Raw genomic sequence first — 451,121 nt, 5'->3', positions numbered from 1 at the left:
GTCGGCGACCAGGAACTGAGCAATCTGCTGATCGGCGGGGTGCGCCGGGAGTGGCGCACCGGCATCCGCTCCCGCTTCGAGGAGCTCATCGCCCAGGCCAAGGCCAGATGGGAGCGCAACGGCGAGATCGCGCACCGCGCCGAGCCCGACCTGAAGAACGGGCGCGGCGGCCTGCGCGACATCCAGCTGCTGGACGCGCTGGCGATCGCCCAGCTCACCGACGCCATGCCCGGATTGGGACCGGACGTGCCCGGCGGCGGATTGAAGCAGGCGCACCGTCGGCTGCTGGACGTGCGCACCGAACTGCACCGTGTGGCGGGACGAGCCCGCGACCAGCTGCGCGCACAGGACGCCGACGAGATCGGCGCTGCCCTGCGCATCGGCGATCGGTTCGATCTGGCCCGCACACTGAGCGATTCGGCCCGGACGGTCAGCTACTCCGTGGACGTCGGGCTGCGTACCGCGGCCAACGCACTGCCCCGCCGGGGATTGGCGCGCCTGCGCCGGATGCCGGTGCGCAGGCCGCTGGACGAAGGCGTGGTCGAGCACGCGGGTGAGGTCGTGCTGGCCAGAGACGCCCGCCCGCAGCGCGACCCCGGGCTGATCCTGCGCGTCGCGGCGGCGTCGGCGCAGACCGGCCTGCCGATGTCGGCCACCACCCTCAACCGGCTCTCCGAGGACGCTCCCGAGCTACGCGAGCCGTGGCCCAAGGACGCCCTCAACGACTTGCTGGTCCTGTTGGGCGCGGGCCGCGGCACGATCGACGCGATCGAGGCGCTGGACCGGACGGGATTGTGGGGCAGGCTGCTGCCGGAATGGGGCGCCGTGCGCGACCTGCCGCCGCGCGATGTCCAGCACATCTGGACCGTCGACCGGCATCTCATGGAGACGGTCGCCTACGCGGGCGGGCTGAGCACCCGGGTCGCCCGCCCCGACCTGCTCGCCCTCGGTGCGCTGCTGCACGACATCGGCAAGGGTCGCGCAGGCGATCACAGCGTGGTCGGCGCGGAACTGGCCACCCATATCGGCCGCCGCCTCGGACTGTGGCCGTCGGACGTGCGCACGCTCAGCGCGGTCGTGCGCCATCACCTGCTGCTGCCGGAAACCGCGACCCGGCGCGATCTGTCCGATCCGGAGACGGTGCGGTACGTCGTCGAGGCGCTCGACGGCGATCCGCAACTGCTGGAGCTGCTGCACACCCTGGCCGAGGCGGATTCGCAGGCCACCGGTCCCGGCGTGTGGGGCGACTGGAAGGCGTCGCTGATCGGCGAACTGGTCCGGCGCTGCCGGTTGGTCATGGCGGGCGACCAGCTGCCGACACCGGAACCGATCGCACCGGACTTGGTCGAGAAGGCCAGGGCGGGCGGCGTGCACGTCGATCTGCAGCCCGGTGAGAGCAAGCACACGTATGTGGTCACCGTCATCGCGCCCGACAGTTCCGGGCTGCTGTCCGACGCCGCGGGTGTGCTCGCGCTGCATTCGCTGCGTGTGCTGTCGGCCGCGCTCGGCGTCGAAGGCGCCTCCGCGGTGGACACCTTCGTCGTCGCGCCCAAGTTCGGCGATCCGCCGGACCCGGGGCTGTTGCGCCAGGAATTGATCCGGGCCACGGCCGGCGACCTGGATGTGGCGGCGGCGCTGGCCAAACGCGAGCGGGAGGCGGGCACGATCGGTCGGAGCCGGTACGCGCAGGCCCAACCCCGGGTGATCTGGTCGAACACCTCGGTACCGGGGCAGGTGATCCTGGAATTGCGCGCCGAGGACCGGGTCGGCTTGCTCAGCCGCCTGGCCGCGGAGCTGGCCGGCTGCGGAGCCGACGTCCGTTGGGCCAAGGTGGTCACGATGGGGTCCGCGGTGGTCGACAGCTTCTGCCTCGAGCTGGGCGCCGAGGACAGCCCCGCGCGCCGCGAAACGATCGAGAAAGCGCTTATCGCGGTGGTTCCCAGAACCGCGCCGAAACCGCCTGCTGACGGTGCTCGAGATTCGGAAAATGGTGATTAGCAGCACTTTTATCCGGTGATAAATCTGTTGCGCAATATTTGCTGCATCCCAACTCTCGTCTCGTGACCTGACCCTACGATCTAGAGCGTCCGGCTATCGCGAGCACGAGGGGAGCAGGTCGATGGCAATTGAAGTCGTTTCGGCATCCACGATGACGAGTGACGAGACCGCGCACATGGCGCGCTGCGTCGGCGGCGACCGGTGGGTGGTCTCCTGGCTTCCTGGTCGCACGCTGACCGGGCGACAGGCGGTTACCGCGATGACCATCGCCTCCACGGTCGCCACCTCGCCCATCCCGAGCAGGGCCGAGTGGGCCGTTCTCGACGGCCTGGCCCTCGAGCTGGGCCTGACCGCCAACGAGGCGGTCTTCATGGTGGCCGAGGAGAACCACGACTACCGCAAAACGGCCAGGCCGCGCCGTCGCGTGCTCGACTAGCGAGCCCGCCGCGCCGGGAAGGACGCACCGCCTGCGCGAACACGCGGGCGATCCCATTACCCTGGGAGAGAATGTGACGTCCCCCGAGATCAGGAGCGCGATCGGTGTTCGAATCCCTGTCCGACCGGCTTACCGGTGCCCTCAAGGATCTGCGCGGTAAGGGGCGTCTGTCACCGGCCGACATCGACGCCACCTGCCGCGAGATCCGCCTGGCCTTGTTGGAGGCCGACGTCGCGCTGCCCGTGGTCCGCGGGTTCATCGGGCGGATCAAGGAGCGCGCCAAGGGCGCGGAGGTCTCCGCGGCGCTGAACCCGGCCCAGCAGGTCGTGAAGATCGTCAACGAGGAACTCATCGGGATCCTCGGCGGCGAGACCAGGCGGCTGAACCTGGCCAAGAACCCGCCGACGGTGGTCATGCTGGCCGGTCTGCAGGGTTCCGGTAAGACCACGCTCGCGGGCAAGCTGGCCAAACTGCTGAAGGGGCAGGGCCATCAACCGTTGCTGGTGGCGTGCGACCTGCAGCGCCCCGGCGCCGTCACCCAGCTGCAAGTCGTCGGCGAGCGCGCGGGCGTGCCCGTCTACGCGCCGCACCCCGGCACCTCGATCGGTGGCGGTGAGAACCCGCTCGGCATCTCCGCCGCCGATCCGGTGAACGTGGCGCGCGGGGGTGTCGAAGAGGCGCGGCAGAAGCAGTACGACGTCGTCATCGTCGACACCGCGGGCCGTCTCGGCATCGATGAAGAGCTCATGCGCCAGGCCGCGGGCATCCGCGACGCCGTGCAACCGGACGAGACCCTGTTCGTGCTGGACGCCATGATCGGCCAGGACGCGGTCAACACCGCCGAGGCGTTCCGTGACGGCGTGGGCTTCACCGGCGTGGTGCTCACCAAGCTCGACGGCGACGCCCGCGGTGGTGCGGCGCTGAGTGTCCGCGAGGTCACCGGCGTGCCGATCCTGTTCGCCTCGACCGGTGAGAAGCTCGAGGACTTCGACGTCTTCCACCCGGATCGCATGGCCAGCCGCATTCTCGGCATGGGCGACGTGCTCACCCTGATCGAGCAGGCCGAGCAGGTCTACGACGCCAAGCAGGCCGAGGAGGCCGCCCGCAAGATCGGCAGCGGCGAGCTCACCCTCGAGGACTTCCTCGACCAGATGCTGGCCATCCGCAAGATGGGCCCGATCGGGAACCTGCTCGGCATGCTGCCGGGCGCGGGCCAGATGAAGGACATGCTCGCCCAGGTCGACGACAAGCAGCTGGACCGGGTGCAGGCGATCATCCGCGGTATGACCCCGGCCGAACGGGCGAACCCGAAGATCATCAACGCCTCGCGCCGCCTGCGCATCGCCAACGGTTCCGGTGTCCAGGTCTCCGAGGTCAACCAGCTCGTCGACCGCTTCTTCGAGGCCAAGAAGATGATGACGATGATGGGCCGCCAGATGGGGTTGCCCGGCGCCCGTCGCGGCAACGCGAAGAAGGGCAAGAAGGGCAAGAAGGGTGGTCGCGGCCCGACGCCGCCGAAGGTGCGCGGTGGTTTCCCCGGGATGGGCGGCATGCCCGGCCTGCCCGCGGGGATGCCCGACCTGTCCAACATGCCTGCCGGTCTGGACCAGTTGCCGCCCGGCCTGGAGGGCTTCGATCTCAGCAAACTGAAGTTCCCGAAGAAGTAGGCCACTTACGCCGCCCACGCTGTTCGTGGGCGGCGTGCCTGTGTGCCTCGCCGGTCGGTCGCCGTGTGCGCGGCGTCGCTGCCGCGTGGCCGTGCTTCGCGCGAAATGTCCGATCCGGGAGTCGGACACCAGGTTGGCGGCCGCCGACGAGTTCCAGGAGGTTGCGGTGCATCTGCGCGGTGTGGTTCTTCCCGAAGGCGAGGTGCGCGACCTCTGGGTGCGCGACGGCCTGGTGTCGTTCGAGCCCGCGCCCGGAGCCGAAACGCTGTGCGGCTCGGGCTGGATCGTGCCGGGACTGGTCGACGCCCACTGCCACGTGGGAATCCGGTACGGCGGGGGCCACGAGGACCACGCCGGCGCCGTCGCACAGGCCGAGACCGAGCGCGCCGCCGGTGCCCTGCTGCTGCGCGACGCGGGCTCGCCCATCGACACCCGGTTCGTCGACGACCGCGAGGACCTGCCGCGGATCATCCGCGCAGGCCGCCACATCGCCCGTCCGAAGCGCTACATCCGCGAACTGGGCATCGAGCTCGACGACGAACGCGACCTGCCGGAGATCGTCGCCGAGCAGGCCCGCCACGGCGACGGCTGGGTGAAGATCGTCGGCGACTGGATCGACCGCTCGGTGGGCGACCTGCGGCCGTTGTGGAGCGACGCGATCCTGAAGGAGGCCATCGCCGCAGCGCACGCCAACGGTGCGCGGGTCACCGCACACGTCTTCGGCGAAGACGCGCTGCCCGGCCTGATCGACGCCGGTATCGACTGCCTGGAGCACGGCACCGGTCTCACCGACGAGACCATCGAGATGATGGTCGAGCACGGCACCGCCCTGGTTCCCACCCTGATCAATATCGACACCTTCCCCGGTATCGCCGACAGCGCGGGCAAATTCCCCGTCTACGCCGCGCACATGCGCGATCTGCACCGGCGGGTGCGCGGCACGGTCGCCGCCGCGCACGAGGCGGGCGTGCCGATCTTCGCGGGCACGGACGCGGGCGGTTCCATCCGCCACGGGCGCATCGCCGACGAGATCGCCGCGCTCGGCGCCGCGGGACTGTCCCGGCACGACGCGCTCGGCGCGGCCTCCTGGCAGGCGCGCGAGTGGCTCGGGCGACCCGGCATCGAGGACGGTGCTCCCGCGGATTTCGTTGTCTACGAGGAGGATCCGCGTAGCCACCCCGAGACGCTCACCACGCCGTATGCCGTCGTGCTGCGCGGGCGCGTGTACGGCGGGCACGGTCCGGTCACCGGCCATAGATAACTCGGCGCCGCGGCTCACCCGCGCGTATCCGAAAGGGGCGTAAGGTCGGATTTCGTGACAATTCGCCTCGGATATCAGATGCCCAACTTCAGCTACGGCAAGTCGGTGCGCGAGCTGTTCCCCACGGTGATCGCGCAGGCCCGAGAGGCCGAAGCCGCCGGTTTCGACACGGCCTTCGTCATGGACCACTTCTATCAGTTGCCTGGCATCGGCACGCCCGACGAGCCGATGCTAGAGGCCTACACCGCGCTCGGCGGCCTGGCCACGGCGACGGAGCGAATCCAGTTGTCGGCGTTGGTCACCGGCAACACCTACCGCAACCCGGCGATGCTCGCCAAGACGGTCACCACGCTGGACGTGGTCAGCGGTGGCCGCGCGGTGCTCGGCATCGGCGCGGGCTGGTTCGAACTTGAGCACCGCTCCCTGGGCTACGAGTTCGGCACCTTCACCGACCGCTTCGAGCGGCTCGACGAGGCGCTGCACATCATCCAGCCGATGCTGCGCGGCGAGCGGCCCACCTTCCAGGGCAAGTGGTACCGGGTCGAGAACGCGATGAACGAGCCGCGCGTACGCGACGATCTGCCGATCCTGCTCGGCGGCAGCGGTGAGAAGAAGACCTTCGGCCTTGCCGCTCGCTTCGCCGACCATCTCAACATCATCTGCAACGCGTCCGAGCTGCCGCGCAAGATCGAGGCGCTGCGGGCGCGCTGCGCGGAGGTCGGCCGGGATCCGCGGACCCTGGAGACCAGCTACCTGTGCTTCGTCATGATGGACGAAGACGGTGACCTCGTGCGCAAGCAGCAGCGGGATTACTTGAGCCGCATGGGTATCGACCTGTCGGCCCTGTCGGACGCCGAGCTCGCGCAGAGCCCGGCCGACCGCCAGTTCGTCGGCACACCGGACGAGGTTGCCGAACAGCTGCGGACTCGCGTTCTGGACCACGGCGTAGACGGTCTCATCATCAATATGGTGTTCAACGGGCACGAGCCGGGTGCGGTCGAACTCGCCGGGCGTACCTTCGCTCCCTTGGTGCGCTGACGAGCGCGAACCCGGCGCGAATACCGTTGGCGCTGGTTATGATCGGGCAATGATAGCCCCTCCGTGGCGCGCGTCGTACGGTGTCGACGCGCCGTCGGTGCTGTTGTTGCTGGGAGTTCTCGCGGTCGGGTATCTTGCCGCCGCGCTGGTGGTGGCGCTGTTCCAGCAACTGCGCCCGAGCCTGCTGCTCCTGCTGATCGGCGTCGTGCTGGCCACGCAGTTCGGGCTGTTCCTGCACGCGACCCGCCGGGGCAAGTTCCGGGTCTGGGCGCGCCTGCTCGACGACCTCGAACTGCGTGGCGACGAACGATTGCTCGACATGGGGTGCGGGCGCGGCGCGGTGCTGCTGGCCGCCGCGCGCCGCTTGCCCGCCGGGTGTGCGGTGGGCCTGGATCTGTGGTGCTCCGCGGACCACTGCGAGAACACCCCGGCCACCGCGGAGCGGAACGCGCTCGCGGAGAACGTCGCCGACCGGATCGAGTTGCGCACCGGCGACATGACCCGCATGCCGTTCCCGGACGGCGTGTTCGACGTCGTCGTCTCCAGCTTGGCGATTCACGACATCAAGACCGCCGAGGGCCGGGCGGCGGCGCTCCGGGAGGCGTGCCGCGTGCTGCGTCCCGGCGGCAAACTGGTCATCGTCGATATCGGCGACACCCGGGCGTACCGCGCCGTCCTGGCGGCGAACGGCGCGACCGCCCTCACCCTGCGCCCCGTGGGGTGGCAGATGTGGTGGGGCGGCCCCTGGGTCCCCACCCGTTCGCTCACCGCCACCGTCCCGGGCTAGCCGCATCGAGACGCCGAGCCGCACTCCATGGCGCGGGCGACGCCCGCGGCAACGAGTCGCAGCACCCGGAACACGCCGGGTACGACGTACTCGACGGCAGCCTCATCGCCGAGTTCGCTCGCGATGTCGCGGGTGATGCGGGCGGGTCGTGTGCGGTGGCGTCGGAACAGTCGCATGCCTGGTTATGGCGGGTGGGCATCGCTGTGTGAACACGCACGCGATTTCTGGCGGGATCGTCCGGTCTGGCACAATGGACCACCGTCCTTCCGGACAAGTGTCAGCCCGTCTCCGGTTCCGTACCGCGCGGCGGTCACACACTCGAAAGCGCAAAACCGGGCTCGCAGACCATGCGGGTCGCCGAATTGCGTCGTGACCAACCAACGAAAGGCAGATCAGCAGTGGCTGTTCGCATCAAGCTCACCCGCCTGGGCAAGATCCGCAACCCGCAGTACCGCGTCGTCGTCGCGGACGCCCGCACCCGCCGTGACGGCCGGGCCATCGAGTCCATCGGCAAGTACCACCCGAAGGAAGAGCCCTCGCTGATCGAGATCAACTCCGAGCGCGTGCAGTACTGGCTCGGAGTCGGCGCGCAGCCGACCGAGCCGGTCCTCCAGCTGCTGAAGATCACCGGCGACTGGCAGAAGTTCAAGGGCATCGAGGGCGCCGAGGGCACCCTGAAGGTCAAGCCGGCCAAGCCGTCGAAGTTGGACCTGTTCAACGCCGCGCTGGCCGCCGCCGACAACGAGCCGGTCGCCGAGGCGGTCACCCCCAAGAAGAAGGGCAAGAAGGACGCCGAGGAGGGCGCCGAGGCTGCCGAGGCCGGCGAGTAATGAGCGGGCGATACCCGTCCATCCGATACCCGTCACGAGCCGTGCGCAGACCGGCCCCGCCGACGGGTGAGTTGCGTCGTGAGGTGATGGAGCAGTGAGCGCCGTCGTCGCCGATGCCGTCGAGCACTTGGTGCGCGGTATCGTCGCCAATCCCGATGACGTCCGCGTCGAGCTGATCACCGGCCGCAGGGGACGCACCGTCGAGGTGCACGTTCACCCCGATGACCTGGGCAAAGTGATCGGTCGCGGCGGACGTACCGCGACTGCGCTGCGCACCCTCGTCGCCGGTATCGGCGGCCGGGGTATCCGGGTCGACGTGGTCGACACCGACCAGTAGATGGAACTCGTCGTCGGGCGGGTCGCCAAGTCGCACGGCGTGCGCGGCGAACTCGTCGTCGAGGTGCGCACCGATGAGCCGGAGGCGCGTTTCGCGCCGGGCGTCAGGTTGCGCGGCCGGCTGCCGCGAGCGGCGGAGGTTCGCGAGTTCACCGTGGAGTCGGCCCGGGAGCACTCGGGCCGGCTTCTGGTGTTCCTGTCCGGTGTGACCGACCGCACCGCTGCCGACGCGTTGCGCGGCATGCTGTTCGTGGTCGACAGTGCCGACCTTCCGCCTTCCGAGGATCCGGACGAGTTCTACGACCATGAACTGGAGGGGCTGGAGGTACGGCTCACCGACGGCACCGTGGTCGGCTCCGTGCGCGAAGTGCTGCATTCCGCGGCGGGTGAGTTGCTGGAGGTGCGGGCCGCGGACGACGGGCGGGAGATCCTGATCCCGTTCGTCACCGCCATCGTGCCCACGGTGTCCCTCGCCGAGGGCGTGATCGTGATCGATCCGCCCGAAGGTTTGCTCGACCCGGAATGACACGGTGGGCGTCCGACCGCGCGTCGCTCGCCCCGGCCGACGACCTGCGGCCCGGCGGCGCTAGGAGACAGTCATGAAACTCGACGTCGTCACGATCTTCCCCGAGTACCTGGAGCCGTTGCGCACGGCACTGCTGGGTAAGGCGATCGACAAGGGACTGATCTCGCTCACGGTGCACGACCTGCGCCGTTGGACGCATGACGTGCACAAGTCCGTCGACGATTCCCCCTACGGGGGTGGGCCGGGCATGGTCATGAAACCGAACGTGTGGGGCGACGCGCTCGACGAAGTATGTCCCGATGACGCGCTGCTCGTGGTCCCCACGCCCGCGGGGGTGCCGTTCACGCAGGCCATGGCACACAGCTGGGCCGCCGAGCGGCATCTCGTCTTCGCCTGCGGCCGCTATGAGGGCATCGACCAGCGCGTCTTCGACGACGCCGCCCGCCGCGTCCGGGTGCAAGAGGTCAGCATCGGCGACTACGTGTTGATCGGCGGCGAGGCGGCCGTGCTGGTGATGACCGAGGCTGTGGTCCGGCTGCTGCCCGGTGTCCTCGGCAATCAGCAATCACATCAAGAGGATTCGTTCTCCGACGGGTTGCTCGAAGGTCCCAGCTACACCCGTCCGGTCTCCTGGCGCGGGTTGGACGTCCCGCCGGTCCTGCTGTCCGGCGACCACGCGAAGGTGGCGGCCTGGCGGCGCGAGCAATCACTCGCGCGGACCCGCGAGCGTCGTCCGGACCTGCTCGCGGACCACGGCACGGCCGGACCCGAGCGATAGACCGATGCACGGCTACATCGAGTGGGCACTGGCCCCTATCCGGCCCGCTTCAAGCTGGTCTTCGGCGCGTGGACGATCGACTCGCCCGAACTCGCCACGGCCGCTCACGCCGCGCAAGAGGCGCAGATCGACATCGTCGCCCGATGCCAAGCCGCGGGCGACCTTCCCGCCCGGCGACCCCATCCGCCTCGCCGCCCTGCTCCGCGCTCTCGCGCACGGCGCCGCCGACCTCGCCGCGGCGGGCCACCTCGCGGCCGATGGAAAAGGCAACGCCGACCCCACCGACCTAGGTCGACGACCTCCTTACCCACCTGAATCCGAATTCTCGAGCAGCCATGCGTCGTCGGCCGTGCTCGGGCCTTCGGCACCGACGTCACCGCCGAGAGGTGTACCGACAACGGAACGTTGCCCTCGGTGGACTGCAGCGGGGATCGTCAGGGCAGCAGACCATGGCGGCGGGCGGCCACCACCGCCTCGTGCCGGGAGTGGGCGTCGAGTTTGACCATCGCGTTGCGAAGGTAGCTCTTCACGGTCTCCGGGCCGAGTGAGAGTCGTTGCGCCGCTTCCTGGTTGGTGCAACCCAAGGCGATCTGGGACAGCACGTCGAGTTCTCGGCGGGACAGTTTCGGACCGTCCGGCCGCGGCTCGCCGGTCATGACCCGGGTGAGGCGCTCGCATACCGCGTGCAGGCGTCCGCGCAGCCGATCGTCCTCGGTCGAGCGCGCCATGCCGCGCAGTTCGGTGTGGATGTCGCGGAGTTCCTCCGTGATCGCCGGTGCCGCGGCCGCCGACGGCGCGGTGACCTCCAGCATGCGCAGCCGACGGTCGACCTCGTCGCGAACGGCGATCTCGGTGGCCAAGCGGCGCCCGGCCTGCACGACCAGATCCGCGGTGCGGTCGCCCAGCGGACTCGCGCCGCGCGTCGCGGCGTAGAGCACCGCGCGAGAGCGCTGGTCCACCACCACGGGCACGGCGAGCACGGAGCGGATGCCCTCGCCGGAGACCGGCCCGTCGTAGTCGTGGGTGATCGAGGAGGCGCGGCGATAGTCGGAGACCGCCGCGGGCCGTCCGGAATCCATCACCCGTCCGCCCAGCCCGGAAGCCCGCACGACGGCCAGACCGCGCAGGCCGTTGGTCAGCGTGCCGACGAATTCCGACAGCAGCAGCGCGTCGCCGTGCACTTCGCCGCCGAACGCCACCGGCACGCCCGCCGCGCTCGCCACCCAGCGGATCTCGGCGCGCAGCGCGTCGCTGTCGCGCGGACGCAGCAGTGCGGTGTGGGTCACGAGACTCACCCCTTTTCGGGGGTAGTGGGCAGCGGGATGTGACCCACATCCTATTGCACACCCGGGTTGAGCTGGATCACAGAACGAGGAGAACTGAAGATGGGCACCGATCTGAATCAGCGGGTGCGCGAACTGCTGGACTGTTACGACCGCGCCGACGCGTCGGCGGCGGACCTGCTATGTGATCGGCACCCGGCCGACCGGGTCGCCTTCACGATCGTCGAGGCAGACCTGTCCTCGACCGACCTCACCTACGGCGAACTGCGCGAACGCTCCGCCCGCTTCGCCGACGCACTCGCCGGACTCGGCGTCGAACCCGGCCACCGGGTCGCCACGCTGATGGCGAAATCCGCGGACCTGGTGGTCGCTCTGCTCGGGATCTGGCGCCGGGGTGCGGTGCACGTTCCGCTGTTCACCGCCTTCGCTCCGCCCGCGATCGCCCTGCGGTTGAACGCCAGTCGCGCCTCGGTCGTCATCGCCGATGCCGACCAGGCGCCGAAGCTGGCGCCGGGACCCGATCTGCCCGGCGATCCGTCCTGGCGGCTCATCGTCACCGGAGCAGAGGCGCCCGAAGGGGCGCTGCGGATGGACGAGTTGCTCCACGCTCATACGGCCACCTCTCCGCAGGCTCAGCCGATCGCGGTCGGCGGTGACGGACTGCTCGTCCAACTGTTCACCAGCGGCACCACGGGCACGCCCAAGGGCGTCCCGATTCCGCTGCGCGCGCTCGCCTCCTTCCACGCGTACCAGGAATTCGCGCTGGACGTCCGCCCCGACGACGTCTTTTGGAACGCCGCCGATCCGGGCTGGGCCTACGGGCTCTACTACGCCATCCTCGGCCCGCTGGCCACCGGCATCCGCAGCATCCTGCTGCACGCGGGCTTCTCGGCACCGCTGACCTGGCAGGTGCTGGAGACGTTCGGCGTCACCAACTTCGCCGCCGCCCCGACGGTATATCGAGCGTTGCGCGCCGACGGTGCCACGCCGCCCGTGCATTCCCGATTGCGCCGCGCCTCTTCGGCGGGAGAACCGCTGACCCCTGAAGTGGTCGCGTGGTCCGTCGAGTACCTCGGTGTCGCGGTGCGCGACCACTACGGCCAGACCGAGCACGGCATGGTTATCTGCAACGCCTGGCACGAAGACCTGGACACCGAGACCCCCGCCGGATCGATGGGTCGCTCGCTGCCCGGCTGGACCTGCGCCGTGCTCTCCGACGACGCCGACACGATCGCTCCCACCGGCGAATTGGGCCGGGTCGCGATCGATACGGAACGCAGTCCGCTGCTGTGGTTCCTCGGCTATCTCGACGCTCCGGACCGCACCGCGCAGCGCTACACCGCCGACGGCCGCTGGTATCTGACCGGTGACGCGGGCGCACAGGACGCGGACGGCTTCTTCCGCTTCTCCTCCCGCGACGACGACGTGATCATCATGGCCGGCTACCGCATCGGTCCGTTCGAGGTGGAGAGCGTTCTGGTGCTGCACGAGCAGGTCGCGGAGGCGGCGGTGGTCGGCATGCCGGACGAACTGCGCGGCGAAGTGCTCGAGGCGTTCGTCGTGCTGCGTGACGGCGCCGTCGGCGGTGCCGAGTTGGAAGCCGAGCTACAGAGCCTGGTGAAGCGAAAGTTCGCGGCGCATGCCTACCCGCGCCGGGTTCACTTCGTGGCGAGCCTGCCGAAGACGCCCAGCGGCAAGGTGCAGCGGTTCGTGCTGCGGCAGGGCGGTGCCCGATGACTTCGGCCATGTTGCCCCTGCCCAGCTACGCCTCGGGCGTGTCGGACGTCGCGCTGCTCGGCGACACCATCGGCGGCAATCTCGATCGCGCGGTGGTGGCGTTCCCGGACCGGGAAGCCCTGGTGGACCTGCCGAGCGGACGGCGCTGGACCTATCGCGCTCTCGGCGCCGCGGTCGACGCCCTGGCCTGCGGCCTGGCCGCACAGGGCATCGGCAAGGGCGACCGGGTCGGCATCTGGGCGCCGAACCGCGCGGAATGGTTTCTGGTGCAGTACGCCACGGCGAAAATCGGCGCGATCCTGGTCAACATCAATCCGGCGTACCGCACCAGTGAACTGGAGTACGTGCTGTGCCAGGCGGGCGTGCGAATGCTCATCGCGGCCGAGCGGTTCAAGTCCTCGGACTACGTGGCGATGATCGAGCAGGTCCGGCCGAACTGTCCGGCGCTGACGGAGGTGCTCGTGCTGGGCACACCGGAGTGGGAGGCGCTGTCGGGCACCGAGATCGACACCGATCGGCTCGTCGAACTGGGCGCGCGGCTTTCCGCCGACGACCCGATCAACATCCAGTACACCTCGGGCACAACCGGTTTCCCGAAGGGCGCCACGCTCAGTCACCACAACATCCTGAACAACGGCTATTTCGTCGGGGAACTGTGCGGATACACCGAGCAGGACCGGATCTGCGTCCCGGTGCCCTTCTACCACTGCTTCGGCATGGTGATGGGCAACCTGGCGAGCACCAGCCACGGTGCCGCTATCGTGATTCCGTCGCCGTCGTTCGATCCGAGAGCGGCCCTGGCGGCGGTCGAAGCCGAGCGCTGCACCTCCCTCTACGGTGTGCCGACGATGTTCATCGACATGCTCGCCGCGCTTGACTCGGCCGCCGCGGACCTGTCCACGCTGCGCACCGGGATCATGGCGGGCTCGCCGTGTCCGGTCGAGGTGATGAAGCGGGTGATCGACCGGATGGGCATGCGCGAGGTCTGCATCTGCTACGGCATGACGGAGACGTCTCCGGTCAGCACCCAGACCCGGCGCGACGACGGCATCGAACGGCGCACCGCCACCGTCGGCCGGGTCGGGCCGCACCTGGAGGTCAAGATCGTCGATCCCGCAACGGGTCTCACGGTGCCGCGCGGCGAACCCGGCGAACTGTGCACCCGAGGCTATTCGGTGATGCTCGGGTACTGGGACGAGCCGGACAAGACCGCCGAGGCCATCGACGCCGCCCGTTGGATGCACACCGGCGACATCGGCGTGATGGACGACGAGGGCTATGTGGCCGTCACCGGCCGGATCAAGGACATGGTCATCCGGGGTGGCGAGAACGTCTACCCGCGGGAGATCGAGGAATTCCTCTACACCCATCCCGACATCCTGGACGCGCAGGTGATCGGTGTGCCGGATCCGAAGTACGGCGAAGAACTGATGGCCTGGATCCGGATGCGCGAGGGCGCAACGCCGTTGGACGCCACCGCCGTGCGCGACTTCGCCGCCGGCAAGCTGGCGCACTTCAAGATTCCCCGCTACGTGCATGTGGTCGAGGAATTCCCGATGACGGTCACCGGCAAGGTTCGCAAGGCGCAGATGCGGGAACTGTCGCGGCGGCTGCTCGGCCTGGACGACAGCTGAGACGAGGGAGGTTCACCTGGGTGTGGACCGCGTGTCAGGCGGCGACGGTAGTGTCTCCGACGTGACGACAGCGCCCGAGACTGCCAGTGCAGAGTCCACACCCGCCGTGCCACGCTCCGACACCGCGGGCCCAGCCAGCGTGAACCGTCGCATCGCCGAGGAACTCGCGGTGCGCGAGACCCAGGTGCGCGCCGCCGTCGAGCTGCTCGACGCGGGCTCGACGGTGCCGTTCATCGCCCGGTACCGCAAGGAGGTCACCGGCGGCCTGGACGACGCGCAGCTGCGCGTGCTCGACGAGCGTCTGCACTACCTGCGCGAACTCGACGAGCGCAGGGCCGCGATCATCGAATCGATCCGGGGCCAGGGCAAACTCGACGACGCTCTGCATCGGCAGCTCCTGCTCGCCGAGACCAAGGCCCGGCTCGAGGACATCTACCTGCCGTACAAGCCGAAGCGGCGCACGAAGGCGCAGATCGCGCGTGAGGCCGGGCACGAGCCGGTGGCCGACGCCCTGATCGAGGATCCGAACACCGACCCGGCGCAGTACACCGCCGAGCAACTCGACGGCGCGCGCGCCATCCTGGTCGAACGTTTCGCCGAGGACGCCGATCTGGTCGGCGAGTTGCGCGAACTGATGTGGAACCGCGGGCAGGTCACCTCGACCGTGCGCGCGGGCAAGGAGGAGGCGGGCGCGAAGTTCGCCGACTATTTCGAGTTCAGCGAGCCGTTCGACAAGCTGCCCTCCCACCGCATCCTGGCGCTGCTGCGCGGCGAGAAGGAGGAGGTGCTCACCCTGCACCTCGAACCGGATACCGAGGAGCCGCAGCCGGGCGAGCGCACCGTCTACGAGGGTCGTATCGCCACTCGCTTCGGCATCGCCGACCGGGGCCGCCCCGCCGACTCCTGGCTGCTGGACACGGTGCGCTGGGCTTGGCGGACCAAGCTGCAGGTCAGCCTCGGCATCGACACCAGGATGCGGTTGCGGCAGGCGGCGGAGAAGGACGCGGTCGACGTGTTCGCCGCGAATCTGCGCGATCTGCTGCTCGCCGCCCCCGCGGGCACCCGCACGACGATGGGTCTGGACCCCGGCTACCGCACCGGCGTGAAAGTGGCGGTGGTCGACGCCACCGGCAAGGTGGTCGCCACCGAGGTGATCTACCCGCACAAACCGCAGGGCCAGACCGAGAAGTCGCTCGCGGTGCTCGGCGCGCTGGTGGCCCGATTCGGCGTGGAACTCATCGCCATCGGCAACGGCACCGCCTCGCGCGAGACCGACGCCCTTGCCGCCGAACTGATCTCCCGCATCCCGGAGAACAAGCCCACCAAGATCGTGGTCTCCGAGGCGGGCGCTTCGGTGTACTCCGCCTCGGCCTACGCCTCGCAGGAGCTGCCCGAGCTGGACGTGTCGCTGCGCGGCGCGGTGTCGATCGCGCGCCGGCTGCAGGACCCGCTGGCCGAACTGGTGAAGATCGATCCGAAGTCCATCGGCGTCGGCCAGTACCAGCACGACGTGTCCGAATCGCTGCTGGCCCGTTCGCTGGGCGCGGTGGTCGAGGACGCGGTGAACGCGGTCGGCGTGGACGTGAACACCGCCTCGGTGCCGCTGCTGTCGCGGGTCTCCGGCATCGCCGGATCGGTGGCGGAGAGCATCGTGGCGCACCGGGATCAGAACGGCCCGTTCCGCAGCAGGACCGCGCTGCTCGACGTCCCGCGGCTGGGCCCGAAGGCGTTCGAACAGTGCGCGGGCTTCCTGCGCATTCGCGGCGGCGACGATCCGCTGGACACCTCCGCGGTGCACCCGGAGGCGTATCCGGTGGTGCGGCGCATCCTCGAATCGACGGGACGCGGCATCGCGGAGATCATCGGCAACACCACGGCGCTGCGCTCGCTGCGCGCGGGCGATTTCACCGACGAGCGCTTCGGTGTCCCGACCGTCACCGACATCATCGCCGAGCTGGAGAAGCCGGGGCGCGACCCGCGTCCGGAATTCAAGACCGCCGAGTTCGCCGCGGGCGTGGAGAAAGTCGCCGACCTGGAGCCGGGCATGGTGCTCGAGGGCGTGGTGACCAACGTGGCCGCCTTCGGCGCGTTCGTCGACGTGGGCGTGCACCAGGACGGCTTGGTGCATGTCTCGGCCATGTCGCACAACTTCGTCAAGGATCCGCGCGAAGTGGTCAAGTCCGGCGACGTCGTGAAGGTGAAGGTGCTCGAGGTGGACGTCGCGCGCCAGCGCATCGGTCTGTCCCTGCGCCTGGACGACGAACCCGGCACGCCCGCCAAGGGCGGCGACAACCGGCAGCGCGGTCAAGGCGGCGGCCGATCCGGTGGAGGCGATCAGCGGCAGCGGCAGAATGGTCAGAACAGGCAGCAGGGCCAGAACCGTAATCAAGGACAGGGGCGTGGCGGCAATCAGCGCAGGAACGCGCCGGCACCTAGCGGCGCGATGGCGGACGCCTTGCGCAGGGCGGGTTTCGGCCAGTAGCCCGGTCCGCAGGAGGAAGTAGCGGCCATGCGACGGTGGCTCCACGAGGACGTGATCGCCCAAGGGCGGCTGCCGTTGCTGTGCTTCCTGCTCGGATTCATCGTCGGATTCCTGTTCATCCGCCTCAGCGTCCGGCTGATCCGCGCGCGGGTGCGCTGGTGGCCGGGCAACCTCCGGGCCGGTGACACGCACATCCACCACATGGTGTTCGGGGTGATCCTGCTGCTGTCCTCCGGCGTCGGCATGGTCGCCCAGTACGAGAGCGCCGACACCGCCACGGGCAGCATCCTCGCCGCGCTGTTCGGCGTGGGCGCCGCTCTGGTGCTGGACGAATTCGCGCTGATCTTCTATCTGCGCGACGTGTATTGGGAGGAGCAGGGGCGGACATCGGTGGACGCGGTGTTCGTCGCGCTCGCCGTGACAGGATTGCTGCTGCTGGGCTTCCACCCGCTGTGGCTGCTGGACATCAATGATTTCCGGCGCGATCCGAGCCTGGAGGTCCGCTCCTTCGTCGTCGTGTTCGCCGTGGTAAACCTCGCTCTCGCCGCCATCGTGATCGCCAAAGGGAAGATCTGGACCGGCCTGTTCGGCATGTTCTTCCTGCCGTTGCTGGTCGTCGGTGCGCTGCGGCTGAGCCGCCCTGGCGCGCCCTGGGCGCGCTGGCGTTACGGCGACCGTAGGCGCCTGAGGTACCGGGCCATCGTCCGGGAACGGCGATACCGTCGCCCGGTCATCCGCGCCAAGATCTTCGTGCAGGATCTGGTCGCCGGAAAACCGGACGTCGAGCACGTCCGCACGGCGGCGGAGGCGGAACTCACCCGTACGGTCGTGCCCGCCCCGCCCGCTCCGCACCGCGACCATTCGTTCTGGCACTCCGACCACGGCTCGCCGCGTACGCCCGGCCCGCCGCCTGTCCAGGACGCGATCTCCGGCGAACAGCACCGCTGACGAACGCTCAGCGGAGGGGTCGGCCGGGCAACGTGCCGTTCGCGGCGGGGGATGATCGGGGTCGCGTGAGATTGCCGGAAGCCTCTGTGTCGCGTAACCCGTAAATGGTTCTGTCGCAGGACATTTTTCGATCGACGGTGGCTATGCGTATACGTATACTGCGTTCATGTTGGATCCGCTCAGCCTTGCGGTCGGCGCCGGCCTCGTCGGTGTCGGCTGGGTATGTGGTCGATTCGTGCCTCGGCGAGGCCGGGCGGGGAAGGAGCTTCGCGCACGCTGCGGTTGTGGTCACGACCTGGCACTGCACGACCGCTCCTCGGGCGCTTGTCACGCCGAGATCTCCCGCAAAGGCATCCACGGCCTGCGTGAGTGGGTCGGTTGCAACTGCCGCCGCTACACCGGCCCGATTCCGCTCGAAGAAGTGTTCGCCTCGCCCATACTCCCGCCGGAGTCGTGAACCGATCGCACCGCCTCGGGCGTAACGTGAAGAGACCGCCGACTCGCCACCACCAGGGTCGATTTCTTCCACGGCGCGCCGATCTGGCACAATGCTCAGGTTGCCCTGGGTGGTTGTCGACCCGGCGCATCCCATTGATCGGAGCATGAACCGGCCGAGCACGCCCAGTGCCGCCAGGGTCCTCTGTTCGCGCGAAACCATAAGGATGGAAATGAACACCCTTGACTTCGTCGACGAGAAGTCGCTGCGCAGCGACGTCCCCGAGTTCCGGCCGGGCGACACGCTGAACGTGCACGTGAAGGTCATCGAAGGCTCGAAGGAGCGCATCCAGGTCTTCAAGGGCGTCGTGATCCGTCGCCAGGGTGGTGGCATCCGCGAGACCTTCACCGTCCGCAAGGTGTCGTTCGGTGTCGGCGTCGAGCGCACCTTCCCGGTGCACAGCCCGAACATCGACCACATCGATGTCGTGACCCGCGGTGATGTCCGTCGCGCCAAGCTGTACTACCTGCGCGACCTGCGTGGCAAGGCCGCCAAGATCAAGGAAAAGCGCTGAGTTAGCTTTTCGGCACAACAGATCTTCCTCAGCCCGGCATCGGACCTCGGTTTCGCTGCCGGGCTAATCTGTTCGGCGTGGCAGACGAAAGTGGGTCGGTATCGGTGTCCGAATCGGGCGACGAGAGTACGCGGGCGGGTCGCGCCAAGCGGCGATCGAAGAAGAAGCAGCGGCCGTTCTGGCAGGAATTGCCGATCCTCATCGTGATCGCCGCGGTGATCGCCGCGCTGATGGTTACCTTTGTCGGTCGGCCGTACGTGATTCCCTCAGAGTCGATGGAAACCACGTTGCACGGATGCGCCGGATGCACCGGCGACCGCATCTACGTGCAGAAGCTGAGCTACTACTGGGGTGACCCGCAACCGGGCGACGTGGTCGTGTTCGTCGGCCCGCCGTCGTGGAACACCCGCTACCAGTCGATCCGCTCGGACAATCCCGCGGTCCGTGGCGTGCAGAACTTCTTCTCTTTCTTCGGCTTGGTGCCGCCGGACGAGAACGATCTGGTGAAGCGCGTCATCGCGGTCGGCGGCCAGACCGTGGAGTGCTGCGACCCGCAGGGGCGGGTCATCGTGGACGGCAAGCCGCTGGACGAGCCGTACGCCCGGTACCTCGCCCCGTACGTGCCCGGCCAGCCCTACAACGCGTCCGGCGGCCGCGAGTTCAAGCCCGTGAAGGTGCCCGAAGGGCATCTGTGGGTGATGGGCGACAACCGCAACCAGTCCGCCGACTCCCGCGCCCACATCACCGACGAACTGCAGGGCACCATCCCCGTGGAGAACGTCCGCGGCAAGGCGGTGTTCAAGATCTGGCCGCCCGGACGGATCGGTCCGGTGCACTCGGAGAATCCCCAGCAGAACTGATCACGCGAGGCGCTGGATAATTGAACGGTGGGGCAAGGTCGAGTGCCGGTGGGTAACGGTTGGCCGCCGCGTGTGGTGATGCGCAGGGCCGGAGGATTGCGCACGCTCGAGGCGGCGTTGATCCGCAGTGGTCTGGGGCCGGTCGCGGGTGTCGACGAGGCGGGGCGCGGCCCCTGCGCGGGACCACTGGTGGTGGCGGCGTGCCTGCTGGCCCCGAAGGCCTACGACAGGCTGGCCGGCCTCGACGACTCCAAGAAGCTCACCGAGGCCACTCGCGAAGAGCTGTATCCGGTGATCGTCCGTCTGGCACTCGCTTATCAGGTCGTCGTGATCCCGGCCTGGGAGATCGACTCGATCGGCATCCACGTCGCCAATATCGAGGGGATGCGCCGCGCCGTGGCCGGGCTCCGGCGCACTCCCGGCTACGTGCTGACCGATGGGTTCCGGGTGCCCGGCATACCGGTGCCTTCGCTGCCGGTGATCGGCGGCGACGGTGCGGCGGCCTGCATCGCGGCGGCCAGCATCCTGGCCAAGGTCACCAGGGACCGCATCATGGTCGAGCTGGACGGGCGGTTCCCCGGCTACGGATTCGCCGCCCACAAGGGCTACAACACGCCCGAGCACACCGCCGCGTTGCAACGTCTCGGCCCGAGCAGCGAGCACCGGCGCTCCTGGCGCAACGTACGCGAAGCCGCCGGGTTGCGCCCGGTCGCGGCGGCGGCCGATGTCGCGGACGCCGTACTGGCCGAGGGCTTGGACGAGGCGCTGTCGGAGCAGTTTCCGAACGGGCGTACGGCTGGCCGAGTAGCTACCGATGCAGCGCATGCGCGATGATGTCACCACACGACGCGATGCGGCGAGAAGGAGGACGTCCCACCCGATGAGTGCCGAGGACCTCGAGAAGTACGAAACCGAGATGGAGCTCTCGCTGTATCGCGAGTACAAGGACATCGTCGGTCAGTTTTCGTACGTGGTGGAGACCGAGCGCCGCTTCTACCTGGCCAATTCCGTGGAGCTGCGGCCGCAGAACGCGGACGGCGAGGTGTACTTCGAGGTGCGGATGAGCGACGCGTGGGTCTGGGACATGTACCGCCCGGCCCGCTTCGTCAAGCACGTCCGGGTCATCACCTTCAAAGACGTCAACATCGAGGAGCTGGAGAAGCCGGACCTGCGCTTGCCCGAGTGAGCCCGCCCGGCGTTCTGCACAGCGACTCGGTTATCAACAGGTTTTCCAATCCCCCAGGTCGGCGGCGCTGACCTGATCCGGCTGCGGCGCACGCTGGCCGGGTGACGGACAAACAGGCGCTCGGCGCGCACGGGGAGGAACTGGCGGCGGACTTTCTGCGCGCCGCGGGGATGGAGATCGTCGCCAGGAACTGGCGGTGCCGATACGGCGAGCTCGATCTGATCGCCCGCGACGGGGATGTGACCGCGTTCGTCGAGGTCAAGACCCGCTCCGGGTTGGGCTACGGCACACCCGCGGAGTCGGTCACCTTCGCCAAGCGGAAGCGGATCCGGCGGCTGGCGCTGCTGTGGCTGGCCGAGCAGGAGGGGCCGTGGCGGCGCATCCGGTTCGACGTGGTGTCGGTGCTGGTGGCGCGGGGGCGTACGCCGGTCATCGACCATCTCGAGGCGGTGTTCTGAATGGCGCTGGGGCGGGCGCACTCGGTCGCCGTCACCGGCGTGGACGGTCTGCTCGTCGAGATCGAGGCAGATATCGGACAGGGCCTGCCATCGGTCCACCTGGTCGGGCTTCCCGACACCGCGTTGCAGGAGTCCCGTGACCGGATCCGCTCCGCGGTGGCGAACTCGGGGGAGAAGTGGCCCGACGGCCGGGTGGTTCTCGCGCTGTCGCCCGCGACACTGCCGAAGCTGGGCAGCGTGTACGACTTGGCGCTCGCGATCGCCGTGCTGGACGCGTCCGGCTCGGTGCCCTCCGAACGGCTCGCGAAGACGGTGCTGCTCGGCGAACTCGCGCTGGACGGACGGGTGCGGCGAGTGCGCGGCATCCTGCCCGCCGTGCTCGCCGCGCGCAGGGCGGGCTGGTCGACCGTCGTGGTGCCCGCGGTGACCCTGGCGGAGGCCGGGCTCGTCGAGGGCATCGAGGTCTTCGGGGCGCGCAGTTTGCGCGCGGTGGTGGCCTGGTTGCGCGGGGAAGGCGCGCTCGACGAGCCGGACGGCGACCTGCCGGACACGGTGCGCCACGGCGGCGATCTGAGCGAGGTGGTGGGGCAGGAAGAAGCCCGCTGGGCTTTGGAGGTGGCCGCTGCGGGCGGGCACCACCTGCTGCTCACCGGGCCGCCCGGCATCGGCAAAACCATGCTGGCCCAACGTCTTCCTGGGCTGCTGCCACCACTCACGGAGACCGAGGCGCTGGAGGTCACCGCCATCCACTCCATGGCGGGCACACTCGCAGGCGATCACCCGTTGGTCACCGCGCCGCCGTTCGTCGCCCCGCACCACTCGACCTCGGTGACCGCGATGATCGGCGGCGGATCGGGGACCGCCAGGCCGGGCGCGGTCAGCCGAGCCCACCGCGGTGTTCTGTTCCTCGACGAATGTGCCGAGCTCGGCACGAAAGTGCTGGAAGCGATGCGAACGCCGTTGGAAGAAGGGGAAGTGCGCATCGCCCGGCGCGACGGTGTCGCGCGGTACCCGGCCCGCTTCCAGCTGGTGCTGGCGGCCAATCCGTGCCCATGTGCTCCGGCGCGCGACGTCGACTGCATCTGCGCGCCGCTGGCTCGCCGTCGCTATCTCGGCAAATTGTCCGGTCCGCTGATGGACCGGATCGACATCTGGGTGCGGATGCACGGGCAGTCCGGCGCGGCGTTCAGCACCGATGCGGCCGAGAGCAGCGAGGTGGTCCGCGGCCGGGTCGCCGTCGCACGGCGCGCTGCCGCCGCCCGGTGGCGCGAATACGGATGGCTCACCAACGCTGAGGTTCCCGGCCACATCCTGCGTCAACGATTCCGGTTGCCGCGCGAATCGCTCGCTCCGGTCGAGGCCGCGTTGCGTCTCGGTCGCATGTCCGCGCGGGGTGCCGACCGAGCCATCCGCGTCGCGTGGACCATCTGCGATCTGCGCGGCGGCGAGCTGCCCTCGGCGCAGGACGTACTGTCCGCGTTGAACTTCCGTCAGCGGGGTGCGCAATGAGTGCGACAGTGCCGCCCGAAGGCGCGGACGACCTGCCTGTGGCGGTCGATGTGCCTACCGCCGAGCGTGTGGCTGGGGTTGCGGACGTGCTTGCGGGCGCGGACGTAGTTGCAGCCGATAGGGCGTGTGTGGCGGTCGATGTGCCTACTGCCGAGCGTGTGGCTGGGGTCGTGGATGTGCTTGCGGGCGCGAACGCAACTGCAGCCGACAGCGGGTGTGTGGCAGGCGACGTGTCCACCGCCGAGGACGGGCCGCGGGTCGCGGACGCGCTTGCGGGCGCGAACGCAACTGCAGCCGACAGCGCGCCTGTGGCGGCCGATTTGCCTGCGGTGGTGGACATGCCTCGAAGCATTGATTTATCCGGCGTCGTGAATCTGCCAGCGATTGTCGGCGCCCCTGTGGTCTTCGGGGCAATGGCGGGGGCCCACATGCGCGCAGCCGCAGATGCGCCTGCAGTCGCCGAGGTGGTTGTTCCTGGTGTCGGACAGGCGCGTGAGGCCGTGGACGTGCCCGCGTCAATAGATCTGCCTGCCCGGGCGGGTTTGTCCGTGGTTGTAGACGTGGCTGGGAATGCGGAATGGCGCGAGGTGGATGTGCCTGCCGTTGTCGAGGTGCCCGCGATGGTGGCGGTCTCTGGAGTCGGGGACTCGAGTGCAGGCGCGGATCGCTCTGTGCTCGCGGAGGTGGCTGCTACGGCGAACGGAGTACCGGTTGTCGAGACGCCGGCAGCGGCGGGCGTTCCTGGGGTCGTAGATGCGCCTGCGGTGGTTGGTGTGCCCGTGAGCGGAGCGGGATCGTCGTCCGGTGAATGCGACGACCCGCGGCTCGCGTGGGTGTATCTGTCGCGGGTGGTGCAGGGGCCGTGTGCTCCGCTGTCGGCGCTCATCGAGTCGGTCGGGGTTGTCGAGGCGGCCCGTGCCGTGCGGGAGTGCGCGTTGCCCGAGCCGCTTCGCGGGCCCACGGCGCAGCGGCGCGACATCGACCTCGCGGCGCGGGATCTCGAGACCGTCGAGCGGATCGGCGGGCGCGTGGTGACGCCGGACGATCCGGAATGGCCCGCATGGCGCATGCTCGGTCTCGCCCAGCTCGAGCCGGGCAAGGATCGCGACGGCGCGGTACCGCTGGTGTTGTGGGTACGTGGCCCGCGCTCGTTGCTGGAATCCAGTGAACGCGCGGTGGCGGTGGTCGGTGCGCGGTGCAGCACCGGCTACGGAAACCGGGTCACGGGGGAGATCGCGGGCGACCTCGCCGCGCAGGGGTGGACCATCGTGTCCGGAGCGGCGTTCGGTATCGACGGCATGGCGCACCGGGCAGCGCTGGCGGTGGAAGGCCCCACGATCGCCGTGCTGGCCTGCGGCATCGACCGGCCCTATCCGGTGCAGCACGAACGCCTGCTGGCCGATATAGCCGAATCAGGCTTGGTCGTCAGCGAATACCCGCCCGGCGTCACCGCACAGAAGCATCAGTTCCTGGCCCGGAACCGCTTGATCGCCGCTCTCGCCGACGGCGTGCTCGTCGTCGAGGCGGGCCTGCGCAGCGGCGCGCGCAACACCGTCAAATGGGCACGCCGCATGGGTCGTCCCGCCTTGGCCGTGCCGGGTCCGGTGACCTCGGCCGCTTCGGTGGGCTGTCACCGCATGATCCGCGACGGCGAAGCCCTGCTGGTGACCCGAGCCGAAGAAGTCGTCGACGAGGCCGGACCGTTGCGGCTGTCGATCCCCGCGACGGCACCGGGCGGCAATCCGGAGGATCAGCTGACCGGAGACGACGCGCTGGTCTTCGCCGCGCTGCCGAGAATCGGCTCACGACTCCCACTGGAGGTCGCCCGGCAGTGCGGATTGTCGCTTCCGGTGGTCCGTGCGACTTTGTCCGCTCTCGAATTGGCGGGTCTGGTGTCCAGTGACGAAAGCGGTTGGCACCGAACGGTACGGGGTCGATGAGCGTGTTCGGCGCGGTCGCTTGCCATCCGGGCCACGGGTGGGGACGGTGGAGGCATGGAGGAACTGCCCGAAGATCTGGAAGCGCTGCTGACGGAGTACGGCAGGCATCTGCGGCTCGGGCGCAACCGCTCGGAGCACACGGTGCGCGCGTATCTGGGGGACGCGCGATCCTTGCTGGAGCATCTGTACGCGCGATCGGCGGATTCGGCGATTCGCGAACTGGACCTGATGTTGCTGCGTTCGTGGCTGGCCCGGCAAGCCGCCACGGGTGCGGCGCGCACGACTGTGGCCCGGCGGGCGTCATCGGCGCGCACGTTCACCGCGTGGCTCACCCGGACCGGCCGGCTGCCTGTCGATCCCGGACTGCGTTTGGGGTCGCCGAAGGCGCATCGCGTGCTGCCCGCCGTACTCGGGCGGCAACAGGCGCTCGGTGCCATGGACGCGGCGGAATCCGGTGCCGCGCAGCGCGATCCGATGGCGCTGCGCGATCGGGCGATCGTGGAGTTGCTGTACGCCACCGGTATCCGGGTCAGCGAGTTGTGCGGGCTGGACATCGAAGACGTGGACCGCGAGCGGCGCGTGGTGCGGGTGCTCGGCAAAGGCAACAAGGAGCGCTCGGCGCCGTTCGGCACGCCCGCCGACGAGGCGGTAGGCAACTGGCTGCGCTACGGACGCCCCGCTTTCGCCACCGCGGACTCGGGTCGAGCGCTGCTGCTCGGCCGCCGCGGCAGGCGCTTGGATCAGCGCCAGGCCAGAACCGTTGTGCACGAGGTGGTCTCGGCCATCCCCGGCGCACCGGACCTGGCGCCGCACGGTCTGCGGCACACCGCGGCGACCCACCTCCTCGAGGGCGGTGCCGACCTGCGCGTGGTCCAGGAACTCCTCGGACACGCAAGCATGGCCACCACTCAGCTCTACACCCACGTCTCCATCGACCGTCTCAAGAAGGTGCACGACCAGGCTCACCCCCGCGCCTGACCCGCTCGTGGGGCGGTGGCGGCGACGGGGCGTAGTGCGTGCACGTTGGTTTCGCCGATACCCAAGTGATCGGTCCGGGTGAGGGCCGAGCGAACGAGTGCATGCAGCTCACCTTCGGCGACGCGGCGTCCATCGGCTTCGGCCCTTTGGGGTCACGCGGAGACGGCGGCATCTTGAAGGCGACGACAAATAGCCCGGCTGTCGACGCCAATCACGGCGTCGGCAACCGGTCGGATGGCCGGGCACGCTGTCCTCCGGTACCGCCAGCGGGCGCGCACGTGCACAGTGCGCCGGGCCCATGCTTTGGCCTGTTGGAGCGCGTGCGGCCCGTGGCGTGCCGCTGGACCTGCCGGGAGGGCGGTGGTCCGTGTGTTGGCCTGCTGGAGCATGTGAGAGTGTGGGCGGCCCCGTGGCGCGCCGCTGGGCCTGCTGGAGTGTGCGTGAAGGCGCGCGTTCGTGTGTTGGCCTGCTGGAGCGTGTGCGAGTGCTGGCGGGCCGTGCTGGCCATCCTGGAGTGTCTGGGGGCGGTGGTTCGTGTGGTTGGCCTGCTGGAGCGTGTGCGAGTGCTGGCGGCCCGTGCTAGCCATCCTGAAGTGTGCGTGGGGGCGGCGGTTCGTGTGTTGGCCTGTGCTGGAGCGTGTGCGAGTGCTGGCGGCCCGTGCTGGCCATCCTGGAGTGTCTGGGGGCGGTGGTTCGTGTGGTTGGCCTGCTGGAGCGTGTGCGAGTGCTGGCGGCCCGTGCTGGCCATCCTGAAGTGTGCGTGGGGGCGGCGGTTCGTGTGTTGGCCTGCTGGAGTGTGTGAGGGGCGGCGGTCCGTGCTTTGCCCTGCCGAAGCGTGTGCGAGTGTGGGCGGCTGGTGCCCTTGGCTTGCTGGAGTGTGTGGGGGCGGCGGTTCGTGCGTGGGCCTGCTGGAGAGTGTGGGTGAGGGAGGCGTGGCCTGTGCGTTGGCCTACCGGAGTGTGGGCGGCCGGTGCTCTTGGCCTGCTGGACTGTGCGAGTGTGGGCGGGGCCAGTGCCTTAGCCTGCCTGCCTGCCTGCCGGCGCGTGTGCGTGGGAGGCCGTGTGGGCTTTATCGAGTGAGCCGCATCCATTTTGCTCGTCGCGCCCCTGCCGAACCCGCACCTTCGCAGTGCGGTCGCCGGTTCCGCCCAGGCGGCGCGCGCCGCCACTACGACACCCGGCATCGTCGCAGGCCGCGATCTCCCGGACAAAGGGAGTGAGTGGACAAGCGACAACATCCGACCCGTCACGGGCTGACGTAGTAATGCACCCGCGCCTCTTGTCCATCCGAGGTATGCCAACCGCCGAGCCCGCTGTACACCTGCCGCCAACCGTGCCGCTCGTACATCGCTATCGCCGCGCCACTGTCGGAGGCCACGGTGAGTACAGCACGGTGCCCCAGGCTCGCGGCCATGCGCGCAGTCGCGGTCAGCAACTGCGAACCCACTCCCACCCGGCGCGCGGCCGGGACGACATACAGCCGGATCACCGAGACGACAGTCTCCGCGCCGACCGATTCGCGCACGACCTCCGGTATTCCGCCGCCCGTGCCGAGTCCGGCGTGCCCGACCACCGCTCCGTCGTGTTCGGCGACAAGGGCCGCGAGGAGTTTGGGCGGCGACAGCCAGCCTGCCGGGTTCGCAGGCCACACGTCCGGATACCGATCGCTGTCGTGGACGTGCCGCAGTGCCGCGGCGCAGGCGTCGAGATCACCCTCGGTGCGCGGTCGAATGATGACGCTCATCTCGACCATTCTTACTGCCCCACGCTGGAGGCAGCATTATTCAGACCGGTCGGTTGGATTTCCGTTCATTGTCGTGCACTGCGGTCCGGTACCGCCTCGCTCGCGCAGCGAAGTAGTCGAATACGCATGTGATCGGCGTTGAGAAAGGGCACCCTTGAGGTAGCGAATCAGTGCCCGCAGTTCACGGCGTACTTCGAGTGGGAAGACGAGCGATGTCTACGTCCAGCGGACCGGAGGCCCTGCGTCGCGAACTGTACCCACTGGTGGGGCAGTCCGCGTGGCGACGCTCGGCCATCGCTTCCGCCTCGCCGCAGCCCGCCGCACCGGACGGGGCGCGGGAGATCTCCCTCGACGGCGGCGCGTCCAGGATGACGATCGGGCGCTCCGTCGCCGCCGACATCATCGTGACTTCCGACCCGACCGTGTCCCGGCTGCACGCCATTCTCGAGCGGGTGGGCGGATGCTGGACCATCGTCGACGACGGATTGTCCAAGAATGGGACATTCGTCAATGGCGAACGTGTGGGCGGTCGGCGGAAGCTCGGTTCCGGCGACATGATTCGCGTGGGTCGATCGGTATTCGTCTTGCGGGTCGACGAGTCCTTCGACGAGGAAATGACTCTCGCCCATTCACCACTGCCGACCCGAAACTCCCTTACCCCGGCCCAGTACGTGGTTCTCGAGGCTCTGTGTCACCCGTACGACGCGCGCGATGCGTACTCGTACCCCGCCTCCAACCGGCAGATCGCGGACAATTTGTGTCTGAGTCTGTCCACGGTGAAGACGCATATGCGGGCGCTGTTCCGGATATTCCAGGTCGAAGCCTTACCCCCGAACCAGAAAAGGCTGTTCCTGGTCGAACGCGCTATCGAATTCGGCATCATCACCGACCAGGAGAGGTAAGGCTCCGGCTGGGAACGAAATGAAATCCGATCAGATCGGCTGAAAACCGGACCCTGCCCCGCCGCGTGCATTCACGTCCGCGACGACCGCGGTGATGTCGGCGCCGAGTTCCGGTCCGAGACACGGCACCCCCAAGTAACCGTTGACCATGCCGACGAGTGTCGTTCCGACGACGAGCGGAGCGCCCGAATCTCCCTCGGCGACACATGTTTGGCTCCACGTCGAATTGCCGCCCGTCAACATATCGCCGTAGGCAGGCCCGCAGGTCCGGCCGGTCGTCCTGCCTTCCTTGCAGACGGTGTCCGGGAATCGAGCCGGTCCGCCCAGGCCGGTGATGGTGGTTCCGCCCACTTGGTTGACCGGCGTCACCTTCCCCGGATCGAATTCGATGACGGCGTAGTCCATGTCGTTGTTGGCGTAGACGATGGTGCCGAGGGTGCCGGCATCGCGATCGTTCTCCGAGACGATGGCGGCATTCGCCCCACCACAATGCCCCGCCGTGAACCCGACCAGCCGACCACCGGAGTCGCGTCCGATCGTGGTCAGAGTGCAGATGTTCTGACCGCCGACGACGATGCCGGAGCCGCCACCCAGCACGGATGGCGTCGCGGCCTGCGCGGTCCCAGGTGCTCCGAACGGCGCTGTCAGCGCGGCGAATGCCGCCGCAGCGCCCACGAGTTTCCTGAACTTGGTCATCCGGTAATTCAACCGCACTTGTCCGTGCGTCACCGTCGATTCCCAGATGTTCACGTGGCAGGGATAGGGCTCGAAACGAATTTCTTCATCGGGACGGGAATCGATGGTCAGATGTGATGCGCCTCGGGTCTACGCCCGAGGCGCACTCGTGTTCGACGAGCTTATGACGAAACGCGATCAGGCGGCGCAAACGGCCACGGCAACCGCATTGGCCACCGGCGGAAGCAGCAACAGAGGAGCGCAGAAAATGCCCAGCGGCCAAATCAGGCCCAGTGTCGCGGGCTCGACCTGGACAGGTACCGGATGGTCCGCCACTTGCACCGGTCCCGGTGCTACGTCCGGGGCTGCGGAAGCGAAACCTGACCCGAGGGCGATGATCGGTGCGAGCGCTACCGCCGCCGCCGTTACGCGCATTTTGTTCGTGATCATGATGTGTCTCCAGTGGTTGATTGCTTCACCAGCCCTCGTTTGTTGAAGGCCTCAGTGTGAACACACAACCAACTCTGCTCGGAGCAAGCGCAAGAGGCCATCAGCCTCCGGGTCGGAATCATTCATACCGGAGGAGGCGAGATGACATCGGAATCGCTATTCTGCGCGAACCGAATGTGGCCGTCGAATCAGGCGGTGGCGCGCCGGACGGTGATCTCACCTGCCCGGCGCGGCCCGCCGAAACGATCAGCCGTGCGCGACCGGAGCGGGATCCGGCTGCTCGGCCGGTTGCGGACGCCGGGCGCGCAGCAGCACCGCGCCGAGCGCGGCGGCGGCGATGCTGAATCCGGCGCTGATCCACGCGCCCGTGGACATCGCGGCGGTGAAGGCGTCCTTGGCGGGCTCGACGTAGCCGAGCTGGAAGGCGGCGCCGATGGATTCACGCGCCGTGTCGGGCGCGTCGGCGGGCATGTTCGAGGTGAACACACCGGCCAGCACGCTACCGAGGACGGCGATGCTGATCGCCATGCCGACTTGCTGGATCGTGTCGTTCATCGCGGAGCCGACACCGGCGTGCTCCAGCGGAATGGCGCTCATGATGGCCGCGTAGGCGGCCGGACCCGCCAAGCCGCCGCCCACACCCATCACCAGCATGCTGACCAGCACCCAGAGATATCCGCTCCCGAGCGCGAGGATGCCGAAGGCCACTCCCATGACGAGCAGGCCCGACACGACGAGTGTCTTGTTGCTCAGCGTCTTGCCGAGCGTCGCGCCGAGGCCGTTGCAGACCGCGGCGGCCACGGCGTACGGGAGCAACGCCAGTCCGGCCTTCATCGGGCCGTAGCCGAGTACGAACTGCAAGTACTGAGTGAGCATCAGCATGACCGCACCCATGCCGAAGACCATCAGCAACAGGGTGAAACAGGTGCCGGTGAAATCGCGGCTGCGGAACACCGCCAACGGCAGCATCGGATGTGCCGAACGGCTCTCCCAGATGACGAAGGCGGTCGCCGCGACAGCGGCCAGCGCGAGCACGCCGAAGTTCCATTCCCGTTCGATGATCACGTAGACCGTGGCGCTCAGCGCCACGACGGAAAGGACGACGCCGACGATGTCGACCGGTCGCTGCTCACCGGTGGTCTCCGGCATCAGCACGACGGCCGCGATGATCGCGAGCGCCGCCACCGGGATATTGAGCAGGAAGACCGATCCCCACCAGTAGTGCTGGAGCAGGAAGCCGCCCAGCGTGGGACCGGCGACGATGCCGACCATGGAGACCGTCGACCACGCCGCCATCGCCGTGCGCCGTTCGTCCTCGGCGAAGCTGGTCATCAGGATCGACAGCGTCGACGGCATCAACAGCGACCCACCGACGCCCATCGCGACGCGGGCGGCCACGACCTGCCACGGTTCGGTCGCCAGTACGGCGGCCAGCGAGGCCATCCCGAACACGGCGAGCCCGGTGATCAGCGCTCGTCGCCTGCCGAACCGGTCGGACAAGCTGCCCGCGGTGAGCAGGAGCCCGGCGAAGACCAGCACGTAGGCGTCCAGGATCCACTGGACATCCGACGGTGTCGCGCCCAGTTCCCGGATCAGCGAGGGGATGGCGAGATTCAGCACGGTGCTGTCGAGCATCAGCACCAGCAAGGACAGACAGAGGACCCCCAGGACCCACCAGCGCCGGGGGTCTCGCACAATGTTCGATTCCACTCGCACAGCGTACGAGAAACTCGAACAGTGTGCGAGCGATTATAAGATCGTGTTGTGACCAAGCAGTTCGCGTCGGTATGGACCAAGCAGCCGCGCCAGCCCAAATCGCCCGGGCTGCGCCGCGAGCAGATCATCGCGGCGGCCGTCGAGATTCTCGACGCCGAGGGGCTGGAGTCGCTGAGCATGCGCAAGCTCGGCGCGAAACTGGGTGCGGGGGCGACCAGTCTCTACTGGCACGTCTCCAACAAGGACGAGTTGCTGGAATTGGTGCTCGATGAGTTCTGGGGTCTGGTCCGGACCCCGGAGCCCGAGGAGGCGTCCTGGCGTGAACTGCTGAACACCTTCGCCTACAACTTGCGCGCGTCCATCAGGGAGCACCCATGGATGGCGTCGCTGGTCGGGCAACTGCCGAGCATCGGCCCCAACTCGCTGCGTTTGAGCGATCGGCTGCGCCGCGCGTTCGTCCGGGCGGGTTTTCATGGCGTGGACATCTATCTGGCGAGCGGCACGGTGATGTGTTTCGTCTTAGGCCAGGTGATTCCGGAGATCGCATGGGACAAGGTATCCGAGGGGATGGAGATCGACGCCGACGGCGTGCTGCGCGTGATGCAGGACGTGGCCGGCGACTATCCCGAGATGCTGGCGGACTATCGGGCGACCGTGCCGACCGACCAGGAGGCCGGGCGTGCGATGGCGTTCGACTTCGGCTTGCTCTGCGTCCTCGATGGCCTGGAAGCTCGCCTGCGCAACCTGCGGGAACCCGGGCAAGAGTCGCGGGCGGCGGGATCGCCCGTGGGTGACGCTGAACAAACATGAAACAGGTTCTCGGTAGTCGAAACGGGCTGAAAATCGGGATTGTGCCGATAAATTGAAACGTGTTCTATAGACGTGATCCGGTACCGGATCACGCATGGCCACGCGGCGCGCCCGAGCGTCGATGCGCAGAAAGGCGTCTGACGTGAGCACGCACACCGTTCTCGGCCGAGAGGTGCGCATGCCGGTCCGCATCCGGCTCGCGCACGCGTTCATGGCCACCTATCTGGTGCCCGCTGAACGGGCGCAGCGCCTCATCGACTACTCCGGCTTGGGGATTCTCCGGCTCCCGGGCGGGCGGGCGATGTGCACGCTGGTCTTCGTCGACTACGTCGACGGCGATCTGGGTCCGTACAACGAGTTCGGCGTCTCGTTCATGGTGCGCCACCACACCGCGGGGGCGCCCTCCGGAATCGGCGACCTGCGGGCGCTGGTGACCGGGCAGGCCGGCGTGTTCATCCACAAGCTGCCGGTGGACGGCGAGTTCACTTTGGCCGCAGGGCGTGGCATCTGGGGCTTTCCGAAGGAACTCGCCGAATTCGTCGTCGATCACGACGGCCGGACGCGCAGCGGCGCGCTGCACCAGGACGGGCAGCTCATCGCCGATCTCACGGTGCGGCCGGGATTCGCGACCCCGAACGGTCGCGCCGCGGCGTCCTCGTTCGACGCCTACTCGCACATCGACGGCGTCACTCGCTGCACGCGCTGGGAGATGCGGCCTTCCGGCATGCGTGCGCGTTTCGGCGGGGCGGAGCTGACGCTGGGCGACCATGCGATCGCCGCGGAACTCCGGTCGCTCGGTCTGCCGCGGCGTGCGTCGATGTCGTCGTCCGTCTCGCGGCTGGCGATGACGTTCGAAGACGCGATCTCGATCTGACGTGCCTTCCGCATAACCACCCGGTCACGGGCGGGTGGGGTACGTGGACGGTCCGGCGCGGCTGCGGTTAGCCTGGCTTAGCGGATCGTTTGCCAGCGCTCTAAGTTATGGAGTGTGCCCGTGATCGTCGCCGACCGGACCTGCGTCGCTGATGGGCGCTGTGAACAGCGGATATCGCACGATTTCGGGTGGCTTGCGCAAGTGATTTCCGGTACTGGATACGCGCCGAAACTCTGGTTGCTGAGTTATTCAGAAACGTTCGGGTCTTCGGCCGGCCGACCGGACCGCTCGATGGTCAGTGTGCTCGCCCGGACAAGATTCTCAGGACACGTGACGGAGTCGGTCGCGTTCCCGCCGCCGGTGATGGTGCGCCGCGAGCTGCCCCGATCCCCACTAGCGTGGTGTGTCGTGACCACCGTGCAGTCCGGCGTCCTCCTGCGCATCGGAACACCGCCTGGCGCAACGACATGCAGACCCGCGGGGCGCGAGCGGGTCGCCCTCGCGAGGCGCAGGTGGGCGGACGCCCGATGTCGTTCGACCCGAACCGAGGCGGCGTGACGCTCCCGAACCCGAACCCCGGAGCCGAAGGGGAAGAGGGTGAGGAGGAGCTCGACTACCGCTTCACGCTCGCCAACGAGCGCACCTTCCTGGCTTGGATGCGGACCTCGCTCGGACTGCTGGCCGGTGGCGTCGCGGTGCACACACTGGTTCAGTCGTTCCGGATCGCGGGATTGCGGCGCGCGATCGCGCTCAGCTGCCTGGTCTTGGCGGCGGTCGTCGCGATCGGCGCGTACGGGCACTGGCGGCGCATCGGCGTGGCCATGCGGCGCGGCGATCCGCTGCCGGAGACGGTGCTGGTGCCGATCCTGTCGGCGGGCATCGCGATCGTCTCGGTACTGGCGGCGGTGGCGGTGCTGCTGCGGTGAGCGCGCCACATCTATCCGCCGAACGCACCGCACTGGCGTGGCGGCGCACCGCCGTGTCGGCGATGGTCGTCGGCACGCTGTTCCTGCATCAGGCTCTCGGCAGCGGATGGCGTGCGGCCGCGGTCGCGCCCATCGGAGCCGCGATCGCGATGGCGGCGCTGACGGGGGCTTGTTATCTGCGCAACCGCGGTCTTCGCCGGGGCCGCTACGCCCACGGTGGTCGCGTCATCGCCGCGACGGCCGCGGCCGTGGTCGTGGTCGCGCTGGCCGCCGCGGCGGCCGGTTCTCTCGAACCGCTGCCTTGATCGGGTAGCGGCCCAGCAAAGTTGGCCGAGACGACAGGAGGACGACAATGTGCACAGCGAGCGAGCCGAGCGGCTTCATCGTCGCGGAGCACGAGCGTGCGATCGCCGCGCTGCCATTCGCCGACAGGACCGACCTGGCCGACGCCGATCGCGGCTTCGTGGCCGCGCTGGAACCCGGGGTGGTCACCTCCGAAGACGGAACCGTCGTCTGGGACAACGACTCCTACTCGTTCCTGCGCGAACCCTGCCCGCCCTCGGTCCATCCGAGCCTGTGGCGGCAGTCCGGCCTCGCGGTGCGACAGGGGTTGTACGAGGTGTGCGCGGGCATCTATCAGATCCGTGGTTTCGACATCTCCAATATGACGCTGGTCGAAGGCGAGACCGGAGTCCTCGTGATCGATCCGCTGATCTCGGTCGAGACCGCCGCGGCCGGTCTCGCGCTCTACCGCGCGCATCGTGGCGACCGCCCGGTGACCGGTCTGATCTACACGCATTCGCACGCCGACCATTTCGGCGGAGCCTGCGGCGTCATCACCGCCGAGGAGGTCGAGACGGGACGCTGCCCGGTGCTGGCGCCTGCCGGATTCCTGGAACACGCGGTCGCGGAGAACATCTACGCTGGCACGGCGATGGCGCGCCGTGCGGGGTACATGTACGGCGCCGTGCTACCGCGCGGTCCGCTGGGCGCGGTGGGCTCCGGGCTGGGCCAGACCACGTCGGTCGGCACGGTCACGCTGATCCCCCCGACCGTCGACATCACCGCCACCGGGGAAGAGAAGACGATCGACGGCATACGGATGGTCTTCCAGCTCACGCCCGGCACCGAAGCGCCCGCGGAGATGAATTTCCACTTCCCCGACCGTCGCGCGCTGTGCATGGCGGAGAACGCGACCCACACCCTGCACAATGTGCTCACGTTGCGCGGCGCGCTGGTGCGTGACGCGCATGTCTGGGCGAAATACCTGACCGAGGCGATCAACCTGTTCGCCCGTGACTCCGACGTCGTCTTCGCCTCGCACCATTGGCCGACCTGGGGCACCGACCGCCTGGTGGAGTTCCTCTCGCTGCAACGGGATCTGTACGGGTATCTGCACGACCAGACCGTCCGCCTGCTGAACCAGGGCTACGTCGGCGCGGAGATCGCCGAGTTGGTCGCCCTCCCGCCCGCCATCGAGGAGGCCTGGCACGCGCGCGGGTACTACGGCTCGGTCAGTCACAACGTGAAGGCTGTCTATCAGCGCTACATGGGGTGGTTCGACGGCAACCCCGCACATCTGTGGGAGCATCCGCCGGTCGAATCCGCCCGGCGGCACGTGGAATTCATGGGCGGTGCGGAAGAAGTGCTCCGCAAAGCGCGGGCCTCCTACGACGCCGGGGACTACCGCTGGGTGGCGCAGGTGGTCAACTATGTCATCTTCGCCGATCCGGACAACGACGCCGCGAAAGAATTGCAGGCCAGCACGTTCGAGCAACTGGGCTACGGCGCGGAGAACGCCACGTGGCGCAACTTCTATCTCAGCGGCGCCTACGAACTGCGCTACGGCTCGTTCGGCACGCCCACCAAGACGGAATCGGCCACCATGGCGGCGGCGCTGTCCGTCGACCAGATCTTCGACGCGCTGGCGTTGCGCGTCGACGGCCCGAAGGCGTGGAACCATCGGCTGGTGACGGACTGGATCCTCACCGACCAGGACCGCACCCATCGGCTCGAGTTGCGCAACGGCCGCCTCACCCACTTCGACGTCGCCCCGGGCATGTCCCTGCCGGAAGCGGATGCCACCTTCACGCTGGCCAAGGCAACACTGATCCGCGTGTTGCTGGCCGGCGACGACTTCGGCGTCGCGGCGGCCGCCGGCGACATCGTCATCGAGGGAGACGTCACCAAGCTCGCCGAACTGGTCGACATCTTCGACGCCCCGGACCCCGATTTCGCGATCGTCACACCATAGTCCGCGCTCTGCTCATCTCGCCTCGCGGCCGAAGAAATAGCCGACCACGATCCCGGCGAGGCCCGACACCGGCGCCAGGTATTGCGTCAGTTCCTGTGCGGGCAGACCTTTGACGATGCCGAACATGACTCCGGCCACCGTGCCCGCCACCAGCGCGGCGGCGAGTCCTGCGCGGTAGCGCGCCTCCAGGATCTTGTTCTTCGCCTCCGCCTCTTCTTTGATCAGCTCGGTGCGGCGCGACTCCGCCTGCAGTTCATGGTCGCGCCGAGCTCGATCGACGGCCTCGGTGTCGGCATAGGCCGATGCTTGGTATTCGCGCTTCGCCGTGATGTAGGTCATCATCTGGTCGAACGAAAGGGACTCGACGCCCATCAGTCGAGAAGATTCGATGATCTCCTGGATCTCGGCACGGCTGTCGAGTGCCTCGCCGTAAATGGGCGAGGCCGGATCGCTGTCCACAGGGAAATTCACAGGACCCTCGGCCATTTCGGGTTCGCCGGTCACCGGAACAGTATCGCCCCGTCGTCGCTGCCCTGCTGGTTGATCAAAAGTTCTGATACAAAGCACTTTTCGGTTGTTCCGAACGTACGGCCGTTCCGTCATCGTTCAATCGGACGTCGGCAATGTCGCGAGGTATCGGCCCGCAACGAAGCGCTGGGTCAGCCGCATCACGGGTCCGCCGAGCCGGGTGTACCAGGTGGCTGGGCGGGAGAACGCGACGATCAGCCCGTACACCATGTCGTCGGCGGAGTCGTACTCGACCGCGAACAATTCTTCACCGGAGGCCGGGTGCCCGGGCAGGGTGCCGTAGGCGAAACCCCGCCGGTCGGGTTCGTCGAGGACGTACACCACCCGGCACGGAGCGGTGATCCCGAACGGCCCGACTCCGAGCCGCACGGTGACGGCGGTGCCGGGCTCGGCCGTCGGAGTATCGGCGGATCGGAAGATCCCGGTGCCCTTCTGCACGCGGTAGGCCAGAATCTGCGCCCCCGCCTGCTCGAACAGCGCGCGTCCCCGGCCGATGCGCCGCCGCAGCCGTAACCCGTGATAGCCCTCCGGCGCCACACCCCGGGTCGCGCCGAGTTCGGAGTACGTGAACGGCTCCAGTCCATCCGCCATGTCCTGATCTTCGCCCCACGGCCTACGGTCTCGCCACCTTCTGCCGCAGACACGCCGGTCCGGGGGCGCCGAGGCCGCCGACCGATGCGCTGCGACGCGGCGGATCGTCCGACGCTGGAACCAGGACGCACCGGCTTGAGCCGCAGGGGAGTGAGATGCAGAAGCCCTAGGGGGTCCAGATACTCACGGTTGCGGTGGAGACCGCCCTCGACGCGGGCTCCCCAGTGCAGACACACCGCCACGCATCCCAGGTGCCCCGACTCCAGCGTGCCGATCCGGGTACCTCGTCCGACCCGCCTTCCCACGGGGACTTCGGCGCGAACGGGCTCGTATGTCGTGCGCAGCCCGCCGGAGTGGTCGATGGAAACGACCGGCTTGTCGGCCACCGTTCCGGCGAAAATGACGATCCCCTCTCCCGCCGCGAGCACAGCTTGCCCCTCGGCGCCTGCCAGATCGACCCCCCGATGCCCCGGTAGCCAGTTCTGCGCGGGTTTGTCGAAGTGCCGAACCACCGCGGGGCGCGGCTGCAGGGGCCAGTCGAATCGCCCTTCGGGTCGGGCTGTCGCGGTCGGCGCCGCCGCGACGATCGCGGCGATGCCGAGAGCCAGCGCCGAAGAAGACCGCCGCCGCATCGCATTCGACCTGGTCATTCGCGCTGCGCCGGGAGGTCCGACTACGGCCCGCAGAGGGGTGCGGGCGGTGCGCACAGGTCGCTACCGGGGGCGGAACTCGTCTCATGCCGGTCGTCCTTACCGCCACCGAGTCCGGCTTGCCGGAAGGGCAGCGGCGCGCGACGCGGCAGGCCGGACAGAGACGGCAGGCAGACGGAGCCCGTGCAGGCCCCGAGCCCGGGTTTCACGGCAGGCGTCTCGGCCCCGACCGGCGGCGCGGTCACAATGCCGAGCGCGAAGAACAGCGGAAGAAGAAGGGTTGTCGCGGTGGAGATCGGTTTCATGGCTCAACCCTTCCGCGGCTCCGGCGTCGCCGAGGGCTCGATCCGTGGAATGGGGATAACCCGCTCGACTGTGGAAAGCCGCCGTTCCGCCTGGTCGGAGGCTTCGGATCGGACCGATTTAGATCTGGTGCCCCGAGGTCGTAAACTGATCGAGCGGTCTGTGCGTGCATGGACCGACTTCGCGCGCCACCGTGCTTGTTCACAGCGGCGCTGTTCGAATCGAGCTCGAGACAATTGGGTTCGCGGCAGCGTGTTCGGAACAGGGAATCGCCGGCTGGTCCCCACCTTCGTGGTCGGGTCCGACGATTCGGTGGCGCCAGGGCAGCGGATCGCCGATTCGCTGCGTCAACCGGCAAACGAAAGAGAGATACGGGAGCCATGGCTGTCGTAACCATGAAGCAGCTGCTCGACAGCGGCGCACACTTCGGACACCAGACCCGGCGCTGGAACCCGAAGATGAAGCGGTTCATCTTCACCGACCGCAACGGCATCTACATCATCGACCTGCAGCAGACGCTGACCTACATCGACAAGGCCTACGAGTTCGTCAAGGAGACCGTCGCCCACGGTGGCACCGTCCTCTTCGTCGGCACCAAGAAGCAGGCCCAGGAGTCGATCGCGGCCGAGGCGACTCGCGTCGGGATGCCCTACGTCAACCAGCGCTGGCTGGGCGGCATGCTCACCAACTTCTCCACCGTGCACAAGCGTCTGCAGCGCCTCAAGGAGCTCGAGGCCATGGAGCAGACCGGTGGCTTCGAGGGTCGCACCAAGAAGGAAATCCTCATGCTGACGCGTGAGATGAACAAGCTGGAGCGCACCCTCGGCGGTATCCGCGACATGCAGAAGGTGCCCTCGGCCATCTGGGTCGTCGACACCAACAAGGAGCACATCGCCGTCGGTGAGGCGCGCAAGCTGAACATCCCGGTCATCGCGATCCTGGACACCAACTGCGACCCCGACCTGGTCGATTACCCGATCCCGGGCAACGACGACGCGATCCGCTCCGCCGCCCTGCTGACCAAGGTCGTCGCCTCCGCGGTGGCCGTGGGCGTGCAGGCGCGCGCCGGTCTGTCCTCGGGCGACGAGAAGCCGGAGGCGGGCGCGGGCGAGCCGCTGGCCGAGTGGGAGCAGGAGCTGCTCGCGCAGGCCGCCCCTGGCGCCGAGGCCGCAGAGACCTCCGCCGAGGCCTGAGCGGACTCGTAACCAGCTGTTTCGGCGGCGATCACGAGCCAGTGCCATCGTGATCGCCGCTGTCAACATCCACACTTCTCCAAAGGAGGCTCGCCGAGAATGGCGAACTACACCGCTGCCGACGTGAAGCGGCTCCGGGAGCTGACCGGCTCCGGCATGATGGATTGTAAGAACGCGCTGGCCGAGACCGACGGTGACTTCGACAAGGCCGTCGAGCTGCTGCGCATCAAGGGCGCGAAGGACGTCGGCAAGCGTGCCGAGCGCACCACCGCCGAAGGCCTGGTCGCCGCCAAGGACGGCGTCATGGTCGAGATCAACTCCGAGACCGACTTCGTCGCGAAGAACGCGGAGTTCCAGCAGCTGGCCGAGCAGGTCGTCGCCGCGGCGGCGTCCGCCAAGCCGGGCGACCTGGACACGCTGAAGGCTCTTGACCTGGGCGGCAAGACCGTCGACGAGGCTGTGCAGGCGCTCGCCGCGAAGATCGGCGAGAAGCTCGAGCTGCGCCGCGTCATCTCGCTGAACGGGCCGGTCGCCACCTACCTGCACAAGCGTGCCTCCGACCTGCCGCCCGCCGTCGGCGTGCTGGTCGAGTACACCGGTGAGGGCGACGCCGCGGCCGAGGCCGCTCGCGCCGCCGCTATGCAGGTCGCCGCACTCAAGGCCAAGTACGTGACCCGCGACGAGGTTCCCGCCGACCTCGTGGAGAACGAGCGCCGCATCGCCGAGCAGACCGCTCGCGAGGAGGGCAAGCCTGAGGCCGCGCTGCCGAAGATCACCGAGGGCCGGGTCAACGGCTTCTTCAAGGACGTCGTGCTGCTCGAGCAGCCGTCGGTCACCGATTCGAAGAAGACCGTCAAGGCTCTGCTGGACGAGGCCGGTGTCACCGTCACCCGCTTCGCCCGCTTCGAGGTCGGCGCGAACTGAGTTTCGCCGCACCTTCAGCGTGCAGGCCCCCCGCCGACCGAACGAACGCCGGTTGACGGGGGGCCTTCTGCTGCCGCTCCAACCGAATAAGGCAGGATAGATGCCGCTCTGCCTTGCTCTACGTCACAGGCGCCTGCCGTGAGCAACGAATCGCCGGAAGAACGACAATCCCTCGCCGAAGGAGACTGGAGACCCATGACGGACCCGGGGACCGATCGCCCAGGATATCGCCGGGTACTGCTGAAACTCGGCGGAGAGATGTTCGGCGGCGGGAAGGTCGGACTCGACCCGGACGTGGTGCAGACGGTGGCCGAGCAGATCGCCGAGGTGGTCGCCACCGGCGTCCAGGTGGCCGTGGTGATCGGCGGCGGGAACTTCTTCCGCGGCGCCGAACTCGAGGAGCGCGGCATGGAACGCGCGCGCTCGGACTACATGGGCATGCTCGGCACGGTGATGAACAGCCTTGCGCTGCAAGACTTTCTGCAGCAGCAAGGCGTGGACACCCGGGTGCAGACCGCGATCACCATGGGCCAGGTCGCCGAGCCCTACCTCCCGCTGCGCGCCAAGCGGCATCTGGAGAAGGGCCGCGTGGTCATCTTCGGAGCGGGCATGGGCATGCCGTACTTCTCCACCGACACCACCGCCGCGCAGCGCGCGCTGGAGATCGGCGCGGACGTGGTCTTGATGGCCAAGGCGGTCGATGGAGTGTTCACCGCCGACCCGCGCGTCGACGAGACCGCGACCATGTACACCGAGATCACCCACAAAGAGGTCATCGAGCGCGACCTCAAGGTCGCGGACGCGACCGCCTTCAGCTTGTGCATGGACAACCAGATGCCGATTCTGGTGTTCAATTTGTTGACCAAGGGCAATATCGCCCGCGCGGTCGCCGGTGAGAAGATCGGCACACTGGTTCGGTCCTGATACCCGCCGACCGCGGATCATGACATGACGACGCTGTGGAGGAAACGGTCGTGATTGAAGAAGCGCTCTTCGACGCCGAGGAGAAGATGGAGAAGGCCGTCTCGGTGGCGAAGGACGATCTCGGAACCATTCGCACCGGTCGCGCGAATCCGGGCATGTTCTCTCGGGTCGTGGTCGACTACTACGGATCGCCGACCCCGATCACCCAGATGTCCAGCATCACGGTGCCGGAGCCGCGCATGGTCGTGATCAAGCCCTACGAGGCGGCCCAGCTCGGGCCGATCGAGACCGCGATCCGCAATTCGGATCTCGGCGTCAACCCCACCAACAACGGGGACATCATCCGCATCTCGGTGCCGCAGCTGACCGAGGAGCGCCGTCGTGAGCTCGCCAAGCAGGCGAGAGGCAAGGGCGAGGACGCCAAGGTCGCCATTCGCAATGTCCGTCGCAAGGCGATGGACGAACTGGGCCGCATCCAGAAAGATGGCGAGGCGGGCGAGGACGAGGTCGGGCGTGCCGAGAAGGAGCTCGACAAGACCACCGCCAAGTATGTCGGCCAGATCGATGAACTGGTCAAGCACAAGGAAGCCGAACTGCTCGAGGTCTGACGCGGATCGGTCGGCAGGCGTGACCGGGCCCGGAGGAGGCCCACGTCACCGCGAGTGCCGCCCGTGACAGCGCCGAGGCCCGCCCGGGCGGGGGACGAACGGAACGACGAGTTGAGCGACGGGACAATCGTGGCCGAGAACGCCGCCGCGACCGGTGCGGCAGAGGAGCCGCCGGTGAACGGAACAGCCGATGCGATGCGACAGCACGCGCACGATGCTGGTGCTTCCGGTTATGAACGGTTAGGCGGTCCCGCGAATCCCGCTGCGGCGCACACCGCTCCCGCCTCGAGTGGTTCGCGGGCGGGTCGCAATCTGCCCGCCGCGCTGGCCGTCGGCTTCGGCCTCGGCCTCTCGCTGATCGCGATCCTGCTGTTCGTGCCGAAGGTGTTCATCGGCGTCGCGGCGGCCGGGGTCGGCGTGGCCACCTGGGAGGTCGCCAAGCGCCTGCGCGAGGCCGATGTGCTCGTCCCGCGGATTCCACTGATCGTGGGCGGCCAAGCGGTGTTCTGGCTGGGCTGGCCGTACGGCGCCAGCGGTGTCGCGGGCGCGTTCGCCGCGACCACGCTGATCTGCATGGCGTGGCGGCTGTTCGACCACGGCTTACGGACAGCTCCACGAAACTTCTTGCGCGACACCGCTATCACGGTGTTCACGCTGGCCTGGATTCCGCTGCTCGCCTCGTTCGCCACCCTGCTGCTGCTCGAGCCGGACGGCAATCTGCGGGTGCTGACCTTCATGATCCTGGTGGTCTGCTCCGACGTCGGCGGTTATGTCGCGGGCGTGCTGTTCGGCAAGCATCCGATGGTGCCCTCGATCAGCCCGAAGAAGTCGTGGGAGGGTTTCGGCGGCTCCCTGGTGTTCAGCGTGATCGGCGGTCTGCTCACGGTGACGCTCCTGTTGGATGCCAACTCGATGATCGGCGTCGTCCTCGGCGTCGGCCTGGTGCTGGTGGCCACTTGCGGCGACCTGATCGAATCGCAGATCAAGCGCGAACTCGGCATCAAGGACATGGGCACGCTGCTGCCGGGCCACGGCGGCATCATGGACCGCCTCGACTCCATGCTCCCCTCGGCGTTCGTCTCCTGGCTGGTGCTGTCCACGCTGCTGTGATCCGGCGCGTCAGACCTTCTTGGCCGCGCGGCGCAGCTGCAGGATGCGCACGCCGCCCACCGAGGCCATGACGAGCGCGCCGCCGATCATCGACAGCAGCACGGTGACGCCGAGTGGCAGCGAGAAGTCCCAGAAGAAGAAGTGCACTTGGACCTGCTCTAGGTTCTGCACGATGAAGATCAGCAACAGGACCAGGATCAAGACGCCTGCGACGAGTCCGGTCCAGGCGTAACCGGTGCGCGAGGCAAGAGACTTCGTGACCGGGACGGCGGGCGGAACGACCGGCGGGGCGCCCGGCGGCGTCGTGCGCTGACGCTGTGACAGGTCCGGATCCGGTTCCGGCGGGTGTTCGGCATGCGTGGACATATCTCGATCATGGCCGACGGCTATCACGCCCGCACGCATTTCCTCGGGACGAACCGAGCATGTCGAGACGTGCGTATGTGGTCGAGTGCGGGGGTGTCTGCCTCGGATGGGAGAATGGAACGATTATGACCCTCTCCCTGCCCCTGGTTTTCGACGCTCCGCGCCGTGGCATGCCGCCGCGTCATCTCGCCGACCTCGACGCCGATGGCAGGCGCGCGGCTATCGAGGAACTCGGCCTGCCGAAGTTCCGTGCCGATCAGATCGCCCGGCAGTACTACGCGCGATTGCAGGCCGATCCGGCGCGGATGACGGATCTGCCCGCCGCGGTCCGGGAGAAGATCGGCGCGGCACTGTTCCCGCCGCTGCTCGACGTGGTCAAGCATGTCGCGTGTGACGAGGGGGAGACTCGCAAAACGCTCTGGCGTGCGGGAGACGGCACGCTGCTGGAAAGCGTGCTCATGCGCTACCCCGATCGCGCGACCCTGTGCATCTCCAGCCAGGCCGGTTGCGGCATGGCGTGCCCGTTCTGTGCCACCGGCCAAGGTGGGCTGAACCGCAACCTGTCCACCGCGGAGATCGTCGACCAGGTGCGTGCCGCGGCCGCCGCGCTGCGGGACGGGGAAGTGGCCGGTGGGCCGGGCAGACTGTCCAACATCGTCTTCATGGGCATGGGGGAGCCGCTGGCGAACTACAAGCGGGTGGTCGCCGCGGTCCGCCGGATCACCTCGCCCGCGCCGGACGGACTCGGCATCTCCCAGCGCAATGTCGTGGTCTCGACCGTGGGGCTGGCTCCGGCCATCCGCAAACTGGCCGACGAGGGATTGTCGGTGACGCTCGCGGTCTCGCTGCACACGCCCGACGACGAACTGCGCGACACCCTGGTTCCGGTGAACAACCGCTGGCCGGTCGCCGAGGTGCTCGACGCTGCCCGCTACTACGCCGACAAGACCGGCCGCCGCGTATCGGTCGAATACGCGCTCATCCGGGACATCAACGACCATCCGTGGCGCGCGGACATGCTGGGCGAGAAGCTGCACAAGGCGCTCGGCTCCCGGGTCCACGTCAACGTCATTCCGCTCAACCCGACTCCGGGCTCCAAGTGGGATGCCAGCCCCAAGCCGGTCGAGCAGGAGTTCGTCCGCCGTGTCAACGCCAAGGGCGTGCCCTGCACGGTCCGCGACACCCGCGGCCAAGAGATCGCCGCCGCCTGCGGGCAGTTGGCCGCGGAGAACTGAAATCTCGGCTGCGCATGATGGGTGGCGGCATAGCCTCGCGCCGCCCATTGCAGGGCCAGCGTTTCCCCGACGGAAGCGTTAGCCGCGGTTCTTCGCCGGACGGTTGGTGGCGGCGCGACGTTCGGCTTCCTTCGTCTTGATGCGCTCGTTCTCCGCGCGGACCGCGGCGTAGTTCTCCCGCTCGCGCACGAGCCACTCCGGCGGGTCGGCGAGCAGGGCGTCGATCTCCTCGACCGTGAGATGGTCGGAGACCCCGGCGCGGGTCAAGCCGGTGTTGGAGACGCCGAGTTTGCGTGCCACCACATCGCGCGGAAACGGGCCGGTGCGGCGCAGTTCGGTGAGCCATTCGGGTGGATCGGCGCGCAGCGCGTCGAGCTGCGTGCGCGAGATCGGCGCGTTGCGGAACTCCTCGGGTGCGGCCGGAAGGTAGATGCCGAGCTTATTCGCCGCCGTCAACGGCTTCATCATCTGCGGTTTCTTGTCCGGGCTCACCGACCCAGCTTACTGGGCGGCGCGGCGGGGCCCGACCGCGCGGTGGCATACGCTTCCACGAATGAGCCCGTTGGAGTCGATCGATGTCGTGCGCCTGCGCTGGTTCGTCGCGGTCGCGCAGGAGTTGCACTTCGCGCGCGCGGCGAAGTCGCTGCACATCTCGCGGCAGAAGCTCAGCCATACCGTCATCGACTTGGAAAACGAACTCGGCACAAAGCTTTTCGTGCCCGGCGCGCAACCGACCCAGCTCACCGACGACGGCCGCGAATTGCTGGAGCGGGCCCGCGAGATCATCGCGCGCGCCGAGTCGGCGGCGCAGCGGCACGATCCGGAGGCATCGGCCGCCCTGCGCGTGGGTTTCGTGCCGGGCGTCACGGTGTCCAAATGGACCCGGATCTGGGCCGAGCGGTTCCCGGACATCCCGCTCGAGGTGAGCGCGCTGGCGCAGGCGGATCAGGAGGCGGCGCTACGTGCGGGGAGCGTGGACATGTGCTTCGTCCGGCTGCCGATCGACCGCGAAGGCATGAGCGCGATCCCGCTCTACCGTGAGGTCCCGGTCGTGGTGGTGCAGAAGGAACACCCGCTGTCGGTGTTCGACGAGGTGCGCATGGCCGACCTGGCCGACGAGCGTCTCCAGGACACCTCGGACGTCGATGCGATCGGCGGCGCTCTGGAGCTGGTCGCGGCGGCCGGCGGCGCGGCGATCGTGCCGCACTCGCTCGCTCGCCTGCATCATCGCCGCGACCTCGTCTACCGTCCGATGCTCGACGTTCCCGACACGGAGGTCGCGCTGGCCTGGCCCGCCGGCCGCACCACGGATCTGGTCGAGGAGTTCGTCGGCGTCGTCCGTGGCCGTTCCGAGCGCAGTTCCCGCAGCCAGGCCCGAGCCGACAAGGACGAGTCGCGGAAGAAGCCCCCGGCCAAGAAGGTGGTCGGTCGTTCGGCCCCGGCCAAGAAGAAACCTGCCCGACGCCGCGGACGCTAGCGATTCGTCCGGCGACGGCGCGAACCCGGCCCGGGTCCGCGCCGCCCGGCGATCAGCTCTTGCAGACTCGGTTCAGTTCGTCCGTCGCGGCGTCCATGCTCATGACCTTGTCGTCGGTCAGAGCGCGGGCGTAGGCGGCGATGGCTTCCTTCTCGGCGCCGTCGGCCTGGATGGCCGAGAGCTTGGCGGCGAGGGACTGCTGCACGGTCGGGTCCAGGTTCCCGCCCGACTCGTCGATGGCGGCGTTGATCGCGTCGACGGCCGCGCCGCACGCCGGTGACTGGGCATACGCGGGCGCGGCGGGCGACAACAGCAGCGAGCCGAACGCACTCGCGGCGAGCAGGGCGGCCGAACAGATCTTGATCATTGCGTCCTAAGTAGTCGTGCGAACAGAAACCGAGGTCCGCGACCCGGCTGGGACGCGGACCTCGGACGCACACGGTACCGGGCCGCAGCCCGCGATACAGGACGAATGAAATTGTGCGAGAGGACTTTTCGGCTAGCGAGGCTTGCGCTGGAGCACCGAGTCGCGGATCAGGATGCCCGCGATCAGGACGGCGAAGCCGACGAGGAAGATGTCCTCGATCTTGCCCTTGTGGTTGCCGACCAGCATGGCCAGCAGGATCAGCGCGACGATCCAGCCCGCGATACGGAAGGTACGACGCGATTCGCCGCTCCAGCCCCAAGCGGCGGAGGGAACTTCGGCGGGATCCACGCGAGTGACGACGCGCTCGGTTTCGACGTGTTCGAGTTCCGTGGCGGCCACGATCGCTCCTTAACTGTTACTTGTACCGATATTCCGGTACGCACTCGATGAGCTGCTGCCGCATATCGTGACATACGACGGTGCGTCGTTGTAAGTCGGCCCGCGCCGGTCGAACACGTTCCCCAGGTAGGACACAATGAAGGCGTGTCCGACATCGTGAGAGTCCTGCTGCTGGGCAGCACCGGATCCATTGGCACCCAAGCGCTCGAGGTGATCGCCGCCAATCCCGACCGCTTCGAGGTGGTCGGACTCGCCGCGCGCGGCGGCAACACCGAGCTGCTCGCCGCCCAGATGGCCGCCACGGGCACACGCAATGTGGCCGTGGCCGATCCGGCCGCGGCCCAGCGGCTGGACCTGCGGCTGGGCGGCCCGGGTGCGGTGACCGAACTGGTGCGCCGCACCGAGGCGGATGTCGTGCTGAACGCTCTGGTCGGCTCGCTCGGGCTGGAGCCGACCCTGGCCACCCTCCAGTCCGGTACGCGCCTGGCGCTGGCCAACAAGGAATCGCTGGTCGCGGGCGGCTCCCTGGTCACCCGCGCCGCCGTCCCCGGACAGATCGTCCCGGTCGACTCGGAGCACTCCGCGCTGGCACAGTGCCTGCGCGGCGGTCGCGCCGACGAGGTCGACCGGCTGGTACTGACCGCCTCCGGCGGCCCGTTCCGCGGCTGGACCGCCGAGATGCTGGAGTCGGTCGAGCCCGCCGAGGCCAAAGCGCATCCCACCTGGTCGATGGGTTTGATGAACACCCTGAACTCGGCCTCGCTGGTGAACAAGGGACTCGAGCTGATCGAGACGCACCTGCTGTTCGGCGTGCCCTACGACCGCATCGACGTCACCGTGCACCCGCAGTCGATAGTGCACTCGATGGTCACCTTCACCGACGGCTCCACGCTCGCCCAGGCCAGCCCGCCGGACATGAAGCTGCCCATCGCGCTGGCGCTCGGCTGGCCGGACCGGGTGCCCGGCGCGGCCGCGGCCTGCGATTTCGGCACCGCGTCCACTTGGACGTTCGAACCGGTCGACAACGACGTCTTCCCCGCGGTGGAGCTGGCCCGCGCGGCCGGCGAGGCCGGCGGCAGTGTCACCGCGGTCTACAACGCCGCCAACGAGGTCGCGGTGCAGGCATTCCTGGACGGCGCCATCCGTTTCCCGCAGATCGTCGGCACGGTGGCCGCCGCGGTGGAGGCGGCCCAGCAGTGGCGCGCGGAGCCGGAATCGCTCGACGAAGTCCTCGCCGCGGACACCTGGGCGCGGGAGTTCGCCGCCGCCCGGGTACGCGGCTGACGCCCTTCGGCGCCGGATCGGACGCGCGAAGCGACGGCGTCCTGGCACACTGAACACACAGGACAGAGCTTTGTCCCATTAAGGTGGTCAGAGTGCTCGCGGCCAGGAGCGGACGCGCGCGTGCGGGATATTCGAGCTGCGCATACGCAGGAGGGCTGTAGAGCAAATGGTGTTCGCGTTGGGGTTCGTGCTGTTCGCGCTGGGCATCACGGTGTCGATCGCGTTGCACGAATGTGGGCACATGTGGACCGCCCAGGCGACCGGCATGAAGGTGCGGCGGTACTTCATCGGATTCGGGCCGAAGATCTTCTCGTTCCGCCGGGGCGAGACCGAATACGGCCTCAAGGCGCTTCCGCTCGGCGGTTTCTGCGACATCGCGGGCATGACGGCGCTCGACGAACTGCGCCCGGAAGAACTCGACCGCGCCATGTATCGCCAGGCCACCTGGAAGCGGCTGGTGGTGATGTCCGGCGGCATCGCGATGAACTTCGTCCTCGGCTTCATCTTGATCGTGGTGCTCGCTGTCGGCTGGGGGCTGCCCAATCTGAAGGAACCCCCCGCCACCGCGCTGGGGGTCATGAGCTGCGTGCCGCAAGGGAAGCCGGACGGCTCGTCCGAGTCCTGCACCGGCACGGGCCCGGCGCAGCGCGCCGGATTGCGGCGCGGTGACATCGTCAAGGAGGTGAACGGCGTCAAGGTGGACACCTGGCGGCAGTTCCAGGCCGAGACCCAGAAGCAGACCGGCCCCTTCACCTACCTCATCGAGCGCGACGGCAGCACCCTCACCATTCCGGTGACCCCGGAGCGGGTCGTGCGCTACCCCGAGGGCGGTGGCGAGGGCCGCGTGGTCGGCGCCGTCGGCGTGGCGCCCGAGCGCTACGACCCCGTGCAATACGACCTGCTGGGCGCTGTCCCCGCCGCCGCCGGGTTCACCGGCGACATGTTCCTGCGCACGGTCGACTCGCTGACCGAGATGCCCGCGAAGGTCTCCGCGCTGTGGAACGCGGTCACCGGAGGCGAGCGTGATCCGGAGACCCCGGTCAGCGTGTACGGCGCCAGCAAGATCGGTGGCGAGACCGCCGAACGCGGCCTGTGGAACGTCTTCATCCTGGTGCTGGCCAGCCTGAACTTCTTCCTCGGCATCTTCAACCTGCTGCCGTTGCTTCCCCTGGACGGGGGCCACATCGCGGTGGTGATCTACGAGAAGATCCGCAACACCATCCGCGGTTGGAAGGGACTCGCGCCGGGTGCGCCGGTGAATTACCTGAAGTTGCTGCCGGCGACCTATGTCGTCGTGGTGATCGGCGGTGCGTACATGCTGCTCACCCTGGCCGCCGACATCGTGAACCCGATCAAGCTGTTCTGACCGGCGCCGCCGATCAGGCGGTGTGACCGGCGACGTAGGGTGGGCGTCGCGCGCCACGGCTAGACTCGGCACCGAACCGGCCGGACACGACGAAAGTAGGCAGCCGAAGGTGACCAGCACAATCGGATTGGGGATGCCGACCGCCCCCGCGGCAGTGCTCGCTCCACGGCGTAAGACCCGCCAGCTGATGGTGGGCAAGGTCGGGGTGGGCAGCGACCACCCGATCTCGGTGCAGTCCATGACCACGACCAAGACGCACGATGTGAACGCCACCCTGCAGCAGATCGCGGAGCTGACCGCGTCGGGGTGCGACATCGTGCGAGTGGCCTGCCCGCGTCAGGAGGACGCGGACGCGCTGGCCACGATCGCCGCGAAATCCCAGATCCCGGTGATCGCCGACATCCACTTCCAGCCCCGTTACATCTTCGCCGCGATCGACGCCGGGTGCGCCGCGGTCCGGGTCAACCCCGGCAACATCAAGGAGTTCGACGGCCGGGTCAAGGAGGTCGCCAAGGCCGCGGGTGCGGCGGGCATCCCGATCCGCATCGGCGTGAACGCCGGTTCGCTGGACAAGCGGATGATGGAGAAGTACGGCAAGGCCACGCCGGAGGCGCTGGTGGAGTCGGCGCTGTGGGAGGCGAGCCTGTTCGAGGAGCACGGGTTCGGTGACATCAAGATCTCGGTCAAGCACAACGACCCGGTGATCATGGTGGAGGCCTACCGGCAGCTGGCCGCGCAGTGCGACTACCCGCTGCACCTCGGCGTCACCGAGGCGGGCCCTGCGTTCCAGGGCACGATCAAGTCGGCGGTCGCGTTCGGCGCGCTGCTGGCGGAGGGCATCGGCGACACGATCCGCGTCTCGCTGTCCGCGCCGCCCGCCGAGGAGGTCAAGGTCGGCGGGCAGATCCTGCAATCGCTGAACCTGCGCCCGCGCAAGCTCGAGATCGTGTCGTGCCCCTCCTGCGGGCGCGCGCAGGTCGACGTGTACACGCTGGCCAACGAGGTCACCGCGGGCCTGGAGGGCATGGCGGTGCCGCTGCGAGTGGCCGTCATGGGCTGCGTCGTGAACGGGCCCGGTGAGGCGCGCGAGGCCGACCTGGGTGTGGCCTCCGGCAACGGCAAGGGCCAGATCTTCGTCAAGGGCGAGGTCATCAAGACCGTTCCCGAGGCGCAGATCGTCGAGACGCTGATCGAAGAGGCGATGCGCATCGCCGAGGAGATGGGCGAGGACTCGGGCGCGGGCGAACCGGTCGTCACCGTCGGCTGAGGACGCGCCTAACCAGCGCTTTCGGCTTAGTCATACCGCATAGCGCCGGTTCGTGGCAGGCTGTCATCGTGCGGAGTCTGCTGGAGCCGGCGCGACGGGCCAAATACGCCCCTGCGCGGCAGCTCGCTAATCGGGATCTTGCTCAGGTGCTACGTGTGCTGGATGCGGATCCGGTCGCCTCGTGCATGGTCGCGGCCCGCCTGCAAGAGTTCGGTTTGGACAACCGGTGCGGCCAAGGGGAGCTGTGGAGCAGGGGCGGCCCGTCGGAATCGCTGTGTTTCTCGGGTGCGAACCTGGTGCCGTTGCTGGGGGATCGTGGCGCACTGCGCGCGTTCGCCGACCGCGCTATGCGCTGGCCCCGCGTCTGTTCCTCGGTGGTCGGGCGCAGGGAACTGGCGTTGCCGCTGTGGGAGATGTTGACCGGGCACTGGGGTCCGGAACGTGAGCTACGCGGGGAACAACCGCTGCTGGCACTGGCCCAGCCACCAGTGGCCACGCCCGACGCGGAGGTACGCCGGGTGCGTCGCGACGAACTCGACCGCTACCTCTCGGCCGCGATCGCCATGTTCATCGAGGAGGTCGGCGTCGATCCGCGCGCGGGTGACGGCGGACGCGGCTATCGCCGCCGCATCCAGAGCTTGATCGAATCCGGCCGCGCCTGGGCTCGTTTCGAGGACGGGGAAGTGGTCTTCAAAGCGGAGGTCGGCTCGCTGTCCCGGCGCACGGGCCAGATCCAAGGCGTCTGGGTGCACCCGGATCATCGGGGGAAGGGGCATGGCACCGCGGGTACCGCGGCGGTCGCGAACGCCGTGGTCGCCTCCGGCCGCACTGCCAGCCTGTACGTAAACGACTACAACGCGATCGCTCGCCGCGCCTACAGCCGCGTCGGGTTCCGGCAGATCGCGACTTTCGCCACCGTGCTGGTCGACTGAGCGTGGCCGACTCCGCGGCGAATCCCGGAGTGCCGCAGGCGTTTGCCCATCAGTGACTATTACCATCGGTGCCGATGTCCACTCGGATGCTTCTCTCGGTCGCCGTCGCGGCCCTCACGGTGGCGGCCGCCGGTTGTGCGAGCAAGCCGCAGGGGCCGGTTCCCGTCGCGGACGCGTTCGTCAAAGCGTTCGCCGAGCACCGGGTCAGCGCCGCCGCCGACCTTACGAACCTGCCGGAAAAGGCAGACGCAGCATTGCGTTCCGCTTGGAATCAACTCCAGGCCGAACAGCTCACGGCGCGCACCGGCGCGGCGCGCGTGACCGGTGACACCGCGACCGTCGACTACACCTACGAGTGGCGGCTACCGAAGAACCGGACCTGGAAGTACTCGGGCCAGTTGCAGATGGGACGCAGCAACGGGCGCTGGATGGTCCGCTGGACCTCTTCCGACATCCATCCCAAACTCGGTGACACCCAGACCATGGCGTTGCGATCCGAGCCGCCGCCGCGGGCGCGCGTGAACGAGCAGTCCGGCAGCGACATCATGGTGCCCGGCAAGGTGTCCCGGGTCGCGTTCGTGGCGGCCGACGCCGCCGATCCGAAAAGTGTGGCCACCGCGCTCTCCGCCGCGCTGTACCGTTTCGACAAGTCGCTGACGCCGCAGTCGATTCTCGACGCGGCCGAGGCCGCGCACGGCGCCTATACGGTCGCGCTGCTCAACGATCTCGAATCCGCTGAGGTGACCACCGATCTGATCGGGTTGCCCGGCGTCACGTTGACCCAGCAGTGGGATCTGGTCGCCACCGATCGGGAGTTCGCGCCCGATCTGCTCACCCAGGTGCGTAAAACGGTGATCGCGGAAGTGGACGGCAAAGCGGGGTGGAGCGTGGTCACCTTGAACGCCAACGGCGCCGACACCGATGTCCTGATGGAGGTGCCCTCGCAACCCGCGCCGTCGTTCTCGCTCAGCGTCGACCGCAACGTGCAGAACGCCGCACAGCGTGCCGTGCAGGCGCGTACCGAGCAGACCATGATGGTGGTGGTGCGCCCGTCCACCGGCGCGATCCTGGCGGTCGCGCAGAACAAGGCCGCCGATCGAGATGGTCCCCTCGCGACGATCGGCCAGTATCCGCCCGGCTCGGTGTTCAAGACGGTGACCGCCGCCGCGGCCATGTCGAACGGCCTCGTGACCCCGGACACGGTGCTGCCGTGCCCCAGCCGAATCGTGATCGGGGAGCGGACCATCCCCAACTACAACCTGTTCACCGTCGGCAATGTGCCGATGTCCACGGCCTACGAGCGCTCCTGCAACACCTCGTTCGCCAAACTCGCCAGTGATCTGCCCGGTCCCGCGTTGCACGAGGCCGCCGCGAAGCTCGGTGTGGGACCCACGTATACGGTGGTGGGGCTGCCGACGACCACCGGTTCGGTGCCCGCCTCGGACGACCTGATCCAGCGCACCGAGGACGGCATCGGTCAGGGCAAAGTGGTGGTCAGCCCGTTCGGCATGGCGCTCATGGCAGCGACCGTCGCGCACGGCTCGGTGCCCGTGCCGTACCTGATCGCGGGGCGGCCCACCCAGGTCGATGGCGACCGTCCGCCCCTCGCTCCCGACGTCATCGAGGGACTGCGCACGATGATGCGCAAGGTGGTCCTGGGCGGTACGGCCGAGCGGATCGCCGATCAGGGCGAGGTCTACGGCAAGACCGGCGAAGCCGAAGTGGACGGCGGGTCGCACTCCTGGTTCGTCGGCTTCCGTGGCGACATCGCTTTCGCGACGCTGCTGGTCGAAGGGGGCAGTTCCGACAACGCCGTCGCGGTGACACGGGACATGCTGGCGGCGCTGCCACCCGGATACTGACGCATCGCCGCCACACTGTCATTCACCGGAGGCCGGCCCGATCAGCAGATGCTCCAAGCTGACCGTGTGGTCGGAGTACTGGTCGACACCGATGACGGCGACGAAGTCGTGATCACCGGCACGCTGTTGCAGAGCCCCCCACGAGTGGGCCAGATACCACCCCGCTCCGGCGGTGCCCCGTGGACCCAAACCGCCGCAATGCATCCAGTAGCGGCCGGGATGCCGATCGGGGCTCGGGCGTACCCGGGCGACGACGCCGATGTTGCGGTCGTCGTCGGAGTCGTACCCGCTTCCGTCGGCCAGTCGCAGCTGCACGGAACGGAAACCGTCCTCGGCGACGCTGTCGCGCACGGTGAACAGCGGACGCTCGACGGTGTCCAGATACAACCGCAGGCAGTCGTTGCCGGTCAGCCCGAAGCTGATGCACGGGCGGTCGCGGCGCGCGACGAGATCGCGGTCGCTGCGGACGTCGACCGGGATGCTGGTGTGGCGTTGCAGGAAGGAAAGCACATACAGCAATCCCCGCAGATCGTTCTCCGCCACCACCGACGGGAGGTCGACGTATCGGTTCCCGAACGCGCCGCCATGCTTCTGAAACACACGCTGCTGGCCGATGCCCGCCGCTCGAAGTGCTTGCGCGGCGGGCCGTGCCAACTCGAATGCCGAGTACACCAGCGTCGTTCCGTTGGTGATCATCTCGGCGCCGAGGAAAGCCTCGAGTGAGGCCTCGACGCCGGAGAATCCCGTCTCGTGCGAAGGGATGTCGACGGGTGCGGAGTTGGCCATCTGGAACAATCCCTCAACGGTCCAGCCCGGGAACATCCGCTCCAGCACTCGGCAGTGATAGTCGCGCGGCAGCCCGATCATGCGCCCGGACAGCCACTGGTAATACTGCGCCTTCGCCGGCCCGTGCCCGGGCGGGATGGGCGGATCGAGCCGCGCCGCGCACCGGTCGTACGCGGCCAGAAAATCGTGATGACTCTTGAGATGCCGCTCCGCCAGCAGCATCTTGAGTACGGTCGCCAACGAAACCCCCTTAACCCCTGCAGCCTCCGTCCACGGTGGCGGAGACTCGTGTCGTAGTCGCTCGACCGCGACGAAGCTGGGCCGCCGGCAACAGCCTGCCGACGGCCCAGCCGCTTCAGCCGTCAGATGTAGGTGAACGCAAGACCATTACTGGTTCCTCCTGCAGTGGTGACGGTGAGTTGTACGGTGCCCGTTCCGGCGGGTGTGACCGCCGTGATCTGGAGCGCGGAGTCGACGGTGAACGACGCCGCCGGTGTGCCGCCGAAGTCCACCGAGGTGGCTCCGAGCAGGTTCGTTCCGGCGATGACGACCGTCGTCCCGCCCGCCGCCGACCCCACGTTCGGCAGCGCCGTGATCAATGTGGGAACCCCGAGGTAGGTGTAGGCGATTCCGTTGCTGGTACCTCCTGCGGTGGTGACGGTGACCTGTACGGTGCCGGTCCCCGCGGGCGCGACCGCGGTGATCTGCGTATCGGAGAGCACTGTGAACGAGGTGGCCGGTGTGCCGCCGAAGGTGACCGCGGTGGCGGTGGAGAGCCCCGTCCCGGTCAGGACGACGATCGTCCCACCGGCTTCCAATCCCACATTCGGCAGCACCGTGGTGAGGGTGGGGAGCGGAATGTAGGTGTAGGCCACGCCATTGCTGGTTCCGCCCGCTGTGGTGACGGTGAGTTGCACCGTTCCGGTTCCGGCGGGTGCGACGGCGGTGATCTGGGTGGCGGAGTCGACGGTGAACGAGGTCGCCGGTGTGGCACCGAAGTCGACCGCTGTGGCTCCGGTCAGCCCTGTGCCGGTGAGAACGACGATCGTACCGCCCGCTTCCACGCCCACATTCGGGACAGCTGCCGTCAGCGTGGGAACTGCGATGTAGGTGTATGGAAGGCCGTTGCTGGTTCCGCCGGATGTGGTGGCGGTGACCTGCACTGTACCGGTTCCGGCGGGTGCGACGGCGGTGATCTGCGTATTGGAGTCGACCGTGAACGAGGTCGCCGGTGCACCGCCGAAGTCCACCCCGGTGGTACCGGTCAGCCCGGTTCCCGTGATGACGACTGTTGTTCCGCCCGCGGCAGGTCCGATATTCGGGACCACCGTGGTGAGGGTGGGAACCGGAATGTAGGTGTAGGGCAGGCCGTTGCTGGTTCCGCCCGCTGTGGTGACGGTGACCGATACGGTTCCGGTTCCGGCGGGTGCGACGGCGGTGATCTGCGTATTGGAGTTGACCGTGAACGAGGTCGCCGGTGTGCCACCGAAGGTGACCGCAGTAGCTGTCGACAACCCGGTGCCGGTGATGACGACCGTCGTCCCACCAGCTGCCACACCCGAATTCGGGACCACCGTGGTGAGGGTCGGGACCGCGACGTAGGTGTAGGCGACTCCGTTGCTGGTTCCACCGGGTGTGGTGGCGGTGACCGATACGGTTCCGGTTCCGGCGGGTGCGACGGCGGTGATCTGGGTGGCGGAGTTGACGGTGAACGAGGTCGCCGGTGTGCCACCGAAGGTGACCGCTGTGGCTCCGGTCAGTCCGGTTCCCGTGAGAACGACGGTTGTTCCGCCGGACACCGGTCCGACATTCGGGACCACCGTGGTGAGGGTGGGCACCGCGACGTAGGTGTAGGCGACTCCGTTGCTGGTTCCACCGGGTGTGGTGACGGTGACCGATACGGTTCCGGTTCCGGCTGGTGCGACGGCCGTGATCTGGGTGGCGGAATTGACGGTGAACGAAGTCGCCGGTGTGCCACCGAAGCTGACCGCTGTGGCTCCGGTCAGTCCCGTTCCCGTGAGAACGACCGTCGTTCCGCCCGACACCGGACCCACGTTCGGCACTGCCGCTGTGAGGGCGGGAACGGCGATGTAGGTGTAGGCGACTCCGTTGCTCGTCCCGCCCGCAGTGGTGACGGTGACCGACACTGTTCCGGTTCCGGCGGGTGCGACGGCGGTGATCTGGGTGGCGGAGTTGACCGTGAACGAGGTCGCCGGTGTGGCACCGAAGGTGACCGCTGTGGCTCCGGTCAGGTTGGTTCCGGTGAGTATCACCGTTGTTCCGCCCGCGGCCGGTCCGGTGTTCGGGACCACCGTGGTGAGGGTGGGCACCGCGACGTAGGTGTAGGCGACGCCGTTACTGATTCCACCCGGTGTGGTGACCTTGACCGATACCGTTCCGGTTCCGGCCGGTGCGACGGCGGTGATCTGGGTCGCGGAGTTGACCGTGAACGAGGTCGCCGGTGTGGCACCGAAGGTGACCGCTGTGGCTCCGGTCAGGTTGGTTCCGGTGAGAACCACCGTCGTCCCGCCGGTCACCGGCCCGGTGCTGGGGGCGATGCTCGTCAGCGTGGGCACCGCGGCGTAGGTGTAGGCGACTCCGTTGCTGGTTCCACCCGATCCGGTGACGGTGACCTGCACGGTGCCGGTCCCGGCGGGTGCGACGGCCGTGATCTGAGTCGGGGAGTTGATTGTGAAAAGCGTCGCGGTGCTGCCGAATCGCACCGTCAGCGGGCCGGTGAACCCGGTACCGGTGATGATGACGCTGTTACCGCCCGCGGTGGGACCGGAAGTCGGCGAGATGGACGTGATCGTGGGGACCACGACATAGGTGTAGGGGACCGCGCCGCTGGTGCCGCCGGGACCGGTCACGGTGACCGGGACGATCCCCGTTCCGGCCGGGGTGACGGCCGTGATCTGCGTGTCGGAGACGACCGTGAAGGACGTAGCCGGTGTGCTGCCGAACGTGACCGCGGTGGCGCCGGTGAAGCCGGATCCGTTCAGAGTGACGGTCGTTCCGCCCGCGGTCGACCCCTGATTGGGAGTGATGCTGTTCAACGCGGGAACGGCGACATAGGTGTAGGGGAGCCCGTTGCTGGTCCCGCCCGAGTTGGTGACGGTGACCTGCACGGTGCCGACCGAACCGGCGGGGGCGACCGCAGTGATCTGGGTGGCGGAATCGAGCGTGAACGTGGTTGCGGTACTGCCGAATCGTACGGTGGTGGGACCGCCGAATCCGGTGCCCGTGATCGTGACGCTCGTACCACCGGTGGTCGGTCCCGATGTCGGGGACAGAGAGGTGATGGTAGGCATGGCGCTGCCTCCTTGTTGCCGTGGTGTTTGTTCCTCTGTCACCGGGGGGCGCCGACAATTCCATGGCCCGGCTGGTTTCCATCTCACTCCGAGATACGGGGGCTGGCAACATGTCTGGAATCCGTTTTGGTCCGTTTTCGGATAGGTGCCGGCGTGTCTGTTTGCGAAGTGAACTACTTGGCACACGTTGCGGCAGCGAAGTTTTCGGCGGCGTCGCGACGCCGCCGATTATTTGCCGACGCGAAGCGGGTGGCCGGAGCGCGGAGAGCCGCGAACATTCGGCGACCACTGGAAAATGGCCTCGCGGTGTCCCGCTCGTCGAGCTCCTGTCCGCGTCACAGGAACAGTTCGGGCGGATCGTCGAATTCGATGCCCGCCTGCCGCACCCGGCTCACCATCTTCCGATCCCACTCCCGGTGTGCCCGCAGCGCCATGCGGAACTCGCCCATCTGCTCGGACATCTGCTGTGTCTGCGAAATGGCCAGGTCGCTGAGGACTTTCGCCGCGTCGGCCTTCGTTTTGGTCATGTTGGCGTCGACGTCGCCGCGCTTGAACCACGCCGTCACCGCCGCCGACAGCGCCGATGAGCTGGCGATGAGCACCAGCGCGGCGAAGAGCGGCGACTGCTGTACCAGGTTCATGACGCCTCCCTCACCTTCACCGCGTGCAGCGTCCGCACGTCTTGCAGCACCTGGCGGCGCTTCCACAGGAACGCGACGCCCAGCGCGATCGGCAGCGGACCGCCGAGAAACGTGGCCGTGCCGAGGCTTCGGTTCTCGAGCTGCAACAGCAGCAGCTGCGCACCGAAGGCCACCAGGGACCAGCCGAGCGCCCCGAGACCGACCTGCTCGATCAGATACCCCCAGACGTGCCGGGCGAACAAACCGACCAGCGTCGTGGCGCAGCCGATCAGCATGAGAACCAGCCACAGTGTCCGGAGCCCCGACGGCATGGCCGCGGTCGCCGAATCAGGTGGCGGCCCGTAGACGCACTGCAAGAGCATCGAGGCGCCGAAGACAGCGCACAGCACCACCTCGAAGGGGTCGTGGCGGGTCTTCTCCTTGGTCGCTTTCATGCTGGCTCACCGCTGTCCGGTGGCGCCGGGCTGACCCGGTGGCGTGCCGACTCGACCGCGGGCAGGCCCAGCGCCGCCGCGATGATGGCGAGGACGAATCCGGAGAGGTCGGACGAGACAACGCCCTTGGCGACTCCGTACCCGATCAGCGCGACCAGCAGTGGGTACAACAATGCGCGGACGGGCTCACTGTGCAGGAACGTGATTACTTTGTTCATCGGTTCTTTCCTTTCTTTCTTGATGCGGCATCGGGGTGCCGCCGGCCGGTCTGGAAGCCCGATGACTGGAGAACTGTGCGCCGCACCCAGGCGTCGGGGTCCGTTGGGACACGGTCGCGAGTTCGGACCGTGTCGGTGTCGTGGAATCCACCCCGAGCGGGATCTAGTTGAACCCGTGTGCGGTGGAGGACGGTTCGTGATGCGATGCTGTCGCCCGCACCACCGCGATGCTGTCCACTCGAATGCCGGTCGCCACCGTGACACGAGAAGCCCGCGCGTGCCGTCCCGAAGACGGGGAGAGGAATGTAGGCATGGCGCTGCCTCTCTGTTTGCTGGTTCCTCCAAAGCGGGGGGTGCCCGAAGCTGGTGTTGGATCGGTTAACTCCGTTATGCCCCAGGAACAGCGCGTCGGCAACGTGTAGGATGATCCGTTTTTGTCCGTTTTCCAGATTGTTGCCACGTGTTGACCAGCGCCGGGAACGGATCGTCGGGCCTTGCCCCGGAGTTGTTCTCGCCGACATGGCAGGCTGGGACTGTCGCCTTGGCAGCCGACCGTCCCTCCTGCGGACGGAATCCAGTCGCGCGCAGTCATTATCGGTGCCGAGCCGTTCCACGGCGCGTGGGCTTCCGGGCCGGTGGCCGCTGTCGGTCGCCGGTGTGAAGGAAGGACCCTGCTGTTGCGGACGGTCTGCTCGAGAGGGACTGCGAGAAGCTCGCAGTGAATCAGGCGCTCAACGCGATCGGGCCGCCGCCGGATTCCCGGCGACGGCCCGTGGGTTGTCTCGATCAGACGTAGGTGTAGGTGACGCCGTTGCTGGTGCCACCCGAGCCGGTGACGGTGACCTGCACGGATCCGGTCGCACCTCCGGGAGCGATGGCGGTGATCTGCAACGCGGAGTCGACGGTGAAGGTCGTGGCGGTACTGCCGAACCGGACGGTCAGCGGGCCGGTGAACCCGGTGCCGGAGATCGTGACGTTGTTGCCGCCCGATGCGGGACCCGAAGCAGGGGAGACCGCCGTGATGGTGGGCACCACGACATAGATGAAGGTGACCCCGTTGCTGGTGCCGCCCGGAGCGGTGACGGTGACCGACACGATGCCCGCGCCCGCCGGGGCGACGGCCGTGATCTGCGTATCCGAGTCGACGGTGAACGAAGTCGCCGGTGTGGTGCCGAAAGTGACGGCGGTGGCACCGGTCAGTCCGGACCCGGTGAGTGTGACCGACGTCCCGCCGGCGGTTGACCCCTGGCCGGGGGCGATGGAGGTCAAAGCCGGGACGGCGAGATAGGTGTAGGTGGCACCGTTGCTGGTCCCGCCCGAATCGCTGACCGTCACCTGTACCGCGCCGGCCGACCCCGCGGGAGCGACGGCCGTGATCTGTATGGCGGAGTCGATGGTGAAAGTCGTTGCGGTGGAGCCGAACCGCACGGTCAGCGGACCGGTGAACCCGGTGCCCGCGATCGTGACGCTGGTGCCTCCCGTGGTGGGGCCCGAGGTGGGTGTGATCGAAGTGATTGTGGGCACGGCGATGCCTCCTGGTTTCGTGGAGATTGTTTTCTCTACGCCGGGGGGAGGGCGCCCCGACTCACTCAGTGGCCCGGCTCTTTCCATTAGCGCCCACCGCCGCTACCTCGGCAATAAGTCAGCCACTCCGTTTTTGTCCGTTTTCGAATCCATTCTGTGCGAACGCTTATCAGCGGTGTTCTCGCGGGGTCACATGGCCTCGGCCGCGGCCGGAAAGATACGCCAGCAACGCCGCCACCTCGTCCGGTGCTTCGAGTGGTCCGCAGTGCCTGGTCCCGAACTCGACCAGTTCCACCACCGCGGCAGTTTCTCGGCGAGGAGGCGAGAGCGATGCGCCGGCGCGATGCGGTCGGTACGTCCGGCGATCACCAGGGTCGGCACGGTGAGGGCGCGAGGATCGAGACGGGTCACCAGGCGCACCAGCATGGCGCCGTAGCCGCCACGGCCGCGAGCGTCTATCTGCTGGTGCCCAGCCGGCATCTGGATCTCGAGAATCTCACCGTCGCCCGGCACGTAGCCCGCCGGACCATCGCACCCTGGTGACGGCTCTTCTTACCGGCCCCGGCGGCGACCTTCCGACGCCGTCACCGGGTCCGGCGAGACAGACGGATGTGATGGCAGCTCGGGCGACGCCCCGGCGGCTGGAGCCCGTCGGCACCAGCAGGAAAGCGGTATCGTGGACCCGGTCGTGCTGTCCGAGTGCGTTGCGTCCGAGGGGGATTTATTGATCGGGAGAACCGGTGCGGGAATCACTGTGGGGCCGGTCGTCCTCCGTCTGCCTGCCACCGATGCACGGTTCGGTCGTGCCTCCCGACCCGCGCGGGTAGGAGCGGAAGCGTGAACGGTCAGCCCCCACTGCTCCCTGCGGGCCCGGGAACGGTGCTCGACGCCAGGGCAGTCCTGAACGGAACTGTCGACATGCGCACCTACCGGCGCAAGTATCTGGTCATCTACGCGCAACCCCGGCGAGGTCTCGCCTGGGATGCAGGACTGCTGAAAGCCAACCATGACGGAAATTTGTCGATACTGGCCTCCTGTATCGAATGGCTGGACACGTACTTCGGCTGGGAACTGGTGAGCGTCTTCACCCGCCAGGTCGACAAGTACTACATCCACCACGCGATGCTTCGGCGGCGATAAGCGACAACCCATTGGAGCAAAGCGAGACCGGCCGCAAACTGCCGTCGGTCGCGGTCCGCTGACGGGTGTCTGCCGTCAACCCCCGAGAGCGCGGATCATGTCGATGAGCACCTGCGCGCCTTCTCGGGTCAGTTGGTCATCTCGCGTCGTTTGGTCTTCGGTGGCTCGGAACTGGAGTTCACCCTTCCAGCCGTCGACCGTGGTGGTGAGGTCGACGTCGAGCAGTGTGGTGGCGTGGTCGCCCCCTTTGGGCAGTGGCTCGGTCGCTACCTTGACGCTCGCGCCGTTCACGGTCAGAACCTTGGTCGGGTAGTTCTCTATCGGCGCGGGAGGTATGGACAGGGTGTTACCACGGACGGTGACGCGAAACAGGGATACGTATCCGAGTGCAGACGGCCACGCGGACCCGTCTGCCTTCTCGTAGACACACCCATTGCCGGTGCCAATCTTATCGGTCAGCGTTTTTCCGCCAGCACCGGCGCTGACCTGCAGATTTTCGGCACCAGCTCGAGTGACGAAGAACTGTTTCGCAGAGTCGCACAACTCCTGAATTGTGTGGCTGCTCGTCGGTATCTCATACTTGTCGGGATGAGTGTGCGAAAACAAATCGCAGGCCGAAAGCAGCACTGCCAGAGACGAAATCGCGAGCAGCTTCCGGACGATCATGTCGCCTGCCATTCGGAGCTGGGAGAGTTGGTGTTGAAGTCGTCGGAAGAGCTGCGGGGCCACCGGTTGTTATGGAATCCTTTCTGACTTTCTGTCGACTCTTTTATCTTGTTGATACTCTGCCTTTGCAAAAGGAGGGCATCTGTGAGGTTTTTCGTGTACTCGACAGCGTTGCCGATCACCTTTCCGAGAATATCGATTGCATCGGATACTCCCATCGGAGCAGCGACAAAGGTGATGATCTTGCCAAGAGCCTTCCCGAGCTTGATGAGCAGGTCCGCGACATCCGTGACGATCTTGGAATAGAAGTCCCAAGCGATATCCGATACTTTGGCAAGTGCGTCGGTCATTTTGTCGCAGGTAGATTTCGCGGAATCCATTGCGGTGTCTTGGAGTATCCGCGCCGCTGTGTACTTGAGCGCCGCCGATCCCGCCCAGTAGCCGGTGAGGTTCCCGTTGTTCACCTCGTTGTTCTGCGCGCCGCCAATCTTGCCTTTCAGCGTCGTCCATGCCTCGCTGGTCTGTAAGAAGGCGATGGGTGCCTTCAGGCTGTCGACCGCAACCTGCAGCTTGTCCAAGAGTTCCTGGATCTTCTTCTTGATCTCTTCCTTGTGGTCCTGCATGTAACCGGTGAAGTCGTCCTCGGTCATCGCGCCGTAGACGGCACCGGCGACCGCACCCGCGAATCCGAAGAATGTCGCCGCCTCGACCTCGGCGGCGGCGATCGCCGCTTTCCGGAACGCGTCATCCACCTTGGCGGGCTGGTTCCTGATCTCCGCGATCTGGTCCGAGAACCTATCGAGTACGGTGTTGATCTCGTCCAGAGACTTCGTGGCACCCATCAGTAATCCGCTTCCAGTTCGATCAGGACGTTCGCGAAGTTCTGGTCCTGCTCCTGATACACCTTGGCGACATGGTCCAGAACTGTGGCGATGGAATCGGTTTCATCTCTTCCCTCGACCAGTCTGTCGTACATATACCGCGCGGCCGCCATCTGGGCATCCCAAGTTTCTTGGAACAGCCCCCAGACGACGTCCTGGTGGCTGAAGTGGATGCTCTGCGCCTCGGTAGCGGCGACGGTGAGGGCATCCGACGCGTGCGCCCAGGCTCTGGCGGCCTTGACCAGTTGGTTCAGATCCGTTGAGAAATTGACCATTACGAGTTCCTCATCAGGTAGCGCTTGTATTCCGCGAGTTCGTGTTCGAGCTCGTCGTCGGTGCGGTCGGCCCATGTCCCGTCCTCGTGGAACCGTGGGCGCTGCTGCCGGATCTGATTCGCGCAGTCGAGGATGTCGTGCGCAATGTAGGACGGGCTGGCCGTCGCCGCCCACTGCGGATCGATCTCGATGTTGTCGATGCGAGAAAGGCTGGCGGTCAGCGTGATCGAAGGCACTCCGAAGTCGGTTTCCTGCCCTTGTCCGACGAATTCATCACTAAGCCGCAAGGATCGTTCGACGATCTCGAATTCGGCAAGTGACCGGGTATCGAGGAGCGTTATCAGCTCGGCACGGCGGGAGGGAGATACGGTCAAGTCGGTCCATTTGCCCGATGCGATCACCGGCGCGTCATGCCGCCACAGCGCCACATAATAGCCCGTCATCGCCGCCGCGGAGAGATCTGGTGGATCCAGGCGATCGTGAATATTCCGGCTCACATCAACCTCTACCGGAAGGCGGCCTTCGTCGAGACTCATTGTGATCAGGCCGACTCCCATCAAGCCAGTGGCCACTCTTTCCCCTTCTGTCTTCACTGCAGCGAGATTGTCCCGCCGATGGCCACTATTGAATCAAGCGACAAACAGGCTGCAATTCATCGCAGGCCTCGCAAGTCACCAGCCCCCTCGCGGCCAGTCGTGGTGCACCAGCAATCCAGTGGTACGTCCGCTCAGGCTGTTGCCGAACAGACACTACCGTTCTGTTTGCCGCCCCAGCAAGGGCGACGTCACGGCTTGGACGGTCGGCCTGCCAACGCGTGCGGTAACCGCGAAAAGCGCAGTCACGCAAAACATTTTCCCAGCAGGGCCATCGTGAGGGCGAGGCTCGGCCGAGTGCGGACCGCACCGCCGCTGGATCCGGGTGCCACGTGACCGGCAAGTAGCGGACCCGCACCTACCAACTTTCGGGGCGGGCGGTGGCGAGGCGTTGGAGGGCTTGGTCGATCCAGGTTGTGAAGTGGGTGGTCAGGTCGGTGGGGGTGGTGGGGCGGACGGTGATGTGGTCGGTGCGGTGTTCGGTGTAGCGGCCGTCGGCGGAGATGTCGTGCCACTGGAGGACTTTGGTGGGTTTGGTGTGGGTGTGCAGGGGGGCGGTGATGAGGACGGCGGTGCCGCCGCCGTCGACGGGGCGGCCGAGGAGGCGCTGGTATTGCTCGCGGGGGGTGTTGCGGGCGTTGTCCTGGAGGTAGGTGTCGCGGCGGGGGATCAGGTCGTCGGGGTGGAAGGTGGCGGGTTTCTCCCCTCCGGGGGCGCAGGCGGGGATGGCGTTGACGAGGCGTGCCGGGAGTTGTTCGGCGGGGAACATGCGGCCGCGGATCGGGCCGTGCTCGTGTTGGTTGCCCGCTTGGCTGAGGACGACGGCGCGGTAGCTGTCGCGGGCGCCGAGGATTCGGTACTCGCGGATGTCGTCGGGGCCGGTGCTGTTCTTGTGCTTGCAGGTGCCGCCGAGGATCTCGATTCGGAGATCGGAGTCGCCGAGGGTGTGGAAGGCCGCGGCGATCTCGTCTAGTTCGTCCGCGGAGTAGCGCTGCCATACGGCGGTGCGGTGGGCGGCGAAGTCGTCGCGGAAGGCGAAACGGCTGGTGTAGCGCAGTGGGCTGGGGATGCGATCGTGCGCGTCGCCGTACCAGAGAGCGGCGAAATCGTCCGGTTCCCAGGTCCATTCAGCCATGTGAGGTCCAATCCGGCCGCGTCGGAGCGGCCACTATCCACGCACGCCCGCTACCTGTGGATGCGGGCGTGCGCCGAGTCGAGAAGTGTGCGGGCAGTCAGTCGGGGGTGCCACCGATGACGCCGCCGGGCAGCGTTCTCGGGGGCTCGCCGAGCAGCTCGTCGGTGTTCTCCTGGGTGATCAGGTAGTCCGGTGTCTTGTGCTCGGATTCATCGTCCTTGCCGCTGCCGCGAGAGCCGTGCGGCATCATGCCCGACGTTCCGCTCGTGCCTCGCAGTCCGGAGGTGGTCCGCGCCGCGGCTGCCGGATTCATTGATGTGTTCGGCGTTCCCGGTGCGCCCGCGATGCTGCGTCCCGGTTGCGGCTGGTTCGTTGTGCCGGGCGTGCCGGGGCTGCCCGGTGTGCCCGGGCTATGCGGGGTCGGGGTGCCCGTCGACGTGGTCTTCGTCGGGTCCGTGGTGGAGGCGGGAGTCGTCGACGTGGGGTCCACGCCTGCGGGCTTGGTCGTGGTATCGGACGCCGTCGCGTCGGAGGATTGCTGGTTCTGGGTCGACTCGTCGGTGGACTGCTGCTGTTCTTCGGCGCTCGTCGTCTCGGGCTTGCCGTCGCCGTCCTTGTCGCCGGGAGTACCGGAATCGGTGCTGGTAGGACCGTTGCCGGAGTCGTTCGACGAGGGGCCGCCGCTATCGTCGCTGTGGTATCCGCCTGGAGGGGGCGCCGGGATGTCCACCGACGCGGTCGGGCCGACCGGAGTGGGCAGCACCGGAATCTTGCCGTCCATCTCGCTGAACGGCTGAACGTAGTATTCCTGCATCGCGACCCGCGCGGATTGCTCGGCCAGGAAGCGTTCGCTCGACAGATTCCAGCGCCTCGGATTGAAAATGCGATCCTCGAACGGGATATTGACGAGATCGGGGATAGCCTTCTTCGTATCGGTGATCGCGGTGGCGGCGTCGCGAACCCGGTAGTACAGCTCCTCGAGGGATGTCGTCAGATTCTGTGCGTCGCTGGTGTATTTGGCGATGGAGCTCTTGGACTGCTCCGCTGCGGGGCCGGACCAGGCTTGCGCAATGGAAGTCTGGATGGAGCGCGCGAAAGTCTCAACACCTCGCTCCCACTCGTTGCGAGCTTGCCAGTACGTGTCAGCTTGGGTGAACGTATCGGTGGGGTCGAGCGGCTTGAACGTGTCGTTGATGCGGGAGTGTTCCCAGCTGTCGGGGTGCTCACCACCGTTCGGGATGCGCTTGTTCTCGTAGCCGTTCATTTGTCCGCTCCATTCGGGAGCCTGGGCGGTGAGAACTGGACTCCGACGGGCGGGCGCTCGGGCAGTGTGGTGTTCAACCGGTTGAAATCTGCGGCAAAGTCGCTGTCTACCTGCATGATTCGATCACGGGCGAGCCGATGCACCTCTTGGATGTCCTCGACGATCCGATAGTGATCTTCCATGATCTGATGGACACTGTTGCGATCCTCGGCCCCCCGAGCCTTCTTCTTGAATCTGTCGACCAAGGTTTCTGCCGAGACCATGTCGCCGTTACCCTCGCCCAAGCCCCAGTGATCCTGTCCTGCCACAAGATCCATAGAGGCTTGGATTTTTCGAATGGAAATCTTGAAATACTCGCAGTCACGGTCTATGTAGATGAAGTCCTCTGCGGACATCTGGATACCTAGCTGGCCCTCTTGTGCGGCGTTCAATATGTTGGCCATAGGCCGAGGCGGCTGCGCATTGTCGTCACCCATGTGTTATTCCCTCCCGGTGAGTCGATCGCTTCGACGTATGTCAAACAGTGGCAGGCATTGTCGGAACTACCTTCTCCGCCAGAGTCTTCGCGAGTGCGCAGGTGTCGAGTTGGCCGGTCTTGCGATTCGACGGCGGGTTGCTGAGGAAGAATTCCAGGCTTCCGCCCTTCATCTCCACATTGATCGTGCATACGGCGCTGAGGTGCTCCTCGACCTGCCGTGTCGAGATCGCTCGGCGACCGCCGATGGCGTATTCGCGGGTATCTGCGAACTTCTTGTCCCGCACCATGTTAACGGTGAGATTCGTTGTGCGAATTGTTGGTACGTATCCATCAGGCTGCGCCCACATACAACCACGCCACTTGACACCCCCCGATGCATTGGCGTCCTTCTTATCCTTGCTGCGCAGGTTCTCTGAATCGAGCACGCTTTGCGGGATGTCGGTGCACGGGTCGTAGCCAGTGGGTGCGTCAGGGGCGAAGCTCGGAACGGCGGAGGAGGTTCCGGTCGGTGCGGCATCGTCATCGGCCGGACCACAGCCCGCCAGAACGAGCGCGGTACCGACGGCGAGGATGGTCAATCGCCGCGAAGTCCGCCCTGATGTCATTGGTTCCCCTCGCACCGGTTGTTCCTGGCTTCTCCAGGGCCGGACCGGCTCCTCCGCCCCCTGCAGTGAATGTTGACGCTACCGGCGGCGTTTGCCGGGTGCAAGCGACCTGACATGCATCACCTGTGACCGATCCGCCCACTTCAGCGAGTGCCCCTGCCTCGCGCGAGGTGCGAGGTGGCGGCTCGGGCGGTGCACGATACGAGCGGCTTCAGGGCTGCGACGGGTCTAGGTCGCCGCTGGCTATCCAGACAGTGAACGAGTCCCACTCGCTCGGTCCGAACACGAGCGCCGGGCCGATGGGATTCTTCGAGTCACGTACACCTACGCAGCCCTCGCGGAGAAACGCGACCTCGACGCAGTCCCTATCCGCGCTGCTGAAGCTGCTCTTGAACCAGGCAGCAGCGGGTACGCTGGCGCTCATTCGGCATACTCCTCGGCGATTTTGCGGATGAGGGATCGGCTGCTCTCCTGGTCGAGGGCCGATCGCAGGATGTCGGCGTACGCCTGACGGTATCGCCGGACCTCGTCAGGCTTCTCAAGATACAGGTCGCCGGTGAATCCCTGCACGTAAACGATCGGTGGTTGGGTGAGATGAGCGATCGGGTGCTCAGGGAAGTCGAGAATCACGAACGAGCCGACATTCAGCCCCCCGTACACCTCCGCTGCGAGAGGAACCACCCGTACCGAAACATGGGGTCGTTCACCGATTCGCAGCAGGTGTCGGAGCTGACCTTCCATGACCGAGGGTCCGCCGATCGCCCGGCGCAGTGCGGACTCATCGATGACGGCTTCAAAGCGCACCGGGTCGGAGTCGTTGTCCAAGCGTGACTTCCGCTGCCTGAATGCCGCTATCTTTCGTTCGACCTCAGCTCCGGACATCGCCGCGAAGCGGACCCAGATCAAGGCGCGCCGATACTCATCGGTTTGCAGTAGTCCAGGAAGCAGGGTTGTTTGGAAAGAGGCGACACGTTTGGCCGTCGCCTCCAACTCCACGAAGAGGTTGAAGTCTTCGAGAATGATGTCATTGAACGCATGCCACCAGCCGGTGTGCTTGGTCTCTTCGACCAGGTTGAGCAGGATGGCGGTGCGTTCCTCGGACGCCCCGTACAGCTTGCACAGCCCTTCGATGACCAGCGGATGAAGCCGGACGGACTGCCCGGTCTCGATCCGCCACAGGGTCTGCTTGCTCACGTCGATCGCGTCACGGGCGTATTCCGCGCTGATGCCCGCGTTGATTCGCAGCGCCCGGAGCTGACGCCCCAGCATCCGGCGAGGCAGGGTGGAACCTGTTGAAGTCACGACTAATCCCTTTCGTAGCCGAACTAGTGGTCGGGTACCTAACTGGAACCTTGTGGCGGGGGGCCTTGGAACCTGGGCCGTTTCCGCCCGATTCCACCACTGAGAACATTCCCGCCCAGCGATATCCGGTGCTTCACTGAACGCGCCCGGACCCAATCGAAGAAGTGCTGAAACCTTAACCGCGCCAACGGTTCCAGGTCCAGCGACCGGGATTTCGCGTACCGAACTATGTGAATCGAGGCTGGCGAATGAATCATGCGGCATTCGCGGACACTCCCGCGTCCCGCTGCGCGTTTTACCGCCGCACCTGTGGGTTGCCCGCCGGTATACATCCGGAGATCGGCCGCATCGTCGTGAAGGCGGGCGTGGTGGGCGGGATCACGATGCCCGACAGGCTGGGGCAGCGCGTGCGCGACGACATGCTTTTCCGTGGCCACTCGATCGGCCCGGTGATCGCGCATATCCGTTCTCGCCGATGGACTTTCCTGTGCCGACCGGATCTACCAGACGACGTGCGGTTGTTCGCCGCGTTGTTCCGGATCGACGTTTCGATCGTGCCGTTCGGCAGTGAAATCGCGCTGCCGTCACCCGCCGACGCGAACGGCGTATTCCGCCGCTGGGTGGTGGCGCCGCGGGATACGTTTCGTCCGTCCGGGATGGTGATCGTGAACTGCGTGCTGGCCCGCGCGGGTGGGAAAGGTGCGGTATGAGCGAAGGACTGCCGACGCGAAGTCAACTACTGCGCGCCTGTAGAGAAGACGTGCCGCCACCGGGACATCCCGTGCTGCTGCGGGCGCGCACCTTGGCTGACCTCCATATTCGCCGCATCCGGGTGGATGGGGAATGTAGCTGCGGCGGCGATGAGCGCCGGTCACGGCTGATTCGGGACATCGACCGCTGGGTCGAGGTTCGTTTGCCCACCGCGCGCGGCGGAGCCTATCTGCACACCGAATCGTTCGGCTCGGTGGTCGACCGCCTGGCGCGGCTGAGCGCGTACGCGCACGCGGCCATGGCCGACGACCAGGAGTGGGACCTGTGGTTCGCGTGGGAGCGGCTGGCCGAATCGGCGGTCGCTTACGAAGACCTGGTCAGCGAGTTGAGCAGTGGGCGGCGCCGGTTGCCGAGCGTTTTCCGGCCCGGGTCAGTTCCGTAGCAGGGTGGCGGCGAGGTGATGTTGCAGTGGTTCGCCGACCGCCGCCATCCGAAGTGTGTAGTCGATGGTGTCGCCGGAGAGGTGCAGCGATCGGCCGAGGGCGGTCACGAGTTTCGCCGTGCCGCTGCGGCCGAGAGCGGTGGAGTCCAATTCCATGCGCAGCGTGCCGTCCTCGACGGCGAGCGAGCCCTCGCAGATTTCCGTGATGCCGGTGGGATGGGCGAGGATCAATTCGACGCGGTCGGGTCGCGGGCAACGCAGATAGCCCGTCTCGGCGTGCAGCGGCCTGCCGTCGTCGGTGGCGCGGGTCTTCTGCCGGTAGGTGAGGAACGGGCGGCCGAGATGGCCGAACCGGATTTCCTCGACATAGCCGAACGGCTGAATGGTCGGGTATTCACCCTGCCCATTACCGCGCCACGTGCCGAGCAGTGGAGCGAGCGGAGCGATATCGGGATGCAGGGCAATCGCAGGCTGGGGTTCGGCCACGGCGAACAGCCTAAACCCGTCCTCATCGAACCGTTCGGGTACTCCCGAATTTGCCGCAGGCTAAGGTTAGCTTCGCCTTATCACCAATGTGGTGTGGTCGGAAAGGAAACAAGAAGTTGAACGGACGCTGGAATGAGTCGCGCCGTGGCGGTACGCCCCGGTCGCGGACCCGAAGTGGTCTGCTGCGCGCGTCGGCGCTTGGCGTCGCGCTGGTCGTGGCGGCCGGCTGCTCGGACTCGAAGTCGGACGAGGTGCCCGCGCTCGACGGCAACAAATACGTCCAGACCAATCTCGCGGCCAACAACGCGGAGTACAAGGCGCAGTTCGTTTTCCCCGACCTGGTGAACGCCTGGGGGCTGGCCAACCGCCCCAAGGGCGCCGGTGGGCACTTCTGGGTCGGCGCGGGCGGCAAGTCGTTCCAGTTCGTCGGCGACGTGACCAAGTCCTCGGACGACAAAGTGCACAAGCTCTTCCAGGACCCGCTGAAGATCGTCACCATCCCCGGCGCCGACGCCGACACCTCGGACAAGAGCGCGGGCAAGACCACCGGCGTGGTGTTCAACCCGGCGCCGATCACCTCCGACCTGTTCGTCGTCCACGACCAGCCGGTGGAGGAGGAAGGCGGGCCGCTGAACGGTTCGGCGCGGTTCATCTTCGCCACCGACTCCGGCAAGATCTCCGCCTGGACCGAGCTGGGCTTCGAGGGCCGGATCGTGCGCCACGACGGCCCCGCCAACCTGGTCTTCGACGGCCAGTCGCAGGGGATGCAGTTCTTCGGGATCGCGCTGGCTCCCTCCGGTGACAAGCTACTGGCCGCGGATTTCGGCGCCGACCCGCAGGTGCGGACGTTCGACAAGAACTGGCAGCTGATCCCGACCACCGGCTTCGCCAACCCGTTCGCCACCGGCGACGCGATCGACCCGGCCGCGCCGGAAAAGGGCAAGAAGGCCAAGCCCGGCGATCCCGCGCCGTTCAACGTCTCGACCCTCGGCAACCGGGTCTTCGTCGCCTATGCCACCACCCAGCCGGACGAGAAGGACGCGACCAAGTTCGATGCCGGTGAGGAGGACTCGCTGGACAAGGACAAAGAGGGCGGCAAGCCGGACAAGGGCAAGCTCGCCGAGTTCGACGCAGGCGGCAAACTGGTGCGCATCATCGACGACGGCAAGCGCCTCAACGCCCCGTGGGCGGTGACGATCGCGCCGGACGGGTTCGGTCCGCTCAGCGGCAAACTGCTGGTCGGCAACTTCGGCGGCGCGGGGCACGTGCTGGCCTACGACGACACCACCGGCAAGTTCGCCGACTACCTGCGCGATGCCGACGGCAAGCCGGTCGCCATCGAAGGACTGTGGGCGCTGATGTTCGGCAACGGCGAGAGCCTCGGTGACGCCGACTCGCTGTACTTCACCGCGGGACCGGACGACGAGAAGGACGGTCTGTTCGGCAAGCTTCGCTTGAAGTAGCCGCACTTCGCAGCAGCCCGCACCGAATCGGTGCGGGCTGCTCGCGCTTCAGCGGCCTCCGTTCGGGGCCGAGGCCCGGGGTTCGGTGCGCCGTTCGCGGATAGCCGACTCGACTTCGTCGACCGCCGTTCGGATCGTCGCCCCGTAGCCGTCGTCGGCGAGCGTGTGCAGACGTGTGCGAGCGGCATCGATTTCGCGCTGTGCGGCGTCGAACGAGCCGAGCCTGCGATAGTCGTCGGCGAGATTGAGGTGCAGCGACGGGTAGAACGCGGTCACCCGCAGTGATTCGTCGAAGGTTCGAGCGCGAGCGTCCGAAAGGCTGTCGGCGGCGTCCAGTGCGCGGATGTCCCAGGTGAGCGCTTCGGCGGCGTCGTCGTACAAGTCGGCCAGGTAGTGGGCGAGGGTGCACCGGTGCAGCGGGTCGCCCTGTGGGCCGAGCGAGGCCCATACGGCGAGCAGAGCTTCCCGCGCGTCGTCCGGACGGCCTTCGCGGCCGAGTGCGACGGCGCTGGTGATGGTGTTCATGGTGTGGTCGTTCATGCGGAACTCCTTCAGGTGGGGGATGGACGCGGATCGTTTCGTGTGCGAGGCCGAACGGTCGGCGTCGGGCGGCCGATCGATCGGAAGTAGTGGCGGTGGGCGGGAACTTGCGATTCCGAGATGGGTGATCGTTCGGAAGTAGTGGCGGTGGGCGGGAACTTGCGATTCCGAGATGGGTGATCGATCGGAAGTAGTGGCGGTGGGCGGGCACCTGCGATACCGAGATGGGTGATCGGATCGCGGTGCCAACAGAGCGGGAGGGACGCGGTGGTCCGTGCCGCGCAGTGGTTTGCGCGGGCGATGGCCGGCGGCGCGGACGACTTATACGGAGACGTTGTGGTGGAGAGACCGGACCGGCATGGCCAGGGTGGTGAGGTCTCCGTCGGTGGCAGAGCGCAGCACCACCGGCTGATCGGCGGCGATGATGTCGAGCATGAGGTCGGGGCCGAGCGCGGTGTGGACAGCGGGCAGCAGTGTCGCGGGGTCGAACGACAGTGTGACGGCGGAGCCGGTCACCTTCGCGGGCAGGCTCTGCACGTCCCCCGGCACCGATACCGAGATATCGGTCGGATCAATCGCGAATTGCAGTGCTTCATCCGATTTCTCGAGAACCCGCAGCATCAGATGCCGGGCGACGACCACCCTGGTGCGCACCGGTCCCAATCCCGCCAGTACGGCGCGGTGGTCGGGGAAGGGAGCGTCGATGACTGCCAGTCGGTGTTCCGCGCCGCCTCCCGTCAGAAGCAGCCCGCCGCCGGACGGTGCGGCGACGACCTCGTCCATGCCGCGCAATCGGTCGGTGATCGACTCGAGCCCGTTCGAATCGAGCACCACGGACCACTCGCCGCCGTGCTGCCGGGTCGCCACCACGGTGCGCGTGGACAACCGGTAGCGATCGGTCGCGGTGAGGGTTACCGCGTTGGCGCCCGCTTCCAGCAGAACGCCCGCAAGCACGGGTATCTCGCGGGTACGGGCCACCGCGGTGCGGACCTGGTCGAGCGCCTCGGCCAGCGTCGCCGCATCGATCGCCACCTGCGTGCCGAGAGACTGTTCGACCACGGCGGCGACGCGCGCGGCCTCGTCCGCTCGCCGCGCCATTTCCGCGACGTGACGATCGAGCAGGTATCGTGCCCGGTCGGTGTCACCGGCGAGGATCTCCGCGATGGTGTCCAGCGGCAGATCGATCGAGCGCAGCTGCCGGATGAGCACCGCCCGCTCCCGCTGCGCCTCGGTGTAGTAGCGGTATCCGGTCAGCGGATCGACTCTGGCCGGAACGAGCAGGCCGCAGTCGTCGTAGAACCGCAGCGCGCTCGCCGTGAGCCCGCTGGCTCGCGCGAGCACGCCGATCGTGATCAACCCTGTCGACTCCGTACTCACCACCCGGCCATCATGGAGCCTCAACCAACTCGAAGGTCAACTTCGCGGGTGGAGCAACCAATCGCAGTCCATGTGTTCCGCTGCTGGAACGCGATGCGCACGCTGCCGAGCTGCGGGAAAGCCGAAGTTGCCGCAGCCCGCCAGGGCGCAGTGTCCGCGACTTCGCGGGGCTGTCGGTGTTGCCCGCCGCAAATCAGGTGGTGCACAACCGCAGGACATGGGCAACTGGACGGGCAGACCGAGGCGCTCGACATCCGGCCGCGTCTGTGCGCCGGCCACGTGAAAGCATCGACGAGCTTCAGCACTTGCGGCAGGATCGCGATGAACAGATCCAGCATCGGCGGCCGGGTCTCCGCCTTTGGCGGTGTCGCGAGAGTTTCGCGACTGGTCGAGGTAGAGCACACGGCCGTCGCCTGTCACTCGGATGTGCTCTAACAGAGGGGCCAGGGGTGGGGGAAAACGCGCCGGTGAACGGTTCCTTCATCCTGACCATGCTGTGATTCGCGTCTCACGCATACGAGGTCGCCACTCGCAGAACCGCGAACCGTCGAGCCTGGCGCGAGTCAGTCGGCCCCGGCCTCGATGGGGGTCACGCGCCAGCGGCGCGACCAGTCCCAGACCGATCCGAGTGCCGTGCCGAGTTCGGCTCCCGCGGTGGTCAGTTCATAGGACTTGTCGGGGTTCTTCGCGATGAGGCCCGCGGATTGCAGGTGTTGCAGGCGGACCGAAAGCATGCTCGAGGAGCAGTTGCCCATCCGTCGGCGCAGTTCGAGGAAGCCGAGGCGGTCGGGTTCCAATTCCCACAGGATGCGCAGAATCCAGCGTTGGCCGAGTAAGTCCATCGTGGCCAGTAACGGCGCGTTCGCCGGGTCGTCCCGCCCACGCGGCGGCTTGGGTTCGTTTGCGCTTCTCATTTAGAACCAGCATAGTGGTTCTGAATCAGAAGCACTGGCCCGGGTGCCGGGCGGACCGAAAGGGTGACGGTGGACGAGAGGACCGGTCGGCGAATCGTTCTGATCACGGGCGCCTCCCGCGGCATCGGCGCGGAGACCGCCCGGGTGCTCGCGACGCGCGGCGACCATGTGGTGATCAATTACCGGGAGAAGGCGAAGCGGGCCGACGCGCTGGCGGGGTCGATTCGGCAGGCGGGCGGTAGTGCCTCGACGGCGGGCGCCGACATCGCCGACGCGGATTCGGCCCGGGCGCTGGTCGCCGGGGTCGCCGAGGAGTTCGGCCGTCTCGATGTGCTGGTGCTGAACGCGTCGGGTGGGCTGGAGCGCGATGCCCGGCCCGACTACGCCATGGCCCTCAATCGTGACGCGCAGGAACGGCTTGTGCGGCTTGCCCTGCCGCACATGCCTTCCGGTGCGCGGATCGTTTTCGTGACCAGCCATCAGGCGCACTTCCACGGCCGCAAGCCCGTCCCCGCCGACTACGAACCCATCGCCGCCAGCAAGCGCGCGGGCGAGGACGCGCTGCGCGCCATGATCCCGGAACTCGATGCCAGGGGCATCGCCCTGCACGTGGTCTCCGGCGACATGATCGACGGCACGATCATCGTCCAACTGCTGGAACGCCGAAATCCCGACGCCGTCGCCGCGCGCCGCGAGCACGGCGACTTGCCCACGGTCACGGAGTTCGCCACCGCGGTCGCCGATGCCACCGCCGCCACCGCTGACCCCGGCCACACCATCTACATCGGCGGTCTGGATTATCTCGACGCGCAAGAGATCACATCCTGAAGCGATGCCGACCCGCAGGCATGACGCACTCCGGCCGTGGGCGGCAACCTGCCACGCCGCGTGTCGATCGCGCCGCGGGGAATAGAAGCGCTCCGGTAGTGCCCGGGAGAACCATCCGGAACGCGCGCTTCGAATTTCGCACCATCAGACGCCAGCGCCTCGAGTGCGGAGACGCCCTGCGGCGCGAAAGCTGAATTGCCCAGAGTCGAAGGGCTTGCCCGTGTGTGACGAGGTCGCCCTTGCGTTCGGCCTTGCCTCATGAAGAAGTGCGGCGGTGCAGTGCCGATCCGAGCGCATGCGGGCGCGTAATTCGGTGGTGAGTTCCCGGTGCGGCTCGGACGATCGAGTGATGGTGGATTACCAGGGCACCGCTCTGCGGATCGGATGGGCCGAGGCGCCGGAGCCGGTACGGGCGGAAGTAGAGCGCGTACTCGGAGACGCCGTCCACACTGCCGAGAATCAGCGCGGAGGGTTCAGCCACGGTGTGGCAGCGCGCTTGCGCACCGTCGGCGGTGGTGCTGCCTTCGTGAAGGCGATCGAGGCGGAAGACGGTCTCGCGGTGATGTATCGGCAGGAAGCGCGGATCGCGGCTCGGCTCCCGGCGACGGTGCCCGCACCGCGATGCCGGTTCGCGACGGAGATCGCGGGGTGGTTCGTCGCGGTTTTCGACGATGTCGAGGGAGCGTTTCCCCGACTCGGCGAGCCGGGGGAGTTGCGAGACACTCTCGAGCTGGTGGCGCGATTGGCGGCGGAGCTGACTCCGAGCCCACTGGCTGATATGCCGACGGTTGCGGAAGCCTACGGACCGGAGCTGACCGGCTGGCGAACGTTCGTGACGGAAGGGCTTCCGGCGGACTTGGACAGTTGGTCGCTTCGTCACCTGACGAAATTGGCCGAACTGGAAGCCGCGTGGCCCACGGCCGCGGAAGGAAACACTTTGCTGCACACGGATCTTCGGCCGGACAACATGCTGCGGCGGCCCGATGGTGCGGTGCTGGCGGTCGATTGGGCGTGGGCCTGCCGGGGCGCCGCGTGGATCGACCTCGTCGCGCTCGCGCCGTCCATCGCGGCCGCCGGTGTGGATCCGGATCCGATCATCGCCACCCATTCAGTGACTCGCGACGTGGACCCCGTGGCGGTCGACGCTTTCGTCTGCGCGCTCGCCGGGTATTGGGCGGCGGCTTGCCGGAAGCCGGGACCGCCGCGTTCGCCGCGGTTGCGTGAGCATCAGTCAGTGTTTGCCCGGCTCGCCGGAGCGTGGCTGGCGTGTCGTCTCGGCTGGCCATAATCCCAGGAGATATGGCTCTATCGTCGAAAAACGCAAGGTCACTGGATATTTGCCAAAGCTTTGGAGGGTGGTGTGTGACCGGATAAATCGGTCAATGGGCGTGTCGCGTGCGCGGAAGTGATCGAATTCGACGCGACCCGGGCCACTCTCGGTCACGCTGGGCATATGTGGATGTTCGGGCAGTGCCGGGACACCGGCGAGGCAAGGCATCGCGGGCGCGACCGAGACGCGTCCACGCTGGTCGGAATGGGGGTCCGGAGAATGGAACAGGTGTCCGAGGCCCGGGTGATTCCGGGCAAAGAACTCCTGCTGGCTGCCTTCCGGGGCTTGCCGCACATGGATCATCCGATGCTGGAAGCGGCCGGAGAACTGGCTCAGCTGCATCAGACACGCGAACGCACTCCCGCGAGCCGGTGCGACAAACTCGACCGGCGTCGAGTGCAACTCGTGCGCGGCATCGACCGCTGGGTCACCCTGGCGACGCCGATACCGCCGCCCGCCGCGCCCGAACACGCCGAGACCGTGGGCCACGTCGTCGACCGGCTGGCCATGCTGGCCGCTCAGGCGTTCGTGGCGCTGGCGCACGCGCCGGAATCGGTCTTCTACGACGCATGGGTCCGAATCGACGAATTGGCCGACGGTTACCAGGATCTCATCGACGACCTGCGTGCCGGAGCCAGACGACTACCCGACGGGCGTTACGACCGCTGGTAGCTACCGACCTCGCCCGAACAGCCGGAACGAGCGGCGGCGCCGACGTGGCAGAGTCGCGTACACCATGGTCATGTCGGCGAAGACCTCCGCCTCCCGCTCGCGATCGACGCCGAACTCGGCACGGCCGAGGACGCGGTCGATCGATTGCGGCGAAATCGAGGGCAGGACGACGGCCAACGAGGGCGGCAATGGATCGCCGCGTTCTTGGTCGTTGTGGTGACCCAAGAGCATGTGACCGATCTCGTGCAAGATAACGTGATCGGCGTTGCGGCCAGTCGCCGCGGCGTCGTAGACGATGATGTCGTCGTGCTTGCGTGCCACCCACAAGCCGCCTCCGCCGCAACCCGTGTCCGCCAACATCGCCTTGGGCACCGGATGCAGGCTGATCGAGCGTCCGCGATGGGCGGCCACCGCGGCCAGGTAAGCGGTCAGATTCCACGGGTTCGGGAGGGGCACGGTCCGGGTGGCATCGCCGAAACGGGCTTCCATGCTGGTCATCGGCGCCCACCTTACCCATCGGTCGGCGACTAGTCATCTGCGGAATCCGGGCATACCGACAAAAGGTGATCCGCGGCGGGACAACGCGATCGGTCACTCAGCGGATGACCCGCTGTCCAAGGGTTGTGCCCGCATGGCCCGAATGGCCAGGTAGTTCAGGCCCCACAGTGCGACCCCGATGGCCAGCAGCACGCCGGCGATGGCGTACTGCGCCGGATTGCGGTCGGTGAAGGGTGTGACGAGAAAGCCGCAGCTGAGCGCGCCGACGACCGGCAGCGGCGTCGGCGTCTTGAAGTGCTTGTGCGACACAGTGTCTCGGCGCAACACCAGCACCGCGACGTTGACCACCGTGAACACCGCCAGCAGAAGCAGGGCCGTGGTGCCACCGAGTTCGGGTACCTCGCCGACGAACAGGATCAACCCCAGCGCGAGCAGCGTGGTGAAGACGATGGCGGTGACGGGCGTCCGGCGCCGCTGGTGCACGCGGCCGAACGGCCGGGGCAACACGCCTTGACGGGCCATGCCGTAGATCAGTCGGCTGGCCATCAGCATGTTGATCAGCGCCGAATTGGCGACGGCGAACATGGTGATGTAGGCGAAGATGTGGGTCGGGAAGCTCGGCGCGCCGACCTGGACCACTTTGAGTAGCGGCGTGTCGCCTTCGCCGAGTTGGTCTGCGGGCACGAGTGCGACCGCGCTGATCGATACCAGCACGTAGATGAGCCCGGTGATGATCAGTCCCGCGAGCAGCACCTTCGGGAAGATGCGGGTGGGCTCCTTGCACTCCTCGGCCATGTTCACCGAGTCCTCGAAACCGACCATCGCGTAGAACGCGAGCGTGGTGGCCACGATGACGCCGCCGACCGCGTTGCGCTCCCCGGTGTCGAATTCGACGATGCGGGAGAAGTCGCCGTCGCCCACGCCCAATGCCCAGCAGCCGATCCCGATGACGATCAGCAGCCCGGTCAGCTCCACACAGGTGAGCACCACGTTGAGCTTGACACCCTCGCTCACCCCGCGCAGGTTGATCGCCGCCACCACGGCCATGAACAGCAGCGCGATCACCGTCACCGCGGTGCCGCTGCCGAGATCCGGATCGAAGGCCTCGGCGAAGTTGGCCGCGAAAGCCCGCGAGGCCGTGGACGCGGAAGTGATGCCGGAACTCATCACCGCGAAAGCGACCATGAACGTGAGGAAGTGGATGCCGAACGCTTTGTGCGTGTAGAGGGCCGCACCCGCGGCGTGCGGGTACTTGGTGACCAGCTCCAGATAGCTGAGACCGGTGATGAGCGCGACCAGGAACGCCACCAGGAAGGGCACCCAGACCGCCCCGCCGACTTCGTTGGCCACCTTGCCGGTGAGCGCGTAGATGCCGGTGCCGAGGATGTCGCCGACGACGAACAACAAGAGCAATCCCGGCCCCATTACCCGTTTGAGTTCGGGCCCGGAGTCGGACGTCGGATCGGCTGTGACTTCGGACATGCGTCCTCCCCTCGGCAGTAGGGCGAGGGTACCCATTCCGATACGGAATAGTCGTGCACCGGGCCGTATTTCGCCTGGATTTCACCTGCCAGGGGCGGGCTGCTAGCCCTCCCGATCCATCAGCCCCGCGGCCTCCACGATCATGGCCGCGGAGTCGCGCGGGCTCAGCGCCATGGCGCGCAGCTGGTCGAAGATCACGCCGAAGCGACGGATCTCGGAGTGGCCCTCGATCAGCTCGTCACCCGCGATGCCCTCCACATAGACCAGCTCGGGATCGGCGGGGTCGGGGAAGTCCAACAAGGTGAACGAACCCGCCATGCCGGGGTGTGCGCCCGCGTCGAACGGCAGGATCTGCAGGATCACGTTCTTGCGCTTGATCTCTTGCAGCAGTCGCTCGAGCTGCCCCCGCATCACCGCGGGCCCGCCGACGGTGCGGCGGATGGCGGCCTCGTCCAAGACGACCCAGAGTTCGAGCGGGTCGTCCTTGGTCAGGTTGACGGCGCGATCCATCCTCGCCTTCGCCCTACTCTCCATGACCGACGCCTCCAGCTTCGGCATGGAGGTGTCGATCACGGCGGTGGCGTACTCGTAGGTCTGCAAAAGGCCTGGAATGAAAGAGGTTTGGTAGTGCCGCGCGGACAACGCCTCGGACTCGAAATTGATGTAGGCGGCGTAGACCTCCGACACGCTGCCCTCGTAGGCGCGTGACATGCCGGGCTTCAGTGCGTCGGACAGCAGCTCCAGCGCGTCCTCGCGCTGCTCGTCGCCGATGCGGTAGAGGTCGAGCATCGCCATGAGGGTGCGCCGCTGCGGCCGCGCCTGCGCGGTCTCGATCCGGTACAGCGTGGTGACGTTGATCCCGGTCTTCGCGCTGACCTCTTCTTTGCTGAGCTGAGCGTTCTCGCGCATCTCGTGCAGCATCGCCGCCAGCCGCCGCAACCGGACGGTCAGTACGGTGCGCTTGCCTGCCATCAGTCCAACCCCTTCGGTGTGCGCACTTGCTGGAACGTGTTCTGACGTTCGACCTCGAATGCGGCCTGCGTGCAGCGGATCTGTGCCTGGTGTGGGCACAGCAACAGAGACTACCTCCCGTGATGCACCTTATGGTCGGTGTTTTCGTGTGCGTTTACGGCCGCTGGGCGATATCGCGGGGCGAACCGGACCGACCGCTCGGTTGCGGGGGTATGTGGAGACTCGCCCAACTGTGCGGAGCCGCTTTCCGGGCGGTGGGAACGCCACGCTCGAACGTGATCGCCGGACGACGCCGCGCGTCCGTGCGGGCCGGGAGAGGCCCGGCTGCCGCGCCTGGGCGACGCAACGCGGCCGGTGTGGATTCCGGCTCGGGGCGTGGGCAATAGCGCTGACCGCCCGGCATCACGCCCATTGCGGATTAATTGCCAATGCATTCATGCATATGAACTAAGTCCATAGTGTCGAGCTAGAGGGCATTTTCGTGATGATGCCGAAAGTTTGCCACAATTTGGTTTCATCTCGTGTTCCCGGCCGTGGCCCTCGGGCGCCGATGGATAATGACCGCGTGACGAGGATGGACGACCTCGCGCTGAGAAGCGCCTCCGCGATCGAGAGCGTCATCGCGGGCACGCCGCAGAGCGTGGGCAGCTTCCGCTTCTGGTTCGAGGATCAGCGATGGGAATGGTCGGACGCGGCGGCCGCGATATACGGCTACACCGAGGGGAGTGCGCGACCCAGTACGGAGCTGTTGCTGGCGCACAAGCATCCCGACGACCGCGCTCTCGTCGCCGAGTCCATCGCCTCCGCCGTGCGAACCGGTGAGCCGTTCTGCGGACGTCACCGCGTCATCGACACCGCCGGGCGCACCCATCACGTCATCGTCGTCGCCGATCGCATGCTCGATGACCAGGAGTCGGTGGTCGGCACCGCGGGCTATTTCATCGACGTGTCCGGCACACTCGAGGAGAACCGGCAGGAGATCCTCGACGACACGCTGCCCGAACTGGTGCAATCACGGGCGGTGATCGAGCAGGCCAAGGGTGTGCTCATGGTGGTCTACGGCATCAACGCCGAACAGGCCTTCCGGGTGCTGCAATGGCGCTCCCAGGAAACCAACATCAAGTTGCGGACCCTGGCGCAACAACTGGTCGGCGAGGTTCCCGCGATGGGTGGCGGTCCCGCGGCGCAACGGGCGCGCTTCGACCATCTGCTGCTGACCATGCACGACGTCCTGGCGTCGAAGTGAGCGCCGTACCGGTGACCGATACCCGATAGGCGGCCCTACGGGGAGGTCGCGTCCGGCGACATCGGCACCGGAGCACCCTGCGCGTCCCGTACCGGCCGCTTGCGTCCATGCGCCATGTCGACTCTCGAGCCGTGGCGCCGCGCTGCGGACCGAGCTCTCGTTTGCCGCGGTGTCGCCGTCGAATACGCGATGCGCCAATGCCATTCAGGGCGCGAGTGTTGCGTGATCTTCGCCCTTCGACCGGTCCCACTACCGATAAGTCGGAGACAATTCATTAGAAGTAACCATAGTGGGAGGGAGTCGTTGTGGTCAGTGAGTACACATCGGCACTCGAGCGGGAGATCGTCGACATGCGCGGGCAACACGAGATGTTGCTGCGGACCGGGCGGCAGTGGTCGTTGCGCGCGATGTTCGGCACACCCGACTGGGACATCATCGACTACTGCCGCGACTTCCGGCCCAATCGGTTCGGGGAGCAAGCCTGTGCGGAGGTGGAACGTTTCTGCCGCGAGCACGGCATCTGGCTCGAGCCCGCGGGCCCGCACTACAACAGCATGACGCCCTATCTGCACCCCGGCGCCGTCAGCGCCGAGCGGATGACGATCATCGGCCTGTACAACGCGATCCTGTTCTGGCTCAACGACACTGTCGGCCGGGAGAAGTTCGGGCACCTCGGCGACGACGAACAGCGACAGGCGCGGGTGGCGATCGATCGGCTGTGCGCGCTCCTGTGCACAGGGTCGGCTCCGGCGGACGCCACCCCGTTGGAGACCTCGACCTCGGCGTTCCTCACGATGCTGTCCGCCCGCGCGGACGCGGACTGGCTCGATCGGTTCATCGAAGCCACCGTCGCGCACCTGCGGCCCGCGATCCAGGACCAGAACGCCCGGGCGCGCGGCGGGTTGCTCAGCGTCGCGGAGTACATCGATCTGCGGGCTCAGGTCTCGGGTATGTACCCGGCGATCGCGCTGTGCGAGTTCGGCCGGGACGACTATCTGCCCTGGGAGTTGATCCGGCGGACGGGGCTGGCCGGGGACCTCCTCCGGCTGCGGGTGCTGACCGTCGAGATCGGCGCGTTGATGAACGACGTGTTCTCCTTCGAGAAGGAGTGCATCGTCGATCTGGCGGATTTCAACTTGATTCCCGCGGTGTTGCTGAACCACCCCGGATACTCGCTGGAGGACGCCGTGCGGGGCGCCACGGAGATCGTGCGCGCGCGCCTGGCCGAGTTCCGGGAACTGTGTGCGGTCGCCACCGAACGGTGCGACCGACTGGCAGCGGTGGACGCCGCCTTGGCGTCCACCGTCGCGACCCACCTCGCCGATCTGGTCGCCTGCGTCCAGGCGACCTGGGTCTGGCAGGTGAAGACTCTGCGGTACAAGGGGGCGTCGATCTTCCGGGAGAACGGGTTGCAGTTATAGCTCCACTCTCACCATTCCTGGGAATGCTTCCAGGCGGCAGTACTCGACGGTCTCGAACATGTGTGGATACGATGCGTCGGGGGCTATCTCCGGCCTGAATGGTGAGGGGGTCGCGGTGGAACAGATCGAACTCGCCAGGATGGCGAACATGTGGTGGCGCGCTCTGCAGGCCGTCGCCGGTGGGTCCGCGTCTGTACCGGACCCCGAGCTCGCGCTACTCGGGATGGTCGAGGAGCTGGCTTCCGGCTTGGAAGCCGAACCCTTCGACGCGAGCGTCGGCAGGCGTGTCGGCGCGTCGCTGGCCTCCGCGGGACTGGACGACCCGGCCGTGCCCAGCACGTCGGCCCAGGTCCTGTACGGGCTGGCCGAACAGGCGACGGCCCCGGAGGCCGGCCGGCGGCTCGCGGCGCTGCTCGCGGAGGTCGGTCAGGGATACGAAGCCCAGCGGCGCGCGAACGAGGACGCGCACCGATCCGATGACGAGCGGTTCCGTGTGGTGTTCGACAACGCAGCGATCGCGATCGCCATCGGTGACACCGACGGTACGTTGCTGGATGTCAACCGGGGTCTGGCCGAGATGATCGGAGTCCCGGTGGAAAGCTTGCGCGGGGTGTCGGTCTACGACTTCGCGCACCCCAACGACCGCGAGGGCATCCGCACGCTGGTGTACGAGAAACTGGTCCCGGCCGGTGCGGGCACGGTGAAACTGGAACAGCGCATCCGGCGCGCCGACGACAGCTACGGGTGGGCGTCGTTCGCCATCACCTTCGTCAAGGGCGCGGAGGGGCAGAGCGATTACCTGCTCGCGGTCGGCGAGGACGTCACCGAACAGCACCGGATGCGCGAGGAACTGCACCGGCAGGCCCGGCACGATCCGCTCACCGGACTGCCGAACCGGCGGCATCTCATCGAACGGATCGACGCGATGATCGACGAGGCGCGCAACGGGGATCGGGCGGGATTGTGTTTCGTCGACATCGACCGCTTCAAGCACGTCAACGACCGCTACGGCCACGGCACAGGTGACCAGATATTGACCGCGGTCGCCGGACGTCTGCAGGATAGTGTGCGCGGATCCGGGTGTCTGGTCGCCCGCATCGGCGGGGACGAGTTCGTCGCGCTGATCCCGCCGCCCGCCAGCGATCACCGGGTGGCCACCGTGGCGAACAGCCTGCTCGAGGCGCTTGTCGACCCGATCACGGCCGGTGACCGGCGACTACGCATGTCGATCAGCATCGGCGCGGTCGTCACCGCGGTCGCGGGCGCGGACGCCGAATCGCTGCTCGACGCGGCCGACACCGGCCTCTACCGAGCGAAGGCCGACGGCAAGGGCCGGTGGGTGTTGCACATTCTGGACACCGACACTTCGCTCGGTCCGCAACCGGTGTTGTGAGGGGCGGAAGCGAGCCACCGCCCGTCGCGCGTAACTTCGCGGCCGAGCGATGTCCGGCGTCCGCGTTCGAGCAGAGGTATCGCGGCGGGTGGCGACTCAGGCGGCCGATGGCGCTCAGCGGGCCAGCAACCTGCGCAGAAACGCGGGCGGGATCATCGGTCGTTCCTCGTCCCAGAGGCCTTCGCGCAGGTCGTAGTCCAGGCTGTGCAGCAACGACATGATCCAGGGGCCCTCGTCGAGCAGCGGCCGGATGAGACCGGCATCGGCGTACCGGACCACCACCGGGGCCAGCTCGTCCTTGGCCGCTTCGGTCTTTCCCGCCGCCGCGAGGCAGGAGGCGAGCAGCAGCGATGCCTGTGCCGCGGCGCGGGGACGTCGATCGGGGTCGATCGAATCCCGCAGCTGACGGGCGCGCGTGGACGCGGCGGTCACCCTTTTGGCGGCCCCCGAACGCAGCAGCATGCGGATAGCGGAGTCCTCACGCATTTCCGCGGCCATCGTGGCGATACCGCCCTCTCCGGCCGGCGGTTCGGTGACGTAGGTGGCCGTCAGGCCCAGCCGGACCTGCTCGTTGGCCACGCGGGTGGCCAGGCGCGGCAGCTTCATGGCCCGCGCCAACTCGGCGCCTTCGTCCAGCCGTCGCGCGGCGGCGGCCAGGTCACCGCGCAGGGCTTTGATCCGCGCGCCGGTGGCGTAGTTGGCCATCAGCAGGTCGACCGGGCCGCCCTCGGTGCCGAGCCTGCCCGCTTCGTCCAGCAGGCGCTCGGCCGCGGCGAGCTGGTCGCGTTCGTAGAGCAGCTCGCCGAGCAGGGCGCCGGCCAAGCGAGCGGCATAAGACCGCGGGCCCGACGAGGTGGTGGATATCTCGACCGCCGTGCGGAAGCTGTGTTCCGCCGTGGCGATGTCGAGTTGTTCCCTGGCCGCGATGCCGACCAGGCAGTGGCTGTACATCAAGGTGAACGTGCTGCGGTTCTTGCGATAGAAGGGGGTGGCCCAGTCGTTCCACTCCCGTGCCCGCTCGTAGTCGAACTTGGTGATCGCGGAAAACGCGGCGAGGTTGGCGGCCGCGCACAGCGCCCACGGCCCCAACGTGTCGGCCCGGGCCAGGCATTTGCCGACCACGGCGTCCAGTCCTTCCGGGTGGTCGCCGAAGGCGCGCTCCACGCTCTCGATGAGGTCGGCTTCGAGCGCGACATCGGGATCTGCGGCGGGCTCGTTCTCCAGCGACGCCCGTACCAGCCGTAACGCGGCATGCAGTTCGGTGGGCCGCCGCAGCAGCACGTGCGTCCAGGCGACACCGACCTGAAGCATGGGGCGGCTGGCGGCGATGCCGGGCGGGAGCTTGTCGAGCAGTCCCAGGAACGTGGCGAGCTGCCCGTCCTGCACCAGAGCGCGGGATTTCGCCTCGAGGAGGTCTGCGGCCATGTCGCCGTCGTCGGCGGCCAGCGCGTGGTCGATGGCCTCGCTGAGCATCCTGTTGTCGCCGAACCACGAGGCTGCCTTGCAATGCAGTTCGCGCACGCGCTCGGGATGGTCGCGCTCGAGGCGCTGGCGCAAGAACTCCGCGAACAGATGGTGGTAGCGGAACCATTCGCCGCCTTCGTCGACGCGGCGCAGGAACAGGTTACGGCGTTCGAGATTCTCGAGGAGGGCCTGCCCGTGCGGGTCCCCGGTCAGCGCCGTGGCGAGGCCGCCGGAGATCCGTTCGGGAAGCGAGGTGGCGAGCAGGACCTCGCGCAGTTCGGGCTCGACGGTGTCGAGCACGTTCTCGGCCAGGTACTCCGCGATGGCGTGATGACGCCCGGACAGGTGGGCGATCAGCGAGGCCGGATCGGGATGCTCACGCAGCGACAGCGAGGCCAGCTGCAAGGCCGCCGCCCAGCCCTCGGTGTAGTCGCGCAGCTCGGCGCTCTCGGTGTCGGCCAGGGTGAGACCGGTCTGCTCGGTGAGGAAGGCCCGCGCCTCCCCGGCATCGAAACGCAATGCGGCGGCGTCGATTTCGACGAGTTGGTGACGAACGCGCAGGGTGCCGAGCGGCAGGCCCTCCAGCGATCGGCTGGTCAGGATGATCTGCAGGTGCCGCGGCCCCTGGTCGATCAGGTAGAGCAGGGCATCGACCGCGGCGGGGTCGGTGATCCGGTCCCAGTCGTCGATCACCAGGGCGAACCGCTCGTCGCGTTCGTCGATGGCGTTGATCAGCGTGGTGAGCACGTAGCGCGCTGCGCTGGTGTCGCCCTCTTCGAGGACCGGGGCAAGGCCGGGCGCCAGCGCGGGACTCACGCGGTTGAACGCCTCGATCAGGTGGGTCAGCAACCACACCACGTTGTTGTCGTCGCGGTCGACGTTCAACCAGGCCACGGCCACTTTCTCGGTGTCGGCGAGACGCTTGGCCCACTGGGCCGCGAGCGTGCTCTTGCCGAACCCGGCCGGGGCGTGGATGACGGCGAGGCGGGGCCGCGGCTCGGTCTGCAACGCGTCGATGAGGCGCTCGCGCTGGACCAGCGGCCGGGTGGACATCGCCGGGCGGAACTTGGTCTCGGGTGTCGGCGGCGTCTTGGGGTGGGGAGTGGGAAAACGCGCTGTGGCGGTGAGCGGCCGCGTGCTGAGGTCTTCGGGCGCGGGCTGCTCGCCGGTGGGCAGGGTCATGTGCTCGACCGGCATGTCGTTACCGCGCTGGATCTCGCGCAACATCTCGCCGAAGGCGGCGGCCGAGGGCGGACGATCCGCGGGATTGTGCGCCATGCTGGCCTCGATGGCGGCCGCGACCTCGTCGGGGATGCCGTCGAGCCGCAGGTCCGGCAGCGGATCGGCGGAGATGCGCAGGAACTGCGCGACGATCTGCTCACCGGAACGTCGCTCGTAGGCCGCGTGGCCGGTGATCATGGCGAACAGCGTCGCGCCGAGCCCGTAGACGTCCGAGGCGACGGACGGAACGCCGGAGCGCAGCACCTCCGGGGCGGTGAACGCGGGCGAGCCGGTCACCACTCCCGTGGTGGTCTCGAAACCACCTTCGACGCGGGCGATCCCGAAATCGGTCAGTTGCGGCTCGCCGTAGTCGGTGAGCAGGACGTTCCCCGGTTTGATGTCGCGGTGCAAGATCCCGGCCCGGTGCGCGGTCTCCAGAGCGCCCGCCAGCTTGACGGTGATCCCGATCGCCTCGGGCAACGGCAGAAAGCCTTCCCGGCGGATACGGTTCTCCAGCGAACCGTGCGAGTGATACGGCATCACCAAGTAGGGGCGTCCGCTGCGGGTGGTGCCCACTTGGAGGATCGGCACGATGTTCGGATGCCCGGACAGGGCGCCCATGGCCTGCTGCTCGCGCAGGAATCGCTCGACGTTCTCCGGCTCCAGATCCGGCCGGGCGGTGAGGACCTTGACCGCGACGCTGCGGTTCAACGCCCGCTGCCTGCAGCGGTAGACGACGCCGAACCCGCCTTTGCCGATCACTTCGGGGTCGTCGAGACCCGCGCCCTCCAGTTCCCGCTCGATACCTGGAGGTCGATCGTGCTGTGTGGCGAACGGGTCCGAACCTGCCATGGCCCTGCTCTTGTCGGCTGTCTGTGGTCCTGCGGTAGATACCCAGTTTATGCCCAGCGAACCCTTTCCCTGGTTATTACGGCTGATATAGACCATGAGGTGGGAAGGGTATTATCGTCGGTTTCGGGGGCGGGCGCGGTGTGGCTGACGTGACTCGGCAATATCTGTACGTCGCGATGGAAGTCGCTGTCTCGCACCGTTGGTCGCGAAAGTACCTTTCCACGACATACGTCGTAGCGGGGGTGTCCGGGGCGCTATGACGTATGTCAGAATCCGCGCATGACCATCGACGTCTGGGCGCAGCATCCGACTCGGCGATTCCTCGCCCACGACATGTTCGCCTCGCTGCGGCGGTGGACCGGGGCCGTTATACCGACCGACGAGATCCCGCTGTCGTTCACTCTCGACGCGATGGATGCCGCAGGCGTCGACCGAGCGCTCATCTCGGCGTGGCACGCGCCGGAAGGCGTCCTCATCTCCAACGACGAGGTCGCGGCCTGGGCGGCCGAGGCGCCGGAGCGCCTGCTCCCCATCGCGTCGGTGGATCTGCGCAGGCCGATGGACGCGGTACGGGAGCTGCGCCGCCGCGTGGACCAGGGCTTCAAGGGGCTGCGGGTGCTCCCGTGGCTGTGGGAAGTGCCCCCGACCGATCGGCGCTTCTATCCGTTGTTCGCCGCGTGCGTCGATGCGGGAATCCCGTTCTGCACGCAGGTCGGGCACACGGGACCGTTGCGGCCGTCGGAAACCGGGCGCCCCATCCCGTACATCGATCAGGTCGCGCTCGACTTCCCGGAGCTGACGATCGTCTGCGGGCATATCGGCTATCCGTGGACCGAGGAGATGATCGCGGTCGCGCGCAAGCACGAGAACGTCGTCATCGATACCTCGGCGTACACGACGAAACGCCTTCCCGCGGAACTGGTGTCGTACCTGAAGTCCGGTAGCGGCCGCCGCAAGGTGTTGTTCGGTACGAATTATCCGATGATCTTCCCGCAGCACGCGCTCGACGGCCTCGCCGCGCTCGGCCTGGACGACGAGACTCGCGAGCTGTACCTGGGCGGCAATGCCCGACGCGTTTTCGGACTGGCCGGTTGACCGACTAGCGCGGCGGCGTGTCGGCGGTGTGTTGCGCGGCGTTCCGCGGCTGGGGGCCATAGGATTCCCCGGCGCGCATCGTGAGGAGGTCGAATGCTCTGGGTCGTACAGGTGTTCGCCGTCGCGGCCGCCCTACTCCATGTCGGCATCTTCGTCATGGAGTCCGTGCGGTTCGGCGACCCCAAGGTGTACCAGGGGGTATTCCGGGTTTCCGGAGCCGAACTGCCCGCGGCGCGGCCGTGGGCGTTCAATCAGGGTTTCTACAACTTGTTCCTCGCGGTGACGACACTGGTCGGCGTGGCCATCCTGCGGACGGTGCCAGCGGCGGGATGGGCGCTGGTGCTCGCCGGCTGCGGATCGATGCTGGCCGCGGCGGTGGTGCTGGTGGCGCACGACCGCCGGTTCGCCAGGGGCGCGGTGGTGCAGGGCGCCTTGCCCGCGCTGACGTTGCTCGCCGCCGTGACCCAGCTGTGAACGTGGCCGCGTAGTCGGGCCAGCGGCTGAGGATCGGTGCGACGCTTCGGTATCGGCGCGCGTGGCAAGGCGACCGCGAGGGGCTTCCCACGTCGTAAGGAAGATCGACAGCGCACTGTCGGCTACCGAACGTGCACAGCAGTGGGCGAATTCGTGTGCACGGGCCGGCGACCGGCCGAGCGGGCGGCCGGAAATGGGGAACGAGTGGTGGTGCTCGTCAGCGCCGACCGGCGCCGGAAGCGCTCGATCGGTGAGCCGAAAAAGGTTGCGACCGGTCTGCTCTGGGCCTCCGCGCGCCGTATGGAGCCCTTGACCGCAGAAATGCAGACGCAATCTTGCGTTCTTGCATCTGTACGTGCATGATCCAGCTAGCCTAGTTGTGACAACCCATCCGATGGCCGGGATAACCGAATCGAGAGCCAATTATGTTGGTACAAAGAGCGTTGGGGTCGGGTCAACTCGGAGTGCGGCGGTGAGCGCGCCGACGGTCGGCGCCTTACCGACCGCGCCGCAATTGCTGTGCGCTTTCCAGGGACGGCGTTTCCAAGACCGGGAACTGCTGCGGTCCGCACACGCACTCGCCGAGCTGCACCAGCGCCGCGCGCAGGTGGTGGACGCCGCACTCATCGCCGAAATCGACTGCCGGCGACTCGAACTGGTCGACGACATCAACGACTGGGTCGCGCAGGAGATCCCGCAGCATCGCAACGGCGCGTCGTTGCACACCGAAAGCCTCGGCGCCGTGGTGGACCGGATGGCGCGTAGCTGGGTGGATGCCAATCAGGTCATCCACATCGAGGGCGGGCGCAGCGACAATACCCATAAACATTGGTACCAACTGGCCGAGCTCGTCGACGGGTACACTGACCTGGTAACCGACGTGGCCGGTGGCCGCCGCCGTTTGCCCGAACAATGAGTTCGTCGCGACGGTGGTCTCGTCCGCGGTAGTGACACTGCCCCGCAGCGTCACTCGTCCGAATGGCGACGTCCCGGCGCCGAGTCCCACGGCCGGCGGCTCCAGCCGGGCGCTCATGTCGCCGGCACAGTGACGGCGGGCGCAACGGGGCGCCCCGCCCGGCGTGCCGCGTGGTCGACTGGCGCGGCACGCCCGTGACGGATTCGCCTGCGTGGCAATTATTCAGCGACTGCGACTCGGTTGCCCGCGCGCGCTGCCCGGCGGGCGCGGCGCCGGCGCAGATAGCGACGGCTCCGGCTCGCGCAGAAATACACCAGCGCCAGACCGATGACGAGCAGCACCGCCGCGATCACCGCCGCCGCCAGAGGGTGGAACACGGCCAGGGTGACCACACCCGCGACGGTCACGTCCTCGGCGGTGCTGACCACGATGTTGCTGGCGGGCTCGGGCGAGGTGTTGACGGCCATGCGCGTTCCGGCCTTCACCAGGTGGCTCACCAGCGCGGCGGTACCGCCCACCGCACCGGCGGCGAGCTGCGGCAGCGAACCGTCCTGTCCGGCCAGGAGAGCCGCGACCACGGCGCCCGCGATCGGCCGCACCACGGTGTGCAGAGCGTCCCAGAACGAGTCGAGATACGGGATCTTGTCCGCCACGGCCTCGATCAGGAACAGCGCTGCCGCCGCGATCAGGACATCGGTGCGCTGCAATCCATCCGGTACCGAATCGGTGAATCCGAACCGGCCCAAGATTCCGAGCAGCAGGACCACCGCGTATGCGTTCACTCCGCTGGCCCAGCCTGCGGTGAAGATGAGAGGTAGTGCGGACACGCGCCCATGGTAGGGCGACCGGGAGTGCAGTGTCGGCGGCGTGATCTCGTTGCCAGGCTGTCGAGCCGAACAAGGGGTGGACTCCGCTGCCCGGCGCGGCTACCGGGTTGGGCGACCCTACATGCTCGACTCAGAGGCAGTGTATGCCCATTCCGTACGATCACGGACCGGCAGGCTAGCCGAGGTCCCTGCGGCCCTGCTCGATGAAGTCGCTCACCAAAGAATCGAGCCTGTTGATGAAATTCATGAGCACCGTATCGAGGGCGGCGCCGTCGAGCTTCCGTTCATCGCTGTCGGAAGGGGCCTCGGTCCTGACCGTATATTTCTGCACGAAGGGCATGTAGTGCTTGTCCAGCAATTCTTTGGTCTCTTCGGGAAATTTGGCCAACAGGTGGATCATGTCTTCGCTGGATGTCATGGAGGCCATATAGAGAGTGGACAGGAACTTGTTCATGCGCTGGCTGAACTCGACTGTCGCGGAGCGGAAGCCGTCGAGGTTGTCCACGCGAAGGAGACCGGCCATCTTTCCCGTCTGCTCCACGAAATTGAAAGTGCTCGCAAGAAATTCGTAGTATGACTTTTGGCGATTCTCGCGAGTCACCTGTATCAACGCTAGTTGCTGGTCTCTGTCTGCCTTGTTGACCGTGACGTACACGGCCGCCGACGCCGACACGACACTGGAGATCAGCGCAGCGCACAGGGCCGCTATGAGCGCGTAGCGTCCACTTCTGGTGGTCGCGTCCGCCTCGCGCGGGAGCACGTGCTCTTGCGCGGCCTGCGCGGTCGTGGAGTTTTCCTCGGACTGGTCGGGGGGTATCTCGGGCGACGAAGCCGCTTCATTTCTGTCTCGGTGCGGTGGAGAAGCTGGTTCAGTGGCCATTTTCACTCCCACCGGAAGAGGGCTTTCGGTCGACAGATGATCTTATGTGGACGGAGGACGTGGTCGGCGGAATTACTCGCTCGGGTGTCGCCTATGCCGACGTGCCGGGATAGCTCGTTCCGAGGGTGTGCCGATGAGCACGGTGCCCGTGGTCCGGCCCTGTCCCCGGAGGCCCTCGGCACCGCTGGTGTCGGCCGATTACGCTGTTCGCTATGTCTGTCCGCACCCGCAAGCCTCTCGTTCCCGGTACGTTGTCGCCCACCCGTGAAGTCCCGCGCGCCATCGAGCGCCCGGAATACGCGTGGAAGAAGACCGCCAACGAGGGACGCGAGCCCTGGGTGCAGACCGCCGAGACGATCGAGAAGATGCGCATCGCGGGCAAGATCGCCGCGCAGGCGCTGGAGGAGGCGGGTAAGGCGGTCGCCCCCGGTGTCACCACCGACGAGCTGGACCGCATCGCGCACGAGTACATGTGCGACCACGGCGCCTACCCGTCGACCCTCGGTTACAAGGGTTTCCCGAAGTCGTGCTGCACCTCGCTGAACGAGGTCATCTGCCACGGCATTCCGGACTCGACCGTGATCGAGGACGGCGACATCGTCAACATCGACGTCACCGCCTACATCGACGGCGTACACGGCGACACCAACAAGACCTTCCTCGCCGGTGACGTCGACGAGGAGGTGCGCCTGCTCGTCGAGCGGACCGAGGAGGCCACCATGCGGGCCATCAAAGCGGTGCGTCCCGGTCGGGCGCTGAACGTGATCGGCCGCGTCATCGAGTCCTATGCCAACCGTTTCGGCTACGGCGTGGTGCGCGACTTCACCGGCCACGGCGTCGGCCCGACCTTTCACAGCGGGCTCGTGGTGCTGCACTACGACCAGCCCGCGGTGGAGACCATCATCGAACCCGGCATGACGTTCACCATCGAGCCGATGATCAACCTCGGCGGCATCGACTACGAGATCTGGGACGACGGCTGGACCGTGGTGACCAAGGACCGCAAGTGGACCGCGCAGTTCGAGCACACCTTGGTGGTCACCGATTCCGGGACCGAGATCCTGACCCTCCCGTGACCGGGGGCCCGGCCGTGCGCCGGAAGACCGGCCCGCGATGAAGGGCGCGCTGCTGGTCGCGGGCACGACCTCGGACGCGGGGAAGAGCGTCGTCGTGGCCGGGATCTGCCGGATGCTGGCGCGGCGCGGCGTGCGGGTCGCGCCGTTCAAGGCGCAGAACATGTCCAACAATTCCGTGGTCACGCTCGACGGCGGGGAGATCGGGCGGGCACAGGCGTTGCAGGCTCAGGCGTGCGGGCTGGAGCCCAGCGTGCGGTTCAATCCCGTCCTGCTCAAGCCCGGCAGCGACCGCCGTTCCCAGCTGGTGGTGCGGGGCAAGGCGATCGGCACCGTCGGCGCCGAGGACTACTTCCGGCATCGGCGGGAATTGCGCGATGTGGTCGCCGCGGAACTCGCCGCGCTGCGCGCCGAATTCGACGTGGTCGTCTGCGAAGGCGCCGGATCGCCCGCCGAGATCAACTTGCGCGCGACGGATCTGGCGAACATGGGCCTCGCGCGCGCGGCGGGCCTGCCGGTGCTGCTGGTCGGGGACATCGATCGCGGCGGCGTGCTCGCCCACCTGTTCGGCACCGTCGCCATCCTGGAACCCGAGGACCAGCAACTGATCTCGGGTTTCATCGTGAACAAGTTCCGCGGCGCGGTGGAGCTGCTACAGCCGGGACTGGAGCGTCTCACCGAACTCACCGGTCGCCCGACCCTCGGTGTGCTGCCGTACGCCGAAGACCTCTGGATCGACGCGGAGGACTCGCTGGGCACCCTCGCCGACGCGCCGGTGGGCCGCCCCCGGCCGCCGGTGGGCGAGGAATGGCTGACCGTCGCCGCGATCCGGCTGCCGCGCATCTCCAACTCCACCGACGTCGAGGCGCTGGCCTGCGAACCCGGCGTCGCGGTGCGCTGGGTGACCGAGCCGTCCCGGCTGGCGAACGCCGATCTGGTGGTGCTGCCCGGCAGTAAGGCGACGGTGTCGGATCTGCGGTGGTTGCGGCGTACCGGCATCGCCGACGCGCTGATGGCGCGCGCCGCCGCGGGCGGGCCGATCCTGGGCGTGTGCGGCGGATATCAGATGCTCGGCACCCGCGTTCTCGACCGCGTCGAGTCCGGCGCCGGTGCGGTGGACGGACTCGGGCTGCTCGACCTGACCGTCGAATTCGCCGAGCCGAAGGTGTTGCGCCGCAGTGCCGGGCACGCGGCGGGCGTCGCCGTGCGCGGCTACGAGATCCATCACGGCCGCGTCACGCACCGCGGCGACCCGGCGTGGCTCACGATCGACCGCGAGCCGGAGGGCAGCGTCCGCGGCGCGGTGTGGGGCACACACCTGCACGGGCTGCTCGAGTCCGACGAGTTCCGCCGCGGGTGGCTCCGCGCGGTCGCCGCCGCGGCAGGTCGGTCGGGATTCGCTGTGGCCGAAGATGTTTCGGTCGCGGGGGTGCGCGCCGCGCAACTCGATCTGCTGGCCGACCTGATCGAAGGTCACCTCGACCTCGCCGCGCTCGAGCGCCTGGTCGCCGAGGGCGCGCCCGCCGGTCTGCCGATCATGGCCACCGACGTGGTGCTCGCGAGCGACCGTATCGGTTGACGGGAGCCACCCCGCGCCTTACCTTGCAGTAAGGAATTCGGCTCCAGGTAAGGCTGGGTCGAGCGAGTGCGGTCGGGTGCGAGGATGATGGCGGCGGAGAAGAGACCCAACAGCCGAGGGGGCAATGTGGTGTCGGCGACGGTGACCAGTAAGGGGCAGATCACCATCCCGATCGACGTGCGTGTGGCGATGGGATTGCGTACCGGAGTGCGGGTCGCCTTCGTCCCCACGCCCAGCGGCACCTACGAACTGGTGCCCGAAACGCGCACGATCAAGTCGCTGAAGGGCATCGTGGGCTGGTCCGGCTCGCCGATCGGCCTCGGGGAGATGAACGAGGCCATCGCGGGCAACGTGGTGGAAGGGAAGGCGCAATGATCGGCCTGGACGCGAACGTGCTGATCCGCTACCTCACCCAGGACGACCCGGAGCAATCCGCCCGCGCCAATCAGGTGATCGACGGGCTCAGCGAGAGCAAACCCGGCTACATCACGATGATCGTGCTCGCCGAGATCCACTGGGTGCTGCGCCGCGGCTACAAACAGGATCCCGAAGCGGTCACCGACGTGTTGCTCGGACTGCTCGATTCCAGCGAGATCGTGGTCGAGCGCGCCGACACCGTTCGCCAGGCGCTGCGCCGGGCCGCCGACGGCGCGGACTTCGCCGACGCGCTGATCCAGCAGCTCGGCCAGGAGGCCGGGTGTGACCTGACCGTCACCTTCGACCACAACGCAGGTGAGCGGGCCGGGATGCGCCTGCTCGCCTGATTCCGCCACCCCGGACCCGCCGCCACGGCGCCGCGAGCCGTGTAGCGTGAATCGGCATGGAATCTCGGCAGATCACGGTGGGTGACCGGGCGTGGACCGTGCGGATCGACGGACCGGAATCCCGGCACAGCGTGCTGCTGCTGCCCGACGCGGGCGAGCCGGCTGACGTCTTCGATCGGGTGTGCGCTCGCCTGCACACCTCGGATCTGCGCACCTTCGCGGTGGAGTCGATCGACGGCCTCGACGCGGCCGGTGTGACCGCGATCCTCGATGAGCTGGGTTTGCCGTGGGTCAACGTGGCCGGATGCGGCGCGGGTGCCGTGCTGGCCTGGCAGGCGTGCGCACACGGCTTCGGCCGCTTCCAGAGCCTGGTCGTGGCCGATCGCGGCCACCCGGCGACTCCCGGCGCCGACGGAACGGTGGTGAATGCGTCCACCGGTCCGGTCGAGGTACCCACCACGCTCTTGGTGACCAAGAATCTGCCGCGCTCGGTGGCCGACACGTCGGGGCGGTTCGTCTACGGCGAATTCCGGGTGGTCGAGGTCGACGTCACCGACGTGGCCACCGAAGCCGACCACGAGCTGGCCACCGAGATCGTGCTACGCACCAGCCTCTGGTGACTTCGCGCCCTGGTAGTCCGCGAGCCAGTCGAGCCAGCTGTCGAGCTCGCGGAACGCCTGGGCCAGCGGTTCCGGGCCGGACAGGAACACGTCGTGCTTGGCGCCGTCGATCGGCACCATGTTGGTGCGGTCGCCAAGGCAACCCGACCAGCGCTGGATCTGTTTGACGTCGAGCACCGCGTCGGCCACGGCCACGGCGGGACCGTACTGTTTGGCGAACTTGGTCATCCGGGAGCGCAGGATCAGGGAGGGCACCCCGATGTCCAGGCCCTGGTGCAGCCGCGCGTGGCCGTTGCGGATCGCGCGCAGCCAGCCGAGCCGGACCGGGAAGCCCTGCAACGGCTTCCAGTCCAGGTTGTACTCCCACTCACCGGACGCCGAGTGGTGCAGGCTGTCGCCGTAGGTGCTGATCTTGCCGCCGGGCAGCTGGACCATCTTCCGGAACCGTCCCACGGCCTTGATGATCGGCGTTCCGATGCTCCGGTAGTACGCGGGACCCTGCAGGTCGAACCACGGGCTGTTGAGCACGACGCCGGTGATCCCCGCGGCGGCCGTGCCCTGGGCCCGATTGAGCCGGTCCAGCCACAGCGACACGACCAGGCCGCCGGTCGAGTGGGCGTTGAGCACGACGGGAGCACCGGTCTCGGCCCGGACGATCCGCAGCGACTCCGCCAGCTCGCGGTCGTAGAAAGCGAGATCCGTCACATAGTGGGGAGTCTGCCCTCCACGCAGCGACCGCCCGCATTTACGCAGGTCGAGAGCATAGAACTGGAACCCGCGCGCGGTGAAGTGCTCGGCCAGGTGCTCCTGGAAGAAGTAATCGGTGAAGCCATGGACATAGAGCACCGCGCCCGCGGTCTGCTCGACGTCGCCGGACGGGACGTAGCGCACCAGCGTGGCGACCACCTCGCCCTCACCGTCGGGGTCGGGACCGAGGTCCAGCGTGCGCTGCTGATAGTGCGGGCCGAGGACGTCGGGGCGCCAGCCTGCGCCATCCGGGGAGGTGCTGACCGGCTCGGCAAGCGACTGTTCGTTCGTCACGCGACCAATCTATTGGACGGTGTCGAACGCGGACAGTCCGCGGCCGCCGCCCGGCCGCCGAAGTGACGACCGTCTCTGTCGCATTCCGCACATTCTGCAGGTTCGCTGCGGGGTGGCGGCGTGGTGAGGTGCACAATTGGGCGTAGGTGAACGGCGGGTAACCTGACTCCCGCCATGCCGTTCGGAACCGGCGGACGCCGGAACCGAGCCACAACTACACCGTGCCCAGGCTGGTCCACCCGCCCGGTGGGCCCGCGCAGACAAGGAAGTCGATCTACCCGTGCCGAACGCTGCCATGACTGAAAAGACCGATGTAGTACTCATCGGTGCCGGCATCATGAGTGCCACCCTCGGCGCGCTGCTGCGGCAGCTGCAGCCGGACTGGTCGATCTCCCTGTTCGAGCGGCTCGACGCCGCCGCCGCGGAGAGCAGCGATCCGTGGAACAACGCGGGCACCGGACACTCGGCGCTGTGCGAGCTGAACTACAGCCCGCAGCGGCCCGACGGCTCGGTGGACATCACCAAGGCCGTCGACATCAACGAGCGCTTCCAGGTCTCCCGCCAGTTCTGGTCCTACGGCGTGGAGAACGGCATCCTGCGCGATCCGTCCGCCTTCATCAACCCCATCCCGCACGTCAGCTTCGTGCACGGCGCCGACGACGTGCAGTACCTGCGCAAGCGGTACGAGGCGCTGGCGCCGCACCCGCTGTTCGAGGGCATGGAGTACATCGACAGCCCCGACGAGTTCTCCCGCCGCCTGCCGCTGATGGCGCGCGGGCGCGACTTCTCCGATCCGATCGCGTTGAACTGGACCGACGGCGGCACCGACATCGACTTCGGCTCGCTCACCCAGGAACTGCTCGCCTACCTCGGCGCCTCCGGCGCCGACCTGGCCTTCGGGCACGAGGTGCGTGACCTGTCCAAGCAGTCCGACGGATCATGGCTGGTCACGGTCCGCAATGTACGCACCCGCGAAAGTCGCACGCTGATCAGCAAGTTCGTCTTCGTCGGCGCGGGCGGCGGCGCGCTGCCGCTGCTGCAGAAGGCGAATATCAAAGAAGCGAAGGGCTTCGGCGGGTTCCCGGTGAGCGGTCAGTTCTTCCGCTGCGTGAACCCGGCGCTGATCAACCAGCACGAGGCCAAGGTGTACGGCAAGGCCGCGGTCGGCGCTCCGCCGATGTCGGTGCCGCACTTGGACACTCGCGTCATCAAGGGCAAGCCGGGCCTGCTGTTCGGCCCGTACGCGGGCTGGACGCCGAAGTTCCTCAAGGATGGCAAGAACACCGACCTGTTCAAGTCGGTGCGGCCGAACAACATCTTCTCGCTGCTCGGCGTCGGCGTCACCGAACTCGGCCTGACCAAGTACCTGGTCAGCGAGCTGCTGAAGTCGGAGGCGGGCAAGGTGATCACGCTGTCGGAGTTCATCCCGCGCGCCGAGGCCAAGGACTGGGAGCTGATTACAGCGGGCCAGCGCGTGCAGGTGATCCGGCGCAAGGGCGCGGGTGGCGTGCTCGAGTTCGGCACCGCCGTGATCGCCGCCCAGGACGGCACGATCGCCGGTCTGCTCGGCGCGTCCCCGGGCGCTTCCACCTGCGTGACCGCCATGCTGGACGTGCTGCAGCGGTGCTTCCCGCAGGAGTACGCCGAATGGACGCCGAAGCTGAAGGAAATGGTGCCCTCGCTGGGCGTCAAGCTCTCGGAGGACCCGGCGCTGTTCCACGAAGTGTGGGATTGGACCTCCAAGGCGCTCAACCTCGTCGACGGCGGCGACAACACGCCGAGACGTGCAGGGGTCGCGGCGAACGCCTAGGTTGTGATAGCAAGGCGCGATGATGTCAACGGTTGCTCTCAAACGCTCCTGGGCGCAGGATCTCGATACCGCGACGCTCTACCAGCTGTTGAAACTTCGCGTCGAAGTCTTCGTCGTCGAACAGAAGTGCGCGTACCCCGAACTGGACGGGAAGGACCTGCTTCCCGAGACCCGGCACTTCTGGCTCGATGACGAGGGCGAGGTCATCGCCACGCTGCGGTTGTGCGAAGAGCACCGCGACGGTGTGAAGAGCTTCCGCATCGGCAGGCTCTGCACCGCGGTCCCCGCTCGCGGACACGGGTACACCACGCGACTGCTGCAGGCGGCGCTGGCCGAGGTGGGCTCGGCGACGGTGCGCCTGAGCGCGCAGAGCTACCTGATCGACCTGTACACCAAGCACGGCTTCAAGGTCGACGGCCCGGAGTTCGAGGAAGACGGCATCGCGCACGTGCCGATGCGCAGGGGAGGCGAGTAGCCACTCCACCCGCCATTCGCACCCGCTCCGGAAGTCTCCGGGGCGGGTGCGGCGCTTTCGGGGCCCGCCCGCATCGGTTCTGAATCGAAGGGCCCTGTCGGACGGGTGCGGGCGCGCCCTTAGAGTTGGGGCGTGTCCCTGTCCCATGCCGAAACAGTGCCTACGTCCGATCAGCGCGGCCGAACACTTTCCACCTCGGACGGTGAGGCGGGATTTCCCTTCTCGGCGGTGGTCGGGCAGGAACGGCTGCAACTGGCGCTGATTCTCTGCGCGGTGCATCCCGGTATCGGTGGCGTGCTGGTGCGCGGCGAGAAGGGCACCGCGAAATCGACCGTGGTGCGCGCGCTGGCGCAGTTGCTCCCGCCGGTGGTGGACGAGACCGGCGCCCGGCCCGCTCGCTTGGTGGAGTTGCCGGTGGGTGCGACCGAGGACCGCGTGGTCGGCTCGCTGGACTTGGAGCGGGTGCTGCGCGACGGGGAGCAGGCGTTCCGTCCCGGCCTGCTGGCCGCCGCCCATCACGGTGTGCTGTACGTCGATGAGGTCAATCTGCTGCACGACCATCTGGTGGACGTGCTGCTGGACGCCGCGGCGATGGGCCGGGTGCACATCGAGCGCGACGGTGTGTCGCATTCGCACCCGGCGCGATTCGTTCTGGTCGGCACCATGAATCCAGAAGAGGGCGAGCTGCGTCCACAGCTGCTGGATCGATTCGGCCTGACCGTGGACGTGGCCGCCTCCCGGGACGTGGACGTGCGCATGGCGGTGGTGCGCCGCAGGCTGGACTACGAGGCCGACCCGGCCCGATTCGCCGCCGGGTACGCCGAGGCCGACCAGGAAGTGGCCGAACGGATTCTCGCCGCTCGCGACCGGCTGGGACAGGTGGCGCTCGACGATGTGGAGCTGCGCCGGATCGCCGCGCTGTGCGCCGCGTTCGACGTCGACGGCATGCGCGCCGACCTGGTCGTCGCGCGCACCGCGACAGCGCACGCCGCATGGCGCGGCGGCGACGCGGTGACCGAGGACGACGTGCGGGTGGCCGCCGAACTGGCGTTGCCGCACCGGCGCAGGCGCGATCCGTTCGACGAGCCCGGCATCAGCGAGCAACAGCTCGACGACGCCATGCGCGACGCCGCCGCGGAGGCGCAACGCGAACAGCCGTCGTCCGCGCAGCAGGACGCCGGGGAGGCCGACGGTGCGGTGACGGACGACGAAAGACGGGCTCGTCCCGGGGACGACCCGGACGACCCCCTACCGCCGGAAGGTCCGGGCGGAGGCCATGAAGACCCGTCGCCGCCGGACGGTCCGGGTGGCGGGCGCTCGGGTGAAGGTCATACCGGCACACCGGTTTCCGCTGGTGCGCGGACACCGCGCTGGGAAGTGCCCGGAGTCGGCGAGGGCGCTCCGGGGCGCCGCTCACGCGCGGAATCCCGGCACGGGCGAGCGGTGCGTTCCAGCACCGACACCTCCTCGGGGCTGCACCTGCTCGGCACCGTGTTCGCGGCCGCGCCGCATCAGCATGCGCGCGGGCGGGCCGCCGGGCCGTTGCGGCTGGCTGCCGAGGACCTCCGTGGTGCGTATCGGGAAGGCCGCGAAGGGAATCTGGTCGTGTTCGTCGTCGACGCCTCCGGCTCGATGGCCGCCCGCGACCGGTTGTCCGCGGTCACCGGCGCGGTCGTCACGCTGCTGCGCGACGCCTACCAGCGCCGCGACAAGGTCGCCGTCGTCACCGTGCGGGGTGCCGAGGCCGAACTCGTGCTGCCGCCTACCTCGTCGGTCGACATCGCGGTGCGCCGGTTGTCCGGGATGCGCACGGGCGGGAAGACGCCGCTGGCCGCGGGCCTGCTGAAGGCGCGCGAGATCGTGCTGCGCGAGCGGGTGCGGGATCCGCGCCGCAGGCCCATGCTGGTACTGCTCACCGATGGCCGCGCCACCGGCGGCGCCGACCCGGTTCCCCGCGCCCGCGCCGCGGCCCGCTTGCTCGCCAGGGACGCGGTCACCTCGATCGTGGTCGACTGCGAACGCGGCATGATCCGCCTCGGTCTCGCCGCGGATCTGGCTCGCGACCTGCGCGGCGGATATCTGCGGTTGGCCGAGCTGACCGGCGATTCGGTCGCCGATGTCGTGCGGTCGAGTTCCGCACGCCCGAGTGGTGCGGTTCGAGCGGCGTGACCGCGACTTTCGATCGGCGTGTCCACTACGTGCCGCTCGGCGGCACTCGCCTGGTGGGCGGCGCGATCGGTCGAGCGAGCACGCGCCCGTTCGGTCCGGGCCGGGTGGCGGGCCGGTTGTGTGAGGTCGTGGCTTCCGACCTGGACACGCTGTAGGTCGAGAGCAAGGAGATTCGATGCCCAAGGGTGTTCCCGAGACCGTTCCCGACGACGGACTGACCACGCGGCAGCGGCGCAACCAGCCGGTGCTCGCCGTGCACACGGGGCCGGGCAAGGGCAAGTCGACGGCCGCGTTCGGGATGGCGCTGCGGGCCTGGAACCAAGGTTTCGACGTCGCGGTGTTCCAATTCGTGAAGAGCGCCAAATGGAAGGTCGGGGAGGAAGCCGCCTTCCGCGCTCTCGGCACACTGCACGAGCAGACCGGCGCGGGTGGGCCGGTCGAATGGCACAAGATGGGCGAGGGCTGGTCCTGGACCCGCAAACAGGGCACCGAAGACGACCACGCCGCGGCCGCGCTGGCGGGCTGGCAGGAGATCGCCCGCCGCCTGGGAACCGAACAACACCGCTTCTACGTCCTCGACGAATTCACCTACCCCCTCAAATGGGGCTGGGTGGACACCGCCGAAGTAGTCGAAACCCTCCGCACCCGCCCCGGAAACCAACACGTCGTCATCACCGGCCGCGACGCCCCCCAACCCCTCCTCGAAGCCGCCGACCTGGTCACCGAAATGACCAAACTCAAACACCCCATGGACGCGGGCCGCAAAGGCCAACGAGGCATCGAATGGTGATCTCCGCGAGTGGCACATGGCTGCGGCGAATCGCGAGAGGGCCGCACGAGGGTGTACCACTCGTGAAGCGGAGGCGGGGATGAGAGCCGTTGTGGTGGCGGCGCCGGCGTCGGGGAGCGGGAAGACGACGGTGGCGACCGGGTTGGTGGGGGCGTTGCGGCGGGTGGGGCATCGGGTGGCGCCGTTCAAGGTGGGGCCGGATTACATCGATCCGGGATATCACGGGTTGGCGGCGGGGCGGCCGGGGAGGAATCTGGATCCGGTGCTGGTGGGGGAGGAACGGGTTGTGCCGTTGTACCGGCACGGCGCGTGGGGGTGCGATCTCGCCGTGGTCGAGGGCGTGATGGGGCTGTTCGACGGGCGGATCGATGAACACTATTCCGGCGCGGTGGCGGAGGGTTCGACGGCGCAGGTCGCGGCTCTGCTCGGGGCGCCGGTGGTGCTGGTGGTCGACGCGCGCGGGCACAGCCAGAGCCTGGCGGCGCTGCTGCACGGATTCGCGACCTTCGACAGCGGCGTCCGGCTCGGCGGTGTGATCCTGAATCGGGTCGGCAGCGAACGGCACGAGCAAGTGCTGCGCGCCGCCTGCGATCGCGTCGGGCTGCCGGTGCTCGGGTCGTTGCCGCGCCTGGCCGAACTCGAGGTGCCTTCCCGGCATCTCGGCTTGATCCCGGCCGTGGAACACGGTTCTGCCGCGACAGCGGCGGTGGCGGCGATGACGGACCTCGTCGCCGTGCATGTGGACCTGCACGCCGTCGCCGCACTCGCTCGCTCGTCGGTGGCGGGACCCGCGTGGGATCCCGCCGCGGCCGTGCGTGGGCTCGAAGGGGTAGAGGACACCGCGGCGTCGCTCGGTGAAGCCGGTGACATGGCGGCGACGACATTTGTCGGCGGTGATCGGGACTCGCGCGTCTCCACGGAGCCTGGTGGTATCTCGCGAGCCGACGAAAGCACGGACGGCGCGATCGTCATCGGCGGACCCGCCGATCGGGAGGGTCCGCTGATCGCCGTGGCGGGTGGCCCGGCGTTCACGTTCGGCTATGCCGAGCACCGCGAGTTGCTGACGGCCGCGGGGGCACAAGTGGTCGTCTTCGATCCGCTGCACGACGAATTGCCCGCCGGGACAGCAGGGTTGGTGCTGCCAGGTGGCTTCCCCGAGGAGCACGCCGCGGAGCTGGCCGCCAATTCCGGCCTGTTGCGGGCGGTGGCCGAAGCCGCCCGCCACGGGATGCCGGTCCATGCCGAATGCGCCGGGCTGCTGTATCTGACCCGTTCGCTGGACGGGCACCCGATGGCCGGAGTGGTGGAGGCCGACGCCGCGTTCGGGCCGCGCCTGACGCTCGGTTACCGAGACGCCGTCGCGCTCGCCGACTCGCCGTTGTGGCGGGCCGGGGAACGGGTCCGTGGGCACGAATTCCACCGCACGCGCGTGGTGTCCGCGCCGCCACGGAATCCGGCGTGGGGATGGCGCGGAAGCGCGGGAGAGCGCGTCCAGGAAGGGGCGCTCAGCGGCAACGTGCATGCCTCGTACCTGCATACACATCCGGCGGGGAATCCCCAGGCGGTGCGTCGATTCGTAACGGAGACAGTGCGTTTCGCGAGTTCCCGTGCCGTCCGCTGAGATCGTCGTCGGCGTCGGCCTGCGACCGCGCACTTCGGCCCGCACGATTCGCGCTGCCCTGCACGAGAGCGTGGGCGACCATCGGATCGTGTGCCTCGCCACCATCACGCGGCGCTCCGCCGAACCCGGACTGCGCGCGGTCGCCGCTGACCTCAGGGTGCCGCTACGGTCCTACTCCGCCGACGAACTGGCGGCGGTCACCGTCCCGAACCCGGGAGACCGGACGCGTGCCGCCATCGGCACGGCCAGCGTCGCGGAGGCCGCGGCGCTGCTCGCCGCCGAAGGCGGGCCGCTGGTGCTGTCCAAGCGCGTCGTGCACGGCGTGGTGCTCGCGGCAGCGCTGTACGAGCGGTAGGGCCGTTCGACCCTGCTGCGGCCCCTGTTTCAGGGAGCGACCGAGCCCCAGTCTGCGAAGCCGGTGGGGTCGTGGCGGCCGATGCTGGCGTGCTCGAACAGGCCCCAGCCTTCGGCGTCGCCGCAGCGGGCGCGGGCGACGTGGTCGGTGACGCCGTAGGGGATGCGGGCGGCGATCCCAGGGTCGGTGAGGTCGTAGCGGCTGGAGGAGGACCAGTCGCGGCCTTTCCACTGGCCGTGCTGCCAGTCGGGATCGCCGCCGTAGCCGCACCCGACGTGCAAGGGAACGCCCGTGCCCGGCGTGATCTCGATCTCCAGGGGTTTGCCGTCCGGCGTGGTCAGCTCCAGTCGCGCCCCGACGGGAAACCTTGTGCCGGAACGATAGTCGATGGCGATGCGGGGCCAGCCGAGCTGTTCGGTGCGTCCGTCCGGCCAGATCCGGGTCGCGTCGTTGAGGGTGCGCCTGCCGTCCGGCTCCTCCTGCACGATGACCACGACGGCGAAGTCGTCGAACCGCAGCGGCACGTAGAGCCACCAGAATCCGCCCGAGGGCTCGGCGGCCGCGCGTCCGGCCGGCTCGGTCTCGCCGACCGGGCGGATGCCCCACGAACGATCCCTGGTCCCGGTCCACACCGCCGGGTCGACCATGATGTCGTCGCCGTCCACGTGCAGCGTTCCCGCCCACGAGCCGACCTGCGCGAATCGGGACGCGTCGATGATAGGCCGGTTGCCCGCGAGGATCAGGTGCGGTTGTTCCTGCACGGCGGGGAAGGCCCCGGTCCAGGTCAGGTCGAAGCCGAGATCGTCGTGCTCGCAGACCACCCGGATGCGCCGCAGCGGTTCGATCACTTCGACGCGGTAGCCGCCGACGCGCTGGTCGAGGCTCCGGTCGCCGAGCGCGTCGGAGAAGCGCACCGCGCGCACCGTGTCGCCGCGCCGGACGGCGGCGTAGGCGTCGGTCACGCCGAGGTTGGGGTACACGCCGAGACCGGTGATCAGGAACGTGCCGCCGTCGCGGTCGTGCGCGTTGAAGTAGCTGCGGTCGTAGAAGTTCCGATCGCTACTGGCCACCCGGGCCAGCGACAGCGGGGTCTGGTGGATCGGGTACTCGTCCAAGGGCACAGGCATGATCAGTCCCATTCGTAGGTTCCGTCGAGCAGCGCTTCCAGGCTTGCCCGGTGCATGACGTAGTCGTCGCGGTCCGGCGTGTCGGTGTCCTCGCCGAAGTGGATCATCCTGCGTTTCACCCGCGCCATCACGATCGCGTGCCGCAGCGCGGCGTACACGAGGTAGAAATCGAGATCGCGCACCGTGTGACCGGTCAGCTCCTCGTATTTCGACACCACGTCGTCGCGGCGGAGGAAATCGGGGAGCCCCGGCTGCCCGAAGCGGGTGGCCAGGTCCTGGAAGAACCGGTGGATGAAGATCACCCAGCCCAGGTCGAGTTCCCGCGGCCCGAGGGCGGCCATCTCCCAGTCCAGCACCGCCACCGGGTCGAATTCGCGGTAGATGATGTTGCCCGGGCGGGCGTCGCCCCAAGTGAGCACATCCGGACCTGGGTCGGCGGGCCAGTGCTCCTCCAGCCAGGTGAAACTTCGCTCGATGAGTGGGATCTCGTAGCCGTCGTCCGCGAGCGCCCACCGGTACCAGGAGCGCTGCGCGGCGACGTGCCTGCGCAGCGAGTCACCCGGCCCGCTCAGCATCGGGAAGTGCGCAGCCGGGTCGGGGATGCCGTGGATCTTCGCGATCACCTCGACGGTGTTGCGGGTGAGCCGAAGGCGGTCGGCGGGATCGGCATCGAACAGCCAGCCGATGAACACGTACGGCGGGTTGTCCGTAGGCACCCGTCCGTCCACCCGGCGCATGACGAAGAACGGTGCGCCGAGCGGCTTTTCGTCGTTCTCCAGCCAGCACAGGCCCGGCACCGGCACGTCGGCGGCCGCGGCGACGCCGGCCATCACCTGGTACTGGGTGGCCAGGTCGTAGGTCTCGAAGACCGGGAACGATCCGGCCTCGGGCGCCATCCGCGCCACGAACGACCCGCGCTCCGCCCGACCCCCGACGGTCCATTCGGCGTCGAACAAAATCGAGGTGCTGGACATGCCGCCGGACTGTGGACGCGACAGATCCGAGATGCGCGGCAACTTGTCCGCGGCGACCTTCGCGTTCAGCCAGCGCGCCAGGTCCCCGGCGAGCGTGTCCAGGTCGCGTTCGCTGACGGTCAGCTGCTGTCGCTGTGCCGGGTCCGGATCGTCGGTCATCATTGTCCTCCTGACACGTGCGGCCCGGGTGCACCGCTGGCGGTGCGCCGGGATACGCGACTGTAACGCGTTCTAGTTATTGACGGGCCGGAACCGGGAACGAATCCCGGCGCCGCTCGGTGCGGCGGGCACGTAGGCCGAAAGAAGTACCCGGAAATCCAGGGTTTTCCCGGAGGTCATCCCATGACCTGGTCGGATACTTTCGGCTGGCCAATCTGTCGGCCTGCGAGGGGAGCGGTGTGCGTACCGTCGAAATGGAAGTCCTGACGAGCGGCGAGGCGCGAACCGGTGGCGAGCGGCGGCCGTGGAGCCTGCCGGCCCGGATCGCGTTCCGCTTCGTCTTCGCCTACTTCGGTCTGTTCTGCCTGCTGTTCGCCCAGATCCTCTTCGTCTTCACCGGGATACTGAGCAAGTGGCTGCCCGAGAGCGCGATCCTGTGGCAGATGCGCACGACGAGCCCGCTGGTCGGGTGGGTCGGCGAGCATGTCTTCGGGGTCGAAGCCGTCTTGCACGAGAATTCGGGCAGCGGCGACCAGGCCGCGATCTGGCTGCTGATCTTCTGCGAACTCGTCGCCGCGGCGCTGATCACGATCGTCTGGTCGATCCTCGATCGCCGCCACCGGGACTACACGGCACTGCGCAACTGGTTCCTGGTGTTCATCCGGCTGTGCCTGGGCGGCCAAATGCTCTTCTACGGTCTGGCCAAGGCGATTCCGTCGCAGATGCCCGCGCCTTCGCTGACCGCGCTGCTGCAACCGTACGGGACGATGAGCCCGGCGTCGGTGCTCTGGAACCAGGTCGGCGCCGCGCCCATGTACGAAATCCTGCTCGGTACGGCCGAGGTGCTCGGTGGCCTGCTGCTGTTCCTCCCGCGCACCGCGACGGCGGGCGCGTTGCTCAGTCTGGTGAGCATGGCGCAGGTCTTCGTGCTGAACATGACCTACGACGTGCCGGTGAAGATCCTCTCGTTCCACTTGCTGCTGCTCTCGCTGGTGGTGCTGGCGCCGCAGGCCGGGCGGTTGGCGAACCTGCTCGTGCTGGAACGCCCGTCCGAACCGGCCGCGCAGCCGCCGCTGTTCGGTTCCCGCCGCGCGAACCGGATCGCGGCGGCGGCGCAAGTGGCTCTGGGCCTGTGGGTGCTGATCGGCGGTGTGTACATCGGCTGGCACACCTGGCGCGAGTCGGGTGACGGCGCGCCGAAGCCCGCGCTCTACGGCATCTGGACCGTCGGCGAGTTCACCAGGGACGGGCATCCGGCGCCGCCGCTGCTCACCGACGACGGCCGCTGGCGGCGGCTCGTCTTCGACCGCCATGGCACGACCGTGCAGAAGATGGACGACTCGTTCGTGCCCGTCGTGGCGGTGGTCGACGAGGCCGCGCACACCATTGTTCTGTCGGTGGCTCCCCAGTCGGCAGGCGCTCCGCCCGCCCGCCTCGGCGCCTTCACCTTCACCCGAGCCGGTACCGACACGCTGTCGTTGACGGGTGAGCTGAACGGAACGCCGGTGACCCTGTCGCTGGACCGGATGGACCTGAATTCCTTCCCGCTGCGCGGCCGGGGATTCCACTTCGTTCAGGAATACCCGTACTTCCGCTGAAATCCCCTACGGCCACGGCTCTTTTCGATACCTTCGGTCTGCATCGACTCGGACTGGAGGGCCGTCGTGACCGAAGCGATCCTGGATCGGACAGACGCCGCCGCTAGCGCGGAGGACGCCGGAGTCCGGCCGTGGAGCGGGGCGACCCGGGTGACGTTCCGTTTCGGCTTCCTGTACTTCGGACTGTTCTGCCTGGCGTATCCGTCGATCGTCCCGGAGTTCCTCGGACTGACGCGCGAATGGCTGCCGGACTGGGTGAACTACGGCGCGGCCCGCGCGCTGCGTCCGGTGGTGGAGGGGGTCGGGACGCGCGTGTTCGGCGCGTCCGTCGCGGCGAACACCGCTTCGATCAGCGGTGACCAGGCGTACTTCTGGGTGCTGGTGTTCGTCGTCCTGGTGGCCGCGGTGTTCGGAACCCTGCTCTGGAGCGTGCTGGATCGGCAGCGGCCGCATTACCGCGCCGTGCAACCGTGGTTCCTGCTGTTCGTGCGTTTGTGCCTGGCGGGGCAGCTGGTCTCCTACGGCATGGCGAAGGCCGTCCCGACCCAGATGCCGCCCACACCGCTGAGCCGATTGCTCGAGCCCTACGGGAACTTCAGTCCGATGGCGGTGCTCTGGAACCACATCGGGGTGTCGCCGCAGTACGAGATCCTGCTGGGCTCGGCAGAACTGCTCGCCGGTGTGCTGCTGTTCGTACCGCGCACCGCGCTGGTGGGCGCCATGCTCGCCTTGGTATGCACGACACAGGTGTTCGTGCTGGACATGACCTACGACGTGCCCGCGAAAATCCTGTCTTTCCACCTGATGTTGCTGTGCCTGGTGCTGCTCGTTCCGGAGGCCGGGCGTCTGGCGAACGCGCTCGTACTGGACCGGCCCACCGGACCGTCGACGACACCGCCGTTGCTGCACTCGCCCCGTGCCCGTCGGATCGCGGCCGCGGCGCAGATCGCGCTCGGGGTGTGGCTGGTGTTCTCGAACGCCTACACCGGCTGGGAAAGGTGGAACGAAGAGGGAGCCGGGCGGCCGGAACCTCCGCTGTACGGCATCTGGGCGGTCACCGACTTCAGCGTGGACGGCAAACCGCTTCCACCGTTGAGCACCGATCAATTACGTTGGCAGAAAGTCGTCTTCGACCGGGACGGGGCGACCGTGCAACGAATGGACGGTCAGTTGGTCCCGGTGCTCGCCATGGTCGATCCCGGCGCGCGCACGCTTGTCATGGCCGCGCCGCCGACGGCCGTCGGCGGGGGACCGCAACCGCTGGGCAGTTTCGGCTTCGACCGGCCCGCGCCCGAACGGCTGACCTTGACGGGCACGCTCGCCGGGCAGCCGGTATCGGTGGCGCTGACCTCGGTCGCGCTCGAGGACTTCCCCTTGCGCAGCCGTGGTTTTCATTGGGTGCAGGAATATCCGTATTTCCGCTGAGCCGCCCGCGGCTCGGGTCAAGCCTCGAGATCGTCGGCGAATCCGATGTCCTCGTGCCACAGCGCGGGATGCTCGGCGATGAAGCGGGTCATCAGGTCGATGCAGCGCCGGTCTTCCAGGACGGTGACGGCGACGCCGTGCCCGGCGAGCCATTCGTGCCCGCCGGAGAAGGTCTGCGACTCCCCGACCACCACCGAACCGATGCCGAACTGACGGACCAGGCCGCTGCAATACCAGCACGGCGAAAGCGTGGTGACCATGATGGTGTCGCGGTAATCGCGGCGACGTCCCGCCGCGCGGAAGGCGTCGGTCTCGGCGTGCATGCTGGGGTCGCCGGACTGCACCCGGCGGTTGCGGCCACGCCCGAGCAGGGTGCCGCCCGCGTCGAAGAGGGCGGCGCCGATCGGGATCCCGCCCTCGGCGAGCCCGCGCAGCGCCTCGTCGTAGGCCACGTCGAGCAGTCGTGCCGGTGTCGGCTGCTTCATCGGTCCGCCTTTCCGAGCTGGACGACTACACCGCAACCTACCGCCGCGGACCGCCGAATCGCTTGTTACCGCTGGTCACAGTAGGTTTGCCCGGCCGCGCGGTCGTTGCGTCGTCCGTGCGGGCGTGCCGGTCGATTGCCGGTGCCCGACGGTCACGCCGTAGGCTCGAAACTTGTGCCGAACACGTCAGACGCAACGCAAGAGCAGCCCACCGGCGACCCGAACTACCTGGTCGGGCTCGATCTGCACGGACGGCGTGTCGTCGTGGTCGGCGGTGGGTCGGTGGCGCAGCGCAGGCTGGGCCTGCTGATCGCCTCCGGCGCGGACGTCCACGTCGTGAGTCGTGCCGTCACGCCCGCGGTCGAGGGAATGGCGAGCTCCGGGCAGATCACCGTCACGCTGCGCGATTACGCCGACGGCGACCTCGACGGCGCCTGGTACGCGATCGCGTGCACCGACGAACCCGAGACCAACGCGGCGGTGGTGGCCGAGGCGACCCGGCGGCGGGTCTTCTGCGTGCGGGCCGACACGGCACGGCTGGGCACGGCGGTCACCCCGGCCACCGCGCGCTACGACGGGCTCACCCTCGGTGTGCTCGCGAGCGGGCAGCACCGGCGCTCGGCGGCCGTGCGCAACGCGTTGCTGGAAGCCCTGCAATCCGGTGTCGTGAGCGACGACTCGACGCCGATCGCGCCCGGTGTCGCCCTGGTGGGCGGTGGGCCCGGTGATCCCGACCTGATCACCGTGCGCGGACGGCGGCTGCTGGCCAGGGCGGATCTGGTGGTGGCCGACCGGCTCGCGCCGCCGGAACTGCTCGCCGAGCTCGGGCCCGAGGTCGAGGTGGTCGACGCCGCCAAGATCCCGTACGGACGGGCGATGGCGCAGGAAGCGATCAACAACGCGCTGATCGAAGGCGCGAAGGCGGGCAAGTTCGTGGTGCGGCTCAAGGGCGGCGACCCGTACGTGTTCGGGCGCGGGTACGAGGAGCTGGAGGCCTGTGTGGCCGCCGGGGTCCCGGTCACGGTGGTGCCCGGCGTCACCAGTCCCATCTCGGTGCCCGCCGCGGCGGGTATCCCGGTCACCCATCGCGGCGTCACCCACGAGTTCGTGGTGGTGAGCGGGCACGTCGCGCCGGATCACCCGGATTCGCTGGTGGACTGGCCCGCACTGGCCCGGCTGCGCGGCACCCTGGTGCTGATGATGGCGGTGGAGCGGATCGAACAATTCGCCGCCGCGCTGCTGGAGGGCGGTCGTCCGGCGGGTACCCCCGCCACCGTCATCCAGGAGGGCACGCTGCGCACGCAGCGCGTGCTGCGCGCCGATCTCGGCACGGTGGCCGCCCGGGTTCGCGCCGAGGGCATCCGCCCACCCGCGATCGTGGTGATCGGCCCGACCGCCGGTTTCTCCGCCGACGCGCTCGTTCCGCACGCCGACTCCGCGGCGGGCTAGCGTCCGCGGCGGTGCGGCGATCCGATTCCACGAGATCATGGCCGCGTCGACCGCCGCCCGTCCCGGTCGCGGTGGCACCCGTGCCGGTGGCCGCCCGCCGAGTGCGCGCGTCGTCGCTCGCGGGCCGGCGCCCGATCCGCCCCGCGACGTGCCGCACAGCAGGTCGCTCAGTCGACCGAGGGCTGGCACTGGAGCGGACGAGCCGGAGACCTTTCGGCCCGCCCGGATCACCGGGCCAGCTCCCCGTCGTGTACCCGGCCGGGCCGGTGGGCGGACAAATACGGCAGCGGCATCAATTACAGTGACTCACTGTGCTTCGGAACCCCGCTGCGACGATGCAGTATCCAGTGACGCAGCGGGCCTTCGGGCTCGCGATCCTAGTCCTGAGCGGATTGCAGCTCATGGTCGTGCTAGACGGCACGGTCGTGATCTTCGCGCTGCCGCGGCTGCAAGAGGAAATGGGGTTGTCCAGCGCGGGCAGCGCGTGGACGGTGACCTCCTACGGGCTCACCTTCGCGGGTCTGATGCTGCTCGGCGGCAGGCTCGGTGACGCGTTCGGCCGCAAGCGCATGCTCGTGGTCGGTGTCGCGGTGTTCACGCTGGCCTCGCTGTTGTGCGGATTGGCGCAGAACCAGGCGATGCTGCTCGCCGCGCGGGCCTTCCAGGGCGCGGGCGCGGCCGTCGCGGCGCCGACCGCGTTCGCGCTCGTGGCGACGACCTTCGCGCCGGGCAAGGCACGCAACCAGGCGATCGCGATCGTCGGGTCGATGGTCGGCATCGGCTCCGTCGGCGGCCTCGTGGTCGGCGGCGCGCTGACCCAGTTGTCGTGGCGGTGGATCTTCCTGATCAACGTCCCGATCGGCGCGCTGATCATCCTCGGCGCGGCCTACAAGCTCGCCGACACCGAACATCACCGTTCGGCCCTCGACATCCCCGGCGCGGTGCTCGGCACCTTCGCCTGCGCGTCGATCGTGTTCGGCGCGACCGAGGGGCCGGAGATGGGGTGGGGGCACCCGGCGATCATCGGTTCGCTGATCGCGGGCGTCGTGCTGCTGATCGTCTTCGTGGCGCTGGAACGGCGGGTGGACGACCCGCTGCTGCCGTGGTCGCTGTTCGACAGCCGTGACCGCGTCGCCACCTTCCTGCTGATCTTCCTGGCCGGTGGCGTGCTGGGCGCGATGACCTTCTTCGTCGCCCAGTTCATGCAGAACGTCATCGGGTACGGGCCGCTCAAGGCGGGCGTCGCGGCGATTCCGTTCACCGTCGGCATCGGCATCGGCGGCGCGGTGGCCTCCAAGGCGGCGCTGTACATCGCGCCGCGCTGGCTGCTCGCGGGCGCGGCCGTGGTGCTCGGTGTCGGACTGCTGTTCGGCTCCACCCTCGACGGCGAGGTCATGTACTTCGCCACGCTGCTGCCGCTGCTGGTGGTGATCGGCTTCGGCGTCGGCATCGCCATGGTGCTCGCACCGCTGTGCGTGCTGGTCGGCGTGCCGCCCGCCAATATCGGCCCGCTGGCCGCGGTCGGGCAGATGTTCATGAACCTTGCCACTCCCGTGGCCATCGGCCTGCTCACCCCGATCGCCGCCTCCCGCACCCTCTCGCTCGGCGGCCGCACCGAGAAGGTGGCCGGGATGACGTCCGCGGAGATCGCCGCGCTCGGCAACGGCTACACCCTGGTGCTGTTCGTCTGCGCCTTCGCCGCGTTCGCGGCCGGGCTGGTCGCCCTGACCCTGCGCTTCACCCCGCAGCAACTGGCCATGGCCCAGCACGCCCAAGAAGAAGCCCAGCAGGCCTGAACTCAGAACCTCCCCGCTACTCGACGGGGTGTCACGCGCACGATGACGCGCGGGCCGTCGTTGACGGAGGCGGGGTTGAAGTCCACGTACTTCTGTCCGGTGTACTTCGCCGACAGCTCGTTGGGCAGCGTCTTCTCCGGATCGGGCGTGAGGGTCGCGCTGCCTCGGATCTCCGCGTAGACGTACGGGTTGTCCGGCGGATTGATCAGCACGGTGATGCGCGGGTCGCGCGCGAGGTTCTTGCCCTGCTGGCGATCTGTCGTGGTGGAGAAGAGCAGGTCGTTGCCGTCGCGCTTCAGCCAGATCACGGTCAGGTGCGGCTGCCCGTTGGGGCCGATCGTGGCCGCGATGGCGAAGACCTTCTCTTCGTCCAGGTACTTCTTCAGTTCGTCGGAGAACTCAGCGGTAGTGGTCACGCTCTGAGCGAACAGCGCCAGACGGCCCCGCATTCCCGTCGGCCGCGAAAGACGCTGTCACTCAGACGGTGTGCCGGTCCGCCGCCGCCAACGCGTGGTCCAGAATCGCCAGCCCCTCCTTCGCCTCGGTCTCGGTGAGCACGCACGGCGGCACGACGTGCAGCCGGTTGAAGTTCACCAGCGGCAGCAACCCGGCCGCCCGGCATGCCGCGACCAGTTCGGTCATCGCCGGGCTCGAGCCGCCGTACGGTGCCAGCGGCTCGCGGGTTTCCCGGTCGCGGACCAGCTCGACCGCCCAGAACACGCCCAGGCCGCGCACTTCGCCGACGCTGGGATGGCGTTGCGCGAGTTCCCGCAGGCCCGGTCCGAGCACCCGGGCGCCGATGTCGGCGGCGTTCTCCACGATCCACTCCTCGCGCATCGCGGTGATGGTGGCCACCGCCGCGGCCGTGGCCAGCGGATGCCCCGAGTAGGTGAGCCCGCCGGGGTAGGCCCGGTCGGCGAAGGTCGCGGCGATGGCCGGACCGATCGCGACCCCGCCCAGCGGCACGTATCCGGAGTTCACGCCCTTGGCGAAGGTGAGCAGGTCCGGCACGACGCCGTCGAAATGCTCGAGGGCGAACCATTTGCCGGTCCGGCCGAAGCCGCACATCACCTCATCGGCGATGAACACGATCCCGTACGCGTCGCACAGGGCCCGCACGCCGGCCAGGTATCCCGGCGGCGGGACCATGATGCCCGCGGTGCCGGGGACCGTTTCGAGCACGATCGCCGCGATCGTCTCCGGACCCTCGAACGCGATGGTCTGCTCGAGATGTGCGAGCGCGCGCTCGGCTTCCTCGGCCTCGGTGGTCGCGTGGAACTGGCTGCGGTACAAGAACGGTCCGAAGAAATGGACCACGCCGCTGCTGCCGTGGTCGTTGGGCCAGCGCCGCGGGTCGCCGGTCAGGTTGATCGCGGTCTCGGTGCCGCCGTGGTAGGAGCGATAACGCGAGAGCACCTTGTAGCGGCCGGTGTGCAGCCGCGCCATCCGCACCGCGTGCTCGACGGCGTCGGCGCCGCCGTTGGTGAAGAAGATCCGGTCGAGGTCGCCGGGAGTGCGCTCGGCGATGAGGCGCGCCGCCTCCGAACGGGCCTCGTTGACGTGCTGCGGCGCGACGGTGCACAGCTTCGCCGCCTGCTGCTGCACGGCCGCGACGACCTTCGGGTGCTGGTGGCCGATGTTGGTGTTGACCATCTGCGAGGAGAAGTCGAGCAGTCGGTTGCCCTCGCCGTCCCACACGTAGCAACCCGCCGCCGCGGTGATCGTCATGAGGTCCCGATGCGCCTGCGCCGACCAGGAGTGGAAGACGTGCCTGCGATCGAGGTCGTCGGCCCGGTCGACCGACGCCCGGGCCTTGCTTTCTGTCATCGCGTCCGCCTACCTGTTCCGGGGGAAGCCGAGGTTCAGTCCACCGTGGCTGGGATCGAGCCAGCGGGTGGTGACCGCTTTGGTGCGGGTGAAGAACCGCACGCCGTCGGCGCCGTGCGCGTGCGCGTCGCCGAACAGCGAGTTCTTCCAGCCGCCGAAGCTGTAGTAGGACATCGGAACCGGGATCGGCACGTTGATGCCGACCATCCCGACTTCGACCTCGTTGTGGAAGCGGCGCGCCGCGCCGCCGTCGTTGGTGAACAGGGCGGTGCCGTTGCCGTAGGGGTTGGCGTTGATCAGCGCCAGCGCGTCGTCGTAGCTGTCGGCGCGCACCACCGACAGCACGGGTCCGAAGATCTCGTCGGTGTAGACGCTCATGTCGGTGGTGACCCGGTCCAGAATCGTCGGACCGAGCCAGAAGCCGTCGGCCGCGCCGTCCGCTTCGACGCCCCGGCCGTCGAGAACCACGGTGGCTCCGGCGGATTCACCCGCCGCGATGTACTCGGCGACCCGGTCGCGGTGCGCCCGGGTGACCAGCGGGCCCATGTCGGCGCCCCGGGTGCCGTCGCCGGTCTTGATGGTCCCGGCCCGCTCGGCGATCTTGCCGACCAGCGCGTCGCCCGCCCCGCCCACGGCGACCACCACGCTGATCGCCATGCACCGCTCGCCCGCCGAGCCGAACCCGGCGTTCACCGCGGCGTCGGCGGCCAGTTCCAGGTCCGCGTCCGGCAGTACCACCATGTGGTTCTTCGCGCCGCCGAGCGCCTGCACCCGCTTGCCCGCGGCGGTGCCGCGCTGGTAGACGTACCGGGCGATCGGCGTCGAGCCGACGAACGAGACGGCCTTGACGCCCGGGTTGTCCAGCAGTTCGTCGACCGCCACCTTGTCGCCTTGCAGCACGGTGAACACCCCCGCGGGCAGTTCGGCTTCGGCCCACAGCCGCGCCAGCCACAGCGACGGGGACGGGTCCTTCTCGCTCGGTTTGAGCACCACCGTGTTGCCCGCTGCGATGGCGATCGGGAAGAACCACATCGGCACCATCGCGGGAAAGTTGAACGGCGAAATGATCGCGACCGGTCCGAGCGGCTGGCGGATGGAGAAGATGTCGACCTTGGTCGAGGCGTTCTCGGTGTAGCCGCCCTGGAGTAGATGCGGTATGCCGCAGGCGAATTCGACGACTTCCAGGCCGCGGCTCACCTCGCCGACGGCATCGGCGACGACCTTGCCGTGTTCGGCGGTGATCAGCCGGGCCAGCTCCTCCTTGCGTTCGTTCAGCAGCTCACGGAACCGGAACAGGATCTGGGTGCGCCGGGCCAGCGAGGTGTCCCGCCAAGCCGGGAAGGCCTTCGCGGCGGAATCGATGGCCGCGCGGGTATCGGCGACGGTCGCCAGCGCGACCTGTCCCGTCACTTCGCCGGTCGCCGGGTTGGTCACCGGGGCCGTCGTCTCGCTGGTGCCCGCGAAAGCCTTGCCGTCGAGCCAGTGCGCGATGGTTTGCATGTCTCCTCGATTCGATCGGTGAGCATCGGCGGTGCCGTGGTTCCCGCCTGGACCGGACGGTGGCGAGAACGCGGCCTGACTACCACTGTCCGGCATACACCCTTCTCGGTGTGCCGACGATCAGTAAGGAATTCGGGAGCGAGTATTACGATTCGTCAATGCTTCTCTCTGTCGCCGATGTGCTGGCGATGCCGGTGCTGCGTGCCGGTGAACCGGAGGTCGTCGGCGGGGGATCGCTGGCGCGGCCGGTGCGCTGGGTGCACGTGAGCGAGGTGGCCGACGTGGCGCATCTGCTGGTCGGCGGCGAGCTGATCTTGACCACCGGGCAGCCCATGAGCCACGGCGATGCGGCGACGACGCGGTATCTGACCGCGCTGGCCGGTGCGGGCGTGTCGGGACTGGTGGTCGAACTGGGCGACCACGTGCCCGAGGTGTCGCCCGCTGTCGGGGCGACGGCCGACGCGCTGGGGCTTCCTTTGATCGCGCTGCACCGGGTGACCCGATTCGTGGAGATCACCGAGGCGGTGCACCGGGTGATCGTCGCCGAGCAGTACGCGGAAGTGGAGTTCGCGCGCACCGTGCACGAGACGTTCACGGAGCTGAGTGTGCGTCGCGCCGCGCTGGCCGAGATCGTGCAGACCGCGGCGGCGATGCTCGACGCCTCGGTGGTGCTGGAGGACCTGGCGCACCGGGTGCTCGCCCTGTCCGCGCGCCACGCGTCCGCCTCGGCGGTGCTGGAGAACTGGGAGGCCACCTCCCGCCTGCTGCCGGACGACTGGAACGCGGTGGCCGTCGGCCCGCACCCGCAGCGCTGGGGACGGTTGATCCTGCGCGCCGACGGCGTGCCGACCGCACGGGCGCGCATGGTGCTCGAACGCGCCGCCCAGACGCTGACGTTGCACCGCATGATCGAGCGGGATCGCTTCGGCCTGCACCGCCAGGCGCAGACCGGACTGATCGACGACCTGGTCAACGGCAGACTGGACGAGCGCGACGCCCTCGCGCGCGCCGCCGCGCTCGGGTTGGCTCGCCGTGCCGTCTACGTGCCGCTGGCCGTCGAGGTCGCCGCGGCGGCCGAGTCCGATCCGCTGGCGGGTCAGCGCCGCACGGCGGGCATCGTGGACGCGGTGACGCACGGGCTGGGGCTGGCCAAGGTGACCGCGCTGGTCGCCCCCGAGCCGGGCGACCGGGTGTCGTTGATCGTCGCGCTGCCCCGGGCCGGTGATCCGGACGAGGCATTGGCCGCCGCGTGCGCCGCGATGCTCGGCGAGGTCCGGCGCGTCGACGGCGTGCGCGGAGTGGTGATCGGCGCGGGCGCGGTATCCGACACACTGCTGGACACCGCCCACGGCCTCCCGCACGCCGCGCACGTCGCGGACGTCGCGCTCTCGCTGCGAACTTCGGCGTCTCGGCCGTTCTATCGCAGCGGCGACGTGCGGCTGCGCGGACTGCTGTCGCTGATCCGGGCGGAGCCGGGCGTGCAGCGCTTCGCCGAGACCGAGCTGAGCGCGCTGCTGCGCTACGACATCCGCCACGACGCGGATCTGACCCGCACGCTGCGGCAGTTCCTCGATCTCGCGGGCAACAAGACCGAACTCGCCCGCAGGCTCGGAATCAGCCGCCCCACCCTCTACGAACGGCTCGCCCGCATCGCGCGCATCCTCGAAGTCGATCTCGACGACGGCGAGTCCCGCACCTCCCTGCACACCGCGCTGTTGATCCGTGATCTCACGGCGGGTCCGGGTCAGGGGTGATCCCGGTCGCCACGCCGTTGTCGCGCGACCGCGGTTCGCGTGAGACTGGGCCCGAGCCAACCTCGCGGCCGAACCCGCCGCGCTCACCACGGAACAGCCGGACGCGCTCAGGTGATTATCAGAAGTTCGGTGGCAGAGGCGATCTCGGCTCGCAACCCCGCTTTGGCCGCCACCCGTGCGACGCCCCGCACGTCGGCTGGTTCGGCCCTGGTGAGCACGAGGGCACGCGCCAGCAGACCCTTGTGGTGTTTGTTGAAATGACTCACCACCGTGCGCGACCCATCCGGATGCTCCGTGAGGACGTTGGCGGTGATCGCGCCGGGCACCCGCCCCAACTGCTGATAGGTGCCCGAGCGCAGGTCGACGACGAGTTCGCCCGCCGCCTCGGCGTGCAGCGCCGCCGCGAGTTCGTCGCGCCAGACGGCCGAAAGAGTAGGCAGCCCGGGTAGTTTCGAGCCGCCGGACAGACGGTACGCGGGAATCGGGTCACCGGCGCGGACCGCGCCGAACAACGCGGAGCCGATACCGAGCCGGGCATCCGCCTTGGCCCGCTGCGCCTTGGTGAACGAGCGCGCGTCGAGCGCGTCGTAGAGCACGCCGGTGTAGCGCTCCAGCGCGGGCCGCGTCGGCGAGGTGCGCAGCGCGGCGTTGCGGGCGATCTCGCCGTCGGCCCCCTTGCCGAGGCCGAGCGCGTGCCGGGAGCGTTCCGGGTCGGCCGCCAGGCGCACCACTTCCTCGATCAGCCGGGCGCGCACCGCCGTGAGCTGCGGCATCGCCAGCGAATCCAGGGTGAGCGGCGCCCCGGCGCCGCCGTCGGACTTGGTTTCGGAGGGAGGCAGCAGGACCAGCACGAACGAATACGGTAATGCGCTGGGACCTGCGTCCGGCCAGCGACTACCCTGTGCTTCCGTGATCACCCGCCTCTCCCGCCTGTTCCTGCGCACTCTCCGCGACGATCCCGCCGACGCGGAGGTGCCCAGCCACAAACTCTTGGTCCGTGCCGGCTACGTGCGCCGCGTCGCCCCGGGTGTCTACTCGTGGCTGCCGCTGGGCCTGCGTGTGCTGCGCAAGGTCGAGGACGTGGTGCGCGCGGAGATGGACGCGATCGGGGGGCAGGAGATCTCGCTACCCGCGCTGCTGCCACGCGAACCGTACGAGACCACCAACCGGTGGACCGAATACGGCGACGGCCTGTTCCGGCTGCGCGACCGCAAGGGCGCGGACTACCTGCTCGGGCCCACCCACGAGGAGCTCTTCGCGCTCACCGTGAAGGGCGAGTACAGCTCCTACAAGGACCTGCCGGTCACGCTGTACCAGATCCAGACCAAGTATCGCGACGAGGAGCGCCCGCGGGCGGGCATCCTGCGCGGGCGCGAGTTCGTGATGAAGGACTCCTACTCCTTCGATCTGGACGAGGACGGCCTCAAGGCCAGCTATCACGCGCACCGCCAGGCCTACCAGCGCATCTTCGACCGGCTGCGGGTCAAGTACGTCATCGTGGCCGCCACCTCGGGCGCGATGGGCGGCAGCGCGTCGGAGGAGTTCCTGGCCGACAGCCCGGTCGGCGAGGACACCTACGTGCGCTGCCCGGAATCCGGCTACGCGGCCAACGTGGAGGCGGTGGTCACGCCCGCTCCCGAACCGCTGCCCATCGAAGGACAGCCCGAGGCGGTCGTGCACGACACCCCGGACACTCCCACCATCGCGACGCTGGTGGACTGGGCCAACGGCGCGGGCATCGCCGAGCGCTACGGTCGCCCCGTCACCGCGGCCGACACCTTGAAGAACGTGATGGTCAAATTGCGCCACCCGGACGGGAAGACCGAGATCGTCGGCATCGGCGTCCCCGGTGACCGCGAGGTCGACGACAAGCGCCTCGGCGCCTCGGTCGAACCGGCTGAGGTCGAGCTGCTCACCGAAGCGGACTTCGCCGAGAATCCGTTCCTGGTCAAGGGCTACATCGGCCCGAAGGCGTTGCAGGCCAACGGCATTCGTTACCTGGTCGATCCCCGCGTCGGCACCGGCACCAGCTGGATCACCGGCGCCGACGAGCCGGGCAGGCACGTCGTCGGCCTGGTCGCGGGCCGCGACTTCGTCCCGGATGGCACCATCGAGGCCGCCGAGGTCCGTGACGGCGACCCCTCGCCCGACGGGCGCGGCACCCTGGTGGCGGCCCGCGGCATCGAGATCGGCCACATCTTCCAGCTCGGCAACAAGTACACCGACGCGTTCGAGGTGGACGTGCTCGGTGAGAACGGCAAGCCCGTGCGGCTGACCATGGGGTCCTACGGCATCGGCGTCTCCCGCATGGTCGCGGTGATCGCCGAGCAGCAGCACGACGACAAGGGGCTGCGCTGGCCCGCGGCGGTCGCGCCCTACGACGTGCACGTCGTCATCGCGAACAAGGACGACGCGGCCCGCGCGGGCGCCGAAGAGGTGGTGTCCGGCCTGCACGCGCAGGGCTTGGACGTGCTCTTCGACGATCGCACCGCCTCGCCGGGCGTGAAGTTCAAGGACGCCGAGCTGCTCGGCATGCCGCTGGTGCTGGTGATCGGCCGCGGCTGGGCCGAGGGCAAGGTCGAACTGCGCGACCGCTTCACCGGCGAGACCGAGGAACTGCCCGCCGCCTCCGCGGTGGACGCGGTGGTGGCCAGAGTTCGCGGCTGACTCGTTTCCCCGAACGGCCCCCGGCAGAAAATGCCGGGGGCCGTTCGCTATCGGCACGAAGGCCGCAGGAGAATGCGCACGCGGGAACGGGGACGGTGTCCACCTACGCGACCGTAACCTGAATTCGCTGGTCACAGATCCGCAGACCTCGTCCACGCTGCTGTTACCCGCTGGTAAGTTAACCCGCATGACAAACACCGACGTGCGGTTGTTCAACCCCGCCACCTATGATCCGCAGCAGTTCGACGCCGAGACGCGGCGCCTGCTGCGCGCCACGATCGAGTGGTTCGAGGGGCGGGGCAAGCAGCGTCTGCTCGCCGACGACGCGAATGCGGTGTGGACCGCGGACTTCCTCGACTTCGTGAAGAAGGAGAAGTTGTTCGCCACCTTCCTGACCCCCGCGGCGTACGCCGACGGTGACCCGGACCGCCGCTGGGACGCCGCGCGCAACGCGGCGCTGTCGGAGATCTTCGGCTTCTACGGTCTGGCGTACTGGTACGCCGAGCAGGTGACCATCCTCGGTCTCGGCCCGATCTGGCAGAGCGACAACGAGGCGGCCAAGAAGCGCGCGGCCGCCGACCTGGCCGCGGGCGAGGTGATGGCCTTCGGTCTGTCCGAGCAGACCCACGGCGCCGACATCTACAACACCGACCTGGTGCTGACCCCGACCGAGCCGGGAAGCGCGGACGCCGAAGCCGGAATCCTCTTCCGCGCCAACGGCGAGAAGTACTACATCGGCAACGGCAATGTGGCCAGCATGGTGTCGGTGTTCTCCCGCCGCGCCGACCTCGAAGGCGCCGACGCGTACGTCTGGTTCGCCGCCGACTCCCGGCACGAGAACTATCGCCTGCTCGGCAACGTCGTGCACCAGCAGATGTACGTGAGCACCTTCCGGCTGGAGAACTACCCGGTGCGCGCGGAGGACATCCTGCACACCGGCCCCGAGGCGTTCTCCGCGGCGCTGAACACCGTGAACGTGGGCAAGTTCAATCTGTGCCACGGCGGGATCGGCATGGTCGAGCACTCCTTCTACGAGGCGATCACCCATGCGAACAACCGCGTCCTCTACGGCAACCCGGTCACCGAATTCCCGCACGTGCGGGCGAATTTCGTCGACGCCTACGCGCGCATCATCGCGATGAAGCTGTTCAGCGACCGCGCGATCGACTACTTCCGCGGCGCGAGCCTGGAGGATCGCAGGTACCTGCTGTTCAACCCGATGACGAAGTCCAAGGTGACCTCCGAGGGCGAAACCGTCATGACGCTGCTGCTGGATGTGCTGGCCGCCAAGGGATTCGAGAAGAACACCTACTTCGCCGAGGTGCAACGGCTGATCAGCACGCTGCCCCGGCTCGAGGGCACGGTGCACGTGAACGTCGGGCAGATCCTGAAGTTCATGCCCAACTATCTGTTCGACCCGCAGGACTACCCGGAGATCGGCACCCGGCAGGACGCGGCCGACGACGCGTTCTTCTGGCGCCAGGGCCCGGCGCGGGGCGCGGGCAAGGTGCGCTTCGCCGACTGGGCGCCGATCTACGACAAGCACGCCGACATCCCGAATGTGAGCCGGTTCTACGAGCAGGCGCAGGCGCTGCGCACGCTGCTGACCACGGCGGCACCGGACGCCGCGCAGCAGAAGGACCTGGACTTCATGCTGACCATCGGCCACCTGTTCTCCCTGGTGGTCTACGGCCAGCTGATTCTGGAGCAGGCCGCGATCACCGGCTTGGACCGCGACCTGATCGACCAGATCTTCGACTTCCAGGTCCGCGACTTCAACGGCTACGCCACCGCGCTGTACGGCAAGCCGTCGGCCACGCCGGACCAGCAGGGCTGGGCGGCATCCGCGTTGCGGCCGCCGGTCGCCGATCGCCCGCGCTTCGACCGGGTGTGGGCCGAGGTCGCGTCCTACGACGGCGCGTACGAGATGCGGCCGTAGGTCGGTTGTCGAGCGAACGGCGGCCCGGGTCGCCCGCGGCCGCCGTTCGCGTCGTCTCCTTTGCGGCGCATCAGATCTCTGGCAGTCGATCAGGTCGACGGGTCAGGCTTTGCCAGGAAACGCGACCGTGGGCGGATTCGCGCCGAGAATCGACTGCCACGCGGCCAGCCGGACGGCGGCCTCGGTGAGCGCTTCGACACCGGTGCGCCGGATGGCCATGGAGTCACCGCGCTCGACCACCGACCGCCAGGCCACGGCGGTGTCGGACTCGACCGTCACGGCCAGCTTGGCGGCCGAGATCGGATCGGTCACGGCGAACGGCACCGTGTAGGCCGCGTCCGGCGGCGGCGCCGTCGCGCCGCCCAGAGCGAGGGCGTCCACCGTGGTGTCGCGCCGAGCCCGGTGCGCGGCGGTGTGCTCGGCGACCAGCCTGGTGCGCTCGGAGGAGGCGTAGGCGGCGATCACCCCGTAGGCGTACACCGCGCCGTATTCGGCGTTCAGCGCGCCGATGAGCGCTCGGCGTTCGTCCTCGGTCATGCCAGCAACACCCCCGTCTGCACCGCGCAGGCCGCGCTGATCGAAGCGAGCAGACCGGCCCGATAGCCGGTCAGGGCGCGGGCGAGTTCGGCCGCCGATCTCTGGGAGGCGGTGAGCTGCGTGCGCAGCGTCTCGACGCTCGGCGGCGCGGTGGGCGGCACGGCGCTGCCCGAAGCCACGGCCGACGGGCCGGACGCACCGGCGCGGGTGCGGTGCGCCGGTTTGGTGCCGTCGGCGTAGACGCCGATCGCGCGGTCGATCTCGGTGCGCAAGGCGTCGGCGTGGGCGGTGCGCTCGGCCGCGATCGCCGCCAACGCGGCGTGCCGGTCGGGCGCGACGGCGATGGCCGCGGTCGCCGCCGCGGCGTCGGAGCGGGCCGCGACCTCTTGTGCGGCAAGCGGATCCGGCTCGTGGACCACGTCGTCACCGGTGCAGCCGACCAGCGCGCCGAGGGCGAGCACCCCGGCCGTTCCGCCGCCGGCGAGACGTAGCGCGCTGCGACGATCCAGGGCGGCGCGGCGGGGCTCGTGCCGGTCGGAGGGCATGCCGGTAGTGCGCCCGGCACGCGGCGGGGCGGGAAGGCGGATGGGCACGGCACTATCGTGCCAGACTCGCGGGGCGTCGCCGGACGAGCATCGGCCGTGGCGTGCGGACTCCGAGACCGCTGGTCCTTTACACTCTCGTGGCGCGTTACGCTAGACCTTCGGTAGAGAAATTTCCCGCCGCGTCACAACTGAACCAGGAGCCGCCCACATGCCGATGCCGACCGAGGAAAGGGTGAGCCAGCTAGTAGCTGGTCTCGTCGAACGCCGAGGATTCGATCTCGAGGGCGTCGAGATCTCGACGGCGGGCACGCGCGTGGACGCGCAGGCTCGGGTACAGGTGACCGTGGACCGCGACACCTCCGATCTGGACTCCCTGGCGACTCTGAGTACGGAGCTGTCGGCGCTGCTGGACGACGCGGGGGAGTTCGGCGAGACGCCCTACCTGCTGGAAGTCACGACCCCCGGGATCGACCGCCCGTTGACCGCCGACCGGCACTGGCGCCGGGCGCGCGGGCGGAAGGTGCGCGTGCGACTACGCGAAGGCGCACAGCCGCCGGAGGGGTCGGCGACCTTCGAGGCCAGGGTCGGCGCGCTCACCGGTGATTCGGTGGCGCTGGTGCTCGGCGGCAAACGCGACCCGCACCGGGTGACGGTCCCGCTCGCCGACATCGCCACGGCCGTCGTCCAAGTCGAGTTCTCCCCGCCGAGTGCTCGAGAGCTGGAACTCACGGGCGGAGTCGTTCCGGGGCGGCCCGCTCCGGGTGCGGACGACGCGGTGGCGGTCGAGGACGCCGCGCAGCTCCGAGGAACACCGAATGCACTGTCCGAATCCGTAACAGCGTCCGATTCGCCGACCGAAGGGATCGTGGAATGAACATCGAAATCGAAGCCCTGCGCGCGATCGTCGCCGACAAGGGGATCTCGATCGAGACCGTGATCTCCGCGATCGAGTCGGCGCTGCTCACCGCGTACCGCCACACCGAGGGCCACCAGCCCAACGCGCGCATCGACATCAACCAGAGGACCGGCGTGGTCCGGGTGATGGCGCGCGAGGTGGACGCCGACGGCAACGTGATCTCCGAATGGGACGACACCCCGGAGGGGTTCGGCCGGATCGCGGCGACCACCGCCAGGCAGGTCGTACTGCAGCGGCTGCGCGACGCGGAGAACGAGAAGTCCTTCGGCGAGTTCTCCACCCACGAGGGCGACATCGTCGGCGGTGTGGTGCAGCGCGACGCGCGCGCCAACGCCCGCGGCACCATCGTGGTGCGCATCGGCAGCGAACTGCACGGCGCGGAGGGCTTGATCCCGCCCGCCGAGCAGGTGCCCGGCGAGAGCTACGAGCACGGCGACCGGATCAAGTGCTACGTCGTCGGGGTCTCCCGTGGGCCGCGTGGACCGCAGATCACGCTGTCGCGCACCCACCCGAATCTGGTGCGGCGCCTGTTCGCGCTGGAGGTGCCGGAGATCGCCGACGGCTCGGTGGAGATCGTCGCCGTGGCGCGCGAGGCGGGGCACCGATCCAAGATCGCCGTGCGCACCACGGTGCCCGGCGTCAACGCCAAGGGCGCCTGTATCGGGCCCATGGGACAGCGCGTGCGCAACGTGATGAGCGAACTGGCCGGCGAGAAGATCGACATCATCGACTACGCCGACGATCCGGCGACCTTCGTCGGCAATGCGCTCTCTCCGTCGAAAGTGGTTTCGGTCACTATCGTCGACCCGGAGGCAAGGGCGGCCCGCGTAGTGGTCCCCGATTTCCAGCTTTCCCTGGCGATCGGCAAGGAGGGGCAGAACGCCCGCCTGGCCGCGCGGCTGACCGGCTGGCGCATCGATATCCGCAGCGACGCCGCGCCCGACATGGGCGGATCCGTTCGGACGGAGGCGCATCGCAGTTGACCGGAGCCCGCCCGCGGAGTGCTCGGGATGACAGGTTCGTAACTTCCGCGGGGGAGGGGTTCGGCGTTCCGAGCGTGGCAGCGGTAGAGTGGTCCAAGGTTCAGTCCGAGTCTTCGGTTTCCATGCCCGACCGCACCACCGAGCAGCACCAGGCGCCCCGGCGCCGAGCGGCTCCGGTACGGACGTGTATCGGGTGCCGGAAGCGCGAGCTGGCCGTCGATCTGTTGCGGATCGTGGCTCGGGACCGTGAGACCGGAGACGGCTCCCACGTCATCGAGATCGTTCCCGATCCGCGGCGCAGACTTCCCGGACGGGGTGCCTGGCTGCACCCCCTTTCGGCTTGTCTGCGCGCGGCAGAGCGGCGCCGAGCGATCGGCAGAGCACTACGAGTGTCCGGACATCTGGATATCTCAGCCCTGGAGCATTACCTCGAGAACAGGCACGAGCACTCATGAGCACACCGTGAAGTACCAACGATGAACGTCCATCGGAGATAACCCGAGGTCGTGCGGGCCGCCGTCCCCAACGGTGGCGCTGCTCGGCCTCTCAGTGAGGAGAGCAGTGGCAGGCAAGGCCCGCGTGCACGAGTTGGCAAAAGAACTCGGTGTCACGAGCAAGGAACTACTCGCAACGCTCAAGGAGCAGGGCGAGTTCGTGAAGTCGGCGTCCTCGACGGTGGAAGCTCCCGTCGCCCGCCGGCTGCGTGAGTCGTTCGCGGCGAAATCCGCCCCGTCCAACGGCAACAAGCCGGGTGCACGCCCCGGACCGTCCGGTCGTCCGGCCCCCAAGCCCGCGGGCGGAGGCCCGCGTCCAGGTCCCCGTCCGTCGGCGCCCACTCCGGCGCCCACCGCGCAGGAGACCGCGGCCCCGGCCGCGCGTACCGGTGAATCCCCGGCCGTGAAGCCGGGCCCCGCCGCGCGTCCCGGACCGGCCCCGGCGCCCAAGCCCGCCGCCCGGGAATCGATCAACCCGCAGGCCGCCGCGGCTTCGGGCGCGAGCGCGAGTTCCGCGCCCGCTCCGGCCGGTCCGCGTCCGACGCCGGGCGGCCCGCGCCCCGGGCAGCAGCAGCGTCCCGGCGGCCCCGGCCAGGGCGGACATCGCCCGGGTGGCGCGGCTCCCGGCCCGCGTCCTGGGCCGAAGACCCCGCGCGTCGGTAACAACCCCTATTCCTCGGCTCCCGAGCGTCCCGCGCCGCGTCCGGCCCCCGGTCAGGGTGGCCCGCGTCCCGGCCCGTCCCAGGGTGGTCCGCGTCCCGGCCCCGCTCAGGGTGGTCCGCGTCCCGGTCCGTCCCAGGGTGGTCCGCGTCCCGGCCCCGCTCAGGGTGGCCCGCGTCCGGCGCCCGGCCCTGGTGGTCCGCGTCCCGGCGGCCCGCGGCCGAGCCCCGGCTCGATGCCGCCTCGTCCGAATCCCGGCGCGATGCCGTCGCGTGCGGCGCGTCCCGGCGGCGCCGGAGGCCCCGGTGCGGGTCGTCCCGGTCGTCCCGGTGGCGCCGGTGCCGGTCGTCCCGGTGGCGGCGGTGGCGGCGGCTACCGCGGTGGCGGTGGCGGCGCTCCCGGTGCGGGTGCGGGTGCGCCCGGTGCCGGTGGTGCGGCCGGTGGCTTCCGCGGTCGTCCCGGTGGTGGCGGTGGCGGCGGCGGTCGTCCTGGCGGTCCCGGTGGCCGCGGTGGTGCGGCAGGCGCGTTCGGCCGTCCCGGTGGCGCGCCCCGGCGTGGCCGCAAGTCGAAGCGGCAGAAGCGGCAAGAGTACGACTCGATGCAGGCGCCCGCCGTCGGCGGCGTGCGGCTGCCGCGCGGCAACGGCGAGATCATCCGGCTCGCTCGCGGCGCGTCGCTGTCGGACTTCGCCGAGAAGATCGATGCGAACCCGGCCGCGCTGGTGCAGGCCCTGTTCAACCTCGGTGAGATGGTCACCGCGACCCAGTCGGTGAACGACGAGACCCTCGAGCTGCTGGGCAGCGAGATGAACTACGTCGTCCACGTGGTCAGCCCCGAGGACGAGGACCGCGAGCTGCTGGAGTCGTTCGACCTCACCTATGGCGAGGACGAGGGCGGCGAGGAAGACCTCGAACAGCGTCCGCCGGTGGTGACCGTCATGGGTCACGTCGACCACGGTAAGACCCGCTTGCTGGACACCATCCGCAAGGCGAACGTCCGCGAGGGCGAGGCAGGCGGCATCACCCAGCACATCGGCGCCTACCAGGTGCTCACCCACCTCGGCGACGAGGACCGGCTGATCACCTTCATCGACACCCCGGGTCACGAGGCGTTCACCGCCATGCGCGCCCGTGGTGCGAAGGCCACCGACATCGCGATCCTGGTGGTCGCCGCCGACGACGGCGTCATGCCGCAGACGGTGGAGGCGATCAACCACGCGCAAGCGGCCGACGTGCCGATCGTCGTGGCGGTCAACAAGATCGACAAGGAAGGCGCCAACCCGCAGAAGGTGCGTCAGCAGCTCACCGAGTACGGCCTGGTCGCCGAGGAATACGGCGGCGAGACCATGTTCGTCGACATCTCCGCCAGGCAGAACATCAATATCGATGCGCTGCTCGAGGCGGTCCTGCTGACCGCGGACGCGGCGCTGGACCTGCGGGCCAACCCGGACATGGACGCGCAGGGTGTGGCCATCGAGGCGCACCTCGACCGTGGCCGCGGCCCGGTGGCGACCGTGCTCATCCAGCGCGGCACCCTGCGGGTCGGCGACTCGATCGTGGCGGGAGACGCCTACGGCCGGGTGCGCCGGATGGTCGACGAGCACGGCGACGACGTCGAGGCGGCGCTGCCGTCGCGGCCGGTTCAGGTCATCGGCTTCACGTCGGTGCCCGGCGCGGGTGACAACCTGCTCGTGGTCGACGAGGACCGGATCGCCCGGCAGATCGCCGATCGGCGCAACGCGCGCAAGCGCAACGCGCTGGCCGCACGCAGCCGCAAGCGGATCAGCCTGGAAGATCTGGATGCCGCGCTGAAGGAAACCAGCGAGCTGAACCTGATCCTCAAGGGCGACAACTCGGGTACGGTCGAGGCCCTCGAAGAGGCGCTGCTCGGGATCCAGGTGGGCGACGAGGTGCGGCTGCGGGTGATCGACCGCGGCGTCGGTGGCGTCACCGAGACCAACGTCAACCTCGCTTCGGCGTCGAACGCGATCATCATCGGATTCAACGTCCGCGCCGAGGGCAAGGCGACCGAGCTGGCCAACCGTGAGGGCGTCGACATCCGGTACTACTCGGTGATCTACCAGGCCATCGACGAGATCGAGAAGGCCCTCAAGGGCATGCTCAAGCCGATCTACGAAGAGGTCGAGCTGGGGCGGGCCGAGATCAGGGCGATCTTCCGTTCGTCGAAGATCGGCAACATCGCCGGTTGCATGGTCACGTCGGGCTCGGTCAAGCGCAACGCCAAGGCGCGCCTGCTCCGGGACAACGTGGTGATCGCCGAGACGATGTCGATCTCGTCGCTGCGCCGGGAGAAGGACGACGTCACCGAGGTCCGCGAGGGCTTCGAATGCGGTATGACGGTCACCTACTCCGACATCAAGGAAGGCGACATCATCGAGGCCTACGAACTGCGCGAGAAGCCGCGCGACTGATAGACCGAGACGAGTCCGGGCGCCGCGCGAAGTGCGCGGCGCCCGGCGGGTCTTCCTGACTGGGGAGGGTGTGGGTGTACCTGGGTGCACTGGAGTTCGACCTGCTGCTCGGCGATGTGCATTCACTGAAACAGAAGCGCTCGGTGATCCGGCCTATCCTGGCCGAATTGCAGCGTTTCGGTGTGAGTGCCGCCGAAGGCGGGGAACACGATCTATACCGTCGTTCGCTGCTGGGCGTGGCCATGGTCAGTGCGGGCATGGATCATCTGACCGAGGTGCTGGACAAATGTGAACGGCACGTCGCGGCCCGTCCGGAGTTACAGTTGCTGGCGGTGCGCCGCCGAATCTTCGGGCCCGAGGACTGACCGCGGCGCAGCGACGGAGCTCGGGTGGCGGCCGCGAGCCACGCTCCGACCGCCATCGAACAGAGTTGATAGTGAGGAGGAAACGGCCATGGTGGATCAAGCCAGGGCACGCCGACTCGCCAAGCGGATCTCCTCGATCGTCGCGACCGCGATCGAATACGAGGTGAAGGACCCGCGGCTGCGTTTCGTGACCGTGACCGACGCCAAGGTCACCGGCGATCTCCGGGAGGCGACGGTGTACTACACCGTGATGGGTGAAACCCTCGACGCCGAACCGGATTACGACGGTGCGGCGGCCGGACTGGAGAAGGCCAAGGGAGTTCTGCGCTCCAAGGTGGGCGCGGGAACCGGGGTGAAGTTCACCCCGACGCTGGCATTCGTACTGGACACCGTGCCCGACGCGGCACGGCAGATGGAGGAACTGCTCGCCAGGGCGCGGGCCGCGGACGACGAGGTCGCCAAGGTGGCCGCCACCGCCAGGCCCGCGGGCGACGCCGACCCCTACAAGATCGAACGCGACGCCGACGAGTGACATGCGGTAGTCGATGACGACGATGCGAGAAACGGCCGGCTTGGACACGGCCGTGGCGGCGCTCGACGCCGCGCGCTCGGTGACCATCGTCTGCCATGTGCAGCCCGATGCGGACACCATAGGAAGTGGTCTGGCGCTGGCGCTGGTGCTGCACCGGCGCGGCGTCCCGGTGCAAGTGTCGTTCGCCGAGCCGGCGGAATTGCCCGTATCGATGCGGTCGCTGCCCGGCGTAAGGCACCTGGTGGCGCCCGCCGAAGTGCGCGCCGAGGTCGACCTGCTGGTCGCGGTCGACTGCGGCAGCGCGGGCAGGCTCGGTGCGCTTGTCGACCGATTGTCCGGTGCCGCAACGACACTGGTGATCGATCACCATCGGTCGAACACGAGGTTCGGAGCGATCAACGTGGTCGATCCCGCCGCGGAGTCCACCACGAGCCTGATCGCGCGACTGCTCGACGCGTGGGGTGTGCCGATCGATGCGGACGTGGCGCATTGCCTGTACGCCGGTCTGGTCACCGACACGGGCTCGTTCCGGTGGGTGCGGCCGGGTACCCACGAACTGGCGGAGCGGCTGCTGGCCACCGGAATCGACGGCGCGCATATCGCCCGCACCTTGATGGACACGCACCCGTTCGGATGGCTGCCCATGTTGGCGCGGGTGCTCGGGACGGCGCAGCTCGTCCCGGAGGCGCGCGGCGGCGTCGGATTGGTGTACGCGTTCGTGCGGCGCGACGACATCGACGACGTGCGTTCGGAGGAAGTCGAGAGCGTCATAGATATCGTGCGCACGACCGCCGAAGCGGGAATCGCCGCGGTGTTCAAGCAATCTCGTGTGGTGCCGGATCGGTGGACGGTATCGCTGCGCTCACGGGACAGCGGAGCGTGTGCGGGCGACGGGGTGGACGTCGCAGAGGTGGCCACGACACTGGGTGGTGGTGGGCATCGCTTCGCGGCCGGGTACACCGCACACGGCGCGCCCGAGGACCTGATCGGCGCGCTGCTGACCGCGCTCGGATGATCGTGTTCGATCATCGGCGAATGCCGGGTCGGCTCTCACCAAAACGTTCCGGTCGGGTTTTCGAGTGCTGAGGCCGAATTCGTCGTCCGGACGGGTCCGCGGGTCGACCGGGGCGGTGTGCGGATGCGGCGCACTCCTGGCATGTGCGGGGCGCCCCGCGTTCGTGCCTGGTGCCCTGCGGGCGCCTGCCTGTCGAGTGGCGCGGGAAGTCGAGCCGGTTCGCCCGCCACGCCATCCGAACCTGGTTCGGCGTCGTGCCACACATCCGGAATCACCGGTGATGCGACCCTCTCCGCGACCGGAGCCGGACGCCGCCGAGTTTGTCGGTGGGCCGTGCCAAGGTGGGAGCCGGATCGCAACGACGGTGGTCTCGAAGGACGACATGCGGGGGAGGTGTTCGTGAGCGCGCGGGGTTGTAGTGGGGCGGATATCGGTGACCCGGTCCTGCGCGCGAGCGAGCCGGAAACTATCGACCGGGCCGCCGCCGCCGGGCCCAAACGCATTCTCGGCCTCGCGGTGCCCACCCTCGGTGTACTGGTCGCCGAACCGATCTACCTGTTGTTCGACTTGGCCGTGGTCGGCAGACTCGGCGCGCTCGCGCTGGCCGGGCTCGCCGTGGGCGGGTTGATCCTCGCGCAGACGAGTTCGCAGCTGACCTTCCTGTCCTATGGCACCACCGCGCGCTCGGCGCGCCGTCACGGCGCGGGCGACCATCAAGGAGCCGTCGCCGAGGGCGTGCAGGCCACGTGGATCGCGGTGGCCGTCGGCGTCGCGATCCTGCTGCTGGTCCAAGCGTTCGCCGTGCCGGTGACCAGCGCCATCGCGGGCGGTGGTGACATCGCGGCGCAGGCGCTGGACTGGGTGCGGATCGCGCTGTTCGGCGTGCCGCTGATCCTGATCTCCATGGCGGGGAACGGGTGGCTGCGTGGCGTCCAGGAGACGCGCAGGCCGTTGGTCTACGTCGTCGCCGGACTCGGGGTGTCGGCGGTGCTCTGCCCGGCGCTGGTGCACGGACTGTTCGGCGCACCGCGCCTGGGTCTGCCGGGCTCGGCCGCGGCGAACGTGGCGGGTCAGATCGTCACCGCGGTCCTGTTCCTGAACGCGCTGATCCGCGAGGCGGTTTCCCTCGCCCCGCATTGGTCGGTGATGCGTGCCCAGCTCGTCCTCGGACGCGACCTGATCGTCCGCAGTTTCGCCTTCCAGGCGTGCTTCGTCTCGGCAGCTGCCGTCGCCGCGCGTTTCGGCGCCGCGTCGGTAGCGGCCCACCAGTTGGTGCTGCAACTGTGGAACTTCCTGGCGCTCGCCCTGGACGCGCTGGCCATCGCCGCGCAGACGCTCACGGGCGCGGCTCTGGGCGCGGGTGATGCCACCGGCGCCCGAGGGATCGCCCGGCGCGTGACCCGCTGGTCGGAGATCTTCAGCCTGGGGCTCGCCGCCTGCTTCGCGGCGGGGGCGGTGGCGATCCCCGCGCTGTTCACCGATGACCCGGACGTGCTGGAGCGCGCGCACGTGGTGTGGTGGTTCTTCGTCGCGCTCATTCCGGTGGCGGGCATCGTCTTCGCGCTCGACGGCGTCCTGCTCGGAGCCGGTGACGCGGCCTACCTGCGCACCACCACGCTCGGAGCGGCCCTGCTCGGCTTCCTGCCCGCTATCTGGTTGTCGCTGGCCTTCGACTGGGGCGTCGCCGGAATCTGGTCCGGCCTCGCCGCGTTCATGCTGTTGCGGCTGATCGCCGTCGCGGGGCGGGCGCTGTCGGGCCGGTGGGCCCTGGTCGGCGCCGAAGTACCGAGGTGAGCGACACCCGGCTCGGCCGGTGCGCGCGAATCCGAAACGATGTGCCAAGGTAGGTGTGGTGATACCCAAGTTGATGGCGGTGAGCGACATTCATGTCGGGCACCAGGGGAATCGGCCGGTCGTCGAGCAGATCAAGGCGGACTCGCCGGAGGACTGGCTCATCGTGGCCGGCGACGTGGGGGAGAAGACCGAGGACATCCGGTGGGCGCTGGAGCTGCTGCGCCGTCGGTTCGCCAAGGTGATCTGGGTGCCGGGCAATCACGAGCTGTGGACGACGGCCAAGGACCCGGTGCAGATGGTCGGGGTGGCACGCTACGACTACCTGGTGTCGATCTGCCGCGACCTGGATGTGTTGACGCCGGAGGATCCGTTTCCGGTGTGGCAGGGCGCGGGCGCGGAAGAGCACGGCGGAGCGGTCACGCTGGTTCCGATGTTCCTGTTGTACGACTACTCGTTCCTGCCGGAAGGAGCCACCACCAAAGCGGAGGGTCTGGCGATCGCGCGTGAGCGCAACGTGGTGGCCACCGACGAATTCCTGCTCTCGCCGGATCCGTACCTGACCAGGGACGCGTGGTGCCACGCCCGGGTGCAGGTGACCAAGCGCAAGCTCGACGCGCTCGCCCCGGGCACCCCGATCGTCCTGATCAACCATTTCCCGCTGGTGCGGCAGCCGACCGACGTGCTGTTCTACCCGGAGTTCGCGCTGTGGTGCGGCACCGAACTCACCGCGGACTGGCACACCCGCTACAACGTGGTCTGCTCGGTCTACGGTCACCTGCACATCCCGCGGACCTCGCACTACGACGGCGTCCGATTCGAGGAGGTCTCGCTCGGCTACCCGCGCGAGTGGCAGCGCCGCGGCCTGCCCGAGCGATTGCTGCGCCAGATCCTGCCGACCCCGCAGTATCCGCCGGGCACGCTGAACAAGTGGGGCGGACACTTCCAGGTGACTCCCGAGATGGAAGCCGCCGCCGCGGAGATGCGCAGCAAAGCGCAGCAGCGGCGCGGGCTGGCGTAGTCCCACGCACATGGCGCTGCGATCCCACCCGGTGCGGCTCGACTACGCTCGTCGGTGATGATCGAGAAAATTCTGCCCGCGGGTGTGGCCTCGGCCGAGTTGCTGGCGTACCCGGAGGATCTGCGGCCGCATCCGGCGGAGGAGCATCTCATCGCCAAGTCGGTGGAGAAGCGGCGCCGTGACTTCATCGGCGCGCGGCATTGCGCCCGCCTTGCGCTCACGCAACTCGGCGAGCAGCCGGTCGCGATCGGCAAGGGCGAGCGCGGCGCTCCGGTGTGGCCGCGCGGAATCGTCGGCAGCCTGACCCACTGCGACGGCTACCAGGCCGCCGCGCTCGGTCACAAACTGCGGTTCCGTTCCATCGGCATCGACGCCGAGCCGCACGCCACCCTGCCGGACGGCGTACTGGACTCGGTCAGCCTGCCGCCGGAGCGGGAATGGCTGAAGACCACCGAGTCCGAATTGCACCTGGACCGGTTGCTGTTCTGCGCCAAAGAGGCCACCTATAAGGCGTGGTTCCCGCTGACGCTGCGCTGGCTCGGCTTCGAGGACGCGCACATCACGTTCGAGATCGAGGACAGCTCCGCCGCTTCCGGGCGCGGAAGCTTCCATACCGAACTGCTGGTGCCGGGGCAGACCACCGACGGCGGCACGCCGCTGATCGCGTTCGACGGTCGTTGGCTGATCACCGACGGGTACATCCTGACCGCGATCGCGCACGTCTGATGGACGGACTCGGCGGGCTGCTCGTCATCGACAAGGCCGGTGGCTGGACCAGTCACGACGTCGTCGCGAAATGCCGGAAGCTGCTGCGCACCAAGAAGATCGGCCACGCGGGCACGCTCGATCCGATGGCGACCGGTGTGCTGGTGCTCGGCGTGGAACGCGCGACCAAACTGCTCGGCCTGCTCACCCTGACCACCAAGGCGTACACCGCGACCATCCGGCTGGGGCAGGCGACCAGCACCGACGACGCCGAGGGCGAGGTGCTGGCCACGACACCGGCCGGTCATCTCGCCGACGCCGACATCGCCACGCGCACAGCCGAACTGACCGGGAACATCGAGCAGGTGCCCGCCACCGTCAGCGCGATCAAGGTGAACGGCGAACGTGCCTATGCCCGCCACCGTGCGGGCGAGGACGTGCAGTTGGCCGCCCGCCCGGTCACGGTGTCGCGGTTCGACGTGCTCGCGCGGCGCGATGTCGGCGATTTCGTCGACCTGGACGTGGTGGTCGAATGTTCCTCGGGCACCTACGTGCGCGCGCTGGCCAGAGACCTGGGCGCCGGGCTCGGCGTCGGCGGCCACTTGACCGCGTTGCGCCGCACCGGCGTCGGGCCGTTCACGCTCGAGCATGCACGCACCTTGGACGATCTGGCCGCCGCCGCTGAGTCCGGCGTGCCGCCACTGAGCCTCGATATCGATGCCGCGGTGCGAACGGCGTTCCCGCGCCGCGACATCGATGACAAGCAGGCCGACGACCTGCGCAACGGACGCTGGCTCGCTCCGGCCGGAATGCCCGGCGTCTACGCCGCCATCGATCCGGAAGGCCGCGCTATCGCACTGCTCCGGGAATCCGGTAATCGCGCGTCCTCGGTGATGGTCGTCCGCCCCGCCAATCTCCCGGGCGATAGTGGTTGACCACCTCGCGGCGCTTGCTCGGCACTGTGCAATGCTCGCACCTGCCCGTGCCGCAGGATTCGAGCCTCGTCTGCTGATTTCCGTGACCGGCTCCGGCCCGCCGAGGGCGTTCATCGCATAACCACCGCCGCAAGGAAATTCGCGCAGTGTGGGAAAGTCGCCTGCGGCGGCAGTGGCCGGGTAGCGGTCGCGGTGAGTCGGCGTTCAGGAGCCGATCTGGTGCCGGAGGCGTTGCACGGCGTCGTCCATGTGCTCGACGAGCAGAGCGCGGGCGCGCGCGGGGTCGCCCGCGCCGATCGCGTCGCGCAGGCCGATGTGTTCGCGGGACTGTTCCCGCAGGTCCGGATAGGTCGTCTGCAAGGCGCCCAAGCACATGCGCGTCTCGATCAGCAAGGTGCGAGCCGCGCGTACCAGCCGCGGACTGGCCGCACTCTCCACCAGCGCCTCGTGGAAGGCCTGGTCGGCCTCCGACACGCCGACCGCGTCGCCGCGTTCGGCGCACGCGATCATCTCCTCGACGCTGGGACCGAGCGCCTCGTAGGCGATGGGGCGGCGACCGTCCAGGATCAGCTCCAGTGCGCCGCCCTCCAGTGCCGTCCTGGCCCGGTAGATGTCGACGACGTCGTCGAGGCTCAGTTCGATGACGAAGATGCCGCGGTGGCGGATGCTGCGCAGCAGACCCTCGGACACCAAGCGCTGCATCGCCTCGCGCACCGGCCCGCGCGAGACCGCGAACCGCGCCGCGAGGTCGGCCTCGCCGAGCTGCGACCCTGGCGCGAGACTGCCGCGCATGATCGCCTCGCGGAGCCGATCTGCGATCATCTCCGCGGTCGACTGCCGGTTCACCGGCTCGAAATCAACGACGGACATCGATCTGCCTTTCCGCGAACAAGGTCCCGAATCCGGGAACGACCGGCTCGGCGCCGGCCAGCCGCAGCCCTGCCCAGATCGTGACCTGATTGGCCGTCAGCACCGGTTTGCCCAGCGTAGCCTCCAGGTCCGGCAGCACCGCCACGGTGTGCATCGCGGTGTCGGGGATGAGCAGCGCCTCCGCGTCGGGATGGTCGTTGTCCGCCGCCAGCCGCAGCACCTGGGCCGGGGTGAGGGTGCCGACCTCAGCGGCGGTGTCGATCCCCGCGCTGGACATCGAGACGACGTCGATGCGCGCGTCGGCGAGAAACTCCACGAACAGCCGGGCGACCTCGTCGGGATAGCTGGCGGCGACCGCGACGGTGCGCAGTCCCAGCGTGTGCACGGCGTCGGCGAACGCGATGCTGGTGCTGGTCGCCGGGACGCCCGCGACCTCGGCCAGCGCGCGCACCTGATCGCGCGCGCCCTCGGGTCCGTAGACGAAACTGCCCGACGTGCAGGCCCAGACGATCGCGTCGGGGCGGTGCCGGGCGAGCAGCGAGGCGCCGAGGCGCAATTTCTCCGGGCTGCCCAGTTCGAGCAGTTCGGGGACGGCGTGCAGATCGGTGCCGTAGATGTGGGCCACCGGAAGGTGCGCGCCGAGCGCTGCCGCCGCGAGCGGGTAGTCGTCCTCGGCCGCGTGGTCGGGGTAGATGAAACCGACGGTGGGTGCGTGCATGTGATGTTCTTCCTTCAGAAAACGTTGAGCAGCCACTTGCCCGGGCCCATCATCGGGAGCTTCATCCGGCCGAGACATGCCCACATGGTGAGTTGGTTGGCGGTGAGCACCGGCTTGCCGAGGGCTTTCTCCAGCGGCTCGATCACGTCGTACGTGGGCAGGTTGGTACAGCTGACGAAGACGGCCTGGGCCTCGGGGTCGTCGGCGCCGACGATGCGTTCGGCGATCGTGCGATAGCTGACCTTCCAGATGCCGCCGCCGAGCCCGAGGTGATCGGAGCGGACCACCGTGCAGCCGGCTTCGGCGAGGAACTCGTGCAGCCGGTGGGTGAGGATCTCGTCGTACGGGGTCAGTACCGAGATCCGGGTGAGGTCCAGATGGCGGATCGCTTCGAGCAACGCGCCCGAGGTGGTGACCGCGTCCAGCGCCCCGGCACGGCAGATGGTGTCGCGCAACGACTTCTCGTAGGCGAGGCCTTTGATGAAACTGCCCGATGTGCACAGGTAGGCCACGACTTCGGGTTCCACGTGCAGGACGTTGCGGGTGGCCGCGGTGAGATGCGCCGCGTCGGAGACCAATTCGGCCATCTCCAGCGACACCGGAACCGGTTCGTAGGGGGTACGGGCCAGGTGCAGACTCACCTCCAGAGGCGCCCAGCGCCAGAGCTCTCGTTCGAGGGCGAGGTCGAACGGTGCGATGATCCCGATACCCCGTTGTGCAACGGGCCCTTCGAGGTCGGGAAAGCTCAAATCCACTACGGCCCCTCTCGCGCTCAGCCGGGACGACCTCCGAACACGATCGGATTGTTGACAATCATACGATGTGATCTTAGTGTGTCAATGTGGAACAGGGCCCGATTGTCGTCGTCCTGCACAGTGACAGTGTGCCCGACGACGAACGAATGGACCGAGTAGCAGGCCGCGCCACCATCCGGTACACCGAGGCGCCCGGGTTGGCGAACGCCCTGCGCGGAGCGGAGATCTTGTTCGTCTACGACTTTCGCACCCGGGCGCTGCCCGGCGCCTGGCATGCCGCCGACCGGCTGCGCTGGGTGCACATGGGATCCACCGGCGTCGATCCGGCGATGTTTCCCGAACTGCGGGCCAGTGACGTGGTCGTGACCAACACCAGAGGCGTCTTCGACGCCGCGATCGCCGAGTACGTGCTCGGGCAGATTCTCGGTTTCGCCAAGGACCTGTCCGGTTCGTTGCTGCTGCAACAACGGCACGAGTGGCGGCATCGGGAATCCGAACGGGTCGCGGGGTCGACGGCGCTGATCGTGGGCACCGGCTCGATCGGGCGTCATATCGCCCGATTGCTGCGCGCGGTCGGCATGACCGTGCGCGCCGTCGGCAGGCGGGAGCGCGCGGCGGACCCGGATTTCGGCGAGGTCACCACCGATCTGCACGCCGAACTGGCCCGCGCCGATTACGTCGTCGCGATCGCTCCGCTCACCGCGCGGACCAGGAACATGTTCGACGCCGCCGCCTTCGCCGCGATGAAGCCGCACGCCAGGTTTGTCAACGTCGGCCGCGGGGAACTCGTTGTGACCGACGATCTCGTCGCCGCGCTGCGCACCGGATCGATCGCCGCGGCGGCGCTCGATGTGGTGGACCCCGAGCCGCTCCCCGCCGATCACCCCCTGTGGGAACTGCCGAACGTCCGGATCACCCCGCACAACTCCGGTGACTTCATCGGATGGCGCACCGAGATCGTCGACGCGTTCACCGAGAACTTCGACAACTGGATCGCCGGACGTCCGCTGGACAACGTGGTCGACAAAAGGCTGGGGTACGTGCCCGGCTGAAGGAGCCCATCCATGAGCTACCCCGAAAAGAACCAACCCACCGACCCGACCGCCATGACCGCGGTCGAGCTGGTCTCGGCCTACGCGGCGGGTGCGCTGTCGCCCGTCGAGGCGACCGAGGCGATCCTGCGCGCGATCGCCGATCGCGACGGCGCGCTCAACGCCTTCTGTCTGGTCGATCCCGATCGCGCCCTGGTGCAGGCGAAGGACTCCGAGGCGCGCTGGCAGTCCGGTCATGCCAGAGGGCTGCTCGACGGCGTGCCGATCTCGATCAAGGACGTCTTCCTGACCGAGGGCTGGCCCACCCGGCGCGGCTCCACGTCCATCGACCCGGCGGGACCTTGGCTGGTGGACAGTCCGGTGGCCGCGCGGCTGCGCGAGGACGGGATGGTCTTCCTCGGCAAGACCACCACCCCGGAGATCGCGTGGAAGGCGGTCACCGACAGTCCGCTGGCGGGTGTCACGCGGAATCCGGCCGACCCGTCGACCACCGCGGGCGGCTCCTCCGGCGGCAGCGCCGCGGCCGTCGCCGCGGGCATGGGCCCGGTGTCGGTGGGCACGGACGGCGGTGGCAGCGTGCGCATTCCGGCCGCCTTCTGCGGCATCGTCGGCTTCAAGCCCACCTACGGCCGGATTCCGCTGTTCCCGGCCAGCCCGTTCGGTCCGCTGGCGCATGCGGGACCGATGACGCGCACCGTCGAGGACGCGGCGCTGCTGATGGACATCCTGTCGCTACCGGATCCGCGCGATCCCACCGCGCTGGCTCCCACGCTCGCCGCCTTCCGCGCCGAAATGCAACGCGACGTGCGGGGATTGCGCGTGGCGTACTCACCTGCGCTCGGCTACGCCACGGTCGACCCCGAGGTCGCCGCGATCGTGGAAGCGGCGGTGACCCGGCTGGCCGACGCCGAACTCCGGGTGAGCGCCGCCGATCCCGGATTCGCCGATCCGCGCGAGGCGTTCGAGCTGCTGTGGGCGGCCGGCGCGGCCACCATGCTGTCCGGGTACCCGGAAGGTACGCGCGAACGGGTGGATCCGGGCCTGCGCGCGGTCTGGGAGCGCGGTGAAACCGTCACCGCCGTCGAGTATCTCGACGCGCGCAACGTCGCGGCCCAGATCGGTATCACCATGGGCGCCTTCCACAACGACTACGACATCCTGATCACTCCGACGGTGCCGATTCCCGCGTTCGAAGCGGGACACGACGTGCCACCGGGCAGCGGCCTGCGCAGCTGGCCCGAATGGACGCCGTTCACCTACCCGTTCAACATGACCCAGCAACCCGCGATCAGTATCCCGGCGGGCACGACTCGCGCGGGTCTACCGGTCGGGATGCAGATCATCGGCCCACGCCACTCCGACGATCTGATCCTCGCGGTAGCCCGCTACGCCGAATTCGTGCTGGCTTCCTGAAAGCGAATGGCCCCGCGGAAGACCGCGGGGCCACTCGTCACCGTCGCTCAGGCGCGGGCGAAGACGAGCGTCTCGCCCTGCACACCGTGCAACCACAGCGTGTTGCAGGCCGCGGCCATCTCGGCGAGCCCCTCCTCGATGGTGGCGAACACATTGCCCGGCACCCACCCGAGGTCGCCGTTGATCAGCAGATTGTTGCGGCCGTAGAACAGCGCGAGATCGGTCGCCCCGCGCTCGTGCTCGGCCGCGGAACCGGGCTCGTAGCCGTAGGCCGGATTGCCGATCTCCCACGGCTCGAAGTCGAACAGGCACACATCGCCGGGGATGGGCGTGACCGTCGGATTCTCCCGATGCGGGGCCGCGCCGATGCGCGGGAGCAGGGTGTACACCTCGTTGCGGGCGTACTTGGCGTGGAAGGCGTCGCCTTCCAGCGGCAGCGCGTTCCACACCGCGGCGCAGGTCTGCGGCGCTTCCTCGTCCAGCAAACGGGCGCGGCAGGTCACCGCGGCTTTGGTGAGCGTGATGGTGATGTAGCGGGCCATGCGGTCCTGCTTCCTGATCGGGCCCGCCGGGCGGGCACTGCGGACGGGTGGGGTGCGCGCTACAACTCGGCGAGCACCTCGGACCAGATCGCCAGAGCGTCCTCGATCTGAGTATCGGTCACGATCAGCGGCGGAATCATCCGCACCACGTTCATGTGCGCGCCGCAGGTCAACAGCAGCAGTCCCTTGTCCACCGCCGCGCGCTGGGCGGCCGCGGCGGTGGCCGTGTCGGGCTCGCCGGTGGCCGTGGTGAACTCGGCGCCCACGAGCAGTCCGAGGCCGCGGACGTCGCCGATCGCCTTGGTGGCGCTCTCGCGCATACCGCGCAGCAGTTGCGCCCCTCGGGCGGCCGCGTTGTCCACCAGCCCTTCGGATTCGATCACGTCGAGCGTGGCGATCGCCGCCGCGCACGCCACCGCGTTGCCACCGTAGGTGCCGCCCTGCGAACCCGGCCACGCCCGCGCCATCAGTTCGCGCGGCGCCGCGATGCCGGACAGGGGAAAGCCGCTGGCCAGGCCCTTCGCGATGGTGATCACGTCGGGCCGGACGCCGAAGTGCTGATGCCCGAAGAACTTCCCGGTGCGGCCGAAACCGGTCTGGATCTCGTCGAAGACCAACAGGATGCCGTGCCGGTCGGCGCGTTCGCGCAGCCCGTGGAAGAACTCGGTGTTGCCGGGGACGTAACCGCCCTCACCGAGCACCGGCTCCACGATGAACGCGGCGGTCTCGGCGGGCGAGGTGAGCGTGGCGAACAAGTAGTCGAGTTCGCGCAGCGCGAAGGCGGTGGCCTCCCGCTCGCTCCAGCCATAGCGGTAGGCGGTGGGGAAGGGTGCGACGTGCACGCCCGGCATGAGCGGGCTGAACCCGGCCGAGAAGCGGGTGCCCGAGGTGGTCATGGTCGCGGCGGCCACGGTGCGGCCGTGGAAACCGCCGTGGAAGACGACGACGTTCGGCCGCCCGGTGGCCTGGCGCACCAGTCGCAGTGCGGCCTCGACCGCCTCACTGCCGGAGTTCGCGAAGAACAGCGTGTCCAGTCCTTCCGGAAGCACCGCGCCGAGCCGTTCGGTCAGCTCCAGCAGCGGCCGATGCAGCACGGTCGTGTACTGGCCGTGGATCAGCGAAGCGACCTGTGCCTGCGCGGCGGCGACCACTTTCGGATGGCAGTGGCCGGTGCTGGTCACGCCGATGCCGGCGGTGAAGTCCAGGTAGCGGCGTCCGTCGGTGCCGTAGAGGTAGCACCCCGCGCCGTGGTCGACGGTCACCGGAGTGGCCTGTTTCAGGATGGGCGAGAGCTCGGTCATGGTGGTTCGCCTCCCGGTGCGGGTGGGATGGAGGGGCATTGTCTATTGTCGGATTGTCGACAATATGCATAACATGGCCGCACGGGTCGCAGCAATGGCCGGACGCTGCGCGCTGCCGAAAGGAGCCACCGACCATGCTCACCGAAAGCGCGCTGAGCGCGCCCGAACGCGCCGCGATCGACACGGTGCCGCGCGGCTTGTTCATCCAGGGGCAGTGGCGGGCGACGACCCGCACGCTGCCGGTCTTCGATCCGTCGACGGGTGGACTGCTGTGCGAAGTAGCCGACGCGACGCCGGACGACGGTCGCGCGGCGCTGGACGCGGCGTGCGCGGCGCAGGCCGACTGGGCAGCCACCGCGCCGCGCGAGCGCAGCGATCTGCTGATGCGCGTGCATCGCGCGTTGCTGGCCGACACCGACCGGCTCGGGCTGATCGCGACCCTCGAAATGGGCAAGCCGCTGGCCGAGGCGCGCGGTGAGATCGCCTACGCCGCGGAGTTCTTCCGCTGGTTCGCCGAGGAAGCCGTCCGCCTGGACGGCGGGTACATGCCCGCGCCGACGGGCGGCTCGCGTTTTCTGGTGGCCCGGCAGCCGGTCGGTCCGAGCCTGCTCATCACGCCATGGAACTTTCCCGTCGCCATGGGCGCGCGCAAGATCGCGCCCGCGCTCGCCGCGGGCTGCACCTGCGTCGTGAAACCCGCGGAACAGACGCCGCTTTCGATGCTGGCGCTGGCTCAGGTGCTGGCGGACGCCGGGTTGCCGGCCGGGGTGGTCAACGTCGTCACGACGGCGGATCCCGCCGCGGTGATGACTCCGCTGATCCTCGACGACCGCTCGCGCAAGCTGTCGTTCACTGGCTCGACGGCGGTCGGCAAGCAGTTGCTCGCGCAGTGCGCGCAGACGGTGATGCGCACCTCGATGGAACTGGGCGGCAACGCGCCGCTGCTGGTTTTCGACGACGCGGATCTCGACGAGGCGGTCGAGGGCACGGTGGCGGCGAAGATGCGCAACATCGGTCAGGCGTGCACCGCCGCCAATCGGATTCTGGTTCAGCGCGGCGTCGCCGAGGTCTTCGCGCGCAGGCTCGCCGAGCGGCTGGCGGCCCTGCCGATGGGCCGGGGCACCGAGCCGGACGTCGTGGTCGGCCCGCTGATCGATACCGAGGCCGTCGCCAAGGTGCAGCGCTTGGTCGACGATGCCCGCGCCCGGGGGGCCGGGGTGCTCACCGGAGGGGCGGCCTGGGACGGACCGGGCACTTTCTATCCCGCGACCGTCCTGGTCGACGTCCCCGACGACGCCGAGTTGTGCCACACCGAGATCTTCGGACCGGTCGCCGCGATCGGCGTCTTCGACACCGAGGACGACGCCGTGCGCCGGGCCAACGACACTCCCTACGGGCTGGTGAGCTACGTGTTCACCGAGAATCTCCGGCGCGGACTGCGGGTGTGCGAGGCGCTGGAAACCGGGATGGTCGGCCTCAACCAGGGCGTGGTGTCGAATCCGGCCGCGCCCTTCGGCGGCGTCAAGGAATCCGGGCTCGGACGCGAGGGCGGGCTGACCGGGATCGACGAATTCCTGGAGACCAAGTACATCGGAGTGCGACTGTGAAGGAGTGCCAGTGAGCGAGTACCGCATCGCCACCATCCCGGGTGACGGGATCGGAGTCGACGTCACCGCGGCGGCGGTACGTGTGCTCGACGCCGTGCTGCCCGGTCTGGCATGGACCGAATTCGACTGGTCGTGCGAGAACTACGTGCGCACGGGCGCCATGATGCCGCCGGACGGCGCGCAGCGGCTCGCGGGCTTCGACGCGATCCTGCTCGGCGCTGTCGGCTTTCCCGGTGTGCCCGACCATGTTTCGCTGTGGGGCCTGCTGATCCCGCTGCGCCGCGCTTTCGGTCAGTACGTCAACCTGCGCCCGGTGCGCCTGCTGCCCGGCACGGAATCGGCACTGCGCGGCCGGACCGCCGACGATCTGGACATCCTCATCGTGCGGGAGAACTCCGAGGGCGAGTACTCGCGGATCGGCGGCATCCACAACGAGGGCCGCCCCGACGAATTCGTGCTCCAGGAATCGGTGTTCACCCGCACCGGATGCGAGCGAATCATCCGCTACGCCTTCGAGCGGGCCGCCGAACGATCCGGGCGATTGTGCTCGGCGACCAAGTCGAACGGGCTCATCCATTCGATGCCCTACTGGGACAGTGTGTTCGAACGCGTCGGGACCGAGTATCCCCAGGTGCGGACGCGGCAGATGCACGTCGACGCGCTGGCCGCCGAAATCGTGCTGCACCCGGACCGGCTGGACGTGATCGTGGGCTCGAACCTGTTCGGCGACATCCTCTCCGACCTCGCCGCCGCGGTGACCGGCGGGCTCGGCTTGGCGCCGTCGGGCAACGTCAACCCCGAGCGCACCGGCCCCTCGATGTTCGAGGCCGTGCACGGCAGCGCGCCCGACATCGCCGGTCAGGGCATCGCGAACCCCGTCGCGCAGGTCCTCGCGGGCGCGATGCTGCTGGATCATCTCGGCGAGTCCGCCGCGGCGGCCGCGGTGGACCGAGCGGTGTGCGACGTGCTCGCCGCGGGGGAGGTCCGCACCCCGGACCTCGGTGGCACCTCGACCACCGACGAACTGGGCGACGCCATCGCCGCCCGCGCGGCCGAGTTGGTGCGTCCCGCCCTCGGGGCCGATCTGGGCTGAGCCCTCGGCCGGAACCCTTGAAACCGGGGGGTTCGGAAGCGGTCTGGGCGGGAGCGTTTCGCCAGTTTTCGGGCATCGGGCTTCGCGGTGGTCATCTATGGGCTTCGCGGTGGTCATCTATCGCCGGGCTCGAGTCGTCGCGTGGCCGGCGGAGGGCTGCGTGACCCCGGTCCTGCGCCATGCCGTTACCCAGTGCGGCACCGATGGCACGCCCGGCGGCGTCCGAGCCCGACGCTGCCCGCCGCATCCGCTACCGCCGGTTCGGCGGAGTGGGCCTGATCTGTGGAGCCCCGGTCAGGCGGTGAGCCAGATGGCCTCGGCGGCGGGGCGCCCGAGGTCGGTCGGTGATTCGGTGGCGCCGATGCGGATGGCGATGGTGCCCGCGAAGTCGCGGCGTTCGACGACGGCGATGGCGGTGTCCAGGGCGATGCCGACGGAGTCGAAGTAGCGCAGCATGTCGGGATCGGCGTCGGAGATGCGCGCGACCCGGCCGGATTCACCGGCATGGAAGTCGCTGAGCTGGCGCGCGGGCGGGGTGGGCACCGCGCCGTCCACCGACGGGATCGGGTCGCCGTGCGGATCGCGATCGGGGTATCCGAGTTTGGCGTCGATCCGGGCCATCAGCAGCTCGGAGACCGCGTGCTCGAGCACCTCGGCTTCGTCGTGCACCTCGTCCCAGCCGTAGCCGAGCTCGTTCACCAGGAAGGTCTCGATGAGCCGATGCCTGCGCACCATCGCGACGGCGGCTCGGCGGCCCTCCGGGGTGAGGGCGATCGCGCCGTAGCGGGCGTGCTCGACCAACCCTTGGTCGGCGAGCTTGCGGACGGCTTCGGACACGGTCGAGGCCGATACGCCGATCCGTTCGGCGAGCAACTTGGTGGTCACCTTCTCCTGCGACCACTCCTGCGCGGTCCAGATGACCTTCAGGTAGTCCTGGGCGACCGACGAGAGCACAGGCGCGATCGTCGCGGTACCGCCGTGCGCATCGCCCGGCGCCGGGGCGTCGGCCAACTCGCGTCGAGTGGCGATATCTCGTTTACCTGGCACATACCCGAGCTTAGGCACTGGCGCGCCGATACACACATCCTCGACCTGCCGTCGGCCGATCGACAGCGAATCGCTATTCGCCGTTCACCCATTTGGAAGCGGTGGACCGATGCCGGTCCGCCTGGGTCATACCGTTCTCGACAGATCCAGCGTGTTCCGATGCGCGGCCACGCCGTCGAATCGGCGACCGGCCAACCGGGCGGTCGCGGGCGCGCCGACCGGCTCGCCGGACAACTCGTAGAACGTCGCCGTGGCGCGTCCGGTGAAGTCGTCGCCGGTCACGTCGAGTTCGAAGGCGACGATCCCTTTGCGGACTACGGCGGGGTCGGTGCGATCGACGGTGAACTCCAAGAAGGCGCCGGTGACCCGGTTGCCCGCGCCGTGCCAGGTGCCCATGCCGTTGCTGTCGCTCGTGGCGCGATTGCCGTGGTCGGGATTCGATTGCAGCATCGTGCCGCCAGGGTGGAACTGCATCACGTGGTAGCCGAACGGAGCGCCGTCGGCGCGAACCTCCCAGGTGCCGAGCACCGGATGCCGATCGCTCGCGCTGTGTTCGTCGCCGGCACGAGTTGGCCTCTGCGCGATCACGCTGCGCTGCCGCCTCCGGGCCTGACCACTCATACCGTCTCCCCGCAGACGAACGCCAGTGCGGCGATGCCCCGATCGATGGCGTCGCGCGGCACGTTCGCGAAACTCAGCCGCATGGTGTTGCGGTGCTCGGTGATGTCGTCGGCGTAGAACGCGCTGCCGGGCAGGAACGCGACTCCGTGCCGCAGTGCCCGCGCCAGCAGCGCGTCGGCATCGAAACCCGGCGGCCCCTCGACCCACAGGAACATCCCGCCCTCCGGCTCGACCCACCGGAACCCGGCCGGGAAATGCCGCTCGAGCGCGACCGTCAACGCGTCCAACTTGGCCGAATAGGCGTCGACGACATGAGCGAGGTGCGCGGCCCCGTCCGGACTGCCGAGAAATTCGGCCGCAATCGCCTGGCAGTACGTCGAGGTCTGCATGTCGATGCCCTGCTTCAACGCGAGCACGGTCCGCAGCAGATCCGGGGGCATAACGGTGATCCCGACGCGGATCGCAGGAGCGAGAGTTTTCGACAGGGACGTGATGTACACCGAGTTGTCCGGGGCGAAAGACGACAACGCGGGCGGTGCCACACCGCGATAGCGCAGGTCGGTGTAGACGTCGTCTTCGATGACCAGCGTGCCGTGGCGGACGACGATCTCGGCGATTCGTTCGCGCCGATCGACGGGCATCGTCCGGCCGGTCGGATTCTGGAAAGTCGGCAGTAGGTAGACGAATGCCGTATCGTATCGAGCCAGGGCTTCTTCGAGCGCTTCCGGAACGATGCCGAATTCGTCGGACGGCACCGCCACGACGGTCGCTCCGTGGCTGCGGAATTCCTTGACCGCCGGGCCGTAAGTGGGGGTTTCGACCAGAACCACGTCCTGCGGGTCGAGCAGCGCCAAACACACGTTGTGCAATGCGCCGGAGCCGCCGGTCGAGATATGCAGGCGCTCGAGCGTGCACTGAATATCGCGGCCGTGCAGAAGGTTTCGGGCTTCGTCCAACAGCGGAGCGAATCCCCGGGTCATGCCGTATTGGAGGACGGCGCTGCCGTATCTGCCGATGACCGTTTGCGCCAGCGTCGCCACGAGCTCGCTCGGCAGCAGAGCGGGATCGGGCGCTCCGACCGCGAAGGACACCACGTCGGGGCGGCCTGCCAGTGCCGCGAAGATATCGTCGATGGGACCGCTGGTCACCTCGGCCGCGCCGCGGCTGCGTTTGCCGACGGCCATGTCAGGCGCCGGCCGGCCCGCGCCGCCGCAGGCGGGCAACGGCTTCGGGCACGTGGGCGTCGTACTCCGGCGTCAGCACCACGTCGTCGTTGAACAGGGGATCGGTCCGCATTTCCACCGCGACCAGGTCCTCGGCATCGTCGAGGTTCACCGCCACGTGCACGACGCCGTCGGGGATGTAGATGAACTCACCGGGACCGTGGAAATAGGGCGTCAGTTCCGGGCCGATCAAGGTGGCCGCTCGCCCGCGCAGGCAAACGACGACGATCTCGCTGTGCGCGTGATAATGCGCTTTCGACATCGCTCCCGGGGCCATGTTGACCATGCCCGCCGAAATGCCGGTGGCGCCACAGGTTTCCGTGGTGATGCAAGGAATGAGGCGTTGTCGTTGCCGTCCGATTGTTTCGGCCGCATCGGACGGTTTGATCACACGCACGTGCTTGACTGCGCTTTTCATGGCTACTCCGGGGCATTCCGTCATCGACGAATTGGACGCTAGACCATTCCCGCTGCTGGTGAGACGAGCTTGCGGGCCCGTGGAAAACCCGGGGTATATCGGCGCTTTCGCGAATCCGTCCGGTTAGTTTCCGGTGCGCGAAGACTTCCGCGGCGATGTCGCCGACCCCGACGTAGCGGCCCCGCGGCGCGCCGTCGTGCGACGGCCACGGCGACCTGCCGGTTATCCCACCGCCGCGGTTGCGGCACGAGTCGTGCCGCGGTTCGGATGATCCGACCGGTTCGCGGCGCGGCCGCGCGGCGCGAACCGGCGCGCGGGGCCCCGGCGCGCTTCGCACCTCCACGTCGGCTCACGGCCGCGCAACCGTTGTGTGAGATCAGCACGCCCGAATACTGTTCGCTACCTGATTTGCGTAGGCTGCGCACTGTGCAGAGATGGCGAAGTCTCGACGAGGTGCCCGCGGACTGGGGGCGCTGTGTCCTCACGATCGGTGTGTTCGACGGTGTGCACCGCGGCCACGCGCAGCTGATCAGCCGGGCCGTGAAGTCCGCCGCCGCGCGCGGCGTGCCCGCGGTGCTGATGACGTTCGATCCGCACCCGATGGAAGTGGTCCGCCCCGGGTCGCACCCCGCGCAATTGACCACCCTGACCCGCCGCGCCGAACTGGCCGAGGAACTGGGTGTCGACGTGTTCTGCGTCATGCCCTTCACCCAGGAGTTCATGAAGCTGACTCCGGCGAGCTATGTCCACGACCTGCTGGTGGAGCGGCTGCACGTGGTGGAGGTGGTGGTCGGCGACAACTTCACCTTCGGCAAGAAGGCCGCGGGCACGGTCGAGACCATGCGCGAGCTCGGCAAGCGATTCGGTTTCGAGGTCGACGGCGTGACGCTGCTCGCCGAACACGCCGTGACCTTCTCCTCGACTTATATCCGCTCGTGCGTCGACGCGGGGGACATGGCGGCCGCCGCCGAGGCGCTCGGGCGTCCGCACCGGGTGGAGGGCGTCGTCGTACACGGTGACGGCCGCGGCAAGCAACTCGGCTTCCCGACCGCGAACGTCGCGCCGCCGATGCATGCCGCCATTCCCGCCGACGGCGTGTACGCCGGGTGGTTCACCGTGCTCGGCCCCGGCCCCACCATCGGCACCGTCACCCCGGGCGAGCGGGCCATGGCCGCCGTCTCGGTGGGCACCAACCCGACCTTCTCCGGACGCGCCCGCACGGTGGAGGCGTACGTGCTCGACGGCGAGGCCGATCTCTACGGTCAGCACGTCGCGGTGGACTTCGTCGAGCACATCCGGGGCCAGCGCAAATTCGACTCGGTGGACGAGCTCATCGAGTGCATGGGCCGCGACGTGGAGACCGCGCGCAAAATCCTCACCGCCGTCGACGCCCGCTGAGCGTCGGGAATTCCGAACTCGAGCGGATCGCTGTAGCGGCGGGTCTCGTGCTCGATCAGCGCGGGCGAGCGTCGTTGCCCGGATGGGACTCGGTCGGCCCGCGATTTCGGCGGGAAGATCCCGGTCCGGTAGGGTGGTCCCTCGGGTTTGCTGCGGTCCGCGGTGGCGCCCGCACCCGGGTAACCGGACATTCGAGCGCGGAACTGAGAAACAGGAGTGGATGCCCCATGGCACTGACCACCGAGCAGAAGTCGGCGATTCTCGCCGAGTACGGCCTGCACGAGAAGGACACCGGTTCCCCGGAGGCGCAGATCGCGCTGCTTTCCAAGCGCATCGCCGACATCACCGAGCACCTGAAGAAGCACAAGCACGACCACCACACCCGCCACGGCCTGATGGCGCTGATCGGTCGTCGCAAGCGGCTGTCGAAGTACCTGCAGGACAACGACATCAACCGCTACCGTTCGCTGATCGAGCGGCTCGGGCTCAGGCGCTGATTTCCAGCGCCTGCGGCGCTGGGTGTTCGCCGCCCCTTCATGGCTCGCGTCCGAGCGGCCACTGCTGGCGACTTCGTCGCGGACGCAGCGGCCACTCGGACGCGAGCCAGGCGGCGAACGGAACAGGCTTGGTCTCGCTTCGCTCGAAAGACGTGGTCGAGGTGAGCTGAGCGCGCCTTGTGCTGACGGTGCGGTCCGGGTGGCGGGACCGTGTTGTCGAGGGTTATCCGTCGGCGGGGCCTTGTTGTCGGGAGTTATCCGTCGGCGAGGCCGTGTTGTTCGGGAAGTATCCGTTGGTGGGGCTGCGGTGTCGGTTTGTTCGTTCGCCGTCCGGCGGGGCCGTCGATGGAGAGTTGCTGTTCTAAGCGTTCGGGTCGCCGCTGGTAACCATTGCTCGTGGTGCTTTCGCGCTGCCGAGTCGTGCACGCCTACGTGCTCGTGAGGCGATCCGTCGTGGTTCATACGGACCCGACGCGGGCCGGGGGTTGTTGCGCCTGCCGCGTCAGAAATCAGGGGTATCGGTCCGGCCCTGCTTGCGCGGTTTCCGGCCGTGGCCACCGGGCAGCCGGTGCGCCGATGGACGGAGCGGTAGGCGGCTGCTCGACACGGGGGTGTCCGAGGCGGTCGCTGGTTCGGCCAACGGGGAGACGTACAATCGCACCGTTGGTTATATGTGTACAGGGGTGCGGATTGCCCCCGTCGCACGACAACATTGCACAGCCGTATGCACCCGTCGCGTGGCGTCGGTCTTCGGTAGTGGCCTATCGGCAGCGAGTTGGCGCCGTCGGGCTTCGATCGATGACCGCCTCCGCGTCGCCGTGTCCAAGGGGATTCGGCCGGGTGTGCGCGCCGCAGCCAGGAGGGTTGCCGCGCGTCCGTACCCGGTACGGCTGACGACAGCCGGATCGCGCCAGCGTGCGCTGGAGCCGGCGAAGACGAGAGGTTGAGAGAGAAGAATGACCGAAACAACTGAACGCAAGAGCTCGGCCGTCGAGGTCGAGCCGGGCGTGTTCGAATCCGTAGCGCTGATCGACAACGGCAGCTACGGCACCCGCACCATCCGGTTCGAGACCGGACGCCTCGCCAGGCAGGCCGCCGGTTCGGTCGTCGCCTACCTGGACGACGAGACCATGCTGCTGTCGGCCACCACCGCGGGCAAGCAGCCCAAGGACCAGTTCGACTTCTTCCCGCTGACGGTCGACGTCGAGGAGCGGATGTACGCCGCGGGCCGCATCCCCGGGTCGTTCTTCCGCCGCGAGGGCCGCCCCTCCACCGACGCGATCCTGACCTGCCGCCTGATCGACCGTCCGCTGCGTCCGTCGTTCGTCGACGGCCTGCGCAACGAGATCCAGGTCGTGGTCACCGTGCTGAGCCTGGACCCCAAGGACCTCTACGACGTGGTGGCCATCAACGCCGCGTCCGCGTCCACCCAGATCGCGGGCCTGCCGTTCTCCGGCCCGGTCGGCGGCGTGCGCGTCGCGCTGATCCACGACGGGGCGGGATCCCAATGGGTGGCCTTCCCGACCACCGAGCAGCTCGAGGGCGCGGTATTCGACATGGTCGTCGCGGGCCGCGTGGTCGAGTCAGGTGACGTCGCGATCATGATGGTCGAGGCGGAGGCGACCGAGAACGTCATCGCGCTGGTCGACGGCGGTGCGCAGGCGCCGACCGAGGCCGTCGTCGCCGAGGGGCTCGAGGCCGCCAAGCCGTTCATCGCCCGCCTCTGCCGCGCGCAGCAGGACCTGGCCGAACTGGCCGCCAAGCCCACCGAGGAGTTCCCGCTCTTCCCGCCGTACGGCCGGGACGTGTACGAGGCCGTCGAGGGCACCGCGAAGCGTGAGCTGGGCGAGGCGCTGAGCATCTCCGGCAAGCAGGAGCGCGAGGAGAAGATCGACGAGATCAAGCTCGCCGTGCTCGACCGCCTGGCCGACGACTACGCCGGGCGGGAGAAGGAACTGGGCGCGGCATTCCGCTCCGTCACCAAGAAGCTGGTCCGTCAGCGGATCCTGTCCGACGGCTTCCGCATCGACGGCCGCGGGCTCGCCGATATCCGCGCGCTGTCCGCCGAGGTCGCTGTGGTGCCCCGGGCGCACGGCTCGGCGCTGTTCGAGCGTGGCGAGACCCAGATCCTGGGCGTCACCACGCTGGACATGGTGAAGATGGCCCAGCAGGTCGACTCGCTCGGCCCGGAGACCAGCAAGCGCTACATGCACCACTACAACTTCCCGCCGTTCTCCACCGGCGAGACCGGCCGGGTGGGTTCGCCCAAGCGTCGCGAGATCGGCCACGGCGCGCTGGCCGAGCGGGCGCTGATTCCCGTGCTGCCCAGCCAGGAGGAGTTCCCTTACGCCATCCGTCAGGTGTCGGAGGCGCTGGGATCCAACGGCTCCACCTCGATGGGTTCGGTGTGCGCCTCCACCCTGTCGCTGCTCAACGCCGGTGTGCCGCTGAAGGCGCCGGTCGCCGGCATCGCGATGGGTCTGGTGTCGGACACCATCACCAACGACCAGGGTGAGGAAGAAGTCCGCTACGTCGCGCTGACCGACATCCTCGGCGCCGAGGACGCCTTCGGCGACATGGACTTCAAGGTCGCGGGCACCCGCCAGTTCGTCACCGCGTTGCAGCTGGACACCAAGCTGGACGGCATCCCGTCGCAGGTGCTGGCCGGCGCGCTGAGCCAGGCCCACGACGCGCGCACCACGATCCTGGACGTGATGGCCGAGGCCATCACCACCCCGGACGAGATGAGCCCGTACGCGCCGCGCGTCACCGCGATCAAGATCCCGGTCGACAAGATCGGCGAGGTGATCGGCCCCAAGGGCAAGGTGATCAACCAGATCACCGAGGACACCGGCGCCAACATCTCCATCGAGGACGACGGCACCGTGTTCGTCGGCGCGACCGACGGCCCGTCCGCGCAGGCCGCGATCGACGCCATCAACGCCATCGCCAACCCGCAGCTGCCGAAGGTCGGCGAGCGCTTCCTGGGCACGGTCGTCAAGACCACCGCCTTCGGCGCGTTCGTCTCGCTGCTGCCGGGCCGCGACGGTCTGGTGCACATCTCCAAGCTGGGCAACGGCAAGCGCGTGGCGAAGGTCGAGGACGTGGTGAACGTCGGCGACAAGCTGCGGGTGGAGATCGCCGACATCGACAATCGCGGCAAGATCTCGCTCGTGCCGGTCGAGGAGAACGCCGAGGAGACCGGCGACGACACGGCCGATGCGGGTTCGGCCGGGACCGAGTAGTACTTGTCTCTGTGACGAAGAAGAAGACGACAACCCCTCTGCTCAGCACCGGGCAGGGGGGTTCGTCACTCGAGCTGCGGGCGGACTCGGACAGCGGCGTGCGGCGTACCGTACTGCCCGGCGGATTGCGGGTGGTCACCGAGCATCTGCCCGGGGTGCGTTCGGCGTCCGTGGGTGTTTGGGTCGGTGTCGGGTCGCGTGACGAGGGCCCGAGCGTCGCGGGAGCTGCCCACTTCCTGGAGCACCTGCTGTTCAAGGCGACGCCGACGCGGTCGGCCCTGGACATCGCCGAGGCGATGGACGCGGTCGGCGGCGAGCTGAACGCGTTCACCGCGAAGGAGCAGACCTGCTACTACGCGCATGTCCTGGACGACGACCTGCCCTTGGCGGTCGACATGGTCTCCGACGTGGTGCTCAACGGCTTGTGCCGGGCCTCGGACGTGGACGTGGAGCGGCAGGTGGTGCTCGAGGAGATCGCCATGCGCGACGACGACCCCGAGGACCTGGTCGGCGACTCCTTCTTGGCGGCGTTGTTCGGCGATCATCCGATCGGGCGTCCGGTGATCGGCTCGATCGAATCCATCGAGGGGATGCGGGCCGCGCAGCTGCGGTCGTTCCACCTGCGGCGTTACCGGCCGGACCGGATGGTGGTCGCGGTCGCGGGCAACGTGGAGCACGACCACACCGTGGAATTGGTGCATCGGGCCTTCGAGAATCGGCTCGACCTGGCGGCGGCGCCCGCCCGGCGGCGCGAGGGCCGGTTCCGCCCACACGGCGACCCGCAGCTGCACTGGAGCCATCGCGACAGCGAGCAGGCTCATCTGGTGTTCGGCGTGCGCGCCTTCGGGCGGCACGAAGGGGACCGGCGCTGGCCGCTGTCGGTGTTGAACACCGTGGTCGGCGGCGGGTTGAGTTCCCGTCTGTTCCAGCGCATCCGGGAGGAGCGCGGACTGGCCTATTCGGTGTATTCCAGCGTGGACACCTTCGCCGACACCGGAGCGTTCTCGGTCTACATCGGCTGCCAGCCGGAGAACCTCGGTCAGGTGGCGGCACTGGCCCGCGGCGTTCTCGAGGAAGTCGCAGCCGACGGCATCAGCGACGCCGAGTGCGCCCGCGCCAAGGGCTCGTTGCGCGGCGGGCTGGTGCTCGGTCTGGAGGATTCGGCCTCGCGCATGAACCGGTTGGGGCGCAGCGAACTCAGCTACGGCAACCACCGCACCGTGTCGGAGACCTTGGCCCGCATCGACGCCGTCACGACCGAGGAAGTGTCGGCCGTCGCGCGGACCTTGCTGGCGCGGCCGTTCGCCGCGTCGGTCGCCGGACCGTACAAGCGCACCCGTGATCTGCCCGCTGCCGTCCGGCGGCTGGTGCCGAGCTGATCCGCACGCGGGCGCGGGGTTGCCGCTTGGCGGAGCATCCCCCGCCGCGATACTGTTTCGGCCGCCCGGCCGTCGGTTCTTCGCCGGAGGGCGCTGAACTCGATTGTCCGGGTGTCGGATCCGGCGATCTCTGGCAAGGAGTCGAGATGAACCGAACAAGTCGTGCCCTTCGCGTGCTCGGCGCGGTTTCGCTGTCCGTCGTCGTGCTGGCCGGGTGCGGCGGAACGGACGCGGACGCGGGCAAGCCGGGTGAGCCGACCGAGGCCGCACTGCGCACGGAAGCCACGAAGATGACCGAGGCGCTGGCGAGTCACGACTACGCCGCCGCGTACCGATTCCGTTCCGCGCGTTGCAGGCTCACGCTCAACGAGGACGACTACGTGGCGTCCATGGCGCAGCTGTACGACGGCCGGGACCTGAAGTCGAAGCCGTCGGAGATCACCGTCACCACGTCCGGATCGACCGGGACGGTCACGGTCAAGAATTTCGACGCCCGCGCCGCCCAGGACGACTCGAAGCCCAAGACCTGGACATTCGTCGACGGGCAGTGGCGCTTCGACAACTGCTGACCGCAGACCCGCTCGGCCGGGTCATTCCGGCCGGGCGCGGTTGGCGGCCGCCACGATCGTCGGCACCAGTCCGGGCAGAGCGGACTCGAGTTCGTCGGTGCGCAGACGCTGGCAGGTCTGGCCGTCGATGACCAGGCGCTCGATCACGCCCGCGTCGCGCAGGATCTTGAAATGGTGGGTGGCGGTCGACTTGTTGATCACCTCGTAGAGCGCGCCGCAGCGGACCGCCGTTCCCGCGTTGCTGAGCCGGCGCACCATTTCCAGGCGCACCGGGTCCTGCAGCGCGCTGAGCACCGCGGGCAGGGTGGCCACCGGGGGCGCCTGCTGGTCCGCGTCTCGGACATCGACCATGATCTGGCTCACTCTCGGGTTTGATGATTGTCGTACCGGATGTATCGTCGACTGCTGTTCGATCATCATCAAACCTACCTGATCGGAGTTCCGATGGCAGCGACGATGGCGGTGGCCGTCGACGAGCAGACCTCACAGCGCTGGGCTTACGCCCTGGTGCTGGCGGCCAGCGGCGTGGCGCTGGGGGTTTCGGGCGTTCCCGCGCCGCTCTACGGCATCTATCAGAAACAGTGGCATCTCTCGCCGCTCACCACGACCATCGTGTTCGCGGTCTACGCGGTGGCCGCCCTGGGTGCGGTGCTGGTATCCGGGCGGATCTCCGATGTGGTCGGCCGGAAACCGGTGCTGCTCGGCGCCTTCGCCACAATGGTCGCCGGATTGCTGGTATTCGTGCTCGCCGACAGTGTGCCCATGCTGCTGCTGGCCCGTGCGCTGCACGGCGTCGCGGTCGGCTCGACCGTGGTCGCGGGCGCGGCCGCGCTGCTGGATCTGCGTCCGCACCGCGGCGCGCGGTCCGGGCAACTCAGCGGCGTCGCGTTCAACGGGGGAATGGCGGTGGCGATCTTGGGCTCGGCGCTGCTGGCTCAGTACGCGCCGCATCCGTTGCGGACGCCGTACGTCGTGATCACCGTCGTCTGCCTCGCGATCGGCGTCGGCGTGCTCGCGCTGCGCGAACCGCATTCGGCCCGGGTGGCCGGGCGCATCCGGATCGCGAAACCCGCCGTGCCGCCGGAGATTCGGGCCGACTTCTGGTTCTCGGCCATCGGCGTGATGGCGGCCTGGTCGGTGCTGGGAGTGCTGCTGTCGCTGTACCCGTCGCTGGCCACGCAGCAGACCGGCATCCACAACTTGGTTTTCGGCGGCGCCGTCGTCGCCTCGACCGCCCTCTCCGGCGCCACCGCGCAACTGTTCGCGACCGGCGTGCCCGCTCGGCGGGCCGCGATCCTCGGCGACACCGGCATGGCGCTGGCGCTTGTGCTGACGGTGCCCGCGCTGGCCACACACAACTGGGTGGTGGTGCTCGCCGCGGGCGTCGCGCTGGGCGCGACCTTCGGACTCGGTTTCGGCGGATCGCTGCGCCACCTGTCGGATGTCGTGCCGCAACACAAGCGCGGCGAGACCATGTCGGCGTACTACTTGCTCGCCTATTCGGCCATGGCGCTGCCCACTATCGCGGCCGGTTGGGCGGCCACCACCTGGGGCCTGAGCGCCGTGTTCCCGTGGTTCGTCGGTGTCGTCGCCGTCGCCTGCCTGATCGCGGCCGGTCTCGGCCTGCGCCGCGACCGGTCTGGGGTCGTACGGCCATAGCGGCGATTGGCTTTTTGTCACGAGTGTCCGCTAATGTTCTGTGTCGCATCACGGTCACCGCGATGCGAATGCGGATGTAGCGCAGCTGGTAGCGCATCACCTTGCCAAGGTGAGGGTCGCGGGTTCGAATCCCGTCATCCGCTCCACGAAATCACCCGGCCGCTCCGCCGGGTTCACGCGATCACATCCAGTCGATGGTCACTCGCCATCCCCGGTGGACCTGCTGTGCGGTACCGGCCAACCAGCGTAGAACGTGTATCAGTCGCCTGGTGAGCGGTTCCCCTGACTCGCGCGGGTGTGCACCGGTCTGTGGTCAGCGGTGATCGAGCAGATCATCGATGTCGCGTACGACGTCTCGGGCCCGTACGCCCGCGACGAACGACACGTCGTGCGGGCAGCGGGGGAGTTCTTCGTCGGTGCAGTCGCGGTGGCAGACCGGGCAGGCCGTGGTCCACGACATCAGCACCCGGTCACGGGCGCGGCCGAGCGGCCCGGCGTTGATCACGTTGCCGATCCAGAAGATGCCCACGGTCGGGGTACCGAACGCCCTGGCCAGATGACGGGGTCCGCTGTCGTTGCCCACGAAGATCGCACTGCGGGCCAGGACGCCGCACAGCGTGGGCAGCGGCGCGCCGATCAGCGTGCGGACCTGCCGGGTCCGCACGCCGTCGGACGATCGCGCGCCGATACGCCAGCGGAGGTCCTCGACGAGGTCGCGATCGGGCTCCGAGCCCAAGAGGACGACCGCCATGTCCCGGTCGAGGCAGTGGCCGGCGACCTCGGCGAAGCGTTCCGGAGGCCATCGGCGGCGGGGATCTCTGGCTCCGGGATGAACGGCCGCGACCGGCCCGTGCAGGCCGCGCAGGATCTCGGCGGCGGCGGAGCGATCCGCCGGCGTCGGCTCGAGGTGGGGTTCGAGCAGCACGGGCGCCGCGCCGGCCAGGCCGACCACCTTTAGCGCTCGCAAGGTCTCGTGCTGGTAGTAGCGGAACGGCAGCATGCGGGACAGGGGAGCGGCCCCTTCGGCGCGGGAACCCACCGTCCACCGTGGCCGCAAGCTGGTCAGGAAGGGATTCGACCACGCGCCTCCGCCGTGCAGCTGCACACCCAGATCGATCGGGCCCAACCGGTGCCCGCCCGTGCCTCCGTCGCTGCCCTCCCCCTCGACGACCACCACCTCGTCGACGGGGCCTGGCCGGTCGGCCAGCAGCGCGGCGTGCTCGGCGGAACCGAGCAAGATGATGCGGGCGTCGGGATACCTCGCCGCCAGCGCATGGATCGCGGGTAGGGCGAACAGCAGATCGCCGAGACCGCCGCCGCGCAGTACCGCGATGCGCCGCACATCGGGGAAGGTCTCGCCGAGCGGGCCGAGCACCGGACGAGAGGAGACGAGTTCCGCATCGATCGCGCTCGTCTGTCCCATGCGACCTCCTGTGGAGATGATCCGACGGCCCGGAACGAATGTCGTCGTTCTACCCGGGGTCCGACGGCACAAACCGCGCCGCATCCGAGACGGAATGTTTCGGCGCGGTCGGTCCGGGCATGTCCGCACGTGCGGGCTTCGCCGTGAGGCCCGGATCGGTAACTGCGCGTTCCATCCAATCGTCCTCGGCGAACGGAGACAGCAGTGCAGATCGTCACGGTGTCCGAGCACGCGGGCCCGACGGCCGGATCCGGTGGCGACGGCCGTGGCGGGAGCGCCGCCGAAGCCCGGCACCTGTCGGCCGACTTCGGGTCTTCCCAGCTGGAGCGGCCGTGATGGCAGCGGGCGACCCGCTCGTCGTGATCGGCGACGCGCTGCTCGACATCGATGTCGAGGGCCGCGCCGACCGATGCAGCCCGGATACGACCGCTCCCGTCGTCGACGTCGCGCACCGGACGTTCCGCCCCGGTGGCGCGGGATTGGCGGCCCGGCTCGCCGCGGCGCAGGAGCGCGAAGTGGTGCTGATCGCGGGCTTCGCGGAAGACGAGGCGGCTGCCCGGCTGCGCGGGCTGCTGGACTCGCACGTGCGGGTCATCGCCCTTCCCCAGCGCGGTTCGACGGTCTGCAAGCAGCGAGTGCGGGCGATCGGCCCCTGCGCCCCGAACGGCCACGCCCGTGCCCGGCAGTCCCGGCGGCCCATCCTGATCACCAGAATCGACTCCGGCGCCGGGCAGGTCGGCGCCGACCTGCTTCCCGACGAGGCGGTCGCCGTGCTTACGGCGGCGCGCGCGGTCCTGGTCTCGGACTATGGTGGCGGCGCCGCGGCCCACCCGCAGATCCGTGGGCTGCTGCGCGCCCACGCCGACCACGTTCCGATCGTCTGGGACCCCCATCCCCGCGGACCCGTACCGATCCCGGGCGCGGCCCTGGTCACCCCGAATCACGCGGAAGCGCTCACCCTGCTGTCCGGGCGGCTCGACGACGGACCTGACCTGTGGAGGCTCGCCAAAGGGTGGGCTGTCGGGGCGATCGCGGTGACCCTCGGAACGGAAGGGGCCCTGGTCTGCCTGCGCGCGTCGGGCAAACGCCTGCGCATCCCGCTTCCGTCCGTGGCAAAGGCGCCGGATGGCGCCGACACCTGCGGTGCGGGGGACAGCTTCGCCGTTGCCGCGGCAGCCCGCTTGGCCGAGGGGCGTGGACCGGAGAGCGCGGTGCGCCGCGCGGTGCTCGCGGCAGCCGAGTTCGTCGGGTCGGGCGCCGCCGCCGCGTTCTCGGAGACGGAAGCGGCGACGGTTTCCGGAGCGTCCGCCGCCTGGGACCGGCTGTGGACCTGATCCGCCTGCCTCGAAAACCTTGTGTACCAAGCGATCACCCCGAAGTTCGGAAACCGCGTCCTGCCTCGCTTTTCCGGCGGTAACCGAACCTCCTCGTGCCCGAGCCCGCCGCGGATGACATACTGGGTTCGCAGGTCACCGGCTGCCATCACGATGTGCGCGCGCCGGCCGTTGAGTCAACAGCGGATTCTCGGCCGAACGCGCCCGTGTCCGCGCGATCCCGTCGAAGGGATGGCGGCGGTGCCGTGGTGTCGCGGCCGCAAGCCCCTGTACCTCGGAGAGGCATTGCATTCATGACTCAACACGTGCAACCCCACATGTCCGATGTGCTCGCAGATAGCTCCATGCCGTCGGACCAGCCCGCGGTGGGAAGCTTCCGGTTCTGGTTCGCCACCCGTCGCTGGGAATGGTCGGCCGAGGTGTATCGCATGCACGGCTACCGGCCCGGTGAGATCGAGCCCACCACGGAGTTGTTGCTGGCGCACAAGCACCCGGACGACCGCACGCACGTCGCCGAGATCATCGAGCGCGCCATCGACCGAGGGGAGACCTTCTCGAGCAGGCACCGGTTCATCGACCTGTCCGGTCAGGAACACACCGTGCTCGTCGTCGCCGACCGGATCCTGGACGACGCCGGCACCGCCGTCGGCACCTCCGGTTTCTACGTCGACCTCTCCGGCACCATCGCCGAAGCGCACCAAGCCATGCTCGCCGCGACCCTGCCCGGACTCTACGAGAATCGCGCGGTGATCGAGCAGGCCAAAGGGGTGCTCATGCGCATCTATCAGATCAGCGCAGATCAGGCGTTCCAAGTGCTGCGCTGGCGTTCTCAGGAGACCAACACCAAATTGCGAGCGCTCGCCCAGCAACTGATCGCCGAACTTCCGCTCGTCCCGCCGCCACCTGCGGACCTGGTCGCCGCGTTCGACCACATCCTGCTCACCGTCCATCACCGGATACCGCCCGACTGATCGTGCGAGAGGCAGTCCCCCGGCGGTGCGGGCATTTCGTTTTTCGGACCGATGTTCCGTGGGACTTCGTCTAACGCGCTGACATGCACGTCGATGGCTGTCAGGCTCGAGCATGCGGTCTCGTGCCGACACCGGCCGCGGGAGGTGCGCATGACCTGTCAGTACGGCGTGAAAGGCATCCGGACCGCGGATGGTCTGCTCGTGGTGACGCACGGTGAACTGGACGCCGCGAGCGCCGACGAGTGCTTCACCGCGATCATCGATGTCGTCGAAAACTACTGCGACACAACTGCGAATCTTACTTCGGTCGTGATCGACCTCTGCGAGCTGCGTTTCCTTTCCTGCGCGGGCGTCAGTATGGTGCTGCGGCTGGCGGGATGGGCTGCGCGATCGGGCATCTCGGTCGGCATGACCGTGCCCGAAGACGGCCCTGTGCGGCGCATCGTGGACGTCCTCGGAGTGGGACGGAGCGTGCCGGTCGTCGCGTGCCCGGCGCCTGCGGTACACGGCGGTGCCCACGACCCGCGTGAGTGCCGTACGTCCGGAGTTCCGCTCCGGCGGCGTCCGGCGCTGACCCGCGGTCCCGAGAACGCAGATCCACGCTGTCGGCCGTCCGATTTACGAATAAGACCGCCCACGAGCGCTTGAGGCAGCCGCCGGGCGGTATCCCGCGATCATCGCCTCGTTCACCACCGGTGAGCGCGTCGATCGCTGGAGAACGGGAATCGAGGAAGCTCATGTCATTGGCGACCGCGAACCACAGGACCGCCACACCCCGCCGGACGCGGCGCGGAACCGACAGCTACGACGGCATCGAACCGTGGCTGGAGAAACTGTCCGCGATGGACGAGAACGATCCCGAACGCTCGCGATTGCGGGAAGCGATTCTGCGGCGGTGTCTACCGCTCGCCGAGCACATCGCCCGTCGCTTCGTCGGTCGCGGGGAAAACTACGACGATCTGTACCAGATCGCGGCTGTGGGGCTGGTGCTCGCGGTCGATCGGTTCGACCCGGCGCGGGGACCGTCGTTCCTGTCGTTCGCGGTCCCCACGATCATGGGCGAGGTGCGTCGCCACTTCCGCGATCACAGCTGGGCGGTGCGGGTGCCGCGCCGGATCAAGGAGATCCAGTTGACGATCGGCCCGGCCGTGGAGCGGCTCTCCCAGCGCCTGGAACGGATGCCGACCGCGCTGGAGATCGCCGTGGAGTTGAACCTCGACCTGACGGAAGTCACGCAAGCGCTGCTGGCAGGCAACGCCTATTCCACGAACTCGATCGACGCCGTCGTCGAGGACGACGACACCGGCAGCACCTCGGTCCGGATCGCGGAGACCTTCGGCGAGGAGGACCCGTCCTACGAGTTGACCGACGAGGCCCTGGCGATCGCTCCGCTGCTCGCCGAACTGCCCGAGCGAGAGCGGCGCGTGCTGCACATGCGCTTTTTCGAATCGCGCACGCAAGCACAGATCGCCGCGGTGCTCGGCGTCTCGCAGATGCACATCTCCCGGGTGCTGGCACGGACGCTCGCCGAGCTGCGCGAGCGCGCCATGCGGGACTGACCGCGGTCGCCCGGACTCGTCGCGGGCCGAAGGCCCCGCCGCGTCACGCGCTGAGCGTCGTGTGCGGGGGTCGGCCGTACGCGCCGCGATAGGCGGTCGCGAATCGTCCCGGGTGAGCGAAGCCCCAAGCCGCGGCGATGGAGGTCACTGTGTGCCCGTCGTCGGGCGAGAAGTCGCGCAGTTGTTCGTGCGCCCCGCGCAGGCGAAGCCGCCGCAGATACGCCATGGGCGTGGTGTCCAGATGGCGGCGGAACGCCAGTTGCAGCGCACGGGCGCTGACATAGGAGGCCGCGGCGATGTCGGCCACGCTGATGTCCTCGCACACATGTGCCTCGATGTACGCCACTGCGCGCCGCACGGTGTCGGGATGGGCGTCGTTGCGGTCGCTCGCCGTCGGATCCAGGTGTGCGGTGCTCGGCAGGGTGTGCAGCACGGTGGCGGCCAGGTACTGCACGGCGGTGGATGCGATCAGCCGCGCCTCACTGGCCACAGGATCCGCGGCGAGACCGCGCATATGCCCCAGCACGTCGGACAGATGCTTCGCCGCGACCGCGGAGACCGGGCGATGACCCGTCAGGCGAACCGGCTCCAGGTCGTGCTCGGGGCTCGCGGCCGCCACCCGGGTCAGCAGCGCGGGATCGAACATCGTGATGCGGTAGCGGGCGTGGTGGACCACCCCGGAGTACGGCAGGTCCGGTGGCGTGAGCAGCCCGAGTTCACCGGGCTGGAAGAAGTCGGTGGTGCCGTCGGCATAGTTCTCTTCGATCGATCCCGAGTCCACCTCGCACAGGCAGATCTTGCCCAGCGGATGAGCGTCGTACTTCATGTCGAAGCTCAGGTCGAGATCATCCAGGCTGACCGGACCGAGCATTTTCCGGGTGATGTCCGTGCGCACCGCCACACCGGTGCTGGTGCCGATCCGCATCCTGGTGTAGTTGGAATTGAGGAATTCCTCTGTGTCGCCCAAACTGTCGCTGTGGAAGGCCAATGACTCCATTGCTGCGACACTCCTGCTGTTTCGATAAGGCATCCCGCCCAGCACGTCGTAAAAGGTTTGTCGAGCGACTCTGCTTCGACGTGCGGCCTGGTCACAACCGTGGTCGATTCAGGCGAGGCGCGTGGTTGGTACCACCAACTGCGACGAGGCTCCGATCCCGCACGCACCGAGATGAGGTGAATACCCGCTCCGGCTGCGTTTCAACCGTCGGGAGACTCCTACTCTACCCGCCGCGCGGCGATCGCATCGGGCAGCTGGGAGGAGCACGGGCGGGTGGCGCGGGCATCGACGTGTTTCGTCCGCACCTCAGCGGCCACCCTGACCACGAAGGGCGCGGTGGCGTCCTTCGACAACGCCGTCCCGAGAGACGAGGAGGTCCTATGGTTTCGCAGGACACGATCGCGCAATTGCGCCAGGACATCACCACCGCCTCGGACGCGGGTGACGAGGCGAATGCCGAGCGCCTGCGCCGTGAGCTCGCCGAAGCGATCCGGGAAGCCGACAAGAGCGGCGAGACCGAGCAGCGGTGACGGATCGGCGGACGCGCAGGCCGGCTGCTGCCGGCCTGCGCGCCGATCATCCCGCGCTCTCCCGGTTCTCGAGGCCGACGGCGTCGGTGAGTTCGCGGCGGTGACGCAGGAGTTCGGGGTGCTCGGAACTCAGCTCGCGCATCAGATCGCCCAGCCCGTCGGCGATGGCGTTGAGCTTCTGCTGGATGGCGGCGTCGGAGCGGCTCTGGGTGTTCTGCAGCAACGCGACGAGCAGGAACGTGATGATCGTCGTCGCGGTGTTGATGACCAGTTGCCAGGTGTCGACGCTCGGCAGCAGGAAGATCGTCGGCGCCCATACCAAGACCAGGATCACACAGAAGACGAAGAATCCCGCTTTGGAGGCCAGTGCGCTGGCCGCTGTCGCGAAGCGGTCGAACACCGACAGTTTCCCCTTGATGTCCGACGGCATGGTGGCGGGCTTTCCGGCGACGGGGTTTTCAGTGCGCTGAGCCATGCGAATCCTCTCGAAAATGCCCGATCCAGACGGGCTTCGATTTACCTGACCGGACGGGTTCAAACGCCGTGTGCGGCGTGGCTGTGTCACCGATGCGCCGGCGCTTCCCCGCGAAACCCTTGCGGTTGTCGCTCATTCGTCCGGCTCGTCGCGCGGCGGCAAGTAGGGCTCGGCCTCCTCGGGGTGGCCGCCTGCGATGCTGCGCGCACGCGCGAGTTCGGCATCGAGTTCCGCCCCCAGCAGGATCGCGATGTTCGAGATCCACAGCCAGACGAGGAAGACGACCACGCCACCAAGAGAGCCGTAGACCCGGTTGTAGGAGCCGAAGTGGCCGACATAGAAAGCGAACCCCCAGGACGCGCCCGCCCAGAGGAGAACGGCTATGGCGCTACCGGGCGTCAGCCAGCGGAATCCCGGCTGCCGCACGTTCGGCGCCGCCCAGTACAGCAGGGCGAAGACCAGACCGATCAGTGCCATCATCACCGGCCACTTGACGATGCCCCACACTGTGATCGTGGCGTGCCCGAGGCCGAGCCACCGGCCGATCTGCTCGGCCAGCGAACCGCTGACGACGACGCCGACGGTGCAGGCGCCCAGCAGGACCACCACCGCGGCGGTCAGGGCGACCCGCACCGGCACGGTCTTCCAGACCGGCCGCCCCTCCGCGATGTCGTAGATGGCGTTGGTCGCGCGCATGAACGCGCCGATGTAGGCGGACGCGGTCCACAGCGCCGACGCCAATCCGAGCAATGCCAGCGGTCCGGCGGGTGCTTGCGCTTGCTCTATGTTGTTCACCGCGTCGACAAGCAGATCGGTACCGCTGCCCGGCGCGATCTCGCGCATGGTGTCGATCAGCGCCTTGGTGTCGTCGCGTCCCAGCATGCCCAGTCCTGCGGTCAACACGATCAACCCCGGAAACAGCGACAGCACGCTGTAGTACGTCAGCGCCGCGGCCCAGTCGGTGAGATTGTCCCTTTGGAACTCGCCGACCGACCGCTCGACCACGCCCCACCACGACCGCCACGGCAGATCCGCGGGCCCGCGCAGCCGGCGTCGCACCGCAAACCTCTTCTGCAATCCCTGCGCCACCCGCCTCACCTCCGCTCGCGACGGATACCCGGCAGGTGGGCTCCGAAACAGATTCGGAGGCAGTGATGTTCGATGATTTCGGCGCACTCGATGGGTGCTGGGCGCGGTGCGCGGAGGGCGGAAAATCCGTTGTTCCCCGTAGCGCGGAACCGTAACGTCGCTCGAGTTTGTCCACCGATCGACCGAAGGAGACCCATCGTGGAACCCGTCACCGAACGCGACATCAGGTCGTCGTTCGTCAACTGTTCGAAAGGCGACGCCAAACGGCTGCCGGTACCCAAGGACCTGGACGAACGGCCCTGGGCGGATCTGGACTTCCTCGGCTGGAGCGATCTGTCTCTGCCCGGGCGCGGGTACCTGGTCGTCCCGCGGGACGACCGCTTGGTGGGCGTGGCGCTGCGCTATGCGACCGGCGGCACCGGCCGGGCGCAGATGTGCACGATCTGCCTGACCACCCATACCGGCGGCGGGGTCTCGCTGATGACCGCGCACAAGGCGGGCGAATCCGGCCGTAGGGGCAACTCGGTCGGCACCTACATGTGTACCGATCTCGCTTGCTCGCTCTACGCGCGCAACAAGAAGCGCCCCGCACTCGGGAGCCGATACCGCGAGGACCTCACGCCAGAAGAGAAGATCGAGCGGGTGCGCGACAACCTGAACACGTTCCTGGCGAAGCTGTACGCCTGATTCTCGCGCCCATCCACCGGCAGCCCGTGCGCTGCCCGCCAGAACGGAGGTAGATGCCATGTGCCGACATTCGACAACCGCACTATCGAGCCACCTCGAGTCGCCTCACACCGCAACGGGACTCGGGGTGGCCGTGATTCCTCGCCGGTCGAGTCGGCCCGGAGCGCCCGGGTCGTCCCGTCCGGCGAGGAATCACCGCTCCGGAGATACCGAGCGCATCAGCCCGTCGGTTCGTCGTGCGCGGGTTCCCACACCGCGGGCAAGCTGGGGGCGCCGGGGACCAGAACGCATCGCGCGCATCCCGACGCTGGGAAGGGTCAGGTCGGTGCGGACTCGGTCTCGTGCACCGTCAGCCAGCGAACCGCGCCGGGGTCATCGGTGGTCAGCACGGCGGTCACCCGGCGGCTGGTGACGCTTCCGGCCGTCCGATGTGTCTCCAGGAATCGCACCACCGCGATGTCGCCGGAGCGCAGGAGTTCCTCGACTTCGGACACTTCGATCGCCAATCCGGGCAGAGCGTTTCGCGCGCCGCGGACACCCGCGAGCAACGCGCCGCGCCCGAGTACTTCGCCACCGGTCGTCACCATGCTGAACCGCTCGTGCTGCGCCGCGGCGAATCGCTCGAACACCTCCGCCTGCGCTTGCGACCCGAGCCACGTGGCGAGGTCGGCGTGCAACCGCTCGACCGCATCCACCAGATCCACACCCATGCGCGGCATCGTACGCAGGCGGCGACCGACGTGGCGAGGAGCGGCGACCGTCCCATGTGCCCGGACCGCAGGGCGCGGTAGCGTCGGCGGCATGAAGATTCGTGGAGCGGTCCTGGAGCAGATCGCGGCGCAGGCGCCCTTCGCCGAGTCGGCGCCCATCACCGTGTGCGATCTGGAGCTGCGCGAGCCGGGGCCGGGAGAACTGCTGGTCCGGATCGAGGCGGCGGGGATCTGCCATTCGGACCTGTCCGTGGTGGACGGTAACCGGGTCCGGCCGGTGCCCATGCTGCTTGGCCACGAGGCCGCGGGCCGGGTGGAAGCGGTCGGTCCCGGTGACGGCGATATCGCGGTCGGGCAGCGCGTGGTCATGACGTTCCTGCCGCGGTGCGGTGAGTGCGCGGGGTGCGCGACCGACGGTCGCACGCCTTGCGTGCCCGGCAGCGTCGCCAACAACGCGGGCGAATTGCTCAACGGCGGCAGGCGGTTGTCCCGTGACGGCGCCGAGGTGCACCACCACCTGGGTGTGTCCGCTTTCGCCACCCACGCGGTGGTGGATCGCAGGTCGGTCGTGCCGGTCGAGGACGACGTGCCCGCCGAGGTCGCCGCCGTCCTCGGTTGCGCCGTGCTGACCGGCGGTGGCGCTCTGCTGAACTCGGCGCGACCCGGCGCCGGTGACCGGGTGATGGTCGTCGGCCTGGGCGGCGTCGGGATGGCGGCGGTGCTGGTCGCGGTGTCGCTCGCCGCCGAGGGACACGAGGTGATCGCGGTCGACACCGTGCCGGAGAAGCTGGCGCTCGCCCGGGAATTGGGCGTGCACGCGGCGTACACCCCGGCCGAGGTCGCCGAGCTCGGTGTGCAGGCCGAGGTGGTGGTCGAGGCGGCGGGCAACGTCCGTGCCTTCGAGACCGCCGTCGCCGCGACCGCTCCGGGCGGCACGACCGTGACGGTCGGACTGCCCGCTCCCGACGCCCGTGCCAGCATCTCGCCGTTGGCGCTGGTCGCCCAGGGGCGCTCCATCGTCGGCAGCTACCTCGGTTCCGCGGTGCCGTCGCGGGACATCCCCGAGTATGTCCGCATGTGGCGGGCGGGAAGTCTGCCGGTGGAGCGGCTCGTCTCGGCGCACGTCGGGCTCGACGAAATCAACCGCGCCATGGACGAACTCGCCGCGGGCCACGCCTTGCGGCAGGTCATCGTCTTCGACTGACCCGGCGCGTCGCAGGAGCCCGCTCGACCGCGGCGTGCGGCGCGCGTCGCTCAACCGGCGGGCCGGTCCATCCGGTCGACGAATCGCTCCAGCAGGCGGGCGAACTCGGCGCGCTCGGCGGGGGTCCAGTCGGCCATGGCGGCGGCCATGGCGGCGCGCCTGCCCGCTCTGGCCTCGGCCACCGCGTGGTTCCCGGCGGCGGTCAGGCGCAGGACCGAACGCCGTCCGTCGCGCTGATCGGCGACGCGTTCCAGCAGGCCGGAGGACACCGCCTGGGCTGCGAGGCGGCTGGCCCTCGGCTGATCCACGCCGAGCGCGGGAGCGAGCGCGCCGACCGTGTCGGCCGCGCCGTCGGCCACGGCGTCCAGCGCGCGGAACACCGCGACCGGAATCGCGCCGTCGCTCAGCGCACCGCGTGTCTGCCTGCGCCGGATCCGAACCATCGCCGCTTCGACGGCGACGGTGATCGCATCGTCCTCGTCCATTCGCTCACTTTGTCATGCCCGGAATTTATATGTAATACTACATGTAGTTGTTGACATGCATAGATTGGAAGTGGTCATGGCCGTTCATCGCCCCATCGGGTACTGGCTGGTGGAGCTCGATCGACTGATCAACCAGCGCTTCGACGAAGACCTCGCCTCGGGTCGACTCACTCGCAGGCGCTGGCAGGTGACGCACTCGCTGGCCGACGGACCTCAGCGCGCCGATGACATCCGCCACGCGCTCGACACGTTCTGGACCGACGACTCCGAATGGCCGACCGAACTGGCCGGACTCGTCGCCGACGGGCTGGTCTCCGACGACGGTGGCGTGCTGTCGCTGACCGCTGAGGGCCGCATCACTCACGACCAGGCATTCGTTCGGATCGCCGAGCGTAGAAGGCAATTCGCGGAGGGAATCAGTGACGAACAGTTCGCCGCGACCGTGCGGACCCTGCAGCGGATGGTCGAGAATCTCGGCGGCGCGCCGAACTCGGAGATCGGGGAACCGCAGCGGGCGCGATAGGCGGTTGCCGCCCTTTCGCGGGGCACTGTCGGGCGGCGGGTTCGCGGTCGGCCCGGCCCATTAGGCTGATCCCGACCGGAAACGGAACGAGGAGGTGCGGTGGCCATTCGGGTCGGAGTGCTCGGAGCGCGAGGCAAAGTCGGACAGGCGATCTGCGCGGCGGTGACGGCGGCGGACGATCTGGAACTGGTCGCCGCCGTCGACAAGGACGATTCGCTCGACGGGTTCGTCGCGGCGGATACCCAGGTGGTCGTCGACTTCACCCACCCCGACGTGGTGATGGGGAATCTGAAGTTCCTGGTGGAGCACGGCATCCACGCGGTGGTCGGCACCACCGGTTTCGATGAGGCTCGCTTGGCGGAGGTGCGGAGCTGGTTGTCGGGTCGCCCAGGAGTCGGCGTGCTGATCGCGCCGAACTTCGCCATCGGCGCGGTGCTGACCATGCGTTTCGCCGAGCAGGCCGCCCGGTTCTTCGAATCGGTGGAGGTCATCGAGTTGCACCACCCCAACAAAGCGGACGCGCCGTCCGGGACCGCCTACCGCACCGCGGGCTTGATCGCCGCCGCCCGGGACAAAGCGGGCCTGAACCGCAGTCCCGACGCGACGACAACCGAGCTGGAGGGTGCGCGCGGCGCCGAGGTGGACGGGGTGCGGGTGCATTCGGTGCGGCTCGCCGGTCTGGTCGCCCACCAAGAGGTGCTGTTCGGCACGCAGGGTGAGACGCTCACGATCCGGCACGACTCGATCGACCGCTCGTCGTTCGCCCCCGGTGTGCTGCTCGGCGTGCGTGAGATCGCGAACCGCCCCGGCCTCACCGTCGGGCTCGACCCGTTCCTGGACCTGTGAGCCGGCGGCGAGCGCCGCGGCGGGCTGGAGCGCGACCGTGAGCGGCTCGGAGCCTGCCGAGCGCAAGGGCAGCGGGGAAATCGTCAAGGTGGTCGCGCCGATCGCGGCGCTCATCTTGGTGCTCGTGTTCTATTTCCTGCTGCTCGGCCGGATCGCGTTCAGCCTGATCGGTTCGGGCGAGGTGGCGGCGATCGTGATCGGCGTCGGCGTGCTGATCCTGCCGCTGCTGGGCGTCTGGATCGTCGTGGCCACGGTGCGTGCGGCCCTGGCGCATCAGCAACTGGCGCGGCGCATCCACGACGAGGGCCTGGAACTCGACACCTCCGCGTTGCCGCGCCTGCCGTCCGGCCGCATCGAACGTGCGGCCGCCGACGAGCTCTTCGCGACGGTCAAGGCGGAGTGGGAGGCCGACCCGGACAACTGGCGCGTCTCCTACCGCCTCGCGCGCGCCTACGACTACGCCGGTGACCGCACCAGGGCCCGCGAGACCATGCGCCGCGCGGTCGCCCTGGAACGGCACGAGCGCGGCACCGACTGACGAGCGCGCGGGCCGATACCATCGCAGGGTGGCCCGGTTGCTGATCATCCATCACACGCCGTCCCCGCACATGCAGGCGATGTTCGAGGCCGTCGTCTCCGGGGCCACGGACCCCGAGATCGAAAACGTGGAGGTGGTGCGCCGAGCCGCGCTGGCCGTCACCGCGTCCGACGTGCTGGCCGCCGACGGATATCTGCTGGGCAGTCCGGCGAACCTGGGATACATGAGTGGTGCGCTCAAGCACGCGTTCGACACGTTCTACTATCCGTGCCTGGACTCCACGCGCGGGCGTCCGTACGGCATGTATCTGCACGGCAACGAAGGCACCGAGGGCGCCGAGCGCGGGGTGGCGAGCATCACCACCGGACTGGGCTGGGAGCAGGCCTCCGCCGCGGTCGTGGTCTCCGGTCCGCCCGCCAAGGAGGATTTGCAGCGGTGCTGGGAGCTGGGCGCCACGCTCGCGGCCGGGCTGATGCCCTGATCCCCCGAATTCTGGTGTCTGACCATGGCGCACCATTGCCCGGCATACTGTCTGCGATGTTGTCGCGGTGGGGATGTGGACGAGTACCTCGGGATGGGAGAGCCAGGTGACCTGGGCCGAAGGGAGCGAGAACGCCCCGCGCCGAATCGGATTGGTCGAGGACCACGAATCGGTCGCGATCGGTCTCGCCGCGATGCTCGCGCGGGAAACGGATCTCGATCTGGTGCTGACCGCGGGCACCGTGCCGGAACTGCTGTCCGCCGCCGACGGCGCGCCGAAGCTGGATCTGGTGGTGCTGGACCTGCGGCTGGCCGACGGGTCCTCGCCCGAGGACAATGTGCGCGCCCTGCGTGACCGCGGCATCGAGGTGCTGGTCTTCACCGGCGCGGACAACGCCTTCCTGGTGCGGTCCGCCGCGCGCGCCGGGGTGCTCGGTGTGGTGCGCAAGTCCGAGGACGTGCCGACGGTCGTCGCCGCCGTGCGCCGTGCGGCCAGCGGCGAACAGGTGGTCACCACCGACTGGGCGGCCGCCATCGACGGCGATCCGCAGTTGTCCGACGTGGGCCTGAGCCCGCGCCAGGAGGAAGTGCTCACGCTGTACGCGTCCGGAGAGAAGGCATCCCGGGTCGCGCGGTTGACCGGCCTGTCCGAGCAGACGGTCAACGACTACCTCGGCCGGATCCGGCAGAAGTACGCCGACGCCGGTCGTCCGGCGCCCACCAAGACCGACCTCTACAAGCGGGCGGTGGAGGACGGGTGGCTGCCGGTTCCCGAGCGGCAGCCGCGCGGATGACCGCGTCCAGCATGCTGGACACTCCGTCGCACCCCCGTTCCCGCCCGCTCGACCGGCCGCGTGCGAGCCGTTGGCGTCGCGGAGTCGTCGCGCTGTCCAGGGAGAAGGTCTCCGAGGGCGCCGCCGATCGCATCCTGCGCCGGTTCGGTTTCGCCATCGGCATCGCCGGCGTGATCGCCGCGATCGTGGAACTGCCCGAGATCGCCGATCAAGGCCGTTTCGTGCCCGTTCAGTGGACGATCGTCGAGGTGGTGCTGGCGTTCGGACTGTTCCCGGTGCTCGCGGTCGTTTCGGTCGGTATGGGCCCGCGCGTGATCCAGCGGGTGGCCGGTGCGGCGGCGGTGAGTTTCCTCGGGGCGATGGCGGTGGTTCCGGTGGCGTACGCGGCGCCGAATGCCGAAGCGGCTTCGGTGTGGCTGTATCGGGTGTTGGCACTCGGCGTGCTCGCGGCCGTGCTCGCCTGGCGTCCACCGCTGGCCGTGGCCTACCTGGTGGTGGGTGCGGCGTTCAGCGCGCTGGCCAATCTGGTCGTGCTGCGGGAGACCACCGCACTCGCGCTGCTGGGCGATTTCGCCAGGGCGGCGGGACTGAGCGCGCTGTTCCTGTGGTGCGTGATCTATGCCAGGGCGGCGGCGGCCCGAGTGGATCGTGAGTCGGCGATCGAGAGCAGCCGCGCGGCGGCGGTCGCGGGCACGGCGGCCCGGGAACGGGAACGAGCGCGATTCGCCGCGCTGATCCACGACGCCGTGCTGTCCACTCTGCTGGATGCCTCTCGCACCGGGACCGAATCTCCGGTGCTGCGCCGCCAAGCTGAACGGACCCTGGAACAACTCGACGAGTGCCGGGGCGCCGAGATCGAACCCGACCGGCTGGACGCGCAATCCGCGATCGGGTTCTTGCGCTCGGCCGTGCACGAGGTGAACCCCGGTATCCGGTTCACCACGCGGCGCTGGGCCGGATTCGACGATCTGCACCTGCCGGTGGACGCCGCGAGCACGATCGCGGCGGCGCTGGCCGAGGCCGTGCGCAACAGCCTGCGGCACGCCACCGTCGTCGGGCGAGAGGTGCGCCGGACCGTCACTGTGACGATCAGCGCCGGCGGGATTCGCGTAGTGTTCCGCGACGACGGAGCGGGCTTCGACCTGAGCGCGGTGCCCGTCGATCGGCTCGGCATCTCGGTGAGCATCCTGGGCCGCATGCGTCAGCTGTCCGGCGGCGCCGGGTTCGTGGAATCCGAGCCGGGCGAGGGAACGACCGTGACGCTGGTGTGGGGCGGAAATGGCTGAGACGGAAACCGAATTCGGGTTGCGCGATCTGCTCGGGCTCCGCGACCGCGCGGCCTGGTTGTTCCTGGTCGTGCTCGAAGCGACCATCGTGCTGTACATGGTCCGGAACTTCTCAGAATCGCCGGTGGCCGCGGCGGTCGCGGCACTGGTCGTGCTGGCGCTGGCCGGTGTCGTGGTGATGGCGGCGCCGACCGACCCGCTGCCTTGGCCCGCGACCGTGTTCGTCGCCGCCTCCGGACCGCTGGCCACCACCCTGACCTCGTTCGATGTCGAGCACGGTTGGTCGAAGCAGGTGTGGACGGCGTTCGCCGCGTCCTACGTGCTGGCCGTGCTGGTGCTGCGCGGACGATCGGCCGCGGCCTGGCTCGGTGTCGCCGGCATCGGCGTGGTGATCGCCGTGGTCGGTGTGGTGGCGGGCCTGCGGGAGGGCGTCGTCGTCGGTTCGATCGTGCCGGTCGCCACGGTCGCCGGGGTTTCCCTGTTCGCGGCGATCATGCGGCCCACCCAGCGATCGCTGCGGCTGCTGCGCGACGAAGCGGCCATGCGCGCCGCCGCCGAAGCCGCCATGGCCGCGGAGAACTCCGAACGCACCCGTCAGCTGGCTCGGTTGGACGCGGTGGCGCGCCCGATCCTGGAACGCATCGCCGACGGCGACGAACTCACCGCCGCCGAGCGGGAACAGTGCAGGCTCCTGGAAGCCGAACTCCGCGACGGGCTTCGGGCCCCGCAGCTGGCCACCGATCAACTCAACAGCGCCGCCCGCGGAGCGCGCTCCCGCGGTGTCGAGGTGATCCTGCTCGACGACGGCGGTTTCACCGGCGTCCCGCATCGGGTGCGCCAGCAGGTGATCGACGCCGCCACCAAAGAACTGGACGCCGCCAATGACGGTTCGGTCACCGTCCGCATCCTCCCGACCGGCCGCCGCATCCTGGCTACCGTCCTGGCTACCGCGTCGGACCGCGACCGCCGCACGGAGATCGACGCCACGGGCGCGGTCACGGTATCCACCTGACCTGTCGGTGCCCCATGGCATCGTTGTCGGTTATGCGGAAGATGGGTGCGGCGGCGGCGCGGCGAACGGCGTTGGCGGCGCAGGGCTTCGGGGCGCGCAAGCCCGGTCGGATCACGCGGCGGACGGTGCTCGGCGTGCTGGACCGGACGCAACTGCTGCAGCTGGATTCGGTGTCGGCGGTGGTGCGGGCGCATTACGCGCCGGTGTTCAGCCGGATCGGGCCCTACGACCGCACGCTCCTGGATCAGGCCGCGTGGAGCAACGGCTCGCGGCGGCCACGGTCGCTCGTCGAGTATTGGGCGCACGAGGCCGCGCTCATCCCGGTCGAGGACTGGCCGCTGCTGCGCTGGCGGATGCGGCGCTACGAGCACGGGCGCTGGTCCGGCATGCGCAAGGTGGTCGAGCGCAATCCGACCTTGGGCAAGGACATCCTGGACGTGATCACCGCGGTGGGCCCGGCCACCGCGGGTGAGGTGGAGCGTCACCTGGAGCTGGACAAGCCGCGGCCGAAGGGCTCCTGGTGGAATCTCAGCGATACGAAGATGATCTGCGAGCAACTCTTCGCGGCGGGCGCGCTGTCTGTGGCCACGCGTGTGGGGTTCACCAGGCACTACGACCTGACCGAGCGGGTGCTGCCCGCCGAGGTGCTGGCACGCGACGTCACCGAGCAGGACGCCGTTCGTGAGCTCGTGCTGCGTGCCGCCACCGCGCACGGCATCGGCACCGAAGCGGACCTGCGGGACTACTACCGCCTCCAACGCACCCAGACCGAACCCGCCATCGCCGATCTGGTGGACGCGGGCGAGCTGATCCCGGTGGAGGTGGCGGGCTGGGGGAAACCGGCTTATCTGCGGGCGGGCACTCCCACGCCGCGTCGCATCGAAGGCGCGGCGCTGCTGTGCCCGTTCGACCCGCTCATCTTCTTCCGCGCCCGCACGGAGCGGATCTTCGACTTCCACTACCGCATCGAGATCTACACCCCGGAACACAAACGGGTGCACGGGTATTACGTCTTCCCGTTCCTGCTCGACGGCGAACTCGTGGGCCGCGTCGATCTGCGGGCGGAACGCGCGAACGGCCGGTTGTGGGTGCCGGCCGCGTTCGCCGAGCCCGGCTACGACACTCCGGCCACCGCGCAGGCCCTCGGCGGCGCGCTGCGCGAGCTGGCGGACTGGCTCGAACTGGACGAGGTCGCGACAGGCGAACGCGGCAATCTCGCCGCATTGCTGTAGCGCGTTCGGGTCAGATGTCTCGTTTGGGCCCGTACCCGCGCATCTGATCGCGCAATGCTCCGTGGACGGCGCTCGACAGCCACGAGTTCAGGGACTGACCACTCTGTGCGGCAGCCTCTTCCGCACGCGCCTTCATCTGTTCCACCAGCCGCAGCGTGACCCTGCTGATGTCCCCGGTCATCTCCTCGAAGGAGGGGCTCTGCTCGCCCACCGTGCTCTTGCGCACATCGATGGAGGCGTCGGTGCCGTCGACCGAGACGTGCACCGTGCGGTCGCCGAGCGCGGCGCTGACCTCGGCGGCGAGGTCCGACAGCGCGGCGAGCAGCACCAAGCGGGCCGGGCCTTCCGTCGCCGCGGCCAGTGCGGCCGCCGTGGCCTGCGTCTTCTCGTCACCGAGCGCCGCGGCGGCGATCAGGCTCTCGCGCAGTTGGCCGGTGTACTTGTTCAAATCCATGATGTCAGTGTGACGTCATGAATGACATCAGGCAAGCGGCGAAATGACATCATCTCACCGTCGTCGATATGGATTCGCGTCCTTGTTGCGGCCTGATCGCCGACGACGGTGTCGAGGGCGTGTCCCCGACCGGGTAGCCTTTCTGACCATGAAGAACGGTGAATCGACGCCAACGGAGCTGCGTGCGTCCGGCACGGTAGGTGTCGCTATGGTGACCCCCTTCAGCGCCGACGGCAAGCTCGACGTCGATGCCGGGGTCGCGCTCGCGGCCCGCCTGGTCGACCGCGGCGTCGACCTGCTCGCGATCTCGGGAACCACCGGTGAATCGCCGACCACCACCGAATCGGAGAAGGCCGATCTGCTGCGCGCCGTCGTCGACGCCGTCGGCAAGCGGGCGACCGTGATCGCGGGGGCGGGCACCTACGACACCGCCCATTCGATCGAGCTCGCGCGCAACGCGCAGCGGGCGGGTGCGCACGGTTTGCTCGTGGTGACGCCGTACTACTCCCGGCCCTCGCAGGAGGGACTGATCGCTCATTTCACCGCCGTCGCGGATGCCACCGATCTGCCGGTCACGCTGTACGACATCCCCGGACGGTCGGTGGTGCCGATCGCCAGCGACACCATCCGCAAGCTCGCCGAGCATCCGCGCATCGTCGCGGTCAAGGACGCCAAGGGCGACCTGAACATGGGCGCCGAACTCATCGCGAGCACCGGTCTGGCGTTCTACTCCGGTGACGACGCGCTCAACCTGCCCTGGCTGTCGGTCGGCGCGGCCGGATTCATCAGCGTCATCGGACATCTCGCGCCCGAACGGCTGCGCGCGCTGCTGGAGGCGTACACGGCGGGCGAGGTCGTGCGCGCCCGCGAGATCAACACCACGCTGCTGCCGCTGCACGCCGCGATGGCCAGGCTGGGCGGCGTCGCGATGAGCAAGGGTGGTTTGCGGCTGCTCGGCGTGGAGGTCGGCGAACCGCGCCTGCCGCAGCTGATGCCGACCGGTGAGCAGCTGGAAGCGCTCGCCGCGGACCTGCGAGCGGTCGGAGTGCTTTCGTGAGCGAGTCCCTACCCCGTCGCCGCCGTCGCGGCGCGTCCCGTCCCGCCGGAGCGCCCGTCCCCGCCGCACCGGCCGAGCACACGCCGCCGGAAACCGTCGCGCTGCCCGAACCGGCACTCGACGAGACGACGGTGCCCGCCGTTTCAGCCGAGCGGCCCGCGCCCGTGCAGGCGCGTCGAGAGACCAGGACGCAGGATGCGGGATCCCGGCGAGCGGGCCGTGGACGGGGACAGTCCGGTGCGCGGCGGGTCGAAGAGCCTCCGGCGCAGGCGGATCCGATCGCCGCGCACGACCGGCTCGGCGCTCCGCCCGCCCTCCCCGAGAACGGCCTGCGCGTGGTCGCCCTCGGCGGCATCGGCGAAATCGGCCGCAATATGACGGTTTTCGAGTACGGCGGCCAACTGCTGATCGTCGACTGCGGCGTGCTGTTCCCGGAGGACCAGCAGCCCGGTGTCGACCTGATCCTGCCGGACTTCCGCCCCATCGAGGACCGGATCGCCGACGTCGTGGCCGTCGTGCTCACGCACGGGCACGAGGACCACATCGGGGCGGTGCCGTTCCTGCTGCGGCTGCGGCCCGACATCCCGGTCGTCGGCTCGAAGTTCACCCTGGCGCTGGTCGCCGCGAAGTGCCGGGAACACCGCCTGCACCCGAAGCTCATCGAAGTGACCGAGGGGCAGCACACCGCGCACGGCCCGTTCGGCTGCGAGTACTTCGCCGTCAACCACTCCATTCCCGACGCGCTCGCCGTCGCCATCCGCACGCCGGCCGGCGTCGCCCTGCACACCGGTGACATCAAGCTCGACCAGCTTCCGCTGGACGGGCGGCTCACCGACCTGGCCGGATTCTCCCGGCTCGGTGACGAGGGCGTCGATTTGTTCCTGGTGGACTCCACCAACGCCGAGGTCCCCGGCTTCGTCACGCCGGAGCGGGAGATCGGCGGCGTGCTGGACTCGGTGATCGGCAAGGCACGCGGCCGGGTCATCGTCGCGTCCTTCGCCAGTCACGTGCACCGCATCCAGCAGGTCGTCGACGTGGCCCAGAAGTACGGGCGGCGGGTGTGCTTCGTCGGCCGCTCGATGGTCCGCAATATGCAGATCGCCCAGGATCTGGGCTATCTCACCGTGCCGGAGGGCGTGGTCGTCGACCTCGACGTCGCCGCCACCTTGCCCGGCCATCGCTTGGTGCTGATCTCGACGGGTTCGCAGGGCGAGCCGCTGTCGGCGCTGTCGCGGATGGCGCGCGGCGACCACCGGCAGATCAACATCCGCCCCGACGACCTGGTGGTGCTGGCCTCCTCGCTCATCCCGGGGAACGAGAACTCGGTGTTCGCGGTGGTCAACGGCCTGGCTCGGCTCGGAGCCACGGTGATCACCCAGCAGAACGCCAAGGTGCACGTCTCCGGGCACGCCTCGGCGGGCGAGCTGCTGTACCTGTACAACGCGGTGCGTCCGACCAACGCGATGCCGGTGCACGGCGAGTGGCGCCACCTGCGTGCGAACGCGGCGCTGGCGGTGGCGACCGGGGTGCCGCAGGAGCGGGTGGTGCTCGCCGAGGACGGCGTGGTGGTCGACCTGGTCGACGGCATAGCCTCGGTCGTCGGACGGGTGCCGGTGGGACACGTCTACGTCGACGGGCTTTCGGTAGGCGACGTCGGGGAATCGACGCTGTCGGACCGGCTGGTGCTCGGCGAGGGCGGTTTCATCGCCATCACCGTCGCCATCGACGAGACCACCGGCAAGGCGGTGAGCACGCCGGAGCTGAGCGGACGCGGCTTCTCCGACGATCCCACCGCACTGGTCGATGCGGCCGAACTGGTGGAAGCCGAACTGCTGCGGCTGGCGGGCGAGGGCGTCACCGATACCCACCGCATCGCGCAGGGCGTGCGCCGCGTAGTGGGCCGTTGGGTGGCCGATACCTACCGTCGTCGTCCGATGATCGTGCCGACGGTGATCGGCGTCTGACCTTCCGCACAGCGAAAAGCGCCGGGCAGCCCAGCTGCCCGGCGCTTCTCACGCGGTAGCGGCTTACTCCTGGCAGGCCGCGGACTCGATCTTCGCGCTCTTGACGATGTTGCAGGCGAAGGTGTGGTCGACCTTCCACTGGCCGCCCTCGGACACGAATTGGATGAACGCGCTGTCCACCGGGGTGCCGTCGATGGTGACCTTGGCGTCGGCCTTGAGCTTGCCGTCCTTCGGGTCGCCCACGTTGGTGACCTCGACGGTGACCTTCTGCTTCTTCGCGGCGTCGACGAGGTTGGCGACCAGATAGGGATCCTGCTCGGCGGCCTGGATCCAGCTGATCTTCTCGGTGTTCGGCACGTTCGGGTCGAACGCCTTCTGCAGCCGCTCGTTGAGCTGCTGCGTGGTGGGCTTCGGCAATACGGGCGAGGACGGCGTGGTCGGCGCGGAGCCTGCCTCCTTGTCGCCCTTGCCCGAGCCGCCCTCCAATTCACCCGCGGGGTGCCCGGGAGCGGCGCTGGTGCTCGGGGACGAGGAGTCGTCGTTGGAGGCGCAGGCGGTCAACGAGCACGCCAGTGCGGTGAGGACGACGGCCACGGTGGTCCGGAAAGTGCGGTGCTTCACGTTGTTTCCTTCTCGAATTCCGGGCGTCAGCCGTGGTTGGACGTGCAGTTCCAGTGCACGATGTAGGCATCGGAATCGTTGTGCGCCAAGGCCTGGCCCTGCGCGCTGCGCCGCGACGACGCGTACCCCCAGCTCCAGGTGCCGGTGCCGCTGGAGTACGCCACGGCGCCGCAGCCGTTGCGGAACCAGACCACCGACTGGCAATCCCCTGCGCCACAAGAGTTGATCGCGCGTTGCTCCGCGGCAGCCGAGTTCGGGTAGTCGTAGGAGTACCCGATCAGACCGGTGGAGGTGGACAGCGCGATCGCGCCGTAGTTGTTGGTGTAGGCATTCGCGGCAGGCGCGCTGACAGCCAGCGCGGCACCTACCGCCGCGAGCGCGGCCACACCGGTAGCAAACTTCTTCACGAGGATTTGCCCCTTCTTGTCATTGGCCCACGACCCGATGGACCGAGTGACAAGGTACAGAGCCGATTCTCATTACGCTAGCCGGAGATTTCCCGGCAGGGAGAGCCGCGAATGCCATGCTATGGATGCACGTCGATCGGCGTGGCGCCAAGTGTGGCCCACGGTCAGCTGCCTCGCAACCCGGAGGCGGAACTCACGCTGCCTTTTTGTGCGGTGAAAACCGCTGAACCGCAAGGTCGTAACGATCCGGTTCCGGATGAGGCCGAGGTGCGGCAGTGCTTCGGTTTCCGCGGTCGGCCGCGCGCTGCGGTCAGATCCCGGTGGGGGATCGGCTGGTGGCGCGGCGGTTGCGGTGATCGCGGTGCGTCGCGCCGCGCGGCGGCATGGCCGAGCGGTCGGTATGTTCAGGGTGTGACTATGGCACAGCGGGAACGCCGGGGAGTCGTCGAGGCGATGGAGGCCGCGGGACCGGACGCGCGGACGCTCTGCGGTGCGTGGACGGTGCGGGACTTGGCCGCGCACTTGGTGGTTCGCGAACGGCGGCCCGACGCCGCGCCGGGCATCCTGCTGAAGCCGCTTGCGGGGTATCTCGAGCGCGTGCAAGCGAAGGCGGCGGGCAAGCCGTTCCCCGAACTGCTGGAGCTGGTGCGTACCGGCCCACCGTGGTGGTCGCCGCTGCGACCGGTCGACGCCGTGGTCAATCTGTCGGAGATGTTCGTCCATCACGAGGACGTGCGCCGCGCCGAGCCCGGTTGGCAGCCACGTGAACTGCCCGCGGCCGACGAGGAACAGCTGTGGTCGGTGCTGCGCAAGATGGCCAGGATGGCCTACCGCAAGGCGCCGGTCACGGTGGAGCTGGCGACGCCGGACGGCAGGCGCACGGTGGTGCGGTCCGCCGCCGAGGACGTCGTCACGCTGACCGGCAAGCCGTCGGAACTGGTGTTGCATGCCTTCGGCCGGGACGAAGTGCGGCTGGAGACCGCCGGATCTCCCGAGGCCGTTCGGGCGGTACTCGAGTCCGACCGGTCGTTCTGATTTCCGCGCCGCCATCCCGTCGCGCGGGACCGGGGGATCGGCGAAAAGCCGCCAGAGGCGCAACGGCGCCAGTGTTGCGGATGGTCCGGATGGGGCGATTGCGGCTAGCCTGGGGCCATGGCAGGTAAGTCCCGCAGCACCACGACCAGTCGGGCGCGGGCGGGATCGGCGCGGGGGAGGACCACTGCGGCGCGGTCTCGCGCGGCCACGCCCCGCACGGCCACGCCCCGCACAGCCACGCCCAGGGCGACCGCCACGCCCCGCCGACGCGCCACCGCCGCCCGGCGCCCGGCGCGCCGTCCGTCCGACACGGCTCCGCTGACGGTGATCACCCGGGGTATCGGCAGCGGCTGGACCATGCTGGCCCGCGGGCTCGGCGCCACCACACGCGCCCTGAGCCGTGCGGGCGAGATCGAACACGGACATCGGCGCGACGGCGTAGCGCTGGCGCTGATCGCGGTGAGCGCCGTGATAGCGGCGGCGGTCTGGTTGTCGGCAGGCGGTCCCATCGGCCACCTGGTCGAGGACGTGATCCGTGCGATCTCCGGATCGGCCTCCGCATGCCTGCCGTTCGTCGCCTCCGGAATCGCCGTCGTCCTGATGCGCACCGAACCGCGCCCCGAGATCCGGCCGCGGCTTGTGCTCGGCGGCCTGCTGATCGGCCTGCCCGTCCTCGGGCTGTGGCACATCGCCGCGGGCGCCCCCACCGACGCGCACGGGCGTTCCCGCGCAGCCGGTTTCGTCGGCTTCGTGACCGGCGGGCCGCTGACCGACGGCCTCACCGCCTGGCTCTCGGTCCCGATCCTTTTGCTGGCCATCGTCTTCGGCGCGTTGCTGGTGACCGGGACGACGGTGCGCGAGGTCCCCGCCAAGCTGCGGCGCTACCTCGGCACCGAGACAGGTGGCGACGAATACGGCGAATTCGACGGTGAGCGCAGGGACTACGACCCGGCCGACTACGACGCCGACGGATTCCCGGTGCATCGCGCCACCGCCAAGCGGCGCGGTCGCACGCCCGCGGAGAACTACCCGCCCGACGAGTTCGGCGATCCCGACGCGGTCACCGAGTCGCTGGGCGAGCCCCCGCTGCGCGACGCCAAGCAGATCGGGGCCGAGGAACCCGCGCCGAAACCGAAGCCGAAGAAGCAGCGTCCCGCCGCGGTGGTGGAGGATCAGACGCCACCGCCGCCGAAGCAGCTGGAGTTCGTCACCGACCGTGAGGTCGAAGGCGACTACACGTTGCCGCCGTTGTCGCTGCTGACCGACGGGGATCCACCGAAGAAACGCAGCGCCGCCAACGAATCGATGATCGAGGCGATCACCGAGGTGCTGGTGCAGTTCAAGATCGACGCCGCGGTGACCGGGTTCGTGCGCGGCCCGACGGTGACACGCTACGAGGTCGAACTCGGGCCCGGCGTGAAGGTGGAGAAGATCACCGCGCTCGCGCGCAACATCGCCTACGCCGTCGCGACCGAGAACGTCCGGCTGCTCGCGCCGATCCCCGGCAAGTCCGCCGTCGGCATCGAGGTGCCCAACGCCGACCGCGAGCTGGTCCGGCTGGCCGACGTGCTCAAGGCGCCCTCCACGCGTACCGACCACCATCCACTGGTGATCGGTCTGGGCAAGAACATCGAGGGTGAGTTCGTCTCGGCGAATCTGGCCAAGATGCCGCACCTGCTGGTCGCCGGTTCCACCGGTTCGGGTAAGTCCAGCTTCGTGAACTCGATGCTGGTGTCGCTGCTGCAGCGGGCGACGCCGGACGAGGTACGGATGATCCTGATCGATCCGAAGATGGTGGAACTGACGCCGTACGAGGGCATTCCGCACCTGATCACGCCGATCATCACCCAGCCGAAGAAGGCCGCGGCCGCCCTGGCCTGGCTCGTGGAGGAAATGGAGCAGCGCTACCAGGACATGCAGGCCAACAAGGTGCGCCACATCGACGACTTCAACAAGAAGGTGAAGTCGGGGGCGATCACCGCGCCGCTGGGCAGCGAACGGGTGTACCGGCCCTACCCGTACATCCTCGCCATCGTCGACGAGCTGGCCGATCTCATGATGACCGCTCCGCGCGACGTGGAGGACGCCATCGTCCGCATCACGCAGAAGGCTCGTGCGGCCGGCATCCACCTCGTGCTGGCCACGCAGCGGCCATCGGTGGACGTGGTAACCGGTCTGATCAAGACCAACGTGCCCTCCCGGCTCGCCTTCGCGACCTCCTCGCTGACCGACTCGCGCGTCATCCTCGACCAGCCCGGCGCGGAGAAGCTGATCGGCATGGGCGACGGCTTGTTCCTGCCGATGGGGGCGGGCAAGCCGACCCGGTTGCAGGGTGCGTTCATCAGCGACGAGGAGATCCACGGCGTCGTCGACTTCACCAAGAACCAGGCGGAGCCGGAATACCAAGAAGGCGTCACCGCCGCGAAGGCGGGCGAGAAGAAGGACGTCGACCCCGATATCGGCGACGATCTCGACGTCTTCTTGCAAGCGGTGGAACTCGTGGTCACCTCGCAATTCGGGTCCACCTCCATGCTCCAGCGCAAGCTGCGCGTCGGCTTCGCCAAGGCAGGACGGCTGATGGACCTCATGGAGACCCGGGGCGTGGTCGGCCCGAGCGAGGGGTCCAAGGCGCGCGACGTGCTGGTGAAACCCGATGAACTGGAAGGGTTGCTGTGGTCGATCCGCGGCGGCGGGGACGGCGGCGACTCCGACGAGTCGGAGTGATCCGGCTGGTTCCCTCGGCGAGATTCGAACTCGCATCTACCGGAATCTAGGTCCGGCGCCTCTACCGATTGGGCTACGAGGGATCGGTCGGGGTTCCAACCTGAAGGATTGACGGACGGAGGGATTCGAACCCCCGGTCGGCGGTTTTGGAGACCGCTGCTCTACCGGCTGAGCTACGTCCGTTCGCACGAAAAAGGGGTCGCTCCTGGCGATTCGCCGCGGAGTGACCCCTTTCGATACGGTCTGCGAAAGACACGTTCAGGGGCGGCTCCGCGCGGCTCGCCAGGAGACGGACCAGGCCGATAGCGCGGCGCCGGTGCGCGAGACATCGCTCGGCGACACCTGTCGCTCCGCCGTCCCGGTCATCGTCTCGCCTTCCTGTGGTCTGATCTTCGCCGGCTCAGAAGGTAACACCGGATGTCGGTGTTGGGAACCGCTTTTCCCTAGCCGAAGACCCTACCCGGTCAGTTCTTCCGTGCCTGAAGGGTATAGCTCAACGGTAGCCTTTCCGGGTGCCGGGTCAGCCGCCATTCACCGTCCCGGCCCGTTGTCATCAGGCCGGGCAGCGCGTTCCACGGAACACTGCGATGTTCGACCAGGCCGGTCAGCGTGAGGTCCGCCGCGGCAGCGCGGTCACGACCTCGCCGAGAGGTTCCATTCGTGCGTGGTGGTCCGGCTGAACCAGGCGTCGGTCTCGAAGTAGGCGGTGCGGTAGTCGTCGGCCACGAACGTCGACGGTGGCACGAACGGCCGGGTGAACGCATGTGGAATTATGGTCGGCAATCACCTCGCTATCGCGCAGTAACGGACAAATCGGGCATTATGGACATCATGTTCCTCGATCGGCACGCCGCATGCACGTAACCGCACTCGAATGGGGGATCACCGTCGTGGTGATCCTCGGCCTGTTCGTCTTCGACTTCTACGCCCACGTGCGCACTCCGCACGAGCCGACGTTCCGGGAATCCGGCTTCTGGTCCGGGGTCTACATCGGGCTGGCGCTGCTGTTCGGCGGCGTGGTCGCCTGGCAGTGGGGTTCGACCTACGCCGGGGAGTACTACGCGGGTTTCGTCACCGAGAAAGCGCTCTCGGTCGACAATCTGTTCGTCTTCCTGATCATCATGTCCACCTTCGCGGTGCCGCGGATCTACCAGCAGAAGGTGCTGCTGATCGGCATCGTGCTCGCCCTGGCCATGCGCGGCGCGTTCATCGCCGTCGGCGCGGCCGCGATCGGCGCATTCAGCTGGGTGTTCTACCTGTTCGGCATGTTCCTCGTCTACACCGCGGTCAAGCTGCTGCGCGAGAGCGGCCACGAGGTCGAGGTCGAGGAGAAACGAGACAGCCGGATCGTCGCACTGGCCAAGCGGGTCCTGCCGACCACCGATGAATACGACGGCGACAAGCTGGTGACCAGAGTGGACGGACGCCGGGTGGTCACGCCGTTGTTGCTGGCGCTACTGGCCATCGGGTTCGCCGACCTGCTCTTCGCGCTGGACTCCATCCCAGCCATCTACGGACTGACCGAGCAGCCGTACCTGGTCTTCACCGCGAACGCGTTCGCGCTCATGGGCCTGCGGCAGCTGTACTTCCTGATCGGCGGATTGCTCGACCGGCTGGTGTACCTGTCCTACGGACTGGCGGCGATCCTGGCGTTCATCGGCATGAAGCTGGTGCTGCACGCCCTGCACGAGAACACGTTGCCGTTCGTCAACGGCGGCGAGCACGTCGCGGTCCCGGAGATCTCCACGTCGGTCTCGCTGGGTGTGATCCTGGTCATCCTGGTGGTCGCGACGGTCGCCAGCCTGCTCCGCACGCGGGTCCGAGCGGACCGGTAGCCGCTCAGGGCGCGAAGGCGCCGAAGACGGGAGCCCATTCCACGGCGCGGACCTCGTCGATGAGGTTCGCGCGGGCGAACGGGTCCTGGGCGAGCAGGTCCTTCAGCTGTCCCGCGTCCGGCGAGCGGAAGAGCAGCAGCGCTCCGGACCCGTCCGGGTACGGACCGCTGCTCAGCAGGGTGCCCGACTCGAGCAGCCCGGCCAGCCAGGCTCGGTGCTCGGGTCGGTGGACGTCGCGGTCTGCGGCGGTGGCCTCGGAATAGGCGTAGTGGACGGCGAAGATCGGCACGGGTATCGCTTCCTGTGGGTTGGGCTCAGAGCGTCAGCAGCATCCGAGTATTGCCGAGAGTGTTCGGCTTCACATAGCTCAAGTCGAGGAACTCGGCCACGCCGGTGTCGTAGGAGCGACACATCTCGGCGTACACCTCGGCGGTGACCGGCGTGCCGTCGATCTCGACGAAGCCGTGCCTGCCGAAGAACTCCACCTCGAAGGTCAGCACGAACAGCCGTTCCAGCTCGAGTTCGCGCGCCACCGCGACGAGACGTTGCACGATGAGCTTGCCCACACCGCTGCCCTTGACGTCGGGATGCACCGCGACCGTGCGCACCTCCCCGAGATCGGCCCACAGCACGTGCAGCGCGCCGCAGCCGACCACGCGGCCGTCGAGTTCGGCGACCCAGAATTCCTGCACCGCCTCGTAGAGGGTGACCAGGTTCTTCTCCAGCAGGATGCGGCCGGCGTAGACGTCGACGAGGCGTTTGATCTCGGGCACGTCGGAGGTTCGCGCGCGTCGGACGACCGGGAGGGAGCTCTGCGCGGCCGAAGCCGCGCCCGGATACGCGTCGCTGGTCGAACCACCTAGTGGTCCCCGAGAGGTCATGGGGTGCACAGTAGTCGGCTCGGCTACCGATAGTCTGAACGTGTGCCGCAGATCCACTCGTCCAACTCACCGCATCGCGCCGGGCGGCGCGGCGGTCCGACGAGGCGGCCGTGAGCGAGCCGATCGCCGGTGAGGCGATGGCATGAGCGTGCAACCCGACGAGACGGACCGCCCCTGGAGCGCGCCCGCCCCGATCCGTCCCGGCTTCGCGCCCGCGCAGGCCGAGAGCGGCCCTCCGCTGCTGAACATCGCGAACGTGCTCACCATGTTGCGCATCGCGATCGTGCCGCTGTTCGTCGTCGCGCTGTTCGCCGGAGATGGTCACCAGACCGGTTGGCGGATCGCCGCCGCGGCGCTGTTCGGCCTCGCCGCGATCACCGACCGGTTCGACGGGCAATTGGCTCGCAAATACGGGTTGGTGACCGATTTCGGCAAACTGGCCGATCCCATCGCGGACAAGGCGCTGATCGGGTCCGCGGTGATCGGCTTGTCCGTGCTCGGCGACCTGGCCTGGTGGATCACGTTGGTGATCTGCGGCCGGGAGATCGGCGTCACACTGCTGCGTCTGATCGTCGTGCGGCGCGGAGTCATTCCCGCAGGGCGCGGGGGAAAGCTCAAAACACTGGTCCAGTCGGTGGCCATCGCCATGCTCCTGCTGCCGCTGTCGGGCTGGGTCGCCGGTATCGGCATGCTGCTGATGTATGTGGCGGTCGCGCTGACCGTGGCCACCGGCCTCGACTACGTCGGTCAGGCGGCCCGGGTGTGGTTCGCGGGCGGCCCGGGGCGGAACCGCGGCGCATGAGCGATCCGCTGGTCGCCGACGTGCCCGCCATCGATCTCGTTCGTGCGCTGGTGACTGTGCGGCAAACGGTAGCCACCGCGGAATCGCTGACCGCGGGTCTGCTCGCCGCGACCATCGCCGGGGTACCGGGCGCCAGTGCCGTGCTGCGCGGCGGGTTGGTGGTCTACGCCACTGACCTCAAGCACAGCCTCGCGGGTGTCGACGCGGAGGTCCTCGCGGCCGAAGGCCCGGTGGCGGCGAGCACCGCCGAACAGCTGGCCGTCGGCGCGCGCACGCGCTGCGGCGCGGACTGGGGTGTGGGGCTGACCGGCGTGGCGGGCCCCGATTCCCAGGACGGGCACCCGGTCGGCACGGTCTTCCTCGGACTGGCCGGTCCCGGGCACACCGAAGTGATGCGGTTGAAACTCCCCGGCGACCGGTGGACGATCAGAATCGGTGCGACGCGCACGGCGGTGGCGGAATTGCTGCGGTGTGTGCGGGAGGCGGGCACGGACCCGGCCGACCGCGTCGGGCGGAGCGGCTGAGGTGCTTCCGGCGGGAACCATCCACCCCGGTTCCGACGTTGTGCCAGAAAGAACGGCATGCGTGGGGTCGGCGATCGCGTCGGCCCCGCGACCGGGAGCGAAGGAGAACGAGATGACGCTGCTGCGAGAGGCGATCGGGGACAGTCTGCGGCGTGCGCGTCTCGCCCAGAGCCGGACCTTGCGCGAGGTGTCGACATCGGCGCGAGTGAGTCTCGGCTATCTCTCCGAAGTCGAGCGGGGTCGCAAGGAGGCCTCCAGCGAACTGCTTGCCGCCATCTGCGAAGCGCTGGACGTCCCGCTGTCGCGGGTGCTGTGGGATGTGAGCACGATCATGGCCGGTGTCGACGCGGCGACGGCCGGCGCGCCCGCGGACGAGGCCGCGGCCGCCGCGGCCGAGCCGGAGCGGACGGCGGCCGAGTCCGCCGCGCAGGCCGAGTCCGCATCCGCGGCGGCAACCATGTCGGCCGACGCCGCGGCGCGGCCGCTGCCGCTGGCGGAGGACACCCGGATCGTCATCCCGGCTCCGCGATCGGACATGTTGGTCCTGGTGAAAGGTGCGTGACCGGCGACGAGTTGCGGCCACGGCGGCAACGCTGCGGGCCGGTGCGGAAAGCGGATAGATTCTCCGTAGGCGTCGGTTGGGCCGGGTTCGCCCGGCCCTGGTGCCACATGGTGGAGGATAGGCACATATCGGGTGCGTGACGGTCGCGCACTGGAGTCGCGCCGGAGCGCGGCATGTCAGATGGAGGCGGGATCAATCGATGGCTAATCCGTTCGTCAAGGCCTGGAAATACCTGATGGCCCTCTTCGACGCGAAGATCGAGGAGCACGCGGATCCGAAGGTCCAGATTCAGCAGGCTATCGAGGAAGCCCAGCGGCAGCATCAGGCCCTTTCGCAGCAGGCCGCCTCGGTCATCGGCAACCAGCGTCAGCTGGAGATGAAGCTGAACCGGCAGCTGGACGAGGTCGAGAAGCTCAACGCCAACGCACGTCAGGCCGTCCTGCTGGCCGATCAGGCCACCGCGGCGGGCGACACCGAGAAGGCGATCCAGTACACCAACGCCGCCGAGGCGTTCGCCGCGCAACTGGTCACCGCCGAGCAGTCCGTCGAGGACCTGAAGGTCCTGCACGACCAGTCGCTGCAGGCGGCCGCCCAGGCGAAGAAGGCCGTGGAGCAGAACGCGATGCTGTTGCAGCAGAAGGTCGCCGAGCGCACCAAGCTGCTCAGCCAGCTGGAGCAGGCCAAGATGCAGGAGCAGGTCTCCGCCTCGCTGCAGCAGATGGATTCGACGCTGTCGGCGCCCGGCAGCACGCCGAGCCTGGACGCGGTGCGCGAGAAGATCGAGCGCCGCTACGCCAACGCGCTGGGCGCAGCGGAACTCGCGCAGAATTCGGTGCAGGGCCGCATGCTCGAGGTGCAGCAGGCCAGCATCCAGATGGCCGGGCACAGCAAACTGGAGCAGATCCGCGCGTCCATGCGCGGGGACCAGTTGCCCGCCGGTGGCGCCCAGCCCGCCATCAATCCGGCACAGGCGGGTTCGGCACAGCCGCAGATGAACAAGGGACAGGCCGCGCAGCAGTAGCCGCCTCCGGGTGTTCGGCGAACACGTGTCGGTGGGGGCTGGTTCACTGGAGGACAAGGCGTGGGGACCCGACCGGCCGGCCGTCGGCCGAGTCGGGTCCCGGTCTGTCCGATGTGTGCAACCGGTGGGAGAGAAGGTATGAGCGGCAGTGCATTTCGCGAGCGTCGGCCCGAAACGCGGCGCCTGCGCGGGACGGCGATGATCCGGGCCCAAGCCGCGCTCGCGCCACAGCCGGGCAGCCTGCCGGACAGTCTTCGCGAAGTCGGTGAGAACGCGCTCGTCGCCGTGCGGCGCTGGGCCGATCCACGGGAGCGGGAGCTGCGCCGCCGCCGCAGGGCCCGCCGCCGCACCTTCCAGCTGGGCACGGTGTCCGGCCTCACCACAGTGGGAACCGTTGGCCTCGTCGCCCTTTCGGCGCCGGTGTGGGCCGTGGTCGTGGTCGGCGGCGGCGCGGTGGCACTGGTCACCGGCGCGGCGCTGAGCACTCGTCGCTATCTGCGACTGCGGGGAGCGCCGCTGCCGCATGCGGCGTTCCTCCCGCGTAAGCAGCCACCGGTATGGTCGAACGCCCGGCCGTCGATCGCGCGTCTGGTGCGCGCGGAGAAGGCCTTGCACGGCTTGGGCGTTCAGATCGCCCGCTCGCATCGGCTGCCCCCGGACGAACTGGCCGACATGCTCGAGACCGCCGCCTCGGGCGCGGCGGCGCTCCATGCGCTGGCTGCCGACATCACGGCGATGGAACAGGGGCTCGGGGCCATCGGAAGCGCGAATTCGCCCGCGGCGGTGGCGCTCACCGAGAATCTGCGGCTGATCCTGGCCAGGCTCGACGCGGGCGTCACGGAGTACGAGCAGGTGGTGGCCGCGGCGGGCCGGATTCTCGCGGTGCCGGAGACCACCGTGGTGCGGCACAACTTCGACACCATCGTGGCGGATCTGCGCCACGCCTCCGACCGGCTGGACGGGTGGGCGCAGGCCCTCATCGAGGTGGCCGACAAATCGGTGCCCGCGTCGCCGCGGCCACCGATCTGATCCGGGCCGGTCAGCTCGGCCGGTCCCGGCGGCGAAGTTCCTCGGCCCTGGCCCGAAACGCCGCGCCGACGAGTTCGCGGCTCTCGGCCATGAGGTCGAGCACTTCCCACGACGCTTTGCGGGCGGCCGATCCGACGATTCCCGCGATCGCCGAACCGTGCCGCCGGGCCGCGGCCGCGAGTTCCTGTGCCAGCTCGTTCGTCTGTTCCATCGGGGTCCCGGCCGTCAGAGGAGATTCAGTGCATGACTGTGTGCTGATTGGGGTGTCTGCGTCATTGGATCATCCCTTCCCTGTTGTCGCGCAGCGCCGTTTGGCGTTGAAGATCAGAGTACATCCGTGCACTGAAGTCGCATCGGTCTCGACCGCGCCGGGGGATCCGGCGCACGCCTGAGCACTCGCGTCCGCATGGAGCGGTCGTGTGGGCGCGGCGCTCGAGCGGTCGGTAGGCTGCGGCGATGCGGTTTCTCTCGACTCGCGAACGCGACGGTGGGGTGATCGGAATGACGAGCAGCCTGGATCGCTGGCTGGTCGGCCGCAGTGCGCGCGTGCGTGCGACTCCTGCGGACCGGGCATTGAAGGCATTGAGCACCGCCGCCGACAAGAGTCGCTTGTGGATGGCGCTCGGGGCGGTCCTGTTCGTCGCCGGAGATCGCTCGGCCCGGCGCGGCGCGGTGCGCGGGTTGCTCGCGCTGAGCATCGCCAGCGGCGTGGCCAACGGTGTGGCCAAGCCGCTGTTCCCGCGCCGTCGTCCGCCGGACGAATCCGTTCCGTTCGTGCGCAGGCTGGTCGCGCCGCCGGTCTCGTCATCGTTCCCCTCCGGGCACGCGGCCTCCGCCGCGGCCTTCGTGACGGGCTTGGCGCTGGAATCGCCCGCGGCGGCCGTCGCGGTGGCCCCGGTCGCCGCCGCGGTGGGATATTCGCGTGTGCACATCGGCGTGCACTGGCCCTCCGATGTGGTCGCGGGCGCGCTGTTCGGTAGCGCGGTCGCGCTGGTCACTCGGCGGTGGTGGGCGGTGCGCGACGACGAACCCGCCGCGCTCGGTCCGGTCGAACACATCGACCCGCTGCCGAAGGGCGCCGGATTGCTGCTGGTCGGCAATCCGCACGCGGGATCGGGCGATGGCGACGACGCGCTCGCCGACCTGCGTGAGCGACTGCCCGCCGCCGAGGTGCTGGAACTGGGCGGCGACGATTTCGAGGAGCGGGTCGACGAACTAATGAGGCGCGACGACCTCCGCGCTCTCGGCGTCGTCGGCGGGGACGGAACGGTGTCGGCCGTCGCGGAGTACGCGGTCCGTCACCGGTTGCCGCTGGCGGTATTCGCGGGTGGCACGCTGAACCACTTCGCCAGGGACGCCGGAGTGGAGCGGACCGACGTGACCGTCGCCGGGCTGGAAGCGGGCGAAGCGGTGCGGGTCGACGTGGCGGGTGTCTGTTTGGACGGCGCCGAGCAGCGCACCTTCGTGAACACCGCCAGTCTCGGCGGTTATCCCGATTTCGTCCGTGTTCGCGAGCGCTGGGAACGGCGGATCGGCAAATGGCCCGCGGCGGGAATCGCCATGGTGCGCGTGCTGTTCCGCGCCCAGCCGCTGCACGTCACCGTCGATGGCGCCCACACCGCGCTCTGGATGCTGTTCGTGGGCAACGGCACCTACCACCCGGCCGACCAGATCCCCATGTCGCGTCCGGAGTTGCGCGGCGGCACCCTCGATGTCCGTTACCTGCGCGCCGATGTCCCGTTCTCGCGGCTGCGGCTGGTCTTCGCGACGTTCACCGGCACGCTGGAGTATTCGCCCACCTATCGGCACCGCAGGGTTTCCCGGGTGGATGTGCGGGTCGCCGAGGAGGCGGTGTCGCTGGCCACCGATGGCGAGGTCGACCATCGCGGCAAGGACTTCCGATTCACCAGCGGACCGTCGGCGCTGATGCTGATCAAGCGTGGGCGCGCGGGGAACTCGCAGCGAAATACATAACGAATAGCTATCAGATAGCTGTGTCGTCGCTTCTGGCGCGGCGTGTCGGCGAATTGGGTACTGAGCCTGGTTTGGTCGAGGAATGTACGGGTAGTTGCCATCATGTAGCTGATCATTTCCGGTCTCGTCTGGGGCCGGGCACATGCACTACTGGCAGGAGCACGTCATGCTCGATGTTTCCTACCGTCGATCGCTGCTCGACCAGGACACGCAGCGGCTGGACGTCAGCCGGTATCTGACGTGTGACAGCGCCGAGGACCCGGTGCGGCTGTCGCGCAGAACGCAGCGCGTCGTCGCGAGCCCCGACGTCACGGATCGACCCACCAGCGATTGAACTGCTTTTCCCAGCACGCGCGGTGGACAGCCGCGTTCTGTCGAGCTGCGCATCGCACGGACGAACTGCGGAGGAACCCATGACTGAAATGCTGGAAACGCTCATCGGCAGCTCGGTGTACGGCCCCGAAGGCGAGAAGATCGGCAAGGTCAAACGGGTCTACGTCGACAACAATTCCGGATCGCCCACCTGGATCGCGGTATCCACCGGTCTGTTCAGCGCCGACGCGTTGGTCCCGCTTGCGGGCGCCGAGCATCGCCCCGAGGCGGCCGTGTTGCAGGTGCGAGTCGGTAAGGACGCGGTCAAGGCCTCGCCGCAGCTGGACCACAACGGGCAGATCAGCCCACAGGCCGAGCAGGAACTGTTCGACCATTATCAGATCGATCCGGATCAGTCCGCCTGGGATGTCTACGGCAGGCAGCCGGTGCCGCAGCCGCCGCGCACCCGCCCCGCGATGACCCGCCCGCCGGAGCGGCGAACCGGGGAGCCGGGAGGCGTCGCCACTGCGCGTATGCGGAACAATACGGGTCCGGACGAGGAGACGTTGCGGATGCCGGCGTCCGGCGATCGGTCGCGCATGGGCCTGGATCCGATGGTCGACCCCTACGCGGTCGATACTGCCGATCTCGGTATGCGGGAACCGGATGGCATGCCGCACGACGATCCTCTGGCCGGCGAGTTGCCGGACGCCGAGCCCCGCTGATCGGCTCGTCCTCGACGATGGTGTGCGCGTCCTCCGACGCGCACACCATCGTGGCGTGTTCGGGACGGGAGATCTTCGGTCGGCGGCGAAACCCCGATCGCCGCGCGACAAGCGGGGCGCCGGCCTAAGGGGGAACCCTGATTTACACCCCGAAATGCCTCCCCACCTGGTGATTTCCGCTGATCCAAGTGCCATGCTCGAAGCGGAAACCGACTTCTTGGAGGCATCGAAATGTTGTGGAAGATCATCGGCATCGTCGCGGTCGTCTGGATCGCGCTGGCCGTCATCGGCGCGCTGATCAAAGGCCTGTTCCCCATCCTGGTGATCAGCGCCATCGTGTTCGGGCTGTACCTGCTGTACAAGGCGGTCTCGGGCTCGGACAAGTCGACGGTGAGCAAGCTGTAGCGAGCGGTGCCGCGATGCGGGTGTGATCGACCTCGAAGGGGTTGTGGCAGGCTAGGCGGATGCGAGTAGCCGTCGTCGCAGGGCCCGATCCCGGTCACGCGTTCCCCGCTATCGCGTTGTGCTCGAAATTCCTGGCCGCCGGTGACGAGCCGGTCCTGTTCACCGGTCCGCGGTGGTTCGACGCCGCGCTCGCCGCCGGAATCGGGGTGCGCAGACTGAAGGGCCTGGCGCCGCGACCGGTGGACGACGACGCCGACGCCGGGCAGCGCATCCACGAGCGGGCGGCGCACATCTCTACCGAGATCCTGCCCGAATTGAGCGCCATGCTGCCCGAACTGGTGATCTCCGACGTCCTGACCGCGGGCGGCGGCATGGCCGCGGAACGGCTCGGCGTCCCCTGGGTTGAGCTGTCCCCGCATCCGCTGTACCTGCCGTCGAAAGGGTTGCCGCCCATCGGAAGCGGGCTCGCGCCCGGTTCGGGTCTGCGCGGTCGGGTGCGCGACGGCGTACTGCGCGGCATGACCGCACGCGCGCTGCGGAGCGGGCGTCGCCAGCGGGAGCGGGCGCGCGAGAGCGTCGGCCTGCCTGCGGTCGATCCCGGGCCCGCCGCGCGCCTGATCGCCACCCTGCCCGCGCTCGAGGTACCGCGCCCCGACTGGCCGGAATCCGCCCACGTGATCGGCCCGCTCCTGTGGGAGCCGACCGACGCGATCCTGGACCTGCCGCCCGGGGACGCGCCGCTGGTCATGGTCGCGCCCTCGACCGCGCACACCGGTGTGGCGGGCATGGCCGAGACCGTCCTGCGGGCGTTGGAGGGAACCGGTGTCCGCGTGGCCATTTCGATGCTGGACACGCCGCCCGCCGATCTTCCGCCATGGGCCACGGCGGGGTTGGGGCGGCAGGACGAACTGCTGACCCACGCGTCCGTCGTCGTCGGCGGCGGCGGTCACGGCCTGCTCGCCAAAACGCTGTCCGCCGGCGTCCCGATCGTCACCGTTCCCGGCGGCGGCGACCAGTGGGAGCTGGCCAATCGCGCGGCGCGACAAGGTAGTTCGATCGTCGTCCGGCCGCTTTCACCCGAGGCCGTCCGTGCCGCGGTCGGTGCGATCCTCGCCGACCCGCGCTACACCCGAGCGGCGAGGGAGGCCGCCGCCACGCGCGATTTCCCGGACCCGGTCGCCCTGTGCCACCAGGTCTGTTACGCCGTCCAACCCTGACCGGAGCGGGTGCCGGGCGTGCCCCTGACCAGCGAACGCGGGGGACGGGAGTAAGTTCGGGACGGTGCGGTTGACCGAGTTTCAGGAACTGTTGCACACCGAGTTCGGTGTGGCCCGCGGCGACGCCCTGCTGACCGACCACGTGATCCCGGCGTTGGGCGGGCGCACCGGCGCCGCCGCCATCGAGGCCGGAACCGATCCCCGCGACGTCTGGCGCGCCCTGTGCGCCGAATTCGATGTGCCGAGGACGCGCTGGTGAGCGCCCCCGGGCAGGTGGAGCGCGACGAGCCGCTGTACCGGTTCGACGAGCGGCAGCGGATGATCCCGCACGACCCGGAACGTTTGGCGGTCCGGGTGGCGCAGGCACACCCCGACGACTTCGCGAGCTACCGGCAGACCGGCATCGAATTGATGCTGCTCGGCCGCTACGACGAGGCGCTCGACCACCTCGATCGCGCGCTCGAACTGGTGGACACGGAGCGGCGCCGGATCACCGTGTGGATCAACTTGGGCGACGTCTACCGCTATCGCGGCGACGCGGGCACCGCGGAGACGTTGTACCGCCGCGCCGTGGAACACGCGCGGGTAGCCGCGCCGGAGGTGCTCTCGTTCGCCGTGCAGCACCTGGGCAAGGCGCTCGCCGAACGGAACCACCTGGCCGAGGCGCGCGAACTGCTGGCCGAGGCGATGCGGCTGCGCGTGGTCGAGGGCGATCCCGAGGAGATCGAAGCCACCCGCACCGCGCTGGACACGCTGGGCGAGCTGCCGATTCCGTTGCCGCCCACCGTCGCGGCGTTGTTCGGCGAGGTGCCGAGCTGGTCGGACGAGCACGAGGGCATGAGCGGTGGTGTGGTGCGCGTCGACGGCGCCTACTGGCTCAAACGCGGTCCGAAGGCCGTCGCCGAGTATCGGCGGCTCACCTGGCTGCGTGAGCGCGGGATCGCCGTGCCGGAGGTGACGGCGTTCGAGGACGACGTGCTGGTGCTCGCGGACGTGGGCGCGCCCAGCTTGTCGGCGGGCTCCGGCGGCGCTCACGCGGCCTCGATCGGCGCCGTGCTCGGCGCGCTGTTGCGCCGGCTGCACAGCATTCCGGTCGGCGAGTGCCCGTTCGACGGACGCCTGGACGTCGTGCTGGCGCGGGCGCGCCGCAACGTGGTCGAAGGTCTCGTCGACGCGGACGATTTCGACGACGACAACGCCGGGTCCACCCCCGCGGAGATCCTCGAGCGGCTGCTGGCACAGCGGCCGGAGCGTGAGGATCTGGTGGTGGCGCACGGTGATTTCACCCCGCCGAACGTGCTGGCGAACGGCGTCCTCCTCGATGTCGGCGGGCTCGGTGTTTCCGACCGTTACCGTGATCTGGCGCTCGCCGTCCGCGACCTGCGCGCGGATTTCGGCGAAGCGGAGGTGACGGCCTTCTTCGCGGCCTACGGACTGGCCGAGCCGGACGAGAGCCGCTTGACGTATTACCGGCTGCTCGACGAATTGTTCTGAGCCTCAGGGTTTTCGCGCGTAGTGCCGCGCCGCTTTGGTGCGGTTGCCGCAGGTGGCCATGGAGTGCCAGCGGCGGGTTCCGTTCTTCGAGGTGTCGTAGAAGAACAGCACGCACTCCGGATGCGCGCATTGGCGGATCCGATCGGGTGCGGTGCGCAGCAGCTCCAGCAGATTGTCGGCAGCCAGCCAGCCGGGCAACCAAGCTTGCTCCGGGACGTCCACCAGGTCGGCGGGCCCGGACGCGGTGAGCGCGCGGCGGACGCGGCCGTGTTCCAGCACGTCGTTGAGTCCGGCGGGGGAAGCGTGCACCACCACGTCGTAGATGGCGGTCCGGGCGGTCAGCACCGCGTTCAAGGTGGCTTCGTCGGCGGTCGCGCGATCGGTGAGGCCCGCCGACGCCAGCCAGGTGTGCAGGCCGGTGACATCGGTGAGCAGGTCCTGTGGTCCGTGCTCGATCCATCTCGTGTTCAGCAGATCGAGCGCCAGGGGTTCACCGAGGTGGGGGCGTGGATCGGGCATGCCCGAGGGTACCGAGTGGGCGCCGTCGTCCACGGCCGTCACCTCCTTTCTAACCGTTGAAAATTATTTAGATGGTTGACACCATTGTTCCCGGGTCGGTACGTTCTAACCAGTGAAACCGCATAAGGCGGTTGAATCTTCCGAGGAGGAACTCATGACCACGGTTGCCGCGCCTCAGCTCAGCACCGGGCACATCGGCCTGAACGTCTCGGATCTGGATCGTTCGGTGGACTTCTACCGCCGGGCCCTTGGTTTCGAACAGCTCGCCGCGAGCGCCGACGAGCAGCGCCGTTGGGCCTTCCTCGGTCGCGACGGCAAGCTGGTGGTCACGCTGTGGCAGCAGAGCGGCGGCGCGTTCTCCACCGAAACGCCTGGGCTGCATCATCTTTCGTTCCAGGTCGACAGCATCGACGAGGTACGCGCGGTGGAACGGGTGCTGCGTGAACTCTCGGTCACCTTCGCCCACGACGGCGTGGTGGCGCACGGCGAGGGCGTCGCCTCCGGTGGGATCTTCTTCACCGATCCCGACGGCATCCGGCTGGAGGTGTACGCGCCCAGTGGCGCGGAATCCGCTCCCGCGCCCAGCGGTGCGGCACCGACCTGCGGCTTCTTCTGATCCGGCCGCGTAGCGAAGGGAGTATCGCGATGGAGGCGTTCCACCGCGGGGAGGTCGCCGTGCAGCGCCGGATGGGGCAGGCGGACATCGCCGGACGGGTCGGTCGCATGATCCGCGCCGATATCCCCGCGGTCGCGGCCGAGTTCCTGGCCGAACAGCGGATGGTGGTGCTCGCCGCCGCCGACGCGGCGGGCAGGCTGTGGGCGAGCGAGCTGGTCGGGCAGCCGGGATTCGTCCGAGCGGTGGACGACCGGACCATTTCGATCGGCACCATGCCCGCTGCCGCCGACCCGCTGCACGAAGCGCTGACCCGCCGGTCTCGCGTCGGCATGATCGCCCTGCAACCGCAGCGGCGCAGGCGGATGCGCGTCAATGGGAGGTCCGCGCCGGAGGACGCGGGCGTGCGCATAGTCACCGATCAGGTGTACTCGAATTGTCCCAAGTACATCTCCCGCCGGGACGTCGCGAGCTACACGCCCGGCGCTACGACGCCCGCGGTGCGTCGCGGTGTCGAATTGGATGCCGAGCAGCGGTCCGCGATCGCCTCGGCCGACACGTTCTTCGTCGCGACCGCGGACGAGGAAGGCAACGCCGACGCCTCGCATCGCGGCGGGAATCCCGGCTTCCTGCAAGTGCTCTCGCCTACGCGGCTGCGCTGGCCGGACTATCGGGGCAATTCGATGTTCATGACGCTCGGTAACCTCGCGGTCAACCCCCGCTGCGGGATCCTGATCCCGGACTGGTCCACGGGCGCCACGTTGCAGCTCACCGGCACGGCCGAGTTGGTCTGGGCAGCCGAGACCTTCACGGCGGGCGCGCAGTGCTCCCTCGATTTCACCATCGAAGAGGTGGTCGAGCGATCCACGGGAGCGCTGCGATGGGGCCCTGCCGAACTTTCTCCCGTGAATCCCTGAGACTTCGAGAAAAGGAGTTGTCCCATGCGACCTCCGCTACCCCCGTTCGACGCGGAATCCGCCGAAGCCAAGGTGCGGGCTGCGGAAAACGCCTGGAACACGCGCGATCCCGAACGGGTCGCCGCCGCGTACACCGAAGATTCGGTGTGGCGCAATCGCGACGAGTTCTTCACCGGCCGTGACGCCATCGTCGAGTTCCTCACCAGGAAGTGGTCCATCGAGAACGGCTACGCGCTGCGCAAGGATCTATGGGCCTTCCACGGCAACCGCATCGCCGTGCGGTTCCAGTACGAATGGCACGACGAGTCCGGCCGGTGGTTCCGCAGCTACGGCAACGAGCAATGGGAGTTCGCGCCGGACGGGCTGATCTCCCGGCGTGAGGCCAGCATCAACGATGTCCCGATCGGGGAATCCGAGCGGCGCATCTTCGGGCCACGCGAGCCTGGTGACGAGTCGGTGCTGCCGCAGCGTTAGGGCCGCCGGGGCACGGGAAACGGCGGCGCCCGTCCGGGACGCCGCCGTCTCTTCGTGCCGGATCGCGATCAGGCGGCGACGGCCTGCCGCTCGGCTTCGGGCGATCCGGCGTCCGCGCGCTTCCGGTGGAACAGTCCGAACGCGACCAGTCCGAATCCCATGCCCACCGCCGCCGCGATGCCGAACGCCGCGTCGAGCCCGGCGACGAAGTGCGGCGACGTCATCGGCTGCGCGGCGTCGGCCACCCCGCGGAAGACGGTGCCGAGCACCGCGACGCCGAGCGCTAGGCCCAGTTGCCGGGCAGTGTTCACCGCACCCGCGGCGGTGCCCGCTTGCTCCGGGGCGACCGCCGCCATGCCGACCGAGACCAGCGCGGGCGCGTTGACGCCGATCCCGATGCCGATCACCACGAATCCCGGGATCAGCGCGACCCAGGAGGACTCGGCGCCGACGATCATCAGCAGCCAACTGCCCAGGCCGACCACCACCAACCCCGCGCCGATGGTCCATTTCGGCGCGACATCGTGCAGCAGCCGACCGAAGGCGCCCGCCACCACGAACGCGGTCGCGGCCATCGGGAGCATCGCCAGACCCGCGTGCAGGGGCGACATGCGCAGTTGCTGTTGCAGCCACAGCGAGACCAGGGGAGTGCTCGCGAACGCGGCGAACGTCTGTCCGGACGCGCCGAACAGGGTCGCGCCGAAATCGCGGTTGCGCAGCAGTGCCAAGGGGAACATCGGTGCGGCGCCGCGCGCTTCGACCCAGCCGAAGATCGCGGTCGCGGCGGCGCCCAGCGCGAACGCCGTCACCGCGGCCGCGTCCGTCCAGCCGTGCTCGCCGCCGCGGATGACACCGTAGGTGACCGCCGTCGCCGCGGTCGCGAAGGCCAGCATGCCCGGCAGGTCCACCGCTCGGCCCACGCGCCGCTGGACGGGCGGGAACACGGTGGCGGTCAGCCCGATCGCCAGCACGGCGATGGGCAGGTTGACGAAGAAGATCCAGCGCCACGACAACGCCTCGGTGAGCACGCCGCCGAGCACCACTCCGATGCCCGCCGCCGCACCGGACACCGCGCCCCAGACGCCGAAGGCGACGCCGCGGTCACGGCCGGTGTAGGTGGCGTGCAGCAGCGACAGCGTGGTGGCGAACATGGCCGCGCCGCCGACGCCTTGCAGCGCCCGCGCCGCGACGAGGGCCGCCGCGTTCTCGGCGACGCCGCACCCGAGCGACGCGATCGCGAAGACGACCAGTCCGGCCAGGTAGGCGTGCTTCGCGCCGACCCGGTCGGCGAGCGAGCCGAGCACCAGCAGCAGCGCCGCCAGCGCCAAGGCGTAGCCGTCCACCACCCACTGCAAGCCGGACAATCCGGTGTCCAGATCGGCGGCGATATCCGGCAGGGCGACGTTCACGATGGTGACGTCGATGAGCAGCATCAGCGTGCCGAGGCACGCGGCGAACAGGGGGAGCCATTTCCTCACGGGAGCCTCCACGGCGGATTCGAATGATTTCGACGCCAAGCGTGCGGCAATCGGACGGATCCGCCTAGCCACAGCGGCAATTGCGTTAGATTCCTCCTGTGCGCGACGATGGCCCGAGGGAATCTTCTGATCTGGATGTCCTGGACAAACAGATCGTGCACGCGCTGGTTCACGACGCCCGGATGCCGTTCGCCCGGCTGGGCGGCGCTCTCGGCGTCTCCGAGCAGACGGTGGCGCGGCGTTACCGCGCGCTGCGGCAATGCGGCATCCTGCACGTGGCCGGACAGGTGAACGCGGCGCCGCTCGGTCACGCGCGCTGGGTGCTGCGCTTGAAATCGACACCGGACAAAGCGCTGCGGCTGGCCGAATCCCTGTCCCGGTTCCCGGATCTGAGCTGGGTGACCCTGCTGTCCACCGGCTCCGAGGTGACCTGCGTGGGCAGGCCGCGCTCGATCGAGCGGCGCGACGCGCTGCTGTTGCAGATCCTGCCGCGCGCCCCGCAAGTGCTGGCGCTGACCGCGTACGAGGTCATCCATCGTTTTCCGCTCGACGAGGAGTGGCCGCGCTATCGGCACCTGCTCACCGCCGCCCAGCTCGACGCACTCGGCCCCGCCCGGCCCCGGACCGCGGACGCGGGACCGGACGCACCGGTGCATCTTTCGGCGGCCGACGAGGCGATGCTCACGCTGCTCGGCCGGGACGGGCGCGCTCCGTACGCCCAGCTCGCGGCCGAAACCGGGTGGACAGCGCCGCGAGTCGCGCGGCGCATGGCCGAGCTGACCGCGGCGGGCGTGCTGTACTTCGACGTCGATTTCGCGATCGAGCGGATGGGCTACGGCGTGCGCGGCGCGCTCTGGCTGCGCGTGCGGCCCGCCGATCTGGACGCGGTGGGGCGCGCGCTGGCGACGCACCAGGAGATCGTGTTCGTCGCCGCCACCACCGGGCCGTCCAATGTGTTCGCTTCGATCATCTGCCGCGACACCGCGGATCTCTACCGGTACGTGACCGAGCGCCTCGGCGCGCTGGACGGGATCACCGACGTGGAAGTGACGCCTTCCCTGCGCGTGCTCAAACAGGCGCAGACGCTGCTGGACACCGACCGGATCGCCCTGGTGCGCTGATCGCGCGGCGTTCGCCGGAGAGGGCGCGAGCGGTGTGCTGCGCGCCGGGCGCGTCGCTTGACTCGAACACCTGTTCGTCTAGGCTGGTCGCCAGAACTTGTCGGTGCCGCGCTCTACTGTAGGCGCCAACCACAGAACGAGACTTACCCGTCGAAAAGGGGAGCAGGACCATGGCACCACAGGCGTACGACCGGGACAAGGCGCTCGAACTCGCGCTGGCCCAGGTGGAGAAGAGCTTCGGCAAGGGCGCCGTCATGCGCCTCGGCGAGGAGGCGCGCCAGCCCATCTCGGTGATCCCCACCGGCTCGATCGCGCTCGACGTGGCGCTGGGCATCGGCGGCCTGCCGCGCGGCCGCATCGTCGAGATCTACGGCCCGGAATCCTCGGGTAAGACCACCGTGGCGCTGCACGCGGTGGCCAACGCGCAGGCCGCGGGCGGCGTGGCGGCGTTCATCGACGCCGAGCACGCGCTCGATCCGGACTACGCCCGCAAGCTGGGCGTCGACACCGACGCGCTGCTGGTCTCCCAGCCCGACACGGGTGAGCAGGCGCTGGAGATCGCCGACATGCTGGTGCGCTCCGGCGCCATCGACATCATCGTCATCGACTCGGTGGCCGCGCTGGTGCCGCGCGCCGAGATCGAGGGCGAGATGGGCGACAGCCACGTCGGTCTGCAGGCCCGCCTGATGAGTCAGGCGCTGCGCAAGATGACCAGCGCGCTGAACAATTCCGGCACCACCGCGATCTTCATCAACCAGCTGCGCGAGAAGATCGGCGTGATGTTCGGCTCGCCGGAGACCACCACCGGCGGCAAGGCGCTGAAGTTCTACGCGTCGGTGCGCCTGGACGTGCGCCGCATCGAAACGCTCAAGGACGGCAGCGACGCGGTGGGCAACCGCACCCGCGTGAAGGTCGTGAAGAACAAGGTCTCCCCGCCGTTCAAGCAGGCCGAGTTCGACATCCTCTACGGGCACGGCATCTCCAAGGAGGGCTCGCTCATCGACATGGGTGTCGAGCAGGGCTTCATCCGCAAGTCCGGCTCCTGGTACACCTACGAGGGCGATCAGCTCGGCCAGGGCAAGGAGAACGCCCGCAAGTTCCTGCTGGAGAACGTCGACGTCCGCGACGAGATCGAGAAGAAGATCAAGGAGAAGCTCGGCATCGGCGCCGACGTGACGGCCGATGCGGCCGCGGAGGTGCCCGCCGATTTCTGAGCCGACGCACAGCCGTCGCTCGCCCGGAACGGGTCCGGCCGATTCCGGGCGGCCACGGGCCGACGCGGTGCAGGAGATGCGGCGTCGGCTGGAAGAACTCTTGTCCGCTTCCGGTTCGCCAGACGGTGCCCGGTCCCGCGGACAGGATGCCGAGCTCGTCCGGAGGGCCGAAGGTGGTTCGGTTGCGCCGGACACCATGGGAACTCGGCCGGGCGCGTCCGATCCGCAGCGGGCGCGCCCGGCTGGGTCCCGTCGTGGTCCCCGGGGTGCGCGGGCGCGTATCGGCTCGGCCTCGGCCGACTCCGGTCTCACCGAAGGACCAACGGCCGATCCGGGAGCGGCCGGATCCGAAGCCGGAACGGTCGAACAGGCGAAGGAGGCGTGTCTCCGATTGCTCGCCGTTCGCGCCCGCAGCCGTGCCGAGCTGGCTCAGCGTCTGGCCGCCAAGGGGTACTCGGCCGAAGTGAGCGAACGGGCGCTCGATCGCCTCGGCGAAGTGGGTCTCGTCGACGACGCCGCCTTCGCCGAGCAATGGGTGCACTCCCGGCACACCTTCTCCGGTAAAGGCAAGCAGGCGCTCGCGCAAGAACTTCGGCGCAAGGGCGTCGCGCAATCGGATGCCGTGGCCGCCCTCGACGCCATCACCACCGACGACGAGGAAACCCGCGCCGCCGAGCTGGTCCGCCGCAAATTGCGCTCTCTGCCGCGAGATCTGGACCGGGACAAGATGATTCGCCGCCTCGTCGGCATGCTCGCCCGCCGTGGCTACGGTCAGTCCACGGCGTATCGGGTGGTCAAGGCCGAACTGGCCGATCAGGGGTTCGAGGGCGATCTCGACGAGACCATCGACTGAACTCGCCCATGCGGCTCCCGGCGATCGGAGCCGTGCTTCACCAGGTCGAGGCGTTGTCGTATACCTGAGGCAGTCGAACCAAGCGAGTTGGTGGAAGTTCGTCGGCGGTACCGACCTCACCGGAATCGGCACGGTCACCGCTGCCGAAGCGATGTGTGGTCGTGCGGGGGAGCGCGCACGGTGGGCGCCGACCGGATCCGGCCCGGTGGGGGGAAGCCCTATCCCGCTCACAACTGCGCTCCACGCCGGTCGGCTGTGCGGGATACGGATGGTCGGTGTGCGGCTACTGCTCGGGGTACGGCCCGGCGCAGCCGCCGTGCTAGCGAAAACGCGGGCGACTACGGCGTTTTCGATCGGTTTGCTGATTGTCGCTGCTCGGACAGCCGATCGGGGCCCGGCCCGCGGCGGTCGAGGTCTGTACCCTTCGTACCGCCGCGGCGGAGGTGCAACGCTGCGCGGGTTTCGGGTGCGGCATCGTCGGTCTACACCTCTCCTGTATCGGCGGATAGACCGGCGGCCTCGATACCCGCCACGGCGGCGCGTTCGTCCTCCAAGGAAGTCGCGGCCCCAGTCGAACCGACCGCGCCGAGAATCCCGCCCGCCGAGTCCCGGATGAAGACACCGCCGGGGACATCGAGGATGCGCCCTTCGGCGAGCGCGGCCACCGACGTGAAGAAGGTCGGCGCGGCCGCCGCGCGGCGGGCGATCTCGCGGTTGGAGACGCCGAGGCCGAGCACGCCCCAGGCCTTGGCGATCGCGATCTGTGGTCGCAGGATGCCGGAGCCGTCCTGGCGTTGTAACGCGACGAGATGGCCGCCGGGATCCAGAACCGCCACCGTGAGCGGGTCGAACCCGTGCGCGGCGCCGTAGGCCAGCGCCTCGCTAACGATGAGCGTCGCGCGTTCCAGCGTGATCGAGGTCGTGGTAACCGTCATTTCCTACTCCTGTGTCGAGGACTTTCGGATTGCGTTGGCTACAGGTCAATGCCGCGAGCACGAGCCCCGCACCGGCGACCTGCGGCCAGGTGACGCGTTCTGCGCCGGCCGCGACGGCGAACACCGCCGCCGCCACCGGCACCGCGAACATGAAGACCATCGTTTGCGCCGACCCCACCCGCCGCACGCCCCAGTACCACGCCACGAGGCCGTAAATGGTCACGGCCAGCACGGAAAAGGCCAGTGATACCAGGGTTGTTCCGGAAAGCCTCGGCGCATCGCGCGGCGGTGCCAGTGCGGACGCCGCGGGCAGCAGTACCGCGGCGCCGATCACCGAGGCCCACGCCGTCACCCGCAGGGGGCTGTGATCGACCAGCAGGGGGCGGGTGACGACCGGGTAGGCGCCCCACAGCGCGGACGCGACCAAAGCGGCCAGATCCCCGAGCGCGCGGTTCGGCGCCGCGTGGCCCGCCTCGCGGCCGAGGACGACCAGGACCACGCCTGCCATCGCCACGCACGCGCCGATCAGCACGGCGGCGCGGACGGGCTCACCGCTCAGCCGCGCGAGCAGCGCGGTCCAGAACGGCGACAAAGCGATCAGGATGGCGGACTCGGTGACCGTGGTGAGCACCACCGCGGCGCTGAAGGCCAGCTGATACGCCACGATGCCGATCGCGGCCGACAGCGCCAGCCGCGGCCACCACCGGCGCGCGATGGCGGGCCTGCCCTCCACGGCGCACGCGAGGACCAGCAGCAGTGGCGCGGCCGCGGCGAAGCGGATCGCGTTGAAGGTCACCACGTCCAGTTCGCGCAGACCCCAGCCGGTGACCGTGTAGCTGGCGCCCCATACGGTGCTCACCGAGGCGAGCACCCAGGTCGCGCGATCAAGCCGCACGCGGCACGCTCACCTGATCCAGCACTTGGCGCACCGACTCCAGCGCCGATTGCAGCGCGCCTTGGATCCAGGCGTGCGCGACCGAGAGATGCTCGCCTGCGAAGAACACCCGCGGCGCCGGATGCGGATGCGGTGCGCCGATTTCCGCGAGGTAGCGCGCGTGCTGTCCCGGCGCCAGGTAGGCGAACGCCCCGCCGCCGATGCCGACCTGCTCGTCCCAGGCCCAGTGCACGACGTCGTCGACGACGGCGGTCAGGCCGGGATGCAGCTGTTCGAGCGAGGCGAGCACGATTCTGGTGCGGTCGGTCTCGGGCAGCGCCGCGAACCGCCGGGCGTTGTTCTCCCACAGGTAGGCCGCGGTGAGCACGGCCGGTGCGTGCGAGCGCTCGGGATCCGCCGCACTCCAGCGGGCCGACTCGGGGGCGAGCCGGGCGTTGTCGGACGGGTACCACACCTGCTGGATCGGCAGATCGGTGAAGCTGCCGCCGCCGAAGATCCCGTCGACGTGCTCCCAGTGCCGCGCACGGACGTGGACGAGGGTCTTCGTGCTGCTGGCGTAACTGATGCCGCGGATCGCCTGCCGCTGGGGCGCGGGCAGCGCGGGGGAGATGTCGATCTGATCCAGGCCGGGCGCGGGTACCGCGCAGATCACGAAGTCGACTTCGTCGGTGAACGCCGCGCCGTGCCGCTCGCCGCGCAACCGCACGCCGTCGCCGGTGACGTGCAGTTCGGTGATGCGAGTGGCCAGCCGCAGGCTGCCCGGGCGCAGCGCGTCGGTGAAACCGCGGATGAGCGCATCGGTGCCGTCCACCAGCTCCAGTTGGTCGACATTGAACAACCCGAAGTAATCCACGAGCACTTCCAGCAGCGAGGCGTGCTCGTAGTGCAGCAGCCCGCTGGCATGCCCGATCAAATCCCAGGCGTCCGGCGAGAGGCGTTGCCGGGTGAACTGCCACAGCGAGGTCGCCGCGAGCCGGTCCAGCTCCGGGTCGGCCACGTCACCGGCCAGCAGGGCCTTGCGCCGATGATCGCCGAGACCCTGCCAGGCGGCGCGCAGCAGCCGCTCGAGCACCAGTAGCGGGTCGGTGCGCTCGGCCTCCTCCAGCTGGTAGGCGGGCAGCACCTGTTCCACCTGGGACCTGCGCACCCGACGGCCCCGCAGCAGGTAGTACGCATCCGGATTCGCGTTGACGAAAGGCCTGGTGGCCAAGCCGAACTCGTCGACGTAGTGCAGCGTGCAGTGATGGTTGCCCGGGATCCGCATCGCACCGAGTTCACCGTGGGTGCCGTCCCAGAACCGCCAGGTGCGGACCCGCCCACCGGGGCGTGCCGTGCGCTCATAGACGGTCACGTCCAGACCGTGGCGTTGCAGCTCGTAGGCGGCGGCCAGACCGCTCGCGCCCGCGCCGATCACCGCGACCCGTGCGGGGCCCGCGTTCCCGGGGTGGCGCAGTTCGCCGGGGAAGGAGAAGGACTCGTCGAAGAGAAGGTCGGAGGTACGGCTGGTCATCGATCAACTCCCGCAGGTATGACGCGCTGATGACCGTCCCACCGGTGGAATACCGGGGATCGGCGTATGCCTACGAGATTGACGGGACGCCGCCGAGGGCACGAGTGTTGCGCTCAGCTCGAGCACAACACTCCGGCACCCGTGCGGAATTGCCGCGCGCTAGCCAGTTCGCTTGCGCGGCAAGGTTTCCGCAGCCCGGCTCAGGGCTTCTGGCCGAGGTCGACGCCGGGCGCGGCATCGGTGATGACCGAGTCCGCGGCGAGGACCGCGCCGCCGCCCTTTCCGCGCTTGCGCGCCCGCAGCTGCCGTTCCAGCCTGGTCGCCACCAGCGTCAGCGCGCTGTTGAGCGCGATCATGACGATCGCGATGACGATCAGCGCCGGAATCGTGTTCTGTTCGGCCGCGCCGAGTTGCTGGCCGGAGCGCACGATTTCGACGTAGGTGATCTGGTAGCCCAGCGCCGAGTCCTTGAGCGCGACCACCATCTGTGAGACCAGCGCGGGCAGCATGGCCGTGATCGCCTGCGGCAGCAGGATCAACCGCATCAGCTGGTTCTTGCGCATGCCCAGCGCGACGGCCGCCTCGGTCTGCCCCTTCGGCAGCGAGCGGATGCCCGCGCGCACGATCTCCGCGATGACCGAGCCGTTGTAGACGGTCAGCGCCGTGACCACCGCGGCGAGCGCGAGATCCTCGGACTGGAACACGTCGTACTGGGAGTACACCGCGAACAGGAAGATCATCAGGATCAGCACTGGGATGGCGCGCGCCACCTCGACGACGGTGCCCGCGACCCAGCGCACCACGCGATGGTCCGACAGCCGCAAGACGCCGAAGATCATGCCGATGATCAGCGCGAACACGATGGACAGCAGCGCGGCGACGACGGTGCCGCGCAGACCGGGCAGCAGGTAGGTCGACCAGACCTCCGCCTCCAGGAACGGCTTCCACTTCTCCGCGGTGAATTGCCCCTTGTCGGCGAAACCGCGATAGAGCACCCAGCTCGTCGCGGCCACGGCGACCACGACCAGCAGCGAGTAGACGTTGTTGCGCAGCCTCGCCTTCGGGCCCGGCGCGTCGAACAGGACCGAAGCGCCTGCGCTCATCGGGACACCTCGTATTTCTTGGCCAGCCAGCCGAAGAACAGGCCGGTCGGCAGGGTCAGGATCACGAAGCCGAGCGCGAAGATCGCGCCGATCGCCAGCACCGCGGCCTCGGTTTCGGTCATCTCCGCCATCAGGGTCGCCGCTTCGGCGACGCCGATCGCCGAGGCGATGGTGGAGTTCTTGGTCAGCGCGATCAGCACGCTGCCCAGCGGGGCGATCACCGAGCGGAAGGCTTGCGGCAGCACGACCAGCCGCAGGTTCTGCAGGAAGCCGAATCCGAGCGAGCGGCCCGCCTCGGACTGGCCCATCGGCACGGTGTTGATGCCCGCGCGCAGCGACTCGCAGACGAAGGAGGCGGTGTAGATGCTCAGGCCGACGACCGCGAAGCGGAAGTTGTTCTGGGCCAGCGAGTTCGGGCCCTCGCCGGCGAGGCGCCAGCCCATTGTCGTGTAGAGGCCCAGCGACATGAACACGATGATCAGCGTGAGCGGAGTATTGCGGAAGATGGTGACGTAGGCGGTGCCGACCCAGCGGGCGACCGGCACGGGGGACACGCGCAGCGCCGCGACGACGGTGCCGAGGATCAGCGCGCCGACCGCGGACAGCACGGTCAGCTGGATGGTCACCCAGAAGGCTTCGAGGATTTGGCTGTCGTACCTCGAGATCAGGTCGAACACGGCGGACGCGTTCCTCCGATCGGGTCGCGATGGTCAGGGGAGGTGCGGCGGGTGGCCCGGCCCGGTCGGGGACGGGCCACCCGTGCTGAGGCGAACGGTGCGGACGCTCAGTACCGATTCACCGTCGGCGGCTGCGGGGCCTGGTAGCCCGAGGCGCCGACGGTCGAGTCGAACGCCTTCTTCCAGGAACCGTCGGCGATCATCGCCTCGATCGCGTCGTTGATCTTGTCGCGCAGTTCCTTGTCGCCCTTCTTCGACCCGATGCCGTAGTTCTCGGTGGTGAACGGCTTGCCGACCACCTTGAACGCGCCGCTGCTCTGCGCCGCGTAACCGGCCAGGATGATGTCGTCGGTGGTCACCGCGTCCCAGGATCCGGCGCGCAGGCCCTCGAGGCAGAGCGAGTAGGTGTCGTTGGTCTGCAACTGCGTGTCGGGGAAGTTCTTCTCGATGTTCTGGGCTGGGGTGGAGCCCTTCACCGAGCAGACCTTCTTGCCCTTCAGGTTGTCCGGGCCGTTGATGTCGGTGTTGTCGGCGCGCACCAGCAGCGACTGTCCCGCGACGTAGTACGGACCGGCGAAGTCGACCTTCTCCTTGCGCTTGTCGTTGATCGAGTAGGTGGCGACGATGTAGTCGACCTGTCCGTTCTCGATCAGGGTCTCACGCTGCGGCGACGGCGCTTCCTTGAACGTGATGTCGTTCGGCTGCACACCCAGTTTCCCGGCGACGTACTTGGCCACTTCGACGTCGAAGCCGCTGTAGGACCCGTCCTTGTTCCGCAGGCCCAGACCCGGCTGGTCGAACTTGATGCCGATGGTGAGCTTGCCGTCCTTGGCGTGATCCAGGGCGGACTTGTCGCCGCCGCCGCCACACGCGGTGGCGGTCGCGGCGGCGAGTGTCAGGGCGATCGCCCCGACACCGATGCGCAGAGCGCGATTGATCCTCATCGAGTTCCTTCTCCCTATCCAGTGGGTGTGCTGGCCGCTGTGTCCGGCAGGTCAGTGGCTCAAGATCTTGCCCAGGAAATCCTTCGCTCGCTCGGACTTCGGGGCGGTGAAGAAGGTGTCCGGCGTCGCGTCCTCCACCACCTGGCCGTCGGCCATGAACAGCACCCGATTCCCCGCGCGGCGCGCGAAGCCCATCTCATGGGTGACGACCAGCATCGTCATCCCGTCCTTGGCCAGCGACACCATGACCTCGAGCACCTCGTTGACCATCTCCGGGTCCAGCGCGGAGGTCGGCTCGTCGAACAGCATCACCTTCGGGTTCATCGCCAGCGCCCTGGCGATGGCGACGCGCTGCTGCTGGCCGCCGGACAGCTGCGCCGGGTACTTGTCGGCCTGATCGGCGATGCCGACCCGGTCGAGCAGCTCCATGGCGCGGGTCCGGGCGGCGTCCTTCTTGATCTTGCGGACCTTGACCGGCGCGAGCACGACGTTCTCGAGGATCGTCTTGTGCGCGAAGAGATTGAAGGACTGGAAGACCATGCCGACGTCGGCGCGGAGCGCGGCCAGCGCGCGGCCCTCGGCGGGCAGCGGGACACCGTCGATGGCGATGTCGCCGGAATCGATCGGCTCCAGCCGGTTGATGGTGCGACACAGCGTCGACTTGCCGGATCCCGAGGGGCCCAGCACGATGACGACCTGCCCTTTGGGGACCTCGAGGTTGATGTCCTTGAGTACGTGCAGGTCGCCGAAGTGTTTGTCCACTTTGCGCATCAAGATCATCGGTGGGCCGCTGGTGGCGGCGTTGACGGCCCCGGCAGAGGCGTCCCCGGTCGTGGCGGGCGCGGCGTCGTCGTCGGTCATGGTCATGACCTTAGGCAAAAATCGGAAATTTGCCCGACTTTCGGCGACACACCCTCTCGCCACGCCGATTCGACATGTGCGCGTAACTTCGCGGTTCCTCCGTCGTCGGCGGTGGACCGCCCCGAGCCTGCGTCGATGCCCGCGAAAGCCACCGGAGGCCGCCCCGTACCCTGGACGGGTGGATTCGATCGGACAGGCAGTGTTGTCTCCCGCGCCCGCCGAGGGCACAGCACGCAGTTACGAGGTCCGCACCTTCGGTTGCCAGATGAACGTGCACGATTCCGAACGCTTGTCGGGTTTGCTGGAGGACGCGGGCTACGTGAAGGCCGCGCCCGGCGCGACGGCCGACCTCGTCGTCTTCAACACCTGCGCGGTGCGCGAGAACGCCGACAACAAGCTCTACGGCACGCTCGGCCACCTCGCGCCGATCAAGGCGGGCCATCCGGGCATGCAGATCGCCGTGGGCGGCTGCCTGGCGCAGAAGGACCGCGACGTCGTGGTGCGCAAGGCGCCGTGGGTGGACGTGGTCTTCGGCACCCACAACATCGGTTCGCTGCCGGTGCTGCTGGAGCGGGCGCGGCACAACAGGGAAGCCCAGGTGGAGATCCTGGAGTCGCTGGAGGCGTTCCCGTCCACCCTGCCCGCCAAGCGCGAATCCGCCTACGCGGGCTGGGTTTCCATCTCGGTCGGCTGCAACAACACCTGCACCTTCTGCATCGTGCCGTCGCTGCGCGGCAAGGAGGTCGACCGCCGCCCCGGTGACGTGCTCGCCGAGGTGCGGGCGCTGGTGGATCAGGGCGTGCTCGAGGTGACGCTGCTCGGCCAGAACGTGAACTCCTACGGCGCCTCGTTCGCCGACCCGGACGAACCCCGCGACCGCGGCGCGTTCGCCAAGTTGCTGCGCGCGTGCGGACACATCGACGGCTTGGAGCGGGTCCGGTTCACCTCGCCGCACCCGGCGGAGTTCACCGACGACGTGATCGAGGCCATGGCCGAGACCCCGAACATCTGCCCGCAGCTGCACATGCCGCTGCAGTCGGGTTCGGACCGGGTGCTCAAGGCGATGCGCCGCTCCTACCGCAAGGCGCGCTACCTCGGCATCATCGACAAGGTGCGCGCCGCGATGCCGCACGCCGCGATCACCACCGACATCATCGTCGGCTTCCCCGGCGAGACCGAGGAGGATTTCCAGGAGACCCTGGACGTGGTCCGGCAGGCGCGTTTCACCAGCGCGTTCACCTTCCAGTACTCCAAGCGGCCCGGTACGCCCGCCGCCGACATGCCCGATCAGCTGCCCAAGGCCGTGGTCCAGGAGCGCTACGACCGGCTCATCGCGTTGCAGGAGGAGATCTCCTTGGCGGCCAATCGAGAGCTGGTCGGCACCGAGGTGGAATTGCTGGTAGCCGAGGGCGCGGGCAAGAAGAACGCCGCCACCGCGCGCATGAGCGGCCGCGCCCGCGACGGCAGGCTGGTGCACTTCCGCCCGGGCGGCACGGCCGAGCCGATCCGCCCCGGCGATCTGATCACGGTGGACATCACCGCCGCGGCGCCGCACCACTTGGTCGCCGATGCCGCGATCAAGACCCACCGCCGTACCCGCGCCGGTGACGCGCACGAGCGCGGCGTCACCCCGAAGACCGCGCCGATCGGCGTCGGGCTCGGACTGCCTCGCATCGGCGCACCCGCCCCGGAACCCGCGGCCGCGAGCTGCTCGACCGGCTGCGACGCATGACCGCGAGCCCGCAGGACAACGACGACGCCACCCGTGGCGCCGATGGATCTGTCCCCGCGTCCGGCGACGACCAGCGCGGCGCGTCCGCGGCCGACCGGGGGCGCGAGCCGGCGAGCCCCGACGCAGACGAACGAAACGAGGATTCCGTGAGCTCGGTCGAGAGCACCGCCGATTTCGAACAGTTCCGCGACGATCTCGACGCCGTCGAGCGCAAGATCGCCGGTGAGATCGATCCCGGCGTCCGCGCGATGGTCGTGGCAGGCGCGGTGTTCCTGCTGCTGGCCTCGCTGGTGCTGTCGCACGCCGGCGCGGCGCGCGGCTTCGACGTGCTGCTGAACACCGACGTCGCGCGGGCCGAGCACATCGGGCTGCCCTCGCGGATCTTCGTGTGGTTCGTCGTGGTGTTCGGCATCGGCTTCTCGATGCTGGCGCTGATGACCCGCCGCTGGGTGCTGGCTTGGGTCGCGGTCGCGGGCAGTGCCGTGGCGGCCGTGTTCGGCGTGCTGTCCATCTGGCACCGCCAGACGCCCGGGCTCGGCAACTACGTCGGCGCGGGCCCCGGCCTCGGCCTGATCCTCGGCGCGATCGTGACCGTCGTGCTCACCTTCCACTGGATCCGGGTGGTGTGGAGCCGCACCGCGCTGCACTTGGCCGCGGAGGAGCAGCGCCGCAACGCCGCCGCGGCGGCGGAGGAACGCGACCGTCGTCGGCTCATGGGCGATTCCTGACCGGCTCTTTCCATACGACAGCGGCCCGTCCCAGCCGGGAGGGGCCGCTGTTCGTTTCGATCGGGCCGATATCTCAGCGGTTGCTGACGGCGCCCTCGGCGGCCTCGGCCCACTCTCGCCACTGTTTGGCCTGTTCCAGCGCCTTCTCCGCGTCGCGAGCCTTGCCTGCGGCCTGCGCCTTCGCGGCCTGCTCCTCGAACTGCGCCACGCGCTCGCGGAACTGGGCGGCGCGGGCCATCGCCTCGGGGTCGGTGCGCCGCCACTGCGCGTCGACGGCGTCGCGCACACGCTTCTCGATAGCCCGCAGCTTGCCTTCCAGTTCCTGCATGCGCTCGCGCGGAACCTTGCCGATGGCGTCCCACTTGTCCTGGAGCTCGCGCAGCGCGCCGCGGGCCGCTTCCAGGTCGGCGGACGGATCGATGTAGGCGTAGTGGTTCAGCAGTTCCTCTTTGGCGGCCGCGTTGTGCTCGAACTCGGCGTCGCGCTCGGAGACCGCGGCGTTGCGCGCGGCGAAGAAGACGTCCTGGGCGCTCTTGAAGCGCCGCCACAGCGCCTCGTCGGCCTCGCGCGGCGCGCGACCGGCGGCTTTCCACTCGGTGAGCAGATCGCGGAAGATGCCCGCGGTGGCCACCCACTCTGTGGAGCCGGACAGTTCCTCGGCCTGCACGCACAGTTCTTCCTTGCGCGCCTTCGCGGCGGCGCGTTCGCGATCCAGCTCGGCGAAGTGCGCGCCGCGGCGGCGGTTGAACGCCTCACGCGCCTTGGAGTAGCGCTTCCACAGCGCGTCGTCGACCTTGCGGTCCACGCCCCGGATGGACTTCCACTCGTCGAGGATCTCGCGCAACCGATCGCCCGCGGCCTTCCACTGGGTGGACTCGGCGGCGATCTTCTCCGCCTCGGCGGCCAGCGCCTCCTTGCGTTCGGTGTGCTCGTGCCTGGCGCGTTCCTTCTCTTCCTTGGCGTGCGCGGCGGCCTCTTCGGAGTGCTCGGCGATGGCCTGCAGGCGCCGGGCCAAGCCCTCGATGTCGCCGATGACGGCGGCGGTCGGCAGCGACTCGGCCAGCGTGACGGCGGCGGCCTTGGTCTTGCGTGCGTCCGCGCCCGCGGCCAACCTGGCCTCCAGCAGGGCGACCTCGGTGGCCAGATCGTCGAACCGGCGGCCGAAGTGGGCCAAGCCCTCCGCGGCGTCACCGGCCTGCCACGAGCCGATCTGGCGTTCACCCTCGGCGGTCTTCACCCACGCGGTGCCGTCTTCGTCGACCCGGCCCCACCGGCTCGGATCGGAGACGGTGGGCACGACGACGGGATGGGGATGCTGCTGGGCCGGGCCCGGGGCGGGTTTGACCGCGTGCGGTTTGGGCGGTTGAATCGAGCGGCCCGGTTTCGGAGCACCGGAAGAACGGGGCATCTTGCCGGGTCCGGCTTTCGCGGTTCCGTTGCTGTCGGTCATTTTTCCTCGTCCCTGCCGCGCGTCACGGCTGCCTGGTTACGCCCTAGCTCATTCCATTCAACCCGGTCCGAGCCCTTGTGACCATCGATCCATGCCTTCCCACGGAGGAATCCCGCGGATTCCAACCCCTGATGACCTGGGTTGTAGCTCCTCGAACACTATCAATCTCGGCGGTATTTACGGCAGAGACACTCGAAGCCGGCCGGTACCGGCAGGACCCGCAACGACTACGGTTACGACGTGTTCTCCGTCGCCGCCCTCGTTCCGTCGCCGCCCGTGCTGGTCCCCGAGTTGTGCGGTGGTGCGGCGGACACGGCGGGAGCAGGGGATTCGGATCCGCGCGCGGTGCTGCGGTCGGCCGTGCTCGACACCGTGCGCGCCTTCGCGTCCGTGACAGGCCACTGGACGGTGATCGGCGCCGATGCCGGTGACCGCACGTTCGGTCCGGAGACCGTCGGCACGTTCCGCGGCTTCGGCGTCGACGTGCGGGTCGGCCTCTCGAGTGCCGCCGTCGCCGGAGCGCGGCAGGCCGATGCCGGGTTGCCGCTGGCCGTACTGATCGGCGGGTGGCTACGCGGGCAGGTCGCCCCCGACGCGGTCGCCGAGGCGAGTGTCGTCGCCGCGGACGCGCCCGCGGAGCATTGCCGGGAGGCCGGGACGAAGCTGCGTGCCGAGCTGGACAGCGACGGCGAGCCGCGCGGTGTGCTGGTCGTCGCCGACGGCGCGGCGACGCTGTCGGTCAAGGCGCCCGGCTACCTCGATGAACGGGCCCGTCCGGTGCAGGACCGGCTGGACGACGCGCTGAGCGCGGGTGATCGCGCCGCGTTGCGGGCACTCGACTCCGGACTGTGTGCCGAACTGGGCGTGACGGGCCGCCCGGCCTATCAGGTGCTGGCCGGGCTGTTCCGCGCCGATCCGCTGGTCGAGACGCGCTACCGGGACGCCCCGTTCGGAGTCGGCTACCACGTGAGCCTCTGGCGGCCCGCGGGAGACGACGCGCCGTGACGGATTCCGGCATCACTCCGATCGCGGTCGTCGGCCCCACCGCCACCGGCAAATCCGATCTGGCCCTCGACCTGGCCGAACAACTCGGCGGCGAGATCGTGAACATCGACGCCATGCAGCTGTACCGCGGCATGGACATCGGCACCGCGAAGCTGCCCGTCGCGCAGCGCCGGGGCATCCCGCACCACCAGCTCGACGTGCTCGACGTGACCGACACCGCGTCCGTGGCCGCGTATCAGGCGGCGGCGAGCGCGGACGTCGTCGCGATCATGGGGCGCGGCCGGGTGCCCGTCATCGTGGGCGGCTCGATGATGTACGTCCAGGCGCTGTTGGACCAATGGGAGTTCCCGGCCACCGATCCGGCCGTGCGGGCGCGCTGGGAGACGGTGCTCGCCGAGCGGGGCGTCGCGGCCGTACACGCGGCGCTGCGCGCGGCCGATCCGGTGGCCGCTGCCACCATCCTGCCCACCGACGGGCGCCGTATGGTGCGTGCGCTCGAGGTCGTGGAACTCACCGGACAGCCGTTCGCCGCGTCGGCGCCGACCATCGGGCGGCCGCGCTGGGGCACGATCGTCATCGGCATCGACCGGGAGACCGCGGCCTTGGACGCGCGCATCGAGCGGCGCACCGCCGCGATGTTCGAAGGCGGGCTGGTCGAGGAGGTACGCGGCCTGATCGAGTGCGGCCTGCGCGAGGGCGTCACGGCCCGGCGGGCCATCGGCTACGCACAAGTCCTGGCCTATTTGGACAACGAATACGACCTGAACCATGCTCAGGAACGCACCCTGATCGGCACGCGGCGCTACGTGCGCAGGCAACGCTCCTGGTTCCGGCGCGATCCCCGGGTGCGGTGGGTGGACGGCACCGCCCCTGATCCGGCCGCGACGGCGCTGGCCCTGCTCGACGAGAAAGAACGGACTCCGCAGTGACCCGACGTGTGAGCACGCGCAACGCCTCCGTCCAGGTGTGGCAGGCCTACCTCAACAACCGCACCAAGCGTCATCGCGACGGCCGTTTCCTGGTGCAGGGCGTGCGTCCGATCACGCAGGCCATGGCCAACGACTGGCCGCTGGAGACGCTGCTGTACCGGCTCGGCGGCCCCGAGCTGTCCAGCTGGGCGCGCGAAGTGCTGGACACCAGCGGTGTGCCACAGGTCGGCCTGGTGCCCGAGCTGATGGCCGAACTCGGCGAAAAGGCCGCCGGGATACCGGAACTGGTGGCGGTCGCGGAGTCGCGGCAGCCCGAACTGGAGGCCTTCGAGCCGGGTGAGCCAGGGGAGGACGCGCCGGTGGTCGTGGTGTTCGACCGGCCCAACTCGCCGGGCAACCTGGGCACGCTGATCCGCTCGGCCGACGCGTTCGGCGCCAGCGGCGTCATCGTCACCGGACACGGCGCCGACCAGTACGACCCGCAGGCGGTGCGCGCCTCGACCGGTTCGCTGTTCGCCGTGCCGGTGATCCGCGCCGCCGGGCCCGCGCAGGTGCTGGAGTTCCGCAACCGGCAGATCCGCCGCGGCATCCCGACCCGCATCGTGGGCACCGACGAGCACGGCAGCCACGCCGCCTACGACTACGACTTCACCGACGCGACCATCCTCGTCATCGGCAACGAGACCAGCGGTATGAGCGCCGCGTGGGAGGCGGCCTGCGACGACATGGTGCACATCCCGATGGGTGGGACGGCCAGCTCGCTGGGGGCGCCCTCGGCGGCCGCGGTGGCGCTCTACGAAATTTCCCGGCAGCGCCGGACGTTTGCCAAATGACGACGAGACAGGGAGACATCGCACGTGCCGGATATCGAGTTCACCAAGGGTCACGGCACCCAGAACGATTTCGTGGTGCTGCCCGACCCGCAGGCCGGCCTCGCGCTGACGGCCGAGCAGGTCGGCGCGCTGTGTGATCGCAGGCGCGGGCTCGGCGCGGACGGCGTGTTGCGGGTCGCGCGGGCCGGTGCGTTGCAGGCCGCCGGTGTGCTGGCGGAGCTTCCGGAGGACGTGGGCGCCGACGACTGGTTCATGGATTACCGCAACGCCGACGGCTCGATCGCGGAGATGTGCGGCAACGGCGTGCGCGTATTCGCGCATTACCTGCACGCGGCGGGATTGGAAACCCGCGACAGCTTCGTGGTCGGCAGCCGCGCCGGGGCGCGTCCGGTCACCGTGCATGCCGGGAACTCGGTCACCGGGGACGTCACCGTCGGCATGGGCCGGGTGCGCGAACTCGGCCCGTCCACCGCGACCATCGCGGGCTGGGCGCTGCCCGGGATCGGCATCGATGTCGGCAATCCGCATTTGGCCTGCGTCGATCCGGGCATGTCCGTGGACGCGCTCGGCAAGCTCGACCTGACCGTGCCGCCCGGCTTCGATCCGGACCTGTTCCCACACGGGGTGAACGTCGAGATCGTCACGGCGCTGGACGCCGAGAGGTCGGTCGACATGCGGGTCTACGAGCGCGGTGTGGGCGAAACCCGTTCCTGCGGAACGGGAACCGTCGCCGCGGCCGCCGCGGCGCTGGCCGCCGACGGCTTCCGGATCGGCGCCGACTCCGGTCGGGTGACGGTCCGGGTGCCCGGCGGCGAACTGACCGTCGGGCTCGAGCGCGGCTCGGCATGGCTGCGCGGGCCGTCGGTTTTGCTGGCCTCGGGTCGCCTCGCCGGGGCCTGGTGGGACGGTCGGTAGCGGCATCGCCCCGATAACCGGGTGCGTGCTGCGGTGATGTCGTGGCAGCATGGATGGTGTATGAGGAAGTCAGAGACGTATGAATTCACTCCGGCGGACGCGAACGATCGCGCCGCCGATGCGGCCGACGACGCGGTGTCCGGCGAAGACGCGGTGACCGGCGACGTCGTCGCCGAGCACCGGGCACGGATGCGGCGATCGGGTTGGTCGGCCGATCCGACCACCGGTGAACTGCAGTTGGAGGACCGCAGTTCGCTGCGCCGTGTTGCGGGCCTGTCCACCGAGCTCACCGACATCACCGAGGTCGAGTACCGGCAGCTGCGCCTGGAGCGCGTCGTGCTGGTCGGGGTCTGGACCACGGGGACCGCCACGCAGGCCGAGGCCAGCATGGCCGAACTCGCCGCGCTCGCCGAGACCGCGGGCTCCGAGGTGCTGGAAGCGTTGATCCAGCGCCGCGACCGGCCGGATCCGGCCACCTACATCGGCTCCGGCAAGGCCGACGAGCTGCGCTCCGTGGTGCTGGAGACCGGCGCGGACACCGTCATCTGTGACGGCGAGCTGACCCCCGCTCAGCTGACCGCCCTGGAGAAGGTGGTCAAGGTCAAGGTGGTCGACCGGACCGCGTTGATTTTGGACATCTTCGCTCAGCACGCCACTTCCCGGGAGGGCAAGGCGCAGGTCTCGCTGGCCCAGATGGAGTACATGCTGCCCCGGCTGCGCGGCTGGGGTGAGTCGATGTCCCGGCAGGCCGGTGGCCGCGCCGGTAGCAACGGCGGCGTGGGTCTGCGCGGCCCCGGTGAGACCAAGATCGAGACCGATCGTCGTCGCATCCGTGAGCGGATGGCCAAACTGCGCCGGGAGATCCGCGAGATGAAGACCGCGCGCGACACCATGCGGTCGCGCCGCACGTCCAGTGGCATCCCGTCCGTCGCGATCGTCGGCTACACCAACGCGGGCAAGTCGAGCCTGATGAACAAGCTCACCGGCTCCGGCGTGCTGGTCCAGGACGCCCTGTTCGCCACCCTGGATCCGACCACCCGCCGGGCCGAACTGGACGACGGGCGCGAGGTCGTCTTCACCGACACCGTCGGCTTCGTGCGGCACCTGCCGACCCAGCTGGTCGAGGCCTTCCGCTCCACCTTGGAGGAGGTGACCGGCGCCGACCTGCTGGTGCACGTGGTGGACGGCTCCGACGCGCTGCCCGCCGAGCAGATCAAGGCGGTCCGCGAGGTGATCACGGACGTGATCAAGGAATCCGGTACACCCGCCCCGCCCGAACTGCTGGTGGTGAACAAGACCGACGCGATGGGGCCGACCGAACTCACCAATCTGCGTGCGCTGCTGCCCGACGCGTCGTTCGTGTCGGCGCGCAGCGGCCGCGGGATCGATGGGCTGCGCGAGCGGCTCGCCGAGCTGCTCGGGGACTTGGACGTGGAGATCAGCGTGCTGCTGCCGTACACGCGCGGTGACCTGCTCGCCCGCATCCACGCCGATGGCCGCATCCTCGGTTCGGATCACGAAGAGGGCGGAACCCGCGTCCACGCGCGCGTCCCGCATGCTCTCGCCGCCGCCTTGTCGGAGTACGCGCACGCGGGCACGGCCGGTACGCAGGATTAGGTCGAGCATCTCACTTCCTGAGATGTGACGCTGTCTTTCCGCGCGCTGGTTCGCGGCGTATCCGTGCTCGTGGATCGCCGCTGAAGTGCGAGTTCGCGGCAGGCTTGCCGGGACGGCGAACGAGCTGGTCGATCGACCGGATCGGGCGTGTCGCGATGCGACGCGCACATCCGGTGCGACGCAGTCGATTTCGTTGCGCTATCGTCATCGAATCGACACCAGGAGGGTTCATGTCGGACGCCCGCTCCGATTCCCGCACCCGGCGCTCCGGCGCCGCGAACAGCGCCGATCCGGCGCTCAGCGACGGTGCGCCGCTGTCGGTTTCGCTGACCGACACCGATCTGCGGGTGATCGACACCCTGCTCGCGCCGCTGCGCGCGTGGACCAGCCCGCGCTTCTACGGCTTGGAGAACATCCCGGCCGACGGCCCGGTGCTGCTGGTCGGTAACCACAACCTGCTGGGCGGCATCGACGCCCCCATGCTGCTGCCCGAGGTGCTGCGCCGCCGCGGCCGCTTGATCCGCGGTCTCGCCGAGAACGTGCTGATCAACGTTCCCGGTGTCCGGCACCTGCTGCACCACTACGGCGCGGTGCGCGGCACTCGGTCCAACTGCCTGGCCCTGCTCCGGCGCGGCGAGGCCGTGATGGTGTTCCCTGGCGGTGGCCGGGAGGCGGTCCGCCGCAAGAACGAGAAGTACCTGCTGAAGTGGGAGGGGCGCAGCGGTTTCGCCCGCATGGCGATCGAGGCGGGCGCGCCCATCGTCCCGGTCGCGATGATCGGCGTCGACGACGCCTACGACATCCTGGTCGACGGCGACCATCCGATCCTGCGCCCCCTGCGCTGGACCGTGGAAGCGCTCGGGCTCAGCCGCGACCTCACCCCGCCGCTCATCCGCGGCGTCGGTCCCACCGTCATCCCGCGTCCGGAACGCTTCTACTTCTCCGCCGGTGCGCCCATCGACCCGGCGCCGTGGCGCAACGCGGGCGACATGCACGCCGCCGCCACGGAATTCCGCGACGTAGTGCGCAAAGCGCTGGAGGAGGAGATGAACTTCCTCTTCGCCGAACGGGCGCGCGACGAAGGGCGCACCTTGCTGGGCCGCTTGCGCGGTTGGCTGACGCGCTGAGGGCTGCGGCGATCCGCGCGACGGTCGACTGTTCATCGTCCGGCTGTTCGGCGTCGGCGTCGGTGCTGCGAGCGCGGCACGTCACGGAGGGCGATTCGTCGCAGAGCTCACGGCTCGACCGTTCCCACGCCCGATCGGCACTTCAGCCGCGGAGCTTCCCGGCCGGACGCACCGCCATCGCGACCTGGAGCTTGCGCGGCGGCGGCGGTCGGCGGGCCGAGTCGTCGGAACAGGTCGAGTGACGGCCGGTTCTCGAGCGCGCCGCGAGCTGGGTTGGACCGGCGGAGGGTCCGGCCGACTGTCATGTCCGGACACCTCGCGCACCACTGGGATGGCTGGGGCTCGCCTGGCCGAACGGCTCGCAGTCACTCCGGTCATCCGCGCCGACACCATCGGGCCGTCGACGGATCCGACCTCGCGCGCCGGGTGGCGACCGCGGCGGTCGTTGTCATCGGCGAGCGGTGTCTGCGCCTGTCGGCATTTCGCCTGAGTCTGCTCAGTCGGTGTCCGTGGTCGCGCAGTCCGTCGTCTTGATCGACAACTGAAGCGCGTGCCGGTCAGTGGCAGGCCGGCCTCGTTCTGCGGCGTCCCGCCCAGGGTGGCGATCAACCGTCCCATGCCTTCGATCGTTTGCCGGGAATCTCGTCCGCTGATCTCGACCCGATCCGCCGCTCCTGGTGAGACCATGGTTCCGGCCCCAGAAGTGAACAGGGATTCTCGCCCCGGGTACGGTATGGGGCAACGACTGGTCGGTGTGGACCGGCCGGTGTGGTCACTAGGAGGTTGGCGTGGAACGCACACTGTTCGAACCCGAGCACGAACTGTTCCGGGAGTCGTTCCGCAAGTTTCTCGATCAGCACGTCGCGCCGAATCACGCGAAGTGGGAGGAGCAGGGCATCGTCGACCGGGCGGTCTGGCTCGAGGCGGGCAAGCAGGGCTTCCTCGGCATGGCCATGCCGGAGCAGTACGGCGGCGGCGGGGTGAAGGACTTCCGCTACAACGCCATCGTCTCGGAGGAGTCGGTGCGCGGCCAGTACTCCGGCCTCGGCTTCTCGCTGCACAACGATGTGATCGCGCCTTATCTGCTCGAGCTGGCCAACGAGGAGCAGAAGCAGCGCTGGTTGCCCGGCTTCTGCGCGGGCGAGATCATCACCGCGATCGCGATGACCGAACCGGGTACCGGTTCGGACCTGCAGGGCATCAAGACTCGCGCGGTGCGGGACGGCGACGACTGGATCCTCAACGGCGCCAAGACCTTCATCACCAACGGCATCAACTCCGACATCGTGATCGTGGTGGCGCAGACCGACCCCGAGAAGGGGGCCATGGGCTTCAGCCTGTTCGTGGTCGAGCGCGGCATGCCCGGCTTCGAGCGCGGCCGCAACCTGGACAAGCTCGGCCTCAAGGCCCAGGACACCGCCGAGCTGAGCTTCACCGACGTGCGCGTGCCCGGCAAGAACCTGCTCGGCACCGAGGGGATGGGCTTCATCCACCTCATGCAGAACCTGCCGCAGGAACGTCTGTCGATCGCCGTCATGGCGGCGGCCGCGATGGAGTCCTGCCTGGACATGACCGTGCAATACGTCCGCGACCGCAAGGCGTTCGGCAAGCCGATCGGCGCGCTGCAGAACACGCGCTTCGTGCTCGCCGAACTGGCCACCAAGACCACCGCGGTGCGGCTGATGGTCGACAAGTTCATCGAGCTGCTCAACGAGGGCAAGCTGACCGCGGAGGACGCGGCGATGGCGAAGTGGTGGAGCACCGAGGAGCAGCTCGACTTGATCAACCGCTGCCTGCAACTGCACGGCGGATACGGCTACATGAAGGAATACCCGATCGCCAAGGCCTACATGGACGCCCGCATCCAGACCATCTACGGCGGCACCACCGAGATCATGAAAGAGATCATCGGACGCAGCCTGAAGCTGTCCTGACGGCGCGAATTCCGGCTCGGGCCGACGGCTGCCGCCGGCCCGGGTGCGGCACAATCGCCTTCCGAGGTGATGGCGAACTCGCCGTTCGCCGGTCGCCGGAGTGGAGGAGATGCGATGCCGAGTCTGGCCAACCAGGTGGTGCGCGGGTACCTGAAGGCGACGCGGGCCAATCGCGTGTTCATCGATGCCGAGTCCGCGCGCAAGCGGGTTCTCGATCGGAGCGTGCGGCCGCGCAACTACGGTCCGCCGCGCCGGCTGCGCGCGGATGTGACGATCACGGTGGAGCGTCGCGGCGGCTGGCCGGTCTACACCCTCACTCCGCGCGGGCGCACGCCACGAGGGAACGTTGTGTACGCACACGGCGGCGGCTGGGTGCACGAGATCGCGCCGCAGCACTGGGCGCTGTGCGCGGCGGTCACCGCGGAAGCCGGTGCGGCGGTGACGGTCCCGATCTACCCGCTGATTCCGTTCGGGACGGCAGGTCAGGTCGTCGCGGGCTTCGTGGAGCTGGCGCTCGCCAACCGGGAGACCTACGGAAATGTATGCGTGGCAGGGGATTCCGCCGGAGGGCAGATCGCACTGTCGGCCGCGGTGGCCCTGCGGGACGAGCACGACGTGCGGCTGCCCGGCACCGTGCTCATCGCCCCCGCGCTCGATCTGTCGCTGACCAATCCGGAAATCGAGGTCGTGCAGCCACGGGACCCGTGGCTGGGCGTCGCGGGATCGCGGGTGTTCATCGAACACTGGCGCGGCGATCTCGAGCTCGCCGACCCGCGCGTCAGCCCACTGGCCGCCGACCCGCGCGGACTCGGCCCGCTGACGGTCTTCTGCGGCACCGATGACATCCTGTGGCCGGACACCCTCCTGCTGGTCGAGGCGGCGCGCGGCGCCGGGGTCGTGGTGGACTACCACGAGGCTCCCGGCCTGCCCCATGTCTATCCGCTGACCCCGACCCCGGAAGGGCGTGCCGCGCGTCGGGTCGTCATCGAGAGTCTGCGTAGCGCGCTCGCCAGTTGAACGACGGTGCGGTGCCGAATCGCGTTATCGCCGCCCGGTTCGCGTGCGAGCTCGGCTGACGCGGGACAAGGGCAGGGCCTTCGCCGCCGACGGGGCTGTCCAGGGCTGCGAGCGGCGGATTCGTCGTGGGCACCGTGGCGGTGTCGTAGGTCCATGACCTGCCCACGTCGAACCACGGGATCGCACCGGAGAAGACGGACACGGCGGCCGAGTAGCGGCGCGCAACGATCGATGGGCGTGGGTCCCCTGCCGGGAGTCGAACGGAATCGACCGCGACGTGCTCGATCGGACGTGTGGTGCGGACCTCGATTCCGATCATCACCAGTCGTGGCACGGCGTCGAACCCGTAGCGCCCGGCTACGTACCGGCTGCGGGCAGCGTGACCACGAAACGGGCACCGGGCGCGCCGTCGGTGACGTGAATGGTGCCGCCGTGGCGTTCCACGACGTTGCGGACGATGGCCAGGCCGAGGCCCGCGCCGCCCTCGTCGCGGCTGCGCGCGTCGTCCAGGCGGACGAATCGCTGGAAGATCCGGTCGCGGTCGGCGGGCGGCACACCCGGTCCGTCGTCGGTGACCGACAGCACCACCCGCTCGTCGGCGGCGTGGTCCACGGCGACGTCAACGGTGTTCGCGGCATGCCGCTGCGCGTTGTCGACCAGGTTGCCCAGGACGCGGGCGAGCTGGGTACGGCTTCCGGTGACCGCGACGGGCTCCTTCGGTGTCGCGATCCGCACGGCCACCCGGTCCCGGACGCGGTGCTCCAACTCCTCCCGGACCAGCACGGTCAGGTCCACCCGATCCGAGCGCGGTTGCTCACCCGCGTCGAGCCGGGCCAGGAGCAAGAGGTCGGCCGCGAGATGTTCCAGCCGGATGGTGTCGCCGATCAGTCCGTCCACTTCCAGCAGTTCGGGGTGTGCCTGGGCCACCTCGAGCTGGGTGCGCAGGCTCGCGATTGGGCTGCGCAACTCGTGTGCGGCGTCGGCGATGAACCGCCGCTGGCGCTCCGTGGACTCCTCCAGCGCGGCGAGCGTGGCGTTGGTGGTGCTCGCCAGTCTGCCGATCTCGTCGCGAGATCCCGGCTCCGGCACGCGGCGGGAGAGATCGCCGTCCATGATCTCGGCGAGCTGCCTGCGAATCGCCTCCACCGGGCGCAGGGCGCGCCGGGTGACCAGCCAGGTCACCAGGGCGACCACGGCGAGCAGCGGGGGCAGGCCGATCTGCATCGCTTGCCGTGCGTCCGCCACCGCGCTGTCGGCGGTCGCCAGCGAGGAGCCCGCGTAGACGGTGGCGGGCTGTCCGCCCCGGATGGTCACCGCGAGGGCGGCGACCCGGAACGGATGCGGCCCGTCCTCGTCGTCCACCGTCAGCCGCACGTCGCCGAATTCGGCGTCGGCCGCCGTGGGGTCCGTGGGTTGCGAAAGGCTTTCGCGGTCCGGCTTCTCGTCCTCGTTCTCTTCGTCGTCCTCCTCGTCTTCGTCATCGTCATCGGAAGTCTTGGCGTACGGGCCGAACTCGGCCATGGGCGGTTTGCCCGCGAGGTCGTCGTCGGCCGCGAGCACGCGGCGGTCGAGCGAAACGACCTGCACCGGTTCGCTTTCGGCATCGGGAAGCCGCAGCCGGGCGAGATCCGTGCCCGTCGCGAGCTGCGTCGCCACGTCCTGCGCGGTGGACTCCGCCCGCATTTCGGCGCTGTGCACCAGGTTGTGCCGCAGCACGGCCAGCACCGCGAGCCCGGCCGCGGTCAGCGCCACCGCGACCACGACCGTCGCCGCGACCGTGGTGCGCACGCGGACCGAGCGCCACCAGGCCCGCGCGGCTCGCTCAGGCACGATCGGCCGTCAGCCGGTAGCCCGCGCCGCGAACGGTGGTGATCGATCGGCGCCCGAACGGCGCGTCGATCTTGCGGCGCAACGTGCTGATGTAGACCTCGACGACGTTCGGGTCGCCGTCATAGGCGAAATCCCAGACATGGTCCAGGATATCGGCTTTCGAGACCACCTCCCCGGCGCGGACGGCCAGGTGCTCGAGCACGGCGAACTCCTTGGCGGTCAGCGTCACGTCCTGCGTGCCGCGACGGCAGGTCCGGGTGCCCGGGTCCACGGTCAGATCACCGACGCGCAGCACACGGGCGCCGCCGCGGGTCCGGCGGCGCAACAGCGCACGGATGCGGGCCAGCAGCACCAGGTAGGAGAACGGCTTGCTGAGGTAGTCGTCCGCGCCGGTGTCCAGGCCCTCGGCCTCGTCGTATTCGCCGTCTTTCGCGGTGAGCATGAGCACGGGCGTCTCGTGGCCACCGGCGCGCAGCGCGGCGCAGACGCGGTAGCCGTTCATGCCGGGCAGCATGATGTCGAGGATGATCAAGTCGTAGTCGGTTGTCGTCGCCAGATGCAGGCCCTCGGCGCCGTCGTGCACCACATCCACGGCGAATCCCTCGGCAGACAACCCTTTTGCCAGCGTGCGAGCCAGACGTTTCTCGTCTTCGACGATCAGCAGACGCATCCCCCAAGAGTGGCAGACGGATCCTGAAACCGTCTTCAGGTGACTTCAGCTCGCCTTCAGCTCGGTTCGCCACAGTGAACGCATTCGAGATCATCACTCGCGCAGGAGGTTTCCCATGACAACCGTATTCCGCCGTGCTTACGCCGGCCTTCGCTGGCTGCTCGTCGGCACGGCCGTCGCGGCCGCCGTCGTCGGTCTGAGCGCGGTCCTGTCCGCGGTGGCCACCGGCGGTCCGGACGATCACACCGTCGCGTTCCGCTCGGTCGCGGCGGACCGGTCGCTGGCGGCCGATACCGGTATCAGCAGGCAGCAGGCCATCGACAAGGCCCTGGCGGCCGTGCCGGGCGGACGGGTCACGTCCATTCAGCTCGACACGGACCAGGGGGTCGCGGTGTGGGAGGTGGAGCTCACCACTCCCGCGGGCGTGGAGCACGACGTGACGATAGATGCCGACAGCGGCCAGGTCCGCGCCGTGGTCGACCCCGACTGACCGCGTCGGCGGACGCAGGTGTGACGGGTCGGTGCGGGGGTAAGCACGAGGTGTTTGCTGCCGGGCGGCAGGGATCCGGAGGGGGATTCCGGCCGTGGCTTCGCCGGTATCCGTGGTCCATGGCCGACGTAACGCGTGACGCCCCGGAGACGCGTTCGCCGAGCATCGAAGATTTGCCCCGCGGGAGGTTTGCCCGGGAGTAGCCTCAAGTTGTCCACTCGAGGAATCGAGGTCCGGATGCACGAGATGGCCATCACGCGCGGCGTCATCGACGCCGTCTGTGAGCACGCGGCGGGCCGGCGGGTCCATTCCGTCACCGTCGAGGTCGGCGCGCTGTGCGCTGTGGTGCCCGATGCCATGCGGTTCTGTTTCGAAGTCGCGGCCGAGGCGACGGTCGCCGAGGGCGCGGACCTGGTCCTGGTGGAGATCCCGGGGGTGGCGGCATGCCGTACCTGTGGCGCCGAGTTCCGGCTGCCGGACCCGATCCTGCTGTGTCCCTGCGGCAGCGCCGATGTCGAGATCCGCTCCGGGCGCGAGCTGCGTATCCGATCCATGGAGGTGAGTGAGGCATGTGCGCAACCTGCGGGTGCGGCGACGACGCCGCCGCGCTGATTCGCGTCCCGCACGATCACCAGCGCGCCGACGGGCACGATCACGCCCATGCGGACCATGAGCACACGCACGAGGACCACCATCCACACGAGCACGGCCCCGGCGCCGACCACGTCCACGTGCCCGCCACCGAGACGGTCACCTTGGAGCTGAAGGTCCTCGCCAAGAACGACGAACTGGCGCAGCGCAACCGGGACTGGCTGGCCGAGCGCGGCATCCTCGCGCTCAATATGACGAGTTCGCCGGGCGCGGGTAAGACCACGCTGCTGGAGCGCACCATCCGTGAGTCCGGCCAGGCCCCGATCGCGGTGATCGAAGGGGATCAGGCGACATTGCTCGATGCCGACCGGATCAAGGCGACGGGGTGCCGTGTGGTGCAGGTCAACACCGGCGCGGGATGTCACCTCGACGCGGAGATGATGTATCGCGCGCTGGAGACGCTCGACCCGGCGCCGGGCACGCTGCTGTTCGTCGAGAACGTCGGCAACCTGGTCTGCCCGGCGCTGTTCGATCTGGGGGAGCGGGAGAAGGTGGTCGTCATCTCGGTGACCGAGGGGACCGACAAACCGCTGAAGTATCCGCACATGTTCCAGGCGGCGGGGCTGGTCCTGGTGAACAAGACCGACCTGCTGCCGTATGTCGATTTCGATTTGGACCGATGCCGGGAATACATCCATTCGATACACCCCGGCGTCGAGGTCCTGCCGCTGTCCGTGAGCAGCAGAACAGGCCTGTCTACCTGGTACGACTGGCTGGCCGAGCAGCGTCGCGCGGCCGGTCCGGCGGCTCTTGAGGAAGCCGCCGGGCGCGCTTAAAGTGAAGTGATCAGGATCACATCTGCGGGTGACCCCTTCTTCGAGAAAGGCGAGATTCGGCCCCCGTGGTCCGCTGCGGAAGGTGGCGAGAAATGCCCACTCAGGAAGCAGTACGAGCCGAAGAGACGCTGATCCACGTTCTGTGGATCAACGCGGGACTCAGTTGTGACGGTGATTCGGTCGCCCTGACGGCGGCCACGCAGCCGAGCGTCGAAGAGATCGCACTCGGCGCGCTTCCCGGTCTGCCGAAGATCGCCGTGCATTGGCCGCTGATCGACTACGAGTGCGGCCCCAACGGCGGTGCGGACGACTTCCTGGAGTGGTTCTTCAAAGCCGACCGCGGGGAACTCGAACCGTTCGTGCTGGTGGTCGAGGGCTCGATTCCGAACGAGCAGATCAAAGAGGAGGGCTACTGGTGCGGGTTCGGCAACAATCCCGCCACCGGCCAGCCCATGACGACCAGTGAATGGCTCGACCGTCTCGCGCCGAAGGCCACGGCCATCGTGGCGGCGGGCACCTGCGCGACCTACGGTGGCATCCACGCCATGGCGGGCAACCCCACCGGCGCGATGGGCGTGCCGGACTATCTCGGCTGGGGCTGGAAGAGCAAAGCGGGTATTCCGATCGTCTGTGTGCCGGGCTGCCCGATCCAGCCGGACAACTTGTCGGAGACGCTGACCTATCTGCTCTACATGGCGACCGGCCAGGCGCCCATGATTCCGCTCGACGACGCGTTGCGGCCCAAGTGGCTGTTCGGGGCGACGGTGCACGAGGGTTGCGACCGTGCGGGTTACTACGAGCAGGGTGAGTTCGCCACCGAGTACGGCTCGCCGAAATGCATTGTGAAGCTCGGCTGCTGGGGGCCCGTGGTCAAGTGCAACGTGCCCAAGCGTGGCTGGATGAACGGCTTGGGCGGCTGCCCGAACGTCGGCGGCATCTGCATCGGCTGCACCATGCCGGGATTCCCGGACAAGTTCATGCCGTTCATGGACGAACCACCGGGCGGAAAGCTCTCGTCCAGCGCATCGGGGCTCTACGGATCGGTGATCCGCAGCCTCCGTCACATCACCGGACGCACGGTCGACAAGGAGCCGCACTGGCGGCACCGCGGCCGGAAGCTGGAAACCGGCGCGACCCGCACCTGGTAGGAGGTTCTCTGATGACCCAGATCATTCCGGAGCCGTCGCACAAAACGATCGAGCCGGACCGCCTCGTCGAGATGGCGTGGGACCCGATCACTCGCATCGTCGGCAGCCTCGGCATCTACACCAAAATCGACTTCGAGAATCGGGAAGTGGTCGAGTGTCACAGCACCTCGTCCATCTTCCGCGGCTACTCGATCTTCATGAAGGGCAAGGACCCGCGCGACGCGCACTTCATCACCAGCCGCATCTGCGGCATCTGCGGCGACAACCACGCCACCTGTTCGTGCTACTGCCAGAACATGGCCTACGGCGTGCGCCCGCCGCACCTCGGCGAATGGATCGTCAACCTGGGCGAGGCCGCCGAGTACATGTTCGACCACAACATCTTCCAGGAGAACCTGGTCGGCGTCGACTACTGCGAGAAGATGGTCTCCGAGACCAATCCGGGCGTGCTGGCCAGGGCCGAGAACACCGAGGCGCCGCACGCGGGCGACCACGGGTATCGCACCATCGCCGACATCATGCGCGCGCTCAACCCGTTCACCGGTGAGTTCTACCGGGAGGCGTTGCAGGTCAGCCGGATCACGCGCGAGATGTTCTGCCTGATGGAAGGCAGGCACGTCCATCCGTCCACGCTGTATCCCGGTGGACCCGGCACGGTCGCGACGATCCAGTTGATGACCGACTACATGTCCCGGCTGATGCGCTACGTGGAGTTCATGAAGAAGGTCGTGCCGATGCACGACGATCTGTTCGACTTCTTCTACGAGGCGCTGCCGGGCTACGAGAAGGTCGGCCTGCGGCGCACGCTGTTGGGTTGCTGGGGCTCGTTCCAGGACCCGGAGTTCTGCAATTTCGAGTACAAGGACATGGCGGACTGGGGCCGCAAGATGTACGTGACCCCCGGCGTCGTGGTCGACGGCAAACTGCTGACCACCTCCCTGGTCGACATCAACTTGGGACTGCGGATCCTGCTGGGCAGTTCGTACTACGAGGACTGGACCGATCAGGAGATGTTCGTCAAGACCGATCCGCTGGGCAACCCCGTGGACCGCCGCCATCCCTGGAACCAGCACACCAACCCCCGGCCGCAGAAACGCGACCTGGACGAGAAGTACAGCTGGGTCATGTCGCCGCGGTGGTTCGACGGCACCGATCACCTCCCCCTGGACACCGGCGGCGGCCCGCTGGCCCGGCTGTGGTCGACGGCGCTGGCCAACCTCATCGACATCGGCTACGTGAAGGCCACCGGGCACAGCGTGCAGATCAATCTGCCCAAGACCGCGCTCAAGGGGCCGGTCACGCTGGAGTGGAAGGTGCCGGTGCACGGCAGCAACACCCTCGAGCGCAACCGCGCGCGCACCTATTTCCAGGCGTACGCGGCGGCCTGCGCGCTGCACTTCGCGGAGAAGGCGATGGCGGAGATCCGGGCCGGCCACACCAAGACCTGGGAGAAGTTCGAGGTGCCGGAAGAAAGCATCGGCTGCGGCTTCACCGAGGCGGTGCGCGGCGTGCTGTCGCATCACATGGTGATCCGGGACGGCAAGATCGCGAACTACCACCCGTACCCGCCGACGCCGTGGAACGCCAGCCCGCGCGACAGCTTCGGCACGCCGGGTCCCTACGAGGACGCGGTGCAGGGCCAGCCGATCTTCGAGGAGAACGACCGCGAGCACTTCAAGGGCATCGACGTCATGCGCACCGTGCGCAGCTTCGATCCGTGCCTGCCGTGTGGCGTGCACATGTATCTAGGCAAGGGCAAGACGCTGGAGAAGCTGCATTCACCGACGCAGACGCTCACTCCCGAGTGAGTCCGCGTCGGGCGAAACGACCCGGAGGTGACGGTGGAGGATCGCCCGGACGACCGGGACGACGCGACGCTCGACGACTCCCGGTGGCGCGAAGCCGGTGATCGCATCGAGACCTTGCTGGAAGCGAGTTCGGCGGGCGGTGCGCTCGCCCGCGAACGCGCGGAGCAACTCGTGCGCGAACTGGTCGAACTCTACGGCGCGGCGCTGACCCGCGTGGTCGAGCTGCTCGACGACGCGGCGGTCGAGCGGTTGACCCGCGACGATCTGGTCGCGAGTCTGCTGCTCGTGCACGGGTTGCATCCGCACGATGTGGCCACCCGCGTAGGGAACGCGCTGGACAGCGTGCGTCCGTATCTCGGTTCCCACGGCGGCGACGTCCACCTGGTCGACATCGTCGACGGCGTGGTGCGCTTGGAACTGGCGGGTAGTTGCAAGAGCTGTCCGTCCTCGTCGGTGACGCTCGAACTGGCCGTCGAGGACGCGGTGCGGGCGGCCGCGCCGGAGATCGAGTCCATCGAAGTGGTCGCCGCGCAGACCGAGTCGGCGGGGGTGATCTCCGCCGACTCGCTGTTCTCGCGCGTGCGCGCGGACGGCGCGCGGTCCGGCAACTGGGTCGCGGTCCCCGAACTGGCCGAACTCGACGCGGGCGAGGTGGGCGGCTTCGACGTCGCCGGGCTGACGGTGCTCGCCTGCCGGGTGGGAACGGAGCTGTACGCCTATCGCGACCACTGCCCCGGATGCGACCGATCGCTCGCGGGTGCGGCGCTGGAGCGGCGCGTGGGGTTCCCGGCCGGTGACGCGGTGCTGCGGTGCCCGACCTGCCGGGCGCACTACGACGTGGTGCACGCGGGCGCCCGGGTCGACGGTGACGGTCACCTCGAACCGCTCCCCGTGCTCGTGCGCTCCGGCGAACTGTCGGTGGCGGTGCCGGTGGAGGTCCACGGGTGAGCACACCGTTTCGCGCGCTCCAGCGGATCGCCGCCGATCGCGGGCCCGCCCCCCGGCCCGGCGAGCGGTGCGAGATGTGCGCGGAGCCGATCGCCGACCGGCACCAGCACGTGGTGAACGTCGAAGGCAGGCAGCTGATGTGCGTATGCCGCGGCTGCTACTTGCTGTTCGTCGACCAGAACGCGGAGCTGCGGTATCGCGCGGTGCCGGACCGGTATCTCACGTTCCCGGATTTCACGATCAGCCGGGCCGAATGGGACGCACTGGACATCCCCGTGAATCTGGCGTTCTTCTTCCGCAATTCCGCACTGGACCGGACGGTGGCGTTCTATCCAGGGCCCGCCGGCGCTACGGAGTCGGAATTACCTCTGGAGCAATGGAATTCGATCATTCACCGGCATCCCGAGCTGGACGTGCTCGCCCCGGACGTGGAAGCGCTGCTCATCCGGGTGCCCGACCGCCGCACCGAGCGGGCGGCTTGCCTGCTGCTACCGATCGACGCCTGCTACGAGTTCGTCGGCCGGATGCGGCTGCTGTGGCACGGATTCGACGGCGGCCAGGACGTGCACCGATACCTGGAGGAGTTCTTCGCCGAGGCGTCGGCGCGCGCGAAAACCGGCGGTGCGGCATGAGCCCGGTGTACTCGACGACGTTCGCCGTGCTCGAGATCAAACCCGAGCCGTACGCCGTCGCGCCGATCCTGTCCGCGCGCGTCGGCATCGCCGCGCTCGCGGAGGAGCCCGTGCACGCCATCGCCCTGCGCGCGCAGGTGCGCATCGAGCCGTTCCGCCGCGGCTACTCCGACGAGGAGGCCGCAGGGCTGGTCGATCTGTTCGGCCCGCGCGAACGGTGGCACGAGACCCAGCGCTCGTTTCTCTGGATGCACTGCGCCACCATGGTTCCGAGTTTCACCGGCGGCGCCCAAGTGGACCTGCCGATGCCGTGCACCTACGACTTCGAGGTGACCGGATCGAAGTACCTGCACGCGTTGCGCGAGGGTGTGGTTCCGCTGCTGTTCCTGTTCAGCGGGACGGTCTTCATCCGAGGCACGACCGGATTCGCCATCCAGCAGATTCCATGGGACCGCGAGGACAAGTTCGAGATGCCCGTGTCGGTGTGGCAGGGCCTGATGGACGCGTACTTCCCGAATACCGGGTGGGTGCGGCTGCACAACGACACGCTCCGGGCGCTGGCCACCTACAAATCCAGCCACGGCCTGCACGGCTTCGACGACGCGGTGACCCGCCTGCTGACCAGCACCGAGGAGACGCCGTGACGACCGCCGAAGCTCGTGCCCGCGCCCGCGCCGTGGCCGACGCGGTGCTCTACGAGGGCTACCTGCTGTACCCCTACCGGGCCGACGCGCGCAAGAACCAGTCGCGCTGGCAGTTCGGCGTGCTGGGGCCGCACGGGGCCGCCGTGGCGGGACTCGGCGAGGAGTCGACGCTGTCGGCGCAGTGCCTGATCGACCCGGGCGAGAATCCCGAACTCACCCTCACCGTGCGGTTCCTCCAGCTCCAGCGCCGCCAAGTGGTGGACGGGGACGGTACGCCTGTCGCCGAGGTGACCGATGGCGCGCGGTCGTGGCTGTCCTGGGACGAGGCGGTCGAGCAGGAGATCACCGTCGGCCCGGTCCCGCCCGCCCGCGCGATCCTGCCGCTGGACATCCCGGGCGGCTCCGACGCCGAGCAGATCGCCACCGCGGCCGTCTCCGCGCCGGGCACGTTCGTGCGGACCCGGCTGCCGCTGACGGGTGAGCTGGAACTCGCCGCCGACCGAGACGACGGCTTCCTACGGCTCACGGTCGTCCTGCGCAACGTGGGCGCACCCGCGACCGACAAGCGCGACGCCATCGCCCGCTCGCTGATCGGCGCGCACATCATCGCGGAGATCACCGGCGGACAGTTCGTCTCCCTGCTGGAACCGCCGCCCGACGCCACCGCCGTGGCCGCCCGCTGCGATCGGTACCGGTGTTTCCCGGTGCTCGCGGGGCCGCCAGGCGACTACAGCGTGCTGCTCATCTCGCCGATCATCCTCTACGACCACCCGGAGATCGCGGAGCAGAGCGAAGGAGCGCTGTTCGACTCCACCGAGATCGACGAGATCCTCACGCTGCGCATACTCACCATGACCGATGCGGAGAAGGCGAGCGCCCGAGCCACCGACCCGCGCGCGGCGGAGATCATCGACCGCTGCGAGGCCATGTCGCCCGACGCGATGCGGCAGTTGCACGGGGTGCTGCGCGACCCGCACGCCGAGGGGCCCGGGTTGATCCCGGAGATTCCCGAGGGCGTCGATTGGTGGGACCCGCTGGCCGACAGCGCCGTTCGCCCGGACTTGGACGCTGTGCCGGTCGCGGGGGCGCTGGTGCGCAAGGGCAGCCGCGTCCGGCTGCATCCGGCGCGCCGGGCCGACGCCCAGGATCTGTTCTTCGACGGGCAGTGCGCCCGGGTCGTCTCGGTTCACGAGGACGTGGACGGACAGGCGCACGTCGGGGTGGTGCTGGACGCCGATCCGGCGGCCGAGCTGCACGAATGGTACGGGCGCTACCTGTATTTCGCGCCCGACGAACTGGAGCCGCTCGACGGCACCGAGGAATGAAAGGAAGTCCGCTATGGAAACCGTGGGAGTGGTCTCGACGACCGTCGTCGCCGTGCTGGTGGCGGCGGGAGTGTATCTCGGCGTGCGGTCGCTCCCGGATCTGCGGCGATATCTGAAGATCCGGCACATGTAGCGGGGCACCGGAAAGGAGCATCATGGGTGAGCATCGCGAAGAGCCGCAATCGGCACGTGGCGCGCCGGGTTCGCGCGACGCGGGCACGGGCGTCGCGGCCGGAGGCCCGGCGGACCGGGAACCGGGCCACATCGGTCACGAGGAGATGACCTCCGCGCATCCGGAAGACGCCAAGAAGGGCACCGAGTTCACCTCGGAAGCCCCGACCGGCACCGAAGCGGCGGCACCTCCGTACGACGAGCGCAAGGACACCGCCAACGCCCCCGCGGAGACGGCGACCGGAAAGGTCGACGACGCGCGAGTGGGCGGCGCGACGACACCCACCGAGAAAGAGGGGTGACTCGACGGCCGCGGTGCTGATCGCCGGGATCGGCAACATCTTCCTCGGCGACGACGGATTCGGACCCGAGGTGGTGCGCAGACTGCCGCACCACCCCGACCCCGGTGTGCGCGCGGTGGACTACGGCATCCGCGGCATGCACCTCGCCTACGACCTGCTCGACCCCTGGGCGGCGCTGCTGCTGATCGACGCGCTGCCCGACCGCGGCGCGCCCGGCCGGGTCGAGGTGTTCGGCGCCGAGCCGGAGGACACCGGCGCCCAGCTCGACGCCCACGCGATGAGCCCGGACGCCGTCTTCGCCGGGGTACGCGCGCTGGGCGGCGTGTTGCCGCCCACGGTGGTGATCGGCTGCCAGGTCGCCTGCGTGGAGGAGGGTATCGGCCTGTCCGCGCCGGTCGCGGCGGCGGTGCCGGAGGCGGTCGCCGCCGTCGGCGAGGTGCTCGCCGCGTTCCTGCCCGCCGGGACATCCGATGGCTCCCCGCTTCCGCGGGCCACAGCGCGACAGGAGGACTGACCGATGTGTCTGGGCATCCCGGGACAGGTGCTGGCGATCCCTGACGGCTACCACGATCAGATCGCCTTGGTCGACGTCTCCGGCGAGCAGCGGAAGGTGAACATCGGGCTGCTCGACGACGATCCGGCCCGGCCGGGTGACTGGGTGATCATCCACATGGGCTTCGCGGTGGAGAAGACCGACGCGGCGGGAGCCGAGGCGGCGCTGCAAGGGCTGCGTCTGCTGCAACGCGGGGACCAGTCATGAACACTGTGCGGCTGCGGCGGCGTCTGCTGGTGCGCGGTGTGGTCCAAGGCGTCGGATTCCGGCCGTTCGTCTACACCACCGCCGCCGAACTGGCTCTGTCCGGCAGCGTGAGCAACAACAGCAACGGCGTGATCGTCGAGATCGAGGGAGCGGCCAGAGATCTGGACGAGTTCGCCCGGCGGCTGCGCCTGCGACCGCCGCCGCTGGCGGTGATCGAGTCGGTCGAGCAGGCCGACATCCCGGCGCGCGGCGGCACCGGATTCCACATCGCGGGCACCACGCGCGAGGGCGGCGGTCGCACGCTCGCCTCACCCGATGTCGCGATTTGCGCCGATTGCGAACGCGAGTTGCGCGATCCGCGCGATCGCCGTTATCGCCATCCGTTCGTCAATTGCACCAACTGCGGTCCGCGTTTCACCATCATCGCGAGCCTGCCCTACGACCGCGAGCGCACATCGATGGCCGACTTCGCCATGTGCGAGCGGTGCGCGCGGGAATACGCCGATCCCGCCGATCGGCGCTTCCACGCGCAGCCGATCGCCTGCCCCGACTGCGGCCCCACGCTCGCCTATACGGGACCGGGAGCCGGTACGCCGCTGGCGGCCGCGCGGCAACTGCTGCGCGCGGGCGGAATCCTGGCGGTCAAAGGCATCGGCGGATACCACCTCGCCTGTGACGCCACGAACGAGGCCGCCGTCGCGGTACTGCGACGTCGCAAACGCCGTGGTGACAAACCTTTCGCCGTCATGGTCCCGGATCTGGCCACGGCACGGGCCATCGTCGCCGTCGACGACGCCGCCGAGACGCTGCTGACCAGCCCGGCTCGCCCCATCGTGTTGCTCGCTCGCCGATCCTCGCCCGAGGAGCCCCCTTCGAACGACGGCCCGGCGGTCTCGCCATCGGTGGCGCCCGGCAATCCAGACCTGGGCGTGATGCTCGCCTACACCCCGCTGCACCTGCTGCTGTTCGGTCTGCCCGGCGACCCGCCCGGCCCGCAGGTGCTCGTGATGACCTCGGGCAATCTCGGCGGCGAGCCGATCTGCTACCAGGACGACGACGCACGCACCCGCCTGGCCGGGCTCGCCGACGGCTGGCTGTCGCACAACCGGCGCATCCTGGTGCCCTGCGACGACTCGGTGGTGCGCTCGCTCGACGGCCGCGAACTGCCGGTCCGGCGCTCGCGCGGCTACGCGCCGCTGCCGCTGTTGCTGCCGGTGCCGCTGCCGCCGACGCTCGCCGTCGGCGCGGACCTCAAGAACACCTGCGCGATGGCCGACGGCCGCTACGCCTGGTTGAGCCAGCACATCGGCGACATGGACGACCTGGCGACGCTGCGCTCCTTCGACGCCGCGCAGCGCCACCTCGGAGAACTCACCGGCGTCCGTCCCGCGCAGCTGGTCGCCGACGCGCACCCCGGCTACCGCTCCACCGCCTGGGCGCGCAGGCACGCGGGCGAGCGAGCCGTCTACACCGTCCAGCACCATCACGCGCACATCGCCGCAGTCATGGGCGAGCACGGGCTCGGCGCGACCGAGCAGGTGGTCGGCATCGCCTTCGACGGCACCGGGTACGGACCGGACGCGGCGGTGTGGGGCGGTGAGGTGCTGCTGGCGGGCTACAAGGGCTACCGGCGTCTGGCGCACCTGAAGTACGTGCCGCTCGCGGGCGGCGATCTCGCCGTGCGCAGGCCCTACCGCATGGCGCTGGCTCATCTGCGCGCGGCCGGGATCGACTGGTCCGAGGACATTCCCGCGGTCGCGGCGTGTCCGCCCGCCGAGCGTTCGGTGCTGGCCCACCAGTTCCGGACCGGACTGGGCTGCGCGCCCACGTCCAGCATGGGCCGGTTGTTCGACGCGGTCTCCTCGCTGTGCGGCGTGCGGCACGTCGTCGACTACGAAGCCCAGGCGGCGATCGAATTGGAAGGACTCTCGCGCGCGGGGGCGGAAGGCGACGCCGCCTACCGATTCCCGCTCGCGGACGGCGATCCCGCCGGGATCGATGCCGCGCCGGTGATCGCGGACGTGGTCGCCGACGTTCGCGCGGGCGCGCCCCCGCAGGTGGTGGGCGCGCGCTTCCACGCCGCCGTCGCTCGGTTGGTGCTCGACCTCGCGGCGCGTTACGCCGCCCCGGGGACGGTCGTCGCCCTGTCCGGCGGCGTGTTCCAGAACGCCCTGCTGCTCGCGCGATCGTGTGCACTGCTGCGCGACAACGGGTTCACCGTGATCACCCACCACAGACTGCCGCCCAACGACGGCGGCCTCGCGTTCGGGCAACTCCTCGCGTGCAGCGAGGGATGAGCGAAGGAGAGCAACGATGTGTCTTGCGGTACCAGGCAAAGTGCTCAGCCTGCACGAGCGGGACGGCACGCTGATGTCGGTCGTCGACTTCGGCGGCGTGCACAAGGACGTGTGCCTGCAATACATCCCGGACGCGGCGGTCGGCGATTACGTCGTGGTCCACGTCGGTTTCGCGATCCAGCGTCTGGACGAGGAGTCCGCGCTGCGGACCCTGGCCGAGTTCGAGCACCTCGGCGTACTGAACGAGGAATTCGGCGACGGTTTCGCCATCGCCGCGAAGCAGGCGGGCCTGGACAATCCCGCCGCCGAGCCGTCCCGCGAGGAACCGGAGGCGAAGTCATGAAATATCTCGACGAGTTCAGCAACCCCGAGCTGGCCCGGCACCTGCTCGATGGGATCCGCGCCGCGACCAGCCGCCGCTGGGCGATCATGGAAGTTTGTGGCGGACAGACACATTCGATCATCCGTCACGGCATAGACCAACTGCTGCCCGACCAGATCGAGATGATCCACGGCCCCGGCTGCCCGGTCTGCGTCACCCCGTTGGAGGTGATCGACAAGGCGCTGGAGATCGCCGCGCGACCGGGCGTGATCTTCTGTTCGTTCGGTGACATGCTGCGCGTGCCGGGCAGTTCCAAGGACCTGTTCCGGGTGAAGAGCGAGGGCGGTGACGTCCGTGTGGTGTACTCGCCGCTGGACGCGCTGAACCTGGCCAAGGAGAATCCCGACCGCGAGGTGGTGTTCTTCGGCATCGGATTCGAGACCACGGCTCCGGCCAACGCCATGACGGTCTACCAGGCGAAGCGGCTGGGGATCAGGAACTTCTCGCTGCTGGTTTCGCACGTGCTGGTCCCGCCCGCCATCGCCGCCATCATGGAGTCGCCGACCTGTCGGGTGCAGGGGTTCCTCGCCGCCGGGCACGTCTGCACCGTGATGGGCACCGACGAGTACCCGCCGCTGGCCGAGCAGTACCGAGTGCCGATGGTGGTCACCGGATTCGAACCGCTGGACATCCTGGAGGGTATCCGCCGCACCGTGCTGCAACTGGAGTCCGGCAGGCACGAACTGGAGAACGCCTACCCGCGCGCGGTGTCCGCTGCGGGCAATCCCGCGGCGAAAGCCATGCTGCAGGACGTCTTCGAGGTCACCGACCGGGGCTGGCGCGGCATCGGCGTCATCCCGCGCAGCGGCTGGCGGCTGTCGGAGCGCTATCGCGAGTTCGACGCCGAACACCGCTTCGCCGTGGGCGACCTGCACACCGAAGAATCGACCATCTGCCGCTCCGGCGAGGTGCTGCAGGGGCTGATCAAACCGAACGAGTGCGCCGCTTTCGGCAAGCAGTGCACGCCGCGGAATCCGTTGGGCGCCACCATGGTGTCCTCCGAAGGCGCGTGCGCCGCGTACTACCTGTACCGGCGCTTGGATCTGCCCGCGGAGGTGGCCCATGCGTGAAAAAGGCGCCGCGCCCGTGACGATCGATGAGGGCTGGGTCTGCCCGATGCCGCTGCGGGATTCGCCGAACATCGTCATGGGCCACGGCGGCGGCGGCGCGATGTCCGGCGAGCTGATCGAGCATCTGTTCCTGCCCGCGTTCGGCTCCGCCGCGAACGCGGACCTGACCGATTCCGCGGTCGTCACGCTCGACGGCGCGCGGCTGGCCTTCTCCACCGATTCGTTCGTGGTGAAGCCGCTCGTCTTCCCGGGCGGCACCATCGGTGAGCTCGCGGTCAACGGCACGGTGAACGATCTGGCCATGTCCGGTGCGCGTCCGATGGTGCTGTCCACCGCGTTCATCCTGGAGGAGGGCACCGCGCTGGCCGACATCGCACGCATCGCGCAGGCGGTCGGGACCGCCGCGCTGGCGGCCGAAGTCCAGCTGGTCACCGGGGACACCAAGGTGGTCGACGCCGGGCACGGTGACGGGATCTACATCAACACCGCGGGCATCGGCGTGGTGCCCGCGGAGGTGGACATCCGGCCGCAACGCGCGACCCCGGGCGACATCGTGCTGGTCAGCGGCGAGATCGGGGTGCACGGTGTCGCGGTGCTCAGTTGCCGCGAGGGTCTGGAGTTCGGTACCACCGTGCTCAGCGACACCGCGCCGCTGCACGGTCTGGTCGCGGCGATGCTGGCCACCGGCGCCGACGTGCACGTGCTGCGCGACCCCACCCGCGGCGGCGTCGCGGCCTCGCTCAACGAGATCGCCCGTGCCGCGAAAGTCGGCGTGGCCCTGGACGAGCGGCAGCTTCCCGTGCCGGACGGCGTGCGCGACGCGTGCGGGCTGCTCGGCCTGGACCCGATGTACGTGGCCAACGAGGGCAAGCTGCTGGCGTTCGTCGCGCCCGAGGACGCCGAACGCGTGCTGGCGGCGATGCGGGAGCACCCACTGGGCGCGCAGGCCGCCGTGATCGGCCGATGCGTCGCCGAGCATCCCGACATGGTGGTCGCCCGCACGGCACTCGGCGGTACGCGGGTGGTGGATCTGCCCGCGGGCGAGCAGTTGCCGCGGATCTGCTGACAGGGGACCGGTATCGGCCCGGAGCCAGAAGGCGAGGTGTGGATCATCGTTCGGATCGCCGAGACGCCTGCGGCGTCGCGTGCCCCGCTGGACGGACGGCAGCGGCGCGGCGTCGCGGGGATGGCGTCGGTCGTGGTCGTCCTGCACGTTCTCGGGTGGTCGGCGCTGCTGCTGCTCGTTGTCCCCGGTGGATACGTGGTGGACGGTGCGGTGTTCGGCGTCGGCCTCGGCGTCACCGCCTACACGCTCGGCATGCGGCACGCGTTCGACGCCGATCACATCGCCGCGATCGACAACACCACCCGCAAACTGGTCGCGGACGGGCGCAAGCCGCTGTCGGTCGGATTCTGGTTCTCGCTCGGGCACTCCACCATCGTGTTCGTCCTCGTCGCGCTGCTGGCATTCGGCGTCAAGGCGCTGGCGGGCAACCTGCGCGACGAGAACTCCGGGTTGCAACGCTGGACCGGCCTCTTCGGCACCGGCATCTCCGGCACTTTCCTGCTCGCCATCGGGGCGTTGAACCTGGTCTCGCTGATCGGCATCTGGCGGGTGTTCCGTTCGATGCGCCGTGGAAGCTACGACGAGGCCGCCTTGCGGCAGCGGCTGCACGACCGCGGCGCGTTGCAGCGGGTGACCGGGCCGCTGACCCGGGCGGTGCGCGCGCCGTGGCAGATGTACCTCGTCGGGCTGCTGTTCGGCCTCGGCTTCGACACCGTCACCGAGGTGAGCTTGCTGGTGATCGCGGGCGGCGCGGCGGCGACCGACCTGCCGTGGTACGCGATCCTCGTGCTGCCCGTGCTCTTCTCGGCGGGCATGACGCTGTTCGATGCGCTGGACGGCGCGTTCATGAACTACGCATACGGATGGGCGTTCGCCGGACCGCTGCGCACCGTCTACTACAACATCGTCGTCACCGGTCTGTCGGTGGCCGTGGCGCTGCTGATCGGCGCGCAGGAGATGATCTCCTTGCTGGCCGACGAATTCGGCATCGCCGACGGACCGCTGGCGTGGGTCGGCGGGCTGGATCTGGGCGCCATGGGCTTCGTGATCGCCGGACTGTTCCTGCTCACTTGGGCGGTCGCCGTCGGAGTGTGGCGATTCGGCCGGATCGAGCAGCGGTGGTCCCCGGGCCGGGCGGGCGGAGGGCCGTGCTGATGGCGGGCAGCGGAGCGGAGATGTTCGCCCGGTACGCCTACGCGCCCAATCGGCTGGGCTACTGCGGGCCGCCCGACGCGGCCGCCCTGCGCGACGGCTCGGACGAGCAGGTGCGGGCGGTGGCGCGCCGGTTCACCGGAGCGTGGCCCTACCTGCGCGTGATGGCGCGCATGACCGGTGTAGCGGACCCGCTCGACCGCAGGATCGTCGAGGCGTACTGGCTGGGCGGCGGCGTCGGCGCGGAACTGGATGCCCGCGAGTTCACCGCCGAACTGCTGGATCTGCTCGGCCCGGTCGCGGGCGGGTACTGGACGTACCTGACGCCACGGCTGGCCGAGGAGGCGGCCGCCAACCACTGCTTCCACGTCTTCGGTGTGTACCCCTGGTCGCGGCTGCTCGGACACGGCAACGAACATCCCCTGCACGTGCTCGACAACTGCCGGATCGGCTGGGGAACGGTGCTCGACCGCGCCGGCGGCGAGGTCGTGTTGGGCTGCCGTGCGCTGAGCTGGGACGGCGAACGTCTCGCGTTGTCGGCGGAGACGGCGCGGTCGGTGCCGATCCGGGTGGACGGGTACGCGGCGCTGCCGGATGTCGCGGTAGGGGAGCGGGTCGCGGTGCACTGGGGGCGGCTGTGCGGGCGCTTGGACGACGCCCAGGTGAGTGCTCTGGAGGTGGGCACGGTGCGTCAATTGGAGTTCACCAACCGACGACTCGCCGCACAAGGGAACCCCGCGGTCAGCTGACGAGCACGTGAGTTGCCGGTCGTCCACACCCGACACGGAGGCGGGCTGCTTGCTTACAGCGCCGATATGTCGCGGCGGTTGCCGATGAGAAAGTTTCGATTCCCCGTCAATCGTGGCGAACTCGACGGTTCGCGAATTCGGCAGATCCGCGAGGCGTGTTTGGCTCACCTAGGTGCGCGTATCCTGTATATAGCTGTCGAGCCCGACCTCGGGGAGCGACACGTGTATTTCACCGATAGTCGTCCGGCGAAACTCCGAACCGTTCCCGGATGATTCATCCGGTGTGTCGGCGCGTCCTCCCGCCATCGTGCCCGACGGGCTGATCCGCATTTCGGATCTCACCCGAAGGGAGGTGAACTACAGTGTTGGATCAGATGATGGGGATGATTCGCGACATGTGGAACAACATGTTCCCGGGCATGCCGATGCCGATGCTTCCGATGATGTAGTAGCCGTCCCACAAGCCGGAAAACCGCAGTTGTGCAAGCGTCCGACAATTCTGCGTCGAGGCGATGGGTGCGGCTTTTCCGAACGAGGTGTGCAATTTCCGTACGGTGGTACATCCACTTTGTGGCCTACCGTATTCGATGCGATATTCCCGTATACAGGAGAGTGGAATCCGTCGGCCATCTGCGCGGGCGGAGTCAAATGACTCGGCGGACCGTGGCCGAGCGACGGCCCCGTGGCCGGTCGGCGCATGCGAAGGCGATCGACCTCGATGGAGGTGCGCCATGACCGAGGATCCGCAGCAGGCGAAGCGGCCGGTGAGCGCCGCGCTGGCCGGCCCGTACGGGCACCCATTCCATCCGATCCTGGTCACCGTCCCGATCGGCGCATGGGTCGCCAGTCTGGTGTTCGACCTCGCGTCCCGAGTGGTGGACGATCCGGAGTTCCTGGTCAAGGGGTCGTCGTGGCTGATCGCGATCGGCGTGCTCGGCGCCTTGGCCGCCGCGACGATCGGGTTCCTCGACCTGCTCGCCATCCCGACGGGTACGCCCGCCTTCCGCACCGGCCTGCTGCACATGACCCTCAATCTGCTGGTCACCGTCGCCTACGCGGTCGGTTTCGTCTGGCGGCGGGGCGCCGACACCACACGCGCGGTTCCGGCCGGGCCGCTGGCGCTGTCGGTGGCGGCCCTGGTGGCATTGGCGATGTCGGGGTATCTCGGGGGCAAGCTCGCCTACCGGTACGGCGTACGTGTCGCCGACGAGGCAACCCAGGCGAGCGGCTTCAAGCGCTGAATCCCTTCCCAACGTCAGGAGGCACACCATGGGCATCGCCGCATTGATCTTCTGGCTGCTCACCGCGGGCGGCGGTTTCTTCCTGCTCGGCACCTGGATCGCCAAGGGCGGCACGCGTCAGCCGAATTCGACCCAGCTGCCCGCGCCGGTATTGTTCGGGCACTTCCTGCTCGCCGTGGCCGGACTGATCGTGTGGATCGTGTACCTCGTCGTCGACAACACGGCGTGGGCCTGGATCGCCTTCGTGCTGCTGATTCCGGTCGCCCTACTCGGATTCACGATGTTGGTGCGCTGGATTCCCACCTATCGAGAGCGTTCCGCCGCGGGAACGGTCGAACGCCGCTCCGCCGCGGGAACGGCCGAACCGCCCGAAAAGCACTTTCCCGTTGCCGTCGTCGCCGCACACGGGGTTTTCGCCGTGACGACCGTCGTGCTGGTGTTCCTGACCGCGCTCGGCGTCGGCAGCTGACTCTCGTCCCAGACGACAGCCACCGGTGGGTGGCCGCGACGGCGGGAGTCCCCAGTCAATTCGCGCAGGCCGCGGGCGGCGAGGGTTGTGTACTGTCGCAGGCCGGGGCGGTGAGGTCGTAGACCGCGACGTTGCCGATGTGTACCGCGCTGTAGTGCGCCGCCACCCACTCGGCGATGTCTTTGTGCCCGGCCGGCCGCCACCATCCGTTGTCCGGGGCGTCGCTCCGGCCGGCCCCTGCGGGCTGGTCGCGCACCCGCCACGAATCGGGCAGCCGCACCTCCTGCGCGAGGTAGTACGTCACCTGATGGGTGCGCACCATGGTCTGGAACTCGTCGAGGGTGGGCACCGGATCGTCGGAAGTGAAGCCGCCGATCGCGACTACCGAGGTGTGAGTGGCGAGTTCCAGCGACGCGGCGACCGAGGACCGGTCCACTGCGGCCGACCAGGGGGTGGAGGTGTCGCGCAACAGCGTGGCGAGTCGGGGTTCGACCTCACCGTCGAGGAACGCGGTCACCTCGCGGCGCATGTCGCTCGACGGATCCGCCGTCGTGGGCCGTGCCGGGCCCACAGTAGGACTGCCGCCCGTGTGCGCCTGCGGCAGAGTGGCCGCGGCGTATGCCGTCGATCCGCCGATCCCGGCGAGCACGCCCACGGCGACGAGCACCGATACGGCTCTGGCTCGCACCCGTCGCGCCCCGGCCGGGAAGGCGGCGGCGACCAGTCCCAGTGCCACCGCCAGCGAGATCGCCACGAGCGTCCAGCGCAGCGGCGGCAGCCACCCGGGATTGCGATTCAGCAGGACGAAAGCCCACAGTCCCGACGTCAGCACCAGTGCGGCGGCGCCGACACGACCGAACGCCTCCGACCGGCGCCGCCACACCTCGGCCACCCCGATGGCGAACATCCCGGCCACGGCCGGACCGATCGCCAACGTGTAGTAGGCGTGCATACCGCCGCGCATCACGGTGAACGCGACGCCGTCGACGACCAGCCACAGCCCGAACGCCAGCGCGGCCGCACGAACCGGGTCCGTTCGTGGCATACCCCGACGGGAGACGAGCACCAGTGCGAAGGCGAGCAGGGCAGCCGGAAGCAGCCAGGAGATCTCGAAACCGATCTCACCGGTGAACAGGCGAGCCGGGCCTGGTCCGCTGAAGCCGCCGAACCCGCCGCCGGTGTGCCCGCCGGAGGCAGGCATTTCGTACCCCGGAGGCAGCGCGAATCTGTTGCCGCCGTGGTGGTTCTGTCCCAGGAAGCGAGCGAACCCGTTGTAGCCCAGCACCAGATCCATGAACGTGTTGTCCGTCGAGCCTGCCAGGTACGGCCGCGCCGTGGCGGGCCACAGCACCGTCAGCAGCACATACCAGCCGGACGAGACGACCAGTGCCGCCGCGGCGGCCGACAGGTGCAGCAACCGGTTCCGCACCGAGGTCGGCGCGACGATCAGATAGGTGAGCGCCAAGGCGGGCAACACCATGAGACCTTCGAGCATCTTCGCCAGGAACGCGAACCCGAGCGCGACGCCCGCCAGCATCAGCCAGCGCGCGCTCGCCTGCCGCGCCGACCGAAGCGTGCAGTACGCGCCCGCGGTCATCAGCAGCACCATCACGGCATCCGGATTGTTGAACCGGAACATCAACGCCACCACCGGCGTTGCCGCCAGCGCGGCTCCGGCGAGCAGACCGGCGGCCCGGCTGGTCGTCGCCCCGGCGACCATCGCGTACATCAATGCCACCGCGGCGACAGCCATCAGCGCCTGCGGCACCAGCATGCTCGCGCTGCCGAATCCGAACAGTTGCCCCGAAACACCCATCACCCATTGCGACACCGGCGGCTTGTCCACCGTGATGAAGTTGCCCGGGTCGAGAGAACCGAACAGCACCGCTTTCCAGTCCCGCGCACCCGACCAGGCCGCCGCGGCGTAGAAGCCGTTGCCCATGCCGTTGACCGTGATGTGCCACAAGTACGCGGCCGCGGTCCCGAGCAGCAATGCCGCCAGCCCTGCGCGCTCCCATAGCCGCGCGGGCGATAATTCCCCCGGCTCGGGACGGGTGGCAATCGGATTCGCATCGGGCAGGGCGGCCTCGGCGGGGATCGCTGTCACCGCAGGAGTCTCGCAAGCGTCCTGGTGAATCTCCTGCGCGCATCCTGGCAATCAGCTGTGAGTACCGGACGTCCACCGGCCGACGAGCATTCGGCCCGCCGACGGTGGATCGTTGCGCCGGGCCGTCAGATCTTGCGGATGACCGTGACGACCTTGCCCAGAATTTGGGCGTCGTTGCCGGGGATCGGCTCGAAGACCGGGTTGTGCGGCATCAGCCAGACGTCCTTGCCGGTGCGCTTGAAGGTCTTCACCGTGGCCTCACCGTCGATCATCGCGGCGACGATGTCGCCGTTCTCGGCGACGTTCTGCTGCCGCACGACCACCCAGTCGCCGTCGCAGATCGCCGCGTCGATCATGGATTGACCGACGACCTTCAGCAGGAACAGCGAACCGTCGCCGACCAGCTCGCGCGGCAGCGGGAAGACGTCCTCCACGGCCTGCTCGGCCAGGATCGGGCCACCGGCGGCGATGCGGCCGAGCACCGGAACGAAGGTGGGGACGGGACGGTCGACGTCGACGGTGATCTCACCGTCGTCGACCGCGGCGACCGGCAAGCTGGTCACCGACCGGACCACTTCGTCCAGGCCCCTGACGTCCACGGCGCGCGGGCGATTCGGGTCCCGGCGCAGGTAGCCCTTGCGTTCCAGGGCGCGCAGCTGATGGGCGACCGACGAGGTGGACGTGAGGCCGACGGCGTCACCGATCTCCCGGATGCTCGGCGGGTAGCCGCGCTCGCTCACCGAGGTGCGGATCACCTCGAGCACTTTGCGCTGACGCACGGTGAGATCCGCCCCGCTACCCGCCGCGTCGGCGCCGCTCTCGGTCTCGTCACCCGTGTCGTCCGTCTGCCTCACCGCAACCGCCCTTTCCTGCTGTGCCAGACCGGTCCGCGCCCGGCATGTGTCTTCTCGGCCTGTCGTGTCTTCGGTCCTTCGAATCTAGTCCGGTAGCGCCGCTGGATCAAACATCTGTTCGACGCATGTCGGGTGTTCTTGCTGACTTTGTCGTCGCGGCGTGGTAGAAATCGAACACCAGTTCTTCGAACATGTGAGCGAATGAGCGCGGAACGTGTGTTCGAACGGCTCGACCGGCAACGGAGCACCCACTACGGAGGTTTGTCCGATGAGCACTGCGATCAGCCATGTCACCCCTTCAATCGCTGCGGCGGAGGCCGAAGCCGAGCGCCGCGTCGCCGATCCGGCCCCGGCGCAGGATGATCTCGGGTACGAGACTGCTCGGCGGCTGCTGTGCGGCGGCGCGCGCACGCTGACGCCCGCGCATCGATCCGCGGTCGATCGGCGTCCGCCCGGCGCGCGTCCCGGTGCGGGCATGCTCGCTTATGACCGGGGCGTAAGCACTTTCGCGCGGCGTCGTCCTCGTGGCGAACATCCCATGCGCCGGGTCGAGCAGGCGCAGATCGGGTTCGCCGCCCTCGCCGTCGCCGCCCTGCTCACCGCTTCGACGGTGGTGGGCTTGATCGCTTTGTCGCATGTGCGCGCGGGTGAGTGGGGCGGTGGGTCCGGCCGGTCGGTGCCGGCCGTGGTGGATGGCCCGAGCGTGCCGATGGGCGGCAATTCGCGCTGAGCACAAGGGAAATCGGCCACCCTGGGCGGCCGGAATTGTTGATCGAAAACTAGAACGTGTTGCTACCGTGCTGAAAACGTGATCCGGGCGACGCCGCCCGAACGATGTCGGGACTTCTCAGCACATGACACTCCTTACCGCAGGGCGCTCGGTTCGCGTCTTCACCCGCGTTGCCGCCTTGTCCCTTTGTCTGGTCTTCGGGCTCGGCGCGGCAGCCATCGCCAGGGCGGAGCCCGCCTACGCGGCGTATCTCGATCTCCCGTCCGTCAATGGCGACGGTGCGGGGCCGGGTGGACTCGATCCGCTTCTCCCGCTGAGCGAATTCGACCTAGCGGAGGCGTTGCGGCAGGCGCGGGCCGACGGAGTGCCGCCGCGCAGATACGCGACGCTGCTGCACCAGTACTGGCTGGTGGTCGCCACCCGCAACGCCGACATCGACCTGGCGGCTTGGGATCCCGGTCGGGGCCCGCGCGCGAACGAACGCACGTTCAATCAGGTGTACGTCAACTACCTGCGGCTGGCCACCCAGCACCCGGAGTTCTACTGGGCGGGACTCGCCGGAATCGCGGGCGGATCGTTCGCCTCCGGATTCTTCGACATGAGCGACGCGGGTTTCGTCCTGGACCTGCCCGGCATCCATCGGATCGGCGACACGGTCGCCGATCTCCTGCGCGCCACTCCACCGGAACTGGCGGCTGCGCTGCCGGAGGACATCCGGCTGCTCGCTACCGAGGGCTCTCGGCTGACCGCGGCGGACGTCGCCTGGTACCAGACCCGCCTGATGATCATGCAGAAGCACATCTTCACGGATCTGGTGCCGATGCACGAGGCCTACGTCGCGCTCGGCATACGCGGAATCGACGAGATGTACGCGGCCGGTGTGCTGGACGACGACATCCACGCCGCTTGGCGGTCGATCGCCTCGGGCACCCGGGACGGCTACATCGACGCGCTGGTCCGGATGACCGATCGGGAGCAGAACCACGTCGTGGCCGACCAGTGGGACGAGACATCGGCGGGTCGCGCGCCGATCGGCCGCGTGCTCACCTATGTCAGCACCATCGCGGGCAAACCCGCTGTCCCGGGCGTTCGCGCGCCAGGCGTGTTCGCCCCGACGGTGGTGAGCGCCGAAGTCGGAGGCCGCGGCCTCGCGCTGCGCGTCCCGTTGCCCGGCTTCAACTGGGCCGACCGCGACACCCGATGGAACTACATCACCGGTGACCTGGTGCCCCGCCACATCGATATGGAGACCGATCCCGTGTCGGCCGGCGCCGTCCTCGGCGAGGCGTTCTGGAACAAGCTGGCGCGCGGTCGCCTGGCCGCCCGCTTACCGGAGCTGCTCGCGGACCTGACCGCGCACTGGCAGATCTCCGGATGACCGAGCATGGTCCGACAGCCGGGGTGAGTGCGACAAACCGGAAACTCGGACGGGTATCCTCGAAGTGTTATGCAGGTATTCCGCGTGTCGCACGAGGAATACCTGGTGCCGGGGTATAGACCTCTGTACACGGGCTCGCCGGACCGATCGCCGCGATCGGTGCCCGGTCCGGACGCGAGCACGCGCATCGACGAAGGATTTCTCGGATGCATTGCCCGTACTGCCGACACCCCGACTCTCGGGTGGTGGATTCGCGCGAGGCCGACGAAGGCGCGGCCATCCGTCGCCGTCGTGCCTGCCCGCAATGTGGGCGGCGGTTCACCACGGTGGAGACGGCCATTCTGTCGGTGGTCAAGCGTAGCGGCGTCACCGAGCCGTTCAGCCGTGAGAAGGTCATCCGGGGTGTGCGCCGGGCCTGCCAAGGCCGTGAGGTCGACGACGACGCGCTGAACCTGCTCGCTCAGCAGGTGGAAGACGCGGTGCGGGCGAAGGGTTCTCCCGAGGTGCCAAGTCACGAGGTGGGCTTGGCCATTCTCGGCCCGCTGCGGGATCTGGACGAGGTGGCCTACCTGCGCTTCGCCTCGGTCTACCGATCGTTCACCTCGGCCGACGACTTCGAACGCGAGATCAGGGAGATGCGCCGGGCGCGTGCGGAAGCGTTGTCGGCCGCCGACTGACTCAGCGCCGCACAGCGGCGATCGCCTTCTCGATTCGCTTGGCCGACACCGGAAACGGGGTGCCGAGCTTCTGCGCGAACAGGCTGACCCGGAATTCCTCGATCATCCACCAGATTTCGGTGACCGCGGGTGCATGCTTGCGGTTCTCCGGTAGCGACGCGACCAGGCGGTCGTAGGCGGCCAGCGCCCGATCGAGTTCGGCCATGCCCTGCCGATCGCGAACGGCGGAGCCGGGCAGCGCCTCCAGTCGCGTCACCGCGGCTTGGAGATAACGGGGCAGCTCACGCAGCCTCGTCGCGCCGGTCTCGGAGACGAAGCCGCGGAACACCAGGTTGTCGAGCTGATGACGGACGTCATCGGCGATGTCGCGCTCGCTCGTTCGCTCCAGCGCCGCGGAGACCTGGTGTGCGCCGGCGAGGATCGGCACGACCAGGCGCACGAAACGAGCGATGGTAGCGGTGAAATCGGGCCGAGTCCGGGCGACGAGCGCGTCGAACTTCGCCGGGTCGTGCACCGGCCCGCCCGCGGCCGCGAGCAATTCGTCGGCGGCGGCCGCGCGGCAGTCCTCGAGCAGCGCCTCCAGCGAGCCGTACGGATTCTGACTCAGGGCGAGGCGGTCCGCGGGCGACAGGCCCGCGGTGGCGGAGCGGACCGACGTCGGCAGTGCGTGCAGCAGCAACTTTCTGGTGCCGAGGCGCATGGCGGCGGCCTGCTCCGCGGGGGAGCTGAGAACCCGGAGCGCCACGCCGTCCCCTTCGGCGACGAGCGCGGGATATCCGGTGACGGTCTGGCCGGCCACCTCGCGCCGCACCGTCGGCGCGATGGTGCCGAGCGATTCGGAGGTCCACACCGTGGCCGGAGGGCGTTCCGCGCCCGCGGTGGCCCGGGCGACCGAGGCGGAGACCTGTTCGGCCAGCTGCGTTTTCAGCGCGACGAGGCTCTTGCCGCGCGCGAGCGTAGCCCCGTCGCCGCCGACGGCCGCGAAGGTCATGCGCAGGTGGTCGGGCAGCGCGGCGGTGTCGAAGTCGGTGGGGGCGATCGGCACCGAACCCAGCCGGGACAGCTCGCGTGCCAGCCCCGCGCGCAGCGGCTCCGCACGCGGGGTGAGCGCCGCCAAGGCGGCGGCCGCGAAATCGGGGGCGGGAACAACGCTGCGCCGCAAGGCCTTCGGCAACGTCTTGATCAGAGCGGCGGCCAGTTCTTCGCGCATGCCCGGCACCAGCCAGTCGAAACCGACGGCGCGAACGTGGGCGAGCTGTTCCACCGGGATCCGCACGGTGACGCCGTCGTCCTCGTTGCCCGGTTCGAACTGGTAGGAGAGCGGGAAACTGAGTTCGCCCTGCCGCCAGGAGTCGGGGAACGCCGCCGGGTCCAGCGCGGCCGCGCCCTCGTTGACCACGGTGGAGGTGGAGAAGTCCAGCTGCGCCGGCTTCTCCCGGCGTGCGGCGCGCCACCAGCTGTCGAAGTGCCGCACCGAGACGATGTCGGCGGGCAGGCGCTTGTCGTAGAACTCGAACAGCACCTCGTCGTCGACCAGGATGTCGCGGCGGCGGGCGCGGTGCTCCAGGTCGGCGACATCGTCCAGCAGCGCGCGATTGCGGTGGAAGAACTCGTGCCGGGTCTGCCACTCGCCCTGCACCAGGGCATGGCGGATGAACAACTCGCGGGACAGCTCCGGGTCGATGCGGCCGTAATCCACGGGCCTGCCGGTGACCAGGGGGATGCCGTACAGCGTCACCCGTTCGTAGGCGCGCGCCGCGCCTCGCTTGGCCGACCAGTGTGGTTCGGAGTAGGTGCGCTTGACGAGGTCGCCCGCCAGCCGCTCGGCCCATTCGGGCTCGATCTTCGCGGCCATCCGCCCCCACAGCCGTGAGGTCTCGACCAGTTCGGCGGCCATCACCCAGCGGGGCGGCTTCTTGGCCAGCGAGGAACCGGGGAAGATCATGAACTTGGCGTTGCGGGCGCCGAGGAACTCCCGGGTTTCCGCCTCTCGGACGCCGATGTGCGACAGCATGCCCGCCAGCAGCGCCTGATGGATGGCTGTGGCGTCCCAGGGGAGTCCGTCGTCCACGACGGCCGCGGTGGCGGGCCTGCCAGGCTCGGAGCCTGCGCGTCCGTCGCCGCCGCGACCCCTGCGTGACCTGTTGCCGGATTTGCGATCCGGTACCGCCGCTTCGGCTCGGTCCGGTTTCGCACCGTCCTCCGCGTTCTCCGTGCGCGTCGACCAGCCGAGGCCCCTGGTGATCGTGCGCAGCTGCCCGTGGAGATCCTGCCACTCCCGGATCCGCAGGTAGTGCAGGAACTCCTCCCGGCACAGACGGCGGAACTGATTGGACGACAACGACTTGCGCTGTCCGCCGAGGTATTCCCACAGGCGCAGGTAGGCCAGGAAATCGGAGCCGTCGACGGTGAACCGCGCGTGCTTGGTGTCGGCGGCCTGCTGCTGATCGGCGGGCCGCTCGCGGACGTCCTGGATCGACAGCGCCGCGACGATGACCAGCACGTCGGCCAGGCACCCGGTGCGCTGCGCCTCCACCAGCATCCGCGCCATCCGGGGATCGACGGGGAGCTGGGCCATCTCGCGGCCGATCGGCGTCAGCGACAGTGCGGCGTCGTCGCCACTCGCCCTGGCCCCGCCGTCCCGCCGCGCGAGTGCGCCGAGCTCCTCGAGCAGGGCGACGCCGTCGCGGATGGCGCGGCGGTCCGGCGCCTCCACGAACGGGAAGTTCTCGATGTCACCGAGTCCGAGCGCGGTCATCTGCAGGATCACCGCGGCGAGGTTGGTGCGCAGAATCTCCGGATCGGTGAAGGTGGGCCGGGATTCGAAGTCGTCCTCCGAATACAGGCGGATGCAGATGCCGTCGGCGACGCGACCGCAACGCCCGGATCGCTGCCGCGCCGATGCCTGGGACACCGGTTCGATCGGCAGCCGTTGCACTTTGGTCCGCATGGAATAGCGCGAGATCCGCGCGGTGCCCGGGTCGACGACGTACCGGATCCCTGGCACCGTGAGCGAGGTCTCCGCGACGTTCGTCGCGAGCACCACCCGGCGCCCGGTGTGCGGGGCGAACACGCGGTGCTGCTCGGCGGTGGACAGCCGGGCGTACAGCGGAAGGATCTCGGTGCGCGGCAGCTTCAGATCGCGCAGCGCGTCCGCGGTGTCGCGGATCTCGCGTTCGCCGGACAGGAATACCAGCACGTCGCCGTCGCCCGCGGCGAACAGTTCGGTCACCGCGTCACCGATGGCGTCCACCGGGTCTCGGTCGACGATGCGGGTATCTTCGTCGTCTTCGTCCTCGGCGGCGCTCGGCAGCTCCAGCGCGAGCGGCCGGTAGCGGATCTCCACCGGGTACGAGCGCCCGGAGACCTCGACGATCGGTGCCGGCGTGCCATGTTCGTCCGCGAAATGCCGGGCGAACAGCTCAGGATCGATGGTCGCCGAAGTGATGATCACCTTGAGGTCGGGCCTGCGGGGCAGCAGCTGTTTGAGGTAGCCGAGCAGGAAGTCGATGTTGAGACTGCGTTCGTGCGCCTCATCGATGATGATCGTGTCGTAGCGGCGCAGCAGCCGGTCGCGCTGGATCTCCGCGAGCAGGATGCCGTCGGTCATCAACTTGACCAGCGTGTGTTCGGAGGCGTGGTCGGTGAACCGCACCGTGTAGCCGACCACGTCGCCGAGTTCGGTACCCAGCTCCTCGGCGATGCGCTCGGCCACGGTGCGCGCGGCGAGCCTGCGGGGCTGGGTGTGCCCGATGGTGCCGCGGATGCCGCGGCCGAGTTCGAGGCAGATCTTCGGGATCTGGGTGGTCTTGCCGGAGCCGGTCTCGCCCGCGACGATGACCACTTGGTGCTCGGCGATGGCAGCGGCGATGTCCTCGCGGCGGGCGGTGACCGGTAGCTGCTCCGGGTAGCGGATCTCCGGCACCGCGGCGCGCCGCGCTGCGACGCGCAGTTCGGCCGCTGTGATCTCGGTCTCCACCTCGCCCAGGTCGCCGCCGCGCGCTTTGTCGAGCCTGCGCCGCAACCGGTGTTCGTCGCGAAGGGAAAGATTCGCCAGGCGGGTGCGAAGGTCGCGGAGATCGGTGGCGGCTGTCCTGGTCATTGCATCGACCAGCCTAGCGAAATCCGCCAGCGGATTTTTCCACCAGGCGGTGCGTCCGGTAGCCGAGAGTAAGCCGGAGGTGTGCGACCGGCGCGGTGTCTCGCCCGAATATGCGCTGTTCAGCGCCGGTGCGCGCGGTGTATGCGTCCGGTTCGCGGAGCGGTCGCGGTATTCGAAGGTATGGACCGCGGCCGGGGAACCGGTAAAGGTGGAAGACATGAACGCGCTATGGCATGGCTTCGCCGACATGGGCGCCGTCGAGCGGGACGGAGCGTTCGTGGTCGCCCGCGGGGAGGGCGCCTACGTCTTCGACCGGGCGGGCAACCGCTACCTGGACGCCACCGCGGGCCTGTGGTTCGCCAACGTGGGCCACGGGCGCGGCGAGATCGCCGACGCGGTGGCCGCGCAGCTGCGCACGATCGCGCACTACTCCAATTTCGGCGACATCACCGAGCCCGCCACCCAGGAACTCGCCGAGCGGCTCGCCGGGCTCGCGCCGGTTCCCGGCAGCAAGATCTTCTTCACCTCGGGCGGCTCCGACTCCGTCGACACCGCGACCAAGCTCGCCCGCCGCTACTGGCACGAACTAGGGCAGCCGGGCAAGACGATCATGGTCGGGCGGCGGATGGCCTATCACGGCATGCACGTGGGTGGCACCGCGCTCGGTGGCCTCCCGGGAAACCGCGAAGGCTATGGCGAGCTGATGCCCGCGGCGCGCACCGTGGAATGGGACGACGCGAAGGCACTGCTCGCCCTCATCGAGGAAGTCGGCGCCGAGCGGATCGCCGCGTTCTTCTGCGAACCCGTCATCGGCGCGGGCGGTGTGTATCCGCCACCGGCGGGTTACCTCGCCGAGGTGCGCCGGATCTGCCGCGACCACGACATCCTGTTCGTCGCCGACGAGGTGGTCACCGGTTTCGGCCGCATCGGCGGAGCGTGGTTCGCCTCGTCCCGGCTCGCGCTCGAACCCGATCTGATGACCACCGCGAAGGGGCTGACCTCCGGATATCTCCCGATGGGCGCGGTATTCGCCGCCCCGCGCGTGGCGGAGCCGTTCTTCGCGGGCGGCGTCTGGTGGCGGCACGGCTACACCTACGGCGGCCACGCGGGCGCGGCGGCCGCCGCGTTGGCGAATCTCGACATCGTCGAGCGGGAAGACCTGCTCGCGGCCGCTTTGCGCCTGGAATCCAGCCTGCACGATCAGCTGTCGGTGCTCGCCGAACACCCCAGGGTCGCCGAGGTGCGCAGCGGATTCGGCGCCGTCGCGGCCATCCAGCTCGCCGATCCCGCCGAAGGGCCGCGACTGGTCAAGACGTTGCGTGCGCACGGCATCTCCGGTCGCGCCGCGGGCCAAGGGGCCATGCAGGTCTCCCCGGCCTTCGTCATGACCGACGACCAGGTCGCCGAGCTCGTCGAGGGATTCACCCGCGCGTTGAACGATGCTTGACGTCAGAGGTCACGGCTCATGAAGACGCTGTGTGGATCAGGGCGGTAGTCACCGAACGGCGGGCAGTGGGCGAAGCCGTGGGCGGCGTAGAGCCGTCGTGCGGGCCGGAAGAAATCATGCGCACCCGTCTCGAGGCTGAGGCGGCGGTAGCCGCGCGCGGTGGCCTCGGCGAGCAGATGACGCAGCAGGGTGGTCGCGATACCGCGGCGTTGGTGCGTCGCGGCGGTGCGCATGGATTTGATCTCGGCGTGGTCGTCGTCGAGGCGCTTCACCGCGGCGCATCCGGCGAGGGCCGCACCGTCCCATGCGGTCCAGAACGTGACGTCCGGATGACGCAGCGCCGCCAGTTCCAGCGCGTGCATGCTCTCCGCGGGCGAGTGCGCGGCCATCTCGGCAAGGTGCTCGGTGAGCAGTGCCGCGACCTCCGGGCCGGTGAGGTCGTCGACGACGATGCGCAGACCGTCGCGCTCGATCTCGGTGACGTGTGTGCCGGCCTGGTGGGACATGACTCCATCATGGCGGGTCGCTCGGTTCCATCCGCATCCCGCCACTGACTCGGCATCTCGCCGAGGCCGCACCCGAGCGTTCCCCGGGCGGCCTCGAATCGAAGAGCGCCGCGCGGAGCCGACTTCCGCGACACGGCGGAGCACGCTGCGAAGTCGTCGCCGGGACGGCAGGCCGTGCTCAGAACTGTCCGACAGCAGCCTTCAACAGCATCGAAGTAGCACGCTGTCAGCGCTGTCTTCAGGGTAGATCGAAACCACTGTCGTTCAACCGAATCCGCGATGCGGCGCGCACCTCGGAACTCGGCCATGAGGGCAGGCGATCGAATTGCTGAGGTATGGCTTCCCTCTGCGTCCTACATGATGTGCGCGATTTGAAAATGACACCTCGAACGCTCCGGGATGCGAGCATGGAAGGGCGACGACCGTGGTCGCCGTGCTGAGAGGTGGTGGGGTGTGGCGCAGTTCGTGCAGGAGTATGCCGTATTGCGGTGGATGATGGTGGCGGCGTTCGTGATCGCCGCGGGGATCGTGCTGTCGCGGGTGGCGGCGGCCGCGACGTCGTCGACCGGGTCCGTCGCGCAGACGCGGCCACCGTCGGACACCTCGGCCGGGCACTCCGAATCCGATGCGGCCCACCTGGTGATGTGCCTGGTGATGCTCGGCATGCTGGTGTTTCCCTCGGGCGCGAGCCCGCATGCGGTGCGCGGCGTACTGACGGCGATGGCCGTGGTGTTCGCCGGGTTGCTGACGATCCGTGCCGTGGAGCACGCCACCCAGGGGCGGCCATTGCCGATCGACCGGCTGGTACCGCTCGGCTACCACATCGTCGCCGCCGCGGCGATGCTCTACGCGATGTCCGGCCATACGGGTTCCGGCCATGCGGGCGGTCCGTCCACCGGACCGGCGCTCGTTCTCGCCGTCCTGTTCCTGCTCGACGCGCTTCTGGTGACCTTCACCGCCTGTACCGGCCGGACCCGGGCGCACGTGCCGGGGCCGCTGGGGCTGCTGGTGCGTTCCAGCGGCTGCGTCGCCGCCCTCACCGGTCCCGCGAAACCGTGGGCGGCGGTGCCGCATGTGGTGATGGACGCGGGCACCGCATACATGCTCGCGGTCGTGATCATTCGGTGACCGTGACCAATCCGGTTTCCCGCGCATACCGAACCCCTGTGCATGCAGGCACGGGATTCGGCCATGAGCAACGAACACGGTTCTGCTTCACCCCATCGCTCCGGCGGTCCGGCACGTGCGCGCGAGGAAACCGATGCCCCGGCGCTCGCGTGCCCGCTGCCCACCGGCTACGACCGAGCAGGGGCGACCCGCGCGAGCCGTGAGCTCGCGGCGCTACTCGCCGCCGCAGGCGCGGGCGATCGCGGCGCGTTCACCGAGTTCTATCAGCTGACCAGTCCGCGGGTGTTCGGGCTCGCGGTGCGAGTGCTGCGCAGTCATGCCGCCGCGGAGGAGGTGACCCAGGAGGTCTACCTCCAGGTCTGGTCGATGGCCCATCGCTACGATGCCACGCTGGCCAGTCCGGTCGGCTGGCTCATGATGCTCGCCCATCGCAGGGCGGTGGACCGGGTTCGCGCGGAGAGTTCGGCCACCAGCCGGGACCTCGTCTACGCGCACGAGCAGCTCGGGCGCGCCCACGATGTCGTCGCCGAATCGGTCACCCAGCGCATCGAGGAGCAACAGGTGGCAGGCTGCCTGGAGAGGTTGACCCCCACGCAGCGCGAAGCGATCGTGCTGGCCTACTACGGCGGGTGGACCTACCGGGAGGTCGCCGATCGTCTCTCGGTGCCGCTGCCCACGATCAAGACCCGCATCCGCGACGGGCTGAAACGATTGGAGCAATGTTTGTCCGGGGAAGGCAGCGATGGTTGACACCTCGCCGCGCTCGGAGGCGGACCTCATCGACCTCGCCTACCCCTGCGCGCTGGACGCGGTCGCCGATATCGAACGCAGGCACATCGATGCCCGTCTGGCGGCCGCGGACCCGGAAGTGCGCCAGGCGTTCTCCGACACCGTGTGGCAGGTGCGTGACGTCATGGGGCGGCTGGCCGTGCTCGGTGAGCTCGCGCCGCCGCCGGAGCTGGAACGCCGCATCCTGGCCGCGCTGCCCGACGAGCGCGCCGAGCGGTCGAGCACGCGGATCGCGTCGTGGCGGCGCTCGCTGCGCTGGGTGGCCCCGATCGCGGCCGTCTTGTGCCTGGTGATCGGCGGCAGCGTGGTGACCGCGCAGCTCCTCGGCTCCCACTCGGACCCGGCCGCCGCCGATCGGGTGCACATGCGGACGGTGAACGGATCGTTCGCCGGGGGTGGGCTGCTCGTCGTCGACGCCTCACCCGAACTCGGACGCGCGGTCGTCGTCTTCGATCGGGTCGCTCCGCCGCCGCTGGGCCGGGTGTATCAGGTGTGGCTGGTCGGTTCCGACGGGCAACCCCGCTCGGCGGGATTGCTGAGCGACGTGCCGTCGACCGAGCGGCCGTTCGTCACCGGTTTCCGGTCCGGCGAAGTGCTGGCGGTGAGCGTCGAACCGGACGGCGGTTCGGACGCACCGAGCGGCGATCCGATCGTGGGCGTGACCCTGCCCTGAGCGGCGTCAGATCTCCACCGGCTGGTCCGCGGCGACTCGGCCGCCCAGATGCACCCAGCCGTCGGAGTCCCACCGGGTGAACAATTGCGAGCCTTTGCCCTGGGTGATGACCAGTCCCTTGCGCAGCAGCGCCGTCAACGCCACGGCCGCGGCTCCGGTCGCCTCGTCCTCGGTGATGCCCATGGTCGGCGCGAACATGCGCGATCGCAGGGCGGCGCGATGCTCGTCGGTCCACGCCCACAGGTAGTGCGGACCGCCGGGAAACTCCTCCGGCCGCAAGGTGGCCAGCTCCTCGGCGTCGTCCAGTTGATGGAAGGTGAACGCGGGCGCCCACTCGCCGCGAGCGGTGATCCAAGTCAATCCCTCGGTGAGTTCCACGGCCACCGGGCCCGCGGGGACGTCCAGTGTCCGCACCGCAAGGCCCTGCGACGCGAACCACCACGCCGTCCCCACCGAGGGGTGCCCGGCGAACGGAAGTTCCATAGTGGGGGTGTAGATCCGCACCGCGGCGGTGCCGTCCACCGGCTCCTCGACGACCACGGTCTCGCTGTATCCGGCCTTGGCGGCCAGCGCCTGCCGATCGGCCGCGGCCACGTCGGCCGCCCGTGCGATACCCAACTCGTTGCCGAAGCGTCCGGCGGCGTCGGTGAACACTCGCACCACATCGACCTGTGTGCTCATGCTCGCCGAGCCTACTCGGATGCCGCGGGCGCGAGCTGTCACGCAGACCACAATGGAACGCGAAAGAGGCCCCCGTCGCAGGACAGGGGCCGCTTTCCCAGCGAAATCAGATCGCGGCCGCGGTGAGGGCCTCGGTCGACTGCACCGCCTGGCCGACACCGGCCACGATCGCGGCGGCGCGCAGCGATTCGAAGATCACTTCGCGGGATACGCCCGCTTCGCGCAACGTGTGCTCGTGCGCCTCGAGGCAGTGCGCGCAACCGTTGATCGAGGAGACCGCGAACGACCACAGCTCGAAGTCGGCCTTGTCGACGCCCGGCGTGCCGATGATCTGCATGCGCAGCCCGGCCCGCAAGTCGTCGTAGCGACCGCCGAGGAACGCCTTGCCCCGGTAGAACACGTTGTTCATGCCCATGATCGAGGCGGCGCCGAGCGCGGCGTTGTACGCCTCCGCCGACAGCGCGTCGGCGGCTTCCTCGGCGATCTCGCGCAGCGTGGTCGTCGACCGGGTGGCGGCCGCCGACGCGAGCAGGGTGCCCCACAACTGCTGTTCGTTCAGCACCGTGGTGCGCGCGATGGATGACAGATTGAGCTTGAGGTCCTTGGCGTACTCGGGAAGGGAGTTCTTCAGGTTCTCAATGCTCATGCGGCGATTCCTCTACTCGAAGCGATCCCGTGCGGGGACCAGGTCGGTTCTCGATGGTGTGGGGTTGGGACGTACCAGGAAGTCCGGATGCGACTGCGGTTTTCAGACGCTGGCGGACAGGAGTTCGCCCGCGTTGATGGTGGGGTCGCCCTTCTTCCAGTTGCAGGCGCACAGCTCGTCGGACTGCAGGGCGTCGAGCACGCGCAGCACCTCGTCGACGTTGCGGCCGACCGAACCCGCGGTCACGGAGACGAACTGGACCTCGTTGTTCGGGTCGACGATGAAGGTGGCGCGGTCGGCGACGCCGTCGGCGTTGAGCACACCGGTGGCGGCGGCCAGTTCCCGCTTGAGGTCCGAGAGCATGGGGAAGGGGAGGGTCTTGAGGTCCTCGTGCTGAGCGCGCCACTGGAAGTGCACGAACTCGTTGTCCACCGACGCGCCGAGCACCACGGCGTCCCGGTCCTCGAATTCGTCGTTGAGCTTGCCGAACGCGGCGATCTCCGTCGGGCACACGAAGGTGAAGTCCTTCGGCCAGAAGAAGACGATCCGCCACTTGCCCGCGTGGTCGTCGCTGGTGATCCGGGTGAAGTAGTCGTCGGGCTGCTGAGCGTCGACCTTCGACAGGTCACCGCCGATGACCGCGGTGAGGTTGTATGCCGGGAATTGGTCGCCGATGGTCAGCAGGGCCATGCTCGTCTCCTCGTCATTTGATTGCCAACTGTGTTCTGCGGTATTGCCGAACCGTTGCCGTGAAAGTCGGCCACCGACTCGAATTCAGCACTCACACCGCGGGTGAAAAGCTCATGGGCGATCTTGCCCAAGGGGCGGTAAAAGGTAAAGGTGATCAGTCGCACTACACTGATAGGGGTGACTGATCAGACTTATCAGCCCACCCTGTCACAGCTGCGTGCGTTCGTGGCGATCGCGGAATACCGCCATTTCGGCACCGCGGCTGCCCGTCTCGGTGTGAGTCAGCCCACGCTATCGCAGGCGCTCGCCGCCCTGGAACACGGGCTCGGGCTCCAGCTGATCGAACGCAGCACCCGGCGCGTGCTGGTGACCGCCGCCGGGATGCGGTTGCTGCCAAAGGCGATGGCGACGCTGGAGGCCGCGGACCGTTTCGTCGCGTCGGCCACCGGTGACGGGCTCGGCGGCACGCTGCGGATGGGCATCATCCCGACGGTCGCCCCCTATGTGCTGCCCGGGTTGCTGCCGGAATTGCGCAAGCGGCTGCCCGAACTGCGCCCGCAGATCATCGAGGACCAGACCGCCCGTCTGCTGGACGGGCTGCGCACCGGCGTGCTGGACGTCGCGCTGCTGGCGGTCCCCACCGAGATGCCGGGCCTGGTCGAGATTCCGCTGTACTCCGAGGAATTCGTGCTGGTCACGCCGCGCGGCCACGAACTGGCCGGGCGTGGCGACCTGGCGGCGTCGGTGCTGGACGCCCAGCCGCTGCTGCTGCTGGACGAGGGGCACTGCCTGCGCGATCAGACCTTGGAGGCGTGCCGCTCGGCCGATGTGCATCCCGCCGCCGTCGGCGACACCAGGGCCGCGTCCCTGTCCACCGTGGTCCAGTGCGTGGCGGGCGGGCTCGGTGTCACGCTGATCCCGCAGATGGCGGTCGCGGCGGAGACCGCCCGCGGCACGTTGGACGTGGCGCACTTCTCCGCTCCCGCACCCGGCCGCACCATCGGCCTGGTTTTTCGCACGTCCAGCGCCCGCGCCGACGATTACGAATACCTGGCCGCCATCATCCGTGCTCAGCGGCCGATGTAGCTGCGTCGAACGCGCCGGCCGGGCACAGTGGAGGCCGGTGAGAGGAGAGGCGAGTTGGCATCGGCGGCGCTGGGAGAGGGGCGGCTCGGCCGCCTGTCCGGATCGAACCATGCGTTGTTCGTCTACGGCACCCTGCAGTTCCCCGAGGTGTTGACGACGCTGCTCGGGCGAGTGCCATCGCTCGAACCGGCCGAGCTGGCCGGGTGGCGCGCCGCCGCGCTGCCGCGGCGGTTGTATCCGGGACTGGTCGCCGCGGCGCACGGGCGCGCCCGCGGCGCCGTGCTGACCGGTCTCAGCGCGACGGAGTGGAGGATTCTCGACGCGTTCGAGGACGACGAGTACGACCTGCGCCAAGTGCGCCTCGAGGGCCGGAACGCTCCGGTGTGGACCTACGTCTGGACGGTGGCGGCGGACTCGGCGGACTGGGAACGGGACCGGTTCGCCGCCGAGCATCTCGCGCGTTTCGCCGTCCGGTCCGCGCGGTGGCGGCAGGACCCCGCGAGCTTCTCGGACTCGGCCGGACCCGGCTGGTCGGATCCCTCGGCGTGAGGCCATATGTGCGGCTGTTGCAATTCCAAGACGACCGGTCGTATATTCACCGCATGGCACGACCGCGACGCAGCCAGGACACCCGGCGTCTTCTCGTCGAAGAGGGCGCCGCGGGGTTTCTGACCAACGGCTACCACGGCACGGGTATCAAACAGATCCTGGACAAGGTCGGTGTGCCGAAGGGCTCGTTCTACAACTACTTCGACAGCAAGGAGAGCTTCGGTCGCGCGATCATCGAGCACCATTCGGTCTGCGTACAGCGCAATCTGACCGAGGCGTTCGGCGCGGAGCCGGACCCGGTGAGCGGCTTGCGGGCGTTCTTCGGACGGCTGATGGACGATTTCGTCGCGGCGGATTTCACCGGCGGGTGCCTCATCGCGAATCTCGGGGGCGAGCTGGAAGGCAGTGAGCTGTTGCGGGAATCGTTGTCGGTGGCTTGGCGCGCATGGCGCGATCGCGTCGCCGAGCAACTCGTGCAGGCGCAGCGCCTCGGCATGATCCGCGCCGACATCGAGGCGGTCGAACTGGCCGATCTCCTGCTCGAATCCTGGGAAGGGGCGGTCATCAGGATGAAGATGGAGCGCACCCTCGCGCCGCTGCACAAGTGCCTCGATCGCCTGCTGGGCGATTACTTCCTGCCCTGAGTCCAGGGGTAGCACCTGTCCGGCGTCTTCGTCTACCCGTTCCAAGACGACCGGTCGTATATAAGAAAGGATCACCATGGTGAAGACCGTCATCGTGACCGGTTCCTCGAGCGGAATCGGTCGCGATATCGCACGGGCGTTCGTGGAACGCGGCGACAACGTCGTGCTCAACGGCCGAGACGAGGAAAAGCTGACCCGGGTGGCTGCTGAACTCGGTGCGCCGGAGCGTGTGGCTACGGTGCCGGGCGATATCGGCGCCGCCACGACCGCGGCGACCCTGGTGCGCGTCGCGGTGGAGCGATTCGGTGGCGTGGACGTGCTGGTCAACAACGCGGGCATCTTCGGAGCCAAGCCGTTTGTCGAGGTGACCGAGCAAGACCTGGACGTCTATCTGAACGGCAACCTCAAAGGCACCTACTTCACGACGCAGGCCGTGGTGCGGCAGTTCCTGACGCAAGCCAGGGGCGGCAGCATCGTGAACATCGGCACCGTGCTGATCGATCACGCCCTCGCCGGGTTGCCCGCCACCGCGGCTTTGGTCAGCAAGGGCGGCATACACGCGTTGACCACCAGCCTCGCCGCCGAACTCGCCGCCGAGGGCATCCGGGTCAACGCTGTCGCCCCCGGCATCATTCGCACACCGCTGTTCGGCGACGGCGACGAGCCTGCTTCGGGCAGACTCGCGCTGTTGAACCGCATCGGCGAAGTCGCCGAAACGACGGCCGCGGTCTTGTATCTCGCCGACGCGGCCTTCACCACCGGACACATCCTCCCCGTCGACGGCGGGTTCATCTCTGGAAGGGCGGCCTGAAATGCCTTATGTGAACATCAAAGTCACCGACGAAGGCGTGACCCGCGAGCAGAAGGCGCGGCTGATCAAGGGTGTCACCGATCTGCTGCAGGACGTGCTCGGCAAATCGCCCGCGAGCACGTACGTCGTGATCGACGAGGTCGCGCTGTCGAACTGGGGCGTCGGCGGCGTCGACGTCGAGCAGTGGCGCGCGCAGCAGCGCTCCTGAACCAACCGGGACCAGCCGCCCGTCGACCCGGCGCGGCTCTGATCGGACACGAAACACCGAATGCGCCGGTTCCGGATCCGGAACCGGCGCATTCGGGCGCCGTTGCCTAGACCCGCAGGGCGTGCGGTTCGATCGCGCCGCGCTCCAGCGCCCTGGCGTCGATGGTCTCGGGCTGGTAGGGCAGCTGCGCCAGGCGATCGGTCATCCCGCCGACCGGGTCGTCGATCTCCTCGACCAGGCCGAACAGGAACGACCACTCGTGTTCGTCGCTGCCGTAGTGCACCACGGTGCCGAACTGCTCGTGGAAACGCTGCCAGGACCGCTTCAGGGTCTCGTTGCGCCACATCGTCGCGCAGCCCGCCTGGGCGCACAGCACACCGCCGGGCGCGAGCAGCGCACGACATCGGGACAGGAACTCCGCCTCGTAGAGGCGGTTGTGCTGCGCGTCCTCGACGCGCTCGTCCGGCAGGTCGATCACGATGACGTCGTACCGGGTGCCCGCCCGCTCGGCCTCGGCCAGGAAGTCCCAGCCGTCGGCGTAATGGACCTTGATCGGCCCCTCACCCTTGACCGCGGCGGCCAGTTCATCCCTTGTGTAGCCGTAGGGCAGGTGCTCGGCGCACAGCTCGACCTCGAGCTGGTCGATGTCGACGTGGTCGACCAGAGTGGCGCCCGCGGCGACCGACATCTGGCTGGCGACGCCTTCCCCGGAGCCGATGATCAGCACCTTGTCCAGCTTCTCGGCCAGCACGAAGGCGGGGACCATCATCGCCTCGTGGTAGGTGACCTGGGAGAACTCGGTGGACTGGCGGTCGTCGTCGGAGAACAGGCTGATGCCCTGCTCGGTCCGCGCGATGATCATGTGCTGGAACGGGGTGTGGGTGTCGACGATCACGTCGTGCAGGTCCCAGATGCGGGTCAGGCCCGCGCCCACCGGCTCCTCGATCCGCTGACTGCCGTGTCCCCTGCGGATGACCTGCATCCGAACGTCCTTGGGCGCCAACGCGTCCCGCAGTAGCTCGACCGCCTTCGACGCGCCAGCGCCGATGCTGCCGCAAGTGAAGACGTCGACGAAGATGTCGCCGGACTCCGGATAGGTGTGAATCGAGGCGTGGGACTCCGACAACAGCGCGAGGACGGTCACCCCCTGCGGTTCGAACTTCTTGTGTACGACATCGCAGATGGTGACGCCCGCCGCGATCAGAGACTCACGCAACGCCGATTCGAGTCGTTCGAGATCGTCGCAGAGGGCTGCGTCGACACCACCGAACTCGGCCAGCACATGCCAACCGGTGAATTCCGCCGTCATGGGCAAACTCACTCTCGCTCAGCGCCCGAGACATGAACGGTCAAGGGCGGAAAACCATTGAAGGACACCGACGAATAGCTCGCGGTATAGGCACCGGTGTCGAGGATTCGAACGCGATCACCGGCTCGCAACGTGGTCGGTAGGAGGACTCGCGTGCGTTGATACAGTACATCGTCGCCGTCGCAGGTCGGACCAGCCACCACCGCCTCGTCGACGGGGTCGCCGTCGCGATCGGTGACGAACCGGTAGGCGATGTACTCGTTCTCTGTCTCGGCCATGCCGTTGTAGCGGCCGATGTCGAGATACACCCAGCGCCGACCGTCCGGCGCGGTGCGGACGCCGACGACCTCGGCGTGAATCGTGCCCGCCGAACCGACCAGTGCCCGGCCCGGTTCGACGACCAATCCGGTATTCCCGGAAAGGAATTCGGCCGCCGCGTGGTTCACCACCGCGGCGATCTCGCCCAGCGCGGGCGCCGCGTCGGCGTAGGAGATCGGCAGCCCGCCGCCGATGTTCACCGAGCCGACCGCGATATCCTTGTCGGCCAATGCCTCGGCGATCCGGCCCGCCTGCTCGATGCCGATCCGCCACGCGGTGGGATCCAGTTGCTGAGAGCCGACGTGGAAGTAGGGTCCGGCGACGACCAGCCCGAGATCCCTGGCCCGGACCAGCAGCCGGAACGCCTCGCCGGGGCTGCAGCCGAACTTCGTGCCGAACGGGGTGCGCGACTCCGGCGCCGAGGCGAGGAAGCGGCACTCCACCTCGGAGCCGGGCGCGTGCTCGGCGATGCGCAGCAGATCGTCCTCGGTGTCGAAGGCGAAGCGGCGCACCCCGAGGGCGTAGGCGCGGGCGATGTGCGCGGCCTTCTTGATCGGGTTGCCGTAGCACAGCCGCTCCGGCGCCACACCGAGTCCGAGGCAGAGGTCGATCTCGCCGATGCTGGCTACGTCGAATTCCGCGCCTTCCTCGTCCAGCAGGCGCACGATCTCCGGCACCGGGCTCGCCTTCACGGCGAAACGGATCCTCGTCGCGGCGCCCGTGCCCGCGGACAGGGCGGCGTCGAGCGCGCGGTAATTCTGGCGGACACGCTCGGGATGGATGACAAGGTACGGCGATTCGGGCATAGTTGATCTTTCGCTTCGGCAGCGGGGGAGAGAGTATCAGCGGCCCCTACCCAGTAACGAATCCGTCCAAACCTGGATTCGCCCCATGGTGGCGCAACCCTGTCATCAGGCCGCGACGGAGCTGCTGACCTGCGGGAACAGGTGGCCGGTAGGCGATGCGGGCTCAGCCGGCGGACACGGTGACGTCGTCGAAGACGACCTCGCCCGCGGCGTCGGACTCGGCCAGATCGACCACCGCGTCGATCGACCAGCCGTGGTCGCCCGCCGGGTCCTCCAGCACCTGCCGTACATGCCAGAATCCGGGTCTTCGTTCCACTTGGAACAGTTGCGGTCCCCTGGCGTCGGGTCCGGTGCCGATGCGCTCGTATTCCGCGTAGTAGTCCGCGAGTGCCTCGGCCCAGTCCGGGCCGGGACCGAGTGCCGCCAGCTCGTCCCAGCGTCGCAGCGCGGCCAGTTCGACCCGGCGGAACATCGCGTTGCGGACCATCACCCGGAACGCGCGTTCGTTGGCGGAGATCGGGCGGACGGTTTCGGCGCCGAACGCGATCTGGTCGGCGTCGGTCTCCGCGCCCGGGTTGGTCAGTTGCTCCCATTCGTCGAGCAGGCTCGAATCGACTTGCCGCACAAGCTCTCCGAGCCACTCGGTGATGTCGTCGAGTTCTTCGGTGCGCGCCGACTCCGGCACGGTGCGCCGCAGCGCGCGATAGGCGTCGGCGAGGTAGCGCAGCACCACGCCCTCGGATCGGGCCAGCTCGTAGAAGGAGATAAGTTCGGCGAAGGTCATGGCGCGCTCGATCATGTCGCGCACCACCGACTTCGGCGCCGGCGCGAACTCCGACACCCACGGGTGTCCGGCTCGGTAGGTCTCGAAGGCCGGTTCGATCAGTTCGGCCAGCGGCTTGGGCCAGGTCACCTCTTCGAGCAGTTCCATCCGCTCGTCATAGTCGATGCCGTCGGCCTTCATCTCCGCGATGGCCTCGCCGCGCGCCTTGTGCTGCTGGGCCATGAGCAGCTGGCGCGGATCCTCCAACGTGGATTCGATGAGCGACACCACGTCGAGGGTATAACTCGGGGACTGTTTGTCCAGCAACTCCAGCGCGGCCAGCGCGAACGGCGACAGCGGCTGGTCGAGGGCGAAGTCACGCTGCAGGTCGACGGTCAGGCGGGCGCGGCGGCCCTGCGCGTCGGGTTCGGGCAGTTGCTGCACCACCCCGGCGTCGCGCAGCGCCCGATACAGCCGGATGGCGCGCAGAATGTGCCTGCGCTGGGCGGGCCGCGGCTCGTGGTTGTCTTCGAGCAGATGGCGCATGGCGGTGAAGCAGTTGCCCGGCCTGGCGATCACATTCAGCAGCATGGCGTTGGTGACCGTGAAACGCGACACCATCGGCTCCGGCTGCGCGGCGACCAAGCGGTCGAAGGTCTCCTCACTCCAGGAGACGAAGCCTTCCGGCGGTTTGCGCCGCTGCACCTTGCGCTGCTTCTTGGGATCGTCGCCCGCCTTGGCCAGCAGCCGAGTGTTCTCCACCTCGTGCTCCGGAGCCTGCACGACGACGGTGCCCATGGTGTCGTAACCCGCCCGGCCCGCGCGGCCCGCGATCTGGTGGAACTCCCGCGCCTTGAGCCTGCGTGTGCGCACGCCGTCGAATTTGGTCAGCCCGGTGAGCAGCACCGTGCGGATGGGCACGTTGATGCCGACGCCGAGGGTGTCGGTGCCGCAGACCACCTTCAACAGGCCGTCCTGGGCCAGGCGCTCCACCAGTCGCCGGTACTTCGGCAGCATGCCCGCGTGATGTACGCCGATGCCGTGCCGGATCAGCCGCGACAGCGTCTTGCCGAACCCGGCGGCGAACCGGAATTCGCCCAGCGCGTCGGCGATCGCGTCCTTCTCGGCGCGCGTAGCGAAATTCACACTCGTCAGCGCCTGCGCGCGTTCGAGCGCGGCGGCCTGCGTGAAGTGCACGACGTACACCGGAGCCTGGTGGGTGGTGACCAGCTCTTCGAGCGTCTCGGTGATCGGGGTGCGGGCATAGGAGAAGCTCAGCGGCACGGGACGCTCGGTGCCCGCGACGATCGCGGTGGAGCGGCCGGTCCGGCGCTCCAGGTCACGGGCGAAAAAATCGACCTCCCCGAGGGTGGCCGACATGAGCAGGAACTGGGCGCGGGGAAGTTCCAGCAGCGGGACCTGCCAGGCCCACCCCCGATCGGGGTCGGCGTAGAAATGGAATTCGTCCATCACCACTTGGCCGACGGCGGCGTCCGCGCCTTCGCGCAGCGCCAGATTGGCCAGGATCTCCGCGGTCGCGCAGATGATCGGCGCGTCCGGATTCACCGCGGCGTCGCCGGTGACCATGCCGACGCGTTCGGCGCCGAATACCTCGCACAGGGCGAAGAATTTCTCGCTCACCAGCGCCTTGATCGGAGCGGTGTAGTACGTGCGCAGGCCCTGGGTGAGGGCGAACAGATGCGCGCCGACCGCGACGAGTGACTTTCCGGAACCGGTTGGGGTGGCGAGGATGACGTTGGATCCGGATGCCAGCTCGAGCAGCGCCTCGTCCTGCGCGGGGTAGAGCGGGGTGCCCTGCTCGGCGGCCCAGATGCCGAACGACTCGTAGAGCGCGTCGGCGTCGGTCCCCGGGATGTCGAGCAGTTCGGTCAGATCCACTCCGACAACCCTACGGCCTCGCCCGTGAGCACGTTTGCAGGGGCGATCGGGACCAGGCGGCCGGGCGGATCAGTCCTGTTCGCCCTCGTCGTCGCCGGTGTAACGGCCTTGCTCGGCGAGGAATCGTTCGAATTCGGCGCCCAGCTCGTCGCCGCTGGGCAACTCGCCGTCACCGACCAGCAGGCTCGACTGGCGTTCCTGCGCGGTGACGAAGCTGTCGTACTGCCGCTCCAGCGCGTGCACGACGGTCTCGACCTCGGCATTGCCCGCGATGTGCTCGTTGACCTGTTCGCGTACCCGGGCGGCGGCCTCGCCGAGCGCGGCCAGCGGGAACTCCAGGCCCGCGTTGTCGGCGACGTTCTCCAGCAGCGTCTGCGCGGCCTCCGGGTAGGCGGTCTGTGCCAGGTAGTGCGGCACGTGCACCGAGAAGCCGACCGACTCGTGACCGTGCTGCGCCATGCGGAATTCCAGCAGCGACGACGCGCTGCCAGGAACCTGCAGCTCGCCCGGCCACCGCTGGTGCTCGGAGATCAGGTCGCGGTTGGAGGAGTGCGCGGTCACGCCCAGCGGGCGAGTGTGCGGAATCGCCATCGGGATGGCGCTCAGGCCGATGCTGCGCCGCACGCCCAGCTGGTCGGCGAGCAGCCGCACCGCGGTGGTGAACTTCTCCCAGCGTAGGTCCGGCTCCAGACCCGCGAGCAACAGGAACGGGGTCCCCGCGGTGTCGCGCAATGCCCAGAGGTTGAGTTCCGGCTCGGCGTAATCGGAGAAATGATCGGTCTTGAACGTCATGAGCGGGCGCCGCGAGCGGTAGTCCAGCAGCTCGTCCACGTCGAACGAGGCGACCAGTTCGCTTTCGAGGCTTTCGCGCAGGTGCGTGGTCGCCAACCGCACCGCGTGCCCGGCGTCGGTGAAGCCTTCCAGTCCGTGCACCAAGACCGGGCCCGCGCCGTCGGCGGACGACAGCTGCGGAGCGGGAAACTCCAGTTCGTACATTCGCGACTCGTAGTCCATCGCGTACTCCTTCCTGCGCGGCTCCTGCGGCCCGGACGCGTGCCTCACGCGCCAGTGTGGTTGCCTGCCCGATCGTTCGCCACTCCTGGTGGTGCGAGACGAGCAGTCGTCCGAACCGGGGACCACTGTCCATTGTCCCCCATGCCGTCGCGGTCGCCGCGCACGGCCGGACACCGACCCGTACTCCGAGCCAACAGCATCGGTGGGCCGCGCATTCCCGGCCCGGCGGCGTGGCATCGCCGACCGGACACGAGGAGTTTGGCACAGTGGGGATGTGACCGTGGCGGATTCGAGGCGCATGCGGCTGGGCCGGGTGGCACCCGTCGTCTGCGCGGTGCTGCTAGCAGGATGCGGGTCGACGGTACCGGGGCGCCCGGTCTCGTCGGCGCCGACCGCGGTGACCCGGCACGTCAGTGCGGAACTGCCGACACTGCTACCGGATCCGAGCCAGTTTCCACCGCCGTACGCGGCGGTGGTGCTGCCCCAGGATGCCGTGGCTCAGGCGGCGGGCGACCTGGACGGCATGGGCCGCGGTGCGAACGTCCAGCCCAGCCGGTGCGTGCCGCCGAATCAGGACTTCGGGCCCGATCGCACCGCGATGGCGGTCGGCACGGACGACGCGACCCGCGCGACGCTGACCGTCGAATTGACCCGCAGCGGCGAGCCGCTGGCCGCCCTGCGCGCCCGGCTGGAGCAGTGCGGATCGGTGCGGGTCAACCGAGCGGGCGCCGCTACCACCGTGACGTCCGAGTTGGACTCGCCGCCGCCGATCGACGCCGACGACACCCTCTCGCTGCGCAGGACGGTGCGGCCGGAGTCGGGAGGCGCCCGGCTGACCCAAACGATGCGCACGCACGTCGCGCAAGTGGGGGACGTGCGAATCTCGGTGACCTACATGTCGTTCGCCGAGGGCGAACCGGATACCCCCGCGCTGGATGCGCTGTTCGCCACGGCGGTGCGCAAAGTGCGCGAGAGGTAGCGCGGGCGGCACGGTAGCAGGCGCCTCCGACACGAATCGCGATACCGCCGTCGTGTCGGTCGAGTCGTGCACAGCGCGAAGCGGATTCCCCAGGGCGGCGGAATCGCCAGGTCGGCGTCGAAGACCGGAGTCCACCGAGCCGCATGGTCGAAGCATGACCACTTCCGCGAACCCATTTCGAGCCCCCGAACCGGTCGATGCCGGACATGCAGGCATGGACGACGAATCGCGGCCGGATTCCGGCCGCAACCATCCATCGAGGTGCGGCGCTCGCTCCGACACCGCGCCACGCGCCGTTCCCGCAGCGATCGCCGCGCCGCACTCGCATTCGCGCGCGGCGGAGGACGGAACAGACGCGTGGACTCCCGGTGGTCGATCTCGGCACGCTCGATGCGGCGAAGATCCTCCGCAGTTCCATGGTGCTCCGGAACATGTTGTGTGCGTAGATGATCCGGCGGAGTTGATTGCCGCGGTGCCCGCGATGCTCGGATTCACCCCGGAACGGTCGGTGGTCGTGCTCGTCCTGCGGCACGGGACGCCCGGCGGTGCGACGGTCGACGCGGTGGTGCGCTTCGATCTGGATTCGCCCGGTGGCCGCCGCGTGCGCGGTGCGACGCTGGCTGCCGCGGTCGCGCGGATCTGCGCGCACGACCAGGCGGCCGAGGTCATGGCCGTCGTCGTCGACGAACGCGCCGTGGAGCCGAGCGCCGACCGGTCGAGATGCGCGGCCGGACGATTCGACGCGCTGGTCGGCTCGCTCGGCAGGCGGCTGGCAGCGTGTGACATCTCGCTGGCCGGAGTCTGGGCGGTGCCTGCGATCGCCGCCGGGCAGCAGTGGTGGACCTTGACGGGACCACGGCGGCGCGGAGTGCTCCGTGATCCTGCGGCCTCTCTCGTGACGCTGACCCACGTGCTGGAAGGCAGGCCGATCCGCGGTTCGCGTTCCGAACTCACCGGTCTGGTCGCGCCCGATCCGCTCGCATGTGCCGAGATGGCGGCGCACCTGCCGGACGCGCTCGCGCGTGCGGGCGAACGCTACGCCCGGGCCGCGCGTCGCGGCGATCCGATCGGATACAGCAGGCAAGCGCTGGACTATGTGCTGTGGCAGATCGCCAACACCGCCTCGGGCGCGGCGCTGATGGCGCCCGAACTCGCGAAGATCACCGCGGCCCTGCGCGATCGGGCGGTGCGGGACACGATGTTCGCACTGGCCGTGGGCGACCACGCCGCCGCGGCGGAGGCGGTGTGGATCGCGCTGACCCGCGCGCTGACCGGCGCGGATCGTGCCGAGGCCGCCGCACTGCTCGGCTACAGCGCCTACGTCCGTGGTGACGGACCACTGGCGGGCATCGCGCTGGAAGCCGCGCTGGAGGCGGATCCGGGGCATCCGATGGCGATGCTGCTCGACACCTCGCTGCGCCTGGGCATGCGCCCGGAACAGTTGCGTCGCCTCGCGCGCAGCGGCTACCGGACCGCCGCTGGTCTCGGTGTCGACATGGGGGAACCGGCGCCGTGAAGCCGGATATGCGGATCGGTGACAACGAGTTCGCGATGCTGCCCGCGCCGGATCACCGTGACGATTCGGCGGAACACCGTGCTTCGTCCGGGCAGGTGTCGTCGCGGCGCAATCGGCTCCGGGGCCGTTGCGTCGGCGCCGCGGCCCGAGTCGGTGCGGGGTCGACTCGGACCGCAGGTGGCGGATTATCGCGCGCTGTGCGCGCGGGAGCCGAGCGATCGGAGGAAAGCCCAAGCGTCAGTGACGATTTCGTCGAGATCGTTGTGCTCGGGTCGCCAGCCCAGCTCGGTGATGGCGCGTTCGCTGGACGCGATGAGCGTCGCCGGGTCGCCGGGACGACGGGGCGCGTCTTGCGCGGCGATCGGCAGGCCGGTGACGCGCTCGCAGGCCGAGATCACCTCGCGAACGGAGAATCCGGTGCCACTGCCCAGGTTGTAGATCCGGTGGGTGCCCGGCTCGGCGGTCGTCAAGGCCAGCAGATGGGCCTGAGCGAGGTCGCGGATGTGGATGTAGTCGCGGACCGCGGTCCCGTCGGGGGTGGGCCAATCGGTGCCGAAGACCGAGATCGCCTTGCGGTGCCCGGCCGCGACTTGCAGGACCAGCGGGATGAGATGCGTTTCCACCACTCGGTTCTCGCCCAGTCCGCCATAGGCGCCTGCGACGTTGAAGTACCGCAGGCTGGTCGCCGCCAGCCCGTGCGCGATCGCGTAGGAGGTGATGGCATGGTCGATGGCCAGCTTCGACGCGCCGTACGGATTGGTCGGGCGGGTCGGGGCATCCTCGGTGATCGGCACCTGCTCCGGTTCCCCGTAGACCGCGGCGGTGGAGGAGAAGACCAGCCGCGGCGTTTCCGTGCGCCGCATCGCCTCCAGCAGCTCGAACGTCTTCACGACGTTGCCGTGCCAGTACTTCTCCGGCTGCTGCACCGACTCGCCGACCAGCGACTGGGCCGCGAAATGCAGAACAGCGTCGAAGGGTTCGGCGGCCAGCAGCTCCGGCGCGGCGACCGCCACGTCACCCTGGACGAACCGGGCGGCGGAGGGCACGCCCTCGGCATTGCCGGTGGACAGATCATCGACCACGATCACCTCGTGGCCGGCTTCCAACAGAACTTGGGCGCAGACGCCGCCGACGTAACCCGCGCCACCCGTGACGAGAAGTCTCACGTGTCAGGCCAGCTTCACCTGGACGGCGTGCGCCATCTCGTCGGGCAGTTCGAAGCCGTCGTGGCCGGGCACGGTGATGATCACCGAACCCTGCCTCGTCTCCACCGTGACGCGGGCGTCGGGCACCACGCCCGCCTCCCGCAGCCGGCCGATGACTTCGGGGTCGGTCTGGATGTGCTCGGCGAGCCTGCGCACGACGACGGCGTGCTGCTGGCCGTTCGGCAGATCCGACAGGCGAAGCAGCGTCTCGTCGGCGGCGGCGGGCGGAATGATGCCCAGTTCGTCCAGGCCGGGAATGGGGTTGCCGTACGGGGAGGTGGTGGGGTGGTTGAGCACCTCGACCAAACGGCGCTCGACGTCCTCGCTCATCACGTGCTCCCAGCGACAGGCCTCCGCATGCACGTTCTGCCAGTCCAGGCCGATGATGTCGACCAGCAGCCGTTCGGCCAGCCGGTGCTTGCGCATGACCGCGACGGCCATGCTGCGCCCCTTCTCGGTCAGTTCCAGATGACGGTCTCCGGCGACCAGCAGCAAACCGTCCCGTTCCATGCGCGCGACGGTCTGGCTCACGGTGGGACCACTCTGTTCGAGGCGCTCGGCGATCCGGGCGCGCAGGGGCACCACGCCCTCCTCCTCGAGGTCGTAGATGGTACGGAGATACATCTCCGTGGTGTCGACCAGATCCTTCACCTGTTACCCCTTCGTCGGCACGAATTCTACCCACGCACGACGGCACCCCCGTGTGCCGGATCGTGTCGCTCCACGCTGCGCACGACATCTCCGGCGGCATTGCGGGAACGTGATCGGCGCACGGCAGGCGGCCGTGAGCATACTTTCTTGTATTTGTACTGCATAGGAACGTTTCGCGGGGTTCCTTGCTTCCCGCTAGCGTTGCGATCATGGCCACTGCACCGCGCGGCGAACCTCGGGCGCCGATTTCGCCCGGAACGAGCCGCCCCGCAACTGTCGTCTGGACCGAGCGGTTCCTGGATTACCGCTGGACTCCGGAGCACCCGATGCAGCCCGCGCGCCTGAAGTTCACCATGGCGCTGGCGGAAAGTCTCGGCTTGCTCGATGGCGTCGAAGTGCTCGAGCCCGCCGCCGCGGAACGCCCCGATCTGCTGCGCGTCCACACGCCCGACTACCTGGACGCGGTCGAACGCGCCGTGCCGCCGGTGGGTTCGCCTGCCGCTCCACCCTTCGGTCTCGGTTCCCCGGACAATCCGGTTTTTCCGCGAATGCACCAGGCGGCGTCCACGATCGTCGGCGGCACGCTGGCCGCGGCCAGGGAGATCGCGGAGGGCCGCACCAACCGGGCGGTGAGCATCGGCGGCGGCATGCACCACGCGATGGCCGATTCGGCGGCGGGGTTCTGCGTGTACAACGACGCGGCGGTGGCCATTTCTTGGCTGCTGGACCACGGTTTCGACCGGATCGCCTACATCGACGTGGATGTGCACCACGGCGACGGCGTGCAACGGGCCTTCTACGCCGACCCCCGGGTGCTGACCATCTCGCTGCACCAGCATCCGGCCACCCTGTGGCCCAACACCGGTTGGCCGGAGGAGATCGGCGTTGGCGCGGCGGAGGGCACGTCGATCAACCTGCCGTTGCTGCCGGGCACCCGGGACGCTCAGTGGCTGCGAGGGTTTCATGCCGTGGTCCCGGGCGCGGTGGAGGCATTCCGTCCGCAAATCGTGGTCAGCCAGTGCGGGGTGGACAGCCATCGGGAAGATCCGCTGGCCGACCTGGAACTCACCGTCGACGGACAGCGCGCGGCCTTCCGCGCCATGCGCGAACTCGCCGACCGCTATGCCGAAGGACGCTGGCTGGCCGTTGGTGGTGGCGGATACGGGTTGGTCCGGGTGGTGCCGCGGGCCTGGACCCACTTGCTGGCCACCGCGTTGGATCGCACCATCGATCCCGCGACAGCGATCCCGCAGGACTGGATCGACCTGATCGGCGCGGCGGTGCCGCGGGCGGACCCGCCGCGCACCATGGGCGACGGCGGTGACATCGCCTACCGTCCATGGGACGGCCCCGGCGGCACCGGTGAGACCGGTGACGTACGGGTCGATCGCGCCCAACGTGCCGTCGACATGGCCGTGCTGGCCACCCGCCGAGCGACTTTCGGGTTGCTGGGTCTGGACCCGGAGGATCCTCGTGACTGACTTTCCCGACACCGCGGACACTCCCGCCACCCCGCCCCCGCCGCCGCAGCACTGGTTCGCCGACGTGCTCGCCTCCGACGGTGGCGTCGTACGACTGCGCCCGATCACTCCCGCCGACGCCGAGCGGCTGCAGGACTTCCACGGCGCGCTGTCGGACCGCACCAGGTATCTGCGATATTTCGGCCCGTACCCCAGGATCTCGCCGAAGGATTTGTATCGCACCACGCATGTCGACTATCACGACCGGGTCGGCCTGGTGCTGGAACTCGGCGAGGCGATCGTCGCGGTGGGCCGCTACGAGTTGCTGGAGCGGGACGGGCCGCGGGCGGCGGAGGTCGCGTTCGTGGTCGCCGACGGCCATCAAGGGCGCGGGCTCGGCTCGATCCTGCTGGAGCATCTGGCCGGCGCCGCCGCCGAGAACAAGATCGAGACCTTCGTCGCCGAGGTGCTCGCGGAGAACACCGTCATGGTGACGGTCTTCCGCGACGCGGGCTACCAGGTCGAGCGCAGCCGGGACGGGTCGGTCCTGCATCTCGAGTTCGCCATCGACCCCACCGAAGCATTGCTGTCGGTGCGTGATTCGCGCGAACGCGCATCCGAAGCGCGCAGCGTGGGCAATCTGCTCACGCCGCGATCGGTGGCGGTGATCGGCGCTACCCCCGCGACCGGGCGGGTGGGCGGGGCGGTGCTGGCGAATCTGCTGTCGGGTCTGTTCCAGGGGCCGGTGTTCCCGGTGAACCCGAACCGCAAGTCGGTGCGCGGGGTACGGGCGTACGCGACGGTCAGGGAGATTCCCGACGAGGTCGATCTCGCCGTGGTCGCGGTGCCGCCCGCGGCGATCGGGTCGGTGCTCGACGACTGCATGGCCAAGGGGGTCAAAGGCCTCGTCGTGCTGACCGCTGGTTTCGGTGAGACCGGCGCCGGGGGGTCGGCGGCCGAACGCGAACTGGTGGCGGCCGCTCGTGGGCACGGCATGCGCGTGGTCGGGCCGAGCGCGCTCGGCATCGCGAATACCGATCCGGCGGTCGCCATGAACGCGACCCTCGCCCCGGTGTTGCCCGGTCGCGGACGTATCGGCTTCTTCTGCCAGTCCGGGCCCTTGGGCGCGGCCATCCTCGGGGAGGCGGCCGCCCGCAATCTCGGTTTGTCGACGTTCGTGTCGGCCGGTAACCGTGCCGACGTCTCCGGCAACGACCTGCTGCAGTACTGGGACAGCGACTCGGACACCGATGTGGTGCTGCTGTACCTGGAAAGCTTCGGTAATCCGCGCAAGTTCTCCCGGATCGCGCGCCGGGTGGCCCGGACCAAGCCGATCGTCGCGGTGAGCAGCGGCCGCTCGGTCGCTCAGCCCGCGGGGGACATGGACCGGTCGATCGTGCGGGATCTGTTCGCCCAGGCCGGAATCGTCCAGGTCGACTCGATCTCCGAACTGTTCGACTGCGCCGCTCTGCTGGGCTATCAGCCGTTGCCGCGCGGCTCGCGGCTGGCGGTCGTCGGCAACAGCGCGGCGCTCAACTGGCTGGCCGTCGACGCGGCGCAGGGGGAGGGCCTCGAGGTCGGCGAGCCGGTCAACCTCGGTCCGCAGGCGACGCCGGGCGCGTATCTGGACGCTCTGGTCGCAGCGTTGCGCTCGGACGAGACGGACGCCTTGATCGTCGTTTTCGCACCTCCGGTGCCGCTGCCGACCGCCGGTTTCGCCGACGCGATCCGAGCGGCGGCGGCCGCGGTGCCCGAGGCGAAAAAGCCGATTCTCACCACGTTCGTCGCCGAGCAAGGGATTCCGAACCTGCTCGCGGTGCGTGGTCCCGGCGCCACGGCGGCGCACGGCTCGATCCCGTCGTATCCGGATCCGGAGCGCGCGGCTCGAGCGCTGGCCCGGGTGCGGCGATACGCCGCGTGGCGAACCAGGCCGGTCTCGCCGGTGGTGCGGCCGGAGGGCATCGACACCGACCGCGCGCGTCGATTGGTGGCCGATTGGATGGCCGGTTCGGGCGGTCGGCGGCTCACCGATCTGGAAACGGTGGAACTGCTTGCTTGCTATGGCATCTCGGTCGTCGAGTTCCGCGAGGTGCGCAACGCCGAGGAGGCCGTCGCCGCCGCGGAAGAACTCGGCTACCCGGTAGCGGCCAAGGCGACCGGCGAATTGTGGCGGCGTAGACCGGATCTCACCGGCGTCCGGCTCGATCTGTGGCGTCCCGAAGCGGTGCGACAGGGATACGCGGACTTGGCGGAGTTGTGCGGTGATCCGGTACTGCACATCCAGAAGATGGCCACCAAGGGTGTCGGCTGCATCCTTCGCGTCCAGGACGACCCGTCGTTCGGCTCGGTGATCGAATTCGGCCTGTCCGGTCTGATCATCGAGTTGCTCGGCGACCGCGCCTATCGAGCACTGCCGTTGACCGCCGACGAGGCGACAGCCCTGATCGACGCGCCGCGAGCCGCACCGTTGCTGTCGGGTACGCCGGCGAGTCCCCGCGTGGACAAAGCGGCCCTCGCCGAACTGGCCCAGCGCATTTCGGCGCTGTTCGACGACCTGCCGGAGATGCGGGAACTGTCCTTCGATCCGGTGCTGGCCTCGCCGACATCGGCGGAGATCCTGTACGCACGCGCCCGGATCGGCCCGCAGCCCAGCCGTTTCGACACCGGTCCGCGCCGGTTGGGTTGAGCCTCGGCGGATCCGCCGGGCGAATTCGCTGCGCAGCACGCCCCGCCTATCGCGTGGCACGGCTGAGACATCGGCTCGCACACGTCACACGCGAAATGTCCGATAACGGACGATCGCTTCTGCCGCGATCTGGGGATGTCACGTTCGTCCGTCAGAAAGGCCTGCTCGCCATGAAGATTCGCAGTGTTGCCGTCTTGTCGCTGCTCGCGGCGGCGCTCACCGCGTGTTCCGTCACAATCGGCACCCCGAAGGTGAAGGAGGCCGACTTGGAGAAGTCGGTCAAGGACTCGCTCACCGAGAAGGTCGGGCAGGAACCCGACGCGATCGATTGCCCCGGTGATCTCACTGGCAAAGAAGGGACCACCATGCGCTGCACGCTCACCGCGGCTGGGGACACGCTCGGTGTGACGCTGACGGTGACCTCGGTGGAAGGCGACACCGTGAAATACGACATCGCGGTGGACCAGAGCTGAGCCGACGCGGCGCGGAGAAGGGGATACGACACCGCCGACCGGCCCGCGCGACGCCCGGAGGGGACGGGCACGCGCGCATACCGGTCGGCGCGGGAAGGTGACCCCGGCGGAAGGGCCACCGAGCCGAACGCCGGCGCTGTCTCGGGGCGGCCGGCGCCGGACGATCAGCTGGCGTAGGCGCGGAGCCGGTCGGCCCGCTCACCCTTGCGCAGCTTCGCCATGACTTCACGCTCGATCTGACGCACCCGCTCGCGGGAGAGACCGAAGAGCTTGCCGATCTGGTCCAGCGTGCGCGGCTGGCCGTCGTCCAAGCCGAACCGCAGCCGGATGACCTGCTGTTCGCGCTCGTCCAGGGTGGCGAGCACGCTGCGCACATCGTGGTGCAGCAGACCGGCGATGACCGCGGACTCGGCCGAGGTGGCCTCGGAGTCCTCGATGAAATCGCCCAGCGGGGCCTCTTCGTCGTTGCCGACCGGCATGTCCAGGCTCACCGGGTCGCGGCTGTGGTCGAGCAGATCGGAGATCTTGTCGACCGGGATGCCGGATTCGTTGGCCAGTTCCTCGTCGGTGGCCTCGCGGCCCAGCTGCTGATGCAGTTCGCGCTTGATCCTGGCCAGCTTGTTCACCTGCTCGACGAGGTGGACGGGCAGGCGGATGGTGCGGCTCTGGTCGGCCATGCCGCGAGTGATGGCCTGCCGGATCCACCAGGTGGCGTAGGTGGAGAACTTGAAGCCCTTGGCGTAGTCGAACTTCTCCATGGCGCGGATCAACCCGAGGTTGCCCTCTTGGATCAGGTCGAGCAGCGGCATGCCGCGGCCGGTGTACCGCTTGGCGAGCGAGACAACAAGGCGCAGGTTGGCTTCGAGCAGGTGCGACCGGGCGGCCTGACCGTCGCGCACGATCATCGCCAGATCACGCTTGCGGGACGCCGACAGTCGCTTGCCGGTTTCCAGCAGGTACTGCGCGTAGAGGCCCGCCTCGATGCGCTTGGCCAGCTCGACCTCGTCGGCAGCGGTGAGCAGCGCGGTGCGGCCGATTCCGTTCAGGTACACACGTACCAAGTCGGCGGCAGGGCTCTGAGCGTCGAGGTCCGAATCGCTGGTGCGCACACGAGTGGTGGCGGGGCTTGTCATGACTTGCCTCCTGTCGGTGGTGTCTCACTCCGATAAACGGACCCGACAGGGAGAAAGTTCCCCGTTACGGCTGGCATAAACCGCTCTGAGCAGCGGTTTTCGCCCTTCTCGTCTGAGAAGTTCCTGAGAAGCGCCGCAGCGCGGGGACGATCCCCGGCCAGGACCTGCACCGGCCGGCGCGCGGCTGCCGTTTCTCACACGGGCTTGATCAATCCGTGCCGTACCAGGCCGGTGACCACGGACAACGCGTCGGCGGCGAACTCGGTGCCCACCGCATCGGATCCATGGGCGAGCGCCAGCAGTTCGATCAGGTCGTACAACGGCAGGCCGTCGGCGTGCATTCCCGCCAGCAGTGAGATCGTCGCCTCATCCACTTCGTGCTGCCAGCGCGGACCGTCGCCGCGATGCAGTCGCGCGACCTCCGGCGCCCATCCCTCGGCGTCGTGCAGATACACCCGCTCCAGCGCCGTCGCCTCGTCCACGACGAAACGTGAAGACCAGGCGAGATTTTCGTCGCCGGCGACGGCCCGCAACCAGGCCGAGCGCTCGAAATACCGGAAGGCCTCCTCGCCGAGCGGATCATCGAAGCCGTGGGTGAGGTCCTCGGCGAGCAATTCGGTCGGCCCATCGATGGCGCGCAGGTAGACGAACCCGAACCCGATGCCCGCCACGTCGGCTGCCTCGAAGGCGTCCAGCCAGCGCTCCGCGCGGGCCTGCGTGGCGGGATCGCGCGGGTCCGCGCCCGCGTCGCGCAACCAGGTGCCCACGTACAGGGCTGGGTCGGCCACGTCACGTTGCACCACCCAGGCGTCCACCCCGTGCGCGGGCAACCAGGAGGAGACGCGCCCGCGCCAGTCCTCGTCGTCGACATGGACCCACGCGGCGAGCATCGCGGCGGTACCGCCGGGCGCCAGCAAGTCGGCGGCCTGCGAGATGACCAACTCGCTCGCGCCGTCCAGTGCGAGGCCGGAATCGCGATAGGTGTGCTCGACACGCCCCGGGCCCACCACGAACGGAGGATTGGCCACGACCTGGTCGAACCGCCTGCCCCGCACCGGGTCGAACCAGGAGCCTTCCACCAGTTCGATGTCCAGCTCGTTGAGCGCGGCGGTGGCCTCGGCCAGCCACAATGCGCGGGGATTGACATCGGTTGCGGTCACGCGCCGCGCGTAGGAGGCGGCGTGCACCGCCTGCACGCCGCACCCGGTGCCGAGGTCGAGCACCGTGCCGACCGGCCGGGTGGGTGTGGCGCGCAGCAGCGAGAGGGAGGCGTGGCCGACGCCGAGGACGTGATCCTCGGTCAGTGTGCGCCTGCGCATCGAGTCGTCGAGGTCGGAAAGCACCCACCGAGTGCCCGCGCCCGTGTCGAGCGGCCGCAGGTCGAGCGCCGCACGCACCTCGTCGCCCTCGCGCTCCAGCAGGCCCGCCGCGACCGCGCGATCCATCTCGACCGGCGCCAGCGCCGCGGCCACCTCCCGCTCGGGCAGCGCGTCGCCCAGCAGCAACAGACGGATGAGGGTGCCCAGCTCGCCTGCCGCGCGGGCCGCGCGGCGCACCGGTACCGGCTCCGACCGGCCCAGCGCAGCGTGCGCGTCGCCGAGCACCTCGAGCAGGGTGTCGGCGTTGTAGCCCACCCGGGTGAGCGCGGTCCGCAGATCCGGGCACAGCGCGGCGAGCAGCGATCCGGTGGTCGTCGATCGGTTCGTAGGCACACCGGTACTCTGCCACCGCGACCACCGGGCGCGGATCAGGTGCCCGCTGTGTTCCGCGGCACCGCGCTGCCACCTCGGGCCGCCGCCGGAGTCGGTCAGACCCCGCTGGGGTCGCGTCCGGTGACGCAGTACAAGGCGTCGCCGGGATCGCTCAGGACTATCCAGTGTTCGTGACGTTCCACCACGGTCGCACCGAGTGACTCGTGCCACGCGGCGGTGGCGTCGATGTCGGTGGCCGCCAGATCGACGTGCGCGCTGGTGGGGCGGTTCTCGCCGAGGCGCTGCAACAGCAGCTGCGCGGGCAGCTGCCGTTCCTCGGAGCGCAACCGGGCGAACTCCGGCCGTCTGCCCGGTTGATGGGTCCAGCCGGTCAGCAGCGTCCAGAAGCGGGTCTCGACCTCGTGATCGTCGGGGCCGATGTCGAGGCACACCTGGTCCAGGCGCGACAGCGCGCCGTCCGGAGCCCGGACGGCGGGCGCGGGCGTGCTGGTGGCGCGGCCGCTGGGAGTCAGGCAGAACGTCTGGCCGCCCGGGGATCGCAGGACGGCGTAGCCGGGATGGTTGGCGACCAGCTCGGCCCCGAGGCCGAGCGCGGTGCGCACGGCGGAGGGGATGTCGTCGACGTCCAGGTCGAGGTGGACGCCGCCGAGGCCGGTCACCGCTTGCATCTTGACGCTCGCCGCGGCGAACAGCGCCGGGTCCGGCAACAGGGTGAGGAACTCGTCGTTCGCGCCGCGCCGAGGGGAGAGCTCGGTGCCGGTGACCGTGGACCAGAACTTCGCGCAGTCGTCGAAACGCTGCGCCGGGCGGTCCAGGAAGACCCAGATCCACCGAATCATGTGCACTCCTGTCTTGTCGCCCGCAACAAACCGTGGCCGGTGATCGTGGTGCGCGAGGCCTCATGCGACCCTAGGGACGCGTGCCCGCCTTGTCGAGAAAATACCGGCGCCGCCATATTTGGCAGGAATTCAATGTTATGTGGCATTTCAGCCACTCGTTGCGTGAGCATGGTTCGGGCAGGCTCATCGGGTGACCGAACTGCAGACGCCGACTCCCGTTTCCCTGGCTACCGCGCCGCGCCGGCGCTTGCACCCGGCTTGGCCGGTCGCAGGCGTGGGCTTCATCGCCCTGCTGGGCGCGGCCGCGTTCCGTTCCGTGCCCAGCGTGCTGATGGACCCGTTGCACGAGGAGTTCGGCTGGTCGCACGGCACCATCGGGACGGCCGTTTCGCTGAATCTGCTGCTATACGGCCTGATCTCGCCGTTCGCCGCCGCGCTGATGGATCGCTTCGGCATCCGCAGGGTGGTCGCCTGCGCGCTGCTGCTGGTCGCCGCGGGCAGCGGGTTGACGGTCTTCATGTCCCGGCCGTGGCACCTCGTGCTGACCTGGGGCCTGCTGGTCGGTGTCGGCGTCGGGTCGATGTCCATGCCGTTCGTCGCCACGATCACCGGCCGGTGGTTCGTGCGGCAGCGCGGTCTGGTCACCGGCGTGCTCACCGCCGCGGGCGCGACCGGACAGTTGGTCTTCCTGCCGTTGGTGTCGGCGCTGGCGCACGCCCACGGCTGGCGGCTGCCGTCGCTGATCGTCGCGGGCGCGGCGCTGGCCGTGGCGCCGTTGGTGGTGCTGTTCATCCGGGACTATCCGAGCGATCTCGGCGTGCGAGCCTACGGCGCCGAGCCGGACAGCACGGCGGGCCTGCGCGTACCCGCCGCGGGCGGCGCGTCGCGCGCGCTCACGGTGCTCGGGACGATCGCGCGGCGTCCCGGGTTCTGGCTGCTCGCAGGCGGTTTCGCGGTGTGCGGCGCGTCCACCAACGGGCTGGTCGGCACCCATTTCGTCAGTGCCGCGCACGATCACGGCATGCCGCCGACCGCCGCGGCGAGCCTGCTGGCCGTCGTCGGCGTCTTCGACGTGGCGGGCACCATCGCCTCGGGCTGGCTGACCGACCGGATCGATCCGCGCTACCTGCTGATCGGCTACTACACGCTGCGCGGTCTGTCGTTGCTGATCCTGCCCGCGCTGCTGGGTCCGGACACGCAGCCGAGCCTGTGGGTGTTCATCGTCTTCTACGGCCTGGACTGGGTGGCCACGGTGCCGCCGACCGTCGTGCTGTGCCGCGAACTGTTCGGCGCCGACGGCCCCGTCGCGTTCGGCTGGGTGTTCGCCTCGCACCAGATCGGCTCGGCGGTGGCGGCCACCGGCGCGGGCGTGATCCGTGACCTGCAAGGCAGCTACGACCTCGCCTGGTACCTGGCGGGCGCTCTGTGCGGCGCCGCCGCCGTGATGTCGGCCGTCGTCCGCAGGCCTCCGGCAGCGGCGCGGTGAGCCGGTCTTCCCAGCGGACTCAGCCGTCGATGGCGTTGTGCGGACGCGACTCGATGGCCGTGCGCGGACGGTCCCACCTGCTGGGCTCGTCTTTGCGGCGTGGCGGGCGATCGTTGGCGATCAGCACCGCGATCCAGGGCAGCGGAATCGACGCGACGATGATCAGGATGGACAGCAGCGGGTTGCCGAACGCGCTGTAGGCGATCGCGGCGAGGACCAGGCACGGGATGCGGAACGCCATGATGATCGTGTACCTGCGCACCCGGGCCCGGTGCTGATCGTCCAGCGAGGGCGCCGCCTCGGTGATCAACGCGGGGTGCTTGTCGTCGGTGCCTGGGAAGTATCCGGAGGAACGGCGGGGCTGCGTCGGCATCGTCACGTCGGGGTGCTCTTCGCGGTCGCGGCCGTCGGCGGATGGGGAATCGCCGTTCTGCTGCATACCCCGAGTCTTCCACTCGTGGTCCTTCCGCGCACATACGGAGGTGGGGTCGGGTCTGCTCGGCGGTGGTCGGTGATGCGATACCGAGGTGGGGTCGGGTCTGCTCGGCGGTGGCCGGTGATGCGATACCGAGGTGGGGTCGGGTCTGCTCGGCGGTGGCCGGTGATGCGATACCGAGGTGGGGTCGGGTCTGCTCGGCGGTGGTCGGTGATGCGATACCGAGGTGGGGTCGGGCCTGCTCGGCGGTGGTCGGTGATGCGACACCGAGGTGAGACCGTGGTCAGCGGGGTTGTCGCGCGATGCGGCATCATGGAGTGCGTGAGCACCGACACCATGGTTCGCCCGGATACGACGACCGACGAGACGACGGGCGACGACACCCCGAAGTTCTTCCACTACGTGAAGAAGGACAAGATCGCCGAGAGCGCCGTGCTGGGCACCCACGTGGTCGCGCTGTGCGGAGAGGTCTTCCCGGTGACCCGCTCGCCCAAGCCGGGCTCTCCGGTGTGCCCGGAGTGCAAGAAGGTCTACGACGGCCTACGCAAGGGCGACTGAGGCGACGATCTACTCGCCGGACGAGGACCGCGCCGCGCGCAGATCGAGCACGGCGCGCAGGTCGTCGGAGCCCGCGTCGTCCGGACCCGCCGCGGCCTCGTCGGGATCCGTCGTGTCCGCGTCGGTTCCGCTCTCGCCGCGCACCTGATTGGCGATCCACTCCTTGACCTGCTCCATGCGCGTCGCGCGGGCGGGCCAGAACTCCTGCACCGCCGCGTTGAACTCCGCGCCCAGGATCACCGCGAAGCCCAGGAAGAACGTGAACAGCAGGAACGCGATCGGCGTCGCCAGCGCGCCGTAGGTGACGCCGGTGCGGCTGACCCACGACAGGTAGCGGCGCAGCACTTCGCTGGCCGCCATGAAGAACACGCCAGCCACCAGCGCCCCGCCGAAGAGCCGGTGCCAGGGCAACGAGGTGTGCAGTGCCAGCTTGTAGAGGGTGGTGAGCCCGACGATCAGCAGCAGGCCGACGCCCGGGTAATAGAAGAAGTCCAGCAGTTGCAGTCCGGTGGCCCGCCACGCGGTGGGCAGCACCCGCCCGATCAGCGTCGGCCCCAGCGCCACCAGCGGCAGGATGAACACCGACGCCGCCAGGAACAGCAGGTACAGCAACAGCGCGAAGATGCGCTGCCACACCGGGTGCCGCGCGTCCTGCTGGTCGTGGGCCTCCACGATCGAGTCGACGAAGGTCGCCATCGCCGACGATCCGGCCCACAGCGACAGCACGAAGCCCACCGACACCACCGCTCCGCGCCCGCGCCCGAGGACGTCCTGCACCGTGGGCTCGATGAGATCGGACACCACGTTGGCGCTGAACAGCTCCCGGCTGAACGCGATGATCTTGGACTCGACGATCTGCACCGTGTCCGGGCCGAACCATCCGCCGACGTAACCGAGGCTGCCGAGCAGGCCGAGCAACAGCGGCGCCAGCGAGAGCGTCTGCCAGAACGCGGCCGCGGCCGATTTGGCGAAGATGGAATCCGTCCACGCCTTCGCCGCCACCCGCAGGATCAGCGCGGCGGCCCGTCTGCTCAACACCGCTGTGCGCGCGCTCGCGCGGTCGGCCCAAGTGGGAGGGCGCACAGCGGCGGCGCGGGTCGACGGTGTGTCGGTCCGCGGCGGATCCCCCGGAATGGCGTGCTGCTCGGTCATCGTGCTTACAGCATCGCGCACTTCGGCGATCCGCATCGGAGTGTGCGCGCGACGTGTCGGTGGGCATCGGGTGAACTCCCAGCGTCCTGGCTGGTGGCCGTGTGATGCCCGTCGCGCCCGCCGCGTCGGTTTGGCGACACGCCGTGCCGGGCCGCTAGGGTCGTCTGCGTGACTGGGTCGGGTGGCGCCGCTGTGGCGGGTGAGGCAGAGACGCCGGGCGATTCGAAAGTGATCGGCCCCGCCGTCAGCGGCGGTTCCCTCCGCGCCTGGCAGCGACGTGCGCTGACGAAGTACCTGGCCACCAAACCACGGGACTTCCTCGCCGTGGCCACCCCGGGCGCGGGCAAGACCACCTTCGCGCTACGCGTGGCCGCCGAACTGCTGGCCGACCGCACTGTGGACCAGATCACCGTGGTGGCGCCCACCGAACATCTGAAGCACCAGTGGGCACAGTCGGCGGCGCGCTCCGGGATCGCGCTGGACTCGCGGTTCTCCAACTCCACCGGTGGCACCTCGGGTGACTATCACGGTGTCGTGGTCACGTACGCGCAGGTCGCCGCGCATCCCTCGCGCCACCGCGTGCGCACCGAGAATCGCAGGACGCTGGTCGTTCTCGACGAGATCCATCACGCGGGAGACGCCAAGAGCTGGGGTGACGCGACCGCTGAGGCGTTCGGCGACGCGACTCGCCGCCTCGCCCTGACCGGTACCCCGTTCCGCAGCGACGACAGCCAGATCCCTTTCGTCGTCTACGAACCCGACGAGTCCGGTTTCCCGAAGTCCCGCGCCGACCACACCTACGGCTACGCCGAGGCGCTCGCCGACGGCGTGGTGCGGCCGGTGGTCTTCCTTGCCTACTCCGGCGAAGCGCACTGGCGCGACAGCGCGGGCGAGGAGTATTCCGCCCGCCTCGGCGAGCCGCTGAACGCCGAGCAGACCGCCCGTGCCTGGCGGACCGCGCTCGACCCGGCCGGCGACTGGATCTCCGCCGTGCTGCGCGCCGCCGACATCCGGCTGCGCCAGAAGCGCGCCTCCGGCATGCCCGACGCGGGCGGTCTGGTGATCGCCACCGACCAGGACCGTGCCCGCGACTACGCCGAACTGCTGGAACACATCTCGGGTGAGAAGCCGGCGCTGGTGCTGTCCGACGACCCGGCCTCCTCCAACCGCATCGCCGAATTCAGCAACAGCACCCAGCCCTGGATGGTCGCGGTCCGCATGGTGTCCGAGGGCGTCGACGTGCCGCGCCTCGCCGTCGGGGTGTACGCGACCAGCGCCTCCACCCCGTTGTATTTCGCGCAGGCGATCGGGCGTTTCGTGCGTGCCCGGAAGTCCGGCGAGACCGCGACGGTGTTCCTGCCCTCGGTGCCGGTGCTACTGGATCTGGCCGCGCAACTGGAGTTGCAGCGCGACCACGTCATCGGCAAGCCGCACCGGGAGAAGAACGGCCTGGACGACGACTTGCTGATCGAGGCGAACAAGCAGCAGGACGAACCGGGCGAGCAGGAGAAGTCCTTCGTCGCGCTGGCCGCCGACGCCGAGCTCGACCAGGTGATCTACGACGGATCCTCCTTCGGTACCGCGACCTTCGCCGGAAGCGACGAGGAAGCCGACTACCTCGGGATTCCGGGCCTGCTCGACGCCGAGCAGATGCGCGCGCTGTTGCGTGAGCGGCAGGCCAGACAGGTCGCGGATCGGAGCCTGTCCGCGCCCGTCCCCGATCCCGGTCCACAGGTGGCGGGCGCCGCGGAGCGGGTCGCCACCGCCGATCGGCTCGGCGAGCTGCGGCGCGAACTCAACAGCCTGGTGGCGATGCATCACCATCGCACCGGGAAGCCGCACGGCGTGATCCACGGCGAGCTGCGCCGGGAGTGCGGCGGGCCGCCGACCGCGCTGGCGACCGCCGAACAACTCGGTGAGCGCATCGCGGCGCTGCGCCGGAAGTAGCCCTCGTCAGTCGGCCGGGGCGGGCCAGGCGGCCATGGCGCAGTCGATGGACGCGGTGAGTTCCGGCAGCGCCGCGCCGTCCCGTGCCTGAATGGACAACCCGTAGAGGACCGTCGTGTAGAAAGCGGCGAGCGCCGCGCTGTCGGTACCGGGCGGCAGATCGCCCTCGGCGACGCCGCGCTCGAGTCGTCGCCGGATGTCTTCGGTCGTCGCGCGGCGCTTGTCGATCAGGAAATCGCGGATGCCGGTGTTTCTCGTGGTGTAGGTGGAGCCCGCGAGCACGACCATGCACCCGTGCGGCTTGTTCTCCTCGGTGTAGGCCACCGCGTTGTCCCGCAGCATCGCCTCGATGGCCGCCCGCGCGGTGGGTTCCTCGCGCAGCGCACGGGCGGTGTAGCCGCCGTCGGTGTGCCCGTAGAGGTCGACGGCCGCGCGGAACAGCGCCTCCTTGCCGCCGAACGCGGCGTACAGGCTGGGTGAGTTGATCCCCATCGCGGCGGTGAGGTCGTTCATCGACGCGCCCTCGTAGCCGTGTTCCCAGAACACCTCCATGGCGCGGCGCAAGGCCTCGGCGCGATCGAAGGCGCGTGGTCGTCCCCGTTCTGCCATGCCGAACCTTTCTGTGTCGATCGTTAAATATACCCCTTGACACCGTGGCGGCGGATGCGCTTGGCTATTTATGTATTGATCGACACAAAATAGGAGGAGTACCGATGCCGGACCTGACGGGCAAGGTCGCACTGGTCACCGGGGGTAGCCGCGGGATAGGGGCGGCGATCGTGCGCCGCCTCGCCGCGGCGGGCGCGGACGTGGCGCTGACCTACCAGCACGCCGAGGGGCAGGCGAAGACGGTGGTCGGCGAAGTCGAGGCGCTCGGGCGGCGAGCCGTCGCCATCCAGGCCGACAGCGCCGACGCCACCGCCGTGCGCACGGCGGTGGACCGCGCGGCGTCCGAACTCGGCGGGCTGGACATCCTGGTCAACAACGCGGGGATCTTCCCGGCGAAGCCGTTCGAGGAGTTCACCGTCGCGGAGATCGACAACGCGCTCGGTGTGCACGCGCGCGCCGCGTTCGTCGGCGCGCAGGCCGCGGTCCCGCACATGACCGACGGCGGGCGGATCATCAGCATCGGGACCAACCTGACCGATCACGCGCCGTTCGACGGGGTGACGCTCTACAACCTCAGCAAGTCCGCCCTCAACGGCTTCACCAAGGCGCTGGCGCGCGAACTGGGCCCGCGCGCGATCACGGTGAACCTCGTCCAGCCCGGCTCCACCGACACCGACATGAATCCGGGCGACGGAGCGCATGCGGGCAGGCAGCGCGACCTGACCGCGCTCGGGCGCTTCGGCGCCGCCGACGATGTGGCGGCGACGGTGGCCTTCCTGGCCGGGCCGTCCGGTCGCAGCGTGACCGGTGCGTTCCTCACCGTGGACAGCGGTACCAACGCCTGATCGACCCGGCGAAATGCCGCCGCTGCGGGACCACGACCGCCCGCTGGAACGCCGCGACGTACGTGCTCGGCGTCGCAGGACCGATCGGCTCGCGACCCGCGCGAGCGGCATGCCCGTGGCAGAGCAGCGGCAATGATGCGGCCGGGATCCGCGTACGCCACCCGTCAACGAAGCGAACTATCGAGATCGCCTCCGGCGCAGTAATTCCCCGCTTCCGGGGCCAGACGGCGGGGGTGCGATCGGTGGCCGGGATACTCCGAGATGGTTCGGCAGTTCAGCGCGGCGTCGTGGTGAAGAATCGCCGAGAGTCCAGTGCACTGATCGGCGTCCACCGCGTCGCCGGTGCGGACTCGTCCGAGTCCTGCGGCGCGGCGGCGAAATAACCAAGGATCGCCAAGCCCAGTCGCGGATCCTCGTCGACTCGCCGCGCCATCTCGTAGAAGACGGCCAGAAGGTGCACGCATCGTGTCTTGCGCGCGGTGCACGAGCAGTCGGTACCCGCGAGGACGGGTGCGAGGGAAATCCCGGCCGCGCTGACGGCGCGGTGCACATCGTCGGTCGGTACGGGCGGGTCCGGCACGAATCCGGCGATCGCGGTAACGGCGGTCCGGGACATGGCGGCCACCTCCACCTGCGTCACCGACGCCTGACCGCCCCGGTGGATGGTGGCCCGCACGACCTGTCCTTCGACGGTGGCCCGCACGCCGTTGTTGCGCGCGATGCTGCGCGCGCGGGGCAGCAGTGGGTCCGGCCGGGTCTGGCGCAGCGGCTCGGCCAGCCGGACCCAGTCCATGCCCCATGCGGTGTAGCCGAACTCGTTGTCCGCCATCAGTTCTCCCTCTTGCGGCGCAGTATCTCGATCAGCTGGGCGTCGTCCAGTGCGGCCAGCGCCGCGATACCCGCAGCGTCGCCGAGGTCGCGCAGCGCCGCCTTGCGGTCGTGCATGCCCGCGATGTGCTCCTCCACGGTGGTGGTGGAGGTGAGCGTGGTGACGGTGACCGTACGGGTCTGGCCGATCCGGTGCACCCGGTCGGAGGCCTGCGCCTCCACCGCCGGGTTCCACCAGCGATCGAAGTGGACGACGTCGGCGGCGCGGGTCAGCGTGAGCCCGGTGCCCGCCGCGCGCAGGCTGAGCACCAGCACCGGTGGCCCGTCCTCGGCCTGGAACCGGGTGACGATCTCGGCGCGCTCGGCCTGTGAGAGGCCGCCGTGGAAGAACGGCGCATCCACGCCGAACTGCTCGGCGAGATGCCGTACCAGCAGGTCACCGGTCTGCCGGTACTGCGTGAAAATCAGTGTCGGACTGCCGGTTTCGAGATTGGCGGCGACGATGTCGGTGCACAGGTCGAGCTTCCCGGACCGGCCGGCGAGCTCGTCGAGTTCGCCGGTGATCAGACCGGGATGGTTGCACACCTGCTTCAGGGCGGTCAGCGCCGCGAGCACGCGGCCGTGGCGCTCGATGCCCGCGCCGAATCCGTCGTCCACGGCCTTGTCGAGCAGTTGGTCGTACAGCTGTTCCTGTTCGGCGGTGAGGTCGCAGAGCAGGTCGCTGTGGATCTTCGCGGGCAGGGCGGCGGCGACCTGACGCTTCGTGCGGGCCAGCACCACCGGTTCGATGGTGTCGCGCAACCGTGCCGCGGCGGCGGCCGAACCCTCGTGGATGGGCCGCACGAAGCGCCGCCGGAACTGCGTCCGGTGCCCGAACAATCGGGGTGCCACCAGGTGCAGCAGGGCCCACAACTCATCGAGATGGTTCTCCACCGGCGTGCCGGTCAGTGCGACCGTGGCGGCCGCGTCGATCGCGCGCGCCGCCTTCGCGACCTGGGTGCGGGGATTCTTCAGCGCCTGCGCCTCGTCGAAGACGGCCGTCGCCCACCTCCGCTGCGCCAGCAGCTGCCCATGTAACCGCAGCGTCGGGTAACCGGCGACCACGATCGTCGCGGCGTCGGGATCGACGGCGCCGCCTCGCCACACGACCACGCGCAGCCCGGGCGCGAACCGGCCGATCTCGTGCGCCCAGTTGCCGACCAGCGAGGTCGGGCACACCACCAACTGCGGACCGGCCTCGGCCCGGTCGAGCAGGAAGCCGATGGTCTGCACGGTCTTGCCCAGCCCCATCTCGTCGGCGAGCACCGCGCCGCCGTGCGCGGCCACCGTTTCGCGTAGCCAGCCGACCCCGCGGGCCTGGTAGGGGCGCAGCCGGGCTTTCAGGGTGGCCCGCAGATCCGCCGTGACCGCCTCGGTGTCGCGCAGGACGGCCAATGCTCGTCGCGCGGAGACGATTGCCGTGCGGGACGCGTCCGGCACGGCGTGCGCGGCGATGGGCAGGGCATCGGCGTCCGGGCCGGGCGGCTCACCGGCGGGGTCGGCGAGCGCGGAACGCACCACCTGTTGCCAGACCAGGACCGACTCACCCGGGTGCTCCAGGCTCGAGTCCGCGAACGTCTCGGGATCCACCAAGGCGGCATCGACGTCGATGACCTCGAGGGCTCCGTCCACGCCGATCGGGACGGCCAGCGCGAGGGTCTCGCGGTCACCTGGACCGGTCGGGGCCGGACCGGTGGCGTGTCCGAGCCAGGTCCAGAGCGCGAACATGTGCCGATCCGGTAGATAAGTGGCGTGTGTGCTGGGCAGAGCGCACCCCTTGAATCAACGTATGGTGTACGGAGTAACCTGACAACGGAAACCGTACCGGATCGGTTCCGAGGAGCCAGTGAGCGAAGACGTCACATCCGACGAGGCCAGGCGGCTGATGAGCTTGCTGTGGCGGCACGAACTACCGTCGCGTCCGGCGGGGCGCGGTCCGAAGCAGGCGGTCAGCGTGGACGCGGTGGTCGCCGCGGCGGTCGCGCTCGCCGACCGGCAGGGCTATGACAAGGTCTCCATCCGCACGGTCGCCGCCGAACTGGGGCTGCGGCCGATGAGCCTCTACACGTACGTACCGAGCAAAGACGCACTGACGGTGCTCATGGTCGACGCGGTGGCCGAGGAAGACGCGCCGGTTCCCGCCGATCTGCCGCCGCGTGAGCGCCTCGCCGCGGTGGCCCGCCAGGTGCGCGCGGAACTCCTCGCGCACCCCTGGCTGCTCGAGGTGTCGCCGTGGCGGCTCGTGCTCGGGCCGGGACGGATGCGTCGCTACGAGCGGCAGCTCGCCGCGATCGACGGGCTCGGCCTGCCGGACGTGGCGATGGACCGGGCCATCGCCGTGCTGTCGGAGTTCGCCACCGGAAACGCGCGCATGGCGGTGGCCGCAGCCCGCGAGACCGCGCGAATGAGCGACGCGCAGTGGTGGGCAGTGCACGGTCCGCTGCTGAGCGAGGTCATGCCGCCGAGCCGGTTCCCGCTCGCCGCACGTGTGGGGGCGGCGGTGGGTGAGCTGTACCAGGCGCCGGCCGACCCGGACGGCGCGTTCGAATACGGCCTGGCCAGGCTGCTGGACGGCATCCTCGGCGCGGACTGAGCGCCGCCGGACACACCGACAGCGGGCGACCTGTGGGTCGCCCGCTGCCGGTGGAAACGGTGTTCTGTTGTTCGATGCTGTTGTGTCAGGACGCGAGGAGCAGGTCAGAGCGCGGGAGCGGACTCCGTGTCGATCACGGCGTCCAGCTCACGCAGCCGATCCATGTGTTCGTTCGCGTGGTGCTGGCAGAAGAGCAACTCTCCACCTGCGGGCAGTACGGCGCGCACACGGGCCGCCGCCCCGCAGCGGTCGCAACGATCGACCGCGGTCAGTGGGGTGCTTGTCAGGGTTCCTGGCATGACTCCTCCGTCCTGGCTCCCGGTCCCGACGACCGTTCACCTGGTGTGGGGCCCGTGGTCACTCACCACGAGCTCGCTACCGCTACTTCCCAGCAGGGGTATGACTACTCTGTCAGACGTTCGGGACGGGGGACTTTGTTCCCGCGGATGAAGCAGTGTGTTTTCGATAACACGACCAGGGATTTCGCTACGGGCGAACGCCGCTGGTCCTGTCGTAGATGTGCACTGCGTCACACTCTCGATCGGCCGATCCAGTTGTCTACCGGGAGATTACCCGTGACCTATGACACTCACACGCTTGTTCACCTATGCACTTTGGATGAATGGTTATCCGCGCGGCAAACGGGGGAGTACCGAGCGCCCTCCCTCGCCGAGGCAGGGTTCATCCATCTCTCGTCGCCGCAACAGGTGCACCTGCCCGCGAATCGCTTGTTCGCGGGGCGGCGTGATCTGGTGTTGCTGCGGATCGACTCCCGCCGCGTCGGGTCGCCGATCAAGTGGGAGCCGGGCGTCCCGACCGATCCGGAGTCGATACTCTTCCCGCACCTGTACGGCCCCCTGCCGGTGGGCGCGGTCACGGGGGTCGTAGAGTACCTGCCCGCGGCGGACGGGACATTCGCCCCGCTCCCGGCGTGACTACCGGTCGCGGATCTCACGCGCCACGATGGCGGCCTGAACCCGCGACCGCACACCGAGTTTCGTCAGCACCCGGGACACATGTGTTTTGACGGTCGTCTCGCCGATGAACAGCCGACCCGCGATCTGCGCGTTGGACAGGCCGTCGCCGAGGCAATCGAGCACTTCGCGTTCCCGCTCGGTGAGCTCGCCGAATCCGGCGGGAGCCGGTTGCGCGGCAATCTGATTCGACGCGGCGAACGCAGAGATCACCGCTCGCGTCACCTCCGGAGCCAGCACGCCGTCCCCGGCCGCGACCGCGCGCACCGCCTCGACCAGCGCCCGGCCCGACGTGGATTTCAGCACGAACCCGGAGGCGCCCGCGCGCAGCGTGCGAAAGACGTACTCGTCCAGGTCGAACGTGGTGAGGATCAGCACCTTCGCCAAATCGTCCGCGGTGATCCGCTCGGTCGCGGTGATCCCGTCCACCCCCGGCATGCGCACGTCCATCAGCACCACCTGCGGCCGCAGCGCTTTGGCCTGTGCCACCGCGACATCGCCGTCGGCGGCCTCGCCGACCACCTCGATATCGTCCTCGACGTCCAGGATCATCCGCAGGCCGGCGCGGATCGCGGCGTGGTCGTCGGCGATCACCACCCGAATCGTCATGCGGCGCCCACGCAGCCGAGCGGCAGGGTGGCCAGAACTTCCCAGTGGCCGGAATCCGTTCCGGCGCGCAAGCTTCCGCCGAGTGCCGCGGCCCGTTCGCGCATGTTCACCAGACCGCGACGCCCCGCTCGGTCCACGGCCCGGTGGGGCCGCGGGGGCGTTGTCCTGTTGCGGACGGATATGGTCAGTCTCTCCCGCTCTGCGCGCACGTCGATGGAGACCTCCTGTCCCGGGGCGTGTTTCATGGCGTTGGTCAAAGCCTCCTGGACGATGCGATAAGCGGCCTGGTCGACAGCGCTGGGCAGCGCGGCGCCGTCCAGTGATTCGCGCACCCGTACCGAGATCCCCGCCGCGCGTGCGGCGTCCACCAGGATCGGCAACTGCGCGAGGGTGCGCGGCGCGGCTACTTCCGCCGCGCCGTCGTCGCTGTGCAGCAATCCGATCATGGTGCGCATCTCCTCCAGTGCGCTGACGCTGTTGGCGCGGATGGAGCGCATGATGCCGGCCACCGCCGGGTCGGCGTCGCGGCGGGCCAGCACGCCGAGCGCCGCCTCCGAGTGCAGTGCGATGGCCGACAGGTGCCCGGCGATCACGTCGTGCAGATCGCGCGCCATCGTGGTGCGCTCGTCGGCGATGGCCGCGCGCCGGTCGAGTTCGGCGACCAAGGTGAGCGCCTCGGCGCGGGTGCGCTCGGCGTGCGCGACCTCCTTGTGCGTGCGCACCGAGTTCGCCCACCAGATCGGCGTCGCGACGAAACTGAACACCGCCACCAGCGCCAGCGCGACCGCGCGCAGGTCGCCGGTCAAGGCGAGGGTCAGCACCACCACGACGACGGAGAGCGTCGACCAGGACAGCGCCGTGATCCGCGACGCCCGGCGCCCGGCGTACAGCACGGCCGCGTAGATCAAGTCGGCGTAGACGATCCACACCGGCACCGTGGCGCCCAGCCAGATGTCCACGGCCAGCGGCAAGAGCCCGGCAAGCATGGCCGCGACCGGCATCCGGCGCCGGCAGAAGGTCGCCAGGCACAGTAGGGCCAGCACACCGCACCGCACCCACAACGACGCCTGCTCGCCCCGCTCGGTCATGGTGGACAAGCCTGCTAGGTACAGCGCCGCGCCGCCGGCGAACGCGATCACGGCGCCCAGCGCATCCCGTGTCCGCTCCGGCACATCCGCCCACCGCCACACGCCTCCATCACAGCACAGCGACCGCGACGCGCCATCGGCCGAAGTGATGACCGATCCGTTCGTGGACGCGGTGATCCGGCTAATCTGGAGGGCGTGAACGTCGACGTCACCGCACTACCCGGGATCGGTGTCCGGAAGGACTTCGAAGTGCGATCCGGTCGCCGAATCGGCGTGGTCGCCCACCGCGATGGTGATATCGACCTGATCGTCTCCAAACTCGACGATCCCGACGCCTGTGCCGCGCAGATCCCGCTGACCACCGATGAGGCCGCGGTCCTGGCCAACTTGCTCGGTGCGCCGCAGCTGGTCGCCAAGCTCAACGACGACCACCGCGACCTGCCCGGGATCACCACGCGCCAGCTCCCGATCGGGGACGATTCCCCCTACGACGGCCGCACCCTCGGTGAGACCGAGATGCGTACCCGCACGAAGGCCTCCATCGTGGCGGTCATGCGGGCCGGGCAGTTGCATCCCTCGCCCGGACCCGATTTCACCTTCACCGCGAGCGACCTGCTCGTGGTCGTCGGCACTCCGGAGGGCTTGGATGCCGCCGCGAAGATATTGACGCACGGCTGAGCCGTGACGGACACCGCGCTCGCCCTGATCGAGCTCGGAGCGGTTCTCTTCGTTCTCGGCATGCTGGGGCGTGTCGCAGGCCGTGTCGGTATGTCGCCCATTCCGCTGTACCTGCTCGGCGGTGTCGCCTTCGGCCAAGGTGGTCTCATCGAACTCCGGGCCGCCCACGACTTCGGCCATATCGCGGGCGAGATCGGGGTGGTGCTGCTGCTCTTGCTGCTCGGCTTGGAGTACACGGCGGCGGAGCTGGTGACCGGCCTGCGTCGTTCCTGGGCGGCCGGTGTGGTGGACATCGTGGTCAACGCGTCACCGGGGGCGGTGGTCGCGCTGATGCTGGGCTGGGGTGTCGACGGCGCGATCACGATGGCAGGCGTCACCTACATCTCCTCCTCGGGCATCGTGGCGAAGGTCCTCGACGACCTCGGACGCCTGGGCAACCGGGAGACGCCGGTGATCCTGTCCATCCTGGTATTCGAGGACCTGGCGATGGCGGTCTACCTGCCGATCCTCACCACGGTGCTGGCGGGGCTCAGCTGGCTCAGCGGGCTGCGCGCCCTGGCGGTAGCGCTGATCACCATCACGCTGGTGCTCGTGGTGGCGCTGCGTTACGGGCGGTACGTCTCGGCGGTCGTGGACAGCGCCGACCGTGAGGTCTTCCTCCTCACACTGCTCGGCGCGGCGTTGCTGGTCGCGGGCGTCTCCTCGGCGCTGAGCGTGTCGGCGGCGGTCGGAGCGTTCCTGCTCGGCATCGCGATCTCCGGCTCGACCGCGCACGCGGCGGCGAAGATGCTCGAACCGCTGCGCGACCTGTTCGCGGCCATCTTCTTCGTGGCCTTCGGGTTGAATACCGACCTGCGAGCGATCCCGCCGGTGCTGGGCTGGGCGATCGCGCTGGCGGCGGTCACGGTCGTTACGAAGGTGGCGACCGGGTGGTGGGCCGCCGCACGCGAGGGCATCCGGCGGATGGGCCGGGCCAGAGCGGGCGCGGCGCTCGTCGCGCGGGGCGAGTTCTCCATCGTCATCGCGGGATTGGCCGTGAGCGCGGGCGCGATGGACGGTCAGCTCACGGCGCTCGCCTCGACCTACGTCCTGCTGATGGCGGTGCTGGGCCCGATCGCGGCGCGAGTGGTCGAGCCGATGGTCGGTTTGCTGCCCGACCGCGGCCGCCGCGAGCCCCAGGTCTACTGATCAGTCCTGGGCCGTGCGGGCTCTACGGCCCGCGGTCCGTTCCAGCCGATGCCAGAACAGGCTCGCGATCGCCCCGACCGCCAGCCCGATCACGGCGGCGCAGAGATGGCCGTAGTCGGTGAATGTCGGCTCGATCCACAGCGCCACGCCGAGCGTCAGGAGCAGCGCACCGGCCCACACCAGCCGCACCCTGCCGCGGAACCGGAATGCCAGCGCCGCCAGCACGGCCGAAAAGCCGTAGCTGGTACCGACATCCGCCGCGACGGCCACCCGCAGCGGGATGAGGCCACGGTCGATGGCGTGTGAGATGCCGGTGACGGTCAGCAGCGTCGCCCCGATGTGCCCGGTCGCGAACAGCAGGATCCAGCGCGCGGTGCCAAGCCAGCGCTCGGCATATGCCATGACGATCAGGAAACCGGCGATGGTCGTCCAGGGAAAGCCGCCGTCGGTCCAGAACGCCGAGGCGACCAGCACCTGAACCGGGTTGTGCCGCATGTTGTAGAGGTTGGTCGACGCCGAGAAGATCAATCTGCGCTCCACCGAGTCACCGACCCCGCGCAGCGTCCACCAGGTGACGAACAGCGTGAACGCGTAGGCGGTGCTGGCGGGGGCGGCTCCCAGGTGCGCGCGGATCGCGGGCAGGAGCCGCCGCGGCAGCCCGGGACGGCGCAGCCAGGCTTGCACGTCGCGCCACTCGGCGCGCAGGTCGACGGTCTGCGTCCACGGTGACCGCAGCCAGCTCGAAGTCGAGGTCGAGGCAACCACCCCGCAAGTCTGCCGGGCGCGAGCTGCGCGCGGCGAAGTGCCCCCGTCGTGGCGCTGTTTCCTCCGCCGCGTCTGCGGCCTGGCGCGGAAAAGCGCGACACCCGCATTCACCGGCCGCTGGAGGAATCGAGCGGACGACGAATGCGGGCGTCGAGGCGATGCGACCTAGTCGAGGTAGTCGCGCAGGACCTGCGAGCGGCTGGGATGGCGCAGCTTGCTCATGGTCTTGGACTCGATCTGGCGGATGCGTTCGCGGGTGACCCCGTAGACCTGGCCGATCTCGTCGAGGGTGCGCGGCTGGCCGTCGGTGAGGCCGAAGCGCAGCCGGACCACGCCCGCCTCCCGCTCCGACAGCGTCTCCAGCACCGACTGCAGCTGATCCTGCAGCAGCGTGAAGCTCACCGCGTCCACCGCGACCACGGCCTCGGAGTCCTCGATGAAATCGCCGAGCTGGCTGTCGCCCTCGTCGCCGATGGTCTGGTCCAGCGAGATGGGCTCACGCGCGTACTGCTGGATCTCCAGCACCTTCTCCGGCGTGATGTCCATTTCCTTGGCCAGCTCCTCCGGCGTCGGCTCGCGGCCGAGATCCTGGAGCAGCTCGCGCTGGATGCGGCCGAGCTTGTTGATGACCTCCACCATGTGCACCGGGATGCGGATGGTGCGGGCCTGGTCGGCCATGGCGCGGGTGATGGCCTGCCGGATCCACCAGGTGGCGTACGTGGAGAACTTGTAGCCCTTGGTGTAGTCGAACTTCTCCACCGCGCGGATCAGACCGAGGTTGCCCTCCTGGATCAGGTCCAGGAACGCCATGCCGCGGCCGGTGTAGCGCTTGGCCAGCGAGACGACCAGGCGCAGGTTGGCCTCGAGCAGGTGGTTCTTGGCCCGGTTGCCGTCGCGGACGATCCAGTTGAAGTCGCGGCGCATGGCGACCGGCAGCTTCTCGCCCTGCTCGGCGAATTCGCGCACCTTCTCCGCGGCGTAGAGGCCCGCCTCGATCCGCTTGGCGAGTTCGACCTCCTCCTCGGCGTTGAGCAGCGCGACCTTACCGATCTGCTTGAGGTAGGCGCGGACCGAGTCGGCCGAGGCGGTGAGCTCGGCGTCCTTGCGGGCCTGGCGCAGCGCCTCGGACTCCTCTTCGTCCCAGACGAAATCGCCGGAGGCCTTGTCGGCCGCCGTCGGCTCGTCGGCCTCGCTCTCGGCTTCCTCGGTTTCGGTGTCCTCGGCGACGTCGACCAGTTCGTCGCCGTCGGCGAGGTCCTCCTCGGAGACTTCCAGATCGCCGAGATCGTCGAGATCGAGCGACTCGTCCTCGATCGCCTCGTCGGCGCCGGGCTCGCCGTCGGGGCCCGCCTTCTTGGTGGTGGCCTTCTTCGCGGGAGCCTTGGCCGCCTTCTTGGCAGGCGCCTTCTTGGCGGCGGCCTTCTTCGCCGGAGCCTTCTTCGCGGCAGCCTTACGGACCGGCCGTGCTGCGGTTACATCTGCGGAGTCGGCATCGGCCGATTCGGCGGTCTGACGGGTATTCGTGGCTACCACGTACGCCCTTTCGTGACGGTCTCGTGCGGCGTCACGCCAGAGTGGGTTTCCGGCGGAGCGATCTGTCGGGTTGCACCGGCGGAGGGCCGGTCGGGGTTTCTCCGGCTCAGCCGGGCACGTTCCATTGTAACGATCTAACCAGGGTACCTACGGCACGATGCCGGGAACGGCATCCTCGCGGTTCCCGCGCGCCTCACGGTGCGACGCCCCCCGCGATCGCCATGGCGGCGCCGACGATGCCCGCGGTGTTGCGCAGGCGGGCCGGGATGACCGGAGTCCGGTTGGTGAGCAGGGGAATCCACTGCTCGGCCTCCCTGCTGATGCCCCCGCCCGCGACGAAGACGACCGGGAAGAACAGGTTCTCCAGCCCCGTCAGCACCAGGCTGACCTGCGCTGCCCACTGCTCGTAGCTCAGGCCGTCGCGTTCCTTGATCGAGGCCGCCGCGCGGTGCTCGCTCTCCATCCCCTGGATCTCCAGGTGACCCAGTTCGGTGTTGGGCACCAGTGTGCCGTGGTAGAGCAACGCCGAGCCGATGCCGGTGCCGAAGGTCAGCAGCATGACCAAGCCCGCGAAATTGCGCGCGGCGCCGAAGTGGTCCTCGGCCATGCCCGCGGCGTCCGCGTCGTTGAGCACGGTGACCGGACGGCCGCCGAGCGCGGCGGAGAACAGCGCCCGCGCGTCGGTGCCGATCCAGGACTTGTCGATGTTCGCCGCGGTGCGCGCCACGCCGCCGATCACCACCGAGGGCAGGGTGAGGCCGACCGGCCCGGTCCACTTGGCCTTGTCGACCAGTTCGGCGACCGCCTCCGCCACGGCGAACGGTGTCGCCGGGTGCGGCGTCGCGATCTTGATCCGCTCGTGGACCAACTCGCCGGTGGCCAGATCGACCGTGGCGCCTTTGACGCCGCTGCCGCCGATGTCGATGCCGAATGCGTGCCCCCGAGCGGACATGACTAACCCCTCGTCTCCCTGTGCTGGCCGGTGTGATGACAGCGCTGCACGGGGCCCGGGACGCCCATGGCGGGCGTGCGAATGGGATGCCCGACGACGGCGCTGTGTCGTGCACGACAAGAGTAATGGGACCACGAGGCTGGGCGTTCGGCGAGGATGTGTGATGCGATGGTGGGCGTGCCGGAAACCTCATCGTCAGTGTCCGACTACACCCCCGACTCGTTCGTCTCGATCGTCGCGCGTGGCGACGAAGCCGACCTGCGCCGTGTCGCGGTCGACCTCGCCGAGACGGCCGCCGCCCATGTCCGTGCCCGTCGTCCCGAGGTGTTCGGGCCCGCGGGCGTGCACGCCGAAGGCGCCGTGCGGTCCAAGAGCCACGAGACCGACCCGGTCACCATCGTGGACACCGAGACCGAAGAGCTGATCCGAAGACTGCTCGCCGAACAACGCCCCGGCGACCCGATCCTCGGCGAGGAGGGCGGCGGCAGCATCGATGACGCGAGCGCGGACACCGTCCACTGGGTGGTTGATCCGATCGACGGCACCGTCAACTTCCTCTACGGCATTCCCGGCTACGCCGTATCGGTGGCCGCGCTGCGCGGCGGCCGTCCGGTCGCGGGCGCCGTGGTGGACGTCGCGCGGGCAGCCACCTACAGCGCCGCGCTCGGACTCGGCGCGCTGCGTGTCGACGCCGACGGCGCGGTGGAGCACTTGAGTTGCACGCCCGTCGAGTCGGTGGCGATGTCGCTGGTCTCCACCGGATTCGCCTACGGCAGGCACCGCAGGAGCAGGCAGGCGGAATTGATCGCGCAGGTGCTGCCGCACGTGCGCGACATCCGCCGTTTCGGTGCGGCGGCACTGGATCTGTGTCATGTCGCAGCAGGCCGTGTGGACGCCTACTTCGAGCACGGCTTGAACGCCTGGGACTGGGGCGCGGGCGCGCTGATCGCCGCCGAGGCGGGTGCGCGCCTTACGCTGCCGCCCGCGACGGCGCCGGGCACCGACGGCGACCTGGTGGTGGCCGCCGCGCCCGGCATCGCCGACGAGCTGGGGGAGCTGCTGGCCCGGGTCGGCGCTACCGAGCCGATTCCGGACCGCTGATCAGCAGCGGGCCTGCCGTGCGGCGTCGAGCAGCTTGATGTCGATGGAGGTGGAGTTGCCCGGCGCCGGGTTCTTGAGCGAACGCAGCACTTCCTCGGCGTCGTTGCTGGGGTGGATGTCCCGGAACAGCGAGCCGAGCACGAGATCGACGGTGTCGTCGCCGCGTTGATCCTCGATCAGCTCGGCGCACGGCGCGACCAGCTGTACGGCGGCCGCGGCCGGACGGCCGTTGACGCCGAAGCGGACCTGCCCGGTGCATTCCAGGTCGCCGTTGACGTATACCGAATCGTTGCCGTATTGCGTTCCGGGAGCGCTCGCGAATCCTAGGTCGCCGAGCTGGGCGGCGACGTGCGCGGCCTGGCCGCGCTGGTTGTTCGCGTTCAGCACGCGCACCTTGCTCGCCGCCAGCGGTGCGGGTTCCACGTCCTGCAGCCGGCCTGCGCCGACCCGCTGGCCGAGCGGAGTCGGTTGCGGCGCACCGGGATCCGAGGCCGGACTCGGTGAGTTGCACGCCATCGCGGTGTGGTCGGTGTCGTGCGTCGTGAGGGCTTTGACCCAGACGATCCCGCAGATCAGGGCGAGAACGCCGAGCATGATGAGCCAGGGCTGGGGGCGGCGGCGCACGTACGGTTGCCCTTGCGAATCCGTCGCGGTGCCTTCGGTGATCAGTGAAACCACCAGCACACTCTACGAAAATGTGGGGCGGTCGCGTCGCAAGGTCTCGGTGCGTTCCACGGACGGTGTCGATTGCCCCTCATTTTCGACTCGGCTGTGTTTTGATTGCGACTTTTGCTCCGGGGTCCGCTATTGTCTGGCGGCCCAGATCGAATCACCGGTGCGGAAATCAGTGGTCGGTCGCGGGAACAAGAAGGGCATGTCCTGCGTTTACCCAGCGCTATCAGGAGTGGATCGGCATGATCCGCCCTGATAGGCGACCGGTGTACGTGTGACGTGCACCACCGGCGGGGCGGTACCGGTCGCGGCGATTCCGGCAGGAATCGGGTGTGAGCGGACCGGTCCGGGATATACGGAGTTAGGACGAGGGGAAGACGACATGGCAACCGACTATGACGCACCGAGGCGCACCGAATCCGACGATGTGTCGGAGGATTCGCTGGAGGAGCTGAAGGCTCGTCGTAACGAGGCACAGTCCGCCGTCGTGGATATCGACGAATCCGATACCGCGGAGTCGTTCGAGCTTCCCGGCGCCGACCTGTCCGAGGAAGTGCTGACGGTTCGGGTGATCCCGAAGCAGGCCGACGAGTTCACCTGTTCCAGCTGTTTCCTGGTCCATCACCGGAGCAGGCTGGCCAGTGACAAGGGCGGTCAGATGATCTGCATGGATTGCGCCGCCTGATCTCGACGAGATCGAACAACAGTGTCAGCCCGCGCTCGGTAGACCGAGCGCGGCGAGGACCCGTTCGGGCCGCCGCGTACTGACCAGCCAGTACGGCGTCGGATCGTCCGGGTCGTCGAGCACGAGCAAGACCATCGGCCCGATCCAGGGGCGATGCTGGACATAGGCGGCGGGGTCGAGCTGGCGACCCAGCGCCGCGCTTTTCGCGGTGGGGGCGACGGCGGCCGCGCGAGCAACGAAATTCACCGGCAGATGCGCGCGATCGGCGCGCAACTCCGGTGTGCCGTTCGCGTCCGGCGCCACTTCGACGCGGTGGCGGCTCAGCCAGAGCAGCACCCAGACCGGCACGGGGAACAGCAGCACATAGGGCAGCCAGGCACGCAGTCCCGGCGCGCCCATATGGATCTCCGCCGCGAGCAGTCCGGTGACGGCGAACGCCACCGGCCACCACCACAGCGGCACCCACAGGCGCTCCCGGTATCGGTGCGCAGGCTGCGCTTTCTCGTCCGCGGTCATGGGGTTGGGCTGGTCCGACACGAGTCAACACTAAGTCACGAGGGCAAACAGCCTACGCGTAGGCTCGTCCAACGTGAGCGCACTTTCACCCATACCCTTGCTGCGGCTCGACCCCGGCATCCCTCTGCCCACGCGCGCCCATGCGGGTGACGCGGGCGTGGATCTGTGCACCACGCAAGACGTCATCCTGGAGCCGGGGGAGCGGGTGCTGGTCGGCACCGGCGTCGCCGTCGCGCTACCGGTCGGCACCGTCGGCCTGATCCATCCGCGCTCGGGTCTGGCGGCCAAGGCCGGGCTGTCGGTGGTGAACACCCCCGGCACGGTCGACGCGGGGTACCGGGGCGAGATCAAGGTGTGTCTGATCAACCACGATCCGCGCACGCCGATCGAGTTGCGGCGCGGTGATCGGATCGCGCAACTGCTGGTACAGCGGGTGGAGCTGGTGGATTTCGTGGAGGTCGACTCGCTCGACGAGACCACCAGGGGAGCGGGTGGCTATGGCTCCAGCGGCGGTCACGCGAGTTTGACCGCACAGACGAACGGGGTGGGCCGGGCTACCGGCGAGGAGGCATGACGGGAATGTTCGGAAAGAGAAAGAACTCGAGCCGGGCCGCGGACGACCGGTACGACGAGGCGGGCGACTACGCCGACTACGAGTCCGCCTACGAGGGCGAGTACGACGACGATTTCTACGACGACGCCCCCACCGACGAGCGCTCGTATGAGGGCGTGGATCTGGACGTCGACCGGCCCAACGGACGGCCCGGCCCCTACGACTACGACGAGGTCGCCGAGCTGCTGGATTCGGTGTCCGAGCAGCGGCTGGATCTCGGGTCGGTGTTGTTGCCGGTCCCGCCGGGCGGTCAGCTGCAGGTCGAGATGACCCCGGAAGGCCAGCCGCAGGCGGTGCACCTGGCCACGGAGCACGGCCGGATCACCGTCGCGGCCTACGCCGCGCCCAAGACCTCCGGCCAGTGGCGGCTGGTCGCCGCGGATCTCGCCGACTCGCTGCGCAAGGACGGCGCCCGGGTGTCGGTCGAGAACGGGCCGTGGGGCCGAGAACTGCTGGCTCTGACCGAAGGCGCGGACCTGCGTTTCATCGGCGTGGACGGCTATCGCTGGATGGTGCGGCTGGTCGCGGCGGGCCCCTCGGGCGCGGCGAACGACGGCAGCCCCCTGGTCAAGGCGGCGCGGGCGATCCTGAGCGAGACCGTGGTGCGGCGCGGCGAGGACCCGCTGCCGGTGCGGGACCCGCTTCCGGTGGTGCTGCCGCAGGAGCTGGCCGAGCAACTCGCCGCGGCCCATCAGCAGCAGGTGGAGGCTCAGCAGCAGGCGATGGCCGCGCAGGTGGCGGCGCAGACCGGTGCGCAACCGGTGGTGCCGCGCATGCCGCAGGGCCCGCGCCGGGGCGCGGACGGGTCGGCCATGCAGCAACTCGGCCTGAACTGAGCGGAAGATCTCACGCGAAGGCGCCGATACCCGTGTGTCCCAGGATCGCGGGGTCGGCGCCGAGTTCGTCCAGCGTGATCCGGTACAGGTGCGCGCGGGGGGCCAGCGCCGCCCATTCCTCGGCGACCGCGCGCGGGTGCACCGGGTCGTCGACCGCGGTGACCACCGCGAGCGGCAGCTCGAATGCCGACAGCAGCTCGGCATCGGGCCACTTGTAGTCCGCGGCCTCCTCGAGCGCCCGCGGCAGTTCCGGCCACTGTGCCCGCCAGGACTGGGTCAGCGCGTCGGCCAGCCACCGCGGGCTGCTCGCCCGCATCCGGTCGATCACCGTGTCCAGACCGTCCACGCGCAGCTGCGCCGCGGTGGCCGCCGCGCTCAGCGTGGCGGGGCAGGCCGCGGTGTCGGGCCCGGTCCAGGCGGGCAGTGCCGCCACGACCCCCACGACGCGTCGGGGGTGCTCGGCGGCCCACTCCAGTGCGATCGCCGCGCCCAGGGAAATGCCCGCCACCAGCACCGGGCCCGAATCCGCCGCCGCATCCAGCGCTGCGCGGCAGCTCGCCACCACCCGGCGCGGGTCGGGTTCCACCGCGACGAAATCCAGGCCGCGTGCGGCGCTCGCGGGACCGAAGGCGCGCCTGGCGAAATCGGCGTCGGACCCGGTGCCGGGCAGTGCCACGACACGAGCGGGGTGTGGGGAGTCGAACATCGGTCCGAGCGTAGCGGGGGTGGCCCGGCCCATCTACAGTGGCGTTGTACGGCCGCCGCAGGCCGTGCGGATCGGATCCCTCACGATGGTGTGCGACCCATGCCATCTGCTCTATGCAGGAGAGCGTGCACAATGTCATCCGCAGCCTCAGGGTATTTTCGACGTCTGGGCCGCAGGCTGACCGAAGACATCGATCAGCTGGATGCCGAAGAGCTGGCCGAGACGTCCGAAGCATCGGGCGCGTGCCGCGCGTCGGAGTGTCGGCGCGGTGACGAGGCGACCATGCTCGGTAGGCTCCGTAGCGTCGAAGCGTGTCCCAAGTCGGCGGGCGCCAGCGTCCAGGCCGAGTTCTTCGACGGCACCGACGCGATCACGCTGGTCTGGATCGGGCGCAGGCGCATTCCCGGCATCGAGCCGGGCAGGCGCATCCTCGTCCGTGGCCGGGTCGGCGACCGCGACGGCCGCAAAGTGATCTTCAACCCCTACTACGAATTGCGCGGGAACAGCTGACGTATGCCTTTGAGCAACGACAACGCAGGATCGGACGACCGCACCGGGCTCCCCTCGCCCGACCGTGACGAGGAACGTGCCGAGCAGACCCTCCTCGAACAACTGGGCGGCTTCAGCGGCCTGATCTACTCGACGCTTCCTGTTGTCGTGTTCGTTCCCGTGAACAGTGTCGCCGGGCTGGCCGCCGCGATCTGGTCGGCCCTGGGGGTGGCGGCCGCCATCCTCCTGTGGCGCCTTGTGCGGCGCGATCCCATCCAGCCCGCCATCTCGGGCTTCTTCGGCGTCGGCATCTGCGCCTTCATCGCCTACCGGATGGGCGAGGCCAAAGGGTTCTTCCTCTTCGGCATCTACACCAGCCTCGTCTACGCCGCGGTGTTCCTCGCGTCCATCCTGATCCGCAGGCCGCTGGTCGGCGTGATCTGGGGCGTGCTGAACGGCCACGGCTCCGACTGGCGGTCCGACCCGCGCTCGGTGCGCCTCTACGACCTCGCCACCACCGCCTGGATCCTCGTGTTCGGGGCGCGCTACCTGGTGCAGTCGCAGCTCTACGACACCGACCGCACCGGCTGGCTCGCCTTCGCCCGCATCGCGATGGGCTGGCCGCTGACCGCGGTGGCGCTGGCCGTCACGATCTGGGCTGTGCGCCGGGCCGGTCACCTGCCCGCCAAGTCGGTGCGCGCCCGAACCGGCCTGAGCCGTTAACCTTCCGCCGCTATCGGGCGAAAACCACAGGGGTGGGGAGATCGCCACCGCCGAGGTGGGTGCTTCCCCACCCTGGGGTGCCTGGTTGGTCCTCCGAGTTCATCAGACGATCTATGCGTACCGAAAACACGCATTGATCGGCAAGAAAGGACTCGGACGTGGCTACCGAGCACAACACCGCGGCGCTGCCCGTCAACCACAACCCCGCGCTCTCGGAGAGCCGGCGGATCTCGGCCGAGCTGGACAAGCTGATCGGTCCGGCGGCCGGAGGCGATCGCCGGGCGGTCTCGGAGATCATCCGGATCGTTCATCCGCTGGTGCGGCGTTACTGCGGCGCGCGCCTGGGCAACACGGCCCATCTGCAGGTCACCGCCGACGACGTGGTCCAGGAGATCCTGCTGGCCACCGTCAACGCCATCCCGCGCTACCGCGACCAGGGCAAGTCGTTCCTGGCCTTCGTCTACGGCATCGCGGCCAACAAGGTCGCCGACGCGTTCCGCCGCTCGCAGCAGCACCCCGCCTACCCGGTGGCCGACGTCCCGGACTCCGCGTCCTCGGCCGCCGGTCCCGAGGAGTGGGCGCTGGCCTCCGAACGCCGCGCCGCCACAAGGGAACTCATGAAAGTGCTGGCCCCGGCGCACCGTGAGGTGCTGGTGATGCGCATCGTGCTCGGCTGGTCGGCCGCTGAGACCGCCGAGGCCATCGGCACCAGCCCGGGTGTGGTGCGGGTGATGCAGCACCGCGCGCTGAACAAGCTGCGCGCGGAGCTGAAGCTGGCCGCATAGGGTTTCCGGCAGCGCTTCGCCGAGAACGCGCGTCCGGCCGTGTCACGGGGAGTTACGGTCTGATGCCGTGGTTGGCGAGTTCCAGCCGGAGGTCCTCCTCGGCCTCCACCGAAGTCACGAACAGCAGCTCGTCGTCGCCTTCCAGCGCGTCGTCCGGCTGCGGCACGATCACGCGCCCGCCGCGCAGGATGGTGACCAGTGCGGCGTCGCGCGGCAGGGTGAGCGTGCGCACCGGTTTACCGGCCAGCACGGTGTCCGCGGGCAGCGTCATCTCCACCAGATTCGCCTGGCCCTGGCGCAGCGTCATCAGTCGCACCAGATCTCCGACGGAGACCGCCTCCTCGACCAGGGAGGCCAGCAGCCGGGGTGTGGACACCGCGACGTCGACACCCCAGGAACCGTCGAAGAGCCATTCATTGCGCGGATCGTTGACCCGGGCCACCACCCGGCGCACCCCGAACTCGGTCTTGGCCAGCAGGCTGTGCACCAGGTTCGCCTTGTCGTCGCCGGTGGCCGCGATCACCACCTCGTAGGTCTCCAGACCGGCCTGCTCCAGCAGGGCCAGTTCGCACGCGTCGGCGTGCACCCAGACCGCGTCGGGGATCGCGGCCGCATCGATGTGCTCGAGCTCACGCTCGAGCAGCATGACCCGATGCCCGCCGCGCAGGAGTTCCCTGGCGATCGATCGGCCCACGGCGCCTGCTCCGGCGATGGCCACTTTCATGTTCAGTCCTCGCTCGCGGGGGGCTTCCCGGCCAGGGCGACGGTTTCGCCCACGGCGCCGGATGCTGCGGCCACATAGACGATGTCGTCGGCCTGGATGATGGTCTTGCTGTCGGGGAGCACTGCCTGGCCGAACCGGATGATGAACGCGACCCGTGCCGCGACGGTCTGCTCCAGATCGCGCACGGTGCGGCCGTACCACTCTTCGTGCAGCGTCAGCTGGGTCACAGCGACAGTTCCGGTGGGGTCGCGCCAGGTGGTGGTGCCGGTGTCGCCGACGAGCGCGCGCAGGAAGCGGTCGGTGGTCCACGGGACCGTGGCGATGGTCGGGATGCCGAGCCGCTCGTAGACCGCGGCGCGCTTGGCGTCGTAGATGCGGGCGACGACCCGCTCCACCCCGAACATCTCCCGCGCCACCCGGGCGGAGATGATGTTGGAGTTGTCGCCGGAGGAGACCGCCGCGAACGCGTCCGCCCGTTCGATCCCCGCCTTTATCAGCACATCTCGATCGAAACCGACACCGGTCACCTGCTCGCCGGGAAAGTCGGATCCCAGGCGTAGAAAGGCACTGGAGTCCCGGTCGATCACGGTGACTTCGTGACCTACGCGGACCAGGGCATGGGCCAGCGACGAGCCCACGCGCCCGCACCCCATGATCACTACGTACACCGTGCAACCTCGTTCCTGGAACCGTGGTGTTCGGTCTGCTTCGCTGTTCGGTCGAACGCTACCCGCCGAATGATTCCACCGGCCACGTTCCCCCTCCAGCCGGCGAGCAAACCTGCGAGCCACGCGCGCGATCCACTGTGCGGGGGCCTATGCTCGCTCCAGTGTCCAAGTTGACGACGGCAGCGAAGCGAGTGCTGCTGGGCAGGCCTTTCCGTAGTGACTCGCTCGGCCACACGCTGCTGCCGAAGCGAATCGCGCTCCCGGTGTTCGCTTCCGATGCCATGTCATCGGTCGCCTACGCCCCCGAGGAGATCTTCCTCGTTCTTTCGGCCGCCGGGGTCACGGCCTACCTGTACGCCCCATGGGTCGGATTGGCCGTCGCCTTCGTCATGGCTGTCGTGGTGGCCAGCTACCGGCAGAACGTGCACGCCTACCCGTCCGGCGGCGGCGACTACGAGGTGGCCACCACCAATCTGGGGCCGAACGCGGGCCTGACCGTCGGCAGCGCGCTGCTGGTCGACTACGTGCTCACCGTCGCGGTGTCGATCTCCTCGGCCGCGTCCAACATCGGCTCGGCCATCCCGTTCGTCGCGACACACAAGGTGCTGTTCGCCGTCGTCGCCATCGCTCTGTTGACCGCGATGAATCTGCGCGGTGTGCGGGAGTCCGGCACGGCGTTCGCGATTCCGACCTACGCGTTCATCATCGGCATGTTCCTCATGCTGAGCTGGGGCCTGTTCCGGATCTTCGTGCTCGGCGAGGAGTTGCGGGCCGAATCGGCCGGTTTCGGATTGATCGCCGAGCACGAGCACCTCTACGGGCTGGCGTTCGCCTTCCTCATCGCGCGCTCGTTCTCTTCCGGGTGTGCCGCGCTGACCGGTGTGGAGGCGATCAGCAACGGTGTGCCCGCGTTCCGCAAACCCAAGTCGCGCAATGCCGCCACCACTTTGCTGATGCTGGGCACGATCGCGATCGTGTTGCTGATGGGCATCATCATCCTCGCCCAGAAGATCGGGGTGGTGTACGCGCACAACGTCGAGGACCTGACCGGCGCACCGTCGGACTACCACCAGAAGACGCTGATCGCGCAGCTCGCCGAGACCGTGTTCGAGGGTTTCCCGCTCGGCTTCTTCTTCATCACTACGGTGACCGCGCTGATCCTGGTGCTGGCCGCCAACACCGCGTTCAACGGGTTCCCCGTGCTCGGCTCGATCCTGGCGCAGGACCGCTACCTGCCGCGCCAGCTGCACACCAGGGGCGATCGGCTGGCGTTCAGCAACGGCATCCTGTTCCTCTCCGGCGCGGCCATCGCGTTCGTGGTGCTGTTCGGCGCCGAGGTGACCAAGCTGATCCAGCTGTACATCGTCGGCGTGTTCGTCTCGTTCGTGCTCAGCCAGACCGGCATGCTGCGGCACTGGACCCGCTTGCTGCGCACCGAGACCGACCCGGCGCAGCGCGCGCGGATGAAGCGCTCGCGGGTGATCAACGCGGTCGGTCTCAGCGCGACCGGAGCGGTGCTGGTCATCGTGCTGATCACCAAGTTCTTCGCGGGCGCCTACATCGCCATCTTCACCATGGTCGCGATCTTCGTCGTGATGAAGATGATTCGCAGGCATTACGATTCGGTCGCGCGCGAGCTGGACGAGCACGAGTGGGACGGCGTGCTGCCCAGCCGCTCGCACTCCATCGTGCTGGTTTCCCGGCTGCATCTGCCGACCCGCCGCGCCCTCGCCTACGCCCGCGCCAGCCGCCCGGACACGCTGGAGGCGGTGACGGTGAACGTCGACGAGGCCGACACCAGGGCGCTGGTGCGGGAGTGGGAGAACAGCGACATCACGGTGCCGCTCAAAGTGATCGAATCGCCCTATCGCGAGATCACCAAGCCGGTGCTGGACTATGTGAAGCGCGTGCGCAAGGACGCTCCGCGTGACGTGGTGACCGTGTTCATCCCGGAGTACGTGGTAGGCCATTGGTGGGAACAGGTGCTGCACAACCAGAGCGCGCTGCGGTTGAAGGGCAGGCTGCTGTTCGTGCCGGGCGTGATGGTGACCAGCGTGCCGTGGCAGTTGAGTTCGTCGGCGCGGGCGCGGACCCCCGGGGTGGTGAACGCGCCGGGCGCGGTGCGGCGCGGGTACGAGGATCGGATGTGACGTCCATGGAGCGTTCGGGATGAGCGATCGGCCGACCGCCACGTTCGAAGTGCGGCTCGGGCCGCCGGGTCACGGCGGCTTCTGTGTCGCACGGCACGAGGGACGTGTGGTGTTCGTCCGGCACGGCCTGCCCGGCGAGCTGGTGCGGGTCCGGGTCACCGAGGATCGCGGCGGCTCGTTCTGCCGTGCCGACGCGGTCGAGGTGCTCGAGGCGTCCCCGGATCGGGTGCGGGCCACCTGTCCGGTGTCCGGCCCCGGTGGCGCGGGCTGCTGCGATTTCTCCTTCGCCACGCCGGTGGCCCAGCGCGCGCTGAAGGCCACGGTGGTCGCCGAACAGTTGCGGCGGCTGGCCGGGATCGAGCGGGAAGTGGTGGTGGAGCCGATCGGGCCCGGCGACGCGATCGGCGGATGGCGCACCCGCGTGCGCCTCGCGGTCGACGCCCACGGACGTGCGGGCGTGCACCGCTATCGCAGCACCGACGTGATCACGGATCTGCGGTGCCCGCAACCGGTCGCGGGGGCTTTGGACGGGATCGCGGACCGGCGGTGGACGCCCGGCGCCGATCTGGTGATCGCGGTGGACGGCGATGGGATACGGCACGTCGTCGAGCTGGCGCCCGCTGCCGAGTCCGAACCGGTCGGCCACGAGCCCGGTCGGCGCGGTCCCGGCGGGAGTGGGCGGCGATCGGAGCCGGGGAGCCGGGATCGGCGTGCGGGCGGCGGAGGTGGTCGCCGCGATCGGCCGCACGGCCGGGATCGGCGCGGCGCACAGTGGCCCGCCGCGGAGTCCGCTCGCAGCGACGACCGGCGCGCGGCATCCGCACGACGCGCCGCGGCGCACGCGGCACGCGACGAGTGGGTGTTCGAGGGCAGCGGGCGCGCGGTCGAGTACGTGGCCGGGCGCCGGTGGGAGGTCGCGGCGACGGGCTTCTGGCAAGCGCATCACGGTGCGGCGCAACGGTATTCGGACCTGATCGCGGAATGGTCGGAACTCGGCCCCGGCGGCCGGGCGTGGGATCTCTACAGCGGCGCCGGGGTGTTCGCCGCGCGGCTCGCCGAGCGGGCCGGGCGGACCGGCGTGGTGCTCGCGGTGGAATCCGCGCGGCCCGCCGTCGCGGACGGCGCCGCCGCGTTGCGCGACCTGCCCTGGGTGGAATTGCGGGCACAGCGGGTGGAGCGCTGGGTGCTCGAGCACGTCGGTGCGGCCGCCCCGGACGTCGTCGTGCTCGATCCGCCGCGCGCGGGGGCGGGCAAAGAGGTGGTCGGCGCGGTCACCGCCAGCGGGCCGACGCGGATCATCCACGTAGGCTGCGATCCCGCCGCGTTCGCCCGTGATCTGGGCCTGTATCAGGCGGCGGGCTACCGGCTCGCCGATCTGCGCGCCTTCGACGCCTTCCCCGCGACGCACCACGTGGAAAGCCTCGCGTTGCTGGAGCGTTGAGCGGTCAGTCCTCGTAGACCGGGGGCCTGCGGTCCTTACGGGCGCGGATCGCTTCGTCGAAATTGCCGGTGGTGAGGCGGACGTACAACTGGGCCGTGCCCTCGTGCTGCATGTGCGATTCGAATCCGCCCGCCTCCATGCCGCTCCACAACATGCGCTTGGTGAGCTCGGTGCCCACCCGGCTGAAGCCGATGATGCGCTCGGCGAGGTCATAGCAGGTGTCCAGCAGTTTCGCCGCCGGAACCGTGCGGGATACCAGGCCGATTCGCTCGGCTTCGGTCGCGTCGACGTCGCGGCCGGACAACATGATCTCGAACGCCCTCGACGCGCCGACCGCGCGGGGCAGCAGATAGCTGAGGCCCAGTTCGGCGGAGGTGAGGCCGTTGTTGATGCCCGCGGCGCGGAAGTACGCGTCCTCGGCGGCGATCCGGATGTCGGCGCCGACGGCCAGGCACAGCCCGCCGCCGATGGCCGCGCCGTTGACCGCCGCGATCACCGGCTGGTGCATCCGCCGCAGCGTGATCAGCACGTCGTTGAGCAGGTCCATCGACCGGCGCGCGACACTGGTGACGGTCAGGCCGTCGACGTTCGGCACCTTTCCCGCGCCGGTCAGGTCGGCTCCCGAGCAGAAACCGTGTCCCGCCCCGGTCAGCACGACGACCCGCACGTCGTTGTCGGCGCGCACACCCTCCAGCGCCTCGCGCAGCGGGATCATCACGTCGAACGCCATCGCGTTCATCCGTTCGGGCCGATTGAGCGTCACCAGGGCGATATGGGGCCGTGGTTTGTCGATGAGCACGAACGACATGCGACCTCCTGAGCGGTGACAACCTCAATATAGGCACGCCGGGCGCGGCGCAGCGGTGAATCGCGCTCGGCACCCGCCGGATCCGGGGCGGGTCGCCGGACCGCCCAATTAGAGTCACCGCCATGACCGTGTACGCAATCGCGCAACTGAAGTTCACCGACCGCGCCGCCTACGATCGCTACCAGGCGCGCTTCCTCGACGTCTTCGTCCGCTACTCCGGGACGCTGCTGGCCGCGGACGAGTCCCCGCAGACCATCGAGGGCGTCACCGATCGCGAGAAGGTGGTGCTGATCTCCTTCCCGGACGAGCCGTCCTTCCGCGCCTGGGCCGAATCGCCGGAGTATGAGGAGATCTCGAAGGATCGGCACGCCGGAGCGGACACGGTCACCCTGCTGGTGCGGGGTCTCGGTCACGGGTCGTGAACCGGCATTCGGGCACGATGGAACCATGATCCATCACGTCCAATTGTGCTGTCCCGCAGGTGCGGAAGACCGGCAGCGTGGCTTCTATACCGGAGTGCTGGGATGGGCCGAACTCCCGAAGCCGCCCCTGCTGGCGGCCCGGGGCGGTTGCTGGTTCCGCGTCCCCGGGCGCGGTGGCCCGGACGGTGAACTGCACATCGGCGTGGAAGCCGACTTCCGTCCGGCCGGCAAGGCACACCCGGCGTTCGTCGTGGACATCGATGCCGTCGCCGCGGCGGTCTCGGCGGCCGGATATCCGGTCGTCTGGGCCGATCCGGCGGAGATTCCGGGGCGGCGGCGGTTCCACACGCACGACGCGGTGGGCAACCGGGTGGAATTCCTCGCGGACTGATCAGGGGGAGCACCAGGACCGGGCGCCGTCAGTCCAGCTGCCAAGTGACGCGGACGTCCGCGGAGATCTCGCTCTCGCCCAGCTCGACCGGGATGGCGACGGCACGGTAGGCCTCCATCGGAGCGGACATCGCCTGTGCCCGCGGAACCGGAGGCGCGGCGGCGGTGTCCTCGGTGATCTGCACGACGTCGCCGAGCGAGCGCCGTGCCCGCCGGGCGTACTGCTCGCCCTTGGCGAGGGCGTTGTCCCACGCGGCGTCGCGGGCGCGGGTGAGCAGGGATTCCAGGTCGGCGAAGGTGAGGGCCAGACCGCCGAGGCGCACGTCGTCACCGCCCGCCTCGACGCAGTTGGCGATGATCGTGCCCGGGCCGGGATCGGCCTGCTCGCCGATATCGCGCAACGCGACCGTCAGCGATGTGCTCGCGAGGTATCCCGTGATGCGGTTGCCCTGTCCCTCGGTCCACACCGTCTCCGTCTGTACCGACAGTCCGCTGGTGGCGATGTCCGCGCCGTCGACCCCGTCGGAGCGCAGCGATCGCGCGACCGCGGCCACGCGCTCACCGGCCCGGCCGTAGGCGAGCGCGACCTTGCTCGCGCGCGATTCGACGGAGATCGTCACCCGCATCAGATCGGGGACGGCGCGGGCGGTGCCGTGTCCGTAGGTGGTGACGGTGCCTGCCCGCGAATCGGTGTTCGTGCCCACTGAGCCTCCTCGTCGATCGCTGTCGATCCGCACCGCACCATCGTGCCCGCTTCAGTAGTCGCCGCCGCGGGCCGCGATCGCCCGCACAGCCGCGTCGATCTGCGCGAAGGCTTCGGCGGCCAGCTGTTCGAGCAGCGCGAGCTTCAGCCCGGGCGCTTGCGGGGTGAGCCGATCGAACCGTTCGGGGGTCAGCACCGCGACGCACGTCTCGGTCTCCGCCAGTACCTCGTTCCCGAACGGCGTTCCGACCAGCATCGGAATCTCCCCGAACGACATCCCGGCCGACAGGCTGAGCAGCCGGTGCGTGCGTCCGTCGGTGCCTTCGACCGTCAGGCGCACGCGGCCGTCGAGGATCAGGTAGAGACCCGAGCGCGCGCTGCCGCGTTCGGCGATCACCGCCCCGCGCGCGAACGTGCGCACCCGGAACTGCTCCGCCAGGCGGGATCGCTCGTCCGCGGCGAGGCCGGCCAACGCCGGGTGACTCTCGATGCCGAACGACGCGCGGGCGGCCTCGCCGGCGGGGCGACGGTTCGCGAGCACGATGTTCTCGCACCACTCGGTCGCGGTGTCGCGATCGATGAACACCGGCCCCCTCGGATCGTCGGGATCGATGCCGGAATCCGGGGACCGCAGTCGCGCGTCGGGATCGACCAGCGCGACACGGACACCCGCCGACAACTGCTCGAGTCGCAGGTCGTCGATCATCCGCACCGCGATCGCGCTCACCTCGCCGACCCTGCGCACGTCGATGGCCAGCGCTTCCAGCTCGCCCGCCTGCTCCTCGATGGTGCGCACCGTGCGCTCCGCGCCCGCGAACAGCAGGTCGCCGTGCAGCTCGTAGACACACGCGCGATGCCCGTGCGCGGCGAGCACCGCGATCTCCTCGGTCGGGCGGCGTAGCCGCGAGGGCACCTCGGCCACCGAGTACGCCGCCCGGATCGCGGCTCGCGCCGCTCGGGTCACGTGCAGGAAGTGCAGCTCGAGTCGCCGCGACAGTTCACGGCAGGCGGCCACGCCGCGCACGCTGTTGCCGTGCCCGTCCAGCCGCGGCGAGTACACCGCGATCCCGACCTGTCCGGGCAGCACCGCCACGATCCCGCCCCCGACGCCACTCTTGGCGGGCAGGCCGACAGTAGTCACCCAGTCTCCCGCCGCGTTGTACATGCCGCAGGTGGTCATGACACTGAGCACCTGCTCCGTCAGCGCCGCCGAGGCCGCCTGCTCTCCGGTGACCGGATTGCGCCCGTTGTTCGCCAGCGATGCGGCCATCAGGGCCATATCCTCGCAGGTCACGGTAACCGCGCACTGGCGGAAATAGCGATCGACCGCCTCGTCCGGGTCGGCGTCGAGGATGCCGAACGAGCGCAGCATGTAGCCGATGGCGCGATTGCGGTACCCGGTGCGCGCCTCGGAGGCGTAGACCGCCTCGTTCACGGTGAGCTCGCGCCCGGCGAAGCTCGAGTAGCAGCGCCGGATCCGCTCGAAGCGGTCGGCGGGGTCGCGGCCGTCGATCAGCGAGGCGGCGGTGATCGCGCCCGCGTTGATCATCGGGTTGCGCGGCCGCGCGGTCACCGGATCCAGGCTGATCTCGTTGAACGGCTCACCGGAGGGCTCGACGTCGATGCGCCGGGCGACCGCGGCCTGCCCCCGGTCGGCCAGCGCGAGGGCGTAGGTGAACGGCTTGGAGATGGACTGGATGGTGAATTCGGTCCGGACATCGCCCGCGCCGTAGATCCGGCCGTCGGCGGTGGCCAGGCAGATGGCGAACGAATCCGGTTGCACCGCGGCGAGTTCCGGGATGTAGTCCGCCAACGTTCCGGAGCGGTCGTCCCGGCAACGCCGGTGGACGTCGTCGACGATCCGTGCCACCACGCCGGGTTCGATTGTCCGGGAGACCACTTGCTCGGGCCGGGCCACCCTGTCACTCTAGGCCGGGTACCGTATGTCGAGGCTCACATTTCGACGCCATGTCGGTTGGTGTGACCGTTCTCGTGCGGGAGCACCGGCCGCCGCTCCGTAGACTGATCGGATCAGATGCGCTATCCGGAGGGAGCTAGTTCAGGTGGGAGTGCTTTCCCGGGTCGACACGCCCGATGATCTGCGCCGGCTGACCGTGCCGCAGGTGCGCGAGCTGGCGGAGGAGGTCCGCGAGTTCCTGGTGCGCAAAGTCGCCGCGACCGGCGGGCACCTCGGCCCGAACCTCGGTGTGGTCGAACTCACCATCGCCCTGCACCGGATCTTCGACTCGCCGGCCGACCCGTTGATCTTCGACACCGGCCACCAGGCCTATGTGCACAAGATCCTGACCGGGCGCAAAGACCAGTTCGACTCGCTGCGCAAACAGGGCGGCCTGTCCGGCTACCCGAGCCGGGCCGAGAGCGCGCACGACTGGGTGGAGTCCTCACACGCCTCGGCGGCTCTGTCCTACGCGGACGGCCTGGCGAAGGCGTTCGCGCTGAGCGGGCAGGACCGGCACGTGGTCGCGATCGTCGGCGACGGCGCGCTCACCGGCGGCATGTGCTGGGAGGCGCTGAACAACATCGCCGCATCCGACCGTCCGGTGGTCGTCGTGGTGAACGACAACGGCCGCTCCTACGCGCCCACCATCGGCGGTCTGGCCGAGCGGCTGACCGCGCTGCGCACCCAGCCCGCCTACGAGCACGCCCTGGACGCGGGCAAGCGGATCCTCAAGAGCATCCCCAGGGTGGGCGAATCGGCGTACTCGATGGTGCACGCGGTGAAGGCGGGCATCAAGGACGCGGTCAGCCCCCAGGAACTGTTCAGCGACCTCGGCTTGAAGTACGTCGGGCCGGTGGACGGCCACGACGTCGTCGCGCTCGAGGCCGCGCTGCGCCGGGCCAAGGACTTCGGCGGCCCCGTCGTGGTGCACGCGGTGACGCAGAAGGGCCGCGGCTACGCGCCCGCCGAGAACCATGTCGCCGATCAGATGCATGCCTGCGATCCCATCGACCCGCTCACCGGCGTCCCGGTCGGTGGTCCGAAGGCGCGCGGATGGACCTCGGTGTTCTCCGAGGAGTTGATCGCGCACGCCGAGCGCCGCGCCGACATCGTCGCCATCACCGCGGCGATGCCGGGCCCGACCGGATTGGCGGCGTTCGGGGAGCGCTTCCCGGACCGGATGTTCGACGTCGGCATCGCCGAGCAGCACGCCATGGCCTCCGCCGCGGGCCTCGCGCTCGGCGGCATGCACCCGGTGGTGGCGATCTACTCGACCTTCCTCAATCGCGCCTTCGACCAGCTGCTGATGGACGTGGCGCTGCTGAAGCAGCCGGTCACCGTGGTACTGGACCGCGCGGGCATCACCGGCTCCGACGGCGCCAGCCACAACGGCATGTGGGATCTGTCGGTCCTCGGGATCATCCCCGGCATCCGGGTCGCCGCGCCGCGCGACGCCGCGACGCTGCGGGAGGAACTGGCCGAGGCGCTGGCCGTCAACGACGGACCGACCGCGCTGCGTTTCCCGAAAGGCAGTGTCGCCGAGGATATCTCCGCGGTCGAACGGCTGGACGGCATCGACGTGCTGCGGATGGCCGAGCCGGAGGGCGGATCGGTGCAGGCGGTGCACGGCGACGTACTGCTCGTCGCGGTGGGCTCGTTCGCGGGCACGGCGCTGGAGGCGGCGAATCTGCTGGATTCCGAAGGCGTCTCGGTCACCGTCATCGACCCGCGCTGGGTGCTGCCGGTCTCCGACGCGCTGCTGAAACTCGCGGAGAACTACCGGCTCGTGGTCACGCTGGAAGACGGTGGCCTGCACGGCGGCATCGGTTCCACGGTGTCGGCCCGGCTGCGCAACTCCGGGCTGGACATCCCGACCCGCGATCTCGGTGTGCCGCAACAGTTCCTGGACCATGCCTCGCGCGGTGAGGTCCACGCCGAACTCGGCCTCACCGGCCCGGACATCGCTCGCCGGATCAGCGGGTGGCTGGCCGCTCGCTGACGCCGCAGCCACGGGCGAGCCGACGGAGCGGGCGCTAGTCCGACGGCGGCAACGCCGCGGCCAGTCGCGGGACGTCGAGTTCCCGCTGCCACGGCCGGGCGCCGCCGGACTTCAGGAATCCGTCGACGGCGGAGGGGTCCACCGCCTCGTAGTCGGGCAGTCCGTCCCAGCACAGGCGGCGAACCAGATCCGGCGCGAGCAGGTTCTCCACCGGGATCGCGTGCTGCGCCGACAGGTCGGCCATGGCGGCTCGTGCCCGGGTCAGGCGCGCCGCCGCGGCCGGGTCGCGGCGCTCCCAGCGGTTGACCGGCGGCGGGCCGTCGAACGGCTGGGTGAGCGGCGGGAGGTCGCTGTCGGGCAACGTACGGCCGCGCTCGATCGCGGCGAGCCATTCGCGGGAGTACCGGCGCTGGCGCGGACCGCCGAACACCGGCAAGGTGCGCAACTGCGCGATGGACCTGGGTTCCGCGGCCGCCGCGGCGATGATCGCGGCGTCCGGGAGGATGCGGGCGGGCGCCACGTCGCGGGCACGGGCCAGCGCGTCCCGCGCGGTCCACAGCTCGCGCACCACCGCCAGTTGCCTGGTGCGCCGCAGGGTGTGGATGCCCGAGGTACGCCGCCACCGCTCGGCCTTCGGCGCGGGCGGGTCCAAGGTGCGAATGTGTTCGAATTCCTGTATCGCCCAATCCGTTTTGCCCTGCGCATCGAGTGCGTCGGCCACGGCGTCGCGCAGTTCGAGCAGCAGTTCCACGTCCAGGGCGGCGTAGTTCAGCCAGTCGGCGGGCAGCGGCCGGGTGGACCAGTCGGCCGCCCCGTGCCCCTTGCGCAGTGCGTGGCCCAACAGCCGCTCCACCATCGCGGCGAGCCCGACGCGCTCGAAACCAGCCAGACGTCCGCCGAGTTCGGTGTCGAACAGCCTGGCCGGGCGCAAACCCAGTTCGGCCAGGCCGGGAAGATCCTGGTCCGCGGAGTGCAGGACCCACTCCAGCCCGTTGATCGCGTCGGCCAGCGGGCCGAGGGCTTCGGTGACCGGGATCGGGTCGATGAGGAACGTGCCCGCGCCCGCACGGCGCAGCTGGATCAGATACGCGCGCGCCGAATAGCGGAACCCGGAGGCGCGTTCGGCGTCCACGGCCAGCGGGCCGGTGCCCGCGACCAGCCGGGCGGCGGCTGCGCTGATCTCGGCGGCGGTGTCCAGTACCGGTGGCACGCCCTCCACCGGCGCGAGCAGCGGCGTCGCGGCCGAGGGTTCGGATTCGTCTGGTACGGACATGGTGTTGAACTTTACGTGCCGACGCCACGGCGCCGCCGTCCTATCGGCGCATAAGTGTGTCGGCGAATCGGGCGCGATGTGCCCCGCACACAGAACGAGGGGCTCCGGCGCAGGTCACGGCACGCCGACGGGCGTGCTCAGGGGTGATCGCCGGACAGGCCGGGCCGGATCTGCAGCTGGGTCACCCCGGCCGGCGGCAACCCCGCCGCGTAGGCCAGTACCTCGCAGAACGCCTCCAGATGCGGGCGCATGTCGGTGGTGACCGGCGTCCACGACGCGCGTATCTCCAGCTGATGGGCGCGCGGCGGACCGGCGATGTCTCCGTAGCGCACCGAGCTGGTCGAGGTCACCGTGCCGCCGAGCGCGGTGAACGGCTCGGTGCGCGACTCCAGCGCGTCCACCAGCCAGCTCCACGCCACCTCGGGCAGCAGAGGATCGGTGGCGAGCGCGGCGTCGATGTCGGCCTGGATGTAGGCGACCAGGCGCAAGGTGCCGTGCCAGGTGTCGTCGCCGTCCGGATCGTGCAGCAGGATCAGCCTGCCGAACGCGTCGCCTTCGGAATCGGCCGGTACGACAGGGGTTTCCGGATGAGCGACCTCCGCGCCGATGGCGTAGGAGAACGGTGCGAGTCGTTGCGGGGGCCGGATGGGCGCGAGCTCGATCCGAGGGTGCACGGTAGCGGTGCCCATCGCCTCGACCGCGGCGCGAAACTGAGCTGGCTCGCCATGAGGTCCTTCGGTCGGTGCGGCGCCGTCGCGGAAGTCGAGCGGTGTCACGAATGCTGACGGTAGACCTTGTGCACCCGGCGCAGTCGGAGGCGCGCCGCTACGGGCCATGCGGCGTCCGTGCGGTCATCGCTGCCGCCTCCGCGTCCGCCCCTCCCACCGGGCCCGCATACGATAGCCGTGATGAGCACTCATACCCGCCGCCGGTTGACCGATGCCCCGTTCCTGGCCGCCGCTACCGGCGCGACGCCCAGCAGGCGTCCGGTGTGGTTCATGCGCCAGGCCGGACGCTCGCTGCCCGAGTACCGCGAGGTGCGGGCGGGCATCGGGATGCTCGAATCCTGCTTCGATCCCGAGCTGGTGTGCGAGATCACCTTGCAGCCGATTCGCAGGCACGGCGTCGACGCCGCGATCCTGTTCTCCGACATCGTCGTTCCGCTGAAAGCGGCGGGGATCGACCTGGACATCGTGCCGGGCGTGGGGCCGGTGGTCGCCGCGCCGGTGCGGACGGTCGGCGACGTGCGCGGTCTGCCCCGGCTGCGCCCCGAGGAGGTCGGGGCGGTGACCGACGGCGTGCGCCTGCTGGTCGACGCGCTGGGGGAGACGCCGCTGATCGGGTTCGCGGGCGCGCCGTTCACCCTCGCCTCCTACCTGGTCGAGGGCGGTCCGAGCAAGAACCACGAGCGCACCAAGGCGATGATGTACGCCGATCCGCAGACCTGGCACGAGCTGCTGGGCGTGCTCACCGACATCACCATCGCGTTCCTGCAGGCGCAGTTGGCGGCGGGCGTCGACGCGGTGCAATTGTTCGACTCCTGGGCGGGCGCCCTCTCGCTGGCCGACTACCGCAATTTCGTGCTCCCGCATTCGGAGCGGGTGTTCGCCGAGATCGCCGAGGCGGGCGTGCCGCGCATCCACTTCGGTGTGGGGACCGGAGAGCTGCTCGGCGCCATGAGCGAGGCGGGCGCCGACGTGGTCGGCGTCGATTGGCGGGTGCCGCTCACCGCGGCCGTCCGCCGCGTCGGGCCCGGAAAAGCGTTGCAGGGCAACCTCGATCCCGCCGTACTGTTCGCCGGACCGGAAGCGATCGAGGAGCAGGCCCGGCGGATCGCGCGCGAAGCGGACGAGGCGATCACGCTCGGCGCCGCCGGGCACATCTTCAACTTGGGCCACGGGGTGCTTCCGGACACCGATCCGGGCGTGCTGACCGCCTTGGTGGAACTCGTCCACGAGTTGTAGCGCGGGCGAACGCGGGTAGGCCGCCACGGCCGCGAGGCAGCAGTGCGGCGGCTGTGTCGAGCGCTGAGGCCGGGAACCCCTGCTGTCGTCGCGGCCCACCCGTGTCGGTGCTCTTGGAGTCTCTGCGAACGTGATGGCGACTGCCACGGTCGCTCGCTGGGATCCGGCGAAGGTACCGCCGCATACCCGGCCGCCAGGTCGACCCGCGTACCACGCGCCGACGCCCGGCAGCCATCCGCGAGCGGCCGAGGCGGTTCAGGCTGCCATCGGCCGAGTCGAGTCGGGCCGACGTATCCGTCATCGCCGCGGACATCGTGGACACAGTGTGTTCCGAGTCATCCGGGCGCCTACCGTCGGACGGCCGCCGTCGCGGTACGCGATACGGTCGAGGCATGCGTATCGCGGTGGTCGGCGGTGGGATCAGCGGGCTGGTGGCCGCGTATCGGTTGCGGATGTCGCTCGGGCCGGATGCCGACGTACTCGTGCTCGATCGCGCCGAACGGATCGGCGGCATCCTCTACACGGGCGAACTGGGCGGGGAGCCACTGGATCTCGGCGCGGAGGCGTTCGTCGGGCGACGGCCGGAGGTACCCGCGCTGCTGCGGGAACTCGGGCTCGAGTCGCAGTTGGTGACCCCGGCGGGTCTGCGGCCGTTGGTGTGGTCCGCCGGCACCGCGCACCCGCTGCCGGAGGGCACCTTGATGGGTGTCCCGGCGAACGCGGAGTCGATGCGCGGGCTGGTCGACGCCGAGACACTGGCACGCATCGCCGCCGAACCCGACCGGCCGCTGGCCTGGGAGCCCGGCTCCGACACCGACCTCTACCGACTGGTCGCCGACCGCTTCGGCGCGCAGGTCGCCGAGCGCAGCGTGGATCCGCTGCTCGGCGGCGTGTACGCGGGCAGCTCCCGCTCCATCGGTGTCCGCGCCGCGCTGCCCACGCTCGCCGCCGCGCTGGACGACGGCGAGCCCAGTCTCACCGCCGCCGTCGGCGCCGCGCTGCCGCCGCCCTCGAACGCGCCGGTCTTCGGTGGCATCCGGGACGGCTACCGGGTGCTGCTCGAGGCGCTCGCCGAACGTTCCGGGGCGCGGTTCGTCACCACGACGCCGGGCACGCGTCTGGCCAGAGGTCTGCGCGGTTGGGTGGTCGACCCGATCGGCGCCGTCGACGCGGTGGTGCTCGCCACTCCGGCGCCGGTGACCGCGCGACTGCTGGCCGCCGTCGCCCCGGTCGCCGCCGCGGAACTGGCCGGTGTCGAACTCTCCTCGTCGGCGGTGGTCGCGCTGGCGCTGCCCCGCGAGACCGCCCTGCCACAGAACTCCGGCATCCTGGTGGCCACCGGAGAGCCGCTGCGGGCCAAAGCCTTCACCCTGTCCAGCCGCAAATGGACACATCTCGCACAACGTGAAACGGCGCTCGTCCGCGTCTCTTTCGGCAAGTTCGGCGACGACTCCCCGCTGTCCTGGCCCGACGCCGAACTCGTCGCCGCCGCCACCGCGGACCTGGCTACCGTCACCGGGGTCGCGATCGAGCCGGTCGAGGCTGTCGTACAGCGCTGGCCGGGTGGCCTCGCCCAGTACGCGCCCGGCCATCCGGCCCGCATCGCGGCCGTCGAAGCCGAGGTCGCGGCGCTGGACGGGCTGGCGGTGGCGGGCGCGTACCTGCACGGCGTCGGTGTGCCCGCGTGCGTCGCCTCCGGCGCGGCCGCCGCACAGCGCATCGCGGCGGAGGTCGGTGCGGGCACCGTACGCTGACCGTTCGCCGGGCGTGTCCGCACCGACGAGATTCGTCGCGGCACCGCGCACGCGCTTTCCTGTGACCACAATTATGCGGCACTGTTCCGGCCTGTCGGACAATGTGCGGCGCACTTAAAATGCGCACCGATCGGCGTAATTAAGGACACCCCGCCGGAATGCGGAATCGGTGGAATTCGCCGGTACCGTGAGCACCATGCAGCTCTCGCATTTCACCGATATCGGTTTGCGCACCATCATGCGGCTCGCGGTGGAGGACGAGAAGAATTCCCGGGTCACCACCAAACTCATCGCGCGACAGGTCGGCGCGTCCGAAAAGCATGTGGCCAAGGCGGTTTCGCGGCTGGCCGAACTGGGCCTCGTCGAGGCGCACCGCGGACGATCCGGCGGATTGTTCATCACCGCGGCAGGTCGCGCCGCGTCGGTGGGTGAGCTCGTCCGGGAATTGGAAGACAACCGCGACGTGGTGGAGTGCGGGGAACCGAATCCGTGTCCGTTACTCGGCGGGTGCCGATTGCGTCGAATTCTCGCCGACGCGAAGAAGGCTTTCTATACCGAACTCGACCGTTATTCGATAGAGGATTTGGTCACCTCGTCGACAACCGGGTTGCTGCATTTACTCGTCCGCTCCACGGCGAGTGTCACCCCTGAGATGAAGGAAGTTTCATGAACCTCGACAGCGTCGTCCGTGCCGAACCGGAACTCGAACCGCGGCACGCCGAGGTCGTCCGCGCGACCCTACCGCTGGTGGCGGCGAACATCGACCGCATCACGGCCGTGTTCTACCGCACGATGTTCGACGCCCACCCGCGGCTGCTGCGCGACACGTTCAACCGGGGCAATCAGGCACAGGGCAGTCAGCAGCGGGCGCTGGCCGCCTCCATCGCCACCTTCGCCACGTACCTGGTCGACCCCGCGCTGCCGCACCCGGCCACTATGTTGTCGCGGATCGCGCACAAGCACGCCTCACTCGGGGTTACTCCGGAGCAGTACCGGATCGTGCACGAAAATCTGTTCGCGGCCATCGTGGAAGTGCTCGGCGCCGACGTGGTCGGCGACGCGGTCGCGGCGGCCTGGGATCGGGTCTACTGGATGATGGCCGACACGTTGATGGATCAAGAGAAGGGGCTCTACGCCGAGGCGGGCGTGGATTCCGGCGACGTGTTCCGGGACGTCCGTGTCGTGGCTCGCGACGACGACCCCTCGGGCGTCGCGGTCTTCACCGTCGAGTCCGCCGACCCGGCTGCGCGGCTACCGGGATTCATTCCGGGACAGTATGTTTCGGTCGGCGTCCGGCTTCCCGACGGTGCGCGCCAGTTGCGTCAGTACAGCCTGGTGGGCAAGCCGCGCGACGGCGCGCTGTCGTTCGCCGTCAAGCGGGTCGAGGCGGCCGCCGGCTGCCCGGCGGGCGAGGTGTCCTCCTGGCTGCACGAGCAGTTGCGCCCGGGTGACCCGCTGCAGATCACCCTTCCGTTCGGTGACGTCGTCCTCGATACCGCGGCGGAGACACCGCTGGTGCTGATTTCCGCCGGCATCGGTGTGACCCCGACGATCGGCGTTCTCGACTATCTCGCCGCCCACGACCCGGGCCGTCGCACGCTGGTCGTGCACGCCGACCGTGCGCCGCGCACCCATCCGCTGCGCGATCGGCTGCTGGGACTCACTGCTCGGCTCGAACGGGCCGAGGTCGAAATCTGGTACGAGGAACCGACTCCCGGCGTCCGGCGCGGCCGGGCCGATCTCTCGATGCTGAACGTGCCCGAGGACGCCGACGTATACGTCTGCGGTCCATCCGGGTTCCTGGGCGAGATGCAACGCCAGTTGCGCGCCCTCGGTATCCCCGACGCCCGCGTGCACATCGAGCAGTTCACGCCCGGCGACGCGGGCGCTCCCGAGCGAGTGGCACGATAGTGCTATGGCGCGACTCGACTATCAGGCTCTCAACTCCACCATCCGCTACCTGATGTTCTCGGTCTTCCAGGTGCAGCCCGGAGTGCTGGGCGAGGACCGGGACGCGGCGACCAAGGAGGCCAAGGCGTTCTTCGACGGTCTGGCCGACCGCGACGTCGTGGTCCGCGGCATCTACGACGTGGCCGGGATGCGCGCCGACGCCGATTTCATGATCTGGACCCACGCCGAACGCGTCGAGGACCTGCAAGCCGCGTACGCCGATTTCCGCCGCACCACCGAGCTGGGACGGGCCAGCGCGCCGGTCTGGAGCAACGCGGCGCTGCACCGCCCCGCCGAGTTCAACAAGAGCCACATCCCGGCCTTCCTGGCCGGCGAGGAGGCGGGCGCCTACATCTGCGTGTACCCGTTCGTCCGGTCCTACGAGTGGTACCTGCTGCCCGACGAGGAGCGCCGCCGGATGCTGGCCGAACACGGCAAGGCCGCGCGTGGCTACCCGGACGTGCGAGCGAACACCGTCAGTTCGTTCGCGCTCGGTGACTACGAGTGGATCCTGGCCTTCGAGGCGCCCGAATTGCACCGGATCGTCGATCTGATGCGTGACCTGCGGGCCACCGACGCCCGTCGGCACGTGCGCGAAGAGATCCCGTTCTTCACCGGCCCCCGCGTGGAGATCGAGCAGCTGATCGCCGCTCTGCCCTGATGCGCCCTGCCCCGGTGCAGGCAAACGCTTGCCCGAAGTTTTCGGGGCATGCGCCGAGCGCCGGGGCTTCGTACGCTGCCCGTGAGCGTCGGGCTGGTTACTCCGCTGCGCTGTCCGAGGGGTGCAGTCGCAGGGCGATGGAGTTGATGCAGTAGCGCTTGTCGGTGGGCGTGTTGTACCCCTCGCCCTCGAACACGTGGCCGAGGTGGCTGTGGCAGTTCGCGCACAGCACTTCGACCCGATGCATGCCGAGCGAGTCGTCCGACCGGATAATCACCGCGTCGGACGCGGCCGGATCGAAGAAGGACGGCCAGCCGCAGTGCGAGTCGAACTTCTCGGTGCTGCGGAACAGTTCGGCGCCGCAGGCCCGGCACACGTAGACGCCTTCGGTTTTGGTGTCGGTGTACTCGCCGGTGAACGGCCGCTCGGTAGCCGCCTCGCGCAGCACCGAGTACTCCTCGGGGTTCAGCTTCGACCGCCATTCCTGCGGCGAGAGCTGGATGCGCGGCGCGGGCAGGGACGTGTCGGCTTCGGAACTCATGGCTCCACGCTAATACGATTCTGTTCCGCGGGCGTCGAACCGTTTTGTGGTCTGTGGGTTTCCGCCGGGAGAGCCGCGGCGACCGGCGGCTGCGGCTGTTCGCCGCGCGGGTCCGGGGCGGAACTCATCCACGCGGGATCGATGCCGAACGGCAGCCTGCCTTCCCGCCGCGCGGCCAGATAGCGGTCTCCGAGCACGCAGAACACGACGATGAGCAGCAGGCCCCAGCCGAAGGTGATGCGCAGGTACTCCAGGTTGCGGCCGATGTGCTGCCAGCGGTCCGATAGCCACTTGTCGTAGCTCATGAACCCGAAGATCGCCAGCCAGGCCGGCCAGTTGCGCAGCACCGAGTTGCGCAGCACGACGGTCATCAGGAAGGGGAACAGCATCATCGAGTAGTACATCTGCCCCAGCGAGCTGAGCAGGAACGAGGCCGTCAGCAGCACGCCGGAGGAGGTGCAGACGAAGAACAGTTCGTCCTCGCGGTAGTAGCGGTACAGCAGCCACAGCGAGATCAGCACGAGCACGCCGAGCGCCACGCGCATGCCCCAGGTCAGCCACGGCGGCAGTCCGTAGTACTCGCCGTTGCCGACGATGGCGCTGTTGAAGTAGTCGCGGGATTCGAAAAGGTAGGGCGCGGTGCGGGTGATGAACTTCTCTGGGTCCTTCACCAGCGGCCAGGCGATCGCGGTGAGCGCGAGCGGCACGCCGAGGGCCGTCACGAAGACTTTCCACTGCCCGCGCACGAGCGCGATCAAAAGCAACGGAGCCAGTGTCGGTTTGACCGCGATACTCAATCCGAGCGCGGCGCCCGCCCAGAGGTCTCGCCGCTTCAGCAGCAGGTGGATGAAGATCAGCTCCGCCAGCAGCACGCAGCCGTTGACGTTGGTGAACACCAGCGTGTTGATCACGGTCTCGGAGGAGAACATCGCCAGCAGCAGCGCGGGCGCGGCGACCGAATGCAGGGTGTACCGGAACAGCCGCAGCAACAGGTACCAGGCGATGAGAATCGCGATCGCGTTGAGGGCGATGAACAGCCAGCGCGACTTCTCGTAGTCGATGGCGGCGATCGGCGCGATCAGCAAGGTGCCGCTGGGCGGGTACAGGTAGTGCGGGTCCACCGAGTCGAAATTCGCGGTGTAGACCGGCCGCCCGTTCAGGAAGTCGAACGACGCCTGGTAGACAGGCCGGTAGTCGTCGGTGATGAAGCCGTTGACAGCCTTGATGAAAACCCGGTTCAGCACGGTCATGACCGCCAGGGGCCAGAGTGCGAACTTGATCACCTCGGCGGTGGTGCGAGCGGTCCTGGGCTCGAGCTGTCGAAGGAACACTGGGGCACGGTACACCGGATGGGTTACCGGCGGTTGGCCGGACCTGTCGGACGCGCCGCTCGAACGGCTCCGCACGCCCGGGCTACGCCGGGCATGCGGTGCCATCTGCGGGAAGTTTGCCGTCCTTCAGATAGTCGAGCACGGCCCGCTGCGCGCAGCCGGAATGCGTGGACACCGGATGCCCGAAGCCCTGCCAGGACAGCGCCGCGTGCCGGGCGCCCGCCGAACCTATCGCGCCGGTCACCGAGGACTGGCCGCCGTTACCGACCACCGGATCGGCTACCCCGCCCAGCACGAACACTGGAATACCCAGCTTTTCGGGCAGCGGCGGCGCGGTCGACACCGGCCAGGCAGCGCACTCCATCAGGCCGATGGCCGCCGCCTTGCCGAAAACCGGATACTTGCCCGCCCATGTGCCCGCGAGTTCGTTCGCTTTGGCCGGTGTCGGCGGCAGCTGTGTGTCGGTGCAGCGGTTGACGAACTGGCCGTCGCTCGCGGTGGCCGCGGCCTCCTGCCTGATCAGGTTGCTCAGTGGCCCGCGGTCGCCGCGTCCGGCCGCGGCCAGCGTGTCGGACAGCTCGGTGACCCGAGCGGCCTGGTCGGCGCGCGGGCTGCCGAGGAAGCCCGACACCGCGGTCAGCAACGCGTTCGCCGAGATGTCGCCGAGTTCGCCGCCCGCGGCACGGTTCACCAGATCGGTGACCGCGGCGCGCGGATCGGCCCCGAGTGAGCAGCCGACGCCGACGCAGCGCTGCGCGAAGGCCGTCAGCGCCGCCTCGGCGCCCTGCACGGCCTGTTCGGCGCGGGTCACGGCGTCGGTGCCGACCGGTTCCGGGGAGTCGAGCACCAGCCGGGCGACGTGATCGCCGTACTTGCGGGCGTAGCTGAGCGCGACCTTCGCGCCGTTGCCCGTGCCCAGCAGCGCGATGTGGTCCACCTGCCATTGCCTGCGCAACTGCTCGATGTCGTCGGCGGCGTGCGGTGCGTCGAAGGTGCCTTCGTACGGCTGCAGGAAGTCGCGGCAGGCGATGGTGCCGTCCTGGCTCAACTTCGTCATGCGGGCCACCGGGTCGCCCGCGCCGGGACCGGACTGGGCGTTGTCGGCCAGGCCACGGCGGATCTCCGTGGGCAGGCAATCGATCGGCTGCGAGCCGCCGATGCCGCGCCGGTCCACCGCGACGATCGGGCGGGCGGCCAGCAGCACGGAGGCGGGGCCAGCGGCCAACCCGGCCAGGGTGGCGGAGGAGGAGCGATCCGAGCCCGAGGTGAGCACCAGCGGCGGCGCGTCGGCCGGGGTCTGCGCCAGCCTGGCCCGCAACGCGGCCGCGCGGAAACTGCCCAGCACCGTGCCCGTCGAGTCGATCGGGGTGGCGTACTCGGCGCAGTCGAGCACCAACCCGGCGGGCGCGGGGCCGAGTCCGAACTGATCCAAGGTCGGCTGGGTGCACTCGCGCCAACTGAGGTCGGTTCTGGGCAGCTCGGCCTTGGGCAGAGGAGCGGGCGCGGCGGAGGTGGTCGCGGTGCCAGCGACCGGCGGGCGCTGCACCGCGACACCGGGACGATCCGACGGTCCCGCGCCGCAACCGGCGGTCACGATCGAGAGGGTGGCGGCAAGCACGGCGGCCCGAGTCCAGCGCATTGCTACAGCCTGCCAGGTTCGGACGGTTCTTTCATCGACGGGCCCACCGGGTGAGCATGGTGCCGTCGTCGTCCAGCAACACGTGCGCGCGCGTCATGCGGACGCGGAATTCGTGCGCCGACAGCGAGATTCGCCGCGCCGCGCCGCCGACCAGCAGCGGCGCGGTGGTCAGGCACAGCTCGTCGACCACATCCGCCTCCAGCAGTTCGCCGAACAGATGCGGGCCGCCTTCGGTGAGTACCCGCAGCAGGCCGCGCTCGGCGAGAACCCGCAGCAAGCCGCTGGGCGTCACCGCGATGCCACCCGCTTCGATCACCTCGGCGCCCGCGTCCGCCAGCCGCTGCTTGCGGTCGGCGGGCGCGGTGGTCGTCGTGATGATCAGCGGCGGCACCTGGGTATCGGTGAGCAGGCGCGCGCCGGGGTCGATCGCCGCGCTCGCCGTGACGACCGCGATCGGCGGCGGCGCGCCGTCGGGATGCCCGCCGATGCCGCGCTCGTGGAACGCGCGGCGGCGCGCCGGATCGGTGCGCGCCCCGCCGTAGTTCTCCGCGCGCGCCGTGCCCGCGCCGACGACGATCACCTCCGCCAGTTCGCGCAGCAACATGAACACCGTTCGGTCGGCCGGGGTGCCCAGCCCTTCGGTCAGGTTGCCGCTGGTGGCGGCGCCGTCGATGCTGGAGACGAAATTGGCGCGGACCCAAGGCGCGTCGAGCGCGGCGGGGAAGGCGTACATCTGCGCGAGGTCGTCCGGGCCGAGTGCTGTGAGCTGGATCGCATTCTGGCTACGCTGCATGAAATCAGATCTCACCACGTCTTTAGGCTTCGTCCATGCAAGAACGCCTCGTCGATCGTCACCCGGAGGTCCCGGCCGATCAGCTCGTCGCCCAAATGGTGCCGCCGCCCATGTTCGACGAGGTGAGCTTCGCCTCCTACATTCCCGATCCGAAGGAACCGAGCCAGGCGGCCGCGGTCGGCAAGGCCGAGGAGTTCGCCGGGCAGGTCGCCAAGATCAGCAAGGCCGCGGGCAAGAAGAGCTTCTTCGGTAAGAAGAAGCAGGTCAGCGGCGCCGGCCTGTATCTGGACGGCGGATTCGGCGTCGGCAAGACCCACCTGCTGGCCTCGATCTTCCACAGCTCGCCCGCGCCCAAGTCGTTCGGTACGTTCGGCGAGCTGACCAACCTGGTCGGCGCGCTCGGCTTCGCCAATGCCCTCGAGCGGCTCTCGGGCAACAGCGTGCTGTGCATCGACGAATTCGAGCTCGACGATCCCGGCGACACGATGCTGGTCTCGCGCCTGCTGACCGAACTGTCCGCGGCCGGTGTCTCGATCGCGGCCACGTCGAACACCTTGCCGGGGCAGCTCGGCGAAGGCCGTTTCGCCGCACAGGATTTCATGCGCGAGATCAAGAAGCTGGGCGCCATCTTCGAGGCGGTGCGCGTGGACGGGCCGGACTACCGCCACCGCGATCTGCCCCCCGCGCCGGAGCCCACCGCCGCCGCGGTCCTGGCCGAACGGGCGGCGAGCACACCGAATTCCACGCTCGACGAGTTCGACGCGCTGCTGAAGCACCTCAGCACCCTGCATCCGTCGAAGTACGGCGCGCTGATCTCCGGGGTGTCGTCGGTGTTCGTCTCCGGCGTGCATCCGGTCACCGATCAGGCCGTGGCGCTGCGCATCGTGGTGCTGGCCGACCGGCTCTACGACGCGAGCGTGCCGGTGACGGTGTCCGGCGCGAAACTGGACGAGATCTTCTCCGCCGAGATGCTGGAGGGCGGCTACCGCAAGAAGTACCTGCGCGCCATCTCCCGCTTGCTCGCGCTGTCGCGGTTCGAGGTCGCGGCCTAGCGCTGCCTGCCCGGCCTCGGCGGCCGGCGAGAGAACGTGGGCAGACCCCACAGACCCGATGATTGGAGCAGCCGAATGGCCACTCGTTTCCGCGCCCCGGTCGCGATGGCGGCCGGCCTGGCGGTCGCCTTCGGGCCGGTAGTCGTCATCGCGCAGGCCGACCCGCCTGCGGTCGTCGTCGCCGATCCCTCCCTGCACCTGCAAGGGGTGCAGAACGCGCGGGACATCGGCGGGTATCGCACCACCGACGGCCGGATCGTGCGCACCGGTCTGGTGTATCGGACCGGGCAGCTGAACAACGCGACGCCGGAGGATCTGGCCGCGCTGACCGGCCGCCGCGTGCGTTCCGTGCACGACCTGCGCACGGTCTACGAGCGCGCGCTCGGTCCGGACCGGCTGCCCGCGGGCGCGACGGCGCACTGGGCCGACGTGATCGGCCAGGCTCCGCCGGAGGTCATCGCCACCACGCTCACCGGAGGCGACGGCCTGTATCGCGCGTTCATCACCGCGCCCGGCGCGAACGAGGCGTTCGCTTCGGTGCTGCGCGACCTCATCGGCGCCGACGGCGCGGTGTTGTTCCACTGCACCGCGGGCAAGGACCGCACCGGCTGGACGGCGGCCGTGCTGCTCACGCTGCTCGGCGTCGATCGTGCCACGGTCACCGAGGACTATCTGCTGTCCAACCGATTCCGCAACGCGAGCGAGAACGACCCGCTCAACGGCGTTCAGGGATCCTGGCTCGACGCCGCCTTCGACCAGGTGGATCGGACCTACGGAAGTTTCGACGCCTATGTCCGGGACGGCCTGGGACTCACCGGCGCCGATATCGCGGCCTTGCGGGACCGACTGCTGGGCTGAGCGCGGCACCCGGCCCGATACGTCCGCTTCGGCAGTTTCGGTGGCGTGCCGTGCACTACGATCCCGGCATGGCGAAGTTTGAGACATGGGACGGCCTGGAACTCAATTACCGGGTGTGGGAGGGCGAGGGCATCCCGGTCGTGCTGCAGCACGGAGTGGTCGCGGATACCAACGCGAACTGGATGAGCACCGGTGTGGTCGCCGTACTGCAGTCCGCCGGGCACACCGTGGTGTCCCTGGACGCGCGCGGTCACGGCCGTTCCGGCAAGCCGCACGACGCGGCGCGGTACTCGTGGCAGGCGATGGCGCGTGACGTACGCGCCCTCTACGACGAGCTCGAATTCGAGGAGGTCGCGCAGGTCGGGTACTCGATGGGCGGGGTGATCTCGCTGATGGTGGCCGCGACCGACCGGCGGGTGCGGCGGCTGGCCGTCGGCGGCATCGGGTCGGGTGTGCTGGACTGCGGTGGCGTCGATCGCCGCGTGATCGACCTGCCGGATCTGCAGGCCGCGATGACCGGAGACGGCGCGGACGCGTCGCCGACCGCGAAGATGTTCCGGGTGCTGGCCGACGCGGTACAGGCCGACGTACAAGCCATCCACGCCGTGGCGACGGGTCTGGACGATCGTCCCATCGAGACGCTGGCGGACATCACCGTGCCCGCGCTGGTGCTGGCGGGCGAGGACGACCCCTTCGCCGCCGAACCGGAGCGACTCGCCGCCGCGCTGCCGAACGGTGAACTGGCCGTGGTGCCCGGCGATCACCTGATGGCGGTGCTGAACCCCGCGTTCCACACCGCACTCGTCGATTTCCTACGCTGAGGCGGGATCAGAAGACCAGCCGCAGCACGTAGTCGTGATGCACCTGGGCGCCGACGGTGAACGTCCTGGTGCCGGCCTCGGTGAAACCGTGTTTGGCGTAGAAGCGCCGAGCGCGGACGTTCTCCTGGTTGACGCCCAGCCATACGCCCGGATATCCCTCGGCGCGCGCCCAGTCCAGCGCGGCGTTCATCAGCGCGGTGGACACCCCGGTGCCGTGCCGGCCGGGCAGCACGTACAACTTGCTGAGCTCCACCATCGGGTGCGGCCCGACCGGCTCGGCCACCGCAGGGTCCGCTGGGCCGCCCGTGACCAGCATCGCGTAACCGACGATGTCGTCGTCCGCGACAGCCTTGAGCACGATCCGGGCCGGATCGCTCAGATATTCGCCGAACCGTTCGCCCGACAGGACCTCGCCGACGAACACCGCGATGTCGTCGGGCGTCGCCTCGGGCGGGCACGCCAGTGGAAAAGTCGCGGCGGCAACATCACTGAGCGCTTCCGCGTCCCACAGCCCGGCGCGGTCGACGACGACGGAGAGGTTGCTCATGGCTACATCAGAGCATATCGACAACGCGTCAGCGGCGCGGCTCAGGGCGCTCACCTCGTCGCGCGCCTGGCAGCAGGCGAGCGCCATGGAGGAGGCCGTCATCCGCCCGGTGCCCGCGAAGTCGGGCCCCGCGCCCGCGCCGCCGGTGAGCATCGCGGACTGGCGATCGGTCGCGGATCAGGTGAACAGCGAAGTGGTGGCGCTCTGGGGCGACCAGAACCAGCAGGCCGCAGACACCGCGGCGGGGCGGTCACGCGACTCGCTGCTGACCGGCGCCGCGGTGTCGGGCGCCACCGCGCCGGCCTTCCTGTTGTCGCCGTGGCTGGCGAATCGGCTGATCGGCCGATTGCGGCGATTGCGCTCGGAGACCTTGGCGCCGGCCGAGGTCCGGTTGTGCACCGCTGGTCGCACTAGCCGGTGGCAGGCCCGAGTTCGGTGGGCTGGTCCAGTTTCCGCGTAGGAGGCGCGCTCGCGACCCGATGGGAGCGGAAGACGCGGGAGAGCCCGATCAGGGCCACGGCGAACAGCAGCGGGATCACGAATCCCACGCGGTGACCGACGCTCGCCGCGATCGCGCCGACCACACCGCCGCCGAGCAGTGTCCCCGCGTAGTTGAACAGGTTGAGACGCGCGATCAGTGCGTCGAGCTCCCGTCCGGTCGCGAGTTGCCCGGCCGCGCTGAAGCACAGCGGCGCGATCACGGGCAGGCCCGCGCCCGCGACGAGGAACCCGGCGATCGCGACCGCCGGACTCGGCGCGGCCACCACGAGAGCCAGACCGAGGACTCCGGTGCCCGCGGCGGCCCGCACCACAGGGCGCGGACCGAAACGGCGCACCAGCGAATCCCCGGCGATCCGGGAGACCAACGACGTGCCTTGATACGCGGCGAAGGCGAGCGCCGCCGTCGCCGAACCGGCGAGCAGGTCGTCGGTCAGGTATAAAGCCGACCAGTTGCCCACCGCGAGGTCGACCGCGAAGACGAACGCCATCGCGACCCCGAACCCGACATACGCGCGCAGCGCGACGGTGGGACCGGACGCGGCGGTCTCGACGGGACTCGTCTCCGCGTCCCGCACGCCGAGCAGTCCTCGTCCGAGCGCCCAGCCGAGCAGCAGCACGATCGCGGCGGCCGCGAGCAGCGATTCGCGCAGCGTCACCTCCAGCGCCTCGCACCCGGATACGAACAATGCCCCGGCTATCGTTCCGGCGCTCCACGCGGCGTAGAACGACGACAGGATGAACGTCCCATAGCCGTGCTGGATGAACACGGCCTGCATGTTGGTGCTCGCGTCGACGATGCCGACCGCGATCCCGTAGCAGCCGAGTGCGGCCACCAGCAGCGGCGTGTTCGGCGCGAACGCCGCCGCCGATCCGGTGACGGCCACGAGCAGCAGCCCGATCCGCACCGCCGCGCGGCTGGACCAGCGCAGCGCCAGCCGCTCCGCGAGGACGCTGCCGCCGCCCGCCAGCAACGAGATCAGCACCACCGAGACCGCGATCACGCCGTCCGATAGCCCGAAACGCTCCTTCTGCTGCGGCAACTCGGTCAGCACGACGGCGAGGAAGAAGCCCTGTGCGCCGAACGCGAACGAGTTCGCGATCCGGGCACGCCGCAGGACGGGCGCGATCGAACTCATTGGCGCAGGGTAGCCGGACCCTGACGACGACGCGCGCCGGGCCGGGCCGCGATGACGGGCAACGCTGATCACAGGATGGTCCGGTCGCGCGGCCTGGCCGAGATCCGTGATCGGTGTCACCATCGAAGGGCCGCAACGATACTCACGAATCAGGGGGAACCGATCGGATGAGAGAGCTGCCCGCGGATTTCTTTCGCACGCCGCATGCCTTCTACCAGCAGTTGCGCGCCGAGGGGCCGGTGCATCAGGTCCGGTTGCGCACCGGTGTGCGCGCCTGGCTTGTGGTCGACTACGACGCCGCCAAGGAGGTGCTGCGCCATCCCGACGTCCACAAGGACCCGCACGCTCCGAGGGGCGCCGAGGCGCGGCGATCAGCCGCAGGTGGCAGCGGCGTCACGGCGGTCAACCCGCGCCTGAGCCTGCATCTGCTCAATTCCGACCCGCCGCGGCACTCGCGGCTGCGCAAACTCGTCACACCGGCGTTCGCGCCCGCGCGGATGGAGGCCCTCGCACCGCGGATCGTGGCGATCGCGGACGATCTGCTCGACGCGATCGATCGTGCGACGGGCGCCGGTCCGGTCGACCTGCTCGCGGAGTACGCGTTCCCGCTGCCGATCACGGTGATCTGCGAACTGCTCGGCGTGCCGGTCGAGGACCGCGCGCGCTTCCGGGAGTGGTCGGCGGCGGTGGTCGACACGCCCATGTCCACGCCGGAGGGCATCCGTGCCGCGACCGACGCCATCGTCGACTACTTCGACGACCTGGTCGCCCGGCGGCGCGCGGAGGGCTTGGGCGAGGATCTGATCTCCCAGCTGCTGCTCGCCACCGAGGAAGGGGACCGGCTCAGTCACGACGAGCTGATCTCCATGGCCTTCCTGATCCTGGTCGCGGGTCACGAGACCACGGTGAACCTGATCGGTAACTCCGTGCTGGAACTGCTCGCCGATCCCGCCCGCTACCTGGCCCTGCGCGACGACCCGGCGGGCGTCACACCGCTGGTGGAGGAAACGCTGCGCCACAACGGCCCGGTCAACGTGGCGACCCTGCGGTACACCACCGCGCCGGTCCACCTGGCCGGCGGCGTCATCCCGGAAGGGGAGCTGGTGCTGGTCTCGGTGGCGTCGGCCAACCGTGACGAACGGCACTTCGCCTCGCCCGCGGCGTTCGACCCGGACCGCGGCACGAACGGGCATCTGGCCTTCGGCCACGGCATCCACTACTGCCTCGGAGCGGCGCTGGCCAGGCTGGAGGCCCGCATCGCGCTGACCCGGCTGGTGCGGCGCTATCCGCAGCTGCGGCCCGCCGTCGACGACGCGGACCTGCGGTGGCGGGAGAGCATTCTGATCCGTGGGCTGCTCGAGCTTCCGGTGGTTCCGGTGGGTACGCCCGTAGTGCGCTGAAGAGCGGATTCGGTCGACCGACTTTGCTGTGCGCCGCTGGCGACGTAATCTCTCGCGCATGACAAGCGGAAGCCGCATCGGGATCGTCGGTGCGGGTATCGCAGGTCTCGCCTGCGCGAAAGTGCTGAAACAGGCGGGTTTTCCGGTCGAGGTTTTCGACCGTGCACCCGATGTCGGTGGTGTGTGGAGCGCGACCCGGCGATACCCGGGACTGCAGACGCAGAACTCCAAGGACACATATCACTTCTCCGACTTCCCCATGCCTGCCGACTACCCGCGCGTCCTCGACGGGCAGCACATGCAGGCCTATCTAACCGCCTACGCCGAGCACTTCGGGCTGACCGACCACCTGCGGTTGGGCACCGAGGTGGTCGCCGCCGATCCGGTGGACAGCGGCTGGTTGCTGGAGATTCGCGATTCGAGCGGAGTCCATCGCGCCTCGTGCGATCACCTGGTCATCGCCAACGGTGTTTTCAGCGAACCCGCGATGCCGGAGTACCGCGGCGCCGACTGGTTCCGCGCGGCGGGCGGGCGCTTGTGCCACTCCTCGGAGTTCACCGATCTGGAGTCGGTGCGCGGCAAGTCGGTCGTCGTGGTCGGCTACGGCAAGTCCGCCTGTGACATCGCCACCGCGGTGAGCGAGGTGGCGGCGTCCACCTCGGTGGTGGCCCGGCGGCTGTTCTGGAAGATGCCGCGCAAGCTGGCGCGGGTGATCGACTACGAGCGGTTGATGCTGACCCGCTTCGGCGAGGCGCACTTCCACTACCTGCGGCCCCGCTGGATGGACCGGTTCCTCGACGGCCCCGGCGAATCGGTACGGATCAGTAATTTCGATCTGATCCAGGAACTGGTCACCAAGCACTCGCAGCTGCGTGAACTCGGTCTGGTGCCCGAGGGGCGGTTCGAGCAGATCGCCGAGAGCACCGTCAGCCTGGTGAGCGAAGGCTTCTACGAGCAGGTCGCCAACGGACGTATCACGGTGCACCGGGACACCACGATCACCGAGATGGGCGGTGGCCCGAAGGCGGCGCCCGGGATCCGGCTGTCCACCGGGCAGGTGCTGCAGGCGGACGTCGTGATCTGCGCGACCGGCTTCCAGCAGCGCGTGCCGTTCCTCACGCCGTACATCCAGCGCAGGCTGACCGATGAGCACGGCAATTTCCGCCTGCACCGTCAGATCCTGCCGTTGGAGGTCCCGAATCTGACCTTCGCCGGCTACAACTCCTCGGTGATCAGCACGCTGAACGCCGAGGTCGCCGCGCACTGGACCGCCGCGCTGCTCAACGGCGGGCTCGTCCTGCCGCCCGCCGAGAAACTCGACGAGGAGATCGACGCCCGGCTGCGCTGGATGGAGGAACGCACGCACGGCCACCACGCGCACGGCACCGCGGTCGTCCCGTTCTCCATCCAGAACATCGACGAGATGCTCGCCGACCTGAAGTTCCGCCTGCCGCTGCACACGCGCGTGGCGCAGGTGTTCCGCCGGATCAGGCCGGAGTCCTACCGCGGACTGGCCAACCGTCGCAAGCCGGGGCCAGGGCCGGTGGCACGCCCGGCGGCGCCGATCGAGGCTGAGCTGCTTCCGTACGAGGGCGACAGCGGCCGGGTCAGCCACTAGAACATCGGGGCGGACCCGGGTAGCGCCGGTCCACTCGGTCAGCGAGTTCTCCGATCGGTCCGGGCCGCGGGGTGGGCGACCGCGTGCGCACACTTGCATCGACTGCCGAACCGGCGGCTGTCATGCGGCAAATCGTGCCGGGCCGTCCGATGGCCGATCGGTCTGCGGTGCTGCTTTCTGGGTCCGGCGCGCTCGATGAGGACTGTCGCGCCGCCGCCCAGCTGGCCTGTGCGGGGCGTATCCCCAGCTCACCGGCCAGCCGGATGCTCGCAACGGTGCCGTGCACGCGGCGGCGGCCCGCTCGAGCACGGACGGTTCCGCCTCCGACTGTCCGGTGGAACCGCTCGGTTCGGACTCGCCGCGAGTTATCCCGCGCGCAATACCGGGGGCCGCTGTTTGCGTTGGCGATAATCCAAGGGTGGAAGCGCTGGACATGAATCTCCTCGTGGCCCTCGACGCACTGCTGGACACCAACAGCGTCACCTTGGCCGCGGAGCGCCTACACACCTCGCCGCCCGCGATGAGCCGGACGCTGGCCAGATTGCGCGACGTACTAGGCGACCCGCTGCTCGTGCGTGCCGGTCGCAACCTGGTGCCGACGCCGCGCGCACTGGAATTGCGATACGAGGTCAGCACGCTGGTCGAGCAGGGACGCGCACTGCTGACGCCGCGCGACGACCTCGACCCGGCCGCGCTGCGCCGGACGTTCGCGATACAGGCGGGCGACATGGTGCTCACCGAACTGGCCGGGCCCCTGCTGTCCGCGGTGCGCGCCCAAGCGCCGGGCGTGACGCTGCGCTTCCTGCCCGACATCGCCGAGGGCACCGGGGCGTTGCGGGATGGACGCGTCGACCTGGAGGTCGGCGTGATCGACCACACCGACCCGGAGACCACTGTGCGCAGAGTGCTCACCGACCGGGTGATCGGAGTCGCCGCCACCGACCATCCGCTGGTCACCGATCGCGTCACCGTCGCCGCGTACGCCGCCGCGCCGCACCTGAGCATTTCGCGCACCGGCCGTTCGCACGGCCCGATCGACGACCGCCTCGCCCTGCACGGCCGCACCCGGCGGGTGGTGGCCACCGTGCCCACGCTGACCAGCGCGCTGTTCGCGGTGCGCGGCAGCGACCTGGTCTGCCCCGCACCCGCCTTGCTGAGCGCCGCTACCCTACCCGCGATCGGATTGAGCACGTTCGAGATACCCCTGCCGTTGCCCGAAGTCGCCATCGGGATGGCCTGGCATCCGCGCAACACCGCCGACGGGGGGCATCGCTGGCTGCGCGATCTCGTCCAGCAGATCCTGTTGCGTTCGTTCGCGGCGGCGCCTCCGCCGAAGCGGCGGCGCGTCAAGGCCCTTCAGGACATCGGGGGCGGGCTGGATAGCCGGTAGTCGGCCGGTCGGCGCTGCGCGTCGGTGCGGTCGGACTGATAGCCATTCGTCGTCGACTCGCCCGGCGCCGGCCCGAAGAGGTCGGAGCGGCCCAGCGGAGCCGCCGCCGTGCGCTTGAGTTCGTCCAGCATGGCTTGCAGCTTGTCCACGTGCGTGTTCTCGACCGGGGTGCGGTCGTCGTCGCCGGCGCGGTGCGCTCCGGTGAGTCCCGGGGTGCCGGGGGCTGTGCCGTTCTCCGCGCCGTTGTGCGTCGTGCTCGGGGCGGACGCGACGATGCTTTCGTACGCGGCGTTCTCACCGGGGGAGTACGAGGTGGCGGGTTCGCGCGAGGCGATGAACGCCTCCTGCTGTCCCGTGCTCGGGTCGCGCGGTGTCGGCGCGGTGAAAGGCGATACGGGCTCCCGTTGGACCGGAGTGGTGAAAGCCGGCTCACGGGACGGCGGGGCGGTGAAGCTCGCCGCCGGGTCGCGGGGCGTGGTGAAGTTCTGCCCGGACGTGGCGTTCGTATCGAGCACGGTCGGCGTGGGCTCGCGCGGCGGTGTGAAACTCGTTTGCGCAGTAGAACTCGGTTCGACCGCCGCGTGCACCGGCTCTCGCTGCGTGCGCTGCGGGCGCACACCGTTCGTGGCACCGGCCGGCTCGCGGGAATCGCTCTTCTGCGCAGTGGCTTCGGCGCCGCCGTGCTGCGGTCCGCGCGCGTTCGATCGTCCCGCGGCTGCCCGGGGTAGCGGGCGTTGCGCAGTTCGCTGGTCCTCCTGCGCTGGGTCGTCACCGGATTCCAGGCGCTCCACCCTGGCATCGAGACTCGAGATGTCCTGTCCGGCACGAAAAGCCCACGCCTCGAGCTCGGCCAACCGCCCCTCGACGGTCGGTTCGCTCACCACGGTCTGCGCTCCGTCGATCCGGGCCGCCACCGCGTCGAGCTTCTCGCTGACCTCTCGGAGAGCCGACGCGATACTCGCCAACATCGCGCCGACCGACTCGCCGGTCTGCTGACCGTGCTCCATCCAGTACCCACTTCCCCGTATCGGCCCAGCTCGCACTCGGCCGGACGATTCTATCCGCCCAGTTGGACATCCGCGGCTCGCGAAAGATCGGCGGTGCACCGCCGAATCAAGACCTGATCGAAGCAGCCTAGGCCCCCGGAATCAGCCCCCTGCAGGCGGATTACGCGGCGACCCGGTTTGTCCGGAAACGGGCCGACGCATCTGATCGGTCATTATCCGCCCGAAGCGCGTCCTGCGCGAGTTCACGCCCAGGGGTGGCTGCGCGAAGGCCGTGCCGGTTGCCGCGGGGCCAGGTTGCGAGCGGCCGGGCGCGTCGTGGGATGGCGGCAACTGTCAATTCAGCGTTCCCGCAGTGGCCGATGCCGTCCCGTGGCATGATGAAAGCCCTTGTGCCGCAGAGTACAACGCAGATCTCGTCGGCAGGCCACGTGTGTGGCACACCCGAGCGCGGGGTGAACGGGGCTGGCGAGGTAGCCGAGTCTGACGCACTCTTGATCTATGGCGTAGGTCGCCGGGCCTGCGGTGGTTTGTGCAGGGGAGTGGTCGCGTGAGAACGAAGCAGCGGGCGGAGATCGCCTGCGGGCGCCGAGCGATGCTCGCCGAGTTGGGTATCGGAGAGGCCTCCGGCCGTATCCGTGGATCGAAGACCGGTTACGCCTGCGGGTGCCCGGAATGTGCCGCCGCCCAGTGGGATATGCGGCGGCTCAAATACTGGTTGTGCGGCAGGCTGCTCGCCTACGGAGCCGACGAGGCCGAAGTGGATCAGCGCGTCGGGACCTTGCCGGTGGACGTGTACTGGCGCAAGGGCGACCGGATATACGCGATCGAGGTGCGTAGCGGTCCGCTGGAGCGTGGACTGGCTCAGGAGCACACCGAACGGCTGCGCGCCGAGGGTTGTACGGACGTGTTGTGGCTGTGCCCACCCGGCTACTGGGTGCCGTACCTGCACGCCCTGGGCATCGCGGACTTCGCGCCCGCCGCCTGTGATTATCGCGCGGTCACCGGCGTGCTCGACACCGAGCACGCGATGGCGGCGCCGCGGCGTGAGCCGGTCGAGCTGCGCGAGTTCATCGCGGGCTGGGTGAGCGGCGAGTATGTCTGGGGCCATCGGGACGAGAGGACAGGAGGCTGGGCGACCGTGACCGACTGGGAGTACCACACGAAGACGCAGGCCACGGTCATCGCCCGGCAGCGCCAGGAGCTGGTCAACCAGCGCACGTCGCTGGCGGTGGCCCGGAAAGCCTTGCGCGACAAGCAGAAACATCTGCTGAAGATGACCACGCGACTGGAGCGCGCGGAGCAGGCCGCGCAGGAACGGGCCGACGCGCTCGCCGCCGCGCAGCGCACGATCGCCGATCACGACCGGCTCGACAAGGCCCTGCGCAACACGATCGCCAAGCTCGAGGTGACCATCGGCCGGTGGCAGCTGATCACCATCTGCGCGATGCTGCTGATCGTCACTTTCCTGGCGGGGGCGATGGTGGTGCGCTGAGCCGGAACGGCGCCCGGTCCCACCGCCATTCGTGGCGCAGCACCAGCGCGAGGAAGTCCAGCAGTTCCAGGCCGGTCTTCGCGCGCACCTCGCGGAGCGCGGCCCAGTGCACGGGGCCGCGCTCGACGAGGTCGCGCAGCATCCGTTCACCCGCGGCGTCGACAGGGCGGGCGCGCAGATCCGGGACGCCGACGCGGCTGCCGGTCCAGACCAGCCAGCCCCAGCCGTTGGCGTGCGCGTATGCCCGAGCGGCGGCGGATTTCGCGACGTTCACGTGGAAGCCGACATGGCCCAGCGGCGTGACGTCGATCAGTACGGTGCGGCCGTCGGTGAGCCGCGCGACGATGCTCGGATAGTGCACCCGCTCCGCGCCGTCGAGTTCGTAGACGACCGCCGCGGGCTGCTCCAGGAAGGTCTCGACGAGATCGCCGGCGTTGAGGATCCGCAGCAGCCTGGCCTCGAGACCGGAGTCGAACGGCACGTCGCGACCGACCTTGTCCAGATAGAAGCGCCCCCGGCCGTCGTCGTCGCTGTCCACAGTGCGCGCGGACGAGGTCGGGATCGCGGCCGCGGCGCCTGCGTGGGGCCAGTCGACCTGCCCCAACCAGGTATTCAGCTGACTCGTGGCGCGCGGCTCGGCGTCGTGTAGTTTGGCCAGGCGCCGGTTGGTCTTCTTCTGCCACGCCGCGATGCGCTGGGTGACGAATCCGGCGATTCGCTTGGCGTCCTCGGCGGCGTGCCCGGCCAGCCGGAGTTTGAGATACGACAGCTCGGTCGCGGCGATATCGGTGTCGGTCGCGTACGTCTCCACCAGCAGCGCGCGTGTGAGCTGCCGGTCCATGGCGTCGAGGGGGTAGCGCGCGGACAGGACCGCGGCGGCCCGATGTCCGGAAAGCTGTGCCATCCGGATTATCTGCCCGACCGCTTTGGTGTGCAGTTGCCGCACCCGGTCGCGGGAAAGGTCGTAACGAGCGCCGATCCGGGCGAGTGTCTCGGGCTTCTCGCCACCGACTCCCAGCCGAGCCGTCAGCAGGTCGCCGTCCTTGGCCTTCTGGTCGGCGCGCAGCGCGATCAGCTCCCCGAGCACCTCGTTGACCTCTTCGAGTTCGAACGAGATGTCGTCGCGCAGGTCGAGTGACTCGGGATCGTCGTCATCCGGCGCCGCGCCTTGCGCGACCTCCGCGCTGATCGTCACGCGACAACCCCCTGACTCGGCTCCGGCACTGTGCGCCACAGCGTATCCCTACCCACCGACACGCGGCCCCATCCTGGTCGCCGGCGACAGCAGTCGTTCCCTGGCAGTCGGCGCGCTCGATCAGGTGCGGCGCACACGCGGCGAACCGAGCGGCTCTCGTAGCTCCTGGACCGGGGCTGATCGGAGATCGCATCAGAACTCCCAACTCGACTACTCGTGATCAGGGAGAACGCTGCCAGTAGGTACCGGACTGCTCACGGGTAGCCGACTACGTGTTCTCGAGCCGGACCGCGACGAATGGCCAGTGGAAACTCGATCCGCGTGCGGGGCACAAACAAAATCAGACCCGGTGAAAACCGGGTCTGACCTCGTGAGACGGTGGTGCGCGATACTGGGATTGAACCAGTGACCTCTTCCGTGTCAGGGAAGCGCTCTCCCGCTGAGCTAATCGCGCGAGGTGGAGACGGGAATCGAACCCGTGTGCACGGCTTTGCAGGCCGTTGCCTCACCACTCGGCCACTCCACCGCGCAAAGGGGGACGGCGTAATGTTGCCTGGCCCTACCTCTCGAGCGGATGACGGGATTCGAACCCGCGACCCTCACCTTGGCAAGGTGATGCGCTACCAGCTGCGCTACATCCGCATTCTGCCTCCCCGGGGCTCGTTTCCGGCCTCCGTGGTGCGAGACAGAACATTAGCGGACGCTCGGTGAAAGGTACAAATCCGCTGGTAGAACGGCGAAAATCTGGAAAGTGGGCGCTGTGACGCCGGTGGCTCATGTGGTGGATGGGGGAGTCGAGGCGCTCGGTGGTCCTCTCGATGGTCGAGCCGCACCGAATCTGCGACCGCAGCCGGCGTGGTCGCGACCCCGCTTGTCCGCCACCTAGAGTTCGCGCAAGATCGAGAGGAACTGCTCGCGAGTGGTGGCTCCGCGCCGAACCATCCCTGTCCGGACGGCGATTTGGTGAACCACCGGTGGCGCGTGCTAATGTTTCGTCTCGTCCGGAGGGCGCCACGCGCCGCCGGAACCCGTCAGGTCTCATAGCTCAGCGGGAGAGCGTCCGCCTCACACGCGGAAGGTCGCTGGTTCGATCCCAGCTGGGACCACTCGATTCCCCTCGACAGATTGCCAGGTCGGGGGGATTTTGCGTATCCGATCGTTAGAACCTCGTCGACTGCCTCGGCCCGCGTACCGCGGCAAGTGGGAGACGCTCTTCGTGAGCCTCAGGCGGAACGTCCGGGTGGGCGAAGTATCGCGTGCTCCACTGGGCTGGTGGCGTGGGCGTTCTCGTTCGCGCCGGAGTCACGATCGAGGGATTCGTCTTCGACTTCGTTCGCCGGTGAGCGGGCTGTCTCTTGGCCATCCGTCCAGTCGAGCGTCCTGTCGCTGCGAAGCTCCCCGAATCGGCAGCCGTCGACGTTCTTTGTTGCGCTGTGACCTGAGTCACATTATGGTAGCGGTTGCCTTCTGGGAACCGGGAACCTTTCCACACCCTTTGCGAACTCTTTACTATCGTTTCGATCACTGTGTCACGGGGTCGCCTCCACCGACGGAGGAACGGCCCGAGCTTCGCCCGCCGCTCGCTTTCGATGCCAAGAACATGTTTGACCGATGAACCGGGGCCACCCCGGCGAAGGAGAAAATATGTCCACCGACACCGATTCCGCACCACGGACGTCGCCGCGCGCACACCTCGCCGGTCGCCTGACCAGCGTCGGCCGTGCCGATCTACCTGCCTCGATCGTGGTTTTCCTGGTCGCGCTTCCCCTTTCGCTCGGTGTGGCGGTGGCCTCCGGCGCTCCGGTGGCGGCAGGACTCATCGCAGCCGTTGTCGGCGGTGTGGTGGCCGGATTGCTGGGTGGTTCCGCGATCCAGGTGAGCGGGCCCACCGCGAGCCTCACCGTTGTCGTCGCCGAGAGTGTGCACCAATTCGGCTGGGCGGCAACGTGCTTCATCACCGTCGGAGCGGGTGTGCTGCAGATCCTGTTCGGGCTGAGCCGGGTCGCGCGCGCCGCGCTGGCCATCGCCCCGGTGGTCGTGCACGGCATGCTGGCGGGCATCGGCGTGGTGATCGCGCTGCAACAGGTGCACGTGCTGCTCGGGGGCAGCTCGCTGAGTTCGTCGTTCGCCGCGCTGGTGGGGTTACCGCGGCAGCTTTTGTCGGTGCGCACCGGCGACCTGTGCGTGGGCCTGGTCGTCATCGGCATCCTGGTCGCTTGGCGCTTCGCGCCACGGCGGGTGCGCGTGCTCCCCGCACCGCTCGTCGCCGTGGTCACCGCCACACTGCTGGCGCTCGTCCTGCCCACGCGGGTCGAGCACCTCGTGCTGAACGAGTCGTTGCTGGAGTCCCTGGGCCTGCCCGCCATCCCCTCCGGAGGCCCGGCGGCCGTCGCCTCGACCGTGATCACGATCGCGCTCATCGCCAGCGTCGAAAGCCTGCTGTCGGCGGTCGCGGTGGACAAGATGCGGCCTGGTCACCGCACCGATTTCGACCGGGAGCTGATCGGGCAGGGATCAGCCAACGTCGTCTCCGGCCTGCTCGGCGGCCTGCCGATCGCGGCCGTCATCGTGCGCAGCATCACCAACGCGAACGCAGGCGCTCGCAGCAGGGCGGCGACCGTGCTGCACGGAGTCTGGATCCTGCTGTTCGCGGTGGTCCTGGCCGGCCTCGTGCGGCAGATCCCGACCGCCGCGCTGGCCGGACTGCTCATCTTCGTCGGCGCGCAGCTGATCAAGCTGGCGCACATCCGGCTGGCCAGGCGGGCCGGTGAAATGTACGTCTACCTGGCGACGGTGCTGGGTGTGGTGTTCCTGAATCTCTTGCAGGGCATGCTGATCGGTCTCGTGCTCGCGTTCGCGCTGCTGCTGTGGCGGGTGGTGCGCGTGCTGATCGTCGCGGCTCCCGTACCCGGCTCGCGCCGGTGGGTGGTCGCTATCGACGGCACGTGCACCTTCCTGGCCTTGCCGAAGCTCACCGCGGAACTGGCGAAGGTCCCGGCCGACGCCGAGGTGACCGTCGAGATGGCCGTCGACTTCCTGGACCACGCTACGCACGAGTTCCTCACCGAATGGGCTCGCGAGCGCGAAACGCACGGTAGTGCAGTGGAATTCGTCGAACTCGGCGGCGAAAGGATGGCAACCGCCTTGGCCGGACCGCCCGAGCGCGGGCACTTCAGGCAGGTTGTCGACCAGGTCATCGGACCGTGGCGGCGCACGGGCGACCGGGAGGACCGCATCGCGGCGGGCATCGCCGCCTACCACCGCGGCCACGCCCACCTGCTGCGCCCGCACCTGGACAAGTTGCGTCATCGGCACGACGCCGACTCGTTCTTCCTCACCTGTGCGGACGCCAGAATCGTGCCGAACGTCATCACCAACAGCGGCCCTGGCGACCTGTTCACCGTGCGCAACGTGGGCAATCTGGTGCCTACGCGCGGTGGGGACGTCTCGGTGGAGGCGGCGCTGATCTACGCGTTGGAGCGGCTGGACGTGCGCGCGGTCGTGGTCTGCGGCCACTCCGGCTGCGGTGCCATGGAGGCGCTGCATCGCGAGGTGCGGGCCGGGGCGGGGCTCGGCGACTGGCTGGCGCACGCCCGGCCGAGCCTGGAGCGCTACCGGCTGGGGCATCCGGTCGCCGCCGCGGCGGCCGTCGCGGGATTCGGCCCGGTGGATCAGCTGGGCATGGTGAACGTCGCCGTGCAGCTGGAGACGCTGCACGCGCACCCGGTCGTGCGCCGGGGGATCGAGGAGCGGGGCGTGGCGGTGTCGGGATTGTTCTTCGACCTCGCCACGGCCCGGGTGATCGAGGTCATGGCCGACGGCATCGCGGAGTTCGGCGACGAGCGGCGCGGTATCGCGGCGGAACCCGTCTGACCAGGCATTGTGCGGTGGATCATGCTGATGGACGACGACCGGATAGTGGGGAATCGCACACAATCGGCGAACTTCTCAGGCTTTGCTAAGTCTTTACCAATAGACTTGCACTCGTTTACATCTCGACTCATCGCTGTGTCGGGACTGCTTCACCGCGAGATGCCGGTTCGCGGTCTTGTGCCCTGCTGGACATGTTGATCGTCAACCGACCTCGGCGAAACAGCCGAGTCGGCGAAGGAGAGTCATGGCTATCGATCACGATTTGGCCCCGCCACCGTCGAAGCCCGCACCGGCGGGTTCGAGCCGCAGTTCCGGACCGCTGTCCGATCGCTTCACCGAAATCCTGCGCCACGATGTGCCCGCATCGATCGTTGTTTTCCTTGTCGCGCTGCCGCTTTCGCTCGGCATCGCGATCGCCTCCGGAGCCCCCGTCGCCGCCGGGCTCATCGCCGCCGTGATCGGCGGTGTCGTCGCCGCAAGCCTCGGTGGTTCGGTCCTGCAGGTGAGCGGCCCCGCCGCGGGCCTCACCGTCGTGGTCGCCGAGACGATCAATCAATTCGGTTGGCGCACAACGTGTTTCATCGTCTTCGCCGCCGGTGTGCTGCAAATCCTGCTCGGCCTGAGCCGCGTGGCCAGGGCGGCGCTCGCCGTGGCGCCCGTGGTGGTGCACGCGATGCTCGCCGGTATCGGCATCACCATCGCGCTGCAGCAGATCCATGTGCTGCTCGGCGGTTCCTCGCACAGCTCGGCCTGGCGGAACATCGTCGAGCTGCCCGGGCAGTTGCTGTCCGCGCACGGGGGTGGCGCGTTGATCGGCGTGGTCGTGATCGCGATCATGCTCGGCTGGAAGTACCTGCCCGCCAGGGTCCGCGTCGTGCCGGGTCCGCTGGTCGCGGTGCTCGTGGGTACGGCGCTGTCGCTGGCGCTTCCGCTCGACGCGGTGCGCATCGTGCTGAACGGCTCGCTGTTCGACGCCATCGGCCTGCCCGCGCTGCCTCGCGGCGACTGGTCGGGTCTGGCGCTGGCAGTCGTCACCATCGCGTTGATCGCCAGCGTGGAGAGCCTGCTGTCCGCAGTGGCCGTGGACAAGATGCACTCGCGTAAGCGCACCGACTTCGACCGGGAACTGATCGGCCAGGGCTCGGCGAACGTGCTGTCCGGTCTGCTCGGCGGCCTGCCGGTCACCGGCGTGATCGTGCGTAGCGCCACCAACGTGCAGGCGGGCGCGCACAGCCGCGCCTCCGCGATCCTGCACGGGGTCTGGGTGCTGGTGTTCTCGGTGGCCCTGGTCTCCGTGGTGGAGCAGATCCCGAAGGCCGCGCTGGCCGGTCTGCTCATCGTGATCGGCATCCAACTGGTGAAGCTGGCCCACATCAAACTGGCGCGGCGCACCGGCGACCTGCTGGTCTACGCCGTGACGGTGCTCGGCGTGGTGTTCGCGAACCTGCTCGAGGGCGTGCTGATCGGTCTGGGCCTGGCCTTCGGCCTGCTGCTGTGGCGGGTGGTGCGCGTGGCGATCGAGGCCCGACAGGTACCCGGCACGCAGCGCTGGCTGGTCACCATCGACGGATCGGCCACCTTCCTCGCGCTGCCGAAGCTGTCGGCGCAATTCGCGAAGATTCCTCCGGGAGCCGACGTCACGGTGGAGATGACCGTCGACTTCCTCGATCACGCGGCGTTCGAGGCCATCGAGGAATTCGCCCGCCAGCAGGTGAACAACGGCGGCAACGTCGATTTCGTGGAGATCGGCGGCGCCAGGATGGCCCACGCCGCGGCGCAGCCGCCCGCGCGCAGCTTCGCCCGCTCGGTCTGGGACGACATCCTCGGCCCTTGGCGGCGCGACGAGCGGCACGAGAATCCGGTCGCGGCGGGTGTGGCGGCCTTCCACCGCAGCCACGCGCACGTCGTCCGGCCGCATCTGGACGAGTTGCGCGACACGCAGGACCCGGATTCGTTCTTCCTGACCTGCTCGGACTCGCGGATCGTGCCGAACATCATCACCAACAGCGGGCCGGGCGATCTGTTCACGGTGCGCAACGTGGGCAACCTGGCGCCCGCCGAGGGTGACGCGTCGGTGGAGGCCGCGCTGGTGTTCGCGCTCGAGCAGCTGAACGTCCGCTCGATCGTGGTCTGCGGGCATTCCTCGTGCGGTGCGATGAAGGCGTTGCACGCCGGGGCCCAGGTCCCCGGCGTGGACGCCTGGCTCGCCCATGCGCGCCCGAGCCTGGAGCGGTTCCACGCGGGCCACCCGGTGGCGAGTGCCGCGCGGGAGGCCGGTTTCGGCGAGGTCGATCAGCTGGCCATGGTGAACGTCGCGGTGCAGCTCGAGTTGCTGCACCGGCACCCAGCGGTGCGCAAGGCGGTCGCCGAGCGCGGCGTCAAGGTGTCGGGCCTGTTCTTCGACATCGCCAGTGCCCGGGTGGTCGAGGTGACCGAGAACGGGATCGCGCACATCGATGACGCGGGCCATCAGCCCGCTCCCCAACTCGTCTGATCGGACGGGGATGGGTGATCCCGCCCGGGCGGCCTGCTCGGGCGGGATCACCGTTGTCCGGGCGAGTGGGATCGCGATTCGCTGTGCCGGACCCTCGTACCCTGGGAAACGTGACGGCAGACCTCGAAACGAGCTCGGACGATCGGCCGACCCGCTGGCGCGCCTTCCGCGCCGGGCTCGAACGACGACCTACGCTGTACCTCGGCTATCGGATCGTGGTCGCGGTGGTCGGTGTAGCCGTGCTCGCGGCCGGTGTGCTCGCGATTCCCTATCCCGGTCCCGGCTGGGCGATCGTGTTCGCCGGGCTGGGCATCCTCGCCACCGAATTCGCTTGGGCGCACCGGGTCTTGACCTGGCTGCGGGACCGGTATCGGCAGTTGATGGACTGGTACTCCCGGCAAGGTCTGGCCGTGCAGGTGGCCGGTGCGGTCGGCACCGCCGCGCTGGTCGTGGCGACGCTGTGGGTATTGGGAACCTTCGGGCTTGTGGGTAGTTGGATCGGAGTCGAATGGGAATGGCTGCGCAGCCCCCTGTAACGGTGACCACCGTTCCGGGGCGCATGCTCACCCAACCGGAATGGCTGGCCGCGCGTATCGCGGAGATGGGCCATTCCTGGGGGACCACGTCGCTGCGTATCGCGGGCACGCTGTGGTGGTGCATGGCCGCGTCCGCGCTGGTGGAGCAGATCGCGCGGGCGTACGCGCACGACGCGGACGCCCCCGAGGCCGCGCTGGACCGGCTGGAATGCGAAGTGCGCCCCGACGGCGGCATCGAACGGGTGCGCATCCCGGTGGACGGCGCCCGGGCTTCCGGTAGCGCATCGGCGCTGCGCGAGACGCTGGCGACCGTCATCCCGCCGGTCGCCCGGGTGTCGAGCGCAGGCGTCCCCGCGTTGTGGGCGATCGTGGCCGACGCGATCGGCAATCGGGCACTGGATGCCGGGTCGCCGGACGCGGGCGCACGGCTGGCCGCCGAGGTCGGCGGCAAACTTCCGGTTCCGCGTTTCGTCGAGATCGGCGGACGCACCTTCGTGCGGCGCATCTCCTGCTGCCTGGTGTTCGAGGTCCCCGGCTGCGAGATGTGCACCAGCTGCCCGAAACGTTCTGCCGCCGAACGCATCGCACTGCTCGCGGACCTGGCAGCCGAGGGCTGACCATCCGGCGCGCGACAACTCGACGGGAACGCCAGGAACTCCGGCGTCACCCGGAGAGAGACCCGAACGCAAATCTCGCGCCACCCGACCGCTACGGCCCAAAACCCGGAGGGGCGGGCCGAAGCGGCGGGACAGTAGCATGGTCGCGCCGGACGAACTTGCGATCGGCCACCATCCAGCGGGACCCAGCCCGCGCACGAGAAACGCCAAGGAGAGCGCAGCCGTGACCACCTCAGCCGCCATCAGCCCAGTCGCCCTCGTCCGGGTGCCGGCCGGGACGACGGCGGGCGCCGCGGTGCGCGAGGCCGGACTGTCCACCAAGGGGCCGGAGACCGTCGTCGTCGTCCGGCTGGACGGCGAACTCAAGGATCTGTCCTGGACCCCGGACGAGGACGTCGACGTGGAGCCGGTCGCGGCGAACACCCCCGACGGCCGCAACGTCATCCGGCACTCCGCCGCGCATGTGCTCGCCCAAGCGGTGCAGCAGGAATTCCCCGAGGCCAAGCTGGGCATCGGTCCCTACATCAAGGACGGGTTCTACTACGACTTCCGGGTCGAGCGGCCGTTCACCCCGGAGGATCTGGCCAAGCTGGAATCCCGGATGAAGAAGATCGTCAAGGGCGCGCAGCGTTTCTCCCGCCGGGTGGTCGAGGTCGACGAGGCCAGGGTCGAGCTGGCCGGTGAGCCGTTCAAACTGGAGCTGATCAGCGACAAGTCCGGGATCGATGATCCAGAGGTCATGGAGGTCGGCGGCAAAGAGCTGACCATCTACGACAATCTGGATCCGCGCACCGGCGAGAAGATCTGGGGCGATCTGTGCCGCGGCCCGCACATCCCGACCACCAAGTTCATCCCGGCCTTCAAACTGACCCGCAGCTCGGCCGCCTACTGGCGCGGTGACCAGAGCCGGGAGGACCTGCAGCGCGTCTACGGCACCGCGTGGGAGTCCCAGGAGGCGCTCGACGAGCACCTGCACCTGCTCGCCGAGGCGGAGCGCCGCGATCACCGCAAGCTCGGCCTGGAACTGGACCTGTTCAGCTTCCCCGACGAGCTCGGTTCCGGTCTCCCGGTGTTCCACCCCAAGGGCGGCATCATCCGCAAGGAACTGGAGGAGTACTCGCGCCGCAGGCACGTCGCGGCGGGCTACGAGTTCGTCAACACCCCGCACATCACCAAGGGCCACCTGTTCGAGGTCTCCGGCCACCTGGACTGGTACCGCGACGGCATGTTCCCCGCGATGCACCTGGACGCCGAACTCAACGAGGACGGCACGGTCCGCAAGCCCGGCCAGGACTACTACGTCAAGCCGATGAACTGCCCGATGCACAACCTGATCTTCCGTGCCCGCGGCCGGTCGTATCGGGAGCTGCCGCTGCGGCTGTTCGAGTTCGGCTCGGTCTACCGCTACGAGAAGTCCGGCGTGGTGCACGGCCTGACCCGGGTGCGCGGCATGACTCAGGACGACGCGCACATCTACTGCACCAAAGAGCAGATGCACAGCGAACTGACCGACACGCTGCGGTTCGTGCTGGATCTGCTGAAGGACTACGGCCTCGACGACTTCTACCTCGAGCTGTCCACCAAGGACCCGAAGAAGTTCGTCGGTTCCGATGAGATCTGGGAGGAGGCCACCGAGACCTTGTCCAAGGTCGCCTCGGCCTCCGGTCTCGAGCTGGTACCCGATCCCGGCGGCGCCGCCTTCTACGGCCCGAAGATCTCCGTGCAGGCCAAGGACGCGCTGGGGCGCACCTGGCAGATGTCGACCATCCAGCTCGACTTCAACCTGCCCGAGCGCTTCGACCTGGAGTACACCGCGTCGGACGGCACCAAGCAGCGGCCGGTCATGATCCACCGCGCGCTGTTCGGGTCGATCGAGCGCTTCTTCGGTGTGCTCACCGAGCACTACGCGGGCGCGTTCCCGGCCTGGTTGTCTCCGGTGCAGGTCGTCGGCATCCCGGTCGCGGATACCTTTGCCCCGCACCTGGATCGGGTGATCGAACGGTTGCAGGACGAGGGCATCCGGGCACAGGTGGACCGCAGCGACGACCGGATGCAGAAGAAGATCTTCAACAACACCGCCCAGAAGGTGCCGTTCATGCTGCTCGCCGGTGAGCGCGACGTGAACGCGAACGCCGTTAGCTTCCGCTTCCGCGACGGTACCCAGGTCAACGGCGTGCCGGTCGACGACGCGGTGGCCACCATCGTCGCGTGGATCGCTCACCGGGAGAACGCGTCGCCGACGGCCGAGGGTTTCGAAATCCGATCAGCGAACAAGGGTGGGGCATGACCGAGCGGACGGTGCCGGAGGGGCTCGCGGATCTGGACGGGACCGCGACCTCGGCCGAGCCGGGCAGCATCGTGGACACCGGCGCCGGCGAACCGGATCGGCTGCAGCGCCTGTGGACGCCGTATCGCATGTCCTACATCGCGGAGGCGGCCACCGGTCCCAAGGATTCGACCGGCCACCCCTTCACCGACATCCCGAAGATGTCCGACGAGGACGGATTGGTCGTCGCCAGGGGCGAGTTGGTGTACGCCGTGCTCAACCTGTACCCGTACAACCCGGGACACATGATGGTGGTGCCGTACCGCAAGGTGGCGAACCTGGAGGATCTCACCGAGGCGGAGAGCGCCGAGTTGATGGCCTTCACCCAGCAGGCGATCCGGGTGATGAAGAAGGTGTCCCGGCCGCACGGCTTCAACGTGGGGCTGAATCTCGGCGGGGTGGCCGGTGGGTCGCTGGCCGACCACCTGCACCAGCACATCGTCCCGCGCTGGGGTGGCGACGCGAACTTCATCACGGTCATCGGCGGGGCGAAGGTGATGCCGCAACTGCTGCGGGAGACCAGGGCGCTGCTGTCGGCGGCCTGGAAGGAGGCGTAGATGAGCGACCGGGCGGGTCGGCCGTGCTGAGTTTCTTCGGCCGCGAGACGTTCGCCAAGGCGACTGCTCCACTGGGCCGCGCGCTGGTCGGCACCGGACTGACGCCGGACGCGATGACGCTGATCGGCACCACCGCCTCCATCGTCGCCGCGGTCACGCTCTTCCCGACCGGACACCTGTTCTGGGGAACCATGGTGATCTGGTTGTTCGTCATGTTCGACATGCTCGACGGGGCGATGGCGCGGGCACGCGGTGGCGGCACGAAGTACGGCGCGGTGCTGGACGCCACCTGTGACCGGCTGGCCGACGGGGCGATCTTCGGCGGGCTGGCCTGGTGGGCGGTCTTCCACGAGCAGCACAAGCCCTTGTTCGCCGCGACGCTGGTCGTCTTGGTGACCTCGCAGGTGATCTCCTATGCGAAGGCGCGCGCCGAGGCCAGTGGGCTGTCCGCGGACGGCGGCCTCATCGAGCGGCCGGACCGGCTGATCATCGTGCTGGTCGGCGCCGGATTCACCGGCATCGGTGGCTACTGGGGGATCGAATGGCTGACGTACGCCGTGCACGTGGCCATGTGGGTCCTCGCCGTGCTCAGCATCGTCACCGTGGTTCAGCGGGTGCTGGCCGTACGCAACTCGCCGGGAGCGCGCACCGTGATCCCGACCGGGCAGTCGCAGCGCCCTGGTGCGGGCACCGCCGACACCTCGGGGCTTCCGACGTGACCTCACCCGATGCCGGGCGCGAACCGATCGACGGTGGCGTCCGGGTATCCGTCACGATGAATTGCGGACCTGCGGCTCGGGGGCTCGGATGACGATCGGGGAACAGCTCGGCGCCGCCGGATACGCGGCGGGCTGGCGACTGGTGCGTGCGCTGCCGGAGACGACGGCACGACGACTGTTCGAGTGGGGCGCCGACCGGGTCGCCCGTCGCGCCAATCGGGAATTCCACGCGGGCGGCGCGCCGAACCAGTTGCGGCGCAATCTGGCGCGCGTGCTCGGTGTGCTTCCCGCCGACGTGCCGGACGAACTGATCGTCGCCAGCATGCGGTCCTACGCGCGGTACTGGCGGGAGGCGTTCCGGCTGCCCACGATGGACCATGCCGCGATCGACTATGACGTCGGCGGGTTGGAGCATCTGGATGCCGCAATCGCGAAGGGCCGAGGCGTGCTCTTGGTGCTGCCGCATTCCGGCAACTGGGACATTGCGGGCGTCTGGCTGGTGCAGCACTACGGCGGCCCCACCACCGTGGCCGAGCGGCTGAAGCCGGAGTCGCTGTTCGAGCGATTCGTCGCTTATCGGGAGAGCCTCGGCTTCGAGGTGATCCCGCTGACCGGCGGTGAGCAGCCGCCGTTCGGTCTGCTGGCGGCCCGACTGCGACAGAACAAGATCGTGTGCCTGCTGGGCGAACGCGACCTCACGGGCAAGGGCGTGCCCGTGCAGTTCTTCGGCGAGCGCACCTGGATGCCGGCGGGTGCGGCGAAACTGGCGATCGAGACCGGCGCGGCATTGCTGCCGGTGCACGCCTGGTTCGAGGTCGACGCCGATGGCCGAGAGGACTGGGGCCTGAAAGTCGAAGCGCCGCTGAATGTTTCCGATGGCGTGGCGGCGGCCACCCAGGCGTTGGCGGAAACTTTCGCGGCGAATATCGCCGAGCACCCCGCGGATTGGCACATGCTGCAACCATTGTGGGAGAGCGATCTCTCGCCGCAGCGGCGTGCCAGGATCGCCACCGCGCAGGCGAGCATCAAAGCCGAACAGGGGGACGTATCGCCATGAAGATCGGCATGGTCTGCCCCTATTCGTTCGACGTCCCCGGCGGGGTGCAGGCGCATGTGGTCGAACTGGCGCGAGTGTTCATCGAACGCGGGCACAAGGTGAGCGTCCTGGCGCCCGCGTCCGAGGGCACCCCGCTGCCGGAGTTCGTGGTGTCGGCGGGGCGCGCCGTGGCCATCCCGTACAACGGGTCGGTGGCGCGGCTGTCGTTCGGGCCCATGGCCTACACCAGGATCCGCCGGTGGATCGAGGGCAACGACTTCGACGTGCTGCACATCCACGAGCCGAACGCGCCGAGCCTGTCCATGCTCGCGCTGAAGATCGCCGAGGGCCCGATCGTGGCGACCTTCCACACCTCTACGACGAAATCGCTGGTGCTGAGCACTTTTCAGGGTGTGCTGCGGCCGTATCACGAGAAGATCTCCGGTCGTATCGCGGTGTCCGAGCTCGCGCGCCGCTGGCAGGTCGAGGCGCTCGGCTCGGACGCGGTGGAGATCCCCAACGGCGTCGACGTCCCTGCGTTCGCGCGCGCGCCGATGTTGCCTGGTTATCCGCGCCCCGGCGGGACGGTGCTGTTCCTGGGGCGCTACGACGAGCCGCGCAAGGGCATGGAGGTCCTGCTCGGCGCGCTGCCCGAGCTGGTGCGCGAACATCCCGACGTCGAGATCCTGATCGTCGGCCGCGGCGACGAGGACCGGTTGCGCCGGGAAGCGGGCGACCTGTCCGGCCACTTGCGTTTCCTCGGCCAGGTGTCCGACGAGGAAAAGGCTTCCGCGATGCGGAGCGCGGACGTGTACGTGGCGCCCAACCTGGGCGGCGAGAGCTTCGGCATCATCCTGATCGAGGCGATGGCGGCGGGCACCGCGGTCGTGGCCAGTGAATTGGACGCCTTCCGCCGGGTACTGCGGGACGGTTCGGCGGGCATGCTGGTCCCGGTCGGCGACTCGGCGGCGCTGGCCACCGCGCTGCATGCCGTACTCACCGATGAGGTGCGCAGGGAGGGGCTCGTGCACACCGCGACCCAGGTCGTCGGCGAGTACGACTGGCCGGTGGTGGCCGAACAGATCCTGCGCGTCTACGAGACGGTGACCGTGGGCGACACGAGAGTGCGGGCCGCCGGATGATCACCTTCTCCGCGACGACCGTTCTCGTCCTCGCGCTGATCGCGGCGGTCGTCGTCGCGATCGGTCTGTGGGCGTACTCCACCGCCAACCGGCTCGACCGGCTGCACGTCCGCTCGGATCAGTCCTGGCAGGCGCTCGACGCGGCGCTGGCCCGCCGGGCGGTGGTGGCCAGGTCGGTCGCCATGGCGATCGCGGGTCCGGTGTCCGATCCGGCTCTGTCGGAGCAGGCCGGAGAACTGGCAGCGCTGGCGGACCGGGCCGAGCGCGCCGGTCGCGCCGAGCGCGAGACCGTGGAGAACCGCTTGTCCACCGCGCTGTCGGCGGTCGACATCGGCACGCTGCGCCCGCAACTCGTCGCCGAACTGGCCGACGCCGAGGCCAGGGTGCTGATCGCACGCCGCTTCCACAACGACGCCGTACGCGACACGCTGGCGCTGCGCACGCGCCGCCCGGTCCGCGTCCTGCACCTGGGGGGTACCGCGCCGCTGCCGTCCTACTTCGAGATCACCGAGCGCGCTACCCCGGCCGCGTCCACCGGCCTCGCGGTGGACACCATCCGCACCACCGCGCGGGTGGTGCTGTTCGACGAGAACGACCGGACTCTGCTGATGCGCGGCAACGATCCGAAGACGCCGCAGGTGTCGTTCTGGTTCACCGTCGGCGGCGGCGTGGAGCCGGGGGAGAGCCTGCGCGCGGCGGCGGTACGGGAACTGTACGAGGAGACCGGATATCGCGGGGATCCGGCCGCCCTGCGCGGTCCGATCTGGCGGCGGGTCGCGGTATTCCCCTTCAACGGGGAGCTGATCCGGAGCGAGGAGTTGTTCTTCGCCCTGCGGGTGCGTGGTTTCGACCCGCAACCGGCGAACCTGACCGCGATCGAACGCCGCTCCATCACCGGGCACCGATGGTGCACCGCCGCCGACATCGTCACGCTGGACCGCTCCGGCGAAACCGTCTACCCGTATCACCTGGACGAACTGCTGGCCGAAGCAGCTCAGGCCGCGTCGGGCACCGGCGATCCGGAGGTCCGCTCCATCCGCTGACCGGCCACGGAACACGTGTGATGTGTTTCACGATCGTGATAGCGTCGCGATGATCCAGGGCGCCGGAGGGTACTGCTGTCGGGGACGCATGTGCTTTCGGTGTCGTGGTCCCGCTGACGGCGGGGCTGTTCCTGTTCGGTTGTGGAGGTAGTTGGTTCATGTCGTACCTGCTGTTCGATTTCCTGTTGCCGCTGATCGGTCCCGCGGCCGCGGAGTACTGGGCGCAGTTGCTGGTGGTCGGCCCGCTGTGATCGGGCGCCCGGCGCGAACCGGGCAGGCCAGTGCGGCGCCGGGACGGCACTGCGGCCGAGCCTTCCCGGCGTAAGGCGCCATTACCGAGATCACACCAGGCCAGTGCACTCCAACTGGCTATCAAGTGGCCTTTTGCGCCCACCTAGAATCGTGGCGTTCGTATGCGAGTGATCGATTTGGCGCACATGCCTGGAGGAGTTTGCCGTGACCACCCCCGAGACCACCCAGACCGTCGGTACCGCCCGCGTGAAGCGCGGCATGGCCGAGATGCTCAAGGGTGGGGTGATCATGGATGTCGTCACGCCGGAGCAGGCCAAGATCGCCGAGGACGCCGGTGCGGTCGCGGTGATGGCGCTGGAACGCGTCCCCGCCGACATCCGTGCCCAGGGCGGGGTCTCCCGGATGAGCGACCCGGACATGATCGACGGCATCATCAACGCGGTCTCCATCCCGGTCATGGCGAAGGCACGCATCGGCCACTTCGTCGAGGCGCAGATCCTGCAGAGCCTCGGTGTCGACTACATCGATGAGTCCGAGGTGCTCACCCCCGCGGATTACGCCAACCACATCGACAAGTGGAACTTCACCGTGCCGTTCGTCTGCGGCGCCACCAACCTCGGCGAGGCGTTGCGCCGAATCACCGAGGGCGCGGCGATGATTCGCTCCAAGGGCGAGGCCGGTACCGGTGACGTGTCCAACGCGACCACGCACATGCGCAAGATCCGCCAGGAGATCCGTCGCCTGTCGTCGCTGCCCGAGGACGAGTTGTTCGTCGCGGCCAAGGAGTTGCAGGCGCCCTACGAGCTGGTCCGTGAGATCGCCGAGACGGGCAAGCTGCCTGTCGTGCTGTTCACCGCGGGCGGCATCGCCACTCCCGCCGACGCCGCGATGATGATGCAGCTCGGGGCCGAGGGCGTGTTCGTGGGGTCGGGCATCTTCAAGTCCGGCAACCCGGCGCAGCGTGCTGCCGCCATCGTCAAGGCCACCACGTTCTACGACGACCCGGACGTGCTGGCGAAGGTGTCGCGCGGGCTCGGCGAGGCCATGGTCGGCATCAACGTCGAAGAGATCGCCCAGCCGCACCGCCTGGCCGAGCGCGGCTGGTGAGCTCGGGCCGGTAGCGTCGGCCGCGTGGAGTTGCGGCAGCTGCGGTACTTCGTGGTTCTGGCGGAGGAATTGCACTTCCGCCGGGCCGCGGAGCGATTGTTCATCTCGACGCCGACGCTCAGCCAGCAGATCAAGGTGCTGGAGCGGGAGCTGGGCGGCCCCTTGCTGGTCCGGGAGCCGCGGGTGGAGCTGACGGCCGCGGGCGCGGTGCTGCTGCGCTCCGGTAGGAACGTGCTGCGCGCGATGGACGAGGCGATGCGCGAGACCAGGCGCGCTGCCGCCGCTGGTGCCCCGGTGCTGCGTCTCGGGCTGTTGAACGGCGTCCCGCCCTGGCTGCCCGCCCACATCGGCGGCCTGCTCACCGCCGTGCTGCCCGATGCCCGGATGGTGCTCACCGGTGGGACCACCGCCGATCAGGTGCGTTTTCTCGATGACGACGAAGTCGATCTCGCGTTGGTCCGCGCCCCGGTGGAGCTGCCCGAACGCTTCGCGCAACGTCCGGTTGCCCGCGAGGAGCTGGGCGTCGTGATGTCCGAGCGGCATCCGCTCGCCGGGGCGGCGGCGCCGCTGGACCCGGCTGAGCTGGATGGGCACGAGTTGATCTTGTTCTCCCGCGAATCCGCCGCGGGCCTGCATGATTCGCTGTTGCGTATGCTCGCCGACCACGGCGCGGCGGTACGGCTGAGCGACAGCGCGATGGGCCATGCGCAGATGCTGGCCGTGCTGCCGTCACGTCCCGACGCGATCGGGCTCAGCTCGTCGCGCGTAAACGGACTGTCCGGTCTGGTTTGGCGGCCGTTACGTGGCGCGCCCCTGCGGGTGACCTATGCGATCGCCTGGCGCGCGGCGGTGCGCGATCCGGCCGTCGCGGCGCTGCTCGCGGCACTGGCGTCCGAACTGTCGCCGGAATGAGCCCGCCGGTACCGCTTCCGATGCTAGGTTCACTTCTTACGGCGGCCAGAAGGTCGTCTCATGGTTCTCACAATCACGCTCAGTAGCTTCGCCATTCGATGGCCGTCCCGGCCATATCGCGCCCTATCACCGTCGGATCGATCCGAGCGCAAAGGACGAACAGTTGAAGCTTCTCAAGACCGGACGCATCGCAGCAGCGGGCCTGGCCCTTGTGGCCGCCCTCGGCCTGGCCGCCTGCGGCAGCGACGACAAGAGCGATTCGCACAACTCCACCCACACCACCACCGCCGCCGCTTCGGCGACCGCGAAGGTACCTGCCCCGCCCACCAAAGAAGAACTCAACGCCAACCTGCAGCGTGCGCTCGACCCCGCGGTGCCGAACGAGGAGAAGCTCGACCTCGTGCAGGGCATCGAGGCCGATCCGAGCCTGCCCAACCGCTTGGCCCAGGCGTTTCAGCAGGCCAACGCCACGGCAGTGGTCACGGGCGTCACCGCCTTCGGTGACACGGTCACCGCCCAGGCCACGTTCACCGTCAACGGGCAGGCGAACCAGGTCGACGTTCCGTTCGTCCTCGAAGACGGCAAGTGGAAGGTCCAGAAGGCCTGGGCCTGCCAGGCGCTGGCCAACCTGAACCAGCAGTCCCCGGCCTGCACCGCGTGATGACGGGAGCCGGCCCGGCGCGCGGGCGGTGACGTTCGTTTCGTCGTGACCGGCGTCGGCTCCACCCACCGCGGTCCGTGCACCGAATCGGTCCACGGCCTGCGGTGTTAGCCCGTGCCTAAGGCGTATTCGGCAGTGCGACATGGACACTCGACCGCGGCGATGGTCGGGTGGAGTCATGACAGCAAGCAGCACAACACCCGAACGCGTCGTCATCGTGGGCGGCAGCTCCGGAATGGGACTCGCGCTGGCGGCATCGCTGATCGATACGGGCGCGCAGGTCACCATCGCGGGCCGTTCCGCCGAACGGCTCGCCGCGGCGGAGCGCACCTTGTCCGCGGGGCCGGGCACGGTGCGCTCGGTCGTCGCGGACATCACCCGCGAAGCCGACCTCGAGCGTTTGTTCGCCGAATCGGAGCCGGTCGATCATGTCGTCACCACCGCCGCCGATGTCACCGGCGCCTATCAGCAGCTGGATCGGTTCGACGCCGACCTGGCTCGGAACCTCGTTTCCGCCAAACTGATCGGCCCCATGCTGCTCGCCAAGCACGCCCGGGTCGTACCGGGCGGCTCGGTGACGTTCACTTCCGGCGTCGCGGCGTATCGGCCCGCGCCGGGCGGCGCCATGGTGGCGGCGGTCAACGGCGCGCTCGCCTCGCTGGCCTACGCGCTGGCCCTGGAGCTCGGCCCGGTCCGCGTCAACGTGGTCTCGCCGGGGTGGGTCGACACACCGATCTGGGACACCATCGCCGGGCCCGCGAAAACCGAACGTCACCAGCAGCTCGCCGCACGCCTGCCCGTCGGGCGCATCGGCCGCCCTTCCGATATCGCGCAGGCGATGCTGGGCGTGATGCGCAATCCCTTCATCACCGGCACGGTCCTGCACGTGGACGGCGGGCATCGGCTGGTCTGACCGCTGGGCGGCGGGAAACCCATATGGCTACGCGGTTATGCGCATCTGATCATGGGATTGTGCCTCACCACAGAAGCCGAGCTCGAGCGGTAATCGACAAGGACCCGGGAACCTAGTCGGCCCGGTCCTGGTCGAATCGAAGCGCCGGACGATCAGGGTGGTCCCAGCGCACGAAGAAGGTCGGCGTGTAGGGGTTATCGGCATCGTGCCGCAGCAAGGCCGGGATGGTCCATTGCGCGTCGGGCGGGGTGCGGCGGCGGAGCGCGGCCTCGGACAGCTCCAGTCGGAGGATCAGGTCGGCGTCGAGGTGGCGGCCCGCGAGCATCGGGCCCGCGACGACAATGGTGGTCGCGGGCGGCGCCGTGCGGATCGCGGCGCGCGCGGAGCGGTCGGCGGCTTCATCCCACAACGCGGGCAGCCACCGGCCGTGCTCGCGCAGCGCCTCCACGACTTCGCGGCGCAGCGCGGCGTAGTCGAACCACGCGGTGCGATAGGACATCTCGTCGGTGCGGCCGAACTCCATGCGCAGCGAGGCGGGACGCACGTAGTCATGCAAGGAGACCACGTGGGCCGACCGGCCCGCGTCGCGCAGCGCCTCCACGATCCGGTCGGCGAGCGCCACCGGCTGTGCGGCGTCCGCGCCGTCGACGGCGATCACCGTGTGTGCGGTCGCGGTCAGCAGGGGCTGGATCACCTGCGTGACGAGGGCGTCGGGCGTGATGGGCAGGAAGCGCGGCACCCATCCATCTCAGCAAAGTGCGACGGCCGGTGCGGCGTGGGCGTAGCCAGGCGTTCACCGGCGGCCGAACGGCGACGCCGTGAGCGGCCGGGATAATCTCTGCGCATGGCGACAATCGAAGAGGCGCTGGAAATAGAGCGGCTGGAGCGGGACATCTTCCGTGGCGCGTCCACCAAGACCCAGCTCGCGCGCACGTTCGGCGGCCAGGTTGCCGGCCAGGCGCTCGTGTCCGCGGTCCGGACGGTGGAACCGCGATTTCAGGTGCACTCCCTGCACGGCTATTTCCTCCGTCCGGGTAATCCGCAGGAGCCGACGGTCTACCAGGTCGAGCGCATCCGGGACGGGCGGTCGTTCTGCACCCGCCGGGTGACCGGCATCCAGGACGGCGCCGCGATATTCACCATGTCGGCCTCGTTCCACGTCGGCGACGAGGGGCCCGAGCATCAAGATGTCATGCCCGATGTCCCGATGCCGGAGGATCTGCCCGACGCCAGCACCACGATGACGCCAGAACGGCTATGGGCGATGCGGGAGTGGGAACACTGGGACATACGCATGGTCCCGCACGAGAACGTGTCCCGCCGCGATGGTGTGGTCTCCCAGCAGCAGGTGTGGTTCCGCTACCGGCACCTGCTGCCCGACGATCCGCTGGTGCACGTGTGCACCCTCGCCTACATGAGCGATATGACGCTGCTGGGTTCCTCGAAGGTCATCCATCCCGACGAGCCGACCCAGAATGCCTCGCTCGACCACGCGATGTGGTTCCTGCGCCCGTTCCGCGCCGACGAATGGCTGCTCTACGACCAGGCCTCGCCGTCAGCGGCTTTCGGCCGGGGGCTGACCGGCGGCAAGATCTTCACCCGAGAAGGCACGCTGGTCGCGGCCGTGGTGCAGGAAGGCCTCATCCGCAGGCTGCGGGAGGACTGACCCGGCGGGCCATCGCGACGCGGATGCGGCCGACCGTGAGCGGGCCCACATCGGTACGGCTCGTAAGCTTTCCGGCGTGAACGCTTCCTCGGTCACCGCACCCGCCGCCGACACCGGACAGGCGCGGTCCCGTCCCATGATCGGCGTGCTCGCGCTGCAAGGCGACGTCCGGGAGCACGTCGCCGCGCTCGCGCACTGCGGCGCCGAGCCGGTGCTGGTCCGGCGCGAGGCGGAGCTCGCGGCCGTGGACGCGCTCGTGCTGCCCGGTGGCGAGTCGACCGCGATCAGCAAGCTGCTGCAGGCCTTCGACCTGCTGGAGCCGCTGCGCGCGCGGCTGCGCGACGGTATGCCCGCGTTCGGTTCCTGTGCGGGCATGATCCTGCTCGCCTCGGAGGTGCTCGACACCCGCCCGGACGCCCAGCATCTGTCCGGCATCGATATGACGGTGCGGCGCAACGCGTTCGGCCGTCAGGTCGACTCGTTCGAGACCGACCTGCAGTTCTCCGGCCTGACCGACGGTCCGGTGCGAGCGGTGTTCATCCGCGCACCGTGGGTCGAGCGGGCGGGTGCGGGCGTCGAGGTGCTGGCCACGGTGCCGGATGGCCCCGCCGCGGGCCGGATCGTCGCGGTGCGGCAGGGCAACGTCCTGGCGACGTCGTTCCATCCCGAGGTCACCGGCGATCTGCGGGTGCACCGCATGTTCGTGGAGATCGTCCGTTCGGCCGCCGCGTAGTCGGGGCCGCTCTGTACGGCCGTGGTGGAGGCCCGAGTAGGCTGGAGAAGTTGTCCGCCCGGCGGTGCCGGTACCGTACACACCACCAGACGTGCCACCGACCTGAAGGAAGTAGGGAATGAGCGGCCACTCCAAATGGGCCACCACCAAGCACAAGAAGGCTGCGATCGACGCGAAGCGCGGCAAGCTGTTCGCGAAGTTGATCAAGAACATCGAGGTGGCGGCCCGGACCGGTGGCGGTGACCCGGAAGGCAACCCGACGCTGTACGACGCCATCCAGAAGGCGAAGAAGTCGTCGGTCCCCAACGACAACATCGAGCGCGCCCGCAAGCGCGGCGGCGGCGAGGAAGCCGGCGGCGCCGACTGGCAGACGATCATGTACGAGGGCTACGGTCCCAACGGCGTCGCCGTGCTGATCGAGTGCCTCACCGACAATCGCAACCGGGCCGCGGGCGAGGTGCGGGTCGCGATGACGCGCAACGGCGGCAACATGGCCGACCCTGGCTCGGTGGCCTACCTGTTCCATCGCAAGGGCATCGTCACCCTGGAGAAGAACGGGCTGTCCGAGGACGACGTGTTGCTGGCCGTGCTCGACGCGGGCGCCGAGGAGGTCAACGATCTCGGCGAGTCTTTCGAGATCGTCAGCGAGCCGGGCGATCTGATCGCGGTCCGCTCCGCGCTGCAGGGCGCCGGTATCGACTACGACTCCGCCGAATCCGGCTTCCAGCCGTCGGTGTCGGTCGCGGTGGACGTCGACGGCGCCCGCAAGGTGATCAAACTCGTGGATGCCCTCGAGGACAGCGACGACGTGCAGAACGTCTACACCAACGTCGACATCCCGGACGACGTGCTCGCCGAGCTCGAGGACTAGTCGATCGACCGCGCGCCGTACTCCCGCATGGCGGGATGCTGAGCGCGAAATCGGGGCGGCCGGTCTGTGTACGGGCCGCCCCGAGTGGGTTCATTCCTGGTTCCCAGCGCACCGCTCGGCGGCCGCGCCCCCACCTTCCGGTCGGCGCTGCGGCCGCCGGGGAGGTGGGGCCGGACTCACTCCGCGATCTCGGTGCGGTCGCACCACTCGTACACGCGCAGCCGCCCTTCAGGCGTGTCCTGCTCCCGCTGACTGACCTTGAAGTGCTCGTATCCGCCGCGGAACGGCACCTTCAATTCCACGCCGGGTGGGGTAATCGGGACGATGCGCGAGGGCAGATCGTGCGGCCCGCCTTCGAGGACTGCTTTTGCGCCTTTGCTCATCCTGGGATGGTAGAAGCGCGAAGGTCCTGATCGTGGCATATTTCATGGCACGGTGAGTACCAATTTGCCGACGGTTCGCCCGGTCTCGCCGAGCGCGTGCGCCTCGGCTGCCGCGGACAGCGGGAACGACCGGGCGACCGCCGGGCGCAACGCGCCGGATTCGACGAGTCCGGCGAGAGCGAGCATGCCCGCGTGATCGTGCTCCACCAGCATCCGGATCGCGCGCACGCCCAGCGCCTCCGCCTCGACTGCCAAGTCGACCGCGCCGAAGGCCCGCAACGTCACCAGCAGTCCGCCTGGACGCAGGGTGCGCAGGGACCGGATGCTGTTGTCGTCGTCGATCGAGTCCAGCACCACGTCGACGTCGCGGACCGCCTCGGCGACGTCGGTGTCGCGATAGTCGATCACCTCGTCGGCGCCGATATCGCGCAGGAACGCGTGGTTCGGCGCGCTGGCGGTGCCGATGACGTACGCCCCGCGCGCTTTGGCGATTTGAACCGCGAAGTGGCCGACGCCGCCCGCTGCCGCATGGATCAGTACGCGTTGCCCGGGGCTGAGCCCGGCGGTGTCGACCAGCGCCTGCCAGGCGGTGAGCGCGGCGAGCGGGATCGCCGCCGCCTGTGTGTGGTCGAGCGCGGCCGGTTTGGGGGCGAAGGCGCGGGCGGGGCCGACGACGTATTCGGCGCAGGAACCGTGGCCGTACGGGTAAGGGAGCATGCCGAACACCTCGTCGCCGGGGCGGAACAGGGTGACGCCGATGCCGGTGGCCGCGACCTGGCCGGAGACGTCCCAGCCGAGGACGAACGGCGGCTCGGGAAGGAACAGTCCCGCGGTGGCGCGGTGGCGCCAGTCGGTCGGGTTGAGCCCGGCCGCGCGGACCCGGACCAGGATCTGGCCGGGGCCGGCCACCGGCTGCGGCAGTTTCACTTCGGTGAGCACCTCGGGTCCGCCGAGGGTCTGCTGGCTGATCGCGCGCATGGTCGCAGTGCTGTCGATTTCGGTCACGGCTGTCAGCCTGCCGGTATCCGACGGCAAAGAAAATGGCACGATTGCCATTCTTCGATATGATCATGCCATGGATTCGACGGCGCCTCATCGAGTGGTGGTGTTGGCGCTGGCGGGGGTCTACCCCTTCGAACTCGGTATCCCGAATCGGGTGTTCGGCAGTGCGGCAGGTAGATACGAGGTGATCACCTGCTCGGTCGACGGTCGTCCGGTGCGCAGCGCCGCCGATTTCGACATCGCGGTGGCCCACGACAGCCGCGCCTTGCGGAACGCAGACACCGTGGTCCTGCCCGCCTGCGACATCACGACGGCTCTCACCGGCACGCTGCCGCAGCCGGTGCTCGACGCGTTCGCGCTGATTCCGGCGGGGGCCAGGATCGTCGCGATCTGCACCGGTGCCTTCATCGCCGCGGCCGCAGGGCTGCTTGATGATCGACCGGCCACGACGCACTGGAATCAGGCCGGTCTGTTCCGGCGCACCTTCCCGCGGGTCCGCCTCGACCCGGACGTGCTCTATGTCGATGACGGGGACGTCCTCACGTCGGCGGGCGCCGCGGCAGGGCTGGACGTCTGCCTGCATCTGGTGCGGCGCGATCACGGCAGCGCCGTCGCGAACGCGGTCGCGCGCCGCTGCGTCGTCCCCCCGTGGCGCGACGGCGGCCAAGCGCAATACATCGAGCAACCCGTGCCGCCCGAGACGTCAGCCGGGACCGCCGCGGCCCGGCAATGGGCCCTGGAGAACCTGCGCCATCCGCTGACCGTCGATGAACTGGCAGCCCGCGCCCGGATGAGCAAACGAACCTTCGCCCGGCGCTTCCGCGACGAGGTCGGCATGAGCCCGGGACGGTGGCTGATCCAGCAGCGGGTCTTCCGCGCCAGGCATCTGCTGGAAACCACCGACCTGACCGTCGATCGCGTCGCGGGCGAGGTCGGCTTCGCCACCGGGACTTCGTTGCGTCAACATCTGGCCGACGCGATCGGCGTGTCACCGCAGGCCTATCGGCGTACGTTCCGTGCACGAGCAGGCGCCGCGGCGAACTGAACGCCGGTGCGCCGCCGGTTCAGTCGGCGGCCGTGACGGGCAGACCCACGCGGCCCGCGATCCACGGCAGCGACGAGGTGAACGCTGCCGAAGCGAACTGCCAGGTGTGGCCGCCCTGGGTGGTGTAGACGGTGCAATCGATGCCGACCGCGCGTCCCGCGGCGCAGAGTTTGTCGGCGGCTCCGACCTCACCGGAATCGGGTATCCCGTCACGGCCGCCGAGGCCCGCGCGGTCGTCGTCTGGAATAGGCGCGCGCCTCGTCCCCCCGCCGGAGCGTTGTGCGGGGACGAGGTCGTCGAACAGGCCGGCGACGCCGCTGTAGCGACCGTGCGCGGCCATGACGGTCAGCGGGTCGAACGCGGCCCATGCGGCGGAGTCACCGCCGAAGAGCCGGGCGATGGTCTGCTCCTTGGTGCCGGACGACGGCCCGAGGTCACCGGCGATGTCGACGAAGGTGTGGACCAGATCGGGGTGCATGACCGCGAGGTCCACCGCGCAGGTGCCGCCCATGGACCAGCCGACCACCGCCCAATTCGCGGGATCGGCCGAGGCGCCGAACCGCGATTCGACATAGGCGGGCACGTCCTCGGTCAGATGGTCGGCGGCGTCGCCGCGAGGGCCGTCGACGCATTCGGTGTCGTTGTTGAACCTGCCGCTGGAGTCGACGAAGACGAGGATCGGCGCGCGGCCGCCGTTGGCCTTGGTGAAGCTGTCCAGGGCCGGCATGATCTGGCCACTGCGGATCCAGTCCGCTGGCGTGTTGAACTCGCCGCCGATCATCATCACCACCGGCAGAGCGGGCGGGGTCGGCCCGGCGAACCACGCGGGTGGCAGGTAGACGTATTCGGTGCGGTGCGGGAATCCGCTGCCCGCGTCGGGAATGCGCACCGGCACCAGTTTGCCGTAGGTAACGGCGGTGTTCCGCAGGCCGGGCAACGCCGAGAGGTCGGTTTCGTGCGGGAGCGGACCCGCGGTGACCGCGCCCCAGGCGGCCTGCACGGTGGGGTAGTAGCCGACCCACTGGTTCAGCACGATTCCGGTGCTCACCAGGGTCAGCGGGATGGCGAGGACCGCGATCCCGCGCCGCCACCAGCGTGCGCCCGGCCAGCCGACGACCGCGACGGCGATGGCGACGGCGGTCGCGCCGACCCACGCCCACAATCGGATGGGCGCCGGATCGGAGGCCAATCCCTCGTCGGCCACGTACCACGCGGCGCCCAGCGCTCCCGCGACGCCGAGCGCCACGCAAACCGGCAGCTGGATCAGCCACCACCGTCTGCCGCGCCGAGCGACGGCGAGCAGCACGACCACCGCGGCGAGGAGCGCGACGGTCACCGGCAGCCAGCCGTGCAGCAGTGAGATCCCGTGGTGGAAGGTGTGCTGCTGGTTCGAGGCCGGACTCGCCGGGGGAACCTGCGGTGGCGCCGGAGACGTGGGCGCGGCGAGTATCGGCACGTCCAGCATTGTGCAGGCGGTTGCTCGAGAGACGCTGTGAATCGGCTCAGGTGCTCCTGTGCGACCGGCCCGAAATGTTGTCGTGCCGTCCAGGGTGCGCGAGGAGAATGCGAGCATGGTCGAACTGGTGCTGGTGCGCGGCGACATCACCGAACAGGAGGTCGACGCGGTGGTCAACGCGGCGAATTCGTCGCTGCTCGGCGGCGGGGGAGTGGACGGAGCGATCCACCGGCGCGGCGGCCCGGAAATCCTGGCGGAATGCCGCCGATTGCGGGCGTCCCACTACGGCGCGGGACTTGCCACCGGAGCGGCGGTGGCCACCACGGCGGGTCGGCTTCCCGCGCGGTGGGTCATCCACACCGTCGGGCCGGTGTGGTCGGACGTCGAGGACCGCTCCGCTCTGCTGGCCTCCTGTTATCGCGAATCCCTGCGTGTGGCGGACGAATTGGGGGCGCGCACGGTCGCCTTCCCGGCGATCTCGACCGGGATCTTCGGCTGGCCGATGGACGACGGGGCGCGAATCGCTGTCGACACGGTTCGTACGACCGAGACGGCGGTATCGGAGGCGCGATTCGTTCTCTTCGACGAACGGGCTCACGGTGCGTTCGCGCGGCAGGTCTGCGGGACTTGAGACCTCCTGCGCCGGCAGCCGCCGTGTCGTCACGGGTACGGCAGGTCCGCAGCACCGGTGGGCCGAACTTGTCGGTCACCGCTGACATAGTCGGCGCGTGTCGTTCAGTACTCGCATCGAAATCCGGGTCTCCGACCTGGATCCCCAGTTGCACGTCACCGGCGCGGCCTACCACCAATTCGCCGATCACGCCCGTTTCGCCTGTGTTCAGGCGGCGGGCGTGTCGGTGGACGAGCTGATCGCCTCCGGGCTCGGGCCGGTCAACTTGGAGACCGTGCTCCGCTTCCAGCGCGAACTCCGCGGTGGCGACACCGTGGACGTCTCGTGCGCCTGGCAGTGGGGAGACGGCAAGACCTATCGTGTCGAGCACGTCCTGACCCGCGCCGACGGCGTGGTGGCCGCGACGGTGACCAATGTCAGTGGCTTGCTCGATCTGGCGGCGCGGCGCCTCGTGGCCGATCCCGCGCGGCAGTGGGCGGCACGCGCGAGCCGTCCGGAGTTGCTGGGGTTGCCGGGCGCCGCGCGGGAAGCGGCGGTTGTCGGCGAATAGCCCGGGGCTGTGTCGCTGGACGGCGAAAGGCGAAGCCTCCGCTAGACTCTCGAACAGTTGTTCGTGTCTGCGAGAGGGGTTGTCGTGCGGGTGATGGGCGTCGACCCCGGACTCACTCGCTGCGGCCTCAGCATCGTGGAGGGCGGATCGGGGCGGAAGGTCACCGCCGTGGACGTCGACGTGGTCCGCACTCCCGGCGATATGGATCTGGCGCAGCGCCTGCTCGCGGTCGCGGACGCAGCCGAACGCTGGATGGACATCCACGAGCCGGGGGCCGTCGCCATCGAACGCGTCTTCGCTCAGCACAATGTCCGTACCGCCATGGGCACCGCACAGGCGGGCGGCGTGATCGCGCTGGCCGCCGCGCGCCGGGGAATCCCGGTCGCGTTCCACACACCCAGCGAGGTGAAGGCCGCGGTGACCGGCAACGGCACCGCGGACAAGAGGCAGGTGACCGCCATGGTCACCCGTATCCTCGGGCTGCCGTCCGCGCCGAAACCGGCGGACGCGGCGGATGCGCTGGCGCTGGCGATCTGCCATTGTTGGCGAGCGCCGCTGCTGGAGCGGATGGCGGCGGCGGAGGCCAAGGCGGCCGCGGCGCAGCGCCGATACCGGGAGCGGCTGGCCGAACAACGGAAGGCGGTGCACGGGTGATCGCGTCGGTACGCGGTGAAGTGCTGGAAATCGCCCTCGACCACGCGGTGATCGAGGCGGCAGGCGTCGGCTACCGGCTCAATGCCACTCCGTCCACCCTGGCCGGGCTCACCCGAGGCGAGGAAACCCGGCTCTACACCGCGATGATCGTCCGCGAGGACTCGATGACCCTCTACGGTTTCGCCGACACCGAGGCCCGCGACCTGTTCGGCCTGTTGCAGACCGTTTCGGGCGTCGGGCCTCGCCTGGCCATGGCGGTGCTGGCCGTACTCGAACCCGAAGCGCTGCGCAAAGCGCTGGCCGAGAGCAACGTGGCGGCACTGACCCGGGTCCCCGGCATCGGCAAGCGCGGCGCCGAGCGCATGGTGGTGGAACTGCGCGACAAGGTGAATCTCGTTCCCGTGCCTGCCGGCCCGCCCGGATCCGCGCCCGCCGCGGTGGTCACCCCCGTGCGTGACCAGGTCACCGAAGCGCTCGTCGGCCTCGGTTTCGCCGTCAGACAGGCCGAACAGGCGATCGACGCGGTGCTGGCGGAACAGCCCGCCGCCGACACCTCCGCCGCCCTCCGGGCAGCGCTCGGCCTGCTCGGCAAGAACCGGTAAGGCGTCATGGATCATCCTGAGGAACCCACCGAATCGCAGGTCAGCGCAAACTATCTGAAGTCCGACGGCGAGATCGAGGCGAGTCTGCGCCCGAAGTCGCTGGACGACTTCATCGGGCAACCCCGTGTCCGCGAACAGCTCGCGCTGGTGTTGCGCGGCGCGAAACAGCGCGGCGGCACACCGGATCACGTCCTGCTGTCCGGGCCGCCGGGTCTGGGCAAGACCAGCATGGCGATGATCATCGCGGCCGAGCTCGGCACCGCGCTGCGGATCACGTCGGGTCCCGCGCTGGAGCGGGCCGGAGACCTCGCCGCCATGCTCAGCAACCTGGTCGAGGGCGACGTACTGTTCATCGACGAGATCCACCGGATGGCGCGCCCCGCCGAGGAGATGCTCTACCTGGCGATGGAGGACTTCCGGGTGGACGTCGTCGTCGGCAAGGGGCCGGGGGCGACCTCCATTCCCCTGGATATCGCACCGTTCACCCTGGTCGGGGCCACCACCAGATCCGGAGCGCTGACCGGTCCGCTGCGCGACCGTTTCGGTTTCACCGGGCACATGGACTTCTACGAACCCGGCGAATTGCTGCGCATCTTGCAACGGTCGGCACACATCCTCGGTGTCGTCATCGAGGAGGAGGCGGCGGCCGAGATCGCGGGCCGCTCACGCGGCACGCCCCGTATCGCCAATCGCTTGCTGCGCCGTGTGCGCGACTACGCGGAGGTGCGTGCCGACGGCCGGATCACCCGCCCCATCGCCCAGGCCGCGCTGGAGGTCTACGACGTGGACGTGCTCGGTCTCGACCGGCTCGACCGCGCGGTGCTCGGCGCGCTCGTGCGCAGTTTCGGCGGTGGCCCGGTGGGGGTGTCCACCTTGGCTGTGGCGGTCGGGGAGGAGGCCGCGACCGTGGAAGAGGTCTGCGAACCGTTCCTGGTTCGCGCGGGCATGGTCGCGCGCACACCCCGCGGCCGGGTCGCCACCGCCGCCGCGTGGGAGCACCTCGGTCTCGTTCCGCCGCCCGACCTGGTGTTCGGTTCCATCGAAGTGCGCGGTCGCGAGCCGCACCCCACGCTCGACCTGTTCGAATGAGCCGCGCGCTCGGGTGATCGCCGCCGCGGTGGCGGGTCAGCGGCGATGGCGCAGGGCGGCGGCGACCAAGTCGCGGAAAGCGTCGACCTCGTCGCGCTGGTAGCCGCGAGTGCCGAGGCGGGCCTCGGTGAAGCGGACGGCCTCGACGTCGGTGAGGGTGAGGCTGCCCGGTCCGCCGTGCGCGAGGGTCGCGGCGACCAGATCGAGGAACGCGCCGACCTCTTCCTCGTTGTATCCGCGCCTGCCCACCGGGGCCTGGCTGAATCGCATGCGCTGCACATCGTCGAAGGTGAGCATGGCGTGGCCGTTCCCGTTCGCGGCGGGCACCGGACGGACGCCGCGCTGCCGGAACTCCAGTTCCGCGCGCAGTTGGTCGAGGTACTCGTCGACCTGGTCGGCGCGGTAGCCGCGCTGGCCGAGCCGGGGCGCGCCGAAACCGACATGCCGCAGATCGTCGGCGGCGAGAACGCCGTGCCCGGCCAGCGTCGCGGCGACGAGTTCGAGGAATGCATCCACCTCGTCCGCGTGATAGCCGCGATGCCCGAGCGTCGGGGTCGCGAAACGGGTGCGGCGCACGTCCTCCGGAGTCACGGGCGACATTCTGTCAGGCTCGGCGCGTCCGGCCGATCGGAAGGGAAACTTCGCGATTCCCTGGCCTTTTGCGAACAAGGGCCGTCCCCCTGGCGAAAGCGTCGGATCAGTGCGCCTCACCCTAGCGCCGGTGGCGGTGTCAGGGGGATTGCCGAGGTGCTCAGTCCTTGCGCACGCCGTCCACGAGCAGGCGGCGGATCGCCTGGTTCAGCCCCGCGATCGCGGCCTCGTCGGGTTCGCGCAGTGAGTAGACGATGCCCCCGATCAGCATGCCGGTCACCGCGCGCGCGGTGTTCGACGTGTCCAGGTCGGCGCGCAGGTAGCCCTGCTCGACACCGTGGTCGAGATAGCCCGCGGTCAGCGCGTCGGCGGTGTCGAGCAATCCGTACAGCCGCTGGGTGAGTTCGTCATCGATGCCGGTGGCGTGGAACAGCAACAGCTGGGCGACCCGGCGATCGGTCAGCAGGATTTCGGTGAGGGCCACCCCGATCCGGTCGATCTGGGCGCGGTATTCGTCGAGGGTGGCGGCGGCGTCCGGGGCGTTCTCGGTGCCGAGGGCGGCGATGATGCGCGCGGCGAGGTCATCGATGACGTGGTCGATGATCTCGCGCTTGTTACTGAAGTAGCGGTAGAAGGTGCCGTGACCGATGCCGAGCTGTCCCGCGATGTCGGCGATGCCGGTGGCGTGATAGCCCTTCTCCGCGAAACAGACGAAGGCGGTGTCGATGATCTCTTGGCGCAGTTCGGCTTTCCGTCGCTCGGCACGCGTGGATGGCTTCGTCACCTTCCCGATGATACAGTCATCACAAACGGAATGATGTGTCATTCCGTGATATGTGGTTCAGCTAGCAGGAGGTTCGGTGTGGCGCCTCAATACGACGCGGTCGTGGTCGGTGCGGGGTTCGGCGGTATGGGGGCCGGTATTCAGCTCGATCGGCTCGGCCTGAGCAATTACGTCATCCTCGAACGCGAGGACGACCTGGGCGGCACCTGGCACGTCAACCACTATCCGGGTCTCGCGGTCGACATCGCCTCGGTCACCTACTCCTACTCGTTCGAACCGAATCCGCACTGGTCGCGGCTGTTCGCGCCGGGCGAGGAGCTGAAGAAGTATGCCGCGCACGTCGCCGACAAGTACGGCCTGCGCCGCCGCATGCGCTTCGGCACCGTCGTCGACGGCGCGCGCTGGGACGAAGAGCGGCAACACTGGGTGGTCTCGATCGCGGGCGGGGAAACCGTCACCGGCCGATACCTGCTGACGGCGACGGGATTCCTGTCCCAGCCCTATACCCCGCCGTTCCCCGGCATCGACTCGTTCGCGGGCAAGATCATCCACACCACCGCGTGGGAGGACGACTTCGACCTCACCGGCCGCACGGCCGCGATCATCGGCACCGGCGCCACCGCCGTGCAGCTGGTGCCCGAGGTGGCCAAGAAGGCGCGGGCGCTCACGGTGTTCCAGCGCACCCCGATCTGGGTGGTGCCGAAGGTCGACACCGCGATTCCCGCGCCGGTGCGCAAGCTGTTCGAACGGGTTCCCGCCACGCAGAAGGCCGCGCGCCTGGTCAACACCAGCCTGCTGGAGGCGCTGATGGTGGTCGGGGTGCTGCACTTCAAGCAGGCCAAGCTGCTGAACAAGGGGGCGGGAGCGCTGGCCAGGGCGCACCTGCGGGCGTCCGTGCGCGACAAGGCGACGCGCAGGCAGCTGACACCGCACTACGATTTCGGGTGCAAGCGGCCGACCTTCTCCAACCACTACTTCACCACGTTCAACCAGCCGCACGTGCGCCTGGAGACGAATTCGATCGACCACATCGAGCCGGACGGCATCGTGACCGCCGACGGGCACAAGACCGAGATCGACACCCTGATCCTGGCCACCGGCTTCAATCTGTGGGACGTGAACTTCCCGGCCATCGAGATCATCGGCCGGGACGGGGTGAACCTCGGAAAGTTCTGGCGGGACAACCGTTTCCAAGCCTACGAGGGCATCACGGTGCCGAAGTTCCCCAACTTCCTCAGCCTCAACAGCCCGTACTCCTACAGCGGCCTGTCCTACTTCACCACCATCGAAGCCCAGATGAAGCACATGGGCAGATTGTTCGGCGAGTTGCGCCGCCGGGGCGAGACCACCTTCGAGGTCAGCGAGCAGGCCAACGCCGCGTTCCTGGACCGGGTGACCGACAAGCTGGGCTCCTCGGTCTTCTACGGCGGCGACTGCGCCACCGCGCGCAGCTACTACTTCAACCAGCACGGTGAGGCCGCCCTGCTGCGGCCCACCAGCACACTGAACGCCCATCGCGAAGCGGTCGCCTTCCCGCTGGAGGACTACGTCTACGGCAAGACCGCCTGACACCGTTACCTCGGCTCGCCCGCCGGAGCGTGTCCCGGCGGGCGAGCCGGTGTGCGATCTGGGCCGTTGTAGCTGCCCAGCGGGCGTGCGGGTGTGGCACCCGCGCAGCGAACTGGCAGACTGTGTGGGTACTTGCCCATCCCACCCACGACACTAGGGACTGACTTCGACGATGGAACTGCTGTTTCCGCTGCTACTGGTAGCCCTGCTCGTGCCGATGTTCCTCGGTGTCCGCCGTCAGAAGCGGGAAGCCGAGAAGGTCACCCAGATGCAGGACAGCCTGAAGATCGGCGATCAGGTCGTCACCACGTCGGGTCTGTACGGCACCGTGGTCGAACTCGACGACACCACGGTCGACCTCGAGATCGCCGAGGACGTGGTCACCACGTGGCTGCGCCAGGCCATCCGTGAGGTGCGCACCGAGGACCAGGTGAGCACCGAGGAGACCGGCTCGGAGACCACCGGCTCGGACACCACCGAGGCCGTCGAGGAATCCGCCGAGCAGACCGAGACCCGCCTGACCAAGGACTGATCGTTCCGGTTGTGCCCCGGCTCGCCGGATGTCGCCGCGGCCGTCCGTCCGCGCACCCGGCGGCGCTGGTGCACGTCCGCATGTTCCATCCTCGACTTCCCGCCTAGGAGATGACGTACTGTGCCACCTTCCCAGGGATCGGCGCACCCGCTGCGGCTGCTCGGTGTCTACGCCGCGCTGCTGGCCGTGATCTATGCGCTGGTGTTCTTCACCGGTGACAAGTCCCCGACACCCAAGCTCGGTATCGACCTGCAGGGCGGCACCCGCGTGACCCTGTCCGCGCGCACGCCGGACGGCAGCAAGCCGAGCCAGGACAGCCTGAAGAAGGCGCAGGACATCATCGAGAACCGGGTCAACGGCCTCGGTGTCGGCGGATCCGAGGTCGTCATCGACGGCGACAACATCGTGATCACCGTGCCCGGCGACGACGGGCAGCAGGCGCGCGCGCTGGCGACCACGGCCAAGCTCTACATCCGTCCCGTGCTGCAGGCCGTGCCCGCGGCGGGACGCGGCGCGACCCCGCAGACCGCGCCGGGCACCCAGCCCGCGCCCGCCGCGCAGCCGGAGACCACGCAGCCCGCCGCGCCGGAGACCACCGAGCCCGCGCCCGCCCCGCAGCAGCGCGTGTTCCCCGCTCAGCAGCCGACGCAGCCACCCACGAATCCCGGTCTGGAGCCCACCGAAGAGTCGACCAAGGAGATCCAGGCGGCCAAGGCCCTGCGCCAGAGCACCGACCAGTCGGTGCAGCAGGCCGCGCTGGCCACCATGGACTGTGGAAAGGCCGATCCGCTCGCGGGCAACGACGACCCGGCCCTTCCGCTGGTGACCTGCTCGACCGACGGCACCGAGGTCTTCCTGCTGGACAAGAGCCGCATCGACGGCCAGGAGATCAAGGACGCCACCTCGGGCCTGAACCAGCAGCAGGCCAGGCACGAGGTCTACCTGGACTTCAAGTCCGGCGGCAGTGACGCGTGGGCGTCGCTCACCGGTGAGTACGTCTACAAGCGGGTCGCGTTTGTGCTCGACTCGAAGGTGGTCAGCGCACCCGTCGTGCAGCAGGGCCCGCAGCAGGGTGGCCGCACCCAGATCTCCGGCAACTTCACCGCGACGTCGGCGAAGGAACTGGCGAACACGCTGAAGTACGGCTCGCTGCCGCTGTCGTTCCAGACCTCGGAAGCCGAGACGGTGTCCGCCACGCTCGGCCTGTCCTCGCTGAAGGCGGGCCTGCTCGCCGGCGCGGTCGGCCTGCTGGTGGTGCTGCTGTACTGCCTCCTGTACTACCGGATGCTCGGATTCGTCACCGGTCTGTCGCTGGTGGCATCGGGATTCGCGGTGTACGGCATCATGGTGCTGCTCGGGCGCTGGATCGGGTTCACGCTCGACCTCGCGGGCATCGCCGGTCTGATCATCGGTATCGGTATGACCGCCGACTCGTTCGTGGTGTTCTTCGAGCGCATCAAGGACGAGATGCGCGAGGGCCGCAGCTTCCGTTCCGCCGCTCCGCGCGGCTGGCAGCGTGCCCGCCGGACCATCCTGTCCGGCAACGCGGTCAGCTTCATCGCCGCGGCGGTGCTCTACATCCTGGCCGTCGGACAGGTCAAGGGCTTCGCGTTCACCCTCGGTCTCACCACGATCCTCGACGTGGTCGTGGTGTTCCTGGTCACCTCGCCGCTGGTGCTGCTCGCTTCGCGGACGGCGTTCTGGTCCAAGCCGTCGGTGAACGGCCTCGGCGCGATCCAGCAGGTCGCCCGCGAGCGGAAGGCGGCCGAGGCCGCACTCGGGAAGGCGTGAGGACGATGACCAACAGCCACACCACCCCGTCGCTCGACAAGACGAGCGCCACCGAGATCACCGACGTGTTCGCGGCGGTCGGCGACGCGCAGACCCCCAAGCACGGCTTCTTCAACCGCCTCTACACCGGCACCGGCGCGATCGACGTGATCGGCAAACGCCGGATGTGGTACATCATCACCGCCGCGATCGTGCTCGTCTCGCTGGGCAGCATCATCTTCCGCGGCTTCAACTTCGGCATCGACTTCGAGGGCGGTTCGCGCATCCAGTTCCCGGCGGGGAACGCGACCACCAGCGCGGTGGAGGATGTCTACCGCGGCGCGATCGGCACTGACCCGGTCTCGGTGCAGACCGTCGGCGCGGGCGGATCGGCCACCATGCTGATCCGGTCCGAGGCGCTGAACCAGAAGCAGGTCGAGGCGCTCAACAGCGCGCTGTTCGCCGAGTTCCAGCCGAAGGACAAGTCCGGCAACCCGAGCCGGGCCGCGATCAGCACCTCCGACGTCAGCGAGACCTGGGGCAGCCAGATCACACGCAAGGCGATCATCGCGCTCGCGGTGTTCCTCGTGCTCGTCGCGGGCTATATCGCGATCCGCTACGAGGCGCACATGGCCATCGCGGCGCTGGCGGCGCTGGCCTTCGACGTCACGGTCACCGCGGGCGTGTACTCACTGGTCGGGTTCGAGGTCACCCCGGCGACCGTGATCGGCATCCTGACCATTCTCGGCTTCTCGCTCTACGACTCCGTCGTCGTGTTCGACAAGGTGGAGGAGAACACCCACGGTATCCTGCACCTGACTCGGCGCACCTACGGCGAACAGGCCAACCTCGCGGTGAACCAGACGCTCATGCGCTCGATCAACACCGCCTTGATCGGCATTCTGCCGATCGTCGGGCTGATGGTGATCGCGGTGTGGATGCTGGGCGTCGGCACCCTGAAGGATTTGGCGCTGGTACAGCTGGTGGGTCTGCTGGTCGGCACGTACTCCTCGATCTTCTTCGCTACTCCGCTGCTGGTCTCGATCAAGGAACGCTGGGGGCCCGTGGCGGCGCACACGAAGAAGGTTCTGGCCAAGCGGGCCGGCGCGGCGAGCGCCCGTGCGGGCGTCGCGGCGGAGCGCCGGGCGAGCGTGGCAGCCGGGCGGGACTACGAAGAGGCGCCGCGCAAGCAGCGCGCGGCCGGGCAGGCGCCGCGACCCGGCGCGCGCCCGAGCGGCAAACGGCACAAGAGGCGGAACTGACACCAGGCAAGGGGTTTCATGCGACAGCCACGCAGTGCGGTACGACTGATCGGAGCGCTCGCTGCGGGGACGCTGGCCGCCGGGCTGATGGTCGGCTGCTCCAGCAAGAATCAGGTGCCCTCCATCGGCTACGCGACCGATGCCACCATCGCCACCTATAACGGCGCCAGCTCGCTCGGGGCGAGTTCCGGGTCCTCCGCGGTGTTCTCCCGGGTACTGACCGGCTTCTTCTACACCGGTCCGGACGGCCAGCAGGTCGCCGACACCGACTTCGGGACCGCCAAGGAGGTGCCGGGCGAGTCGCAGACCATCCAGTACCGCCTCAATCCCGACGGCGTGTACTCCGACGGTGTGCCGACCTCCTGCGACGACTTGGTCCTTGCTTGGGCCGCCCGCAGCGGGCGGTACACCAAACCCGGTGATCGGGGCCCCGTTCCGCTGTTCGACGCCGCGAGCACCAGCGGCTACGACGCCATCGAGCGGGTCGACTGCCAGCCCGGCTCGCGGGATGCCACGGTGGTGTTCCGGCCCGGCAGGCGGTACCTGCCGTGGCGAAACCTGTTCGCGGCTGGTGAGCTGATGCCCGCGCACGTCGCGGCCCGAGTGGCGAACGTGCCCAACGTGGTGTCGGCGTTGCAGACCGGCGATCCGAACGCCCTCGGCAGGATCGCGGAGTTCTGGAACACCGGATGGACCATTCCGGCCGACGGACGGCTCGACCTGTCGCGGTTCCCCTCGTCGGGGCCCTACCGCATCGAATCCTTCGGCAGCGAAGACGGTTTGGTGCTGGTGGCCAACGAGCGCTGGTGGGGAAACAAACCGGCGACCGGGCGGATCGTGGTGTGGCCGAAGACCTTCGACTTGAAGAAGAAGGTCGGCGACAACGCCGTCGGCGTGCTCGACGTCGGTGCGCACTCGGTGAAGGACCTGAATCTGAACGGATTCTCGGTGCAGACCCTGCCCGGCCGCGGCGCCGAGCAGTTGACGCTGTCCACCGGCGGGGTGTTCGCCTCGGTCGAGGCGCGCCGGGCGTTCGCGCTGTGCCTGCCGCGCCAGACGCTGTTCGACAAGCTCGGGAAGGTGCCGGACGCACCCAAGACCGGGCTCGGCTCCGGACCGCTGAACGCGCATGTGGTGCAACAGGATTCCCTGCTCTACCCGGCGGTCATCGGCGCGTCGAACAACTATTCCGGCGGTGATGTGGCGAACGCGACCAGGGCCGTCGCCGCCTCCGGCGCCCCGAATCCCACCGTCCGGATCGGCTACGCGGGTCCGGACGATCGGCGCGCGCAGACGGTCACCATGATCGCCGAGGCCTGCAAACCGGCGGGCATCACCGTGGTGGACGCCGGAGCCCCCGATTTCACTCCCGCCCGGCTCACCGAGGGCAAGGTCGACGCCGTCCTCGGCAGCACCGCGTCGGCCCCCGGTCCGGCGGGCTCGATCGGGGGAGTGGCCGCGACCAGCGCGTTGCGCACCGGTAACGGTCTCAATTTCGGACGGTACGGCAACGGCCGTTACGATGCGATCACCGATCAGCTCGGGGCCGACGACAGTTCGGCCGCACAGCTGAATCTGCTCACCGAGGCCGAGAACCTGCTGTGGGCGGAGCTGCCGAGCATTCCGTTGTTCGCCACCCCGCGCACGATCGCCTTCGGTAAGGGGTTGCGCAACGGGATCGCCGCCCCCAACCAGGCCGGAACCGGCTGGAACATGGACCGGTGGGTGCTCGAGCGGTGATAGACGGTGTGGGTGATGTGATCATGGAGAGGTGTCGATGAGCAAGCACGCGGCGATCGAGTCCGAGAATGTAGCCGCCGAACGGACCACCAGAGCCGCCGAGGTGGTCGACCGTTTGACCCGTTGGCACGACGACTTCCCCACGCCCGGTGTACGTTTCGCGGATCTCACCCCGGTGTTCGCCGACGCCGAGGGCTTCCGCGCCGTGGTCGATTGCCTGGCCGCGTGCGCACCCGACGCCGATCTGGTTGCCGGCGTCGACGCCCGTGGCTTCCTGCTCGGTGCGGGTGTCGCCGCGTCCCTCGGCACCGGCGTGCTCGCCGTCCGCAAAGCGGGCAAGCTGCCGCCGCCGGTGATCAGCCGGGAGTACAGCCTCGAATACGGCACCGCCGCGCTGGAGATTCCCGCGGACGGCCTCGACCTGACCGGCCGTCGCGTTCTGTTGCTGGACGACGTCCTCGCCACCGGCGGCACGCTCGCCGCCGCGGCCGAGCTCTTCAAGCAGGCGGGCGCCGAAGTGGCCGCCGCCGCGGTGGTGCTGGAACTCGGCTTCCTTGGCGGCCGCGCCCGGCAGGGCGACTACCCGCTGACCTCGATCGTTCAGCTCTGAGCCGACACCGGCCGTGCGCGGGGGCCGCCCGCGGGGAGCCGCTCGCAGCCTAATTCTGTTGCTCGCCACCGCGGCGACTGTCAGGATCGCGGCATGCGACCTGAGGAGCCGCCGCGCCGGATCCGGGCGGTCTACGACGAGCGGACGATCGTCGTCTATCAGGCCTACTCCCCGGAGATCGCCGAACCCGCCGTTGCCGCTGGGACTTTCGTCGAGCCGTTTCGCCGGGAGCGGATGACCTGGATCAAGCCCTCGTTCCTGTGGATGATGTATCGCTGCGGGTGGGCGAGCAAGCCCGGCCAGGAGCGGGTCTTGGCGGTGACGATCACCCGTGCCGGGTTCGAATGGGCGCTGGCGCATGCCTGCCTCAGCCATTACGACCGGAAGCTCCACCCCGATCGTGAGGTGTGGGCCGAGCGGTTGCGGGCGAGTCCGGTACGCGTCCAGTGGGATCCGGAACGTGACCTCGCGCATCGTCCGCTGGCGTACCGCTCCCTGCAAGTGGGCTTGGGCGGTATCGCCGTGGTGCATTTCCTCGACCGCTGGATCACCGGGATCCGCGATGTCACCGGGGAAGCGCGGCAGCTGCGGCAGTTGCTAGCGGACGGGAAGCTGGAGGCGGCGACTCGGGCCCTTCCCGAGGAGCGCCCCTATCCGTTGCCCGCGGCCGTCGCCGCCGCCATCGGCGCGTCGTCCTGACGAAGCGTGATCCGAATCGCACTGGCGCATCTGCCGAAGTTGTGATTAACCTGTAGAGGTCTTATTTCCGTTGATCGGAGTTCTGCCGTTGCTCATTTGAGGTAGCCACCGTGCGGCCCGCATTCGCGCGCCGTGTCTCGTCGCAACCTCTGGGAGCTGGCATGACCAATCTGTCTTTTTCCGATCTCACTTTCGGCTGGCCGGACGGCACCCCCGTTTTCGAGGGCCTCGACGCCGTGCTCGGCCCCGGTCACATCGGCCTGGTCGGCGGGAACGGTGCGGGTAAATCCACTTTGCTGCGGTTGATCGCGGGGGAGTTGAAGCCCGTTCGCGGGTCCGTCACGGTCGCCGGGCATCTCGGGTATCTGCGCCAGGACCTCGGTCTGGGCTTGGGGCAGCGCGTCGACGCGGTGCTGGGCATCGCGGAGGTGCGAAAAGCCTTGCACCGCATCGAATCCGGAGTCGGCAGCGAGGCCGACTTCGACTCGGTCGGCAACCAGTGGGATGTCGAGGAGCGGGCGTTGGCGCTGCTGGCCCGGCTCGGCCTGCACTATGTCGCCGACTCGGTGGAGCATCTCGATCGCACGCTCGACACCCTGTCCGGCGGCGAGACGGTGCTGCTCGGACTGGTCGCCGAGCTGCTCGCCGAGCCCGACGTGCTGTTGCTGGACGAACCGACGAACAACCTGGATCGGGTGGCTCGCGCGCGGCTCTACGAGGTGATCGGCCAATTCTCCGGCACGGTGCTCACGGTCAGCCACGACCGTGCGCTCCTGGATCGGATGGCGACCATCGCGGAGCTGCGCCACGGCGAACTCCGGTTGTTCGGCGGCAATTTCAGCGAATACGAGCGGATCGTCGCCGCCGAGCAGGAGGCCGCCCGCGCCGCGATCCGGGACGCGCGCAGCGATGTCCGCAAGCAGGCACGCGAACTCGTCGAGGCGCGCATCAAACTGGACCGCAGGCAGCGGTACGGGCAGAAGATGTGGGACCAGAAGCGGGAGCCGAAAATCGTGATGGGCGAACGCAAACGGCAGGCGCAGGTGTCCGCGGGCAAGTTGCGCAACAACCACATCGAAAAGTTGGACTCCGCCAAGGAACAGCTCGAGCAGGCCAAGGAGTTGTTGCGCGACGATCGGGAGATCCGGGTGGAGTTGCCCGACACGCGGCTGTATCCCGGTCAGGACGTCATCGAGCTGGACGGAGTCGAGCTGGCGTGCGGGCCGACGGTGGCGTTGCGGGTGTCCGGTCCGGAGCGGATCGCGTTGACCGGCCGCAACGGCGTCGGCAAGACGACGCTGCTGCGGCGCATCGTCGAGGAGGGGCCGAAGGTGCCGTGGCGGATGCTGCCGCAGCGCTTGGACGTCTTCGACGAGCGGAAGACGGTATTCGAGAATGTCGCCTCCACCGCGCCGCACGCCTCCGCGGAGCGGATCCGGGCGCAGCTGGCCCGCTTCCTGTTCCGCGGCGCGGACGCCGACGTCGCGGCGGCGGCGCTGTCCGGCGGTGAACGGTTGCGCGCGGCGCTGGCGATGCTGCTGCTGGCCGACCCCGCGCCGCGCCTGCTGCTACTGGACGAGCCGACCAACAACCTCGACCTGCCCAGCCTGGAGCACCTCACCCAGGCGCTGGCCGGCTTCGAGGGCGCGCTGATCGTGGTCAGCCACGATCCGCGCTTCCTCGACGACATCGGGGTGACCCGGCGTCTGGAACTCACCGCGGCGGGATTGACGGAGACGCTGGTGACCTGAGCCGCCGTCAGGTCAGCAGCGCCGAGAGCCGCTTCGGGGCGACGTGTCGGTAACCGTCCCGGACGATCTCGGCGACTTCGTCCCAGTCGGGTTCCACGTCCAGCCGGACGCCGATCCAGCCGCGGTGCCCGACGTAGGGCGGCACGAAGAACCGGGCGGGCTCGGCGGCGACCATTTCGGACTGCACGCCTAGGGGAGCCGGGCACCAGATCGTCGTACCCGGCTCCCGGTGCCGGTCCTCGAGGTAGTACACGAACGCCTTCTTCGCCGCCACGAAGAAGGTGGGGGAGCCGTGGCTGGGCCGTTCGGTGCTTTCCGGCAGATCCAGGCAGATCGCGCGGATTCGGGCGAGCGGGTCCACGAGTGGGAGTCTATGTGGCCTTGGCCGCACGCCGCATGAGGCCGGGATGCTTGGACAGGCCGAGCGCCAGGCGCACCGCGAGGTAGGTGAGCGTCAGCCACGGACGTAGGTGTGGCTGCAACGTGCGGATGCGGCCTTGGTCGTCGAGCCGCAGCACCAGCGCTTCGGTCAGCCGGAACGGTCCGATCCCGGCTTCGGCCAGCAGGACGCGCCGCGCGCCGTCGCCGATCTCCTCGGTCCACCGCAAGCCGGTGAGACTGCCGTACGCGGCGGAGAGCAGCACGCGCAGGTCGTCCCGGCCGCGGAAGACCAGTCGGCCGGACAGCGGTGAGATCAATTCGGCATCGGGCGCGAGTACCCGTGCCAGCGCATCCATGTCGCCGCTTTCGGTCGCGGATCGGAACTCGGTGATGGCGTCGGACATGCTGGTCAACCCCTTCGCTCGTCGCTGATTCCGAACCTAGGGCAAGTCACTTGCAAAAAGCAATGGACTAGACTGGGCAAATGCCCAAGGCCGCTTTCTCCGACATCGTTTGCTCGATCGCGCGCACGGTCGACGCGATGGGCGAGCGCTGGACGCCGTTGATCCTGCGCGATCTGTTCGTCGGCCTGACCCGCTTCGAGGATCTGCGTCGCGACCTCGGCATCGCTTCCAATGTGCTCGCCGCTCGTCTGGAGGTGCTGCGTGAGCACGGCATCGTGGAAAAGCGGGCGTACCAATCGAATCCGGCCCGCTACGAGTATCTGCTCACCGAACGTGGCCGTGACCTGTATCCGGTCCTCGCGATGCTGCTCACCTGGGGTGACAAATGGCTCGCGGGCACGGAAGGCCCGCCCGCCGTAGTGGTCCATCGCGAGTGCGGGCGGTCAACCTCGGGCGTGGTGGTGTGCCGGGAGTGCGGTGGGTCGCTCACCGCGGACAATGTCCGGTGGCTTTCCGGACCCGGTGGCAGGCAAGCGCCGGGAACGATGCTGATCGGGGGAGTGCTCGAAGCCGCAGACGCCGCGGACTGACCGAAGTCCGGCGGTGGAGGCCGCCACGGCGCTGTCCGGAGCCCGTCCCGATGCGGCGAACCTGAACCGGACGCCGGCGGCCATCCCGGGACTGGCGCGCACCGCCGAACGGCGTCGGGTCGAAGCGACCGGCCGGCCTGCGGCGGTGTGGGCGTTCGGCGCACCCGAGTGAATCGGAGCACCCGCCCGCGGGACGCTCGCGCGGTCGTTCCTCGAGGGCGTGCACCGGATTCGCGAGACAACGATCGAGGGCGCCGCGACACTCCGGTCAGCGGCGCGGCGCGTACATGATGACCGTGACGCCGACCAGGCAGATCGCCGCACCGAGGTAGTCCCAGCGATCGGGGCGGAACTTGTCCACCAGCATGCCCCAGGCCAGCGAGCCCGCGACGAAGACACCGCCGTAGGCGGCCAGGATGCGGCCGAAGTTCGGGTCCGGCTGGAAGGTGGCGACAAATCCGTAGACGCCGAGCGCGAGCACGCCCGCGGCGATCCAGACGACGCCGCGCTGTTCTCGCCAGCCCTGCCACACCAGCCAGGCACCGCCGATTTCGGCGAGCGCGGCGAGGGCGAACAGCAGCAGTGAACGGGCGACGATCATGGCGGGGACGGTACTTGCTCGCGGTCCGCCGGACGTCGCGAGCCCGGCCCGACCTCGTAGACGGCGTAGGCGCGCCGCAGTACCGGGTAGGAGACGTTGCGTACCGGCACGCCGCCCTGGGTGCGGCCGAATTCGGTACCGCCATGGGCATGTCCGTGGACGGCGAGCACCGCCCCGCCCGCGTCGACCGCCTCGGCCAGATCATGGCAACCCAGGCCGGGGTAGATCTTCGGCGGTTCCCCGGCCAGGGTGTCGACGACGGGCGCGAAATGCGTGAGCGCGATGCGAGTTTCGCAGTCGATCCGGCCGAGTGCCCGGCGTAGGCGAAGGGCGTCGACCGGTCCGCGCCGCATGCGAGCGCGGTGTTCGGCGGACCCCTCGTCCGGTGTGCCGGGATGGCCGGGGAAGCCACCGCTGCCGCCCATGACTCCGGCGACGCCGAGCCGAATGCCGTTGATCTCGAGACAGATCGAAGTGCCGTCGAGTACGTGGACGCCCACCGTGGTGAGCCGTGCCGCGATCAGGTCGCCCGATTCGTCGTCATGGTCGTGATTGCCGAGTACGGCGACCACCGGCACGGGAAGACTTTCGAGTTCCGCGCACAGCAGATCGGCTTGCGAGCGGGTGCCGCCATCGGTGAGATCGCCTGCGAGCAAAAGGACATCGGCGGCTTCGGACAGGCGCAGGAAGTCCGGACGAAAACGCCCGGCCACGGCCGCGTGCATATGCAGGTCGCCGACGGCCGCGACGCGAATGCGCTCGGCGGTGCGCGCTGGGGTCACAACGGCCAGCCAGCCATACCGGCGAAGGGCGTGTCAAGCGACGGCGCGAAGCACGTCCGCGACGGCCGACCGGGGCGAAGCAGGAAACTCCGCGTTCACCCGACAGCGACCCACCGTGAGATCGGTATATAGCTGTTGGCTATTCCTTGTTCAAGGGCTGTTCAGTGAGACTACGGGCAGTGTGGCGTCCGATGAAACGTCCATGAACACTGCCGCGTCGGACTATCGCGCGCGCCGGTCGCTCCCGCATGGTCGCGATATGAGCGGAGCGCAACTGCTGTCGAAAGTCGTTGCCACCGCGGCGGCTGTGTTCCTCCCACTCTCCGCCGCGGCCGGAGTCGCGCAGGGCGAGGCGCCCGCGGCCAAAGTGGTCGTGATCGGGTTGGACGGCTTGATGTACGGCAAGGTCGAGCAGGCGCAGGCGCCTAATCTGCTGCGGCTGAGCGGCGAGGGCTTGCTCAGCCGTTCGTCCATCGCCCCGCACATCACCATCTCCGGTCCGTCCTGGGCCACCGTGCTGACCGGCGTGTGGGATCGCAAGCACGGCATCACGGACAACCAGTTCACCGCCGCGCCGTTCGCGCGGTACCCCACGGTGTTCACCCAACTCGAACGCGCTCGGCCCGCGTCGAAGTCCCAGTCCATCGCCACCTGGGACCAGATCGCCACGATGACCGGCAGCGGCAGCCCGCGCGCCGACGTCGTGGTCTCCACCGCGCCCGTGCCGGACGATCCGGACGAGTCGCGCACCGACGCCGCCACCGCCGACGCCGTGGCGTCCGCGATCGGCAGGTTCGCGCCCGACCTGCTGTTCACCCACCTGGACCAGGTGGACCACGCCGGTCACGGCGCGGGTGGCGCCTCGCGCGCCTACCTCGACGCGGTGCGGCGCATCGATGTCCTGGTCGGACGCATCGTCGCCGCGGTGGACGCCCGCGCCGCCGCCCACCCCGCCGAGCGGTGGACCGTCCTGGTCACCGCCGACCACGGCCACACCCCCGAAGGCGGGCACGGCGGCCAGTCCTCGGACGAGACGACCAACTTCGTCATCGCTCGCGGCCCGGACTTCCGGCCCGGCGCCACCAGTACCCGAGCCACCCTGGTCGACATCACCCCGACCGTGCTCGACCTGCTCGACGTCGCTCCCGCCGCCGATCTCGACGGTCGCTCGCTTCGTTCCGAGCCCGGCTCCGACCGGACGCCGTTCGCCGGATCCCAGCCCGCCGCCATTCGCTGACCGCGCCTGTCTCGCCTCGGCTCGTAGTTCTCGCCCCAGCGGTTCGGGCATCACGCCTCATCGGGTAAAAGCGCTGGTCAAGTGAATGAATCTCGCTGCGGAGAGCGTCGCGTGCGCAGGGAGGCTACCGAGCGCCGCGCTCCGTATGTGTCCGAAATACGACGGTGGAAGAGGGTGGCCGGGACCCCTGCGCGCCCGCGCCGGTTCGTCGTCCCGGCACTCCGGCGCGCATCCTTCCTCAGCAGAGCGGACGTGGGTGCTCCGCCCGGACTAAAGTTGGTGGTCCGGGAGGTTGCACCGGTCGGATAGGGTGGTCCGATCGAGGCGCGGAGAGGTGGTGGCATGACTCAGCATCTGGGCGAGGCGAAGGTCGAGCAATCGACGTCGGGCCCGCGGTCGAACGGTGCGGGCGCCACCGACGCCGCGCAGACCCCGAAATCGCCGGAGTCGGCGAACGCGACCCCGCCGCGTCAGCCCGGCACCTCTTCCGCCGTTCCGACCTCGGCTTCGCGCCGGGTGCGAGCCCGTCTGGCCCGCCGCATGACCGGGCAGCGCGGTATCGCGGCGGTCAAGCCGGTGCTGGAGCCGCTGGCCACCGTGCACCGCGAGCTGTACCCGAAGGCGAACCTGACGCTGCTGCAACGCGCGTTCGATGTGGCCGACGAGCGGCACAAGCATCAGTTCCGCAAATCGGGTGACCCCTACATCACCCATCCGCTCGCCGTGGCGAACATTCTCGCCGAACTCGGCATGGACACCACCACGCTGGTGGCCGCGCTGCTGCACGACACGGTCGAAGACACCGGCTACAGCCTCGAACAGCTCACCCAGGACTTCGGCTCCGAGGTCGCGCACCTCGTCGACGGCGTCACCAAGCTGGACAAGGTCAACCTGGGCGCGGCCGCCGAGGCCGAGACGATCCGCAAGATGATCATCGCGATGGCCCGCGACCCGCGTGTCCTGGTGATCAAGGTGGCCGACCGGCTGCACAACATGCGCACCATGCGTTTCCTGCCGCCGGAGAAGCAGGCCAAGAAGGCCAAGGAAACGCTGGAAGTCATCGCACCGCTCGCCCATCGCCTCGGCATGGCGACGGTGAAGTGGGAGCTGGAGGACCTCGCCTTCGCGATCCTGCACCCGAAGAAATACGACGAGATCGTCCGGCTGGTCGCCGACCGCGCGCCCTCGCGCGACACCTACCTGGCGAAGGTGCGGGCCGAGATCGTCAACACGCTGGCCGCGTCCCGGATCAACGCGATCGTCGAGGGCCGCCCGAAGCATTACTGGTCGATCTACCAGAAGATGATCGTCAAGGGTAAGGACTTCGACGACATCCACGACCTGGTGGGCATCCGCATCCTGTGCGACGAGGTGCGCGACTGCTACGCGGCCGTCGGCGTGGTGCACTCGCTGTGGCAACCCATGGCGGGACGGTTCAAGGACTACATCGCCCAGCCGCGCTACGGCGTCTACCAGTCGCTGCACACCACCGTGGTCGGGCCGGACGGCAAGCCGCTGGAGGTGCAGATCCGCACCCAGGACATGCACCGCACCGCGGAGTTCGGCATCGCCGCGCACTGGCGCTACAAGGAGACCAGGGGCAAACACTCCAACGACACCGCCGAGGTCGACGACATGGCGTGGATGCGCCAGCTGTTGGACTGGCAGCGTGAGGCCGCCGACCCCGCCGAGTTCCTGGAGTCGCTGCGCTTCGACCTGAAATCGCCGGAGATCTTCGTGTTCACGCCGAAGGGTGACGTGATCACGCTGCCGCAGAAGTCGACGCCGGTGGACTTCGCCTACGCCGTGCACACCGAGGTGGGGCACCGTTGCATCGGCGCCAGGGTGAACGGGCGCCTGGTCGCGCTGGAGCGTCAGCTGGAGAACGGCGAGGTCGTCGAGGTGTTCACCTCGAAGGCGCAGAACGCGGGACCCAGCCGCGACTGGCAGAACTTCGTGGTGTCGCCGCGCGCCAAGGCCAAGATTCGCCAATGGTTCGCCAAGGAGCGTCGCGAGGAGGCGCTGGAGAGCGGCAAGGAGCAGATCTCCAAGGAAGTCCGTCGCGTCGGGCTGCCGCTGCAGCGGTTGATGAGCGTCGACGCGATGACCGCCGTCGCCCACGAACTGCACTACACCGACATCTCCACGCTCTATACCGCCGTCGGCGAGCACCAGGTCTCCGCGCACCACGTGGTGCAGCGGCTGATGGCGCAGCTCGGCGGCATCGGCGACGTGGAGAACGAGCTGGCCGAACGCTCCACCCCGTCGACGACACCGAGCAGGCAGCGGGTCACCGGCGACGCGGGCGTGCTGATCCCCGGCGCTCCCGGCACGGTCGCCAAGCTGGCGAAGTGCTGCACTCCGGTGCCCGGCGACGAGATCATGGGCTTCGTGACCCGCGGTGGCGCGGTGAGCGTGCACCGTACCGACTGCACCAACGCCGGCTCCCTGCGTGAGCAGGCCGAACGGATCATCGAGGTGTCCTGGGCCCCGTCGCCGTCCTCGGTGTTCCTGGTCGCCATCCAGATCGAGGCGCTCGACCGCACGCGGCTGCTGTCCGACGTGACCAAGGTGCTGGCCGATGAGAAGGTCAACATCCTGTCCGCCTCGGTGGCCACGCACGGCGACCGGGTGGCGATCAGCAAGTTCACCTTCGAGATGGGCGATCCGAAACACTTGGGGCACTTGCTGAACGTGGTGCGCAACGTGGAGGGCGTCTACGACGTCTACCGCGTCACCTCCGCGGCCTGACGCGCGCGAACCCTTCGAGTAGCTGTCAATTAGCTCTTATCGCAAGGGTTTCCGCTTGCCGCCAACTCGGCTCCAGGGGTTGCCATTCGGGGCGCGATGCCGGAAACTTGTCGGACCCTTCCCCGGAACGCGCCACTGCGTGTCGCGTTCAACTCGGTGTGTCGTGGAAGTTTTCCGTCGATGCGGCAGTAATAGCCGTAATCTGTTACGGTCTATTGCGTTTCATGGCGTTGAGGTAGCTGCGGCTGACGACTTGATTGCGGATCGCTATGACTGGATACTCGGCAAGACTCTCGGGGATGCTGGTAGCACTCGCCGTGGCTGTGGCGACCGCCGGTGTCGCCGCGGCTGAGCCGTCGAATCCTGTTGGCCCGTCGACGAAGATCCGTCTCACGACCTGTCCCGCGTTGTACGCCTTGGGCATTCAAGGAACGGGTGAATCGTCGCCGGATGCCGCGCCCACCACCGACACCGGAATGCTTTCCACCGTGTTCCGCCCGATGATGGCGAAAGCTCCGGACACCGGACTCGTCGATCGGGCTTACGTGCCATACGAATCCGGCTTCGGCGGTGCGACAGCCGGTGGCGCGGCGCCGTATTCGGAATCCGTGGCCGGCGGCCTGGCCCGTCTGCGGAGCATGGCCGGGACCGTTGCCGAGGCTTGCCCGAACAGCCGGTTCGCGGTCGTCGGTTATTCGCAGGGCGCGCACGTCGCCTCGATGTTCGCCCAGGAGGTCGGCCAAGGGCACGGTGCGCTGCCCGCCGAAAAGGTCGCCGCGGTCGCGTTGTTCGGCGACCCGACCCGCAATCCCGGTGCGCCGCTTTTTCCCGGCGCGCCCGGCAAGGCGACGCCGGACCCCGCGCCGGGAACCTCGGGGGACCGGCTGGTGTCCATCGCCGCACTGCCGCAGGCGCCCGCCACCGGCGGCGGCATCGGCCCGGAACGAGACAAGGCCGCGAATTTCGGGGCGCTCACCGGCCGGGTGGCGAGTTTCTGCGCGGCGGGGGATCTCGCCTGCGACGCCCCGGACGGCGCGCCCATCCTGAAGGCGGTCGCCAACGTGGCGGGCCAGTCCAAGCTCAGCGGCGGCGACCCGATCGCCTCACTGGTATCGATCGCGCAGGCGCTGGCGTTCACCTCCATCAAGACCGCGACCGAAGTGGTCAACGGCGACATCCAGGGCAATTCGCTGGCCACCCTGTCGATCTCGCCGCAGAAGTCGATCTCGCAGCGCCTCGCCGACGCCTCGGATCCACGAACTCCGCTGAATCTGCCCGCCGCGCTGCAGGCGCTGCTGAAAGTCGGCATGATCGGTTTGAACTCGGTGATCGCGATGGTCCGGACGGTGATCGCCCCGGCGAACATCGCCGAGCTCGCCACCGCGGGCCTGGCGAATCCGCCCGCCGCCCTGCTGTCGCTCGGCGTCAAGCTGCTCGGCGCTATTCCGCAGCTGATCCCGCCGACCACCGGCGTCCGTCTGGTCACCCAGGCGTTCGACGCGGTGGTGCAGAACATCACCGACAACAGCGAGCTGCTGAACACGACCACGTGGGTGCGCTACTGGGACACCGTGCAGCGTCACACCGCTTACACCAGCGCGACCGTCTCGGCGAACGGTGACGCTCCCACCCAGTTCGTGGCCGACTGGTTCGCGGCGATCGCTCGCGACATCGCCGACGCCTTCGGCAGCAAGGCCGAGCCGAGGGCCGTGCTGGAGAAGCAGCCGACCGGATTCTTCGGGGACGGCTCCGGCGCGTCTCCCACGCCGAGTTCGTCCGGTACGGGACAATTTCCGTTCGGGACAGGAGCCGACGGCGCCTCATCCAGCGGCGTGACGTCGATTCCGCCCACCGACCGAACCGGCACACCCAACACCTACCCGTTCTCCACGAACTGATCGCCGAGAGGGTCCGACGATGCGATACTGCGTGCCCTGCTCTGCGGGAATGGGGGAATGTTGAAGTCGTACAAACAGCTTTCCCGCTGGTACGGCGCTCTCGAGCCGGCGGTCGGAACGCCAGAGGCGGGCAAGCCGGATGAGGCGGACACCATTGCCCCGGCAGACGACGACGCGCCTTCGCGCTATCCGGACTACATCCGCGACGACACCGAGCCGTGGCAGCGCAAGCCCGAGGAGGTCCTGTCGGATCTGCCCGCGCAGCGCAGCGAATTCACCGGCGGGTGGTCGGATTGGGTGGTGACCGGCCGGGCGCCCGGCCCCGACGACGACTACGTCGCGCCGCGGCAAACCGATCCGGTCAAGTTGCCGTGGGCCGACGACGACACACCCGAGCCGGTCGAGCGGCCGCGCCCTGCGGCGTCGCGTGCGCTGCGCCAAGCCGCCCGCGACCATCCGGCGGTGCGCCGAGCCCGGCTGCTGCTCATCGGGATAGCGGCGGTGCTGATCATCGCCGTCGCCGCGGTGTGCGTGCTGCTGCTGCTGCGCTCCGCCGCCGGTCGCGCCGCGCTGCCCAAGGACTCACATGGGTCCGCGTCGGTGCAGCTCACCGTCGGCGGTGTGCACGCGGGCGGCGACCCGCGCGCGGTGAGCGCGGGCGCCTGCCCGACCGAGCGCAGTGACGCGATCGTGCGCAGCGCGGAGCCGGGCGGCACGGGCTCCGGGCCCGACGCGGTGCTGTCGTTCCAGTACGCGTACTACGTCGAACGTTCGGGGGACCGCGCCCGCGCGGCCGTCGCTCCGGACGCCGACGTCCAGCCCGCCTGGGTCATCCAGCGGGGCATCGACTCCGTCCCGATCGGCACGACGCACTGCGTGCGGATCGTGACGGTCGCGGACAACCGGTATTCGGTGGAAGTCACCGAGTACCGGCCCGGCGGCGCGCCCGCCACGTACAACAGGCAGACGGTCACCACCGCGGTGATCGACGGCCGCACCCTGATCACGGGTATCACGGCCGGATAAAGGAGAGCAGAGGCGATGGGAGAGGACTGGAGCCGCTGGCTCGACGATGCGCCCGGGGAGGGCGCGGCGTCGAGCCGGCCGGTGCGTTCGAAGGCTCCGGTAGTGCGGTTGCGGCGCGGCAAGGGTGACGGTTCCGATGCGGATCGTCCGGCGCAGCGGCCGATCCTGGTGGTCGGTGGATGCGGTGGTGCGGGTACCACGACGACGGCATTGGGTTTGGCGGGTGAGATGGGCACGGGTGGAACGCCGACAGTCGCGGTGGACGCCACTTCGGCGGGCAGTGATCTCGCGCTGCGTGGCGCGGACGAGCATCTGCACCCGATCAGTTTGCAGTCCTGGTTGTACGGACGCGGTGACGACGAGCCCGCGCCGTTGAAGGAGTGCCTGTCGCGGGCGACCTCGGGCGTCGGCCTGCTGTGGCGCGATGCCGCGCCGCTGCGCAGGCGTGCGACCTATCTCACGGTCGCCCGCGCGGTGCGCGACGCCGGATACACCGGCGTCTACGACGGGGGGCATCCGATTGCCGCCCGGCAACTGCTTCCCTTGCTCGACGACGCGGAAGTCGCTCTGGTACTTGCCATTCCGGCGCGCAACGATGCGGCCAACCGGCTGCGGGTCGCCCTGGAATGGCTCGACGACCAGTTCGGTGACGCCGAGGAAGGACACGGCGGCGGCATCGTCGGCGACACCACCATCGTCATCTCGCACCAGTATCCCGGCGACGACTCCCGGGTAGCGGATCATTTGCGCCAGCACCTGTCCGGCTGGGTTCGCGATATCAGGGAGATTCCCTACGATCCGCATCTGGCCCGTGGTGAACTCGTGCGGCACTCCTCGTTGGCGGACGAGACGCGCCGGGCGTATGGGCGCCTGCTCGCCGGGGTGGCATCATGACCGCCGCCATGATTTTTCCGCGTCAGCCCGATCCCGCGCCCGCCGGTGTGATCGCCCCGCCGGAGTCCCGCCGTGCCGCCGTCTGGGACCGTCCCGTACCGGGTGTCGGCCGTGCGCCGCTGGTCTGGCTGCTGGGTGTGCACGGCGGAGCGGGAGCCAGTACCCTCGCGCATGTGCTTGCGCCCGCGGCGGATTCGGGCCGCCGCTGGCCCGGCGTCTTCGACCGCGAAAGCCCGTTCGTCGTCCTGGTCGCCAGGGAGACCATCGCCGGTCTGTCTCGCGCGCACGATCTTCTGCGCCAACATCTTTCGGGTTTCGCCGGTCCTTCCGACGTGCTCGGCCTGATCACCGTCGCCGCCAGGCCAGGACGGATGGCTCCCGAGATCCGGCGCTACCGAGACGTGGTCGGCTCCCTGGCCGGACAGGTGTGGCAGGTGCCGTGGTACGAGGAGTGGACACTGGTCGAACCGGAGCAGCTGCCGGTGTGGTCGCCCGGTGACCTGGTGCCATCGAGGAAACGCAAGCTAGATCTGCTGGAGGAAGTCCCGCTCGATGTCCGGGAGCTCGGCGCCGACATCGTGGCGGCAGCTCGGACGGCACTGGAGGAGGCCGGCTACGACCGCGGGTCTCCGGATCTTCGCAAGCCGTCCGATGAGTGAACGTCCGCATCGCATCGGCGACCACCACCCACTATTCGAGAAAGGCACCCGATGAGCACGCTCCTCCTCGCCGTGCAGGACACGTACGGCACCGTACTCGCGCAAGTCGGTAATCCGACGCCCGAGGCGCCGCCCGGTTCGGAGAAGATCCTGCAGCTGGTGCGGTATCTCACGTGGTTCGTCCTGTTGTCCGGGATCTGTGGCATCGTCTACGCGGGCGGCAAGTTCGCCTGGGAGAAGTGGACCGGTGGTGGTCTGGAGTCGCCGAAGATGGTGGCGGGCGCGATGATCGGCGGCGTGGTCGCCACCAGCGCGGGCACCATCATGAACGCGGTCATCGGGACCTGATGTCGGCGATGGGTACCGTACAGATGCTCGCGGCCGGGTCGCTGGCCTACAAGCAGATGCCCGCCGACGTTCTCGCACCGCTGATGCAGCTGCTGAACTGGCTGCTGTGGTTCGTCCTTCTGGTGTGCCTGGCCTGGATGATCGTCTCCGCGGGGAAGCTGTGGCTGGTCTTTCGCAGTGACCTGGCCATGAACGATGCCTCGCACGGCGTTCTGATGAGCCTGCTGGGTGCTGTGGTGGCGAGCACGGCGTCGGGGATCGCCCTGGCGTTCCTGCCCGCGTGAGCCGCCGGAGCGGGACGGGGACGACGCGGGAATGAATTCGACAGTACTGCGGCCGGCGGACACCGCGGCGTGGCGGCGTGACATCCGTCGCCCCGCGGCCGGAGTCGTCGGCGCCGCGCTGCTGTTCGCGGCGGTCGGCTGCGGCGGTGGCACGGACTCGGTGGGGCCGGACCTCTCGGCCGCTCCCACCGATGTGCGGTGGCAGCCGTTCCAAGGGGTGCCGCTGCCGCACACCGGCCAGGGACCGCGGTCGACGGCCGACGGCGCGGCGACCGGTTTCGAGCACTCGCCGCGCGGCGCGGCCATCGCCGCGCTGACCCACTCCGTGCGGCTGGCCGTGGCGGCCGATACTCAATGGGCGAAAGTCGCTGCCGCGGAGCTGGTTCCGGGCCCGGCCAAGGACGAATGGGCGATCAACCGGGTGCAGCTGTCGATCACCGGCCCGGCGGGCCCGGAGTTCGCGCCCCGTTTGCTCGGCTACAAGATCACCGGCTACTCGGAGTCGCGGTCCACCGTGGACGTCTACACGGAGTACTCCGACAGATCGAAGGCGGTGCACCACACGGCCGTGGAGTGGTTCGGCGACGACTGGAGATTACGGCTGCCGGATCCGGAGTCGACCGTGCGACCGATCGATTCGATCGACGCATTACCTACCGACATCGTGAAAGTGGAGGCACCGACGTGAGCGACAGGGAGTCGTACGCGCGCGACCGTGTCTCCTTCGGGATCGTCGCCTCCGCCGCCGTGCTGGCGCTCATCGTGGTGGTCGGCATCTTCGTTTTCGTCAGCCGTGACGACGAGCCGGTCGCAGGCGCGCCCGCCGTCGCCGAAGGCTCCGGCGGCACCGGCTTCGCGAGCCCCGAGCTGGACATCCTCGGCAGACGGGTCGACATCCCGAACAACGCTGCCGGGCAACCGCTCGCGCAGGACCCCTCCCGGCAGCGCAAGCCCAGCGACGCGGACTGGCTGACCGCCGCGCCGGAGGGTACCGCCGAACCACACGGCTGGCAGCGGGTGTACGGCGCGTCCGTCCCGTTCTCCACCTCCGACGGGCCGACCCGGGTCGAGGACGACTTGGCCGTCGGGTACTCGCACACCCCGCAGGGCGCGGTGCTGGCCGCGGCGCAGATCACCTACCGGCTCAACGCCCGGCCCGCCGACCGTGACCTGTACGTGCGCCAGGTCCGGGTCTCCGCCCAGCAGATCGCCGCCTACGACAAGGCGCTGGCCGACTCCCGGCTGCCGAAACAGCAGCCGGAAAAGGTGACCCGCTACTTCGTCGCCTCGGACGCGTTCAAAGTGGATGACTACGCCGACGATCTCGCCATCGTCCGGTTGGCCACCAGGGGCCCGGTGATCGACGGCAAACAACTGTGGGCGGCGACGCGTCTGGCCATGGTGTGGGACGCGGGCGATTGGCGCCTGAAGCCCACGACCACCAACAACGCCCAGACCGAGTACGTCGAGTCGCTGCAGGGGTGGACGCGATGGTGAGTCGTAGGAGGTCTTCCGATCGCATGCCGCCTGCCGTGCTGGGCGCGGGAGCGGTACTGGCCGTGGCGGTGGCCGCGGTCGTCACCGTGTTCGCGGTCCGGGACGACGACGCGGCAGCCGGCCAGGTGTCGCAGACGACGGCATCGGCCGACCTTTCCGGCGCACCCGGTCCGGGGTCGTCCTTCGCTGGAACGGGTGCGGACTCGTTCGGCCATCGTTTCGATATCCCGAAAGACCCCGCCGGGCAGGCGCTCTCGCAGTCGGGCGCGCCACGGACGCCGACCGATCCGGAGTGGCAGACCGGCGCGCCGGGCGGGACGAACCAGCCGGGCGGTTGGCAACAGGTGTACGGCGGCCCCGTGGTTCCGTTCTCGACGACCGATGGACCCGCGCGCGTCGACAACGGTGTGCCGACGGGGTTCGCCAAGACCCCGCAGGGCGCCGCCCTGGCCGCCGAGCAGATCTACTGGCGGACCGTGGCCCGGCCCACCGACCACACGCTGTGGCAGCGGTTGGTGATACTCACGCCCGAGGAACTCGCCGACCGGGAGCGCAAGATCGCCGAGGGCAAAGTGCCCGACGTCTTGCCGGAGAGCGTCAAACCGCTGCTGTACGCGTCCGACGCATTTCGAATCGAAAGCTATGGTGACGATTTCGCTGTTGTTCGTGTCGCCCGCAAGACCCGTGAGTTCCTGCACGGTGGGCGAAGTTGGGTGGCCATGAGACTCAACGTGGTATGGCGTGACGGTGGCTGGAGATTGAAGTCGTCCGCGGGCGACACGCAGCCGCTCGAAACGATCGGTTCGATCGATGGGTGGACACAATGGTGAGGCGGCTAGTCACAATCCTCGCGGTCATCTTCACGGTGATGATCGCGACTCCGACCGTGGCCTACGGCCAGACGTACGGCTTCGACGATACGTGCAACGAGATCCACGACAGCCTCGACGGCCTCGGGCTGCCCGGCTTCACCCTCGGTGACGCCGCGTCCGCCGCGTGCAAGGCGGGCAATGCCGCCTCGCATCCCAACCAGGCTGCGACGGCGGTGAAGGACAAGGCCTGGGACTCCACCTTCGGCAAGGTGGTCGATTCGCTGATGAACGGTCTCGGCGAGGCCATCATCCTGGCGTTGACCTTCTGGATGAAGGTGCCCAACGAGGCGGTCAGCGATTCCGGTTCGTTGTTCACGAAGATCAACGACTACACCTATCAAGCGCAGATCCTGCTGCTGATAGCGTCGGTGATCCTGTCCGGGGCGCGATTGGCCGAAGCCAGACGCGGGGCCGCGATGAACGAGGCGGCCGAATCGTTCCGGATGTTCACCCGTGTCGTGTTCAGCTCCTGGATGCTGGGCGCGGTCATCGTCGCGGGCACGCAGGCGTCGGACCGCTTCGCGGAGTGGATCATCGACGACTCGACCAACGGCAATGCCAAGGACCTCGCCGAGCTGATGGTGAAAACCAGCAAGCTGCAGGCCTTTTCGCCCGGATTGGTGCTGATCATCGCGATCGTGGGCCTGCTCGGCGCGCTCGCGCAGATCGTGCTCGCCATCGTCCGGCAGGGACTGCTGGTGATCGCGGCCGGTGTGCTCCCGCTGGCCGCGGCGGCCTCCGGCATGAACATCGGCAAGCAGTCCTATCAGAAGCTCATCGGCTGGATCATCGCCTTCATGTTGTGGAAACCGGTGGCGGCGATCGTCTACATGATCGCGTTCACCACGGCGGGCCACGTCGACTCGCTCACTCCGACCAGCGGCTTGCCCGACGGTGAGCAGGCCCAGCGCATGCTGGTGGCGATCGTGCTGTTGTGCAGCGTGGCATTCGTGTTGCCCGCGCTGATGCGACTGGTCACTCCGGCCGTCGCGATCGTCGGCAGCGGCGGTTCGGGTTTCACCGCGGCGGGCGGCACCTTGGTCGGTGTGGCTGCTCTCGGCGCCATGGGCACCAAGGCGGTCGGCGTGAAGGGCACTGCGGCGCCGGGCCGGGCAGGCTATGTGAGCGGCAGCGGCACCGGACCGCGCCCGGGCGGCGCGGGCGGACCGCGTGGTGGCGGCGGCGCACCTCGGCCGACGCCGCCGCGCGGTGGCGGCGGCCCCCAGGGCGGCGCGGCTCCGCGCGCCTCCGGACCTGCGGGCGCGGCCGGGGTAGCGTCCGGAGCGGCCAGGACGGCAGGCCGGATCGGCGCGGCGCGCGCCGCGAGCGGTGGGCTGAGCCGGGCCGACCAAGCCATGGGTGACGTCGCGGGCGATCGCTGGACGAACCGTTCACCCGACCTCGGGAGGAGCACCATTCCGCGATGACAATCACCGACACCTACGAGCGCCGCTCGTACGGGCTTTGGCAGAAGCCGCGCAGCGCAGGCCTTTTCGGCTTGCGCTGGGAGGAAACCGTGCTCGGCTTCGCGGTCGTGATCACGGCGCTGATCACCGCGATGGTCGGCGGCTTCCAGTGGGGTGTGATCGTCGGCGGCGTCGGTGTCGTCGTGATGGTCCCACTGGTGTGGCGGACCGGAGGTCGTTCGGGCTACGAGACGGGATTGATGATGTTCAACTGGATGCGCTCGCGCAGTCGTGGCGAGCACGTGTACCGCGGTGGCCGCTTCTCCCGGATCCCCGGCGGCGTCACCCGTTTGCCGGGCCTGCTCGCGCCCTCCAAGTTGTATGAGGGCATCGACGCGGGTGGCTACAGCTTCGGCATGATCCACTTGCCGCAGTTCGCCCAGTACACCGTGGTGCTGCGCGCGTGGCCGCAGGGTCATGAGGCCGTGGATCAGCCCGTGATCGACCGGTGGGTGTCGGCGTGGGGAACCTTCCTGGCCTCGGTCGGACAGACCAGCGACATCGTCGCCGTGGTGCCGGTGATCGACACCGTGCCGGAGACCGGAAACCGTTTGCTCACCGAGGTTTCCACGATCACCAGGCCCGAGGCGCCCGAACTGGCCCAGCAGGTGATGTACGAGTTGGCCACCGAACTGCCGCAGGAGCGCGTGCAGTTGCTGCCGCGGGTGGCGATCACGTTCAAGGCCACCACCGCCGAGCGCCGCAAGAACCCGGCCGAAGAAGCCGTGGAGATCGGCCGGCGCCTGCCCGGCATCTGCGCCGCGCTGGCGGAAGCCGGTGTGCGCGCTCAGCCGATGTCGGCGGACGAGGTGATCTCGTTCATCCGCCGCAGTTACGATCCCGCCTCGCAGGCCGACCTGGAGGTGGCCGCGGGCGAACCCGAAGGGCACGGCCTGGACTGGGCGGACGCGGGCCCGGTGTCCCACGACGAGAAGTGGGATTACTTGGTGCACGACGGTGGCCGGTCGGTCACCTGGGAAATGGATGCCGCCCCCGAGGGCGCGGTCGACGAGCGGGTGCTGCAGCGGCTGCTCGCGCCGAATCCCGAAGTGCCGCGCAAACGTATCGCGATCGTGTACCGTCCGCACTCGGCCGCCGACGCCGCCGAGATCGTCGACGACGATTTCAAGAACGCGTTGGTGGCCCAACAGAGCGAACGCGGAGTCGTGTCCGCGGCGGCGACGCTGCGGGTGGGCGCGACTCAGCAGGCCCGCGAGGAGCAGGCCAGGGGTCACGGTGTGACCCGCTTCGGGGCGCTGGTGACCATCACCGAGCCCTTGCGCGGTGACCTGCCGCGCATCGAAGCCATCACGCGCGACCTGTCGACCCAGGCGCGCTTGAAGATTCGGCGGTGCTACCGCTACCAGGCGGCGGCCTTCGCGGCCTCGCTCGGTTGCGGGGTGATCCTGCCGGAACACGCGACAATTCCGAAGGCACTGGCGGGGTGAGCGATTCATGGCACGCGACTACGAGCCACCCGTGCGGGAACGGGACGAGGACGCACGCCGCAGGCGGCTCGAACAATCCGGCCGGGACGAGTGGGGACAGCGGCCGGAACGGCGGCGCCCCACACGGGACTCGGCGCGGGTGAACGGCGAGGACCGGCTGGGCGTGGACACGACCGACCGGCGAGCGGGCGAGCGTCGCGCTCGACCGGGCGCGGGCCGCTCCGACGGCGTGCGCGCCGACCGGGGGCACAACGAACGCTCCCGGGCCGAACGGAACCCTCGCATGTCCCGCGACGCGGTCACCGAGCGCATCGCCGCGCGGCCGGAGCGCAGCGGCGCCAGGAACGGTCGCGTGGCACGGCCCGCGAAGGTCGACTACACCGCCGACCGCGCGATGGGCAGCCCGTACACGGACAAGGCGGCCCGTCGCGCGAAGGCGAAAGCCGATCGGCGCAAGCAATCCGGGCCACCGCTGCTCGACGACGCCACCCGTGCCAAGCTGGAGATGCTCGCCCGGGAGGGCAATGGCTTGCGGGCGGCATGGGCGCAGTTCCGGGTCCGCACCGACGACATCCGCCGCCGCAACTACGCGGCCCGCGCGGAGCAGACGATCGAGGACGGATTCGACCGCAGCACAGCGCAACTCACCGACCGCGGCTACGCGGGCGCGGGCGGCGGCCGGATGAACGTGGTCGGCCGCCCGGTCGAGTACCGTGCCACCACGGCCCAGGTCGCCGGTCTGTGGCCCTGGTCGGTCGGCGCGGGCGCGCCGCTGATCGGCACGCCCCTCGGTTCGCATCTGCACACCGGCGCGCCGGTCTGCTTCGACCCGATGAACTGGTTCATGCGCGGCAGCTTCATCACCGCGCCCAGCCTGTTCGTGCTCGGCCTCAACGGTTTCGGCAAGTCCTCGCTGGTCCGCCGCATCGTGCTCGGTGGCATCGCGCAAGGGATCACGCCGTTGATCCTCGCCGACGTCAAACCGGACTACCGGAAGATGGTCGAGCTCGTCGGCGGCCAGGTGATCGATCTGGGCTACGGGCACGGCAAGCTCAACCCGCTCGCGGCGGGCGTGCTCGGCGCGGTCGTCCCGCGACTGGAAGAGTTCCCGGCGTTGCAGCTGCAGGTGTTGCAGGACCTGCGGGCCAGGCAGGTGACGTTGATCGCGGGCCTGGTGGAACTGGTACGCGGCGATCGTGTCCGCGATTACGAGGAGACCCTGATCGCCACCGCGCTGCGCATACTCTACCGGCCGGGCAGCGGGTACACGCCGGACCAGCCGCCGATCATGGAGAACCTGCTCGAGGTGATCGTCGGCGGCGGCGAGGAATTGATGCTGGACGCGGGCGCCGACGACACCGCGGAGTACCAGGAGGCGATCAAGGGGCTGCGCCGCTCCCTACGCGCGCTCACCCAGGGACCGTTCGGCGCGGTCTTCAACGGCCAGACCACCGTGCCGATCGATACCAGCGCGGTCGCGGTGTGCATGGACGTCTCACACATCCCGACCGGCGACAAGAAGCTCAAAGCCGCGGTCATGCTGGCCTGCTGGGCCGACGGGTTCGCCTCGGTCGAGGCCGCGCACGTGCTCGCCGACGCGAAACTCGGTCCGCAGCGCTATTTCCAAGTGGTGATGGACGAGCTGTGGCAGGTGCTCGGCCTCGGTGACTTCATGGTCGACCGCGTCGACGAGCTCACCCGCTTGCAGCGCGGCATCGCCACCGCGCTGATCATGATCAGCCACACCATCAAGGACCTGCAGGCGCTCGGATCGGAAGCCGCCATCGCGAAGGCGCTCGGTTTCCTCGAGCGGGCGCGCGCCAAGATCTTCGGCGCGCTTCCGGCCGAGGAGATCAAACGGCTCGACAGCACGGTTCCGTTCACCTCGGCCGAGGAGGAGATGGTGACCGGATGGTCCGCGCCGCAAGCGCTGACCGGCGAGGCGCTCAAACCGGGACAGCAGCGGCCCTCCCCGCCCGGCACCGGTAAGTTCCTGCTGAAAATCGGTGAGGATCGCCGCCCCGGTATCCCCTTCCACATGGAATTCACGCTGTCGGAGAAGGAAAGCGGGATCCACGACACCAACCAGCGGTTCAGCGAGTTCACCGAATCGATCTCGCGAGGAACGGATTCACCGGGGAGCGCCGCATGATGCCGCACCGGTCCTACCGACGCGTCTCGCCGGAGGTGCGTCAAGCGGCGGTCGAACAGGTCATCGCGCTGACCGGCAAGCTGCGCAGTGAATCGGAGGCATGCCGCGTGGTCGCCGAGCAGATCGGTGTGCACACGAACTCGGTGCGCAATTGGGTGCGCGCGGCCGAAGGCCCCAGTCTGGAGCGGATGGACGCCACCGCGCTGCGGCGCAAGGTCGCACTGCTGCAACAGCAGTTGGCTGCCGCCGCCGAGATGAACCGCACGCTGGCCGACACCCTCAACGAGACTCGGCGCCGCACGTGAACCCGGGCTGCGCGCGGCACGATGCCGGAGTGCGGCGGTGAGCGGCAAATCCGTCTTGTGGACGGCGCTGGGCGCGGTGCTCGGCCTGATGACCATCGTGCTGGTCATCGTCATGCCCGCCGTCGACGACGCCTGTGAGGGCGGCTCCGTGCTCGGCTCGCAGTCGGCGCTTCCGCCGCTGGGCGGTTACCCGCCGGGCGATCGGCGCGCCGCCGCGACAACAGGTACCGGCGCGAGCCGACCCAATCCGGCCGCGACCGCCACACCCTCACTCGCGGCGGGAGTCGGCCCGCTGCGCCGCACGTTGCCGATGGCCACCGGAACCTTCACGGTGTCGGACACGTTCGGCGCGCGGGGTGGCGCGCACAAGGGCGTCGACCTGGCCGCGCCGGACGGCACGCCCATCTTCTCGGTCTCCGACGGCCGCGTCGTCGCCGCCGGTCCGGCATCCGGATTCGGCAACTGGATCGTCGTCGACTCGGTGGACATCAACGGCCGTTCGTATTCGGCGGTCTACGGCCACATGTGGGACTCCGGCGTCCTGGTCCGGCCGGGCGATACGGTGACCGCGGGGCAGCACATCGGCGCGGTGGGGTCGGCGGGTGAATCCAGCGGGCCCCACTTGCATTTCGAGATCGTCCCGGGCGGCCGTTTCACCGGCGGACGGCAGATCGATCCGCTGCCCTGGCTCGACGGTGCGCCGACCCCGGATGTCGGCGGTGCGCGAGCGTATTCCAGCGATCCACGCTGCAGCCTCGGTTTCGGCACCGCCGGTGGCGCGCTGGCCGCGGGCAAGGTGCCACAAGAACTGGAGATCTGGTACCGCCGTGCGGGGTCGATCTGCCCGCAGATCACGCCGTCGCTACTGGCCGCGCAGGGCAGGCAGGAATCCGGTTTCCGGCGCGGCGCGACCTCGCCCGCCGGTGCGCAGGGCCTGGCCCAGTTCCTGCCGACCACCGCGGTGAGCATCGATCCCGACGACGGTCAGCCGTACGTGATCGATGCCGACGGCAACGGCGTGGCCAGCGTGTGGGACGACGGGGACGCGATCGTCGGCCAGGGGCGTTACATGTGCGCGATCGCGCACCAGATCCAGCGGTGGCAGGCCGAGGGCAGGGTGCAGGGCGACATCGTCGCTTTGACGCTGGCGGCGTACAACGCCGGCGAAGGCGCGGTGCTGGCCTCGGGCGGCATGCCGAACCAGCTCGCTGCGCACTACGCCGAGACCCAGCCATACGTGCGCAACATTCTCACCATGGAAGCGCAATACCGAGCGCCGGGTTCGCTCGGCCGGTTCACCCCTGGGCAGGGTTCGGCCGGCGACCAGATCGTCCAAGCCGCGCACGAGTGGCTCGGCACGCCCTACGTGTGGGGCGGCGGGGGACCCCAAGGACCGAGCGGCGGGGGGTTGGACGGACCGGGTCTGACCGCGGCGGCGGTGTTCGCGGCGTCCTCCGGCGCGGTGACGTTGCCGCGCACGGCCGAACAGCAGTGGGAGGCGGGCGCGGAGGTGCCGATGAGCAAGGCGCAGCCCGGGGATCTGGTGTTCAGCTCGTTCGGCGCGCGTGGCCCCGCGCAGGTCGGCGTCTATGCGGGCAACGGCCGGATGATCCAGTCGGTGCCCGGCGCGGACGTCCGATCCGGCGGCGGCGTTTCGGAAGTCGCGGTGCCAGGAGACGGACGGGCGAGGAGGGTGCTGTGAGCGTTCCCGGGCGCGAACACACGGCGGCGGGACTGCCGCGACGCCCCGGTGTGCGGTTAGCCTGGATGGACAGAGCAAATGCACGCGCGAAACTGGTGGTGATGCTGGTGGTGAGCGTCGCGGTGCTGGGTTCGGCCTGTGGCCGGACGGACCGCGCGGACTCGGGATCCGATGCGGCGCATTCCGCTACGTCCACACCCCGGTTGCTGGAGGGCGTGCCCGCCCCCGACCCGGTGACGCCGGACGGTGTCGCGGTCGCGGCGTTGCGGGAAATCTACAGTTGGCAGCCCGCCACCGAGACCCAGGGCGAGTCTCTGGGCCGAGCGCGGAAGTTTCTCGGCCCCAGCCTGATTCGTATGCTGGATGCGACGCCGACCGCGGTGCAGACGCCGAAGTCGACACTGCAGTGGGCGGATTGGGCGAGGGAAGGGGCGCATGTGGAGGCGTTCACCTTCGCGTCCGGCGAGAAGGCTCCTGCCCTCAGCGATCCGAACGTCCAGCAGTTCAAGATCGGGATCGAGCAGACCGTCGTCCATCCGAACGGACGCAAGGAGCCGCTGCCGCCCGCGACGGTGATCGCCACCGTCGTGCGCACACCCGACGGCTGGCGGCTCGACGCATTCCGCTGACCACTCGCTTTCCGTACCGGACGGCCGACCCAGGAGGGACACATGGCGAAGAAGAAAAAGGTGACGGATCCGGCCATCCCCGGACCCGATGTCAGCCTGCTACTGACCTACGCCGGCTTCGCGATCTTCGGAACCCTCTGGCTCGCGCTGCATCTGGGCAACATGCTCGAGGGCAGCCCGCAGAAGGTTCCGTTCAACCCGATCGCCATCGCGGCCGATCTGGCGCGAGGAAGGCTGCGCTGGCCGGGCGCGGCGACGGCGATCGTGCTGCTGGTGATCCTCAGCGTCGTAGCGTATCTGGTGATCCGCAAGGAGTTGCAGAAGCGCCGGTCCAAAGGCAGGTTGCCGGTCGACGACAAGGCCGACGTGATGGGCAACGGCGGCGCGATCTCGATGCTCACCGAAGCGGGCGTCCGGGAGAAGGCCGAGCAGCTGGGGGTGAGACTCGGCTACGACGACGCTCCGGGCGTGCCGATCGGCGTTGGTGTGGCCGACGGGGTGATGCTCTACGGTTCGTACGAGGATCTGCACCTGGACATCTGGGGTCCGCGTCAGGGCAAGTCGACCTCCCGGGTCATCCCGGCGATCCTCAGCGCGATCGGCCCGGTGCTGGCCACCTCGAACAAGCGCGACGTGGTGGACGCCACCCGAGACGTGCGGGAGTCCAAGGGAAGTCCCACCTTTGTCTTCGACCCGCAGGGTGTCGCGGGTGAAGAGCCGACCTGGTTCTGGGATCCGCTGTCCTGGGTGGACGCCAAGCGCGAAGGTTGTGAGATGCGCGCGGCGCGGCTTGCGGGGCACTTCGCCGACGGTGACGACGGCCGGGACACGAAGACCGACGCGTTCTTCGATCCCGAGGCCGAGGACCTGCTGGCCGGGTTGTTCCTCGCCGCCGCCGTCGGCGACCGCAACGGCAGCAGGCCGATCGTGCAGGTCTGGGAGTGGGTGACCAATCCGCAGGACACCGAGCCCATCGAGCTGCTGCGCGCCGCCCGCCATCACTACACGGCCTCGGGCCTGTCCTCGCAGTACAACACCGATCCGCGCACGCGCAGCGGCATCTTCGGCACGGCCAAGAAGATGATCCGCTGCCTGAAACTGTCGAACGTGCATCCGTGGATCTCCCGGGGCGGCGACCGCAGGGAATTCGACGAGCTGGAGTTCCTGGAGAACAACGGAACGCTCTACAGCTTGTCGCTGGAGGGCCGCGGTTCGGCCGCGCCGCTGGTGAGCGCGCTCACCGAGGCGGTGGTGGACGTGGCGATGCGCAAGGCGTCGCAGTCGGCCGGTGGGCGCCTGGCGATCCCGCTGCTCGCGGTGCTGGACGAGGCGGCAAACGTGGTGCGCTGGAAGGATCTGCCCAAGCAGTACAGCCACTTCGGCTCCCGGGGCATCGTCGTGATGACCGTGCTGCAGTCCTGGGCGCAGGGCGCCCGCTGCTGGGGCGAGAGCGGCATGAACGCGTTGTGGTCGGCGGCGAACATCAAAGTGCTCGGCAGCGGCGTGGACGACACGAAGTTCCTGCAGGAGCGTTCGGATGTGCTCGGTGAGTACGACGCGATCTCGCAGTCGGTGTCCGAATCCAAGGGCGGCAAGAGTTACTCACGCTCGCTGGGCTCGTCCAAGACGTTCTCGGTCAACGGTCTGGCGACGCTGCCGCGTGGGCGGGCCATCCTGTTCCCGTCCGGTGCGCCACCGGTGCTCATCCGTACCGTGCCGTGGTGGGAGGGTGAGTACGCTTCCGACGTGAAACAGTCCATCTCGCACCATGATCCGCAGCGCAAGACGCAGATCGCGGACGTCATCGGTTCGCCGTCGCTGAGCAAGTCGACGCCACCGCCGGAGTACGGCCAAGTCGAGGAGGTCCGGCCGCTGTGAACGAACCGCAGCAGAACATGCACTACGCGAACGTGGTCGAGTTCGTCGAGAACTATCTCAGCGTGATCTACCGTCGGCAGGTCACCGATCTCAGTGACACCGTGTGGTGCCCGGAGTGGTGGCAGCACGCGGAGGCAATTGCCCGGCTGGACGCGTTATGGCGCGCTTGGGAGCACTACCGCCAGGACGGGGCGACCGGACTGAGCGTCTGGTTCCTGGATCATGCCGATCCGCATATGGCGAAACTGTTCGATCCCAAGGGACCGTTCAAGTATTGCAGTGTGCGCAACGGTCATAAGGACATGCTCAACCCGCTGCCGACGAAAGCGCCGCAGAACGGCATGTTCAGTGACCCTACGATCGGTAACTTCCCGCCGTAGTGGCGATGCGTCACGGCGATTCTCGCCGAAAGGGTTCGGAACGGACGAGTGCCCGCTGGATGATCCAGCGGGCACTCGTCCGTCTCGTGCTATCGCGTGCGCTCCAAGCCGCGGGGATCCTGTTCCCGTCCTGCCCTGGTAACCGCGGGCGCCTCGCCGGGGCGGGTGCGTACGGCCTCACCCGGAGGCTGTGCCTGCCCTACTTCGATCAGCATCCGCACCGCGGCGAGTTCCGGCGCCACACCCATTTTCGCGAGATGTGCCGCGATCGCCATCCGGCGTTCCTGGGAGTCGTACTGCAAGGCCGGCTTGGCGGCGGCGGCATTGGCCGCCATCCGTGATGCCTCGGCCTGCGCGGAGAAGCGGTCCTTCTCCAGGGACACACCCTTTTCCGGGATCGGCTTCTCGATCAGCCGGGCCAGCTCGGTGTTGCGCGGGTCCTTGGCCTTCGCGTCCCTGGCCTCCCGCAACTGCAGTTCCTTGGCCTCTTTGATCCGGGCCTCGGTGAGCTTGACGCGCGCTTCGGCTTCCTTCTGACCACGCTCGCGGGTACGCAAGGCGACGAGCGTCGCAAGCTGCAACATTGTCCTCATCATGGCCGCGGTTTCCCGGCCGATGTCGTCCAGTTCCTCGGACATGGCTGCTCCCCGATGCTGCGGTGATCACTATGGATGATGGTGGTGCTTCGTTACGGACGCCGCCACGCGAACTGTAGTCCCGTGCAGCGGGTCCCGCCTGCAAACGTGGACACCCGAAGAACTTGCGGCGTGGCACTTCCTGCCCGGGGATAGCCCGGCCGAGGCCGCACTACGCTGCAAGAACTCCTTGTTTCGAGGTTACCTGACAAAGGTCGGCACAATCGCACGAGCGTGCTGCTTTATCAGCATATATCGCACATTTCCGGCGTGTCTTCGGGCGCGCCGGATGATCTTCGGGCTGAGGGCACCCTAACCGAAGAAAGGTTCCACTATCCGCACTTCGGCTGCAGGGACGTGGATACGGCTCGGGCCCGCGGCCGAGACGCCGCGGGCCCGGATCCGCACTCAGCGGTCGATGCGCACCGACTGGATTGTGACCGGCTGCTTGGGCTTCCCGTCCCCGGGGCCGTTGGAGTCGTCCTGGCCCAGCGCGGCGATCTTGTCCAACGTGCCGAGGCTGTTGTCGTCCACGGTGCCGAAGATCGTGTACTGCGGCGGGAGCAGGGAATCGGAGTACACGATGAAGAACTGGCTGCCGTTGGTTCCCGGCCCCGCGTTGGCCATGGCCAGCACGCCACGCTTGTACGAGATCGGCTCCGAAGTCGCCGCCGGATCGTTCGCAGCGTACTGGTCGGTCGGGTATTCGTTGTCGAACTCGTAACCGGGCCCACCCATTCCGGTACCCGTGGGGTCGCCGCACTGCAGGACCTTCAGGCCCTCGCCCGCGGTCATGCGGTGACAGCTGGTGCCGTCGAAGTAGTTCTGCGCCGCCAGACTGACGAAGCTGTTCACCGTGCACGGCGAATCGGCGTTGTTCAGGGTCAGCCCGATCGGCCCCTGGCTGGTGTCCATGCTGACGCTGACCTTGGCGTCGACGCCGGTGGTTGGGACGGGGCCGCCCTTCGGCTTGTTCACCGGCTTGTCCGCGGGCTTGGCGCTGTCGCGGTAGGTGCAGTCGACCGTCGCGGGCTTGGCCTTCGCGGAGGGCGGGGCGGCCGCGGCGGGAGTGCTGGACAGCGAGGCGTCGGCGGCATCGGAGCTGTTGCTGTCGTCGCCGCGGGTCAAGAAGTACACCCCGGTCACGGCGGCGACCACGACGACGACACCGAGTACCGATCCGGCGATGGTGAGTTGCTTGCGCTTACGCGCCCGCTCGGCTCGGTTGGCGAGCTGACGTTCCAGCTTGCGTTTCGCCGCTGCTCGTCGCTGTTCGTTGCTCGGCACTACCACGTTCCTCCCGTATCCGGTTACATCGGGATAAGAGTGTGCCATTTCTACCTGAGACTGTTCCGCAACCTTCCTGAGAGTCGGTTCGGGGAACCGGTTGGACTTGCGGTGCCGTAGTGGTGGAAACTGGAGCATCGTGACCAAGACCAGCAGCTTCTCCGCCCCGAAGGGGGTACCGGACTACGTGCCGCCCGGCTCGGCAGAGTTCGTCGCGGTGCGCGACGGCCTGCTCCGCGCCGCCCGACTGGCCGGGTACGGGCATATCGAGCTGCCGGTCTTCGAGGACACGGGCCTGTTCGCCCGCGGCGTCGGCGAGTCCACCGACGTGGTCACCAAGGAGATGTACACCTTCCCCGACCGCGGCGACCGCAGCGTCACGCTGCGTCCCGAGGGCACGGCGGGCGTGATGCGCGCGGTCATCGAACACGGCCTCGATCGCGGTCAGCTCCCGGTGAAGCTGTGCTACGCGGGTCCCTTCTTCCGCTACGAGCGGCCGCAAGCGGGCCGGTACCGCCAGTTGCAGCAGGTGGGCATCGAGGCGATCGGCGTCGACGATCCGGCGCTCGACGCGGAGGTCATCGCGATCGCCGATGCCGGATTCCGCGGCCTGGGCCTGGACGGATTCCGCCTCGAGGTCACCTCGCTGGGTGACGAGACGTGCCGCCCGCAGTACCGCGAACTGCTGCAGGATTTCCTGTTCGGACTGCCGCTGGACGAGGAGACGAAGCGGCGCGCCCAGCTCAACCCGTTGCGCGTGCTGGACGACAAGCGGCCCGAGGTACGGGAGATGACCGCGAACGCGCCGCTGATGATCGATCACCTGTCGGAGTCGGCCAAGGCGCACTTCGAGCAGGTACTCGGCCACCTCGAAGCGCTGGGCGTGCCGTACGTGGTGAACCCGCGCATGGTGCGCGGCCTCGACTACTACACCAAGACCACGTTCGAGTTCGTGCACGACGGTCTCGGCGCGCAGTCCGGCATCGGCGGCGGTGGCCGTTACGACGGTCTCATGGCCGAGCTCGGCGGGCAGCCGCTGTCGGGTATCGGATTCGGCCTCGGCGTCGACCGGACCATGCTGGCGCTGGCGGCCGAGGGCAAGTCGGCGGGCAACCCGGCGCGCTGCGAGGTGTTCGGCGTGCCGCTGGGCGACGCCGCCAAGCAGCGGCTCGTGGTTGTCGCCGCGCAGTTGCGCGCGGCGGGCGTCCGGGTCGATCTGGCCTACGGCGGACGCGGTGTGAAGGGCGCGATGAAGGCGGCCGACCGTTCCGGGGCGAAGTTCACCCTCGTGCTCGGCGATCGTGACCTCGCGGAGAACACCATCGGGCTCAAGGACATGGCGACCGGTGATCAACGGCAGATTCCGCTGCCCGAGGCAGTCGGCGTGATCCGGGAGTCGCTGGCGGGGTAGCGAGGCGGCGGGTGCGCGCTGCCCGTCGAGTTTCGCGGCGCGCCCGCCGCGCGCACGGTACTGTGCGTCGAACCCGTCGTCGGCCGGGTGACGGGAGCAGCAGCGTGACCGGCGCGCACACACCGCCGCCGGAGTCGCGAGAGGGCGGAGTAGTGTCCACGAATTCTGATGACCAGCGGGCGCTCGCGCCGGTGGGCCTCGATCTGGTCGCGCCCGAGTTGTACGCGCCGATGTTGCGCCGCCTCGCGCTGGCCGCGTCGGGTATCGGGGTCGGCGCGGCGTTGCTGGCCGCGACCGTGGTGAGCTGGCCGATCGCCGCGGCGGTCGGCGTCGTCGTCGGCGCGCCGACCGTCCTGTACGCCGTCGCGCTGCGTCGGCGGCGAATGTGGTTGACCGGCACGATGATCCACGCCCGCAGACTGTTCGGTGAACGGCGGGTGGAGATGTCTGCGGCCACCGGGGTCGAGGTCCTGGTGTTCCCGGCCCGGTTGAGCCGGATCGCTCTGCGGGTCACCGCGGGTGAGGTCTCCCAGGTCGTTCCGCTGGCCATGTACACCGACGTGGGCAGCGGCCGCGAATTGCACCTGGTCGGTTTGCGCAGGCTCGCGGACGCGCTCGCCGCCAGTCGATTGGCCGCGGCCGTAGCGGTTTCCGAGATGCTGGTGCGGCAGTTGCGGGCCGAGGCGCGCGACGCCGGGCTGGAGGAACGGCCGCTGTATCGCGCCGTGCGGCTGGCGCGCGCCAAGGACGCGGTTTCGCCGATCGTGCTGACCGACAGCGAGGTCGCGACACTCAGCTGACCCCGCGGTTCTCCTCCGGGGCCGGTGCCGGGCGGCGCACGAGTCACTGTCGCGTAGCTCACCGTCGGCCTTCGGCGGCGGTGAGAGTGGTTAGGGTGGGCAACAGAAGTCCGCCTACCGCAAGGAGTTCGTCGTGAGCACCGCCGCTGGGACCGTGACCGTCACCGTGACCGGAGCCGCGGGCCAGATCGCCTACGGCATGCTGTTCCGGATCGCTTCCGGCGCGATGCTCGGCCCGGACACGCGCGTGCGGCTACGGCTGCTGGAAGTCCCCGCCGCGGTGGCGTCGCTGGAGGGCGTCGCGATGGAACTGGAAGACGGCGCGTTCGGGTTGCTGGAGTCCATCGACATCAGCGACGACCCGTGGATCGGCTTCGCTGGCGCCGATATCGCCCTGCTGGTCGGCGCGCGGCCGCGCACCGCCGGGATGGAACGTTCGGATCTGCTCGCCGCCAACGGCGCGATCTTCACCGAGCAGGGCGCCGCGATCAACGCCAGCGCCGCGGACGACGTGAAGGTGCTCGTGATCGGCAACCCGGCCAACACCAACGCCTTCATCGCCATGAGCAACGCACCGGACGTGCCCGCCGAGCGTTTCACCGCCATGACGCGGCTGGACCACAATCGCGCCATCGCGCAACTGGCCAAGCAGACCGGTGCGCCGGCCGCCGACATCGCCCGGGTCGCGATCTGGGGCAACCACTCGGCGACGCAGTACCCCGACGTCGCGCACGCCACCATCGCGGGACGTCCCGCCCTCGACCTGATCGGCGATCCGGCGTGGCTGACCGAGCAGTTCGTGCCCACCGTGCAGCAGCGCGGCACCGCCATCATCCAGGCCCGCGGCGCGTCCTCGGCGGCGAGTGCGGCCAGCGCCGCGATCGACCACATCCGCGACTGGGTGCGTGGCACGCGGCACGGTGACTGGGTTTCCATGGCCGTTGCCTCGGACGGCTCCTACGGCGTGCCGGACGGGCTGATCAGCTCGTTCCCGGTCACCTGCGCGAACGGCGAGTACACCATCGTGCCCGACCTGGCGATCGATGCTCTGGCCCGTCCCCGGATCGATGCGTCGGTCGCGGAGTTGGTGCAAGAACGCGACGCCGTGGTCGACCTCGGTTTCGCCAAGCGCGCCTGACCGGCGCCGCGAGCGTCCGCGCCGCAGAGCCGGTCAGGCGCGGCCAGCTATCCGACCGTCCAGGTTTCGGATCCGGTGAGCAGGGACTGCAGCGATTCGGGACCGACGGGCTTCCGTTCCCGCGCCGTCTCGATCTGGTAGCGCACCGCGTCGTCGTAGGTCGGTCGAGAGACGCTGCGGAAGATACCTGTGACCACGTGTTCGAGCCCTTGATCGGACAGCCGCGACAACGCGTAGGCGTACTCCGGGTCGTCGGCGTAGGCGTCGTGCACCACGATATCGGACTCCGCGACGCTGTCGGCCCGGGCCACTGCGAGCCCGAAACCCCGTCGTATCACCGCGAATTCGCCCTCGGTGCCGAATCGGATCGGCTCGCCGTGCCGCAGCGGGACGAGATGGTCGGCGGCGTTGTCCCGGCGCAGCGCGTCGAACGAGCCGTCGTTGAAGATCGGGCAGTCCTGCAGGATCTCCACGAACGACGTGCCCCGGTGGTCGGCGGCGGCGCGCAGCACCTCGGTGAGTCCCGCACGATCGGAGTCGAGCGCGCGGGCGGCGAAGGTCGCTTCCGCGCCCAGCGCCACCGACAGGGTGTTGAACGGGTGGTCCACCGAGCCCATCGGGGTCGACTTGGTGATCTTGCCCTGTTCCGAGGTCGGCGAGTACTGGCCCTTCGTCAAGCCGTAGATCCGGTTGTTGAACAGCAGGATCGTCATGTTCACGTTGCGGCGCAGCGCGTGGATGAGGTGGTTGCCTCCGATGGACAGCGCGTCGCCGTCACCGGTCACCACCCAGACCGACAGATCGGGCCTGCTGACCGCCAATCCGGTCGCGATCGCGGGCGCGCGACCGTGGATGGAATGGATGCCGTAGGCCTCCAAGTAATACGGGAAGCGGCTGGAGCAGCCGATCCCGGACACGAACATCAGGTTCTCCCGGCGCAATCCGAGTTCCGCCAGGAAGCCGCGCACCGTCGCCAGGATCACGTAGTCGCCGCAGCCGGGGCACCAGCGCACTTCCTGATCGGAGGTGAAGTCCTTCACCTTCTGCGGCCCGTCCGCGGACGGCACCCCGGATACACCGGTGAGTCCCAGATCGGTGCCGACCAGTGAGGTTTCCACGATGGTCATGCGATACCCCCAGACATCCGATATGTGGCTGCCTCGCCTGCGCTGGGCTGTGGACGGCCTTCGTCCGGCAGTGTTCTATAGGTGGCCCGCGCCCGTGCGGCGAAGACCTTGTTCTGTTCCAGCTCCTCGATCGACCCGTCCAGCGCCGCGTCGATGACCCCGACCAGCTCCTGGGCGGAGAACGCGGTGCCCGCGATCTTCGTCCACGGTCGCACGTCGACCAGGTACTTCGCCCGTAGCAGCGTGGCGAGCTGGCCGCCGTTCATCTCGGGCGCGACCACGACGCGATAACGGCGCAGTACGTCACCGAGGTTGGCGGGCAACGGATTCAGATGCCGTAGATGCGCCTGAGCGACCGGCACACCGCGCCGCCGCGCGCGACGGCACGCCTCGCCGATCGGGCCGTAGGAACTGCCCCAGCCGATCAGCAACAGCTCGGCGGTGCCGTCCGGATCGTCCACCACGAGATCGGGCACCTCGATGCCGTCGATCTTGGCTTGACGCAGGCGAACCATGAGTTCGTGATTGGCCGGGTCGTAGGAGATGTTGCCGCTGCCGTCCGCCTTCTCGAGGCCGCCGATGCGGTGGGCGCGGCCCTTCGTGCCAGGGACGGCGAGCGGCCGGGCGAGCGTGTCGGGATCGCGTGCGTACGGCTGGAACGGGTCGGTGTCGTCGCCTTCCGGTTCGAACGCCGGGTCGATCGGCTCCAGCTCCGTCACCTGCGGGATGGACCACGGTTCGGAGCCGTTCGCGATCGCACCATCGGACAGCAGCAGCACCGGAGTGCGGTAGGTGAGGGCGATTCGCGCGGCTTCCACCGCGGTGGCGAAGCAGTCGGCGGGGGAGCGCGGCGCGAGCACCGCCACCGGTGATTCGCCGTTGCGTCCGTAGAGCGCCTGCAACAGATCGGCCTGTTCGGTCTTGGTCGGCAGTCCGGTCGACGGTCCGCCGCGCTGCACATCGATCACCACCAGCGGCAGCTCCGTCATCACCGCCAGGCCGATGGTCTCGCTCTTGAGCGCCAGCCCGGGGCCGGATGTGCTGGTGACGCCGAGCGCACCGCCGATCCCGGCGCCGAGCGCCGCGCCGATCCCGGCGATCTCGTCCTCGGCCTGGAAGGTGGTGACGCCGAAATTCTTGTGCTTGCTCAGCTCGTGCAGGATGTCCGAGGCCGGAGTGATGGGATAGGTGCCGAGGAAGACGGGCAGCCCGGCGAGCTGACCGGCGGTGATCAGGCCATAGGCGAGCGCGGTGTTGCCGGTGATCTGGCGGTAGGTGCCCGGCGGGAGTTCGGCGGGCGCGATCTCGTAGGTGGTGGCGAAGCTCTCGGTGGTCTCGCCGTAGTTCCAGCCCGCCCGGAACGCCAGGATGTTGGCCTCGGCGATATCGGGCTTGGTCGCGAACTTCTCCCGCATGAACTGCTCGGTGCCGCCGATCGGGCGCCCGTACATCCAGGACAGCAGGCCGAGGGCGAACATGTTCTTCGCGCGCTGGGCGTCCTTCTTGCCGACTCCGGTCGATTCGGTGGCGCGGAGGGTGAGCGAGGTCATCGGGACGCGGTGGACCACGAAGTCCGACAGTGTCTCGTCGGCCAGCGGATCGGCGGCGTAACCCACCTTGGCGAGGGTCCGCTTGGTGAACTCGTCGGTGTTGACGATGACGGTGGCGCCGCGCGGGAGATCCTCCAGATTCGCCTTGAGCGCGGCCGGGTTCATCGCGACCAGCACGTCGGGCTGGTCACCCGCGGTGAGAATGTCGTAGTCGGCGATCTGGATCTGGAAGGACGAGACGCCGGGCAGCGTGCCCTGGGGCGCGCGGATCTCGGCGGGGAAGTTGGGCTGGGTGGCCAGGTCGTTGCCGAAGGCGGCGGCCTCGTGGGTGAAGCGATCGCCGGTCAGCTGCATTCCGTCGCCGGAGTCCCCGGCGAACCGAATGACGACCTTTTCCAATTTAGCTGTGCCGACATCGTTTTGGTGTGAAACCATATGCCTGCTTCACTTCCTCGTCGCTGAGAGGTGCCATCGCCAAACTACTCCGTCGAACGCGGTGCGCGCCCGTGAAGCGCGCGGACCGGCGAGATTCGGCGGTGCGGGCGTCAGGCGAACAATGCCAGCTGCGCGTCGCTCGCGTGCGCGGTTTCGGCTCGTGTCTCCGGTTCGGGCCGTCCGCGCGCCGTCAAACCGTGCTCCGCCAGCAGCGGAGCGACCCGCGCGCGCAGCCACGCGGAATACTCCGGCGTGACGTAGGCGCCGCGCCGGTACAGCTGGCGGTACCGGCGCAGCAGCGCCGGATGGTGCTCGGCCAGCCAGGACAGGAACCAGCCCCTGGTACTGCCGCGCAGGTGCATGGGGAACGCGACCGCCGATTGAGCACCGGCCTCGGCGATCGCGCCGAAGACCGCGTCGAGGTGGGCGCGTCCGTCGGTGAGGCAGGGGATGACCGGTGCGACCAGCACGTTGACGGCGAAGCCCGCGTCGGCGAGCGCGCGAACCAGGTCCAGGCGGGCTCGTGGTGACGGTGTGCCCGGCTCCAGGCTGTGGTGCAGATCCTCGTCCAGTATCGCGATGGACATCGCGATACTCACGGGCACCTCGCGGGCGGCCGAGGTGAGCAACGGCAGGTCCCGTCGCAGCAGGGTGCCTTTGGTGAGGATGGAGAACGGGGTGCCGGATTCGGTCAGCGCGCGAATGATGCCGGGCATCAGGCGATAGCGTCCCTCGGCGCGCTGATAGGGATCGGTGTTGGTGCCCAGCGCGACCGGCTCGCGGCGCCAGGACCGCCTGCCGAGTTCCTTGCGCAGCACCGCGGCGACATTCGTCTTCACCACGATCTGCGAATCGAAGTCCCGGCCCGCGTCCAGATCCAGATATTCGTGCGTGCCGCGCGCGAAACAGTAGCGGCAGGCGTGCGAACAACCCCGCATGGGATTGACGGTCCATCGGAACGGCACGTTCGCGCCCTCGGGCACCCGGTTCAGGGCGCTCTTGCACAGCACCTCGTGGAATGTGATGCCCTCGAACTCCGGCGTCCGTACGGTGCGCACCAGACCGGCCCGGGACAGCCCGGGCAAGGCGCCGTCCTCGGCGTCCAGGGTCTGGCTTTGCCACCGCACCCTCTCAGTCGAACATGTGTTCTAGCAGCTGTCAAGCGATCTGTTTGGTGCCGGGCGGTGTCAGCGCGGCCGGGTCGGCGAAGAAGGTGACCAGGTCTCGCACCGTGTCGTCGAGCGGGCGCGGCCGGTAGCCGAGCTCGCGCTCGGCCTTGCCGTGGTCGACCACCGGCGCGGAGATCAGCGCGCCCAGCGCCGCCTTGGAGACGATGTCGGAGTTGAACAGCTTGCCGATCGGCGCGAGCACCGGGATGACGCCGGACACGAGCTTGGGGGAGATGGCGAACCTCGGGCCGCGCTTGCCGCCATGGGTCGCGGCGACGCGGCACAGTTCGAGCATCGAGATCATCGATCCGCCGAGCAGGTAGTTCTCGCCCGTGCGGCCCTTCTCGCCCGCCAGTACCAGGCCCGCGGCGACGTCGCGCACGTCCACCAGGTCGAATCCGCCGCCGATCATGGCGGGCACGCGCCCGAGGGCCGCGTCCTTGAGCGTCCGGTTGATGCGCGAGAGCGGCTTGCTGTGGTCCAGTGGGCCGAAGACGCCGGTGGGATTGCACAGCACCGCGTCGAGTCCCTGGTCGATCACCTTGCGCAGCGCCACCTCGCCCGCCCATTTCGAGCGGTCGTAGACCGGCAGCGCCGGGTCGGTCGACCGCGGCGCGTTCTCATCGATCCGGCCGCCGCAGCTGTACTGGTCGAACGCGTGGATCGAGCTGGCGTGCACCATCCGGCGCGCGCCGACCGCCAGCGCCGCCTCGGCGACCACGCGCACGCCCTCGGTGTTCACCCGCCAGGCGAGATCGTTCTTCTCGGCCAGGGTGATCACCGCGACCAGGTGGTAGACCACCTCGGCGCCGTCCAGCGCGGCGCGCATCGACGCCGGGTCGAGCACGTCGCCACGCAGCCAGGTGACGCCGGGTGCCGCCGGCTCGGCGGGAACGGCCCGATCGATGGCCGTGACCTGGTGACCGCGCTCGGTGAGGAGGCGGAGCAGATTCGTGCCAAGGTAGCCGGCTGCGCCGGTCACTGCGACCTTCATGGGACAGAGAATATAGAACTTGTTCTAATTTGCAACACGTTCCAGTTCTGCCGGGTTTGCCCGGTGTGCGGCGCGTTCGGGCTCGAAACATGCCGGTCCGGTCCGCTATATTGAGCGCAACCGTAGCGGCCCTTGCCGATTCGGCAGGGAGCAGGCGGATCACCACAACTGCATGACGCTGATCTGTACGACGATTTGGGGGGCATCTCGATGAGTGATCTCTCGGTAGAGACCGAAGCGGTCCGGGCGTTCGCCGCCACGAACGCCGGTATCGCCGGTGATCTCGCGGGGGCGGGCAATTTCGACGCGGTGAAGAACGTTTCGGCGCTCGTCCCGGTGTTCGGCTTGATCGGGGCCGATTACCTGGCGATGTTCGCCGCGGCGCAAGTGTTGCAGGCCAAGGACATCAACGATCTGTCCGCCAAGTACGCCAAGCTCTCGGACTCGGCGTTCAGCGCGGCCGCGGCCTACGACGCGGTCGATTGGTCCAACGCGGGCGCGCTCGGGTCGATCGCGGGCCAGATCGGGGGCGCGGTATGAGACCGCTGGACAGCGGCGTCATCGCGCCGGAAGATCAGGCCGTCGCGCACGCGGCCGAACAGAACGTCGCCATCGGCCAGCAGACCGTGCTGGACGCATTGCAGCAGACACCGGCACAGGCGGTGCTCGACCTGTCGCTGCCGCAGTTGCCCGAAGATCTGCCGCCCATCGAGCCGCCCGCATTCGTGCTGTCCCGCAAGATCTCCGAGGATCAGCAGTCGGCCGCCACCGTGCCCGCCGGTCTGCCCGGACTGGGTGGTACACCGAGCGCCGAGGACGGGCACGGGATCGCGCACGATACGTCCGCGCTGCTCGGGGACACGAACGCCGCGGTCGGCCAGATCGGTGCGCCCGCGGTCGAAGCCGCGCTCGATCAGGCGAACGGCGTGCTGAACGGTGCGCTCGCCGCCGCGCCGAGCGCGATCAGCGGCGCGGTGAACCAGGCGGCGGCCGCGGCCGGATCGCTACCTGCCTTGCCCGCCGATCCGGTGGCCGCCCTGCTCCAGGGTGTCGCGGTGCCCGCGCTGCCCGGCGTCGACGTCTTGATGAAGCCGATCCTGGACCTGCTGAGCAGCTTCGGCACCGGCGTCATCGGCGCGTTCGATCCGACCGCGATCCTCAGCCAGTCCTCCAAGGTCATCGAGATGGCCATGCAGGTCGGCAAGGGCAGCATGAGCACGGTCGAGCAGCTGTGGCAGAGCCAGGCCGCGCGCAACGCACAGGCCACGAGCCAGCAGGCGAACGTGCAGGGACAGGAGACCAGCCAGCGGGGCATCGACATCTCCGAGCTCACGCAGCGTGCTGCCACGGTGGTGCAGCAGGGCAACGCGCAACTGCTCGGCATCGCGTCGTCGTTCGCCACCCAGGCGACCGCGCTCGCGCCGGTGATCCTCACTCCGCCCGCCCAGGCGACGCTGATGGCCTCGGCCACCGAACACCTCGGTCAAGCCGTCGGCGTGGTCAACGCCACCCGCGGCGACCTGGCCGGTAAGACCGCCGAGCTCAGCGGCATGGTGCAGCAGCTGGTCGCGCCGGGCGGCGGGCCCGCGCCGCAGGAGGTCGCGCAGGCGCTGGCGGAGAACGTCGGTCAGCCGATCCTGGAGCAGGCGCAGTCGACCGCGTCGGACACCGCGACCAAGGCGGCAGGCCTTGATTCCGCCACGCCGTCGACATCGACGCCCTCGACGACGCCGTCGTCGGTGCACAGCACCTCGCACAGCCCGACCACCAGCCACGGCACGCCGAGCAGCCTGCTCGGCAGCAGCCCCGGCCGTCCCGGGAGCCCGAGCGTGTCGTCGGTGCCCAAAGTCACCGGCCTGCCCGGCGCCACGGTCGCACCGATCCGGCCGGTCGCCGGCGTCCCGGGCACTTCGCTCGGTACCGGCACGCCCGCGAGCACCACACCGGCCGGATCGAGCAGCTTCATGGGCGGCCCCGGCGCCGCGGCGGGGCAGCGCGGCAACGACGAGGAACACTCGCGGACGGTGCAGCCCTACCTGAGCCCCATCGGCAACGACGACCTCACCGGCCCGCTGGGCGAGTCGACGCCGGACGTCATCGGTGCGACGCATTCGGACGAGATCATCAGCTCGGACTACGAGCAGGACCAGTTCTGACGGACGCCGGGTAGGCGACGCGCCGCACCCGGCCCGAGCGGATCAGCGCCGGGCCGGGTGACGTGCAGAGTCTCAGTTGTCCTGTGTGAACGAGTCGATCAGTTTCCGGTAGAGGTCGGCGAAGCGTTTACGCGCGGCCTGCTGCTCGGCGCCGAGCCCCTCGGTGGTGTCCGGCGAGTACACCACCAGATGCACGTCGTCCGACGGCGACTGCGGCATGAAGTCGATGATCCGGCTGCTCTGGTCGGTGGCTTTCGGCACGCCGAGGTCCACCGTGGCGAGCGCTTTGGTCTCCGCCAGCGCCGCGTTCAACACATCGGGCGGGATATGGCCGTCGATCCGCTTCGGCGGGGTCTCGGGACGGCGCTCGGCGGCCACCGCATCGGGGCTGCTCACCGCACGGCCGTCGGCGAAGATCTCCAGCTGCGGGCGCAGATCCGTCCGGGCCTGCCAACCGTCCGGAATGGTGGTCAGCGTGAACAGCGCCAGCGGCGCGGCGATCGGCGGTAGCGCACTGGGTCGATCCAGTGCCGGGTCGGCCGTGGCGGCGCCCGAGCCCACCGCGACGATCAGCGTCACAACCAGCAGAACGGCTTTCGTTACTCGCATCGATCCCATCTTCCGGTGCTGTCCGTGTCCGTCTGCGGCACAGACGAACTGCCGTAGATCATGACAGCGCGCCGACCCCTGGCGGGAGTCGGCGCGCTGTATCGATCGGATCCGGCGCTACCGCAGGCCGGACGGGTTGTTCAGGTCCGGAGCCGAGTACGTGTCGCAAGCCCTCACCTGACCGGTCTTGTAGCCGGTGAGGAACCACTTCTGCCGCTGCTCGGACGAACCGTGCGTCCACGCTTCGGGATTCACCCGGCCCTGGGCGGCACGCTGGATGCGGTCGTCGCCTACCGCGGCGGCCGCCGACAGCGCGTCGTTGACATCCTTGTCCGACAACGGTTTCAGGAACGGCTGGTTGCTGCCGGGCGCGGGCTGCTTGTCCGCGAAATGCGCCCAGATGCCCGCGTAGCAGTCGGCCTGCAATTCGGTGCGCACCGCGTCGGAGTCCGCGCCGCGTGGATCGCGCTGGGCGCGGCCGATGTCACCGAGCAGGTTCTGGATGTGATGGCCGATCTCGTGCGCCACGACGTATTCCTGCGCCAGCGGGCCGCCGCTGGAACCGAATCGATCCACCAGTTCCTGGAAGAAACTGGTGTCGAAGTACGCGGTCCGGTCGGCCGGGCAGTAGAACGGTCCCACCGCGCTGGTGGCGTTGCCGCATCCGGTCGAGGTGGCTCCGGAGAAGAGCACGACCTTCGGCTGCTGGTAGCGCTTTCCGGCCTGCTTCGGCAGTTCGGCCGACCACACCGCGTCCAGGCTCTGCGCGGTGAGCGCCACCCGGCAGTCGACGTATTTGTTGGCATCCGCCCCGGTCTTGCAATGGCTCGGCGTGCCGGCCGTGCCCGGCTGCGTCTGGCTCTGGTCCTGCGAGCCGGTGAAGTTGCCGAGGATGGATCCGGGGTCGCCGCCCAGTAGCAGCGCCAGCACCAGCACTATGAGCCCGCCCGCGCCGCCGCCGAGCGCGAGCTTGCCGCCCATGCCGGGACCGCCGGACGAAACCCGGTCGGGGTCGATCTGCATGCCCTCGTTGAAGGTCATCGTCGTCGCTTTCTCGCTCGTCCCCGGGGTCACCCAACCCTCGGTCGTCGGCGACCCCGGTTCACACTCCCTCGAATACAGCTTGGCACGGGCGCGTCGATATCGGTTTCCACTCACCGAATGTGTCTCACTACGATGGACTCGCACTTGGTCACACCGCGCCGGTGCCAGAGTCGTCGAAAGGAACCCCGTGCTGCGCACCCACTTGGCTGGTTCGCTGCGAAGCGAGCATGCCGGTCAGACCGTCACTCTCACCGGCTGGGTGGCGCGCCGGCGTGACCACGGTGGGGTGATCTTCATCGATCTGCGCGACGCGTCCGGTGTGGCCCAAGCCGTTTTCCGCGAGGGCGAACCCGCCGAGCAGGCACATCGGCTGCGTGCGGAGTACTGCGTGCGCGTCACCGGCACCGTGGAACCGCGGCCGAGCGGCAACGAGAACCCGGAACTGCCGACCGGCGCCATCGAGGTGAACGTCACCGAGCTCGAGGTGCTGAACGAGAGCGCCCCGCTGCCCTTCCAGCTGGACGAGCAGCCGGGTGAGGAAGCGCGCCTGAAGCACCGCTACCTCGATCTGCGCCGCGAGGGCCCAGCACACGCCATCCGGCTGCGGTCCAAAGTCAACGCGGCCGCCCGCGAGGTGCTCGGCCGCCACGAGTTCGTCGAGGTGGAGACCCCGACGCTGACCCGGTCGACGCCAGAGGGCGCGCGCGACTTCGTGGTGCCAGCCCGCCTGCAGCCGGGCAACTTCTACGCCCTTCCGCAGAGCCCGCAGCTGTTCAAGCAGCTGCTCATGGTCGGCGGCATCGAACGCTACTTCCAGATCGCACGGTGCTACCGCGACGAGGACTTCCGCGCCGATCGTCAGCCGGAGTTCACCCAGCTCGACATCGAGATGAGCTTCGTGCGCCAGGAGGACGTGATCCTGCTGGCCGAGGAGATCCTGGTCGCGCTGTGGAAGCTGGTCGGCTACGAGATCCAGACCCCGATCCCGCACATGACCTACGCCGAGGCCATGCGCCGGTTCGGTAGCGACAAGCCCGACCTGCGTTTCGGCGTGGAGATCACCGAGTGCACCGACTACTTCAAGGACACCCCGTTCCGGGTGTTCCAGGCGCCTTATGTCGGCGCGGTGGTCATGCCGGGCGGTGCGAGCCAGCCGCGACGCCAGCTCGACGCCTGGCAGGAATGGGCCAAGCAGCGCGGCGCCAAGGGTCTGGCGTACGTGCTGGTGAACGAGGACGGCACACTGGGCGGCCCGGTCGCGAAGAACCTCACCGAGGCCGAGCGCGACGGTTTGGCCAAGCACGTCGGCGCGGTTCCGGGTGACTGCGTGTTCTTCGCCGCGGGCGCAGCGAAGGCGCAGCGCGCGCTGCTCGGCGCGGCGCGGGTGGAGATCGCCCGCAAGGTCGGTCTCATCGATGCGGACGCCTGGTCGTTCGTGTGGATCGTGGACGCGCCGCTGTTCGAGCCGACCGTCGAGGCGACCGCTAGCGGTGACGTGGCGGTGGGCCACTCCGCCTGGACCGCGGTGCACCACGCCTTCACCTCGCCGAAGCCGGAGTCGCTGGACACCTTCGACACCGACCCGGGCTCGGCGCTGGCCTACGCCTACGACATCGTCTGCAACGGCAACGAGATCGGCGGCGGCTCGATTCGTATCCACCGTCGTGACGTGCAGGAACGGGTCTTCGACGTGATGGGCATCAGCCCGGAGGAGGCGCAGGAGCAGTTCGGCTTCCTGCTGGACGCCTTCGCCTTCGGCGCGCCGCCGCACGGCGGCATCGCCTTCGGCTGGGACCGGGTCACCGCACTGCTGGCGGGGGAGGACTCGATCCGCGAGGTCATCGCGTTCCCGAAGACCGGCGGCGGTGTCGACCCGCTGACCGACGCGCCCGCGCCGATCAGCGAGCTGCAGCGCAAAGAGGCGGGTCTGGACGTCAAGCCGGAGCAGAAGAAGGGCGAGCGCGCCGAGACCGCCTCGTAGCGGGCGCTCGCGCGAACGGTACCTTCTGGGCAGTTACGCCTGCCCGACCGCGAGGAAACCCGTTGCTGCACTTGCGCCTGATCAGCCCGCCGGATCTCACCGACGAGGTGCTCGCGGTACTCGCCGCCGATCCCGGGGTCACGCACGTGACCCTGGCCCGCGGTGCCGCGCTGGAGCCGAAGGGCGATCTCGTCCAGGCGGACGTGGCTCGTGAGGCCGCCAACGACGTGCTCGACGACTTGACCGCGCTGGGCGTCTGCCGGTCCGGCGGGATGACGCTCACGCCGGTCGAGACGGTCCTGTCGGAGGCGGGCGAGCGCGCGGTACACGAGGCGCCCGGTGATCCGAGCGACGCGGTGGTGTGGGAGGAACTGCTCGCGCAGACGCATGAGGAGTCGAGCCTCAACGCGACTTTTCTCGCGTTCCTGACGATCGCCTGCCTGCTCGCGGCCGTGGGCGTCGCGACCGATTCGCCGGTGACGATCGTCGGCGCGATGGTCGTCGGCCCGGAGTTCGGTCCGCTCGCCGCTTTCGCGGTCGCGTTGGTGCGCAGGGACTTCGGCCTCGCCCGCCGCTCGGCCCTCGCGCTCGCGGTGGGGTTTCCGGTGGCGATGGTGGTCACGTTGGTGGCCACGGTGGTGTGGGAACAGGTCGGCTGGATCACCATGGACGGGGTGAGCGGCGTCGAGCAGGTCGACTTCATCTATCAGGTGGGCCCGTTCTCCCTGGTCGTCGCGCTATTGGCGGGCGCGGCCGGCATGCTCTCGCTCGTGACGGCGAAGTCGGCCGCGCTGGTCGGCGTGTTCATCTCGGTGACCACCGTGCCCGCGGCCGGATTCGCCGTGGTCGCGGCGACCTTGGGGGAGTGGCGGGTGGCGTTCCTGTCCGCTGGCCAGCTGGCGGTGAACATGGCGGGCATCATCGTGGCCGGGATCATCGTGCTCCAGCTCCGGCCGCGCGCGGGCAGCGAGGCCGGTCCGGTGGAGCGGTTGCAGCGCTGGATCGGCATGCGCGCACCGGCCGAGAAGTGAGCGGGCCTCACCCCGCGGCGACGGTGCCTCCGGTGAGCACTCGGTAGGCATAGGTCACCGCGATCACGGAGACCGGGCCCGCGATCAGCAGGCCGAGACCGCACAGCAGCGTGCCCAGGAACGTGATCACCAGCACGGCCAGCGCGAGCAGCAGCACCTGCACTGCGTTGGCGACCACCAGCGTGAAACTGGACTTCAGCGCCTCGAATGGACCCTGGTCCTGATCGACGACGAAGTGCAACGAGAACATGCACAGCCATCCGGCGATCAGTCCGGGAAGCAAGCAGAGCGCCGCGCCGAGGAAGGTCAGCGTGAATGCCAGCAACGCGGTGAGCAACACGTTCCCCGCGTTCACGAATCGAAAGTATGCGCCGAAAGGCGGTGGGGTGCCATCGGTTTCGTACAGTGCGCCGCGCACCATCGCCGCCTGCAGCAGCCACACGCCTGCCATGACCGCCAAGAAGATCAGCAGCAGCGGCAGCATCGACGTCGGGTCGGTGAGCTGAACGACCACCACGAACGCCAAGTAGATGACGAGGCCCACCGCGGTCACCCCGAACCACGGCCCCGGATTGGCCCAGAGTCGCGCCCAGCCGTAACTGAGCGCCCGGCCCACGTCCAGTCTGCCGGGACCGGTGGAGACCTGCTGGTAGCCGTAGATCGGCTCCTGCGCGGGCGCGGGGCCGGACGGCGCCCAGCCCGGCCCGGTGCCTTGCGGTCCGTAGCTGGGGTGCCCAGCGCCCACAGGCGGCGGCGGCTCCAGCGGTTCGTTGCCGTAGTGCGCCGCGCCGGGGCCTTCGAACTGCGGATATCCGGCCGGACCCGCCATCTCGTGGCGGGCGTGGCCGGTCCCGGGGCCGGGAGCCTGCGGATTCGGGCTCTCGTGCTGCCCGGGCCTGGCCGCGAAGCGTTCGTCATCGTTCGGCAAGGGAGCGCCGCCACCTGATTGTTTGGGTGCGGAGGGCGGGATCTCGGTCATGCGTAGACCTTTCCACTCAACTGGTTTGCGGTGTGGCGCAGGGCAGTTGACGATGAGAAAACCCGACGGGTGCGGAGGTGTCAAGCGACCTGCGGCCGCCGTCCGGCCATGCCGGAGACACGCCGAGCGACGCGGAAAGGTTGTGTAACCGCTCGCTAGAAGTGACCCCATGCGAGTACTTTGAGAGGCGATGACCGCACTATTGGCCGAACGCGCCGCCGAAGTCGTGTCCGCAGCGCAACAGTTGCTCACAAAGCGAATGGGTGCTCCGGTAAAGCTGAGCGATCCGATCGAACTCAGCGGTAGTGGTAGGACGACGGTCCTACGCGTGCGTGTAGCGGAGAACGCCTTTTCATTGCCGCGAACCCTGATCATCAAACAGGTCCGCGGCGCGGCGCAGGATCGCCGGACCGGCGGCTTGGCGCCCGGGGTGGCCAGCGTCGATTCCGCGTTCCTCCGCGAGACGGTGTCCTATCAGTTCACCACCGCGTTGAGCCGGGAGCACCGGCCGGGCGCGTACCTGGTCGCGCACAGCCTTCCCGACCGTCTGCTGATCCTCAGTGACCTGGGTGAGAACTCCCTGCTCACCGCCGTGCTCCGCTCCGGGGCCGAGCCCGCGGGCCGCAACGCCCTGATGGCGTTCGCTCAGGCGCTGGGCCGGATGCATGCCGCCACCGTCGGGCGCGAGGCGGACTTCGTCGCGCTGCTGCGCCGAGTGGACGTGGTGCACCGGGTGGACGGCATCGCCCAGCAGGCCGAGTCGGCGATCGCCGAGGTGCCCGGTCTGCTCCAGCGCGAACTGGGTATCGAGGTGCCGGGCGAGATCGCCGAGCGCATCGTGCGCGGCAACCGGCTGTACTCCGCGGGCCGTTTCCGCGCGTTCAGCCCGTCGGACCTCTGCCCGGACAATGTGATCTTGAACGAGGAGGGTGCTCGCTTCCTCGACTACGAGTGGGGCGGGTTCCGCGACGCCACCTTGGACATCGCCTACGCGCTGGTGTCCTTCCCCGGCTGCCTGTGCGATGTCGAGCTCTCGCGTGAGCGCGCGCGGCAGATGGTCGAGGCCTGGCGCGCGGAGGTCGTGGGCGTGTGGCCCGCGCTGGCCGATGACGAGCAGCTGGCCGAACGCATCCTGGAAGCTCGGCTGATCTGGGTCTGGCTGTCCACTTACTGGTTCCTGCCCGCCGATCACACCCGTATCGCGGCTGCCAGGGAGCACGGGCTGTCGGTGCCGCGCTCGGCGGCGCTGATCAACCGCTGGGCCGCGCTCGCCGAAGACGCGCGGTGCACGGGTGACGACATCGTGGGAGATTTCGCCGAGGACGTATCGGCGATGCTGGAAGAACGCTGGGGCGAGTAGGCCGCGCACCCGGGGGCTGCTGCCTCCGGAGACGGCGCGCGGCCGCCCCGCGCTAGCCGAGCGGGACCTGCCGCGGCTCGATCCGTCCCCCGCTGCGCACCGCGAACGAAGCGCCGTAGCGTACATCGGAATTCGGGTCCGCCACATCCAGCAGGTAGTACCAGTCCATCTGCGCGTGGTCGGGGGTGATCTCCAGCACGCCGTAGCCGTGCGAGTCCAACTCCACATAACGCAGATGGCGGTTGACCGTCTTGATCGCTTCGGCGATCGGAGCGGAATTCGTGTGGACCATGTCGCCGATGCTGGTCGAGGTCACCGACGGCACCACGAACTCGGCGCCCGCCGTCACGCCGCCCGGGTAGCTCGCCACGTCCACGGGGAGATCGGCGGCCCACGAGGAGTGGATGTCCCCGGTCAGGAACAGCACGTCGGAAATTTGCTGATCGATGATGGCGCGGAACAGCCTGGTGCGGTCGGCGGTGTAGCCGTCCCACTGGTCGCCGTTCAGCGACGGACCGGACTGCGGGACGCCCATGGTGCTGGTGATCGCCGCCGTGGTGGCGGGCTCGAGCGGCGGGAAGACCAGCGGGGCGATCATGACCGAGTTGCCGACCAGCTTCCACCGCACCGGCGCGGAGGCCAACCCTGCGGTCAGCCATTCCATCTGCGCCTTGCCGGTGATGGTGCGCGCCGGGTCGTCGGCCTCGCGCCAGTTCGCGCCCGGCTTCGCCTCCTGGTCGCGGTAGCTGCGCAGATCGAGCATGGTGAGCTCGGCCAGGGTGCCGAAGCGCAGCCTGCGGTAGATCCGCACGTCGGCGCCGGAGCCGGACGCCCGGACCGGCATCCACTCCAGATAGGCCTGCGCGGAGGCGGCGCGCCGGTCGGCCCAGCTGCCCTCGGTGGCGGGATCGTGATTGTTCGCGCCGCCGGACCAGGAGTTGTCCGCGGATTCGTGGTCGTCCCAGGTGCAGATGAACGGCAAGGTGGCGTGCAGGCCGAGCAGATCCGGGTCGGTCTTGTACTGGGCGTGGCGGATGCGGTAGTCCGTCAAGCTGACGGTCTCGTTGGCCGGATCGTGCGGGCGTACGGCGCCGTTGCGGCCTCCGTACTTGCCGCGGCCGTACTCGTAGATGTAGTCGCCCAAGTGCACGATCGCGTCCAGGTCGGTGCGGGCGGTCAGGTGACGGTAGGCGCCGAAGTAGCCCGCCTCCCAGTTCGAGCACGACACCACGCCGAACCGAAGGCGATCCGGTGTGTCCGCCGTGGCGGGCGCGGTCTTGGTGCGGCCCACCGGAGAGGTCTGGCCCAGGGCGGTGAATCGATAGAAGTACTCGACACCGGGAGCCAGGCCGGAAACGTCGACCTTGACCGTATGGTCGGAGTCAGCCGAGGTCGTCACGGCGCCGGACGCGGCGACCGAGGCGAACCGCTCGTCCGCCGCGATCTCCCACCGCACGGTCGCCGGGTCGCCCAGGCCCGAGCCGGGCGTCGCGTCGTCGGAGACGGTCACGCGGGTCCAGACGATCACGCCGTCGGCAAGTGGGTCCCCCGAGGCCACGCCGTGCCGGAACACCGGTGTCGCGGCTTCCGCGTCACCGCCGCCCAGCACCGCGGTGGCGGTGGCGGCGGCCGCGCTGCCCTTGAAAAGAGTGCGCCGAGCGAAGCGCGCGGTGGACGAGGGATCTGAAACGGATACGTTTTCAGGCACGGGTACCGATCCCATCCGAAGTACCGGCGACACGCAACTCCGTCTGTCGCCGCGCCGGTCGAGACCGCGCGGCCGCACCGGAGACGCATCCGGGAACGGCATGTCGTGCTGTCGGTGCGCCTCGGTAACGTTCTTGTCGTGAGCGATGGTTTGTTCGACGTGCCCGGAGCCGCGGTGCCTCCGGAGCATTCGATCGACACCGTGGTGCGCCGGGACGCGGGTGCGCCGCTGGCCGTGCGCATGCGCCCGGCCACGCTGGAGGAAGTGGTCGGACAGCAACATCTGCTCGGTCCCGGTTCGCCGCTGCGCAGGCTGATCGAGGGTTCGGGCGCCGCGTCGGTATTGCTGTACGGCCCGCCCGGCACCGGCAAGACCACGCTCGCCTCGCTCCTGTCCCAGGCCACCGGCCGCCGGTTCGAAGCGTTGTCGGCGCTCTCGGCCGGGGTCAAAGAGGTGCGCGCGGTCATCGATGTGGCGCGGCGCAGGTTGGCTACGGGCGAGCAGACCGTGCTGTTCATCGACGAGGTCCACCGCTTCTCCAAGACCCAGCAGGACGCCCTGCTCGCCGCGGTGGAGAACCGCATCGTCCTGCTCGTCGGCGCGACGACCGAGAACCCGTCGTTCTCGGTGGTGTCGCCGCTGCTGTCGCGCTCACTGGTGCTGCAACTGCGGTCGCTCACGGAAACCGACATCCGCGAGGTGCTCGCCCGCGCGATCACCGATCCACGCGGGCTCGACGGCGCGTATACGGTGACCGAGGCCGCGCTCGACCACATCGTCCGGATCGCGGGCGGTGACGCCCGCCGCGCGTTGACCGCTCTGGAAGCGTCGGCGGAGTCCTCGCTCGACGGCACCGTCGACGTGGACCTGGTCGAAGCCAGCGTGGACAAGGCCGCCGTCCGGTACGACCGCGCCGGCGACCAGCACTACGACGTGATCAGCGCGTTCATCAAGTCCATCCGCGGTTCGGACGTCGACGCCGCGCTGCACTACCTGGCGCGCATGCTGAGCGCGGGGGAGGACCCGCGCTTCATCGCCCGGCGGCTGATGATCCACGCGAGCGAGGACATCGGCATGGCCGACCCGATGGCGTTGCAGACAGCGACCGCCGCCGCGCAGGTCGTGCAGCTGGTCGGTCTGCCGGAAGGACGCCTCGCGCTCGCCCAAGCCACCATCCACCTGGCCACGGCCCCGAAGTCCGGCGCCGTCGTGGCCGCGATCGGCGCCGCCATGGCCGACGTCGCGGCGGGCAAGGCGGGCCCGGTTCCGCCCCACCTGCGCGACGGTCACTACCCCGGCGCGGCGGCGCTCGGCAACGCGCAGGGCTACAAGTACCCGCACGACGACAAGGACGGCGTGCTCGGCCAGCAGTACCCGCCCGACGAGCTGGTCGGCGTCGACTACTACCACCCCACCGACCACGGCCACGAACGCGAGATCGGCCCCAGGGTCGACAAGCTGCGCCGCATCGTCCGAGGCTGACCGCCGCCGGGACGCACCAGGCTCCCGAGTCGATGAATATTCGCGTGCGCGGCACCGGTAGGCTGGGTATTCGTGCAGACCCACGAGATTCGACGGCGTTTCCTGGACCATTTCCTCCGTGCCGGCCATACCGAGGTGCCGAGTGCCTCGCTGATCCTGGCCGACCCGAACCTGCTGTTCGTCAACGCGGGCATGGTCCAGTTCAAGCCGTACTTCCTGGGTCAGGAGGCGCCGCCCTACCCGCGGGCGACCAGCGTGCAGAAATGCGTGCGAACCGGCGATATCGAAGAGGTCGGCGTCACCACGCGGCACAACACCTTCTTCCAGATGGCGGGCAACTTCTCCTTCGGTGATTACTTCAAGGAGGGGGCGATCACCCTCGCCTGGGAGCTGATCTCCAAGCCGCAGGACGACGGCGGTTACGGGTTCGATCCCGAGCGGATCTGGGTGACCGTGTACCAGGACGACCCGGAGGCCGCCGAGATCTGGAAGCGGGTCGCGGGGATCCCCGAGGAGCGCATCCAGTTCCGCGACGGCAAGGACAACTACTGGGACATGGGCGTGCCCGGCCCCGGCGGACCCTGCTCGGAGATCTACTACGACCGCGGCCCCGAGTACGGCCGCGACGGCGGGCCGGTCGCCGACGAGGACCGCTACCTCGAGATCTGGAACCTCGTGTTCATGCAGGACATCCGCGGTGAGTTGAGCCCCAAACTCGGGCACTCGCCGGTCGGGTCGCTGCCGAAGAAGAACATCGACACCGGCATGGGGGTCGAGCGCATCGCGCTGCTGCTGCAGGGCGTGGACAACGTCTACGAGACCGACCTGCTGCGCCCGATCATCGACAAGGCCGAGGAACTGACCGGACGCTCCTACGGCGTCCAGCACGAGGACGACGTCCGCTTCCGCGTGATCGCCGACCATGCTCGCACCGCCGCCATGCTGATCGCCGACGGCGTGAACCCGGGCAACGACGGCCGCGGGTACGTGCTGCGCCGCCTGCTGCGCCGCATCGTGCGCTCGGCCCGCCTGCTCGGCGCCGAGAAGCCGGTGATGAGCGAGTTCATGAAGGTCGTCAGCGACCTGATGGCCCCGTCCTACCCGGAGCTGGCCACCGACTTCCGCCGCATCGAGACCGTCGCGGTCGGCGAGGAGACGGCGTTCCTGAAGACGCTGAACACGGGCTCCACCCTGTTCGACAACACCGCCGCCGCGGTGAAGGCCCACGGCGGCAGCACGATCGCCGGGTCCGACGCGTTCACCCTGCACGACACCTACGGCTTCCCGATCGATCTGACGCTGGAGATGGCCGCGGAGGCCGGGCTGTCGGTCGACGAAGAGGGCTTCCGCTCGCTCATGTCCGAGCAGCGTCAGCGGGCCAAGGAGGACGCGCAGGCGCGCAAGCACGCCCACGCCGACCTCACGATCTACAAGGAACTGGTCGACCGCGGCGCCACCGAGTTCACCGGCTTCGACGAGCTCACCTCCGAGGCCACCGTGCTCGCCCTGATCGCCGACGGCGTGCGGGTGCCGACGGCGACCGTGGGGCAGGACGTCGAGGTCATCCTGGACCGCAGCCCGCTCTACGCCGAGGCGGGCGGCCAGATCGCCGACCGCGGCTCCATCACCGCCTCGTCGGGATTGAAGCTGCGCGTGAACGACGTGCAGAAGATCGCCAAGAAGCTGTGGGTGCACAAGACCACGGTGGAGCACGGCCAGATCACCGAGGGCGACGTCGTGCTGGCGCAGGCCGACCCGTCCTGGCGGCGGGGTGCCACGCAGGGCCATTCCGGTACGCACATGGTGCATGCCGCCCTCCGGCAGGTGCTCGGCCCGAACGCCGTGCAGGCCGGTTCGCTGAACAAGCCGGGCTACCTGCGTTTCGACTTCAACTGGCAGGGCCAGCTGTCCGAGCAGCAGAAAGCCGACATCGAGGCCGTCTCCAACGACGCGGTCGGCGCCGACTTCCCGGTGAACACCTTCGTCACCGATCTGCCGAAGGCCAAGCAGATGGGCGCGCTGGCCTTGTTCGGCGAGAACTACGGCAACGAAGTGCGCGTGGTGGAGATCGGCGGCCCGTTCTCGATGGAGCTGTGCGGTGGCACGCACGTACAGCATTCCTCGCAGATCGGCCCGATCACGGTGCTCGGCGAGTCGTCGGTCGGCTCCGGCGTGCGTCGCGTGGAGGCGTTCGTCGGCTTGGATTCCTACGCGTACCTGGCCAAGGAGCGCGCGCTGCTGGCCGGTGTCGCCTCCGCGCTCAAGGTGCCCTCCGACGAGGTGCCCGCTCGCGTCGAGCAGCTGGTGGAGCGGCTCAAGGTGGCCGAGAAGGAGCTCGAGCGCACGAAGATGGCCGCCGTGCTGTCCTCGGCGGGCGAGTTCGTCGAGAAGGCCGAGCGGATCGGCCGGCTGCTGCTGGTCGCCGTGGCCGCGCCGGAGGGCGTGTCCGCGGGCGATCTGCGCACGCTGGCCACCGACATCCGCGGCCGGTTCGGCAGCGAGCCCGCCGTGGTGGTACTGCTCGGCAACGCCGACGGCAAGGTGCCGTTCGTGGTCGCGGTGAACAAGCCCGCTCAGGAGCTCGGCATCAAGGCGGGCGATCTGGTCGGTAGCTTCGGCCCGAGTATCGCGGGACGAGGCGGCGGCAAGCCGGAGATGGCGCAGGGCGCGGGCTCGGACCCGTCCGGCATTCCGGCCGGCCTGACCGCGGTCCGCGCGCGGGTGGCCGAACTCGCCGGGTGATGGGCGGCCCAGCGGAACCGGAGCGGTCGGCGCCCCGCGGCGCCGACCGGCCGCATCCGGCCACCGACCCCGGTCGGGGCAGGCGGATCGGGGTCGACGTCGGCAGTGTCCGGATCGGGGTCGCCGCGAGCGATCCCGACGGCATCCTCGCCACCCCGGTGGAGACCGTGCCGCGCGCGAAACCGTCCCGGCGATCGGCTGCCGCACCCGATATCGAAAGAATTGCCGAAATTGTGCGGGAGTACGAGGCAGTCGAGGTAATCGTCGGATTGCCGCGAACATTACGCGGGGAGAAAGGCACTGCGGCTACGCTGGCCAGCGCATTCGCTGAGCGATTGCGGGCTGCTGTCGGGCCGGTGCCGGTCCGGCTTTCCGACGAACGTTTGACTACGGTGTCAGCTGCACGTGCATTGCGGGACAGTGGAGTTCGCGCGCGTGGCCAGCGGCAGATGATCGATCAGGCGGCGGCCGTGTCGATCCTGCAAGGATGGTTGGACGAACGGAGTGCGGTGTTGAGGTCGGTGGAAGCGGGACGTCCTGCGTCGTCCGGGGACGATGCATGACGGATCGGTGGGCGCGGGCCGAGGAACTGTTCCGACAGCGCGAAGCTGATCGGCGTTACCGGAGAGACGACCGGGCCTGGGGCGAGTACGACGGCGACCGGTACGACGACTACGACGACGACACGACCGTCATCCCCCGCTACGTCGACGACGAGGAAGAGCCGGAGCCCGCGCCGCCGCCACCGGCCCAACGGCGTGGCGGACAGCGCCCCAGGACGACGCGTGTCGAGGAGCCGCGCCGCTCGAAGCGCGCGGAGTCGAAACGTGCCCGGCCCGAGCGCTCCGGCCGCTCGCAGCGCGGCAAGCGATCCAGGGTCGCCTCTCGCAAAGCCGCCGAGCGCAAGAAGCGCCGCCGCAACCTATGGTTCGTCGCGGGTGTCTTCATCCTTCTCTTCGCCGGCGCCGTGATCTTCGCCGGGATGAAGCTGGTCGCCAGTATGGCTCCGCCGAAAGACTTCGCGGGACCAGGGGGACCGCTGGTGGTGGTGCAGGTGCATCCGGGCGACACCTCCCAGCAGATCGCGTCGACGATGGTCGAGCGCGGCGTCGTGGCGAGCTCGGGCGCGTTCTTCCAAGCGGCCGTGCGCAATTCGAACATGAACACGGTGCAGCCCGGCTTCTACGCGATCCCCAGCCAGAGCCCCGCCGCCGAGGCGGTGTCGGCGCTGGTGAGCAAGTCCTCGCGGGTCGGCAATCTGGTCGTCTCCGAGGGACGGCTGCTGCACGACCAACACGACATGAGCACCGGCGGGCGGTACGACGGCATCTACCGCAAGATCGCGGAGGCCAGCTGCATCGGCACGGGCACCAATCAGAAGTGCGTGAGCTACGAACAGCTCGATGCCGCGGGCGCGAGCCTGGACCTGGCCGCGCTCGGAGTGCCGGCATGGGCGATCCAGGGTGTCAAGGACTGCCCGGACCGGACACGGCAGCTGGAGGGCCTGATCGCCGCGGGCACATGGGATTTCGATCCGAGCGGGACGCCTGCGGAGATCCTGCGGCAATTGGTGACCGCGAGTGCCAAGAGCTATGAGTCCACCGGACTGCTGCAGTCCGGCGCCGACACGAAACTGACGCCGTACCAGACGCTGGTCGCCGCCTCGCTGGTGGAACGCGAGGCGAAGCCCCAGGACATGGGCAAGGTGGCACGGGTGATCGTGAACCGGCTGCGGGTCGATCAGATGCTGCAGTTCGACTCGACGGTGAACTACACCCTGGATCGCACCGAGGTGGCGACCACCGACGCCGACCGCGCCCAGGAAACCGCCTGGAACACCTATGCGATGCGTGGCCTGCCCAAGACTCCGATCGCCGCGCCGTCGTTGAACGCTCTGCGTGCCATGGAGAATCCGGAGCAGGGGCCGTGGCTGTACTTCGTCACCGTCGACAAGCAGGGCACCACCCTGTTCACCGACGACTATCAGGAGCATCTGCGCCTGATCGCACGGGCGCAGCGCAGCGGCATCCTCGACAGTTCCAAGGACAGCGGTGGCCGGTAATCGCAAGGCGGCGGTGCTCGGGAAGCCGATCGCGCACTCGCGATCGCCACAGCTGCACTTGGCCGCGTACCGCGCGCTCGGATTGGATTGGAGCTACGAGCGCATCGAATGCTCGGCGGAGCAGCTGCCCGGGCTGGTCGACGGGCTCGGGCCGGAATGGGTCGGGCTTTCGGTGACCATGCCCGGCAAGGAAGCGGCACTGGCCTACGCCGATGAGCGCACCGACCGGGCCGTGTTGGTCGGATCGGCCAACACCTTGGTCCGCCGCGACGCGGGCTGGCTGGCCGACTGCACCGACGTGGACGGTGTGCTCGGAGCGCTCCGCGGCGGTGGTGTCACCGACCTGACCGAGGGCGTGGTGCTGGGGGCGGGCGGCACCGCGCGGCCCGCCCTGCTGGCGTTGTCGGAGCTGGGCGCGAAGTCGGTGACCGTGGTCGCCCGGGACGCCGGGCGGGCGCGCGGCGCGCTGGAACTCGCCGAGCGGCTGGGGATGATCGCGTCGCTGGCCGGTTTCGATGCCGGGGCGCTGCGTACGATCTGCGCGGCCGCGGGAGCCGTGGTGAGCACCATTCCCGCCACGGCGGCGGCGGTGGTCGCCCCCGCGGTAGCCGAGGCGCCGGTGGTGCTCGACGCGATCTACAACCCCTGGCCCACCCCGCTGGCCGAGGCGGTGGCCCGGTCCGGGCACACGGTGGTCAGTGGTCTGCAGATGCTGCTGAACCAGGCGTATGGGCAGGTCGAGCTGTTCACCGGGCAGGCAGCGCCGCGCGCGGAGATGGCGGCGGCGCTGGACGAGGGGCGTCGATAGCCTTCTCACCAGCGGTGCGTCTCTGCTCTTTCCGCTGTCGTGATCGCCGGTTATGCTGTCCTCCAACGCGTTTCAACGGGAGGGGTAGCGTTGTGTTGATTCGACTCGGAGTCACCGTCGCGATGGGGATCGCGGCATCCGCGTTCGTCTTCGCCGGACAGTCGGCGGCGAAAGCCGATGGCTGCGCATCGGCGCAGCCGACTTGGGGGTTCCAGTGCGTGGCCGCGGCGTCGAACGTCGCGCTGGCGAACTGCATGAAAGAGGCGCCGCTGTGGCACAAGGACGGGAAGTGCATTCAGCGGAACGACGGTAGCGGTAGGTACGACCTCTGGATTCCATCCAACTGAGACACGCAGGGCCGTAGTCGCTGCCGAGAAACACGGCTATGGTGTTTCGCATGAATGCTTGGTTGTTGCGGGCCGTCGTGCTCGGCGCGCTGGTGGTGGCGTTGCGTGCCGGGCTCGGGTTCGCGATGGTGTACTGGCCGACACACGGGGCACTGATGCGCATCCTGTGCCTGGTCGTGCTGGTCGCGGCCATCGCGGCCTGGGGTGTGCTGGACGGTCGCAGGGACCGCGTCGAGAGCGGGGACGCCGAACGCGGCGCCGATCTGACCATGATGTGGCTGAAGGCCGCCGTTGTGGGTGGTGTCGGCAGCGGCCTGGCGTCCTGGATCCTGGACTGGGCTCCCCGGTTCGATCTCGGTGACAACGGCCTGCTGTTCGAACTCACGGCGGGCGCGGCGTTCATCATCCTGCTGATCTTCGTGCCCGCGCTGATCGGTGTCGGCGTCGGCCGGATGCTGGCCGAGCGGCAGAACGGCAAGGGGCGCTCCACCCCGCCGTCGCTGTACTCCGCCGCGGGCAGCGCGATCTGATTCCACGAGAAAACGGCGCGCCCGCAGCGGGCGCGCCGTTTTCGTCTCTCGCGGCCGCCGCGGGCTAGAGCAGCACCGCGCCGCCGCTCGGACTGTCCTCCCGCGCGATCGCCGAGTAAGCGGCGGCCAGCAGGGCGGGATCGGGTCCTTCCAAGCGTCCGGGTTTGGCCAGGCCGTCGAGCACGACGAAGCGCAGCACGCCGGAGCGGGTCTTCTTGTCCGTCTGCATGGCGTCCAGCAGCTGAGGCAGCGCGTCGGCGTCGTAGCTGGTCGGCAGGCCGACGGCGGACAGGATCGCGCGATGACGGTCGGCGGTGGCGTCATCGAGACGACCCGCGAGACGACCGAGCTCGGCGGCGAACACCAGTCCGACGGAGACCGCGGCGCCGTGCCGCCACCGGTAACGCTCCCGCCGTTCGATCGCGTGCCCCAGGGTGTGACCGTAGTTCAGGATCTCGCGGAGGCTGGATTCCTTCAGATCGGCGGCGACGACGTCGGCTTTCACCTGGATCGCGCGACGGATCAGCTCTGGCAGCACCTCGCCGGACGGGTCGAGGGCGGCCTCCGGGTCGCGCTCCACCAGCTCCAGGATCACCGGGTCGGCGATGAAACCGGCTTTGATGATCTCCGCCATGCCCGCGACGATCTCGTTGCGCGGCACCGTCTCCAGGGTGGCCAGGTCGACCAGCACGGCGGCCGGCTCGTGGAAGCAGCCGACGAGATTCTTGCCCGCCTCGGTGTTGATGCCGGTCTTGCCGCCGACCGCCGCATCGACCATCGCCAGCAGCGTGGTCGGCACGTGCACGATCCGCACCCCGCGCATCCAGGTGGCGGCGACGAAACCGGCCAGATCGGTCGCCGCGCCGCCGCCGAGGCTGACCACGACGTCGTTGCGGGTCAGGCCGATACGCCCCAGCACCTCCCAGCAGAAGCCGGCGACCGCGAGTTCCTTGCCCGCCTCGGCGTCCGGGATCTCGATCCGGTGCGCGTCGATACCGGTGTCGGCCAGCGCCTTTCGCACCACTTCGGCGGTCTCGGTGAGCGGCGGCTGATGGAAGACGGCCACGGTGCGCACACCTTTGGTCGCGCTGTGGACGGACTCGACGAGTTCGCCGAGCAACCCGCGGCCGATGATCACCTGGTACGGGTCGGCGGTCCGGACTTCGAGACGACTCGGCTCTGTCACGTGGCTTGCTCCGATTCTGTTGTTGCTGTTGTCGACTGCTGCCGCGCCCGGGAGCGGGCGCGGCGTGCGCGGGCGCGCCGGGATCGGCTGCCCGCCGCCGTCTCCCCGTTGCCCACCCCGCCCTCGGCGTCGGGTTCGCTCGTGACGCTCCTGCGGCTGCGCCGGGAGCGCACCGTGGCGGTAACCGCCGCTTCCGCCGCGGCGCCGGTCGCGGTGTCGGTGGTCTCGGACTGATCGGCGGTCTTGCGCCGCGCCGCCGCTCTTGCTCTCGCACGTCGGCGGGCCCGGGATCGGCTGCTGCCCTGCGGGATTCCGCTCGGCGGTGGCCGGAGATCCGTTTCGGCCGGTTCGACCGGCTCCATACCGAGCTTGGTCATGATCATCCGCACCACGCGGCCGGGACTGCGGCCGTCGGTACGAACCCGGACGGTCGCCACTTCCCGGTACAGCGGCCGACGGGTACGCATCAGTTCCCGGTACTTCGCGCCGGGGTCGGCGCCGTTGAGCAGCGGCCGCTGCGTGCTCGCGCCGGTGCGCCGAAGACCCTCCGCGATACTGATCTCCAGGTAGACGACGGTGCGGCCGCGCAGGAGTGCCCTGGTGTGCTCGGACAGCACGGCACCGCCGCCGAGCGAGACCACACCGCGTTCGGCGAGGACGGCGCGGCGCACCACCCGCTCCTCGATCTTGCGGAATTCGGGCTCACCGTCTTCGGCGAATATCTCCGGGATCGTGCGACCGGTCTCCCGCTCGATGCCGGCATCGGTGTCGTACAGCTCGACGCCGAGTTCCCTGGCGAGCTTGCGGCCGATCGTGGATTTCCCCGCCCCCGGCGGTCCGACCAGCACCACGCGCGGGGCGCGCGGATCGGTCTGCACGATCATTGCGACCGACTGTCCGCGGGCACGTGCGGGCGAGTGCTGATGCGCTTGACGTAGCTGGTGATGTTCTCGACGGTCTCGGTGAGCGAGTCGCCGCCGAACTTCTCCAGCGCGGCCTGCGCGACGACCAGCGCCACCATGGATTCGGCGACCACGCCCGCGGCGGGCACGGCGCAGACGTCCGAGCGCTGATGGATGGCGACGGCCTCGTCGCCGGTGGTCATGTCGACGGTGGACAGCGCGCGCGGCACCGTGGAGATCGGCTTCATGGCCGCGCGCACGCGCAGCGCCTCGCCGTTGGTCATGCCGCCTTCCAGTCCGCCGGCGCGGTTGGTGGAACGCAGCACGCCGTCGGGGCCGGGGCGCATCTCGTCGTGCGCCTGGCTGCCGCGGCGGCGCGCGGTCTCGAAACCGTCGCCGACCTCGACGCCCTTGATGGCCTGGATGCCCATCAGCGCGGCGGCGAGCCGCGCGTCCAGCCGGTTCTCGCCGCTGGTGAACGAGCCGAGGCCGACCGGAAGTCCCGCCACGACCACCTCGACAACGCCACCGAGGGTGTCGCCGTCCTTCTTGGCGGCCTCGATCTCCGCGATCATCGCGGCTTCGGCGTCCTTGTCGAAGGCACGCACCGGGCTCTCGTCCACCGCGGCGAGATCGGCGGCGCTCGGCACGAGGCCGGAAGTGTTCTGCGCCGCGCCGATCGACACGACGTGCGAGACGACCTCCGCGCCGAACGCCTGGCGCAGGAAATTGCGCGCGACGGTGCCCGCCGCGACGCGCGCGGCGGTCTCCCTGGCGCTGGCGCGCTCGAGCACGTTACGGGCGTCGTCGAAGTTGTACTTGAGCATGCCGGAGTAGTCGGCGTGCCCGGGCCTGGGCCTGGTCAAGGGTGCGTTGCGGGCCAGGTCGGCGAGTTCGGCCGGATCGACCGGATCGGCGGACATCACCGTGGTCCACTTCGGCCACTCGGAGTTGGCCACCTCGATGGCCACCGGGCCGCCCATGGTGCGCCCGTGCCGCACGCCGCCGATGACGGTGACCTTGTCGGCCTCGAACTTCATCCGGGCGCCGCGACCGTAGCCGAGCCTGCGACGGGCCAGCTGCGCGGAGATCTCGTCGGACGTGACCTCGACGCCTGCCACCATCCCCTCCAGGAGGGCGACGAGAGCGGGACCATGGGATTCTCCGGCAGTTATCCAACGCAGCACATTGTTCATCTTCCCATGTCGACGCCGGTGCTCCGGAACGTGGCCCGCCGTGACGAACCGCACGCCGGGGAGCCCGGGTACCGCGGGCCGAGGCGCTCAGCGGGCTATGACAATGGGGCGGTCCACCGAGCGGAGCAGCGCGTCACCGACCGAGCCGAACAGCAGTCGCCGCAAAGTTCCTCGGCCGCGGTTGCCCACCACCAGCAGCTGTCCGTCGCGGGAGCGTTCGAGCAACCCTCGCTCCGGACGGTCGCGGACGACCTCGCGCCGGATGGTCAGCTCCGGGTACTGCTCCTGCCAGCCGGCCAAGCTGGTCGCGAGCAACGCCTCCTCGGTCCGGCGCAGGGCGGCCCAGTCGGTGCCGATCGCGGCCAGCGGCTCGACCTCACCCCAGGTGTGCACGGCCACCAGTTCGACCCCGCGGAGCGACGCCTCGGTCGCGGCGACCCCGATGGCGGCCTGCTCGGCGGTGGAGCCGTCCACGCCGACGATCACCGGGTTGGTGGTCGCCCGGTCCCACAGCGGCGTCTCGGCGGGCACCACCGCCACGGGGCATTCGGCGTCCCTGGAGACGGCGGTGCTGACCGAGCCGAGGAGGACACGCTGGACGCGGCCGATCCCGCGGGTGCCGACCACGAGCATCGCCGCGCTCCGGGAGCGTTCGATGAGGGCGGTGGCGATGTGCGCCGTGCGGATCTCGGTGCCGATGGTGATGTCGCGCACGGTGTGCGCGGCCGCCACGGCGGCGTCCGCCGCGCGCTCGATCGCCTCGTCCGCCTCGCGCACCCGCAGCAGCGCCGCCGGACGCGGGGGATCGTCGTCGTCGGAGCCGAGCGAGGACTCCACGACGAGCGAGATGTGCAGCGGAGCGTCGTGCAGCGCGGCGGTCTGCGCCGCCCAGCGGACCGCGACGATCGATTGCTCCGAACCGTCGGTTCCCACGACGATCGGTCCCCGCGACGGATGCCTCGGATTCACTGGGCGGCTCCTTCTCGACGCTGCTTCCGCGGTACTGGCGCACTCGAGGGGCGACTTCTCCGAGGCGCCGCATCTCGAGCGCTGACGTGGCGGCGGGTCGGAAAGTCGTTGCCCGCGATTGATGCTACCGATGAATTGCTATTGATTTGCTGGCTTTGTGCGGCGTCCAGCGCGGTCCGGCGGCATTCTGGTGGCGTCGGGCGGAGCGGACTCAGGTCGAGTCGAAGACCGGCGACAGTAGGGCCAGCAATGTCGCCAGGCACATCGCAGGGCCGTGCGGCACGGTGAGCGCGCTGTCGCCCGGGTCGGCGGGGCGGGAGCCGAATGCGCGTCGGCAGACCAGTGCTCCGAGCGCGACGCATGCGGTGAGCGCCGGTGCTCCGAGTGCCGCCCAAACCCACGGACGGGCGCCGCCAAGGGCGGTCGCCCCGCCCAGCATCACCGCGAGCTTGACGTCGCCCGCGCCCAGCGCGGCGGGCGCGGCGAGGTGCACCAGCAGGTACGGCGCCGAAAGCAACAGCGCGCCCAGCAGAGCGGCGGTGAAATGCTTTGTGTGCAGGGCATATCCGAGCACGACCAGCGCTCCGGAGCCGGTCAGCCGGTTCGGGAGGCGTCCTTCACGCAGGTCGAACGTCGTCAGTGCCGCGCACCAGACGGTGAGCGCGGCGCACGCGAGTGGAGTCATGGCTCCACCTTGGCCCGGTTCCGGCGCGGATCATCCGCTCCGGCCCGGAATGTGCACAACCGGTTCGGGTGTGAACAGGCTATGGGTCAGTAGTCCTCCGACTGTCGAGAAATGCTGGGCCGCAATGTTTTCGGGCGAAAATCGATGATTCGACAGCCGCGGGCGGCCATGCCGATCACGCGTTGGCTGTCGGTGTGCGGTGTGTCGGCGGTAGTTTTGAGACATGTGTGCTGATCACCAGGGTCATGTGCCGGATTACGCGGCGCGGCGTGGCGCGCTGCGCAGCCTGCTGGTGGAGAACGGGGTGGACGCCCTGCTGGTCACCGATCTGGTAAATATCAGATATCTGACCGGGTTCACCGGCTCCAACGCGGCGTTGCTGGTGCATTCCTGGGACACGCGCACCGCCGAGGACCGGACCGTGATCGGCACCGACGGCCGGTATCGGACCCAGGTCGCCGAGCAGGTTCCCGATCTGCGGGCCGAGATCGCGCGCGCCGCCGCCCGGCGGATCGTGCAGCTGGCCGGTGAGTGGCAGGTCGGCCGGGTGGGTTTCGAAAGCCATGTGGTCACCGTCGACCAGCATCGCGGTTTCCTCGAACAGCGCACCGGCCTGGAGTTCGTCGCCTCGCCCGGGCTGGTGGAGCAGTTGCGCATGGTCAAGGACGCCTACGAAGTGGATCAGTTGCGGGCGGCCTGCGCGGCGGGCGATGCCGGTCTGGCCGCGCTGCTGGAGCGGGGCGGACTGCGTCCGGGCCGCACCGAGCGTCAGGTGGCCAGGGAACTGGAATGGGCCATGTTCGAACACGGCGCCGAAGCGGTTTCGTTCGAGACCATCGTGGCGACCGGCGTGAACTCGGCTGTCCCCCATCACCGCCCGACCGACGCCGTGCTGGCCGCGGGTGATTTCGTCAAACTGGACTTCGGCGCGGTGGTGGGCGGTTACCACTCCGACATGACCCGCACCTTCGTGCTCGGCGCGCCGACCGACTGGCAGCGCGAGGTGTACGCGCTGGTCGCCGAGGCGCAGCGGGCCGGGCGGGAGGCACTGCGCCCGGGGGTCCCGGTATCCGACGTGGACGCCGCGTCGCGGGCGGTGATCGAGGCGGCAGGGCACGGCAAGTTGTTCGTGCACGGCCTCGGCCACGGGGTCGGTCTGCAGATCCACGAAGCGCCCGGAATCGCGAAAACCGGAACCGGTACACTTCTGACTGGCGTGGCGGTGACCGTCGAACCAGGTGTGTACTTTCCCGGCCGCGGCGGGGTCCGGATCGAGGACACGCTCGTGGTGCGCGAAGGGGGCCCGGAGCTGCTCACCCACACCAGCAAAGACCTGACCGTCGTCGACTGACGCCGGTCTGCCCGAGACCAAGCGGTAGAACGAGGAGATCCGAAGACAGTGGCGGACACCAGCGACTTCAAGAACGGCCTTGTGCTGAAGATCGACGGTCAGCTCCAGCAGATCACCGAATTCCAGCACGTCAAGCCGGGCAAGGGCCCCGCGTTCGTGCGGACCAAGCTGAAGAACGTCGTGTCCGGCAAGGTGGTCGACAAGACCTTCAACGCCGGTGTGAAGGTGGAGACCGCGAACGTCGACCGCCGCGACATGACGTACCTGTACCACGACGGCACCGACTACGTCTTCATGGACGGCGAGACCTTCGACCAGATCTCGATCGCCGAGGAGACCATCGGCGACGGCGCCCGCTTCCTGCTGGAGAACATGACCGTGCAGGTCGCCACGCACGAGGGCGCGCCGCTGTACGTCGAGCTCCCGGTCTCGATCGAACTCGTGGTCCAGCACACCGACATCGGCCTGCAGGGTGACCGCTCCACCGGCGGCACGAAGCCCGCCACCCTGGAGACCGGCGCCGAGGTGCAGGTCCCGCTGTTCATCAACACCGGCGACAAGCTGCGCATCGACTCGCGCGACGGCAGCTACCTCGGCCGGGTCAACGCCTGAGCCGCGGGCCGGCCGATCCCGGAATGATGTGACCGTGGCTGACCAGCCCGTGGACAAGAAGTCCACGTACAAGAAGCTCGGCGCGCGGCACAAGGCCCGCCGCCGTGCGGTCGACCTGCTGTTCGAGGCGGAGGCCAGGGACGTCGACGCCGCCGACCTGCTCGACGAGCGCGCCGAGCTCGCCGCCCGCGACCAGTCGGTCGCGCCGGTGCACGCCTACACCCGGACATTGGTCGAGGGTGTGGCCGACGATCTCGACCGGGTGGACGGAACGATCGAGTCGTACTTGCAGGACTGGACCTTGTCGCGGCTCCCGGCCGTGGATCGCGCGATCCTGCGCATCGCGGTCTGGGAGCTGTTCCACGCGAGCGACGTGCCTCCGGTCGTCGCCGTGGACGAGGCGGTGGAGCTGGCCAAGGAGCTGTCCACCGACGACTCCCCGTCCTTCCTGAACGGCGTGCTGGGGCAGGTCGTCCTGGTGGCGCCGCAGGTGCGCGCCGCCGCTGCCGCGACGAGGGCCCCCCGCCCGGAGTCCGAGGCGTGAACAAGTACCTCGTCCTGGCGATGCGCACACCGCGCTTCGATAACGCCGTGATCGAGCCGCACCGGCAGTTCCTGCAGTCGCTGCAGGAACTGGGGCAATTGCAGGAGAGCGGCCGCTTCACCGACGGCACCGGGGGCGCGTACATCATCTACGCCGAAAGCCTCGACGCCGCAAGGGAAATCGTGTTCACCGATCCGGTGCACACCACCGGGTCCTCGGAACTCACGATCTACGAGTGGGAAGTCACGGCGCCGAGCTGACTTCGACTGCGCGTCGGAGCCTGCGCGGGCTTCCCGGCTCGGTTCGCGTTCCTGCGCGGCGGCGTGAGGCGGGGCAACGCGACGTCCGTGCAACTCCTACCGGAGACCGCGCATGGCTCCCGCTGGTGGGTGTACGGATGCCCAGCGGGAGCACCGGAACTCGGGTTCCGCGCGCGGAGACCGAACCCGGACGTGCGCCTCGATCCGGCCTCGACAGCATCCTCGTACCTCGACCGCACTCGAGGTCAAGCGAGGCGCTGACTGGCGGGTGTCTCGGCGGCTAACTCGTCATCAGCAGCGCTGTGACCGCGCCTGCGGTGGCGACCGTCGCGAGCGCGGCACCGGTCAGGACGAAACGTCGCATGGGCACCCGTACGCCGTGCATGCGGCAGAACTCCAGGCACAGCAGTGTGGCGAGCGAGCCCCACGGCGTGACGATCGGGCCGACATTGGTGCCGATCAGCAACGCGAGGAGTTGATCGCTGTTCTGCGCGGGGATCACCGCCTCGCCCGCGGTGTAGGCGGGCAAATTGTTCGCGACATTGGACAGACCCGCACCCGCCGCGGCGGCTCGGAAAGCGCCGGACGCACCCGAGTCGGTGCCGATCAGAGCATGCATCGAGTCGCCGAGGCCGAATCGGCTCAGGGTGGGCACCACCAGGAACAATCCGACCACGAACACGAGCAGCTGCCACGGGATGAGCGAAAGCCGCAACGCGCCGCGATCGAACACGGCGAACGCCGCCAACGCGATGAGCGCCGCGACCGTCGCCGCGACGCCGATCCGGTCGCCGACGACGGGGATCGCGACGATGAACAACAGACAGGCCCCGGCTGTCGTGTAGAACAACGAGCGCTCCCGGAAGTTCACGGGCCGGATCGGCTCGGGCGGCACGTAGCGGTCGGTTTCCCGGCGTCCGCGCCGCCAATACCACACCCACAGGCACACCGTCGTCGCGGTGATCGAGACCATCTGCGGCGCCAGCATTCTGCTCGCGAATCCGGTCGCGGTCAGTGCCACCCGGTCGGCGGCGAGCAAATTCGTGAGATTGGAGACCGGTAGCAGCAGGCTCGCGGTGTTCGCCAGCCACAGGGTGGTCATGGCCAGCGGCAGTGGCGGGATCCGAGCGGGCGCGGCGAGTGCCAGCATGACCGGGGCGATGAGCACGGCTGTGGTGTCGAGGTTCAGCAGCACCGTGGTCGCGGAGGCGAACAGCACGCAGAGGCCGAACAGCGCCGGGTAATGGCCGCGACCGAGGATCGCGAGGCGATGGGCGATGGCGTCGAAGACCTTCGCCTGCCGGGTGAGCTCGGCCAGCACGATCACGCTTGCGAGAAACAGCAGTAACGGGCCGATGCGGCGCATGTTCGCGGCGGCCTCGTCGCGGGGCAGGAGCCCGGTGAGCACGCACAGCAGGCCGGCCGCCAGCAGGGCGAGCCGGACCCGGTCCAGGACGCTGAGCCGCCGCTCGGAGGTGGTCGCGGGCGGGTTCCGTGTGGAGGAATCGACCAGTTCGGGCACGAGTGCCATCATGGCAGCCCTTCGTTCGCGTTCCTTCCCGGCCGAGACGGGCCACGGCAGTCCTCGCTTACCCATTGAACGTACCGTTATTCGATGGTACGTTATGCGGGTCACACAGGTCGGACGTCGGTTCCGGCACAACCGGTCCCATTTTTCGGGTGGAAAACGTTGTGTCCGACGCAATCTCGGTGTTCGTCCGCCGTCGAGCCAAGGATGTATTGCCCATGAGCCTCGTCATCGGACTGGTATTTCTGTTCATCCTGGTCGGAGGCAGCCTACGGTCGGCCGAAGCCGGCTGTCAGAACACGTTGATGAACCACATGAAGAACATGTGGCTCTGCGCGGTGATTTCGTATGCCGTTGCGCTGACCGGCTTTTCGATCTTCCTGGCGCTCTCGTCGAAGACGCCGTGGCCGACGCTCGACGACGTTCGGAACATGCCGTGGTGGGCGCCGTTCGGCGGCCTGCTGGGCGGCGCGGCGGTGATGGGGATGATCGCGGTCGCCCGGCATGTCGGCGTGGCGACCTTCAGCGCGCTGGTGATCGTCGGCGAGATGGTGGTCGCCGTGATCATGGATCACTTCGGACTCATGGGATTCGAAGAACGATCCGCCAGCGTTCCGCGTCTGGTGGCCTGCGGGCTGATCACGCTCGCGATCTACCTGATGGCCGATGAGCCCGCGGGCGACGAGCCCAGGGTCAGCGTCACCTGACAGCAGTACGCCCACCGCTGCCGGTTTCAGCCATCCCACTTTTCGCACCCTCCCGAGGATTCTCGATGACGGTTCAGGCCGCCGAAAAACCCCGTGCCGCGCTGCCCCGCGTCACGATGGCACTCATCTTCGCGTTCATCCTGGTCGGCGGCGCGCTGCGCTCCGTGGAAGCGGGTTGCCAGAACTCGCTGAAGCTCGCATTGAAGAACGTCTGGCTGTGTGGCGTGATCTCCTACGCCGTCGCATTCACCGGCTTCGCGATCTTCCTCACAGTGGCGCTGCTGGTTTCCAGGAACCGGCCGTGGCCGACGAAGGCCGACATCCGGAGTATGCCCCGCTGGGCGCCCTTCGGTGGCCTGCTCGGCGGGGCCGCGATCCTGGCGATGATCTCCGTGGCCTCCGATGTGGGCGCGGGTACGTTCAACGCCCTCATCATCGCGGGACAGATGTTCGGTGCGCTCACGATCGACCACTTCGGGCTGATGGGATTCCCGCGGCGCACGGTGAGCTCGAAACGCGTCGTCGCCTGCGTCATGATCATCGCCGGGATCTATCTCATGGCGACCTACTGAACATCCGTGCGGACCTGGTCGACAGCGGCGTTCTGAGAGACAGATAGGGTAGCTATCGCAACGTTGCCTCGCTGAGGGAAGTGGGAGACATGGCCGCGAACGAGCTGACCGTGACGGACATCCGTACCGCACAGGAGGCGTGGGCGCTGTTCGACCGACTCCCCGCGGCGCGGGTCGAGGACGTCACGACCGGGCGCTGGCGAGGCGAAGAACTGGACACCGGTCATCCGATGGACGGTGTGCTGGTGGCTTCGGGCTGGTACGGCAAGCAGTTCGACGGCCCCGACAGCGTGCATCCGCTGTTGTTCACCTCGGGCGGCGCGGTGTTCGCCGTCGATCCGCGCCGCGTCCCGGTCGCGTTGGCCGGGCGGGTACCGCTGCCCGGTGTGCGGGCCCTGCGCAAGTTGCTGCCGGTCCTGCGTCCCGCGCTGCGCACGCGCAAGCACACCGCGCGTCTGCGTGAGGTCGAATACCGCGGTGTGACAAGTGCCGCGATGGTCTACGACCACCTGCCGATCATCGATCATTTCCGGCGCGCCGACGAGCACACCCTGCTCGGCGTGATGGATTTGCGTGGTATGGCCGAACCGTATTTCTTCGTGCTGCATCGGGATATCGGCTGAGCCGGTCGGCCGTCGCCGATCCGGGTCCGGCGCCGCGCCCGCCACACTAGGATTTGCGCGAACAGGCGACACCTTGCGGCGATGTGGTGACCGAGGGAGACACAGTCGATGGAGCGCACGACCTGCCTGGTGGTTGGTGGGGGACCGGCCGGAATGATCCTCGGGCTGCTACTCGCCAGGGGCGGGGTCGAGGTCACGGTGCTGGAGAAGCACAAGGACTTCCTCCGTGACTTCCGCGGCGACACCGTGCATCCCACCACCCTCGATCTGCTCGACGAACTGGGTCTCGGCGCGGAGTTCGCGAAACTGCCCGCGCGCAAGGTGGATCGAGTGCAACTGCCGATCTCGGGCGGCCTGCAGACGCTCGCCACGCTGACGCATCTGCCGGGCAGGCACAAGTACATCGCCATGGTGCCGCAGTGGGATCTGCTGGATCTGCTCGCGCGTGCCGCGGCCGACGAACCCACCTTCCGGCTGCGGCTGAACACCGAGGCCACCGACCTGGTTTGGATCGACGGCCGGGTAGGTGGCGTCGCCTACCGGACCGTCGACGGCGCCACCGGCGCGATCGAAGCCGATCTCACGGTGGCCTGCGACGGCCGCGGCTCACTGCTGCGGTCGGCCGCGGGACTGCCGATCCGCACGTGGTCGACACCCATGGACGTCTGGTGGTTCCGCCTGCCGCGCACCGAGATCGATCCCGCGGGCGCGCTGCCGATCGTCAGCGCCCGGCGGGTGGCGGTGCTGCTCGATCGCGGCGACTACTGGCAGTGCGCGACGTTGATCGCCAAGGGCGCCGACGAATCCGCCCGCCGCGGGCCGGTGCGGGACGTCATGCGGAGTCTGGCCGAGGCCGCTCCCTGGCTCTACGACCGGATCGACGCCTTGACCAGCTGGGACGAGGTGAAGTTGCTGGAGGTGAAACTCGATCGGCTGACCAAGTGGTACACCAACGGCCTGTTGTGTCTGGGCGACGCCGCCCATGCCATGTCCCCGGCCGGCGGCGTCGGCATCAACCTGGCCGTGCAGGACGCCGTAGCCGCGGCCAGGATCCTTGCTCCGCCGCTGCTCTCGGGGACGCTCGGCACCAGGGAGTTGGCGAAGGTGCAGCGACGGCGCCGATTCCCGACCGTGGTGACACAGGGAATGCAGCGACTCCTGCACACCGTCGCGGTCGCGCCCGCCCTCGACGGACGAGTCGACATCGCGAGTTCCCCGCGCGCACCGCTGCCGGTCCGCATTCTGCGGCGCATCCCCGTGATTCGCAGCGTGCCGACCTTCTTGATCGCTCGCGGTGTCTTGCCCGAGCACGCCCCGCACTTCGCGCGGCGGTAGCGCTCAGGCCGGCACGTCGGGGGAGGACGTAGGCGCGGTGGCGATCCAACCCGCGACGACCGCCAGACCCGTCGGGCGGTGCACGGCGAGGAAACCGAAGGGCCGGTCGAAGACCACCGAGACGACAGGCG

General features: G+C 69.0%; 442 protein-coding genes, 7 tRNA genes and 5 pseudogenes (2 of these 454 cut by a window edge). 292 read left to right on the top strand and 162 right to left on the bottom strand.

Annotated features, from left to right (window positions below):
* The 6 genes from ACWESM_RS02520 to ACWESM_RS02495 all read left to right on the top strand — a co-directional run.
* Window positions 1-1,998, top strand: the 3' portion of a protein-coding gene (locus ACWESM_RS02520) for a [protein-PII] uridylyltransferase (RefSeq protein WP_452490944.1). It extends 417 nt beyond the left edge of the window; only the last 1,998 of its 2,415 coding nucleotides appear in the window; the start codon falls outside the window, past its left edge; it ends in the stop codon at window positions 1,996-1,998.
* Window positions 1,999-2,119: 121 nt separating this feature from the next.
* On the top strand, window positions 2,120-2,434 hold the full coding sequence (locus ACWESM_RS02515) for a hypothetical protein (RefSeq protein ID WP_355069876.1): 315 nt from the start codon (window positions 2,120-2,122) through the stop codon (window positions 2,432-2,434).
* A 104-nt stretch (window positions 2,435-2,538) separates the two neighbouring features.
* On the top strand, window positions 2,539-4,101 hold the full coding sequence (gene ffh / locus ACWESM_RS02510; RefSeq protein WP_355069877.1) for a signal recognition particle protein: 1,563 nt from the start codon (window positions 2,539-2,541) through the stop codon (window positions 4,099-4,101).
* A gap of 166 nt (window positions 4,102-4,267) precedes the next feature.
* On the top strand, window positions 4,268-5,362 hold the full coding sequence (locus tag ACWESM_RS02505) for an amidohydrolase family protein (protein ID WP_355070987.1): 1,095 nt from the start codon (window positions 4,268-4,270) through the stop codon (window positions 5,360-5,362).
* 54 nt (window positions 5,363-5,416) lie between these two features.
* Complete coding sequence (locus ACWESM_RS02500) at window positions 5,417-6,400, top strand: LLM class F420-dependent oxidoreductase (protein ID WP_355069879.1); 984 nt, start codon at window positions 5,417-5,419, stop codon at window positions 6,398-6,400.
* 49 nt (window positions 6,401-6,449) lie between these two features.
* Window positions 6,450-7,187, top strand: coding sequence for a class I SAM-dependent methyltransferase (locus tag ACWESM_RS02495; protein WP_452490812.1), 738 nt, complete (start codon window positions 6,450-6,452; stop codon window positions 7,185-7,187).
* Here the strand turns inward: ACWESM_RS02495 and ACWESM_RS02490 are convergent.
* Window positions 7,184-7,363 (bottom strand): hypothetical protein, encoded by a 180-nt coding sequence (locus tag ACWESM_RS02490; protein ID WP_397275549.1) that lies wholly within the window; start codon window positions 7,361-7,363, stop codon window positions 7,184-7,186. The genes ACWESM_RS02495 and ACWESM_RS02490 overlap by 4 nt on opposite strands.
* A 222-nt stretch (window positions 7,364-7,585) precedes the next feature.
* Between ACWESM_RS02490 and rpsP the strand changes: the two genes are divergently transcribed.
* The 4 genes from rpsP (at window position 7,586) to trmD (ending at window position 9,657) form a co-directional block, all read left to right on the top strand.
* Window positions 7,586-8,017 (top strand): 30S ribosomal protein S16, encoded by a 432-nt coding sequence (gene rpsP, locus ACWESM_RS02485; RefSeq protein ID WP_355069884.1) that lies wholly within the window; start codon window positions 7,586-7,588, stop codon window positions 8,015-8,017.
* 94 nt (window positions 8,018-8,111) lie between these two features.
* Window positions 8,112-8,354, top strand: a complete 243-nt coding sequence (locus ACWESM_RS02480; RefSeq protein ID WP_011210690.1) for an RNA-binding protein — start codon at window positions 8,112-8,114, stop codon at window positions 8,352-8,354.
* Window positions 8,355-8,879 carry a ribosome maturation factor RimM gene (rimM, locus tag ACWESM_RS02475; protein WP_356961291.1) on the top strand — a complete coding sequence of 175 codons (525 nt, stop codon included), beginning with the start codon at window positions 8,355-8,357 and terminating at the stop codon, window positions 8,877-8,879. It begins immediately after the preceding gene.
* Between the two features lie 73 nt (window positions 8,880-8,952).
* On the top strand, window positions 8,953-9,657 hold the full coding sequence (gene trmD / locus ACWESM_RS02470; protein WP_452490809.1) for a tRNA (guanosine(37)-N1)-methyltransferase TrmD: 705 nt from the start codon (window positions 8,953-8,955) through the stop codon (window positions 9,655-9,657).
* 434 nt (window positions 9,658-10,091) lie between these two features.
* On the opposite strand, the gene ACWESM_RS02465 is transcribed toward trmD, so the two are convergent.
* Complete coding sequence (locus ACWESM_RS02465; protein ID WP_397076610.1) at window positions 10,092-10,943, bottom strand: helix-turn-helix transcriptional regulator; 852 nt, start codon at window positions 10,941-10,943, stop codon at window positions 10,092-10,094.
* 99 nt (window positions 10,944-11,042) lie between these two features.
* On the opposite strand from ACWESM_RS02465, the gene ACWESM_RS02460 reads away from it, so the two are divergent.
* The 13 genes from ACWESM_RS02460 to ACWESM_RS02400 all read left to right on the top strand — a co-directional run bounded on the left by ACWESM_RS02460 (window position 11,043) and on the right by ACWESM_RS02400 (window position 25,682).
* Window positions 11,043-12,677: an AMP-binding protein gene (locus ACWESM_RS02460; RefSeq protein ID WP_452490807.1), complete on the top strand. Its 1,635-nt coding sequence runs from the start codon at window positions 11,043-11,045 to the stop codon at window positions 12,675-12,677.
* The gene (locus tag ACWESM_RS02455) at window positions 12,674-14,311 is read left to right on the top strand and encodes an AMP-binding protein (protein WP_452490805.1); all 1,638 of its coding nucleotides are present in this window, start codon (window positions 12,674-12,676) and stop codon (window positions 14,309-14,311) included. Before ACWESM_RS02460 ends, ACWESM_RS02455 begins: the two co-directional genes overlap by 4 nt.
* 106 nt (window positions 14,312-14,417) lie before the next feature.
* The gene (locus ACWESM_RS02450; protein ID WP_397275732.1) at window positions 14,418-16,793 is read left to right on the top strand and encodes a Tex family protein; all 2,376 of its coding nucleotides are present in this window, start codon (window positions 14,418-14,420) and stop codon (window positions 16,791-16,793) included.
* A 27-nt stretch (window positions 16,794-16,820) separates the two neighbouring features.
* Window positions 16,821-17,741, top strand: a complete 921-nt coding sequence (locus ACWESM_RS02445; protein ID WP_355069895.1) for a hypothetical protein — start codon at window positions 16,821-16,823, stop codon at window positions 17,739-17,741.
* A gap of 166 nt (window positions 17,742-17,907) precedes the next feature.
* On the top strand, window positions 17,908-18,198 hold the full coding sequence (locus ACWESM_RS02440) for a hypothetical protein (RefSeq protein ID WP_355069896.1): 291 nt from the start codon (window positions 17,908-17,910) through the stop codon (window positions 18,196-18,198).
* Between the two features lie 211 nt (window positions 18,199-18,409).
* A complete protein-coding gene (rplS, locus tag ACWESM_RS02435; RefSeq protein ID WP_014352079.1) occupies window positions 18,410-18,751 on the top strand; it encodes a 50S ribosomal protein L19 in 342 nt (113 codons plus the stop codon).
* Window positions 18,752-18,828: 77 nt separating this feature from the next.
* On the top strand, window positions 18,829-19,611 hold the full coding sequence (gene lepB, locus ACWESM_RS02430; RefSeq protein WP_355069897.1) for a signal peptidase I: 783 nt from the start codon (window positions 18,829-18,831) through the stop codon (window positions 19,609-19,611).
* A gap of 27 nt (window positions 19,612-19,638) precedes the next feature.
* Entirely contained in the window at window positions 19,639-20,445 is an 807-nt protein-coding gene (locus ACWESM_RS02425) for a ribonuclease HII (protein WP_397275559.1), read from the top strand.
* A 46-nt stretch (window positions 20,446-20,491) separates the two neighbouring features.
* On the top strand, window positions 20,492-20,797 hold the full coding sequence (locus ACWESM_RS02420) for a DUF2469 domain-containing protein (protein ID WP_011210678.1): 306 nt from the start codon (window positions 20,492-20,494) through the stop codon (window positions 20,795-20,797).
* A 101-nt stretch (window positions 20,798-20,898) separates the two neighbouring features.
* Entirely contained in the window at window positions 20,899-21,255 is a 357-nt protein-coding gene (locus ACWESM_RS02415) for a YraN family protein (protein ID WP_452490804.1), read from the top strand.
* The gene (locus ACWESM_RS02410) at window positions 21,256-22,764 is read left to right on the top strand and encodes a YifB family Mg chelatase-like AAA ATPase (RefSeq protein ID WP_364427199.1); all 1,509 of its coding nucleotides are present in this window, start codon (window positions 21,256-21,258) and stop codon (window positions 22,762-22,764) included.
* A gap of 779 nt (window positions 22,765-23,543) precedes the next feature.
* Window positions 23,544-24,704: a DNA-processing protein DprA gene (gene dprA, locus ACWESM_RS02405; protein ID WP_452490802.1), complete on the top strand. Its 1,161-nt coding sequence runs from the start codon at window positions 23,544-23,546 to the stop codon at window positions 24,702-24,704.
* 54 nt (window positions 24,705-24,758) lie between these two features.
* Window positions 24,759-25,682, top strand: a complete 924-nt coding sequence (locus tag ACWESM_RS02400) for a tyrosine recombinase XerC (protein ID WP_364427191.1) — start codon at window positions 24,759-24,761, stop codon at window positions 25,680-25,682.
* Window positions 25,683-26,928: 1,246 nt separating this feature from the next.
* On the opposite strand, the gene ACWESM_RS02395 is transcribed toward ACWESM_RS02400, so the two are convergent.
* The gene (locus ACWESM_RS02395; protein ID WP_452490800.1) at window positions 26,929-27,426 is read right to left on the bottom strand and encodes an N-acetyltransferase family protein; all 498 of its coding nucleotides are present in this window, start codon (window positions 27,424-27,426) and stop codon (window positions 26,929-26,931) included.
* A gap of 212 nt (window positions 27,427-27,638) precedes the next feature.
* Between ACWESM_RS02395 and ACWESM_RS02390 the strand changes: the two genes are divergently transcribed.
* Window positions 27,639-28,328 (top strand): FHA domain-containing protein, encoded by a 690-nt coding sequence (locus tag ACWESM_RS02390; protein ID WP_355069905.1) that lies wholly within the window; start codon window positions 27,639-27,641, stop codon window positions 28,326-28,328.
* A 30-nt stretch (window positions 28,329-28,358) separates the two neighbouring features.
* Here ACWESM_RS02390 and ACWESM_RS02385 read toward each other — a convergent pair whose 3' ends face one another.
* The 3 genes from ACWESM_RS02385 to ACWESM_RS02375 form a co-directional block, all read right to left on the bottom strand.
* On the bottom strand, window positions 28,359-29,024 hold the full coding sequence (locus ACWESM_RS02385) for a chymotrypsin family serine protease (RefSeq protein ID WP_364427182.1): 666 nt from the start codon (window positions 29,022-29,024) through the stop codon (window positions 28,359-28,361).
* Window positions 29,025-29,201: 177 nt separating this feature from the next.
* Window positions 29,202-29,453: a hypothetical protein gene (locus tag ACWESM_RS02380; protein ID WP_364427179.1), complete on the bottom strand. Its 252-nt coding sequence runs from the start codon at window positions 29,451-29,453 to the stop codon at window positions 29,202-29,204.
* 246 nt (window positions 29,454-29,699) lie between these two features.
* Window positions 29,700-31,163 carry an MFS transporter gene (locus ACWESM_RS02375; RefSeq protein WP_364427176.1) on the bottom strand — a complete coding sequence of 488 codons (1,464 nt, stop codon included), beginning with the start codon at window positions 31,161-31,163 and terminating at the stop codon, window positions 29,700-29,702.
* A 54-nt stretch (window positions 31,164-31,217) separates the two neighbouring features.
* On the opposite strand from ACWESM_RS02375, the gene ACWESM_RS02370 reads away from it, so the two are divergent.
* The 5 genes from ACWESM_RS02370 (at window position 31,218) to ACWESM_RS02350 (ending at window position 36,033) form a co-directional block, all read left to right on the top strand.
* On the top strand, window positions 31,218-31,979 hold the full coding sequence (locus ACWESM_RS02370; RefSeq protein WP_355069910.1) for a TetR/AcrR family transcriptional regulator: 762 nt from the start codon (window positions 31,218-31,220) through the stop codon (window positions 31,977-31,979).
* A gap of 142 nt (window positions 31,980-32,121) precedes the next feature.
* A complete protein-coding gene (locus ACWESM_RS02365) occupies window positions 32,122-32,853 on the top strand; it encodes an acetoacetate decarboxylase family protein (RefSeq protein ID WP_397275565.1) in 732 nt (243 codons plus the stop codon).
* A 527-nt stretch (window positions 32,854-33,380) separates the two neighbouring features.
* The gene (locus tag ACWESM_RS02360) at window positions 33,381-33,779 is read left to right on the top strand and encodes a YidH family protein (RefSeq protein WP_355069913.1); all 399 of its coding nucleotides are present in this window, start codon (window positions 33,381-33,383) and stop codon (window positions 33,777-33,779) included.
* Window positions 33,776-34,084, top strand: a complete 309-nt coding sequence (locus ACWESM_RS02355) for a DUF202 domain-containing protein (RefSeq protein WP_355069915.1) — start codon at window positions 33,776-33,778, stop codon at window positions 34,082-34,084. The genes ACWESM_RS02360 and ACWESM_RS02355 overlap by 4 nt, the downstream gene beginning before the upstream one ends.
* Before the next feature lie 47 nt (window positions 34,085-34,131).
* Window positions 34,132-36,033, top strand: a complete 1,902-nt coding sequence (locus ACWESM_RS02350) for an alkyl/aryl-sulfatase (protein WP_397275568.1) — start codon at window positions 34,132-34,134, stop codon at window positions 36,031-36,033.
* A gap of 12 nt (window positions 36,034-36,045) precedes the next feature.
* On the opposite strand, the gene ACWESM_RS02345 is transcribed toward ACWESM_RS02350, so the two are convergent.
* From ACWESM_RS02345 to ACWESM_RS02330, 4 genes and pseudogenes are all read right to left on the bottom strand, one after another.
* Window positions 36,046-36,537 carry a hypothetical protein gene (locus ACWESM_RS02345; RefSeq protein ID WP_355069918.1) on the bottom strand — a complete coding sequence of 164 codons (492 nt, stop codon included), beginning with the start codon at window positions 36,535-36,537 and terminating at the stop codon, window positions 36,046-36,048.
* A 102-nt stretch (window positions 36,538-36,639) separates the two neighbouring features.
* On the bottom strand, window positions 36,640-37,152 hold the full coding sequence (locus ACWESM_RS02340; protein WP_355069919.1) for a DUF1990 family protein: 513 nt from the start codon (window positions 37,150-37,152) through the stop codon (window positions 36,640-36,642).
* Window positions 37,153-37,280: 128 nt separating this feature from the next.
* A pseudogene (locus ACWESM_RS02335) lies at window positions 37,281-37,802 on the bottom strand (M23 family metallopeptidase); the annotation flags it as partial.
* 23 nt (window positions 37,803-37,825) lie between these two features.
* Window positions 37,826-38,107 carry a hypothetical protein gene (locus ACWESM_RS02330; RefSeq protein ID WP_355069921.1) on the bottom strand — a complete coding sequence of 94 codons (282 nt, stop codon included), beginning with the start codon at window positions 38,105-38,107 and terminating at the stop codon, window positions 37,826-37,828.
* A gap of 378 nt (window positions 38,108-38,485) precedes the next feature.
* Between ACWESM_RS02330 and rpsB the strand changes: the two genes are divergently transcribed.
* The 5 genes from rpsB (at window position 38,486) to ACWESM_RS02305 (ending at window position 42,864) form a co-directional block, all read left to right on the top strand.
* The gene (gene rpsB / locus ACWESM_RS02325; protein ID WP_452490795.1) at window positions 38,486-39,298 is read left to right on the top strand and encodes a 30S ribosomal protein S2; all 813 of its coding nucleotides are present in this window, start codon (window positions 38,486-38,488) and stop codon (window positions 39,296-39,298) included.
* Window positions 39,299-39,397: 99 nt separating this feature from the next.
* On the top strand, window positions 39,398-40,222 hold the full coding sequence (gene tsf / locus ACWESM_RS02320) for a translation elongation factor Ts (protein ID WP_355069925.1): 825 nt from the start codon (window positions 39,398-39,400) through the stop codon (window positions 40,220-40,222).
* Between the two features lie 195 nt (window positions 40,223-40,417).
* On the top strand, window positions 40,418-41,146 hold the full coding sequence (pyrH, locus tag ACWESM_RS02315) for a UMP kinase (protein WP_039799499.1): 729 nt from the start codon (window positions 40,418-40,420) through the stop codon (window positions 41,144-41,146).
* A gap of 50 nt (window positions 41,147-41,196) precedes the next feature.
* Entirely contained in the window at window positions 41,197-41,754 is a 558-nt protein-coding gene (gene frr / locus ACWESM_RS02310; protein ID WP_355069927.1) for a ribosome recycling factor, read from the top strand.
* A gap of 195 nt (window positions 41,755-41,949) precedes the next feature.
* Entirely contained in the window at window positions 41,950-42,864 is a 915-nt protein-coding gene (locus ACWESM_RS02305) for a phosphatidate cytidylyltransferase (RefSeq protein WP_379251573.1), read from the top strand.
* 9 nt (window positions 42,865-42,873) lie between these two features.
* On the opposite strand, the gene ACWESM_RS02300 is transcribed toward ACWESM_RS02305, so the two are convergent.
* Window positions 42,874-43,230 carry a LapA family protein gene (locus ACWESM_RS02300; RefSeq protein WP_452490793.1) on the bottom strand — a complete coding sequence of 119 codons (357 nt, stop codon included), beginning with the start codon at window positions 43,228-43,230 and terminating at the stop codon, window positions 42,874-42,876.
* 125 nt (window positions 43,231-43,355) lie between these two features.
* Here ACWESM_RS02300 and rlmN point away from each other — a divergent pair, with 125 nt between their 5' ends.
* A complete protein-coding gene (gene rlmN, locus ACWESM_RS02295) occupies window positions 43,356-44,465 on the top strand; it encodes a 23S rRNA (adenine(2503)-C(2))-methyltransferase RlmN (RefSeq protein ID WP_355069932.1) in 1,110 nt (369 codons plus the stop codon).
* Window positions 44,466-44,543: 78 nt separating this feature from the next.
* Here the strand turns inward: rlmN and ACWESM_RS02290 are convergent, their stop codons facing one another.
* On the bottom strand, window positions 44,544-44,957 hold the full coding sequence (locus tag ACWESM_RS02290) for a DUF5997 family protein (protein ID WP_397275573.1): 414 nt from the start codon (window positions 44,955-44,957) through the stop codon (window positions 44,544-44,546).
* Window positions 44,958-45,018: 61 nt separating this feature from the next.
* On the opposite strand from ACWESM_RS02290, the gene ACWESM_RS02285 reads away from it, so the two are divergent.
* Window positions 45,019-45,942 carry a LysR family transcriptional regulator gene (locus ACWESM_RS02285; protein WP_452490791.1) on the top strand — a complete coding sequence of 308 codons (924 nt, stop codon included), beginning with the start codon at window positions 45,019-45,021 and terminating at the stop codon, window positions 45,940-45,942.
* 52 nt (window positions 45,943-45,994) lie between these two features.
* On the opposite strand, the gene ACWESM_RS02280 is transcribed toward ACWESM_RS02285, so the two are convergent.
* Together ACWESM_RS02280 and ACWESM_RS02275 are read right to left on the bottom strand one after the other, a co-directional pair.
* The gene (locus ACWESM_RS02280; protein WP_452490789.1) at window positions 45,995-46,309 is read right to left on the bottom strand and encodes a hypothetical protein; all 315 of its coding nucleotides are present in this window, start codon (window positions 46,307-46,309) and stop codon (window positions 45,995-45,997) included.
* Between the two features lie 132 nt (window positions 46,310-46,441).
* Entirely contained in the window at window positions 46,442-46,708 is a 267-nt protein-coding gene (locus tag ACWESM_RS02275; protein WP_355069939.1) for a DUF2631 domain-containing protein, read from the bottom strand.
* A gap of 144 nt (window positions 46,709-46,852) precedes the next feature.
* Here ACWESM_RS02275 and dxr point away from each other — a divergent pair, with 144 nt between their 5' ends.
* The 5 genes from dxr to ACWESM_RS02250 all read left to right on the top strand — a co-directional run bounded on the left by dxr (window position 46,853) and on the right by ACWESM_RS02250 (window position 53,419).
* A complete protein-coding gene (dxr, locus tag ACWESM_RS02270; protein ID WP_356961328.1) occupies window positions 46,853-47,992 on the top strand; it encodes a 1-deoxy-D-xylulose-5-phosphate reductoisomerase in 1,140 nt (379 codons plus the stop codon).
* A 166-nt stretch (window positions 47,993-48,158) separates the two neighbouring features.
* Window positions 48,159-49,358, top strand: a complete 1,200-nt coding sequence (locus ACWESM_RS02265; RefSeq protein ID WP_355069942.1) for a M50 family metallopeptidase — start codon at window positions 48,159-48,161, stop codon at window positions 49,356-49,358.
* 109 nt (window positions 49,359-49,467) lie between these two features.
* Window positions 49,468-50,625 carry a flavodoxin-dependent (E)-4-hydroxy-3-methylbut-2-enyl-diphosphate synthase gene (gene ispG / locus ACWESM_RS02260; RefSeq protein WP_355069944.1) on the top strand — a complete coding sequence of 386 codons (1,158 nt, stop codon included), beginning with the start codon at window positions 49,468-49,470 and terminating at the stop codon, window positions 50,623-50,625.
* Window positions 50,626-50,693: 68 nt separating this feature from the next.
* Window positions 50,694-51,557 (top strand): GNAT family N-acetyltransferase, encoded by an 864-nt coding sequence (locus ACWESM_RS02255; protein ID WP_355069946.1) that lies wholly within the window; start codon window positions 50,694-50,696, stop codon window positions 51,555-51,557.
* A 74-nt stretch (window positions 51,558-51,631) separates the two neighbouring features.
* The gene (locus tag ACWESM_RS02250) at window positions 51,632-53,419 is read left to right on the top strand and encodes a penicillin-binding transpeptidase domain-containing protein (RefSeq protein WP_364427135.1); all 1,788 of its coding nucleotides are present in this window, start codon (window positions 51,632-51,634) and stop codon (window positions 53,417-53,419) included.
* Between the two features lie 18 nt (window positions 53,420-53,437).
* On the opposite strand, the gene ACWESM_RS02245 is transcribed toward ACWESM_RS02250, so the two are convergent.
* The 6 genes from ACWESM_RS02245 to ACWESM_RS02220 all read right to left on the bottom strand — a co-directional run bounded on the left by ACWESM_RS02245 (window position 53,438) and on the right by ACWESM_RS02220 (window position 60,333).
* Entirely contained in the window at window positions 53,438-54,445 is a 1,008-nt protein-coding gene (locus ACWESM_RS02245) for a hypothetical protein (protein ID WP_397275579.1), read from the bottom strand.
* Window positions 54,446-54,567: 122 nt separating this feature from the next.
* Complete coding sequence (locus ACWESM_RS02240; protein ID WP_452490785.1) at window positions 54,568-57,516, bottom strand: IPT/TIG domain-containing protein; 2,949 nt, start codon at window positions 57,514-57,516, stop codon at window positions 54,568-54,570.
* A gap of 335 nt (window positions 57,517-57,851) precedes the next feature.
* The gene (locus ACWESM_RS02235; protein ID WP_355069953.1) at window positions 57,852-58,157 is read right to left on the bottom strand and encodes a hypothetical protein; all 306 of its coding nucleotides are present in this window, start codon (window positions 58,155-58,157) and stop codon (window positions 57,852-57,854) included.
* Window positions 58,154-58,591, bottom strand: a complete 438-nt coding sequence (locus tag ACWESM_RS02230) for a hypothetical protein (protein WP_355069954.1) — start codon at window positions 58,589-58,591, stop codon at window positions 58,154-58,156. The genes ACWESM_RS02235 and ACWESM_RS02230 overlap by 4 nt, the downstream gene beginning before the upstream one ends.
* The gene (locus tag ACWESM_RS02225; RefSeq protein ID WP_355069956.1) at window positions 58,588-58,809 is read right to left on the bottom strand and encodes a hypothetical protein; all 222 of its coding nucleotides are present in this window, start codon (window positions 58,807-58,809) and stop codon (window positions 58,588-58,590) included. The genes ACWESM_RS02230 and ACWESM_RS02225 overlap by 4 nt, the downstream gene beginning before the upstream one ends.
* A gap of 786 nt (window positions 58,810-59,595) precedes the next feature.
* Complete coding sequence (locus tag ACWESM_RS02220) at window positions 59,596-60,333, bottom strand: IPT/TIG domain-containing protein (protein ID WP_452490783.1); 738 nt, start codon at window positions 60,331-60,333, stop codon at window positions 59,596-59,598.
* Window positions 60,334-60,663: 330 nt separating this feature from the next.
* On the opposite strand from ACWESM_RS02220, the gene ACWESM_RS02215 reads away from it, so the two are divergent.
* Together ACWESM_RS02215 and ACWESM_RS02210 are read left to right on the top strand one after the other, a co-directional pair.
* The gene (locus ACWESM_RS02215; protein ID WP_452490781.1) at window positions 60,664-60,876 is read left to right on the top strand and encodes a hypothetical protein; all 213 of its coding nucleotides are present in this window, start codon (window positions 60,664-60,666) and stop codon (window positions 60,874-60,876) included.
* 294 nt (window positions 60,877-61,170) lie between these two features.
* The gene (locus tag ACWESM_RS02210) at window positions 61,171-61,473 is read left to right on the top strand and encodes a hypothetical protein (RefSeq protein ID WP_355069963.1); all 303 of its coding nucleotides are present in this window, start codon (window positions 61,171-61,173) and stop codon (window positions 61,471-61,473) included.
* Window positions 61,474-61,548: 75 nt separating this feature from the next.
* Here the strand turns inward: ACWESM_RS02210 and ACWESM_RS02205 are convergent, their stop codons facing one another.
* The 10 genes from ACWESM_RS02205 to ACWESM_RS02160 all read right to left on the bottom strand — a co-directional run bounded on the left by ACWESM_RS02205 (window position 61,549) and on the right by ACWESM_RS02160 (window position 68,672).
* On the bottom strand, window positions 61,549-62,151 hold the full coding sequence (locus ACWESM_RS02205; RefSeq protein WP_452490778.1) for a hypothetical protein: 603 nt from the start codon (window positions 62,149-62,151) through the stop codon (window positions 61,549-61,551).
* Window positions 62,136-62,981, bottom strand: a complete 846-nt coding sequence (locus tag ACWESM_RS02200; protein WP_452490776.1) for a hypothetical protein — start codon at window positions 62,979-62,981, stop codon at window positions 62,136-62,138. Before ACWESM_RS02200 ends, ACWESM_RS02205 begins: the two co-directional genes overlap by 16 nt.
* Window positions 62,981-63,295, bottom strand: coding sequence for a hypothetical protein (locus tag ACWESM_RS02195; RefSeq protein WP_452490774.1), 315 nt, complete (start codon window positions 63,293-63,295; stop codon window positions 62,981-62,983). The genes ACWESM_RS02200 and ACWESM_RS02195 overlap by 1 nt, the downstream gene beginning before the upstream one ends.
* Window positions 63,295-63,867 (bottom strand): hypothetical protein, encoded by a 573-nt coding sequence (locus tag ACWESM_RS02190; RefSeq protein WP_452490772.1) that lies wholly within the window; start codon window positions 63,865-63,867, stop codon window positions 63,295-63,297. Before ACWESM_RS02190 ends, ACWESM_RS02195 begins: the two co-directional genes overlap by 1 nt.
* A gap of 379 nt (window positions 63,868-64,246) precedes the next feature.
* Window positions 64,247-65,023 carry an ESX secretion-associated protein EspG gene (locus ACWESM_RS02185; protein ID WP_452490770.1) on the bottom strand — a complete coding sequence of 259 codons (777 nt, stop codon included), beginning with the start codon at window positions 65,021-65,023 and terminating at the stop codon, window positions 64,247-64,249.
* Between the two features lie 97 nt (window positions 65,024-65,120).
* The gene (locus ACWESM_RS02180; RefSeq protein ID WP_452490768.1) at window positions 65,121-66,287 is read right to left on the bottom strand and encodes a WXG100-like domain-containing protein; all 1,167 of its coding nucleotides are present in this window, start codon (window positions 66,285-66,287) and stop codon (window positions 65,121-65,123) included.
* Window positions 66,284-66,763, bottom strand: a complete 480-nt coding sequence (locus ACWESM_RS02175) for a hypothetical protein (protein ID WP_452490766.1) — start codon at window positions 66,761-66,763, stop codon at window positions 66,284-66,286. Before ACWESM_RS02175 ends, ACWESM_RS02180 begins: the two co-directional genes overlap by 4 nt.
* A gap of 40 nt (window positions 66,764-66,803) precedes the next feature.
* On the bottom strand, window positions 66,804-67,343 hold the full coding sequence (locus ACWESM_RS02170; RefSeq protein WP_452490764.1) for a DUF3558 domain-containing protein: 540 nt from the start codon (window positions 67,341-67,343) through the stop codon (window positions 66,804-66,806).
* Window positions 67,344-67,581: 238 nt separating this feature from the next.
* Window positions 67,582-67,794 carry a DUF397 domain-containing protein gene (locus ACWESM_RS02165; RefSeq protein ID WP_397275602.1) on the bottom strand — a complete coding sequence of 71 codons (213 nt, stop codon included), beginning with the start codon at window positions 67,792-67,794 and terminating at the stop codon, window positions 67,582-67,584.
* Window positions 67,791-68,672: a helix-turn-helix domain-containing protein gene (locus tag ACWESM_RS02160; protein ID WP_452490762.1), complete on the bottom strand. Its 882-nt coding sequence runs from the start codon at window positions 68,670-68,672 to the stop codon at window positions 67,791-67,793. Before ACWESM_RS02160 ends, ACWESM_RS02165 begins: the two co-directional genes overlap by 4 nt.
* A gap of 248 nt (window positions 68,673-68,920) precedes the next feature.
* On the opposite strand from ACWESM_RS02160, the gene ACWESM_RS02155 reads away from it, so the two are divergent.
* Together ACWESM_RS02155 and ACWESM_RS02150 are read left to right on the top strand one after the other, a co-directional pair.
* The gene (locus ACWESM_RS02155) at window positions 68,921-69,382 is read left to right on the top strand and encodes a DNA-directed RNA polymerase subunit beta (protein WP_364427089.1); all 462 of its coding nucleotides are present in this window, start codon (window positions 68,921-68,923) and stop codon (window positions 69,380-69,382) included.
* Window positions 69,379-69,825: a DUF4254 domain-containing protein gene (locus ACWESM_RS02150; protein ID WP_355069991.1), complete on the top strand. Its 447-nt coding sequence runs from the start codon at window positions 69,379-69,381 to the stop codon at window positions 69,823-69,825. Before ACWESM_RS02155 ends, ACWESM_RS02150 begins: the two co-directional genes overlap by 4 nt.
* Here ACWESM_RS02150 and ACWESM_RS02145 read toward each other — a convergent pair.
* A complete protein-coding gene (locus ACWESM_RS02145; protein ID WP_412805199.1) occupies window positions 69,814-70,320 on the bottom strand; it encodes a peroxynitrite isomerase in 507 nt (168 codons plus the stop codon). The two genes, ACWESM_RS02150 and ACWESM_RS02145, sit on opposite strands and share 12 nt — an antisense overlap.
* Before the next feature lie 107 nt (window positions 70,321-70,427).
* Between ACWESM_RS02145 and ACWESM_RS02140 the strand changes: the two genes are divergently transcribed.
* Window positions 70,428-71,774 (top strand): TIGR03118 family protein, encoded by a 1,347-nt coding sequence (locus ACWESM_RS02140; protein WP_452490760.1) that lies wholly within the window; start codon window positions 70,428-70,430, stop codon window positions 71,772-71,774.
* A gap of 48 nt (window positions 71,775-71,822) precedes the next feature.
* Here the strand turns inward: ACWESM_RS02140 and ACWESM_RS02135 are convergent, their stop codons facing one another.
* The 3 genes from ACWESM_RS02135 to ACWESM_RS02125 form a co-directional block, all read right to left on the bottom strand.
* Complete coding sequence (locus ACWESM_RS02135; RefSeq protein WP_364427082.1) at window positions 71,823-72,314, bottom strand: hypothetical protein; 492 nt, start codon at window positions 72,312-72,314, stop codon at window positions 71,823-71,825.
* 321 nt (window positions 72,315-72,635) lie between these two features.
* On the bottom strand, window positions 72,636-73,694 hold the full coding sequence (locus ACWESM_RS02130) for a DNA polymerase III subunit beta family protein (protein WP_452490758.1): 1,059 nt from the start codon (window positions 73,692-73,694) through the stop codon (window positions 72,636-72,638).
* Between the two features lie 560 nt (window positions 73,695-74,254).
* On the bottom strand, window positions 74,255-74,605 hold the full coding sequence (locus ACWESM_RS02125) for a winged helix-turn-helix transcriptional regulator (protein WP_355070001.1): 351 nt from the start codon (window positions 74,603-74,605) through the stop codon (window positions 74,255-74,257).
* A gap of 63 nt (window positions 74,606-74,668) precedes the next feature.
* On the opposite strand from ACWESM_RS02125, the gene ACWESM_RS02120 reads away from it, so the two are divergent.
* The 3 genes from ACWESM_RS02120 to ACWESM_RS02110 all read left to right on the top strand — a co-directional run bounded on the left by ACWESM_RS02120 (window position 74,669) and on the right by ACWESM_RS02110 (window position 77,435).
* Window positions 74,669-75,433 carry an SDR family oxidoreductase gene (locus tag ACWESM_RS02120; protein WP_452490756.1) on the top strand — a complete coding sequence of 255 codons (765 nt, stop codon included), beginning with the start codon at window positions 74,669-74,671 and terminating at the stop codon, window positions 75,431-75,433.
* A gap of 349 nt (window positions 75,434-75,782) precedes the next feature.
* Complete coding sequence (locus tag ACWESM_RS02115; protein WP_452490754.1) at window positions 75,783-76,721, top strand: phosphotransferase family protein; 939 nt, start codon at window positions 75,783-75,785, stop codon at window positions 76,719-76,721.
* A 270-nt stretch (window positions 76,722-76,991) separates the two neighbouring features.
* On the top strand, window positions 76,992-77,435 hold the full coding sequence (locus ACWESM_RS02110; RefSeq protein ID WP_452490752.1) for a DUF4254 domain-containing protein: 444 nt from the start codon (window positions 76,992-76,994) through the stop codon (window positions 77,433-77,435).
* Here ACWESM_RS02110 and ACWESM_RS02105 read toward each other — a convergent pair whose 3' ends face one another.
* The 3 genes from ACWESM_RS02105 to ACWESM_RS02095 all read right to left on the bottom strand — a co-directional run bounded on the left by ACWESM_RS02105 (window position 77,436) and on the right by ACWESM_RS02095 (window position 80,387).
* Window positions 77,436-77,933 carry a hypothetical protein gene (locus ACWESM_RS02105; RefSeq protein WP_452490750.1) on the bottom strand — a complete coding sequence of 166 codons (498 nt, stop codon included), beginning with the start codon at window positions 77,931-77,933 and terminating at the stop codon, window positions 77,436-77,438.
* A 93-nt stretch (window positions 77,934-78,026) separates the two neighbouring features.
* Window positions 78,027-79,415: an APC family permease gene (locus ACWESM_RS02100; RefSeq protein ID WP_452490748.1), complete on the bottom strand. Its 1,389-nt coding sequence runs from the start codon at window positions 79,413-79,415 to the stop codon at window positions 78,027-78,029.
* Between the two features lie 102 nt (window positions 79,416-79,517).
* Window positions 79,518-80,387 carry a helix-turn-helix domain-containing protein gene (locus ACWESM_RS02095; protein WP_452490746.1) on the bottom strand — a complete coding sequence of 290 codons (870 nt, stop codon included), beginning with the start codon at window positions 80,385-80,387 and terminating at the stop codon, window positions 79,518-79,520.
* Window positions 80,388-80,961: 574 nt separating this feature from the next.
* On the opposite strand from ACWESM_RS02095, the gene ACWESM_RS02090 reads away from it, so the two are divergent.
* The 3 genes from ACWESM_RS02090 to ACWESM_RS02080 all read left to right on the top strand — a co-directional run bounded on the left by ACWESM_RS02090 (window position 80,962) and on the right by ACWESM_RS02080 (window position 84,447).
* Window positions 80,962-81,633, top strand: coding sequence for a PAS and ANTAR domain-containing protein (locus tag ACWESM_RS02090; RefSeq protein ID WP_356962435.1), 672 nt, complete (start codon window positions 80,962-80,964; stop codon window positions 81,631-81,633).
* A gap of 305 nt (window positions 81,634-81,938) precedes the next feature.
* Window positions 81,939-83,054 carry a terpene synthase family protein gene (locus ACWESM_RS02085; protein WP_364427061.1) on the top strand — a complete coding sequence of 372 codons (1,116 nt, stop codon included), beginning with the start codon at window positions 81,939-81,941 and terminating at the stop codon, window positions 83,052-83,054.
* 115 nt (window positions 83,055-83,169) lie between these two features.
* Window positions 83,170-84,447 (top strand): diguanylate cyclase domain-containing protein, encoded by a 1,278-nt coding sequence (locus ACWESM_RS02080; protein ID WP_364427058.1) that lies wholly within the window; start codon window positions 83,170-83,172, stop codon window positions 84,445-84,447.
* A 114-nt stretch (window positions 84,448-84,561) separates the two neighbouring features.
* On the opposite strand, the gene ACWESM_RS02075 is transcribed toward ACWESM_RS02080, so the two are convergent.
* Window positions 84,562-87,984, bottom strand: coding sequence for a protein kinase domain-containing protein (locus tag ACWESM_RS02075; RefSeq protein WP_364427055.1), 3,423 nt, complete (start codon window positions 87,982-87,984; stop codon window positions 84,562-84,564).
* Window positions 87,985-88,263: 279 nt separating this feature from the next.
* Between ACWESM_RS02075 and ACWESM_RS02070 the strand changes: the two genes are divergently transcribed.
* The 3 genes from ACWESM_RS02070 (at window position 88,264) to ACWESM_RS02060 (ending at window position 90,469) form a co-directional block, all read left to right on the top strand.
* Window positions 88,264-89,079 (top strand): amidohydrolase family protein, encoded by an 816-nt coding sequence (locus tag ACWESM_RS02070; protein WP_356961373.1) that lies wholly within the window; start codon window positions 88,264-88,266, stop codon window positions 89,077-89,079.
* 93 nt (window positions 89,080-89,172) lie between these two features.
* Window positions 89,173-89,553 (top strand): DUF1304 domain-containing protein, encoded by a 381-nt coding sequence (locus tag ACWESM_RS02065; protein WP_356961375.1) that lies wholly within the window; start codon window positions 89,173-89,175, stop codon window positions 89,551-89,553.
* A gap of 556 nt (window positions 89,554-90,109) precedes the next feature.
* Entirely contained in the window at window positions 90,110-90,469 is a 360-nt protein-coding gene (locus tag ACWESM_RS02060; RefSeq protein ID WP_397275738.1) for a DUF4254 domain-containing protein, read from the top strand.
* Window positions 90,470-90,687: 218 nt separating this feature from the next.
* On the opposite strand, the gene ACWESM_RS02055 is transcribed toward ACWESM_RS02060, so the two are convergent.
* Both ACWESM_RS02055 and ACWESM_RS02050 read right to left on the bottom strand, forming a co-directional pair.
* Window positions 90,688-91,296, bottom strand: a complete 609-nt coding sequence (locus ACWESM_RS02055; RefSeq protein WP_452490744.1) for a DUF4126 domain-containing protein — start codon at window positions 91,294-91,296, stop codon at window positions 90,688-90,690.
* A 175-nt stretch (window positions 91,297-91,471) separates the two neighbouring features.
* A complete protein-coding gene (locus ACWESM_RS02050) occupies window positions 91,472-92,176 on the bottom strand; it encodes a hypothetical protein (protein ID WP_452490742.1) in 705 nt (234 codons plus the stop codon).
* Between the two features lie 212 nt (window positions 92,177-92,388).
* Here ACWESM_RS02050 and map point away from each other — a divergent pair, with 212 nt between their 5' ends.
* From map to ACWESM_RS02025, 5 genes are all read left to right on the top strand, one after another.
* On the top strand, window positions 92,389-93,252 hold the full coding sequence (gene map, locus ACWESM_RS02045; protein ID WP_355070033.1) for a type I methionyl aminopeptidase: 864 nt from the start codon (window positions 92,389-92,391) through the stop codon (window positions 93,250-93,252).
* Between the two features lie 37 nt (window positions 93,253-93,289).
* On the top strand, window positions 93,290-94,828 hold the full coding sequence (locus ACWESM_RS02040; RefSeq protein ID WP_364427039.1) for a cobyric acid synthase: 1,539 nt from the start codon (window positions 93,290-93,292) through the stop codon (window positions 94,826-94,828).
* Window positions 94,829-94,969: 141 nt separating this feature from the next.
* Window positions 94,970-95,203, top strand: a complete 234-nt coding sequence (locus ACWESM_RS02035; protein ID WP_364427036.1) for an AbrB/MazE/SpoVT family DNA-binding domain-containing protein — start codon at window positions 94,970-94,972, stop codon at window positions 95,201-95,203.
* On the top strand, window positions 95,200-95,592 hold the full coding sequence (locus ACWESM_RS02030; RefSeq protein ID WP_195149221.1) for a PIN domain-containing protein: 393 nt from the start codon (window positions 95,200-95,202) through the stop codon (window positions 95,590-95,592). Before ACWESM_RS02035 ends, ACWESM_RS02030 begins: the two co-directional genes overlap by 4 nt.
* A 56-nt stretch (window positions 95,593-95,648) precedes the next feature.
* Entirely contained in the window at window positions 95,649-96,212 is a 564-nt protein-coding gene (locus ACWESM_RS02025) for an alpha/beta hydrolase (RefSeq protein WP_452490739.1), read from the top strand.
* Here the strand turns inward: ACWESM_RS02025 and ACWESM_RS02020 are convergent.
* The gene (locus ACWESM_RS02020) at window positions 96,192-97,253 is read right to left on the bottom strand and encodes an alpha/beta hydrolase (protein ID WP_452490737.1); all 1,062 of its coding nucleotides are present in this window, start codon (window positions 97,251-97,253) and stop codon (window positions 96,192-96,194) included. The two genes, ACWESM_RS02025 and ACWESM_RS02020, sit on opposite strands and share 21 nt — an antisense overlap.
* Window positions 97,254-97,548: 295 nt before the next feature.
* On the opposite strand from ACWESM_RS02020, the gene mqo reads away from it, so the two are divergent.
* The 7 genes from mqo (at window position 97,549) to ACWESM_RS01985 (ending at window position 104,473) form a co-directional block, all read left to right on the top strand.
* The gene (gene mqo / locus ACWESM_RS02015) at window positions 97,549-99,063 is read left to right on the top strand and encodes a malate dehydrogenase (quinone) (protein ID WP_364427031.1); all 1,515 of its coding nucleotides are present in this window, start codon (window positions 97,549-97,551) and stop codon (window positions 99,061-99,063) included.
* A gap of 19 nt (window positions 99,064-99,082) precedes the next feature.
* Window positions 99,083-99,538 carry a GNAT family N-acetyltransferase gene (locus ACWESM_RS02010; RefSeq protein ID WP_356961386.1) on the top strand — a complete coding sequence of 152 codons (456 nt, stop codon included), beginning with the start codon at window positions 99,083-99,085 and terminating at the stop codon, window positions 99,536-99,538.
* A 156-nt stretch (window positions 99,539-99,694) separates the two neighbouring features.
* Window positions 99,695-101,707, top strand: a complete 2,013-nt coding sequence (locus ACWESM_RS02005) for a VWA domain-containing protein (RefSeq protein ID WP_452490943.1) — start codon at window positions 99,695-99,697, stop codon at window positions 101,705-101,707.
* Window positions 101,704-101,862 carry a hypothetical protein gene (locus tag ACWESM_RS02000; protein ID WP_452490735.1) on the top strand — a complete coding sequence of 53 codons (159 nt, stop codon included), beginning with the start codon at window positions 101,704-101,706 and terminating at the stop codon, window positions 101,860-101,862. Before ACWESM_RS02005 ends, ACWESM_RS02000 begins: the two co-directional genes overlap by 4 nt.
* Before the next feature lie 20 nt (window positions 101,863-101,882).
* On the top strand, window positions 101,883-102,497 hold the full coding sequence (gene cobO, locus ACWESM_RS01995) for a cob(I)yrinic acid a,c-diamide adenosyltransferase (protein WP_364427024.1): 615 nt from the start codon (window positions 101,883-101,885) through the stop codon (window positions 102,495-102,497).
* A gap of 79 nt (window positions 102,498-102,576) precedes the next feature.
* Window positions 102,577-104,118, top strand: a complete 1,542-nt coding sequence (locus ACWESM_RS01990) for a cobyrinate a,c-diamide synthase (RefSeq protein ID WP_452490733.1) — start codon at window positions 102,577-102,579, stop codon at window positions 104,116-104,118.
* Window positions 104,105-104,473, top strand: coding sequence for a cobalamin biosynthesis protein (locus tag ACWESM_RS01985; RefSeq protein WP_452490731.1), 369 nt, complete (start codon window positions 104,105-104,107; stop codon window positions 104,471-104,473). The genes ACWESM_RS01990 and ACWESM_RS01985 overlap by 14 nt, the downstream gene beginning before the upstream one ends.
* 29 nt (window positions 104,474-104,502) lie before the next feature.
* Here ACWESM_RS01985 and ACWESM_RS01980 read toward each other — a convergent pair whose 3' ends face one another.
* Window positions 104,503-105,600, bottom strand: coding sequence for a hypothetical protein (locus ACWESM_RS01980; protein WP_452490729.1), 1,098 nt, complete (start codon window positions 105,598-105,600; stop codon window positions 104,503-104,505).
* Between the two features lie 2 nt (window positions 105,601-105,602).
* Window positions 105,603-106,733 carry a phosphotransferase family protein gene (locus tag ACWESM_RS01975; RefSeq protein WP_452490942.1) on the bottom strand — a complete coding sequence of 377 codons (1,131 nt, stop codon included), beginning with the start codon at window positions 106,731-106,733 and terminating at the stop codon, window positions 105,603-105,605.
* A 239-nt stretch (window positions 106,734-106,972) separates the two neighbouring features.
* Between ACWESM_RS01975 and ACWESM_RS01970 the strand changes: the two genes are divergently transcribed.
* On the top strand, window positions 106,973-108,331 hold the full coding sequence (locus ACWESM_RS01970; protein ID WP_452490727.1) for a DoxX family protein: 1,359 nt from the start codon (window positions 106,973-106,975) through the stop codon (window positions 108,329-108,331).
* A gap of 66 nt (window positions 108,332-108,397) precedes the next feature.
* Complete coding sequence (locus tag ACWESM_RS01965) at window positions 108,398-109,756, top strand: DoxX family protein (RefSeq protein ID WP_452490725.1); 1,359 nt, start codon at window positions 108,398-108,400, stop codon at window positions 109,754-109,756.
* A gap of 17 nt (window positions 109,757-109,773) precedes the next feature.
* Here ACWESM_RS01965 and ACWESM_RS01960 read toward each other — a convergent pair whose 3' ends face one another.
* On the bottom strand, window positions 109,774-110,217 hold the full coding sequence (locus ACWESM_RS01960) for a nucleoside deaminase (protein WP_355070998.1): 444 nt from the start codon (window positions 110,215-110,217) through the stop codon (window positions 109,774-109,776).
* Window positions 110,218-110,415: 198 nt separating this feature from the next.
* Between ACWESM_RS01960 and cobA the strand changes: the two genes are divergently transcribed.
* Window positions 110,416-111,690 carry a uroporphyrinogen-III C-methyltransferase gene (gene cobA, locus ACWESM_RS01955; RefSeq protein WP_355070063.1) on the top strand — a complete coding sequence of 425 codons (1,275 nt, stop codon included), beginning with the start codon at window positions 110,416-110,418 and terminating at the stop codon, window positions 111,688-111,690.
* A gap of 335 nt (window positions 111,691-112,025) precedes the next feature.
* The gene (locus ACWESM_RS01950) at window positions 112,026-113,486 is read left to right on the top strand and encodes an MFS transporter (protein ID WP_355070065.1); all 1,461 of its coding nucleotides are present in this window, start codon (window positions 112,026-112,028) and stop codon (window positions 113,484-113,486) included.
* Window positions 113,487-113,488: 2 nt separating this feature from the next.
* On the opposite strand, the gene ACWESM_RS01945 is transcribed toward ACWESM_RS01950, so the two are convergent.
* The 3 genes from ACWESM_RS01945 to ACWESM_RS01935 all read right to left on the bottom strand — a co-directional run bounded on the left by ACWESM_RS01945 (window position 113,489) and on the right by ACWESM_RS01935 (window position 116,813).
* Complete coding sequence (locus tag ACWESM_RS01945; RefSeq protein ID WP_452490723.1) at window positions 113,489-113,902, bottom strand: PPOX class F420-dependent oxidoreductase; 414 nt, start codon at window positions 113,900-113,902, stop codon at window positions 113,489-113,491.
* 61 nt (window positions 113,903-113,963) lie between these two features.
* Window positions 113,964-115,313 (bottom strand): aspartate aminotransferase family protein, encoded by a 1,350-nt coding sequence (locus ACWESM_RS01940; RefSeq protein WP_364427004.1) that lies wholly within the window; start codon window positions 115,311-115,313, stop codon window positions 113,964-113,966.
* Window positions 115,314-115,322: 9 nt separating this feature from the next.
* Window positions 115,323-116,813 (bottom strand): CoA-acylating methylmalonate-semialdehyde dehydrogenase, encoded by a 1,491-nt coding sequence (locus ACWESM_RS01935; protein WP_452490721.1) that lies wholly within the window; start codon window positions 116,811-116,813, stop codon window positions 115,323-115,325.
* Window positions 116,814-116,971: 158 nt separating this feature from the next.
* Between ACWESM_RS01935 and ACWESM_RS01930 the strand changes: the two genes are divergently transcribed.
* A complete protein-coding gene (locus tag ACWESM_RS01930; protein ID WP_364426997.1) occupies window positions 116,972-118,567 on the top strand; it encodes a PucR family transcriptional regulator in 1,596 nt (531 codons plus the stop codon).
* Between the two features lie 107 nt (window positions 118,568-118,674).
* Here ACWESM_RS01930 and yaaA read toward each other — a convergent pair whose 3' ends face one another.
* Window positions 118,675-119,418 carry a peroxide stress protein YaaA gene (yaaA, locus tag ACWESM_RS01925; protein WP_356961402.1) on the bottom strand — a complete coding sequence of 248 codons (744 nt, stop codon included), beginning with the start codon at window positions 119,416-119,418 and terminating at the stop codon, window positions 118,675-118,677.
* A gap of 58 nt (window positions 119,419-119,476) precedes the next feature.
* Between yaaA and ACWESM_RS01920 the strand changes: the two genes are divergently transcribed.
* Together ACWESM_RS01920 and ACWESM_RS01915 are read left to right on the top strand one after the other, a co-directional pair.
* A complete protein-coding gene (locus ACWESM_RS01920) occupies window positions 119,477-121,234 on the top strand; it encodes a proline--tRNA ligase (RefSeq protein ID WP_355070077.1) in 1,758 nt (585 codons plus the stop codon).
* A 187-nt stretch (window positions 121,235-121,421) separates the two neighbouring features.
* Window positions 121,422-123,173 (top strand): acyl-CoA dehydrogenase family protein, encoded by a 1,752-nt coding sequence (locus ACWESM_RS01915; RefSeq protein WP_355070079.1) that lies wholly within the window; start codon window positions 121,422-121,424, stop codon window positions 123,171-123,173.
* Window positions 123,174-123,275: 102 nt separating this feature from the next.
* Here ACWESM_RS01915 and ACWESM_RS01910 read toward each other — a convergent pair whose 3' ends face one another.
* Window positions 123,276-123,710 (bottom strand): ferritin-like domain-containing protein, encoded by a 435-nt coding sequence (locus ACWESM_RS01910; protein WP_355070081.1) that lies wholly within the window; start codon window positions 123,708-123,710, stop codon window positions 123,276-123,278.
* Complete coding sequence (locus ACWESM_RS01905; protein WP_364426987.1) at window positions 123,707-124,303, bottom strand: hypothetical protein; 597 nt, start codon at window positions 124,301-124,303, stop codon at window positions 123,707-123,709. The genes ACWESM_RS01910 and ACWESM_RS01905 overlap by 4 nt, the downstream gene beginning before the upstream one ends.
* 160 nt (window positions 124,304-124,463) lie before the next feature.
* Here ACWESM_RS01905 and rimP point away from each other — a divergent pair, with 160 nt between their 5' ends.
* From rimP to truB, 12 genes and pseudogenes are all read left to right on the top strand, one after another.
* Window positions 124,464-125,129, top strand: a complete 666-nt coding sequence (gene rimP / locus ACWESM_RS01900; protein WP_355070085.1) for a ribosome maturation factor RimP — start codon at window positions 124,464-124,466, stop codon at window positions 125,127-125,129.
* The gene (gene nusA, locus ACWESM_RS01895) at window positions 125,126-126,154 is read left to right on the top strand and encodes a transcription termination factor NusA (RefSeq protein ID WP_452490717.1); all 1,029 of its coding nucleotides are present in this window, start codon (window positions 125,126-125,128) and stop codon (window positions 126,152-126,154) included. The genes rimP and nusA overlap by 4 nt, the downstream gene beginning before the upstream one ends.
* Window positions 126,155-126,276: 122 nt before the next feature.
* Window positions 126,277-126,609, top strand: a complete 333-nt coding sequence (locus tag ACWESM_RS01890; RefSeq protein WP_355070089.1) for a YlxR family protein — start codon at window positions 126,277-126,279, stop codon at window positions 126,607-126,609.
* Window positions 126,610-126,682: 73 nt separating this feature from the next.
* A pseudogene (locus ACWESM_RS01885) lies at window positions 126,683-126,811 on the top strand (translation initiation factor IF-2 N-terminal domain-containing protein); the annotation flags it as partial.
* Window positions 126,812-127,129: 318 nt separating this feature from the next.
* Window positions 127,130-129,739 (top strand): annotated as a pseudogene (infB, locus tag ACWESM_RS01880) (translation initiation factor IF-2); the annotation flags it as partial.
* Between the two features lie 74 nt (window positions 129,740-129,813).
* Window positions 129,814-130,104: a DUF503 domain-containing protein gene (locus ACWESM_RS01875; protein WP_067810001.1), complete on the top strand. Its 291-nt coding sequence runs from the start codon at window positions 129,814-129,816 to the stop codon at window positions 130,102-130,104.
* 88 nt (window positions 130,105-130,192) lie between these two features.
* A complete protein-coding gene (gene rbfA, locus ACWESM_RS01870; protein WP_355070094.1) occupies window positions 130,193-130,636 on the top strand; it encodes a 30S ribosome-binding factor RbfA in 444 nt (147 codons plus the stop codon).
* 13 nt (window positions 130,637-130,649) lie between these two features.
* The gene (locus ACWESM_RS01865) at window positions 130,650-131,651 is read left to right on the top strand and encodes a DHH family phosphoesterase (protein ID WP_379251374.1); all 1,002 of its coding nucleotides are present in this window, start codon (window positions 130,650-130,652) and stop codon (window positions 131,649-131,651) included.
* A 468-nt stretch (window positions 131,652-132,119) separates the two neighbouring features.
* Window positions 132,120-133,445, top strand: a complete 1,326-nt coding sequence (locus ACWESM_RS01860) for an MATE family efflux transporter (RefSeq protein WP_452490941.1) — start codon at window positions 132,120-132,122, stop codon at window positions 133,443-133,445.
* Window positions 133,446-133,503: 58 nt separating this feature from the next.
* The gene (locus ACWESM_RS01855; RefSeq protein ID WP_356961411.1) at window positions 133,504-134,463 is read left to right on the top strand and encodes a metallophosphoesterase family protein; all 960 of its coding nucleotides are present in this window, start codon (window positions 133,504-133,506) and stop codon (window positions 134,461-134,463) included.
* A gap of 57 nt (window positions 134,464-134,520) precedes the next feature.
* A complete protein-coding gene (npt, locus tag ACWESM_RS01850) occupies window positions 134,521-135,189 on the top strand; it encodes a 4'-phosphopantetheinyl transferase Npt (protein ID WP_364426972.1) in 669 nt (222 codons plus the stop codon).
* A complete protein-coding gene (gene truB / locus ACWESM_RS01845; RefSeq protein WP_397275658.1) occupies window positions 135,189-136,103 on the top strand; it encodes a tRNA pseudouridine(55) synthase TruB in 915 nt (304 codons plus the stop codon). Before npt ends, truB begins: the two co-directional genes overlap by 1 nt.
* A gap of 204 nt (window positions 136,104-136,307) precedes the next feature.
* Here truB and ACWESM_RS01840 read toward each other — a convergent pair whose 3' ends face one another.
* Genes ACWESM_RS01840 through ACWESM_RS01830 form a run of 3 tightly spaced genes read right to left on the bottom strand, consistent with a single transcriptional unit; the run spans window position 136,308 to window position 138,446 of the window.
* A complete protein-coding gene (locus ACWESM_RS01840) occupies window positions 136,308-136,973 on the bottom strand; it encodes a GntR family transcriptional regulator (RefSeq protein WP_355070104.1) in 666 nt (221 codons plus the stop codon).
* Window positions 136,960-137,691, bottom strand: coding sequence for a maleate cis-trans isomerase family protein (locus ACWESM_RS01835; protein WP_355070106.1), 732 nt, complete (start codon window positions 137,689-137,691; stop codon window positions 136,960-136,962). The genes ACWESM_RS01840 and ACWESM_RS01835 overlap by 14 nt, the downstream gene beginning before the upstream one ends.
* A 14-nt stretch (window positions 137,692-137,705) precedes the next feature.
* Window positions 137,706-138,446, bottom strand: coding sequence for a maleate cis-trans isomerase family protein (locus ACWESM_RS01830; protein WP_356961417.1), 741 nt, complete (start codon window positions 138,444-138,446; stop codon window positions 137,706-137,708).
* 86 nt (window positions 138,447-138,532) lie between these two features.
* Between ACWESM_RS01830 and ACWESM_RS01825 the strand changes: the two genes are divergently transcribed.
* Window positions 138,533-139,498 (top strand): D-2-hydroxyacid dehydrogenase, encoded by a 966-nt coding sequence (locus ACWESM_RS01825; protein WP_452490713.1) that lies wholly within the window; start codon window positions 138,533-138,535, stop codon window positions 139,496-139,498.
* 12 nt (window positions 139,499-139,510) lie between these two features.
* Window positions 139,511-140,911, top strand: a complete 1,401-nt coding sequence (locus ACWESM_RS01820; protein WP_364426960.1) for an amidase — start codon at window positions 139,511-139,513, stop codon at window positions 140,909-140,911.
* Window positions 140,912-140,958: 47 nt separating this feature from the next.
* Here ACWESM_RS01820 and ACWESM_RS01815 read toward each other — a convergent pair whose 3' ends face one another.
* Both ACWESM_RS01815 and ACWESM_RS01810 read right to left on the bottom strand, forming a co-directional pair.
* The gene (locus tag ACWESM_RS01815) at window positions 140,959-141,453 is read right to left on the bottom strand and encodes a DUF3830 family protein (protein WP_364426957.1); all 495 of its coding nucleotides are present in this window, start codon (window positions 141,451-141,453) and stop codon (window positions 140,959-140,961) included.
* A gap of 59 nt (window positions 141,454-141,512) precedes the next feature.
* Window positions 141,513-142,754: an aspartate aminotransferase family protein gene (locus ACWESM_RS01810; protein WP_355070116.1), complete on the bottom strand. Its 1,242-nt coding sequence runs from the start codon at window positions 142,752-142,754 to the stop codon at window positions 141,513-141,515.
* A 134-nt stretch (window positions 142,755-142,888) separates the two neighbouring features.
* Here ACWESM_RS01810 and ACWESM_RS01805 point away from each other — a divergent pair, with 134 nt between their 5' ends.
* Window positions 142,889-144,361, top strand: a complete 1,473-nt coding sequence (locus ACWESM_RS01805; RefSeq protein WP_452490710.1) for an NAD-dependent succinate-semialdehyde dehydrogenase — start codon at window positions 142,889-142,891, stop codon at window positions 144,359-144,361.
* Window positions 144,362-144,371: 10 nt separating this feature from the next.
* Window positions 144,372-145,454, top strand: a complete 1,083-nt coding sequence (locus ACWESM_RS01800; protein WP_355070120.1) for a tartrate dehydrogenase — start codon at window positions 144,372-144,374, stop codon at window positions 145,452-145,454.
* Between the two features lie 294 nt (window positions 145,455-145,748).
* Here the strand turns inward: ACWESM_RS01800 and ACWESM_RS01795 are convergent, their stop codons facing one another.
* From ACWESM_RS01795 to ACWESM_RS01780, 4 genes are all read right to left on the bottom strand, one after another.
* Complete coding sequence (locus ACWESM_RS01795) at window positions 145,749-146,417, bottom strand: metal-dependent transcriptional regulator (protein ID WP_355071001.1); 669 nt, start codon at window positions 146,415-146,417, stop codon at window positions 145,749-145,751.
* A gap of 210 nt (window positions 146,418-146,627) precedes the next feature.
* Window positions 146,628-147,122: a hypothetical protein gene (locus tag ACWESM_RS01790; protein ID WP_364426945.1), complete on the bottom strand. Its 495-nt coding sequence runs from the start codon at window positions 147,120-147,122 to the stop codon at window positions 146,628-146,630.
* Complete coding sequence (locus ACWESM_RS01785; protein ID WP_355070124.1) at window positions 147,119-148,306, bottom strand: aminotransferase-like domain-containing protein; 1,188 nt, start codon at window positions 148,304-148,306, stop codon at window positions 147,119-147,121. Before ACWESM_RS01785 ends, ACWESM_RS01790 begins: the two co-directional genes overlap by 4 nt.
* A gap of 1 nt (window position 148,307) precedes the next feature.
* Window positions 148,308-148,787: a cupin domain-containing protein gene (locus tag ACWESM_RS01780; RefSeq protein WP_355070126.1), complete on the bottom strand. Its 480-nt coding sequence runs from the start codon at window positions 148,785-148,787 to the stop codon at window positions 148,308-148,310.
* A gap of 402 nt (window positions 148,788-149,189) precedes the next feature.
* On the opposite strand from ACWESM_RS01780, the gene ACWESM_RS01775 reads away from it, so the two are divergent.
* The 5 genes from ACWESM_RS01775 to ACWESM_RS01755 all read left to right on the top strand — a co-directional run bounded on the left by ACWESM_RS01775 (window position 149,190) and on the right by ACWESM_RS01755 (window position 155,851).
* Complete coding sequence (locus tag ACWESM_RS01775) at window positions 149,190-150,161, top strand: bifunctional riboflavin kinase/FAD synthetase (RefSeq protein ID WP_355070128.1); 972 nt, start codon at window positions 149,190-149,192, stop codon at window positions 150,159-150,161.
* Between the two features lie 227 nt (window positions 150,162-150,388).
* On the top strand, window positions 150,389-150,658 hold the full coding sequence (gene rpsO, locus ACWESM_RS01770; RefSeq protein ID WP_039799352.1) for a 30S ribosomal protein S15: 270 nt from the start codon (window positions 150,389-150,391) through the stop codon (window positions 150,656-150,658).
* 956 nt (window positions 150,659-151,614) lie between these two features.
* Entirely contained in the window at window positions 151,615-153,903 is a 2,289-nt protein-coding gene (locus tag ACWESM_RS01765) for a polyribonucleotide nucleotidyltransferase (RefSeq protein ID WP_355070130.1), read from the top strand.
* A 38-nt stretch (window positions 153,904-153,941) separates the two neighbouring features.
* Window positions 153,942-155,282, top strand: coding sequence for a M16 family metallopeptidase (locus tag ACWESM_RS01760; RefSeq protein WP_355071003.1), 1,341 nt, complete (start codon window positions 153,942-153,944; stop codon window positions 155,280-155,282).
* A gap of 146 nt (window positions 155,283-155,428) precedes the next feature.
* Entirely contained in the window at window positions 155,429-155,851 is a 423-nt protein-coding gene (locus ACWESM_RS01755) for a hypothetical protein (protein ID WP_355070132.1), read from the top strand.
* 21 nt (window positions 155,852-155,872) lie between these two features.
* On the opposite strand, the gene ACWESM_RS01750 is transcribed toward ACWESM_RS01755, so the two are convergent.
* Window positions 155,873-156,202 (bottom strand): ArsR/SmtB family transcription factor, encoded by a 330-nt coding sequence (locus ACWESM_RS01750; RefSeq protein WP_364426935.1) that lies wholly within the window; start codon window positions 156,200-156,202, stop codon window positions 155,873-155,875.
* 93 nt (window positions 156,203-156,295) lie between these two features.
* On the opposite strand from ACWESM_RS01750, the gene ACWESM_RS01745 reads away from it, so the two are divergent.
* Both ACWESM_RS01745 and ACWESM_RS01740 read left to right on the top strand, forming a co-directional pair.
* Complete coding sequence (locus ACWESM_RS01745; protein WP_452490706.1) at window positions 156,296-157,510, top strand: MFS transporter; 1,215 nt, start codon at window positions 156,296-156,298, stop codon at window positions 157,508-157,510.
* 70 nt (window positions 157,511-157,580) lie between these two features.
* Window positions 157,581-157,656 (top strand) — tRNA-Gly (locus ACWESM_RS01740).
* 167 nt (window positions 157,657-157,823) lie between these two features.
* Here the strand turns inward: ACWESM_RS01740 and ACWESM_RS01735 are convergent.
* Window positions 157,824-158,933 (bottom strand): glycosyltransferase family 9 protein, encoded by a 1,110-nt coding sequence (locus ACWESM_RS01735; RefSeq protein WP_452490705.1) that lies wholly within the window; start codon window positions 158,931-158,933, stop codon window positions 157,824-157,826.
* A 204-nt stretch (window positions 158,934-159,137) separates the two neighbouring features.
* Here ACWESM_RS01735 and ACWESM_RS01730 point away from each other — a divergent pair, with 204 nt between their 5' ends.
* The 5 genes from ACWESM_RS01730 to ACWESM_RS01710 all read left to right on the top strand — a co-directional run bounded on the left by ACWESM_RS01730 (window position 159,138) and on the right by ACWESM_RS01710 (window position 162,797).
* Complete coding sequence (locus tag ACWESM_RS01730; protein ID WP_364426928.1) at window positions 159,138-159,269, top strand: hypothetical protein; 132 nt, start codon at window positions 159,138-159,140, stop codon at window positions 159,267-159,269.
* Window positions 159,269-160,267, top strand: coding sequence for a PfkB family carbohydrate kinase (locus ACWESM_RS01725; RefSeq protein WP_452490703.1), 999 nt, complete (start codon window positions 159,269-159,271; stop codon window positions 160,265-160,267). The genes ACWESM_RS01730 and ACWESM_RS01725 overlap by 1 nt, the downstream gene beginning before the upstream one ends.
* Before the next feature lie 344 nt (window positions 160,268-160,611).
* Window positions 160,612-161,238 (top strand): PAS and ANTAR domain-containing protein, encoded by a 627-nt coding sequence (locus ACWESM_RS01720; RefSeq protein ID WP_452490701.1) that lies wholly within the window; start codon window positions 160,612-160,614, stop codon window positions 161,236-161,238.
* Window positions 161,239-161,388: 150 nt separating this feature from the next.
* Entirely contained in the window at window positions 161,389-161,886 is a 498-nt protein-coding gene (locus tag ACWESM_RS01715) for an STAS domain-containing protein (protein WP_452490699.1), read from the top strand.
* An 89-nt stretch (window positions 161,887-161,975) separates the two neighbouring features.
* Window positions 161,976-162,797, top strand: a complete 822-nt coding sequence (locus ACWESM_RS01710) for an RNA polymerase sigma factor SigF (RefSeq protein ID WP_356961445.1) — start codon at window positions 161,976-161,978, stop codon at window positions 162,795-162,797.
* A gap of 43 nt (window positions 162,798-162,840) precedes the next feature.
* On the opposite strand, the gene ACWESM_RS01705 is transcribed toward ACWESM_RS01710, so the two are convergent.
* Window positions 162,841-163,794: a helix-turn-helix transcriptional regulator gene (locus tag ACWESM_RS01705; protein ID WP_452490697.1), complete on the bottom strand. Its 954-nt coding sequence runs from the start codon at window positions 163,792-163,794 to the stop codon at window positions 162,841-162,843.
* Window positions 163,795-164,174: 380 nt separating this feature from the next.
* Here ACWESM_RS01705 and ACWESM_RS01700 point away from each other — a divergent pair, with 380 nt between their 5' ends.
* A complete protein-coding gene (locus ACWESM_RS01700) occupies window positions 164,175-164,324 on the top strand; it encodes a hypothetical protein (protein WP_355070152.1) in 150 nt (49 codons plus the stop codon).
* Between the two features lie 46 nt (window positions 164,325-164,370).
* Here ACWESM_RS01700 and ACWESM_RS01695 read toward each other — a convergent pair whose 3' ends face one another.
* Window positions 164,371-164,799 carry a low affinity iron permease family protein gene (locus tag ACWESM_RS01695; protein WP_355070154.1) on the bottom strand — a complete coding sequence of 143 codons (429 nt, stop codon included), beginning with the start codon at window positions 164,797-164,799 and terminating at the stop codon, window positions 164,371-164,373.
* 132 nt (window positions 164,800-164,931) lie between these two features.
* Window positions 164,932-165,888, bottom strand: coding sequence for a YihY/virulence factor BrkB family protein (locus ACWESM_RS01690; RefSeq protein ID WP_355070156.1), 957 nt, complete (start codon window positions 165,886-165,888; stop codon window positions 164,932-164,934).
* A gap of 198 nt (window positions 165,889-166,086) precedes the next feature.
* Between ACWESM_RS01690 and ACWESM_RS01685 the strand changes: the two genes are divergently transcribed.
* Window positions 166,087-166,575: an FBP domain-containing protein gene (locus ACWESM_RS01685; RefSeq protein WP_364426907.1), complete on the top strand. Its 489-nt coding sequence runs from the start codon at window positions 166,087-166,089 to the stop codon at window positions 166,573-166,575.
* A gap of 317 nt (window positions 166,576-166,892) precedes the next feature.
* Here ACWESM_RS01685 and ACWESM_RS01680 read toward each other — a convergent pair whose 3' ends face one another.
* Window positions 166,893-167,285, bottom strand: coding sequence for a DUF4440 domain-containing protein (locus tag ACWESM_RS01680; protein ID WP_355070160.1), 393 nt, complete (start codon window positions 167,283-167,285; stop codon window positions 166,893-166,895).
* Window positions 167,286-167,376: 91 nt separating this feature from the next.
* Here ACWESM_RS01680 and ACWESM_RS01675 point away from each other — a divergent pair, with 91 nt between their 5' ends.
* Entirely contained in the window at window positions 167,377-168,489 is a 1,113-nt protein-coding gene (locus ACWESM_RS01675; RefSeq protein WP_397275683.1) for an alcohol dehydrogenase catalytic domain-containing protein, read from the top strand.
* A gap of 50 nt (window positions 168,490-168,539) precedes the next feature.
* Here the strand turns inward: ACWESM_RS01675 and ACWESM_RS01670 are convergent, their stop codons facing one another.
* The gene (locus ACWESM_RS01670; RefSeq protein WP_356961451.1) at window positions 168,540-168,974 is read right to left on the bottom strand and encodes a MarR family winged helix-turn-helix transcriptional regulator; all 435 of its coding nucleotides are present in this window, start codon (window positions 168,972-168,974) and stop codon (window positions 168,540-168,542) included.
* Between the two features lie 76 nt (window positions 168,975-169,050).
* Between ACWESM_RS01670 and ACWESM_RS01665 the strand changes: the two genes are divergently transcribed.
* The 8 genes from ACWESM_RS01665 to ACWESM_RS01630 all read left to right on the top strand — a co-directional run bounded on the left by ACWESM_RS01665 (window position 169,051) and on the right by ACWESM_RS01630 (window position 175,685).
* The gene (locus ACWESM_RS01665) at window positions 169,051-169,497 is read left to right on the top strand and encodes a hypothetical protein (protein ID WP_452490694.1); all 447 of its coding nucleotides are present in this window, start codon (window positions 169,051-169,053) and stop codon (window positions 169,495-169,497) included.
* A gap of 99 nt (window positions 169,498-169,596) precedes the next feature.
* A complete protein-coding gene (gene dapB / locus ACWESM_RS01660) occupies window positions 169,597-170,343 on the top strand; it encodes a 4-hydroxy-tetrahydrodipicolinate reductase (protein WP_397275686.1) in 747 nt (248 codons plus the stop codon).
* A 37-nt stretch (window positions 170,344-170,380) separates the two neighbouring features.
* Entirely contained in the window at window positions 170,381-170,881 is a 501-nt protein-coding gene (locus ACWESM_RS01655; protein WP_364426890.1) for a hypothetical protein, read from the top strand.
* Between the two features lie 28 nt (window positions 170,882-170,909).
* Complete coding sequence (locus tag ACWESM_RS01650) at window positions 170,910-171,362, top strand: flavodoxin family protein (protein WP_355070171.1); 453 nt, start codon at window positions 170,910-170,912, stop codon at window positions 171,360-171,362.
* Window positions 171,363-171,435: 73 nt separating this feature from the next.
* Complete coding sequence (locus ACWESM_RS01645) at window positions 171,436-172,155, top strand: response regulator transcription factor (protein ID WP_355071007.1); 720 nt, start codon at window positions 171,436-171,438, stop codon at window positions 172,153-172,155.
* Window positions 172,119-173,441, top strand: coding sequence for a sensor histidine kinase (locus ACWESM_RS01640; protein ID WP_355070173.1), 1,323 nt, complete (start codon window positions 172,119-172,121; stop codon window positions 173,439-173,441). The genes ACWESM_RS01645 and ACWESM_RS01640 overlap by 37 nt, the downstream gene beginning before the upstream one ends.
* A complete protein-coding gene (locus ACWESM_RS01635) occupies window positions 173,434-174,453 on the top strand; it encodes a hypothetical protein (RefSeq protein WP_355070174.1) in 1,020 nt (339 codons plus the stop codon). Before ACWESM_RS01640 ends, ACWESM_RS01635 begins: the two co-directional genes overlap by 8 nt.
* 32 nt (window positions 174,454-174,485) lie before the next feature.
* Complete coding sequence (locus ACWESM_RS01630; protein WP_452490690.1) at window positions 174,486-175,685, top strand: winged helix-turn-helix domain-containing protein; 1,200 nt, start codon at window positions 174,486-174,488, stop codon at window positions 175,683-175,685.
* Window positions 175,686-175,695: 10 nt separating this feature from the next.
* On the opposite strand, the gene ACWESM_RS01625 is transcribed toward ACWESM_RS01630, so the two are convergent.
* The gene (locus ACWESM_RS01625) at window positions 175,696-176,139 is read right to left on the bottom strand and encodes a hypothetical protein (RefSeq protein ID WP_356961457.1); all 444 of its coding nucleotides are present in this window, start codon (window positions 176,137-176,139) and stop codon (window positions 175,696-175,698) included.
* Window positions 176,140-176,287: 148 nt separating this feature from the next.
* Here ACWESM_RS01625 and dapA point away from each other — a divergent pair, with 148 nt between their 5' ends.
* Both dapA and ACWESM_RS01615 read left to right on the top strand, forming a co-directional pair.
* Window positions 176,288-177,196, top strand: a complete 909-nt coding sequence (gene dapA / locus ACWESM_RS01620) for a 4-hydroxy-tetrahydrodipicolinate synthase (protein ID WP_364426881.1) — start codon at window positions 176,288-176,290, stop codon at window positions 177,194-177,196.
* Window positions 177,193-179,160, top strand: coding sequence for a ribonuclease J (locus ACWESM_RS01615; protein ID WP_452490688.1), 1,968 nt, complete (start codon window positions 177,193-177,195; stop codon window positions 179,158-179,160). Before dapA ends, ACWESM_RS01615 begins: the two co-directional genes overlap by 4 nt.
* 63 nt (window positions 179,161-179,223) lie before the next feature.
* Here the strand turns inward: ACWESM_RS01615 and ACWESM_RS01610 are convergent, their stop codons facing one another.
* Together ACWESM_RS01610 and ACWESM_RS01605 are read right to left on the bottom strand one after the other, a co-directional pair.
* Window positions 179,224-179,781: a hypothetical protein gene (locus ACWESM_RS01610; protein WP_355070182.1), complete on the bottom strand. Its 558-nt coding sequence runs from the start codon at window positions 179,779-179,781 to the stop codon at window positions 179,224-179,226.
* Between the two features lie 26 nt (window positions 179,782-179,807).
* Window positions 179,808-180,188 (bottom strand): DUF4189 domain-containing protein, encoded by a 381-nt coding sequence (locus tag ACWESM_RS01605; RefSeq protein WP_355070184.1) that lies wholly within the window; start codon window positions 180,186-180,188, stop codon window positions 179,808-179,810.
* A 411-nt stretch (window positions 180,189-180,599) separates the two neighbouring features.
* Here ACWESM_RS01605 and ACWESM_RS01600 point away from each other — a divergent pair, with 411 nt between their 5' ends.
* Both ACWESM_RS01600 and ACWESM_RS01595 read left to right on the top strand, forming a co-directional pair.
* Window positions 180,600-181,223: a TIGR03085 family metal-binding protein gene (locus ACWESM_RS01600; protein ID WP_364426873.1), complete on the top strand. Its 624-nt coding sequence runs from the start codon at window positions 180,600-180,602 to the stop codon at window positions 181,221-181,223.
* A gap of 117 nt (window positions 181,224-181,340) precedes the next feature.
* Entirely contained in the window at window positions 181,341-183,947 is a 2,607-nt protein-coding gene (locus ACWESM_RS01595; RefSeq protein WP_364426870.1) for a DNA translocase FtsK, read from the top strand.
* Between the two features lie 6 nt (window positions 183,948-183,953).
* On the opposite strand, the gene ACWESM_RS01590 is transcribed toward ACWESM_RS01595, so the two are convergent.
* A tRNA-Leu gene (locus ACWESM_RS01590) sits at window positions 183,954-184,030 on the bottom strand.
* A 27-nt stretch (window positions 184,031-184,057) separates the two neighbouring features.
* Window positions 184,058-184,130 (bottom strand) — tRNA-Trp (locus tag ACWESM_RS01585).
* Window positions 184,131-184,801: 671 nt separating this feature from the next.
* Between ACWESM_RS01585 and ACWESM_RS01580 the strand changes: the two genes are divergently transcribed.
* Window positions 184,802-185,782: a TerC family protein gene (locus ACWESM_RS01580; protein WP_355070191.1), complete on the top strand. Its 981-nt coding sequence runs from the start codon at window positions 184,802-184,804 to the stop codon at window positions 185,780-185,782.
* Window positions 185,783-185,786: 4 nt separating this feature from the next.
* Here the strand turns inward: ACWESM_RS01580 and ACWESM_RS01575 are convergent, their stop codons facing one another.
* Together ACWESM_RS01575 and ACWESM_RS01570 are read right to left on the bottom strand one after the other, a co-directional pair.
* Window positions 185,787-186,071, bottom strand: coding sequence for a YciI family protein (locus tag ACWESM_RS01575; RefSeq protein WP_355070193.1), 285 nt, complete (start codon window positions 186,069-186,071; stop codon window positions 185,787-185,789).
* Between the two features lie 25 nt (window positions 186,072-186,096).
* Complete coding sequence (locus ACWESM_RS01570) at window positions 186,097-186,663, bottom strand: amino-acid N-acetyltransferase (protein ID WP_355070195.1); 567 nt, start codon at window positions 186,661-186,663, stop codon at window positions 186,097-186,099.
* Between the two features lie 142 nt (window positions 186,664-186,805).
* Here ACWESM_RS01570 and pgsA (ACWESM_RS01565) point away from each other — a divergent pair, with 142 nt between their 5' ends.
* The 5 genes from pgsA (ACWESM_RS01565) (at window position 186,806) to pspM (ending at window position 190,601) form a co-directional block, all read left to right on the top strand.
* Window positions 186,806-187,465, top strand: coding sequence for a CDP-diacylglycerol--glycerol-3-phosphate 3-phosphatidyltransferase (pgsA, locus tag ACWESM_RS01565; RefSeq protein ID WP_364426864.1), 660 nt, complete (start codon window positions 186,806-186,808; stop codon window positions 187,463-187,465).
* Window positions 187,462-187,989, top strand: a complete 528-nt coding sequence (locus ACWESM_RS01560) for a CinA family protein (protein WP_356961469.1) — start codon at window positions 187,462-187,464, stop codon at window positions 187,987-187,989. Before pgsA (ACWESM_RS01565) ends, ACWESM_RS01560 begins: the two co-directional genes overlap by 4 nt.
* Window positions 187,990-188,101: 112 nt before the next feature.
* Complete coding sequence (locus tag ACWESM_RS01555) at window positions 188,102-188,551, top strand: helix-turn-helix domain-containing protein (RefSeq protein WP_364426860.1); 450 nt, start codon at window positions 188,102-188,104, stop codon at window positions 188,549-188,551.
* Between the two features lie 199 nt (window positions 188,552-188,750).
* Window positions 188,751-189,572: a PspA/IM30 family protein gene (locus ACWESM_RS01550; RefSeq protein ID WP_355070202.1), complete on the top strand. Its 822-nt coding sequence runs from the start codon at window positions 188,751-188,753 to the stop codon at window positions 189,570-189,572.
* A 138-nt stretch (window positions 189,573-189,710) separates the two neighbouring features.
* Entirely contained in the window at window positions 189,711-190,601 is an 891-nt protein-coding gene (gene pspM / locus ACWESM_RS01545; RefSeq protein WP_355070204.1) for a phage shock envelope stress response protein PspM, read from the top strand.
* A gap of 10 nt (window positions 190,602-190,611) precedes the next feature.
* On the opposite strand, the gene ACWESM_RS01540 is transcribed toward pspM, so the two are convergent.
* The gene (locus ACWESM_RS01540; RefSeq protein WP_067809022.1) at window positions 190,612-190,812 is read right to left on the bottom strand and encodes a hypothetical protein; all 201 of its coding nucleotides are present in this window, start codon (window positions 190,810-190,812) and stop codon (window positions 190,612-190,614) included.
* 245 nt (window positions 190,813-191,057) lie between these two features.
* Between ACWESM_RS01540 and ACWESM_RS01535 the strand changes: the two genes are divergently transcribed.
* From ACWESM_RS01535 to ACWESM_RS01505, 7 genes are all read left to right on the top strand, one after another.
* Window positions 191,058-192,575 (top strand): phosphatase PAP2 family protein, encoded by a 1,518-nt coding sequence (locus ACWESM_RS01535; RefSeq protein WP_452490683.1) that lies wholly within the window; start codon window positions 191,058-191,060, stop codon window positions 192,573-192,575.
* Window positions 192,576-192,741: 166 nt separating this feature from the next.
* Entirely contained in the window at window positions 192,742-192,909 is a 168-nt protein-coding gene (locus tag ACWESM_RS01530; RefSeq protein ID WP_355070207.1) for a hypothetical protein, read from the top strand.
* Between the two features lie 79 nt (window positions 192,910-192,988).
* Window positions 192,989-193,612, top strand: coding sequence for a PRC-barrel domain-containing protein (locus tag ACWESM_RS01525; protein ID WP_355070209.1), 624 nt, complete (start codon window positions 192,989-192,991; stop codon window positions 193,610-193,612).
* Between the two features lie 231 nt (window positions 193,613-193,843).
* On the top strand, window positions 193,844-194,017 hold the full coding sequence (locus ACWESM_RS01520; RefSeq protein WP_355070211.1) for a hypothetical protein: 174 nt from the start codon (window positions 193,844-193,846) through the stop codon (window positions 194,015-194,017).
* A 59-nt stretch (window positions 194,018-194,076) separates the two neighbouring features.
* Window positions 194,077-195,234: a glycosyltransferase gene (locus ACWESM_RS01515; RefSeq protein WP_364426851.1), complete on the top strand. Its 1,158-nt coding sequence runs from the start codon at window positions 194,077-194,079 to the stop codon at window positions 195,232-195,234.
* Between the two features lie 64 nt (window positions 195,235-195,298).
* Complete coding sequence (locus ACWESM_RS01510) at window positions 195,299-195,493, top strand: DUF3046 domain-containing protein (protein WP_355070215.1); 195 nt, start codon at window positions 195,299-195,301, stop codon at window positions 195,491-195,493.
* Complete coding sequence (locus tag ACWESM_RS01505; protein WP_452490680.1) at window positions 195,490-196,728, top strand: phosphotransferase; 1,239 nt, start codon at window positions 195,490-195,492, stop codon at window positions 196,726-196,728. Before ACWESM_RS01510 ends, ACWESM_RS01505 begins: the two co-directional genes overlap by 4 nt.
* 3 nt (window positions 196,729-196,731) lie before the next feature.
* Here the strand turns inward: ACWESM_RS01505 and ACWESM_RS01500 are convergent, their stop codons facing one another.
* Window positions 196,732-197,247, bottom strand: a complete 516-nt coding sequence (locus ACWESM_RS01500) for a CGNR zinc finger domain-containing protein (protein ID WP_356962441.1) — start codon at window positions 197,245-197,247, stop codon at window positions 196,732-196,734.
* Window positions 197,248-197,401: 154 nt separating this feature from the next.
* Between ACWESM_RS01500 and ACWESM_RS01495 the strand changes: the two genes are divergently transcribed.
* From ACWESM_RS01495 to ACWESM_RS01485, 3 genes are read left to right on the top strand one after another with little or no spacing between them, the layout of a single operon-like run.
* On the top strand, window positions 197,402-197,863 hold the full coding sequence (locus ACWESM_RS01495; protein WP_355070219.1) for a VOC family protein: 462 nt from the start codon (window positions 197,402-197,404) through the stop codon (window positions 197,861-197,863).
* Window positions 197,864-197,892: 29 nt separating this feature from the next.
* Window positions 197,893-198,777 (top strand): pyridoxamine 5'-phosphate oxidase family protein, encoded by an 885-nt coding sequence (locus ACWESM_RS01490; RefSeq protein ID WP_452490678.1) that lies wholly within the window; start codon window positions 197,893-197,895, stop codon window positions 198,775-198,777.
* Between the two features lie 24 nt (window positions 198,778-198,801).
* Window positions 198,802-199,251: a nuclear transport factor 2 family protein gene (locus tag ACWESM_RS01485; RefSeq protein WP_452490676.1), complete on the top strand. Its 450-nt coding sequence runs from the start codon at window positions 198,802-198,804 to the stop codon at window positions 199,249-199,251.
* Window positions 199,252-199,319: 68 nt separating this feature from the next.
* On the opposite strand, the gene ACWESM_RS01480 is transcribed toward ACWESM_RS01485, so the two are convergent.
* Entirely contained in the window at window positions 199,320-200,729 is a 1,410-nt protein-coding gene (locus ACWESM_RS01480; protein WP_364426840.1) for an MFS transporter, read from the bottom strand.
* A 98-nt stretch (window positions 200,730-200,827) separates the two neighbouring features.
* Here ACWESM_RS01480 and ACWESM_RS01475 point away from each other — a divergent pair, with 98 nt between their 5' ends.
* The 3 genes from ACWESM_RS01475 to recX all read left to right on the top strand — a co-directional run bounded on the left by ACWESM_RS01475 (window position 200,828) and on the right by recX (window position 203,917).
* Window positions 200,828-201,850, top strand: coding sequence for an Lrp/AsnC family transcriptional regulator (locus tag ACWESM_RS01475; protein ID WP_355070227.1), 1,023 nt, complete (start codon window positions 200,828-200,830; stop codon window positions 201,848-201,850).
* Between the two features lie 170 nt (window positions 201,851-202,020).
* Window positions 202,021-203,064, top strand: a complete 1,044-nt coding sequence (gene recA / locus ACWESM_RS01470; protein ID WP_039799269.1) for a recombinase RecA — start codon at window positions 202,021-202,023, stop codon at window positions 203,062-203,064.
* Between the two features lie 196 nt (window positions 203,065-203,260).
* Window positions 203,261-203,917 (top strand): recombination regulator RecX, encoded by a 657-nt coding sequence (gene recX, locus ACWESM_RS01465; RefSeq protein ID WP_452490673.1) that lies wholly within the window; start codon window positions 203,261-203,263, stop codon window positions 203,915-203,917.
* 482 nt (window positions 203,918-204,399) lie between these two features.
* On the opposite strand, the gene ACWESM_RS01460 is transcribed toward recX, so the two are convergent.
* The 7 genes from ACWESM_RS01460 to ACWESM_RS01430 form a co-directional block, all read right to left on the bottom strand.
* Window positions 204,400-204,852 (bottom strand): GlcG/HbpS family heme-binding protein, encoded by a 453-nt coding sequence (locus ACWESM_RS01460; protein ID WP_355070229.1) that lies wholly within the window; start codon window positions 204,850-204,852, stop codon window positions 204,400-204,402.
* On the bottom strand, window positions 204,800-205,747 hold the full coding sequence (locus ACWESM_RS01455; protein ID WP_452490671.1) for a DMT family transporter: 948 nt from the start codon (window positions 205,745-205,747) through the stop codon (window positions 204,800-204,802). Before ACWESM_RS01455 ends, ACWESM_RS01460 begins: the two co-directional genes overlap by 53 nt.
* On the bottom strand, window positions 205,737-207,257 hold the full coding sequence (locus tag ACWESM_RS01450) for a flavin monoamine oxidase family protein (protein ID WP_452490669.1): 1,521 nt from the start codon (window positions 207,255-207,257) through the stop codon (window positions 205,737-205,739). The genes ACWESM_RS01455 and ACWESM_RS01450 overlap by 11 nt, the downstream gene beginning before the upstream one ends.
* A 200-nt stretch (window positions 207,258-207,457) precedes the next feature.
* Window positions 207,458-208,360: an amino acid ABC transporter permease gene (locus tag ACWESM_RS01445; protein ID WP_452490667.1), complete on the bottom strand. Its 903-nt coding sequence runs from the start codon at window positions 208,358-208,360 to the stop codon at window positions 207,458-207,460.
* A complete protein-coding gene (locus tag ACWESM_RS01440; RefSeq protein WP_355070237.1) occupies window positions 208,357-209,037 on the bottom strand; it encodes an amino acid ABC transporter permease in 681 nt (226 codons plus the stop codon). The genes ACWESM_RS01445 and ACWESM_RS01440 overlap by 4 nt, the downstream gene beginning before the upstream one ends.
* Window positions 209,038-209,144: 107 nt before the next feature.
* Window positions 209,145-209,981 (bottom strand): glutamate ABC transporter substrate-binding protein, encoded by an 837-nt coding sequence (locus ACWESM_RS01435; RefSeq protein ID WP_355070239.1) that lies wholly within the window; start codon window positions 209,979-209,981, stop codon window positions 209,145-209,147.
* A gap of 51 nt (window positions 209,982-210,032) precedes the next feature.
* Window positions 210,033-210,761 carry an amino acid ABC transporter ATP-binding protein gene (locus tag ACWESM_RS01430; RefSeq protein WP_355071010.1) on the bottom strand — a complete coding sequence of 243 codons (729 nt, stop codon included), beginning with the start codon at window positions 210,759-210,761 and terminating at the stop codon, window positions 210,033-210,035.
* Window positions 210,762-211,020: 259 nt separating this feature from the next.
* On the opposite strand from ACWESM_RS01430, the gene miaB reads away from it, so the two are divergent.
* Both miaB and ACWESM_RS01420 read left to right on the top strand, forming a co-directional pair.
* Window positions 211,021-212,574: a tRNA (N6-isopentenyl adenosine(37)-C2)-methylthiotransferase MiaB gene (miaB, locus tag ACWESM_RS01425; RefSeq protein ID WP_356961491.1), complete on the top strand. Its 1,554-nt coding sequence runs from the start codon at window positions 211,021-211,023 to the stop codon at window positions 212,572-212,574.
* A complete protein-coding gene (locus ACWESM_RS01420; RefSeq protein WP_397276037.1) occupies window positions 212,571-213,302 on the top strand; it encodes an Rv2732c family membrane protein in 732 nt (243 codons plus the stop codon). Before miaB ends, ACWESM_RS01420 begins: the two co-directional genes overlap by 4 nt.
* Before the next feature lie 73 nt (window positions 213,303-213,375).
* Here ACWESM_RS01420 and ACWESM_RS01415 read toward each other — a convergent pair whose 3' ends face one another.
* Window positions 213,376-214,752, bottom strand: a complete 1,377-nt coding sequence (locus tag ACWESM_RS01415) for a DUF349 domain-containing protein (RefSeq protein ID WP_356961492.1) — start codon at window positions 214,750-214,752, stop codon at window positions 213,376-213,378.
* A gap of 240 nt (window positions 214,753-214,992) precedes the next feature.
* Here ACWESM_RS01415 and ACWESM_RS01410 point away from each other — a divergent pair, with 240 nt between their 5' ends.
* From ACWESM_RS01410 to ACWESM_RS01375, 8 genes are all read left to right on the top strand, one after another.
* Window positions 214,993-215,757, top strand: coding sequence for a class III extradiol ring-cleavage dioxygenase family protein (locus ACWESM_RS01410; RefSeq protein WP_356961494.1), 765 nt, complete (start codon window positions 214,993-214,995; stop codon window positions 215,755-215,757).
* Complete coding sequence (gene miaA, locus ACWESM_RS01405) at window positions 215,754-216,686, top strand: tRNA (adenosine(37)-N6)-dimethylallyltransferase MiaA (RefSeq protein WP_452490664.1); 933 nt, start codon at window positions 215,754-215,756, stop codon at window positions 216,684-216,686. The genes ACWESM_RS01410 and miaA overlap by 4 nt, the downstream gene beginning before the upstream one ends.
* Window positions 216,683-217,519 (top strand): TrmH family RNA methyltransferase, encoded by an 837-nt coding sequence (locus tag ACWESM_RS01400; protein WP_364426073.1) that lies wholly within the window; start codon window positions 216,683-216,685, stop codon window positions 217,517-217,519. Before miaA ends, ACWESM_RS01400 begins: the two co-directional genes overlap by 4 nt.
* 33 nt (window positions 217,520-217,552) lie before the next feature.
* Window positions 217,553-218,434, top strand: a complete 882-nt coding sequence (gene dapF / locus ACWESM_RS01395; RefSeq protein WP_355071014.1) for a diaminopimelate epimerase — start codon at window positions 217,553-217,555, stop codon at window positions 218,432-218,434.
* A 189-nt stretch (window positions 218,435-218,623) separates the two neighbouring features.
* Window positions 218,624-220,051, top strand: coding sequence for a GTPase HflX (hflX, locus tag ACWESM_RS01390; RefSeq protein WP_355071016.1), 1,428 nt, complete (start codon window positions 218,624-218,626; stop codon window positions 220,049-220,051).
* 230 nt (window positions 220,052-220,281) lie between these two features.
* Complete coding sequence (locus ACWESM_RS01385) at window positions 220,282-221,178, top strand: lysophospholipid acyltransferase family protein (protein ID WP_452490662.1); 897 nt, start codon at window positions 220,282-220,284, stop codon at window positions 221,176-221,178.
* A 788-nt stretch (window positions 221,179-221,966) separates the two neighbouring features.
* Window positions 221,967-223,112 carry an acyl-CoA dehydrogenase family protein gene (locus ACWESM_RS01380; RefSeq protein ID WP_355070250.1) on the top strand — a complete coding sequence of 382 codons (1,146 nt, stop codon included), beginning with the start codon at window positions 221,967-221,969 and terminating at the stop codon, window positions 223,110-223,112.
* A gap of 114 nt (window positions 223,113-223,226) precedes the next feature.
* Complete coding sequence (locus ACWESM_RS01375; RefSeq protein WP_364426068.1) at window positions 223,227-224,129, top strand: alpha/beta hydrolase; 903 nt, start codon at window positions 223,227-223,229, stop codon at window positions 224,127-224,129.
* Between the two features lie 357 nt (window positions 224,130-224,486).
* Here ACWESM_RS01375 and ACWESM_RS01370 read toward each other — a convergent pair whose 3' ends face one another.
* Window positions 224,487-225,959 carry a sensor histidine kinase gene (locus ACWESM_RS01370; RefSeq protein ID WP_452490660.1) on the bottom strand — a complete coding sequence of 491 codons (1,473 nt, stop codon included), beginning with the start codon at window positions 225,957-225,959 and terminating at the stop codon, window positions 224,487-224,489.
* On the bottom strand, window positions 225,952-226,629 hold the full coding sequence (locus ACWESM_RS01365; RefSeq protein ID WP_452490659.1) for a response regulator: 678 nt from the start codon (window positions 226,627-226,629) through the stop codon (window positions 225,952-225,954). Before ACWESM_RS01365 ends, ACWESM_RS01370 begins: the two co-directional genes overlap by 8 nt.
* Before the next feature lie 115 nt (window positions 226,630-226,744).
* On the opposite strand from ACWESM_RS01365, the gene ACWESM_RS01360 reads away from it, so the two are divergent.
* The 19 genes from ACWESM_RS01360 (at window position 226,745) to ACWESM_RS01270 (ending at window position 243,000) form a co-directional block, all read left to right on the top strand.
* Window positions 226,745-227,119, top strand: a complete 375-nt coding sequence (locus ACWESM_RS01360; RefSeq protein ID WP_355070259.1) for a PepSY domain-containing protein — start codon at window positions 226,745-226,747, stop codon at window positions 227,117-227,119.
* A gap of 237 nt (window positions 227,120-227,356) precedes the next feature.
* A complete protein-coding gene (locus ACWESM_RS01355) occupies window positions 227,357-227,731 on the top strand; it encodes a hydrogenase maturation nickel metallochaperone HypA/HybF (RefSeq protein ID WP_355071017.1) in 375 nt (124 codons plus the stop codon).
* Window positions 227,689-228,546, top strand: coding sequence for a hydrogenase nickel incorporation protein HypB (gene hypB, locus ACWESM_RS01350; RefSeq protein WP_452490657.1), 858 nt, complete (start codon window positions 227,689-227,691; stop codon window positions 228,544-228,546). The genes ACWESM_RS01355 and hypB overlap by 43 nt, the downstream gene beginning before the upstream one ends.
* A gap of 92 nt (window positions 228,547-228,638) precedes the next feature.
* A complete protein-coding gene (locus tag ACWESM_RS01345) occupies window positions 228,639-229,694 on the top strand; it encodes an NADH-quinone oxidoreductase subunit B family protein (protein ID WP_452490655.1) in 1,056 nt (351 codons plus the stop codon).
* Between the two features lie 11 nt (window positions 229,695-229,705).
* On the top strand, window positions 229,706-231,502 hold the full coding sequence (locus ACWESM_RS01340) for a nickel-dependent hydrogenase large subunit (RefSeq protein WP_355070264.1): 1,797 nt from the start codon (window positions 229,706-229,708) through the stop codon (window positions 231,500-231,502).
* Between the two features lie 33 nt (window positions 231,503-231,535).
* A complete protein-coding gene (locus ACWESM_RS01335) occupies window positions 231,536-232,450 on the top strand; it encodes a NifU family protein (RefSeq protein ID WP_364426101.1) in 915 nt (304 codons plus the stop codon).
* Entirely contained in the window at window positions 232,447-233,082 is a 636-nt protein-coding gene (locus tag ACWESM_RS01330; protein ID WP_356961512.1) for a DUF5947 family protein, read from the top strand. Before ACWESM_RS01335 ends, ACWESM_RS01330 begins: the two co-directional genes overlap by 4 nt.
* A complete protein-coding gene (locus ACWESM_RS01325) occupies window positions 233,079-233,726 on the top strand; it encodes a DUF6084 family protein (protein WP_364426060.1) in 648 nt (215 codons plus the stop codon). The genes ACWESM_RS01330 and ACWESM_RS01325 overlap by 4 nt, the downstream gene beginning before the upstream one ends.
* A complete protein-coding gene (locus ACWESM_RS01320) occupies window positions 233,723-235,051 on the top strand; it encodes a hypothetical protein (RefSeq protein ID WP_452490652.1) in 1,329 nt (442 codons plus the stop codon). The genes ACWESM_RS01325 and ACWESM_RS01320 overlap by 4 nt, the downstream gene beginning before the upstream one ends.
* A 13-nt stretch (window positions 235,052-235,064) precedes the next feature.
* Window positions 235,065-235,184, top strand: a complete 120-nt coding sequence (locus ACWESM_RS01315) for a DUF6893 family small protein (RefSeq protein WP_379251242.1) — start codon at window positions 235,065-235,067, stop codon at window positions 235,182-235,184.
* Window positions 235,185-235,206: 22 nt separating this feature from the next.
* Window positions 235,207-235,524: a hypothetical protein gene (locus ACWESM_RS01310; protein ID WP_355070272.1), complete on the top strand. Its 318-nt coding sequence runs from the start codon at window positions 235,207-235,209 to the stop codon at window positions 235,522-235,524.
* 13 nt (window positions 235,525-235,537) lie between these two features.
* Window positions 235,538-236,038 carry a hydrogenase maturation protease gene (locus tag ACWESM_RS01305; RefSeq protein WP_355070274.1) on the top strand — a complete coding sequence of 167 codons (501 nt, stop codon included), beginning with the start codon at window positions 235,538-235,540 and terminating at the stop codon, window positions 236,036-236,038.
* 3 nt (window positions 236,039-236,041) lie between these two features.
* Window positions 236,042-236,284 carry a HypC/HybG/HupF family hydrogenase formation chaperone gene (locus ACWESM_RS01300; protein WP_355070275.1) on the top strand — a complete coding sequence of 81 codons (243 nt, stop codon included), beginning with the start codon at window positions 236,042-236,044 and terminating at the stop codon, window positions 236,282-236,284.
* Window positions 236,281-238,581, top strand: a complete 2,301-nt coding sequence (gene hypF / locus ACWESM_RS01295; RefSeq protein ID WP_452490650.1) for a carbamoyltransferase HypF — start codon at window positions 236,281-236,283, stop codon at window positions 238,579-238,581. Before ACWESM_RS01300 ends, hypF begins: the two co-directional genes overlap by 4 nt.
* A gap of 16 nt (window positions 238,582-238,597) precedes the next feature.
* Window positions 238,598-238,924 (top strand): HypC/HybG/HupF family hydrogenase formation chaperone, encoded by a 327-nt coding sequence (locus tag ACWESM_RS01290; protein ID WP_355070277.1) that lies wholly within the window; start codon window positions 238,598-238,600, stop codon window positions 238,922-238,924.
* Window positions 238,921-240,033, top strand: coding sequence for a hydrogenase formation protein HypD (hypD, locus tag ACWESM_RS01285; RefSeq protein ID WP_355070278.1), 1,113 nt, complete (start codon window positions 238,921-238,923; stop codon window positions 240,031-240,033). The genes ACWESM_RS01290 and hypD overlap by 4 nt, the downstream gene beginning before the upstream one ends.
* The gene (gene hypE, locus ACWESM_RS01280; protein ID WP_452490647.1) at window positions 240,026-241,099 is read left to right on the top strand and encodes a hydrogenase expression/formation protein HypE; all 1,074 of its coding nucleotides are present in this window, start codon (window positions 240,026-240,028) and stop codon (window positions 241,097-241,099) included. Before hypD ends, hypE begins: the two co-directional genes overlap by 8 nt.
* Before the next feature lie 87 nt (window positions 241,100-241,186).
* Window positions 241,187-242,254, top strand: coding sequence for a Nickel transporter NicT (locus ACWESM_RS01275; RefSeq protein WP_355071020.1), 1,068 nt, complete (start codon window positions 241,187-241,189; stop codon window positions 242,252-242,254).
* Complete coding sequence (locus tag ACWESM_RS01270) at window positions 242,254-243,000, top strand: DUF6390 family protein (RefSeq protein ID WP_452490645.1); 747 nt, start codon at window positions 242,254-242,256, stop codon at window positions 242,998-243,000. Before ACWESM_RS01275 ends, ACWESM_RS01270 begins: the two co-directional genes overlap by 1 nt.
* Window positions 243,001-243,370: 370 nt before the next feature.
* On the opposite strand, the gene ACWESM_RS01265 is transcribed toward ACWESM_RS01270, so the two are convergent.
* Entirely contained in the window at window positions 243,371-243,544 is a 174-nt protein-coding gene (locus ACWESM_RS01265) for a hypothetical protein (protein ID WP_355070284.1), read from the bottom strand.
* A 187-nt stretch (window positions 243,545-243,731) separates the two neighbouring features.
* Between ACWESM_RS01265 and ACWESM_RS01260 the strand changes: the two genes are divergently transcribed.
* Together ACWESM_RS01260 and ACWESM_RS01255 are read left to right on the top strand one after the other, a co-directional pair.
* Entirely contained in the window at window positions 243,732-244,241 is a 510-nt protein-coding gene (locus tag ACWESM_RS01260; RefSeq protein ID WP_452490642.1) for a DUF2231 domain-containing protein, read from the top strand.
* Window positions 244,242-244,269: 28 nt separating this feature from the next.
* Window positions 244,270-244,710 carry a hypothetical protein gene (locus ACWESM_RS01255; RefSeq protein ID WP_355070288.1) on the top strand — a complete coding sequence of 147 codons (441 nt, stop codon included), beginning with the start codon at window positions 244,270-244,272 and terminating at the stop codon, window positions 244,708-244,710.
* Between the two features lie 55 nt (window positions 244,711-244,765).
* Here ACWESM_RS01255 and ACWESM_RS01250 read toward each other — a convergent pair whose 3' ends face one another.
* Together ACWESM_RS01250 and lexA are read right to left on the bottom strand one after the other, a co-directional pair.
* Window positions 244,766-246,817 (bottom strand): glycosyltransferase family 39 protein, encoded by a 2,052-nt coding sequence (locus tag ACWESM_RS01250; RefSeq protein ID WP_452490640.1) that lies wholly within the window; start codon window positions 246,815-246,817, stop codon window positions 244,766-244,768.
* 125 nt (window positions 246,818-246,942) lie between these two features.
* Window positions 246,943-247,671, bottom strand: a complete 729-nt coding sequence (gene lexA / locus ACWESM_RS01245) for a transcriptional repressor LexA (protein WP_379251220.1) — start codon at window positions 247,669-247,671, stop codon at window positions 246,943-246,945.
* A gap of 268 nt (window positions 247,672-247,939) precedes the next feature.
* On the opposite strand from lexA, the gene ACWESM_RS01240 reads away from it, so the two are divergent.
* From ACWESM_RS01240 to nrdR, 3 genes are all read left to right on the top strand, one after another.
* Window positions 247,940-248,401 carry a hypothetical protein gene (locus ACWESM_RS01240; RefSeq protein WP_452490638.1) on the top strand — a complete coding sequence of 154 codons (462 nt, stop codon included), beginning with the start codon at window positions 247,940-247,942 and terminating at the stop codon, window positions 248,399-248,401.
* Between the two features lie 124 nt (window positions 248,402-248,525).
* Window positions 248,526-249,779, top strand: coding sequence for a hypothetical protein (locus ACWESM_RS01235; protein ID WP_452490637.1), 1,254 nt, complete (start codon window positions 248,526-248,528; stop codon window positions 249,777-249,779).
* 206 nt (window positions 249,780-249,985) lie between these two features.
* Window positions 249,986-250,456: a transcriptional regulator NrdR gene (gene nrdR / locus ACWESM_RS01230; protein WP_355070293.1), complete on the top strand. Its 471-nt coding sequence runs from the start codon at window positions 249,986-249,988 to the stop codon at window positions 250,454-250,456.
* Window position 250,457: 1 nt separating this feature from the next.
* Here the strand turns inward: nrdR and hrpA are convergent, their stop codons facing one another.
* A complete protein-coding gene (gene hrpA / locus ACWESM_RS01225) occupies window positions 250,458-254,558 on the bottom strand; it encodes an ATP-dependent RNA helicase HrpA (protein WP_452490635.1) in 4,101 nt (1,366 codons plus the stop codon).
* Window positions 254,559-254,775: 217 nt separating this feature from the next.
* Between hrpA and ACWESM_RS01220 the strand changes: the two genes are divergently transcribed.
* Entirely contained in the window at window positions 254,776-256,005 is a 1,230-nt protein-coding gene (locus ACWESM_RS01220; RefSeq protein ID WP_452490633.1) for an aminotransferase family protein, read from the top strand.
* A gap of 2 nt (window positions 256,006-256,007) precedes the next feature.
* On the opposite strand, the gene ACWESM_RS01215 is transcribed toward ACWESM_RS01220, so the two are convergent.
* Window positions 256,008-256,511, bottom strand: coding sequence for a GNAT family N-acetyltransferase (locus ACWESM_RS01215; protein ID WP_452490631.1), 504 nt, complete (start codon window positions 256,509-256,511; stop codon window positions 256,008-256,010).
* 453 nt (window positions 256,512-256,964) lie between these two features.
* Between ACWESM_RS01215 and ACWESM_RS01210 the strand changes: the two genes are divergently transcribed.
* The 3 genes from ACWESM_RS01210 (at window position 256,965) to ACWESM_RS01200 (ending at window position 259,101) form a co-directional block, all read left to right on the top strand.
* Window positions 256,965-257,639 (top strand): DUF5134 domain-containing protein, encoded by a 675-nt coding sequence (locus ACWESM_RS01210; protein WP_452490629.1) that lies wholly within the window; start codon window positions 256,965-256,967, stop codon window positions 257,637-257,639.
* Between the two features lie 63 nt (window positions 257,640-257,702).
* A complete protein-coding gene (gene sigK, locus ACWESM_RS01205) occupies window positions 257,703-258,389 on the top strand; it encodes an ECF RNA polymerase sigma factor SigK (RefSeq protein ID WP_364426035.1) in 687 nt (228 codons plus the stop codon).
* Window positions 258,382-259,101, top strand: a complete 720-nt coding sequence (locus tag ACWESM_RS01200) for an anti-sigma factor (RefSeq protein WP_356961544.1) — start codon at window positions 258,382-258,384, stop codon at window positions 259,099-259,101. Before sigK ends, ACWESM_RS01200 begins: the two co-directional genes overlap by 8 nt.
* 6 nt (window positions 259,102-259,107) lie before the next feature.
* Here ACWESM_RS01200 and ACWESM_RS01195 read toward each other — a convergent pair whose 3' ends face one another.
* The 3 genes from ACWESM_RS01195 to ACWESM_RS01185 all read right to left on the bottom strand — a co-directional run bounded on the left by ACWESM_RS01195 (window position 259,108) and on the right by ACWESM_RS01185 (window position 261,118).
* A complete protein-coding gene (locus ACWESM_RS01195; protein WP_355070307.1) occupies window positions 259,108-259,782 on the bottom strand; it encodes a PhzF family phenazine biosynthesis protein in 675 nt (224 codons plus the stop codon).
* A gap of 106 nt (window positions 259,783-259,888) precedes the next feature.
* Window positions 259,889-260,428 (bottom strand): carboxymuconolactone decarboxylase family protein, encoded by a 540-nt coding sequence (locus ACWESM_RS01190; protein WP_355070309.1) that lies wholly within the window; start codon window positions 260,426-260,428, stop codon window positions 259,889-259,891.
* Between the two features lie 102 nt (window positions 260,429-260,530).
* A complete protein-coding gene (locus ACWESM_RS01185) occupies window positions 260,531-261,118 on the bottom strand; it encodes a peroxiredoxin (protein ID WP_355070311.1) in 588 nt (195 codons plus the stop codon).
* A 177-nt stretch (window positions 261,119-261,295) separates the two neighbouring features.
* Here ACWESM_RS01185 and ACWESM_RS01180 point away from each other — a divergent pair, with 177 nt between their 5' ends.
* The 5 genes from ACWESM_RS01180 (at window position 261,296) to ACWESM_RS01160 (ending at window position 264,416) form a co-directional block, all read left to right on the top strand.
* Entirely contained in the window at window positions 261,296-262,204 is a 909-nt protein-coding gene (locus tag ACWESM_RS01180; protein WP_450016637.1) for a hydrogen peroxide-inducible genes activator, read from the top strand.
* 54 nt (window positions 262,205-262,258) lie between these two features.
* Complete coding sequence (locus tag ACWESM_RS01175) at window positions 262,259-262,753, top strand: gamma-glutamylcyclotransferase family protein (protein ID WP_452490627.1); 495 nt, start codon at window positions 262,259-262,261, stop codon at window positions 262,751-262,753.
* A 53-nt stretch (window positions 262,754-262,806) separates the two neighbouring features.
* Window positions 262,807-263,397 carry a TetR/AcrR family transcriptional regulator gene (locus tag ACWESM_RS01170; RefSeq protein WP_355070317.1) on the top strand — a complete coding sequence of 197 codons (591 nt, stop codon included), beginning with the start codon at window positions 262,807-262,809 and terminating at the stop codon, window positions 263,395-263,397.
* Between the two features lie 76 nt (window positions 263,398-263,473).
* On the top strand, window positions 263,474-264,208 hold the full coding sequence (locus ACWESM_RS01165) for an SDR family NAD(P)-dependent oxidoreductase (RefSeq protein WP_355070319.1): 735 nt from the start codon (window positions 263,474-263,476) through the stop codon (window positions 264,206-264,208).
* Window position 264,209: 1 nt separating this feature from the next.
* Window positions 264,210-264,416, top strand: coding sequence for a tautomerase family protein (locus ACWESM_RS01160; RefSeq protein WP_355070321.1), 207 nt, complete (start codon window positions 264,210-264,212; stop codon window positions 264,414-264,416).
* A 106-nt stretch (window positions 264,417-264,522) separates the two neighbouring features.
* Here the strand turns inward: ACWESM_RS01160 and speD are convergent, their stop codons facing one another.
* From speD to ACWESM_RS01140, 4 genes are all read right to left on the bottom strand, one after another.
* On the bottom strand, window positions 264,523-265,725 hold the full coding sequence (gene speD / locus ACWESM_RS01155; RefSeq protein ID WP_364426023.1) for an adenosylmethionine decarboxylase: 1,203 nt from the start codon (window positions 265,723-265,725) through the stop codon (window positions 264,523-264,525).
* 8 nt (window positions 265,726-265,733) lie between these two features.
* Window positions 265,734-266,849 carry a type III PLP-dependent enzyme gene (locus ACWESM_RS01150; RefSeq protein WP_355070324.1) on the bottom strand — a complete coding sequence of 372 codons (1,116 nt, stop codon included), beginning with the start codon at window positions 266,847-266,849 and terminating at the stop codon, window positions 265,734-265,736.
* A gap of 163 nt (window positions 266,850-267,012) precedes the next feature.
* Window positions 267,013-269,511, bottom strand: a complete 2,499-nt coding sequence (locus ACWESM_RS01145) for a DEAD/DEAH box helicase (RefSeq protein ID WP_355070326.1) — start codon at window positions 269,509-269,511, stop codon at window positions 267,013-267,015.
* Between the two features lie 69 nt (window positions 269,512-269,580).
* Window positions 269,581-270,525: a proteasome assembly chaperone family protein gene (locus ACWESM_RS01140; RefSeq protein WP_355070327.1), complete on the bottom strand. Its 945-nt coding sequence runs from the start codon at window positions 270,523-270,525 to the stop codon at window positions 269,581-269,583.
* A gap of 280 nt (window positions 270,526-270,805) precedes the next feature.
* Here ACWESM_RS01140 and ACWESM_RS01135 point away from each other — a divergent pair, with 280 nt between their 5' ends.
* Complete coding sequence (locus ACWESM_RS01135; RefSeq protein WP_355070329.1) at window positions 270,806-271,504, top strand: sensor domain-containing protein; 699 nt, start codon at window positions 270,806-270,808, stop codon at window positions 271,502-271,504.
* Between the two features lie 436 nt (window positions 271,505-271,940).
* The gene (locus ACWESM_RS01130) at window positions 271,941-273,020 is read left to right on the top strand and encodes a DUF4192 domain-containing protein (RefSeq protein ID WP_452490624.1); all 1,080 of its coding nucleotides are present in this window, start codon (window positions 271,941-271,943) and stop codon (window positions 273,018-273,020) included.
* 185 nt (window positions 273,021-273,205) lie between these two features.
* On the opposite strand, the gene galE is transcribed toward ACWESM_RS01130, so the two are convergent.
* Both galE and ACWESM_RS01120 read right to left on the bottom strand, forming a co-directional pair.
* On the bottom strand, window positions 273,206-274,186 hold the full coding sequence (gene galE, locus ACWESM_RS01125; RefSeq protein WP_452490622.1) for a UDP-glucose 4-epimerase GalE: 981 nt from the start codon (window positions 274,184-274,186) through the stop codon (window positions 273,206-273,208).
* 3 nt (window positions 274,187-274,189) lie between these two features.
* Window positions 274,190-274,876: a metal-dependent transcriptional regulator gene (locus tag ACWESM_RS01120; RefSeq protein WP_355070334.1), complete on the bottom strand. Its 687-nt coding sequence runs from the start codon at window positions 274,874-274,876 to the stop codon at window positions 274,190-274,192.
* A gap of 209 nt (window positions 274,877-275,085) precedes the next feature.
* Here ACWESM_RS01120 and ACWESM_RS01115 point away from each other — a divergent pair, with 209 nt between their 5' ends.
* The 3 genes from ACWESM_RS01115 (at window position 275,086) to ACWESM_RS01105 (ending at window position 279,495) form a co-directional block, all read left to right on the top strand.
* Entirely contained in the window at window positions 275,086-276,357 is a 1,272-nt protein-coding gene (locus tag ACWESM_RS01115) for an acetoin utilization protein AcuC (RefSeq protein WP_355070336.1), read from the top strand.
* A complete protein-coding gene (locus tag ACWESM_RS01110) occupies window positions 276,350-279,022 on the top strand; it encodes a bifunctional acetate--CoA ligase family protein/GNAT family N-acetyltransferase (protein WP_452490620.1) in 2,673 nt (890 codons plus the stop codon). The genes ACWESM_RS01115 and ACWESM_RS01110 overlap by 8 nt, the downstream gene beginning before the upstream one ends.
* Window positions 279,023-279,192: 170 nt before the next feature.
* The gene (locus ACWESM_RS01105; protein ID WP_356961560.1) at window positions 279,193-279,495 is read left to right on the top strand and encodes a DUF4333 domain-containing protein; all 303 of its coding nucleotides are present in this window, start codon (window positions 279,193-279,195) and stop codon (window positions 279,493-279,495) included.
* A gap of 164 nt (window positions 279,496-279,659) precedes the next feature.
* Here the strand turns inward: ACWESM_RS01105 and ACWESM_RS01100 are convergent, their stop codons facing one another.
* The 3 genes from ACWESM_RS01100 to ACWESM_RS01090 form a co-directional block, all read right to left on the bottom strand.
* The gene (locus ACWESM_RS01100) at window positions 279,660-280,628 is read right to left on the bottom strand and encodes a sigma-70 family RNA polymerase sigma factor (RefSeq protein ID WP_355070340.1); all 969 of its coding nucleotides are present in this window, start codon (window positions 280,626-280,628) and stop codon (window positions 279,660-279,662) included.
* Between the two features lie 194 nt (window positions 280,629-280,822).
* Complete coding sequence (locus ACWESM_RS01095) at window positions 280,823-282,340, bottom strand: DUF7782 domain-containing protein (RefSeq protein ID WP_452490617.1); 1,518 nt, start codon at window positions 282,338-282,340, stop codon at window positions 280,823-280,825.
* 95 nt (window positions 282,341-282,435) lie between these two features.
* Window positions 282,436-283,179, bottom strand: a complete 744-nt coding sequence (locus tag ACWESM_RS01090) for a VOC family protein (RefSeq protein WP_355070344.1) — start codon at window positions 283,177-283,179, stop codon at window positions 282,436-282,438.
* 190 nt (window positions 283,180-283,369) lie between these two features.
* Between ACWESM_RS01090 and ACWESM_RS01085 the strand changes: the two genes are divergently transcribed.
* A complete protein-coding gene (locus tag ACWESM_RS01085; RefSeq protein WP_355070346.1) occupies window positions 283,370-284,665 on the top strand; it encodes an MFS transporter in 1,296 nt (431 codons plus the stop codon).
* A gap of 19 nt (window positions 284,666-284,684) precedes the next feature.
* Here ACWESM_RS01085 and ACWESM_RS01080 read toward each other — a convergent pair whose 3' ends face one another.
* A complete protein-coding gene (locus ACWESM_RS01080) occupies window positions 284,685-285,038 on the bottom strand; it encodes a DUF3099 domain-containing protein (protein WP_355071024.1) in 354 nt (117 codons plus the stop codon).
* Between the two features lie 384 nt (window positions 285,039-285,422).
* Between ACWESM_RS01080 and ACWESM_RS01075 the strand changes: the two genes are divergently transcribed.
* Window positions 285,423-285,659 (top strand): DUF3039 domain-containing protein, encoded by a 237-nt coding sequence (locus ACWESM_RS01075; RefSeq protein WP_039799212.1) that lies wholly within the window; start codon window positions 285,423-285,425, stop codon window positions 285,657-285,659.
* A gap of 9 nt (window positions 285,660-285,668) precedes the next feature.
* On the opposite strand, the gene ACWESM_RS01070 is transcribed toward ACWESM_RS01075, so the two are convergent.
* A complete protein-coding gene (locus tag ACWESM_RS01070; protein ID WP_397275980.1) occupies window positions 285,669-286,811 on the bottom strand; it encodes a YihY/virulence factor BrkB family protein in 1,143 nt (380 codons plus the stop codon).
* A 192-nt stretch (window positions 286,812-287,003) separates the two neighbouring features.
* Between ACWESM_RS01070 and ACWESM_RS01065 the strand changes: the two genes are divergently transcribed.
* On the top strand, window positions 287,004-288,758 hold the full coding sequence (locus ACWESM_RS01065) for a DEAD/DEAH box helicase (RefSeq protein ID WP_397276055.1): 1,755 nt from the start codon (window positions 287,004-287,006) through the stop codon (window positions 288,756-288,758).
* 6 nt (window positions 288,759-288,764) lie between these two features.
* Here the strand turns inward: ACWESM_RS01065 and ACWESM_RS01060 are convergent, their stop codons facing one another.
* Window positions 288,765-289,367: a TetR/AcrR family transcriptional regulator gene (locus ACWESM_RS01060; RefSeq protein ID WP_356961566.1), complete on the bottom strand. Its 603-nt coding sequence runs from the start codon at window positions 289,365-289,367 to the stop codon at window positions 288,765-288,767.
* 104 nt (window positions 289,368-289,471) lie between these two features.
* On the opposite strand from ACWESM_RS01060, the gene ACWESM_RS01055 reads away from it, so the two are divergent.
* A complete protein-coding gene (locus ACWESM_RS01055; protein WP_355070350.1) occupies window positions 289,472-290,212 on the top strand; it encodes an SDR family NAD(P)-dependent oxidoreductase in 741 nt (246 codons plus the stop codon).
* 274 nt (window positions 290,213-290,486) lie between these two features.
* Here the strand turns inward: ACWESM_RS01055 and ACWESM_RS01050 are convergent, their stop codons facing one another.
* A complete protein-coding gene (locus tag ACWESM_RS01050; protein WP_452490614.1) occupies window positions 290,487-291,041 on the bottom strand; it encodes a hypothetical protein in 555 nt (184 codons plus the stop codon).
* Window positions 291,041-292,807, bottom strand: coding sequence for a DEAD/DEAH box helicase (locus ACWESM_RS01045; protein WP_452490612.1), 1,767 nt, complete (start codon window positions 292,805-292,807; stop codon window positions 291,041-291,043). The genes ACWESM_RS01050 and ACWESM_RS01045 overlap by 1 nt, the downstream gene beginning before the upstream one ends.
* Window positions 292,808-292,964: 157 nt before the next feature.
* Between ACWESM_RS01045 and ACWESM_RS01040 the strand changes: the two genes are divergently transcribed.
* Window positions 292,965-293,672 (top strand): TetR/AcrR family transcriptional regulator, encoded by a 708-nt coding sequence (locus ACWESM_RS01040; protein ID WP_452490940.1) that lies wholly within the window; start codon window positions 292,965-292,967, stop codon window positions 293,670-293,672.
* Window positions 293,673-293,776: 104 nt separating this feature from the next.
* Here the strand turns inward: ACWESM_RS01040 and ACWESM_RS01035 are convergent, their stop codons facing one another.
* Window positions 293,777-293,971 (bottom strand): DUF7455 domain-containing protein, encoded by a 195-nt coding sequence (locus ACWESM_RS01035; RefSeq protein WP_036538000.1) that lies wholly within the window; start codon window positions 293,969-293,971, stop codon window positions 293,777-293,779.
* Window positions 293,972-294,247: 276 nt separating this feature from the next.
* Here ACWESM_RS01035 and ACWESM_RS01030 point away from each other — a divergent pair, with 276 nt between their 5' ends.
* The gene (locus ACWESM_RS01030) at window positions 294,248-294,607 is read left to right on the top strand and encodes a DUF952 domain-containing protein (protein ID WP_355070356.1); all 360 of its coding nucleotides are present in this window, start codon (window positions 294,248-294,250) and stop codon (window positions 294,605-294,607) included.
* Here the strand turns inward: ACWESM_RS01030 and ACWESM_RS01025 are convergent, their stop codons facing one another.
* Window positions 294,608-295,255, bottom strand: coding sequence for a response regulator transcription factor (locus tag ACWESM_RS01025; RefSeq protein ID WP_364425998.1), 648 nt, complete (start codon window positions 295,253-295,255; stop codon window positions 294,608-294,610).
* The gene (locus tag ACWESM_RS01020; protein ID WP_452490610.1) at window positions 295,252-296,427 is read right to left on the bottom strand and encodes a sensor histidine kinase; all 1,176 of its coding nucleotides are present in this window, start codon (window positions 296,425-296,427) and stop codon (window positions 295,252-295,254) included. Before ACWESM_RS01020 ends, ACWESM_RS01025 begins: the two co-directional genes overlap by 4 nt.
* A gap of 111 nt (window positions 296,428-296,538) precedes the next feature.
* Here ACWESM_RS01020 and ACWESM_RS01015 point away from each other — a divergent pair, with 111 nt between their 5' ends.
* Window positions 296,539-297,021, top strand: coding sequence for a cation:proton antiporter regulatory subunit (locus ACWESM_RS01015; protein ID WP_355070361.1), 483 nt, complete (start codon window positions 296,539-296,541; stop codon window positions 297,019-297,021).
* 3 nt (window positions 297,022-297,024) lie between these two features.
* Window positions 297,025-298,209, top strand: a complete 1,185-nt coding sequence (locus tag ACWESM_RS01010; protein WP_355070363.1) for a cation:proton antiporter — start codon at window positions 297,025-297,027, stop codon at window positions 298,207-298,209.
* Here ACWESM_RS01010 and ACWESM_RS01005 read toward each other — a convergent pair whose 3' ends face one another.
* The 3 genes and pseudogenes from ACWESM_RS01005 to ppgK form a co-directional block, all read right to left on the bottom strand.
* Window positions 298,210-298,974, bottom strand: a complete 765-nt coding sequence (locus ACWESM_RS01005) for a rhomboid-like protein (RefSeq protein WP_355070365.1) — start codon at window positions 298,972-298,974, stop codon at window positions 298,210-298,212. It abuts the gene before it with no gap.
* Window positions 298,975-299,139: 165 nt separating this feature from the next.
* Window positions 299,140-300,540: pseudogene (locus ACWESM_RS01000) on the bottom strand (RNA polymerase sigma factor); the annotation flags it as partial.
* 160 nt (window positions 300,541-300,700) lie between these two features.
* Window positions 300,701-301,459 (bottom strand): polyphosphate--glucose phosphotransferase, encoded by a 759-nt coding sequence (ppgK, locus tag ACWESM_RS00995; RefSeq protein ID WP_355070367.1) that lies wholly within the window; start codon window positions 301,457-301,459, stop codon window positions 300,701-300,703.
* A gap of 156 nt (window positions 301,460-301,615) precedes the next feature.
* Here ppgK and ACWESM_RS00990 point away from each other — a divergent pair, with 156 nt between their 5' ends.
* Window positions 301,616-302,560 (top strand): inositol monophosphatase family protein, encoded by a 945-nt coding sequence (locus ACWESM_RS00990; protein ID WP_397275967.1) that lies wholly within the window; start codon window positions 301,616-301,618, stop codon window positions 302,558-302,560.
* Here ACWESM_RS00990 and cei read toward each other — a convergent pair whose 3' ends face one another.
* Entirely contained in the window at window positions 302,561-303,238 is a 678-nt protein-coding gene (gene cei, locus ACWESM_RS00985; protein ID WP_355070370.1) for an envelope integrity protein Cei, read from the bottom strand. It lies immediately after the preceding gene.
* A 376-nt stretch (window positions 303,239-303,614) separates the two neighbouring features.
* Between cei and ACWESM_RS00980 the strand changes: the two genes are divergently transcribed.
* On the top strand, window positions 303,615-303,917 hold the full coding sequence (locus ACWESM_RS00980) for a DUF4193 domain-containing protein (protein ID WP_014351871.1): 303 nt from the start codon (window positions 303,615-303,617) through the stop codon (window positions 303,915-303,917).
* 24 nt (window positions 303,918-303,941) lie between these two features.
* Here ACWESM_RS00980 and ACWESM_RS00975 read toward each other — a convergent pair whose 3' ends face one another.
* Window positions 303,942-304,433 (bottom strand): DUF3093 domain-containing protein, encoded by a 492-nt coding sequence (locus tag ACWESM_RS00975; RefSeq protein ID WP_355071029.1) that lies wholly within the window; start codon window positions 304,431-304,433, stop codon window positions 303,942-303,944.
* Window positions 304,434-304,506: 73 nt separating this feature from the next.
* On the opposite strand from ACWESM_RS00975, the gene dut reads away from it, so the two are divergent.
* Together dut and ACWESM_RS00965 are read left to right on the top strand one after the other, a co-directional pair.
* On the top strand, window positions 304,507-305,007 hold the full coding sequence (gene dut, locus ACWESM_RS00970) for a dUTP diphosphatase (protein WP_355070372.1): 501 nt from the start codon (window positions 304,507-304,509) through the stop codon (window positions 305,005-305,007).
* Window positions 305,008-305,012: 5 nt separating this feature from the next.
* Window positions 305,013-305,882, top strand: coding sequence for a DUF3710 domain-containing protein (locus tag ACWESM_RS00965; RefSeq protein ID WP_364425988.1), 870 nt, complete (start codon window positions 305,013-305,015; stop codon window positions 305,880-305,882).
* Between the two features lie 10 nt (window positions 305,883-305,892).
* Here ACWESM_RS00965 and ACWESM_RS00960 read toward each other — a convergent pair whose 3' ends face one another.
* Window positions 305,893-306,588 carry an alpha/beta hydrolase gene (locus ACWESM_RS00960; RefSeq protein ID WP_355070376.1) on the bottom strand — a complete coding sequence of 232 codons (696 nt, stop codon included), beginning with the start codon at window positions 306,586-306,588 and terminating at the stop codon, window positions 305,893-305,895.
* Between the two features lie 132 nt (window positions 306,589-306,720).
* On the opposite strand from ACWESM_RS00960, the gene ACWESM_RS00955 reads away from it, so the two are divergent.
* From ACWESM_RS00955 to ACWESM_RS00945, 3 genes are all read left to right on the top strand, one after another.
* Window positions 306,721-307,098 carry an OB-fold nucleic acid binding domain-containing protein gene (locus tag ACWESM_RS00955; protein WP_067808861.1) on the top strand — a complete coding sequence of 126 codons (378 nt, stop codon included), beginning with the start codon at window positions 306,721-306,723 and terminating at the stop codon, window positions 307,096-307,098.
* Between the two features lie 3 nt (window positions 307,099-307,101).
* The gene (locus tag ACWESM_RS00950; RefSeq protein ID WP_364425983.1) at window positions 307,102-307,800 is read left to right on the top strand and encodes a DUF3159 domain-containing protein; all 699 of its coding nucleotides are present in this window, start codon (window positions 307,102-307,104) and stop codon (window positions 307,798-307,800) included.
* 158 nt (window positions 307,801-307,958) lie between these two features.
* Window positions 307,959-308,585 (top strand): sigma-70 family RNA polymerase sigma factor, encoded by a 627-nt coding sequence (locus ACWESM_RS00945; RefSeq protein WP_355070380.1) that lies wholly within the window; start codon window positions 307,959-307,961, stop codon window positions 308,583-308,585.
* A gap of 52 nt (window positions 308,586-308,637) precedes the next feature.
* On the opposite strand, the gene ACWESM_RS00940 is transcribed toward ACWESM_RS00945, so the two are convergent.
* Window positions 308,638-309,309, bottom strand: a complete 672-nt coding sequence (locus ACWESM_RS00940; protein WP_355070382.1) for a potassium channel family protein — start codon at window positions 309,307-309,309, stop codon at window positions 308,638-308,640.
* A 2-nt stretch (window positions 309,310-309,311) separates the two neighbouring features.
* Window positions 309,312-309,977, bottom strand: coding sequence for a potassium channel family protein (locus ACWESM_RS00935; RefSeq protein ID WP_355070384.1), 666 nt, complete (start codon window positions 309,975-309,977; stop codon window positions 309,312-309,314).
* Window positions 309,978-310,138: 161 nt separating this feature from the next.
* On the opposite strand from ACWESM_RS00935, the gene ACWESM_RS00930 reads away from it, so the two are divergent.
* Both ACWESM_RS00930 and ACWESM_RS00925 read left to right on the top strand, forming a co-directional pair.
* A complete protein-coding gene (locus ACWESM_RS00930) occupies window positions 310,139-312,127 on the top strand; it encodes an APC family permease (protein ID WP_355070385.1) in 1,989 nt (662 codons plus the stop codon).
* Window positions 312,128-312,146: 19 nt separating this feature from the next.
* Entirely contained in the window at window positions 312,147-313,568 is a 1,422-nt protein-coding gene (locus ACWESM_RS00925) for a class I SAM-dependent RNA methyltransferase (protein WP_356961583.1), read from the top strand.
* Window positions 313,569-313,572: 4 nt separating this feature from the next.
* Here the strand turns inward: ACWESM_RS00925 and ACWESM_RS00920 are convergent, their stop codons facing one another.
* Complete coding sequence (locus ACWESM_RS00920; RefSeq protein WP_364425977.1) at window positions 313,573-314,376, bottom strand: enoyl-CoA hydratase; 804 nt, start codon at window positions 314,374-314,376, stop codon at window positions 313,573-313,575.
* Between the two features lie 122 nt (window positions 314,377-314,498).
* Here ACWESM_RS00920 and ACWESM_RS00915 point away from each other — a divergent pair, with 122 nt between their 5' ends.
* A complete protein-coding gene (locus ACWESM_RS00915; protein WP_379251145.1) occupies window positions 314,499-314,798 on the top strand; it encodes a DUF1330 domain-containing protein in 300 nt (99 codons plus the stop codon).
* 25 nt (window positions 314,799-314,823) lie between these two features.
* On the top strand, window positions 314,824-315,189 hold the full coding sequence (locus tag ACWESM_RS00910) for a VOC family protein (protein ID WP_067809896.1): 366 nt from the start codon (window positions 314,824-314,826) through the stop codon (window positions 315,187-315,189).
* 28 nt (window positions 315,190-315,217) lie between these two features.
* Here the strand turns inward: ACWESM_RS00910 and ACWESM_RS00905 are convergent, their stop codons facing one another.
* Both ACWESM_RS00905 and glsA read right to left on the bottom strand, forming a co-directional pair.
* Window positions 315,218-315,892: an SIMPL domain-containing protein gene (locus ACWESM_RS00905; protein ID WP_452490603.1), complete on the bottom strand. Its 675-nt coding sequence runs from the start codon at window positions 315,890-315,892 to the stop codon at window positions 315,218-315,220.
* A gap of 51 nt (window positions 315,893-315,943) precedes the next feature.
* Complete coding sequence (gene glsA / locus ACWESM_RS00900; RefSeq protein WP_452490939.1) at window positions 315,944-317,761, bottom strand: glutaminase A; 1,818 nt, start codon at window positions 317,759-317,761, stop codon at window positions 315,944-315,946.
* Window positions 317,762-317,954: 193 nt separating this feature from the next.
* Between glsA and dxs the strand changes: the two genes are divergently transcribed.
* Window positions 317,955-319,850, top strand: coding sequence for a 1-deoxy-D-xylulose-5-phosphate synthase (gene dxs / locus ACWESM_RS00895; RefSeq protein ID WP_452490601.1), 1,896 nt, complete (start codon window positions 317,955-317,957; stop codon window positions 319,848-319,850).
* 34 nt (window positions 319,851-319,884) lie between these two features.
* Here the strand turns inward: dxs and ACWESM_RS00890 are convergent, their stop codons facing one another.
* A complete protein-coding gene (locus tag ACWESM_RS00890; RefSeq protein ID WP_355070395.1) occupies window positions 319,885-321,123 on the bottom strand; it encodes an HRDC domain-containing protein in 1,239 nt (412 codons plus the stop codon).
* A gap of 137 nt (window positions 321,124-321,260) precedes the next feature.
* Entirely contained in the window at window positions 321,261-321,899 is a 639-nt protein-coding gene (locus ACWESM_RS00885) for a DUF3000 domain-containing protein (protein ID WP_084823786.1), read from the bottom strand.
* 132 nt (window positions 321,900-322,031) lie between these two features.
* On the opposite strand from ACWESM_RS00885, the gene hemE reads away from it, so the two are divergent.
* From hemE to hemQ, 5 genes are all read left to right on the top strand, one after another.
* Complete coding sequence (hemE, locus tag ACWESM_RS00880) at window positions 322,032-323,087, top strand: uroporphyrinogen decarboxylase (RefSeq protein ID WP_452490598.1); 1,056 nt, start codon at window positions 322,032-322,034, stop codon at window positions 323,085-323,087.
* Window positions 323,088-323,479: 392 nt separating this feature from the next.
* The gene (locus ACWESM_RS00875) at window positions 323,480-324,841 is read left to right on the top strand and encodes a protoporphyrinogen oxidase (RefSeq protein ID WP_452490596.1); all 1,362 of its coding nucleotides are present in this window, start codon (window positions 323,480-323,482) and stop codon (window positions 324,839-324,841) included.
* A 196-nt stretch (window positions 324,842-325,037) separates the two neighbouring features.
* Window positions 325,038-325,511, top strand: coding sequence for an RrF2 family transcriptional regulator (locus tag ACWESM_RS00870; protein ID WP_397275951.1), 474 nt, complete (start codon window positions 325,038-325,040; stop codon window positions 325,509-325,511).
* Complete coding sequence (locus ACWESM_RS00865; protein WP_452490594.1) at window positions 325,508-326,752, top strand: globin domain-containing protein; 1,245 nt, start codon at window positions 325,508-325,510, stop codon at window positions 326,750-326,752. The genes ACWESM_RS00870 and ACWESM_RS00865 overlap by 4 nt, the downstream gene beginning before the upstream one ends.
* Before the next feature lie 4 nt (window positions 326,753-326,756).
* Window positions 326,757-327,452, top strand: coding sequence for a hydrogen peroxide-dependent heme synthase (hemQ, locus tag ACWESM_RS00860; protein WP_355070401.1), 696 nt, complete (start codon window positions 326,757-326,759; stop codon window positions 327,450-327,452).
* Between the two features lie 97 nt (window positions 327,453-327,549).
* Here the strand turns inward: hemQ and msrB are convergent, their stop codons facing one another.
* The 4 genes from msrB to ACWESM_RS00840 all read right to left on the bottom strand — a co-directional run bounded on the left by msrB (window position 327,550) and on the right by ACWESM_RS00840 (window position 331,774).
* Window positions 327,550-327,993 carry a peptide-methionine (R)-S-oxide reductase MsrB gene (gene msrB / locus ACWESM_RS00855; RefSeq protein ID WP_452490592.1) on the bottom strand — a complete coding sequence of 148 codons (444 nt, stop codon included), beginning with the start codon at window positions 327,991-327,993 and terminating at the stop codon, window positions 327,550-327,552.
* Window positions 327,990-329,339, bottom strand: a complete 1,350-nt coding sequence (locus ACWESM_RS00850) for a glycosyltransferase family 87 protein (protein WP_397275948.1) — start codon at window positions 329,337-329,339, stop codon at window positions 327,990-327,992. Before ACWESM_RS00850 ends, msrB begins: the two co-directional genes overlap by 4 nt.
* A 67-nt stretch (window positions 329,340-329,406) precedes the next feature.
* Window positions 329,407-330,963 carry an alpha/beta hydrolase gene (locus ACWESM_RS00845; protein ID WP_356961598.1) on the bottom strand — a complete coding sequence of 519 codons (1,557 nt, stop codon included), beginning with the start codon at window positions 330,961-330,963 and terminating at the stop codon, window positions 329,407-329,409.
* Window positions 330,964-330,994: 31 nt separating this feature from the next.
* Window positions 330,995-331,774: a pyrimidine reductase family protein gene (locus ACWESM_RS00840; protein ID WP_355070408.1), complete on the bottom strand. Its 780-nt coding sequence runs from the start codon at window positions 331,772-331,774 to the stop codon at window positions 330,995-330,997.
* 17 nt (window positions 331,775-331,791) lie between these two features.
* Between ACWESM_RS00840 and zapE the strand changes: the two genes are divergently transcribed.
* The 3 genes from zapE (at window position 331,792) to ACWESM_RS00825 (ending at window position 334,487) form a co-directional block, all read left to right on the top strand.
* Window positions 331,792-332,808 carry a cell division protein ZapE gene (zapE, locus tag ACWESM_RS00835; protein WP_355070410.1) on the top strand — a complete coding sequence of 339 codons (1,017 nt, stop codon included), beginning with the start codon at window positions 331,792-331,794 and terminating at the stop codon, window positions 332,806-332,808.
* 75 nt (window positions 332,809-332,883) lie between these two features.
* Entirely contained in the window at window positions 332,884-333,666 is a 783-nt protein-coding gene (locus ACWESM_RS00830; RefSeq protein WP_452490589.1) for a tyrosine-protein phosphatase, read from the top strand.
* 68 nt (window positions 333,667-333,734) lie between these two features.
* Entirely contained in the window at window positions 333,735-334,487 is a 753-nt protein-coding gene (locus ACWESM_RS00825) for an alpha/beta fold hydrolase (RefSeq protein ID WP_452490587.1), read from the top strand.
* A gap of 7 nt (window positions 334,488-334,494) precedes the next feature.
* Here ACWESM_RS00825 and ACWESM_RS00820 read toward each other — a convergent pair whose 3' ends face one another.
* Window positions 334,495-335,034 carry a GNAT family N-acetyltransferase gene (locus ACWESM_RS00820; RefSeq protein WP_355070416.1) on the bottom strand — a complete coding sequence of 180 codons (540 nt, stop codon included), beginning with the start codon at window positions 335,032-335,034 and terminating at the stop codon, window positions 334,495-334,497.
* Here ACWESM_RS00820 and ACWESM_RS00815 point away from each other — a divergent pair.
* Entirely contained in the window at window positions 335,033-335,494 is a 462-nt protein-coding gene (locus tag ACWESM_RS00815) for a hypothetical protein (RefSeq protein ID WP_364425959.1), read from the top strand. The genes ACWESM_RS00820 and ACWESM_RS00815 overlap by 2 nt on opposite strands.
* Here the strand turns inward: ACWESM_RS00815 and ACWESM_RS00810 are convergent.
* Window positions 335,445-336,671 (bottom strand): MFS transporter, encoded by a 1,227-nt coding sequence (locus ACWESM_RS00810; RefSeq protein ID WP_355070420.1) that lies wholly within the window; start codon window positions 336,669-336,671, stop codon window positions 335,445-335,447. The two genes, ACWESM_RS00815 and ACWESM_RS00810, sit on opposite strands and share 50 nt — an antisense overlap.
* Window positions 336,672-336,838: 167 nt before the next feature.
* Here ACWESM_RS00810 and ACWESM_RS00805 point away from each other — a divergent pair, with 167 nt between their 5' ends.
* From ACWESM_RS00805 to ACWESM_RS00795, 3 genes are all read left to right on the top strand, one after another.
* Window positions 336,839-338,071, top strand: a complete 1,233-nt coding sequence (locus ACWESM_RS00805) for a cytochrome P450 family protein (protein ID WP_452490584.1) — start codon at window positions 336,839-336,841, stop codon at window positions 338,069-338,071.
* A 58-nt stretch (window positions 338,072-338,129) separates the two neighbouring features.
* Window positions 338,130-339,689 (top strand): flavin-containing monooxygenase, encoded by a 1,560-nt coding sequence (locus tag ACWESM_RS00800; RefSeq protein ID WP_452490582.1) that lies wholly within the window; start codon window positions 338,130-338,132, stop codon window positions 339,687-339,689.
* 427 nt (window positions 339,690-340,116) lie between these two features.
* Window positions 340,117-341,079, top strand: coding sequence for a LysR family transcriptional regulator (locus ACWESM_RS00795; protein ID WP_397276050.1), 963 nt, complete (start codon window positions 340,117-340,119; stop codon window positions 341,077-341,079).
* On the opposite strand, the gene ACWESM_RS00790 is transcribed toward ACWESM_RS00795, so the two are convergent.
* Window positions 341,046-342,086, bottom strand: a complete 1,041-nt coding sequence (locus ACWESM_RS00790; RefSeq protein WP_397275932.1) for a hypothetical protein — start codon at window positions 342,084-342,086, stop codon at window positions 341,046-341,048. The two genes, ACWESM_RS00795 and ACWESM_RS00790, sit on opposite strands and share 34 nt — an antisense overlap.
* Before the next feature lie 547 nt (window positions 342,087-342,633).
* Between ACWESM_RS00790 and ACWESM_RS00785 the strand changes: the two genes are divergently transcribed.
* The gene (locus ACWESM_RS00785; protein ID WP_397275930.1) at window positions 342,634-343,578 is read left to right on the top strand and encodes a hypothetical protein; all 945 of its coding nucleotides are present in this window, start codon (window positions 342,634-342,636) and stop codon (window positions 343,576-343,578) included.
* On the opposite strand, the gene ACWESM_RS00780 is transcribed toward ACWESM_RS00785, so the two are convergent.
* The 4 genes from ACWESM_RS00780 to ACWESM_RS00765 form a co-directional block, all read right to left on the bottom strand.
* Window positions 343,544-344,773, bottom strand: a complete 1,230-nt coding sequence (locus ACWESM_RS00780; RefSeq protein ID WP_452490580.1) for a sigma factor-like helix-turn-helix DNA-binding protein — start codon at window positions 344,771-344,773, stop codon at window positions 343,544-343,546. The two genes, ACWESM_RS00785 and ACWESM_RS00780, sit on opposite strands and share 35 nt — an antisense overlap.
* A 379-nt stretch (window positions 344,774-345,152) precedes the next feature.
* Window positions 345,153-345,227, bottom strand: a tRNA-Val gene (locus ACWESM_RS00775).
* A gap of 1 nt (window position 345,228) precedes the next feature.
* Window positions 345,229-345,299, bottom strand: a tRNA-Cys gene (locus ACWESM_RS00770).
* A 43-nt stretch (window positions 345,300-345,342) separates the two neighbouring features.
* Window positions 345,343-345,415, bottom strand: a tRNA-Gly gene (locus tag ACWESM_RS00765).
* A gap of 392 nt (window positions 345,416-345,807) precedes the next feature.
* On the opposite strand from ACWESM_RS00765, the gene ACWESM_RS00760 reads away from it, so the two are divergent.
* The 15 genes from ACWESM_RS00760 to ACWESM_RS00690 all read left to right on the top strand — a co-directional run bounded on the left by ACWESM_RS00760 (window position 345,808) and on the right by ACWESM_RS00690 (window position 362,961).
* A tRNA-Val gene (locus tag ACWESM_RS00760) sits at window positions 345,808-345,879 on the top strand.
* A gap of 538 nt (window positions 345,880-346,417) precedes the next feature.
* Window positions 346,418-348,646 carry a SulP family inorganic anion transporter gene (locus tag ACWESM_RS00755; RefSeq protein WP_452490578.1) on the top strand — a complete coding sequence of 743 codons (2,229 nt, stop codon included), beginning with the start codon at window positions 346,418-346,420 and terminating at the stop codon, window positions 348,644-348,646.
* Between the two features lie 244 nt (window positions 348,647-348,890).
* A complete protein-coding gene (locus ACWESM_RS00750; protein ID WP_364425944.1) occupies window positions 348,891-351,140 on the top strand; it encodes a bifunctional SulP family inorganic anion transporter/carbonic anhydrase in 2,250 nt (749 codons plus the stop codon).
* 110 nt (window positions 351,141-351,250) lie between these two features.
* Window positions 351,251-351,676 carry a TIGR02611 family protein gene (locus ACWESM_RS00745; RefSeq protein ID WP_355070436.1) on the top strand — a complete coding sequence of 142 codons (426 nt, stop codon included), beginning with the start codon at window positions 351,251-351,253 and terminating at the stop codon, window positions 351,674-351,676.
* Window positions 351,677-351,678: 2 nt separating this feature from the next.
* Window positions 351,679-352,293 (top strand): (2Fe-2S)-binding protein, encoded by a 615-nt coding sequence (locus tag ACWESM_RS00740; RefSeq protein WP_364425941.1) that lies wholly within the window; start codon window positions 351,679-351,681, stop codon window positions 352,291-352,293.
* Window positions 352,294-352,516: 223 nt separating this feature from the next.
* Complete coding sequence (gene thrS / locus ACWESM_RS00735) at window positions 352,517-354,580, top strand: threonine--tRNA ligase (RefSeq protein WP_355070439.1); 2,064 nt, start codon at window positions 352,517-352,519, stop codon at window positions 354,578-354,580.
* The gene (locus ACWESM_RS00730) at window positions 354,577-355,176 is read left to right on the top strand and encodes an HIT family protein (protein WP_355070441.1); all 600 of its coding nucleotides are present in this window, start codon (window positions 354,577-354,579) and stop codon (window positions 355,174-355,176) included. The genes thrS and ACWESM_RS00730 overlap by 4 nt, the downstream gene beginning before the upstream one ends.
* Before the next feature lie 23 nt (window positions 355,177-355,199).
* Complete coding sequence (pgsA, locus tag ACWESM_RS00725) at window positions 355,200-355,895, top strand: phosphatidylinositol phosphate synthase (RefSeq protein ID WP_452490575.1); 696 nt, start codon at window positions 355,200-355,202, stop codon at window positions 355,893-355,895.
* A gap of 88 nt (window positions 355,896-355,983) precedes the next feature.
* The gene (locus ACWESM_RS00720; RefSeq protein WP_364425938.1) at window positions 355,984-356,952 is read left to right on the top strand and encodes a phosphatidylinositol mannoside acyltransferase; all 969 of its coding nucleotides are present in this window, start codon (window positions 355,984-355,986) and stop codon (window positions 356,950-356,952) included.
* Window positions 356,949-358,073 (top strand): glycosyltransferase family 4 protein, encoded by a 1,125-nt coding sequence (locus tag ACWESM_RS00715; protein ID WP_355070447.1) that lies wholly within the window; start codon window positions 356,949-356,951, stop codon window positions 358,071-358,073. Before ACWESM_RS00720 ends, ACWESM_RS00715 begins: the two co-directional genes overlap by 4 nt.
* Window positions 358,073-359,116, top strand: a complete 1,044-nt coding sequence (locus ACWESM_RS00710) for an NUDIX hydrolase (RefSeq protein ID WP_364426088.1) — start codon at window positions 358,073-358,075, stop codon at window positions 359,114-359,116. The genes ACWESM_RS00715 and ACWESM_RS00710 overlap by 1 nt, the downstream gene beginning before the upstream one ends.
* A gap of 456 nt (window positions 359,117-359,572) precedes the next feature.
* The gene (gene pdxS / locus ACWESM_RS00705) at window positions 359,573-360,475 is read left to right on the top strand and encodes a pyridoxal 5'-phosphate synthase lyase subunit PdxS (protein ID WP_195042546.1); all 903 of its coding nucleotides are present in this window, start codon (window positions 359,573-359,575) and stop codon (window positions 360,473-360,475) included.
* 24 nt (window positions 360,476-360,499) lie between these two features.
* Complete coding sequence (locus ACWESM_RS00700) at window positions 360,500-361,387, top strand: LysR family transcriptional regulator (RefSeq protein ID WP_364425934.1); 888 nt, start codon at window positions 360,500-360,502, stop codon at window positions 361,385-361,387.
* A 163-nt stretch (window positions 361,388-361,550) separates the two neighbouring features.
* Entirely contained in the window at window positions 361,551-362,048 is a 498-nt protein-coding gene (locus tag ACWESM_RS00695; protein WP_355070451.1) for a hypothetical protein, read from the top strand.
* A gap of 178 nt (window positions 362,049-362,226) precedes the next feature.
* Complete coding sequence (locus tag ACWESM_RS00690) at window positions 362,227-362,961, top strand: SDR family oxidoreductase (RefSeq protein WP_356961623.1); 735 nt, start codon at window positions 362,227-362,229, stop codon at window positions 362,959-362,961.
* A 112-nt stretch (window positions 362,962-363,073) separates the two neighbouring features.
* Here the strand turns inward: ACWESM_RS00690 and ACWESM_RS00685 are convergent, their stop codons facing one another.
* Window positions 363,074-363,700 (bottom strand): hypothetical protein, encoded by a 627-nt coding sequence (locus tag ACWESM_RS00685; RefSeq protein WP_452490571.1) that lies wholly within the window; start codon window positions 363,698-363,700, stop codon window positions 363,074-363,076.
* A gap of 105 nt (window positions 363,701-363,805) precedes the next feature.
* On the opposite strand from ACWESM_RS00685, the gene ACWESM_RS00680 reads away from it, so the two are divergent.
* The 3 genes from ACWESM_RS00680 to ACWESM_RS00670 all read left to right on the top strand — a co-directional run bounded on the left by ACWESM_RS00680 (window position 363,806) and on the right by ACWESM_RS00670 (window position 366,231).
* Window positions 363,806-364,627: an acyl-CoA thioesterase gene (locus tag ACWESM_RS00680; protein WP_397275918.1), complete on the top strand. Its 822-nt coding sequence runs from the start codon at window positions 363,806-363,808 to the stop codon at window positions 364,625-364,627.
* Window positions 364,628-364,763: 136 nt separating this feature from the next.
* Window positions 364,764-365,360 carry a pyridoxal 5'-phosphate synthase glutaminase subunit PdxT gene (pdxT, locus tag ACWESM_RS00675; protein ID WP_397276047.1) on the top strand — a complete coding sequence of 199 codons (597 nt, stop codon included), beginning with the start codon at window positions 364,764-364,766 and terminating at the stop codon, window positions 365,358-365,360.
* 118 nt (window positions 365,361-365,478) lie between these two features.
* A complete protein-coding gene (locus tag ACWESM_RS00670) occupies window positions 365,479-366,231 on the top strand; it encodes a YebC/PmpR family DNA-binding transcriptional regulator (RefSeq protein WP_355070459.1) in 753 nt (250 codons plus the stop codon).
* Between the two features lie 176 nt (window positions 366,232-366,407).
* On the opposite strand, the gene ACWESM_RS00665 is transcribed toward ACWESM_RS00670, so the two are convergent.
* Both ACWESM_RS00665 and ACWESM_RS00660 read right to left on the bottom strand, forming a co-directional pair.
* On the bottom strand, window positions 366,408-366,614 hold the full coding sequence (locus tag ACWESM_RS00665) for a DUF5988 family protein (protein WP_355070461.1): 207 nt from the start codon (window positions 366,612-366,614) through the stop codon (window positions 366,408-366,410).
* 42 nt (window positions 366,615-366,656) lie between these two features.
* The gene (locus ACWESM_RS00660; protein ID WP_364426085.1) at window positions 366,657-367,592 is read right to left on the bottom strand and encodes an NADP-dependent oxidoreductase; all 936 of its coding nucleotides are present in this window, start codon (window positions 367,590-367,592) and stop codon (window positions 366,657-366,659) included.
* Window positions 367,593-367,689: 97 nt separating this feature from the next.
* Between ACWESM_RS00660 and ACWESM_RS00655 the strand changes: the two genes are divergently transcribed.
* On the top strand, window positions 367,690-368,661 hold the full coding sequence (locus ACWESM_RS00655) for a GlxA family transcriptional regulator (RefSeq protein ID WP_452490568.1): 972 nt from the start codon (window positions 367,690-367,692) through the stop codon (window positions 368,659-368,661).
* A gap of 19 nt (window positions 368,662-368,680) precedes the next feature.
* On the opposite strand, the gene ACWESM_RS00650 is transcribed toward ACWESM_RS00655, so the two are convergent.
* Entirely contained in the window at window positions 368,681-370,117 is a 1,437-nt protein-coding gene (locus tag ACWESM_RS00650; protein ID WP_452490566.1) for an alpha/beta hydrolase, read from the bottom strand.
* 115 nt (window positions 370,118-370,232) lie between these two features.
* On the opposite strand from ACWESM_RS00650, the gene ACWESM_RS00645 reads away from it, so the two are divergent.
* From ACWESM_RS00645 to ruvB, 5 genes are all read left to right on the top strand, one after another.
* Window positions 370,233-370,748, top strand: a complete 516-nt coding sequence (locus ACWESM_RS00645; RefSeq protein ID WP_355070464.1) for an O-acetyl-ADP-ribose deacetylase — start codon at window positions 370,233-370,235, stop codon at window positions 370,746-370,748.
* Between the two features lie 97 nt (window positions 370,749-370,845).
* Window positions 370,846-371,298 (top strand): acyl-CoA thioesterase, encoded by a 453-nt coding sequence (locus ACWESM_RS00640; protein WP_364425924.1) that lies wholly within the window; start codon window positions 370,846-370,848, stop codon window positions 371,296-371,298.
* Window positions 371,299-371,382: 84 nt separating this feature from the next.
* Window positions 371,383-371,952: a crossover junction endodeoxyribonuclease RuvC gene (gene ruvC / locus ACWESM_RS00635; RefSeq protein WP_355071042.1), complete on the top strand. Its 570-nt coding sequence runs from the start codon at window positions 371,383-371,385 to the stop codon at window positions 371,950-371,952.
* Entirely contained in the window at window positions 371,949-372,554 is a 606-nt protein-coding gene (gene ruvA, locus ACWESM_RS00630) for a Holliday junction branch migration protein RuvA (protein WP_364425921.1), read from the top strand. The genes ruvC and ruvA overlap by 4 nt, the downstream gene beginning before the upstream one ends.
* A gap of 6 nt (window positions 372,555-372,560) precedes the next feature.
* Window positions 372,561-373,643, top strand: coding sequence for a Holliday junction branch migration DNA helicase RuvB (gene ruvB, locus ACWESM_RS00625; RefSeq protein WP_364425919.1), 1,083 nt, complete (start codon window positions 372,561-372,563; stop codon window positions 373,641-373,643).
* A gap of 36 nt (window positions 373,644-373,679) precedes the next feature.
* Here the strand turns inward: ruvB and ACWESM_RS00620 are convergent, their stop codons facing one another.
* Together ACWESM_RS00620 and ACWESM_RS00615 are read right to left on the bottom strand one after the other, a co-directional pair.
* A complete protein-coding gene (locus ACWESM_RS00620) occupies window positions 373,680-374,243 on the bottom strand; it encodes a DivIVA domain-containing protein (protein WP_355070472.1) in 564 nt (187 codons plus the stop codon).
* 151 nt (window positions 374,244-374,394) lie between these two features.
* The gene (locus ACWESM_RS00615) at window positions 374,395-375,060 is read right to left on the bottom strand and encodes a TetR/AcrR family transcriptional regulator (RefSeq protein ID WP_355070474.1); all 666 of its coding nucleotides are present in this window, start codon (window positions 375,058-375,060) and stop codon (window positions 374,395-374,397) included.
* Between the two features lie 36 nt (window positions 375,061-375,096).
* On the opposite strand from ACWESM_RS00615, the gene ACWESM_RS00610 reads away from it, so the two are divergent.
* From ACWESM_RS00610 to ACWESM_RS00575, 8 genes are all read left to right on the top strand, one after another.
* Window positions 375,097-376,587 (top strand): flavin-containing monooxygenase, encoded by a 1,491-nt coding sequence (locus ACWESM_RS00610; RefSeq protein ID WP_364425916.1) that lies wholly within the window; start codon window positions 375,097-375,099, stop codon window positions 376,585-376,587.
* Window positions 376,588-376,759: 172 nt separating this feature from the next.
* Window positions 376,760-377,119: a preprotein translocase subunit YajC gene (gene yajC, locus ACWESM_RS00605; protein ID WP_397275911.1), complete on the top strand. Its 360-nt coding sequence runs from the start codon at window positions 376,760-376,762 to the stop codon at window positions 377,117-377,119.
* Between the two features lie 120 nt (window positions 377,120-377,239).
* Window positions 377,240-378,910: a protein translocase subunit SecD gene (secD, locus tag ACWESM_RS00600; RefSeq protein ID WP_364425914.1), complete on the top strand. Its 1,671-nt coding sequence runs from the start codon at window positions 377,240-377,242 to the stop codon at window positions 378,908-378,910.
* A 5-nt stretch (window positions 378,911-378,915) separates the two neighbouring features.
* Window positions 378,916-380,151, top strand: coding sequence for a protein translocase subunit SecF (secF, locus tag ACWESM_RS00595; protein ID WP_355070482.1), 1,236 nt, complete (start codon window positions 378,916-378,918; stop codon window positions 380,149-380,151).
* An 18-nt stretch (window positions 380,152-380,169) separates the two neighbouring features.
* On the top strand, window positions 380,170-381,891 hold the full coding sequence (locus ACWESM_RS00590) for an ABC transporter substrate-binding protein (RefSeq protein WP_364425911.1): 1,722 nt from the start codon (window positions 380,170-380,172) through the stop codon (window positions 381,889-381,891).
* A 37-nt stretch (window positions 381,892-381,928) separates the two neighbouring features.
* Window positions 381,929-382,501 (top strand): adenine phosphoribosyltransferase, encoded by a 573-nt coding sequence (locus ACWESM_RS00585; protein WP_355070486.1) that lies wholly within the window; start codon window positions 381,929-381,931, stop codon window positions 382,499-382,501.
* Between the two features lie 93 nt (window positions 382,502-382,594).
* The gene (locus ACWESM_RS00580; protein ID WP_364425908.1) at window positions 382,595-383,200 is read left to right on the top strand and encodes a DUF4291 domain-containing protein; all 606 of its coding nucleotides are present in this window, start codon (window positions 382,595-382,597) and stop codon (window positions 383,198-383,200) included.
* A 161-nt stretch (window positions 383,201-383,361) separates the two neighbouring features.
* Window positions 383,362-384,951: an ABC-F family ATP-binding cassette domain-containing protein gene (locus ACWESM_RS00575; RefSeq protein ID WP_364425906.1), complete on the top strand. Its 1,590-nt coding sequence runs from the start codon at window positions 383,362-383,364 to the stop codon at window positions 384,949-384,951.
* A gap of 7 nt (window positions 384,952-384,958) precedes the next feature.
* On the opposite strand, the gene ACWESM_RS00570 is transcribed toward ACWESM_RS00575, so the two are convergent.
* Both ACWESM_RS00570 and ACWESM_RS00565 read right to left on the bottom strand, forming a co-directional pair.
* Window positions 384,959-385,312, bottom strand: coding sequence for an MmcQ/YjbR family DNA-binding protein (locus tag ACWESM_RS00570; protein WP_452490560.1), 354 nt, complete (start codon window positions 385,310-385,312; stop codon window positions 384,959-384,961).
* Between the two features lie 10 nt (window positions 385,313-385,322).
* Window positions 385,323-385,736 carry a nuclear transport factor 2 family protein gene (locus ACWESM_RS00565; protein ID WP_356961648.1) on the bottom strand — a complete coding sequence of 138 codons (414 nt, stop codon included), beginning with the start codon at window positions 385,734-385,736 and terminating at the stop codon, window positions 385,323-385,325.
* An 80-nt stretch (window positions 385,737-385,816) separates the two neighbouring features.
* Between ACWESM_RS00565 and ACWESM_RS00560 the strand changes: the two genes are divergently transcribed.
* Complete coding sequence (locus tag ACWESM_RS00560) at window positions 385,817-386,326, top strand: winged helix-turn-helix transcriptional regulator (protein WP_364425901.1); 510 nt, start codon at window positions 385,817-385,819, stop codon at window positions 386,324-386,326.
* Between the two features lie 268 nt (window positions 386,327-386,594).
* Here ACWESM_RS00560 and ACWESM_RS00555 read toward each other — a convergent pair whose 3' ends face one another.
* Window positions 386,595-386,927: a YnfA family protein gene (locus tag ACWESM_RS00555; RefSeq protein ID WP_355070497.1), complete on the bottom strand. Its 333-nt coding sequence runs from the start codon at window positions 386,925-386,927 to the stop codon at window positions 386,595-386,597.
* The gene (locus tag ACWESM_RS00550; RefSeq protein WP_452490558.1) at window positions 386,924-387,709 is read right to left on the bottom strand and encodes a metallophosphoesterase family protein; all 786 of its coding nucleotides are present in this window, start codon (window positions 387,707-387,709) and stop codon (window positions 386,924-386,926) included. Before ACWESM_RS00550 ends, ACWESM_RS00555 begins: the two co-directional genes overlap by 4 nt.
* A gap of 259 nt (window positions 387,710-387,968) precedes the next feature.
* Between ACWESM_RS00550 and ACWESM_RS00545 the strand changes: the two genes are divergently transcribed.
* The 19 genes from ACWESM_RS00545 (at window position 387,969) to ACWESM_RS00455 (ending at window position 409,135) form a co-directional block, all read left to right on the top strand.
* Window positions 387,969-388,946: an alkaline phosphatase family protein gene (locus ACWESM_RS00545; protein ID WP_452490556.1), complete on the top strand. Its 978-nt coding sequence runs from the start codon at window positions 387,969-387,971 to the stop codon at window positions 388,944-388,946.
* 342 nt (window positions 388,947-389,288) lie between these two features.
* A complete protein-coding gene (locus tag ACWESM_RS00540; protein WP_364425894.1) occupies window positions 389,289-391,697 on the top strand; it encodes a RelA/SpoT family protein in 2,409 nt (802 codons plus the stop codon).
* Window positions 391,698-391,996: 299 nt separating this feature from the next.
* Window positions 391,997-393,595, top strand: a complete 1,599-nt coding sequence (locus ACWESM_RS00535) for a cutinase family protein (protein ID WP_452490553.1) — start codon at window positions 391,997-391,999, stop codon at window positions 393,593-393,595.
* Between the two features lie 57 nt (window positions 393,596-393,652).
* Window positions 393,653-394,621: a hypothetical protein gene (locus ACWESM_RS00530; protein WP_452490551.1), complete on the top strand. Its 969-nt coding sequence runs from the start codon at window positions 393,653-393,655 to the stop codon at window positions 394,619-394,621.
* Between the two features lie 15 nt (window positions 394,622-394,636).
* Window positions 394,637-395,515 carry a MinD/ParA family ATP-binding protein gene (locus ACWESM_RS00525; RefSeq protein WP_355070507.1) on the top strand — a complete coding sequence of 293 codons (879 nt, stop codon included), beginning with the start codon at window positions 394,637-394,639 and terminating at the stop codon, window positions 395,513-395,515.
* Window positions 395,512-396,174: a DUF6668 family protein gene (locus tag ACWESM_RS00520; protein ID WP_364425887.1), complete on the top strand. Its 663-nt coding sequence runs from the start codon at window positions 395,512-395,514 to the stop codon at window positions 396,172-396,174. The genes ACWESM_RS00525 and ACWESM_RS00520 overlap by 4 nt, the downstream gene beginning before the upstream one ends.
* A 51-nt stretch (window positions 396,175-396,225) precedes the next feature.
* Window positions 396,226-396,522 (top strand): hypothetical protein, encoded by a 297-nt coding sequence (locus ACWESM_RS00515; protein WP_039799032.1) that lies wholly within the window; start codon window positions 396,226-396,228, stop codon window positions 396,520-396,522.
* Window positions 396,523-396,530: 8 nt separating this feature from the next.
* The gene (locus ACWESM_RS00510) at window positions 396,531-396,806 is read left to right on the top strand and encodes a hypothetical protein (RefSeq protein WP_379251041.1); all 276 of its coding nucleotides are present in this window, start codon (window positions 396,531-396,533) and stop codon (window positions 396,804-396,806) included.
* A 31-nt stretch (window positions 396,807-396,837) separates the two neighbouring features.
* Complete coding sequence (locus tag ACWESM_RS00505; RefSeq protein ID WP_364425882.1) at window positions 396,838-397,494, top strand: hypothetical protein; 657 nt, start codon at window positions 396,838-396,840, stop codon at window positions 397,492-397,494.
* Entirely contained in the window at window positions 397,491-398,303 is an 813-nt protein-coding gene (locus ACWESM_RS00500; protein WP_452490548.1) for a hypothetical protein, read from the top strand. The genes ACWESM_RS00505 and ACWESM_RS00500 overlap by 4 nt, the downstream gene beginning before the upstream one ends.
* 23 nt (window positions 398,304-398,326) lie before the next feature.
* Window positions 398,327-399,133 carry a hypothetical protein gene (locus tag ACWESM_RS00495; protein ID WP_452490546.1) on the top strand — a complete coding sequence of 269 codons (807 nt, stop codon included), beginning with the start codon at window positions 398,327-398,329 and terminating at the stop codon, window positions 399,131-399,133.
* On the top strand, window positions 399,127-400,602 hold the full coding sequence (locus ACWESM_RS00490; protein ID WP_379251033.1) for a hypothetical protein: 1,476 nt from the start codon (window positions 399,127-399,129) through the stop codon (window positions 400,600-400,602). The genes ACWESM_RS00495 and ACWESM_RS00490 overlap by 7 nt, the downstream gene beginning before the upstream one ends.
* Complete coding sequence (locus ACWESM_RS00485) at window positions 400,599-402,089, top strand: SCO6880 family protein (RefSeq protein WP_355070521.1); 1,491 nt, start codon at window positions 400,599-400,601, stop codon at window positions 402,087-402,089. Before ACWESM_RS00490 ends, ACWESM_RS00485 begins: the two co-directional genes overlap by 4 nt.
* A 7-nt stretch (window positions 402,090-402,096) precedes the next feature.
* Window positions 402,097-404,241 carry a hypothetical protein gene (locus ACWESM_RS00480; protein ID WP_356961665.1) on the top strand — a complete coding sequence of 715 codons (2,145 nt, stop codon included), beginning with the start codon at window positions 402,097-402,099 and terminating at the stop codon, window positions 404,239-404,241.
* Window positions 404,238-404,546, top strand: a complete 309-nt coding sequence (locus tag ACWESM_RS00475; protein WP_067802237.1) for a transposase — start codon at window positions 404,238-404,240, stop codon at window positions 404,544-404,546. Before ACWESM_RS00480 ends, ACWESM_RS00475 begins: the two co-directional genes overlap by 4 nt.
* A 37-nt stretch (window positions 404,547-404,583) precedes the next feature.
* Window positions 404,584-406,248, top strand: a complete 1,665-nt coding sequence (locus ACWESM_RS00470; RefSeq protein ID WP_397275891.1) for a peptidoglycan DD-metalloendopeptidase family protein — start codon at window positions 404,584-404,586, stop codon at window positions 406,246-406,248.
* Between the two features lie 65 nt (window positions 406,249-406,313).
* Complete coding sequence (locus ACWESM_RS00465) at window positions 406,314-406,877, top strand: hypothetical protein (RefSeq protein ID WP_364425874.1); 564 nt, start codon at window positions 406,314-406,316, stop codon at window positions 406,875-406,877.
* A gap of 42 nt (window positions 406,878-406,919) precedes the next feature.
* Window positions 406,920-408,755 carry a type IV secretory system conjugative DNA transfer family protein gene (locus ACWESM_RS00460; protein ID WP_355070529.1) on the top strand — a complete coding sequence of 612 codons (1,836 nt, stop codon included), beginning with the start codon at window positions 406,920-406,922 and terminating at the stop codon, window positions 408,753-408,755.
* Window positions 408,752-409,135: a DUF4913 domain-containing protein gene (locus ACWESM_RS00455; RefSeq protein ID WP_355070531.1), complete on the top strand. Its 384-nt coding sequence runs from the start codon at window positions 408,752-408,754 to the stop codon at window positions 409,133-409,135. The genes ACWESM_RS00460 and ACWESM_RS00455 overlap by 4 nt, the downstream gene beginning before the upstream one ends.
* 89 nt (window positions 409,136-409,224) lie before the next feature.
* On the opposite strand, the gene ACWESM_RS00450 is transcribed toward ACWESM_RS00455, so the two are convergent.
* On the bottom strand, window positions 409,225-409,773 hold the full coding sequence (locus tag ACWESM_RS00450) for a hypothetical protein (protein ID WP_355070533.1): 549 nt from the start codon (window positions 409,771-409,773) through the stop codon (window positions 409,225-409,227).
* 405 nt (window positions 409,774-410,178) lie between these two features.
* Window positions 410,179-411,057: a peptidylprolyl isomerase gene (locus ACWESM_RS00445; protein ID WP_452490542.1), complete on the bottom strand. Its 879-nt coding sequence runs from the start codon at window positions 411,055-411,057 to the stop codon at window positions 410,179-410,181.
* Window positions 411,058-411,196: 139 nt separating this feature from the next.
* On the opposite strand from ACWESM_RS00445, the gene hisS reads away from it, so the two are divergent.
* From hisS to ACWESM_RS00430, 3 genes are all read left to right on the top strand, one after another.
* The gene (gene hisS, locus ACWESM_RS00440) at window positions 411,197-412,468 is read left to right on the top strand and encodes a histidine--tRNA ligase (RefSeq protein ID WP_039798966.1); all 1,272 of its coding nucleotides are present in this window, start codon (window positions 411,197-411,199) and stop codon (window positions 412,466-412,468) included.
* Window positions 412,469-412,620: 152 nt separating this feature from the next.
* Window positions 412,621-413,268, top strand: coding sequence for a hypothetical protein (locus ACWESM_RS00435; protein WP_356961671.1), 648 nt, complete (start codon window positions 412,621-412,623; stop codon window positions 413,266-413,268).
* A 133-nt stretch (window positions 413,269-413,401) separates the two neighbouring features.
* Window positions 413,402-414,406, top strand: a complete 1,005-nt coding sequence (locus ACWESM_RS00430) for a malate dehydrogenase (RefSeq protein WP_364425869.1) — start codon at window positions 413,402-413,404, stop codon at window positions 414,404-414,406.
* Window positions 414,407-414,453: 47 nt separating this feature from the next.
* Here ACWESM_RS00430 and ACWESM_RS00425 read toward each other — a convergent pair whose 3' ends face one another.
* The 4 genes from ACWESM_RS00425 to ACWESM_RS00410 form a co-directional block, all read right to left on the bottom strand.
* A complete protein-coding gene (locus ACWESM_RS00425; RefSeq protein ID WP_397275888.1) occupies window positions 414,454-415,533 on the bottom strand; it encodes a 2-oxoacid:ferredoxin oxidoreductase subunit beta in 1,080 nt (359 codons plus the stop codon).
* Window positions 415,530-417,518, bottom strand: a complete 1,989-nt coding sequence (locus ACWESM_RS00420; RefSeq protein WP_364425865.1) for a 2-oxoacid:acceptor oxidoreductase subunit alpha — start codon at window positions 417,516-417,518, stop codon at window positions 415,530-415,532. The genes ACWESM_RS00425 and ACWESM_RS00420 overlap by 4 nt, the downstream gene beginning before the upstream one ends.
* A 110-nt stretch (window positions 417,519-417,628) precedes the next feature.
* On the bottom strand, window positions 417,629-418,645 hold the full coding sequence (locus tag ACWESM_RS00415; RefSeq protein ID WP_364425863.1) for an Rv2578c family radical SAM protein: 1,017 nt from the start codon (window positions 418,643-418,645) through the stop codon (window positions 417,629-417,631).
* Between the two features lie 31 nt (window positions 418,646-418,676).
* Window positions 418,677-419,681 (bottom strand): NAD-dependent epimerase/dehydratase family protein, encoded by a 1,005-nt coding sequence (locus ACWESM_RS00410; RefSeq protein ID WP_355070549.1) that lies wholly within the window; start codon window positions 419,679-419,681, stop codon window positions 418,677-418,679.
* A 210-nt stretch (window positions 419,682-419,891) separates the two neighbouring features.
* Between ACWESM_RS00410 and ACWESM_RS00405 the strand changes: the two genes are divergently transcribed.
* Together ACWESM_RS00405 and ACWESM_RS00400 are read left to right on the top strand one after the other, a co-directional pair.
* The gene (locus ACWESM_RS00405; RefSeq protein ID WP_040867626.1) at window positions 419,892-420,221 is read left to right on the top strand and encodes a type VII secretion target; all 330 of its coding nucleotides are present in this window, start codon (window positions 419,892-419,894) and stop codon (window positions 420,219-420,221) included.
* On the top strand, window positions 420,218-421,837 hold the full coding sequence (locus ACWESM_RS00400) for a hypothetical protein (RefSeq protein ID WP_452490538.1): 1,620 nt from the start codon (window positions 420,218-420,220) through the stop codon (window positions 421,835-421,837). The genes ACWESM_RS00405 and ACWESM_RS00400 overlap by 4 nt, the downstream gene beginning before the upstream one ends.
* 72 nt (window positions 421,838-421,909) lie before the next feature.
* Here the strand turns inward: ACWESM_RS00400 and ACWESM_RS00395 are convergent, their stop codons facing one another.
* Together ACWESM_RS00395 and ypfJ are read right to left on the bottom strand one after the other, a co-directional pair.
* Window positions 421,910-422,446 (bottom strand): hypothetical protein, encoded by a 537-nt coding sequence (locus ACWESM_RS00395; protein WP_355070554.1) that lies wholly within the window; start codon window positions 422,444-422,446, stop codon window positions 421,910-421,912.
* A gap of 117 nt (window positions 422,447-422,563) precedes the next feature.
* Window positions 422,564-423,487, bottom strand: a complete 924-nt coding sequence (gene ypfJ, locus ACWESM_RS00390; RefSeq protein ID WP_355070556.1) for a KPN_02809 family neutral zinc metallopeptidase — start codon at window positions 423,485-423,487, stop codon at window positions 422,564-422,566.
* A gap of 190 nt (window positions 423,488-423,677) precedes the next feature.
* Between ypfJ and aspS the strand changes: the two genes are divergently transcribed.
* Together aspS and ACWESM_RS00380 are read left to right on the top strand one after the other, a co-directional pair.
* Window positions 423,678-425,471 (top strand): aspartate--tRNA ligase, encoded by a 1,794-nt coding sequence (gene aspS / locus ACWESM_RS00385; RefSeq protein ID WP_364425857.1) that lies wholly within the window; start codon window positions 423,678-423,680, stop codon window positions 425,469-425,471.
* Window positions 425,472-425,533: 62 nt separating this feature from the next.
* Window positions 425,534-426,502, top strand: a complete 969-nt coding sequence (locus tag ACWESM_RS00380) for a DUF389 domain-containing protein (RefSeq protein ID WP_355070560.1) — start codon at window positions 425,534-425,536, stop codon at window positions 426,500-426,502.
* Between the two features lie 7 nt (window positions 426,503-426,509).
* On the opposite strand, the gene ACWESM_RS00375 is transcribed toward ACWESM_RS00380, so the two are convergent.
* The gene (locus ACWESM_RS00375; protein WP_397275875.1) at window positions 426,510-427,481 is read right to left on the bottom strand and encodes a hypothetical protein; all 972 of its coding nucleotides are present in this window, start codon (window positions 427,479-427,481) and stop codon (window positions 426,510-426,512) included.
* 190 nt (window positions 427,482-427,671) lie between these two features.
* Between ACWESM_RS00375 and ACWESM_RS00370 the strand changes: the two genes are divergently transcribed.
* Window positions 427,672-428,841, top strand: a complete 1,170-nt coding sequence (locus ACWESM_RS00370) for a phosphotransferase family protein (RefSeq protein WP_452490534.1) — start codon at window positions 427,672-427,674, stop codon at window positions 428,839-428,841.
* A 52-nt stretch (window positions 428,842-428,893) separates the two neighbouring features.
* Here ACWESM_RS00370 and ACWESM_RS00365 read toward each other — a convergent pair whose 3' ends face one another.
* Entirely contained in the window at window positions 428,894-430,564 is a 1,671-nt protein-coding gene (locus ACWESM_RS00365) for an alkaline phosphatase D family protein (protein ID WP_355070566.1), read from the bottom strand.
* Window positions 430,565-430,687: 123 nt separating this feature from the next.
* On the opposite strand from ACWESM_RS00365, the gene ACWESM_RS00360 reads away from it, so the two are divergent.
* The 7 genes from ACWESM_RS00360 to ACWESM_RS00330 all read left to right on the top strand — a co-directional run bounded on the left by ACWESM_RS00360 (window position 430,688) and on the right by ACWESM_RS00330 (window position 438,520).
* Entirely contained in the window at window positions 430,688-432,031 is a 1,344-nt protein-coding gene (locus ACWESM_RS00360; RefSeq protein WP_355070568.1) for a replication-associated recombination protein A, read from the top strand.
* A gap of 72 nt (window positions 432,032-432,103) precedes the next feature.
* On the top strand, window positions 432,104-434,773 hold the full coding sequence (alaS, locus tag ACWESM_RS00355) for an alanine--tRNA ligase (RefSeq protein WP_364425850.1): 2,670 nt from the start codon (window positions 432,104-432,106) through the stop codon (window positions 434,771-434,773).
* The gene (gene ruvX, locus ACWESM_RS00350; RefSeq protein ID WP_364425848.1) at window positions 434,773-435,336 is read left to right on the top strand and encodes a Holliday junction resolvase RuvX; all 564 of its coding nucleotides are present in this window, start codon (window positions 434,773-434,775) and stop codon (window positions 435,334-435,336) included. Before alaS ends, ruvX begins: the two co-directional genes overlap by 1 nt.
* On the top strand, window positions 435,333-436,835 hold the full coding sequence (mltG, locus tag ACWESM_RS00345) for an endolytic transglycosylase MltG (protein WP_452490530.1): 1,503 nt from the start codon (window positions 435,333-435,335) through the stop codon (window positions 436,833-436,835). The genes ruvX and mltG overlap by 4 nt, the downstream gene beginning before the upstream one ends.
* Complete coding sequence (locus tag ACWESM_RS00340) at window positions 436,825-437,643, top strand: shikimate dehydrogenase (protein WP_379250993.1); 819 nt, start codon at window positions 436,825-436,827, stop codon at window positions 437,641-437,643. Before mltG ends, ACWESM_RS00340 begins: the two co-directional genes overlap by 11 nt.
* A gap of 92 nt (window positions 437,644-437,735) precedes the next feature.
* A complete protein-coding gene (locus ACWESM_RS00335) occupies window positions 437,736-437,990 on the top strand; it encodes a hypothetical protein (RefSeq protein WP_452490528.1) in 255 nt (84 codons plus the stop codon).
* 50 nt (window positions 437,991-438,040) lie between these two features.
* The gene (locus ACWESM_RS00330) at window positions 438,041-438,520 is read left to right on the top strand and encodes a B-4DMT family transporter (RefSeq protein ID WP_355070582.1); all 480 of its coding nucleotides are present in this window, start codon (window positions 438,041-438,043) and stop codon (window positions 438,518-438,520) included.
* Window positions 438,521-438,584: 64 nt separating this feature from the next.
* On the opposite strand, the gene aroB is transcribed toward ACWESM_RS00330, so the two are convergent.
* The 5 genes and pseudogenes from aroB to ACWESM_RS00305 all read right to left on the bottom strand — a co-directional run bounded on the left by aroB (window position 438,585) and on the right by ACWESM_RS00305 (window position 443,458).
* A complete protein-coding gene (gene aroB / locus ACWESM_RS00325) occupies window positions 438,585-439,706 on the bottom strand; it encodes a 3-dehydroquinate synthase (protein ID WP_355070584.1) in 1,122 nt (373 codons plus the stop codon).
* Window positions 439,707-440,071: 365 nt separating this feature from the next.
* A pseudogene (locus tag ACWESM_RS00320) lies at window positions 440,072-440,590 on the bottom strand (shikimate kinase); the annotation flags it as partial.
* Window positions 440,587-441,795, bottom strand: coding sequence for a chorismate synthase (gene aroC, locus ACWESM_RS00315; protein ID WP_355071043.1), 1,209 nt, complete (start codon window positions 441,793-441,795; stop codon window positions 440,587-440,589). The gene aroC and the pseudogene ACWESM_RS00320, both read right to left, overlap by 4 nt.
* Before the next feature lie 96 nt (window positions 441,796-441,891).
* Window positions 441,892-442,773 (bottom strand): universal stress protein, encoded by an 882-nt coding sequence (locus ACWESM_RS00310; RefSeq protein WP_364425842.1) that lies wholly within the window; start codon window positions 442,771-442,773, stop codon window positions 441,892-441,894.
* Between the two features lie 211 nt (window positions 442,774-442,984).
* Window positions 442,985-443,458: a prepilin peptidase gene (locus tag ACWESM_RS00305; RefSeq protein ID WP_364425840.1), complete on the bottom strand. Its 474-nt coding sequence runs from the start codon at window positions 443,456-443,458 to the stop codon at window positions 442,985-442,987.
* Between the two features lie 223 nt (window positions 443,459-443,681).
* Here ACWESM_RS00305 and ACWESM_RS00300 point away from each other — a divergent pair, with 223 nt between their 5' ends.
* Genes ACWESM_RS00300 through ACWESM_RS00285 form a run of 4 tightly spaced genes read left to right on the top strand, consistent with a single transcriptional unit; the run spans window position 443,682 to window position 446,225 of the window.
* The gene (locus ACWESM_RS00300; RefSeq protein ID WP_364425838.1) at window positions 443,682-444,809 is read left to right on the top strand and encodes a M24 family metallopeptidase; all 1,128 of its coding nucleotides are present in this window, start codon (window positions 443,682-443,684) and stop codon (window positions 444,807-444,809) included.
* Between the two features lie 48 nt (window positions 444,810-444,857).
* On the top strand, window positions 444,858-445,421 hold the full coding sequence (efp, locus tag ACWESM_RS00295) for an elongation factor P (protein WP_355070592.1): 564 nt from the start codon (window positions 444,858-444,860) through the stop codon (window positions 445,419-445,421).
* A gap of 34 nt (window positions 445,422-445,455) precedes the next feature.
* Window positions 445,456-445,965, top strand: a complete 510-nt coding sequence (gene nusB / locus ACWESM_RS00290) for a transcription antitermination factor NusB (RefSeq protein ID WP_364425835.1) — start codon at window positions 445,456-445,458, stop codon at window positions 445,963-445,965.
* Window positions 445,962-446,225, top strand: coding sequence for a YciI family protein (locus ACWESM_RS00285; RefSeq protein WP_364425833.1), 264 nt, complete (start codon window positions 445,962-445,964; stop codon window positions 446,223-446,225). The genes nusB and ACWESM_RS00285 overlap by 4 nt, the downstream gene beginning before the upstream one ends.
* 280 nt (window positions 446,226-446,505) lie before the next feature.
* On the opposite strand, the gene ACWESM_RS00280 is transcribed toward ACWESM_RS00285, so the two are convergent.
* Complete coding sequence (locus ACWESM_RS00280) at window positions 446,506-447,759, bottom strand: SLC13 family permease (RefSeq protein ID WP_452490525.1); 1,254 nt, start codon at window positions 447,757-447,759, stop codon at window positions 446,506-446,508.
* Window positions 447,760-447,821: 62 nt separating this feature from the next.
* Here ACWESM_RS00280 and ACWESM_RS00275 point away from each other — a divergent pair, with 62 nt between their 5' ends.
* From ACWESM_RS00275 to ACWESM_RS00260, 4 genes are all read left to right on the top strand, one after another.
* Window positions 447,822-448,460: a DMT family transporter gene (locus tag ACWESM_RS00275; protein ID WP_356961699.1), complete on the top strand. Its 639-nt coding sequence runs from the start codon at window positions 447,822-447,824 to the stop codon at window positions 448,458-448,460.
* A 65-nt stretch (window positions 448,461-448,525) separates the two neighbouring features.
* Window positions 448,526-449,032, top strand: a complete 507-nt coding sequence (locus ACWESM_RS00270) for a DMT family transporter (protein WP_452490523.1) — start codon at window positions 448,526-448,528, stop codon at window positions 449,030-449,032.
* A gap of 89 nt (window positions 449,033-449,121) precedes the next feature.
* Window positions 449,122-449,655, top strand: coding sequence for a DUF4334 domain-containing protein (locus ACWESM_RS00265; protein ID WP_355070604.1), 534 nt, complete (start codon window positions 449,122-449,124; stop codon window positions 449,653-449,655).
* Between the two features lie 108 nt (window positions 449,656-449,763).
* The gene (locus tag ACWESM_RS00260; protein WP_452490522.1) at window positions 449,764-450,990 is read left to right on the top strand and encodes an FAD-dependent oxidoreductase; all 1,227 of its coding nucleotides are present in this window, start codon (window positions 449,764-449,766) and stop codon (window positions 450,988-450,990) included.
* Window positions 450,991-450,993: 3 nt separating this feature from the next.
* Here ACWESM_RS00260 and ACWESM_RS00255 read toward each other — a convergent pair whose 3' ends face one another.
* Window positions 450,994-451,121 carry the end of a serpin family protein gene (locus tag ACWESM_RS00255; RefSeq protein ID WP_452490521.1) on the bottom strand. The gene runs 1,039 nt beyond the window's last position, so 128 of the gene's 1,167 nt are visible here — the last part of the coding sequence; its start codon lies off the right edge, out of view; it ends in the stop codon at window positions 450,994-450,996.

It is taken from the genome of Nocardia sp. NPDC003999 (assembly GCF_053604885.1).
The sequence above is the reverse complement of the archived record's forward strand: the minus strand, read 5'-3'. Positions and strand labels throughout refer to the sequence as shown.

What these genes read in the sequence shown, in the direction of transcription:
- ACWESM_RS02515 (WP_355069876.1), top strand. Translation starts at nt 2,120, where the DNA reads ATGGCAATTGAAGTCGTTTCGGCATCCACGATGACGAGTGACGAGACC.
- ACWESM_RS02495 (WP_452490812.1), top strand. Translation starts at nt 6,450, where the DNA reads ATGATAGCCCCTCCGTGGCGCGCGTCGTACGGTGTCGACGCGCCGTCG.
- ACWESM_RS02490 (WP_397275549.1), bottom strand. Translation starts at nt 7,363, where the DNA reads ATGCGACTGTTCCGACGCCACCGCACACGACCCGCCCGCATCACCCGC.
- rimM (WP_356961291.1), top strand. Translation starts at nt 8,355, where the DNA reads ATGGAACTCGTCGTCGGGCGGGTCGCCAAGTCGCACGGCGTGCGCGGC.
- trmD (WP_452490809.1), top strand. Translation starts at nt 8,953, where the DNA reads ATGAAACTCGACGTCGTCACGATCTTCCCCGAGTACCTGGAGCCGTTG.
- ACWESM_RS02460 (WP_452490807.1), top strand. Translation starts at nt 11,043, where the DNA reads ATGGGCACCGATCTGAATCAGCGGGTGCGCGAACTGCTGGACTGTTAC.
- ACWESM_RS02455 (WP_452490805.1), top strand. Translation starts at nt 12,674, where the DNA reads ATGACTTCGGCCATGTTGCCCCTGCCCAGCTACGCCTCGGGCGTGTCG.
- ACWESM_RS02445 (WP_355069895.1), top strand. Translation starts at nt 16,821, where the DNA reads ATGCGACGGTGGCTCCACGAGGACGTGATCGCCCAAGGGCGGCTGCCG.
- ACWESM_RS02440 (WP_355069896.1), top strand. Translation starts at nt 17,908, where the DNA reads ATGTTGGATCCGCTCAGCCTTGCGGTCGGCGCCGGCCTCGTCGGTGTC.
- rplS (WP_014352079.1), top strand. Translation starts at nt 18,410, where the DNA reads ATGAACACCCTTGACTTCGTCGACGAGAAGTCGCTGCGCAGCGACGTC.
- ACWESM_RS02420 (WP_011210678.1), top strand. Translation starts at nt 20,492, where the DNA reads ATGAGTGCCGAGGACCTCGAGAAGTACGAAACCGAGATGGAGCTCTCG.
- ACWESM_RS02410 (WP_364427199.1), top strand. Translation starts at nt 21,256, where the DNA reads ATGGCGCTGGGGCGGGCGCACTCGGTCGCCGTCACCGGCGTGGACGGT.
- ACWESM_RS02400 (WP_364427191.1), top strand. Translation starts at nt 24,759, where the DNA reads ATGGAGGAACTGCCCGAAGATCTGGAAGCGCTGCTGACGGAGTACGGC.
- ACWESM_RS02395 (WP_452490800.1), bottom strand. Translation starts at nt 27,426, where the DNA reads ATGAGCGTCATCATTCGACCGCGCACCGAGGGTGATCTCGACGCCTGC.
- ACWESM_RS02390 (WP_355069905.1), top strand. Translation starts at nt 27,639, where the DNA reads ATGTCTACGTCCAGCGGACCGGAGGCCCTGCGTCGCGAACTGTACCCA.
- ACWESM_RS02385 (WP_364427182.1), bottom strand. Translation starts at nt 29,024, where the DNA reads ATGACCAAGTTCAGGAAACTCGTGGGCGCTGCGGCGGCATTCGCCGCG.
- ACWESM_RS02380 (WP_364427179.1), bottom strand. Translation starts at nt 29,453, where the DNA reads ATGATCACGAACAAAATGCGCGTAACGGCGGCGGCGGTAGCGCTCGCA.
- ACWESM_RS02360 (WP_355069913.1), top strand. Translation starts at nt 33,381, where the DNA reads ATGTCGTTCGACCCGAACCGAGGCGGCGTGACGCTCCCGAACCCGAAC.
- ACWESM_RS02350 (WP_397275568.1), top strand. Translation starts at nt 34,132, where the DNA reads ATGTGCACAGCGAGCGAGCCGAGCGGCTTCATCGTCGCGGAGCACGAG.
- ACWESM_RS02340 (WP_355069919.1), bottom strand. Translation starts at nt 37,152, where the DNA reads ATGGCGGATGGACTGGAGCCGTTCACGTACTCCGAACTCGGCGCGACC.
- ACWESM_RS02330 (WP_355069921.1), bottom strand. Translation starts at nt 38,107, where the DNA reads ATGAAACCGATCTCCACCGCGACAACCCTTCTTCTTCCGCTGTTCTTC.
- rpsB (WP_452490795.1), top strand. Translation starts at nt 38,486, where the DNA reads ATGGCTGTCGTAACCATGAAGCAGCTGCTCGACAGCGGCGCACACTTC.
- tsf (WP_355069925.1), top strand. Translation starts at nt 39,398, where the DNA reads ATGGCGAACTACACCGCTGCCGACGTGAAGCGGCTCCGGGAGCTGACC.
- pyrH (WP_039799499.1), top strand. Translation starts at nt 40,418, where the DNA reads ATGACGGACCCGGGGACCGATCGCCCAGGATATCGCCGGGTACTGCTG.
- ACWESM_RS02305 (WP_379251573.1), top strand. Translation starts at nt 41,950, where the DNA reads ATGCGACAGCACGCGCACGATGCTGGTGCTTCCGGTTATGAACGGTTA.
- ACWESM_RS02300 (WP_452490793.1), bottom strand. Translation starts at nt 43,230, where the DNA reads ATGTCCACGCATGCCGAACACCCGCCGGAACCGGATCCGGACCTGTCA.
- rlmN (WP_355069932.1), top strand. Translation starts at nt 43,356, where the DNA reads ATGACCCTCTCCCTGCCCCTGGTTTTCGACGCTCCGCGCCGTGGCATG.
- ACWESM_RS02285 (WP_452490791.1), top strand. Translation starts at nt 45,019, where the DNA reads ATGAGCCCGTTGGAGTCGATCGATGTCGTGCGCCTGCGCTGGTTCGTC.
- ACWESM_RS02280 (WP_452490789.1), bottom strand. Translation starts at nt 46,309, where the DNA reads ATGATCAAGATCTGTTCGGCCGCCCTGCTCGCCGCGAGTGCGTTCGGC.
- ACWESM_RS02265 (WP_355069942.1), top strand. Translation starts at nt 48,159, where the DNA reads ATGGTGTTCGCGTTGGGGTTCGTGCTGTTCGCGCTGGGCATCACGGTG.
- ACWESM_RS02250 (WP_364427135.1), top strand. Translation starts at nt 51,632, where the DNA reads ATGTCCACTCGGATGCTTCTCTCGGTCGCCGTCGCGGCCCTCACGGTG.
- ACWESM_RS02240 (WP_452490785.1), bottom strand. Translation starts at nt 57,516, where the DNA reads ATGCCTACCATCACCTCTCTGTCCCCGACATCGGGACCGACCACCGGT.
- ACWESM_RS02235 (WP_355069953.1), bottom strand. Translation starts at nt 58,157, where the DNA reads ATGAACCTGGTACAGCAGTCGCCGCTCTTCGCCGCGCTGGTGCTCATC.
- ACWESM_RS02230 (WP_355069954.1), bottom strand. Translation starts at nt 58,591, where the DNA reads ATGAAAGCGACCAAGGAGAAGACCCGCCACGACCCCTTCGAGGTGGTG.
- ACWESM_RS02225 (WP_355069956.1), bottom strand. Translation starts at nt 58,809, where the DNA reads ATGAACAAAGTAATCACGTTCCTGCACAGTGAGCCCGTCCGCGCATTG.
- ACWESM_RS02215 (WP_452490781.1), top strand. Translation starts at nt 60,664, where the DNA reads ATGCGCCGGCGCGATGCGGTCGGTACGTCCGGCGATCACCAGGGTCGG.
- ACWESM_RS02205 (WP_452490778.1), bottom strand. Translation starts at nt 62,151, where the DNA reads ATGGCAGGCGACATGATCGTCCGGAAGCTGCTCGCGATTTCGTCTCTG.
- ACWESM_RS02200 (WP_452490776.1), bottom strand. Translation starts at nt 62,981, where the DNA reads ATGGGTGCCACGAAGTCTCTGGACGAGATCAACACCGTACTCGATAGG.
- ACWESM_RS02195 (WP_452490774.1), bottom strand. Translation starts at nt 63,295, where the DNA reads ATGGTCAATTTCTCAACGGATCTGAACCAACTGGTCAAGGCCGCCAGA.
- ACWESM_RS02185 (WP_452490770.1), bottom strand. Translation starts at nt 65,023, where the DNA reads ATGGCTGAATGGACCTGGGAACCGGACGATTTCGCCGCTCTCTGGTAC.
- ACWESM_RS02180 (WP_452490768.1), bottom strand. Translation starts at nt 66,287, where the DNA reads ATGAACGGCTACGAGAACAAGCGCATCCCGAACGGTGGTGAGCACCCC.
- ACWESM_RS02175 (WP_452490766.1), bottom strand. Translation starts at nt 66,763, where the DNA reads ATGGGTGACGACAATGCGCAGCCGCCTCGGCCTATGGCCAACATATTG.
- ACWESM_RS02165 (WP_397275602.1), bottom strand. Translation starts at nt 67,794, where the DNA reads ATGAGCGCCAGCGTACCCGCTGCTGCCTGGTTCAAGAGCAGCTTCAGC.
- ACWESM_RS02155 (WP_364427089.1), top strand. Translation starts at nt 68,921, where the DNA reads ATGAATCATGCGGCATTCGCGGACACTCCCGCGTCCCGCTGCGCGTTT.
- ACWESM_RS02150 (WP_355069991.1), top strand. Translation starts at nt 69,379, where the DNA reads ATGAGCGAAGGACTGCCGACGCGAAGTCAACTACTGCGCGCCTGTAGA.
- ACWESM_RS02135 (WP_364427082.1), bottom strand. Translation starts at nt 72,314, where the DNA reads ATGAACGACCACACCATGAACACCATCACCAGCGCCGTCGCACTCGGC.
- ACWESM_RS02125 (WP_355070001.1), bottom strand. Translation starts at nt 74,605, where the DNA reads ATGAGAAGCGCAAACGAACCCAAGCCGCCGCGTGGGCGGGACGACCCG.
- ACWESM_RS02115 (WP_452490754.1), top strand. Translation starts at nt 75,783, where the DNA reads ATGGTGGATTACCAGGGCACCGCTCTGCGGATCGGATGGGCCGAGGCG.
- ACWESM_RS02105 (WP_452490750.1), bottom strand. Translation starts at nt 77,933, where the DNA reads ATGACCAGCATGGAAGCCCGTTTCGGCGATGCCACCCGGACCGTGCCC.
- ACWESM_RS02100 (WP_452490748.1), bottom strand. Translation starts at nt 79,415, where the DNA reads ATGTCCGAAGTCACAGCCGATCCGACGTCCGACTCCGGGCCCGAACTC.
- ACWESM_RS02095 (WP_452490746.1), bottom strand. Translation starts at nt 80,387, where the DNA reads ATGGCAGGCAAGCGCACCGTACTGACCGTCCGGTTGCGGCGGCTGGCG.
- ACWESM_RS02090 (WP_356962435.1), top strand. Translation starts at nt 80,962, where the DNA reads ATGGACGACCTCGCGCTGAGAAGCGCCTCCGCGATCGAGAGCGTCATC.
- ACWESM_RS02075 (WP_364427055.1), bottom strand. Translation starts at nt 87,984, where the DNA reads ATGGCAGGTTCGGACCCGTTCGCCACACAGCACGATCGACCTCCAGGT.
- ACWESM_RS02070 (WP_356961373.1), top strand. Translation starts at nt 88,264, where the DNA reads ATGACCATCGACGTCTGGGCGCAGCATCCGACTCGGCGATTCCTCGCC.
- ACWESM_RS02065 (WP_356961375.1), top strand. Translation starts at nt 89,173, where the DNA reads ATGCTCTGGGTCGTACAGGTGTTCGCCGTCGCGGCCGCCCTACTCCAT.
- ACWESM_RS02050 (WP_452490742.1), bottom strand. Translation starts at nt 92,176, where the DNA reads ATGGCCACTGAACCAGCTTCTCCACCGCACCGAGACAGAAATGAAGCG.
- map (WP_355070033.1), top strand. Translation starts at nt 92,389, where the DNA reads ATGTCTGTCCGCACCCGCAAGCCTCTCGTTCCCGGTACGTTGTCGCCC.
- ACWESM_RS02040 (WP_364427039.1), top strand. Translation starts at nt 93,290, where the DNA reads ATGAAGGGCGCGCTGCTGGTCGCGGGCACGACCTCGGACGCGGGGAAG.
- ACWESM_RS02030 (WP_195149221.1), top strand. Translation starts at nt 95,200, where the DNA reads ATGATCGGCCTGGACGCGAACGTGCTGATCCGCTACCTCACCCAGGAC.
- ACWESM_RS02025 (WP_452490739.1), top strand. Translation starts at nt 95,649, where the DNA reads ATGGAATCTCGGCAGATCACGGTGGGTGACCGGGCGTGGACCGTGCGG.
- mqo (WP_364427031.1), top strand. Translation starts at nt 97,549, where the DNA reads ATGACTGAAAAGACCGATGTAGTACTCATCGGTGCCGGCATCATGAGT.
- ACWESM_RS02010 (WP_356961386.1), top strand. Translation starts at nt 99,083, where the DNA reads ATGATGTCAACGGTTGCTCTCAAACGCTCCTGGGCGCAGGATCTCGAT.
- cobO (WP_364427024.1), top strand. Translation starts at nt 101,883, where the DNA reads ATGCCCAAGGGTGTTCCCGAGACCGTTCCCGACGACGGACTGACCACG.
- ACWESM_RS01990 (WP_452490733.1), top strand. Translation starts at nt 102,577, where the DNA reads ATGAGAGCCGTTGTGGTGGCGGCGCCGGCGTCGGGGAGCGGGAAGACG.
- ACWESM_RS01980 (WP_452490729.1), bottom strand. Translation starts at nt 105,600, where the DNA reads ATGCCTGTGCCCTTGGACGAGTACCCGATCCACCAGACCCCGCTGTCG.
- ACWESM_RS01975 (WP_452490942.1), bottom strand. Translation starts at nt 106,733, where the DNA reads ATGACCGACGATCCGGACCCGGCACAGCGACAGCAGCTGACCGTCAGC.
- ACWESM_RS01950 (WP_355070065.1), top strand. Translation starts at nt 112,026, where the DNA reads ATGCAGTATCCAGTGACGCAGCGGGCCTTCGGGCTCGCGATCCTAGTC.
- ACWESM_RS01940 (WP_364427004.1), bottom strand. Translation starts at nt 115,313, where the DNA reads ATGACAGAAAGCAAGGCCCGGGCGTCGGTCGACCGGGCCGACGACCTC.
- ACWESM_RS01935 (WP_452490721.1), bottom strand. Translation starts at nt 116,813, where the DNA reads ATGCAAACCATCGCGCACTGGCTCGACGGCAAGGCTTTCGCGGGCACC.
- ACWESM_RS01930 (WP_364426997.1), top strand. Translation starts at nt 116,972, where the DNA reads ATGCTTCTCTCTGTCGCCGATGTGCTGGCGATGCCGGTGCTGCGTGCC.
- ACWESM_RS01915 (WP_355070079.1), top strand. Translation starts at nt 121,422, where the DNA reads ATGACAAACACCGACGTGCGGTTGTTCAACCCCGCCACCTATGATCCG.
- ACWESM_RS01910 (WP_355070081.1), bottom strand. Translation starts at nt 123,710, where the DNA reads ATGACCGAGGACGAACGCCGAGCGCTCATCGGCGCGCTGAACGCCGAA.
- rimP (WP_355070085.1), top strand. Translation starts at nt 124,464, where the DNA reads ATGCCGATGCCGACCGAGGAAAGGGTGAGCCAGCTAGTAGCTGGTCTC.
- nusA (WP_452490717.1), top strand. Translation starts at nt 125,126, where the DNA reads ATGAACATCGAAATCGAAGCCCTGCGCGCGATCGTCGCCGACAAGGGG.
- ACWESM_RS01890 (WP_355070089.1), top strand. Translation starts at nt 126,277, where the DNA reads ATGCCCGACCGCACCACCGAGCAGCACCAGGCGCCCCGGCGCCGAGCG.
- rbfA (WP_355070094.1), top strand. Translation starts at nt 130,193, where the DNA reads ATGGTGGATCAAGCCAGGGCACGCCGACTCGCCAAGCGGATCTCCTCG.
- ACWESM_RS01865 (WP_379251374.1), top strand. Translation starts at nt 130,650, where the DNA reads ATGACGACGATGCGAGAAACGGCCGGCTTGGACACGGCCGTGGCGGCG.
- npt (WP_364426972.1), top strand. Translation starts at nt 134,521, where the DNA reads ATGATCGAGAAAATTCTGCCCGCGGGTGTGGCCTCGGCCGAGTTGCTG.
- truB (WP_397275658.1), top strand. Translation starts at nt 135,189, where the DNA reads ATGGACGGACTCGGCGGGCTGCTCGTCATCGACAAGGCCGGTGGCTGG.
- ACWESM_RS01840 (WP_355070104.1), bottom strand. Translation starts at nt 136,973, where the DNA reads ATGTCCGTCGTTGATTTCGAGCCGGTGAACCGGCAGTCGACCGCGGAG.
- ACWESM_RS01835 (WP_355070106.1), bottom strand. Translation starts at nt 137,691, where the DNA reads ATGCACGCACCCACCGTCGGTTTCATCTACCCCGACCACGCGGCCGAG.
- ACWESM_RS01820 (WP_364426960.1), top strand. Translation starts at nt 139,511, where the DNA reads ATGAGCTACCCCGAAAAGAACCAACCCACCGACCCGACCGCCATGACC.
- ACWESM_RS01815 (WP_364426957.1), bottom strand. Translation starts at nt 141,453, where the DNA reads ATGGCCCGCTACATCACCATCACGCTCACCAAAGCCGCGGTGACCTGC.
- ACWESM_RS01810 (WP_355070116.1), bottom strand. Translation starts at nt 142,754, where the DNA reads ATGACCGAGCTCTCGCCCATCCTGAAACAGGCCACTCCGGTGACCGTC.
- ACWESM_RS01805 (WP_452490710.1), top strand. Translation starts at nt 142,889, where the DNA reads ATGCTCACCGAAAGCGCGCTGAGCGCGCCCGAACGCGCCGCGATCGAC.
- ACWESM_RS01790 (WP_364426945.1), bottom strand. Translation starts at nt 147,122, where the DNA reads ATGAGTGGTCAGGCCCGGAGGCGGCAGCGCAGCGTGATCGCGCAGAGG.
- ACWESM_RS01785 (WP_355070124.1), bottom strand. Translation starts at nt 148,306, where the DNA reads ATGGCCGTCGGCAAACGCAGCCGCGGCGCGGCCGAGGTGACCAGCGGT.
- ACWESM_RS01780 (WP_355070126.1), bottom strand. Translation starts at nt 148,787, where the DNA reads ATGACGGAATGCCCCGGAGTAGCCATGAAAAGCGCAGTCAAGCACGTG.
- rpsO (WP_039799352.1), top strand. Translation starts at nt 150,389, where the DNA reads ATGGCACTGACCACCGAGCAGAAGTCGGCGATTCTCGCCGAGTACGGC.
- ACWESM_RS01765 (WP_355070130.1), top strand. Translation starts at nt 151,615, where the DNA reads ATGACCGAAACAACTGAACGCAAGAGCTCGGCCGTCGAGGTCGAGCCG.
- ACWESM_RS01755 (WP_355070132.1), top strand. Translation starts at nt 155,429, where the DNA reads ATGAACCGAACAAGTCGTGCCCTTCGCGTGCTCGGCGCGGTTTCGCTG.
- ACWESM_RS01750 (WP_364426935.1), bottom strand. Translation starts at nt 156,202, where the DNA reads ATGGTCGATGTCCGAGACGCGGACCAGCAGGCGCCCCCGGTGGCCACC.
- ACWESM_RS01745 (WP_452490706.1), top strand. Translation starts at nt 156,296, where the DNA reads ATGGCAGCGACGATGGCGGTGGCCGTCGACGAGCAGACCTCACAGCGC.
- ACWESM_RS01735 (WP_452490705.1), bottom strand. Translation starts at nt 158,933, where the DNA reads ATGGGACAGACGAGCGCGATCGATGCGGAACTCGTCTCCTCTCGTCCG.
- ACWESM_RS01725 (WP_452490703.1), top strand. Translation starts at nt 159,269, where the DNA reads ATGGCAGCGGGCGACCCGCTCGTCGTGATCGGCGACGCGCTGCTCGAC.
- ACWESM_RS01720 (WP_452490701.1), top strand. Translation starts at nt 160,612, where the DNA reads ATGCCGTCGGACCAGCCCGCGGTGGGAAGCTTCCGGTTCTGGTTCGCC.
- ACWESM_RS01715 (WP_452490699.1), top strand. Translation starts at nt 161,389, where the DNA reads ATGACCTGTCAGTACGGCGTGAAAGGCATCCGGACCGCGGATGGTCTG.
- ACWESM_RS01710 (WP_356961445.1), top strand. Translation starts at nt 161,976, where the DNA reads ATGTCATTGGCGACCGCGAACCACAGGACCGCCACACCCCGCCGGACG.
- ACWESM_RS01705 (WP_452490697.1), bottom strand. Translation starts at nt 163,794, where the DNA reads ATGGAGTCATTGGCCTTCCACAGCGACAGTTTGGGCGACACAGAGGAA.
- ACWESM_RS01700 (WP_355070152.1), top strand. Translation starts at nt 164,175, where the DNA reads ATGGTTTCGCAGGACACGATCGCGCAATTGCGCCAGGACATCACCACC.
- ACWESM_RS01695 (WP_355070154.1), bottom strand. Translation starts at nt 164,799, where the DNA reads ATGGCTCAGCGCACTGAAAACCCCGTCGCCGGAAAGCCCGCCACCATG.
- ACWESM_RS01680 (WP_355070160.1), bottom strand. Translation starts at nt 167,285, where the DNA reads ATGGGTGTGGATCTGGTGGATGCGGTCGAGCGGTTGCACGCCGACCTC.
- ACWESM_RS01675 (WP_397275683.1), top strand. Translation starts at nt 167,377, where the DNA reads ATGAAGATTCGTGGAGCGGTCCTGGAGCAGATCGCGGCGCAGGCGCCC.
- ACWESM_RS01670 (WP_356961451.1), bottom strand. Translation starts at nt 168,974, where the DNA reads ATGGACGAGGACGATGCGATCACCGTCGCCGTCGAAGCGGCGATGGTT.
- ACWESM_RS01665 (WP_452490694.1), top strand. Translation starts at nt 169,051, where the DNA reads ATGGCCGTTCATCGCCCCATCGGGTACTGGCTGGTGGAGCTCGATCGA.
- ACWESM_RS01645 (WP_355071007.1), top strand. Translation starts at nt 171,436, where the DNA reads ATGTGGACGAGTACCTCGGGATGGGAGAGCCAGGTGACCTGGGCCGAA.
- ACWESM_RS01635 (WP_355070174.1), top strand. Translation starts at nt 173,434, where the DNA reads ATGGCTGAGACGGAAACCGAATTCGGGTTGCGCGATCTGCTCGGGCTC.
- ACWESM_RS01630 (WP_452490690.1), top strand. Translation starts at nt 174,486, where the DNA reads ATGCGGAAGATGGGTGCGGCGGCGGCGCGGCGAACGGCGTTGGCGGCG.
- ACWESM_RS01625 (WP_356961457.1), bottom strand. Translation starts at nt 176,139, where the DNA reads ATGGATTTGAACAAGTACACCGGCCAACTGCGCGAGAGCCTGATCGCC.
- dapA (WP_364426881.1), top strand. Translation starts at nt 176,288, where the DNA reads ATGAAGAACGGTGAATCGACGCCAACGGAGCTGCGTGCGTCCGGCACG.
- ACWESM_RS01595 (WP_364426870.1), top strand. Translation starts at nt 181,341, where the DNA reads ATGGCAGGTAAGTCCCGCAGCACCACGACCAGTCGGGCGCGGGCGGGA.
- ACWESM_RS01580 (WP_355070191.1), top strand. Translation starts at nt 184,802, where the DNA reads ATGCACGTAACCGCACTCGAATGGGGGATCACCGTCGTGGTGATCCTC.
- ACWESM_RS01570 (WP_355070195.1), bottom strand. Translation starts at nt 186,663, where the DNA reads ATGACCTCTCGGGGACCACTAGGTGGTTCGACCAGCGACGCGTATCCG.
- pgsA (WP_364426864.1), top strand. Translation starts at nt 186,806, where the DNA reads ATGAGCGTGCAACCCGACGAGACGGACCGCCCCTGGAGCGCGCCCGCC.
- ACWESM_RS01560 (WP_356961469.1), top strand. Translation starts at nt 187,462, where the DNA reads ATGAGCGATCCGCTGGTCGCCGACGTGCCCGCCATCGATCTCGTTCGT.
- ACWESM_RS01555 (WP_364426860.1), top strand. Translation starts at nt 188,102, where the DNA reads ATGACGCTGCTGCGAGAGGCGATCGGGGACAGTCTGCGGCGTGCGCGT.
- ACWESM_RS01550 (WP_355070202.1), top strand. Translation starts at nt 188,751, where the DNA reads ATGGCTAATCCGTTCGTCAAGGCCTGGAAATACCTGATGGCCCTCTTC.
- pspM (WP_355070204.1), top strand. Translation starts at nt 189,711, where the DNA reads ATGAGCGGCAGTGCATTTCGCGAGCGTCGGCCCGAAACGCGGCGCCTG.
- ACWESM_RS01540 (WP_067809022.1), bottom strand. Translation starts at nt 190,812, where the DNA reads ATGGAACAGACGAACGAGCTGGCACAGGAACTCGCGGCCGCGGCCCGG.
- ACWESM_RS01535 (WP_452490683.1), top strand. Translation starts at nt 191,058, where the DNA reads ATGCGGTTTCTCTCGACTCGCGAACGCGACGGTGGGGTGATCGGAATG.
- ACWESM_RS01530 (WP_355070207.1), top strand. Translation starts at nt 192,742, where the DNA reads ATGCTCGATGTTTCCTACCGTCGATCGCTGCTCGACCAGGACACGCAG.
- ACWESM_RS01525 (WP_355070209.1), top strand. Translation starts at nt 192,989, where the DNA reads ATGACTGAAATGCTGGAAACGCTCATCGGCAGCTCGGTGTACGGCCCC.
- ACWESM_RS01520 (WP_355070211.1), top strand. Translation starts at nt 193,844, where the DNA reads ATGTTGTGGAAGATCATCGGCATCGTCGCGGTCGTCTGGATCGCGCTG.
- ACWESM_RS01515 (WP_364426851.1), top strand. Translation starts at nt 194,077, where the DNA reads ATGCGAGTAGCCGTCGTCGCAGGGCCCGATCCCGGTCACGCGTTCCCC.
- ACWESM_RS01500 (WP_356962441.1), bottom strand. Translation starts at nt 197,247, where the DNA reads ATGCCCGATCCACGCCCCCACCTCGGTGAACCCCTGGCGCTCGATCTG.
- ACWESM_RS01495 (WP_355070219.1), top strand. Translation starts at nt 197,402, where the DNA reads ATGACCACGGTTGCCGCGCCTCAGCTCAGCACCGGGCACATCGGCCTG.
- ACWESM_RS01490 (WP_452490678.1), top strand. Translation starts at nt 197,893, where the DNA reads ATGGAGGCGTTCCACCGCGGGGAGGTCGCCGTGCAGCGCCGGATGGGG.
- ACWESM_RS01485 (WP_452490676.1), top strand. Translation starts at nt 198,802, where the DNA reads ATGCGACCTCCGCTACCCCCGTTCGACGCGGAATCCGCCGAAGCCAAG.
- recA (WP_039799269.1), top strand. Translation starts at nt 202,021, where the DNA reads ATGGCACCACAGGCGTACGACCGGGACAAGGCGCTCGAACTCGCGCTG.
- recX (WP_452490673.1), top strand. Translation starts at nt 203,261, where the DNA reads ATGGGAACTCGGCCGGGCGCGTCCGATCCGCAGCGGGCGCGCCCGGCT.
- ACWESM_RS01460 (WP_355070229.1), bottom strand. Translation starts at nt 204,852, where the DNA reads ATGACGGTTACCACGACCTCGATCACGCTGGAACGCGCGACGCTCATC.
- ACWESM_RS01450 (WP_452490669.1), bottom strand. Translation starts at nt 207,257, where the DNA reads ATGACCAGCCGTACCTCCGACCTTCTCTTCGACGAGTCCTTCTCCTTC.
- ACWESM_RS01445 (WP_452490667.1), bottom strand. Translation starts at nt 208,360, where the DNA reads ATGAGCGCAGGCGCTTCGGTCCTGTTCGACGCGCCGGGCCCGAAGGCG.
- ACWESM_RS01435 (WP_355070239.1), bottom strand. Translation starts at nt 209,981, where the DNA reads ATGAGGATCAATCGCGCTCTGCGCATCGGTGTCGGGGCGATCGCCCTG.
- ACWESM_RS01430 (WP_355071010.1), bottom strand. Translation starts at nt 210,761, where the DNA reads ATGATCTTGATGCGCAAAGTGGACAAACACTTCGGCGACCTGCACGTA.
- ACWESM_RS01420 (WP_397276037.1), top strand. Translation starts at nt 212,571, where the DNA reads ATGACCGCGAGCCCGCAGGACAACGACGACGCCACCCGTGGCGCCGAT.
- ACWESM_RS01415 (WP_356961492.1), bottom strand. Translation starts at nt 214,752, where the DNA reads ATGACCGACAGCAACGGAACCGCGAAAGCCGGACCCGGCAAGATGCCC.
- hflX (WP_355071016.1), top strand. Translation starts at nt 218,624, where the DNA reads ATGCGGCGATCGGGTTGGTCGGCCGATCCGACCACCGGTGAACTGCAG.
- ACWESM_RS01385 (WP_452490662.1), top strand. Translation starts at nt 220,282, where the DNA reads ATGTCGGACGCCCGCTCCGATTCCCGCACCCGGCGCTCCGGCGCCGCG.
- ACWESM_RS01375 (WP_364426068.1), top strand. Translation starts at nt 223,227, where the DNA reads ATGCCGAGTCTGGCCAACCAGGTGGTGCGCGGGTACCTGAAGGCGACG.
- ACWESM_RS01365 (WP_452490659.1), bottom strand. Translation starts at nt 226,629, where the DNA reads ATGCGTCTGCTGATCGTCGAAGACGAGAAACGTCTGGCTCGCACGCTG.
- ACWESM_RS01360 (WP_355070259.1), top strand. Translation starts at nt 226,745, where the DNA reads ATGACAACCGTATTCCGCCGTGCTTACGCCGGCCTTCGCTGGCTGCTC.
- ACWESM_RS01355 (WP_355071017.1), top strand. Translation starts at nt 227,357, where the DNA reads ATGCACGAGATGGCCATCACGCGCGGCGTCATCGACGCCGTCTGTGAG.
- hypB (WP_452490657.1), top strand. Translation starts at nt 227,689, where the DNA reads ATGTGCGCAACCTGCGGGTGCGGCGACGACGCCGCCGCGCTGATTCGC.
- ACWESM_RS01345 (WP_452490655.1), top strand. Translation starts at nt 228,639, where the DNA reads ATGCCCACTCAGGAAGCAGTACGAGCCGAAGAGACGCTGATCCACGTT.
- ACWESM_RS01340 (WP_355070264.1), top strand. Translation starts at nt 229,706, where the DNA reads ATGACCCAGATCATTCCGGAGCCGTCGCACAAAACGATCGAGCCGGAC.
- ACWESM_RS01325 (WP_364426060.1), top strand. Translation starts at nt 233,079, where the DNA reads ATGAGCCCGGTGTACTCGACGACGTTCGCCGTGCTCGAGATCAAACCC.
- ACWESM_RS01315 (WP_379251242.1), top strand. Translation starts at nt 235,065, where the DNA reads ATGGAAACCGTGGGAGTGGTCTCGACGACCGTCGTCGCCGTGCTGGTG.
- ACWESM_RS01310 (WP_355070272.1), top strand. Translation starts at nt 235,207, where the DNA reads ATGGGTGAGCATCGCGAAGAGCCGCAATCGGCACGTGGCGCGCCGGGT.
- ACWESM_RS01300 (WP_355070275.1), top strand. Translation starts at nt 236,042, where the DNA reads ATGTGTCTGGGCATCCCGGGACAGGTGCTGGCGATCCCTGACGGCTAC.
- hypF (WP_452490650.1), top strand. Translation starts at nt 236,281, where the DNA reads ATGAACACTGTGCGGCTGCGGCGGCGTCTGCTGGTGCGCGGTGTGGTC.
- ACWESM_RS01290 (WP_355070277.1), top strand. Translation starts at nt 238,598, where the DNA reads ATGTGTCTTGCGGTACCAGGCAAAGTGCTCAGCCTGCACGAGCGGGAC.
- hypD (WP_355070278.1), top strand. Translation starts at nt 238,921, where the DNA reads ATGAAATATCTCGACGAGTTCAGCAACCCCGAGCTGGCCCGGCACCTG.
- hypE (WP_452490647.1), top strand. Translation starts at nt 240,026, where the DNA reads ATGCGTGAAAAAGGCGCCGCGCCCGTGACGATCGATGAGGGCTGGGTC.
- ACWESM_RS01270 (WP_452490645.1), top strand. Translation starts at nt 242,254, where the DNA reads ATGGCGGGCAGCGGAGCGGAGATGTTCGCCCGGTACGCCTACGCGCCC.
- ACWESM_RS01260 (WP_452490642.1), top strand. Translation starts at nt 243,732, where the DNA reads ATGACCGAGGATCCGCAGCAGGCGAAGCGGCCGGTGAGCGCCGCGCTG.
- ACWESM_RS01255 (WP_355070288.1), top strand. Translation starts at nt 244,270, where the DNA reads ATGGGCATCGCCGCATTGATCTTCTGGCTGCTCACCGCGGGCGGCGGT.
- ACWESM_RS01240 (WP_452490638.1), top strand. Translation starts at nt 247,940, where the DNA reads ATGAGCACTGCGATCAGCCATGTCACCCCTTCAATCGCTGCGGCGGAG.
- ACWESM_RS01235 (WP_452490637.1), top strand. Translation starts at nt 248,526, where the DNA reads ATGACACTCCTTACCGCAGGGCGCTCGGTTCGCGTCTTCACCCGCGTT.
- nrdR (WP_355070293.1), top strand. Translation starts at nt 249,986, where the DNA reads ATGCATTGCCCGTACTGCCGACACCCCGACTCTCGGGTGGTGGATTCG.
- hrpA (WP_452490635.1), bottom strand. Translation starts at nt 254,558, where the DNA reads ATGACCAGGACAGCCGCCACCGATCTCCGCGACCTTCGCACCCGCCTG.
- ACWESM_RS01220 (WP_452490633.1), top strand. Translation starts at nt 254,776, where the DNA reads ATGAACGCGCTATGGCATGGCTTCGCCGACATGGGCGCCGTCGAGCGG.
- ACWESM_RS01215 (WP_452490631.1), bottom strand. Translation starts at nt 256,511, where the DNA reads ATGTCCCACCAGGCCGGCACACACGTCACCGAGATCGAGCGCGACGGT.
- sigK (WP_364426035.1), top strand. Translation starts at nt 257,703, where the DNA reads ATGAGCAACGAACACGGTTCTGCTTCACCCCATCGCTCCGGCGGTCCG.
- ACWESM_RS01200 (WP_356961544.1), top strand. Translation starts at nt 258,382, where the DNA reads ATGGTTGACACCTCGCCGCGCTCGGAGGCGGACCTCATCGACCTCGCC.
- ACWESM_RS01195 (WP_355070307.1), bottom strand. Translation starts at nt 259,782, where the DNA reads ATGAGCACACAGGTCGATGTGGTGCGAGTGTTCACCGACGCCGCCGGA.
- ACWESM_RS01190 (WP_355070309.1), bottom strand. Translation starts at nt 260,428, where the DNA reads ATGAGCATTGAGAACCTGAAGAACTCCCTTCCCGAGTACGCCAAGGAC.
- ACWESM_RS01185 (WP_355070311.1), bottom strand. Translation starts at nt 261,118, where the DNA reads ATGGCCCTGCTGACCATCGGCGACCAATTCCCGGCATACAACCTCACC.
- ACWESM_RS01170 (WP_355070317.1), top strand. Translation starts at nt 262,807, where the DNA reads ATGGCACGACCGCGACGCAGCCAGGACACCCGGCGTCTTCTCGTCGAA.
- ACWESM_RS01165 (WP_355070319.1), top strand. Translation starts at nt 263,474, where the DNA reads ATGGTGAAGACCGTCATCGTGACCGGTTCCTCGAGCGGAATCGGTCGC.
- ACWESM_RS01160 (WP_355070321.1), top strand. Translation starts at nt 264,210, where the DNA reads ATGCCTTATGTGAACATCAAAGTCACCGACGAAGGCGTGACCCGCGAG.
- speD (WP_364426023.1), bottom strand. Translation starts at nt 265,725, where the DNA reads ATGACGGCGGAATTCACCGGTTGGCATGTGCTGGCCGAGTTCGGTGGT.
- ACWESM_RS01150 (WP_355070324.1), bottom strand. Translation starts at nt 266,849, where the DNA reads ATGCCCGAATCGCCGTACCTTGTCATCCATCCCGAGCGTGTCCGCCAG.
- ACWESM_RS01140 (WP_355070327.1), bottom strand. Translation starts at nt 270,525, where the DNA reads ATGGACTACGAGTCGCGAATGTACGAACTGGAGTTTCCCGCTCCGCAG.
- ACWESM_RS01115 (WP_355070336.1), top strand. Translation starts at nt 275,086, where the DNA reads ATGGCCACTGCACCGCGCGGCGAACCTCGGGCGCCGATTTCGCCCGGA.
- ACWESM_RS01105 (WP_356961560.1), top strand. Translation starts at nt 279,193, where the DNA reads ATGAAGATTCGCAGTGTTGCCGTCTTGTCGCTGCTCGCGGCGGCGCTC.
- ACWESM_RS01100 (WP_355070340.1), bottom strand. Translation starts at nt 280,628, where the DNA reads ATGACAAGCCCCGCCACCACTCGTGTGCGCACCAGCGATTCGGACCTC.
- ACWESM_RS01090 (WP_355070344.1), bottom strand. Translation starts at nt 283,179, where the DNA reads ATGATTCGGTGGATCTGGGTCTTCCTGGACCGCCCGGCGCAGCGTTTC.
- ACWESM_RS01080 (WP_355071024.1), bottom strand. Translation starts at nt 285,038, where the DNA reads ATGCCGACGCAGCCCCGCCGTTCCTCCGGATACTTCCCAGGCACCGAC.
- ACWESM_RS01070 (WP_397275980.1), bottom strand. Translation starts at nt 286,811, where the DNA reads ATGACCGAGCAGCACGCCATTCCGGGGGATCCGCCGCGGACCGACACA.
- ACWESM_RS01060 (WP_356961566.1), bottom strand. Translation starts at nt 289,367, where the DNA reads ATGGCAGAACGGGGACGACCACGCGCCTTCGATCGCGCCGAGGCCTTG.
- ACWESM_RS01055 (WP_355070350.1), top strand. Translation starts at nt 289,472, where the DNA reads ATGCCGGACCTGACGGGCAAGGTCGCACTGGTCACCGGGGGTAGCCGC.
- ACWESM_RS01050 (WP_452490614.1), bottom strand. Translation starts at nt 291,041, where the DNA reads ATGGCGGACAACGAGTTCGGCTACACCGCATGGGGCATGGACTGGGTC.
- ACWESM_RS01045 (WP_452490612.1), bottom strand. Translation starts at nt 292,807, where the DNA reads ATGTTCGCGCTCTGGACCTGGCTCGGACACGCCACCGGTCCGGCCCCG.
- ACWESM_RS01040 (WP_452490940.1), top strand. Translation starts at nt 292,965, where the DNA reads ATGAGCTTGCTGTGGCGGCACGAACTACCGTCGCGTCCGGCGGGGCGC.
- ACWESM_RS01035 (WP_036538000.1), bottom strand. Translation starts at nt 293,971, where the DNA reads ATGCCAGGAACCCTGACAAGCACCCCACTGACCGCGGTCGATCGTTGC.
- ACWESM_RS01025 (WP_364425998.1), bottom strand. Translation starts at nt 295,255, where the DNA reads ATGACGATTCGGGTGGTGATCGCCGACGACCACGCCGCGATCCGCGCC.
- ppgK (WP_355070367.1), bottom strand. Translation starts at nt 301,459, where the DNA reads ATGTCCGCTCGGGGGCACGCATTCGGCATCGACATCGGCGGCAGCGGC.
- ACWESM_RS00990 (WP_397275967.1), top strand. Translation starts at nt 301,616, where the DNA reads ATGTGTGATGCGATGGTGGGCGTGCCGGAAACCTCATCGTCAGTGTCC.
- ACWESM_RS00980 (WP_014351871.1), top strand. Translation starts at nt 303,615, where the DNA reads ATGGCAACCGACTATGACGCACCGAGGCGCACCGAATCCGACGATGTG.
- ACWESM_RS00975 (WP_355071029.1), bottom strand. Translation starts at nt 304,433, where the DNA reads ATGACCGCGGACGAGAAAGCGCAGCCTGCGCACCGATACCGGGAGCGC.
- ACWESM_RS00965 (WP_364425988.1), top strand. Translation starts at nt 305,013, where the DNA reads ATGTTCGGAAAGAGAAAGAACTCGAGCCGGGCCGCGGACGACCGGTAC.
- ACWESM_RS00960 (WP_355070376.1), bottom strand. Translation starts at nt 306,588, where the DNA reads ATGTTCGACTCCCCACACCCCGCTCGTGTCGTGGCACTGCCCGGCACC.
- ACWESM_RS00955 (WP_067808861.1), top strand. Translation starts at nt 306,721, where the DNA reads ATGTCATCCGCAGCCTCAGGGTATTTTCGACGTCTGGGCCGCAGGCTG.
- ACWESM_RS00950 (WP_364425983.1), top strand. Translation starts at nt 307,102, where the DNA reads ATGCCTTTGAGCAACGACAACGCAGGATCGGACGACCGCACCGGGCTC.
- ACWESM_RS00940 (WP_355070382.1), bottom strand. Translation starts at nt 309,309, where the DNA reads ATGAAAGTGGCCATCGCCGGAGCAGGCGCCGTGGGCCGATCGATCGCC.
- ACWESM_RS00925 (WP_356961583.1), top strand. Translation starts at nt 312,147, where the DNA reads ATGAGCGATCGGCCGACCGCCACGTTCGAAGTGCGGCTCGGGCCGCCG.
- ACWESM_RS00920 (WP_364425977.1), bottom strand. Translation starts at nt 314,376, where the DNA reads ATGTCGTTCGTGCTCATCGACAAACCACGGCCCCATATCGCCCTGGTG.
- ACWESM_RS00915 (WP_379251145.1), top strand. Translation starts at nt 314,499, where the DNA reads ATGACCGTGTACGCAATCGCGCAACTGAAGTTCACCGACCGCGCCGCC.
- ACWESM_RS00910 (WP_067809896.1), top strand. Translation starts at nt 314,824, where the DNA reads ATGATCCATCACGTCCAATTGTGCTGTCCCGCAGGTGCGGAAGACCGG.
- ACWESM_RS00890 (WP_355070395.1), bottom strand. Translation starts at nt 321,123, where the DNA reads ATGTCCGTACCAGACGAATCCGAACCCTCGGCCGCGACGCCGCTGCTC.
- hemE (WP_452490598.1), top strand. Translation starts at nt 322,032, where the DNA reads ATGAGCACTCATACCCGCCGCCGGTTGACCGATGCCCCGTTCCTGGCC.
- ACWESM_RS00875 (WP_452490596.1), top strand. Translation starts at nt 323,480, where the DNA reads ATGCGTATCGCGGTGGTCGGCGGTGGGATCAGCGGGCTGGTGGCCGCG.
- ACWESM_RS00870 (WP_397275951.1), top strand. Translation starts at nt 325,038, where the DNA reads ATGCAGCTCTCGCATTTCACCGATATCGGTTTGCGCACCATCATGCGG.
- ACWESM_RS00865 (WP_452490594.1), top strand. Translation starts at nt 325,508, where the DNA reads ATGAACCTCGACAGCGTCGTCCGTGCCGAACCGGAACTCGAACCGCGG.
- hemQ (WP_355070401.1), top strand. Translation starts at nt 326,757, where the DNA reads ATGGCGCGACTCGACTATCAGGCTCTCAACTCCACCATCCGCTACCTG.
- msrB (WP_452490592.1), bottom strand. Translation starts at nt 327,993, where the DNA reads ATGAGTTCCGAAGCCGACACGTCCCTGCCCGCGCCGCGCATCCAGCTC.
- ACWESM_RS00845 (WP_356961598.1), bottom strand. Translation starts at nt 330,963, where the DNA reads ATGCGCTGGACTCGGGCCGCCGTGCTTGCCGCCACCCTCTCGATCGTG.
- zapE (WP_355070410.1), top strand. Translation starts at nt 331,792, where the DNA reads ATGCAAGAACGCCTCGTCGATCGTCACCCGGAGGTCCCGGCCGATCAG.
- ACWESM_RS00830 (WP_452490589.1), top strand. Translation starts at nt 332,884, where the DNA reads ATGGCCACTCGTTTCCGCGCCCCGGTCGCGATGGCGGCCGGCCTGGCG.
- ACWESM_RS00825 (WP_452490587.1), top strand. Translation starts at nt 333,735, where the DNA reads ATGGCGAAGTTTGAGACATGGGACGGCCTGGAACTCAATTACCGGGTG.
- ACWESM_RS00815 (WP_364425959.1), top strand. Translation starts at nt 335,033, where the DNA reads ATGGCTACATCAGAGCATATCGACAACGCGTCAGCGGCGCGGCTCAGG.
- ACWESM_RS00820 (WP_355070416.1), bottom strand. Translation starts at nt 335,034, where the DNA reads ATGAGCAACCTCTCCGTCGTCGTCGACCGCGCCGGGCTGTGGGACGCG.
- ACWESM_RS00810 (WP_355070420.1), bottom strand. Translation starts at nt 336,671, where the DNA reads ATGAGTTCGATCGCGCCCGTCCTGCGGCGTGCCCGGATCGCGAACTCG.
- ACWESM_RS00805 (WP_452490584.1), top strand. Translation starts at nt 336,839, where the DNA reads ATGAGAGAGCTGCCCGCGGATTTCTTTCGCACGCCGCATGCCTTCTAC.
- ACWESM_RS00800 (WP_452490582.1), top strand. Translation starts at nt 338,130, where the DNA reads ATGACAAGCGGAAGCCGCATCGGGATCGTCGGTGCGGGTATCGCAGGT.
- ACWESM_RS00790 (WP_397275932.1), bottom strand. Translation starts at nt 342,086, where the DNA reads ATGGAGCACGGTCAGCAGACCGGCGAGTCGGTCGGCGCGATGTTGGCG.
- ACWESM_RS00755 (WP_452490578.1), top strand. Translation starts at nt 346,418, where the DNA reads ATGTCCACCGACACCGATTCCGCACCACGGACGTCGCCGCGCGCACAC.
- ACWESM_RS00750 (WP_364425944.1), top strand. Translation starts at nt 348,891, where the DNA reads ATGGCTATCGATCACGATTTGGCCCCGCCACCGTCGAAGCCCGCACCG.
- ACWESM_RS00730 (WP_355070441.1), top strand. Translation starts at nt 354,577, where the DNA reads ATGACCGAGCGGACGGTGCCGGAGGGGCTCGCGGATCTGGACGGGACC.
- ACWESM_RS00720 (WP_364425938.1), top strand. Translation starts at nt 355,984, where the DNA reads ATGACGATCGGGGAACAGCTCGGCGCCGCCGGATACGCGGCGGGCTGG.
- ACWESM_RS00715 (WP_355070447.1), top strand. Translation starts at nt 356,949, where the DNA reads ATGAAGATCGGCATGGTCTGCCCCTATTCGTTCGACGTCCCCGGCGGG.
- ACWESM_RS00690 (WP_356961623.1), top strand. Translation starts at nt 362,227, where the DNA reads ATGACAGCAAGCAGCACAACACCCGAACGCGTCGTCATCGTGGGCGGC.
- ACWESM_RS00680 (WP_397275918.1), top strand. Translation starts at nt 363,806, where the DNA reads ATGGCGACAATCGAAGAGGCGCTGGAAATAGAGCGGCTGGAGCGGGAC.
- pdxT (WP_397276047.1), top strand. Translation starts at nt 364,764, where the DNA reads ATGATCGGCGTGCTCGCGCTGCAAGGCGACGTCCGGGAGCACGTCGCC.
- ACWESM_RS00670 (WP_355070459.1), top strand. Translation starts at nt 365,479, where the DNA reads ATGAGCGGCCACTCCAAATGGGCCACCACCAAGCACAAGAAGGCTGCG.
- ACWESM_RS00665 (WP_355070461.1), bottom strand. Translation starts at nt 366,614, where the DNA reads ATGAGCAAAGGCGCAAAAGCAGTCCTCGAAGGCGGGCCGCACGATCTG.
- ACWESM_RS00660 (WP_364426085.1), bottom strand. Translation starts at nt 367,592, where the DNA reads ATGCGCGCGATCAGCCAGCAGACCCTCGGCGGACCCGAGGTGCTCACC.
- ACWESM_RS00655 (WP_452490568.1), top strand. Translation starts at nt 367,690, where the DNA reads ATGGATTCGACGGCGCCTCATCGAGTGGTGGTGTTGGCGCTGGCGGGG.
- ACWESM_RS00645 (WP_355070464.1), top strand. Translation starts at nt 370,233, where the DNA reads ATGGTCGAACTGGTGCTGGTGCGCGGCGACATCACCGAACAGGAGGTC.
- ruvB (WP_364425919.1), top strand. Translation starts at nt 372,561, where the DNA reads ATGGATCATCCTGAGGAACCCACCGAATCGCAGGTCAGCGCAAACTAT.
- ACWESM_RS00620 (WP_355070472.1), bottom strand. Translation starts at nt 374,243, where the DNA reads ATGTCGCCCGTGACTCCGGAGGACGTGCGCCGCACCCGTTTCGCGACC.
- ACWESM_RS00615 (WP_355070474.1), bottom strand. Translation starts at nt 375,060, where the DNA reads ATGACACATCATTCCGTTTGTGATGACTGTATCATCGGGAAGGTGACG.
- yajC (WP_397275911.1), top strand. Translation starts at nt 376,760, where the DNA reads ATGGAACTGCTGTTTCCGCTGCTACTGGTAGCCCTGCTCGTGCCGATG.
- secF (WP_355070482.1), top strand. Translation starts at nt 378,916, where the DNA reads ATGACCAACAGCCACACCACCCCGTCGCTCGACAAGACGAGCGCCACC.
- ACWESM_RS00590 (WP_364425911.1), top strand. Translation starts at nt 380,170, where the DNA reads ATGCGACAGCCACGCAGTGCGGTACGACTGATCGGAGCGCTCGCTGCG.
- ACWESM_RS00585 (WP_355070486.1), top strand. Translation starts at nt 381,929, where the DNA reads ATGAGCAAGCACGCGGCGATCGAGTCCGAGAATGTAGCCGCCGAACGG.
- ACWESM_RS00580 (WP_364425908.1), top strand. Translation starts at nt 382,595, where the DNA reads ATGCGACCTGAGGAGCCGCCGCGCCGGATCCGGGCGGTCTACGACGAG.
- ACWESM_RS00575 (WP_364425906.1), top strand. Translation starts at nt 383,362, where the DNA reads ATGACCAATCTGTCTTTTTCCGATCTCACTTTCGGCTGGCCGGACGGC.
- ACWESM_RS00565 (WP_356961648.1), bottom strand. Translation starts at nt 385,736, where the DNA reads ATGTCCGACGCCATCACCGAGTTCCGATCCGCGACCGAAAGCGGCGAC.
- ACWESM_RS00560 (WP_364425901.1), top strand. Translation starts at nt 385,817, where the DNA reads ATGCCCAAGGCCGCTTTCTCCGACATCGTTTGCTCGATCGCGCGCACG.
- ACWESM_RS00555 (WP_355070497.1), bottom strand. Translation starts at nt 386,927, where the DNA reads ATGATCGTCGCCCGTTCACTGCTGCTGTTCGCCCTCGCCGCGCTCGCC.
- ACWESM_RS00545 (WP_452490556.1), top strand. Translation starts at nt 387,969, where the DNA reads ATGAGCGGAGCGCAACTGCTGTCGAAAGTCGTTGCCACCGCGGCGGCT.
- ACWESM_RS00540 (WP_364425894.1), top strand. Translation starts at nt 389,289, where the DNA reads ATGACTCAGCATCTGGGCGAGGCGAAGGTCGAGCAATCGACGTCGGGC.
- ACWESM_RS00535 (WP_452490553.1), top strand. Translation starts at nt 391,997, where the DNA reads ATGCTGGTAGCACTCGCCGTGGCTGTGGCGACCGCCGGTGTCGCCGCG.
- ACWESM_RS00530 (WP_452490551.1), top strand. Translation starts at nt 393,653, where the DNA reads ATGTTGAAGTCGTACAAACAGCTTTCCCGCTGGTACGGCGCTCTCGAG.
- ACWESM_RS00525 (WP_355070507.1), top strand. Translation starts at nt 394,637, where the DNA reads ATGGGAGAGGACTGGAGCCGCTGGCTCGACGATGCGCCCGGGGAGGGC.
- ACWESM_RS00520 (WP_364425887.1), top strand. Translation starts at nt 395,512, where the DNA reads ATGACCGCCGCCATGATTTTTCCGCGTCAGCCCGATCCCGCGCCCGCC.
- ACWESM_RS00515 (WP_039799032.1), top strand. Translation starts at nt 396,226, where the DNA reads ATGAGCACGCTCCTCCTCGCCGTGCAGGACACGTACGGCACCGTACTC.
- ACWESM_RS00510 (WP_379251041.1), top strand. Translation starts at nt 396,531, where the DNA reads ATGGGTACCGTACAGATGCTCGCGGCCGGGTCGCTGGCCTACAAGCAG.
- ACWESM_RS00505 (WP_364425882.1), top strand. Translation starts at nt 396,838, where the DNA reads ATGAATTCGACAGTACTGCGGCCGGCGGACACCGCGGCGTGGCGGCGT.
- ACWESM_RS00495 (WP_452490546.1), top strand. Translation starts at nt 398,327, where the DNA reads ATGCCGCCTGCCGTGCTGGGCGCGGGAGCGGTACTGGCCGTGGCGGTG.
- ACWESM_RS00490 (WP_379251033.1), top strand. Translation starts at nt 399,127, where the DNA reads ATGGTGAGGCGGCTAGTCACAATCCTCGCGGTCATCTTCACGGTGATG.
- ACWESM_RS00485 (WP_355070521.1), top strand. Translation starts at nt 400,599, where the DNA reads ATGACAATCACCGACACCTACGAGCGCCGCTCGTACGGGCTTTGGCAG.
- ACWESM_RS00480 (WP_356961665.1), top strand. Translation starts at nt 402,097, where the DNA reads ATGGCACGCGACTACGAGCCACCCGTGCGGGAACGGGACGAGGACGCA.
- ACWESM_RS00475 (WP_067802237.1), top strand. Translation starts at nt 404,238, where the DNA reads ATGATGCCGCACCGGTCCTACCGACGCGTCTCGCCGGAGGTGCGTCAA.
- ACWESM_RS00465 (WP_364425874.1), top strand. Translation starts at nt 406,314, where the DNA reads ATGGACAGAGCAAATGCACGCGCGAAACTGGTGGTGATGCTGGTGGTG.
- ACWESM_RS00460 (WP_355070529.1), top strand. Translation starts at nt 406,920, where the DNA reads ATGGCGAAGAAGAAAAAGGTGACGGATCCGGCCATCCCCGGACCCGAT.
- ACWESM_RS00450 (WP_355070533.1), bottom strand. Translation starts at nt 409,773, where the DNA reads ATGTCCGAGGAACTGGACGACATCGGCCGGGAAACCGCGGCCATGATG.
- ACWESM_RS00425 (WP_397275888.1), bottom strand. Translation starts at nt 415,533, where the DNA reads ATGACCATCGTGGAAACCTCACTGGTCGGCACCGATCTGGGACTCACC.
- ACWESM_RS00420 (WP_364425865.1), bottom strand. Translation starts at nt 417,518, where the DNA reads ATGGTTTCACACCAAAACGATGTCGGCACAGCTAAATTGGAAAAGGTC.
- ACWESM_RS00410 (WP_355070549.1), bottom strand. Translation starts at nt 419,681, where the DNA reads ATGAAGGTCGCAGTGACCGGCGCAGCCGGCTACCTTGGCACGAATCTG.
- ACWESM_RS00405 (WP_040867626.1), top strand. Translation starts at nt 419,892, where the DNA reads ATGAGTGATCTCTCGGTAGAGACCGAAGCGGTCCGGGCGTTCGCCGCC.
- ACWESM_RS00400 (WP_452490538.1), top strand. Translation starts at nt 420,218, where the DNA reads ATGAGACCGCTGGACAGCGGCGTCATCGCGCCGGAAGATCAGGCCGTC.
- ACWESM_RS00395 (WP_355070554.1), bottom strand. Translation starts at nt 422,446, where the DNA reads ATGCGAGTAACGAAAGCCGTTCTGCTGGTTGTGACGCTGATCGTCGCG.
- ypfJ (WP_355070556.1), bottom strand. Translation starts at nt 423,487, where the DNA reads ATGACCTTCAACGAGGGCATGCAGATCGACCCCGACCGGGTTTCGTCC.
- ACWESM_RS00375 (WP_397275875.1), bottom strand. Translation starts at nt 427,481, where the DNA reads ATGACCGAGATCCCGCCCTCCGCACCCAAACAATCAGGTGGCGGCGCT.
- ACWESM_RS00370 (WP_452490534.1), top strand. Translation starts at nt 427,672, where the DNA reads ATGACCGCACTATTGGCCGAACGCGCCGCCGAAGTCGTGTCCGCAGCG.
- ACWESM_RS00365 (WP_355070566.1), bottom strand. Translation starts at nt 430,564, where the DNA reads ATGGGATCGGTACCCGTGCCTGAAAACGTATCCGTTTCAGATCCCTCG.
- ruvX (WP_364425848.1), top strand. Translation starts at nt 434,773, where the DNA reads ATGGGCGGCCCAGCGGAACCGGAGCGGTCGGCGCCCCGCGGCGCCGAC.
- mltG (WP_452490530.1), top strand. Translation starts at nt 435,333, where the DNA reads ATGACGGATCGGTGGGCGCGGGCCGAGGAACTGTTCCGACAGCGCGAA.
- ACWESM_RS00330 (WP_355070582.1), top strand. Translation starts at nt 438,041, where the DNA reads ATGAATGCTTGGTTGTTGCGGGCCGTCGTGCTCGGCGCGCTGGTGGTG.
- ACWESM_RS00305 (WP_364425840.1), bottom strand. Translation starts at nt 443,458, where the DNA reads ATGACTCCACTCGCGTGCGCCGCGCTCACCGTCTGGTGCGCGGCACTG.
- ACWESM_RS00300 (WP_364425838.1), top strand. Translation starts at nt 443,682, where the DNA reads ATGTGTGCTGATCACCAGGGTCATGTGCCGGATTACGCGGCGCGGCGT.
- ACWESM_RS00280 (WP_452490525.1), bottom strand. Translation starts at nt 447,759, where the DNA reads ATGATGGCACTCGTGCCCGAACTGGTCGATTCCTCCACACGGAACCCG.
- ACWESM_RS00270 (WP_452490523.1), top strand. Translation starts at nt 448,526, where the DNA reads ATGACGGTTCAGGCCGCCGAAAAACCCCGTGCCGCGCTGCCCCGCGTC.
- ACWESM_RS00265 (WP_355070604.1), top strand. Translation starts at nt 449,122, where the DNA reads ATGGCCGCGAACGAGCTGACCGTGACGGACATCCGTACCGCACAGGAG.
- ACWESM_RS00260 (WP_452490522.1), top strand. Translation starts at nt 449,764, where the DNA reads ATGGAGCGCACGACCTGCCTGGTGGTTGGTGGGGGACCGGCCGGAATG.